The organism is uncultured Desulfosarcina sp. (assembly GCF_963664155.2).
Taxonomy (GTDB): domain Bacteria; phylum Desulfobacterota; class Desulfobacteria; order Desulfobacterales; family Desulfosarcinaceae; genus Desulfosarcina.
The window spans coordinates 287,257-748,629 of record NZ_CAXXXH010000002.1; the positions used below are offsets into that span (position 1 = coordinate 287,257).

Sequence of the window (461,373 nt, forward strand, 5' to 3'; positions counted from 1 at the left end):
ATGGTTCATCTTTTGGGTGCATCCGGAGAACATCGGCACGACCGCCAACAACGCGGCTGCAATAATCGAGTATGGGTTCAGTCTGCTGTTTTTTCGCATGGTGCGGTCTCCTCCAACAGGGTCATGGACTTTCTCTTTGTGGCGGGGCGATTTTTCTCCGCTTTCTGCATCGATGGCGTTGCAGTCATTTTCCTTTGGATCAATGCCTCCAGCCACAGGGCCGGGAATATTACCAGATCGTACACGTTGACCACCAGTCGGCCCAGGTAATAGCCCAGATTGCCCGCCAGGCGAAGAAAAAACGCAAGCGCCCGCAGCGCCCAGGCGCCAACCATGCCGAGTACGGTTCGCGATGACGAAATAAAGGTTTCGAAGGGCATTGCGACCGTAGTGAGAATGAAGGGCAGGATGAATCCCAGGATCATCTGACCGATCGTAGGGATTTTGCTAGCGGCTACGGCCGAGGGTTCGATGCCGGCCAGGCTCTGTCTCAATGCCTCCATGTCCGCAGCAATGCGATCGCGCATGAAGGCCAGAGAAGATTCAACCCCGGCCAGGATGGTGAGCATGGCCAGCAGGATAAAAAAGAACCAGGTTCGTTTTTTGTCGTCGAGGCAGCCGATTACCGAAAACAGTCGGGTGAAACGCAGGGCGTCCATGAGAAAGATCCCCACGACGACTTCCAGGCAGACGATGAAAATGCCGGCCACATCGGAGGTCTTGAACGTACCGATATAGCTTGCGCCGCCCACCATTTCGGACATCGGCAGGGCAACCAGGTTGAAGTTGATGATGGCACCGATGACAAACACACCCAGAACCAGGCCGGAGGTAAAGAACTGAGTCAGCGAGGACGATGAAAGCTGACGTTCTGCAATGTCGGTGTGGGTTCTGACGGTCTCGTAGTCGGTCATGCACTGATCCACCGCCTGGGAACGGCCGGTCAGATCGGAGATGGCTTTTTCGATTCCCTTGAGGGTTTTGTCCGTGGCGCGCCACTGGGGGACCATGCGGGAGAGAATACCGTGGCGGTCCGACACCGCTTTCCGATGGCCTTCGAGAGCCGCCTTATGTTGTTCCTTCAGGGTATTGTGGATATCTTCGAGAAGATTGGCCACCATGGGGTCACCCGACGGTTTGATGCCGGCGATGGCATCGATTACCTTGACCCAATCAGACAGCCCCTGGGGAATTTCAGCGGTTTTGCTATAATCGTCCTCAAGCTTCAACAGATCTTCGCGGAGCTGTCGCTGCAACTGGGGATAGGCTTCCAGGTTTCGTTCCACCGCCGTGCTGATCCGCTCGAATTCTCGTTCCGTCCGTCTTTCGGCATGTTCGATGCCGGCAGCCAGCAGCACTTCCCGGTTGCGGGCTTCGAGGCGCTGTTGAGCCATCTTTACGGATGCGGCGGCTACGCGCATGGCATTGTAAAGCACCCGGCCAAGGGACCCCATTGAGTCATGAAATGGCCGGCGGGCAAAATACATGGCTGCGATGCTCAAAAAAATCCATACCAGAACCGAAAGAAACGGCACCGGCGTGATATTGAACAAAATGGTTGCATCTGGCATGATATCCTCCATTAATTCAGTTATTAGCCATGGCTTGGGCATAAACGCCCCGGTGAAAATATTACAATGGGCTGTCGGATGGCGGATGAGCCGGCTTCAGCGGGTTTTATTTCAACGCCTGTAATTGGCTGTTCATCCTTTTTTCTCCGGCGGTCTCGGACTGTTATCATGCGTTTAAACATGATGGCCTCGTAAAAAGTCCCCGATGTGTCATTCCCGCGTAGGCGGGGCACGTACTGAAGCTTTAGCGCTATCTAAACTATATGAAACTTATGGATCCCCGCCTACGCGGGGATGACATTAATCTGAGATTTCGACTTTTTACGATTCCATCAAATATAAATCGCTCTCAGTTTCATGCAGCAATTCATATGCCGACACGTTAATTTCGATAACAACATCGAACTCAAGGGGCCCCTTAACCGCTGAAGGGATAACCAAGCGTTTGATATCTTATTGTAAATATATTGAATGCCTTTTTACTTGCCTTATTTATCCCGTGGACCGGTCAGCTGTATTATTATCCATACGGGTGCGGCAGGGCAGATGGGGTGTGTACAATTTTGCACAGTCTGTTTCGTTATTGTCAATCACGACCCGTAACTGGCGTTAACAGCTGCCCAGTCAAGGATCATGGAAAAATGAAATTGTCCGGTTTTAAGACTCTGTTTGCCGATCGGTTTTTAAGTCTTTTTGAACCGCGATAGCGAGCGCATTCCCCGCCGCTTGCGGCCGGTGTTAACGAGCGAACTGGAAATCGATTTTCATTCTTACGGTGAAGATTCCCCGCGGCTTGCCGCGGGGAGAGTTCAAATCCGTTACATCGATCGTGACGGTCAGACGAAAACATGGCAAATGGCACCACGTGAAAAGACAGGACCCAAATGTTTTACCCGTCGTCTGGCATCGGCAGATGCCGTTGTCATCGTTCCTTACCACCGCGAGCGCCAACAATTGGTGGTCATTCGAGAATTCAGGATAGCCTTTGGCGGCTTTCAATATGGATTTCCAGCCGGCCTCGTGGATCCGTGGGAATTGGTCGAGATGGCAGTCAGAAGGGAATTGATGGAGGAAACCGGACTTACGGTCGTCCGGTAGGAGCGAACCAGTCCAGTCGTGTTCAGTTCCTCCGGGATCACCGACAAATCGGTTATCATTGCTTATGTGGACTGCGATGGCGACCCCTCTGCCGCCGGTAACCGTTCCTCGGAACAGATAGAGACCCTGTTTGTCGGAAAAACGGAGGCGGAACGTCTTTGCCGCGACGACACCATTCTTATGGATGTCAAGACGTGGCTGGTCCTTTCTGAATTTGCCGCTGGTGGATTTGGTGGTTAGGTGACGACGATGGCAGCATGGGGTAAGTGTGAATGCAACCAGAAATCAGATTGCATCGATGGAATTATTGTTGTAAGCAACGTACCCTTTTTGTAAGTTGATGATGCGTCGGTATGCGTTTGTTGATCCAACTCCGCCAGGCGGCATTGCTTTTTTAAATTATGAGCTAAAGGGTATCCATGACACTTAGTAAACTGGAAATTCAGCAGATGCTGCGTGAGATGAACATCAAATTTAATGCCGATGAGACCATCGAAGCCCTCAGACAGCTTTTGCAGCAGGAAAACCATAACCGGTGGCTCAAATCCGTTTCAGGAAGTCGCTCCACTGACGGTAGAACTGAGAAAAATCTGGTTCGAAAACGAAAAAAAGAAGGACCGCCGCAAGATCCGATAACCGATTCGCCGGGAGTATCCGCCAACCCGGAACCATCCGTAAGGTCAAACAGACGGAACTTACCGGATTCCCCCCGCAAACCCGAACCCGCCTATGGGGCTCCTCCGATTGAAAAGCCGGCCCCGGGAAAGCCGTGGAAAGCGGCTGCAGATGGAACCGAACCGTTCAACCGCAAAAAGAATGTGTTCGAATCCGTTTTAAAACGGGCCCGGATGTGTTGTGAATGCTGCGGAACCAAAACCGGTGAAGGCACCGGGGCTGATGGCCTGGAACCTTACCACATTCAACTGCTGTCCCAGGGCGGCGAGCATTCCATCAAAAACGTGGTGGCCCTTTGTCCGGCCTGCCGGGAGGCCATGGAAAAGGATCCGGACCCCAAGACAATCAAGGATCTCAAACGCAAGACCCGCTCCAAGCTTTACGATTCCCTGCAGGTGGTCAGAAAAAAGAAGGTACGTACCCGCCAAAGGCAAGGGCATCCCCGCTGCCGGAAATAGATATGGATCAGCTTCATTCTTGTTGGTAGGAGGCGACGGGAGTCGAACCCAATTTATATACAATAATTACGAGTTGTTATATATTATTTGAAATGACGTAAAATTATAAAATCACATGCTTTTTCATTAACCAATATTTCAGCTCGGATGTCACTGTAAATCATTTCAATTTAAAGGGAATAATAAAATACGGTTCTCTATGAAGCTCCAGTTTGATTGGTTGTGACCGTATCTGTCACAGCCCCGCGGTAATGTGGCCTCATAACCCAAAACAGGAGGCCGCCACCATGACCGATTTTACCATTGCCGAGGATTTCCCGAAATCCGAAATCGAATTCGATCAACGTTTTTCACAACCGGATGCCTGTTTCGATTATCTGTTCCAACAAAAATGGCCCGATGGCTTTGTGTGCAAAAAATGTGGCCACACACGGTACTGGTTGAGTTCAAGAAACCTGTATATTTGCACCCAATGCGAACATCAACATTCGTTGACGGCCGGAACGATCATGGACAGTTCCAAAAAACCGATCACCTACTGGTTTAAAGCCATGTGGTGGTTCACGACTCGCAAATCCGGCATCAATGCGGTGAACCTGAAGGAACTGCTGGGCTTTGGCAGTTATCAAACCGCCTGGACCTGGCTTCAAAAGCTTCGTCGCTGTACCATTCGCCACGAGCGCGAAAAGCTTTCCGGCCGCGTCGAGGTCGATGAGTTTTTCATCGGGGGGCAAAGCCCAGGCAAACGGGGCCGGGGGGCTGAAGGCAAATCCATTGTTGCGATTGCCGTGGAACGGTGAGACATCGAAAAACGAATGGGTCGCATTCGTTTGCATGTCGCCCTGGATTGCTCAGGATATTCATTGGAAACCTTCATCCTCGACAATATCGAGCCCGGTTCGACCATCGCTACGGACGATTGGCAAAGCTATAATATCATTGATAAAGATCAGTATCGACGCGAGATAACGAACCAAAGCAAAAGCAAGGATTACGAAAAACTATATGGTGTCCATTTGGTAACGACCTTGATCAAACGACTGATCAGAGGAACCTACCAGGGACGATTCGAACCGAAATACCTCCAAAACTATCTTGACGAGTATGTGTTTCGCTTCAATCGCCGCAAATCGAAGAGCATTGGCAAAAAGTTCATGCGTATCGTTCAACAGGTGCTGAAGACGCCCCGGATATCCTGGCCAGAGATTCCGTGGGATGTGGACCCCATCTCTGAGTATTTCCTGACAACTGGAGCTTCATAGAGAACCGTATAATAAAAAATAGGCACAATTTTGGTCACAAATATGAAGAAGCATAATCCACCCTGACCTGTGCTATAATTTTGTTAAGGGGCATTATTTAAAAAGCTATCGGCCTCTTCTAAGGTTAGCAGGTTTAGCTATGAGCTTCCTTCCCATGAACTCTATACCATTTAGAGCACCAATAACTTTTACCGCTTCATCTTTTGACCTAAGGTTTATAAAGCCTGCTCCTTTTGAGATACCTGTTTTTTTATCCTTCATTATAAAAATATCGACAGTGGTAATATCATGTGCTGCCAGAAGCTCTCTGATGTTAGCCTCGTTCGCTTTGAAAGAAAGGTTTCCAACGTAGACTGATTTACTAAGTGGGGGAGAGGGACGCTCATGCCCGCTACTTTGTATTGAATTCGCCTCAAAAGAATTCGCCTCATTAATGCGGAGACGTCTCCCACCCAATGTCAGCAAACCATCAAGATCGAAGGCTAATAAAGATTCCCCCTTCGTGGATAGTTCAATAAATGCAAAGCCTTTATTTTCACCTGATTCATACTTCTTAGGCATTGATATTGATTTTATTTGCACGTTCTTTTTTTCAAATAGGCTCTTAAGATCGTTTTCTGTTGCATCAAATGGCAAGTTTCCTACATAAATACATTCTGGCAAAGTAACTTCGGCTGCAGCAACTCCAGCCTCGGCCTCATGAAGAATATTAAGCACTTTGGTGATTCCTTTTTCAAGAAACACATTAGGCGCGGACAATAGCTCAGTGGAACTTGCCAATAAGTATTCTACAAATTCTTTTGCATTTCTCGCGGTCGTAACAGAAGAGTAATGGGTTTGCATTCCACTGCTTATTCTTTCTGCAAACAGTCCCGTGACACCACCGGCAACTCTTATCGATACATCGGACGCTACGCGGAGAAAATCAAACTCACTCCACAAGCGGCATGCCTGAAGGTCATGTCAGAAACTGAGAAAGTCCTCAAACTGATTCTGAAACCGAAAGGAGTTAAATAAAATGTGGAATACGCCAACTAAAGAAGAGCTTTCGAGAATACCGCGGCTTTACGAAACTGAAAGCATCCCCCTCAGGGATAAGCTCATCCACCTGCACTTTTTCATTGGTGGGTGTGACTGGTATGTCGCGGAATACGATGGCGATGAGCTGTTTTGGGGCTATGCCATTTTGAACGAATTCACGGTCAACGCCGAGTGGGGGTATATTTCATTCGCGGAATTGAGGGATTTGGTGGTGCCGCCAGGGATTGAGATTGATAGGGATCTACATTGGAGAATAAAGATGGCAAGGGAAATACCTAAGATTACGAAACTTTGACCGCATGACTGGTCATTCTTTCATCGAATTATTCAGAGGTGTTCTTATGTCGAAAAAAGGCAATATCTTTAAAATTTTCGAAAGTGATCCCAAAAGGTATCAAATGTTTTCTGATGCCGGAAACGACATTTGTGAGAAACATTTAAAGGGAATCTGTGAGCGAATAATAGCGGGTGAACTAACGATTGAAGTAGTCCGCGCATGGAATATTATAGTAGAATGCGCTAAAGGAATCCTCCTTAACCTTAATATGATCCATTAATATCCTCTATCGTCTGCAGTCCGTGGTGCTATCAGTGGAACGGAAAATCCATCGTCAAGCGCACTAGGCTGATGTCGATCTGCCCGTTTAGCTCCGAGATTCGATGAACCTCGGGGTGGGAGATCAAGACCTACTGGGCGTCGGTGAACACCAAATAGTATTTATTCCACATTGTCCTGATCGACCTTCAGACCGCTCTCCTCCTCATAGGCCGCAAATAACTCGTTCCGTGGAATGAGGTTATCGACGCCTCGGTAAAGTGCCGATGCCAAGTCCTTCATCAGATCGCCGATGTGTGCCTTTTTCAAATCGGTGAGCCCGACGACCTCTTCGCCACGGGAGATGAAGCTGCCCAGCCCCACGTCGCCCAATACCATCGAGACTTGCGGTACATCAGTCGGGGCGTGGCGGTCATGCCACGAGTACGGGACTCGGTCACGCCCGGACGTGACTCGGAGCGGTGAGCCTCGTAGGGGTCGTGCCAGCGTTGGATTTCCAAGAGCGCACATTCTTCGGCGGTCTGTGGGACCGGCATGAAATCCGGCAGGCTCGAAGACGTCCAATCGAACGTGTGAATGCAGGCGAGTAAACTCGCCAACTGGCGCCCAATCGGGCGCTGAAGCTCCCCCTGTCCATCGGCGAAGAGTTGGCGCGGGGCGGAGCTGCCGTCGATCATATCGCGCACGTAGAAAGACATACACTATGTTCGACCAACTGGTTATCGCGGTCCACCTGGCGTCGTAGGTAGGCTCTGATACGACTGCAAAACTCGGCAGGAACATCAACACCGGAAGCGACCTGGCGGTCGAGTGTCTTGATAATGTAGACGAGTGCCTCGCGCACGACCTCCCTGTGCCCGGTGAGTTCGGGCACAGACAGCCATCGCGTGGGTGCAATGAAACTGGCGCCGGCGGCAATGAGCAATGATGAATCCATTGGCTTCCTTATCAGCCGGTGTTTTGGGAGCGATACCGCTGATACTCGACCATGCGGGCAGCTGCCTTTACCGCCTGCTCCGGCGTTTCGTAAAACACGCCCTTCAAATCGTGGCCCTTCACTCGATATACAGTGACATCAGTTTTGTCGGTGAGCATGCTGACCCCTATGATTGGCTTGCCGTAAGCTTCCATCAGACTGACAATCTGTTCGATGTAGTCGTTTTCGAAATCGGAAAACACCTTGACGGAGTTATCCAGAAATTCTCGCGTGTATGAATAGTCCGCGTTTTCCACCGAGTCGGTTAAACGCTTGAAAAGAATTCGGCGCCCGAGAATCCCCAAATTGATGACCGCGTCGCAGCCTTCCCATTGAAGCAGCATTTCCATGACGGCTAAGGGAATTGTGAGGTCGATCTCTCCGACTAGATCGATGGGATTGGATCGGCTCCAATAGGGCGGTAAAATCTGGTCGATACGGGAAATCAGTTCGAGAGAGATATCTGGTACCATCAGGCCAAACTGGTTGCACAGATCGGCGGTGACCACGCCCCATCCGCCACCTATTGTCATGATTGCGATACGATTTCCTTGGGGAAGGGGCAGCGAGGAGAAGGCCGCAGCCAGGTCCAGCAGTTCCATGGGGTGTTCTACTTTGACAATGCCCGCCTGCCTGCACATTGCGTCAAACAGTCGGGTGTTCGATGCCATAGCACCGGTATGACTGGACGCCGCCCGGTTGCCTGCCCGAGTCTGGCCACCTTTGAGCAGTACGATGGGTTTCTTTTGACTTAACCGGCAGGCACTTTCGAAAAAGCGGCGGCCCTGTTTGACGCTTTCGATGTACAGCATAACGGTTCGGGTGAGTTCGTCTACTTCGAAGGCTTCCATGAAATCCTCGATGGTGATCATGGCTTCGTTGCCGGAACCGGAAAAAGCCCGGATTCCGATTCCCTGAGCTTCGGCGAAGGCCAGCAACTGGGTTCCCATGTTGCCGGACTGGGCCACCATCGCTGTGGAACCTGCCTTCGGACGGACCGTCGTTCCCGTACAAAAGAAGTTGATGTGGGGATTGCAGATACCCATGGTGTTTGGCCCGAGAATCAAGATGTTGGCCTGCCGCGCTTTGTCGACTACCTGCCTTTCAAGTGCTTTACCGTCGATGCCGGTTTCTGCAAAACCCGATGTAATTAACACTACGTTTTTGATCCCTTTGGCCTCTAACTGAGGAATCATGTCCAGGATCCTGTCGGCAGGTACGGTTACTACAGCCAGATCTACCGGTCCAGGAATCTCAGCTATGGTTTTATAGGCTGATTTGCCAACAATTACACCTCCCCTGGGATTGACAGCATAGACCTCGCCCTGGTAGCCGCCGCTGATCGTGTTGCAGATCAGCATATACCCCCATTTGGCCATTTGAGAAGAAGCACCGATGAATGCCACCGAGCGGGGATAGAACAGTGATCGGGTTGACGATGGATGCACCGGGTGGCTCTCTGTGGTCACCCTATTGGGTTGGGCCAGAGTGATCAGGGCATCAACTGCTTTGAGCTCTCCGGCTGCCGTTGCAATGAGTGGGTTGATGTCGATCTCGACAATTTCAGGAAAATCGGCAGCGATGGCGCTCAGCCCCATTAATATCTGCAGTAAGTGTTGTCGGTCTACTGCCTGCTCACCGCGCCAAGGCCCCAGCAGCGATTGGGATTGGATGGATTCGATCATGTCCACCGCATCTTCGCGGCTGAGCGGTGCCAGTCGAAAGACAACATCAGACAATGCTTCGGTTAATATTCCGCCTAATCCGAAAAGAATCGCCGGTCCAAAAAGGGGATCGCGGAAAAGGCCGGCCACGAACTCGCGCTTCCCAACAATTTGAGGCTGCACGAGAATTTTTACCCTGCCTGGAGCCCGAAGAATTTTTTCCGCGGCAACCGATACGGCTATTTCATCAGCCAGATTCAGATATATCAGACCGCCTTCAGTTTTGTGCCACAGGTTGTCGCCGATTCCTTTGAGCACAACTGGGAACCCGAAATCGGCGGCTGCCACAACCGCCTCGGCCGATGTGGCGACAATTGTTTCAGCGACCACAGGTACGCCATTTTTTCCCAATATCTTTTTTGATTCCACTTCTGTCAAAGCAGATCTGCCGGATTCGAGTGCATTTTTAACGAATTCATTCAAATTCAAGTTGTCTTCTCCTTATTACCATTAATTCAAAACACTGTATCCCGAAAAACCCACTGATACTGATAAAAAAGAAGGTCACTATCACGTTGAAGTCAACAATTCTCGAAAAAAAAGATAGACTTGAACCCAACTTATTTAATAGCCCTTTTGGGGCTGTAACACAATATGCCGGTAGTATCGAGGCCAAAAAAACGGACGTTGCTTCTTCTCATCAAGTCAAACGCTTTTTCCAAGCCTTTTCCTGGACGTAGGTGTTCTTGTTCTGCAGGCTCTTGCAACCCCTTTTTCTCAATCGCCTGAAGATCACCCGGCCTGATGTGATCGAACTATGCATCGATACGATGGTTATGGACAATGACGATGCCCAATGCCGGCACGGCGTCAAACCGACCTACAAAAGAAAAATGGGATTTCAGTCCCTGCAGATGAACTGGGGACGCTTGATTGTCGATGCGGTGTTCCGTGGTGGTGACAAGCACTCCAATCACGGGGACAGCATGCTGAACATGATTCGGCACATGGTAATCAAAATCAAAAGGAAATATCGATGGGATGGTCCGATCGCAGTCTGTATGGATAGCGGTTTTTTTCGATCAGAAGATCTTCATGTTTGTTGGGCACATCACGTCGGCTATCTTTGTGGAGGCGAGATGTATACAGACATTAAACGAATGGCCGCCACCTGGGAAGATAGCCAGTGGGAACGGTTTGGATATAGGAAGAAGAAAGCCTGGCGCAGCCCAAGACCGGAAATAGTTCCAGAAATTTGGTTAGAACTCTTGGCTCTGGATTTAAAAATAAGGGAAGAACGGTTGCATGTATTGAGCTTGTACCCCCATTGTGATTGGAAAGCGGTTTAGATGTATCATGGCATCGGTTCATTTATTCTATTTCAAAACTAAATTTGCGAAACCGATTCTTAAAAACTGAAATATCCACAAACAACCAACGAAATATCGATATATAGATTTAAATGCAATGTTTGAAACAATCCTAACTATTTCGAAATAAATATAAAAATTACATTAAAACGTAGTGGTATAAAAATTGCTATTCTATCTCAAAGAACCAATCGAACCTTGGTATATTTAGGCAGTAATGTTGGATTAATAAGGATAGTCCTAAGGCTGTAGAAGCAAGAGGGCCAGGACGACCCTTACCAAGGATTCACAGTGGAGACGGCACGATCCCGCCTCTACCGAACCGAATTTAAATCATTTTAATTTTGAGTCTAAGGGTTAACACGATCGTTTTGTCTTTCCGTTGGCGCCATTTTGTTCGACACGGGTGGTTTGCAAACAAAACTGGGGACTTTGAGGAGACCATTATTATGGAAATATTTGAAACAATTACCTATGAACAAAAAGGTGCAATAGCGATCATCACGATGAATCGACCGGATAAACTCAATGCCTGCAGCACCTTCATGTATAAGGATATCGATAAGGCGCTCGATATTATCGAGGAAAGCGACGAGATTCGTGCGGTGATCATCACGGGAAGTGGTGATCAGGCATTCAGTGCCGGTGCTGACCTGCAAGAATTGAACTTTGAAAACCTAAAGCAATCCAGAAAATACATCGATATCGATGCGAAAACCTTCCGCCATCTTGAGAACATACCGCAGCCTGTAATTGCAGCGGTCAATGGTTCCGCCATCGGTTATGGATGTAAAATCGCCATCATCAGCGACATTACAATCGCATCAGAGAAGGCAAAATTCTGTCTGCCTGGTACATCTTTCGGTGCGGTGCATGTGATCATGCTGGGTCGGGCCCTGAATGTACTTGGACGCAAGCGTCTGGCTAACATGTTGCTGACCGGTGAGATGATCGATGTTCATCAGGCAGAGCGTTATGGTATAGTCAACACCATCGTGCCTCAGGATCAACTTCTTGCTACCGCTGAGAAAGTGGCCAACAAAATCGCCAGCTTTCCACCTATATCCGTTCAGGTGACCCGGCGAATGCTGCACAGGGGCAACGATGACGATTATCGTTGGGAGGACCTGTTGAGCCCTGGGCTGCTTCTAATGGAGGACGTCAAGGAAGGACAGCGGGCTTTTATCGAAAAGCGAAAACCGAAATTTACCGGAAAATAGAAGCGCTACTGTGTCCGGCCCGTCGGAACCGGCTATCGATTGATACGACAGTTGATATTCTTTTTATAAACTATAAATTAAGGAGCATGCGTGATGGGAATGGACGTCTTTAGTTTGAAAGGTAGGACCGCTATCGTTACCGGTGCCAGCAAAGGCCTGGGAGAGGCAATCGCCCTCTCTATGGCAGATGCAGGGGCCAACTTGGTATTGACGGGACGAGATAAGCCCAGTTTGGAAAAAGTGGCCGAAGCCGTCACGGCTAAGGGTTCAACATGTATTTCAATGGTCGTTGACGTTTTGAAAAAGAATGACATACTGGCCATGACTGAGAAAACCCTTGCTGAATTCGGAAAGATCGACATCCTGGTCAACAATGCCGGCGTCAATGTCGTGAAACCGCTTTTAAAAATAACCGAGGAGGAATGGGACCGGGTCCTGGATACCAACTTGAAAGGTTATTTTCTATGTGCCCAGGCCGTCGCCCCCCATATGATCGATCAAAAAAGCGGATGTATCATAAACAATGCATCGGTTTTCGGTCGAACCGGATTCATGAACCTTTCCCCCTATATCGCCAGCAAAGGAGGGGTTGTCCAACTTACCAAAGCCATGGCCGTCGAATGGGCTCGTTTTAACGTCCGATCCGTTTGTATCGCCCCTTCATACATCGTCACGGAAATGGCCAAACGAGACATCGAATCCAATCCTAAGATCCTGGAACAAAATATCAAAAAAATACCAATGCGAAGAGGTGGTGAACCGCGCGAAGTGGGGAATGTATGCGTATTTTTAGCATCGGATGCCGCCAGTTTTGTGACCGGCGAAACCATCGCCATCGATGGTGGATGGTTGGCGTGGTAGTGCGATGCGTCAGATCAATGGCTGCCTCCATAGATTGATGAAAAGTTATCGAATTGATCACGCTGAGGAGACCGTAAAATGAGAGAAGGGAATCAGGAATTACAGTTTTACGATACAACGATGCGCGATGGCGCGCAAAGCTTGTGGGCAATGGAAATGCGATACGGAACGATGGATGCCATCGCCGGTCTGCTGGATGAGGCGGGATATAGTTATATCGAGATGCCGGTAAATGCGATGAACGCGAAACACCATTGCCGTTTTATGAAAGAAGATCCATGGGACATCGCGCATCTGTTAGGTAGGAAGATTACAAAAACCAAGAAAAACCAATGGATAGCCGAAAATCTGGATCTGCTGGATTATGCCGAGTATCGGGGAGTGATCCGCTTGTATTACCAGCTGGCCTTCAAGGCCACGGAAGCGTCGCGTTTTTTTTACATGATGAATACGAGAAACGAACTCGATCGTCATGCGCCCTGGGTCGTACCCATGGGCAGAGAAATGGGGCTAGATTTCAACCCCTGCATTTGCTACTATCCCTCCCCCCGTCTGACCGACGAATATTACGCCGACCTGACGAAACGCATCATGTCTTACGAACCCCATACCTTCTGGCTGAAAGACGCTGGTGGGTTGTTAACCGTGGAACGCTTAAAGACCCTGTTGCCGGCGATCCAGAAGGAAGCCAAAGGCGTTCCGATCAATCTTCACACGCACGGCATGAGCACGAATCAGGGGCGCGTCGTCGTAAAAGCGATGGAACTCGGGATCGATGGCATTCATACCACAGTTCCTCCGCTGGCGTTCGGTTCCTCCCACATATCGGTTTTTAACGGCATCCATAATGCGAAGGTCTTGGGCATACCTCATAACATCAAAAATACAGATGCACTCAGGGAAGTCGAGCGGCGGCTGAAGGTAATCGGAAAACTGGAAGGGCTTCCCATAGACAACCATCCGCTGGAATACGACCACAGCGTGTACAAGCACCAGGTGCCCGGGGGAGTAATCTCAAATTTACGGGAGCAGTTACGGCAGATCGGAATCCCTCATAAACTGGACGAGGTTCTGGACGAAGTCGTTCAAATCATCAAGGATCTCGGAAATCCCATCATGATTACGCCGGGCTCCCAGTTCATCGTGTCCCAGGCTGCCGTTAATGTGGCTACCGGTGAGCGGTATAAGCAGGTTCTCGATTCCATGATCGAGACGGCATTGGGCGTTTGGGGGTGGGAGGACGCTGGCGTGCCATGGATGGATCCCAACGTCAAGGATCGGTTTCTCAGTCATCCCAATGCGAAAAGTCTCAGTGCACAATATGAAAAAAATAAAGAAATTATGGCTCAAGAAGGTGATCTAAACAAACTCCGTAGAAGTTATGGCATGACCCAGGCGACTGACGAGGAGTTTATGCTGTATCACATCATGAAAGGAGATACAGAAATCAAGCAAATCAAAAAGCCATATAGATCTTATTATACGGGAAAAGAACCACTGGTACTGCTGCTGAAGGAGCTGAGCAAAGATCATGACATCAGCCGGCTGCAGCTGCAAAAAGGAAAAAGCTATTTCGAATTTTGTCAATAATCATCTGATTTCAGGATCGGTACGATAGCAACAGGAGGTATCGTTATGGGTTTCAGCATGGAAGATGTGATGGAAGTTATTCAGATTGTAAAGGAATGTAAGGATACCGAACTTCACATAGACACCGGCGACATCAAACTGTCTATTTTTAAAGGCAAAGTCGGCAATACTGCAAGAAGCCCGCTATGTTTTTCGGGCCATACCGGAACAAGCGAACAGGCCGCACCGGCAGCTTCTCCGGCCTCGGCGGAAACGCCGCCCGCCACCGAAGCAGCGGTTCATGCCCCGGCAGAGGCCGCCTCCGTTTCAGAATCGGGGACCTTGCCACCTGCGGCGTTGGACGGGAACCTCGACGAAGAAAATCTACATCCGATCAAGGCTACCGTCCCGAGTGTGTTCTATCGACGGCCGGGCCCGGATGAGCCGCCGTTTGTGGAAGTCGGCGATGAAGTAGAAGCCGATACGGTCCTCTGTTTGCTCGAGGTGATGAAGTGCTACCAGCAGTTGATGGCGGAAGTGAAAGGACAGGTTGTGAAAATCTGCGTGGAAAGCAACACGCTGGTGGAAGAAGGTACCACCTTGTTCCTGATTCAGCCCGACTGATGAGGACACCCTAACGATCCAAACAGGATGCCGGGGAAACTCCGGAAGGGTCGTCAGAAAACCGGAAGGTGCAAGGCGTTGGCCTTTCGGAAGGCGGTAAGCGGAGGTGGCTCCCTGCAACATCACTTTTTGGTTCCGCTTTTCTTGCGGAGGCAATTGAACCGCAAAAGCGAGTGCATTCCCCGTCGCTTGCGGCGGGGTAATCGAGCGAATACAAAATAGACAGAATGCCTTACGGAATCGATGATTCCTCGCAGCTTGCTGCTATGTTCTTCAATAAACCAGACCGGATCGTCTGCAGGACTTACTGTTAAACAACCATAAAGATACAAATTTTTTGTTCATTAAAATGAAGGAGTGCCGACGGAAATGAGAAGAAAGCGAGTTCTGATCGCTAACAGAGGAGAAATTGCTGTCAGAATTATAAAGGCCTGTGAAGAGAGTGATCTCGAGACAGTACTTGTGGTTTCGGAAGCCGATAAAGATAGTCTGCCTGCCAGACTTGCAGACAAGGTGGTCTGCATTGGCCCTCCCCAGGTGAATTTGAGCTATTTGAATATACCGATGATTATTGCCACGGCCTTAGGTTCCGGGGTCGACGCGATCCATCCGGGTTACGGATTTTTGGCCGAGAATCCCAAATTGCCTGAAGCATGTGAGAAAAATGGAATAATTTTCATCGGACCACGCTCCGAAACCATGCGGCAGTTGGGCGACAAGGTCAGGGCACGGGAACTTGCAACCACGTGCGATGTTCCTGTCAACGCAGGCAGCAAAGGCATTACTCAATACAGCGATATAGAGGCCAAAGCCCAAGAGATTGGATTCCCTGTTCTCATCAAGGCCTCGGCCGGTGGCGGTGGACGTGGGATGCGTATCGTCACCGAACCGAAAAACCTGAAAAATGCCTTCAATATGGCTTTCAACGAAGCCAAGCAGGCTTTCGGCGATCCGACGCTTTTCGTGGAACGTTTCGTCCAGAATGCACGCCATGTGGAGGTTCAGATCCTTGCTGATGATTTTGGAAGAGTCATTCATCTGGGGCAACGGGATTGCTCCTCCCAGCGCCGTTATCAGAAGGTCATCGAGGAGGCACAGCCCATCGGCCTGCCGAAATCGTTAACCGATTCCATTTCCGAAGCCGCCATTGCTCTGGCCAGGGGGATCAACTACAACAATGCCGGTACGGTTGAATTTCTGGTAGATATCGATCGGGAACAGTTCTATTTTATGGAGGTGAATACGCGTGTTCAGGTCGAACATCCGGTGACCGAGGAGATAACGGGTGTCGACCTGGTGAAAGAACAGGTTCGGATTGCGTTTGGGCACTCGCTTTCCATGAATCAGTCCGACGTTCAATTTGCTGGCCATGCCATCGAATGCCGGGTTACCGCGGAGAATCCCATGAACGATTTCATGCCGACTCCCGGGCGCATCTCGCGGTTTGTCGTTCCTTATGGCGACCATGTTCGCGTCGATACCCATTGCCATCAAGGATATATGATTAGCCCGTTTTACGACTCGCTGATGGCCAAGGTGATTGCCACGGGCGACAATCGTGAACTGGCATTGCAAAATATGAAGAAAGCGCTGTCCGAATTTGAAATCGAAGGCGTCAAATCGAACATCCCATTCCTCCAGTTTTTAATCAATAGGCCTGAATTCGCTGAAGGAAAGATAAACGTCAAGTGGATCGAAAACACGGTATTGCCGGAATTCACACAGAAAGATAAATAGCGAGTGGATCATTCCAAGCGCTTGCCTGCAGGCCGGTTTTGAACGTCGCCCTTGGGGCGGCGCTCGATGGTCCTCCAAAAAAGCGCCCGGTGCGGTTTGGAACCTGAAATGGTAACACCTCTTACCCGACAGATAAAAAGGATCGAAAAAAAAGAGCATAAAGGTCAAATTGGAGAATGGCGCAGGGCGTTCTGTAAAGAATATCCCGACCTGGTCAAACGCGTTCGGCACAATACCTACCATTCATTTCTCGAGACGATTACCCGTCAGCAAAAACAAATGTCATGCCGGAAGGGCTGTGCCTACTGTTGCCATCACTATGTTACCGTATCGGTCGCCCATGCGATTTCCATCGTCGACTATCTGTATAAAAAGAGGAAATGGCTCACCCGGTTCCTGGCCAACTACGAGACGTGGCTCGACAGTGGCTATGCCATTGCCGATCATATCGATCGTGAGCGGCTCTCGGCGCAGTCTGCATCCCGGACCATCGATCGTATCCTGCAGGACACGCGCCCCCTGTCCGAACGCTACTTTGAGATGAATATCACTTGTCCTTTCCTGGTGGACGGGCGCTGCTTTATTTACGAGCTGCGGCCGTTATCCTGTTCAGGGCACTTCTCTACGAGTCCGTGCGACTGGTGTTCGCCGGGAAGCCGGGAAGATCCCGATCTTCATAATATGATCCCCAATGATCACGACCTGATGGAAATCGCCCGAATCACCGATCACCGGCTGGTGATGTATGAACTCAGTCTTCCCATCATGATCTATAGACTTCTAACCGAAGGATCTGCGGACGTCATGGAAGAAGTGGTCCGACACGACGCCCGGTAGGCCTCGGAGGTGGCAAAGGATTCAGCCTTTTCCGTCAGCAAGAAGATTCTCTTCAATATTAAAGGCGTAAAGGAAAGAAAAATGGGCAGAATGGATGGTAAAGTATCGATTGTGACGGGGGGGGCAATGGGGATCGGTGAGGCGATTGTTCGTTTTCTGGCGCGCGAAGGATCCAATGTGGTGGTATCGGATATCAACGAAGCGAAGGGACGTGCAGTGGCCGAATCGACCGGTAAAAAAGCGCTGTTTGTCCGGCACGATGTCAGCGATGAAAACCAGTGGATCGGTATCATCGAAAAGACGCTGTCTGTCTTCGGTCGCCTCGATGTTCTGGTCAACAATGCGGGTATCGTGCAGGTCTCGGATGTAGAGCAGACCACGATGGCGGATTGGCGGGCCGTGCATGCGGTTCACATGGACGGGACCTTCCTGGGGTGCAAACATGCCATTCCTGCCATGCGCCAGACAGGCGGAGGCTCGATTGTCAACATGTCCTCTACCGCCGCCATTGGGGGGTACCCCAAGGTGTTCGCCTATTCTGCCTCCAAGGGGGCGATACGCGCCATGACCAAATCGATCGCGGTGCATTGTGCGCAGATGAGAAATCACATCCGATGCAATTCCGTGCACCCCGGCACGATAGAGACCCCGCTGGTAAGGCAGTTTCTTGAGGCCGTGGCCGACGATCCGACCGTTCCCGACCACCAGAAGGACCCCATGCGGGGAACACCCGAAGATGTGGCCAATATGGTTTTATTTCTGGCTTCTGATGAATCCAGACATGTCAACGGCGCCGAATTTCTCATCGACAATACCACCACGATTACAGAAGGAATTGTGCCGAAGTAGCGGCAAGCAACTTTACAGAAGGAGAAAAAAATGTCTGAAATGTTTGAGTATCTTTTCACCCCGCTAAAGATTAAAGACGTTACCTTTCGCAATCGCGTCATGATCACCGGTCATGGCACACTGATGGGTGCCAGAGGCATACCCAGCCAGCAACTGATCGACTATTATGTGGAACGGGCCAAAGGCGGGGTCGGACTCCTGGTCTCCGAGTTTGCCACTGTAAACCCGACTTATACGTCTGTATTAAACGCCTTCCATGAGGATTACATCACCGAATGCAGCAAAATGAACAAGGCCGTTCACGAACATGGCACCAAGATCATCCAGCAGATCGGACACATCGGCCGCCAGCGGCTGCCGGGCCAGCGGCTCACCTGGGCCGCATCTCCCATGCCCTACCAATTTTACGATTTGATCGGCCTGACGCCCAAAGAGATCGAGGTCGAGGAGATACACGAAACCGTCGAAGCCTGGGGAAAGGCCGCGAGAAATGTCCGCGATGCCGGATTCGACGGCGTGGAGATTCATTCGCTGTACGGCAACTATCTGCTCGGAGGCTTTCTGTCGCCATACAGCAACAAACGCACTGATGAATACGGAGGGAGCCTGGAGAACCGGATGCGCATCGTATACGATGTGATCGATGCCATCCGGCGAAACGTGGGCGATGATTACATTCTCGGGATTCAGATCAACGGCGACGATTTGACGCCCGGTGGCTTGGATGTGGAAGATTGGCAGGAAGTGGGCCGATTGATCGATGAGACCGGAAAGGTCGATTACATCACCGTCAAAGCGGGTACGTATTGGACGCCCAACATGGTCATCCCGGACATGCAGCACCCGTTGGGGATCTGGGTGCCATACGCCTCGGGAATCAAAGAAGTGACGCGAAACGCTTACATTTTCGCCGTCGGCCGCATCAACGACCCTGTGTTCGCGGAGAAAGTGCTGGCCGATGGTCATGCCGATATGGTGGCCCTGACCCGCGCACATATCGCGGACCCGGAGATCGCAAAGAAGGCAAGGGAAGGGCGACTGGAGGATATAAGGCCCTGCGTCGCCTGTAATGACGGTTGCTGGGGAATGCTTTGGGGGGGGTTCGGGTGTATTCACAACCCTGCGGTCGCTCATGAGGAACAGTACGGTATCGGGACCCTCAAGAAGACGGACGCGCCCAAGAAGGTCCTGATCGTCGGTGGTGGTCCAGGCGGACTGAAGGCTGCCGAGATTGCAGCCAAAAGAGGCCACAGCGTAACGCTTTACGAGAAAAGAGGCCGTCTCGGGGGGCAGGTGCCCATCGCCGCCAAGGGTGCAGGACGGGCGGAACTCGAGGGGATCACCCGTTATCTGATCCAGCAGATCGACAAACTGGACGTGGACGTTCGTCTCGACACCGACGTATCCGCGGACATGGTCCTGGCTGCCGATGCCGATGCAGTCGTTCTCGCCACCGGATCTGTGCCGCGCCGCGTCAGCTTCACGGGAATTCCCCCCTTCGACCCGGATAATCCGGTGCCGCCCGGCATGGATCAGGACAATGTGCTCACCCATTGGCAGTTGCTGGAAGAAGAAATCGAGGTGGGAGACACGGTCCTCGTCGCCGACGACGGTGAAGGGCACTGGAAGGGCGTCAGCATTGCCGAACTGCTGGTAGATCAAGGCAAAGAGGTGATATTTATCGGCCCCCACGACCATATGGGATTTGACCTGACGGCAGAGCGACGGATTCCTCTGCTCCGGCGCGTCATGAAAAAAGGGTTGGCGTTTACACCCTATACCATGATCAAGGCCATCGACGGCAATACTGTTACCGTATACAACATCCACAGCAGGAAAGAGAGAACCTTCGAAGGGGTGGATCACGTGGTTCTGTCCTATTACAACAAGGCCAACGAGGACCTCTACCACGCGCTCAAGGGCAAGATCGAAAACCTGCATCGTATCGGAGATTGTGTGGCACCCCGCATGATCGGCGACGCCATCCGCGATGGCGAGAACCTTGCCCGAATGCTGTGATGGGTTCAAAGCACAGGCCAATGGGGGTCGTTCCGGCACACCCGGTTCGGCCCCATTGTTCTGGTATTCTGACTCGACAGAAAACCGATAGGACTTCATGTAAAAGGAACACCAATGACGGAAAACGTGTATCATAAGCTTCAGCAACACCTCGACACCTTTTTGCTTAGAGCCCCGGAGTCAGACGCGCTGATTGAAATCCTCAAAATCCGGTTCACCCCGGAGGAGGCAGAGGTCGCTCTGCTGCTCGGACAGCTTCCCAAAACTTTTTCTGAAATTGCTCAAAGCACCCGGAGGGACGAAGCGAAGCTGCAATCCGTATTGGAGACGATGGCGGACAAAGCCCTGGTGTTCAAACAGGCCAAGACCATTGACGGCGTCAACCAGGCAGTATACAGCCTGCTGCCGACAGCCGTTGGATTATGGGAGACTTCTTTTGCCAAAGGCGAGAAGACGCCTGAGAAAGAACGGCTGGCCCACCACTGGCGCGAATACTACAAAAAGGGGTGGGGAAGAGCCATGTTTACGTCGGGCGTTCCCTTTACTCGGGTCATCCCAGTGACCCGATCGGTCAAATCCGAACAGCAGGTCTATCCCTATGAGCAGGCCGCCGAGTTGATCAAGCAGCAAGGGTATGCGTGCGTGCTTCACTGTCCGTGCCGAAAGGCGGCGGAGCTGGACGGCAGCGGGTGCGGCAAACCCACGGAAGTCTGCATGCATTTCGGAAACCTGGCTAAATTTTTCGTGGAAAAGGGGTACGCCAAAGAAATTTCCCTGGAGGAGGCCCTCGACATCCTGGACATTACCGAGAAGGCGGGCTTGATCCACATGGTGGGCAATTCCAAAGAGATGGGCGTGGCCATGTGCAGTTGTTGCACCTGCTGTTGTACCCAATTCAGCGCCATCAAAGCGATGCAGGTGGAGGAACCGGTGGCCCGTTCCCGATTCTTCGCCCATGTGGATGACGAGCTTTGCATCGGCTGCGGGATCTGTGAGGATGAACGTTGCCTGATCGAAGCCATCGCGGTAGTCGATGGCACTGCCCGGGTGAACGCGGAACGCTGTATCGGCTGCGGACTCTGCGTTACCGGCTGCCCGGAAGAGGCCCTTTCTCTAAGGGAGAGAGAGGGATACGAAGAGCCGGTCGATACCGGAATGGATTTGATGCAGGCCTTCATGAACAAAAAATGAGAAATCCGGCCTTCACCCCGTGGCAGGTAATCCGGTTTTGAACAAGAGCGGGAGCGGGTTTAGGAATCCGCCGGCCCGTTCATTCTTTTTGGGATTGGGTTGCCTTCGATTGCCCGTTGGCTACCAGGAGTGGATAATGGCGTCTTGGGGACACGCGTCAACGCAGGGCAGCGAGGGTGGTTTTGCTGCGGGTTTGCAGGGGGCGCAGGCGTACTTTAACATCTTTCGTTTTCCGTCGGCCACCACCACCACCGGCACGTCGCGGAAGGGATCATTCGGGTCCTGGGCGAGGACCTTGAAGCAGGACGCCGGGCAGGCGTCGACGCACTTCCCACACCCATCACATCGATCGGTGTCGATGGTAATGAAATAGCTCCCCGACGCATCTGCGTATCCATAATTGGCTAGCACCTTAATTTCCTTCATTGACGATGGTGGGTGATCAATTTCCCGGAGACCGCCGGGTTCAACTCTTCGACGGATCGCTACTCCTGGCTATCAGCGGCCTGTCGTTTTTTGCACAGGGCGTACCCAAAAAGGGCTGCACCGACTGCCCCGGCGATCTGGGTATCATAAGGGGTGGTCATCCGATTCAGGCCGATTTTAGGCATCAGGCGATCCATGATACCTCGGTTTTTGGCCATGCCGCCGGTGACTGCAAAATCCGGCGTGATTCCCAAGCGTTTCACCAGGGCATAAATGCGCTCTGCCATGGCTTTGCAATAAGCGGCCAACACCTGTTCTTTTTTCCATCCTTTGCGAAGCAGGGCGGTGGCTTCGGATTTGGCGTAGACCACACATGTACAGGAAACGGCCGGGGGTTCGGCCCCTTCAAATTCGAAGCTGCGATCACCGATTTCCTGGATCGGTATACCGAGAAGGTCGGCGAAGACCTCCATGCCGCGACCGGTGCCGGCTGCGCACTTGTCATTCATCAGAAAGTTGAGCACTTTGCCTTTCTCATCGCAATGGATGACTTTAATATCCTGTCCGCCGACATCCAGAAGGGTTCTAACCGTATTTCCAAAGAAGTAATTGGCACCGCGTGCATGGCAGGCTATTTCGGTAACGGTGCGGTCCGCAAAAGGTACATGGACCCGGCCATAACCGGTGCCGATACAGTAGTCCATTCGATCTTCGTTCATATCTCCGACAGCATCGAGCGCGCATGTGAGGGCCCTGCGCGCACTGTCGGGGCTGTTGGATCCGGTGCGTATGTTGCTGTAGGCCAGGATTTCACCATCCGCCATGATGACGGCCTGGCTGCTTACCGATCCGATGTCGATTCCGGTGGTTATGAGATGAGCCTGCCGCCAATCAAGATCCGGATGGCGAAAACTGGATTCCGTCCATCGCCAAAACTCGTGCTGCGATGATTCGGTCATATGTCGTCCCCTATGCTGAGCCGTCTGGCGCATATCCTCTGATCCATGATGACAATACGTGCCTTGAAGGAGGTGAGGCGCTCCATTTCGATCGCGGCGACCTGGCTTAAGGTGCACCGGCGGCGATCAATGCCGCACCCAGGGCGGTTGCGAATTCAGGATGTTCCGGGATTCGCAAGGTATCCAGTTCCAGTTCCCGTTTCAAGGCCTCCAGAAATCCTGGATTATGGGCCACTCCGCCGATCAACACCACATCCTCGTCAATGCCGATGCGCCTGACGATACTGACGATACGGTTGGCCATGGAGTCATGGATCGCCTTGCTGATTTCGTTAACCGGGGTTCCGGCGTGGATCAGTCCGACGACCTCGGATTCTGCAAAAATTACACATTGCGCATTGATGGGAATCTTTTTGTCGGTCGTCAAGGCCAGTGGGCCGAGTGCTTCCAACGGCGTATCCAACGCACGTGCCATAGCCTCGATAAACGCCCCGCTGCCGGCGGCACACTGCCCGTTGACGGAAAAATCGATCGGATTGCCGGCAGCATCCAGTTTGACCGCGCGCCCCTCTTCAGCGCCGACATCAATCACGGTGCGGGCGCCGGGAAAGTAGTAAAAGGCACCCTTACTCATGGCTTGCATGTCGCTGGCGGTGTCGTCGGCAATCGTGATGGATGTCTTTCCTGAACCGGTACCAACAATTTTATGGATTTCGGCGCGGTTTATTCCCGCGGCCGCCAAGGCAATGGTGAGCGAGCTGTCCACTGCTTCGTGCTGATCGAATCCGGTGGTTACCGTGGCGCGGCCAACGACCCGGCCATTTCTCAGAATGACCGTTTTGGTGTTTTTTGCGCCGCAATCGATACCCACTGCAGTCATGACCTTCCTCCTGTCCCTGCACGAAGCAAACGAATGGGAGCGATGATTTGCCGCCATTCCATGATAATGGAAGCAAAGACCAAACCAACTTGCCGGCATCGCATGGATCAAGCATGGGACAGCCTTCGCCGAGGGCAACGGGATAATGGAAAGATGATATATCAAAACATATCCTTCGATATGTCAAGGACAATCCAGGCTGTTCTTTATGGAGTTCGATGATGAGGCATCCGTAATGGTGTCCTCAGGACGTTCATCACAAGGACAAACCGGCTTATGTGCGTCTTTGCAGGATAAAATGGATGGGTCCCTGAGTAAGCTTGTACAACCAGACGAAAAGAAAACGGATTTTTAAACAGCTGTTCGCATTATCTTCGTTATATTTCGAGAAAATAGCGAATGGTTCGATTTTTTTCGGGAGGCAAAATGTGCCAATCATTTTATAACTAATCTAAAATATAAGTGATCAGTATGTGTCGGGTTCATGGTACAGGTCTTGCGTGTAATGTGTGCTACACAGCGGGGAAAATCCCATCTATTATGACTGAAATACATTCGAAGTTGCGTGTAACGGAAATGCACCGCTTGCGGTCAACCTAACCCAAACAGGAGGGAAGCATGGAAAAATTGATTATCACAGTTGCCATCACCGGTGGCGGACACGGGAAGGAAGCCAACCCCAACCTTCCCGAGCAGCCCGAGGAACAGATCGAACAGGCGATTGAGTGCTGGAATGCCGGCGCGTCCATGATCCACATCCACGCCCGTGACAAGGACGGCAAGGGGGTTCAGGATCCCGCGATCTACCGCCGCGTCAAGGAGGGGATCCGGGCCAGAGGGTGTGACGCCATCATCAATTTCACCACAGGAGGGACGGCTGGGATGACGGCTGCGGAACGGCTTCAATCCATCGAAGCCGAGCCTGAACTCGCATCGCTCAATATGGGGACCTTGCAATGGGGGCCATGGCCGGACGGCAGCTATTATCTGGCCAATAACCCGCCCAACGAAGTCGAATGGTTTTGTCGGGAGATGCGCAAAAAAGGCATCAAGCCCGAGATGGAGGTCTACAGCGCTGTCATGATGCAGGAGGTTGACCTGCTGATCAAAAAAGATGTCCTGAAAAAACCGTACTGGGTCAACTTCGTGTTGGGTATTCCGGGTCAGGGCGCCATGCGCGCCACTTGGCAGAACCTGACCCATTGCGTGTCCCTCTTGCCGTCCGATGCCAATTACACGGTCTGTGCCGTCGGTCCGGGCCAGCTTCCCATGACCAGCCTGGCCATGGTGCTGGGCGGACATGTTCGTGTCGGCCTGGAAGACAACATTTACTACGCCAAAGGGGAACTCGCCAAAGGCAACGCCCAACTGGTCGAAAGAACCGTGCGGCAGGCCAACGAACTCCAGCGCCCCATCGCTTCGCCGGCGGAGGCCAGAGAAATCATGGGGTTGAAACCACTTGAGATGTAACCAATGACAAAGCGCCGTTACAAAGGATAGGGAGATGAAGGGACGAGAATACTTCAAGCAGAAAAGAATCGATTTCACCAAGCGCTATTACCGGGAACTGGCAGAATCCAAGGAATCCGGCAAGCTGATCGCCTACGTGACCGGATTCCTCCCTTCGGAGGTCCTGGTGGCAATGGACATATTACCCTATTACCCGGAAACCTTCGCCACCATCGCCTGTGCCTTCAACGCGGCGGACGAGCTGTGCCAGGTGGCCGAGGACGCCGGTGTTTCCCGTGATCTGTGCGCATTTTCCACCGTGGCCATGGGATCCATGTATTCGGGAAAAGGCCCATACGGCGGCATGCCCAAGCCGGATCTGCTGATTTCAAGTTCCTACACCTGCGGCATCCACGTTCCCTGGTGGGAAATCATGCAAAAACATTATAACGTTCCGCATTTTATCATTGACGGGCCGGTGCTGTCCGCCGACCCTGAACCGATGCATATCGAATTTTTCAGGTCCGAAATGAAGCGTTTGATTGCCTTTCTCGAAGAACACACCAAAAGGCCCATGGACATGGACCGCCTGGAAGAGACCGTCAGGCGGTCCAACGTGGCCAGCGATTACTTTACCAAGATTCTGGAACTGCGCAAGATCGTTCCCTGTCCCATCAGTTCCCACCAGCTTTGCGGGGACATGTTCCATATCACCACGCTGCCCGGTACCGAAGAAACCACTACCTTCTATGAAGAGCTGCACGCCGATATCGCGGAGCGGGTCGAGCAGAAGATCGGCATTGTCGCTGATGAGAAATATCGTCTGATCTGGGACAACATCCCCATCTGGCACGATCTGGCGCTGATCGACTATTTCGAAGGCAAAAACATGGTCTTCGTCTACGAGACGTTTTTTAAGGAGTATTGGGCCAAACGCATGATCGGTGACGACCTCTTTGAACGCTTGGCCCGCAAATACCTGACCGGCTGGACCAACCGACGGCTGGACCGCAAGATCGAGATCATGGAAGAGGTGGTCCGCGACTACCAGGTCGACGGCATCGTGGTATTCGAGAACAAAGGCTGCCGGGCATACTCGACCGGACAGCTGGATGTTGCTGAAAGCCTGAAGGAAACCTTCAGCATACCCTACCTCGCCATCGAGGGGAACATGGCCGACCCCGGGGGGCACGATGCCGACAAGGTCAGGAGAATGGTGGATAATTTTCAGGAAGTGATGCGCGGACGGTCCAATCGCTGAAATGCTGAACACCCATGGATTCGAAAAGGAGATGGGGATGAGCGTGGAATTTGAAAAAGCCTGGGAAGACCGGAAAAGCATTGCCCAGGCGTGGAAAAACAACGGCGGCAAAGTGGTCGGGACGTTCAATTCATTGATCCCCGAAGAGTTGATCTGTGCCGCCGGTATCCTGCCGATCGAGATTATCAGCCTTGATAAAAGTATTGCCAATAGCCGGAAGTACCTGCCGGAGTTTTTGTGCCCGTATCTGAAGGATTGCCTCGAGCAGGCATTGGCGGGTGATCTGGAATATCTGGACGGCGCGGCTGTTTCGCACGCCTGTGAATCGCTGCGGGGGTTTTACGGTGTCTGGAGAAAGAACGCCGGTCTGCCAGAGCCTTTCTTTCTGCAAATTCCGGCCACAGCCGGCGAAGGGGCAAAGCATTACTTCATCCTGGAGTTGCGGCTGTTCGGCAAATATCTGGAGGGGATCGCCGGCAAACCGATCACCACCGACGCCTTGCACCGGGCCATTGAGGAGGCCAACGAAAACCGGCAAATGCTTAAACGGCTCTATACCGCAAGGGAGCAGAAAGGCTCGCCCATCAGCGGAAGCGATGTGGTGAATGTGATCAAGGCCCGGCTCGTCCTGCCCATCGCGCGGCATACCGACATGCTGAAAGAATACTTGGATAGGGTCGATGCCGCCCCTGTGGATGCCGAGCGAGACGAAAGGGTCCGGTTGACTATTATCGGCAATTGCGTGCTGGAATCGGCCGCCGTATCGCAGGCAGCGGAGGAGGCCGGCGCGCGGATCGTCGCGGACAACCTGTGTTACGGCCTGCGGCTCTGCTGGGAGACGGTTGACGATGCCGGTGATCCGATGGATGCGATTGCCCGGCATTATCTGACCAAGATTCCTTGTCCCGGGAAATTCCCCATGGAGACGCTGGCCAACAAACTGAGCGACATCGTCGTCAAATCCGGCAGCGAGGGGATGATCTGGATTATCGATAAATTCTGCGACCCTTACCTGTTCCAGTATCCGATGCTGCTCGATGCGATCCGGGAAAAAGAGATCAAGCTGCTGAGCCTCGAAGACGGGGACATCAAAAACACCGGCCGATTGAAGCTGAAGCTGGAGGCCTTCGTTGAGATGATCCAGAGCGACGAACTAGTATATTAGCATTATACGCAACAATAAGGAGTATCAGCGGTGGAAAAGAATATATGGGTTTTGGTGGAGCACCGCGATGAAGAGATCGAGGAGGCCAGCCTGGAGGTGCTTTCGGAGGCCCGGCGGCTGGCCAACAAAGCGCGCGCCAGCGTAGCCGCGCTGGTGTTGGGGCATTCTGCGGAAGGCTTTTCCGATCCCCTGACCCAGTATGGTGCGGATAAGATTTTCGTTGTGGAACATGATCTGCTCGAGACGTATACGACCGACGGGTTCACGACGGCTGTGGCGACCCTACTCAAGGATCATCAGCCTGAATTCCTCCTGCTTGCCGCATCGGTGTTGGGGCGCGATCTCGCACCCCGCCTGGCAACGCGGTTGAGAACCAGCCTGGTCAGTGATTGTACGATCCTCGAGATTACCGCCAGCGGGGAGATGGAGCTTACCCGCCCCAGCTGCGGTGGCAGGGTCTACGCCACCATGGCATGCCAAACGAAGATATCCAAAATTGTCACGATTCGGCCCGGTGTGCTCGGCCTTGGCAAACCCCGCAAGGGGCGCAGCGCAGAGATCGTGTCGCTATCTGTCGATCTTCAGCCGGAGGTGATCCGAACGGCATCGCGCGGTATTCGCAAGGTGGATCGGGAAAAACTGGACATCCAGGAGGCTGAGGTCATTCTCGCCTTCGGGCGTGGAGCCGAGGACGAGTCCACCGTGGAGCAGCTGGCTGATTTGGCCCGTCTGCTGGAAGCCTCTTTGGGCGGCTCCAGGGCCGCCGTGGACGAACACTGGATTACCTTCGACCGCCAGATCGGTCAGACAGGGAAGACGGTCGCGCCCAAGGTGATCCTCTGCTGTGGCATTTCAGGGGCACAACAATTCACCATGGGGATGCGCGATTCGAAATTTATCGCCGCGATCAACACCGATCGGCGCGCACCGATTTTCAAAGTGGCCGATGTGTCCGTCCTTGGCGACTTGAAGGAGATCGTTCCTGAATTGATCAACCAGTTTCAATCGCTGTCGCGGCAGCCTGACCCATCGGCTGGAAAGTAAGGTAACAATATGACAACAAATTTTGACTGTATCATCATCGGTGCCGGCCCGGCCGGTTTGACCGCCGCACTCGTGCTTGCACGGGCCGGCAAGGACGCGCTCGTGATCGAGCGCGGGCAATACCCGGGTTCTAAAAACCTGTTTGGCGGTGTCCTGTACAGCAAAGGGCTGAATGAACTGATCCCGGATTTCTGGAAACAGGCGCCCGTGGAACGGCCGGTGGCGCGCTGGGTGGTCAGTGCCCTGAATGAAGACGCGTCGTTTTCCATGGATTACACCTCCGAGAAATTTAACCGGACGCCCTACAACGCGCTGACGGTAATGAGATCCCGATTCGACCACTGGTACGCCCAGCAGGTGGAAGCCGAAGGGGCGACAATTCTGACCGACACGCTCGTCGAGGACCTGTTGTGGGAAGGGGACCGGGTCGTCGGCGTGAAAACAGGACGATCAGAGGGCGACCTCATGGCCGATGTGGTGATTGCCGCCGACGGCGTGAACTCCCTGGTGTACAGGAATTCGCCCCTGGCCTTTCCCCAAGGGCCGGATGATGTCTCGCTGGGCGTCAAGGAGATCCTGGCCTTTCCCAAGGAGACGATCAACCATCGCTTCGGACTTTCCGGCGGTGAAGGGGCGGCCTGCACCTTCGTCGGTACCGCGACCATGGGGATTCCTGGTGGCGCTTTTATTTACACGAATAAAGAAAGCATTTCCGTGGGAATCGTCACCAAGCTCTCCAGCCTGGGGCAGGGCGGCCGTCGGCCCGAAGAGCTGCTCGACGATTTCAAGAACCATCCCCGGGTCTGGCCACTGGTAAAGGATGGGGAGCTTCGCGAGTACCAGGCGCATCTGATTCCCGAGGGGTATCAGCCCAAAACGGGGTTGCTTTACAAGGGCGGCTTGCTGGTGGCAGGTGATGCAGCCCGCTTTACCCTGTCGACGGGACTGCGTGTGGAAGGGGCCAACTACGGCATCGCCTCCGGACGGGCCGCCGCCGAGTCGGTGATCACGGCCGGCGAGAAAAAGAACTTCTCGGAAAACGGTCTCTCGGTTTACCTGCAACACCTGAAGAACCACGGTATTATTCAGGATATGCAGCAGTTCGGACGTGCTCCGCATTTTTTCAAGAATACGCACCTCTATAGAGAATACCCGGAAATGCTCTGTCACCTGGGTGAATCGATTTTCGGCGTCGAACCCGGACCCAAAAAAGGATTCGGCACCTTGTTCAAGGAAGCGCTTGACGGCCGGCTAACGAAATTTCAGGTTCTCAAGGATATCTACGCCGGATGGAGGGGGTTGTCATGAGCATAAACGAGAAACTCCTGCGGACACGATTCGTGGTCGACCCTGGAAATCCACATATTACCGTCAACACGTCGACCTGCGAGGGCTGCGTGGACGAGCCCTGTTTGGTCGTCTGCCCGGTCCAGTGTTATCAAAAAGAGAAGAACAAGCTGATCTTCAGTTGGGAGAACTGTGTTGAGTGCGGCTCCTGCCGCATCGTTTGCCCTGAGGGTGCCATCACCTGGAATTATCCACGGGGAGGGTATGGCGTCTGTTTTCGCTTCGGATAGGAGAGTATCGATATGAAGATTGTCGTGTGCATCAAGCAGGTGATCGACGTCACGTTTCCTTTTGCCCTGGATCAGGAAAAAATTGAGCCGTTGGAAGCGGATATTTTCTACACGGTAAATCCCGCCGATTTGTGTGCCATGGAAGCTGCCTTGAGCCTTCGTGAATCCAATGGGGGGGAGGTGATCGTGATTGGCTGCGGCCCTGAGCGTGTGGAAAAGGCCCTGAAAACATGTCTTGCCATGGGTGCGGATCAGGCCATGCGCATTGACGCGGCACGTCTGAAACCGCACTCCCAGGCCAAGGCCCTGCTTCTGGCCAGGGCCGCCGCCGGATTGTCGCCGGATCTGATTCTGTGTGGGAGCCGGTCTCTCGACGAAGGCACGGGGGAGACACCGGCGGCCATGGCCGAGTACCTTGGTTTACCGCAAATCACCAGCGTGATGGCGTTGGCGCTCTCGCCGGATGGACAGACGGTAAGGGCCGAAAAAAAGCTGGAACGGGGACGGCGGGAAACCATCGAATGCCCGCTGCCGGCGCTCCTCTCCCTTGAAGCCGGTGTGCTGAAGCCCCGCTATGCGCCACTGACAGGCCTTCTCAATGCCCATGCGGCCCAAATCGACCGCCATGACGTGAACAGTCTGGAGATTAACAACACCGAAAAAATGGCCGTCGATTCGTTGCGAAGACAGATTCGGCAGTCACTGCCCCGGCCCAGGCCGAAGAAGTCGTTCTCACTGGAAAGCGGCATGACGGCCGAGGAGCGGATGGAGATGATGATGTCCGGGGGGATGAAGAAGAGCAATGGCGACCTTCTGGAAGGTTTGCCCGGCGACCTTGGAAAGAAGCTCTCCGGAATTCTGCAGGAGAAGGTATTCAAGTAAAAGGCCATAACATGGTGAATGTTAACCATTTAGCGGTATCACCGGAGGAAAACGTATGAACCAATCCAATAAAGAGAAGGTTCAATCGATGTTCGCTGCATTGGCTGGGGGCGATCTGGAGACCCTGAAATCCTACCTGCACCCGGATGTGGTGGTCAAAGAGGCCGATTGCCTGCCCTTTGCTGGTGTTTACCGCGGGCCAGAGGGGTATCTGGAACTGGTCCAAAAGGTTACCGGTACCTGGGTCGATCCTGATTTTTCGGTCAAGGCCATGTTGGGGGAAGGCGATTTGGTGGTTGTCGTCTCCGAACTCACTGCCAAAAACAAAGCCGGCACTTTTTTTACAATGCCGATGACCGAGGTGTTTTACTTTACCGATGGCAGGGTGAGCGAGGTGCGGCCGTATTACTACGACACGCACAAGCTGGCCGAACTTAACGCCCAGAAATATTAACCCCGGCGTTATGGGGTATCGTCAATCATTTTCGGAGGCAACATGCGGAAACGATTTGAAAACAAAGTGATCCTGATTACCGGTGGCGGCTCCGGATTGGGCCAGGCTGCCGCACTGCGCGTTGCTGGTGAGGGAGCGCAGCTGGCGCTGGTGGACGTGAGCGGCGAGGCATTGGAGGCGACACGTAAAATGATTGCCGAAAGGTCGCCTGAGGCGGAGGTGCTGCTCATCACGGCGGACGTTGCCGATGAGGAGGCGGTCCGGGAATATGTCCGGCAGACCGTCGAGCGGTTCGGACGGATCGATGGTTTTTACAACAATGCCGGCATCGAAGGCAGACAGAATCTGACCGCGGACTATGGCAGCGAGGAGTTCCTGAAAGTGATCGGCATCAACTTGAACGGCGTTTTCTATGGGATGAAGTCTGTTATCGAGGTCATGATGCGTCAAGGCGGGGGAGCGATCGTCAATGCGGCATCGGTGGGCGGCATCCGGGGCGTCGGCAACCAGTCGGGCTACGCGGCGAGCAAACACGGCGTCGTGGGACTGACCCGGAATTCGGCCATTGAATACGGCGAACATGGTATCCGGGTCAATGCCGTCGCTCCAGGTGCGATTCTGACGCCCATGGTCGAAAACTCGTTGCGTCAAATCGCCGGGGACGATTGGGAACAGGCCGGCCGGGAATTCGTCAGCGTGAACCCGATGAAGCGGTTGGGACGTCCGGAGGAGGTCGCCGGCGTGGTCGCTTTTCTTCTCTCCGACGACGCCTCGTTTATCAACGCCGCGGTGGTTCCCATCGATGGCGGGCAGTCTTATAAATATTAGAAGCCATCCCCCACTTGAATGCCCATGACGAAACCCCAATCACTTTTTAAATCGGGCCGGATCAGCTGCCTGCCGATCCGGAACCGGGTGGTGATGCCGCCCTTGGGAATGGCGCTGGATTCGGCTTACGGAGAAATCACCGATTACCACATTGCCTATTACGAGGTCCGCGCCAGAGGCGGTGTCGGCCCTATCGTCATGGAAGCCTGCCTCGTCGAGCCAACCTTCGGAAAGTCCGATTTCGCCAACTCGCGGATCGATGATAATAGGTTCATTCCGATAATGCATCGGCTGGCCAATGCCATCCACAAGCATGACACCCGGATCTTTGTTCAAATGCACCATGCCGGCCGGCAGTCCAACAGCGCCTTGACCGGTGCCGTGCAGATCGTTGCTCCCAGCCCCGTGTCTTCTCCCGTTATCGGTGAGACGCTCTGCGCCTTAAGCCTCGAGGAGATCGCGGACCTGGAAGACCGGTTCGTCCAAGGGGCCTTGCGGTGCAAAATGGCCGGAATGGACGGGGTGAAACGGTTCAACCATCGACCCTGCGAACAGCAGTTTCGAAATTGCCCGATTGAGGACCAGCACTGTTGCCTTTCATCTTGAACAGGGCCGGGTGGTGGCGATACCGGACCCACGGAAAAGAAATTACTGGATGCCGGGGTCCGATTTTAACCGGAACAAGCGGACAACACTGAAACACCACGGAGGATCGGCGATGAATCAAATTACCGACATGCTGGGAACAAAGTACCCGATCATACTCGGCGCCATGGGGTTTATCAATAACCCTGAAATGGTGGCGGCAGTTTCCGTAGCGGGCGGCTATGGATTGTTGGGTACCGGCCCCATGCGCGATAAAGAGACCCTGCGTCAACAGATCGAAAAAGTAAGGACGCTCACCGACAAGCCTTTCGGTATCAATCTCATGGCCATGCGACCTTTATCCATGTCTTTTGCCGAGATTGCAATCGAGATGAACATACCAGCCGTGACGACATCGGCCGGATCCCCGAAAGAGCTGGCCATACTTTTGAAATCTCACGGTGTAAAGGTGATCCATGTCGTACCGAGTGCCAAAGCGGCACGGATGGCGGAGGACGCAGGCGTGGACGCGGTGGTTGCCGAAGGGATGGAGTCGGGCGGCATGCAGGGGCGCAACGGCGTGGGCACCATGGTTCTCGTTCCGCTGGTGGTCGATGCAGTGAAAATTCCCGTCATCGCTGCCGGTGGCATCGCCGACCACAGAGGGTATCGGGCTGCCTTCGCCTTAGGTGCTCAGGGTGTGCAGATGGGGACCCGTTTTCTTGCGTCAAAGGAGTGCATCGCCCATGAGGCGTGTAAAAATACAGTTTGCCGTGCCCAGGAAACGGATACGGTGTTGGTCGGCAAAGGAAATATTTTTATCAGAGCGTTCAAAAACGCCGCTGCCGAAAAATATCTCGACGATCCTTCCAGTTTTGACCATACCACGATCGTCCCCCGTCTCGAAGATGTGTGGCTCAAGGGAATTCTGGAAGCAGGACCGATCACCATGGGGCAGATCGTCGGAATGATCAAGGAACTGAAATCGGTTCGGGAAATTATCGAGGAAATGGTGAGCCAGGAGTAATTATCCACGACCGCCACCGATTGTCGGTACACTGGGTGATGGGTCAGATATTTCTTATTAATGGCAGGCCACACAGCGTAAAAAGGAATCGAACCATGAGTGAGAGGAAGGTCTTGTTTTCAGACGTTTCGCTTCGAGACGGGGTCCAAAGTCTGTGGGCGATGAACATGTCCTACGGAATGTACGATGCCGTGGCCGACCAGTTGGACCTGGCCGGATACGACCACATCGAGCTTCCCATGCATGCGGTCTATATGAAGATGGCGGTCCGGTATCTTAAGGAAAACCCCTGGGACACGATGAAGATCTTCAAAAGAAAGATCACCAAAACCAAAAAGAGCCATGTTTTACTGGACTGCCTGGACGTGCTGGGCGAGACCGAACCTCGCTCGGTGGTGCGGTTTTTTTATGAACTTGCCGCCCGTACGGTGGGAGGGGACCGGTTTTTCACCCTGGCCAACACGCGAGACGAAATCGACCGCTACTTTCCGTGGCTGGTGCCGATCGCCAGAAACCTGGGGATGAAGCTGATGCTGGCCATTTGTTATTACCCGACCCCGCGCCGTGACGACACCTACTACACCAACCTGACGAAGCGGATCATGGAGTGGAAGCCGGACTATATCCAGCTCAAGGATGCGGGGGGGCTATTGACGGTGGAACGCATAAAAACCTTGCTGCCGGCGATTCAGAAGGAGGCCAGGGGGGTGCCGATCGAACTTCACACCCACGGCATGAGCACGAATCAGGGGCGCGTGGTGGTCGAAGCCATGGCGCTGGGCGTCGAGACCGTGCACACCTGCGTCCCGCCACTGGCGTCCGGATCGTCGCATGTGTCGATTTTCAACGCGATGCACAATGCCAAGGTGCTGGGGATCGATCACAACATCGCCAATGAAAAAGCGCTTGAAGAGGCGGAAAGACGCTTGAATCGAATTGCCAGACTGGAAAATCTTCCCGTCGGGGTTCCGCTCGAATACGATCACAGCGTCTACACGCACCAGATTCCCGGAGGGGTGATCTCGAATCTGAAGAATCAGCTGAACCAGTTGGGCATCTCGCACAAGATGAACGAGGTGTTAGAGGAAGTCGTCCGCATCATCGATGATCTGGGCAACCCCATCATGATTACACCGGCGTCCCAGTTCATCGTGTCCCAGGCTGCCGTGAACGTGGCTACCGGAGAGCGGTACAAGGAAGTGTTGGATTGCATGATCGAGACGGCCGTGGGGGTCTGGGGATGGGAAGATGCCTGCGTGCCGTACATGGACCCGAACGTCAGGGACCGGCTCCTCAGCCACCCTAACGCCAAATCCATCCAAAAGCGATGGGAAAAGACGCAGGAGATGCAGGCGACGGAAGGATCCATCGGCAAGCTGCGTGCCCGCTATGGCATGACCCACACATCCGACGAGGATTTCATGCTGTACCATATCATGAAAGGGGACGAGGAGATCAAGAAGATCCAAAAGCCGTATAAGTCATACTATACGGGGAAAGAGCCCCTGGTGATGCTGCTCAAAAAGCTGAGCAAAAACCATGACATCAGCCGCCTACAACTGCAAAAGGGAAACAGTTACTTGGAATATAGAAAGAAACCATCGTGACACTTCGCCAACCGGCGGTAATGGTTGTCCGGTTAGGGAGAATAGATCGCCAATCCCACCCTTTATACCGCCTATCCCTTCTTTGATGTAATTAATTTTTACTCTCCAGCTTTAGCATGCGGGTGCGCAGGGTCGACGGATGGATGTCGACCCGTATTTAAGCCGGTAGAAGACCAGCGGGACAGGTGAATATTATTCATTTTACTTGACGAATATATTTTAGGTTGATACGTCATTCCATAATGCAGAATAAATATTTTTTATATTCCGCATTGCGGAATTTTGTAAAGGGATGCCATGCCAGACAAAGACCACATCAAGTCAGTTGAAAAATGCTTCCTTATTCTCGATTGCCTCCATAATGGCCGGCGTTTGATGACGTTGGACGAGATCACTCAAACCACCGGCCATAAGAAAACCACCTGCTTCCGGCTGCTCAAGACTTTGCGTACCTTAGGTGTCGTAGAACTGTCACCCGATACAAAAAAATATCAATTTGGTCCGCGCTTGGCTGCGCTTGGCTTGACAGCCCTTAAAAACATGAACCTCAGAAACGCCGCTCTACCGATTCTTCAAGAGTTACGGGACGAAACCGGTGAAACGGTTAATCTTACCATCCTCAGCGGATCTGAGATTCTTTATGTCGAGCGCATCATGTCCGACTACCTGGTTAATGTGAACGTCAACATCGGAGACCGGCTGCCGGTTCATTGCGCCAGCATGGGCAAGGTCATTTTGGCTTATCTTCCCGAAGATCGATTGGAAACAATACTTCCGGCTATATCTTTCGGAAAAAAGACGGACAAGACCATCGTTTCCCGGTCCGCACTGATCAGGGAACTCGAACAGATTCGATCAAAGGGATATGCGATTAACGATGAGGAGTTGGAAAAAGGTCTCAGGGCGGTGGCTGCCCCTATATTCAACTACACAGGAGAAGCATTCGCCGCGACCAACATCGCCTGGACGACGGCCAGGCATCCAGAACGCAGAACATTCTTGGAATATGCGGGAAAAATAGTCTCGGCAGCTGAAAAAATTTCACGTCTGATGGGCTATACTCCCGGGTAGTCGGTTGTCGATCCTTGGCGGATTTCGGAGCCTGCAAAAACGGCCGGCGCCATTTGGGCGGTCATGAGTCCATATCTCTTAACAACCAACTAAGGAGGGGTGAATCATGAGGAGACATTTTGGCTTATCGAGTTTTGTGATGCTGGGGGTTTTGATCGGCGTCATCGGGTTTGTGATTCCGTCGCCGGCGGCACAGAAGATGTTGATCGGCTCGACCTCGGCCTCTTCAAGCCATTACGGCTATTTTGTCGCCGTTTCGCAGGTGATCAACGAGAAAGTGGCCGGATTGGAAACATCGGTAGTCGAAACCGGGGCGACGGTGGACAATCTGCGCCGATTTGCCCGTAAGCAGATCGACCTGGGGCTGGTCACGACCAACGTGCTCTCCCAGGCCTATTTCGGAAAAAAGGACTTCAAGGGTCGGCCGGTGCAATCGAAATTACTGTGGGTGTATGTCATTGCCCCCCAGAACGCCATCGTCCGCAAAGACGCCGGAATCAGCGATTTAGCCGAACTCAACGGACAACGCTACAATCCGGGTCTCAAGGGGTCGGCCACCGAAAAAACCACCGAGGCGGTGTTCGAGGTGCTCGGCATCAAGCCCGATTACGTCAGGGGCTCCACGACCGACATCGTCACCGCGGTGAAGGACAACCACATCAAGGGTTACGTCAAATCCGGTGCAGGCCTGAAAATTGATGCTTCATCCCGTGATATTTCGACTTTTACGCCCATCGACATCCTTTCGCTCGACAAGGATCAAGCAGCCTTGATCCAGTCCAAGCTGCCCGAAGTCTCCATCGTGGAAGTACCTGCAGGTGCTGGACCCGGGATCGCAAGTTATACGACCTGGGGGTTTGCCGTCGCCTGCAGCGCCAGCCTCGACATGGATGAAGCCACCGCCTACAATATCGTGAAAGCCATATGTGAGGACAAAACCGTTCAGGCTAGCGCCATGGCCAGCGTGAAAGGAGCGGATTTCGTGGGGATGACGATCAAATATGCCACTTCCCCGCTCCATCCGGGCGCCATCAAGTATTTCAAGGAGATGGGGGCCATAATTCCGGATCGGCTGATGGAAAAATAGAGCGACATGCTGGGTATCTTTCCATCTGGAACCCACCGGGGAGGACGCCATGGCGTATTTCCCCGGTGGGTTGACGAGTCATATCCGTTTATCCAATCCCTTGGGAGCTTCCGATGAGTGCCGGCAACCCGCCCAACCTCAAGCAGCAAGGCATTACGCTGCTGTCCGCCGTATTGAGTCTGTTCATCCTGTACACCTGCGCCACGGGTCCCTTCGAAAGCATCATCCAGCGGGCCATCTTCCTGGCGATCCTCATCTGCCTGGGGGTTCTTTACTATCCGCTTTGGGAGGGCAAAAAGATTCGTCCGCTGGGTATGGTCGTCGATACTGGAATGGTCCTCATGTCGCTGACGGCATGTGTCTATGTCATCGTCAACTATGACATGATCATGACCACGCTGCCCATGGCCAAGCCCCGGGATATCGTCATGATGGCCGCATTGTCGCTGGTGATTCTAGAAATTGCCAGGCGGGCCATTGGTTATGTTTTTCCGACCATCGTGGTCATTATCCTGTCTTATGCCCTTTTAGGCGAATATATACCTGGACGCTTGGGTCATCGCGGCTTTGATATCTATTTTGTCACCGAAACCCTGTTTCTCGGCGACCTGGGAGTATGGGGCATGCTCATGGGCGTAGCCGCCACCATTATCGCCGCATTTACCTTGTTCGGCAGCATCCTGCTCAATACTGGCGGCGGCCAGACCTTCATCGACCTGGCCATGCGTCTGGGTGGCCGGGCCCCCGGCGGTGGCGCTAAAATCGCCACTATCGCCTCGGGTCTTTTCGGCATGGTCAGCGGCAGCGCCGTGGCCAATGTCGCCACCACGGGGAATTTCACCATTCCGCTAATGAAGCGTTTAGGGTATCCCCCGCCCATGGCTGCCGGTACCGAAGCAGTCGCCTCCACGGGTGGCCAGTTGGCACCGCCGATCATGGGAGCAGCGGCCTTTATCATGGCCGAAATCATTGGGGTGGAGTATGTAACCATCATTCTGGCCGCGTCGCTACCGGCGTTCTTGTTCTATCTGGGTGTCTTCATGACAATCGATGTCATGGCCAAGGAACACGATCTGGGTAGCCTGCCCGACGCCGACGTTCCGCCTTGGAAGGACATCCTTTACTGGAGGCGACTGACGCCGGTGGTGGTCGCCCTCGGCGCCCTCTTTGTGGGTATTTTCCGGGGCAATGCGATACAGACCGCCGCCTTCTATGGAATGGCTGCCGCACTGATCGCCTTTCCTGTCACACGTATCAAATCCCCGGCCGATCTTCTGCCGGCTATGGATCAAATCACTAAGGCATTCAAGGATTCATCCAGGGGGCTGTTGATCATCGGCATCCTGCTGGCGGGCGCCCAGATCATGGTAGCCATGATAAACATGACCGGTCTGGGAATCACGCTGTCTTCGTTGATCGTCAGTCTGGGTGGAGACAGTGTCTTCCTGGTGGCGTTTATCGTGGCAGTGGTCTGCATGATCATGGGTATGGGGATTCCCACAACCGCCGCCTATGTGCTGGTGGCGGCCGTGCTGGCGCCGGCGATGATCAAAATGGGTATCGCCCCGATTGTCGCCCATCTTTTCGTTTTCTACTACGCGACCCTGTCGGTCATCACGCCGCCGGTCTGCATTGCCGTGTTCGTCGGTTCCGGTATTGCGGAAACGGAATGGACCAAGACGGCCAAATACGCACTTTCCTTCGGGGCGGTCACCTATGTAATCCCATTTCTGTTCATCATCTACCCCGGTATGCTGGCACAGGCCGGACTGGAAGGCTTCTGCCGGGCAGCATTCAGCGGGATTCTGTTTGTTCTGGCCTTTGCCAATTTATTCGGCGGCCTGAAGATAAGCGGCAATCGGCTTGTCGATAAACTGCTCTGTCTGGTGATCGCCGTGCTGGCTGTACTGCCCGGACTGTGGACGTCGATGGTCGCCCTGTTGATGACGATCGCTTTATACGTTAGAAGAAGGCAGCTGAAGGCGAGAAGACTGAAACTGACTGCATAAATTCAAGAACATCAATCCTGCTTGTGTAGGAGGTGGTATGGTTAAGACTAAGAGGCAAAAAGGGGCGCTGAATGGAATTCGCGTGCTCGATCTGACGCGGGTACTGGCCGGTCCGTTCTGTACGATGCTGCTGGGCGACATGGGCGCCGAGATTATCAAAATCGAGACGCCCGGCCACGGGGACGATTCCAGGCGATACCCGCCTTTCATCGGTGAAGAAAGCGCCTATTTCATGAACCTCAACCGCAACAAGAAGAGTCTGGTGCTAAATCTCAAACACCCGCAGGCCAAGGAAATCTTCCTCAATCTGGTCGAGAAATCAGACGTGATTCTGGAGAATTTCCGCCCCGGTACCATGGAGAAGCTGGGTGTCGGCTACGAGACGATTAAGGCCCGAAACCCCGACATCGTCTATTCCTGCATTTCCGGATTCGGCCACTCTGGACCTTACCGGGACCTACCGGGCTATGACATCATCGGCCAGGCCATGGGAGGTATCATGAGCATTACCGGATGGCCTGACAGCCCTCCGACTAGAACTGGGACGGCTATTGGTGATGTGCTGGCAGGATTGTATGCCTGCGTAGGTATCCTTTCAGGAATCATATCAGTTAAGAACGGTGGAACCGGTCAAAAAGTCGATATCGCATTGGTTGATTCAGTCGTCTCGGCCATGGAAACCATTATTCAGATATATTTAGTGGAAAAGAGAGTACCTCAAAGAACCGGAAACCGATATGAGTTTATTTATCCCTATGACACTTTCAAGGCCAGCGACGGTTGGGTGATCATTGCTGTCGGAAACAACAAAATATGGAAAGCGTTCTGCAAGGCGATCATGAGGCCGGAACTGCTCGACAAACCTGAGTACACGGATAATTACGATCGTGTGAAAGCGCATGAGGAAGTCAAACAGATTGTTGAAGAGTGGACAAAGGGAAAAGCAGTAAAGGAAATCGTGGATTTTATGCTTTCAAAAAAAATTCCCTGCGCTCCGATTTACTCTGTTAAGGACGTGGTAGAAGATCAGCACATAGCTAAATACCGGCGTATGATCCGTCAAACGGAGCATCCGATTGCCGGTCCTGTTAAAGTTATAGGGTCTCCTGTGAATATGTCAGAAACTCCGGCGGAAGTGAATTCGCCTGCACCGCTTTTAGGGCAACACTCTGCTGAGATACTTATGGATGTTTTAAATCTATCAAAGGATGAAGTCTTATCTATGAAAAGAGAAAAAGTTATCGAATGATTTCATACCAGTTGCGCACCATCACCCTCCATATCGAAGCATGTCCGAAGCGTGTCTGACGAACCTTTAATGGTAGTATAAACAAAATCATTATACTGAAAACTGGTTTTCTGCTTTTCTGTGGTTTACAGCAGAACAATTCACTATACTGCACTTTCTATCCAGTCATTTCCAAAAGCCTTTGAATCAAAAATCGCTATATCAGAAAAAAATTCACGAAATATCGATATCTGGCTTTAACCTTTCGTTAATCGATTGTGCTAATCTATTAAAAATAAATGGAATTCAGTCTTTATGGAGAGTGGTATGATTGTTGCTAACTTTTATGCAAGCATCCACTCACCATCGGTTGGAGACCCAATCTAAAATGACGGGCATGAAGGGTAAGCATAACACTTCAGCGCTGTTTACACCGATTCGTATCAGCGGACTGACCATCAGGAACCGGATCATCATGCCGGCCATGATCCTGAATTATCCGGTTGATGGATACGCCATCGGAGACGCGTGGACCCGGTTCTATGCTGAACGTTCCACCGGGGGGGCGGGATTGATCATTGCCGGTGCCTGCCATGTCTCCCAGAGCGGAAAGATGGATCCCCATCAGGTGGGCGCGGATTGCGATGAATGGCTCCCCGCCCTCGAGAAGATCGCCCGGTCGATTAAAGCGGGTGGCGCCGCTGCCGCCCTTCAGCTCAACCATGCCGGTCGTTATTCCAAAAGGGCCATTACTGGCACGGAAGTGCTGGCACCCTCGGCCATCGCCTCCAGGTATACCAAGGAACTTCCTAAGGAAATGTCGACCGGGGAAGTGGAGGCCATTGTTACCGCATTTGCTGCGGCCGCATACCGGGCCAAGCAGGCCGGGTTCGATGCCGTCGAACTGTTAGGGGCTACAGGATATCTGATCAGTCAGTTTCTCTCACCGCTGACCAATCACCGCCATGATCGCTACGGTGGATCAGAAATCGGGCGGCGCAACTTCGCAAAAGAGGTGGTCGGGGAAATTAAGACGGCGGTGGGTGACGATTTTCCCCTGATTTTCAGGCAGTCTTCCACGGACAACATTCCGGGCGGCATGGATGCCACCGATCAGCAGAACTTCTCGCAGGCGCTTAAAGCGTGGGGGGTGCACCTGCTCAATATCACCGCCGGATGGCACGATGCGCCGGTTCATCAAATCGGGCCGTCGGTTCCCCAGGGTTATTTTATTCCGCTCGCGACCCGAATCCGAGCGGCTGTAGAATTTCCGGTGGCCTGTGCCATGCGGATTACCGAACCGGCTGTGGCCCGTCGGGCCATCGATGAAAACCAACTGGACATGGTGACCATGGCCCGGGCGCTGATCGCCGATCCCGAATGGCCCAAAAAAACCCAGGCGGGTGAGGATGCGTCGATTCGCAAATGCATCTGCTGCTGCAATTGTTTTGATCAGGCTTTTTCCAAAAAGCAGATCGAATGTAGCGTCAATCCAGTGTTGGGCGGCGAGACCTTGAAACCGGCCAAACGGTGCCGACGAATACTGGTGGTCGGCGGTGGACCGGCCGGCATGGAAGCTGCGTGCATATTGGCCCGGCGCGGGCACCGGGTGACGATCCTGGAAAAGGAGAAACAGCTTGGCGGGCGGCTGCTGATCGGTTCCAAACCGCCCTATAAATCCGAGATCACCAACCTGGTCCGGTTTTTAACCCACGAACTGCAATCCTTCGGTGTATCGATCGAAAGGCGCGTCGATTTCGATACACTGGCGGACCAATTTGACGGTGTGATCCTTGCGGCTGGTGCCCAGGAGAAAAACATAGCCATCAAAGGAATGGAGAATATTCCCACCTATCCTGCCTGCCAGGTAATGGAAGATCTGGCCCTGCTGAGAAATCCGGTCATCATTGTGGGGGCCGGGTTGGTGGGCTGCGAGACGGCGGAATACCTGCATGCTAAACAGTATACCGTTAACATTGTTGAGATTCAGGCCAGACCCCTGCCGGACATGGGCATGTCCCTGCGCTGGCCACTGCTCCAGCGTCTCAAGGAAGCCGGCATAACTATTCACACGGAATCCTTCATCAAAGAAATCATCGATAATGAAGCGATTATCAAGAACGGTGCCGAGACGCGTGTCGAGAAGGTCGGCAGTCTGATTATTGCCGTGGGGTTCACAACGAAGAATGGACTACGGGGTAAAATTGAGAGCACCGGTTTGCCTTGTTGTGTGATCGGTGATCAGAAAGCGCCCCGGCGGATCAAAGATGCCATTGCGGAAGGCCACATGGCGGCGACTGCATGGATGGACGAATGGGAGTAGAAACGAGGATCGGAGAGGGAACCCGTGAGGGGTAAAAAGCAGGGCAAAATCACAGATAATCTTTGGCTTCTCGGCACTGAGGACGCCTGTGTATATCTTCTGGAAGGGCAGGAGACCGCCATGTTGATCAATGGCGGGTTGAGCTACATCGTTCCTGATCTGCTCGGCCAGTTCGAGGCGTTCGGCATTGATGAGCCACGAATCACCAAGATGCTGCTGCTTCACTCCCATTTTGATCACATCGGCATCGCGCCATTTTTTAAAAGACGTCATCCGCAGATGGAAGTATTCGCATCTGTACGTGCGGCCAGCGTGCTTAAAAAGCCTGCGGTGACCGATACCGTCAATGCAGCCAGCCAATATGCCATCGAAAAAAGTGGATACGCCGATGCCTGCGCCGGATTTGACCTGGCGTGGAGAACGGACATCGATTGTGTGGCATTGAAGGAGGGTGATCGGATCGATCTCGGTGAACTGGAGGTTGAGATCTATGAAACCCCCGGTCATTCACCATGTTCGATCTCGGCATATTCACCCCAACTGAAGGCGCTTTTTCCATCCGATGCCGGAGGCGTCCCGTTGGGTGAGAAAATCGTAACCTATGGGACATCGAGTTTTTCTACCTATATTCAAAGCCTTGAGAAACTGCAGTCACTCCATGCCCATTACGTGTGTTCGGATCATTACGGCTATGTCTGTGGTGACGAGGCGCCAGGTTTCATCCGGGACTCGATAACGGTTGCCCAGGAACGCAAAGCGATAATCGCATCCACTTACCAGCTGATCGGCGATGTCGAAGAGACGGCCCAGATGATGGCTGACCGTTTTCGGGACGAGGGTAACTTCAACCTGGTTCCCTACGATGTGTTCGTCGCGGCGCAGCGTTCAATGGTGATGCATATCGTCGGTAAATAATGTCGCGAAGGGATGGATGGCGCTGTTGCCGTTAATAAGCCATTGGTTTTGAAGAGACGATCAAAACAAATCATCGAGAAGGATTGCAGCATGAAGATATTATTCCCGGTAGTTCGTTTCACGGATGTCTCGTCGGTACTTGCTCCCCTGGTTAAAAATATGGCCTTGATGTTCAAAGCCGAAATTCATGTGTTGCGGGTGGAGCCGTTGATCGATCAGTTCATCGACATGCGGGTCAAAGAGGCGGATGAGTGGCTGGATGAGTTCATCGTCAAACACTTTGAGGAATGCGAGGTCAGCCGGGCACCGGTTGTACCCGGTGATCCCGCCGTGGAAATCCTCAAATACATCGACGAGCATGAAATTGATTGCGTCATCATTGGAACGCATGGGCGCAAAGGGTTGAGCGGCATCCTCTTCGGGACCGTGGTCAAGGATATCGTCGGCAGATCGCCGGTGCCCGTGTTGAGCATCAATCCCTACCTGATAACCAAGGACTTCAAAAAACGTAATGCGACCTACCTGGGCGCATTGATGGAAGAATCGGGAATTCATCCGAAGAAATAAATTCGCTGTTCGAAAGGGGATCGGTAATGATCGTGGTCAATCGAAAATGGGTCCTGATGGTTTTATTGCTCATTATCTGGGCGTTTGTCGGCAGTCCTGGAAATCCGGGCGCCGTTTACGCAAAAGGAATCGAATACCAGAAGATAAGCAACAAATTCTACGATTTCCATTTCCAGAATGCCAAGGAAGGCTGGGTTTGCGGCAACTCGGGAGTGCTATTCAAGACCGAAGACGGCGGCTTGACCTGGGAAAAAAAAGAATCAGGCACCTATTCCTCCATCTTCGGGATTCATTTTACCGATGGAAACCATGGTGTCTTGGTTGGCGAGGGCGGATTGGTAATGACCACGTCGGATGGCGGAAAAACCTGGCAGGCGCAAGAGACGCCGGTAGACAAACACTTGCTGACCCTCGATTTTTACGATGCCCGCAATGGTATGGCAGCCGGGGACTGGGGCAAGATTATCGCTACCAATGATGGCGGACAAACCTGGCAGGACGTGTCGCTGGAAGAAGACGTGGTGCTGTATGCGGTGAAATTCACCGGACCCGAAGAGGTATGGATCGCCGGAGAGATGGGCACCATTTTTCATACCATGGATGGCGGGGCGACATGGGAAAAGAAAGAGGTTGGTTTCGCCACTTTCTTCGGCATCGACATGGACGGTGAGAATAACGGCTTTGCCGTTGGCTTAGATGGTTCCGTGGCGCGCACCACCGACGGTGGCGCCAACTGGGATGTAACTGAAATCACCCGGGAGGCGCTGTACAACGTTCTGATCGGTCCGGATCTCGTCGTCACCATCGGAGATGCCGGTACAGTTCTGACATTGGATCTTAAAAACAACAACGCATGGAATCTGGTGGATACACCCGTTGAACTCAAGGCCAACTGGCTGCAAGCCATCGCCATGGTGTCCGACAACCGTTTTATCCTGGCGGGCGAAAACGGCTCCATCAGATTCATGGAGAACGGTCGGTTGTTGCCTGCCGGCCAGTAGGAGATAACCAGCGGCGTAAAACGAAAACAATAAAAACCAATTCATACCGCATTGGGTAAAGACAGGGAAGACAGCTATGCAGGAACGCGAAAATCAGTTTTGGTACAGGTTTGTCGAAAAGCAGCTGAAATACCGCTATTGGATCTTAGGTATCATGACCATCCTGACATTGGTGTTCGCAGCCAATGTGTTTTTCAAGCTAAAAGTCGTGACCAACTTCTTCGACCTCTACCCTCCTAAGCACCAATATATCCAGCTCTATAAGGAATTCAGGAAAATGTTCGGTTCGGCCAATGTGCTGACCATCATTTTGGAGCGAACGGACGGCAAGGAGATCTACCATCCCGATACCTTGGAAAAGCTGGATACGCTGACCCGGGGCATACTGGAAACCAGTGGGGTCAACCCCCTTCAGGTCGCTTCGGCCGTGCATCCCAAGGTCAAGCAGGTTGTCACCGGCTCCGCCGGAATCGGTATCTTCCCGTTGACCCATCCCTCGGCCGGGTATCCAAAAACCGAAGAAGAAGCCCAGGCCTTCCGGAAGAGAGTATACAGCAACGCTGGCGTTCGGGGATTTTATATCGCCCTGGACGACAAATCGGCAGTGGTCTATGCCGGATTGTGGGAGGAAGGACTCGATTTCGCTTATCTGTTCAAAGCGATCAACGAGCTTACCGCCAAGGTCGAAGACGGCAAGCATGTCTGCTATGTATCGGGCTATCCGATGCTTTACGCCTGGATGGATTACTACAAAACCCAGTTGCTGATCGTCCTGCTGATTACAATTACCGCCATCGTGATTACGCTGGCGTTTTATTTCAGAAGCGTCAGGGGGGTGCTGATTCCCCTGGTTTCCGGGGTCGTGAGTGCCATCTGGGGGTTGGGCTTCGCCGGGATGGCCGGGTTCAACATCGACCCGCTGCTGCTGGTGGTCCCCATCCTGCTGTCCGCCCGGGCACTGTCCCATTCGTGTCAATGCATGGACCGCTACCACCAGGAATTTGCGGTGCTGCTGGATAAGCGCAAGGCCATTATCGTCGCCTATTCGGAGGTGTTCGCCCCATGCATGGCCGGGGCGATCACCGACGGCCTGGGATGCTTGACCATCGCCTTCGCCAGCATTCCGCTGATGCAGAAACTAGCCTTCATCTCCTCCTTCTGGGTCATCAGCATCCTCGTTGCCGTGACTTTGCTGAATCCGATCATCATCTATTTCCTGCCGACGCCGAACATCCAGGACAAGGTCAAGGTGCGCAGCTGGCTGGGAAAAAGGAAGGTTTCCACTTGGTCTCTCGCCTATCAGAAAACCATGGAATTCCTAGTCAAATTGTCCGGGCCGCGGATGAAATGGGGTGTCCTGACCATCGTCCTCCTGCTGGCGCTGCCCGGGGCCTACACGGCCACCCATCTCAAAATCGGCGATTCCAGCGCCGGCGGCGCCATCCTCTATGCGGATCATCCCTACAACGTGGCGGCCGCCAAGATCAACGAGAAGTTTGTCGGCGGCTCCCGCCTCGTGGTGGTGGTCAAGGGAAAAGAAAAGGGGGCCATCAAGGATGCCCACACCCTGCAGGTCATGGACCAGTTGGGCAACTATATGAAGAACAACATCCCCAACGTGGGCGGCACCATGAGCCTGACCGACCTGGTGCGCGGGATCTACCGCCTCTTCCATGATGGATCGCCTAAATGGGAAATCGTACCGACCAACAAGCAGCATCTGGGGGGCATCTATTTCATGCTGGCCAGCAATATGGCACCGGGAGAGATGGATCAGTTCGTCAGCCTGCCCGATTACACCCACTCCAACGTGACCGCCTTTTTCAGAAACTACAATGCCTCAACGATCAAGTCGGCCATCGCCGAAACCAAGGAGTTCGCCGAACGGGTGAACAGCGATCCCGATTCGAAGGTCGAGATCAAACTCGCCGGCGGCATCCTCGGTATCCTGGCGGCGGTCAACGAAGAGGTCGAGTGGTCCTACTGGGCGATCTTCATCATCATCTTTTCGACAGTCTTCGTCATCTGCCTTATCACCTACCGGTCGATCAAAGCAGCCCTGATCCTGATCATCCCGGTATTTGTCGCCCAGGTGCTGTGCGATCTGTTCATGATGCTCAACCACATCGACCTGAATATCGACTCGCTCCCGGTGGCCTCCGTTGGGGTCGGCGTGGGGATCGACTATGGCATCTACCTGATGAGCCGGCTGAGGGAAGAGTGCGGGAAAACGAACGATTTTGAAAAAGCGAAGCTGATCGCCCTGACCACCACCGGCAAGACAATCATGTTTACGGCGCTCACCATCGCCGTGGCTTTGATTCCATGGCTTTTTTCTTCACTGAAATTTCAGGCCGAGATGGGAATTTTGATCCTTTTCCTGATGATTTTCAACATGATCGGAGCGCTTGTCTTCGTGCCGGCCCTTTCCGCCGTACTCAAGCCAAACTTTGTTAAAAATATGGCAATCCGTAAATCAGACTCGAAGGAGGTCGCCATGGCGGGCGCCCGACGACGCAAGTGCCATATTGATTGAGGGATGGGATATCGCAATCAGAACAACAACACTGCCAAAGAAAGGAGAAAAGATCAGATGGGGAAGCTCCGTCGAATCAAACCTCGATAGGAAGATGGAGTAGTTTGGAATGGGGCCTCGAGCTGGAATTGCGAAGGAAAAAAGACATCCCGGTGTGCATGAACCATTAAAGAACGAGGAGGAGAAATTGAAAACAAAAAGCATTTTCACAGGAATACTCTTGATGGTTTTTCTGTTGAGCGCTGTTGCCGCGACGGCAATGGCGAGAGACTGGAAGCAAGAACAGGATCAGATGTTCGCCACGATTGGGGCCAAGCCCGGCGATGTTTTCGACAAGAACAACGTCGATCAGATCGCCAAATACCTGCCGCCGGGTGTTGTGACCTGGGTGAAACGGGGTGAATTGACCATCAAGCTCGCTGATCTGAAGTACGATGTCTATCCGGGTGAGGAATGGGAGACGTTGTCCCAGAAAAATGTCGGCAAATACGGCCTGGACAAGAACAAGGAGATCATCGAGGTCAGCACGGGCAAGCTGCCCATTTACGTCGAGGGCGATCTTTACCCGAACATCGACTACGCCAACGATCCGGATGCCGCGATCAAATTTATCCATAACGTCGTTGCCATGCGGGGCAGGCTGGGTAGCTTGCGCTGTTTTCCCAGCACCGAGTGGGTCGGCAAGGGTGGACTCGAGCGCCTCGCCCTCAGCGAATACATCGACAACTACCAGTGGAACCGTCCGGACGGGCAGATCCCCAACCGTAATGAGATGCTCCAGCAGCAGCTCTACAAGTTCGTCAAACCCTATGATCTTCAGGGTATGACCAACTTGACGCAGCGGTTCCTCGACCCCAAGCCGGACGCGGTCTACGCTTATGTGCCGGCTATCCGCCGGGTGAAGAAGCTGTCCGGCGCCAACCGCTCCGACCCCTATGCGGGCTCCGATTTCGTCATCGACGACTCCTTCGGCTGGGCCGGCAAGAACGCCTCCATGAAGTGGACGATGGTGGAAAAAGAGGTCATCACGCTGGTGGAGATGCCCAGATGGGCGGCGGATAAGGCGATTGTTTGCAACAAGCAACAAGATGGATCCTTCATGGCAAATTCTGGTAATTTCAGGTCGGCCTACGAGGTGGAGGGGGCGACGGAGGCACCCTGGCAGAAAGTCGACGCGGTGTGGGTGCCGCGAAAGGTCCGGGTTGTCGAAGCCAATGCTTTGGATCCGTACTACACCTATGGAAAATGCATCTACCACGTCGACCCTTACATGGGATTCGTCCACAAGGCCATCTACAACCGGGCCGGCGAATACTGGAAAACCATGACGATCTTTCCGGGGTGTTATGACTGGATGGATGGCGGAAAATTGGTCCGACGCATCACCACCGGATATGTCATCGGCTACGTGGTCGTGGACGAAAAGACCCAGCATGCCTCGGTTTCCGAAGAGAGCGGCACCGTGGAAGGACAACTTCTGAATCCCAAATTCATGGATCCGACCATCAAGCTGAATATGTTCGAGCCGACATACCTCACAACGTGGAGTCGGTAGATTTCCTGCCGATCCGAGCTTTTCACAGGAGCAGAGATATCTGAAGACGAACACACCAATCATCTGGCTGAGTATAATGTCGCCAGTATAAACAAGGAGGAGAACTGATGAGGCGAACAATTCATTTGATTACCCTTGCGGTACTCATCGGGCTGTTTGTTGGGTCGACAGTCAGCTTTGCATACGAGACCGATTTTCACGGTTACCTGGAGTCCCGGGCGATAGGTCGGGACACCAACGGAGTGCAATACGGTTTTATGGACCACATGTTTGGGGTCCAGTGGATTCAGGAGCTCCAGTTGGACCTGGAAGTCCGGCCATCATACGAACAGGGACAACCGCTGGTCCGCTTTGAAAAGGCCTTTTTCCGCTACCGGGGGGCCTACGACGCCATCTTCGATACTTCCAACCAATACAATGAGGTCCGGGACGAGGCCAACTCGAGGTTCGAGCCGGGAAAAAGACAATTACGGTGGGATCAGGATCTGCGGGAATGCTTCGCCGACCTTGTGGCGGAAAATAAATATGGCGATAAGCGTGCCAACTTGAGGTTGGGCAAGCAGATCGTGATGTGGGGCGAGTCGGACGGGTTCAACCTGATGAATATTGTCAACCCCAGCGATTATTACAACAAGGCCTTTTTCTCCAACCCCGAGGACCTGGCGGCACCGTTGTGGATGGCCCGTTTTGACGGCAGTCTTCCCGGTTCGGGTTTCGTCAACAGTTTCAACCTCCAGCTGCTGGCCATCCCGGAATTCCGGCCGGCTACGTTCGGCCCTTATCTCGCCCCTTATCAGCTGGGCGCCCCGTATGTTGATGATACGGATGGTTCTTGGGGCGGTGATAATTGGGAGTTCGGTGCCCGTGTAGGTGCAACCATGGCGAGCACCAACGTCTATCTTCACTACTTCAACGGCAAACAGGACGGTCCTGCTGTCGATATCAGCACCCTGGCAGATGGTTACTTGACCCTGAGTCACCCGGACAGCGATAGCTATGGATTTTCATTCAACCATTTCGTCGGGACGGGAAACTTCATTTTCCGCGGCGAGGGATCGTTTACGACAGACAAATCTTTCACCGATTATGAGGACCCCGCGGGCAGGGGATATACGCTGCATGATTTCTACCAGGTCCTGATTGCCATCGACAAGAGCTTCTCGGCCCCCCCCATTGGAACGAACTCGGCGTTGAGCACGTCCTTTCAGATCTACTACTCCCATGTCGATGGTTATAGCCAAGATGATATGCTCCGCCCGGCACCCGAGGATACCTGGCGGGCGACCTTGCTTTTGTCGACCGATTATCTTCACGGCTCCATCAGCCCCAATATATTTGTGCTGTACGACAGCGAGGACGCCTGGCTGATCAGTCCAGGGGTGACCTACAGTCCGGACGCCAAATGGTACTTCACCGTGAGCATGGCCACGGTCTGGGGTGACAAAGACGGCCATGGCGATTACAACCCCTACATCGGGTCGAGTGGTGAGGTCGCCCTTAAGGTCGGTTATAAGTGGTAGCGATAGCTATCAAACAGTCTATAAAATGCCTTGCGTGGTATATTCATCCGAAGATAGTTTTCGATTGAACCGCGCCTCGAAAATGGATAACCAGCAACCCAGCCGGCGGGTCCACCGACCCGCCGTCGGGCAACTTTCTGGCCTCTTTATCCAGAACGTCGAACCGGGTTTGCAGGTAAACCGCACGGCCAATAGGTCATGCCGTGCAAACTATCGATGAGAATATTCCATGCCCCATAGATTTTAAAGGAGACAACCGATGAAACGACTGGAGAACCGGACAGCCATCATTACCGGTGGCGGAAGCGGCATCGGCCGGGCAATCGCCACGACTTTTGCCCGGCACGGCGCCCAGGTGTATATCCCCGATTATCTCAAGGAAAGCGCCGAAGAGACCACTAAACAGATTCAAAACGGAGGCGGCGTGGCCTATGCTGGCCAGTGCGATGTCAGTGACGAGACCAGTGTGCAGACGATGGTGGCAGACGCCATGGAGAAGATGGGATCGATCGACATCCTGGTCAACAACGCCGGAATAGAACTTCACAAGGCGATCGAAGAAATGAGCGCCGAGGAGTGGGATCGGGTCATGGCGGTTAACGTCAGGGGTATGTTCTTATGCTGCAAGCATACCATTCCCCATATGAAGAAAGCGGGCAAAGGTAATATCGTAAACATGGGATCGACCGGCGGGTATATCGCTGCGCCGTTTCAGACGGTTTACTGCGCGAGCAAAGGAGCGGTGCATCAGTTCACCAAGGCCCTGGCCTTGGAGTGCAGCCCGGCAGGCATCCGAGTAAACGCGATCGCACCCGGCGGGGTGGACACGCCCATGCTCGACTACCTTGAGGAATCGAACAAGAAAAAAGGAGTCGATGATTTGAAAGTGCGGGTCAGCGAGGTACAATTGGGGGGCCTGATACAACCGCAGGACATCGCCGATCTAGCGTTGTTTCTGGCCTCTGACGAGTCGCGGACGATTCATGGTACGGCAGTTTTGATCGATGGTGGGTATACCGCCATGTAACCTTTTCGGGAGTGGAATGCGATGGATAACATCAACAAGAGTTTCGACATGACGGGGAAGGTTTCCCTCATCACCGGTGCGGGCCGCGGAATCGGCGCCACATGCGCGGAAGTACTGGCACAGGCCGGTTCAAAAGTCATCCTTACGGATATCCTGAAAGAAGAAGGTACGGCGGTCGCAGAGAATATCAAACAGGCCGGTGGTGAAGCCATGTTTGTCTTCCAGGATGTCACCGACGAACAGGAGTGGGCGTCGGTTATCCAAAAGACAGTGGAGACCTACGGTGGGTTGGATGTGGTGGTGAACAATGCCGGTATCGAGGGCATCAACCTGGTAGAAAACATTCCCCTGGAACAGTGGCGGCAGGTGATGAGCGTGAATTTAGACGGTGTGTTCCTGGGAACCAAGCACGCCATCCGCGCGATGAAGCCGGAAGGCATCGCGGGCAAGGGTGGTTCCATCGTCAACATGTGTTCGGCCTGTGGTCTGATCGGTTGTTTCAACGCTGCAGCCTACTCGGCGTCCAAAGGAGCTGTCCGGCTGTTCACCAAGGTGGCGGCCGTCGAATGCGGACAACTCGGCTACGGCATACGGGTCAATTCTGTGCATCCCGGCATTATCCGCACCGAACTGTTCGAAAAAACCCTGCCGACATTCGTGGAAAAGGGGATGTACGCCAGCGAGGAAGAGGCCCTGGCCACGTACACAGCCATGCATCCCATCGGCAGAATTGGTACCACCCAGGATGTAGGGCAGGCGGTCCTATACCTGGCTTCGGATGCCAGCAGTTTCGTTACCGGGACGGAACTGGTCGTGGACGGAGGTTGGACCGCCCATTGATCCTGTTTGGCCGGCGTATTACAAGTCCATACGGGAAGGAAGTAATAATAATAAGGATCATCCCCATGAAACTGTTGTTTTGGAAAAGAAGGGTTAACCCCATCATATTACGTGAGGATATGCACCCCGGGGCACTGTTAAGAAAAGGCCGGCACCCTGGCGCCGGCCTTTTCTTAGATGCCTTTTTTCAATAGCCCCGCGTCAATCTTCTTCAGGAAAATCCATCTTGACTAAATTTTTCCCAATGGTCGCGCCTTTCATCATTTCGGAATAGGCTTTGCCGCAATTGGCGAGCCCTTCGGTGATGTTTTCCAATAACTTCAGTTTCCCATCTACAACCCAACTCTGGAGTTGATCCACGGCAGCAGGAATTCGGTCCATATATGTGGGTAGCAGAAAACCCTGGAACGTCAGTTGCCTGGCTACCATCTGGTAAATGTTTTGGATCGGCGTCGGGTTGTCCTGTCGATTGAATTGGCTGATCATGCCGCACCCGATGATGCGGCCATACGTTTTCATGCACAGGAACATGGCATCCAGGGTCATGCCGCCCACATTGTCGAAGTAGACATCTACGCCTTCCGGGCACAACTCCAAAACGGCCTTGGTGATATCCGGGGTTTCCCGGTACATGACCGCTGCGTCCATGCCAAGTTTTTTGGTGATCAGGTCACCTTTCTCACGGGTGCTGACGATACCGATCACCCTTAGGCCGCGCAGTTTGGCGATCTGACCGGCCATGCTGCCGGTGGCCCCTGCTGCCGCACTGATGACGATCGTTTCCCCCTCCTTGATCCTTCCGACTTCGTGAAGCCCGATGTAGGCGGTTTTTCCCGATCCTCCCAGGCCGCCTACGTAATAGGTTACCGGTATGCCTGGTCTCACCTGAAGCTTTTCCAGCAGGATGGTATTGTCATCCATTACCGAATAGTCTTCCCAATGGTTGAGGCCCCAGGCGATGTCCCCCGCTTTGAAATTCGGATTTCTCGATTCCACCACCCGACCCACAGAGGGACCCCGAATAACGCCACCGATGGGAATGGGTTCAAAGTAGGTTTTCTTTCCGCTGAGCCAGGCACGAATGGCAGCTTCCAAGGAAAAATACAAGTTGCGAACCAGAAACTGCCCCTCCTCCAGTTCGGGCACTGCTTCTTTGGTCATCCCAAAATCTTCCGGTGTGGGTACGCCAACCGGATGGGACTTCAAGGTAACTTGACGATTGATCACGGGATATCTCCTTATTATAAATTCATTATGCTTCGATGTGACGTTGAGATACGAAAAGGTCGCGACTTGTCAGTCCTCTTGAGAGTGGTCGTCCTGGCAGGTTTTGACGACGATTCGTTACTCACTCATAAGCGCTTTGGGCAGTGCGTTCCGGAACACCTTGTTGAATACTTCTCAATAACGGCTTGATGACGGTTTGTCAATGCTCGCGACAGATCGGGTGAAGTTATCGGCGCGAGGTGAAACGCTTTCGAAAGGGTTTTCACGAAAGGTTGGCGAAAAAACTGGACATCTCCTCGCGTCTGTTTCCCTATGCATCCCGCATTTTGATGGACGAGGCGAATAACGGTATATCGCGATTCTATTAACGATTAATCGATATTTGCATTGCTTCCAAAAGGGTTAATCCTCTAAGAAGCTACAAATTATGGCAATTCTAACTATTTGAAGAGTGGTATGAAATCTGCAAAGTTTATTTCAAGGCGGCATCCACCCCTTCACGTGTCGCCGAACCCTCACGAACGAGCACCATCCTGTTTTCATCGATTTCATTACCGAATAGGAGGCACCGATGCATGACAAGAAACCTATAATCATTCACACCTTCACCGAAGCGGAAGTAAAGGCGGATTTGGAAAAATACTGTCAACTGGCTTTGGATTTGGCGATGACGGCAGCCACGATTATTCCGGCTGACAAAGTTTACGTTGATAAAAGGGTCAGGGGGAAATGCATCATTCCCAAATGTGTCGCCTATGGAAGCAGCGCCCATTGTCCACCGCACAGCACGGATACCAAGGAAATCGCCGAAATTGTCTCCGGGTTTCAATGGGCGGTTCTGGTAAAGCTAAATGTGGATTCGGAATTGGTTGGGGGTGACGATTCCCTGGTCGTCGACGATGAAGGAAAAATCGTTCCGACCAAAAAACTGAAAAAGCTTCTTAACCATTACCGGAATCTTAGTGATACAGTCTCCCGCATCGAGCACCAGGCATTCTATGACGGTCATCATTTGGCTATTGCCTTTGCCGCCGGGTCCTGCCGATCGCATTATTGCAACTTTAAGGACTGTGAAGTGTTGAAAAGCGAACCGTGTCGATTCCCCGGGCGGGCCAGGCCTTCCATGGAGAGTGCCAGCATGAACGTCTACAGGATGGTGGCCGAAGCCGGTTGGGAAATGTACCCAATCGGTACGGATATCAATCCGGCCAATGTTCCCCATGCCACGTTGGTTGGTCTGGCGCTGATCGAATAGGCTCGTTTGTATACCTTTATCGTTTTAGAAAGGAGAATAGGAAAATGGACAAGAAAGATATTGAAAAATGGCTCGAAGAATACCGGGACGCGATTCGATCGATGAATACAGAAACTTGGGTGGGAAAGTTTGCCGAAGATGCCACTGCGGAAGACCCGGTGGGCGGCCCCGTTCACAAAGGTCACGAGCGGCTTCGCGCTTTTTTCGATGGTGTGCGTAAATATTCCAAGTTGCTGGACATGCAGCCTGAGTTTACGGTCGTCGCCCCACCGGAAGCGGTAGTCAAATGGACCGTGACGAACACGACGGTAAAAGACGCGAAAATCAAATTTGGGGGCATCGGCTACTATAAATTCCGGGAAGACGGCAAGCTCCTTCAAATGCGTGCCTTCTGGGATCTGAAACCATAAAACCGCATTGGATGCAACGGTATCATGAAGCTTTTCGAGCCGATCACCATTCGAAGCATGACCCTTAAAAACAGGATCTTAATGTCCTCCATGGGGTTGGGGCATGGCTATACGAATCGGCGGGTGAGAAATTTTTACGTTGCCCGTGCAAAAGGTGGGGTGGGAGCCATCAGTATCGGCGCCGGCATTCCCGGCTTGTTTTACAGTGACGATGCCTGGGGCCGGACGGGTGCAGTGAAGAAATTGATCACCCGCCTCAAATCGTTCACGCAAGCGGTACAAGACGCGGGGGCGAAGATCGGCATCCAATTTTTTCACGGAAACCAGTTCCCGATGACCCTGAATCCCAAAATCGGAGAGTTGGTTGCCCCGTCTCCCCGAATCGAGCCCGCCCCCTCCCGCAGCCCTTGGGTAGACGCCGGCGCTGCGCTACGAGAATTGACCATTGCCGAGATCGAATCCATTGTCGGGGGGTTCGGTGAAGCAGCCGCCGGTGCACGGGCTGCCGGGTTCGACTTCGTGGAGATCCATAACGCCCACGGGATGTTGCCCTGCCAATTCTTCTCGCCGATTTCCAATCAGCGCGAGGATGTTTACGGTGGCGATCTCGAGAGACGCATGCGCTTCAGCACCGATTGTGCACGTGCCATGCGCAAGGCGGTAGGTGAGGACTTCCCGCTCTTTGCCCGTCAGGGAGGCATGGATATCGCTTCCGGCGGCTTCGGTCTGGAAGACGGCATCGTTTTTGCCAAAGCGATGGTTGCGTCAGGTATCGACGTACTCAATGTTTCCATCGGTACACCGCTTTTTCAGGGAGGTTACGTGCCGGGGGGAGAAGACCCCGAAGGCACCCATGTCCATCTGGCCGCTGCGGTCAAGGCCCACGTCAATGTGCCCGTGGTTGCCGTTGGACGTATCAAGGATCCGGCCGTGGCCGAATCCATCCTGACGCGGGGAGATGCGGACATCGTGGCTATCGGCCGCCAACTGATTGCTGATCCGTCCTGGCCGAGGAAAGCTCGTTCGGGCAGGACGGATGCGATCATACCGTGCATCGACTGCCACGAGTGTTACAAACGCAGCACCGCCGAGAACGGGGTCGAGTGCACGTCGAACTACAGCGTCTCCCGTGAGGGCGAGCTGGGTCCACCGGTTGCCATCGCGCCTAAAAGGGTCCTGGTCGTGGGTGGTGGCCCCGCAGGGATGGAAGCGGCTCGTGTGGCCGCCGCGCGGGGCCATCGGGTGACGTTGGTCGAGAAGGGGTGTCAGTTGGGTGGGGCGTTGCTCCTACAGGCCATGATTCCGGCCAAACAGCCGGTGGACCGGCTGACCCGCTATCTGACACGGCAGGTCAAGGCGGCCGGAGTAACGGTCAGGCTCCACCGTAAGGCGGCGCCAGCCGAGATTGGGCGATATCGCCCCGATGCGGTGGTCCTCGCGCCGGGAGCCATCCCGGTCATGCCCAGTATTCCCGGCATCGACCGGGAAAATGTCATCAGCGGCGGCCTGCTCCGGGAAATGATGGGTGGTGTTCTGCCCAAAGGAACCACCATCCGCAGAGGCTGGCGCGGTGTCCTGGTCCGCCTGGGCGCCATGTTTTTACGTCTGCCCTGGAATCTGCCGGCCAGGAACCTTCTCGCTGCCATTGGTATCCCGATCATTTTCCAAAAGCGCGTGGTGATCATGGGCGGTGATCTGACGGCATGCCAACTGGCCGACTTTCTATCCAGTAAGAGACGCGAGGTAACGATCGCTGCCATGGAAAGCGAGCTGGCCTCGGACCTGCCGAGCACACTGCAGCAGCGACTCCTGCGGCGACTGGACGGAAAAGGGGTGACAATCGAAAAAGGTGTCGCCAAATTCAATCGCATCACCGCATCCGGGCTGGTGATCGTCGATCGGCGTGGACACCGAAAAACCCTCTGTGCCGACACCGTCATGCCCATGTTGGCCCGGGACGCCGCCGCTTGGCCGGACTCAGGGCTGACGCCGGCGGCATGTGGGGTATTCGTTGCCGGCGACTGCGCCGCACCGTTCAAGCTGCTTCACGCGGTCCATGACGGGGCGCGCGTGGGACGCGAAATCTGACGGCAATGGCGACGAACAAGGAATATTTCTACGGGTGGACGCTGGTCGGCGTCATGTTCATGCTATATCTGATCAACGGCACCTTCCCCTACTATGGTGCCAGTGTGATCAATACCCACATGGCCCACTCGCTGGACCTCTCCAAATCAGTGCTGGGGCTCGGCTTTTCCGTCTTTACCATTTCCCTGGCCCTCTCCGCCCCCCTCGTCGGATTTTGCATCACCCGGCGCGGCATCCGGTTCACCTTCACCATGGGCGGCCTGATTATCCTGGTCGGCGCCGTCCTCATGGCCACGGTCGTTACCAGCGGCTGGCTGTTCATCCTGGTTTTCGGGATTGTGGTCGGCCTGGGGGTGAGCATGGGCAGCGCGATCCCTGCGCAAACGGGCGTGACCAACTGGTTCCGGCGGAGGCGGGCCATGGCCATGGCTATCGTCCTGTCGTCCACAGGCATTGGCGCCATCGTATGTACACCGTTGATGAACCGGGTGATCGTCAGCTTCGATCACGACTGGCGGGCCGGTTGGCTCCTGGTCATTGCAATGACTGTGGTCTCCAGCTTTTTGGCAGCCATAGCAGTAAAAAACCGGCCCGAGGACCTGGGCCAGGTGCCGGATGGGATACCGGGGGGATCGAATCCGGCTGTCCGTACCAAAGCTCACCACGTTTACCAGTCCGCCGGTTCCTGGTCACTGAAGGCCTCGCTCGGCACCCGGGCTATTTGGCTCATTGTTTTTGCGGCCATCGCTTTTCTGTGCCCCTTCGTGACCTGCGTCGCGCATAGCCTGGTGCATCTGCAGTCCCTTGGCTGTCCTGATACCCTCGTGGTCCTCTCTCTAGGCCTGATGGCGTTTTTCAGTATTATTGGCCGGCTTCTGGCCGGTGGCCTTGGGGATCGGGTCGAGCCTCGGCGAATATGGTCTGTCGCCCTGTTTTCAACCGCTATGGGCATGATTTTTCTCATCCATTTCGATGACTGGGGGAACGCTGCCGTTTACCTCTATGCCTTCTGCATGGGAGCCGGCATGGGTGGCGCTTATGTCTCACTGGCGACCATCGTCGGCAATTACTTCGGGCCTCGGTACTTCGCTTCGATCATGGGCACCATCTTTCCGATCATTTTCCTCGTGGCCGGGGTCGCCCCATACGCCGCCGGATTCAATTACGATCTTCAGGGAAATTACACCGCTGCATTTTATGTTCTGATGGTGCTTTCCATCACCGGTGCGGTGGCGATCCTGTTTGCCGCTCCGCCGTCGACCGGTCGGGATGAGGTCCCGGTGTGAAGCGAGCCCGGACCCTTGGCCGCTTCCATGTCGATGCCGCGAAAAAACAACAAAGGACAGAATAATGCCGGAAATCGATTTTGACAGACTGACTCTGGCCCAGGTGATGGACCGGACGGCACGGCGGTTCCCCGAAAGAGAGGCCATTGCTTTCAGGGATCGCCGTTTGACCTGGGGAACGTTGCAGACGCTTTCGATCAAGCTGGCCAAAGCGCTTCTGAACGCCGGGATCAAAAAGGGCGACAAGGTCGGCGTCATGATGACCAATATCCCCGAGTGGGCGATTGCACGGAGTGCCATCATGCGTGTGGGCGCCTGGCTCGTCCCGTTCAACACCCGCTACAAGACCCATGAACTGCGAATGCTGCTCGAAAGAGGCGAAGTGCACACGTTGATTTTCATGGCGTCGGCCCTGGGGATCGATTTCGTCGAGCTGGTCAATGTCGTCTGTCCCGGCCTGGCCAGCCATCCGGTCGGGTGCGGCCGGATCCAGATCAAGGCGCTGCCGTACCTGAGAAATCTGGTCTGCCTGAGCCGCCGTGACTATCCGGGAATTGCCAACTTCGAACAATTTATAGAATCCGGCGGGGAGATATCCGATGCCCACCTCTTTGCGGCCACGAATGCGTTGGGGCCGGATGATGTCTGCAGCCTGCTGTTTACCGCCGGAACCACCGGCAAGCCCAAGGGGGTGATGACCACCCATGGCCAGTTTATCCGGGTCTTCTCGAAAGCGGCCGAGCGCTTCGACCTGACCGCCGATGACGTGGTACTCGGCGCACCACCGTTTTTCACCAATTTCGGGCTGTGCATGGGCCTTACGATCAGCGAGATCGTCGGGGCCAAACTGGTGGCCTTCGAAAGCTTTGACCCCGCCGATATTCTTGAAGGGATCAAGCGCCATCGGATCACCATGTTTTGCGGCACACCGGCAATGTACTACATGCTGCTGAAGCATATAGAATTCTCGCGGGAAAAGGTAAAATCCATGCGCGTCGGTGACATCGCCGGTGCACCGGTCACCCCGGAGATGATCCGTGAGGTGTCGGACCAATTCGGCATGCGGTTATTTGGTGTCTATGGCATGACGGAGACGAGCGGTATCATCACCTTCTCCGAAAAGGGCGACTCCCCGGAGCTGGTGGCCAACACCGTCGGTCGCAATTTCAACGCCGGGTGTGAGACCAAGATCGTGGACACCGGCACCGGCAATGATCTACCTGCCGGCCAGGTGGGAGAAATCGTCACCCGCGGCTGGCACCTGACCCGGGGTTACTTCAAGGATCCCGATCTGTATGCGGCGTCTTTCGATAGCGACGGATGGTTTCACACCGGCGATTTAGGTTCAATGGACGAAATGGGCTATGTGAGATTCGCCGGACGCCTGAAGGATTTGATCATTTCAGGCGGGATGAATATCGACCCGATGGAACTCGAAAACTTTCTCATGCAGATGCCGGCGGTTGAATCGGCACATGTTGTCGGTCTTCCGGACGAGCGTATGGGAGAAGTCGTTGCGGCGTTCATCCAGATAAAAGAGGGGTCGGAATACACGGCAGAAGATATTCAATCCTTCTGTGCCGGCAAAATCGCGAAATACAAGATCCCCAGATATGTCGCTGTTATTGAAGATATTCCGCGAACCCCGGTGGGTAAAGTGCAGAAGTTCAAGCTGCGTGAAAGAGGCATGATCGAATTCAATCTTGTCAATCATTGATTCAACCCGCCACAACGGTTTTTGGGGAGCGCAACGCCTATGCTGCCAGACACGATTATCGAAAAGGCCGTCCGAAATGGAATGAAAACCCTGACCGAAGCGAAATCCAAGCGTTTGTTGGCAAATTATGGCATACCGGTTGTTGAGGAAACGGTTGTGCAGACGGAATCCGATGCTGTTGGACGGGCGGCGTCATACGGTTTTCCCGTCGTGCTGAAGGCGTTGGGGGAAAAACTCACCCACAAGACCGACCGAGGCCTGGTGGCGTTGGATCTGAGATCTGAATCGGAAGTCCGTGATGCGTTCCATCGGCTTAACGCTGCAGCAGGACAGGATTGGGAGGCTTGTCTGGTTCAACCGATGGTTCGAGGAAAGCGAGAGTTCGCTGCAGGCTTTTTCAGAGACCTCCAGTTTGGCCCTGTAATCATGTTCGGACTCGGTGGCATTTTCGCGGAAGCCTTCAAAGACGTCGTGTTTCGAATGCCCCCGTTGAGCAGAATTGACATACGCAATCTGGTCGACGCGCTTGTCTGTCGCAAACTGCTTTTCGATTTCAGGGGCGAGGCCGCCGTCGACGTGGACCAATTGGCACAGGTTCTGAACGGATTGTCGCGATTGGCCGCTGAACATCCCTGCATTGCGGAGGTCGACATCAATCCCTTGATTGCCAAACCGGACGGAAGGATCGTTGCTGTCGATGCCCTGATTGGCCTTGGTGATGAAACATGCACCACCGGGGATGGGGAAATGTCGGCGCGGAGTTGTGGGGATGCCGAAGCAGCGATCCAGCGGGCCATCGATAAAATGGTTCATCCCAGGTCGATTGCAGTCATGGGCGCGAAGCGTCAGGTCGGAAAGTTGCTCTCCGGTGCCGACCTATTCAAAAGGTTGCAGGAATTTGGCTTCCCCGGTAGATTGTATCCGGTCAATCCCAGAGCGGAGAGCGAAATCCACGGTCGCAAGGCGTACCGTGATCTTTTCTCGCTTCCGGAAATCCCGGATCATGTCATTGTATGCATGCCGGCGACGTTCGTTCCCGATGCGCTGAGGGATTGCGCCACGGTCGGCTGCAAAAACATTCATATTTTCACTGCCGGATTCAAAGAGACCGGGGAAGCGGAAGGCTTGCGGCTGCAAGCGGAGATTGAGGAGATTGCCCAATGCGGCGGGCTTCACGTGATCGGTCCCAATTGTATGGGGTTGTATGTCCCCGAATCGAGGACCGTGACCTGGCCCGAAGCCTCCACCACAAGCGGGCCGGTCGCTTTCATTACACAAAGCGGCGGACATGCCAGGGATTTCACGAAATTTGCCAGCAGTCGCTTCGGCATCCATTTCAGCAAGGTGGTCAGTTATGGCAATGCGTTGACTCTGGACTGTACCGATTTCCTGAAATATGTGGCCAGAGACGATCAGACCCGCATCGTGTTGATGTACCTCGAGGGCATCGAGGACGGAAGAACGCTTTTCGACGTTGTCCAGCGAACAAGTCGTGAAAAGCCGGTAATCATTTTCAAGGCCGGTATGACGGATGCCGGTGTAAGGGTCGCGGCGTCTCACACGGGAGCCTTAGCCGGCAGCGAGAACATCTGGAATGCTTTTTTTTGCCAGAGTGGCGCTGTTCGAGCCACGTCCCTCGAGGAATTGGCGGCATTGACTCAGGCGTTCCTTCATCTTGAGGATTGCGGCGGCCGACGTGTCGCCATTCTCGGTTCAGGCGGAGGAATCAGTGTCAATGCGGCGGATGCCTGCACACGTTCAGGGTTGACGCTGCCGGTCTTTCCACCCAACCTGTTCAAGATGGCAGGCGAATCCATTTCCACGGCAGGCAATATCGTCAGCAATCCCATCGATGCCCATAAGATGTTTTTTGACCTTCCGCAGCTAGGGCGAATGATGAAGCACTTATCTGATGGCTCGTATGTCGATATGTTCATTGTGTCCCTCCAATTGGACTGGCTGTATACCGACAGCGGTAGAGATATGAATTATATGGAGGGAATCGCTACCTATATCGCCACAGAAGGTAAAGCCATGGCCAATGGCAAGCCTCTGGTCGTGGGATGGAGGCAATTTCTTGATATTCCGGAGGTCAACCATCTCACCCACCGAATCCGAGAAATTTTATTGGCTAACGGTGTCCCCGTTTATGAGGGCATGGCCGATGCTGCAATCGTTCTGTCAAAACTGGCAGGGTACCACGAATTTCGCCGGCAATCGTAGCATACAGGTTTGATGTCAACGGTCCCATCGGACGGGCAAGCTGTTTGGCCGCCACACATGGCTGGCGCGTGGCTGAAGCGCCTAATGGTTTGCAGCGGTAGCATATCCATCGGAAGTAGAAATATCATCGTTTCTTTTTCTTCTTCCGTTCTTTCGCCGGACGCTTGATGCCTAATTTGTTCATTCGGGAAAGCAGGGTCGATGGATGAATCGAGAGTAATTCCGCGGCACCATCAGGCCCTGAAACCTTCCAATTCTTTTTTCTGAGTGCCCAGAGAATGTGGCTCCTTTCATTCTCTTCCAGAGTGATTCCCTCTCTTTGAGTTTCGCATACTGGGCGAATGCGTTCCGGCAGTTCGAATTCCGGGCCATCTACCAGGATCGTACCCCTTTCGATGATGTTTTCCAATTCGCGAACATTTCCCGGCCAGTCATAGTCCATGAGGATGTTCAACTGGGCCTTAGATATCTTATTGAAAAATTTGCCTCGTTTACGTCCAAGTCGCTTCAGGAAATGATTGGCCAGTAGCGAGATGTCTTCGATTCGTTCCCTGAGCGGGGGGACCCTAATGGGAAAAATATTCAAACGGTAGTAAAGATCGGCCCTGAAGTTGTTCGCCTTGACCTGTTCTTCCAAATCAACGTTGGTGGCTGTCAATAAACGGAAGTCGGACCGAATAGTGATGCTTCCGCCAATCCTCTCGAACTCCTTGTTGTTGAGGATTCTGAGCAGATGGATCTGGATGTCCATAGGCAGCGTCCCGATCTCATCCAGAAAAAGCGTTCCGCTGTCGGCCAGTTCAAAACGACCGATGCGTTTGGTGGTTGCACCCGTAAAAGCTCCCCTTTCGTGTCCGAAGAGTTCACTAGAAATCAGACTTTCGGGCATTGCGCTGCATTGAAAACCGATAAATGGCTTGGTTGAACGATTACTCAGACGATGGATGGTCTGTGCGACAAGGTCTTTGCCCACACCGGTTTCGCCCAATATTAATACGGTCGCGTCGGTTTTCGCTACCTGGTGAATTTGCTCATTGAGTTGCTTCATCATCGGGCTTTCGCCGATGATTTCATCAGACACGGCCATCTGTTGCTGCTGTTCCTTGTAAAATAAATTCTGCTCTTTGAGTTTTTGATTGAGGCGCTCGATCTTTTCGTACGAAGCGGCATGACTCAAGGCAATAGCAGCCAGGGAGGCAAAGTAGGTCAGGATTTTCATGTCCGATGTCTTAAAGGCGGTACGGATATATCGTATATCATTGTACAAGACCCCGACGACCGTATCTCCCATCTTCATGGGTACACAAATTCTTGAACCGATCACTTCGTTTGAGTCCTTGTCCAGATTTTTATGGTTGTCTCGCTGGACAATCATACCTTCTCCCGTTTCGGCAACGCGCTTGATCAGTTTGATTGAAGTCTTAAATCGTGGATGGCTGATCTCTTCGATGGTGATGTTTCGCGACGCTTTCAATTCCATGCCGTCGGATGTTGGTGAGCCATTTTCAAACAGAAAAATAGCTCCCCGTTCCGCCCCCGTTATACGGTTTACCGATGTGATTATTTTTATCCCAAGTTCTTTCTGGTTGTTAATGCGGGTGATTTCATTGCCGATCTTCAAAATTTCCTCAAAGGCTTCGTGCCTTTGCGTTGTCGGTTTCACCAGGGGTTTGAGGTCAGTTGGAATCAAGCGAACATTGATGGGCGATAAAATGTCTGCGGCTTTCTGGATGAGATCCTTCGCCTTGTCTTTGCCCGAATCTCTGCGTTGGTAATGCCTTGCCATTTCAAATAACGCATCGGCATATTCGATCTGATGACCTGATCTCTCGAAACAGAGGACAGATGCCTTAAGTGAAGCTTCAATCAATCGCTGGCTCTCCTTTTTCTTTTCCTGCAAGAGCGCACGATAATGATAGGCGAGACCTTTAGAAAATACATTTTTGTGTTTCATCATGCGGCGGATCTCTTTCTCAAGGGAGAGACCGCGTATCTTGGGATATTGCCCCAATTCAATCTGCCACATCAGTTTGATCAAATGCCTGGATTGTAAAAGGGTAAACTCGTAAAGTTCATGATTTTTCAGGTAGCTGCGAAGGTATTCAATGGACCGTTTTTTGTCTTTTCTTAAATAATAGGCATAGGCCAGTTGCAACTTCTGGATATCCGATATGAATCTGTTATTCGAGCGATCAGCTTCCCGGAGGGATTTTTTTAAAAATGGGATGGCCTCATCCGTCTTTTCTATGGTCAATAATGCTTCCCCAATAGCACTATCCACATTGCATTTGAGATAATCGTCGCCATCCTTTGCCAATAGTTCACGTATTTCATTGAGGATTCCCAATCCCTGGTTGACCATGCCTACGTAGACGTAGCACAATCCCACCGTCATGGTTGATAAAATCGAGAATTTACCTTTCGGGTATTTCTCAACGCCGGGTGCATATTTTTCATGCGCATCGATGGCCTTTTTTATGAAGCCTTGGTAGAAATAGAAAAAGGGAATGAACGTGTGGACCGGTCGAAGCGCTTCTGCTGACTCTATTTCCTGGGCGAGGGATAGACCGGTTTCGAAATGACCGATGGCTTTACCAAAGTGGCCGCCAATCCATTCGGTCTTGGCCAGATGCATATGGAGCAGCGCATTGGATATTTTGTTGTCCCGGTTTTTGGCATGTAAAATGGCCTGTTTTAAAAAGGAGGTGATTTCTGCCGTGTTTTGATTCAACGAGCTGGTGGTGGCCACTTTTGAATATTTCAACGTTGCCTCGATAAAAAGCTCATCGCCTTCCCTTGTTTTCAGGTCTATTGTATTCTTGATAACCTTGTAATAACACTTCAGGGCATCTTTGATGTGAAAATCGGAAAGGTATGCATCTCCGACTTTCATTAGCAGCCGGGAGCCTTCGATGTCGTCAGAGCAATAGAAAATATGAGGGGCCAGAATTCTGGGTTTGTCATCATCCTCCGGGAGTTCCTTCAAGAGGAAGGCGGCAATCTGCTTGTGAAGTGCCATCTTGGTTTCGGAATTCATCTTGTCGATAATATCTTTTCGTTTGGCCTCATCCGCGAAACCATAGGTACTCAGACTTTTTCGAACCAATAAACCCTTCTCCTTCTCATCTTCCAGAAACGGCAGAACCCAAGACGCTTTCACACCGGTGAGTTCGATAATCCAGTCGATGGAGAAGTCGCATCCGAAAAGGGCTGCCATCTCCAGCGAAGCCTGTCGATCGTATTCCGCGTTGTTGACATAATGTAAGTTCATTGTTGCCTCCTGGACGCGATAAAATATCATAAAATGAACCGGGATAGCTTGCGCATTCCCCGTCGCTTGGGACGTGGAATGCGCAAGCGAACTGGAATTGGTTTTTATCCTTCCGGTGGAGCTTCCCGCGGATAGCCGCGGGGAAAATTCGATTTAGATTTGATAGCATGACGTGTTCGATATCTCAAGTAAAACATGATATTTCGTAATTTGTATGATGTTGGCCATAGAATTACAAAATCATTATTGCTATTTTTCGTTGAAAGGTACCTGCAGATGTTGTAATATATAAAAAATTTGATAATCATATTTAAAAATAAGACGGTCTGCCACTTGCTTGCATTTTAACTGGACCGGGTGTTGAGCCGATGGGGACAATATGAATCGAAGCCAGGCCCAAGGAGTCACAATGGAAAAAAAAATGATTATATCCGGCGAGTCTCTGGATGTATCCCTAAAGATCCTGTCCGTGGCGTCCCTGTTCGAAGGCTATTTTTCCATCGACTGGATTATTGATTTGTCAGAAGAGAAACCGTCCCGGGTGCTTCTCGTTCTGGAACAAAATGTTGAAACCGGAGTGCTGACCAAGATCGAGCTTGATCGCTACGCCTTTTCAAACACCAAACACAAGCAGAAAGCACAGGATCATTTAGGGAGGAAAGAAAAATCCGAATGGTATCAAAAGATTGTCGAATTGCTTATCCGCGAGCTTCCCGAGGATGAACAAAAGATCGAATTCGTATGCGACCACATGTTGTTCCTGAATAATGGCATCGATGGCTGCCGGTGGCTCATGAAATGCGGTGATGAACAGCATAACCGGCATCACATGGATAAGGCAATGAAATATTACGCCAAAGTTATCGAAGACCTCTGGGATGTGCGGGACGATGAAAGCGATACCCTTTTCATAAATGCCGCCACTGTCTATGCACTGGCGGCAACTGGCAAGAAAGACAGCGATCCGGTCGATGCCATTTTGGAAAACGCCCTCAAACGGTCCGTTGATTCAAACAAGCAACCCATGATTGCCATCGTCAAGATTCACCAGGCGAGGATCAAATGGCTGGGAGGACGCTTTGATGAGGCGTTGGCCGATTTTGAAGCCGGCTGGACGATTGCCAAGGAACTGGAGGACCCGAAACTCCTTCACACCGCGCATACGTTTATTCCCTATTTCTTTTATTGGCAGGGCCGTTTCAGGGAAGCAGTCGATGCCTATGAAAAAGTCGTCCCGAATATTGAAAAAATTCCGTCGGGGACGTTTTCCAAATTGGCCGCTACTGTGGTCGGGCTCTGTTACGTACATATTGGCCAGGCGACCCAGGGAATAGGGACAATCGATGCCATCCGTTCCAATTTCATGGAGGGGGAAAACCCCTTTTATACAGCCTTTTCAGACATGGCCATGGGAGTGGCTTTGATTAATATCGCGCGCCTGGATGATGCGATTCGATACTTTTCGGATGCGCTGGATAAATCCGAGCAATATGGCAACTATCTTTCGCGGTACATTGCGCTTATCGGAATTACGTATGCCTATTTTCGCAAGGAGGAGTTCACCCAGTCGGTGTCTTACCTGAAGCGCTTTCTGAAGTTCAGGAAAGAGACCGATTCGTTCGTTCATCTGGGCTCTTACCTGCTTAAAATTGCGTGGGCGATGGAAGAGGGAAATTACCCGCTGATAAAGGGCTTCTCTTTCGAAAAGGAATTCCAGCGCATGATCTCCAGCGGGAACCGGTTGACCCGGGGGGTTGCCCTTCGATTCCAATCCATGCTTTTCAGCCGACAAGGGCGCGATAAGACGGATATCCTTGCGTCCCTTGAAGCATCTCTGTCCGTACTGCAGGAGTCCGGCCACAATATCGAGTATGCCATCACTCAACTGGAGATGGCACGCATCTACCTGCTGGCATTTGATGACCGGCAGAAAGCGAAAAAGATTGCCGTCGAGGCATCCAAGCGGCTGATTCCCGAAAACGAGGGGTTGATTCCAAACGACTTGAAACCGTTGATCCGGGATGTTCATATTCATCAGGATCCTTTCGAAGAGATCCTGGACCTGAGTCAGGATCTGGTCACCCTTCGAAACGAAAAAGAGGTCGTTCGGAAGATTATTTCTGCTGCCAATCGTTTTACCGGGGCGGAAAGGGGAGCGATTTTTCTCTTGGAGAGTGAGGCGGACCGTTCCGGAAAATTGTACATGCGGGCCTCGAAAAACATTACCGATGTCCAGATCCTGCAGCCGGAGTTTGCCGAATCCATGAAACTGGCGCGCGATGTCGCCCGTTCCGGCAAGGGACAGATCCTGGAATCCGACCCCAATCAACGCAAGATTTTCAGACCCAGCAGTACCATCCGGTCGAGAATCTGCGTTCCAATGGTGCTTAGAAACAAGGTGATGGGGGTCTTGTACAATGATAACCGGTTAATGTCCAAGGTGTTCAACCAGCACGAGTTGAAGGTCCTGTCTTATTTTGCCGCACAGGCGGCGCTGGCGCTCGACAATGCCATTGCCTACGAACACATCGAACAACTGAATAAAAAGCTGGCAGAAGAGAATCTCTACTACGAAGAGCAGCAGATGCAAAAAGGCCATGGTGGCCTCATCGTCGGAGAGAGTGCGGCGACCAGACGGTTTGTGTCGCAGTTGGCTCATGTCGCCCCATCGGACACGACCGTACTGATCCTCGGTGAAACGGGGGTAGGAAAGGACCTTGCCGCCCAGACCATTCACCGCCTCAGCCATAGGGCAGATGGCCCCTATATCAGCGTTCAGTGCAGTGCTCTGCCCGAAGGCCTGATATCCAGCGAACTGTTCGGCCACGAAAAAGGCGCCTACACCGGGGCCGTCAAGCAGCGTACCGGACGCTTCGAACTGGCCGACAAGGGCACGTTGTTTCTGGATGAAATCGGCACCTTGCCCATGGATACCCAAATCCGGCTATTGCGCGTATTGCAAAGCAAGGAGTTCGAGAGAATCGGAGGGGGGAAAACGGTCGAATCCGATTTCCGCCTGGTAACCGCCACCAATGTCGATCTCGAAAAGGAGGTTAAGGCAGGTCGCTTCAGAGAAGATCTGTTCTATCGGATCAACGTATTTCCGGTTTATGTCCCGCCGCTCAGGGAGCGCATTGAAGATATTGGATTGCTTGCCGAGCATTTTTTGAGGAAATATGCCGAAAAGAGAGAGAAGCCGTTGAAGTTTTACCAAATCAGCAATGACGATATGCAGCGGCTGATGGCTTACGACTGGAAGGGCAATATCCGTGAACTGGAAAATATTATTGAAAGGGGCGTTATTTTGAGTACGGGTCCCCGTTTCGAGCTTCCGGAACTCGCATTCCCCAGAGGTGAATGCGCTCCGCCAGTTTCCGCCGGCATAACCTTGGTTGAAAACGAGCGCCGTCACATCCTCTGGGCGCTTCGGGAGACCCAGTGGAAGGTCCATGGATCAGGTGGCGCCGCCGAAATCTTGGATATCAACCCCTCTACACTGGTTTCCCGAATGCGCAAACTCGGCATTCAACGGCCCAATACCAGAAAAAAACGGCGGCACCGCACCGATACGACCGCTTGAGGAGAACGTTCCTCTGGGCTGGGATCGACACCATCGCCGGCAAATACTACTCTGTCTTACCGTTTCTTACCTGTTGCCTTCCACTCTTTACGTGATCGAGCTTCCTAACCGGTCAGCATCACCCTTGATGATTCCATATATCATCGCACCTTTCTCTAAATATCAAAAATAGTGTGGCTGCCTGGAGACGGGAGCGTTGCAATAGGTTGTGAATACAGGATGAAAACATCCCGGCAGAATCTGGCTCGAAATTTGAAGAACCTAATTGCATCAGTCAACTGGCCCACTATAAAAGATGAAAGCATTTCGGTTAACGGTGGCTGCCTGGAAGGTCATCGTGCCTCGGGCAGAACCCGCATGTCTCTCGGAAACTTTCCGATGCAGCCGAAACATTAGTTGCCTCTATGGCCACAGGAGAGGAAACAATGACCACCCCCGCTGTAGAACAATCCCTTCTATTCACCCCTATTACCATCGGCAGAATGGAAATCAAAAACCGAATCATCATGCCGGCGATGATCCTCAATTACCCCGTCGACGGCTTTGACCTCTCGCCAAAATGGTATCATTTTTACCGCCGTGCGGCCCGCGGAGGAAGCGGGTTGATCATTTGCGGGGCCACCTTCGTGGATCGGGTTGGCAAACAGGATGACCATCAGCTGGGTGCCGATTGCGATGACTGGCTGCCGGCACTGACCAAGGTGGCCGAAGTTATTCACGAGAACGGTGCCAAGGCGGCGCTGCAGCTCAATCATGCCGGGCGATATTCCTGGAAGAGTGTAACCGGCAGTGATCCGGTTGCACCATCGCCCATCTACACCCGGTATACCAAGCTGGTCCCCAAGGAATTGACCACGACGGAGGTGGAAGGGGTATTGCGCGCTTTTGCCGATGCCGCCTTAAGGGCCAAGAAGGCGGGATTCGATGCGGTGGAGCTGCTGGGGGCCACCGGTTATTTGATTAGCCAGTTCATGTCGCCGCTGACCAACATCCGTACCGATCGATTCGGCGGCGATTTCGAAGGACGGCTCACCTTTGTCAAAGAGTTAATCCAGGGAATCAAGGCAGCCACCGGCAACGATTTCCCACTCATCTTCCGCCATTCCTCCACCGATAACATGCCTGGTGGATTAGATGCCAGCGATCAGCGGCGCGTTGCCGTCAAGCTGGCCGAGTGGGGCGTGGATATGCTCAACGTTACCGCCGGCTGGCATGATTCACCGGTCCATCAGATCGGTCCCAGCGTACCCCATGGCTACTTCGTTCCCCTGGCCACCAAAATTAAGGCGGAAGTAAACATACCCGTTTCGTGCGCCTTCAGGATCACAGAGCCGGAGTTGGCAAGAGAACTGGTCGATAAAGATAAGTTGGACATGGTTACCATGTGTCGTGCCTTGCTGGCGGACCCGGACTGGCCCGCTAAGGCCCAGGCGCTTAAGGACGGAGCCATCCGTCGCTGTATCTGCTGCTGCCACTGTTTTGACGAGGCTTTCAAACGTGCCGAAATGGATTGCGCCATCAACCCCGAACTTGGCAAACCGGATTTAAGCCCCACCGCCCACCCCAAGCATATTTTGGTGGTCGGGGCGGGGCCGGGCGGGTTGGAAGCCGCCCGGGTTCTTACGCTGCGAGGACATGCAGTAACCTTGATCGAGTCGGGGGATGCGATTGGCGGTAAACTCGAAATGGCGTCCGCCGCTCCTCACAAGGGAGAATTTCTCAATCTTATTCGCTATTATCGGTATATGATAGGAGATCTGGGAATCAAATGTTTGACCTCGACCCATTTTCAAGACATCCGCAGAGAAAGAATCGATGGCGTGGTCGTGGCGAGCGGCTCACGGGAACGACGTTTTTCCATCAAAGGCGAATCGTCCATCGACATACATATGGCCAGCGATGTGTTGGTGAAAGGTGTCTTGCCGCGAGGACCTGTCGTTATTCTGGGTGCTGGTTTGGTTGGTGGTGAAACTGCGGATATGCTTGTGGAAAAAGGGATTGAGGTCTCACTGGTGGACATGGCTGCAAAGCCTTTTAAAGATATGGGGGCGACATTGAAATGGGTGTTGACCGGGCGTTTACGCAATGCAAAGATACGATTCTACATGGAGTCGACCATCACGGAAATCAACCCTGGCGAGGTCGTTATCCAGAAAGAACCGGCCGGTCGGATGGTTGACGGGGACGTGGTCATCGAAAGGGAAGACCTGTTGACCAAGGTGCCAGCCGGAAGTCTGGTGTTTGCCGCCGGGTATGAACCGGACGAGACGTTACTGGATCAGATCAAGGCAAGTGGCCTCCCTTATCTAGTTATCGGCGACGCCAAATCCACCAGGCGGTTGAAAGATGCTGTGGCGGAAGGGTATCTGGCGGGGACTCAATGGGTGGATGAGCTTTGACAACGTCCGGCAATTGGTTTTTTCGAGCCCGTTAATTTTCGTTGTCGATCTGATCGGTGCGGCTATTCGACAAAGGCGCTGATCTGGATGCCGAGCTTGCGCATTTTAGATCGCAAGGTGGATGGATGAAGGCCGAGAATGACTGCCGCTCCTGTGGGCCCCTCTATGCGTCCGTTGGTCTCCTCGATTGTCTGGACGATATAGGTACGCTCCATCTCCTTGAGCGTCTGTCGCTCCTCAGATTTCAGTGATCGGCCTTGCGGGCTTTCCAGTGTGTCCAGCAACTGCAAAGATCCATGCGGACTGTTTATCACTGCCCGCTCGATGACATTTTCAAGTTCCCGCACATTCCCGGGCCAATCGAAGTGCTGCAGCGCCTTCATCACTTTGGTCGGGACGCGTTCAATAGTTTTACCCAGCTTCTTGCCGGACTTGAGGATAAACCAGCTAACCAACAATGGGATATCCTCGCTGCGTTGGCGCAGCGGGGGGACTCCAATGGGAAAAACATTCAAGCGATACCACAGATCCTTTCGGAAACGCCCTTTTTGCATTTCTTTTTCGAGATCGCGGTTGGTCGCGACAATGATGCGGACATCGACCTTGATCGTTTTCGCACTACCGAGCCTCTCAAATTCCCCTTCCTGCAATACCCTGAGTAGTTTGGCCTGCGACTCCATGGGCAGTTCACCGATTTCATCTAGAAAAAGGGTGCTGCCGTGGGCCAGTTCAAAACGACCAATCTGCCGTTTATGGGCGTTGGTAAAGGCCCCTTTTTCATAGCCGAAGAGTTCGCTTTCAATGAGATTGGCTGGCAGCGAGGCACAGTTTACTTTAACCATGGGCCGGTTTTTACGTGGACTGGCAGCATGGATGGCCCTGGCGACCAATTCCTTGCCGGTGCCGGTCTCACCGTGTATAAGGACCGTCACATCGGTGGATGCGATCTGGCCAATACTATAGATCACATTTTTCAATGCCTCGCTCTGACCGATCATGTTGTGAAAATTGCTCGATAGCTCGATTTCCTGACGCAGATAGGTGCATTCTGCCTCCAGCTGCGTATTCAGCTTTTCGATCTCCGAAAAAGCGGTCTGAATTTCCATTTGTTTCTGCTTGCGCACGATTGCATTGGCGAAGATTTCACCAATCAGCCGAAGCCGTTGAACCAGTTCTTCGGACCACGATCGGTGAATGCATATCGTACCTACGGAGAGGACAGCGACAACGGTCCGCCCCACGGTGATGGGTACCGATACATGCGATTTCGTGCCCATTCGATTGAATTCGGCACGATCCGCCGACGCTTCATCGGGCAGTTCTTCGGAGCGTGAGAAATAGACAACTTGGCGATGCTTGAATTTCTCGGCAAACCAGGGAAAGAGATCGCCCAAGGGGACGGTAAATTTCGGCAGCGGGGGAGCTCCTTTGCGAACCCATGAATGAACAATGTTGTGCGACCTTTCGGTTTTGGAGAACGGCACCAGGTTGCAATAGTCGGCCCTTAAAAACGTGCTGATCCGCTCGAGACCAAATTCAATCGTCCGGTCAACCTCCTCGGCCGAGACGCCGCTGAAGGTCGATGAGATTTCCGAGAGCAGCCGTTCAAACCGGAAAAGTTCATCGAACTGCAAAGCCGTCGTCTGACGGATCAATGCACTGGTGAATAACTGGCTGATCCGCTCCAAGCGTTTGCCTTCTTCCGAAGCATCGATCGTTACCGGATGCGCCGCGCAAAACGCGATGAAGCTTGGCTTGGCACGGTCATCTTGCAGGGGCAGACCAATAATTGATACGATGCCGGCTTCGCGACAGGTCTCTTTTTCAGCGGTCATTGCCGCGGGCAGTTCATCGGGTAGCCGCGTGATGGAGATCCTATCTTTTCGGATACTTGCTTTAAGATACCAGGGTGACCGCACCAGCGAGGCGATGCGTTCGCCGGTCGACGTATCTTCTGCGCAATCGGCGTGTCTGAGATCAAATGACTTTTTGTATAGGCCGCCTTTTATCAACACGGCCCAGGTGAAACCAAATAGCAGAGCCGTTTCCTTGAGGCCTTTTTGGATCTCCGGCTGCATCTGATGCAGCGGCATGTTGACGAACCCGAGCGAGAGTCTTGCCATGAACGACTCGAATTGGAGCCGTTCTACCATTGATGGGTTCTTTTGTTTGGTGGCTGGTTTGCCCACTGAGCCATCTCCATATTGTAAGTGTCGCAAAGTAACAATTATATTTAACAGTACTGTTATATTTAACAGATGTCAAGCTGTCGCATTCCTCCCAATTCCTCATTCGATAAGACAATAATATAGAAAATACAGATAGATGAAGTAGTTTTATTGCTAATTAACAGGTTGGCAAAAAGCTTGCTTTAATTTTTATGAATCGCATTCAAACATCGACCGACATAAGAGGAGAAACAAAGCATGCAAAAATGGGATCTGGAGACCGACGTGGTCGTGGTGGGGTCCGGTGGCAGCGCATTCATGGCGGCCATTGCGGCCCAAAACAACGGTGCCCGGACGGTTATACTGGAAAAAAGCGATAAAGTCGGGGGCACGACCGCCGTTTCCGGCGGCGCGATGTGGATACCTATGAACAAGCACATGGCGTCTGTTGGCATTTCCGACTCCAGGGAAGAGGCTCTTGCCTATTGCAAAAAACTCACCGATGGCCGCAGCCCAGATAGCATGGTGGAAACATATGTCGACATGGCCCATCAGGTGCTCGATTACATTGAAACACACACTCAGGTTCGCTACGGAGCGATGACCATGCCCGACTACCACCCGGAAGAAGAGGGCGCTAAGCCGGGGGGACGCTCCATCGAGCCCCAGCTTTTCGATATAAATCAACTCGGCGAGTGGAAAGATAAGATTCGTCCAAATGCCATGCCTTTTATGGCGGCCGTCACCTGCGAGGAGCTGTGGGGGGAGTACAAGGTCAACATCAATCCGGCCAACCTTCCCATCGAACTGATTTTGGACCGGATGGACAAGGGGCTTGTCGTCCAGGGAAATGCCCTGATCGGTGGACTGTTGAAGGCCAGTTTGGACCTCGGTATCACCATCCTTTTAGAGACCCGGGCTATGTCTCTGATCAAGGAAAACGGTCGAGTGGTGGGTGTCCGTGCACAAAAGGAAGGAAAGACATATTCGGTAAGGGCCGAAGGCGGCGTGGTTCTCGCGTGCGGCGGTTTCGAGTGGAGTGAAGGACTGAAGAAGAAATATCTGCCGGGTGTGATCACTCATCCCAATACGCCACCGTTTAACGAAGGGGACGGGGTCGTTATGGCCGGTGAGTTGGGTGCCGATCTTGCTGGCATGCACGAAGTCTGGTGGATGCCCTCCACTTCGGTCCCTGGCGAAGAATATGAAGGAAAGCCTTACAGTCAATTGTGTATCGCCGAAAGGGCCTGCCCCCACACCATCATGGTCAATCGAAAAGGACAACGGTTTGCTAACGAAGCGGCCAACTACAATGATCTGGGAAAAGCCTTCGGCCATTTCAACGAAAACGGAACCGGCTTTCGAAATCTTCCCGCCCATGCCATTCTCGATTCTCAATACAGGGAAAAATACAGCCTGTTGACCGTTTCGCCGGGAGATCCGGACCCCGAGTGGTTTATCAAGGCTGACACCCTGGAAGGCCTGGCCGAGAAGATCGGAGTCGACAAGGATGGCCTGCTGGAAACCGTCGCTCGTTTCAACGGCTTTGTTCTGGAAGGGAAGGACAGGGATTTCGGCCGCGGTGACAGTGCCTACGATCGCTATGTCGGCGACACATCCGTCCCCCATCCCAACCTCGGGACCATCGAGAAGGCGCCTTTTTATGCAGCGCCCATGTATCCGGGGGCCTTGGGAACCAAGGGCGGCCCGAAAACCAACGAGGATGCCCAGGTATTGGACGTTCGGGGAGAGGTGATCGACGGTCTGTATGCAGCCGGAAACGCCATGGCGGCGGTCTCCGGCCCCAGTTATTATGGTGGCGGCACTTGCATCGGACTGGGTGCAACCTTCGGCTACTTGGCCGGCATTCACGCGGCAAAACAGGCAAAAAACCGTTTATAAGCAGGGAATCACAGATACGGTAAATCGGAGCCGAGATGAACCGCGATAGCGTGCCCAATCCCCGTGGCTTGCCGGGGGAGGCAATGTTCCACCATCGGACGGTTTGGGGCGGTGGGGGGATTTCGAATCGCAACATCAAAATTTCATATGGTTTTTTCGACAGTGTAAACAGGAGAAACGACGATGGAAAAGGTTGAGTACATGACAACGGTAGATATCCCTCTGGACGTAATGTGGGATTTCCTGAAAAATTTTGACAATTGGGCTCCGATGATCAAGGGATACGAGAACCATGAAAAGATCGATGAGAAGAAATCGGTCTGGATGATCCGGGGGAAATTCGGTGCGTTTTCCCGACTAACCAAATTTGACAACAACATCACCGAGTGGATTGAAAGAGAACGGGTGGCGTTCGAATTGACCGGCGTTAACGAGCCAGTTACCGGATACGGAAGCGTAAATCTGAAACCGGGAGAAGCGTTCAACAGCAGCCAGATCTCCGCCGAACTTGGGTTCGATGCCGGAGGTGCACTCGGCCCGCTGATCAATCGTTTGGTAAAGCCGTGGGTTAGCACAGTGGCGGAAGAACTCGTTGAAAAACTCGTAGCGGCGATTAACCCCCAAGACTTCCAGTCCGTCCATTGGCAGCAACAGTGACCTGATTCGGAGGTATCGACATCCTGATGAATGATGCCCAATGGGTATCACTATAGTCACCGAGCAGTCCGTGAATGTGAATTTCCGACGGCTGATCGAGGCCATCCTGGGCCAATTCTGGGTATGGAGGCAGAATCTGACTATACGCCCATAGTTCCTGGGGGCGAAATTGTTGCAACTCGCAAAGGCGATGCCTCCCCCACTGTCATGGCGGCAAGCTTTACCATCCGAATGAAACGGGTGACTGCCGGGATCGCTTTGGATCAATGCTTGGCCGGTAAATGGATTAGTGGAGGTCGAATCGACGGATGGTGCACTTTCGCCTGGCTGGCGATCGAGCTGCGAAATATCACATGAAAACTCGCGATATATCCATAAAATAAGCTTAAAAAGCTCCTTTTTTTTCATCAACTATATGTTATTAAAATAAAAAAAAACGAATTTAAGGTTGGTATGCAACCTGCAGCCTCGAGTGACGGATTGCATTCATGAATTTATTACCAAGGGGTTGGCGCATGGATTTTACTTTTTCCATTGAGGAACAACAGTTGGCCACTGATGTTCGGCAGTTCATCAAAGAGGAAGTTACGCCGGAGTTGATCGCGGAAACCCATGAACTGGAATTCATTTACGGGGGACCGCTGGCCAGGCAATTTTTCAAAAAATTCGCCGCCAATGGTTGGTTGACGCCTTCATGGCCCAAAAAATACGGCGGTCTGGAGTTACCGGAAATTGCCCTCTACATCGTCAAAAACGAGCTGGCTTACGCAGGACTACCGTTCCTTTTTTCTGGTGCGTTCCTGTGCGGGCCCAGCATCATGCGGCACTGCGATGAAAAGACCAAACAGAAATTCCTTATTCCCATCGCCAAAGGGGAGATCGAATTTGCCCTGGGATATTCCGAGCCCGGCGCCGGATCGGACCTGATGAGCCTTGAGATGACCGCCGAGGACCGCGGTGATCATTTTGTCGTCAACGGCCAGAAGACCTTCAACACTCATGCCCATGTGGCCGATTACCACTGGCTGGCCGTCCGGACCGATCCAGCGGCGCCGAAGCACAAGGGGATCTCCCTGTTGATGGTTGACATGAAAAGTGAAGGCATCACGATCCGTCCCATGATCAGCATGGCCGGAACCCGGACTAATGAAGTTTACTACGACAATGTTGTCGTCCCTAAAGAAAATCTCGTGGGTGAGAAAAATCAGGGGGCCAAGTATATCATGGTGGCGCTTGATCTGGAACGAATGTTCGCCTACGGCCACTACCAGCATTTTTTCGAAAAGCTGGTCGCTTACACTCGGGAGACCATCATCGATTGTCAGCCTTTGCTGAAAAATCCCCTCGTCCGTCAAAAAATTGCCCGACTCGAAACCCAGTTAGATGTGATTCGACTGCTCTACTTCCGTTTGGCGCACATTCTGGGCAAAGGTGAGGTACCGACCTACCAGAGTTCAATGGAGAAAAACGTGCTGGCCGATTTTGCCCAGGAGCTGGCCAATTCAGCCATGGAAATTTTGGGGATGCCCGGCCAGATAAAGGCCGGTGACCGGCGGGCGATTCTGGAAGGTCGCGCGCAGTGGCTTTACCGGTTTACCGTTGTCGAGAACATTTGGGGGGGATCGGCGGAGATTCAGAAAAGCATCATCGCTCAACGGGGCCTGGGCCTGCCGCGCGGCTAAAAGGAGACATGCCATGGACTTCGATTTGAACACCGAACAGAAGATGCTGCAAAAGTCCGCCAGGGAATTTTTTTCCAAGGAGTTGGACAGCGAGATGGTCCGCGAGATGGAAAAAGATGCGACCGGGCATAGTCCCCAAATCTGGAAAAAGATGGCCAGGATCGGATGGATGGGACTGTTGATCCCGGAGGCGTTTGGCGGCGAAGAAATGGGTGTTACCGATATGGCCATCGTCCTGAAGGAAATGGGGTATGCAGCCTTTACCTCACCCTATTTTTTCACTGCTGTGGTCGGTGTGTCGCTTCTTTTGACTGGGGGCAGTGAACGCCAGAAGAAAAAGTTGCTGCCGGTCGTCGCCAAAGGAAAGAAAATCCTCACCCTGGCATGGAACGAAACAGGCGTCGAGACCGCCTGCAGCGGTCTAAGCGCTACGGCCGAAATCCGGGGAGATCACTATCTGTTAAACGGCACCAAGACCTTCGTTCCCTTTGGCCATGTCGCTGACCAGATCGTTGTCGCTGTTCGGACCGGACCTGCCGGCGAGAGCGGTGAAGACGGCATCAGTCTGTTCATCGTGGATCGTGATCAACCCGGAGTTAACGTAGAAGTCGTCGAGACGATGGCCGATGATAAATCGTGCGAGCTGAACTTTGAGAACCTGAAGATCCCGACAGAGAACATGTTGGGTGAGAAGAACCAAGGCTGGCCGATTCTGAAATCGGTCTTTCAGGTATCGGCCGCCCTCAAGTGTGCCGAGATGGTCGGCGGTGCCCGCAAGGTGCTCCAGATGACGGTGAACTATGCCAAGAAACGTGAACAGTTCAGTCGCCCCATCGGTAGCTTTCAGGCGATCCAGCATCACTGCGCCGACATGATTACCCACCTGGAAACCTCCGACCTGATCCTGCTGGAAACCTGCTGGAGGTTGGATCGGGGCGGCGATTGCGCCAAACAGGTTTCCATGTGCAAGGCCTGGGTTAACGAGAACTGCCGAAGGCTCTATCTATTGGGCCACCAGGTAATGGGCGGCTTCGGATTTATGGAGGAGGTCGATCACCAGCTCTATTACCGGCGGGGAAAGGCGGCAGAGGCAATGTTCGGCAACGCCGATTACCATCGCGAGGCGGTCGCCCGGCACATGGAAGGTTAGCGCAACCTATTAAAAAAACTCTATAGCGCCATGCCTGCATGCTCGCCTGCATTGTATTCATGTTCCGTTTTCCTCTTGTGTGACTGTGTTTATACGCCAATCCTCACACCCCTGCATCCAATATAATACAATACGGCCGTAATGCGATCTGTGAAAACGCATGAATTGGGGATGAACACCTTGTCGAAATAGGCGATACCGTCCTCATGTGGAGATGGGATCGGTCTCCAGCGATCATGGCGTTTCTGTGCTGTGAATGCTTTCCATCAGTTTGCCGATGGATTCCACCGGCTTTTCGTACGTTTCTCTTTCAAGCAGACCGATCGCTTCCACCGAGCATGTAGTCACACAAAGCCCGCAGCCGATGCATTTGTCTTTCAAGATTTCTGCGATGTTTTCGGCCATTTCGATAGCGCCTACCGGGCAACGCTCTATGCATGTTTCACAGCCGGTGCACAGATCTTCGTCGATTTGTGCTGTGAATCTCGAAGTGGCCACCGCGGTTGGCTTGGACAAATAAGAGATCGCTCTGAGCTGGGTGCAGCAGCAGGTGCAGCAGGAACAGATGCCCAGGACGACATCACGCGTGTTCATGGTTAGATGGACCAAGCCTTCTTCCTCGGTCTTCTGTAAAATGCGGAGCGCTTCCGCGTGGTCGATTTGCCGGGCCCGGCCGGTCTCCACGAGAAATTGTGCGAATTCGCCAAACATCAGGCAGACATCGGTGGACCTTCCACACCCCTCAGCGGCCAATTCGGCAGCAGTGCGACAGGCACAATCCAACACCGCGGAGAAGTTGGCTGTTTTCAGGAGCTCCGAGACCTCCTCATAGGATAAGACCTCAATGGTTGCCGGTATGGATTTCTTCACCGGGATCACGCGCATAACCGGTGTTTTGATCCGTTCGTGCATTTTCTTTCCCCAGCCGCTTGTGTAATAATCCCGCCACAGCCTTGCCAGGCGCTCTTTCTGTGGATTTTTCTCTTTTTTGGCGAACGTCACTTCCCACAGCCCCGGGGCCGTCGGCAGCAGTGCATACTGCTGCTCCTCGCTTTCCACTACCCCTGGCTTCTTCATCAACAGACCCTTTTTGACCATCCGTTCCAGTTTCTTTTGAATGGATTCCGGATCTTCGTTCATCCGTTCGGCAATTTGAGAAACCGGTTCTGTATGTGGGGTGAGGATCTAGGCCAGTTGGGCTTTTTCAGGCGTTAACATGATCTGCAGAATTTCCAACAACTCTTTCGACTTCGGGGCCCAGAGTGGATAATTATTCAAATGATTGCGGAGTTTGGAATAAACGCCTTCTTGCATGAATGCCTCCAAGGTTCGACTTAGCAATTGGTTATTCTGTATAACCCCATCACCGAACGCGAATGATCGATAAAATGCTTTTCGTCTTCAAGGGCATCTGCGGTGACTTCAGGTTGTGCCATGATATTTTGGAAATCCATCACATCTCGAAAGTATCCCTGTGCAGCACCATTGAAATCCGCGATGCCGAGGGTTAACCGTTTGGCGATGTCACGGGTAGCCGTTTCGTCGGCATGAAACTGGCGGTAGGCCCTGAGTATCGGAACTTTTCTGGCGACCTCGGCATGCTTGTTCAACCAGTAGTAGTGGTAGGCGGAATCGGTCATGGTGGGAAGGCGGCGGATGGCCATGACGAGCACCAACGGCTCCTGACCGGGAAGGATCGCATGCTCGGTACCCGCAATCACAGCGGACCGGGCCGGCTCGATCCATTCGCTCAGATGCCCGACGACGTCATGAAGACGTGTTGCGAGTTTGTTCAGGTCCCCATTTGGCGTGCCGATTTCGAACACGGCATCAAAAGATTCGGCCGATTCAGGGATTTCCTCGCTGTGGGCGATACCCCGAGTTGGATCATCTTCAAGGCGTATAGCCGTCAGGCAGATGGCTCCTTCGGGCAGTAGGGTAGTGATTCGGTCGGCTTCGGATGAGATCTTTTCTTTCAAAAACTCCAATGACGCATTCGCTTTTTTGTGGAACAGTAATTGAACCTTGTCAATCAACCGCGGCCTCCTTTGGTAAATGCAGCAGGTGAGAAAAGTTTTTAAAGGGATTTAATCCTTCGAAACCCGTGCCGAGTGCGTTTCCGAAACCATCACGAAGATGAGAGCGGCGACCAGAAAGCAAGTCCCCCAACAGACGATAGCGGTGGCGCCCCCCATTTTTTCTGCGATCAGGTTGCCTACGATCGGGGATATGAACCCGCCCGTGAAAACGGACGCCAACAGAATGCCATTGATCGCTCCGGCGAGGGATGGACCCAGGGATGGATGTTCAAGGGGAACGACAAAGCAAATGATGACGGCCCCGGTAGAAAGCCCCCAGATGGCAAATGCCGCTGCAAGTAATGGTCCTGTCAAAAAAGCCGTCGCCATGACGGCTATCGCATTGATGCTGAATGAAATCAGAAAGATCCATTTTCGATTGCCCAGACGATCCGAAATCATGGGGACGATCAGCGATCCAGCCACAAATACATAGAGCAGGATGGAGACATAACCGTTGGCCGTGGCCTGGGTCATTCCCTTTCCCGCCAGGTACAAGGGAAGATAGCCAATCGCACCGATATATCCGCCTTGGGATATAAACATCACTGCCGCCAGCAGCCAGACATCCCGGCTTTTTATCGCCACGCTGATGCTGTGAAACATTGTCGATGGGACAGCATTTTCTGTTTCGGCGGCAGGCTTATCCGGTTTTCGGTCTCGAACCACTATCAACCAGACGACTGCGATGGTAAGGCTCAAACCGCCAAGCACATACAGGGTGTTTCGCCAACCGCCCAAAGCGGGGGAGATCAACGATCCGCCGAACGTGATGGCCAAGCCGGCACCCAATCCATAACTTCCCATAACAACGCCATTGGCCAGTCCAAGCTCTTTGGACGGAAACCACATCCTCACGAGTTTGGGAAGATTCGGTCCAATGGATGAATAGCCGATTCCGAAAACAAACATCCAGATGAGCAGTTGGTTAAAACTGTCCGCGGTTCCTCTGAACGCACCGGCAGCCGCAACCAGCAGAATACCCATCCCGACAACCCACCGGACACCGTATCGATCTGCCCCAATTCCCATGGGAATACAACAGATGGCGTTGGCAAGAGGCATCATTCCCCATATGGCCCCCAATTCGACGAGACTCAGACCAAGACCCACCGATCGGGGCTGGGAAATCTCATAAAAAAGGACCGGCATGATGGTCCACGCAGCTCCCGCTACGATTGCTTGAACAAATGCGCCAACGGACAAAACCATCCAGCGATAAGGTGTTGAACGGTGTACCACTACTTCTTCAGAAATCATGGTAAGTGCTCCTTCAAATGGAAACTAAGTGCCGGTGCATACCGCTTCGGTTTGGTGAAGCCCTGACTGCCATGTGACGGTCACCAAGGCTTGAACGAAATTCTCCCATTCGGGGAATGGGAAAAAACAGCTGCCCGAACGGTGTCGATCACTTGCTATATTGCCGCCCATGGTGATAATTGTGATCGACAACAGCTGGAAGAGAACCCTGCTTCATCCGGAATTTAAGAAAACAGCGAGACGGCGATCAGCGCTTTCGGACATAGCGGAAATGATGGCAACCGTTAAAGTAAACGACATAGAAATCGACTATGAATTGCGCGGCCAGGGTTTTTTCCTCGTCATGATTATGGGGTTTGCGGGAAATATGCAATGGTGGCCGCCGGCACTGGTGGAGACACTTGCTAATCACTATCGACTCCTGTTGTTCGATAATCGTGGCACCGGTAAAACCACTTCCAATGGATGGTGCTACAGCATTCAATTGATGGCGAAAGACACGCTGGGGTTGATGGACGCTCTGGGCATTCAGCAAGCACATATTTTGGGCGTCTCCATGGGTGGCATGATCGCTCAGGAAATTGCCCTGAATGATCCGGAACGGGTACGCCAACTCGTGCTTGGCTTTACAGCTTGTGGTTTTTGGTCGGGAGCCACCATGTCGCCCAACCTTGTCAACCTATGGCTCGACTATTCGACAAGGGCCGAAGTCCGCAAGAGACGATTCTTGACCAATCTTTTTTTTCACGAGCTTTTTTAACCCACTATCCCGATAAGTTCGAGCGCTTCAGCAAGCGTGCCAGGGAAATCCCAACGTCTTCTGAAACGAAGCTAAAACAAATCGCCGCCATGTGGTTGTTTGACAGCTATTGGCGTCTTAGGTGTATCCAGGCCAGTAGCCTGGTCATGACCGGGACCGAAGATTGCATGGTATCGCCCCGAAATTCAGAGATTTTGGTCAACCGCATCCCCCAGTCCCGTCTGAAAACTATAGATGGCTGCGGTCATGGGTTTTTTATCGAGGCGGCGGAAACCGTGGCCAAAGAATTGATCCAATTCTTTAAAACCTGAGTTGATATAAAACACTATTTTGTATGCCGCATTGCGCAGATGATTTTCCGACGGGTGCCGCCAGGATCGATGACGGCATCGAAAAGCTCCGCGAGATTCTCACGGGTCGTGCGCAATCCTTTTCCATGCCGGGTGTCAACCGCTTCGAGGCGGGATTCATCCCACAACCGGCGCAATCGTCGCTTAAATTGGTCCAACGCATCCATCGTCGATCATCCTTGAATGCAGCCGTTGTCGTTGTGTCTTGCCGGCGTGGTCCATCCTGAACCAATTATTCCGAATCTTCTCATGGTAATGCGCTATCCAAGAATTTCTGACGGCGCTGTGGGATTATATGGAAGTAGTGAATTACACTTCTGCGTTTACGTGCACTCGAAAATGGTCGCCGGCGCCATGCCTCCGCCGGTACATAGGGAGACGAGTCCATAACGGCCGTTTCTTCGCTTCAGTTCGTGAATAGCCGAAACCACCAGGCGGCAGCCGGTATTGCCCACCGGATGACCCAGAGCAATAGCGCCTCCGTTGACGTTGAGCTTGGCCGGATCGGCGTCGAGTTCTTTGAGCCATGCCAGCGGAATGGGGGCAAAGGCTTCATTGATCTCGAAGATGTCCATGTCAGCCATCGAAAGGTTGGCTTTTTTCAAGACCTTGGGGGTTGCGTAGATCGGGCCGGTCAGCATTAGTTTAGGGTCCGATCCGACCACTGCGCTGGCTACTACCCGCGCCATGGGCTCAAGGTTAAGCGATTTCATCTTGCTTTCGCTCATCAGGACCACGGCGGAAGCACCGTCGGTGATCGTGCTGGAGATACCGGCCGTGATGAATGTCGTGTTGGGAAGCACCTTCAGTCCGTCCAGGGATTCCATGGTGGTAGTCGGCCGAATGGGTTCATCCGTGTCCCTGATGATGGCGTTGCCCTCCTTGTCGAGTCCCCTCATGGGCAAGATCTCTCTTTTGAAGTACCCCTTTTCCGTTGCCTGATGGGCCTTCTGGTGGCTTTCCATGGAAAAGGCCTGACACGCCTGTTTGGTGATTCCCCATTGATCGGCAATCAACTGGGCGCCGAGCATCTGGTCCGGTGCACCGTATTTGCTGGTGTAGTATTCCCCATAAGGGTTACCCATGGGGGCGCCGGTGAACAGGGTGCCGTTCAGGTCCGAGGTGATGGTGTACTTGGTCAGCATTTCGCAGCCGCTGGCAATGACGACATCCATAGTACCTGTGGCGATCAAGCCGGTGGCGAGTTGGATGGCCGACAGGCTGCTTCCGCATTGGCGGTTGACGGAAATCCCGGGAACGGTATCGGGAAATTTTTTCGAGGCCAACACCCCCGTCCGACCCAGGGTGAACCCCTGTTCGCCGACCTGGTATACAGTGCCATTGATCACGTCATCGACCTCAGCCGGGTCTAAGTCGATCCGCCTCACGACTTCATCCAGAACGGTTCCCAGCAACTCCGGTGCCGTCCATTCCCTCAGAAAACCTCTGTTTTTGCCCACAGGTGTTCTTACTGCACTGACAATAAAGACATCTTCCATCGAAATTTTCCTCTCCATGTCCGTTGGTTGTGTGAATCCGGTTTTGATGGGGCGGATAATGGCGTCTCCGCGATTGATAAATCATTTTACGAGTCCAGCTATTATCAAGTAGCAAAATGCACGCCACCCTTGAAGTTAATATAACCATTAAAAAAGACTACACATTATTCTAATCAACAAACGAATTTCGCACTAATTTTTTATATTTCATCGTTGCGTTGGCTATATTTAATAAAAATGCATCATCGATCACTTGAGCCAGAATCTCCATTTTTGACTTCCGTTGGCATTGAATTCTGAAAATTTGTTAAATATAAAAAAAAATTTGGTTAAATTTCGTCATTGCCTTGGCGACAGGTTCGCATAAATTTATTAATAAATTGAAATAATAGATAATATAAACGAGTCAGAGGTGGCATGGTGTTTGCTCCAGAAATCTCCAATGGCAATCACCGACCGTTGTGAAAGCATGATTAGGCCAACAGTACCGCCCCTGATCATCAGTTATAAGGAGCAACAGGAATGGACGAAAAAACAGTTCTCATGGAAGTCACCGGATCAATAGGAAAATTGACGTTCAACCGGCCAAACGTGCTCAATGCCTACAACCAGGACGTGTCTGAAACGTTGATTCAGGGAATCAATGCATTGGCGGCAGACGATTCGGTTCGTGTCATCGTCATCACGGGAACCGGCAAAGCATTCATGGCTGGCGCCGATATCAATATGGTCAACGGATGGGCCGACCAGGGAGGTGTGAGCAAGATCCGCGCCTCGCTGAAAAAAATGTTCACGCCCAACATGCTCGAGATGTGCCCGAAACCGATCATTGCCGCGGTCAACGGGCTGGCTTTCGGCATGGGGTGTGAGATCGCGATGGGGTGTGACTACCGGATTGCCGCCAGCAACGCCAAATTCGCACTGCCGGAAATAAAGCTTGGCATTCTTCCCGGTGCCGGCGGCAGCCAGCGGATGCTTCATCTCGTGGGTGCCACCCGGGCCTTGGAGATGATTACCACCGGTGACCCCATCGATGCCGCGGAAGCATTTCGCATCGGACTGGTTAATCAGGTCGTCGACGGAGAGGCGCTCTGGGAAGCCGTCGAAGCATTCGCGGCACGGTTGACGGACAAGAGCGCCCATGCCCTGAAAACGGCCAAGCAATTGATTTACCAGGGGGGCAGCCTGCCGCTTTACGATGGCGTCGATTACGAACGCGATCGATTTTGCGAAATTCTGCTGACTGAAGACGCCGCCGAGGGAACCCGTGCATTCCTTGAAAAAAGGAAACCGGTATTCAAGGGAAAATAAATTTTTCATGTTCTATACGCGGGTCGATGGGGAACCGATGAAACGATTGAAAAAAACCATTTTGCTGCCCTTGCGGAAAGTGGCCTACCACTCGCACCATCAACGCCTGTATTACTGGTCCGAGATTCAATTATACGAGCTACGTCATGTATGTGTCCTGCCCGACTGTTATTACAAGGGGCTTTTTAGATTATGCATGTGGCTGGTCAATTGCAGACGATTCTACCGGTTGGCAGGCTGGGGGATCCATACCATTCCTTATCATGTACGTTTTCACGTGGCATGACGAAATTTGGAATTTTCTCCTTTTACAAACTAAAAAAATGTCGTTCGTTAAAGCGCTCACGGCAGTGCGACATCGAAAAGAGAGGCGGATAACCGGAATGGCCAGATTACTCGTAGATGACAGAGATATAAAATTCGTACTGTTCGAGCTGCTGAAAATTCAGGAATTGTGCGCCCACGAAAAATTTTCGGACTGGAATGAAAAAGCGCTGGACCTGCTGCTTGGCGAGGCACTGAAATTTTCGGAAAAGGTGTTGTTCCCACTTAACATCGAAGGCGACAAGATCGGATTGAAATTCGAATCGGGTCAGGTGACCACGGTGCCCGGCACCAAGGCGGCCTATCGGGATTTTGTCGAAGGCGGATGGTTGACCCCCTGTGAAGACGAGTTGTACGGCGGACAGGCGCTTCCGGAGATCATCAAGTTTGCCACCCACGAGATGTTCTTCGCCGCCAACTTTCCCTTTATGTGCTACGTCAATCTCACCCACGACGCGGCCAAACTGATCGAACTGTTCGGCACCGACGATCAGAAGCAGCACTATCTGGCGAAGATGTACGGCGGCAGATGGACCGGCACCATGTGCCTGACCGAACCGTCGGCCGGATCGGATGTGGGCGCCATCGAGACCCGGGCGATCCCGGCCGAAGACGGCACATACCGGATCAGCGGGCAGAAGATCTTCATCACCAACGGCGAAAACGACATCGCCGACAATATCGTTCACATGGTCCTGGCCCGCATCGACGGCGATCCGGCCGGTGTCAAGGGTCTGTCCATTTTTATCGTTCCCAAATATCGCCTCGATCCCGACGGGTCCCCCGGGGAAGCCAATGACGTGCGCTGCATCGGGATCGAGCATAAGATGGGGCTGAACGCATCGCCGACCACAACCCTGTCCTTTGGCGAGAAGGGCCAGTGCCATGGCTACCTTCTGGGCAACGTGTGCAAAGGCATCAAAATCATGTTTCACATGATGAATGCTTCCCGTCTGGAAGTCGGCATGTGGGGCCAGGGGACCAGTTCGGTCTCCTACCTGCATGCTCTCGATTATGCCAAGGGACGCAGACAGGGCCCGGGCATGAGAAATCCAAAAGCGGGCCCTCAGGCGCCGATCGTCGACCACCCGGACATTCGCCGGGTGCTTTTAATGATGAAGTCTCTGGTGGAGGGAATGCGGGCGATGCTCTATTACAGCGGCTACGCCATGGACCAGGCGGAAACCGCTCCCACCGAGGACCAGCGGAAGAAGTGGCACAATATCGTCGAGGTGCTGATTCCCATCTGCAAGGCTTATCCCACGGAAAAAGGCGTCGACCTGGCCTCCCACGCCATCCAGGTTTATGGCGGGTACGGCTATACCCAGGAATATCCCGTCGAGCAGTTCATGCGTGACTCCAAGGTGGCCTGTATTTTCGAGGGCACCACTGGCATCCAGGCCATGGATTTCGCCCTGCGCAAGGTGGGCATGAAAGGCGGGCAGGTGTTCGCCGGCCTGTTGGCGGATATGGACGCGGTTATCGACAAGGCCGGAAACCTGCCCGGCTGGGAGCAATACGCCGCCCAGGTCAGGAAGACCAAAACCGCTCTGGGCGTCCTGCCGGCGGTGTTGGCGCAGCAGGCCAAGGATACGGGGATCGTCAGTACATTTCTCCAGGCAACGCCTTTTTTGGATGCCACGGGTGACGTCCTGGTGGCCTATTTCCTGTTGTGGAGCGCCGTGGTCGCTGAAGAGAAACTTGAGGTGCTCTTCAGGAAAAAGAAACTGCAGGATGCCGATCAACGCAAGGCCTTCATAGAAAAGAATGCCTCGGCGGCCTTTCTTGCCGGTAAAAAAGAGAGCGCCCGATTTTTTATTGCCAACATGCTTCCTATCACCGACGGAAAACTCTCTGCGATCGGGTGGGGGGATCTGTCGGCCTGGGAGATTGCGGAGAAATCGTTTTGATGGACCTGGTCGACAGGATACTGGCTGGCGAAACGTCCGCCATCGCAAGAATGATTTCTCTGGTTGAAAGGCGCGATGCCGCGGCGCCGGCGGCCATGAACCGCTTGTATGGCCAATGTGGCCGCGCCCACATCATCGGAATTACCGGCCCGCCCGGTGCCGGGAAAAGCTGTCTGGTTGCCGCCTTGGTCCGTCAATTGCGCGATAGACAGCGGTCCGTGGGCGTTCTGGCCGTCGACCCATCCAGCCCCTTTACCGGTGGCGCCATTTTGGGGGACCGGGCACGAATGGAGGCGTTCTCCAGTGACCCCGGCGTTTTTATCCGATCGCTGGCTACCCGGGGGTCGGTGGGCGGGCTGGCGGAAGCCGTCAACGGTGCGGTGGACGTGTACGACGCCGCTGGCAAGGATGTGATTCTGATTGAGACGGTGGGAGTCGGTCAAAACGAAATTGATATTGTCAATCTGGCTCACACGGTGATTCTTGTTGCGGTCCCTGGATACGGCGACGGTCTTCAGGCCATGAAGGCTGGGATCATGGAGGTGGGTGACATCCTGGTGGTCAACAAGGCCGACCTTCCTGGCGCCGATGGAGTGGTCGGAGAAATGTGCGGGTTGCCCGGTAAAGCAGAGGCGACACGGATTCTAACGGACCCGGAGATCGCCACCGACACCTGGCGTGTGCCGGTTCTGCCGACGGTGGCCATCAAAGGCGAGGGGTTTGCCGAACTGGTCACGCTGATCGATCTGCATCTCAAGTTCCTGAAGACCGATGACCGGATCATGGAAAAAAACAAATCCCGTCGGGTCAACCAGTTTCTGGATGTGCTCGCCAAACGTATCCGCGCGGAATTCTTCCGGCAAGTCAGGATCGATCCGGGATTTAGGAGATGGATTGAGAAGATCGAAACACTTCAACTGGATCCCTACCGGGCTTCCGAAGAAGTCGTCGATTTCATCCTCGACGCCAGAAAGATGTTAATCGGCGGAACCGCTCCCGCTGAATAAAACAAATTTGTATAGGGTTCAGGATAATTCCAACAGGAGGAAAAATACGTGAGTGAAATTAAAACATCAGAAGCGTTTCAAGCGGCCAAAGCAGCCTGGGAAAAGGCGCGACAGCGATATGTCGCCAAGATCAGAACAAAGAAAAACCTCTCCGGGATCGATATTAAAACCGTCTACACCCCGGAAGATGTTGCGGATGTCGACTTAGCAACCATGCCCGGCGTCTACCCTTACACCCGGGGACTTTATCCGGATGGATATGCACTGACACCGTGGATGCAGCAGATGGTTTTTGGATACGGGACTGTGGAAGAATCCCGAGCCAAGATGGAGAAGATGGTGGCCGAGGGTATGGAGGGTTATTTCGGGTACAAAGTCTTCAACATGGTTTTTGATATCCCCTGCATGTACGGTATCGACTCGGATCACCCCGAAGCGCGGGGCAATGTCGGCCAGTGCGGATGTGTGATGTGTTCGGTGGAAGACTTCGATGAGATCATGCGCGACTGGGATCTGAAAACGACCAATTTTTCCTGGATCACCGGTGACAATTGCCTGCCGGCGCTGGCGCTGGCTTGCGCGGCGGCAGAACGGCGCGGAGCGCCCATTAGCGATCTGCATGGCAACTCCATGAACTGGTATCCAAGAATCGCCGTTCAGGACGTCCCGTCCTGGGAGCCCCGCTGGGGATATGCCTTGATGGGCGATCTGATCAAATTCTGCACGACCAACATTCCTGCCTGGAACACGGCCAACATTTTCATGTACGGCCTCTCCGAAGCCGGCGCGACACCACTCCAGGAACTGGCTTACGGCCTATCCTGGGGAAAATCGGTGATCGATGCGGGCGTCAACGCAGGGCTGGCGCCGGACAGTTTCGTGGGGCGACTGGGTTTTCAGATCGGCATTCAGAACGATTTTTTCGAAGAGGTGGCCAAACTTCGTGCCCACCGGCGCATGTGGGCCAAGATTACCAGGGACGCCGGTTGCACCAAACCGCAATGCATGCATGCGCGGGTTCACATTCACACCAGTGGAAACGTGCTCACCGCCCAGCAACCCTTGAACAATACCGCCAGGATCACCATGCAGGTGATGGCGGCGATAATGGGCGGCGTCCAGTCGATCCATTCATGCTCATTCGATGAAGCCATCAGTATCCCGACCGAAATCTCCCACCGGACTGCCATCCGCACCCAGCAGATCATGATGTGGGAAAGCGGCCTGAGAAATGTGGCCGATCCCCTGGCTGGATCATACTACGTAGAGTGGCTGACCGACAAGATGGAAAAAGAGGCTTGGGAAATTTACAACGATCTGGAATCCAAGGGCGGGTACATGAAAGGCCTGGAGGAGGGGTGGGTGAAAAAAGCCATCGACGATACCTCCTATCAGCGCAAGCAGGCCGTTAAGGATGGGAAGTGGCCGGTGGTTGGCATGAACATGTACACCGTGGATGAGGAGGAGGAGTATAAGCAGTTCAAGGTGGATCTGACAATCGAAGAAAAAGCTGTTAAGAGGCTGAAAGCATACAAAGAAAAGAGAGGTCAGCAGGAGGTCGGCCAAGCCATCTCCGACCTGAAAACGGCCTGTGATGCATTCAAGGACGGAAAGGCGGATCTAATGCCCGCCCTGGTGGATGCCGCCCGAAAGGGTCTCACCAACGGTGAGATGATCGCACCCATGCGGGAAGCGTTTGGATGGTATGTCAGTGAATAACTCCGGCTTTCGCAAGGAGAGGGTACGCTATCGAAGTGAAAATGATTTCTTTACGATGGAGATAAAACTATGTCTGAACAACCGATAAAAGTCCTCTTGGCAAAGAAAAAAATTGATGTGCATGGTCGGGGGTCCAAATTGATTGCCCGTGAACTGCGGGATGCCGGCATGGAAGTGACCTACTTTCGATTTGGAACGGCCGAGGACATTGTCAATGCGGCGATCCAGGAAGATGTCGACGTCGTCGCCCTGAGCATCATGACCAGCGGTCATATCCTGTTGGCTCAGGATCTCATCCCCATGCTCAAAGAGAAGGGAAAGCCGGATGTGTTGCTGATTATGGGGGGAGTCATTCCCCACGGTGATTTTGAAGAGTTGAAATCACTTGGCGTCCACGAAGTGTTTCCTCCGGGACTTCCCGGGGAAACCGTAGCCGATTACATTCGTGAAAATGTCGGGAAACTGAGTTTGAATTAACGAGGAACGATGAACGCTTTACTCAGCCAATCATTTCCATCAAGGAGTGCATTCACCATGCGTTTTGAAACGATTTTATATGAGGTCAACGATGGCATCGTGACGATTACCTTTAATCGTCCCAAGGTGTTCAATGCCTATAGCGAACAAATGTCCCAGGAACTGGTGGCGGCTGTTGAAAAAATTAAGGGAGAAGACGGCGCTCGCGTTGTCATTCTCAAGGGGGCGGCGGACAACTTTTTGGCCGGAGCCGATATCACGATGCTGAATTCCTGGTCAAAGGTGGCGGATGAACAGGGCTGGGAGAAAGTCAGGGAGATCCTGGATCATCATTTCAGCCCGACCCTGCTTGAGAAGCTTCCTCAACCGGTGATCGCGGCCGTGGACGGCATGGCCTGGGGCATGGGCAGCGAAATCGCTCTGGGATGCGATTTTCGCATCTGTACCGACCGGGCTTCTTTTGCCCAGCCGGAGATCAATCTGGGGATCATCACCGGCGGCGGTGCCAGCCAGCGCCTGCCACGCATCGTCGGCAAGGCCAAGGCCATGGAAATGATTCTGACCGGGAAACCCATCAGTGCCCAGGATGCCTATCAATGGGGCCTGGTCAACCAGGTGGTGGCACCTGAGAATCTTGATTCCGCCGTCATGAAAATAGCCAAAGCGATCATGTCGAAGAGTCCGCTGATGGTTAATTGGGCCAAACAATGCGTCAACTTAGTGCTTGATCATGACCTGGAAAGTGGAATCGCCAAGGAACTGACGCAGTTCTCGAAAACATTTGCCACGCATGACTCCAAGGAGGGGACCGCTGCTTTCCTGGAGAAACGCAAGGCCAATTTCACGGGAAAATAGCACTATCAACGGTTTGATACGATGGCGTCGTCTTTTAATTATAATATCGGTAGCGTCTCGATGTCGGGATAACCGATACGGATATCAGGGAGAAGAAAATGGGATTTGATATGTTTAAACTGGATGGAAAGGTTGCCGTGATCACCGGCGGCAGCCGTGGCTTCGGTAAAGCGATCGCACTGGGCCTGGCCGAGGCGGGTGCCGACATTGTCGTTGCCAGCCGCACCCAAGCGGATCTGGATGCCGTGGCGGAAGAAATCCGCGCACTGGGACGCCAGTCGCTGGCGATCGCCTGCGACATGCTTGACAAAGCGTCCATTGAGAATTTGGCCGAAAAGACAATCGAGAAATTCGGTAAGATCGATATCCTTGTCAACAATGCCGGACAGGGGTCGACCTTGCCGTTCTTGAAATGGGAAGAGGAGCAGTGGGACCAGATCCTCAACATCAACCTGAAGGGATATTTTCTATGCACCCAGATCCTCGGCAAATACATGTTTAAAGCCAAGGCGGGCCGGGTCATCAACATCTCCTCAGCCATGGGCACTTACCCCCTGCCATTCATGGCCCCTTATGCCGCTTCCAAGGGCGGCATTAATGCCATGACCAAAAGCATCGCCCAGGAATGGGCCACCCGGGGCATCACGGTCAACGCCATCGCGCCGTCCTATTTCGATACCGATATCAACAAAGGCGCCAAGGAAGATGAATTCACCACTAAATTGATCATGTCCAAGACGCCTGTCCAGCGATGGGGAAAGGTGGAAGAACTGGTGGGCTTGGTGATCTATCTTTCATCGGATGCATCCAGCTTCATGACCGGCGCCGTAATTCCTTTGGATGGGGGATGGGCCGCAGGTTGAACGCCTTTTTGAAAACACCGTCCAAATTCAGCTAACGGTGCTTAAAAACGTCTCAAAAGGATTACATACGTGATGTGTAAGCAATGAAAGGAGAAATCAAAACCATGGGTTCAGCTGTGAAACTAACATCCAAGGTGGGAACCTTGACCGATATCGGCAGCCTGATCAATCCGGGTGATTTTGTCGCCTTCGGCGGTGGTTGGAGCTGCAACAAGCCAATGGCCGTTGTCCGGGAGATAATCCGGCAGAGAATAGACAAATTGAAGGTGATGTCCATCGTGGGCGGCTGGGAAATGGAGTGGCTGCTGGCTTCCGGTTGCGTGGACCACCTGGTGTTCAGCTTTCTGAGCCTCGAGTTCTTCGGCCTGCCGGCAAACTTTCGCCGGGTGGCCGAGAAAAAACTCATCGAACTGACCGAGATCGAGGGCTGCAGCATGATCAAGGGCCTGGAGGCTGCCCGCCTGGGCCTGCCGTTTGCCCAGTTCATGGGTCCCAAGGGCTCGGATATCGTCAAGGAAGCACCGGAGCTATATAAAACTGTTACTTGCCCCTTTACCGGAAAAGAACTGACTGCGATCCAGGCCATCGTTCCAGATGTGGCGGTGATACACGCCCAGAGAGCCGATGAACAGGGAAATGTTCAGATCTTCGGGACCTCCGCATCGGATATGGACATGGCCATGGCGGCCAGAAGAACCATCGTTACCGTCGAGGAAATCGTCAGTGGCGACGAGATCCGGAAAAATAAGACAGCGACCAAGTTATTCCGCACGGATGTTGACATGGTGATTCATTGTCCCTTTGGCGCCAGTCCCTGCAGTTCCATCCCCCACTACTCGGCCCATTTGCTGCAAATGATGCAGGACGTCGATGGCCTGAGTCCCAAAAAGGCGGCCGAATATATTCCCGCTACCATCGGCAAGAATGAAGAGGAGTATTGGTCTAATGTGGGCGGCGAGGCGGCCAGGCAAAAGTTGACCTCCCTGGCCAGGACCACCGGTCGGATCGAATGGACCGGCGACATAAAAGCCGCAAAAGCGACCGATTACGATGTGGCCGACGAAATGGTCGTCAGCCTGGCCCGAACCATCGACGATGGCGATAGCACTGTTTTGGGTTCGTTCACACCCCTGGCCTATGCCGCCTATAACCTGGCCAAAATGACCCATGCGCCCAACTCCTTTGTGGTCGGATACAGCGGCGTGGACCCCTATCCGTTCCAGATGGGGTTTCATACCTCCGAGGCGGCCTGCATCGCCAATTCCGCCGGATTGTGGTCCATGACCGAATGTATCGAAGCTCTGCATTTTAGGGGAACCGGCGATGTGGAGGCCGTCTCCAGCGCCCAGATGGACGCCAACGGCGACATCAACATCTCATGGCTGCCCATGCCCATCCGTGATCAAGACGGAAAACCCACCGGCGAGTGGAATTCGCGGGGTCTGCGGCTACCCGGTGGTGCTGGCGCGCCCGTGGTGTTCGGGCTCCACAGAAAATCAGTGGCCTATTTTCCCAACCATTCGAAAATGCTCTTCGTCCCCAAGGTGAACTATATTACCGGTACCCGCGTTTATCTCACCGATGAAGAAAGAAAGGCCCAGGGACTTAGGCCAGGTCCCATGATCGTAGTAACCAATCTGTGTGTCATGGAAATGGTGGCACGGGGCAAATGGAGGGCCCTTTCCCTGCACAAAGGGGTTACCCCCCCAAACGTTCAGGACAACACCGGGTTCCCGGTGGAAGTGGCTGATGATTGCCCGGTCACCGAAGCACCCACGCTTCAGGAACAGGAATTCATCCGCACCATCGATCCCAAGGGTATTCGCCACCTGGATTTTATCAGTGGCAAGGAACGGGCCGCCAAATTGCCGGCCATTCTCCAGGAAGAGTGGGATTCGGTCTGATGTAGGGTTCATGAAAAAGCTCTTGACGGCACTGTCGGTCGTCGCGGTATGGGCCAATACAGTTTTCTCCCACTGGCCTTGCCAAAAGAGTTCTCTCTAACCGCCCACCAACAATGGGATGAGCTGAGAAAATCTCGGGAAAGGAAAGTTACAAATGGAATATACGGTTTTCAAAGTCGAGAAAAAAGAGAATTATGCCATCATCACCTTCAACCGGCCGGACAAGTTCAACGCCGCCAATGCTGCCATTTTCACCGAACTGGCGGCGGCAGTGAAAGAGATGGATGCCGACCCGGACGTGGGGTGCATGATTCTGACCGGCCAGACCTTTATCCACCCTAAAAAGGGAACCCCGTTTCCGGTCTTTTCCGCCGGTGCCGACGTTGAGCAGTTTGCCTCGGTGGGTGAAGTCGAAGCCGGTTTCGAGTTCATCAAACTTTGTTTCGAGCCCTTCAAGGCCATCGAATATGCCGAGACGCCGATCATCGCCGCCGTTAACGGGGCCGCCTTCGGGTTCGGTTTCGAAATTTCCGGTTGCTGCGACATGGTCTTCGCCTCCAGGAGTGCCAAATTTGCCCTCAAGGAGACCAATCATGGTGCGATTCCGGCCTGGTGCATCACCCGCGGCCTGGAAAAATATGGCAAGAACGTCGCCGCCTATCTCTGCCTCTCCGCCAAGGAACTGTCGCCGGAAGAGGCCATGCGCATGGGTGTCGTGCTGGATGTTTTCGAAGACGACGAACTGCTTCCCAAGTGTGAAGAACTGGCCAGGCGCATCGCAGGAAAGAGTTATATCGCCAAGACATTCATCAAGACCACTCTGAACCGTAAAGCCTGTGAAGACTACCAGGATGCCGAGCGTTTCATGCCGACCATTTTTGCCACCAAAGTCATGAGCGGCGCGTTTGCCTCATTTCTCAAGGGCGATAACAAAAACGTGAAAAATTAAAGCAGACAACAAGGAAAATTCCAATGAAAGAGGTCGTCATCGTCTCGGCCGCACGGACGCCCATCGGAACCATGGGGGGCAGCCTGGCGCGGTTTCGTCAACGGGATCTTGCATCCATCGTCATGAAATCGGTGCTGGAACGCGCCGACGTCAGCCCGGATCTGGTTGAAGACGTTTTTTTCGGCTGCTGCAACAACGTTCAGGAAGACGTGAACGTCGCCCGGGTAGGGCTTCTGGAAGCCGGCTTGCCAGATACTATTCCAGGTATGACTATCAACCGGGTATGTCTGTCCGGTATGGAAGCCATCACGTCGGCGGTACGGAAGATCCAATGTGGAGAAAACGAGATCTGCATCGCCGGAGGTGTGGAGACCATGAGCAACGCACCGTATTACGTGAAGTGCGCCCGCTGGGGCGCCAAACTCAGGCACCAGGAACTCACCGATTCCATGTGGGAGGGTCTACATGCCGGTGGACCGGATCTCATGGGCATCACCGCCGAGAACGTGGCCGAAAAATATAATGTTACTCGGAAGGACCAGGACGAAGCCGCCCTGCGCAGCCACAACAACGTGGAGCGGGCGACCGCTGAAGGCCGCTTTAAGGATGAAATCGTTCCCGTGACCTTTAAAAAACGCGGCAAGGAAGTGGTGGTGGACAAGGATGAACATTTCCGGCCAGGCATGACCATGCAGCAGTTGGAAGCCCTGCCTCCCATGTTCAAGAAAGACGGAACCGTAACAGCCGGCAACGCCTCGGGAATCAACGATGGTGCCGCCGCGGTTCTGATCATGTCTCTGGAAAAGGCCAACGATCTCGGGCTCGCGCCCATGGCCAGGTATGTCACCAGCGGCATCGCCGGTGTGGAACCCTCCATCATGGGCATCTCTCCGGTGCCCGCCACGCGCCAAGCCCTGGAACGGGCCAGGATGGCCATCGGCGATATTCAACTGGCCGAGTTCAACGAGGCTTTTGCCGCCCAGTATGTGGCTTGTGAAAAAGAACTGAACCTGAACCGGGAGACGACCAATGTCAATGGCTCCGGTATCGGACTGGGGCATCCTGTCGGCTGTACCGGTACCCGTATCGTGGTGACCTTGATTCACGAGATGATCAAACGGGATGTGAACGTCGGCATGGCTTCGCTTTGCGGCGGCGGAGGGATAGGCATGACCACCATCTGGGAAAGATAAATCGTATCCATCCAGAAACAGCATCTTGTGATTCCCGGCGGTGTTCTCGCTTGCCTGCCATCCTCGAAATAGCGCGCTATTCCTCCGGTGGCAAAACTCGCTCGGGCCTTGCCGGGAACCAAAAGCTACCATTTCTGGAAGGACACGACAAAGGATTCATAAACCCTGTTTCCCGGATGTCTGACTGATGAAATGATTTTTTGTCATCCTGAGTCAAAACCCGTTTATCCCGGATAGACACCCGGGTTCATAATGAGAAAAGAAGGAGAAATCGAATGGCGGAGATAAAGAAAGTAGGCGTTTTAGGCGGTGGAATGATGGGTGCCGATATCGCCCTGAGTTGTGGGTTGGCCGGTTATGGTGTTCTCTTGAAAGAGATCAACATGGATTTGGCCAAGGCCGGCGTTGAACGGGCCGCAAAAAGTGCAGCCGTCTGGTCGGGAAAAGGCCGCCTGAAAGCCGATGCTGACCAGCAGAAAGATGCGATTGCCAGGATTACGCCCACCGAAACCTTTGACGGATTCGGGGACATGGATATTGTGATCGAAGCGATCTTCGAGGACTTGAAAATCAAAGGCGAAAATTACAACCAGATGGAAAAGGTTTTGAAACCCGACTGCATCATCGCTTCCAATACCTCTTCTATTCCAATCACCAAGTTGGCTGCCACCCTGCAGCGTCCCGAGCGCAAAGCTCGATTCCTGGGGCTTCATTTCTTCTCCCCGGCCGCCATCATGCCGCTGGTGGAAGTTATCAGTCACGAGGAAACCGCTGCGGACATCACCGACGCAGCCTTCGCGTTTTGCAAATCCATCGGCAAGGCCCCCATCAAGGTTGCGGACTGTGCCGGATTCGTCGTCAACCGGATTTTGGGTGCTATCAACGACGAAGCCATTCGCCTGTATGAGGAAGGGGTGGCCACACCCGCCGATATCGACCAGGCATGCAAAATGGGGTTGGGACATCCGATCGGCCCCTTTGCACTTATGGATCAGATCAGCAATGAGCTGAACCTGAAGATCTGCAGGATATTTCAGGAGAATTACGGCGAACGCTTCCGCCCGCGTCCAGCACTGGTCCGCAAAGTGGATGCCGGTCACTTCGGTCGTAAGACCGGCAAGGGCTGGTTCGATTATACAAAAAAATAAGGCGATACCAGCCAAACCATCCAAAGTGGCTGGGTTTCGAATACCCGGCGAATAACATCGGTGCTGAACGGGTCCGCTAATCATCGTAGTTAAGCATTTTAAATGCTGAATTAATAAGTATAAATAGAGTTTACAATGCAAGAAATCAAAGTCGTTTTTATTACGGGGGCATCGAGCGGGATCGGCGAAGCGACGGCAAAACGCTTGGCTATTGACGGCAATCAAATACTGCTGATCGCCAGAAGAGTTGAACGGTTAAAGTCTGTTCAGTCCGCGATAGAAGCTCAGGGCGGAAAGGTCAGCTATTACAAAGCCGATGTTACCGACGTGGGTCGGTTGGACGAGGTCGTCGCCGATGCGACTGACAAATTCGGGAGAATTGATGTTCTCGTCAACAATGCCGGCATCGCGCCACTATCCTTGGTGAAAAACAATCGGCACGATGAGGCATGCAAAATGATCGACGTAAACCTGAAAGGGATGATCAATACGGTATATGCCGTCTTGCCGGGAATGCTGAAACGAGGCAAAGGGCATATCATCAATATTTCATCCCTTTCAGCCAGGGTGGTCATCCCGTCGACAGCCGTATACAGCGCAACCAAATTCGGTGTGCGGGCTTTCAGCGAGGGATTGCGCCAGGAATTCGCAATGGATGGAACCAACATCCGGGTGACCGATATCCAGCCGGGAAGTGTGGCCACCGAATTGGGCAATTCGATAAAAGACCCTGACGTGGCAACGATATTCAAGCGGTTTGATGGCCTGCGCAGTCTCGATCCGGATGATATCGCCCGCGGCGTGGCCTATGCGATTGCTCAACCAGCGCATGTGAGCGTCAATGAGATTCTTATTAGACCGACGTTTCAGGAACTGTAGATCGGTTCGAAGTTGACCAATCTTAATAATCAACTAAAAGACGGCCCCAAAAAAAGATCTTCTGAAATCCTTTCGGTAACCGGCAGCTTGGCATTCTTGGAGCTTAGATCGATGAATCTTTATTATCCAATAGAAAAACATGGCAACGAACATCCTGGGAAAATCGCCATTGTTTCTGGAAGCGACCGGATAACTTACGCTGGACTTTCCCTGAGGGTAGCAGCGATTGCACGGATATTCACCGGTCTGGGGCTGAAAAAAGGAGATCGGATCGCACTGTTGACGCCGAACAGTCCGCAGATGCTCTTTTGCTTCTATGCGGCCATGAAATCGGGGCTGATCAATGTCAGCCTTAATACCATGTTCCAAACAGGTGAGTTGGACTACATCCTCGATGATTGTGAGCCAAAAATCCTGATTGCCCATCAGTCCTTCAAATCCCGGATCAAGTTGCTTTCCTGCGTGGCAACCGGTCGGGTCCGGGTTATCCTGCTGAGTGACGGGAGCACCGAACCAACCGGCATGGCTTCCCTGGCAGAATTAATTGACCTATATCGTGATCAATCCTGCGAAACCGAAAGCCTCGACGCCGATACCGAGGCGGTGATCGGATACACCTCCGGCACTTCCGGGTTTCCCAAGGGCGCTGTGCATAGCCATGGAAACATCCGTTATCATCTCGATGCAATCGCCAAATACCTGGGTTTCGGACCCACCGATACCTTCCTGGCGGCACTGCCTTTTTTTCAACTGCCCGCTTTTCTCATCCATGCGGGACTGGCCTTGCATGTAGGGGCAACCCTGGTAGTCATGGAAAAGTTCGAACCCCAGGCATTTCTCGACTGGATAGATAATGAGGATGTGACGTTTTTTGCTGGCGTGCCCACGATCTATCAGATGCTTTACGATGCATCTCAGGATCGCCGGTCCTTACTGCGCAAGGTTCGATTTGGTATTTGTGCGGGTGCGCCCTTGTCCATGAAATTAAGGCAGAATTTTGAGAATCAGATGGGACTAAGGATCGTTCATTGTTACGGTAGCACGGAAATTCCGTTGATCACCGCTTTTGAACGCCCGGAAGAAAAGCCGAAGGGCATTTCCGTTGGCAATGTCGCACCCCATATGCGATTGCGGCTGGTCGATATCGAAGGCAGGGGCGTTCCTACCGGTGAGGCGGGAGAAATCCAGGTGGGTTCTGAAAATACATTGAAATACTACTGGAACAACCTGGAAGCGACCGATGACGCCGTTCGGGATGGATGGTTTTCTACCGGCGATATCGGCCGGTTCGATAAAGATGCCCATCTTCACATCATCGATCGCGCCAAAGATATGATCATTCGTGGGGGGCTGAACATCTACCCGGCCGAGATCGAGCGGGTGTTGACGCAAGCTCCTGGGATTCGTGAAGCCGTCGTCGTCGGCATTCCCCATGAACGATTGGGGGAAGTTCCCAAAGCCTATGTTGTCCTCGAAGCAAACGTCCATTTGTCCGCTGAAGACGTCATAGCACTGAGCCGGGAAAAACTAGCTGCGTTCAAGGTGCTGGCGGAGGTGGAAATTGTCGATGCCGATTTCTTCCCCAGAAATGCCATGGGCAAGATTCAAAAAAACAAACTTAAGAGAGGTTGCCATGAAAATTAAAACTGGTTCCGAATATATGGAGAGCTTAAAGCAGGTCAAACCGTTGATTTATTACATGGGCAAAAAAATTGAGGATGTGACCACCCATCCGGCGACGGCGCCGCATGTGCGCGCGGCCGCCATGACCTATTCCCTCGCCGTGCAGGAGGAATACCGGGATCTGGCCACGGCCACCTCGCACCTGACCGGAAATACCATCGGCCGGTTTACCCACATTCACCAGAATGTGGAAGACCTGATCAAGAAAGTGAAGCTGCTGCGTGTGCTGGGCCAGAAAACCGGTACCTGCTTTCAGCGTTGCGTGGGTTTCGATGGCATCAACGCCACCTATTCGACGGTTTACGAGATCGACCAGAAGTATGGCACCAACTACCTGGAGCGGTTTAAAAAGTGGCTGATCCGAATCCAGGACGAGAACCTCATGGTGGTCGGTGCCATGACCGATCCCAAGGGCGATCGTTCCAAAGGTCCGGCCGAACAGGAAGATCCGGATCAATACGTGCACATTGTGGATCGCCGGGATGACGGGATCGTCATCCGCGGGGCCAAGCTGCACATGACCGGCGCGGTCAACTCCCACGAGATTCTGATCATGCCTACCACGGCCATGAACGAGGCATCCCGGGACTACGCCTTTATCTGTTCCGTGCCCATCGACGCCCCCGGCATTACGATGATTTTCGGCCGGCAGGCCAACGACAGTCGCCGCGACCTGAAGGAGACCATCGACGTGGGCAAGCCATCCTTCGGCATCGTCGGCGGGGAAGCGGTGATCGTCTTCGAGGATGTTTTCATCCCCTGGGAAAATGTCTTCATGGACGGGGAGACCGAATTTTCCGGGCTGGTGGTGCATCGCTTTGCCGCCCATCACCGCGCCAACTACGGCGCCTGCAAGACCGGTCTGATGGATGTGCTCACCGGCGCGGTCACCTACCTGGCCCAGGCCCAGGGAACCGCCAAAGGGTCACACGTTCGCGACAAGGTCACCGAGATGATTCACCTGAGCGAGACCCTCTACAGTTCGTCCATCGCCTGTTCTGTCGAGGGGGTGCCGACCCCTTCGGGCGCGTACATGGTGGACACGATGCTGGCCAACGTCTGCAAGCACAACGTGACCCGGTTTCACTTCGAGGTGGCTCGTCTGGCGGTGGACCTGGCCGGCGGGTTCATTGCCACTTTGCCCAGCGAGCACGATCTTCGCAGCGAGGACGTGGGTCACCTGGTCAAGAAGTACTTTTCCGGCGTTGCCGGCATTCCCGTTGAGGACCGGATCAAGATCGGCCGGTTGATCGAAGCCATGACCGGTGGAACGGCCATGGTGGAATCCATGCACGGCGCCGGCTCGCCCCAGGCCCAGCGCATCATGATTTTCCGGGAAGGGAATTTGAACGAGAAGATCAAACTGGCCAAGGCACTGGCGGGAATTCCGCAGAAAGAGAAATAGGCACCATGGGTCACGGATTCCGATTCTGAAAGGTTAACAGATGGCAACATTACTGGTAGATAAAAGAGACCAGCAGTTCGTGCTCGACGAGATGCTGGAAATTGATAAATTGTGCGATTATGAACGTTTCTCTGAGCAGTCCGGATTCGACATGGTGCTGACCGAAGCCCATCGGTTCGCCAAATCGGAATTTTACCCCACCGTCCAGGTGGGCGATGCAAAGGGATGCGTTTACGATCCTAAAACCCGCCGGGTGATCTTCCCTGATTGCTACAAAAAACCCTACGAGAAGTTCAGGGAGGGCGGCTGGCTGGCCATGTGCGACAGTCCGGAGGTGGGGGGCGACGGCTTTCCGCTCACCGTTGGCACGGCCGTTTCCGAAATCTTCTATGCCGCCGGCTTTTACATCTACGGTGCGGCCGAACTGAGCCATGCCGCGGCCAAAGTCATCGAAAAATACGGTACCGACGCCCAGAAGGATTTGTACATGACCCGGCTGTTTTCCGGTGAATGGATGGGGGCCATGTGCCTCACCGAGCCGGAGGCTGGCACCGATGTGGGCAAGATCGAGACCGCAGCCAGGGAAAATAGCGACGGAACCTACCACATTGCCGGCACCAAAATCTTTATCACCGCCGGTGAGCAGGACATGACCGACAACATCATTCACATGGTGCTGGCCCGGGTCGAAAGCGACCCGTCCGGCACCAAGGGTTTGTCGCTGTTTATCGTTCCCAAGATCCTCACGGACGAGAAGGGGAAATTGGGCCAACCCAACGACGTGGTCTGCATGGGTATCGAACACAAAATGGGGCTTCACGGACTGGCCACCTGCACCATGGCCTACGGAGACAGCGGAGGTTGCACCGGTTTTCTGTTGGGACAACGGGGCAAGGGCATTGTGGAGATGTTTAACATGATGAACGAACAGCGGTTGCTGGTTGGCCTGCAGGGGTTGTCCTACTCGTCAGCAGCCTTTTTGCACGCCGTGGACTATGCCAGTACCCGCAAGCAGGGCGTGTCGGTCTATCCAGACAGGCGTGATAAGGATAGTTCGGTAGCCATTATCGAGCATCCGGAAATTAAACGCATGCTGTTGACCATGAAATCCCGCGTGGAAGGTGGCAGGGCCTTGGCCTATTTCACCAGCATGTGCATCGACTATTCCACCGTGACCCAAGGAGAGGAGAGCGCCCGTTGGCATGGCCTGGTGGAGCTTTTAATTCCGATTGTCAAAGCCTACCTGACCAACAATGCCTGGGAGGATACGGGGATGGCTATACAGTGCGCCGGTGGTTACGGCTACTGTTCGGATTACCCGTTTGAACGGCTCGCCCGGGACTGCAAGGTCACCACCATTTATGAAGGGGCCAATGGTATCCAGGCCATCGACCTGGTGTTCCGCAAAATTATCGCCAACCGGAAGGTTAATTTAAACAATCTCATGGCACGGATGGATGAGACCATCAGAGCTGCTGAGGCCATGGAGGAATTAAAACCCCATGCGGCCTCGGTAAAAGCCGCCAAACAAGATTTGGTAGGGATCGTCGAACATTTTGACAGGTGGGCGGCCGACGGTAAGCACGTCGACATTTACGCGAAGGCCAGTCCGTTTCTGGAAGCCATGGGTGATGTGGTTCTGGCCTGGCTGCACTTGTGGCAGTTAACCGTAGCCCAACCCAAACTTGCGGCGGCTCTCGGGGGTGTGCCCAAGGCGGATTCGCTAAAGGCACTGGCCATGAAAAAGGCCGATGCCTTCTATTTCGGTAAGGTTTCCAGTGCCCGGTTTTTTATCGACACCCTTCTGAAAACAACCCGTGGGAAACTTGAAGAACTTACATCGCTGGCCGATCCGGTGGTGGAGATGTTCGACAAAGCGTTTACCGGCTAAAGATAACCTCTAAGGAGCGTAAAAATGAAAATCCAAAGCATTGCAGTGATCGGTTCTGGAATCATGGGCCACGGCATCGCCCTGGTGGCGGCCACCAAAGGTATCCCGGCCCAGCTCAACGATATTTCGGAAGAATTTCTGGCCAACGCCAAGGCCAAAATCGACAAGTCTCTGGACGGGGGCATTAAAAGAGGTAAGATCACTGCCGATGACAAGGCGGCAATCCTTGGGCGCATCACTTTTGAGACCGATATTGCCAATGCCGTTAAAGAGGTCGACCTAGTGGTCGAGGCGGTCCCCGAAAATATCGAATTGAAGCACAGCATATTTAAAAAACTGGATGAATTGACCCACCCCACAGCTATTTTGGCTTCCAACACTTCACAGTACAGCATTACCGAAATCGCCAGTGTGGTTACCGATCCTTCCCGGGTCATCGGGATGCACTGGTTCAACCCCCCGGTGGTCATGAAACTGATCGAGATCGTCCGCGGACTAAACACGTCTGATGAAGTGGTCGAAACGATCCGCTCCTTTGCCGCCGATGTGGGCAAGGAGATTGTAGTTTGCAAAGACTCCACGGGTTTTATCAGCACCCGGGTCCTGCTGGCGTTAAGGCTCGAGTGTTATCGGCTGCTGGAAGAAGGTGTCGCCACGATTGAAGACATCGATAAGACCTTGAAACTGGCTTTCGGGCATCCCATGGGGCAGTTTGAATTGGCCGATTTTTCGGGTCTGGATATTGAACCGCCCTCCTGCGAATCCCTGACAAAAGTGTTCGGCGACCGTTTCCGAGCACCTCAAAATATTTTGCAGCGTGTGAAAGCCGGGCGATTGGGAATAAAGACCGGAAAAGGCTGGTATGATTACGACTGAAAGAACATTTATACTCTTTAAAGCAACTTAAATATCCTACCCCAACACCAACGAGTTGGTTGGTCGTTGAGGATCCAAGGCTTCCAGGGTTCACGGGGGGAGAGCGAAAAGTAAGGAAATTCAAACAAATCCTATGGGAGACGATTGAAAATGAGCAATTCAAACGATCTGGTAATTGTCAGCGCCGCCCGAACCCCCTTCAGTCGGTTCGGCGGCGCATTAAAAGCGATACACAGCTCAAAACTCGGAACCGTTGTCATCAAAGAGGTGTTGTCGCGCACAGGCATCGCCGGTGACGCGATCGATGAGCTTTACTACGGCATGTGCATCCAGTCCGAAGCCGCGCTGTTATACAACGTTATTGGACGGCAGGCGCTGATTCACGCCGGTCTGTCGCCGGACACCCTCTCCCTGACTATCGACCGGGCCTGCTGCTCGTCGCTCACCGCCGTCCACCTGGGACGCAAATCCATCCTGCTCGACGAGGTCAAAATCTGCATGGCGGTGGGGGCCGATAATATGAGCAACACACCGGTAGTACTCAATGGCCATCGCTGGGGAACTCGGCTGGACAAACCGACCATGGTGGATCATTTGAATCCGATCATGTATGTGGGCTTCAACTCCATTGCCGCCGATGCCGGCGAGGTGGCCTTGGCGCACGGGGTGTCCCGGGAAATGCAGGACACGTGGGCCTACAACTCCCAGATGAAGTACCAAGCGGCCAAACAAGCGGGAAAATACAAAATCGGAGAAGAGTTGACCCCGGTGGTCATTCCACAGCGAAAAGGGGACCCGTTGAGCTTCGAGGAGGATGAGTTCCCCAAACCGAACACGACAAAAGAAAAACTGGCCACATTGGGCACCGTTTATGACAGCCCCACGGTGACAGCCGGTAACGCCCCCGGTCTTGACGCCGGTGCATCTGCGATGATCATTATGAAACGGTCAACCGCTGAAGAAATCGGCCTCCAGCCACTGGGAATTATCTTGTCCGTTGGAAGCGTCGCCCGATCGCCGCACCTGATGGCGGAAGTTCCTGCCTATGCCATCCAGCAGGCCCTCAATCGTGCCTCACTCTCTATCGATAATATGGATCTGGTCGAAATTAATGAGGCCTTTGCTGCCGTTCCTTTGGTCTCAACCAAACTGCTGGCTAACGGAGATGTGGCCAAATGGGAAGCCATCAAAGCCAAAACCAATCCCAATGGAGGGGCTATTGCTATCGGCCATCCGGTCGGGGCCAGCGGGGCAAGAGTGTTGATGACTGCCATGTATGAACTCCGCCGCAGAGGTGGGGGCATAGGGGCTGTCGGGATCTGCGGCGGGCTGGCCCAAGGGGATGCGGCTATCATCAAAGTTGATGATTCCTGTGCATGAATAAGGTGGCAAGACAGGCTAATGAAGAGGAACGGAGAAAAACCCATGGGCAAACCATTGTGGCAGCCATCCAGGGAACGTATCGGGCGTACCAATATGCACCGGTTCATGCAGCACGTTAACCGGCGCCATGACAAAGATTTCAACACCTATGACGATCTTTACCGCTGGTCGGTAGAAGAAATACCCGTTTTCTGGGAAACCGTTTGGAATTTTTCCGGGGTCATCGCCAGCAAGCCCTTCGATGCGGTAGTGGACGACGTTACCAAATTGCCGGGGGCCAAATGGTTTGCAGGGGCGCGGCTCAACTTTGCCGAAAACCTGTTGCGTTTCCGGGACGATCGCATCGCGCTGAGTTTCAAGGGCGAAAACAAATCCCATACCGTCAACCTTACCTATGCCGAACTCTACGATCGGGTGGCACGCATGGCCCGATCACTCAGGCAGATGGGCATCCAGCCCGGCGATCGGATCGCGGGTTTCATGCCCAATATGATCGAAACGGTCATCGGGATGCTGGCCACGAGCAGTCTCGGTGCCGTATGGTCCTCGTGTTCACCAGACTTCGGCATCAAGGGGGTGCTGGATCGATTCGGCCAGATTCAGCCCCGCGTGCTGATGACCGCCAACGGGTACAGTTACAACGGCAAAGCTGTCGATTGTCTGGCACGCATCACCGATGTTGTCAGTCAAATCCCGAGCATCGAACGGGTGATCGTGGTGCCATACACCGATGCTCACCCCGATATCAGCGGCGTTCCTCATGCGATTCAGTTCGATGATTTTCTCTCGCCGGAAACGGGTTTGGATATCGATTTTGTCCAGCTTCCCGCCGATCATCCGCTCTATATCATGTACTCCTCGGGAACGACCGGTGTCCCCAAATGCATTGTCCACGGGATCGGCGGCACGCTGATTCAGCATCTCAAGGAGCTGGTGCTGCATACCGACCTGAACCGCGATGACACGATCTTCTATTTTACTACCTGCGGCTGGATGATGTGGAATTGGCTGGTCAGTTCGCTGGCCGTCGGTGCTCGGGTGCTGCTGTTCGACGGATCGCCGTTCTATCCCGGCCCCGAAGCCCTCTGGCAGCTGGCCGAAAAAGAAGGGGTATCGATATTCGGTACCAGCGCCAAGTACTTGGCAGCTGTGGAAAAGGCCGGCCTCAAACCGAGCGAAACGTTCGATCTTGACCAGTTAAAAGCGGTGCTTTCCACCGGCTCGCCCCTGTCAGTGGAGAGTTTCGAATACGTCTACCGCGATATCAAGGCAGATCTGTGCCTCTCTTCGATATCCGGTGGTACCGATATCATCTCCTGTTTTGCGCTGGGCAACCCCATGGGGCCGGTCTATCCCGGCGAACTGCAATGCCGGGGGCTGGGAATGAATGTGGTGGCCTTCAACGATGCCGGCCAACCCGTGTCCGGCGAGAAGGGCGAACTGGTCTGCCTGGCGGCAGCACCTTCCATGCCGATCAATTTCTGGAACGATCCGGACGGGGCCAAATACACCAGCGCTTATTTCGAATTGCATCCGGGGGTCTGGAGCCACGGGGACTACATCGAGATTACCGGCAATGGCGGCGTGATCATCTACGGCCGCTCCGACGCGACCCTCAATCCAGGTGGCGTGCGCATCGGCACGGCGGAGATCTACCGTCAGGTGGAGACCATTCCCCACGTGCTCGATAGCATCGTGGTCGGTCAGGACTGGGACGACGATGTGCGCGTGATCCTGTTCGTCAAGTTGATGGATGGGGTTGAGCTCGATGCGGCCCTGGAGAAATGCATTCGCGACACCATTCGGCAGAATGCGACGCCCCGCCACGTACCCGCCCGGATCATTGCCATCCCCGACATTCCCTATACGATCAGCGGCAAGAAGGTGGAACTCGCGGTACGCAAGGTGATCCAGGAACAACCGGTGAAGAACAAGGATGCCCTGGCCAATCCCGGAGCATTGGACTACTACCGTGACCTTGCGGCACTGAAGGTGTGATGACTGAAGGATGAAGACGATCGACCCTATAGGAGAACAACTCCATGTTCAGTGAGAAAACCGATATGGCCACCGCCAAACTTTTTACACCTATCCAAATCAGCGGATTGACCGTGAAGAACCGGATCATCATGCCGGCCATGATTCTTAACTATCCTTTCGAGAGATACGATATCGGGGATGACTGGACTCGTTTCTACTACCAGCGGGCCGTCGGGGGGACCGGTCTGATTATTGCCGGTGCCTGTCATGTGGATCCGGCCGGCCGCATGGATGCCCACCAGGTGGGTGCCGATCGGGACGAGTGGATGCCGGCTTTGGAGAAGATCGCCCGGGCCATCAAAGACGGCGGAGCGGTGCCCGCACTGCAACTCAACCATGCCGGCCGCTATTCCAAAAAGAAGATTACCGGTATGGAACCGGTTGCGCCTACGGCGATTCCCTCGCGCTATACCAAGGAAGTTCCCCGGGAATTGACAGAGATGGAAATCGAAGCGGTGATCGAATCGTTTGCCGCTGCGGCCCTGAGAGCCAGACGCGCCGGCTTTGAAGCAGTCGAACTGCTGGGTGCCACCGGCTACTTGATCAGTCAGTTTCTTTCCCCTTTGACGAATCAGCGCAACGACCGTTTCGGTGGATCGGAGGAGGGGCGCTGCACCTTCGTGAAGGAGATTATTGCCGCCGTCAAGGCGTCGGTAGGCAGCGACTTTCCCTTGATCTTTCGCCAGTCCTCCACAGATAACATACCCGGTGGTATGAATGCCGATGACCAATTGAAACTCTCCACATGTTTAAAGGCGTGGGGCGTGCACCTGCTTAACGTTACCGCCGGATGGCACGACGCACCGGTCCATCAGATCGGTCCGTCGGTGGATCAAGGTCATTATATCCCCTATGCCACCCGCATCCGGCAGGAGGTAGGACTTCCGGTTTCCTGTGCCATGCGCATCACCGAGCCGGATATTGCCCGACAGGCCATTGACGAGGACCGGCTGGACATGGTGACCATGGCCCGGGCGCTGATTGCCGATCCCGAGTGGCCCAATAAGGCCCGGGCTGGCAACGATGCCGCCATCCGCAAGTGCATCTGCTGCTGCAACTGTTTTGACCAGGCCTTTGCCAAGAAGCAGATCGAATGCTCCATCAACCCGGTGTTGGGCGGAGAGACGCTCGGCCCGGCGAAAACCGTGCGACGCGTGCTGGTGATGGGCGGTGGCCCTGCCGGTATGGAAGCCGCACGCATCCTGGCCCGGCGAGGCCATCGGGTGACGCTGGTGGAAAAGACAAAACAATTGGGCGGGCGGTTGGTGATTGGTTCCAAACCACCCCACAAGGCTGAGGTTAACAACTTGATTCGCTATCTGGCGTACGAACTGGAAACCCTCGCGGTGCCGATCGTCAACACCATCGATTTCGACACCATCGCGGAGCAGTTCGATGGCGTGATCCTGGCGGCAGGGGCCAAAGAGAAAACACTGAGCATTCCGGGGATGGAAACCGTACCCGTCTACCTCTCCACCGAGGTGCTGGATGACCGGGCGGAACTCAAAGATCCGGTGATCATTGTTGGTGCCGGACTGGTGGGGTGCGAGACCGCCGAATACCTGCACTCCAAAAACTTCAACGTCAGCATCGTGGAACTGCAAGCTAAGTCCCTGCCGGACATGGGCGCCTCACTGCGCTGGCCCTTGCTGCAGCGATTGAAAAAGGCCGGTATCGATATTTACACCGGTTCTACGATCAGTGACATTGCCGATGGGATGGCCATTGTCTCGTCCAGAGAGAAGAGATCCAGTCTGCCGGTCGGCAGCCTTGTGCTTGCCGTCGGTTTTGCTGCAGAGAACGGCCTTGAAGCTGCAATCGAAAAAGCGGGACTGCCCTATTGCGTAATCGGTGATCAGAAAGCACCCCGACGGATCAAGGACGCCATCCGTGAAGGGCACCTGGCCGCAACGGCCTGGATGGCCGAATGGGAATAGCGGGCCACGACGGAGGACGTGTATGCGATTGAAAAAACCGGGCCGGATTCGAGACAACCTGTGGTTTTTGGGCTGGGAAGATTCCTGCGTCTACCTGCTCGTCGGCAGGGATGGTTCGATACTGATCAACGGCGGTGTCAGCGGCCTGGTTCCTGATCTGTTGGCGCAGTTCGACGAGTTCGGTATCGATGCGTCCCATATCACCGCCATTCTCTGCCTGCACTCCCATTTCGACCATGTCGGGATTCTGCCCTATTTCAAACGGCTGTACCCGCAGATCACCATTTACGCATCGGCGCGAGCCCGTAAACTCTTTACGAAGCCGAAGATCACCAGCGCAATCAACGAGGCCAACCGATACGTGATCGAGAATCGGGGGCTGACCGACCGTTGCCGGAAACTCGAATTGGAATGGGAAGGCGACATTGAATGTGAGACGATCGGTGAGGGCGACCGGATCGATCTGGGCGATTTGGAAATTCTCATCTATGAAACTCCGGGGCACTCGCCGTGTTCGATCTCTGCCTATGTTCCCCGTCTGAATCTGCTTTTCCCTTCGGAAGCAGGCGGCCTTCCCTGGCGTGATAAGATCATCACCTACGGCACGTCCAATTTTTCCGAGTACGAACGGAGCCTTCGTCGGCTCAACGATCTCGAGGTTTCCTATTTGTGTTCCGATCATTTTGGCTGTGTGACCGGTGACGAGGCCCGTGACTTCATCGGCACCTCGATCCAGGAGGCCCGGTGGCGGCGTCGGCTGATGGAGGCGGCCTACCAGCAGACCGGTAGTGTGGCCGCCGCCGGCAGGGAAATGGCACTTGTGTTTCAGGATGAGAACGCAGCCGACTTAGTGCCTCGGGATCTGTTTGTCGCTGCGCATCACCATATGGTCAAGCACGTTATCCATTACCCGGCGTCAAGGTGACGCTTGTGTCAATGGATTATCGAATTGTTCAATTCATCATCTAAGGAGAGAACATGGAAGATGTCGTCATTGTCTCGGCCTGCCGGACCGCCGTCGGTACATTCGGCGGGACCTTAAAAGATATGCGGGCGGCCGATTTGGCCGCTGTTACCATGAAGGAATCGGTGAAACGAGCGGGCATCGATCCGGCCATAATCGATGATGTGCGCTACGGATGCTGCATCGAACCGGCCGACACCCTTAATGTGGCCCGGGTGGCGGCATTGATGGCCGGAATCCCCGATTCGGTGCCGGCGGTGACCATCAACCGGGTATGCATCTCCGGCATGGAGGCAGCGATATCAGGCATGGCCATGATCCAGGCCGGCATGGCCGATGTGATCCTGGCCGGCGGTGTCGAACACATGTCCGGGGTGGCATACCAGGTGCCCACTGCCAGATGGGGATGTCGCCTGCAGGATCAGGTCTTCGTTGATGCGCTTATGCGTTCCCTGTATTGTGGCTCTCATCTCATCCCGCACCCAGAAGACGGACCGGTGGACAGCGAAACACCGCCGCTCAGCCTGTTCAAGGGGAAGCCATACATCATGGGACATACCGCTGAATTCGTAGCTCAGCACCTGGGTATCGAGCGCGAAGATATGGACCAGATTGCGCTGCGCAGCCACAACAATGCCGAACGAGCCACACAAGACGGACTGTTTAAAAACGAAATCGTGCCAGTCTCCGTACCCCGCAGGAAAAAAGACCCTCTGATTTTCGAAACCGATGAACACTTCAGACCTGGAATGGTTATGGAAGACTTGGCCAAATTACCACCGGCCTTCGTTCCCAAGATCGGAAAGGTCACCGCTGGAAACTCTAGCGGAATCAACGACGGGTCCGCAGGCATGGTGCTGATGTCGATGAAAAAGGCAAAATCACTCGGGATCGAGCCGCTGGCCAGAATAAAGGCGGTCGGAAAAGGCGGATGCCATCCTTCGGTAATGGGGCTGTCGCCAGTCCCGGCCGTTCACCAACTACTCGATCGCAGCGGTTTCAAGATCGACGATTTTGAGCTTATTGAGGTAAATGAGGCCTTTGCGGCCCAATATCTAGCCTGTGAACGAGAATTGGGATTGAACCGTGAAATCACAAACGTGAACGGATCGGGTATCGGATTGGGCCACCCCATCGGTGCCACGGGTGCCCGACTGATGACGACCTTGATCTATGGATTGCGTCAACGGCGAAAATCCGTTGGTTTGGCGACCCTGTGCGGCGGCGGCGGCGTCTCGATGGCCTGTGCCATCGAGATCATATGATGCGTGAAATCATTAATCGACCAAAGGAACATAATTATCGATGCAGTCAGTATTGATCGCTCCGGCCAAGTATTTTTTTCTTTTTATTCCGACGGTGGTTTTTTCGATCTTGATTCCCATAGCGGGGATAGGGGTTTTTGCTTATATCATGGCCATTCGCATGGCGCCATTGGTGAAAGCGGCGCCGGACAGCTGATTGGACCGCATTCCCCAACGTATCCTCAATGTGCTGAAAATCTGGCTGGCCCAATATCGCCAGCCTCGGTACCTGATGGCTGGCGTCGTGCATATCATGATTTTCGCCGGGTTTCTCATTCTCAGTATCCGATCCAGTTCCCTGGTGGTCATGGGCATCTCAGATAGCTTCGTCATGCCGGGATTCGGCGGACTGCTGGGCGACATTTACAGTATACTGAAAGATTACGCCGCCACCGTGGTCTTGGTCGCCTGTGCCATTGCCGCTTACCGCCGGGCCGTGGTCAAGCCGGCGCGGTATGCCGTGCCCGCCAAATACGGCAAGGATCATACGGCCGAAGCGCTTTTCGTGCTGGGTCTGATCTCGACGCTGATGATCTCCGAAAGCCTGTTTGAGGCCAGTTCAGTGGCCGCCAATGTTCAGCGGGGATTCCACGCCGAATTTCTCGCTCCGATCAGCCTCGCCTGGCTGTTCAAGTCCGCCCTGCTGTCGACATCGGTGGAGACGCTGCAGATCATTCATATCGTCGCCTATTACATTCACGATCTGACTTTTTTCTTTTTCCTTTGCTTTCTGCCCTTGGGTAAACACTTCCACGTCATCACTTCACTGTTCAACGTTTTCTTCATGCGCATTGACCGGGGCAACATCAAGCCGGTAAGATACGGCATCAAGTCTGAAGATCTGGATGACCTCGAATCTTTCGGTGTCAAGCGCCTGGAGGACTTTACCTGGAAGCACATCCTGGACTTTTATTCGTGCGCCGACTGTGGCCGCTGCTCGGACAACTGCCCGGCCAATGCCGTGGGCCGGCCCCTGTCGCCACGCTTTATCTCCATCAAGGGGCGCGACCTGGCCTTCAAGAATTACCCCATCTATCCATACGGCAGTTCCTTTAAGAAAAGCGAAAACCTGATCGGCACCACCTACGAAGAGGATGAAATCTGGTCCTGCACCACCTGCGGTGCCTGCGAACAGGAGTGCCCGCTTGGCATCGAATACATCGATAAAATTGTCGATCTGCGCCGTGGGATGGTGGACGAGGGTATGGTGCCCCAGAGCCTTCAAAAGCCTCTCAGTGCTCTGGAGAAGCGCGGTAACCCCTGGGGCAAGATGGAAAAGAAACGCGCCGACTGGATCAAGGATTTGCCTGACGATGTGGTGGTCAAGGATCTGGCCAAGGAATCGGCCGATGCCCTCTACTTTGTTGATAGCATCACCTCATACGATGACCGTATGCAGTCGATCGGCAAGGCTACGGCGACGATTCTTTCCAGGGCAGGTTCGGATTTCGGCATCCTGGGCAAGGAGGAGAAAGACAGCGGCAACGAGATCCGACGATTCGGCGAAGAGATGTTGTTTCAGACCATGAAGGAGTCCAATACCGATGCCATCCTGAACAGCGGCGTGAAGCACATCATCACCGCCGATCCCCATGCCTACAATGCCCTGAAAAATGATTACCAGGGACTGCCGCCGATTGAACATATCAGTCAGTTCATCGCCCGCAATGTCAAATCGGGCAACATCCGGCTGACCGGGGCCAACGGCGACGGAAAGGTATATACCTATCACGATCCCTGCTACCTGGGCCGCCACAATGACGTATACGACGACCCGCGGTCGGCTCTGGATGCCATTACCGGATTGAAACGGGTGGAGATGGAGCGTTGCCGTGATCGCTCCTTCTGCTGCGGCGGCGGCGGTCTGATGCTTTTCTACGAACCCGAGGAAGAGCAGCGCATGGGGGTTCTGCGCGTGGAGATGGCCGCAAAAGCAGGTGCCAATGTTATCGTTACAGCCTGTCCCTTCTGCCTGGTCAACATGGAAGACGCCATCAAGGTGGCCGGCCTGGAAGGCAAAATGGAGGCCATCGATCTATCTGAATTAATTGCCCAACACATGCAATAAGCAAAATTATAATCAGGGAGGAAAAACATGGAAATTCTGGTTTGTGTAAAACGAGTTCCCGATACCGCTGAAAATGAGATCGAGGTGAACGGGTCCGGCAGCGATATCGAGCGTGACGACCTGGTGTACTCGGTCAACGAGTGGGACAACTATGCAGTCGAAGAGGCCATTCAGATCCGCGACAAGGTGGGCGGCAGTGTTACGGTGATCACTGTGGGCGACGACGAATCCGAAGAGGTGCTTCGCCGGGAAATGGCCATGGGCGCCGATAACGGTTTGCTGCTGTGTGACGATGCCTTCGACGGTGCTGACGGCAAAGGCATTGCCACCCTGCTTAAAGCCGCCGTTCAAAAGGGTAAATACGACCTGATCCTCAGCGGCGCCCAGGCTGATGACGGGGCGGCCCAGGTAGGCGGAATGCTGGCTGCCATGCTGGACTACCCCTATGCATCACTGGTAAACAAGATCGAGGTGATTGATGACGGCAAACTCAAAGTGGGCCGCGAAATAGAAGGCGGCAACCAGGAACTGAACGAGATCCAGCTGCCTTGTGTCCTGTCTATCCAGACCGGCATCAACGAGCCCCGCTACGTGGGTATTCGCGGCATCCGCAAGGTGGCTTCGGTGGAGATCCCCCAGCATGGCGCCGCCGGTCTGGGCGTTGATGCCGCCACTGTGGGCGCTGCCGGCGCCAAAGTCAAACGCGTGGATTACTTCGTGCCTGAGATGGGTGAGGGAGCTGAAATGCTCGAAGGCAGTACCGAAGAGATCATTGCGAAACTGATTGAACTCTTGAAGGCCAAAGGAGGATTGAAATAATGGCTGATATCTATGCATACATTACACACAAGGGTGGAGTGGCCGATGATTCGGCCCTGGAACTGGTCACTGCGGCAAAGAAGATAGACGCCGCTGCAGCCGTCACCGCCATCGTCACCGGTTCGGGCGCCGAGCTTGACGCCGTAGCCAATGCCGTGGCCGCCTCCTATGCCAAGGTCATCAAAGTCAATCATGATGCGCTGGCGTACCCCAACGCCGAGGTGATCCGCAAACTGCTGGTCAACATTCTGCCGGCCGATGCTATTGTTCTGGTTCCCAATGACACGTTCGGCATGGATTTGGGTCCCGGGCTGTCCATCAAACTGGATTCGACCTTTGTTGCCGATGTGGTGGATATCGAGGGTGTGGATGGTGGCCTGCTGAAGGTGATCCGCCAGGAGTACAGCGGTATGGTCAGCACCCATGTGACCGCTGATATTTCCGGCGGTGCGGTGATCAACCTGCGTCCCGGCGCCTTTGCCCCCGATGAAAGTAAATCAGCGGGAGGCAGTGTTGAAGATAAATCCGCGGATTGCGGCGACCTGACCGCCAAGCGGATCTTCCTGGAAGTGGTTGAAGCCGAAGTCGGCGACGTGGACATTACCAAATCTGACGTGCTGGTTTCCGTGGGCCGCGGTATCGAAGACGAAGAGAATATCGAAATTGCCCAGGAACTGGCCGATGCCATGGGAGCCGTGGTTTCCTGCTCCCGACCCATCGTGGATGCCAAGTGGCTGGAGAAATCCCGTCAGGTGGGCACATCCGGGCAGACGGTCAAGCCCAAGGTCTACATGGCCTGCGGCATCAGCGGCAGCTTCCAGCACCTTGGCGGCATCAAGGGGTCGCCGTTCATTGTGGCCATCAACAAGAATGTCAAGGCCCCCATCTTTCAGGTGGCCGACGTGGGCATTGAGGCAGACATCCTCGAGTTTCTGCCCGAACTGACCGAGGCGATTCAACAAATATAGAAAATTTGAGTTCCCATCAATAAATATGAATTAGGAGATTAGTAATTGAAGCTGTCGCCGAGCGTACTCCACAGAATCGTTCATCCATGCTGCAGGATGTTTTACGAAGCCCTGCAACCGAGTTCGATTCCATTAATGGAGCGATCGTAAAACCTTCCGGAACAGTAGAAGTGTCTACTGCAAATAACCGTGTATTATAGACTTTTGGCCTAAAAATCGTTAAACGAAATATAATCCGAAGGAACAAATATGCAAATTGCGAAAACATTGGATGAACTGCGAAACGCTCGTCAACAGTTCAATGAACCAATCGGGTTTGTTCCAACGATGGGTTTTTTACATCCTGGACACCTTTCGCTGGTGAAACGTGTACGGCTCGAATGCTCATCAGTAGTGGTCAGCATTTTTATAAATCCGGCCCAGTTTGGACCACAAGAGGATCTGGTAGATTACCCGCGTGATATGGGAAAAGATCTTGCCCTGCTTAAAGCTTGTGGTGTCGACCTGGTATGGGCGCCTAAACCAGAGACGATGTATCCCGGCGGTTACCAGACCTGGGTCGAGGTCGATAGGGTTTCCAAACCATTGGAGGGCGCTCGCCGCCCGAGGCATTTCCGCGGTGTAGCCACCGTGGTTGCCAAACTTTTTAATGCCGTACAACCGCAAAAGGCATATTTTGGACAAAAGGATGCCCAGCAAGCTGTGGTCATCCGGCAAATGGTCAAGGACCTAAACTTTCCCATCGACATAGTAGTCTGCCCGCTAATCAGAGAAATAGATGGATTGGCCATGTCCAGCCGTAATGTATATCTAAATTCCAACCAACGACAAGCTGCTTCCGTTCTCTATCGGGCATTGAAAAAAGGCCAATCATCATATGAATCTGGTGAGCGCAACGCCAAAAAATTGCGAGAGGTCATCATCAAGGAAATTGATGCTGAACCGTTGACCCATAGGGATTACGTTTCCGTTGCGCATCCGGATACTCTCGTCGAATTGGATATCATCGACCAGGATGCATTGATGTCGATGGCCGTTTATATTGGTAAGACTTGCCTGATCGACAATTTTTTACTGAGAAATGGAAACTGGCACACAGGCCAACTAACGGGAGAACCTGAAGGATGACTATTTATCGGACGTTGCTGAAGGCTAAAATTCATCGGGCAGTGGTTACCCATGCCGACCTGCACTACGAAGGCAGTATCACCATTGATGCTGAACTATTAAATTGGACCGGCATTCGCGAATTTGAACGCGTTCAGGTGGTAGGTGTGGAAAATGGAGCCCGCCTGGAAACGTACGTTATCGCCGGTCCTTGTGGATCCGGAACGATTCAGATGAACGGTCCGGCTGCTCGGCTGGTCAATGTGGGTGACCATATCATTATCATGGCGTATGCCCAGGTGGCTGAACCTATTACAGTCGATTGGCAACCAAACATATTACAATTGGATGATCATAACCATGTCAAAGAATAAACTCAGCCATATTAACCCGATAGTTGTCAATTGAGAAGCCAATGGGAATCCCACAGCGAAAAGAGCGAGAAAAAGACAGGCGCCGTCAGCAGATAATGATTGCGGCAAGGCGAGTGATTATAGAAAAGGGGTACGGACGTGCAACGATGGAGGATATCGCTAAAGAAGCAGAACTGAGTGCCGGCACTCTTTATTTATATTTTAAAAGTAAAGAAGAGCTGTACGCCTCGCTTTCCATACGGATACTGCAGTATCTGTTGATCCGACTGGAGCACGTAAGCAAAGAGGCGAACACCTCCTCCGAAGAGAGATTGGAAAGCCTTAAAAATGCCCTGCTGGATGTCTACGATTTTGACGCTCCAATTCTTATCAACATGTTTAACCTTCAGTCAAGTGAAACCTTGCACCATATTTCTGTTGAACTGCTGACAGAAATCAAGGACCTGGCCAGAAATATTCTCGGTAAAATAGTGGGGATTCTGGAGGAAAGTTTGAAAGAAGACGCTTTAATCGATTACCATCCTATTGCCCTGGCCGACATCCTTTGGGGTACCTTTTCTGGGGTAGTTTTAAGAGAAGAAGTTAAAAAGGTCATCAATGGCAGCGAGGATTTTGTCCGTAAAAACTTTGAGCTGGCCTTTGACATCTTTATCAGAGGCCTGCAAGCAGCGCAAAATTGATGCCTGGAACACAAACATCTATCGGCACTGGCGATGTTGGATTTGGCGGCCAAACCGTATGGATCGGTATTGGTACTTTATATGGTGATTTGCGGGCCTGTTGGGAAGGAAAAGCAAATATGATGTTGCGGGAAAAGCCATCCTATCACCTCCTCCATCTCCCGCCGAGGGCTGGGCGCGCCATCTTTTAAACGGCGAGATGGCGTGCCCAGCCCTCTATCTTTTCAATTACCCTTGAACCATCCAAGGCGTTTGAATGGATATAGAATTTTACCGTTAAAAGATCAAGATAATAACCTTATTTCACTAACAACTGGTTATCCTTTACGAACATTGGCGACGATTCAGCGGACCGGAAGATGACGAAGGAAACTGCGACAAGCCTGGAAGAGAAAGTCAGGGAGCAGGAGATCCAGATAGACAGAATCAGCACGACGCTTGAAGTCTTGCTGGAACGCCGGGATAAAGAGAAAGCCGGTATTTACCAGACGATATCCGCCGATATCAAAAAAAATGTGTTTCCTTTTATAGAAAGGATGACAACCGTTCCGCTGAGTTCTATTGCACAAACCTATCTGACTTTAATTAAAAACAACCTGGAAAAGATCGTATCTTTAGATAACGATTTTAAAGCATTATCGGCACATGGCTTTACGCCAACCGAAATGCACATCATTGAACTGATCAAACAGGGAAAGCGAAGCAAGGAAATTGCAGACTTGCTGAACGTGTCAATTGCGACGATATCTTTCCATCGGAATAATATCCGAATCAAACTGGGATTGAATAAAAGAAAAGAAAATCTCTACAGCTACCTGAACTCTTTGAAGAATTAAAAAATCGAAATAAATTTAATTACAAATGTAAATAGCTCATATCGGTTTGTCATAATATCGAAAGATAAATAGCAACTTTGGTGGACAATATTGAAAGGATCTATCATTTCAGTATCCATTTAACGATTTCCTGTGTCGGTTTTCCGATGGCTTGCAGAGTGAATGATGGAAAACCAAATTCGGCAATCAAGGAGAGACAGATTTGAGAAACAAAAATAACCTGGACAAGGTGGTCGAAATGTTAACCGCTAAATCCGAAGAATTGATCGAGCAACATCCGCATTTGAAAAAGCTGCGATCCGAGGTTGACCGGCTGTTGTCCACCGCCCCGGATGAACAGATGCGTCAGGAGATTCTGGATGTCATGTTTCAAGCTGGCAGAAATGATCTGCATGCGCAAATGGATCATTTAAATGGATTGCTTGACGCGCTCAACACTAAATAACTACCTTTTCATACAAAAAGGCATCATAAAGAAACAAGTTGGATGTTCAGGTCGTGTCATGAAGCTTTTTACACCATAAACCCATGGTACCCGCAATGGCCAGCTCCCCGGTAATCCTGATCGTCGACGATGAGGTTCGCATGTGCGCCAGCCTGGAGACTCTGCTTAAAAGCAAGCATTATCAGGTGTCGACGGCTACCTGCGGCCAGGACGCGTTATCGCTTCTAAAGGCAACCGCATTCGATCTGGTCATCCTGGACGTTCATCTGCCGGACATACTGGGGCATGAAATCCTGAGCCGCATCAAGATTAAAAGTCCGGATACCCCGGTCATCTTTATTACCGGGGATGCCAATATAGATTCTGCCCTGTCGGCCTTGCGCAACGGTGCCTATGACTATATCCGCAAACCCTTCGAACCCGATGAACTCATCAGGACCGTTGAAAACGCGCTGGCCCAGGGAGCACTGCTTAGAGAAAAGGAGGCCATCGACAAGCAACTGAGCCTGTCTGAAGAAAGATACCGCTACCTGGTCCAGAACATCCCCGACATCATCTACACCCTGGACGCCGATGGAAATTTTACCTTTTTAAGCGAGGCCGTGGAACGCCTGCTGGAAACGAAGGTCGATGATCTGATCGGCAAACCCTATTCCACGATTGTGTGTGAAGCGGATCGTGAAAAAGCCCACTGGTTTTTCAACGAGAGACGATCGGGCGACCGCATCTCTTCGGGACTTGAACTGCGCTTGAAGGTTACCGGCAAAACGCCGTCCCGCGAAGACCGGTTCGTGACTGTCGAGCTCAAGTCCATGGGAATCTATGAGACCTCCACATCCGATGGCAAGAAACAGCTTGTCGGCACCCATGGGGTTATCCGTGACATCAACGAAAGGAAACGACTCCAGACCCAGCTTCACAGCGCCCAACGGATGGAAGCCCTGGGTACGCTCGCCGGTGGCATCGCCCACGATTTTAATAATCTGCTGATGGGTATCCAGGGCCGAGCTACATTGATGTCCATGGAGCTGGATGAGTCCCATCTCCATGTGGAACATCTGAGGGCCATAGACGAGTACATTCGTAGCGCGAAGGAGCTGACCAATCAGTTGCTGGGATTTGCCCGAGGCGGAAAATACGAGGTCAAGCCCACCAACATCAATAAACTGGTGCATTCGACCGCCACGATGTTTGGCCGGACAAGAAAAGAGATCACCATCCACGTTGAAACTCATGACGGACCTATTGTGGTGGAAGCAGACCGGAGACAGCTCGAACAGGTGCTGATCAACCTGTTCGTGAATGCCTGGCAGGCGATGCCCGATGGCGGAGACCTGTATCTGGGAACCGAAATTGCAAGATTGGATGATGAATTCTGCATGGCGTATCAATTGGAACCGCGACGCTACGCCCGTGTGTCGGTCACTGATACCGGTATCGGCATGGATACAAAGATCCTGTCGCGGATCTTCGACCCGTTTTTTACGACCAAGGAAAAAAACCGGGGGACCGGTCTGGGGCTGGCTTCAGCCTATGGCATCGTCAAGAATCACGGTGGAGCAATTACGGTCTTCAGCGAAATAGGGCAAGGCTCAACATTTAATATCTACCTGCCGGTGTCTGAAAAAACAGCAGTTCTGGATATTCCGTCAGACGGGAAAATCACCCAAGGTTCCGAAACGGTGTTGCTGGTTGACGATGAAGATATGATTTTAGAGATCGGCCGAGCCCTGCTAGAAAAACTTGGGTATCGTGTCATTACGGCTAATAGTGGCGATGACGCTGTAGAAATCGTCCAACGGATGGGTTCAGCGATAGATCTGGTAATCCTGGACATGGTCATGCCAGGCATGGGTGGGGGTGAGGTGTTCGACCGTATCCATCAGATTTGGCCACAGATGCGGGTGATCCTTTCCAGTGGGTATACCCTCGATGGGCAGGCACAACTGATCATGCAGCGTGGCTGCAACGGGTTTATTCAAAAACCGTTTATTTTGTCGGAACTGTCTCAGAAAATCCGTCAACTATTAGATGGTGACAAATGATCGGACCAAGTTCAGGCATCATCGCAATCGAGTGACTCACGCTTGGCAGTCATGCCGTCATTCGGCAATCCCTAAATCCAGCAAGTATATCAGCGGGAGTTGAACGTATGAACAAAATCGAACTGATCCGGGCATTGTGTCACTCCAGTGGACTTTATAAAGCCGATGCTGAAAAAGTGGTCACTGCGTTTTTCGATGCCGTTGCCGGAGCATTGGCAAAAGGTGAAAGGGTCGAAATCCGGGGCTTTTGCACGTTCCATGTAAAACATTATCGATCTTTTATTGGACGAAACCCAAAGACCGGAAAAAAAGTTAAAATCGCACCGAAAAAACTTCCCTTTTTTAAGGTCGCTAAAGAGCTGAAAGAAAGAATGAATCGATAGACATTTTCAGGTTGCAAAGTCGAATGCCATGCTAAAAAAGTCATACAGAAATTCAATTTCTCAAAACATGTTAGCCATGCCAATCGAGGTGAGATATCATCGTTTTAAAAAGGCGATGGAGTTGGTGAACCGCGTTTTTACTAAATTATTCCATGTCCCCGAGGGATATTGTCTGTGTCCTGATTGTAAGGCTGTCAGTGCTGTTCATCCTTTTAGCGAAAAGAAAGAGAAAGATAATTTTGTTAAAAATAAAAATGGCGAAATCTTTTTATTTTCCTACTGCGCAAAATGCAAAGGAGCCGGGTACATCAATCCTGACCATCTGGTTATGGATGATGGTAGGGCAAACGATAGTGCAGAATATTTGGTTTTACCAAGCACCACAAGCGAGTTTACCAATATTGAGATCGCATCGATCATATTCTATCTGGTATATGACCGACATGGGTATTTAGGGTTTGATTTTGCACTGAAACATATTGATAGTAATAGTTCAGTAGCATCGATAACCAAGGAATTTTTAGCATATTTTAATAGATACAAGATGGAAAGAGATCAACGGAGAAATTTCATTAAGAAATACTTCCATGAATTACAAACCAGCCTGAAAAGAAGGATCAAAACATACACGGTTAATAAAAACCGATATGGCTGCATTCACTGTGATGGTGAACCGTTTGACATTATCCATGAATGGTCGCTGGACACGAGAGTATTATCGATTCTTCCCGATTGAAAAGCCTGACTATACTGACAGAGAACGGATGCTTGATAGTATGTTAAACAATGCATATGTATATCGCAGATTCCTGGTATTGGAACTCGATCGAATGGTTTATGAGGAAAAATATTTTAATTCAAGGATGTCGGCTAAAAGAGCTGTAAACGTTTAATTTGAAAAATTTGCTATCTGACAAGTCTATCCGGGTGAGTTTGATGAAACCGTATGTCTTGTGACCATACAAAATATTCCATCGATACACATGTCCTTGCTGGTTCAGGAACCATGCTGTGGATAGTACATGTAGAAGTGGGTTTTGCCGGTTTTTTCGTATCGATTCTTATCGATCTTTAAGACGACTTTTAGGACATATAAACGTCATGGGCACCGGTATAATCATCGGGGTTATCCCAATACATCAGAGCGCTGAAATCCACGATAAACAGCTTTTGAATCGATTCAGATATCATTTATAACTCGCTCTTATAACCTTTTACCTTTATGTCACAGTATGGATTGAGATCTCAATATTGGCTGTTTTCAATTTCAACCGAGAGGTAAATTACATCAGAATTAAAGATAGATAGTTCATATCCTCATAATTTTTTCTTGATTTTTATTCTGATATGCCGATGATAGAAAGCATCCATTTACCTATCTTTTACCTCCGGAAAGGAACTTATTGATGCCAGCGAAAAAAAAAGTTGATCACGCTAAACTGATTAAATTGGTCGAGAGCGGAACACCTCAGTCCGAAATTATGAAAGCGTTTAAATTCAGCACGGCGACCCAGTTTAAGACCCACTATCTCAGCGCGTTGATAGAATCCGGCAAAGCCCCGAAAATCAAGACAGGTAGAACTTCATCGAAAACATCCCCTGCAAATGAAGTCTTTGTCAGTAAACGAGGAAGTGTAATCCTATCTAAAGAATTGATCGAGAGCATGGGATTAGCTGAGGGTGATAAGTTTACCGTTAGAAAGACCAAAGCGGGCATATCGCTTAAAAAAATCGCCTGATTATTCTGCTTGATATTCGATTTGACGACATGGAAAAAGACTGACTATCATTCGCCTGTTTTTTTGATATAAAATGGCGTCGATTCAGTATTTTTGACTTGCCGCTCCTGCTATGGCCATGGTAAAAAATACGCAATACGGGATAGGCCAACTGGCACCTCCAATTATTCCCGCCGGGGATCGGGCGGATCTCCTTACCAAAGTGCAACGAGCAACCCAAAACCTCCACGCCCGATCCCCTTTCTTTTTAATATCTGCATGATCGGAGTCCGATACCTATGGCGCTGACTAAACAATCAATCGTAGAACAAATCCAAGCGCAGATGGGATTTCCCAAAGCCCAGTCAATCGAGGTGATCGAAACGCTGCTCGAGATTGTCAAATCCTCTCTTGGTTCCGGTGATGATGTTTTGGTCTCCGGATTCGGAAAATTTTGTGTCAAGGAAAAAAAGGAACGTAAAGGAAGAAATCCAGCCACTGGTAAAGCTGCCATCCTACCGGCAAGGCGTGTGGTGACGTTCAAGTGTTCAGGTCGGTTGAGGCAAAAAGTGAATGGGAAATGATGACCAAACCGAATCGGCAACAACATTCACGCCGAACTTCCTACATCATCGCAAAATACTCGGTCAAGGAGGGAACTTACCGGGATGTGATTAAGAACATTGGTGCGGGAAACTTATTCATTGGGACATCGAGAAAGATTGCCGAAGGGCAAACCATTTCGCTCGAATTTCCGTTGTTACGATTCGACAAGATAATTCAGGTATCCGGGAAAGTAGTGCGCCGTGAACATAACGGGTTCGCGGTTGACTTCGATGAGCCTATTGCTGATTTAATCGGCAACGAGGGACTGTTTCCAGAGATTTTTCACGAAGGTGATCGATGACCCCGAAATAGGGATGTTGCTGTATATCATCAAGGCAGATAAGCCATGCGCCAAAAGAAATAATTCCTTGTAAAAAATATGGACAGCCTATCCGTGGAGTAACGTGAAAGCTCCTTGGCCTGAAGAGACCGTCGTGGTAGGCAGGAAGCTACGGGAAATCGCTTTTCGTTTTTGAATACGAAAATCGAGTCATATCCGGATCTTTTCCTATAACCAGGAACCCAATCCGAAATTCGGACATGATTTTTACATCCGAGCGTTTTTCTCCCTCAGCCAATCAACAGGCCGCACTTGAGTCAATTTTGATAAGGACCGCCCAACAATGATTCTCAGGCCGATATCATGAGAACTGATTCCAGGGTGCAACCATACCGGACGCAATCCTAAACGGGGGTACGAGTCAAGATCGAACCGGAAAAGATAACTGTCTTTTAAGCCAGGGAAGGAATTGAAGGAGCAAGTGTATGGTCGGTTCGATTCGTGCTCTCTGTGAACTCGGTTTTTGGTCCTGCAAATGATCAATGTCGATTAATGGGCGACCTGATTGCTCAATGACAGTAGAAATGATTGGAGGATGACAATGAAGATCGCCATGATCGGCGCAGGCGCCATGGGAAGCCTTTTCGGTGCGCTGCTTACCGAAGCGGGAGAGTCGGTCACGCTGCTTGACATCAGGAAGGACCATGTGGATGCGATCAACGCCAACGGCCTGTCCATCGAGCACGGCGACCGCCGGCGAACGGTGAGAATGACGGCGACCACCGACCCTGCTCGAATCGGTATGGTGGACCTATCATTTGTATTCGTTAAGACTACCCATACTATCGACGTCGCTCGAACGGCCGCCACCCTGTCCGGCAGTGCCGGCCGGGTACTGACGCTGCAAAACGGTATGGGAAATGGCGATGTTCTTACCGAGAGAATTGAACCGTCGCGGATCATCGCCGGTACGACCTCCCACGGCGCCACATTTCTTAGGCCGGGGGCCGTTCGTCACGCCGGAATGGGGGAAACGGTCATCGGGCCTTGGTCAGAATCAGGGATACACGGTGCCGAAGAGACAGCTGCGCGGTTCAATCGGGCCGGCATTACCACCCGTACGGTGGCCGATATCCGCACCATCCTGTGGGCCAAGCTGTTCGTCAACGTGGGGATCAACGCCATCACGGCCCTGACGAGAATCAACAACGGGCAGTTGCTGGATCTTGAGCAGACCCGGCGGATCTCCCGTGAGGCGGTCGAAGAAGCCATGGCGGTTGCCCATGCCATGGGCATCACCATCCATGAGGATCCGGTGGAGAAGATGTTTCAGGCGGCAACAGCCACTGCCCCTAACCGCTCCTCCATGGGGCAGGATGTGGATTATCAACGGCTCACCGAGATTCACGCAATCAATGGCTTTATCGTCCGCATGGCCCAGCAGGCCGGTGTTTCGGTCCCGGTCAACCGAACCCTGACGGCCCTCATTGAAACCCTTGAGGCCCACTATTGATCCGGAGAACCGATTATTAAAGGCGAAAATGCTTTCGGTCATGAAAGAAATGGCGACGCTGGCGTGCCTGTGGGACATGGAAAAACCCAAATGGATGACAGGAAAAAAGGGTCGTCGGGTTTCCCACCCTGAAACACAGTTTCGGCATGTCCGATGAAACTAAGACAGAACTGATAAAATCCCTTGCGAAATAGGACGGGTTAACGGATGAAATCTTTTTCTTGCCGAATGGTTGGGATACAGTCCCGTGATAGCTTTGGCAACGCCAACCGACATATCGAGCTTAATGAATGGATATAGAATCAATTCGTATTGGATTCCGTCCTGAAAAAATTGTTCTGTTGATGGTCGGAGAGTCGCCACCGGCAGCTGGGGATTTTTTCTATGTCAAAAGCCAAATGACAAAATTCACGGCTAAAACCTTTGAATTGGCGCATGGAAAAAAAATCCCGCCGGATGACCAACAGAACTTCTTAGAATATTTTAAACGCTGTGGCTGTTATCTTGAGGATATATGCTGTACTCCGGTAGATGACATTCCGACTGAGGACCGTCAACGCAAATTAGCCGAAGCGGTGGTCGGATTTTCCGATAGACTTGCCAGACTGCGGCCACTGGTTGTCGTTGTCATTTTGAAGAAAATTGCAGCTCATTCGCGTATAGCAGCTGCAATGGCCAATCTTGACGTGCCCATATATGTATTGCCTTTTCCCGGTTATGGGCACCAGAAGAAGTACATCAATGGGCTTAGGAAAATTATTCGGAAACACGTGAATTGCGTTAACTGATTCATGAGGATGAATCCTTGGTAATGGATTTCGACTGAAACTTCTGAAGCTCTTTTTCGTATCATTTGAAATGGAAAAAATGCATAATCAATTACTCTACAGTTTCCCATTTTTTCTATCAGCCGCCCTGATTTTAATCGTAACCCTATTTGTTTTTCAACGAGTCAATGTAAAAGGATGTTGGTATCTGGCACTCGCAGGCCTGGCCGCCACCGTTTGGGCGGGCTGTGAAGGATTGCTCTATCTTGGATTTGATATCGAGACCAACATGCTGATCACCAAACTCGAATACCTTGGGGTTGCGCCGCTGCCGCCCCTAATGCTTTTATTTGGCTTGTGCCATTTCGGCTATGAATCCTGGGCGGATAGAAAAACAGGACTGCTGCTCTTCCTTATCGCCGTTTGCATAGTCGCTCTTGTTTGGACCAATCCCCTGCATGGGCTAATTTTCACCGATTATTACGCAATCCATACCGGCCCGTTTCCCATGCTCGCGTTAAAACATGGCCCTCTGTGGTGGGTTATCCTATTGTATCACTATTTCCTGTTGGTCGTTTTGTCCATTATCCTTATTCTCCAATTCGCGAGCTCTTCGGGCTATCAGCGTTCTCAGGCAGGAATGATATTGGTTGCGGTGGCATTCGTCTGGCTCAGCAATTTGATTTATGTTACCGGCAACAGCCCTGTGCCCAATATGGATATCAGCCCGATAGCCTTTGTCATGGTGGCTGGGGCCATGGCGTGGGGATTTTATCGCTATCGGCTGCTCGACATCTTGCCGGTAGCCAAGGAAAAAATCTTTCAGAGTATAGACGATGTAATTTTGGTGACTGACGAAAGGGGTCGTGTTTTAGACATAAACCGTGCTGCCGAGCATGTATTAAAGATAAAAGCATTCCAGGCGATTGGCCAGACGGTTGCGCATGTTTTCAATTATCAACAGTTCCAGGAGATTTTTAGCAACAGGGATGGATCAGAGATTTGTCTGTTGTCGGATGGAAAAGAGCGGGTGTACGATTTTCGAGCCTCTTTCATAGTTGATGCAAAGGGGATGATGGTCGGGAAGATTATTGTTCTGCGGGACATTACTGAACGGAAAAATGCCGAAAAAGAGCTGCTGGAAAATGAGAGACGCCTGCGTGAGCAAAAAAGCATATTATTGGAGCTTTCTAAAATTAAGATTGGCGATAACGGTGACTTGAACACCACGATGGGAACAATCACAAAGACCGTTGCCCATAATCTGGGTGTGGAAAGGGTGAGTGTGTGGCTCTTCAATGATGAGCACTCTAAAATAAAATGCATCGAGCTGTATGAATTTGGCCAGCAACGTCATTGCGCAGGAATGGAGTTCTATTCGACGGACCTGCCCCGGTATTTTGAGGCGCTTGAAAAAGAGCGCACCGTTGCTGTTTCAGATGTTAATACCGATCCAAGGACCAACGCGGTTTTTGATACTTATTTTAAACCGTTGGGGGTAACCTCCTTGCTGGATTCACAGATCAGATCCGGTGGGAACGCGGTTGGTGTTTTTTCGATTAAACACATTGGCACCCCTCGGCAATGGACGATGGATGAACAAACGTTTGCCGCCTCGATTGCCGACATCGTTTCTTTATTGATAGAAGAGTCTGAACTAAAAAAAATAAAGCGGGAGAGGAAGAAACTGGAGGCGCAATTTCAAAGAGTCGAAAAAATGGAAGTCATCGGAACGCTTGCCGGTGGCGTGGCTCACGATTTGAATAATATTTTATCAGGGCTTGTCGGTTATCCTGAGTTGCTATTGATGGACCTTCAGGAAAACAGTCACTTGAGAAAACCCCTTTTGACTATTCAAAAGTCAGGAGAAAAAGCCAGCGCCATTGTCCAGGATCTGTTGACACTGACAAGAAGAGGGGTGGCTGTTAGCGAGGTCGTTAATTTAAATCATATCATTTCTGACTACCTGGAAAGCCCTGAGCAAGAAAAAGTGGCCTACTACAATCCTGACGTCCGGATCGAAGCTGATCTGGATGCCGATCTGCTGCATATCATAGGCTCTCCTGTTCATCTGTCAAAAACGGTCATGAATATAGTGAAAAATGCCTCAGAGGCCATGCCCCAGGGTGGGAAAATCCACATATCCACATGCAATCAGTATCTCGATACTTCTATAAACGGGTATGACTATATCGATGAAGGCGATTATGTGGTCCTTTCCGTTTCCGATACCGGAACCGGCATCTCTCCGGAAGATAAGGAAAGAATCTTTGAACCATTTTATACCAAAAAGGTAATGGGCAAAAGCGGTACGGGGTTGGGCATGGCCGTCGTTTGGGGAACGGTAAAAGACCATAATGGATATATCGACGTCCAGTCCATTGAAGGCAAAGGAACCACCTTTCGCCTTTATTTTCCGATAACCCGGAAAGGCTTGTCCGAAGAGAAATCGGCATTGCCCATTGAAAACTATAGGGGTACGGGCGAATCGATCCTTATCGTTGACGATGTTGAAGAGCAGCGGGAATTAGCATCGAGTATGCTGCAAAAAATAGGGTATCGGGTGCATATAGTCAGAAGCGGAGAAGAAGCGATTGATTATCTGACAACCAATGAAGTCGATATATTGTTATTGGATATGATTATGGCGCCAGGCATGGATGGCCTGGACACTTATAAAAAAATCATTGAACTGCATCCAAATCAGAAAGCGATAATTGCGAGTGGTTATTCTGAAACAGAGAGGGTTAAAGAGCTTCAGCGACTTGGCGCAGGAGCATATGTGAAAAAACCATATACATTGGAAAAAATCGGCATGGCTGTTAAAAAAGAATTGGAGAAATAGACCGTTTCCATTCAAGGTTTATCATCGTGTAGTAGTTATATGAGCCTGTCCAGTGAAAACTTCTCTAATTACGTCGGTCCTGAAAAACCACATATCCAACAGAAATAATTGGAAAAATTATCTGTTTTATGCTATACAATTTGCAAGATTTCATGCAGTTAACCTCACTTTTCTTGCAAATTTCAGTCATGAAACCCAAAGAATCTCCTCACAAGGACAGGCAACGAGATTTGTTTCGTCCGGAACTCGTGAAGATTGTCGATCCCAGCCATGGTCTGGTCAAACTGGCCAAGGTCGTCGATTGGGATCGCATGGACGAACTGTTCGGCACAACCTACTGCCCGGATAACGGCCGGCCGGGCGTCAGTACCCGTCTGATGGTAACCCTGCACTACCTGAAATTCTCATTCAACCTAAGCGATGACGATGTCGTCGCCGGGTGGGTGGAAAATCCCTACTGGCAGTATCTGAGCGGGATGCAGTTTTTCGAGCACGATCCGCCGATCGATTCGTCCAGCATGACCCGGTGGCGCAAGCGCATCGGTGAAGCCGGTGCGGAAGAACTGCTCAAGGAAACCATCGCTGCCGGGTTGAAGCTTAAGGTGGTCAAGTCCCATCAACTCAAACGGGTGAATGTGGATACGACGGTCCAGGAAAAAGACATTCGTTTTCCGACCGATGCCCGTTTGTATCATCGCGCCCGGCAGCGACTGGTCGATGCGGCCAAGCAGCGTGATCTCCCGCTGCGCCAGAACTACAACCGCAATGCCAAACACCTGTTGGCCCAGCAAAGCCGCTACGCCCATGCCCGACAGATGAATCGCGCCAGACGCTGCACCCGAAAACTGAAAACCTACCTGGGGCGGGTCATTCGTGACATCGAGCGTAAATGCCCGCACCCCGATGAGCAATTGCAGTCCCTGTTAGCCATCGCCTCCCGCATTTTTCATCAACAGCGCAAAGACAAGAAAAAGATCTACAGCGTCCACGAACCGGCAGTCGAGTGCATCAGCAAAGGCAAAGCCCACAAGCGGTACGAGTTCGGCTGCAAGGTCAGCGTCGCGGCAACGAGTCGCGGGGGATGGTTCGTGGGTGCCAAGGCGATTCACGGCAACCCTTACGACGGTCACACCCTGAAAGACGCCCTCAGCCAGATCGAACGCATTGCCCGGCCTCCGGAGCATGTGTTTGTAGATATGGGATACCGCGGCCATGGTTACACTGGAGAGGTCAATGTCCACGTGGACAAGCGCAGGCGTGGTCGAACCGCCAAAAGCCTGTGGCGCTGGATGAAACGTCGAGCCGCCGTGGAACCTGGCATCGGGCACTTGAAACAGGAACATCGCATGGACCGCTGCCGCTTCAAAGGGACCCTCGGCGATTGCCTCAACGCAATCTTCAGCGCCGCCGGCATGAACTTCAGAAAGCTGCTGCGGCTGGCAGCCGACATTTTGCGCCTGATTTACTTCTGGGTTTCATTTTGTCAAAGATCAGCGGCTGTGGTAGACATAGTCGTGTAACGGCTTTTTCAGCAGCGACTAATTTCGAATATATTTTGAATACCGCCTTCTCGGACTATATGATTATAAGCCTTATCAACTTCGGAAAACCGAAGCATTAGCATTTCGCTTTTATCTGATACCACCGTGCGGCACCACTTGGATGATTGATCGAAAGTCACATGTCTTCTACACATAAACGGCCGAGCCTGATAAATTGAGCAACTCGCGCCGATTAAAAATGGGCATTGTTGTAGGGAGTGAACCTTCTTACAAATTCATAGAGTTCATCCATAAATGTATATAAGTTCAATAACTTTTTTATCGAGCCTCCATTGATTTTTTTAAAGTTTTTAAAGAACTTCTCTTCTTTTTTTGCAAGTTTTTGTGGAAACTGAACTACGAACGCATCATAATTTCTTTTCGCGAACAGTTTCAAATTTTCTAACTCATTCAAATCTACCATGCCAGCTTAACTCCATTTATTCTTGTGATAATCGCTTGCCAAAGCAATGACCAGTCAAATTTATTTCAATAGATGCGATCCGTTCCTGTATCTTCAGATTCTCTGTGCCATAATACTTTGCCTTTTTTTACCCAGAAATGACTTCTACAACCTACCTTTCGCCATACAGATGGATGGAGAAAAGGGTGAGCTCAGAATAATAGTTAATGCTGCCTTCGTTTTCTATCTTAAAAAACGACTAGGCTTCTTTCCCGGCCATGAAAAAAAACCGCCCAAAATACAGCACAATATTAAAAAAACGAAAAGCAAATAGACGATTTTCTATGTTCTTGTTCAAAGCCACAGAAAAATGGTTGCGCAAAAGTTAAGAATCTGCAGCAAAAGTTGGAGGCGCCTACCTGAAAGACATTATTGAAACGAAAAAAGATCAGGTGTTTATATTCGAAAATATCTGCTTTCCCCGAATGTTAGGATCAAGGCATGAGCCGTACTTCCGAATCTTCTATTTTGAATCGGAGAATCCGGCGATCCATATTTTTTGGGTCCAATCCGGTTGTCATTAAAAGGTAGATGGGATCAATAATCATTTCCTGTAAGTCCTCAGGCGTGTTGAAAGCCGTCAAGGGAACCACAAAGGCACATTCCGCATCGTTCCATGACCGTTTCCGTGTGCGGTCTTCATCTTCGTCATACCGCTGCCACAGGCATTCATCCTCCAACTCGAATCCTTCACGAATCGCTATATGAAGCAGGAACTCATCAAGCGCCCAATCCCCGCCGGATGAAAACTGAACATAAATCAGAGGCTGTCGACCGACGATTTCGGCTTCTTCCGGGTCACACAGTTTAATCTGAATGGCCAAGTAGGCGCTGGGGTTCCTGGCGCTCTTTTTGTAGATGTAGTAATTGCGGATCAAATCTCGATAAACCCATTCACTGGTATCGTCAGCATTGTCATCTTTAAATTCGACCTTGCGAATTCCCTCCACCGTCTTCAGTTTTTGTTCCAACAGGGAAAACAGCTTTTCCAACATCGCTTCGATTTCTTCACCGGCCTTGTACATTACTGTTGCAGCATTAAATAGGTTCTCTCCGTTCATTATACCTTCCTTTTTTGGTTAATTGTCCGGATTAGCTTTCCAGAAAACAGGAGCCGATGAGGGCGTTGATACCTTGTCTCCAATTAAGAACCAGGGCAAAGGATTCCAAAAAAGCTCTTTTTCGGGAGCGATGGATACCATTTCGTCGGCCAACCACTCGAACCCGGTAAAGGTCGTCTGCCCTCTTCGTTGCAGAAAAGCAATCACGCCGTCTGCCCAGAGATTCATGGCTGTTCCGAATTTCGGCCGATTGTAAAGCAGGATCTCAATCAGACTGCGCCACCCAATACAAACCAAACGTCTCTGCCACAACTTCTTCGGAGAATCCGTCAATGACTGGATCAACTCCCGATTCCCACGTCCAGTATCTTTCACCAGGTAGATGTGGAAAGCCGTCTTTTTTTCGGCATCGGACAAGGCTTCCCACTGGTTTACCAGTTCCTGCCTGCCGGATATGGCGGAATTCCATTTGATCTCGAACAACACCGTCAACATTGGTTTGGCATTATTGGTGAAGCGGACAACCAGGTCGGGTTCGGTTCGTCCTTCATTCTCCAAGTTCGGCCAAAAGGACAGATCCGCACCAGTCGGAGTTTCGGTGGGCCACATTTTCACCTTGAAGGGTAGCCATACCCGAAACAGCGCCCAGACGTCTTCCGGGGCCATGTACGACAAAGGGCCGAGTATGCAAGAAGTGACTTCGTCCTCGCGTAGCTTGAAGTTTCGATCCTTCCGGTGTTTGGCGGCAAATAACATTTTCCCCTCTCTAATAAATAGTTTCAGGTGATAGACTCCATTTATCTGCCAATTTCAGCCCGTCACTCTACCAAGTACGTCTATAAGGCTGAAAAATCAACTAAATTTCCGCCCTTTGGATTGTTCAGATATTCCCCTAATTCTGCGATCATCTGTAAAAAAGGGGATAACCAGTGGAATTCAGGCAACTACTTGGCGCAAGAATCAGAGGATTGAGGACAGGCAGGCATTATACCCAGGAGCAGCTGGCCGAAAAGGTAGGGATTAATCCGAAATACTTGAGCAGTATCGAACGGGGAAAGGAAAACCCCACCCTGGATACCTTTATCAAGTTGGCGGCAGCGTTGGAAGTGAACGTCGGCGATCTGTTTTACCAGCTTGAGGTGGAAAACCCCGATGACAGGCTAAAAAGCATCATCTCCCTGATTGACCGTGCATCTGCCGAGCAGCAACGGCTGGCGTTAAAAGTCCTATCAGCGCTTCTCCAGTGACTATTGGTATCAAAAAATAGTCTTATTCCATATAATTACCGAATATTTTCAATTCTTGTTTCTTCCGAAATTTGAAGCGTGGTTTGAAACCAAAATTACGGGACACTACTTTTCCAACCGTTAATTTCATTAATTAACAAGCACATATCCTCGTTTGTGGTTGATAAATTTGCCGTGTTGCTGATAAAATGGTTTTAGAGATCGGCGCTTTTTTTTGCGCACCTCCTAAAGGTATCTGTAAGACCTCAAGTTTGTGATCCAAAGAGCCAAGTCGATACGGCATCAAGGGATTAGGACAATGTGAGCTCGTTGGCTGTAGGGTGGTAGGTGAAAGCTGCCATTATTCCGAATGGCTTGTAGCATGACGAAAGATGTTCTAATAGAATTCTCACAAAAAGAGGATATGTTTTTTGTCAGCGGAAAAGACCTGCCTCTAACAAACCGGCCTGTAAATTGTCAGCCCGGAAAACCAGGACCCTTCATCGAGAACTCAAGAAAAAATGATTTATGTCGAAAAAGAGGAAAACCGCACCATATTTAAAGTAACTGGTGATGTCACCGCTAACGAGATTATGATGCAGGTTGTTCAGTATGTGGACGGCGAACCGACAGATACCGTCCTTTGGAACTTTACGGATGCATCCAAGGTTAAGATTACCACGATGGAGATGAAAGGCATCGCCGACAGCCTGAAAAAAACCGCAACGGACCGAACGACCAGAAAAGTCGCCCTGGTTGGATCAAAATCCATCAATTTAGGACTGGGAAAGCTCTTTGTAGCTTTTGCTCAACTTGCCGGGCTGCAGGGCACTTATCAAGCTTTTCGCGATATGAATCACGCCATTGAATGGTTGGAGGATAGCTCGAATGACCAATAGGAATTGTGCCAGCGGGAAAATTATGTCCACCACAAACGAAATAGACCAGATCGTCCAAGAGATCCTGGAAGATAAGTCCCTGAAGGAAAAGGCGGATATCGCGAACCTAGAGGAAAAAGACATTCTTCATTTCCAAGATCTCTTTGATACATACATCAGTGGTCAACTTTGTCAGGATAACGAGATAGGTAAGGATGTCATGAACCGGGTCTGGGAGGTGTTGCAGGAGACGCATCGGATACGGAGTGAGAAATAAGATGGGCAGGCCTGAGGACTATGCAAATCTCGGTACATCAATTCAATTTTCGACGTTCATAAAAACCTGCATGTAAAAGTGTTCACCCACCATGACCGTTTTTACCGGCACCATTGGGACCTTTTGCATCAGTTCTTCTGGTGAGTATCTATTTTCCATGGCTGGGCCAAAAGGAGTTTCCTTCTTTTCAATTTCAACAATTGCCAACAAAGCATTGGGCTTTAATACCCGTTTCGCCTCTTTCAAAAAAGGGATCAATTTCTGTTTGGGCAAGGCATGTATCACTGTGGAGACGTAAATAAGATCGGCCGAATGTTCCGTTAACTGATCAAGCTTGGTCATATCCCCCTCTATCGATTCGACATTAGTGCCTTTGGTTTCATCGGAAAGTTTTTCTATAAAATATTTGTCCCGGTCAATGGCGTGTACCCGGAGGTGGACCCCATCGGCTGGACAGCCTGAGGGGTAGAATAAGCTATGAGCCGAGAGCTTTTTAAAAGATAAAAAGGCATCAGGCAGCCTCGGCGAAAGGATGGGGCAGACCGTAATAAACCTCATCCGGGGTTCTGTCGTCAAGAGCCGAATGGCCCCGTTCGTGATTGTAATAATCGAGCCACCGGCCCAGACCCTGCCGCAGCGCCTTACCGGTGTCGAATGCGTGCAAGTAAATGTATTGGTGTTTGAGGGTCCACCACAGCCGCTCGACGAATATATTGTCCTGGCAACGACCCCGACCATCCATACTGATGGCGACCTTGTTATCGATGAGAACCTTGGTGAACGCGTTGCTGGTAAATTGAGCCCCTTGGTCGGTATTGAAGATTTCCGGTGGCTCATAGCGGCTCAACGCCTCTTTAAGGGCATCGATACAAAAGGCGCTGTCCAGGGTGTTGGATATCCGCCAGGCGAGCACCTTGCGGCTGTGCCAGTCCATGATCGCCACCAGATACATGTACCCACTGGCCATGGGGATGAAAGTGATGTCGCTGGCCCAAACCTGATTGGTGCGACTGATGGTCATACCCCTTAGCAGATAAGGATATACCTTATGCTGGGGATGGGGGCGGCTGGTCCGCGGTTTGGGATACACCGCCTCGATACCCATTAATCGCATCAGCCGCTGAACCCGTTTGCGATTGGCTGTTATGCCCTGACGATCCAGCTGGCGGCTGATCGTTCGGCTGCCCGAGGATGGATTGGTAAGATACAGTTCGTCGATCTTGCGCATCAGTTCCAGCTCTTCTTGGCTTATGGGTATGGGTTGGTAGTAATAGGATGACCGGCTAAGATCGATTAGTTCACACTGCCGGGAAACGCTCAGCTGCCGATCCAACGGATCGATCATGGATTTACGCTGTTTGCGATTCAGCTGCTGAGCTTGCGTGCTAAAAAATCGTTTTCCACCTTGAGTTGACCGATCTGGCGGTACAGTTCGGCGGTTTGGGCATCGGCCTGTTTTCTGGATCGGTGGCTTTTATCGAAGATATCGGCTGCACCGTCGAGCATCTGCCGCTTCCAGGTGGAAATCATGGTGGGGTGAACACCAAATCGACTGGCCAACTGTGCTGCGGTTTCTTCGTTCTGAATGGCAGCCAGAGCGACCTTGGCTTTGAACTGTGGACTGTGTGATTTGCGCTTGTTACCCATCGTCAGATCCTCCTCATTTTTGGTCTGACTCATAGCTTAGCACATTGTCCAGTTTTTGGGGTCCACCGCCCCCTGCCCGTTGTGGATACCGTTTGCGAAAATATCTTGGTCATGTATCCATTGCCGCAACCCGCATCAATAATCGTCTGCCCAGGTTTAATTTCCAAAGCGTTGATAATGAGATCAATGTCCAGTAAACCTTCCGTGAATTTTCGCATTTGAAATTTCTTTTTCCTATTCGGGGGGATGGGTCAGATGGTCGGTTCCAAATTGACCAGGATGTCAGATTGCCGACAAAATGGGCAAATCACGGCATCAAGTCCTTCAATTCGTCTACTGTAAAGGGCGGATTACGCTCATGGAGCATTGCATGACAATTAGGACATACTGGAACCAGGTCTTTGAGGGGATCGATTTGGTAGCACTCGCTAATCGAGGCTATTGGTATTAATTGATGAACATGAATGTAATCCTTCCCTATCCATCCATAGATCTCCTCAAAATTGACACCACATACTTTGCAATCCAGACCATGCATTTTGATACACTGAGACCTCGCCTTCGGATCTCTTTCATATCTATTGACGCAGATCGTACTTTTCGCACCTTCCCAACAAACAAGATCGTCTGGCACCTCTTCCGGCAACATAATTCCTGCAATGGCCACATCAACGCCTGAAAGATGTTGCCTTAAAATCTGGCCTTTTGCCCTTCTTATTTCCATGCTCCTGCTCCCGTATCATAAGATTATCTTAATATGTATGGCAGCTGTGGCTATGGCGATTTTATTATGCTCGGCATTCGGGTATTCGTTCAGAGGGGTGTTTTGAGATATATCTCCCATAATTCAGATTGTCAAGCAATACCAACCCATTGACAAGAATAGAAATCTTTGCGAACTTATCTTTATCCTTCTCCTCATTTCATATAGGGAGCAACACCTATGGCATTTACGAAACGCGACATCGTTGAACAGATTCAGACGCAGCTTGACTTTCCCAAAACAAAGTCCGTTGAATTGGCAGAATCCCTCCTTGAACTGCTCAAGTCCTCCCTGGCATCCGGTGACGATGTCCTGGTCTCCGGCTTCGGAAAATTCTGTGTAAAGGAAAAGGCGGAACGAAAGGGGCGGAATCCAGCTACTGGAGAAGATGCCATTCTACCGGCAAGACGTGTGGTTACGTTCAAGTGGTCCGGGAAGTTACGGGATAAGGTAAACAGAAAATGAAGCCTATACCGAATCAACGCCAATATCCTCGCCGGACTGCTTTCATCATTGCGGAATACACCGTCAAAGAGGGAACTCACCGGGATGTGGTCAAGAACATTGGTGCTGGCGGCTTATTCGTAAGGACATGGAATAAAATTGACGTTGGCCAGCCCATTAGGCTCCAATTTCCATTGTTTGATTTCGAAAATACTATTCATGTATCCGGTATCGTGTCTCGCATTGATCCTATGGGGTTCGCAGTGATCTTCAATGAGCCTATTAATGGCTTGATCTGCGAAGAGGGCCATTTCCCGGAGATTGTTCATGAGGGCGATAGATGACAAAAGAGGATTCACGATCAAACAAGTTTATTTTTTCGGCGCGGAGACCACCGGCATTGGACCTGGCGGCAGATTCTGTCCCCTTGGCACTGGAAGAGTGTTTAATCGGCTATACACCAAATTAGGGGCTATGGACTGCTCAGTGAAGATCCATCCTGGCCAATTATCTGGAAAATGATAATCTCAAGGTTCATCAAGCCATTGATGGGCCTTATTCATAGTCCTGAAGACCTCAATTTTATATGGCACCTCTTGATCGGTAAGCGATGAAATCATCCTCGACAGGCCAAAATCTATTTCGTTATTTACAACCACAGCCGTTTTGCTACCCAATGGCCTTCTATCGGCGTGGCTTTTAAGATAGACAGCAAGTTTCTGAATTTCTGCGGTGGTTAAGCGGTTGCCACCTATTTCCCGGGTGTCATATATTTCGTAAAGGGTTGGATCGTTTTTTCCATACTCATCAATGGCATCTATCAACTCAGAAAATGGAACTTCGCCCGTCAAATCGAAAACGGTCAGGTTTTGGGTTCTATCGACGGTGTATTTAATCGGCATGATCGATCCCTCCGAAATCGTAAACCACGAATCCTTATGGAACGTTTTTTTGACCGGGCGTATGAACTCCCTATGGTCGAAAAGTGTGTCAAAAGCTTAGGGTTTCTTATTTGCGGTGCAGGATAGGGTTGTTCAGGAATACTGGGCCAATACTCGCTACAGCCTACAATCAATAAAAGGAAAGGGCAAGACCCAGGGAGGTAGACCCAGGGAGGTAGGCCTTGCCCGTGAGAGAGGTGCGGTTGCAGCACTATCAGAGATCAGAGGAAATCATTGCAGTACCCGTTCAGACCCATGTGGTGTTGTTTCCCTTCGCTGATAATTCATACAGCAGAATCTGTGCCGGCCTGGAAAAGGTGTTGGATTTAAAAAGATATCTGTGTGTTAAATATTTAGATCAGTGTGAAAACTCGCTTGTCTGACAATAATTGCCAGGATTATTGCCGAGGATTGTCAAAATGAGCGTCCTGCATAAGTCAATTGAGGCTACCAAGTTCGGAAATTTAGTTCACTGCTCTTTAGGGATATAATAATCCTGGCAGGACTGGCATATCATGGAAATGCTGTATTCAAGTTCTGCCCGTGGCGTCCGAAACTTATTGGCCGGTTCTCCGCAGATCTTACACGAACGATTTGCCTTGGCTATTGCCGCTCTGGCGATGACTTCTTTTTCACCCAGCATGTTTATCAATTCCTGAACTCTACTCATCTTCAGTTTCAACCAATTAATAGAATTTATGATGCAGCTTTATCATTGCAAATACCGGAAAGGTATCCTTTCCTGGCACAGGCAACCAGTTTAGCATTTTCTGTGCCGGATGACAGTTTTTAATAATATGTTTTAATTTCAGCAAGATGTGATTGGTCAGCCGGAGACAGAATTTGTTAGTTTCGCAATTATTGTCTGAGGAATTACCGAAGATTGTTAAAAGGGCAGCCCCCCGCTGCGGTATGGTTTTTGGGAAAACGTTTGGGCGACTAAACACCGAATCAGCATCGTCTCAATCATTCATCCCGCTGTTGGCCATGTCGAAGAACTGGGTTCTGAACTTGATCTGGCTTATCGTTACATCCATTGAAAACACTACTAACAGGTCTTCCAGCTTGTTCGATTGGAAATCGTCCCGAAACTTTCCCATCTTGGCCAGCATGCCAAGATAGTCGTTACACACCCCTTCGGAATTATCAGCCAGCCATTGCTCCGGGAAATATTGGATCTTTACGCCAACTCGATAATCGTTGAACAACAGTGGCAATTGAATATGGGCCTCATGACCGCATTCGTTACACTTAAAAATGTTAATGTCACCGTTAAAAAGCCATTGGACCAGTTCCGAGTTCTCCATAGCATTGATGGCCTGGTATACGTCCACATGCTGCTCGACCTTGCATGAAGGGCATTCGATGTTTTCTGTTTCGATCGTCGTCATGGATTGCCCGCCTTATCTGCAGATGTTTTTGCGGGCGGGGAAAGAGGATGGCATTGTCATACGATCATTTCAGGAAAAAGGAAGCCCCTGCAGCGGTATGGACCACAGGGGCTTAGGGAGGATTGGGTGGAATGGAGGTAAATGGCAATTCCACTGAATTTCTAAGAGACCGATTTTTGCCAGCGGTTACAATTTTCTGATGGATGCAATTTCACGAAACATTCCCATTACGTGCGAGTTTGATATCATGCTGAGTTTTCGCAGGTTCTAAATCAAAAATGACGGAAACACCGTTTATATCAATTACAGTGGCGATAGGTAAAGGGTCCGTTGATTTTGTATCGAGACACCAGAAACAGCCCTCGCTGACCAGAAAAGAATTAATCGATAAGTGAATTTGTTCAACAAACTTCATTACGAAAATAAAAAATCGGTTAAAGAGGTCCTACCTAAAATATCGAAATCATGTTTCCTGCGCGATAGTCACGGCAGGTCTGCTCGGTATTGAAACGTTTTTCAAATTCAAACTGATTTTTGGGAAAGTCTTCTCCGATAATGAATTCTTCCATATTTGGCCTCCTTTGGGGTTTGGATGAGGCCATGATAATGGAGACCTGTGACAGATGCGGTCACAACTGTCGGCCACGAGAAAATTTTAAGCATCACTTTTGTTTTATGGATAAACAGATTGTATTTTCTTCCTTTAAAATATTATATGGTTAGACTCTGTAAGACTACTTTGAGGCAGGCTTTTGATAAATGATGAAGCCATACCCCAAATTGGGGTATAGGTTGGTTTTTAAGCTCACAGTGAAACCGTTGTGTTCATAGAATCTATGGTTCCGTTTTGAATAATTAGGAGTTTCAAGCAGCCAAGGTGATCTATCTGGATACATTTTCATCACACCATTCAGAAACTCGCTACCTATTCCTTTTCCGATAAAATTGCTGCGAAGGAAGATCCCATAAAGTTCGTAATGAGATGGATGCTTTTTGACGATGCAGCCACCGATAATATTACCGTGAAAAACACATTTAAAGTAATCATGCTTCCTAATCCATCGAACATGTTCTTCGAATTGATCGTGGCCAGGGGGACCACCTGGTAGTGCATTTTCTGGCTTATACCTTTCGTCATCAAGGAAAGCAGATATTGCCGCTGACCGTAGTACTTCAATATCAGAGTCTAATACCTTTTGTATCTCAATCATATCGTGTTGAATTTAAAACCGTCTCAGTTGGATTTGCCATCCGCTCCTGTAAATCCGCGTTAAGTCCTGAAAACCTCTATCATGTCCCCATGATCCAGGCCGTCGAACGGGCCTTTGAATGCCTGCCTATGATGCTTGATAGGGTAAAGGTCCGTGAATCATGCCAGTACCGAACCAAGTTTTCGTGTTGTATTTTCTACCGCAGCAAGGACCAACAATCCCATGGAAAAAGGTGACACGCAACAGTTGTTTTTCGAAATGGGTGCATAATGGACTGCTAAAATCAGAATATGTTTTCCGAGTTAAACAATCAGGCTTACAATACTGTTGTACGTTCCAAAACAGTTCGGACATGTTTGTTCATTGGCGGGATCTACCATCCAATAGCCGTCGACCATGAACTTGTATTCGTATTTCCCTGTCGGAAGTGCGAGTTGTTTTCGCCACTTTCCGTTCCCAACGTTTTTCATTGGATGTGCCCCGACATTCCAGTCATTAAAATTGCCTACCAAGTGAACTTCTTTTGCCTCGATATCTTCTAATGTAAACGTAATCTTCCGCCTTTTATTCTTCTGTTTGTTCGTTTTATCCATGATTCTCCTCCTCGTTATAGAAAATCTGGGTTCAATGCACAAATGGCAATCCCTAAAAGTCAAATTCCGGATTCTGACAATTTATGGGTCTTTGGTAACCATAGGAGTAAAAATAGATATCCTAAATTTTTACAGCAAGCGACATGCCAAACTGGCAAACCCTCAAATGAACCGATAACTGGCTAAAATCGTATATTTATATCATCAATTCGTGGCAATATTAATCAGAGATTACATTCTTCGGGTGTCAGTATTTTTTACAGAATGGTTAAATTGATGTCATTTACGGCAAGAGAACCCATGAAAAAGAAAGAGTTTGTCCATATGGTGAAGTAGGATGATGCGTCAGACTATCTAAATGTCTCATTATGGATCAGGGGCATTCAGGTTCACGAGCATCATCAATATGGATGATGACCGCTAATACACCTGCACCACCTTCTTCGGTGTTACAGTGAGCCGGATGGCGATCTCTTTTCCCGCCGCAGGGCAAGAAGACGCTACGATTACAGTCTGCTTGAGCAACACCGGCAGAAACAAGCTATTCCAGACACACCAGGTCCATAAGGTATGATCGTTTATCACGAACTGATGGGTTTGCCTGGTCAGGCGTTTTTTTTGCACAGGTCCTGTGGAATGATGAATTGGGGCCGCTTTTAGTTTAAGACCTTCTTTCTGTCAATTCCAAGGAAATCGCATAGTACGCCTATGATGCCTTGAGTGTTCGAGGATAGTTTTGACGGAATGGGAACAACAGGGGCGAAGGCGGCTGTCTCGAATTCTATGGCCGCAGAGAACAGAGATCCATGTACTGACCCTTTTGAGAAGAACTCAGCAAGGGCCTCGGCGGGTATCTGCTCCGCTTGCCTGTTCAACTCGTCAACCACTGCTTTTCCAGTACTGGGGGCGATCCCGGCCACCTCTGTCAAACCAGCAGCAAGTCGAGTTAGCCGTGTAGCATATGCTTTTCCAGAATCGCCATATCTGAAACCTTCACATAGCAACTGGAATCGATGCCTATTATCCAAAGCAGAATAATCCTTGAGCACGAAATCCATGGCAATCGCAAACATTGAAATAATTGCATAGGCAAGTCGTAAGAGTGTTGGCTCAGAATTGTTACGCGATGAGAGTTGCTCCAAAAAAAACTGTATATCATTTATGTACGCATTGCATCCGTCAAACCGAAGGTCTGTAAGTACTCGAGATTTTGCCTCTTCGTACCGACCTTTCCAATCACCGCCAATTTTGCCGAGGGAGGCATGGTCAGCTTTTGTGAGAAATTCCTCTTCTGAAATTCTTTCAATTTGGATTTTAGCACTGCCTTGTAGACGAGCCAAGAATGAACCATCCAAAACGCCAACCTTATGAGTCAAACCGAATTCTCGGACATCCGCGCGAGAATCTGTCGTCGCAACCATACAATTATCCATACCAAGTGTATCCTTTAGACCTCTAACCCAGAAAATCCTTTCTAGGGCTTGTGGTGTTTTCTTGTTCTTTACATCAACATTTGTCCTTTGTCTTGCGAGTGCCGATGTTTTCGCGTAGAGCCAGAGGTCAACGTCGGTTACGTCAAACGAGTGATAGCGGAACTTCACTCCTCGTAAAACGAAATATCCAAGATTCAGAAAGTAACGACGTAGGCTTTCCTCCATCGCCGCTCCTTTGTTGGTTTTTCTTGTCATCTCTTTAATCCCCCTGTTCTAAGTTCAGTCAGCAGATTACCGACTCCCCTTTTTAATGGATCGGTTATATTTTTCCTAATGATTACACGGTTCGATTCTGGTCCTGTATAATGATTTACTGCAGCGCTCGGTAATTGAGTGATAGCCTCAGACGTTGCGTCACCTTCTTGAATGACCGCAAGCGCAAGCCGCCCAACGTCACGTTTCAGTAGCCGCATGATAAACATTGAGCCAGAACTTGGTTTAACCTCAACAACACCACGCGATTCCAAGGCTTGATAGTCATGGCCTATGGCAGTAGCAGGCCCAACCCATGACCCAGCGATAAGTTTGTTCATAAGGGCGGAAATCATTTGAATCCGACCACGTCCAAAAGCACTTATTGTCATACCGTAGGTAAGCGAACTGACAAGGGCTTTAGATAGATCAAATGCGTCATCGGCGATGGTTGATGTAAATTTGGAGAACGCAGCAGGGCGAGTAACGAAGAAATGACTTCCAGATTCATTACCGATTTTGTTCACGTCGTACAATCCGATGGATTGAAGTTTGTTAAAAAGTTGTCTGGTTACGACCGTGTGAGCCTGCTTCAATGTAATACAACCTTGTTTGGCAAGAATGTCATTTAGCTCACGGAATCGCTGAGTTTCGGTAGTCCCCATTGTTTGTATGACGGTGTTGATCTTGTGAATTTCATCGGCTCTGAACAAATTGCCGTTGAAAACTAAGCGCTCGCCTCGACTATCATTCTCGGCATCAAAAAAGCCTATGCCTTCTCCCTTCATAACCAAGTCTTTTGCGTCTGATGTTTTAAGCCCGAAGGTATCACTAGTAAACTGAACTAAGTCATTTTCAGAAACCGGACTTTCCGAGACATTTTCAGAGATATCAATAACCGCATTTTCCACAGAATCGGGCGAGCCTTCTTGAAAAATAGTAGATGTGTGATCGAGCACAGAGTGAGTACTTAGTCCAAGGACTTCTACTGTGTCCAACCCTTGTTGTATAACTTTTTGCCTTTCTAATTCTGCAAGGACGGCCGGTAGCTCCGAACGCGGGCTGAGACCGTTAGCTTTGGCAAGAGCATCGACCCTTGTTCGCGACATTGTGGCCTGAAAGGATGCTGCAATGCCAGAAAGCATTAGCCCACATTTGCCAGCAAAAGCCAATTGATCAAAGTCTTGAGAAGTCACTACCTGAAGCTTCCGCGTATGATGAATGATCCAAGCGCCTTGAGTTTTTTTATCCATATCCGTATCCCATTGGTATCATCAAAACAGCAAAAATGTTTTCATTAATTTAGAGGGCATCTCAAAAATAACGTAGCAGGATGACAATGCATCCTAGTTACAACATGCCGAGAAAACAATCAGCATGATATTCCCAACGAGTAACCAGTCTTCTGAAATTATACAGCCAAGAGAACAGACGTTCCACTTCCCATCTGACCGATAAGGTTTCAATACCAGTCCGTCCTGGGTTTTAGGCTTCTTGCGGTTCGTCTTGTGCGGACCGATAAGCTCGGTTCCATACTGCTGCCGAAGGCTCTCATCAAGTGGATCACTATCATAAGCCTTATCGCCTATTATTCGCTCGGGCGGTTGGCTGATAAACCGGCTTTCGATGGTGGTTTCAACTATCTTCACTTCGTGGGGTGAAGGGCTTGGTATGTCAATGGCAACAGGAAAACCAGAAGCGTCTGCGATGGCCATGCCTTCGTCCCTTGCCACGCTTTGTAGGGCCGAAACAATGCCCCCTTTTTTTTGCGGGGTTGAAACTGTCATCGATAAAGGTTTCCCGAATATCGATGCCCCGCGTTGGTAAAGATCCTCACCCAGTTCAGTAAGGATATGTTTGAACTCTCCTGTCGGACCCAGGTCTGGAACCAGGGGTGACAGGTCTGATGCGGGGGATAACGCTGCGGCAAATCTTTCCAGGGCGCTTCGCAGTACCCATAAAATACCGATGAGCACATCCCTGGGATTCCTGCGGGGACGTCCTCTGCTATCTTCGTTTGCGTTGAGGGGATGGAATCAAAGGCTATAATCGGAGCCATTGTTCGTTTGTGAGTTCCAGCCCCAGTACATGCTATATTTTTGAACATATGTCTATATTAATTTTTGAGGTAGCCTCTTTATATCGCTCTCCAACTATGCTTGATAAGGTTGGAAACCGTTAAATAATCAATAAATTTCGGACCTATGACCTAAAAAAAGGCGTCTGTGTGACCGGATCTGTCACAGGTCGCTGATATGACTGTTCCTAAATCAACTGAAAGGAGCAGTCGTCATGAACTTGGACCAATTACGAAAACATTTTCCTAATGAGCAGTCATGTCGTGAGTTCTTTGAATCCGTTGTCTGGCAGGATGGTCGAAAGTGCCCACTCTGCGGTTGTCAGAATTCATGCGCGTTGAAAAGCCCGCATGTCCGACCCGGTTTGTACGAATGCTATCCGTGCAAACGTCAGTTTACGGTCACGACCCGGACACCGATGCACAGCACCAAGTTGCCCCTTTGGAAATGGATTCAAGCCATGTATTTGATCGTCCATTCCAGCAAGGGCGTCTCTTCCGTTTTCTTGGGGCGTTATCTGGGCATGTCGCAGCCGGCCGCATGGCGAATGGGTCACGCCATTCGGCACATGATGACACCTGTGCTGAGTGCCAAGCTTTCCGGTGTCGTTGAACTCGACGAAACTTATGTCGGTGGCAACCCGCGTTATCAACCCGGTGTACAAAACAAGCGGGGGCGCGGTACACGTAAATTCTGAGTATTTATCGCTGCCCAGCGACAAGGCTCCGTGAGGGCTCAAAAGGTTACCAGTGATAAAATCTCAGCGCTTCGACCTGTGGTTACTGCAACCGTTAACAAGGATGCCTGGATCATGAGCGATGGTCATCACAGCTACAAAAACATTGCCGAATCGTTTGCTGGTCATCAGCGCGTCATCCACGGCAAACGCGAGTACGTCCGTGGCTCGGTTCATGTCAATACTGCCGAATCTTTTGGTGCCATGCTTGAGCGTGTCAAAGAAGGTGTCTTTCACTACATGAGTGGAAAGCACCTCGACCGTTACCTGCGAGAGATCAGTTTTCGCTGGAACCATCGTATTCCCATTGAGAAGGAAACTAAGGCTGGTAAACGGAAGATCACCTGGACACCAATGCCGGTAATGACCATGCTTAAATCGGTGCTGAACGATGCCACCGGAAAACAGAAACGTCGCACTCCAAACAACGGGCTGGCTTTCTTCTATTCGTAATAGTCAGCCTTTTTATGGGTCATAGATCCGTAATTATTTGAATTTCGTTGCAATTCCAGCCAACACAATTTTTCATTAAAAATCAAGGTAATTCGCCGCAGGACCACGGATTGTTCCAGGCCATCCACCGCCATCCTTGCGGGGAGGAGATCGCCGGCCATCTGTCCCGGCACTTCACCTGGTTCGGACCGCCGCTGTTCATCAAGCGGGACAACGGGGGCAATCTCAACCACTGGGCGGTGAACGACCTGCTGGAAGAGAACATGGTCATCCCCATCAACAGCCCTTTTAATACCCCCAGATACAACGGGGCTATCGAGCACAGCCAGGGGGAGTTGAAAGGGTGGTTGCGCAAATGGGAAGATACCGCTACATCCAAGAGTGAACTGGCCCTGCAGGTTGATAATGCCGCCCATGCATTGAATCACAGGCCCCGGCGCAGCCTGTCCGGGAGAAACGCCTGCCGGTCTTATTTTTGCGCTGACCGGCTTCGATACACCAGACGCCAGCGAAAGGAGGTTTATGACTGGATCCGGGACTTGGCCGTTGACATATCGGAACGGTCCGGCAAGAATGAAATCTGTCCCACCGCCTGGCGCGTATCGGCCAGGAAATGGATGGAGAAGCACCGGTTGATAATCATCCAATAACCGGAAGAAGTGTTACCCAATTTTTTCCTGAAAAATTGTCATAATTAGCGATGCAGCACACATAACGATGGGTCTATATCCCTGCGATAAGCTTATGTTCTCATTCTCGTTGACCGGTTTTAAATAAATCGCGAAGCATTTCCATAGTGAAAAAAATCCTTATTCTTGCTCCGGCTATAGTGGATTTCAGGGTAATTTAGTGAATTATGGTTAGATCGTGAGGCTCATAATCTTCATCCCATAGGAAAAATCATGGTAACCCGGTGAGAACGTGGATTTCTTTAATGTCGGCAAAGGGAAGGGCGTTGATAGTCGGGCTGTGTTGGCTATCTTGAGGGATCTGGTGACAAGATCTGAATATCTCTGGCCACCACTTGGAGGTAGCTTCCGGTAGCAATTTAATCGCCAGAAAGTGGGGTTTGAAGAGATTTATGTGCCAGGGCACATGGAATCCAACTTGGGATCTGAAATCCATACTAATAGGGGCGAAAATGTGCAAATTTCAGGGTCTTTAGATGCCGTTTTCTGCATTTTTTTGGGGAACCCTAAACCACTGGTTGTTTATATAGCCCACCAATCTTCATGATTCAAATATCGTAATGGGAATAAAGCAGCTTTCATCCATGGGCATTAATGGTACAATTGCGGAATTCGAAATAGCAGACTTTCCCAGATCCATTGCATACTTGATTTTGGCGATGGCGGACATACCGTCATCCGGATGGTTTTAATTGAACCGAACAGCAATATTTTATTCAGGTACGCAAGATGCTCGTGGTTTGTGGCAATGCGAACCAATTGACCGAAAGGCCTATCCGTGTAACGGCTTTTTCAGCACCGACTATGTCTAGTTTAAAATATTGTTGAATATCAGTGGGCAAGGAGGTACTTGTATGGCAAAAAACGCTTCGACCTCTCAATCAATTAGAATAAAATGCCGTCTAATCTCTAAACGCATGTTTTGAAATGTATTTATATATTTCTAAAAAAGATATAGAGTGTTTAATACCATCATCGGTGCTCCTATTTGAAGATCAGCATGGAAAAACAAGCCTGCCCAACTCCATTCCTAAACCGAATATCATAATTAAAAAGTCCAAGGCTTTTAGTGTGCCTGAGTTTTTAAAAACCATAGTAGAATCAGTTCGAGAGGCTGACGAGAAGCATCATGCCCGTAGCATGAAAGTTTTTATAACGAAAGAGGCAATCGATTTACAATCGGAAGCAATTGTAAATTCAATTGTAAGCCTATTGAACGAGGATATAAACTTCACCGATTTTTGTCTGGCTATACTTTTGAAACCAGACAAACATTTTCTACGCGAATTAATTTTTGTAATCGAGGATAGACAACTTAGGGATGCAGTTCGAAGAAAACTTTCGCGAAAAAAGGATTGGTCAAAGTTCAGGAAACTTACCTTTGTTCTGGATTGTCTTGATTTGGACCTTGATCGCAATGCCATTTGCAAAAGGCATTTTATTCATCAAAGCGCCTATCCGAAATATCTCAAGACTTTTAGTAAAGAATGTGAGCAGGAACTATGCAAGCGGCTGCGAAATATTCAAACCGATCAATATGGAAAAGAGGTATCAATACTTTTTAGCAAATCTAAAAGACTTCAAGTTTCGATCGCCGCGTTAAAGAATGCTCACCGAAAAGGTTATTTTTTGGAGTCATATTCAGCTGATTTTCAATTGTCCCATGTCATCAAAGATCTTGAAAGTTTGGTTGCAGCACTCGATTATTACGGTCGGCTTTTTCCATACATCATCCACTTAGTTCCAGATAAAAAAATATTTAACTTACACTCGAAAAGGAAACTTTTATCAAAATCGTACTGGCCAAAAGAGAAGAATAAACTTGCTCGTTTAACCATATCGGAACTAAAAGAAGAGATTGGCAGTGGTTATGCTTATTTATTGAAACTGATTCAGAAGATCCAATTGCTGAAAGGTTCTATATTTCCGATATCGAAACTGCGAGATTTTTGGCCATTCGATTACTGGGACCAAGTTTTTTCAGAAAAAGCGCCTGCTCACGAAATAACTCTCGAAATACTAAGTGATCATTATGACGTCGGCCTGGACCGGTTGCGCCAGGTCCTCACCAAATCACCAAGGTGTAAGTAAGAGCCTTCAATAAGTTAAAATACTCCTACGCGTCGACAGCAGCACTCTCCCTAAATCCATTAATCATGGATGGTACATCGCCGTCCATTTTTCCAAGCATTAGGCACGCCGCAGACCCCGATTTAAAAAATACTGTGTAACCTGAGCCCGCATTACAGACTATTCAACGTCTTTAAAAAGCAAAGTATATCTTTTTTTTTCAAATTATATAAGCCTATTGTGCGCTTAATTTTGTAGCTGTAGTTTTAGGACAAAGTTAACCGTTTCTTATGGTGGGATTCGCAAAATCAATAACAAAACGTTGGAATGGATCATTAAAATTAGCCTCACCAATTAAAATTTTGTGTGGTGAGGCATAGATTGGGCATGGGCCGCCGTTTTGGCAATCCGAAGAAACAGTAGGAGAGATCCCATGCTAAAAAATAAATGCAGGTACAACCATGTACTTAGTAATTAACCGAACCGATGAATTGACGTACATAGTTTCAAAAAAAGATCTCAGAATATTTCATAATTCTGTTTTCAGGAGAGCGAAAACACAAAAGAATCGTCCGGGAAAGATCCGAAAGCCGGTGCAGGTTGTGATCAACGGTGAGCTTTTTATTTTTAACAAAAAGCAATGGGACAAGAGTAAGATTTTGGCACGCGACTATTTGAAATTTTATGAAGGCCTGCCATCACTGTATCGGTGGGAACGTACGACACGCCACAATATACTGAAAGGACAGGCAAAACTACGAAATATGCGAATCATCAATGAAACTAATGCGTTCTTCGCCCGATCAAAAACATTTGAGAAATATTAAATGATATCGTTTTGCCGACCTGTATATCACTTTTTGATAACTTTTTATGGACAACCCCAAAAAAACACAACCGCCGTTTGAACTGCTGACAATGGATGAGTACGCAAGACGTCTGCAGGTGGGAAGGACAACCATTTTTGAATGGAAAAGCAGCGGCAAGCTCATCCCCCAGCAGCACTTCATTCAAAAAGGGCGGGTGATCCGTTTTATCTGGGAACTTGAGACCATTAGATCGTTGCACGAAATTGACACCCCCGATCCCGAAGACGTGAAGCCGGCATCTGTCTACACGGCTGAAAAGGGGAACTATTCGTCTATAAAGTCCGCAATTGATCTTAACTATTGAATAATGCTGGATATTTTTGTATATTATCTGTTACGGACCGTCAGACAGGAAGGGGGGATGTGTATCTGGAGATTACAATGGCGACCATTTTGAATTTTGATAAAAACCACTCGATGGCAACCGAAAGGAAGTCGGGGGTGCTCAACAAGCCCGGGTCCAAAAAATTATACACGGACCTCAGGTATCACGGGCAACGAATCGTCAAATCGTCCGGATTGGATGATACGCCCGAAAACCGGCAAACGCTTTACGAGTGGGTGGACCGGCAAAAGGAAAAAATTGCCAACGGAACGTTTGTATTTGCAAAGGCTTTTCCCGGTGCTTCTGCAAAAGAAAAAGCCTTTTATGCACAGCTTGAGGGTCGGGAGTACAGACCGGAACCGGAAAATGTATTGTTTGGGGATTATGCCGCAAACTGGAAAGAAAGATTCATAGGGGATTGCAAATCCGTAACAAAAAAAAGAGATTATGAGCAGATCATCGAATATTGGCTGGTTCCCCATTTTGGCAACCGTACTTTTTTCCAACTAACCGGTGTTGCACTGAAGGAATTTATCCAAACCCTGGTTTTTAAGGATGGGAAGAAGCAAGGCCAACCTTTGTCAGGCTCAAGGATCCGCAACATATTAATTCCCTTGCGGGCCATCTGGGAGGATGCCTGTGAGGAACATCGCTGGAATCTCTCCGACCCCTTTGTTTATTTGAAAAAATACTTGCCCGCTAGGTCAAAAAAGCATCCTGAGGTTTTCCGTTTTGACGAATGGGGGCGGGTTATGGATCAAATTGACCCTTATTATCGACCTATTGCCGAAACGATGATTATGACCGGCATGATAGGCTCGGAGATGGCGGGGCTTCGCAAGGAAGATATTCATCAAGATCGTATCGTCATTCAGAATTCCATCGTCAGGAATTTTGAAAAGTCTGATTTAAAAAACGAATATCGAAAACGAAGCCTGCCGATTACCGAATCCCTGCGCAGGCGACTTGATATTGTCCTTTATAGGTCGAACGGGGAGTTTGTGTTTACGATGAAAAGCGGCCGGAATTTTGATGTTGACTCGTTTCGTAAAAACCCCTGGACCTCGGCTTTTGAGAAAGCCGGTATCGCCTACAAAGTGCCATATACCACGCGGCACAGCTTTGCGGCATGGTCTTTGACCATCGGCGTTGATATCGGGCGGTTGGAGAAGTTAATGGGTCATGCCTCAAAACAGATGCTTTACGAAGTCTACGGAAAATACCGAGAGGGTCTTGAGACGGACGCGGGCAAGATTTTGGATTACTTTGGTAAAGATTTTAAAAGGTTATGAAGGCCCACCACCCAATCTTTCACTAAAATCATGGTGAAAGTTATGGTGAAAGTCGCATGCTATAGATGGTTAAGTAGTTGATATTAAAGATAAAATGGTGGTGGAGGCGGCGGGAGTCGAATCCGTAGAATTTCTAATTATATAGGTATGTTAAGAGTGTTTTATAATGACGTAAGGTTATAGCAATATTTGCTTTTTCTTTTGCTATAATTTCAGTTCGGATGTCACTGATTATCCCTACAAATTCATTAATAACACTGAAAATGGGCACAATTTAGGTCACAGAAAATATCATAGTTTAAGCCTACTATGGAGTTTTGAACGTCTTTTGGTCAAGCTATCCAATGTATCGATACAATTTACAGTCTCCGACGTCCTTTACGGACCGAGTATTGCGGGCGGCTCTTAGGTCCGCGAGAACGAAGGAACTGCTGTTGTTGAGCGAGTAGTTGCAGCTCCTGCGCACGAGTCTGAGCTCGGCTTTTCGAAATAAAACGTGATACTGATTCGATAAGTATCTTCAATATCGCACGAAAATCAAGGTCTCCTTGTTCCGGCTTGGTTTGATGCAACCCGATAAAGTCCGCACGCGAAAATGGTAGAACGAACGCACTCCCGCCGGGGCTCCATGGAAGGAGCCACCAAAGTGAACCACCTTTAGATTTGTTACCCTCAGCGAAATCAAAAAAAACCGATGCGCGGCATCCGACCCATTCCCTCAGTAGTGCACATTCGTCACTGAACACACTGTGAATCTTAAGCTTTGCGCTAATCATTGCGCCTTCGCTTAATGCCCTTTTAAACTGTGGTATGTCTCTCTCTCGCCTCGTTCCGTCGACGACCCAAACTAAGTTTTGGTAAAATGCATCCCGTTCTCGACGCTCTTGGGGTTTAAGGTAGGAATGCTGGAACTCAAGAACCCAACCTTGATCAGTCTTTACATCTGCGATGTGCTTCTCACCGTTTTTATCTCTGTGTATAATTTCCTGCCAATCAACTGGAAAGTGTCCTTTCCAACCACGATGCCATTCCTTTTCGTTTTCCCACCATGGGTCACAATTACGGTTCCCTTTGTGTGCCCAATGGTGAATTTTAATCTCTCCACACTTAGCAATTAAATCGGAACCACATGCACGGCAGATCCCTTTAGCTCCTAAGGTGGCTTCAGTTTTTTCGCCATTAACAAGTGCGAATTTCATTTTAACTCCTTGAAAAATGTATATGAGCGGAAGGAGTCGAATCCGTAATATATTGAATTATTAGGAAACGTTACGCCATTCTATAAAATAACGAAACATTATTGAATTACGTGATTTTACAATTTCAACAGATTTAGTTCGGATGTCACTTTATACCATTTTAGATAAAAAGTTATTTGAAAATAGTTACAATTTTGGATATAGATTTGATCTTTACTTAAGAAGAATTTTTTATCAGAACTTATAAAGTTGATTCATAAAGAAAATCTACTTTTATAGTCTTCTAATACAGCCTCTATCCTGTCGAGAATCGAATTAAAACCGCTAAAATCAATTTTATCTTGATTCTTTTTTATTACGAGTTTAGCAAAAAGGTATTTTCCATACTCAGTTTTTGGATTGAATTCTTTTTCACTTGGATTAAATTTTTTTCCATTAATTTCGGTTTTTAAAATACTTTTTTTAAAGAAATCTTCTATCTTTGTTTCTTTTCCACTATCTGTAAGCGGAGTAGGAACAACATATAAGTTGTCTGAAACGAATAAAAATTTTGATTTATTATTGACGATTGAATTTTTGATTGACTTAATGTGAGAAAAAATTTTTTTTGCGCCACTATCATTATCAATAAGTAAAATAACAGGATGTTTCTTTTCTGAAAAAGATATTCGTTTGCCAGATTTTCTGAGGGTGGTAATAAAGTTGTTAAGTTCGCCTGTACCTCCGGATAAAGATAAAATACGGCTAGTGGTTGGAGTTCTTTTGAGGAAATTAATCTTTAACTTTATGCCTTCATTTCCCTTATCTTCTGCCAATTTTGTATGTTTATCTGCTAAACTTTTAATTGCACATTCGAGATAAATGTTGTCGGTTTTTCCTTCGCAAATAATTATAGGTTTCTTGAGTGAATGAAAATATTTAAATAAAAGGAAATCGCGATATACTTTTTCGTTGCAAGAAAGATCATCACTTTCCTTTGGTTTCTCTCTTGATCCGGTAGTGTCAGCATCTTTTTTATTAATTAAGTTTACTGAATTAATGAAGCTCAAGATTCCATTAAGTTGTTCTATTGTTCCATCATTTAACGACTCAATAATATGACCATTTTCGTCAACCTCGGTCTCTTTTCTTTGAAAAGTGCCTTTATTCAACAAACGATGAACCATGGCACGTGCTGTTCGCCTGTATTCTACTCGTGCGTTTATTTTTGTGTTGACCACTAATCCAGTAACATCCTGACGTGAATCCTTGTACTGCATCCTGGTTTTAGAATGATTAACCTCAAATTTTTGTTTTTTGATAATATACTCTAATTTATCAGATACTTTCCAATGATGATTTTCATCATCACACTGGACTGCTACTTCTCCAGGAAAGCAGCGTTTATTGGTTGAGAATGTTAGGTCGTCCGCATAGCGTGAATAGGAGCAACCAACTCGATTTGCTAAAGCTGCAAGACGAATGTCTAATATGTGAGCAATTAGATTTGATATAACAGGAGAGCAAGGGCTACCTTGTGGAAGAAAATTGTTATGACATGCAATTTGAGCAATGACGGTAGCCACATCGGAATTCAGTTTGAAATTTTGGTTTTTTATAAAGAAGCCTCGAACCCTACCAAAGTTGATAACTCCAAAAAAATTTTCTAAATCTATATTAAAGACATAACGCTTTTTTCTGTGAATGGAGGCGTTTGTGACAATTGAAAACTTACGTCTAAATCCGTGCGAAATCGCCGATTTAATATTTCGAGATTTATTGATTTCATCAATGCAGTCTTGTAGCAGAACAGAAAGTCGTCTTTGAAGTTTCTTTAGTTCTGGGCAAGGTGCGCAAATTAGTCGATAGTTACCTTTGCGTTTAGGTATTTCGAATTGATTATAATTAGGTGTTTTTTTATGAAATAGAATATAGGAAAGAGCTTTTGGTTTGAAACCAAGAGTCTTGGCAACATCTGATCGGGATGCAGCAAATTTTAACTCTTCAAGTCTTGACATAAAAAAGAAAAATTTAGTTAAAATGAATAGGTGGGCTTATAGATACTCTTTGTGCGGAATTTGCTGTATGCTAAACAATTGCTGAGCGTGGGTAAAGCAATCTCAGGTACATTCTTTTCACTTGCCACGAAACATGGCAAAAAATCTATCTATAAGCCCACCTGTCAAATTTCTATATCATGGAAAATATTGTAATGTCTACCTATTAATTTATTAAAAACACATAACGATTTTAAGTGCCACAAAGAGTTTGTATTGATTCGAAAACATTGTAAAAATCAATACGTACCATTAGGTCTCGTTTTGAAGCGTTCTAAAAGAGTTCCTTTGGTCCAATCTAACCATTTCTTAGGAGAATGTAATATCATTTATAACAGATGTTAACATTTTGTCGATTTTTATACGTTCTTCATTTGATATATGAATAAGTGACTCTATCAAAAAATCGTCGTCAAGCGGTATTGCCAGTCCTCTGTCATCTTTAAATGAATCTTGGCATCTGGAGGTGGACCCCATCGGCTGGACAGCCTGAGGGGTAGTGTGCTGCATCGCTAATTATGACAATATTTCGGCAAAAAATGGGGTAACACTTTTTCCGGTTTGCGGATGACGATCATCCGGTTTCTCTCCATCCATTTTCTGGCAGCCACGCGCCATGCGGTCGGATCGATTCCATTCTTGCCGGCGCGTGCAGAGATGTCAACGGCCAGATCGAAAATCCAGTCATAGGCCTCCTTTCGCTGACGTTTGGTGCGGCGCAATCGTGAAGAAGAAAAATAGGCACGGCAGGCATTCTTGCCGGACAGGCTGCGCCGGGGACGATGATTCCATGCATGGGCCGCGTTGTCCACTTGCAGTTCCAATTCCCGATCGGAGTCGGCCGCATGTTTCCATGTGCACAGCCAGGTTTTCAGTTCCCCCTGGCTGTGTTCGATAGCCCCGTTATAACTGGGGGTGTAATAGGGGCTGTTGATGGGGATGACCATGTGTTCCTCAAGAACGTCGTTGACCGAAGCGTGATTCAGGTTGCCGGCGTTGTCCCGCTTGATAAACAGCGGCGGACCGAACCGGCCGAAGTGCCGAGACAGGTGGCCGGCGATTTCCTCCCCGCAGGGCTCATAGGCGCTGGTCAGGGGAGCGAACTTATACCGGGAACACAGGTCCTGGACGTTCTGAACGTAACAATCCCGGTATTCCAGGCCGTCCATGGCCCAGGCCAGATCCGGCCGCAGCCACTTAGCCTGGCACTGGCAGGCGGCTTTATCCTTGTTTGTATCTGTGCGAACCGCTTTCACCATGGCGTTGAACTCCCGGCGCGAGATCCCATGCCGGCAGGCCTCGTACAAGTTGCCAGTGCCGGCCGTGCGCTTGCGGCCATGGGGCAAATCTTCAATCTGCTGTCTCAACGCACCCAGGTCGATGGGCTGGATTTTTTTAGCGCCCGGCTTTTGCACCGGCTTCCTGCCATCATGGATGCGCCGCTTCCAGCGCATGTAGCTGGGCAGGCTCACACGGGTCATGGGCACCAGCCGGGCTACCGGCACGCCGTATTCGGATTTTAAGGTTTCTATTTGGGCCACCATGTTTTTGATCTGCTCATTTTTTTTTCTTCCGGTCTTTGGACCGGATGCGAAGGTCGAAGGCGATGTCCTTTAAAATCAATTTCTGTTCGAGCAGTTCCTTCTCCCGGCGAAGGCTGGCCATCTGTTTTTCGAACATCGCCCGGGCCGGGGCTTCCTCCTTCTCCGGCCGGCCCGGCACCTGGTCGGACAGACCGTCGAGCAGCGCGGACAGCCCCCGCTGCTCCCATTTGTAATAGGTCTTACGGGACGCCCCCAGCTGCCTGGCCGCCGCGGCGGCCGTCATCAGACCGCAGCGCACCTTCATGATCAGTTGCGCCCGCAACCGGGCCTGGTCCTGCGGTTTTCTTTCCATAGGCTAATTGGCCTTGCTCTGGATGGTTTTCAGACGCTTTTCCAGTTTGACCAGGTTGCCGCCCGACAGCTTCCTGTCGATCAGTTTCTGCAGCCGGGGAGGCAGTTCCCGGGTCGTCTGGGGCCGTTTGGGAGACAAGGCGGCGAGCATCCCCTCCATGGCCTGGTTCTGCCATTGATCCAACAGCGCCCAGCTGACCGACATCTCCCGGCAGACCTGGGTCATTTTCTTGGTTTCCGTCCAGACGGACAGTACGGCGGTGATTTTCTCTTTCGGGTCGAATACCCGGCGGGTTCGCGTTTTCATGAGGGGAGTCCTTTCCGGCATCGTAGACCAGTTCTTTTTCATCGTCCACCAGCATCTTGACCTTGCCCTTTTCGGCGCGGATCACCACGCTCTGGTCCCCCAGGCGGCCCACCATGTAAAACGGGTCGCGGGGTTTGCCCCTAAGGGCCAGTTCCAGGGCGTTCTCCTCCACGCCTTGTTCCAGGGTTTGCTTCAGGGCCGTATCGATCTCGAAGAACCGGTCGGCCGGACATAGGCCGCCGATGCCCTGATGCGGGCGCTTGTAGTTGTAATACTTGACCCAGAAGGCGATCCGGCCGGCGGCATCTTCGTAGCTGGTGAACTGGGCCCGCTGCAAAAACTCGCTCAGGATGCTTTTCCAGAAGCGTTCGATCTTGCCCAGCGTCATGGGATGGTGCGGACGGGACCGGATGTGCTTGACCCGATCCTTGGCAAGCTCCTTTTCGAAGCGGGTGGTGCCCCGCCAATTGGTGTATTGTCGGCCGTTGTCGGTGAGCATCTCCTTGGGCACGCCGTATTCGCCTACGGCCCGGCGATAGGTCTCGATGACATTCTCCGCGGTCTGGCTGCGGTAAAATCCCAGGCCGATGATATACCTGCTGTAGTCATCCAGATACCCGATCAGGTAGGCGTTTTTACCCGCCAGGCGAAAGGTCAGGATATCGCTCTGCCACATCTGGTTGGGCCGGGCCCGTTCGAAGAAGCGGGGCTTGGCCGGATTCTTTTTGGGCTTTGTTTTGACCGGGGTGGCAAGCCCCTGGTCCCGCAGGGTGCGCTGCACCGTACTGGGGCTGGTCCGGACCAGGAAAAACCGCTTGAGAGTATCGGCAATGCGCCGGATCCCGTAACCCGGATGTTCCTTCTTCAGATCGACGATGCTCTGGGTGACGGCGGCCGGCAGCTTCGATCCGGATGGTTTGTGAACCTTGTTCAACAGGCCCTGTTCCCCGTGCTGCCGATACCGCTTACACCATTTGTAAACGCTGTAATCGCTGATGCCGAACTGCTCGGCAATCAGGGGCGCCGGGTATCCGTCCTCCAGGTACAACTTCACCACTTTGAGGCGTAGTTCGAAAGGGTATGGTGCCGCGGATCGCCCCCGCTTGCCCCTTTTCTGCGGTTTTCTTTTGCGGTGAGTTCCCATGAATAACACTCCTTTCTCCTTGTTTTCTAGTTACCGGAGTGTTACCCATTTTTTGCGAAATCAGATTGTCAGAAATTGGAAATTAGGACAGTATTCCAAATCCTTTTTATAGTCTGTTAGTACCTCAGGATTTTGTTTTGAGAATTCAAATAGAAATTCCTTAGTGCATTTATATTCCGCCTTTAAATCTTGCTTTGTTACATATCTCTTACCATTTTTAAATGTTTGAACCAAACTAGTGTTTGCATTTAAGTGCTCAAACTGTAAGAATTCTAATACATATTTATTGTAATATTTTTTATGGTCATATGAAGGAGAGAAGCGCGAAAAAACTTTTGGAACAAAAAGAATAGGCATTGAATTATAAAGTGGTAAATTATGGTATTTAGATATCCACGAATTTGTTTTCTGATCAAAAACTGGAGGTAAAGGGACTGTGCTCGTAGATATGTTGAAGAGCTGGCACTGTTTATTAGTGTATTCTGATAAATAGCTACGAATAATATTCGTTGTTAAATCTGATATTTTGTCCCTGCTAATCCCAGGAATAAGCAACTCGCATTCTTGGATGGAAGATAAAAAACCTGTACGTGTCGCACTAGATTTTTTAAGTGCAATAAATATTTTTTCGCCTTGATCTGGACCAATCCCGGCTCCTTGGGGCTTGCCTTTAGATAAACCAAACCTCGTTTCATTAGGCTCTCTTAGGTGCCCAAGTAAGCGCATCGCAATTCTGTCATTATTCGCTCGGATTGATTCGATAATTCTTGAGAAAAAATCAACTATAATTTCATGGCATTTTTTAGATAATTGGTCATTTCGAATGGAGATGGCAAAAGGATCTATAAAAATAGGATTATCTTCTTCGAGTTCAACATTTACGAAATCAAGCTCACTTTGTGATTTATTTAATCTGAAGTGGTCTGATATAGATGGCAAATTTTCACCTCCTATCAAGTGTGACGCAAAATTTAATGTTATTCAAAGCAGATCTATTATTTTGTTTTAGAACTGCATAATTTTGCATAAAGCATCCTGAAACAAATGATCTGAGCTATCAAGTTTTACTGATAAAGCTAAATAGTTATTCAATTGGCATTTTGGCTGGATTGATTTTTACTTATTTATTTTGAATTTCCCCCGAAACAGTGGACACCGAGTTAAGCCGCAAGCGGAAAAGTTTCGTATTGCTGCGGCGTTGCATAATCAAGCACGGAGTGACGTCTTTTTCGGTTGTAGAAGATTTCAATATAGTAAAACAGGCTGCTGACAGCTTCGGACCGGCTAAGGTACCGGTGATGATTCACCCATTCGGTCTTAAGCAGATGAAAGAAGCTCTCAGCGACAGCGTTATCGTAACAGTTTCCTTTGCGGCTCATGCTGCAAATCATGCCATGCTTGGAAAGCAGTTTCTGGTAATCACCGGAAGCGTACTGGCAGCCTTGATCCGAATGATGCATCAACCCCGGTGCTGGGGCTTGTTGGTCCAGTGCCATCTCAAGTGCATGTAATGCAAGCTGACGGTTCAGCCGGGATGAGGTGGCCCAGCCGACAATTTTGCGGTTAAACAGATCGAGCAGAACGGCCAGGTACAGCCAACCCTGTTGGGTGTGGATGTAGGTGATATCACCAACCCAGGTACGATCCGGAGCATCCACGGTGAACTCCTGGTTCAACAGGTTTGGTGCTACCGGCAGGTTGTGCCGGGAGTTGGTTGTGGCTTTGAATTTCTTTTTGATACGAGACCGGATACCGGCTTCACGCATGATCCGGGCGACACGGTTTTTACCACAGCGAACGCCATCATCGGTAAGATCCCGGTGTATCTTGGGTGAACCGTAGATGCCATGGCTGGCAGCATGCAGGACACGGATCTTGTCCTCTAAAGCCCGGTTTTCAATGCTTCGACGGCTCTCCGGACGTCTGAGCCATGTATAAAAACCAGAGCGGGAGACCTTGAGCAACGCGCACATGCGGCCTACCTTGAACGTCTCCCGGTGGGCAGAAATGAATCGAAATTTCATTTCTGATCCTCCGCAAAGTAGGCCAGCGCTTTTTTTAAGATATCACGCTCTTCTTTAACCCGGTCCAGTTCACGTTGAAGATCTTTGAACGCCTGGTCTTCAGGATTTCGCTTCCCTTTTCCGGGGAAGGCGTTTTGAGGATCATCGGCCAACTGCATTTTCCAGCGACGTAGGACACTGTATTCGATACCCAGATTTCTGGATGCTTCGGCGATACCGTATCCCTTTTCAGTGATCAGCGCTACGGCCTCCTTTTTAAATTCTCGGCTGTAGCTCCTTCTTTTTTTCTTTGACATTGGAACACCTCCTGTTGCCCATATACATTGGGCTTTTTGAGGTGTCCACTAAATTGGGGTAAATGCATTTGGCATTAAAGTGTCAATGCCCAATTACTAGATAAAAATAATAACTAATACTAAAAAAAGATATTTTATGAAAACTCAAGATTGGATTTTTAGTAGGCCAATTTATATATCAGTCCTATCTGTTCAGGTTGCTGCAGGTGCGGTTAGCTTATGTAAGATATTAGAAACATGCAAGAAAAATGATTATTGGGGATTTGGGTTTGCCTCACTGCCAGCGGCGTTCTAAAACTGTTTTCTTCCTGGCGGTTTGAAATAGTCCAGGTCCTTCCCCGTCCATTTTCTTCCATAATGTAAATTTTAAACGATCTTCTTCTCTTTTTCTTCTATCATTTTCTTGCCGCACCCGATTATTCAAATCGATCTCAATTCCTGTATCATTGGTACGCAGGAGGGCTGCGACCGATGCCAGGGATTAAGCGTAAAAAATGTTGTCATTGCCATATCTTATTCGTTCCCGATCCTCGAAATAGAGATAGACAACGCTACTGCCGCCAACCTGAATGCCGCAAGGCCAGCAAGGCTGCCAGTCAGAGGCGATGGCTCCAAAAACCAGACAACCGCGATTACTTTAGCGGGCCGGAGAATGTGCAACGGGTCCAACGCTGGCGAGACGACAACCCTGGCTACTGGCTCCGAAAACCAAAAATCACCTCCGATGCGTTACAAGATCCCTTGATCCAACAAACTCTTGAAACAATTGATAATAATACCGATTTTGCAGACAATGCGTTACAAGATCTCTTAACGCGACAACCTTCCGTATTAATTGGCATTATTGCCCAATTAACCGGGTATGCGTTACAAGATGACATCGTCATGGCCGCCCGTCGCATGCAACAATTCGGCAACGATATCCTTAACCCCCAATGTGAAGGAGGCCGCCATGGTAGCCAAACAACCCATTTGCCCCGACCGTATCCGTAGAACACCCAAACGGTTCAGTTGGCTCGATCACCGCCTGGTCAGCGACCACTATATTGATCGCTGTACCCATGCTGCTGCGGCGCTGTACCTGTTTCTGGTCACCGTAGCCGATGCCAGGGGGATGAGCTATTACTCTGCCCGAACCCTGGCCCAGCGTCTGGCCATGGATGAGCACACCTCGGTCCGGACCCGGGACGAACTGGTCGACATCGGCCTGATTGCCTATCGAAATCCGTTGTATCAGGTCCTGGCCATCGATGCCGAACCAATCAGGCAGACCGGCACCCTCCAATCCGTTGAACAGATTTTCAAGCACCTCGGGGAGGGCAGACAATGATCGATTACGCCCTTTTCAGCAAAATCAGGCATCTGAACCAACACGACGGGTTGACCGCCCGACAGATCGCCCGGGAACTGGCCATGGACGTGAGAACAGTCAAAAAATGGCTCGACCAAACGCGGTTCAGACCCAGACAAAGTTCCCCGCGAGCCAGTAAGCTCGATCCTTTCAAAAGCGATATTGTCCGTCTGCTCCAAGCCCATCCCTACACGGCAATCCAGCTTCTTCAACGCCTGCGTGAGCAGGGCTTTAAGGGCGGGTATTCCATCGTCAAGGAGTATGTCCGCAAGGTCAGACCGCCGAAGACCCGCGCCTTTCTCACCTTGTCGTTTGCTCCGGGGGAGTGTGCCCAGGTGGACTGGGGTTCCTTTGGTGCGGTTAATGTCGGTTCCACCCGCAGACGACTGAGCTTTTTTGTCATGGTCCTTTGCTACAGCCGTATGATGTATGTCGAGTTTACCGTCTCCCAAACCATGGAGCATTTTTTGGGATGTCATCAAAACGCCTTTGAGTTCTTCGGCAGGGTTCCCCAACGAATCATGGTCGACAATCTTAAAAGTGCCGTGCTCAAGCGCATTGTGGGAACGGCGCCGGTGTTCAACCCCAAATACCTGGACTTTGCCAATCATTACGGTTTTACCATCGCGGCCTGCAATGTGGGCAAGGGCAATGAAAAAGGGCGTGTGGAAAACGGTGTCGGCTATGTAAAAAAGAACCTGTTGGCCGGATTGGATATCTCCGATTTTACCGCGATTCATCCGGCAGCCCGGCACTGGCTCGACACGGTGGCCAACGTGCGCATCCACGGCGAGACCCGCGAGCAGCCGATTGTGCGTTTCGAAAATGAGCGGGCCTATCTCAATCCGTTGCCCCATCACCGGTTCGACATCGCCACCGTCTCCCAGGTCCGGGCATCGAGCCAGTTCCGCGTGGCACTCGATGCCAACCGCTACTCGGTGCCGGCCGAGTATGCCGGCCGACAACTGACGTTGAAAACCTATCCCGATCGGATTTGCCTTTATTATGACAACAAGCTGATTGCCCGCCACGCTCGCAGCTATGACCGCCATCTGGACATCGAAGATCCGGATCACCCCAAACAGCTTTTGCTCTGGCGCAAGAAGGCCCGTGAACAGAAAATCGTGATGCGCTTTCTCTCCTTGTCGCCCCAATCCGCGCTATACTATCAAAAGCTCGAACAGCGTCGCATGAACCCCTATCATCATGTGCAGAAAATCGTCGCCCTAAGCGAAATCTACAGCCCAGAAGCCGTCGCCAGAGCGTTGGAAGACGCTTTTACCTTCCAGGCGTTCTCCTGTGAGTATATTGCCAACCTGCTCGAACAGCACACACGTTGTCTGCCAAAACCCGGCGCTTTGCATCTGACCCGCCGTGAAGATCTGTTGGACTTGACGGTGGAATCGCCCGATTTGAGCATCTACCAAAAGGAGAGACCATGACTGACACGCAACTGCCGGACCCTCCCCTTGAACTCAACCTCAAATACCTGAAATTGCCGTTTATGCGTGAGCACCATCATCCGCTGGCCCAAAAAGCCGCCAAAAACAGTTGGTCGCACGAAGACTATCTGGAGAAACTGGCCGACGGCGAAGCGGCGTTGCGAAAAGATCGTTCCACCAAACGTCGCATCAACCAGGCACGCTTTCCGGTGATTAAAACGCTGGATCAGTTCAATTGGACATGGCCAAAAAAAATCAACCGCCTTCAGGTTCAGCAACTGTTCCGGTTGCAGTTTGTCAAGCAGTCGGCCAATGTCATTTTCTTGGGTGGCGTGGGACTCGGCAAAACCCATTTGGCGTCCGCCTTGGGCTACGAGGCCTGCCTCAAAGGATATACGGTGCTGTTTGCCACCGCCATCGATGTGATCAACACGCTTTCCGCGGCCCAGGCGGCGGGAAGAATGAAACAGGAACTGAAAAAATATACTCGCCCATCACTGTTGATCCTCGACGAACTGGGCTTTTTACCCATCGACAAGGCCGGAGCCGACCTTTTGTTCCAGGTTATCAGTCAGCGCTATGAACAGGGCGCCTTAGTAATCACGTCCAACCGCGCCTACAAGGACTGGCCGGAAATCTTCAACAACGACAGCACGCTTACGTCGGCCATTCTCGACAGATTGCTGCACCATGCCGAAACCGTTCTCATCCAAGGAAAAAGCTTCCGGATGAAGGAACAAATCGAATTATGATGGTTGTGTAAAAACGTAGCCGGGCTCACTCGAAATGGGTTCCGGCAACTGAAATCCTCATTGGTTGGATCATGCAATTTGAAATCGCCAAAAATAGAACATTTTCAGACCGCCGCTAACACCTCACCGAACCTTAAAGATTGGTTGTCGTTATATCTTTGCCGCCATCAGCTTATTTCTCAAGCCATTAATTTGCATGAAGAGTTATATGAATATGGTCAGGCGCTAAAGGATCTTAATCGAATAAATAATGACCGGGCTGTTAAAACTAGAGGTATAAAGGCAGAGAATTTAGACAAAGCATTACTGCGCAGTAAATCTAGCAAACCAGAGGCTTTAGAGGAAACATATATTTCGGCATTAGAAACTACCGCAGAATTTTACATTAAGCAGATAGAACGAGGTCAATTAGGTCTTGGATTGGAGGTTTTTACAGATAATGAAGATGAAGGGTTAGAAATAACGGCAGAATTGGTTTTTGTTTTTTTTGTTGCCCTACCATGTTTGGTATTGTACCGGACAGCCCCCTCTATGTTATTGCGAGCGGCAAGAGCTGGATCCATAGAGGAAATTGTAAAACTTGCCCGCTTAGACTCCTCTATCATATTTGACAAGAAAATTTCTGAGCACGTTCATCAACTTCGTACGAGAAATTATAATGAATATCAACGCATTATGAATGCTCTCGTATTGCCGCCAAAGCCACAGGTAAACAGCCAGCGAATCAAAATGATTCTATCAGGCTTAATATCCTATAGGTCCGAGGGTATCGGGACACGTCTTACTGAACCTGAAATTCGTGACCTTTTCGATTCCATTGCTCATGATTCGAGCAAAGGTGAGATTGAAATCGATACCGACCTTCCAGAAAGCCCCGAAGCATTTAGCCAAGCCATCCTCCGAGAGAGAAAAATCTGGATGAAAATTTACCCCGACAAAAAATAATCTGTTTTCTGTCGGGGTAAAACCTCACACTTAATTGTAAATCTCCATTCAACATTTTGAGCGAGGAGATTTACATGCGGTATCATCCAGTAACCATCCAAATTTTAAAAGACCTGGTTAATCAGATTACCGCCATGGTCTTTAGATTGCTCTCGGCGGTGGACCCCAAAAACTGGACAATGTGCTAAGCTATGAGTCAGACCAAAAATGAGGAGGATCTGACGATGGGTAACAAGCGCAAATCACACAGTCCACAGTTCAAAGCCAAGGTCGCTCTGGCTGCCATTCAGAACGAAGAAACCGCAGCACAGTTGGCCAGTCGATTTGGTGTTCACCCCACCATGATTTCCACCTGGAAGCGGCAGATGCTCGACGGTGCAGCCGATATCTTCGATAAAAGCCACCGATCCAGAAAACAGGCCGATGCCCAAACCGCCGAACTGTACCGCCAGATCGGTCAACTCAAGGTGGAAAACGATTTTTTAGCACGCAAGCTCAGCAGCTGAATCGCAAACAGCGTAAATCCATGATCGATCCGTTGGATCGGCAGCTGAGCGTTTCCCGGCAGTGTGAACTAATCGATCTTAGCCGGTCATCCTATTACTACCAACCCATACCCATAAGCCAAGAAGAGCTGGAACTGATGCGCAAGATCGACGAACTGTATCTTACCAATCCATCCTCGGGCAGCCGAACGATCAGCCGCCAGCTGGATCGTCAGGGCATAACAGCCAATCGCAAACGGGTTCAGCGGCTGATGCGATTAATGGGTATCGAGGCGGTGTATCCCAAACCGCGGACCAGCCGCCCCCATCCCCAGCATAAGGTATATCCTTATCTGCTAAGGGGTATGACCATCAGTCGCACCAATCAGGTTTGGGCCAGCGACATCACTTTCATCCCCATGGCCAGTGGGTACATGTATCTGGTGGCGATCATGGACTGGCACAGCCGCAAGGTGCTCGCCTGGCGGATATCCAACACCCTGGACAGCGCCTTTTGTATCGATGCCCTTAAAGAGGCGTTGAGCCGCTATGAGCCACCGGAAATCTTCAATACCGACCAAGGGGCTCAATTTACCAGCAACGCGTTCACCAAGGTTCTCATCGATAACAAGGTCGCCATCAGTATGGATGGTCGGGGTCGTTGCCAGGACAATATATTCGTCGAGCGGCTGTGGTGGACCCTCAAACACCAATACATTTACTTGCACGCATTCGACACCGGTAAGGCGCTGCGGCAGGGTCTGGGCCGGTGGCTCGATTATTACAATCACGAACGGGGCCATTCGGCCCTTGACGACAGAACCCCGGATGAGGTTTATTACGGTCTGCCCCATCCTTTCGCCGAGGCTGCCTGATGCCTTTTTATCTTTTAAAAAGCTCTCGGCTCATAGCTTATTCTACCCCTCAGGCTGTCCAGCCGATGGGGTCCACCTCCCTCCTCCACAAAAAACAAACCCCAAGATCTTTCATCGAAATACACAAGGGGGCCACCCCGACAAATTTATCAATTTCAAAAGTATCTGAAAAATAAACAAATACAAGGAGATAACAATGAATATTCAAGACTATTTGAGAATTACATGCCCTTATTGTGAAGAAAATTTGGCAACAATTAGCAAAAAAGGACTGACGGTAAGAATGAAAGGCATACGATTCCCCATGGAATCTTATTATGCATTGCATCCGTTTATTATTTGTAAGTGTGGTGAAAGTTTTCCACTTCCGATTGATTTTGGACAACCTCAAGATACTGAACTTGTGTAGCTCAAGCTGAGGGGGGCTGACGACTATCAGCCCCCCTTCAGAGGTAACTGTGACACTGGATGACGATATAACAATCCTTGCTTCCAATTTCGATAAGCTCGACTTGGCGGTTTATGCGCAGCACTTCGATGATACTTTCCTTAAGCAACTTGAAGAATTGAAGGCAAAGGCCATCGCGAACAAGGGGCCGCTGCCTATCGAACTTAAACCGCTGAAATCCGTTGACGTATGGAAGGGATTTCTTCAGCCCCACGGTGCTAACGGATATGCGTTCTTGATCTTTGGAAATGAATACAACCTGAAAATTGGCAATTGGGTAGAAGCCATTGATCGGCCATCGGTCTACGTTGAGATTCGGTCTGAAACCCTATGGCACCTTGGCCCGGCCGCTGCCATTGATCGCATTATTGATATTCTCAAGGGCCAGGGAAAGGGCGCTATTGTTGAGAAGATTGTTCCCAGTAGGGTGGATTTATGCGTTGACGCGCTATTCCCGCTTTCTGTCTGGGACCGTTCCCTACTTGACTATAAAGTTACCCACCGGCCGACCAAAACGGCGCTTTATCTGGACAAGAGCGGCGAGATAGAAGGGGTTTCCATCGGGCGCGGCAAACTTTCTTGCCGCCTTTATAACAAACCGCTCGAAATCAAAACCCAGTCCAAAAAGTTCTGGATGTTCGATGTCTGGGGGATCGCGGCGGATGACGTGCCTAAACACATGCGGATTATCCGAACCGAATTCCAGCTACGGCGGGAGGTTTTGAAGCAGCTGGCCATCGATACCGCTGACGACCTGATCGACTATCAAGGCAGCCTTTGGGGGCATTGTACCAAAGAATGGCTGCGGTTCCGTGATCAGCCGGGTAAGCATTCCAAAGTGAGAAAAACCTTCGGCTGGTGGAAGACCTTGCAAAACGGCTATCATGGCATCCACGCCCCCATACCGCTGATCCGGTTTAAAGCCGCCAACGCCCAGCATGAACATCTACTTAACCAGCTTGACGGGCTTCTGACATCACGAGAGGCGCTTTTACAAGAAACTTTCGCTCCTGACAGTCATTTGCAGCCGGTACGGTCAATCGCCCTAAAAACGCTTCCCAGTGCGCTAAATGCCATCGGCAAGGATATTTGCCACTTCATGGATGCCGTCAATGAAAAACGGGCCAAATATAAACGCTCAAAAGAAAAGGCCGCTTTGGTGGCTGAACAGCGGGCAACGCTTGGGCACCCATGTAATCTTGAGAATAACGGAAATTATCATCAAACAACTTTAGAGGAGGTAGCCAATGGAACAGTACCTGACAACGGAGGAACTGAGTGAGCGGATCAAGATGCCGCCGGGCAGTATCCGCAACCTGATCTGGAAAGAGGAGCTAAAGCTTAACATCCACTACGTCAAACCGACACCCCGAAAAATCCTTTTTGTTTGGAGCGCCATCGAGAAATGGCTCTGGGGTGGAAGAAAACCCGGTATGGGCAAACAACCTAGAAGTCTCATCAATGTATGATGACATACAATGACCGAAATTGACGCCTCCTTTCAGTTCGTGATAACCGATGACTATGTGACATCCGAACTGAAAGGAGGTGATTGGAAAAGCGGAAAGGGGTAAGCGTGCACAATCTCAAAGTAATCGATTTTACCCAATACCGCGATCTTGACGATAAACGCCCGAAGCGCAAACGATCCAAGAAGCGATTAAAGGGGTCCGTTTACAAACGAAATGGGAAACTCTGGGTCGATTTCCGATATCAGGGTGAACGCGTTCGCGAACCAACCGGATTGTATGATACTGAATTAAATAAAAAAAAGGTTCGTAGACAATTAAGCCTGATTATTGCGGAGATCGAGAACGGTTTATTTGAGTTTGCTAATCGGTTCCCTGAATCCAAAAGACGGGCCTATTTCGCGGAGCTCGAAGGCAATCAGGTCAAACGTACCCCGGACGAGGTTCTATTCCAGGATTACGTTGAAAGCTGGTTGCCAAGAATGCAACCGGGCATGAGCGAAAGCCAAATTCGGGACTATACCAGCATTTTGAATTCGACCTTGTTACCCAAGTTTGGAAAAAAGCTCCTAAGTATCTTTTGGTCCCGCGTGCGGATGAAGGAATTTATCGTTGAATTGAAGGCCAGGAAGAACCGGTACGGTAAGCCACTTTCCGGCAAGCGGATTCAGAATATCATGATTCCGCTAAGGGTCATCGTCAAAGATGCCATTGATGAATTTGAATGGTACGATTTGCACGACCCGTTTGCCGGGCTCAAATTACCGAAGTCCAGAAAGTCCCGCATTTATCCGTTTCGCTTTCAGGAGTGGCAGGTGCTGCGGGAATTTATGCTGGATTGGTACAAGCCCTATTTTGATTTTGCCGTGCAAACCGGCCTGCGGCCCTCGGAGCAGGTGGCGCTCAAATGGACTGACGTTGACGATTATTACATCCACATTGAGCGCAGCCGTGTCCGCAACAAGGAAAAGGACGATCTGAAAACCGAGGAAAGCCGCAGGATGATCGAGATCCGGCCGGCCATGCGCGAGGTGCTTGACGCCCAGTTCGAGCTGACCAGAGCCTTTAAGAGTCCCTATGTGTTCATCAACAGCGAGGGGCGCCCGATCCTTCAAGACAAGTTGCGGGAGGTTTGGGCCAGGGTAATGGAAAAAAGTGGGTTGATGTACCGGAGGATGTACGAAACGCGCCACACATTTGCTTCGTGGGCATTAGCTGCCGGTGAAAGCCCGCATTGGGTGGCAAGAACATTGGGGCACGTCAACACGTCCATGATCTACAAGACTTACGGTCGCTATATCCCGAATCTGACGCGGCAGGATGGCAGCGCCTTCGAGCGGCAGTTTCTGGAAAACACCAACAAAAAAAGGGACACACTTAGCCACAATTTAGGACACAATGGCCAAAAATACGTCCCTCAAAACGGGTTATATAATTGATTTTATTATATAACCAAATGGTGGAGGCGGCGGGAGTCGAACCCGCATCCTATCGTGAAATCAGATTCTGGTAGTGCACCAACGTATCGTTCCACTGCCGCACATTTTCCTCGTCCTCGGAACCCCTGACTCCGTTTTTCACAAAAAAATTAATTGCATTGGTGTAGTTTGCCTTGGAGATGGATTCCTTGAGCCGGATTTCACCCTGCCGGATCATGCGGTTGCCGATGGCCAGCATCTTTTTCAGCATTTTGGCCTTGTCGTGGCGGCCGCGGCGGTTCTTGGCAAAATAGACCAATGCCGTGCGATAGGATTCCAGAAAGGGTTCGATATACCCGGCAAAGAAAACCAGCTTGCGAAATCCCTCGGAAGAGAGGTTGTAGGTATCCGGCATGACGGCATGGGGAACGAGAATCGCATCGTCAATGAATGCTTTGACGGTTTTGCGGACAATGTAGGCCGGGGGATGGTTGGGGTCCGGGTTAAACTCCTCGCAAAACAACTCCTGAAGGCGCCGATAGGTGTCGTGCAGGTCGGCGGCCGAAAATTGGAAGGCGTCTTTTTCCAATATGGCCAGGGCCGTAAAGGCCGGGGGGATGAAATGGCAGATACAGATGTTCTTGTAATAGTCCAGGGCATTCCGGCGGTTTTCCACGACACGGTAGGCTTTCTGCCGGAACTGACCGTCGGCATGCGTATCGTCGATCCGCTGGATGAATTTGCGTCCCAGATAATGATAAAGGGCGTTTTTTACAGCGGACGGGTGTTCGTCGGCAAGGGTGTCGGCCAGGCACGTGCCCTGGGAACCGAACAGGTTCATGGATGCCTCGATGCGGAAGCTCAGCTCCTTGCTGGAGATGGTCTCCCTGCCGCCCGACAGCAGGGCTCCGGCGACCAGGGACTGGGGGGTGACCACGGTCTGCAGGTCGATGGCATTCATCATCTGGGCGCCGATGTCCCGGCATAGGTTGTTCTGTTGTTTGGCGGAGAGTACCGCTCCGGTCAATCCCTGTTCGGCCAGCAAATCGCTCAGGGCTAAGGGGTGGCCGAAATTCAGGTGAACTTTGCCATAACGGTTTTTCAAGATGCGTTTGGCCTTGAGCATCTGGCGGAAATTCTCGGCAGACTTTTTCCCACCGCTGATTTCATGCAGATAGGACCCTTCATCCGGGATGCGGTCGTAGGCGATGAAGACGGGAACAAAGATCATATCCCTGCTGGCGCCCTCGAAGTAGGCGTGCAGCAGGATGGAGAGCATGCCCAGTTGGGGCTGCAGCAGTTTTCCGCTGCGGCTGCGGGTGCCTTCGATGTAAACGGCAATATTAAATCCTTCCTTGAGCACCTGGAAGATATACGCCGAAAAGACCTTGGCGTAAAAAACGGCGCCTTTAAAGCTGCGCCGAACAAAAAAGGCCCCCACCCGACGGAACAGCGGGGCCATAGGCCAAAAGGCCAGATTTTTGCCGGCAAACACATGGGGGCAGGGCATGTGGTTGTCGTAGAGGGTATAGGAGAGCAGCAGGGAGTCCATATGACTTTTGTGGGCGGGCATGAAAATGATCGGCCCTTTTCGGGAATTTCGCTTGATGGTCGACAGGGCCTCGGGGCTGAAGGTTACCGACTCGAAGAGGGTGTTCAGTAGTCGTCCCGTGACCCGGTGGACGATATTGATGAAGGAGGGGCTGTAATTGGCAGCGATCTCGTCCACATACCCCATTGCCTCGCGGTGGGTCTGGTAAACGGTCATTTTCCGGCGTTTGGCATAGGTGCCCATGAACTGGCGCAACTCCTCCCCGGTCAGGATCTCCTGCTTAATTTCTTCCGGCGTCTTGATGGTGGGGCCGGTGATGCTTTTCCGGTGGGCGTTGATCTGGCCCAGCAGATCGCGACGAAGCTTCAGCGATAGATACTCAACGCTGCGCCCCCGATTTTCCGCCGATTCGATAAAGCGTTTCAGGTCGATCGGATCGGATACCTCGATAAAGATGTTGCCGGGTTTTCTGAACAACGTGGCCAGGCGCCGCAATTTGCCCGGTTTCTGTGGAGAGCCAAAAAATATGTCCGTCAGCGTCGGCCACGTGGATGCCGGGTTTTTGCTGAAAAACAACAGCTGAGGAATGAGGCAGATGGGCCGTTCAAGGGTTTGTTGGATTTCGATCAAATGGCGGACCGGGTCGGTTTTGGATTTGATGAACCGTCGATAAAAATCGCGTTTTTCCACCAGCGGTAAAAAGGCGGTCGTCCCTTTATCGATCTCGTCCCGGATGAACCCGGCCCGGTATGGGTCCTGAAACGAAAAATGGCGCAGGAAGAACCTCACCTGGGCGTAGACGATGCGTATCAGCCGGCCCACGGGCTGCAAGAATCTGACGCTGCAGTCGAACCCCAGTTGAGGGTAGGGCAGATTGGCCTGCATGTATCTGGTATAATAGCATAAAAATTCAAAATAACTTTTGGCCTTGGAGACGTAAACGATGATGCCGTTGTCGGGAAGGTCCTCAAGGGTCGCCTTGAGTTCGGGATTCAGACGGATGCCGGAGAAGAGACGACGCAGGATGAACATGGATAAAATGCCGGTTCGCACAGGCAACCAGCAGGTGAAGGGGTTGCCCGTTTTTCTCGAATTCTTTTGAATCCAACCGGTGAATCGTGACGGCTTATTCATGGGCGCGTTTATATCAGATTCACAGAAAAAGGCCACCGTCTATGTATCGGTGAAAGCTTTTTTTGAAAACGGGGTTCCCTTTCCATTATTGCGAAAACGGTTCCAAGGGCAGGCAAAGCTCCGTATTGTCCCGGACCGGGCTGGACGTGTCAGGATGGGCGCCGTAAAGATAGCGCACACTGAAAGCTTCGGGGCCATCGTCTTCCAGCTCGATGCGGATAGTATTGCCGTCTTTGCGGAAAACCGAGGCGATGGGCAGCGGCTCCCGGCCGGAGAGAACCTCGAACCCGGTGATTTCCGACCAGGGGGTGAAGTCGGTGCCGCCCTGTTGCCGGATGGCTATATCGATCACCCGGTCCGATAATCGGGTGACGGTGGAAATGGCGGGACCCCGATGGAAATGCACTTTGCCCAGCAGGTAAAAGATGGTCTGGGCCGTCCGAACTCCCAAGATGGAGTATGCTGCCGGCATCAGGTGCTGCCGGCCATGGTTCTCCAGGTCTATGCTCAGGGCCGCCAGGTGGCACTCGTCGATGGTTTTCAATGCGTCCATCTGGGCGTCGCGAATCCATTGGCAGGAGGTATCTCTGCCACTGGGCCGTTTGACCAGCGGAATGATCAGAAAGGGAAGCCGGGGCCGGGATGACCTGTTTTTGATGTCGGACCGGATCTGATTGTTGACGAAGCGTTCCAGGGCGGACCGATATTCTTCGCGAGACACCGTTCCCCTTGCCGCATCGGCCTCGCCCTGCATCCACAGCACGACTTCCACCGATCCGCCGGCAGCGTTGACCCCGTCGATGAATCGCCGATAGATGCCGTCGGGGCCGGTGTCCAGCCAGAAGCCTTTGCCCCATTCCGCCTTGGCCGTCAGGCCGGTGCCGTTGACCGAGTAGTCCAGCAGACCAATGGGAATCTTCAGCGTTGAAGCCAACCGGTTGCCCAGAGCCAGTGCCCCGTTGCCCTCAATACCGGGCGCAACCCATTCGCCGTTGCGGTGAAGCATGAGCAGGGGCGACGGCTGATGATCTTTGCCGGTGAAGAACCACTCGCGCATGTTGGATTGGCCGATGCACGCAACCAGCATGCCTACTCCCCACCGGGTGCGACCCTTGTTGACCACCCACGGGGTGATGCTGCTGCGCACATGCAACCGGTACCATCCCCCCTGGGGAATGTGGCGCAAAATACCGGTATACAGGCCGTTTTCCGGTGAGCCGTCCACCACGGTCCAGGGGACCACCACTGCATCCGTACCGGCGGCCACGACCCGGGCTTCAACTGTTCCCGGCATTCCGGTGTAGGTGCCGGTGACCACGATGTCTGCAGCCTTGCCCTGACGCTGAAAGATACGGCCCGCTTCGATGTCGGCCAGGCTCAGTTCGGGAAGAGCATCCGTCGGATGCACTGCAGCCTGTCTGGCCGGCCCGTCGCCCGGACCTCTTGCAGGCGGTTTGATCGGTTGGAATTCCATCCCACTGTAAATATCGCCGACCATAGCGGATCTTTCCGGTATTGATGGCGCCGGCGGTGGATTTTTGCCGTAAAAGCTCAACAGTTCGGCTTTCTCCAGGATGAACACACCTGGGTGCTGACTGGGGTTGATCTGTATCTCCACCGATTCATCGAAGGGCAGGGGAACGATCACATGCCGGGTTTCCCGGCTCAGGGTCTTTTGAATCAATACGGTCTCTTCAGGCCGGGTCTTGATGGTGATGCGCCCCTGGTGTTCCGGGGGGAAGGTCAGCTTCACTATCCGGAATACACTCTCGGTCGATCCTGAAAGCGGGGGCAGCGAAAAGAAAGCTTCCTCCCCCGGGGTTTTGATTTGCAGACCATCGGGGGTGATGTCCAGCGCACACTGAGTCACCGGTTTCGCGCCGTCAAGGGCAATGTCCCGTTTCACCACCCCCTGCATGGGTTGGCCGGCCGCAGCATAAATGGATTCCAGGTTCAGGTGAAGCTGTTCCAGCGAGCTTTCCCCGCTTTCCAATACGACCCAGTCACTTTTTTTGGCCATGACATTCCGGTCGAACGTGGGTTCCTGGGTTGAATCGATGACGGCCAGGCTTTTGAAGGCGCGGGTGAGAAAAGGCAGCAGGCGGTCCAGATATTCGTCGCCATAGACCACGCCTACCGGACCATTGACGGCGTGGGGTCCGGCGGTATAGCCGGCCAAGGGGGCTTTTTCCTGTGGCGTTTCATCCAGGAGAAGACGGTAGAGGTCATTGTCCGGTGGCGGGCAGGGAATTGACGAACGGTCGCCGGATAGCGGCCTGGCCAGTTCCTGGAAATTCAGGATTTGTTCGGCGGCTGCGGCGGCACCGCCGCAGCTCCAGAAGCGTGACCGTTTGTGATAGACATCAATCCCGCTGAGTTTGGCTTTTTTCAACACCGGGTCCAGTCCGATAAAGCCACTCAAGGGGTGGCGGTTGTTGGCGTCGATCAGCGCCTTGTAAAATGGACTTTGAAACTTTGAAATGTCGGAGCCGACGTACTCCGGATAAATGACTGCCTTGCCGGGAACCACGGTGGCCAGAAAGTGGCGTCCGGTGGCGTTGATTATTTTTTCGACAGCGTGCATCTCCAGAAAGAGCCGGTAGGCCGCCTGCCGGGCAACCGGCGGTTCCGGATAGGCCGCGGTGGTTTCTTTGGGGTACAACCAGCCATGGATGCCGACGCGTACCGACGCGGCCGATGAGGTGGAAAACAGATGGTAGTTCAGCCAGTTGTGTAGTGTTTTCAAACGCCTACCAGCGGGCAGGGATTCCCGGAACCATCCTTCGACAGCCTGGTAGTATCCTCGATCCAGCCACAGCGTTGCTTCAGGCACGGGAAATCCCTGGTGGAGGGTATTATCACCATTGCCGTGCATATGACCCACCAGCCACAGGGCCGCCGGTGCGGTCAACAGAATCACAAAGAATAGGGATAAGAACTTTTTCACCGTGTCGATTAGAACCGGTAGTAGATAAATGGGTTCTGATAGCCGGAAGCCATAATGGCTGCACACCAGGGCAAAAGCACTGCGAATAGAACGATTCCAACCGTGGCCGCTAAAAAACGCTTTTTCTTCAATTGGGGCTCGGCATCCATGTCTCCGGACGGCAGGATCAGCGCAGTCAACGAGCAGAGCATGAGCACCCCGTTTTTCATGTCCAGCAGGCTCACCAGGGACATCGGCAATTCATGGGTGGAGAGGCTGAACATGGCCGTGAAAAAATGGCCGGCCTGGCCCAGATCGTCACAACGGAAAATCACCCACCCGCATACCACCACCACCAAGGTCAACAGGCGGCGAAACCCGCGCAGGCGGTTTTCGGGAACGCGACGCAGGCCGGTGAGCCGCTCGAACACCAAAAAAAGACCGTGGTAGGCACCCCATGCCACGAATGTCCAGTTGGCGCCATGCCAGAACCCGCACAGGAGAAATACAAGGGTCAGGTTCAGGTAGGTGCGGGCCGCCCCTTTGCGATTGCCGCCTAAGGGAAGGTAGAGATAGTCCCTGAACCAGCGGCTCAGTGAGATGTGCCAGCGCTTCCAGAAATCGGTCAGGCTGATGGCGCTGTAGGGCCGGTTGAAGTTTTCCAGGAAACGAAAGCCAAAGAGCATGCCCAGGCCGATGGCCATGTCCGAGTACGCGGAAAAATCCAGATAGATCTGAAGGCTGTAGGCAATGGCGCCCATCCATGCGGTCCTGGTGTCCAGCAATGCAGGCGACAGACCGAAAATGAGATCGGCGAAACGGCCACAGGTATCGGCCAGGATCACTTTTTTGCAAAGGCCCCAACAAAACCGCACGGCTCCGGTATAAAATGTATCCCAGGATTCCACCCGTTTTTTAATCTGGTCGTGAATGTCCCGGAATCGGACAATGGGGCCGGCCACCAACTGGGGGAACAGAGCCACATACATCGAAAAGTCAATTAAATTGGCAATGGATCTGCATCGCCCACGGTAGACATCGATGGTGTAGCTGAGCTTCTGGAAGGTGAAAAAGGAGATGCCAACCGGCAGGGCCACCGCTTCCCATCCGGACAGATCGAGGCCCATCCGCACGAGGTAATCGCCGGTCTGGCTCACAAAAAAATTGGCGTACTTGAACCAGGCTAAAAGCCCCAGGTTGACGATGACGGACAGGGTCAGCCACAACCGCTTTTGCCCTTCAAACCGATCCATGAAACGGCCCATTGCATAGTCGAAAAAAGTGGAACCGGCCAGAAACAGGATGAATTCCGGGGCCCCGAAAAGATAGAAAAAATAGGAGAAAATCAACAGGGTCAGGTTGCGCAGGCGGTTTTTAAACAGCAGATGCTGGCCGTAGTAGCAGACGATCACAACCGGCAGGAAGGCAAAAATGAAGAAAAGGCTGGAGAAGATCATGTGATCATTTTTGGATATTCATCCTACTCATCTGCCGTGGGCGGCAGGATCAGCGGTGCCTGAACAGGTGCTTCGCTCTCCAGGCGGTCCACATTCTGAAAACCGCGGGGCAGCTTTTTCCCGCGCCGGCCGCGCTCACCCACGTACTGGGTGAGATTGCCGTAGGTCAGTTTGAAAAAGCGTTTGCCGGCGAATATGGTCAGAGTGCCTTCTGCCGGTACCAGAGTCAGATGAATCAGCAGTTCCTTGCGTTCCCTGGCCCGCTTGGTCGGAATCTGAATGATCTTGTTGCCTTTGCCCTTGGCAAGGGCCGGGAGCTTGTTGAGGGGAAAGACCAGCATTCGTCCCTCATTCGTGACTGCCGCCAGCAGTTGATCCGACGCCGCATCCATTGGGATGGGCCTCAGCGGCTGGGCTCCTTTGGGCAGGGAGAGCATGGCCTTGCCTTTGGTGTTGCGCGTCAACAGTTCCTCGAAGCGCGTGATGAAACCGTACCCGGCGTCGCTGGCCATGAGCAACTGCTGATCGGCCGGTGCCATGATCACGGCAATGAAGACGGCGCCGTTGGGCAGAATGAAACGGCCCGTGAGCGGCTCTCCATAACCCCTGGCCGACGGAAGGGTATGGGCGGACAGGCTGTATGACCGCCCGGTGGAATCCAGGAAAACGACCGGTTGGTTGCTCCTGCCCCGGGCGGCGTCGAGATAGTGGTCACCCGGTCGGTAGACCGTTTCGCCGGGATCGATCTCGTGACCCTTGGCGGCCCGCACCCACCCGTTGGCCGACAGAATTACGGTCACCGGCTCAACCGGGGCAAGCTGTTCTTCGGAAATGGCCTGCGCCTCCCCGCGCCGGACGATTGCGGTTCGCCGGTCGTCCCCGTATGCTTTGGCATCCGCCCGAAGCTCTTTTTTAATCAGGGTCTTGAGACGGGCCGGCGATCCGAGGGTGGCCTCCAGAAACTGCCGCTCTTTGTCCAGATCTTGTTGCTCGGAGCGGATTTTCATCTCCTCCAGTTTGGCCAGGTGGCGCAGGCGCAACTGAAGGATGGCTTCGGCCTGGGCATCGGAGAGACTGAAACGGTCCATCAGTACCGGTTTGGGTTCACCTTCGGCGCGGATGATGCGGATGACCTCGTCGATATTCAGATAGGCTATCAGCAGGCCGTCTAAAAGGTGAAGGCGTTCATTCACCTTATCCAGGCGATATCCCAGGCGATCCGTGACGGTTTGCGTTCGAAAGGCGATCCACTCGGTGAGCAGTTCGACCAGTCCCTTCACCCCGGGCTTGCGGTCCCGGCCGATGACGTTCAGGTTGACCCGAAATGTTTTTTCCAGCTCCGTGGTGGCGAACAGATGCGCCATGAGGGCGTCCCGATCCACCCGGTTGGATCGGGGCACGACAACGAGGCGAATGGGGTCTTCATGGTCCGATTCATCTCTGAGATCCGCCACCATGGGCAGTTTCTTTTTATTCATCTGGGCGGCGATCTGCTCCAGCACCCTGGCCGGTGACACCTGGTGAGGCAGGGCATTGATGACGATGTCACCGTTTTCCAGTTCATAAGTGCCCCGCATGCGGATGGCGCCTTTGCCCGACCGATAGATCTCCATGATTTCCGATTTCGGCGTGATGATCTCGGCGCCGACGGGATAGTCCGGGCCCTGTATGTGGTTGCACAAGGCGTCGACATCGGCATCCGGGAAGTCGATCAGATGAATGCAGGCGTCGACGACCTCCCGGATGTTGTGAGGCGGGATGTCGGTGGCCATGCCCACGGCGATTCCTGTCGTGCCGTTGAGCAGGATGTTGGGCAGACGGGCCGGCAGCACCCGGGGTTCTTTCAGCGTGCCGTCGAAATTGGGCACCCACTGAACCGTTCCCATGGCGATTTCACCCAGCAGCACCTCGGCATAGGCGGAGAGCCGGGCCTCGGTATAGCGCATGGCGGCAAAGGATTTGGGGTCGTCGGGTGCACCCCAGTTCCCCTGGCCGTCAACCAGCGGGTATCGGTATGAGAACGGCTGCGCCATGAGCACCATGGCTTCATAGCAGGCGGTGTCACCGTGGGGGTGGAACTTGCCGAGCACGTCGCCGACGGTTCGGGCTGACTTTTTGTGCTTGGAGGACGCTTTCAGACCCAGTTCACTCATGGCATAGACGATTCGTCGTTGAACCGGTTTGAGCCCATCGCCGATGTGGGGCAAGGCGCGGTCCATGATCACGTACATGGCGTAATCGAGATAGGCCTGCCGGGAAAACTGCTGGAGGGGCATGCGCTCCGTGCCCTCGATAGGAAGGGGGGGTGCGGTTGTTGTCATATAATAATTGCTTTCAGTAGGTTATGCTTTATTTGTGTCATCGTTACTTTAGGGATAGACAAAAGGCTATAGGCTATAGGCAATGGGGAATAGGCTATGGGCGATAGGAACGATTTTAAATTGAACACTCAACACGCCACCTTGCGTTCATTCTTTCCCCACGACCCCCGTGAACCCTTATTCTTCAGTCCACCGCCGCCAGGTCACCGCTATCCTCGATCCACTGGCGGCGGTCGGAGGAGCGTTTTTTGGCCAGCAGCATATCCAGGGTGGCAAAGGCCAATTCGTCTTCATCGACGGTCAGTTGGACCAGCCGGCGGGTGTCCGGGGCCATGGTGGTCTCCCGCAGCTGCATGGGATTCATTTCACCCAGGCCCTTGAATCGCTGGACATTGATTTTGCCCCCGGGCCTTTTGATTTCCATGCGACGGATGATGGCCGTCTTTTCGGCTTCATCCAGGGCATAATGCACCTCTTTGGCCATGTCGATGCGATAAAGCGGGGGCATGGCCACAAATACATGACCGGCTTTGACCAGCGGGGTGAAGTGCTGCAGGAACAGGGCGCAGAGCAGGGTGGCGATGTGAAGACCGTCGGAGTCCGCATCGGCGAGGATGCATACTTTTCCGTAGCGCAGACCGTTGAGATGCTGCGTCCCCGGGTCCACGCCGATGGCCACGGCAATGTCGTGAACTTCTTTTGATCCCAATATCTGTGTCGATTCCACCTCCCAGGTGTTCAGGATCTTGCCCCTCAGGGGCATGACCGCCTGGGTCTGCCGGTCCCTGGCCTGCTTGGCCGATCCACCCGCCGAGTCACCCTCGACAAGAAACAACTCACTCTGCGCCGGGTCCATACTGACGCAGTCGGCCAGCTTTCCGGGAAGGGCCGGACCGGCGGTGACTCTTTTCCGCTCGATCTTTTTTCCCGCCTTGAGGCGGTTGCGGGCACATTCGATGGCCATTTCCGCCAGGCGTTCCCCCGCTTCGGTGTGGTGGTTCAGCCAGAGGCTGAAGGCGTCCTTGACCACGCCGTTGACAAAGGAGGCACATTGGCGTGACGAGAGGCGTTCCTTGGTCTGGCCGGAAAACTGGGGATCGGTCATTTTGGTGGACAAAACGTAGGAACAGCGCTCCCAGATGTCGTCCGGGGCCAGCTTGATGCCCCGGGGAATCAGCTTGCGAAACTCGCAGAATTCGCGGATGGCGGCCAGCAGTCCGGATCGGAAGCCATTGACATGCGTGCCTCCCTGTGGGGTAGGGATGAGGTTGACGTAGCTTTCCGTGATGGTCTCCCCGCCGTCGGGCTGCCAGGCTACTGCCCATGAAACAGCCTCGCCGTCGCCGTCCAGCTTGCCCACGAAGGGCTCGTCGGGGATCGTTTCACATCCCTGCAGCCCGTCGGCCAGATACGCCTTGAGTCCGTCCGCATAATACCACTGCTCTTTTTCGCCGGTGGCTTCATCGGAAAATGTTACCGTAAGTCCCGGGCACAATACGGCCTTGGCCCGCAGGTTGTGGCGCAGGCGATGCGTGGAAAACCGCACCGTGTCGAAATAGGTCGGGTTGGGCCAGAAGCGGATGAAGGTGCCGGTGTTGCGCTGCCCTACGCTGCCGGTGACTTCCAGGTCCTGCTGTTTGCGCCCGTCGGCAAACCAGATGAAATGTTTTTGGCCGCCACGCTTGATCTCTACTTCCAGGCGGGAGGAGAGGGCGTTGACCACCGACACGCCCACACCGTGCAACCCTCCGGAAAACTGGTAGTCCTTGTTGGAAAACTTGGCCCCGGCGTGCAGCTTTAGCAGGATCACCTCAACGCCGGTGATGCCCTCTTCCGGGTGGATATCCGTGGGCATGCCGCGGCCGTCGTCGGCCGCACTTAACGATCCGTCCGTATGCAGGATGACGTCTATGCGGCTGGCAAAGCCGGCGATGGCCTCGTCCACACTGTTGTCGATTACCTCCTGGGCCAGGTGGTTGGGCCGTTGGGTGTCGGTGTACATGCCCGGGCGACGGCGCACCGGGTCGAGGCCTTTGAGGACCTCTAGTGAAGCGGCGTTGTAGTCACGATTGGGCAAGCCGTTTTTATTGAATAGGGTGTCGGTTTTGATGGGACTGCCTCCTGATACAGATCCTGCGTGGACATCTTGGGTAACAGAATTATTAAGGAATAAAAACTGAACGTCGAACATCGAACGTCCAACGTCGAACGTCGAATCGGAACAGCGTAAACCGCACCACTGAAAGCTCCGGCTGCCCAATACGCTTTCACGGTCGTTTTTTCAAGTCAAACCGTCTTCCTCGATAATTATGGAAATACACCGGGAAAACCGGGGACCAGAAGAGGTCGAATACTGAATTAAGTTAAAGTGTTATTCGTTAACAGGGAATCCAGTCGATCATTGATTAGCATCGCTGCTGACACATTACAATCAGATGGAGCGCAGCGACCTCATCATTCGACGTTCGATGTTCAGCGTTCAATGTTCGACGTTCATTTTATAGGTTCGATCCCTTTATGATGGATATCGGTTAAAAAATCAATACTGTATGTTGTGGTTGCAATGGTTTTGGGGGTGAATTGGTTGTGGTGCCGGTAAATTACAGAAATAGTCGGCAGTTTGGAAGGTACGAACGCTTCAGCTGGATTGGCATTTGGGGTTGGCGATAAAATGGGTTATTGGTCAGGGGAGGGGAGGCCGAAAATGCCGAAGCCGGGGTGACAATCCACCTCGGCTTCGATCGATCATAAAACAATTTGACTCAGAGCTATCTAACTTTTTTTCAGGAATTTCTTGCGCGATGCACCGGCCAACCCGACCAGTCCGGTTCCCAGCAGGAGCATGGTGGCAGGTTCGGGGACGGGAGTATTTGGTGCTATCCAACCGCTGCCATCTTCTTCACCTGGTATATCTATACCTTGGACATGTGCGGCTGTATAAAAAGGACCGTTACCTCCGGTGGGTGGTTGACTTAAAAAATTAAACCAAGACGAATCTAAAAGGTTTCCATATGTAGTAGATGTGATGTCATAAACAGAAGTTTGGCCAGCTGTCAATGCGCCATTGCTCTTATCCCAACCAAATAGAATGTCATAAGAGCCGTCACCATCGGCTTTAAAATTGTTGACCCCAGTTGTGACTAAGTCTGCATCATTGCCAGAGACAAAGGCAAAGGTTAAATCAAGAGTTTTAAGAGGATCAAAATTGAAGTACCATCCTTTGCCAGTAGATTTAAAATCTTTTGCACCAGCGACAAATTCATCATCTGATAAACCTGACGCATCCATAGTCAATCTTACTATTCCTGATTCTAAGTCAGTGAATGTTGCTGTAAGCCACGGTGCACTGCCAGTTGGAGATTCCGCTCCACTAAATTCGTAATCCAAATCAAATGACAGCGCTAACACCTCATCGGGACTAATCGCGAGGCAAAACACCAAAAGGATGGCCAAGCTTGGTAATAAGATTAGATGTCCTGAACGGAACTTGAGTTGACAGTGGTCAGAAACCTTCTGGATGTGTCAACGACAGTTATGCAGCATTTATTTTTTCCAGATTCTTTTCTTTATATCGCTGCTTGCCTTCAATGAATGTTTCCATTGGCGTACGACCTTTGCAGCGTTTTCCCTGATGGGTTCGTTTTGTATTATACTCGTCCATATACTCATCCAGGTCGATCTGTAAAGTCTCAAGATCACGATACAGCTTCTTTCGAAATGCCACACGGTAGAACTCATTCAGCACGGTTTGGTGGAAACGCTCGCAAATACCATTGGTTTGAGGGCTTCTGACCTTAGTTTTGGTATGGTCGATTTCGTTGAGTTGCAGGAACAACTCGTAAGGGTGTTTATCCAGGCTGCCACAAAACTCGGTTCCCCGATCCGTCAATACCCGCAATACAGGGACATTGTGTTCCTCAAAGAAAGGCAACACACGGTCATTGAGCGTATCGGCAGCGGTGACGGGGATCTTGGCCGTATACAGCTTGGCAAAGGCCACCGACGAATAGGTATCGACCACCGTTTGCTGATAGATCCGGCCGACACCTTTCAGATACCCGACATAAAAGGTATCCTGGCTGATCAGATAACCCGAATGTTGGGTTTCGATTTCATCCGGGTGAGATTCCCGACTGCGCTTGGCTGTTTCCAACGCCGTCAATTGGGCCTCGGTGTAAACAATGCCTTCTTTGGCTGCCCGCTCTTCAAGCGATGCCAGACGTTTTTTGAAAGTTTCCAGATCGTGCCGAATCCAGATGCTTCGAACACCGCCGGATGACACCAGAATGCCCTCTTTACGCAGTTCATTGGCAGCTCGTGCCTGACCATAAGCCGGATATTCAAATGCCATTTTGATCACGGCCGCTTCAATTTCAGGAGCAACCCGATTTTTGATACACGGCTTGCGCCGGCTTTTATCCTTGAGGCCTTCAAGGCCGTGCTCTTCATACGCTTTTTTAATGTCGTAGAAATGTTGGCGGGAAACGCCGTTGATGCGGCAGGCCTGGGAAACATTCTTGAGGTATTCGGCCAGTTCCAGTATGCTGAGTTTAGCTCTTGCGATTTTGTCTTGGGTGGTCATGATGTGCCTCCTGTTTTAGATTGTTTGGCGACAATCCAGAAGGTGGAGGTGGACCCCATCGGCTGGACAGCCTGAGGGGTAGAATAAGCTATGAGCCGAGAGCTTTTTAAAAGATAAAAAGGCATCAGGCAGCCTCGGCGAAAGGATGGGGCAGACCGTAATAAACCTCATCCGGGGTTCTGTCGTCAAGGGCCGAATGGCCCCGTTCGTGATTGTAATAATCGAGCCACCGGCCCAGACCCTGCCGCAGCGCCTTACCGGTGTCGAATGCGTGCAAGTAAATGTATTGGTGTTTGAGGGTCCACCACAGCCGCTCGACGAATATATTGTCCTGGCAACGACCCCGACCATCCATACTGATGGCGACCTTGTTATCGATGAGAACCTTGGTGAACGCGTTGCTGGTAAATTGAGCCCCTTGGTCGGTATTGAAGATTTCCGGTGGCTCATAGCGGCTCAACGCCTCTTTAAGGGCATCGATACAAAAGGCGCTGTCCAGGGTGTTGGATATCCGCCAGGCGAGCACCTTGCGGCTGTGCCAGTCCATGATCGCCACCAGATACATGTACCCACTGGCCATGGGGATGAAAGTGATGTCGCTGGCCCAAACCTGATTGGTGCGACTGATGGTCATACCCCTTAGCAGATAAGGATATACCTTATGCTGGGGATGGGGGCGGCTGGTCCGCGGTTTGGGATACACCGCCTCGATACCCATTAATCGCATCAGCCGCTGAACCCGTTTGCGATTGGCTGTTATGCCCTGACGATCCAGCTGGCGGCTGATCGTTCGGCTGCCCGAGGATGGATTGGTAAGATACAGTTCGTCGATCTTGCGCATCAGTTCCAGCTCTTCTTGGCTTATGGGTATGGGTTGGTAGTAATAGGATGACCGGCTAAGATCGATTAGTTCACACTGCCGGGAAACGCTCAGCTGCCGATCCAACGGATCGATCATGGATTTACGCTGTTTGCGATTCAGCTGCTGAGCTTGCGTGCTAAAAAATCGTTTTCCACCTTGAGTTGACCGATCTGGCGGTACAGTTCGGCGGTTTGGGCATCGGCCTGTTTTCTGGATCGGTGGCTTTTATCGAAGATATCGGCTGCACCGTCGAGCATCTGCCGCTTCCAGGTGGAAATCATGGTGGGGTGAACACCAAATCGACTGGCCAACTGTGCTGCGGTTTCTTCGTTCTGAATGGCAGCCAGAGCGACCTTGGCTTTGAACTGTGGACTGTGTGATTTGCGCTTGTTACCCATCGTCAGATCCTCCTCATTTTTGGTCTGACTCATAGCTTAGCACATTGTCCAGTTTTTGGGGTCCACCGCCGGTATCTGACCACCCATTTTTTAGCAAGGTGTCAAGTCAAGTCCGTCCTCATACAGATTAGACGATTCTTCATTAGTTGTATCCTTTCCCCTTTTTTAATATCTTTAAAAATATATTCCCCCACAATTTCAAACGATTAAACTTAGGCAGATTATCCCCCCTTTGATTTCCATTAAATTATTTTAATTTTCCTGTTTTGAAATCTCAATTTAGTCCTCGCATCAGCTTAACGGTGGGCACCTAATTTTATTGTTAAAACCCAATAGAAACCGAAGAGCGCCTGTATTGGCAGAGTAACTGCAACATTTCGATATTACTTCCATTAACCTCATAAGAAAAGAAAGCAGGGAAAAACTTCCCAAAAAACTTACCTCATACAAAAGCAATTTCCAAGCCAATCAAAAATGAATTAGAATAAGTATTTTAAGTATCAAATAATATTGAAGTATATAGAAAATCTAATTTGTCGCTCGATGCGAATTTCTCGAAATGTGAAGCAATATCTATATAAAAAATTACATAGATATGGTAAGAAATTCCCAAAAATTGGGTTAATCGACCAGTAACCCTCTCTCGAATCGAGATCGATTGAAGCTGACCCCAGGCATCGGATGCTACAGTATGTCTTGTCTCGGGAAATCGGGTAGGCGGGGCGTGGGTTTTTAGAAACTATCCCGGCAGGTTAAAACCAAAAAGGCAGGACGACCATTCGTCCTGCCTTTTCGGTTTATCCAACATTAGCGGGTTCAACGCTAAACTCAGTTCATAGATTTTTCCTGCGACTGACACCGGCCAATCCCACCAGTCCGGTGGCAATCAGCAATATGATGGCGGAATTGGGTATGGACGTTGTCGTCGAGTCCTCCTTGGCAGAGGGGGCATCCTTTGCTACGGCAACCGCCTGGGATCTTGAATCGGCAATCAATTGAGTCATGCCGTCACTGGCGCTCGATGACATTCCGCCCAGCACTACAAATACAACCAGAAATGTCAGGATTGATTTTTTAATGGCAAGCTTCATTTTTCCACCTTGAGAAAGATAAAAGCAAGATAACTGCCAAGATCATAGCTCCGCTCTAAAAAATCAAAATAATAAATTATTACAATTGTTTAAAATTATCTGGGACTGAAGTCGATCGGCTGGCTGGGTTTATGATTGGTAAATTTATTACATAGTTTTTCGTGGAATTAATCCTTGCAATAACTTTTTTTTCATAATTTTATAAACGGCCGCGCCTATTTCGCACAAATGAAATAAGCTTGCGGGGGGCGGGGGTTGCCGGGTTAATTGAGTTTAATGGTTGGACTGGGTTCTTTAGGCCCTGCAAGAGCTGTCCACGACCTTCATCCTGCCCGGCTGCCCTCGAGTTTACAAAGGCGCGGAGGAGCTGATCTCCGCAATGGAAATCACGTCTATGGAAACAGGTGTGCTGCCGGTGCAATCACTCGGAGGGTGGATCGAACGGTGGCAGGTCATCCTCCGCTGCCGGGCCGCCGTCATCGGCTTCGGGCACGTCCGTGGACGTCGGGGATGCGGCGGGCATGTCTTCGCCGTGGTCGTCATCTTCCGGCTGCTCTTCCAGGCGGGACCGGCTGAGTTCCTCGATTTCTTTGGGGGTGGGCAGGTCTTTGAGATCCTTCAATTCAAACACCTCGAGAAAGTGCTTGGTGGTGGCGTAAATCAGCGGGCGGCCGGGGATCTCCTTGCGGCCAAGAACGCGGATCAGCTTGCGCTCCATGAGCATGCGGATGACGCCGCCGCTGTCCACGCCGCGGATGTGCTCGATATCGCTGCGGATGATGGGCTGGTTGTAGGCGATGATCGCCAGGGTTTCCAGGGCTGCCTTGCTCAGGCGCGGGGTGCTGGGTTTAACCAGTCGCTTGATCCATTCGTTGTAGCGACCCTGGGTGCGGAACTGGTAGCCGCCGGCCACCTGTTTGAGCACAAAGCCGCCGTCGCGCTGTTCGTACTCCGCCATCAGTTCATCGATCGCGCTACGGATCGCGGCGGTCTCTTCGCCCTCGATAATGCCCTTGAGGTGGTCCATCGTCAGCGGTGTTTCCGAGACGAAGAGCAGGCTTTCGATGATGTGTTTAATATTTTCCGCCATGGTGGATATCGGTCGGGGTCGGGGTTCCTGTGTTTATTGTGTTCATTGAGTTTATTGGGCTTGTTTACAGCTCACGGGGAGCTATAATTCTGCTTTTCATTCGATGTTGGACGTTGGACGTTCGATGTTCGACATTCAGCCCTTGACCTTCGCTGTTTCCCGCTCTTCCCAGCTTCTGAACTTACCCGCTCCCTCAGCAGCTTTTCGGCTATCAGCAAATGCAGTATCCTGATGCATTTTCCTACAGCCTACAGCCCATAGCCTTTTTCCTTATCCGGCTGCATTTTCCCATATACCTGCAGTCTACAGCCTATCCTCCTAAACACCTACTGATAAAAGATGCGGATAATCCCCGTGGGCACATGCTGGGCGATGCGGATCAGGCTGAGCTTGGCCATTTCCAGGATGGCCAGAAAAGTGACGATAATGTCCGACCGTTGGTGGTCATCGGCAAACAGCTCGTCAAAGGTCATGGATTCCTTCGTCTCCAACATTTCCGTCAACTGGGCGATGCGTTCCTGAACCGAGACCCGGTCCCTGGTCAGATCGACCCGGTGGCCCGGCGTCACCTTGTCCAGAATCCTCTGAAACGCATCGATCAGTTCGAACAGGCCGATGTGGATCACTTCATTTTCTTCCACCCGTTCCAGGATGTCGGTGTCCGGCTTCCGCGTAAAGGTTTTTTCCCCCAGCAGATTTCGCTCCGCCAATTGTTCGGCAGCCGATTTGATCCGAAGGTACTCCAGCAGCGGCCGGGTGATCTCCAACCGGGGATCCTCTTCATCCTCCTCGCCCACCTGGGGTGGCAGCAGCATCCGGGATTTGATATGGGTCAGGGTGGATGCCATCAGGACGAAATCACCGGCAAGGTCGATATTCATCTGCTTCATCCACTCCAGATAGTCCAAGTACTGTGCAGTGATCTGTGAGATGGGGATATCGTAAATATCCACTTCCGCTTTTTTGATCAGATGGACCAGAAGATCCATGGGACCTTCAAAAACGTCCTGGAGTTTAACCCGGTATCGGTCATCGTCGACATCATCGGGGTCCGCATCCGTCAAGTTGTCCTGCATCAATGACATGTTAAATCCCGCAACCATCATTGCCTGCGCTTTATCTTCCTTGCCGGCGGTAATGAAGGTGCATGAAAGAGACGTGGAGTTATCCTATCTTTTCCGCGGTTCCGATGAGCGGGATCTCTCCTTCGCTCAGACAAGCAGCGGGGGATGCGCTCTCTATCGCGGATCACAACCCAGAAATGGTAGATTTTGGTTCAGGCCAAGGCCGAAGCGATGTTGAAACCGCAGGCGTAGCAGTGCTACGTCGAGGAATTCAGCCGAGCGAGAACGCCGGCATGGGCCAAAAGATGCCGTTTCTGATGAACACGTTCTAATCTTTGATCCGTATGGCCGCCCTGACTTGATCCATGGTTTGCTTAGCCACCTTGCGGGCCTTTTCGCTGCCGGAAGCGATGATCTCCTTGACCAGTTCCGGCTTGGCCATGAAATACGCCCGCCGTTCGTGCAGGGGGTCCATGGCTTTGATCAGGCTTTTAGCCATGATTTTCTTGCATTCCACACAGCCGATCTCCGCATTTCTGCACTGGGGATCAATGGCCTCCCAGATTCCGGTGTCCGAATAGATTTTGTGAAATTCGAACACATTGCAGACATCCGGGTTGCCGGGGTCCGATCGGCGCATACGCTGGGGGTCGGTGATCATCTGGGATACTTTTTTCGTGATTTCATCCGGCGTATCGGAAAGGTAGATGGCATTGTTGTAAGACTTGCTCATCTTGCGTCGGTCCAGACCTAAAATTTTGGAAGTTTTGGTCAGGATGGCTTCCGGTTCCGGAAATACGTTGCCGTATAGAAAATTGAAACGCCGGGTAATTTCCCGGGTTATTTCCACGTGGGGCACCTGGTCGATGCCCACCGGTACGCCATTGGCCTTGTACATGATGATGTCCGCCGCTTGGAGGACCGGGTATCCCAAAAAGCCGAAGGTGGAAAGGTCTTTGTTGCTGATTTGGACGATCTGGTCCTTGTAGGTGGGGTTTCTTTCGAGCCATGGCACCGGCGTGATCATGGAGAGATAAAGGAACAGTTCGGCATGTTCCGGAACCAGCGATTGAACGAACAGGGTACTTTTTTCCGGATCGAGACCGGCGCTGAGCCAATCGATCATCATTTCGCCGACGTAACCGGTTATCGCGCCGGGAGCTTCATAGTCGCTGGTCAGGGCATGCCAGTCGGCAATAAAGAAAAAACAGTCGTATTCGTCCTGCATGCCCACCCAGTTGGCCAGCGCGCCGTGCAGGTTCCCCAGATGAAGTGGGCCAGTGGGCCGCATACCGCTTAAAATCCGTTTTTTGGAACTCATGAAGACATCTCCCGATCGATTGTTTGGCCTCCGCCGGTTTGCCGACCGCATGCGGTCAGCGTCAAAGTAATAAAACCCGTTATACTAAACAGAAGGCGTCATGCAATCAAGAAAAAAAAGGAGGTAAGGAACGGAAAAACAATCAAGGGATCAGCTATCGGCTAAGCGGCTTGGATACGGGAAGGTTGAAGTGGTGGGGGTGACCTTCAAGCCACATGGAAAGGAATCATGTCTCTTCGGGGCAAAGTAAACTTCTTCTGAATTATTGCTTAGATTCTTTTGTTTCCGATCCTTACTGCACACCGTCGTTACCCCTTTAACCTTGAAATTTTATTTCTTATGAAGGTGAATTCATCCTCCCTGGTTTTGACCCATCCGTTGAGTTTTGCTTCCAGTACTGCCTGCAGCGTTTTGCTGAATACGGGGCCGGATGGAAATCCCATTTCCAGGAGATCTTTTCCGGAAATGGTGATGGCCACATGGCGCAACCGGGTGTGGTATAGAGAGATTCTTTTTTTTGCCATTTGAGAATCGGCGCAAACCATCATATACAAGATCATTTCTGTTTTGAACGCTTTGAGCAGGTTGAATACTTCCGCGTTGTTCATTCGCTTACGCCGTTCCAGTCGAGCGAGTTGTTGCTCCGCATAGATGCGATTTTCACCGAACAGCTTTGAATAGCGCGGAGCGACGGTCAGGTGTTCACAGATTTCAAGGGTGGTTTGCAGATCGCAGTGGCGGATCAACGTCATGAAAAAAACGGTCCATCGTTCATAGGGCTCATCAATAAAGAGCAGGTCATGCCAGTCAGTAACCTTCTTGGTGGTATCGAGCAGGTGCTTCACATCGTTTTCTACTTTTATTCCCGGATGAATGACTGTTAAAAGGTTGTAATCCATTAATCTTAAAATAGTCGGCGCGGGGTTTTCTTCCTTCAAAATCAACTTGAGCTCCGTATATACCCGTTTGCCGGCAAGGCGTTTGAAGAATTCCATTTTTACGGCATTGTCGATAAGGCTGGAGGTGAGTTTGCCGATAGAGAAACCAAATCGCTGCTCGAACCGCAGGGCCCGAAACACCCGCGTAGGGTCTTCCACAAAGCTCAGGTTGTGCAGTACCCGCAGGACTTTATCCTTGATGTCCTTCTGGCCGGAAAAGAAATCGATGAGCCTGCCAAATTTTCCCGGGTTGAGCTGAATAGCCAGCGTATTGATGGTAAAATCCCTGCGAAACATGTCCATTTTGATGGAACTCATTTCAACCACCGGCAGTGATGCGGGAAACTGGTAATATTCCATGCGCGCAGAAGCGACATCAATTTTAAAGCCGTCGGGAAAGATGATGACGGCGGTTCCAAATTTCTGATGCGTGTGGGTTCTCGCCCCAAATGCCTGGGCGAAAGTCTTGGCGAACGCAATCCCGTTTCCCTCGATGACCACATCGATATCTTCATTGTTTCGGTACAAGAACAAATCCCGGACAAACCCGCCTACTACATACGCGCTGCAGTTCATCTGGCTGGCGGTTTCACCCAGCTGAATAAGTGTTTCAATCATGTGTTTGGGAAGACGTTCCCGCATGAAATTGTTCACCATCCTTAAGCGTTTGTTGCTGAACTTGTCATCCAATTTTGTAAATTCTTGATTTGCCGGCCGATTCTGTTGAACCAAGGTATTTAGCAGGTCTGTGCGGGTGATGACTCCAACGACCTTGCCATCTTCCACGACCGGCAGAATTCGTTGTTTGTTCCCGATGATTGTGTCCTGAATTTCAACAACATCCGCATCCGGATGCACGTGGGATATCTCTGTGCTCATATATTCGCGAATCGGAATGGTTTCGAGGTGATGAAACAATGCCTTTTCAATGACTTGCCGGGTGATGTAACCGGTGAATCCCTCGTCGCTCGAACTGCTTTCGCCAACCAGCAGGGCGTTGATGTTATAGCGAGTCAGCAGGTCTTTGGCATCCTTACAGCTGGTGTTTTCGCTGGCCATGATGGCCGGGGAAGACATCAAATGCCGGGCTTGGCGTCTGGGGTTGATTTTTGCGTAAAGGGCCTCGAAAAGAAGCTGCTCAGTCTGGGCGATGGTTTTGCCCTTGACCGTTGCCGCTGCGGCTGACGGGTGCCCCCCCCCGCCGATTTGGTCCAGAATATCACCCACGTCCACATCATCCGTTCGACTTCTGGCAACGACATAGACTTTATTTTCCATTAGTCCCAGGGCAAAAACTGCGTCGATGTTCTCCATTTTGGCCATTTTTTGGACCAGGAACGAAAAATCGGGGAAATAGTTATCCGTGGTCACACTGGTCAATACAAGATCAACCCCGTTTATCGTATAGTGCCTGGACGCCTGAATCATATCGTTCAGCAATCCGATCTGTTCGGGATTGAATTCCCGGGTGATCATGCTTGAAATGACGTTAAGGTTGGCGCCCTTTGAAAGCAGATATGCGGCAGCGTTGAAGTCGTGTTCAGTCGTCGAAGGAAAAGAAAATGATCCGGTGTCTTCGTAGATTCCCAGGCACATGATGGTGGCTTCTTCGGGTGTGATGGGGATCTTTTTCTTACGGAGAATGTCCGACAGGATCGTCACCGTGGCACCCGTCAACATATGATATTCTTTGTCCGCGGGAATATCATCGTCGTTTTTGGGGTGGTGATCATAAATATGGATTTCCAGTCGGGGATTGCTCAGGACCCGACGCAACTCACCAATCCGGGTTTTTCGACGGGTGTCAACCAATACCAGCCTGGTGACTGCTGAGAAGTCGATTTTCCCCAGTTCTGCAATGTTGAAGAGATAGACCATGGATTGAATGAAGAAATTTCTCAGATTCTTTTCCTGGGATCCGGGAAAAACCACCAAGGCCTCTGGGTAAAGCTTTTGAGCTGCAAGCATTGAGGCCATGGCATCGAAATCTGCATTAACATGGCTGGTGATAATGGTCAGGGATGGTTTTTTATTTGTGTTTTCGGCGGTCATCGGTTTATGGGGCGTTGCCTCTTAGTGGAAGACGCGTGAAGGTCAAGTTAAGGTGAAATTTAAAGTGATACCCATTTGGACGAAAAGGAAAATGCGAGGATATTACGCTGTTGGTTCCATTTTTGCAAGCCAGGTGAACAGTTTATCCAATTTTCAAAGGTCAACCGGCATAACACCAATGCCCCGATATTAATAAAGTTATTGTTGTTTCAAGCAGTTTATGGTAGCAAGTTGACAACCAAATTCACTGATAAAAACGATGAACACCCATAGCACATTTAAATACAAGACACTGTTCGGGCCGGTTCCATCAAGACGCTTGGGCATTTCTCTCGGCGTGGATCTTGTGCCCCACAAGACCTGCAGCCTGAATTGCGTATATTGTGAGTGCGGTGCAACGACCCATCTGACCCTGAAAAGAAGAGAATATGTTGGGGTGGACCGGGTGAAAAACGAGTTGATCACCTATCTTTCCCAGGATGAGAAAATTGATTATATCACCTTTTCCGGGTCCGGAGAACCCACTTTGAACGAGGGGCTCGGCGACGTGATTCAATTTCTCAAATCCGACTATCCCCAATACAAGGTGGCATTGCTTACCAACAGTACACTCTTTGACCAACCTGAAGTAAGGCGCCAGATTAAAGATGTTGATGTTATCATGGCCTCTCTGGACGCCGCGACCGATCCCCAGTTCAGGCAGGTGAATCGCCCCCATCCGGAACTTGATCTTAGTTCGATCATCGATGGTATCGCCCGATTCAGAAAAATGTTTTCCGGTCGACTGTTAATGGAATATTTCTTAGTGAATGGATGCAACGATTCAATTGAGGAACTGACTAAACTAAAAATAATCCTTCGGCGGATTGATGCAGATGGCGTTCTTCTGAACACCCTTGACCGGCCGGGTACGGAAGCCTGGGTGCAACCGACGGGACCGAAACGGCTTAAAGATGTTTCAGATTTTCTTGAAGGTGCCGAAATTGTCAAATATACATCCGCTCCGCCCGAAACGACCGTGCGGAGTGAAGACTTGATGGCGCGCCTGGTTTCAACTGTTCGAAGACGACCTTACACCGCCCAGGATGTGTCACGGATCATGGGATGCGATGTTGAATCCGTTCAGCCTGTACTGGATCAATTGGTCGCTTCCAACCAACTGGCCTTGAAACAGATGGATCGAGGCTGCTTCTACATGGCTTCTCAAGCCAGGCGGCCCTGTTGAGAAAACATTTCATCAACGTTGTATTATAGCGACAACTGATCATTTACGGACATAGGGGGATGTTATGTCGATTTATCTGTGGGAAGGAAAGAACAGGAACAATATCGTTCAGAAAGGTGAGATGGAAGCATCCAGCGAGGATGTGGTTCGATCCAATCTCAACAGACTTCGGATAACACCGACCAAAATTAAGAAAAAACCCAAAGATCTGTTTGAAAATGTCGCTTTTCTTCAGCCGGGCGTGACCCAAAAAGATGTCATTTTATTCTGCCGGCAGTTTTCGACGATGATCGATGCGGGGCTTCCCATCATTCAATGTATGGATATTTTGCATGCTCAGCAGGAAAATGCCACATTCAAGAAGATGCTCAAAAGCATCAAGGAACAGGTGGAAAGTGGCTCGACATTGGCGGACTCATTGAAAAAATATCCCAAACAATTCGATGATCTGTTTGTAAACATGGTGGCTGCCGGTGAGGCCGGTGGTATTCTCGATACGATTTTAAGGCGCTTGTCCGCCTACATGGAAAAGGCGGCAAAGCTGAAGAGCCAGGTTAAAGGAGCAATGACTTACCCGATTGTGACTATGGTGATCGCTGTTGCGGTTGTTGCGATCATTCTGGTGTTTGTCATTCCCGTATTCCAGGAAATGTTCGCGGATATGGGGGGGGCGCTTCCTGGTCCCACCCTCATCGTCGTTGCCATGAGTGAATTCGTGAAATCCAAGATCCACTGGATTATCATAGGTGTTGTCATTTTTATTTTCGCATTCAGAAAATACTATAAGACTGAAAAAGGCAGGAAAATAGTTGATGCCACGATGCTCAAACTACCGGTATTCGGCATGTTGATTCGAAAAGTGGCTGTCGCCAAATTCACCCGGACCATGGGAACGATGTTGTCCAGCGGGGTGGCGATTTTGGAAGCATTGGACATCGTGGCCAAAACCTCAGGCAATAAAACCGTTGAACAGGCAATCTATACTGTCAGGAGCGGTATCGCAGAGGGTCGCACCATGGCGGATCCGTTGGCCGAAAGTGGGGTTTTCCCGGCCATGGTATGCCAGATGATTTCCGTTGGCGAGTCCACCGGTGCCCTAGACGCCATGCTGGAGAAGATTGCCGATTTTTACGAAGAAGAGGTTGACCAGGCGGTTGAAAATTTGACGTCGCTGATCGAACCCTTCATGCTTGTTTTCTTAGGTGTGGTAATTGGCGGTCTGGTTATTGCCATGTATCTGCCAATCTTTAAAATGGCTGGAGCGCTTTAACCTTCTTACGGGTCCAAGTGGTTTTCAACGGAAATTGCCGATATAAAAGTTGACGATGCTGAGCGTCGCTCGTTTTTTACGCGCACCATTGTGGGGGAGCGCATTCACATGAAAATAATTAATACATGGGCTCGGGTGCGTGCCAGTAATCCCCGACATCCAGATATTATGATATTCTGTCTTGACTGAATTCCTGCCTAATTACCAACTCGATAGAGAGACGTTCAACCGTAAACTCAACTGGTTGATGTCCATACGCTTTTTATTCGCTTTATTGCTGCTGGGGTCAACCATAGCCTATCAGATCGCTAACCAGTTCGATTCACAAGAAACACCTGTCGGTTTTCTATACGGATTGTCTGGCTCAATAATAGTTTTATCTGCGGTTTATGGCATTCTTCTGCCAATCCTAAAGCGGTACCAACTTTTTATAATATATGGCCAGATCATTATCGATACCTTGTGCATCACCCTGATCATTTTTGTGACGGGAGGGTATTTCAGTGTATTTTCATTTTTATACCTTGTGGTTGTTATCTATTCCAGTGTGTTTGTTTTTAAACGGGGGAGCCTTCTGGTAGCAGTGTTCTGCAGTTTCCAATTTGCCGTGCTGCTGATTCTGGAATTAAATGGTTTCTTTAATTCTTTCGGCTACAGTGGCTCCACTTTCGGTTCAACCATAACGGCTATTCAGGTTTTTCAAAAATGTGTCATTATGACGGCTGCGTGTTTTTCGGTGGCATTTTTGAGTGGTTATCTGTCTGACCAGGAACGACAGTCCAAGGCCGAGCTGGTAGCCATGGAAGCCCATCTCGGCAGGGTTCAAAACCTGGCGCAGATCGGTGAGATGGCTGCCGGGCTGGCCCACGAAATCAAAAACCCGCTGGCTTCATTATCGGGCGCCATACAGATCCTTAAAGGTGAAATGGAAAACAACAAGGACAATATGCGGTTGGTGCACATTGTCCTCAGAGAAACTGAACGATTGAGTAGTTTGGTCAACAATTTCCTTACTTTTGCCAGGCCGTCGGCCGGCCAGACCGAATGTGTCAATTTGGGGGAGGCCTTGGCTGAAATTGTAACGCTTTTTGAAAAAGACAATTCAGTCGGTCAACGGGTAAAGGTAGATTTAAACATAATATCAGATGCATATATTGAGATTGACCCCCTTCAGCTTCGTCAGGTGGTCTGGAATCTGCTATTGAATGGGGCTGAATCCATTAATAACGGAGGCAGAATAAAGATATCTGTACAGAAGCTTAAAAACGAAAGGATCATGGTTGAGGTTGCCGATAATGGTTGTGGTATGGATGAACGGACGGTAAAATTAATGTTTAATCCATTTTTCACGACAAAACCCAGCGGAACGGGTCTCGGTCTTTCCATCGTATATCGAATTCTGGAAACTTATGACTGCCGAATGGATGTGCAGAGTAAACTGGGCCAGGGCAGTATTTTTACCATGTACTTCAAACCGGTTGATCCCATCTTGAGGCCGCAATAAAAATCGTTCAATGATTTAACCCTATATCCCAAATGTCTATTTGCTTCCACCCGTTATTAGCTCTTCGCCTCAAATCCTCGACATGTTTCAGCCTGCTTTCAGCGGGTAATTCGAATCCGCAGCGATCCTGGAAATAATCGTAATTTTTTGAAGCTGGCATCATTTGTTTACAAAAGTGCATCACCTTTGTTCTATGGTGTGTACTATATTTTGTACATTTTTTTCGTAGTTCAATTTTTTTTAAAGCCTAACCTAAGATGCCAACAATAAAAGAACGACTAAAAAATATTTAATTACGGCAACCTAAATCGTAACCATGGCATTCGGAATATTCAAAATGGGGTTCCTTATTATTTTGGTATGGTATGTGCTTAAAAAATTTTAACGTTTTTTGAAAAGTAAATTGCTCGATAAAGGCAAAACATCCGAAAGGGTGTGACGCAAAGCCAACGGCCTGAAACCAGAAGCTCTGGAAATGGCGGCAGGGCTGCCGAGCGAACACAGCATCTCTCAAATCCGCTGTTGGTCGCAAGGCATATCATAGTTTGGGAGATGCAAAATGAAACTATCCACGCGATCCTTTCTGAAGATCTTATTCACTTCGGTTGCAATCATTACCTTCGGTGTTTCGTTTGCTCTCAGTGCAAATGTAACCCTGATGTGGGATGCCAACGATCCGGCACCGGAAGGATACCGGGTTTTCGCCCGTGAAGGCAGCCAGAGCTACAACTACGATTATCCTCTCTGGGAAGACAACCTTACCACCTGCACCCTGACCGGTCTTACTGAAGGGGTCACCTATCATTTCGTCGTTCGTGCATTCGATGGCGATCTGGAAAGCGCCGACTCTGAAGAAGTTTCCTACACTCCCGCCGCTGTTGTACTCAACCAGGCCCCCATGGCCGTTGCCGGACAGAATCAATCCGTCGATGAAGGCACATCGGTAACCCTGGATGGCTCCGGTTCCAACGACACGGATGGTACGATTGTCGGTTATCAATGGGTGCAGACCGGTGGAGCGGGAATATCCATTAATAATGCCGCCAGTGCGCAGGCATCGTTTACCGCACCGGTTGTCGGCATCGATGGCGACACGTTGACTTTCAGCCTGACGGTTACCGATGACGACGGAAGCAGCTCGGTTTCAACCACGACTGTCAGCGTGCTCAAGTCCTCGAGTACCGATGTCGACGGAGACAATGTGCCTGATGTCCTGGACCGGTTCCCCAACGACCCCAATGAATGGGCGGACAACGATAGCGACGGAACGGGCGACAATCAGGATCCGGACGATGATAATGACGGGATGACCGATGTCTGGGAAATCACCTATGGGCTGGATCCGCTCATCAATGATTCCGCACTGGATGCGGATGGCGATGGCGTGACCAATCTGGCTGAGTTTCAGGCGGATAGCAATCCGACGACCGCTCCGGCCAACACGGCTCCGGATGCACCGGTTATTGATGGGGTTGCCCAGATCGAGCGTGTTGGGCTTACGCCCGTGCTTGTTTCCGGGGCTTACTTTGACGTGGACAATGATGACCACTATCAATCGCAGTGGCAGATCAGTACGGATTCAGATTTTTCGACGCTCATTTTGGATGAAACCAGCGAGACGCAGCTGACGGCTTATACCGTCGGTGAAATGGTGCTGGATGCCGATACCGTTTACTCTTGGCGGGTAAAATTCATCGACGCCCGCAATGGCGCATCGGATTGGTCCCAAACCTCAACTTTTACGACTATCGCTGCCGACACTGCGGGTGATGCGAATATCGATGGTATCCCGGACGCTCAGGAGGTCGATGGGTCGACGGATGTTAACGAAAACGGAACTCCCGATTCCCTTGAAGACAACATCATGAGTGTTAATACGATAGAGGGTCAAACCATCGTCGGTGTCGAAACCGTTTCCGATAATGTCACTCTGGTTTCGATTAAATCGCTGTCTACTGAAGCGATTCCCGACAAATCGGTGAAGATGGGATTCGGCCTGATTGGTTTCAAACTATATCTGCAAAATGGGGCAAAGACCGCGACGGTGAAAATTCATTTTTCAACCAGGGTCCCCAAAGATGCGCAGTTGTACAAATACGTCACCGACAGCGGATGGCAGGTATATGAGAATGCGGCTTTTGCCAAAAACGGAAAAAGTGTAACCGTATTGCTCGAAGATGGCGGCATGGGCGATGAGGATGGAATCGAAAATGGGGTGATTGTGGACCCTGCCGGCATTGCTTACACTGATTCCGAAACTTCCGACAGCGCCTCTTTGTCAACGGGGGGGACTTCCTCATCTGATAGTGGCGGCAGTTGTTTTATCTCAACAGGAACCAACGATTTGAGAGCTCTTGATTCTATTTCGTCACATGCAGTCCTGTTGCTGGGTGTTTTACTGGGTGCGGGAATCCTTTTCGCCGCAGCCATTTCTGACAAATAGAAAGCAGCTACTAAATTAGTCGGTCCTGAAAAAGCGTTTATCTAATAGAAATTATTGGTAAAAATATCTGTTTTGTGCTATATGATTTGCAGGATTTCAAGCAGTTAAACCCACTTTCCTTGCAAATTATAGCCATGAAACCCAGACAATCTCCCCACAAAAACAGGCAACGGGATTTGTTTCGTCCGGAACTCGTGAAGATTGTCGATCCCAGCCATGGTCTGGTCAAACTGGCCAAGTTCGTCGATTGGGATCGCATGGACGAACTGTTCGGCACAACCTACTGCCCGGATAACGGCCGGCCGGGCGTCAATACCCGTCTGATGGTAGCCCTGCACTACCTGAAATTCTCATTCAACCTAAGCGATGACGATGTCGTCGCCGGGTGGGTGGAAAATCCCTACTGGCAGTATCTGAGCGGGATGCAGTTTTTCGAGCACGATCCGCCGATCGATTCGTCCAGCATGACCCGGTGGCGCAAGCGCATCGGTGAAGCCGGTGCGGAAGAACTGCTCAAGGAAACCATCGCTGCCGGGTTGAAGCTTAAGGTGGTCAAGTCCCATCAACTCAAACGGGTGAATGTGGATACGACGGTCCAGGAAAAAGACATTCGTTTTCCGACCGATGCCCGTTTGTATCATCGCGCCCGGCAGCGACTGGTCGATGCGGCCAAGCAGCGTGATCTCCCGCTGCGCCAGAACTACAACCGCAATGCCAAACACCTGTTGGCCCAGCAAAGCCGCTACGCCCATGCCCGACAGATGAATCGCGCCAGACGCTGCACCCGAAAACTGAAAACCTACCTGGGGCGGGTCATTCGTGACATCGAGCGTAAATGCCCGCACCCCGATGAGCAATTGCAGTCCCTGTTAGCCATCGCCTCCCGCATTTTTCATCAACAGCGCAAAGACAAGAAAAAGATCTACAGCGTCCACGAACCGGCAGTCGAGTGCATCAGCAAAGGCAAAGCCCACAAGCGGTACGAGTTCGGCTGCAAGGTCAGCGTCGCGGCAACGAGTCGCGGGGGATGGTTCGTGGGTGCCAAGGCGATTCACGGCAACCCTTACGACGGTCACACCCTGAAAGACGCCCTCAGCCAGATCGAACGCATTGCCCGGCCTCCGGAGCATGTGTTTGTAGATATGGGATACCGCGGCCATGGTTACACTGGAGAGGTCAATGTCCACGTGGACAAGCGCAGGCGTGGTCGAACCGCCAAAAGCCTGTGGCGCTGGATGAAACGTCGAGCCGCCGTGGAACCTGGCATCGGGCATTTGAAACAGGAACATCGCATGGACCGATGCCGTCTCAAAGGCACTGTTGGCGATTGCCTCAACGCAATCTTCAGCGCCGCCGGCATGAACTTCAGAAAGCTGCTGCGGCTGGCAGCCGACATTTTGCGCCTGATTTACTTCTGGGTTTCATTTTGTCAAAGATCAGAGGTTCCAGTAGGTATGGCCGTGTAGCGGCTTTTTCAGCACCGACTAAATTATCGGGATCAGAAACGAAGTTGAAAGCATCCCCGCCCACCAATCGATCAAGGACACCTCTGATGCACCGTTGTCAGGGGTGTCGCATTCTTACAACACCTGACAGCTGGGTTACCCGAAACACAACGGTCAACATGCTATTCATCCCAAAATCGTTTCAGCGTATAGCGGGTGATGTATTTGATAGCGAATAAAGTTTTTGTGCAGGCGATTTTCCGGTTGTAACGGGAGGATAGTGAACATAGTCCGTCAGATTAGATCCAATGCAATTTGGGCGACCCGGTCTGAGGCTCCGGCACCGCCAAGAAGGTCTCTAATGCGAACCAGTTCCTTTTCTATCTGCTTTAACCTGTCCGGATCGTTGATCATGGCGGTTACCTTATCTGCGATGATTTGGGGCGATGCATCGTCCTGGATCAACTCTGGCTGAAGTTCTTTTTTAACGATGAGGTTGGCGATGCCGATATGCTTTACCTTTATGAGCCGTTTGCCAATCCAATAACTCAATGGAGAGACTTTATATATGATGACCGTTGGAATGCCATAAAGTGCGGCCTCCAATGTGACTGTACCTGAAGCCGCCACCAGGATCCGGCTCTGTTGGAATACCTTAATAATTGAGCCGTTCACGATCTCTGCTTCAAGCGTCGGCGCATATTGACTGACGACATCCAAGACCAATTCCATATTAATGGATTCAGCACATGAAACCATGAACCTTGAAGTCGGTAGGAATTGCTTTATAATTTTGGCGGCTTCGAGCATAACGGGAAGCAGGGTAGACACTTCTTTTTCTCTCGACCCGGGAAGCAGACCAATGACCGGTTCGTTGAGATGTGTCGTCGCTGATTGACGGTCAGGTACCGGCAGAATCCCGTCCAACAGAGGGTGGCCCACAAAAGTGACCGGTACATGGTGCTTACAGTAAAACGCTGCTTCGAATGGAAGAATCACGGCCATGTGGTCGACCAACCGTTTGATTTTATGGACCCGGTTTTGGCGCCATGCCCAGATTTGGGGGCTGATGTAATATAAAACCGGAATGTTAAGCTTCTTCGCGACAGCGGCAATATGAAAGTTGAAGTCGGGAAAATCGATTAAAATCAGAAGATTCGGTTTAAGCTTGTTCAGGGCTTTTTTTACGATTGCCATGGCCTGGTAAATCTTCGGCAGTTTGGCAAGCACCTCTGTGATCCCCATCACGGAGAGCGTCTTGCAATCGACAAGAATCTTGACGCCTTCTGTCTTCATGGCGATTCCGCCGACGCCAAAGAGGATCGTGTCGGTGGATCGGTTATTTATGGCATGGGCCAGTTTTGCACCGTGCACGTCCCCCGATGCTTCACCCGCAATGATCATGATGGACTTTGGAGACATTGGATAAAATTTTTCGCCTCAACACGTAAGGTGATGGCTGGCTTATTGAATTTGCGCCACGATTTTCAGCGGTTTTCAGGTGGTCACGATCCATCTGCCCTGTTACCAGGTGCCGGTGGCGCTGCTTTACGGATAGTATTAATGAATTCTGTTCATCAACGAGCCCATCGCCTTTTTTAACGTTCAATTCCGAAGCATTTTTTACATACCCTATTCGCAGATGATTGCAATATTGTTTTCGTTGGCCGCGCGGATCATTTCGAGACGATCAAAAACAACGGTCCGGTCGGCCTCTATGGCAAGGACGCCAACATCGTATTGGCTCATGGTTTCGATTGTTTTCACCCCTACCGAGGGAACATCGAAACGAAAATCCTGGTTCGGCTTGCAGACTTTGACCAAGACAGCCTCACCCTTACCCAACTGACCGCCCCGTTGGATCGTGGCGTCGGTTCCGTCGATGGCCTCAACAGCGAGGATCGATCCACCGCCAACAACCACGCTTTGTCCGATGTCTAAACGGCCAATTTCCTTTGCTACGGAAAATCCCATGGCGATGTCTTTCTTTTCTGATTGGGACGGTTTTCTGTTCGTCCAGACACCTTTTGTGGCGAGCAATTCCGGCAAGAGAAAAGTTGAGGGCTCGATTTTGATATGTTCCTTTTCAAGACTGTCCGCAAAGGCGCGCATAATGGCATCATCGTGGGTGTTTCGCATTCCAGCAATGATAGATATGGCTTTCATATCTGGCTTCACATCAGTAAATAGTCGCGTCTTGCGAACGGCGCCTAACATCACTGCGCGGTTGACGCCATTTTGCTTGAAAAACTTGATGAGCCGTTTCACCTGACCCAGATGCAGCCATTGAATCTTTTCCGACAAGCGGGTGAGTTCTTGGTCTGCTTCGTTAAGGTATGCGACAGTGTATACAGAGAACCCATTTTTTAATGCGGCTTTAGAAAAAAGTACCGGGAACTGGCCGCTTCCCGCTATGAGTCCAATCTTTTCATTCATTGAATGGGCAGACTTTTATTTGAGACCTGATCTATTGAAAAATAGAATTATCGTGTCACTCCTCGGGAGGATGCTTTGATAAATCCGATGAAGGTTTCAACTTCAGGCACCATTTCCACTTCAGCATTTACGCGTTCAATGGCTTCGTTCAGGGTCAACCCATATCGAAACAGTATTCGGTAGGTCTTTTTCAATGCGGAAAGTGTTTGGTCAGAAAAACCATAACGTTTGAGGCCAACGCGGTTGAGGCCATGTAAAATGGCCCGATCACCGGCAGCAATGACATAAGGCGGTACGTCCTTGACCACGGCTGATTTACCGCCTACAAAGGCATGATTGCCAATTCGGACAAACTGGTGGATGGCCACCAGGCCACCGACAGTGGCATGATCGCCAATGGTGATATGACCTGCCAATGTGGCATTGTTGGCCAGAATCACCATTTTGCCGATGCGGCAGTCGTGGGCGATGTGGGTATAGGCCATCAATAATGATTTTTCACCCACTTCCGTGATTCCACCACCCGGCTCCGTCCCGCGGTGGATGGTAACAAACTCCCTGATGGTAACGTTTGGTCCGATTTTTACATAACTCTTTTCCCCGCCGAACTTCAGGTCCTGTGGTATGGCGCCAATGGCAGCAAATTGAAATATTCGGCATCCAGGGCCGATGATCACGTGGGGGTCAACCACCACATGAGGTCCTATCCATGTTTCTTTGCCAATAGTGACATCTTCGCCGATAATTGAGTAGGCACCGATTTTGACACCTTCTCCTATCGTTGCTTCGGGACTGACGATTGCAGTGGGATGAATCATATTAGTCTCCATAGGCGGCCATCAACTTCGCTTCGGCGACGATTTTCCCGTCGACCTTGGCAACGCCGGCCATTTTTACGACTTTGGATCGCAGTTTCAGCATTTCAAGTTCCAGGATCAACTGATCACCGGGCACGACTGGTTTTCTGAACCGCACGTCGTCAAATCCCATGAAATAGATCAGCTTGCCTTGATTTTCCGGTGGCAGTGACTGGGTGACCAGAACACCGCCGGCTTGTCCCATGGCTTCGACAATGAGAACGCCTGGCATGATGGGGGTATCGGGAAAATGCCCCTGGAAAAAAGGTTCATTGATCGTTACATTTTTTAAGGCCACGATTCTCTTGTTTTTGACGAACTCAATCACCCGATCCACCATTAAAAAAGGATATCGGTGGGGAAGGTTCTGCATGATTGCCTTGATATCAAAGACCATTTCCATGAGTGGACCTCCGCGTTGTTTCAGCGTCCCCCAACGATTTTTTCGAGATCAGCGAGCTTCTTCTCCAAGTCGGCAATTTTTTTCTTCATTTCCGGTAAGGTTGGAATGACGCGTTGTACTCTCAACCACGTCCGGTGGGGCATGGATGTGGAGCCGGATGAGACCACTTTTCCGTCTGAGATGGATTTGCCTACCCCGGTCATTGGACCTACGGTGACATGGTTGCCGAGGGTCAGATGGCCGGAAATACCTGCCTGACCGGCAAGAATGGCGTGATGGCCGATCTTGGTGCTGCCGGCAATGCCCACCTGGGCGACAATTACGCTATCCTCACCCACAACTACATTGTGTGCGATGTGGACCAGATTGTCTGTCTTGACCCCGCGTTGAATCCATGTCCGGCCGAAAGTTGCCCGATCGATGGTGTTGCATGCACCGATTTCAACATCATCATCAATCTGAACGATGCCTATCTGTGGAATTTTGTGGTAACGCCCACCATCCGGAACGAAACCATAACCATCACTGCCAATTACCGTACCCGGATGAACCGTTACCCGGTTGCCGATCCGGCAACCGTTCATGATGGTCACATTGGGATGAATCATTGCCTTATCTCCGATGCTTACATCATCCCCGATAAAAACACCGTTTTGAATGATCGAATCTGAACCGATTGTCACGCGATTACCTACCGTCGCAAACGAACCGATAAATACCCTATCACCTGCCCGGAGATCACTGCCGGTGGATGACAGGTTGCTGATACCCCAAGCCGGTGGAACCGTCGGATGATACAACTCCACCACTTTGGCAAATGCCAGTTGGGGGTTGCTAACACCGATCAGGTTTTTTCCGGAGGCCTTAAACCCTTTGGGAACGAAAATGGCCCCAGCCAGGGAGTCCTCGATCCGCTTTAAATATTTAACGCCTCCTGCGAAGGTGATTTGACTGGAATCAGCTGTCTCAAAGGGCGCGACGCCGCTGATTCTTTTGTTTTTTTGGCCAACGGCTTCACCATTGGTCGCCTCGGCAATCTCTTTAAGGGAATAGTCAGTGGGCACTGTCGATACCTATGCTTACTTTTTCTTATTTTTGGCGTACCGGGCATTGTATTGTTTAATGACTTCATCGGTAATATCGATAGTCGTTGGTGAATAGAGAACCCCGCGTTTGTCCATAACCAACAGGTAGCCTCCTGATTTACCGATCTCATCTATGATTTCCAGCGTTTCAGATTGAAGTTCGCTCATCAACTTTTTCTGGACGCCTTGCAACTCCACCTCATATTTTTTCTGCAGGGTTTTGATATCATTGACCTTGATCCTGAACTCCCGCTCTTTCTCTTCACGCATTTCCTTGCTCATGACCAAGGCTTCACGCTCCAAGCGTTTTTTAAGTTCCTCAATTTCAGCACCTTTTTCCTTAAGTTCGGCTTCCATTTTTTTGCCATGCGCGGTGATCTCTGCCTTTATATCTTTTCCGGCGTCTGAATTTTCAAATAGGCGTTGGAACTCTACAACCCCAATTTTAGCCACATCTGCACAAAAGCCTGATCCTCCGTAGAAGAAAATAGCTATAATCGTCAGGATTATCAATTTGCTTGCAGATCGCATACATTCCCCTTTCCACGTCTTAAATGTGAATTTTGCCATAACATATATCATTTTATAGCGGTTATAATCAAATGGTTGTTGGCGCAGGTTGTTTTCAATCATTCCTACGGAGCTTCGGTTTAGAATGCCCCCCCCATGGAAAACTCCCAGTTGACCCCGGAATCTTCTCCATTTTCTTCGCGGGGATCCAGGATGTGGCCACCCTCGATGCGAATCGGTCCGATGGGGGAGTACCACCGAATGCCGTATCCGGCCGCTTGGCGGAGCGTACCAAAATCAATCGTATCACCATGTCCAAAAACATTGCCGGTATCATAGAAAACAACACCGACAATGCCCAGATCTTTAAATAGTGGATAGGTGAGTTCAAAATTGAACTGGACAAACGATTCGCCACCTTCCTCTGAAATTTGTCCGGCACTGTTTACAGTTTTGATATTGATGTCCTGAAAACCAAAACCACGGATGGAGTTCATGCCCCCTAAATAGAATTTTTCATAGTCGGGTAATGTGTATCCGTTTATCTCACTCACATAGCCGGATTTTCCATGCAGAAAAGTTACCAGCCCCTTGTAGACCGGGAGATACCAGCCGAGTTCACCCACGACCTTGTTAAAACCGATATCACCACCTAATCCCGCATAAGTGTAAATGAGGCTGTGATCCTGACCCTGTGTGGTGTTGAAGGCGCGGTCCCTTGAATCATAGCTTAATCCCGTGGTAACGGCGCTGGTGGCGTTTGACCCTTCCAGTTCCTTGATGTTGTCCGATGCGTCCGCAGTGATTTCTGTAATGTCGGTAACATCGTATCGATAAGACAGGGATACCCGGGTATAATCAAAAATGGGGTAACTGACCCCAAGTCCGCCACCCATGCTGGTTCTGTCGTAGGTGTCGTAGTCACGATTGGAGCGGTAAATGTTGATTGTACCGGACAGGGGAATGTCGAACATCCATGGTTCCGTGAAGCTCATGTTGTATAGATCCGACGACCCGCCGATCTGGCCGCTCAGCTTGAGAATCTGGCCGCGGCCGAAAAGGTTTCTTTGGGAAACGGATCCGGTAAAGAAGACGTCGTCCACTGTGCTGTATCCCGCACCGAATGTGAAGGTGCCTGTGGGTTTTTCCACGACGCTGATTTTTACATCCATCTTGTCTTCAGCACTGCCTTTGGGTGTATCTACTTTGACATCCTCAAAAAAATCCAGGCGATGGAGATTACGCACACTTCGTTTGAGGCGGCTGCCGCTGTATAGCTCCTGTTCGTAGATGCGAAGCTCCCTGCGAATGACTTTGTCCCGGGTACGTGTGTTGCCGGAAATATCGATGTTTTCAAAGAAGACCTTGTCTTTTTTTTGAGCGGAATAGGTGATGTCGATCAAGTGGTTCTCGGCATCCTCCTTCGTCAAAGGAGAAATATCCGCGTAGGCATAGCCGGCATCCGCATACAGATCGGTCAGCCAAAGGATATCTTTTCTGACCGTTTCCCGGTTGAAGAAGGGTTCCTTTGAAATCTGAAGCCCGGGCATCAAACGCGCCTTGGGCAGAATCAGGTCCCCATCCATGTCAATGGTGCCTACTTTGAACCGCTCGCCCTCTTCGATTTTAAAGGTGATAAATATCCATTTGTCCTCGAAGTCGACTACTGGATCGGCAACTTTGGCATGGATGAATCCCTCGGTGTTATAATAAGCCATGAGACGGGCTGCATCTTGATTCAGATCTTCTCGATTCAATTCACCGGAAGAAGTGATCCATGAGAAAAAGCCCTTTTCCGAGGAACTGATCAGTTTTTTCAGCTTTTTGTCCGGGAAAGTCCGGTTGCCCTGGAAGGTGATTTTTTTAATTCTGATCTTTTCCCCTTCTTCAATAACAAATTCAATGTCCGCCTGGTTATTGTCCCGTTCATGAACAGTGTAGTTAATTTTAATATTGTGATAATTCTTCTCCTTATACATGGCTTGGAGTTGCTCGATGTTAGATTTGATCGTAAAAATATTCAGAATGGAACCCGTGCTGACGGTTAAATTCTCCCGAAGTTTCTCATCCTTGAAAACCTGGTTGCCGCTGAAGGAGATTTTTCGAATAGTAGGTTTCTCCTTGACATTAAAAATGATCAATTTCCCGCCTTCGCTGTCTTCAGCTTCGACGCGGATATCCTCAAAATAACCCATTTTGTAGATATTTTTCATGTCTTTGGACAGTTCGCCGGCACGCAGCACATCGCCTGCTTTCACCCGTATCACCCGCTCGATGGCATCTGCTTCGATCCGTTTATTCCCAGTGACACGGATGCCGGTAATCAGTTCCCGCCGGAACAGTTGTCTCGCCAATTTTTCCGCGGACTTTTTGGCAACGGCTCTCAGGTTTTCCATACCCGAGCCGGCCTCATATATGGAGAAGACCGGTTTGGTGCCCACTGTTTCAACCATGTTAATGTCAAGGCTGATGTTATCGCCGATACGTGTCATACTTCCCCAGACCACACTGTCTGCACCGGCCTTCAGGCCTACCTGCTTCAAGGTTTCAACATCGGAGGTGACGTCTAAAGCGGAAGTTGATTGTGCGTTGTCCATTTCAACAGCAACTGCCCCTTCGGTTTGCAGATACTCTTGAATGACTTTGGGTATGTCTTCTGCCAGATAGGACAGGCTCTGGCTGGCATGAATTTCAAAAGGCAACACCAGCACATGAACCGTTTCAATGGCAGCAGCGGTGTGGGCCACGAGAAAAAGGGAAAAAAACAACACCGGAAAATATCGCCTCAACATCGAATCCCCCTGAACAATTGCGGTCCTGTCAACGTTTAATCCATTTCAGAATCGGCCGGTATTGGCAAAATGTTTTTTTCGGCAACCATGAGGCAACTTATAAGGGTCTCTTTTTCTCGCATGCCAAAGGAAAATCAACTTGGCAAGAAATCAATGAAATTCCTGCAGTGCTCCATTGGCGATGGTTACCTGCCGGGATACCAGGGCAGCCAGTTCCATGTTATGGGTCACCACAACCAGCGCCATTCCCATTTCCTGGTTCAATTCCATCAGTAGGGTGTGGATGTGGGCACTGTTTTTTCGATCCAGATTGCCTGTCGGTTCATCTGCCAGAAGAATGGCCGGCCGCAGGACCAAAGCCCGGGCCAGGGCCACTCGCTGCTGTTCACCGCCGGATAATTCACCGGCCCGATGGGTCAGCCGGTCTTTCAGGCCGACACGAACCAGAATTGCTTCTGCAGCCGTCGTTGCCGTTTTTTTGCCCTCACCGCCGATTAGAGCCGGCATCATCGTGTTCTCCAATGCCGAAAATTCGGGCAGCAGGTGGTGGAACTGAAATACAAAGCCGATAGTCCGGTTGCGAAAACGGGCCAGTTGGCTATCATCCAACTTCAGAACATCTTTTCCCGAATATTCCAGGATGCCGCTATCCGGTCTGTCCAAGGTCCCGAGAACGTGAAGTAGGGTAGATTTGCCGATACCCGATGCCCCCACGATTCCTATCGTTTCCCCGATGCCCAGTTTAAATGACAACTGGTTGAGGACCACGATGCGGGCCCCACTGTGGTTATAGATTTTGCTGATGCCCGAAGCCTGGATCAGCGGACTTCCGTGAGGCTGCTGATCGCGGGTTACCTCCCGCTCTGACAGTTCAGTGCCATTATCCATGACGGATGGCCTCCACCGGATCGATGCCGGCCGCCTGCCGGGCCGGATAAAGCGTGGCTGCAAAACAGATGATCAGTGCACACAACGCAATCAAGATGACGTCCGATGTCTTCATGTTCACAGGTAATGTACTTATATAATATACATCTGCCGGTAGGTGGATAAAGGAATATCGCTTCAGCAGGGTGCACAGAACCAAGCCTGCGGAAGTTCCCAGCACGGTTCCCACCAAGCCGATCATCAGGCCTTTGATTACAAAGATGCGTCCGATGGATCTTGCCGTTGCCCCCATGGCTTTCAGAATGGCGATATCCTTTCGTTTTTCCATGACCATCATGACCAGGGAGCCGGCAATATTGAATGCGGCAACCAATACGATCAGGGCAAGGATGATGAACATGACGGTTTTTTCCAACCGAAGGGCTGAAAAGAGATTTCGGTTCATCTGCTTCCAGTTTTCGATGGTGTAGTTTCCGTCCACCAGTCGTTCAATCGTATCGGAAATTTCTTTGACCTTTTCCATATCGCGGAGGCGAATCTCAATCCCACTAACGGAAGCGGGCATTCGGAGGATCTTCTGGGCCTGCTTCAAATCGATGAAAGCGAGCCTCCCATCAAATTCATACATCCCGGATTCGAAAAGGTCGGCGACCTGAAATTTAATCATGGCAGGAATATGGCCGGCCGGTGAGAGCATACCCCGCGGCAAGATTAGGTACACCGTGTCACCTCGGATTACACCCAGGTTGGCTGCCAGTTCCTTGCCTAAAATGATGCCGGGAAGGTGATCGTTCCCTTTTGGGGGCTCTTTCGAGGCAGTCCGCGTCACTAACCGGCTGTTATCCATCCTGGCGCTGACGCTTTTTCCCTGAACCGCATCAATGCCTTTCAAAACGGCGCCAGCCGCCCGCGTTGTCGTGCGAATGACAACCTGCGTGGTGATGTAGGCCGATGCCGTTTCGATGCCATCAACGGGTTTGATTTTTGCCAAAATCTGATTGTAGCCGGTAAAGTCCCCCTGTTTTTTGGTGAGTACCAGGTGGGGCCGGATTCCCATGATCCGAGATTTGAGATCGCTTTCAAAACCGGCCATGACCGCAATAACCACGATCAGCGCCATGACTCCCACGGTGACTCCGGCAATGGACAGGACGGTAATCAGCGAAATAAACGCCCGCTTCTGGCGAGTCCGGAGATAGCGCCCTGATACAAATGTCACAAATGACATGGCATTTCCGGTAATGGCTGAGGTTGAGAGTTCTCTGCGATAGGTCTTGCCCGATTCTATTGAAACTGAGTCAATTGTCTGTTTTTGAAACTCCTGCCCGGGGCTTCATGTGGGGGAACAGGATAACCTCTCGGATGGACGGGGCGTCGGTCAGCAGCATCACCAGACGGTCGATTCCAATCCCCTGACCGGCGGTGGGGGGCATGCCATACTCCAAAGCCTCGATATAGTCGTCATCCATAAAATGGGCTTCGTCGTCACCGGCTTTTCTATCTTCCACTTGCTGCAGAAATCTTCCTCGCTGGTCTTCCGGGTCATTGAGTTCGGAAAACCCGTTGGCGATTTCCCTGCCGGCAATGAACAGTTCAAACCGTTCGGTCAGGTCCGGATGGGTGTCGCTTCTTCTTGACAGCGGGGAGACTTCGGCCGGATAGCCGGTGATAAAGGTGGGCTGGATTAATTTGGGTTCAACAAGGGCATCGAACAGTTTGGTGATCACTTTTCCCAAACGACCGGTTTTCGTTACCGTAATACCCTGGGACGCCGCAAATTCAAGCAAACGGTCTTTGTCGCTCAACAATGACGAATCGACTCCGCCGATCTGTTCCAGGGAGTCGAACAGGGATATTCGTTTCCACGGTCCTCCCAGTTCGATTTCATTACCTTGATAGTTAACGACGGTACCGCCGGTTATTGCTTGAGCAATTTGCGCAAACATTTGTTCGGTGAGGTCCATCAAGTCTTCATAGGTGGCGTAGGCCTGGTAAAATTCAACCATGGTAAATTCCGGGTTGTGCTGGGTGGAGACGCCTTCGTTTCTGAAATTGCGGTTGATTTCAAAGACCCGTTCAAACCCGCCCACCACCAGGCGCTTGAGATAAAGTTCCGGAGCGATGCGAAGATAGAGATCCATGTCCAGCGCATTGTGGTGGGTTTTAAAGGGAGTTGCCTCGGCGCCGCCCGGTATTGGCTGCATCATAGGTGTTTCCACTTCCAGAAAATCACGGGACAGGAAAAAGGAGCGCATGGCCTGGATGATCTGGCTACGTTTGATAAAAATTTCCTGAACATCCGGGTTCATGATCAGGTCGATGTAGCGCTGTCGGTAACGCTTTTCCGGATCTTTAAGCCCGTGAAATTTTTCCGGAAGTGGCCGGGTTGATTTGCAGACGAGATGAATGCGGGTGGCCAGAAGGGTCCATTCGCCGGTCTTGGTACGAAACAGGGTCCCCGCAATTTCAACGAAATCCCCGACATCAAGGCGTTTGAACAGATCATATGACCGATCCCCCACCCGGTCCTTGCGCACATAAGCCTGCATGAGGCCGGTTCGGTCCTTGAACCGGACGAAAGCGGATTTCCCGAAACGATTGATGGCCATCATCCGTCCTGCCACGTTGAACTGGGCCGGATCCTCTTGTTGTTCATCCGACAGGTCTTGAAGATGACACTGGATATCCCTGATGGTATGATCGACGGCCAAGCCGTTGGGGAACAGATTGATTCCGTCTGCCTTCAGGCCCTCCGCTTTTTCTTTTCGCTTGCTCAGCAAGTCTTTTGCATTGTCCATGGTAACCCCGATTGAAATTGGTTCCGCTTCTATTTCTATTATTTGCTGCTGTCGATCTCTCTTAATCGTATAGCCCATCGGCTGTTGACTGATGCCGGATTAACCGCCCAGCCTAAAAATCGTAAACCCCTTCTGCTATCTTATTTGGTGTATGGTGTCAAGGATAGGCAATTTATGGCGAATGTCGGCGAGTGTTTTATACAGTACGGCGAACGGGGATTCTATTATTTTGCCCTGCTTCAATGATCCAAGAAAAAATCGGTTTGTCGGGCGACAGGGCGTCGAGATTGACAAAAACCGGTTAACACGGTTTCTGCCACCTACACCGATATCCTTGCGCCAATGGGCAGGAATGACCCATAGACTTTGTGCAAGGCGCAAAATAAAATTGAGATTATTGAACAATGACTTCTGGCGGGTCTCGGACGCGTTTAATTTTCGGACTTCCGTCGCTACCCTTCCGTCAAACGGCTCTGGGGGGGACAGGATCATGTCGCGAAAACCGCTATCGGGAAGTGTCCGCCTGTCACAGGATACCGTTCCCCCCTTGAGAACCGGAAGCCGGGCAAACGATTGGTCCGGGCCGAAAGTAAGGGCTTGCAGCAATGGGATCAGCAACAGCCGGAGTCCCCGCAGCCGCATCCGCCGCTGGAACAGTCGGAGCTGCATCCACTGTGCTGTTGCGTAGCGGTTTTGCTGATGCCCACCACCTCGATCTTGAAGGTCAGGGATTGGCCGGCCAGGGGATGGTTGAGATCGAAAATAACTTTTTCATCATCTATGCAGTCAACCCGGGCAGGAATCTGCTGACCCTGGGGTGTACTCAACATCAATGTCTGGCCCACTTCGGGTTCCATTCCGGCGGGGATATCGGATTTGGGAAAGTCGTGCATCCGGCTGTCATCCCGATGGCCATAGGCTTCTTCCGGAGAGAGGGTGAAGGTTTTGGTTTCGTTGATTGACATACCCATGATCGCTGATTCAAAACCGGGGATGACCTTGCCGGAACCCATTTGAACTTCCATGGGCTGGCAACCTTCACTGGAATCGAAAATTTCTCCATTGTCCAGCGTTCCGGTATAATTGACGCTTACGAACAATCCGCTTTTAGCTTTTTCCATTTGATAACTCCTTCACTTTTTTTGAATAGTTTCAGACAAAATTGGGACGAATCCTTTAAAGTCAAGGCATTATTCAGGAAGGGGAGATTCCGGTGTTTTCGTTTTGGCCTGATTCTTTGCGACAGAGATATCGCCCCCTGTCTTCTTGACAGATACCTGGTTTGCTGTAATGTCAGTCATAAATTTTTCAACCGCCCGGAGGTGAAGCATGCGAATCGAAAAAGACTCGATGGGGGAAAAACAGGTTCCCGAAAACGCCTGGTACGGGATTCATACCGCTCGTTCCCTGGAAAATTTTAATGCTGCCGGTGAACCGGTGCCCCTGGCGATCGTTCACGCCATCGTTCAGTTGAAAGCGGCTTGCGCCACGGCAAATGAGCAGCTCGGACTTCTTGATCCTGATCGTTCACAGGCGATTCGCAAGGCCTGCGCAACGATACTCACCGGGGCGCACGATGACCAGTTTTCCATCGATATCTTTCAGGCCGGATCCGGCACGTCCACCCAGATGAATGTCAACGAGGTGATCGCCAATCTGGCTGCTGTGGAACTTGGAGGAAAGCGTGGAGACAGGGATTTGATCCATCCCAACGATCATGTGAACAAAGGGCAATCCACCAATAATGTATTTCCCTCGGCCATTCGATTGGCATCTGTTCAGTTGGGCCGTCGGCTTGAAGCGGTAATCGATGGACTGATGGCCTCATTTGGAGAAAAGGCCGGACAGTTTGTCATGATTGCCAAGAGCGGACGCACCCATCTTCAGGATGCGGTCCCCGTCACATTAGGCCAGGAGCTATCCGCATACGCCCGTGCACTGGAAAAGGCGAAAACGCGAGTGGCTGCCGCCAGTCTGAACCTGCTGGAGATTGGCGTCGGGGGCAATGCGGTGGGAACCGGAATCAATACCAAGCCGGCTTTTCGATCCCATATCGTAAAGGCGCTCAACGATTCAACCGGGCTGTCATTCAACGTGGCGGACAACGGCGTCGAAATAACCCAGTTCTTGACGGATATGGGTCAGATGTCCGCGGTCCTTCGATTGTTGGCTCTGGATCTTCTAAAGATCTGCAACGATCTGCGTCTGCTGGCCTCAGGGCCCAACACGGGCATCGGCGAAATCCGGCTGCCGGCAGTAGAGCCCGGTTCTTCCATTATGCCGGGAAAGGTCAATCCCAGCATCTGCGAGGCTGCCAACATGGCCTGCATCCAGGTGATCGGATATGATACCGCCGTGGCCATGGCCTGTGGGCTGGGTCAATTGGAGCTCAACACCCATATGCCGCTGATCGGCGCAAATCTGGTGAAGTCATTGAATATCTTGATTCGCACCTGCACCATGCTGGATGAGAAATGCATCCAGGGCATTGGTGCGGATGAAGAGAAATGTCGGCAGAACTTCGAATCCAGTGCCGGTTTGGCCACCATCCTGAACCCGGAGTTGGGTTACGACAGGGTAGCGGCTTTGGTCAAGGAGGGACTGGCCAGCGGTAGAACCCTGAAAGCTGTAGTTCTGGAAAAGCGCCTAGTGTCAGAAACACAGCTGGAGCACCTGCTGGCCGGTGCCTTCGGTCCGAACCTCTGATTCGGCAACCACCATGACTTGATGGCGAAGTGCCGGATGGGTTTTCCGCGATTGCGCATCAAAGATCCTGTTCGTGCTATGCAATAAGGAACTATACCGTCAGGCGTTTGTCGAACAAACTCCGGTTTTCCTCCAGCATGGTGCCGGACATGAGATCCGCCATGGCGGCCTGGTAATGCTTCCGGTTGATACCGGGGATCAGCCCGTGGCGATGGATTTCCGACAGCACGGCCATATTCTGCATGCGGATATCCGGCAGGTCCGTTTGAAATACGGATATGACTTGAATGCCCCGCCCCCGGCAAAGATCCCGGATGTCATTTTCGGTGACTTCCGCCGCTTGGTTCAGTCTGACGGGAAGCGGCTGCCATACGGTATTATAGTAGATCAAGCACGCCCTGTCCTTCAGGACCGTTCCTGCCGCCCGCAGGGCTTCGTGGCGCTCCAGTGAAATCACCAGATCCGCCTGCCCGGATGGAATAAGGGGTGAGAAGACGGTATCGCCCATGCGTATCTGGGATACGACGATTCCTCCCCGCTGGGCCAGTCCGTGGGTGTCCACGCTTTTTACCGGATGGCCGGCGTGATCCGCCGCCCTCAGGATGATTTCACTGATCAGGCCGATGCCCTGGCCGCCCACACCGGTCAGATAGATGCTGAAGGCCTTCATGCGGCACCTCCTTTATCCTTTTTGCCGGCCGGGATGATGGCTTTGGCCGGACAGGTTTGGATGCAGGAACCGTCGCCGATGCAAAGGTCGGTATTGATGGTGACGTTGCCCTCGGTGTCCCGGGTGAAGGTGGGGCAGCCGAAGGTTTCGATACAGGCGTGGATCCGTCCGCACACCGCTTGGTCGATCACGACATGTTTCTGCTGATAGCTGGGATTTTTTCTTTGCTCACGGGTAAACTTGAGCATGCAGGGATGCCGGGCGATTACTACACTGAATTCGTCGATGGATGTCGCCTCGATAACCATTTTGGCCAGCTTGGCCTGCTGGTAGGTATCCACCTCGAAGATGTGTTTGACTCCCAATCCTTCCAGTACCTGCCGGACAGGGATTTTATCTGTCTCCTCGTTGAAGTTTTTTCCGCTGGCCGCATGGTCCTGATGGCCGGTCATGGCTGTGGTGCCGTTCTCCATGAGAATCAGGGTGATGGGGTGACGGTTGAAAATGGCATTGATGATGCCGGGCAAGGCGGCATGAAAAAAGGTGGAGTCGCCCATGAATGCCACCACCTTTCGGCTGGTGTTGAACAGACGCAGCCCGCTGCCTATGGCCGTGGATGCCCCCATGCACATGAGCAGTTGGCCCATTTCGTATGGAGGCAGAAAGCCCAGGGTGTGGCAGCCGATGTCCGCCACGGTGATATCGGTGGGGGCAAGCGCCTGCTTGATGGCGTGAAAAGCGCTGCGGTGACCGCATCCCGGGCACATCTGGGGCGGCCGGTGGGGCGCCGGATCGTCGGCTTCTGCAGCCGGTGAAGGCTGGATCATATCCGGCCACATTGCGGCCAGCAACCGATGAACCTTGTCGGGTGTGTATTCGCCGATCCAATCCTCCGGCCCCGTTTTCCCGATGATCTTCACCGGCAGTTGTTGATCGAAGGCCAGGGCCTTGATCTGGTTTTCCGCCACGTCGTCCAGTTCTTCGAGAATTTTGACCTCCTGATGACCGGAGAGAAATCGGATGATTTTTCCACGGGGCAGGGGATGGACATAGGCCAGCTTCAGGATGTCCGGCTTGGCGGCTGCGCCATTCAACGCTTCCATCAGCGACAGAAAGGGCAATCCCATGGTGATGACACCCCGCGCGGTGTTGCCGTTATCGACGACACGGTTCAATTCCGTTTTTTCGGCCCATTGGCGGACCTGTTCCAATCTGGCAAGAGCTGCGCGTTTTTGCTCGATGGCCTGAGTGGTGAGGGGAATGTAGGCGCCGTTGGCTGGATCGAACCGGGGGGTGTCGTCCGGCGGTACCGGATTCCAGGGGCCGAAGGCCACCCTTTCTTTGGCGTGGCAGACGTGAGTCGTGAGCCGCAGGATCACCGGCATGCGATGCTTTTGGGACAGGCGGGCGGCTTCCAGATAGAATCGGTAGACTTCAGCCGGATCTGCCGGTTCGAGGACCGGGGTGTAGCTCATCCGGGCGTAGTGGCGGTTGTCCTGCTCATTCTGAGAGGAGTTGGCTCCCGGGTCGTCGCCAAGCACCACGACCATGCCGCCGATGATATTCATCAGGCTCAGTTGGACAAAGGTGTCTGCCGCCACATTGAGGCCCACGCTTTTGAAAAAAACCGTAGACAGGTGTCCGTTGACTGCCGCCCCGTAGGCCAGCTCCGTGGCCACCTTCTCGTTGGTGGAGAATTCGAAGTAGAAGGGTCTGTCGCCTCTGGGAATGGACTGGATCGCCGAGGCGATTTCCGGTGTCGGGGATCCGGGGTAAGCACTGACGACCCGGGTACCGGCTTCCACCATGGCCCGGACGATGGCCGTGTTGCCCATGACGATCTCTAAAAAGGCTTCGCGCTTGAGCAGCATGTCTCCCATTTTTTTCATGGCGTTTCTCCTGAAGGGAACCGTTGTGCACCGAGAAGAAGCGTTCGGGCGAATGGCATATGCCCGGTGCCTGTTAACGCTTTGATACCTTTACTCTATGTTCACAGAAAAGACTTGTCAATTCGTGGCAGAAAGCCAATCCTCGATTGAACTTACCAGGCCACTGGCTTGCGGCGGATGGGCATGGTCATGCACCGGGCGCCGCCACCGCCGCGGGGCAGCTCCGAACCGTCAAGGGTGATAGCGCACCGTCCCAGTCCTGCCAACTGCCTTCGGCCGGTGATAATGTCGTCGGCGGGAATGATTTCGAAACCGTTTTTGTTCATCTCCTCCATGGTATGGACGTTGCGGGCATACCCCACCACCTTTCCGGGGGCCAGGGCAAAAAAATTGGCACCGGAATGCCACTGCTCCCGCTCCTGGACCCACAAGTCCTCCTCGCCGCCACAGCACACCGGTGTCAAGTCCATGCCTATACATTGCAGGGCATCGATGAGACCTTTTTCCTCCCGGATGCTGGTGACCCGCCCGTTTTCGATGAGGATGTGGATGGTCTGGTACTTGCTTGGCCTGAGCAGAAGTGGCTTGAACACCATGCAGTGGCTCCGGTCCAGTAAGGTGAATACCATGTCCAGGTGGATAAACGATTCGGGGCGGTGGGGCAATTCCTGGACCAGGATGTGCCGTTCACGGTCTTTTTGGGCCTTGAGTCGATCGATGATGAAGTCGATGCCCTGGGTGGAGGTGCGGCTGCCGTTGCCGATGACCAGGATGTCGTCCCGGGCAACCAGCACATCACCGCCTTCGACCGTGGCGGCGGGATCAGGATGCTTCTGCGCAAGCAGGTTGACCGTATCGGCGGAAAACGGGGGTGCATGGTTGAAGATGGCTTCCATGATGATGGATTCGCGGGATCTGACCGGCTTGGCCATCCGGCCGATGAGTATTTCATCCATGATTGCCATGGCTGCATCGCGGGTAAAGAAAAAGTTATGCAGCGGGGGCAGGGAAAACCGTTCCTTGGAAAGGAAACGGGTCAGGTTGTCCAGCGGCTGAACCACCCCTTCGATGAGTCGCTGGGCAAGTGTTTTTTCCGGCAGGGCCAGTAGGTCGTCGCACAGGTCGAGACATCCCTCGGCCTCGCAGATGTGCAGCACCAGCGGTGTTTTTGCCGCCGGTTCCGCCAGAACCGATTCGAGCAGATCACGCACCTGGTAAGTGAGGGTAACCGTATTCAACAGGTCTTCAAGCTGCGCGTATTCTTTCTGGGCCACGGACAGGTTGAGGATGTCGCTGTAGAGGGCCCGTTCCGCATTTTGGGGGGTCATGTTTTCGACTTCCGGACCGGGCGTGTGCAGGATCACCCCTTCCAGTTCGCCGATTTCAGATTTTATTTCGATTTTCATCTGTTCGATACCTTTTCGGGTGGCAGGCTGATGATGGTGCAAAACATATTCCGGTGGTGGCTATCTACCAAATAAAACGGGAAAAAGAAATGCTTGCAATACGGGTACACCGGCTCTATTAAAGCCGGAAAAACAGAAACCCGTCCGCGGCTCAGTGGGGTGTCAAATGGGAAAGCAACGTCCGGCTTCCTGCTGGAACGAGATGATTTCGGCAAATCTGGCCGAGTTCGGTGATACTGCAGGCGAGTTGAACTGGGTTTCTCCGGCCGGGGCGATGGCCGCGGAGCGGGAGCGTGCCGGACGACTCGAAGCCATGGGTGGACAGCTCGAACTAGCCTTTAAAGGAACCAAGCCGCATATCGGTCCTCTGTCCCCCGGTTGCCGCATCTGCGGTGAAGGGGATTGGTCCTGTCTGTTCGTCAACGGCAAATGCAACTGCCGGTGCTTTTACTGCCCGAGTTCCCAGGACGAGATCGGCGTGCCCACCACCAACCGGGTTCCCTTTGCCCGACCTGCCGATTATGCCGCTTATGTGGGCCATTTCGGTTTCAGCGGCACGAGCATCAGCGGCGGCGAACCTTTGCTGACACCGGCGCTTACCCTGCGCTTTCTGAAGGCGGTGCATCAATCAAGAAATCGTCCGCGCCACTTGTGGATGTACACCAATGGTACCTTGCTGACGGCGGATCTTGTGAAAAAGCTCCGCGACGCCGGTCTGGACGAGATCCGATTCGATCTCAGTGCCGTGGATTACGATCTGAAAAAAGTCCGGCTGGCGGTCGGGCAGATCCCCACGGTCACCGTCGAGATTCCTGCCATTCCCGAAGATTTTCAGCGGCTGGCCGAATTGCTGCCCCGAATGAAAGCGACTGGCGTCGATCATTTGAATCTTCACCAGCTTCGTCTGAACCCTTTCAACCGGGTCCAGTTGGATAAACGAAAATATACGTATCTGCACGGGGAAAAAGTGACCGTCCTGGAGTCTGAGCTGACGGCATTAGCGCTGATGCAACATGTCGTCGACAATAATGTCGGACTCCCGGTCAACTATTGTGCCTCCGTCTTCCAGCACCGCTTCCAGCGTGCCGCTGCGCGACGCAGGAGTGCCCGATTGATGGCAAAACCCCATGAGACTATCACGGAAAACGGGTATATCCGATCCCTTGCCGTGGTCGGTGATCCGGAAGACCTCTCCCGGCTGGCTGACCGGTTGACCAATAGTGGAGTAAATCCCCAATTATGGACCATCGGCAGTCGCAAAGACCATTTGCCCTTTCATCCGCAACTATGGGCGCACGTGGTTTCCCCTGGGCTGAAAATGGCGGTCTTCTATTCAGAAGCGTTGCTGTGTCCCCACATCTCCTACCACCGCACCTTCAAGGAGGTCCGCATCAATTCAGAAATGCGGCTTTTCATCGAAAAACAGCCGGTCTGCCCTGAAATTTATCTGGATGAAGTGAAGCGAACGCGGTTTATTTCCATCGTGGACCATCCGGACAGGCAGGTCGTGGAAAAACACAATACGTCCGACGACCGGTTTCTGGATTATGAATTGATTCAACCCGGGCTTCAGGATTATTTCTGAATGCTTTTCAGGCCAGGGTCCGTTGTTGAGATTCGACCGACCTCATCGACTTGACATCCACCGCCGCGGGAAATATTCTGGTACCCATAATCAACAACAAAATTAGCATGCATCAGGAGGATGCCATGGAAGAAAAAGCCAGGGCGCACCTGATTGTTTCCGGGCGGGTTCAAGGGGTATGTTTCAGGGCGGCAACCCAAAAGGCGGCAGCGATTTTCGGGCTGTACGGATGGGTCAGAAATAAACACGACGGCACGGTTGAAGCGATCGTTGAGGGCTCAAAAAAGGATGTGATCTCTATGATCAACTGGTGCCGTGAAGGTCCTCCCATCTCCAGGGTGGAAAAGGTCGATGTCACCTGGCAGGATTATCACGGCGAGTTCAGCGAATTCGGTATTCACTATTAACCCCACGCCAATTCTCGGAGGAAGCCATGCCCGCGAACACTTCCCTTCAAAAAGCCGAAAAATTCGAAATTGAAAAATATAAAACCCCCAAGGATATCCGATCCCTTTCCAAGACGCATGTGCATTACACGGGATCGCCGCAGAAACATCCTCTGGACCCGGACCGAATTATCTTGTTGCCTGACCCGTATAACGAGAAAAGCCCCTACCTGGAATTCAGTAAAAATGACATCACCCACGTGGAGAAGCTGGCCAACATCGTCAACCTGGAGGGTGCAACCGTCAGCATGGTAAGAATCTGGGTGAAAAAAGGCAGCATCGCCATCCAGTGCACGCCGTTTAAGGTAACTTCAATGTAGCTTCTCGGTTGATCCGGTAGACGGATCTATTGGGTTCATCAGTATGGTGGAGGCTGTTTTTTTCCACCACCGGCCCGGCTGCGCTATGGCGATCAAAGGTGATGGCCGTGCCGCGAAATTCTCCTCCCCGCCCCTGATTTGCAAAAAGTCGTGAGATAAGGCATTATAGACTATCAAGGATCGGCGCACGCGATCACCTGTCGCTCAATCTACAGCAGCACTTCTCATTCAACTCTAAACCTGGCGGCAGGTCGTTGAAGTCATGCGCACTGGAAGAAGAAGGCTTTGATCCGGCAGACATTCAGATTGATTCCCGGCCTGCCACGGGAACGCTGCGAGTGGATCTGAAAGAATAGGAAATTATGCATTTTGAAATCCGTCCAAATTCAACACACGTTTAAGAGGCCATACGTCCAGTTGTTCAGCCTTCACGGACTGATTCGATCGAAAAACCTGGAAATGGGAAGAGATGCGGATACCGGCGGGCAGGTCAAATATGTCTTGGAATTGGGGACTGCTCTGAGCTCCCGGGAGGACATCGGTCGCGTGGATCTGTTCACCCGCCTGATTGCCGACAAACGCGTTTCTTCGGATTACAGTCAACCCGTCGAGGTTATCAATGACAAGTTTCGCATCGTTCGCATTCAATGCGGGGGGCGAAAATATATGCGCAAAGAGCTCCTCTGGCCCCATCTCGAAGAGTATGTGGACAAGACGATCAAGTTCATCAAGCGCTCCCAGGCCATGCCGGACATCGTCCACGGCCACTATCCCGATGCCGGATACGTGGCCATGCAACTGGCCGAAATCTTCGGATTGCCCTTCGTATACACCGGCCACTCCCTCGGCCGCGCCAAACTGGCCAGGCTTGCGGAACAGGGGATGAGCGAGGCGGAAATCATCAAGAAATTCAAAATCGATCATCGCATCGATGCGGAAGAGCAGATCATAGCCCGGGCGGACTTGGTGGTTACCAGCACCCGGCATGAAATCGAGGAGCAGTACGGCCTTTACCACAACAAGGATGTCCCCGACTATCAAGTGGTGCCCCCCGGCATCGGCATCGACACGTTCTATCCGTTTTATCATGATATGCTCGACGATGCGGAACGGTCGGAGAACGCCAGATATGCCCAGGCCTCCATGCTCAAGGAATTAAACCGTTTTTTCATGAACCCGGAGAAACCGCTGGTCCTGGCCCTGAGCCGCCCGGATAAGCGCAAAAATATATCCGGGCTGGTCAGGGCCTATGGGGAAGATCTCGAACTGCAGAGCATGGCCAATCTGGCCGTGTTCGCCGGGCTGCGCAAAGATATCGATGCCATGGCGGACAACGAACGCGAAGTGCTCACCGAAATGCTTCTGGCCATGGACAAATACGACCTTTACGGCAAGATGGCTATCCCCAAGAAACACGATTTCGAATACGAAGTGCCGGCCCTTTACCGGATTGCCGCTGAGCGAAGAGGGGTATTTATCAATCCGGCCCTAACGGAGCCCTTCGGCTTGACCCTGCTGGAGGCATCGGCAACCGGATTGCCCATCGTGGCCACCGATGACGGTGGGCCCAACGATATCGTCCACAACTGCAAAAACGGTATTCTGGTTAATGTTGCCCATACAGAGCAGATATCGTCGGCACTCCGCAAAATTATCGCGGATAAGGAGTTGTGGGAACGTTACTCGAAAAACGGCATCATGAATGTGCGCAAGCATTACACCTGGCAAACGCATACCCATAAATATGCCGCCGCTGTCCGCAAGCTGACCGCCGCCAGTCGACGATCTACGCTGGACACCGTCAAACCCTCAGATTCAGTTGGTCGTCGGCTGATAAAGCTCAATCATTTCATGATCACCGATATCGACAATACACTGGTCGGTACCGACAACGCTCAACTGGAAAAACTGGTGCAACTGCTGAAGGAGAACCGGAGCCGCATGGGATTCGGGGTGGCCACCGGAAGGACCGCCGATTCAGCCAGAACGATACTGGAAAAATACCGCATTCCATTCCCGGACGTGATCATCTGTTCGGTGGGCAGCGCCCTTTTCTATGGGAAGAGCGATAAACCCAGCCCGGGATGGGCCAGCCACATTGCCAGCCGATGGAACCGGGATAAAATCGTCGAACTGCTCAAAGACCTCGATTTTCTGGAATACCAGGAAGAAGAAACCCAGCGTCGCTTCAAGGTCAGTTATTACATGGATCCGGCCAAAGATCGATTGTCCACCATCCACCACCGCCTGCTTCACTTCCGCTGCCGGTACAACCTGATCTACTCGCACGATCGCTACTTGGACATCCTGCCTTACCGGGCTTCCAAGGGAAAGGCCATTCGCTACCTGAGCTACAAGTGGGAAATCCCGCTGACAAATTTTCTGGTATGCGGGGATTCGGGCAACGATGAGGAGATGCTTCGTGGAGAACCCCGCGCCGTGGTGGTGGCCAACTACAGTCATGAACTGGAGCATCTGAAGGGCAGCCGGAATGTCTATTTCGCAGAGAGCGAATGTGCCGGTGGAATCATTGAAGGAATGCAGCACTACGGTTTCATCGATGAGGCGAATGGAGGTTAAGCGATGACGCTAAAAAATGAAGTGCAGTTGATTGTCTATCCGGACAGCCTTGGCGGAGACCTCGTAGAGCTGCATTACGTGCTACGCCGCTACTTGAGCCGGGCCATCGGCGGCGTTCACCTGCTGCCGTTCTATCCTTCTTCCGCGGACCGCGGATTTGCCCCGTTGACCTATGATGAAGTGGACCCGGTCTTCGGCACCTGGAGGGATATCGATCTGATCGGGCGGGAATTCGATCTGATCATCGATTTCATGGTCAACCATATTTCCAGGCTGTCCGTCTATTTCCAGGATTACTTCGAAAAGGGACCGGACTCCGAATTTGCCGACATGTTTCTGAGTTTCAACAAACTCAGCCCGACCGGTGAAATCAGCGAAACGGAGCTGGCAAAGGTTTACACCCGCAAACCCCGGCCGCCGTACACCATCATCCAGCGCGCCGACGGCTCCAAGGAAAAAGTCTGGTGCACGTTTGACTATGAGCAGATCGACCTGGACTGGAATTCACCCAAAACCCGAGAGGTGATGCGGCGCTACCTGATCCAATTGTCGCGGACCCCGGCGAAGATGATCCGCATGGATGCCTTTGCCTATTCGACGATGAAACTCGGCACCAACTGTTTTTTCCTGGAGCCCGAGGTGTGGCAACTGCTGCAGTGGCTCCAGGATTATGTTTCCCCCTTCGGTGTTGAAATCCTGCCCGAGGTGCACGAGCATTACCGCTATCATCAGAAGATTTCCGCCAACGGGTACTGGACCTATGATTTTTCGCTGCCCATGCTGGTCCTGAACACGCTATATCATCACACCAGCCGGGTGCTGAAACAATGGCTGGCCATCTGCCCCCGTAAACAGATCACCACCCTGGACACCCACGACGGCATCGGTGTGGTGGATGTGCAAGACCTTCTGACTTCTGAAGAAATCCAGCTTACCCTGGATGGTCTGGATGAAAAGGGTGCCAATACCCGAAAAATATTTTCCGGTCCCGAGTACCAGAATCTGGACGTCTATCAGGTGAACTGCACTTATTATTCTGCGCTGGAGCGCAACGACGATTCCTATATTGCCGCACGCGCCATCCAGTTTTTCACACCGGGCATTCCCCAGGTCTATTATGTGGGCCTTTTGGCCGGCGAAAATGACATCGAACTGGTCCAACAGACCAAAAACGGCCGGGACATCAACCGTCACAACTACACCCTGGACGAGATCGCTGTCGAGATTCAAAAGCCGGTGGTTCGGCGTTTATTGCGGCTCATGGAATTCAGGAGCACCTGTCGGGCTTTTGGCGGCCAGTTTACCATCGACGATGCGCCCGACGATCGCCTCAAACTGACTTGGACCCATGGTGTCCACCGGGCCACCCTCCGGATCGATCTGGTGAGCTACGAAACCCGGATTGACCATTTCGACGAAGGGAAACAGGCTATTGTCGAATTTGTTGTCTGAGAGAACCGTGGCCGCCGACCGGAAGGGGTGTTCCTCTTTGGCGTGAAACCGTGCCGGAAAAAGACCATCCGACGGAGACCTGTCCCTAAAGCCGTTATGGAGAATATGGCTTTGCGTCTGAAGCTGGCGCACAAATGCATTCGCAGGTGTCATCCGGTTTCTGTGCAACGGCCTTCCCGGATGATGCCGCGTCGCTGAAATCCATGTGGAGGGTCACGTCGCTGCCTCCGGGGGCGGTGGTTTTGGCATGGGGATAGCGTTTTTTGAAGACGTGGAGCATGGCGGTGTTTTCGCGCAGGACGGTGGCGGAAAAAGACTTGAAGTTGTTCTCCTTGGCGATGCGCTCCAGGTCGGCCAGCAGATAAGAAGCGATGCCCATCCCGTGAAAGTCCTCGCGAACCACAAATGCCACCTCTGCCTGGGTATCGCTTTCCTCCGCATAGGAGCCGAGGGCAATGATTTCCTGGTGGCCGCCGATGCGCACCAGACCGATCATGGATATGTTCTTGCGGTAGTCCACGCTGGCCCATTGCTGCTGGACCACTTCGTGGGAAAAGAGCTTCATCTTATAGAAAAACCTGAAGTAGATTGTTTTTTCCTGCAGCGAGTAAAAAAAGTTCCGGTAGGCGAATTCATCGGAGGGCAGGAGTGGCCTGAATTCCACCGTTTTTCCGTTTTTCAGGGTTAGGCGGTTCTTGTAGCCTTCGATGAAGATCAGGTCATCCTGTGACGGCGGCAGTTGGTCGGAGAAGATATAGTGCCGGGACTTGGCCACATCGATGAGCTCTTCACGGAATTTGGGGTGGGCGATCTGGGCCAGCTCCATGACCCGTTGGTAGATGCTTTTGCCGCTGAGCTCGGCAATGCCGTATTCGGTCACCACGAAGTTCACGTCGCCGCGGGTGGTGGCTACGCCGGCACCTTCGCTGAGATGCGGCACAATTCTCGAAACGGTGCCGTTCTGGGCTGTAGAGGGCAGGGCGATGACTGAAAAGCCGCCTTTGGACATGGCGCTGCCGCGGAGAAAATCCACCTGATCACCGATTCCGCTGTAAAACATATAGCCCATGGAGTCGCTGCACACCTGGCCGGTGAGGTCCACCTCCAGGGCGGAACTGATTGAAACCAGGTTATCGTTTCTGGCGATAACGGTGGGATCGTTGACGAACGCCGATGAGCGGAAGTAAAACATGGGGTTGTTGTCCACGTAGCGGTAGAGCTTCTCCGATCCCATGCACAGCGATGCCACCACCCGTCCGGGCAGCAGGGTCTTCTTGCGGTTGGTGATCACCTTTTTCTCGAACAGGGGCAAAAAACCGTCGGTGATCAGTTGGGTGTGGATGCCCAGGTCTTTCTTGTCGGCCAGTTGTTGCAGGATGGCATAGGGAAGATGACCAAACCCGATCTGAAGGGTCGCTCCGTCGTCTACCAGTTGATTGACATAAAACCCGATACGGCTGGCGGTTTCCGAATTCTTGATGCTGGGTAGGGCTTCCACCAGCGGCTCCTCATACTGCACCAGAAAATCGATGTCGTCTATGTGAACAAAGCTGTCTCCCGAGGTTCGCGGCATGCGTGGGTTGACCTGGGCGATGACTATCTTGGCATTTTGCATCCCGGCCCGGGTGATGTCGATGGATACGCCGAGGCTGCAGTAGCCGTGCTTATCCGGTGGGCTGACCTGGATCAGGGCCACATCCAGGCCGATCCGACGGTTGGCGAAGTATCTGGGGATTTGGGACAGGTAGGTCGGGATGTAGTCGATCTTGCCTTCGAATGCCGCTTTCCTCATCGAACTGCTGATAAAAAAGAGCTTAAGGGAAAATCGCCTTAAAAACCGGGGATCGTCTACATAATCGGCAAAGGTCCAGGAGAGCATCTGGTAGACCATGATGTCCTGCATGCTCAGGTCTTCCACCATGGTCCGGATCAAGTGCTGGGGTTCGCCGCACCCGGTACCGATGAACACCCGGCTTCCGTTTTTTATTTTGGATATGGCGGTCTCAGCGTCCATCAGCTTGTCCGGACATGCCGTCTTCAGATCCATCCCCACCCCCCCCTTCATGGTATAAACGTTAACGGTGAGCATCACCGATCGACAACTGGAAATTGAACCCTCCCCGCGACAAGCCGCGGGGAATGTTCCGCCTGTAACGGCGGTGCTGCGCAGCAACGTAAGGATGAAAATCGATTTATAGTTCGCTTGCTGACCCCGCCGCAAGCGGCGAGGAATGCGCTCGCTATCGCGGTTCAAAAACGCGGCCATTCCATCGTAAATTCGTCGGATAGTCAAGCAGACAGTACAAAACAGTTGACAGGACCCAAGCCGATTCATAGTTTCAATCATTCTATTCGGATCAACCCTGTTCTCACAGAAAGGCAGAAAGCGAACCATGAAAGTGATTGAATACAGCCAAGAACCGGCAGTCCGTTTTGAAAATGATAGTATCAAAGGCGTTTCCGGCCGGGTGGTCATCGGCAAGGCCGATGGCGCCCCCAACTTCTGCATGCGCGTGTTCGACCTGGAAAGCGGCGGCTTTACCCCTAAGCATCGGCATGACTGGGAACATGAGATTTTTTTTCATACCGGTCAAGGTGAGGTGTGGCAAAACGGTAACTGGGTACCGGTCAAAGCCGGCAGCGTGGCCTTTATTCCCGGCAACGAAGAGCACCAGATCAGAAATTCCGGGGACAACCGGCTGACCTTTGTCTGCCTGATACCATCCGGAGCACCGGAGCTTTAGCATGGCCGAAACGTACAGGAATCCGCTGCCCACTGTCGACATCATCATCGAAGTCAAAGGCGGAATAGTATTGATCGAACGCAAAAATCCACCCCATGGGTGGGCCATCCCCGGCGGATTTGTGGATTACGGCGAATCCGTTGAAGCCTGCGCCGTCAGAGAGGCCCGGGAGGAGACCGGCCTGAACGTTCGCCTCAAGGATCTGCTTTACGTGTATTCCCGGCCGGACCGGGATCCGCGGCACCATACCCTCACTACGGTATTCATTGCCACGGCCGACGGAACGCCCGTCGCCGCAGATGATGTCCAATCAGCCGGTGTTTTTTCCGCCCAGACCCTGCCCCTTCCGCTGGCGTTTGATCATGCAGACATCTTGGCGGATTATTTTAAATGTCAGGATGGTGTCGATCGGAAGACCGTTTTTCAACACTACTTCTGACCTGACGGGTTTTTAGCGGGAACCCTATTCGCACATGGCCAACTGATCTGCCGAATCCGCGGTATGGATCATGACATATCGTCGATCATCCATCGGAAACCGACCTTTCAACTCCCTGGGCAACCTGCTTGCCGAGAAGAATATTCATCTGCCCGAAGTCTGCCTGCCTGAAGCGCCGGTTCGCCGGATGACGCCACACGAAGAGAGACGCCTGTTTCGACAAGCCATGGCCGATGTGATTCCGCTATCCGGCAGACGAAGGATTGCACCGGTTCTGCCGAGGCGGCGTTACGGTGAACCGGTGCCGGAAGATCCGGATGCCGAGGCTTTACAACAGCTCAAGAAACTGGTGGAGACCGGTGACGGGTTCGTCCTCAGACACACCGCTGAATATATTGAGGGTTCGGCAGGATGGATTCCTCCTGAGATGTTCCGACGGCTTCACCGCGGTTATTTTTCAATCCAGGACCATGTGGATCTTCACGGGTTGAGCCTCACGGCGGCAAAAACGCATGTCGACCGATTCCTGGAACAGGCCATCGCCTCGGGCAAGCGGGCCGTGCTGGTGGTTCATGGCCGGGGGAGATGCTCACCGGGGCTTCCAGTGCTCAAGAGGAATCTGTTCCGCTGGCTGATCAGCGGGCGTTGGAAACGCTGGGTGATTGCATTCACCAGCGCCAGAGCCTGTGACGGGGGGACCGGGGCCACCTATGTGCTGCTGAGACGAAGACCGAAGCAGTGATCATCCGCAAACGGCATTTTTAAATGGAGCCAAACGATGCATGCCACCGATGTAATGACCACCCGATTCATGACCTTGAAACCCGGCAACACGATTACCGAGGCGGTCAACCGCTTCCAGGCCGCCAGTCGGGAGCAGGGGAAAAATGTTTTTGGATTGATGGTCACCGATGACACGGATCGGTTGGTGGGAATGCTCTCCATGTACGATATATTGCTGTTTGTACAACCGCGCCATGCCGACATCTGGCCGGAACTGGAAGATGAGGAACAGGCCAACGCGTTCGAAGCGCTGTTGGGACGGGTGAAATCCATCCGGGTCGGCGATCTGATGACCACCGACGTGGTGACCATCACGCCGCAAACCCATCTGCTGGCCATTGTGGATATCATGATCAAACGCCATATCCGGCGGCTGCCCGTGGTACGTGATCAGGAGGTGGTGGGCATCGTATACATATCCGATCTTTTCTACCACCTGCTGCAGCAATACCTGGGATAGGGAAGGAGAGGCAACCATGCCTGTAGCCAGAACGAGAAGCGTGCTGAGCGGGATGCGGGTCAAGGAGGCCATGCGGCGCCAGATAATTTCACTTGACGGGACGGCCTCCATCTGGACCGGAATCGGCCGGTTGATCAAATATAAGGCGGACGCATTGCTGGTGATGGATGCGGAGGGAAAGCCTGCGGGAATTGTTTCGAAGACGGATATGGCCGCTGCCTACTACGCCGGAATGCCCTCAGAAACGCCTTTGGAAGCTGTTATGGCAGGGCCTCTGCACACCTGCTTTATCGACGACGGGCTGGAACATGCGCTGGACAGGATGAGCAGCAACGGCATTCACCAACTTTTCGTGGTGGGGGCGGATGCCGGCCGGTTTGAGGGCATGTTGAACTACGGGGACATCCTTGGCTTGGTGTTTCAGATCTGTCGCAACTGCCGGAAAAACAGGTTGCGGCAATCCGCAGCCGGGGTTGGTGACCATCATTCAAGCGAATCTACGATATCCGAGGTGATGACATCGGCGGTGCTCACCTGCAAGGTTACCGATGATCTCTATGAGGTTATGGATTCCCTGTCGGCATGCCGGATGAGTGCGATTTTGGTCACCGGTGAAAGTGGCCGCCCCGCCGGCGTCATCTCAAAGACCAACCTGATCGTGGCCTGGCACCGGGGGGTCTCACCCGATGCCGAGGCCGCTGCGGTGATGAGTAAACCGGTGATCTCCTGCGACCGGAACGAAACCATCAACCAGGCCCTTGCCCGAATGCTCCTGGGTGACATGGGGCGTATTTTCGTTCACGCCGGCGACCCTGGAACGATTGTCGGCGTGCTGTCCCTCTCTGATGCTGCCAACCACCGATCCGGCACCTGCCGTGCCTGCGTCTCCAGCAGGATGGTCAACTGAAAGAGTGGCAATCCATTTTACGTGATCCGTTATCCACAGAAGACATTTTTTACGATTGCCCTGAGTTCGGGATGAAAAACGCTTGACACACGATGCCGAAACCCATACATAGTTGTATATACTAGTCATAAAAACGTATAAATTACAAATAGATATAAAATTGATGATGCCGATTGGATTCCTCCGTAATGAGATCTTTGATGCCACCCCCTGATTTCCCTGAAACGGTCGACTCCCTGTGGCTGGACGCCCATTTGGCCACCCTGGCCGGTGGGACCCCGTATGGCATCATTGAAAATGGCGCCATGGCCGTTGACGGGGGCCGCATTGCCTGGATAGGGCCGCGTGACCGTCTTCCAAAGGATGTCGAGACCAAAGCCCGGTCAGTACACCGCCTTGAAAATTTTTTGATCACACCGGGCCTGATCGATTGCCATACCCATTTGGTCTACGCCGGCAACCGTGCCAGAGAATTTGAAATGCGGTTGAACGGGGCCACCTATGAACAGATCGCCCGGGCCGGCGGTGGCATCATCAGCACGGTTACGGCGGTGAGAACGGCCACGGAAACGGCACTCTTTCGTCAGTCCGCCGGCCGACTCACGGCCATGCAGGCCGAAGGGGTGACCGCTGTGGAAATCAAGTCCGGCTATGGCCTGGACACCCCCAGCGAGTTGAAGATGCTTCGGGTGGCCAGACGGTTGGGGCAGGAATTCCCGGCCACCGTAATGTCGACATTTCTGGGTGCTCACGCCCTGCCGCCGGAATATGCGGGACGATCGGATGCTTACATCGATCTGGTGGTGGATGAGATGATCCCTGCCGTTGCTGCCGACGGCCTGGCAACGGCGGTGGATGCTTTCTGCGAACGGATTGCTTTCACACCGGCCCAGATCGAACGGGTTTTCACTGCCGCCAGACGGTACGGATTGGCGATCAAATTACACGCCGAACAGCTCAGCGACAGCAAAGGGGCGGTTCTGGCAGCTCGTTTTGGTGCCCTGAGTGCCGATCATCTGGAGCACCTGAAGGCGGACGGTGCGGCGGCGATGGCCCAAGCCGGCACCGTGGCGGTGCTGCTGCCCGGCGCCTATTATTTCCTCAAGGAGACCTGCAGGCCGCCGGTGGATCTACTGCGTCGGGAAGGGGTGCCTATGGCCTTGTCGACCGACTGCAATCCCGGTACGAGTCCGACCACATCGCCGTTGCTCATGATGAATATGGCCTGCGTCAATTTCGGGCTCACCCCGGCCGAATCACTGGCCGGGTTTACCGTTCATGCTGCCAGGGCGCTGGGCATGCAGGCTCGCTGGGGTACTCTCGAGGTCGGCAAACAAGCCGATTTTGCGGTGTGGGACATCGCAGAACCGGCCGAGCTGTCCTACCGCATGGGAGGCAATCTTTGCCGCATGACCGTTAAGGGAGGAGAACCGGTTAACACTGGTGCTGCCGGTATTATGTCGGTCTGAGCGGAATATTGATTAACGCGACATTGATTGAATGGAGGAGAACAGATGAAAAGTAAAATTGCAGTCTGGGCGCTGGCATGTTGTCTCTTGGCATGGCTGATCGGTCCGGCGATGGCCGCCGATACCATCAAGATCGGGTTCCATGCCCCACTGACCGGATTTGCCGCCAGTGACGGTAAATCCGCCACCGAGGGCGCAAAACTGGCTGTCAGTCAGATCAACGCAGCCGGGGGCGTTTTGGGTAAAAAGCTGGAACTGGTGGTCTATGACGACGAGGCCAAACCGGCCCAGGCCATTCCCATCGCCAACAAACTCATCGGCCAGGATAAGGTCGCTGTGGGCATTTCCGGCTCTTACTCCGGTGCCACTCGGTCGGCAGCCGGCATTTTTCAGGAATCCAAGATTCCCTATATCAGCGCTTACGGCATCCATCCAGACATCACCCGGGCCGGCGAATACGTTTTCCGCACCAGTTTTCTGGGGCATGTTCAAGGCAAGGCCGGTGCCAAGCTGATTGGCGAGATGATGGGCAAAAAAAAGGTGGTCATGATCACCCTTCAGAACGATTTCGGTCAATCCCTGGCCGCCGGTTTTGAGGAGATGGCTCCCACCTACGGCATCGACATCGTGGGATCCTACCAATACTCCATCAAGGACCGCCAGTTCGGGGCCATCGTGGCCAAAGTCAAGGCTGACAATCCCGAAGCCATCTACGCCAGCGGCTACTACTTTACGGCCGGCCCCCTAGTCAACCAGTTGCGGGCGGCTGGCGTCACTTGTCCCATTATCGGCCAGGAGGGCTACGATAGCCAGAAATTCATCGAGATTGCCGGTCCGGCCGCTGAAGGGGTCATCATCACCACCAGCCTGGACCGCGACTCCCAGGTGCCGGAAACCGCCGATTTCATCAGGGCGTTTGAAGCCCAGGCCGGTTTCAAGGCCGACATGGTGGCTGCCAGCGGGCATACGGCCGTGATGGTGGCGGCCGATGCGATCCGGCGTGCCGGCAGTACCGATCCCGGGAAGGTGCTTGCCGCGATGAAAACCACCGACCTGAAGGTCTCCACCGGGACCATCCGGTTCAATGCCTTGGGTGAGGTCATGAAAGCGGTGCAGGTCCAGGTGGTCAAGGACGGCAATTGGCATCACTACGCAGTGATAGACGATCCCGAACTACTGGCACCGCCTGAGAAATAGGGGTTTTTCATCGGTGTTCATCCGCAAAAACCGAGGCATTTTCTGTCGACTATCTTGTGAACACGTTGAAGATCCGGCCCTTTTGCCATGCTCTATGTTGAACTGCTCATTCAAGGTCTGATTTACGGCTGTATGTACGCCATGATCGCCGTGGGCCTGACTCTGGTTTACGGACTCCTGCGCATCCTTCACGTGGCCCATGCCGGTCTTTTTGCGCTGGGCGGCTATTTGGGACTGCTGCTGACCAACGCCACCGGCAGCCTGTTGCTCGCCATGCCCCTGGCTGCCGGTCTGGTTGGGCTGCTGGGCATGGTAGTCTACCGGCTCTGCTATCAACCTATCCTGGACCGTCCCCCCTACGTGGCCCTGATTGCCTCCATCGGTCTTTTCATTGCCATGGAGGAACTCTTTCGCCTGATTTTCGGCCCCTACGGACTGACTTACACCCACGCGCCGCTGCAGCAGCTGTTCCGGTTCTCCGGTGTTACCCTGCGGGCCGTGGACCTGGCCATTGTGGTCGGCAGTGTGTCCATTCTGGGAATGCTGGCGTGGCTGGCCCAAAACACCCGCATCGGCATCGCCTGGCGGGCCACGGTGGACGATCCCCAGATGGCGGGAAGCTTCGGCATCAGTGTGCTGAAGGTGCGCTACCTGAACTTTTTTATCGGCAGCGCCCTGGCCGGGGTGGGCGGCATCTTCATTTCACTGCTGTCCAACCTGGTGGAACCCACCATGGGCGGTGTACCCAGCTACAAGGCCCTGGCCATTATCGTTCTCGGCGGCCTGGGCAATGTGGGCGGAACGCTGATCGCCTCCCTGGTGCTGGGGGTGGTGGAGGCCTACGGAACCATCTTCATCGGCGATTACCTGGACCGGGACGCCATCGCCTTCGGCTTTCTGATCCTAGTGCTGATGATCCGGCCCCAGGGGTTGTTTGCACGGAGTTAGCATGCTCATTTACGAACTTTCACTGGCCACCGTTGTCTGCATCAACATCATCCAGGCCATCGGGCTTAACCTGATCACCGGCTACTGCGGGCAGATCAGTCTGGGGCATGCGGCTTTTTACGGCATCGGTGCCTACACGACGGCCCTGATGGCCAAGGCCGGGTTTCCGGGGCCGCTCAACCTTCTGGCTGCCATGCTGCTCAGCGGTGCGGTGGGAGCCATGGTTGGGCTGACAAGCCTGCGGGTGCGTGAAGACTTTCTGGCCATCACCACCATGGGGGTCGGCTTCCTGTTTCTAGGCATCGTTCGGCAGCAGGAGCGCTTTCTGGGCGGAGAACTGGGGATCAGTTCCATTCCCTCCTTCGGTTTGGGCAAGCTGGGCTTTTTCATGTTGACGCTGACCTTGATGATACTTACTGCCGCCTTCAGCCTGTACCTGAAAAAAACCTGGATGGGATTCGCCTTCGAAGCGGTGGCCGACGACGAAGACACGGCGCGGGTCCTTTCCGTTAACGTGTCGGCCTACAAGCTGGTTGCCTTCGCTTTAGGAACCGCAATGGCTGGACTGGCAGGCGGTCTCTACTGCTATTTCGCGCGTTTTATCGTACCCGATGACTTCGGGTTCATCACTTCCATCAGCGTCCTGTCCATGGTGGCTGTGGGCGGCATCGGCAGCGTTTACGGCGTCATCCTAGGTACTGTGCTGTTGACCCTGATGCCCGATTTTTTCCGTTTTATCAGCGATTACAAGCTTTTTGTTTACGGTGCCCTGCTTTTTACAGTCATGCGCTTTGCTCCGGAAGGGCTGGCCGGACTGCCGGCCTTGGTATTGGCCAAAAGCGCCCGGACCGGAGGCGCTCCATGAACGTGCTGTTGGACGTGGTGGATGTGACCGTAACCTTCGGTGGTGTGAATGCACTGCAGGGTGTCTCCTTCCAGGTTCGGGACGGAGAACTGCTCAGCTTGATCGGTCCCAACGGTGCCGGCAAGACCACCCTGCTGAAGGCCATTATCGGTGTGGTCACCCCCCAAAATGCCAAGATTCGGCTGAGTGGACAGGATATCAGCCGGATGCCTACCCACCGGCGGGCCCAGCTGGGGCTGGCCCTCACCCACCAGATCGTACGACCCTTCAAATCCATGACCCTTCTTGACAACGTCTCCCTGGCTGCCGGCCACCAGAGGACCCGAAGTGTTTTCAGGTCCATGGTTGCCGTTAACCGCGACATCGAGCACCAAAAGGCTGCGGTATTGCTGCATTTGGTGGGAATTGGTGACCATGCCGGCCAACGCGTGACCGGCCAGCCCCTGGGTGTTCTCAAACGGCTGGAAGTCGCCCGGGCGTTGGCGCTGGAACCCCGTCTGCTGCTGCTTGACGAACCCCTGGCCGGCTTGAACCACATTGAAGCGGAACGCCTTGCCGATACCCTTGTGCAAATCAACGCCAAAGGAATGACCGTGGTGATGATCGAACACAATCTGGGGGAGGTACTGCGGATCAGCCAGCGCCTGGTGGTGCTGGACAATGGTCGCAAGATCGCCGATGGGGTGCCCGATCAGGTGATGCGCCTGGACGAGGTGAGGGCCGCTTACGTGGGCAGGGAGAAACAGTATGCTGCGTCTTGATGGATTCAGCTGCGGGTATGGTCCCATGCGGGCCGTTGATCAATTGCAGCTTCAGGTGGCCTCCGGGAGCGTCACCGCACTGCTGGGTGCCAACGGATCCGGCAAGAGTTCAACCATCATGTGCATTGCCGGCCATGTGGAGATGCACGGCGGATCGATTCTGTATGAAGAGGCGGATATCTCTGCGCTTTCTCCCATGGCCCGGGTGGCGGCCGGGATCGGCCTGGTGCCCGAAGGCCGGCGTCTTTTCTCGAGCCTCACCGTTCGCGAAAATCTGGTCGTGGGCGGGTATTGCCGTCCCGGGGAAGCGACGGCACCCACCATTGAAAAGGTGTTGGCGACCTTTCCCCGACTGGGTGAACGGTTGCATCAGCGGGCCGGGTCTCTTTCCGGTGGCGAGCAGCAGATGCTGGCCATCGGTCGGGCCCTCATGAGTCAGCCCAAGCTGCTGCTCGTCGATGAGTTGAGCCTGGGGCTGATGCCGAAGATGATTGACGCCTGCTATGGGGCCATTGACGATCTGAAAACAAAGGGCATGGCGATCCTGCTGGTGGAGCAATCGACCCAGCGGGCGTTGGAGGTGGCCGACACAGTCACCGTATTGGAAAGCGGCCTTCAGGTCTGGACCGGTACCGCCCGCCAAGCCCGCCGCTCCACCGACATGATTGATGCCTGTCTTGGGTTGAAACATAAAAGTAATTGAAAAGGAAAATGGACATGACCATTCAAGCGCAGGTAAAATGGATCGATGAACTGCAATTTGTGGCGCGGGCGGGCAGCGGGCCGGCGGTGGTGATGGATACGTCGGACAGTGGCGGTGGCGCCGGCCCCATGGAACTCATTCTCATGGGCACGGCCGGATGCACAGCCATGGACGTAATCACGATTCTGAAGAAAAAACGCATGAAAGTGACCGGATTCAAAGTCAATATTTTTGGAGAGCGTGCCGAGGAATACCCTAAGCGCTATACCGACATCAATATCGAGTATGTGGTTAATGGATCGGATCTTAAACCCAAAGGCGTCAAACAGGCCATCGACCTGTCGGAGAAAAAATACTGCGGGGCCATGGCCTCCCTCAACGCCCGGATCACCCACTCATTTAGGATTGAATCATCCTAATCGATAGATGCAGTAAGCGCCGGTGAATGCAAAAGCCGGTTGAGACCTTTTGGTTGATGATGTATGAACACGTTTTCCCCGGATTCATCAATTGGAAAAAACGGAGACAAAATGATTACCTTGCTGGATTATGGTGCGGGAAACGTGCGCAGTGTGATTAACGCCATCGAAAAGATCGGCGAACGAGTCTCGATTGCCGCAACCGGACGGGATATCCTTGACGCCGAAAAGTTGCTCTTTCCCGGAGTAGGCAGCTTCGGAAGCATGATGAGTATCCTGCGGCAAAAGCAGTTCGTAGAACCGCTGTTGGCTTATCTAAGCTCCGGGCGGCCGTTTTTCGGGATCTGCCTGGGAATGCAGGCCCTTTTTGAGGGCAGTGATGAAGCACCGGAGGAGAAGGGGTTGTGCATCCTGAAGGGCCGGGTGAAAAGGTTCGAGATCGATCTGGCCGTTCCTCACATCGGATGGAACGGCATCAGCGTCAAGCAGCCCACCGACCTGTTTTACGGGCTGGAAGGCGACGAGAAGTTCTATTTTGTGCACTCCTACCACGTGGTGGCCGACGATCCGGAGGTGGTACTTACCACCACCGATTACGGGTACCCGTTTGTCAGTGCGGTCCAGAAGGGAAGCATCCAGGGCACCCAGTTTCATCCGGAAAAAAGTGGTTCTTCCGGGTTGACCCTGCTGGAGAATTTCATCCGCAAGGACCGCCGGACGGTGATCCCCGACAAGTGCCCGTCACAGACCCGGTTGGCCAAGCGCATCATCGCCTGCCTGGATGTGCGTGCCAACGACCGGGGCGATCTGGTGGTGACCAAGGGCGACCAGTACGATGTGAGAGAAGCGGGCAGTGTGCGCAACTTGGGCAAACCGGTTGATCTGGCCAGCCGCTATTTTCAGGAAGGGGCCGATGAGGTGACTTTCCTAAACATCACCGGGTTCCGGGATTTTCCCCTGGAAGATATGCCTATGATCCAGGTGCTCAAGGAAACATCCCGGAACGTGTTTGTGCCGTTGACCATTGGTGGGGGTATCCGGGATTTTACCGACAAAAACGGCCGCACCTACACGGCCCTGCAAGTGGCCGCCGAGTACTTCCGCTCCGGGGCGGATAAGGTTTCCATCGGCAGCGACGCGGTTTATATCGTCGAGGCATACCTGAAAACCGGCCGGAAGACCGGCCAGAGTGCCATCGAGCAGATCTCATACGTATACGGCAACCAGGCCGTGGTGATTTCCATCGATCCCCGCCGCGTTTACGTGGATTCACCGGATCAGACGACGCATGCCACCATCGAAACGGCCATCCCCGGACCAAAAGGAGAGCGGTACTGCTGGTTCCAATGCACCGTGAAAGGCGGAAGGGAAGGGCGGGATGTGGACGCGGTGACCCTGGCTCAGGCCTGCGAACAATTAGGGGCAGGGGAGATTCTGCTTAACTGCATCGACCGTGACGGTACCAACATGGGCTTTGACGTAGAATTGATCAACGCCGTCAAACAGGCAGTCCGCATCCCGGTGATTGCCTCCAGCGGCGCCGGTTGCGAAGCCCATTTTGCAGAGGTGTTCGAAAAAACCGATGCCGAATCGGCCCTGGCAGCCGGTATCTTTCATCGGCGCGAAGTGCCCATTTCCGCCGTCAAGGCCTATCTCAAAGGCAAGGTGGAGATTCGATGGTAGCCGGGTGTTGAAAACCTTCATGCAGGTTTGACATAGCCAGCAAAATTCGGTGAAAAAGAGCGATCTATGGTTTAACCATGAACATATAGTTATTTCATCCCTATATAGCACCCCTCGTAATCCAGCGTACAAAGGGGTGTTTTTTTTCCATTGAAAACGGCATTGACTACCTCGCCGACAAACAGGGTGTGGTTGCCCGGAACCAGGGTTGTCTGAATACGGCACTCCATGCTGCCGATGCAGTCAGATAGAACAGGGCATCCGGTTATACCGTCGCGCCAGGATAGGGAAGCAAATTTCGAATTGTGGTCCGGGCTTTTGAATCAGGCCAACAGATCCTTCTGCTCCCTGGCGAGGATATGCAGCGCAAAATAACCGCTTTTCTCCAACAGATGGTGGGAGTAGCGTTTGGGATGAACGGCCACCAGGATCAGCGGCGGGTCGGAGGATATTCAAGCAGAATCAGATAAAGGGTGGCCGCAAGGTAGCCTAAAAGCGTTCCCCAGCCGATTCCCAAACCTGAATAGGATGAGGCAACGACAATGGTGTAAATCAGCAGTGAGCCCAGGCCGCGGGGAACATTTTTGATGATTGTCCTGACATGATCCGGTTGATAAGTGAACTGGATAATGGCCAGCAGCGGCAGCATGGTGATGGGAAAAGCGGAAAAAAGACCAGCCCAGCGTGGGCCGACCACCTGGGCGGCAGAGGTGATGGCCAGGATAATCAGAGCGGCGAATGCGGCTCGGAGAAAGGTCACGCGAAAACGCAGACGGATTTTTTGAAGGATTTTAACGTTGGGAATTCTGCGGAAGCCTCTGGCCGCCAGGACCATGCTTGTGATGGCGATCAACAGTGCACTCACCCAATTGATGGGCATGAATGACAGCATCCAGGCTACCAGTCCGTAAGCGGCGATGCCCGGCAGAATGGAAGCTGCCAGCGATGGCAACCGGCGGCGGCCTTCCGCAAACCGAATTCCCAGCAGATATCCCCCCACAAAGGCTACCGTGGCAGCCAACCCGGCGGCGGTAAAGAGCGCACTGCGGGCGGCGAATCCGGGTCCGTTTTCCAACCCGATGAAATACAGGCTGATGGCGGCGCCCAATGGATAGCCTGAAACAATCCCGGCGATCCGCGGATTGGCCCGTTCGGCAATCAGGCTGAGCAGGACAACCACCAGGATCGAAACCACAACTTTAATTACCGTGAAAAGGCCGACACTTATCATACCCGAGACCTTTACGGTGAATACAGGCCGGCCTTGATCGGCAGGTAGAGGGAAAGAACCGGCAGCAGCGAGAGAACGATCAGGACAACGACATCCATGAGGACATAGGGGATGGCTTCCTTGGCCACGGCGTCCACGTCACTGTTGATCAGGTTGGCGGCGGTAAACAGATTGACGCCCACCGGCGGAGTGGCCTGACCGACCGCCAGGGCCGAAATAAAAATCACACCGTACCAGACCGGATCGATCCCGAAGGCGTTGAGTACCGGAATGAGAATCGGCATCAGCAGATAGGAGATGCTGATGGCATCCAGAACCATGCCCAGCGCGAGCAGCAGCAAATCGATCAGAATGATCATCACGACGGCATTGGGTGAAATCCCCACGATCAGTTCAGCGGCCCGATCGATCACCCCGATGACCGAGGCGGTCCAGGTGAAGATCCCGGCGAAGACCACGATGAACATGATTACCGAACTGGTAACTGCTGCATCCACCAGCATATCGACCATATCTCGCCAATGGATGGAGCGGTAGATGAAAACGGCCACGAACAGGCTGTAGAAAACGGCCACAACGGCGGCTTCGGTGGGCGTAAAAATGCCCGAATAGATCCCGCCGAGAATAACCACCGGCGCCAGCAGCGCCCAGATGGATTTTCTGAATGCCTCCCAGAGTTCGACGGCATTGCCCCGGCGGGCGATTCCCCGGTAGCCCCTCTTTCTGGAAATCCAATATGCCACAAGGACCGTACCTGCACCGGTCAGCAATCCGGGGATGATGCCGGCTACGAACAAAGCGCTTACGGATACGCTGGTGATATTCCCGTAGATAATAAAAGCGATGCTTGGAGGCAGAATGATCGACAGGTCGGCCGCATTGGCAATGGTCGCACCGGCAAAACTTTTTTTATAGCCGTGCTTGATCATGGGGGCCAGCAGGATCATGCCCACGGCGGCGGTCGTCGCCGGTCCGGAGCCGGACAGCGACCCCCAGAAGATACAGGTCATGACCGCCACCATGGCCAGTCCGCCGGTACTTTTCCCCACCAGCAGTTCGAAAAAGCGGGCGATGGTTGCCGCCAGGCCGGCCCGGTCGAGGATGACACCGGCCAGCACGAAAAAAGGGATCGCCAGGAGAGGAAAGGAGGCGATACCCGAGGCGAAATTTACGCCGAGCATCTCAATGCCAAGGTCGAACTGATATACGGTCACCACGCCTGCCACGCCCAAGGCGGTGCCGATGGGAACCCCCAGGACCATCAGGACCAGGAAAACCGAACTGATGAGGAGAATCTCCATCAGCGGGCTTCCCCATCGAGCGAGGCCAGACGGGTCAGCGTGCCGCGATAGATGCCCCTGAACACAAATATTGAAAAAAACGGCACTCCTGCATAGTACAGCCACACCGGGATGCCCAGCGCCGCACTGGTGGCGTGAAACAGGGTCAACTCATCGTAGATCGCCTGAATCATATAGCCGCAGACCAGAATGAAGAGCCCGGCACCCAGCAGGGCGCTGAAAACCACCAGCTTTTTTCTCAATTTCAAGGGGAACAGGTTGAAAAACGTCACCATGCCCAACTGTGCCCCACGTTCGAAGGCGATGCCCGTGCCGACCACTGTCATCCACACGAACAGGTTGATTGTGATTTCCTCGGTCGCGCCGATGGAAAAGTTGATGAAGTAGCGGCTCAGGACATTGACGAAGGCAATCAGGGCCATCGACATGAGCAAGACCGCTGCGATCCAATAGTCCACGCGAATCGGTTTTGTGGATCTCAAAAGTGCTCCTCCGCCATGCGTCGCAATGTTCCGTTTTTGCTTGGGGCGGCTACAGGGACCGCCCCGTTGAGGTTATCTGGCCATGTCGGCTCTGGCTTTGTCCACTAAATCCACTCCGATTTCCTTGGTCCATTTTTCAAGAACGGGGGCTGTGGCATCGGCAAAGGCCTTTACCTGTTCGGATTTCAGAAAGGTGACGGTCATGCCTTTGGATTCCATGAATTTGACAGGATCAGGAACCTCCATAGTGTAATTGAACTCGTTTTTGAGAACGTTGATGGATTTGTCGCCGTCCAGACCGGCGCGGCAAAGCGCGATTTCAAATCGACCGGATGCTTGGGCAGCATCCTGGATTGCCTTTTGGATGTCGGCCGGGAAGGCTTTCCACTGCTTCTGATTCCAGTAGATGACCAAGGGGTCCACCAGGTAGTTCCACATGGTAGCATAGCTATGGTACTGGTGGATCTGTACCGGGATCAGCACGCCCACCGGGTTTTCCTGGCCGTCGACTACGCCCTGTTGAAAAGCAGTCTGGGCGTCGCCCCAGTTCATGTTGACAGGGTCTGCCCCGAGCTGGCGGAAGGTGTCCATAAACAGCGGGTTTCCGACGACCCGGATGCGCAGCCCCTTGAGATCTTCAGGTTTTTCGATGGGCCGCTTGCTGTTGGTAACCTGCCGGAACCCGTTTTCCGCCCAGGCCAGAGGTGTGAGGCCCACTTTTTCCATGGCCACAAAAACCGCATGACCGGACTGGCCGGCCTTCATCTTATCCAGGTTCTCGAACGTGTTGATAAAAAAGGGCAGGTGGAAAATATTGGCTTCCGGAATGACCGGCGAAATATTGATGGTCGACTCATAGGCGCAGTCGATGACCCCTTTGGCTACCATCTGGGCGGATTTAAGCTGAGCACCCTTTAACAAGGCACTGCCGAAATAAGGTTTAACATTGACCTGTCCATTGGTTTTTTCCCTGACCAGATCGGCGAATTTGGTTGCACCGATGCCCCAGTAAAATGATGGGCCGACGTTTACCTGCAGTTTATATTCCTTCTTGAAGTCCGCGGCCATTCCGGACGGTACGATGACAATGGCCACCATCATTATCGCGACTGAAAATACAAATCCAATAAACATGCACCTTTTGATTGTCGACATCTTTTCCTCCTTTGCGTGTGGGGCCGATCGGCCGGATGCATTCTCCATACAGTTGCATTGTACCGGCTTCGGCAGATGATCGGTCGTCCGAATAACCCATCCGTCCTGTTGCCGCATGGAACCGGAAGGTTATACTTCACAACCGGGTAGGGTCCGTCAAGACGATTTAAGCTAAACCGGGAATCAAAACAGCCGAATCTTTCCGGGTGTCGGGATTGAGGCGCTTATTTGGTCGTGTCTCCTGATATTCTCATCGAGGTCCTGACGAATTTTTTTATAGTTGATGATGATTATCGCCCCTGTTTTTTTAATTTCATCGAGGGCCTGAACGGAAAGGTAATTTTTAAAATTAATTGCAGCCACATTCTCTCCACGGTCAGCGGGAGACTTGAGCAGGATGAAATCGTGGGGTTCGCTGCAGATGGATTTGACGATTTCATTGGCATGCCGTTTGGTCAATCCGATGGAGTTGAGTTGATAGAACAGTGACATCCAAGATATTTCCTGACGGGAAAAGACAGTTCGGACGGTTTTGCCCCATTTCACTTTGGAACCGGCCGGCAGGTAGCCCTGTTTCATGTCGTTGTTGATGACGCTCCGTTTAACCTTCAGAATATCGGCTGCTTCAAAAGAGCCGAATACCTCCTGCCCAGGCAAGAGCCGATTGTAAAATGCCTTCTGTTTAACCATTGAAATATCCCGGTACGGTGAAGGTGATTATAGTAATATAAACTATAACTGTAGTTAAACATGCAATAAATGACCGAGTCAAGATATAAATGATTTAATTCCAACAATATGTGAATCCACTCGCCTGGCAACCATTTCAGGCGAGCTCCACGAATTGGAGGCCCAATGAATGCCATCTATTCAGGATCTGCCTGCCCTATCGATATTCCCTGTGGCACCTAAGTACTCATATTTATAAATACAATATCATTCGATCACCGATGCAGCCCGACTCGCCGTGTTGCTCGGCGCCTCAATAGTGCTGCTATTGTCGCTTTTCCCGCCTTGCGATTCGGACGCCTCGGCAATCATGGGAGGTAACCGTATTTACGAACAGGGGCGCTTAGGTTATCTTGCTTTCATTTGCGGTATCGGTTAGGGTGATCCCGGAAATCAATCTGAGGCAATTCTCACGAAAAAACACTGAAAGGGATTGGATCCATGGCGGGAATCTCATTGCTGGAAAAATTCAAACAGGCGGCTGGAGTCATCTGCAAGCAAGGCCTGATTCAATTTCCGGTTGCCGACACGGCTGTCACCATTATCCAGCGTGTCGTGGGTAACAGTGAAGACGAACTGGACCTGATCTATGCTTTCCGTGAAAAGCCTTCCCAGACATTGGACCAACTGGTCGCCTCGAGCGGATTCTCAGAAGAAAAAATCATGCGGCTGACCGCCAGTCTGGCAAAAAAGGGGCTTATTTTCAACCAACACAGCTCCAATGGGATAATGGTCTATCGGCTCCTGCCACTGATGATGGTCGGTCTGATGGAGTATAAATTCATGGGTGAACTGACCGGCAGCGAAGCGGAAAAGGAACTCGCCCGGCTGTTCGAACAACTGCTTGCAGAGCTTCGGGATCAGACCCAGGGCCATTACGATATGCTTGCGCCCCTCTTTGCAGCGGCTCCAGCCGTGGATCGGACCGTGCCGGCCGGAAAAACTGCCGATGGAAAGGCGATCCGGGTCATTCCGGTTGAAAAACCGTTGAATTCTTCAGAGGAGTTCGTTCTCCCGAGCCAGACGGTCGAAGCGATCATTAACAAGTTTGATGATATCGCTGTCGGGCACTGCTTCTGCCGTCAGCGGAGGAAGTTGCTGGGAGACACATGCAAAACGAATGCGCCGGTGTTGAACTGCTTTTCCTTTGGCAAATCGGCGCGCCATACCAGCGCCCAAGGATTTGCCAAAAAAGTTACCCGCGAGGAAGCCTTGAAAATTCTGAAAGAAGCGGAGCAGGCCGGGTTGATCCACAAGGCCTTTCACCCGGGGTCTCGGGAATCCAACCCGGAGACCAGCATCTGCAATTGCTGCAAGGATTGTTGCGATACCCTGAGAATCTGGCGGGACGGAACGCTGCCGATGATCAATTCCACCTATCATCTCTCCGTGATTGATATCGACGCATGCACGGGGTGTGGCACCTGTCTGGATTGGTGCCCTACCGATGCCATCGTCCTGAACGAGGACGGGGTGGCGAATAGAGATGAAAACGCCTGCCTTGGTTGCGGGGTTTGCGCCCGATTCTGTCCGGAATCGGCAATTTCGCTCAAAGCGGGTTTGAGAAAGGTCTTTATCCTGCCTCCCCGCTTGCGCAGTGCTTAACAGCGAAAAAGTGCCGCAGATTGTGATTGGAACATTGAAAACGACGAACAGGGCAACCCTTAAGGAATCTTGCGATACCCGACATCATCGTAATACTTCATTTTTGCCGGCGGGCTGTATCCATTTGTTTCAATCGCCTGGGCTAAGGCGTCCTCATTGTCGGTGGGTTCCGGACCGATAGTGGTCACGTTCCGTAATTCATTGGCTTCCGGTTTCGTTGCGCCAACCAGTTTATACTCGTCCAACGGTTTGAGAGACAGGCCCGCCGGAGCTTTCGGTACATGCAATTGGTAGGGTTCACCAATGATGGTCATGTCCGATTCATTGCCATCTTTATCCACCGCCGTTACGGCGAACATAACCGGACCCTCTGACAGGGTAACATCATCGGGAAGTTCGATCTCCGTAACGTTTCCGACCTTGATGTATTTGGAATCGTAGCTTACATCCATAGTCTTTGACCAATAAAGCTTATATCCGATCACATGGTCGGAATCTGAAGCCCCCCAGGACAGCTTGCACTTTCGAATCTTTGCCATTTTGCCTCCCGCTGCATCAGTTTGTTGTAATACCCAGCGCTGGTAGGATGAAATATAAACGTGGGGATTTCATCCGGTCCCCGTAGAGACAATCGAGATGTAGTATGCCGGTATTACCTTGTCAACCATGTACCGTATCCAAAGTCATTCGGTTGATAACCGGCCTATTGTTCCTGCGAGGCGATATGTGTATGGGGTTGGTTCGAAAAGGCTGGTGGGGATTTTTCAAGGTCTAAAGTTTGTTTTGGCGAATGGTCGGGGACTCAATTGTACAAAAAAGGCATCCTCTCAATTTTGAAAGGATGCCCTTTTCATTTAAAACATTAACTTAAATTACAGTGACATTCGTAGCTGAAGGGCCTTTTGGACCTTGCTCGATATCAAATGATACTCGGTCGCCGTCATTGAGGGATTTAAAACCGGTAGCATTGATTGCAGAATGATGAACAAATACATCTGCTCCGTCTTCCTGCTCAATGAAACCAAAACCCTTTGAGTCATTAAACCACTTAACTATTCCATTAGTCATGATAACATCCTCCTTTCTTAAAATTTTCAACGTCGCAGACTGGAGGGTGCCACTTTTACAAATGGAATTTTCCTACAGAAAGAAACTATCCCACAAACCACATGGGACTTAATTGATTGGACGTATAGTAATCCTAATTAAAAACAAATCAAGCTAATTATTTATTTTTTTTAAAAATAATGGAGATTATGGAATTTGATGTGAAAAAAGAAAAGCATGAAAACATAAACGTCCCTATTACACCCGGGAATGACCGATGCGTGTGATAATGACTACATATTGTGTGCCAGGCCAATTGCAGGCCGGTCGATGGTCGGACGGGTTCGAGCGGGGGAAGATATTGCAGCGCCTCGGGTCGTTACCAACGCGCGGTGGATTCTATTCCCATTTTGATTCCCAGGGCCTATATGCCTTCCAGTACCGGCTGGCAGCGTTTTTTTTGAAGGGAATCAGCGCACCGGTAAGATCGATCTTGTTCTCCGGCATGAGGGTGATTTCCCCGGCTAAAGGCAGGTTGACGGTGCGCGCCATGGAGAATCCTGCATGAGGCATTCGGTCCTATTGGATTTGTCAATCAGATCAATTCTCATTTATTTCACGAATTAGCCTCCGGCCTGGGAGAAGTAGAAGTTCACGCCGTCTTTGAAGCCGCCCTCGAAGCCGCCGAGGTCGATATCAGGTTCCTTGAGCTTGTCGTACATGCCCTGGGAGAAGTAGAAGTTCACGCCGTCTTTGAAGCCGCCCTCGAAGCCGCCGAGGTCGATATCAGGTTCCTTGAGCTTGTCGTACATGCCCTTGATCGCGCGGCCCCTGTCGATGACGCTTGAGCCCGGTGTAGCTGCCCTCCAGGTCGGAACCGCCCACGCCGCGCTTGACCTCGAAGTCGCCCACCTTGACCGAGCCGGAGAACCGATCGGCCAGTCCCAGGGTGAACTTCTTGGCCTCGGTCATGATCTGCTTGTAGTCGTCCAGGATCAGGGAGAATGCGCTTACCGACCAGATGGACGAGCTGACGCCCACCAGGCCGCCCGTGACGTAGTCCAGGCCGTCCTTCCACAGGTCGCTGAAGACCCGCTCGACCATGGCTCCACGCTCGCCGGTGTCCAGGACAGCGATGGTTTCGTAGGTGTTCGGGTTGACCTCCAGCCAAGCCCAGCGCTGAACCCCGTTGATCACGGCGGGATGCGACGGAAAGAGCACCGTTGCCGGGTTGTCCGTGAGCAGTTCCAGGACGTGCTCCGGCATGGCCGCCTTGAGCCGGTCTGCCATGCGATAGCGGGCGTCTGCGGTCAGCCACAGGAATTCCGTGTCCGCGGCAAAGTAAGACAGCATCTCGAAGAAGCCCATGGAGCCGGGCAGGATGCCCGCCTCCAGCTTGGAGGCGAAGATGCCGCTTGCGATGTTGAACCCGTGCCGCGCTTGGTCCGTGGCCCCGGAGGACGGGTGGATCTGGTTCGCCGTCTGCCGCAGGTCGATGGCGGTGCTTACCGGGCCGTCCTTGGCGGCTCGGCTGACCGTGACCACGATGCAGCGCGGTTTGGTCGTCCGTCCGACCACCAGGTTCATGGTCCTGGCCAGGTCTGATTCGTATTCGCTCTGGGCGCAGACGAATTTGTACAGCGCGTTGCGCGCATACCACTTCAAGGCCGAGAGGTTGTCCGGCGCATCTTCGCCCCTGTGGACGGTCTGCATGGCCTTGTCCAGCCGCCTGACCGCGTCCAGGCGCATGTCCGGCAGGTTCAGGCCTAGGGTGTGGAACCGGTCCACGATGGATTCCCCTTCCTGCAACCATCGCTCGAAGGTCAGCTCGCCGAAGCCCAAGTCGATCTGGATGCGTTCGCCCACGATCTCGTATTCGCCGGTGTCCAGGGTCTCGCTGCCGATGGTCCGTTTGTCGTTGCCGTCGAATATCGCTTTGACCACGGGTCCGGCTTTCTGGCCGACAACGGTGTAGCCGATGTCCACGGCTCCGCGCGATAACTCGGGCAGGGTCGGGTTTGCGGTCAGCAGGAAGAAGGGTTCCACGCCCGAGGTATCGGTGTCGCCGGACAAGGCGTCGGAAAGTTCGCGGCTTGACTTGCTCTGCCCGCCTTTTTTTGCCTTGACGAGGAGGTTGACGGTCACGGTGGCGGTCATCTCTGCCGGGGAGACATCGTTGGAGAGGACCTTTTCGACTATCCCGCCCAGTTTGGTCATGGGTTCGAGGAACGGGGCTACGAGCACGTGCCGGTTGCCCTTGCCGTCGTGGTAGAGCAGGGCGGGGAGCGAACTCATGGTGGCCTCGGACAGCCCGGCCATGGTGGACAGCCGTGCCAGTCCCTTGTCCGTGACCGCCACGGTCACGCGCCGGGTGGTGATGCCTTGGCGGGCCAGCACGATCTCGGCCATGCGGGCCAGGTCGCCTTCGCTGCACCAGTTCTGGGTGAGCACGGCCTGGGGCGCGAACAGGTGTTGCCAGCCCATGCCGACGGTGGGTAGGTAACGGACCGTCGCCAGCCGCTTTTTGAGCGTGGCGAGGTCCTTGATGGCCGCAAAGTCCTTGAGACCGGGGCCGGTTGCCTCGGGTACGGGCACGCTGCGGGCGGGCGGCGTCTTGCCGTTGCCGTCCAGAACTTTAGGCCGGTAATGGCCGGGCCGCTTGAAGTCCCGGGCCTCGCGCTGCCGCCTGATTTTGGCCACGGCCGCGTTCAGTTCGGCCAGGTAGCTGGAATTGTAGTCGTATTCCACGTCCACCCGGCGGATTAACAGCCGCTCGTGCTTGTATTTGTTGGTATCCAGGGGATGCGCCAGAGAGGGGAAGAGACTCGAGGACAGTTGCCAGTCGTCGGGGTCGGTGTCGCCATAGGGCAGCTTGAACACGATGAGGCCGCGCAGGCTGGTACCGTCAGGGACCACGGTGGCGTCCGTGATGCCAAAGACCAGGTCGTCGGTGGTCGAATCGGGCGGCATGGTCCCCACGGGGATCAGGGCGTTGCCCGTGGCGAACCCGGCCAGCCCCTTGGTCTTCCCGAAATCCGGCATGGCCGCTTCGACCTGCGTCCCATCGGGTTCCTTGTACCCTTTCTTTTTCAGGATGAACGCGTCGGACATGGCCGTGGATTGGCCGTCCTTGGCGTCGAAGATCGTGATGTCGGCGACGTACATTTCCTCGTCGTCGCCGTAGCGCTCCAACGCGTTGACCACGAGGTTGATGCCGTTACCCCGCATGGAGTCGCCCGGTTCGATCACCGCTGGGGCCTTGGCCGCCCTCTCATCCAGGGGAATGACTACCCCGCAGCCCCTGACATCCACTACCAACTCGCCGATCCCGGCCTCCTTTGCCGCCTGTTTCGGCACCCTGAAGGCGAGCCGGATGCGGTTGTTGGACCCGGGTGAGAGCATGGTCGGGGCCAGGAATCCCAGTGGTAGCAGCCCGGTAACGTTGTGCAGCCGCACTCCCAGGGCGCCTTCCTTCGTGTTCAGGCGGAGCGAGAACCGCTCGGTCGGGTTGAGGTCGAGCAGGGCCTGGACATTGGACACGAAGTCCGCCTCCACGATGCGGAAGACGGCGCCGTCGCCAGCTTCATGCGTGCCGATCTTCCTGACATCCTTCACCTCGCGGATGGCGAGGGAGAAGGCGTCGGAGAGCTTAGCCGGTGGCTTGGCGGGCAGGGTGCTGGCGCGGTCGATCCCGGCGGCCATGGTACCGACCAGGGGGATGTCCGCGTGCCCGTAGTTGGTGTCATAATAGTGCAGGGACATCTGCTTCATGATCCCCTCCGGGACCAGGAAGACCAGGGCTCCGGCCACGGGTTTGCCGGGCGGGATGGCCACGGCGTCCTCGCCCGGCATGATCAGCGGGGCCTCGGTCAGCCAAGTGGCCGGGGACAAGGGTGTCATGGTTTGGTTGTTCCAGCGCAGGAAGAGGTGCCGCTTGAGGTCCGGGATAACATAGGTGGGGACCATCAGCACTTCCTTTCCCGTGGTGGCGGCGTCATTGCCCACCCAGGAGGCGGGATGGTTGCTTCCGTCGGGATAGACGAGCACCCTTTGCTCGGACAGGATATTCTTCATCTCCATGGTCAGGACCAGGTAACGGAAGCCGGTGGGCGGGTTCAGACCGCGCAGCCGGTGCATGAAGAACGCCTCGCCCACGGTGAAGGACGCGGCCTTGTTGCCTCCGGTGACACCCATGGGAATGCGTTTGCCGATCTTGGCGTCGCGGATGGGGACCGAGTCGCCTGTGACCATGGCGGCCACCATGGGGTCGTACCGCTCCCTAAGCTCGGTCAGGGAGTGGGAGATGGCCGCCGGGATGGCCACGGAATTGTCGGTCGGGCGCACGGGCATGACCGCTTGGGCGGCGCTGGCAAAGCTCAGGTTGCGGCCCGACTTCTCGCGGTGCTTGAGGGTCACCTCCACCAGGGACTTCACGTCTTTTTGCGCAATTGACGGCTTTTTGATGTCCTGGATCATCGTCTGGAAGGCCTTGGCCAGTTCGGCCGGATCTTCGGTCAGGATGGAGTTGCCTCCCGAAAGCTCGGCCGCGTGTTTGAATGGAGCGGGATTCAGGGCCCCGATGCCCACCCAAAGGCAATAGATGCCTTCGTCCTTGAGCTTGGCGAGGGTGGTGTCGAACCGGAGCTTGTCCTCGCCGTCCACCTCCAGGGCCGCGTCGGTGATGAACAGCATGTAGCGTTTGTTTGAGGGGATGGCGGCCTGAATCTGGATCGCGGCATCGACGGCGCCCGAGATGTCCGTGCCGCCGTCCGGGTCGAGGTCGGTGAGCGCGGCCAGCACTTCGCCCATGTTGGCGGTCGTCACCTGCTCGATGGCATTTTCGTCGCGGAAGCTGACGGCCTGGGCCAGCACGTTGTCCGGCAGGGCCGTGAAGAAATCGTGCAGGATGGTCTTGACCTTGTCGATGCGGTAGCCGCAGCCGTCCATGTCGGGCGTGGTGTTCATGGACCCGCTGATATCCACCATGCAGGTGACCACGGGTACGTCCGAGGGCCGCCCCTTTGCCGGGCGGGCATACCGGGCGGTGAAGGTGTTGCTCAGGTTCGACTGGATGACCGCGAATGCCTTCTCCAGGGCGGTGGGATCGCTGGCCGCGTAGTAACGCCCCCCCGAAAGTGAGGCGATGCGGTCCAGGGTGTTGACGTCGTGGTCGGGTCCGAAGCCGATGGTGAAGACCGGAATCTTCGCGCCGCCCACTGCCTTGAGGACGTCCTCCTTGGTCGCCTGGCTGCCTGGGCCGGAGTCGTCGTAGTTGGCGTCGAAGCCGTCCGTGAACAGGAGCAGGGTGGGCCGCTTGGCCTCTGTCAGCATGCCCAGTCCGAGAAGTACGGAGTCGTTGAGACAGGTTGCGCCGTTGGCCTTGATCCCGGCCAGTCCCTTGAGGGCTTCGGCCTTGGTGGTGCCGGGAATTTTCTTTGGCTGGGTGTCGAAGTCCACTACCCGGACCCTGGCGGTGTCGGGAAGGGCCTCGATGAATTTTATGGTGGCGGCCAACGCGTTCTGCATCTGCCCCTTCATGGACCCGGAGGAGTCCACCAGCAGGACGATGTCCAGCGGGATGGTTGTTCGCCGGACCGAGATTACCGTTCCCCGGTTGCCGCCCTCCTTGATCTCCAGGGAATCGGGTGTGGGAACAATGGATTTGGTCTCCGAGCCCTGGAGCGAGAAGATCACTTCGGCCTCGCCGTCCTTGGGGGTGATGGCGTTGATCTTGATGCCCGAGCCGCTTTCGTCGCCGAACACGGTCGTCATGGCCAAGGGCCAGTCCAACACGGTTTCCCAGCCGGCGTGCACGGGCACGAATTGAGCCCTGACCGCGGTCGCCTTGTCCTGGCTGACGGGCATGACCTCCACCTGCCACAGTCCGGCGGGCAGCATGAAGTAGGAGTCGCCCTCGGGGGTGACGTCCCCGGTCTCGAATCCTGCACCGGCCGGGAATTCCGGGTGCTCGATGTAGATCACGCCGAACCGGTTGTCCGTTTTGATCCTGGCCAGGCCGTAGGGAACGTTCTTGATGCGCAGCGCCCCGAGCTTTTCTCCCATTTCCACCTTGGGGATGGGGAAGGGATGTTCGATCAGTTCCACACCAATGTCCGTGGCGGGCGTGCCGGGATTGGTGTAGAGCGTGTAGTAGCAGGTGCCCGCCTCCTGGGGAATGGCGTCAATGGAAAATCGGGTGGCCCGGCCGCCGTCCATGAACCATTTGCCGTTGATGGTCCGCTTGTAGGCCCCGGTCTGCATGATCTGCTCCGCGCTTAGGGATACCTCCCCCTGGGGTACGGTCACGGACAGGCTGCGATATTTGCCGCCGGGATTGTCCGCGAAGAACCTAACCTCGTTGCGGCCGCCTTCGCCCAGGGAAAAGGTCACGGGCTTGCCGGGGTCGATGCGGAGAGTCTTGACCACGGTGAGGCGCATGCCGTCTTCCAGCACCGCATTGCACCACCAGACCTCGCCGTTGCCCATATCCTTTCTTAGCAGTGCTGTTTCAGCGTCCCAGCGTAAAAACTCGGCACCGATGGATTCGCCATAAACCTTTAGCTGCCGGCGAATTTCCTCCTGGTCGCCGCCGGCATCCTGGTTCATGTACCAGATGTCTCCCTTGAGTTCCTTTGTCCGCATGTCTTCGCCTTCTGGGATGTGCACCTCAAGCACGGTATTTTTGGATAGTTCCGAGGTGGTGTACGCAGAAATGTCGCCCAGTGGATTGATTGCCGGGGCAGGCACATCCTGCGGATATCCGAAAGAAGAGAATATAAGGTACGATAAGAATGCGAAAAGTGCGATGCGATGCTGCATGAGAATTCCTCGGTGCAAGAGTGAGAGCGTATCCGACAAAATCAATCTCGGAATATGAAAATTGTCCGTTCATTCCAATATCACAGTCGCGGCCTCAGGCACAAACGTCTATCTTGAGTATTAAGATCCATTATGGGTCAACCTTCTGCGTGGCTGCCTCCCTCCTCTCGACTCGTTCAAATATAAGTCCGGCCTATTTCAACGTCAGCTGGGCCAAAGTTCCATCTCCATTACGGTGATCGATACTGTTACTGGTTTTCAGGCCAAGGGCGGGGGGAGTTGGAAGGGGCGTGACAGGGGAGGGGACGAAAATCAAACGGAAAATAACAAATGACAAAAAGAAAGGGCTGAAACAATCTAAGATTACGACCCTATATTTGTTGTTGATGCCGAGGGCGGGAATAGCCTGATGGTGAAAGATTTCAGTAAGTTACTGATTTTAATGTTAGTTTATGCGAGTTTAAACGAGTTTTGGAACGGTTCCGGCTGCACAATCGCATATTTATCGCATGTTTTTGGTCAAAATCTAACTTCCACAAGAAGCGGGATCTAATGGAGCGGAAGGTCATTCGGCTATTGGCTTGCGGGGTAATTTAGCGGTAAAATTTGGATTAAAAAATGTAATGATATCTACAAAAAAAGGCGGAAGTACATGGGAATCGAACCCTGTGCGAAATCCGTAACCAATTGAATAATAAGCAAAATTAACTAGAGATTTCAGTTTCGGGGTAATCTTGGGGTAATGCCCGCCTTATCCCGGACTCGCCAGCGCTTCAAACTACATTATTTTTGACAGTATTAAGAGGCTCAATTTTGGGGCCCTTTTGTTTTTGGGACATTCTCCCTCAGTCAGCAAAAGTCTCGGTATCTGATTCAAAGGGTTGGAAAGCCACTGGCCTGAGAGTGGGTGATCCCTGTGATCTCCTTCACACCTTGCCACTGTTATGCTGATGTTCCCATAAAAGACCCTATCATTATCATTTAATCTCCGTCACCGTAACTGAGGTTCTGAGTCTGAAAAAGACAGGGAATACATCAAATGTAATCGCCATCATTTATTCTTCGTTAATTCATAAAATCGTCAGGAACATATACCTGAAATCCATGTGTCCTTTTGTCATCAAAAACCGCAAGGATTGTCTTAGGCAAAATGGATAATAATTTTTAAACTAAAGGAAAAAACAGTTCAACTAATTGAAAAATAAAATAAAAAACTTGTGAAACGTTAAATTATTTATCTATCCTTCTTGGTGGTTGGAGCAAGGTCCGAATTTTTCTTGACCCGGGAGAATTGATCTGATTATAAATGTAAGCGTCATCATTTTAATGGATAATACGCGTATGGGCCAAATAACCATTGAAGAAGTGGCTAAACTAGCGGGTGTTTCTCCAGCCACCGTCTCCAGAGCGATTCGTTCACCTGAAATGGTGCGAGATTCAACACGCAAGCGTGTGTTGAAGATCATCAAAGAAAAAAAGTACGTCTATCACGCCTTAGCCGCCGATCTTTCCCGACAGCGTTCGGCAAACATCGGATTGATCATCCCCTCTACGATAGGCTCTATCTTCGTAAGAACAGTGTTTGCCATTCTGGAGAAAGCCCAGGAGCATGGTTACACAGTCACCATTGGCAATTCGAAGTACAATCCCGAAATCGAAATGTCAGTGTTGCGAACCCTAAATGAACGCCATCCGGCTGGTCTATTGCTCACCGGTTACTGCGTTCGTAAAGAGGAACTACTTGAAGAGATTAATCGGAGCGGAATCCCAACGGTGATCATGTGGGAAAAACCTGACGACCCGCAGCTCAGTTACGTCGGCATTGATAATTATAGTGCGGCTTATACGATGACTGAGTATCTGATTGGCCTCAAACATCAACGTATCGGTCTTATTCTTGGCCCCTATTCCAAAGTGGATCGGGTTCATAAGCGATTTGAGGGTTATCGGGATTGCCTATCCGACCATGGGCTGCCTTGGGACGATTTGCTGGTGGTGGAAAAGGAACCAACCTTGGCCGATGGGATGGAAGCCATGAATCGTCTTATGTCTTTGGCAAATCGGCCGACTGCCGTTTTTGCCGCTAGCGACGTTATGGCATTCGGTGCCATGGCGGCAGCTAAGGAAAAGGGATTGAAAGTGCCGGCCGACGTTTCCATTGCCGGCTTTGACGATATTGATTTTTCAGCCTACGCCGACCCTCCATTGACGACCATCAGGGTCAACGGTATCGAAATCGGCGAAATGGCGCTCAGCTGCCTCCTGGATATGATTGAAAATCCCTCCCCGCAGCCTCGACAGATTTGTCTCAAGACTGATTTGGTAGTCAGGAACTCATGCCGTGCATTAGAACAGGGAATGGCGCCTCAGGCGAGGTTTTCGAAAGGACCTGGAACTGAGGGAAACATTAATCGTTTGACGGTTAAAAAAGGAGACGAGAAATGAAAGTTGCCAAGTTAGTTGTATTAGTAATGGTTTTGGCGATGGTCCTGGGCTTATCAGGCCCGGCAGCAGCAGAAAAAGTCAAAGTGGGCTACCTGCACACCTTAGCTGTGGATGGTCAATTCTGGATTGCCATGGAAAAGGGATATTTCAAAGACCAGGGACTTGAAATGGAACCCATTAAATTTACCTCCGGCATCCCGCTAATGCAGGCCTTAAGCGGCGGCAGTGTGGACGTGGCCATCATGGGGGCGGTGATTTCCAATTTTCCCGCCCAGGGTGTGGGTAAAGTTTTTCTGGTAAATAACATTGAATACGATACAGCGATGCTTTTCGCACGGCCTGAAACTGGTGCAAAAACGATTCAAGATGTTAAAGGCAAAAAAATTGCCACGGTAAAAGGTACAACTGCACATGTCTTTCTGCACACCGCTTTGAAAAACAACGGGATCGACTCAAGCAAGGATGTTGAGATCGTCAGCATGGACATGGCTGGTGCGGTCTCGGCCTTTATCACCGGTGCGGTTCCTTTTGTAGCCACTTGGTCTCCGTTCCATGTCCTAATTCGGGACAAGGTTCCAGGTGCTATCCTGCTCAGTTCTGCTTCAGACTTCTATCCGGATTCGGCTATCATGGGTGGATGGGTTGCCACCAACAAGAACTATGACACCAACAAGGATATGCTCAAGAAGATTATTAAGGCTTGGATTCCGGCCAATGATTACTTGATCAACCATTCGGACGAGGCTCTCAAACTCATCCACACAAAGGCCTACTCGGAAATTCCCTTCGCAGATATTCAAGCCGGTTGGGAGGCAGAAAAAGTTTTCACCTCAAAAGAGTGGGTCAAACTTTACAAGGACGGTTCCGTGGCCAAATGGATCGGGCAGGTTCAGAAAGTATTTGTTGAAATAGGATCGATCCCGAAGGTAGTGCCGCCTGAAAACTTTTTTGATCCAAACTTATACTTGTCAGTTGCTAAATAATAGTTCCGGAACGGGGGAGGTGAGGGCTTCACCTCCCTCGCAGATTCAGAAGGGAGCCCTAAATGAAATCGCAGAAAGAGGGCGGTCTCATGACGGACCATTCGAGTCGGGATGCCGTCATCCAAACATTCAAGGCTGTTAAAAAACGGCAGCAAATAGAAAAAGTAGGTTATTTTATTGCTTCGTTCGTCCTGGTGCTTGTGGTTTGGGAAGTGGGGCGTGCGACTCACTTGGTCAATCCCAAGCTATTTCCCTCTTTTGCCGCCGTGTGTAAGGCCTTTGTCCAGTTCCTGAAGGACGGAACGTTGCTGGGCCATATGTACGCTAGCTTTGTGAGGGTTCTTATCGGTTTTTCGCTGGGAATCGTCGGCGCTGTCATCCTCGGGTTTTTGATCGGATGGTTTAGGGTTGTTCGGTTGATCGTCGATCCTCTGGTGAGTTTCTTTCGCGCATTGCCGCCTATTGCTCTTATTCCTTTAATGATCATTTTTTTTGGCATCGGCGAAACGTCAAAAATAATTGTCCTGACATATGCTTCATTTTTTCCAGCCCTGGTGGTCATCTATCAGGCTTTGATCGGCATAGAGCCTATTTACGGCAGGGCCGCTCAAACGCTTGGGGCCAACAACTGGGAGATGTTCCGCAAGATCATACTCCCCCAACTCTACCCCCATATCATCACCGCCTGCCGGGTTTCATTGGGCGTCTGCTGGGCTACGCTGGTCGCAGCTGAACTGATTGCCGCCCAGAAAGGCATAGGTGCAATGATGGTGGAGGCACAAAATTTTTTCCAGATGGCGCCACTGGTCCTCGGTGTGCTGCTCATAGGCGTAATTTCGCTGGTGATGGACAGCATCGTCCGAGCTATCGAACGGCGAGCCACGGCGTGGCAGGAGAAGCGCACATAAAGCCGGTCGGGTAGGGGGCCTCGAGAGGTCTAAGGTGGCATGGGTAACACAACCGAATAATAATTGAACGGAAAAGAGAACGTATCGGGTTGAGACAATCATGGAACAAGGGATAAAAATAGAGGGGGTAGGCGTCACCTACCAATCGGCCTCAGGGACGTTTGAAGCCTTGAAGGACGTGAACCTTAAGATAGAACCTGGAGAATTTATCTCCATCGTCGGTCCATCAGGATGCGGTAAAACCACTTTGCTCAACGTTCTGGCCGGATTCCTCAAATCAAATACGGGACAGGCCTGCCTGGATGGCAAACCTATCAATGGCCCTGGGCCGGAACGTGGTGTTGTTTTTCAGCAGTACGCCATTTTCCCTTGGTTAACTGTGGTAGAAAATGTCGCGTTTGGGTTGAAGCTGTCTGCCAACAAGACAGCGCATGATCGAATTGGTGAAATCGTAGATCATTTTATAGAGTTGGTAGGGCTTCAAGATTTCAAAAAATCTTACCCCAAGGAACTATCCGGAGGTATGAAGCAACGTGTGGCCATCGCCAGGGCTTATGCGGTCAATCCGCAGGTTTTGCTCATGGACGAACCCTTTGGGGCGTTAGATGCCCAGACACGACAGTTCATGCAGGAATCATTACTGGATATTCTTGAAGAAGAAAAGAAGACTGTTGTCTTTATCACTCACGGTGTCGAAGAAGCCACTTTCTTATCCACTCGCGTGGTGGTTATGGCATCCAAGCCGGGACGCATACGCGAAGTCATCCCAATAAATATTCCCTATCCTCGCAAGGCATCGGTCAAAACAGCTCCGGAATTTATTAAGATTCGAGCCGAAATTGATAAGGTAGTACGGGAGGAATTTCTAAAACAGCGGCAATAACCAATCTTTCAGGCTAATTTTGTGTTTGTTGATGATGAGAGTAGTTTGTTTATTGAATGCAAGAGGGATTTTTTGGAGGTGAGTCGTGAGAGCATTAGTGACCGGTGGTGCAGGATTTATAGGGTCATACTTAATTCCTGAGTTGCTGCGCAGAGGATTTGAAGTAACAGCATTCGATCTATCCAGGGACCCGTTATCTTTGGCCCCGATTCTTGACAAAATTACTTATATTCAAGGGGATCTGAGTTCAGGACCGGATTTGTACCGTGTTATGGCGACCGAGAAAATTACGGACGTGTTTCACCTTGGATCGATTCTGGCTGGACCGTGCGAAGAAAATCCGCGTCTGGGTTTTCAGGTCAATATGGAATCAACACTCCACTTGCTTGATGCTTCCGTGGCCATGAAGGTGAATCGGTTCATCATGCTCAGTTCCATTTCGGTTTTCGGGCGCGATGTAAGCGAACCGGTAGGCGATGATGCGGTCAAGAATCCGGAAACGATTTACGGTCAAACCAAACTGGCCTCAGAGCATCTTCTGAAATGGTTTTATCGCAAGCATGGACTCGATGCTCGAGCGTTGAGATTCACTTGGGTTTTCGGACCGGGGCGGACCAGAGGCATTACGGCCCTGTGGTCGTCGGCTATTTTAGATGCCGTTGCCCGTGGCGAGTCCCTGGTTGTTTCCAACCCCGATGAGACCGGGGACTGGTTGTACGTTAAAGACGCAGTTAAAGCGATTATGACGCTATATGATGCCAAAACCCCCACACAACGAATATACAATGTTGCCGGCGGTGCTTATTCGATACGGGATGTCGTAAAGGTTGCTAAGACATTTAAGCCCGATGCGAAAATTACATTGGTCGAAGACGGAGGCCGGCAGTCTCCATATCCAGCGGCGTATGACGACAGTGTCGCGCGTCGGGAAATTGGTTGGCATCCCTCATACAGCATCGAAGACGCTGTCAAGGAACATATTGAAATAGTATCGAAAAAGTAATCAATCCGGCGCTTGACCAAAATTTGGATATGGTAGCCCATGTATGACATTGAAAGGATAAATGAGTTATGAGAGAAGTCCAGTTAGATTATGGTGACGGCAAAATGGGTATTGAACTGCCCGATTCGGCAACTGTTTTCAACCTCGGTCGTTTGGATAACGATCCGCCTGAAGTCGATCCGACCGAAGCCGTCCGTCAAGCGCTGAAGAAACCACTCGGATTTCCACCGCTTAAAGAATTGAGTGGACCGGACAAAAAAATCGTGATCGGTTTTCCGGACCGGGTCAAAGGTGGCGCCCACGCCAAAGCGCATCGCCGCATCGCTATTCCCATCATCGTGGAAGAGTTGCTGAAAGGTGGTGCCAAGATAGAAAATATTACCCTGCTCTGCGCTATGGGACTCCATCGTCAGAATACCTTGGAGGAATGGTATTGGTATCTTGGTAAGGAAATCGTCGATCTTTTTTATCCCGGCCGAATCGTTAATCATGACGCTGAAGATCCAGGCCTGCGTAACTATGGTGTGGATGAGATGGGCAATGTTATCCAGTGCAACCAGCTTCTGGCCGACGCCGATCTTCCAATTGTTATCGGTCATTGCGCCGGCAATCCCTATGGCGGGTATAGTGGTGGCTATAAGATGCTGGTCACGGGCCATTCCGGTTGGCGTTCAATCGCGTCCCATCACTGTCCCGAAACCATGCACCGCCGGGACTGGCTCGGCGCTTCGACGAAGTCCCATATGCGCCGTCAGTTCCATTCAATTGGGCTGGCAATGGAAGAAGGCATTGGAAAAAAAGTGTTTGGCGTGGACGCTGTTCTCGGACGAAAGGCCCAGGTTTTGGATGTCAAGGCCGGACGTCTCGGATTGATTGAAGAAGCCACCTGGCCCTTGGCCGATCAACGGACCAATGTCTCCGTTGATATGGCTGAACCGGCGGATGTCCTCATCATCGGTGTACCTAGAAATTTTCATTATGGTCCGGGAATGGGAACTAATCCTTGTCTGATGAGCCTGGCAATTGGAGGACAACTGTCACGTTGCTGGAACGCCTTTCGCGAAGGTGGGGTGGTCATTGCCGCAAGCATTTGCGACGGTTGGTTTAATGACAACTGGTTCCCGTCTTACAAAGAAACCTATGAATCGCTTCAGAAATACTGCAGTATTCCGGAGTTCCTGGCTTCAGACGATATGATTCGTATCGCCGAAGATACAGAATATTGCTTCAAATACTCCAACTTCAACACGTATCATCCATTTCATGCGATGTCCATGATCAGCGGTGGCGGCGTATTGGCGCCCTATACCAGCGCCGTATTTATAGCCGGAGCCAAGGCACCTGCCTATGCTCGTGGTATGGGTTTTATTCCAACATCAACCTTCAAGGACGCTATGGAAAAAGCAAAAAGGTACGTGGGTGCCAATCCCAGAATCCTTTGTACGCCCGACTGCTTTACCGGTGGTGTTGGTGTTAATATTAATCTCAAAAAGAATTAGAGTTTCGGATAGAGAGAACCATTTATTCTCGAAACGAGACTCTCTTTTCCATCCAATTTGATAGGGATTAAAAGTAAGACAGAGACAGTCGCTCTGATCGGAGGTAACTATGGAACCGGTTGGGTTAATTGGATTTGGGGTGATGGGAAGCGAGGCAGGTAGCAAAATCCTCGAAGCTGGGTACCCCTTGTATGTATATGATATTACGAAATCGACAATTGACAAAGCGGTAACAATGGGCGCGTCTCCCATGTCGAGTCCGGCCGATCTGGCAAGAACGTGCTCTATCATCCTGATGTTTTTACCCGGTCCAATACAGGTAATTGATTGCGTAAGCGGAGAGGAAGGCCTGTTACAGTTTGCATCTCCAGGTGCAGTCATTGTCGATCACAGTACAATTGACCCTGGAACTACAGTAGCGATGGCAGCTCTGGCCGCGAAAAGGAAGATAGGCTATCTGGATGCACCGGTATTGGGCCGTCCGTCCGCAGTTGGTCACTGGGCTCTGCCGACCGGAGGCGAACAGGAAACCCTGGAACGCTGCCGCCCGGTTCTTGAGACCTTTTCAGGTAGGATTATTCCCGTGGGCGAATCAGGAATGGGAAACAAAATCAAACTTCTCAACCAACTTATGTTTTCAGCTATCAATGCCATGACAGCGGAAATGATGGCTATCGCAAGCCACGTTGGGATTTCGCCCAATTTGCTCTACGAAACCATTATTGATAGCAGGGCGGGGACTGTGAGCAATCTATTCATAGAATTGGGTCGGAATATAGTTAACGAAAATCATCATCGTCCAACTTTTTCAATTGACCTGCTCTGCAAAGACGTTGGTCTTGCTGTACGCATGGCCAGTGAAAACGGCGCTCCTGCCATCTTGGGACAATTAATTCAGACGATCAACGAAATGGCCCGGGCCCAAGGATTCGGCTCTAAAGATACCTCTGCCATGTGGCAGGTCTACAAACCCTTCTGGGACAAAAACCCTAAATCATCCTAAAATTTTCGATCCGCATCATTTCCTATTAATCGCATTTCGAAAGGAAAAGATCCTTAAGGGTTAGGGGCCTAATACCCACAATATAATCAGTAGCGGCGCGGTTGCCCGTTTGCCACGAACTTTTCATAGATCCGCTTAAACAAAGCCTCCAGAACCATAAAGTCTTCCAAGGCATCGTGGGCCTTGGCATCGACATCCAGCCCCAAGTAATAGTGAAGATCCTGAAAGTTGTTTTTTGAGATAGCACCGGGACTGTCGAGATATCGAGCCAGTTTGAGTGTGCAGATCACTTTTTGTGGATGGATGCCCTCCATGGAGTGCGATCCCGGGCTTGGCCGCGAAGGCGACAAAATTTGTCGAATACAAGGGTTCGTCCACGCGAATCGGGTTTGGATGCGCCGCCTGATATTCAAAGACTAAGCTTATCTCTCCGTCAATCAACCCAGCATCGGACATCATACTCGCGCGAGCCGCCGGGTATCCGTCGTATTTCAGCTCATATCCCAACATGCGAAAGGCCTCGCTAAAGATCAAGGTCAAGAATTCTCTTTTGATTTTCGTGAAATGGCGGATGAGTTCGGTATTTTTCGAAGCCTGAAGGAAAAACCAGTCGCTTGCGGCGGTAAAAATATGATTCCATCCTGTTCTTAGAAAGAGACCGTATACAAAATAATACAAACGTGAACAAAAAAGAAAGGGTTCCCCCGCTCCTGTCGCTATCCATGCGACGAGCCTATGCGGCGATAAAAAATTTTTTCATCCCAATTGGAGTTCAATGCGTTTTGGGTAGAAATCTGAAATCATAGGAGATTGTCGCTATACGCGTTGCGAAAAATGCCCTATCAATACCATAAAACGATATAAGCATAACAATTATAATTGGTTATGCGCAAAGCAAAGACTTTCTCATTGCTCAATGGGCCGATATATTTATGCCACAGTTCCGACTGCCTTATGCGAAGGCAATGAGAAAAATTTGCAAATTGCAGTAAAACGGATACCAGCTAAAAATTTTCTATTGAAGTAATTATCGAAACCACATTAATTTTCTCATATAATTCTCAATAGAACCTTTCTATTACTATAAGCTACATTCCGTTTTTTCATATCTGCTAAAGGGTTGATGATCGGGTTCGTTGTCCACACTTTTTCCATGTCAGGCATCCGATTAACTATACAGCGGCGGCGAGGATCATCAAGGTTTCTATGTCCAAAGCGAACATTACAGATTCGTTGTATATATATAAAAAAAACAGTAAGAAAAGAGCTATCTAATTGTAGTTTTATGCAACCAGAAAAATCTCATTCGACGTCAATAAATACGAATTATTTGGTTATTCTTTTTAACCTTTCTTCATCACTTCTATCCGGTCGTCTTGATTGACTCACAAAAGGAGACCTACTGACAAACCATAACAATTGTCACATCTTTTTCTGACATTTCAATTGAATATTACTACTTCCAAAAACTGATATCTGATCTCTAAACAAGTCATAACTATAACAATGTCTTTTGGTTGTTCTTATGACGAGTAAATCATTGCTGCGCTGATAGGCGGGGCATACCTTTATCTTTTCAGTTGATTGATGAACTGGAAAGCAATGGAGATCAGGTGTACGCTTGGCAAGGCCTCAGAACATCAGGAAAAGATTGTTAAAACAAGATATTACAAAAATACTGCGAAAATATTGCAAAAATACAAAAGCAACGTGGCCACTAATACTTACTTGCCTTTTTATTCTGCAAATTAAAGTACTTCAGCAATATTATAAATGAGTAAGAGGAGAGAAATTAATTTTCAAATAGCATCTCAATCCGAACTTTAAACATGGCATTAAAGTTGCTATCGCCCCTCTGAGAAAATACGTTTATTTTTTCCTGATACGATTCACAAAAGAAAACAATCGGCCACATGCCGCCCAAAGCCAGTGGGAAAAGTGCCGTAGATCGAAAGTTCTACCACTTAATGCGATTATTAATGCTGAGCGGTGGGAATTTTTGGAGATGTCATGCAAAAAATCCTTTTTCTTCACAGGTTCACTCTAACGTGCTGTTGTCTTCTCAATAGCACCGGTGGCTCAGGAAGCACCATATGCTTTTGAAGAAAATCGGATTAAACAAGTTGGCTGCCTTGTTAACTCCAGCCTTCAGCCTACTGATGCTGTTAATGGCTACCGGCACGTCATTTTCCGCTCCCTGCGATACCAAATCCGGTATTCCCTTCATTCGTCACGACCTGAGCGAAAGTTACTGCGAACTGTGCAACTTCGGCTATGTAACGGTCGTTATCTCCAATCCCTACATATACACCTACGATACGACTTTTCCGTATACCGACCCTCCCATCCCCGGTGCAACCATGACCAATATGGTGGTTGTGGAGAACCTGGGGAGTTCGGGGCTAGTATACGATCCATCAGCGCCGGCGCCTTTTACCGCCAGTGTCAACGGCACGCCTGTAGCCGTCAATCCGCCTCCAGGTGGCAGCGGCAGCACGGTGACCTTCAGTTCAAGCCAAATTCCTGCGTTGGCATCCTTATCGGCGCATCCTTCAGGCTCGCAAGTCAATTTCATCACCATCAGTTTTGCCGTCAGGCGTACTTCCAATCCGGAAGGGTTGGTAAGCGCAAACCGTAGCATTCAGGCGACATTGACTTTCAACACGGATTCGAGCTGCACCGATTCGCCCGAAAGCGATATCGACACACTTCCCCTGCGCGAGCCGGATCCCGTTATCTTCAAGCGCGGGCGCAATGTGGATGCGAGTCAGACTAGCTGGTCGCAGACAGTTTACGGTAACGAGTTCGACGACGTGATTTGGCGCATTCAGGTGCGCAACGACGGCGACGCCGACCTGCAGGATCTGCGGTTCGACGATCTCATGCAGACCGGCAACCTCAATATCAGCTACATTTGCCCCACGGCGGCCGGTGCTGCGGCCGTAGCCGTCAACAACGGCGTAAACCCGGGAGGTACAGGGTGTCTGGCCGCCGGCAATAGCATCAACAACTTCGATGTTGACAATCCTTTCGGCAACCCCGGCAACGATTCCCCCGATCTTGTGGACGTGACCGACGGTACTTCGACATATGTTTACCTGGTCGGCAAGGTTCCCAATTCCGGTTCCGGCGTGGGTTCCTGTTCAGTCAACCGCACCAACACGGTCTCGGACGTTCAATGGGGCTGCGAGGCAGTATCACCAGCCGGCGGCATCACCACCACCTCCGACGGCAGCTCACCGGGAACCGCCACGGCTACCCTGAGCACCCTATCCAATAACAATCTGAACATCAGTGTCGACATTACCGGTGTGGATCCAGGCCAACCCGCCGGGGCCAGGGGCAGGGTCCGGATCACCATCCGGAACAGGACCGGCGGCACGGTCAAGAATATCCGGCTGCGCGATGTACTACCTGTCGAGTACGTCATGGACCCGACGTTTGCGCCCCAGGTGGCCATGGATTCGGCCTATGGCGCCTATCCCGGTATGACCGACAATATCACCTGGAACAACTCTGTCGCCGGCACCTATCCCACCCAGACCAGCAATTCGGCTGCCGACTACCTCAACAACAGGGCACCGGAATTCGCCCTGAACTCCAACACTGTCCATCCCATCTATGGGGACCAGGTGAACATGCTGCGCCACGGCGATGATCTGACCATCACGTTCGGCATCATCATGATCGATTCCAGTTTTTATGACCGGACGGCCAATCTCGATGTCCGTCAGGAAGCACCTGGCGCTGCGGCTCAGGACACCGACCCGGACAACGACACGCCATATGCCTCGCCGCCCCATCCCAGCACGATGCTGGCCAACCGGCTAGAAGTCCAATTCGAAAATTTCTGCCAGACCGGCGTCACCATTGCCCCGCCGGCCATCAATACCACCCACGACGCTGATCCCGAGGACTTGGATCTCGACATCACGGGTTCCGAACTGGTTTTCATCCTTACCGGTGACCCGGCCCAGCGCCTGCCCTTGACCGTGGACCTGACCAACCGCGGCGGACACGATGCCGAGGATTTCACGGCTTACATCACCTTCGGACGGACCATGGAGGTGGTGACCGTCCCCGCCGGCTGCACCCTGATCGCCAATCCGCCCCTGCTGGACGAGTGGCGGCTGCCCGCACCGATTCCGGCCGACGCCACCATCTATCGATATCAGTACAACGGGACGTCCGTTCCGGGCATCGGACCCGGCGGTACGAGATCCTTGACTTTCGAAGTGGTCAAGAGCACCGATCCTGCAGACATAGCCGCCGACGACCTGTCCTTCCGGGCAGACGTTATCGGCGAGATCACCTTCAGCAACCCTGACAGCCAGGGCCGGACCCTGTTGTGGTATCCCACTGTGGTCAACCCGCGCAGCGACGGCGGCAATGACCGCGCCAACAACTACAGCCTGGACGGCATCCGGGCCCGGGTGGTGGGCTTCAACCTGCTCAAGTCACAGCTCGGCACCTGTTCGGAGAACAATCCGCCGGTGCTGTCCCAGATTCCCCCGGATACCCGGGATCTCGATCGGCACGTGCAGATTGGCGAGGAGTGTTCTTTTCACATCGACACCGGCGGCTGGTTCGGTTTTCAGACCCCCGGGTTCACCTATATCGCGGTCCAGCGCATCCAGGTGGTGGACGAACTGCCCAACGGCCAGGGGTATGTCTCATCCACCAACCCGCTGCCACCGGCAGGTACAAGCACCAGCGCCATCATGAACCCCGTCCTCAACCCCGTCGGTGTGGCGCCGGTGGACGAGGGCTGGATCGACTGGACATTCAACCAGGTCGTGCCGGCCGAACGCATCGACGAAAAAGACCACTGGTTCCGGGTGGACATGACGTCGCGCATACTCAACGATCCGGTCGACACCGTGGCCCCGCCCAATGCGCACGCCGTCCTGAGCACGAACACGTTGAACTCCACCTTCCAGGCCGTGTTCTTCAACGACAGCACCGGGATGGAAGAGGTCTACGATCTGGGTCCCGACACCGTGGGCTATCCGCGGGTGGAGGTGCGGCGCATCGCCCTGAGGGTGACCGAGCCGGAAATCACCGTGGTCAAACAGGTGTGCAACGAGTCCCTGCACGGCGTCGGAACCAGCTGCGATACGTGGGTCGACCTGGCCGACGACGGCGATGCCTATAGCAACTACATCTACCGCATCACCCTGACCAACGAGGCGGCCGACAGCGGCGTGGACCGCGCCCCGGCCTACGACGTGACGGTGACCGACACCCTTGACGCCAGCGATCTGGCCTATGTGATGCCCTTTGCCGCCGACGGTCTGGACAACGACGGCGACGGCGGCATCGGCGCAGGTGACACCGACGGCGAAGGCGCGATCAGCGACAACATCGTGGACAACGCAACGCCCGGGGTGATCACCTTCTCCTACACCCACAGCACTGCCCTGCGGCGCATCGATCCCGGCGCTTCGGTGCAACTGTACTACCGTGTGGATTACGACGATGACGCGGCTCCGCTGCAGACCTTCACCAACTCGGCCGACAGCACCTACGACAGCCTTGCCGGCGTTTCCGGCAGCCAGACCGTGGACCCTCGTCCGAACAGCGACATCGGCAGCGCCCGCGTGTACACCTCTAATACGGAGACGGCCTCGGTTCAGATCATCCCCGTGCAGACCCAGCCCAAGCGGATCACGGCCCTGTCCAACACGTCACTGGCCGGGGACCCCCAGAACGTCTCCATCGGCGAAGAGATCGAATACCGGCTCAACACCCTGCTGCCGGTGGCCCAGCTGCGGCAATTCGTGATCCGCGACGAACTGCCCGCCGGCCTGAGCTGCAGCGAGGCACCGGCGGTCAATCTGAATGCGGCGCCATACGCCGCGGCCGGCTTCGATCCCGGCGGGACGATCACGCCCACCTGTACGGACACCCAGGTGGAATGGAATTTCGGCGACCAGCGCCTGACCATCGGTACGCCCGGTAGCCGCTTCGATTTCGAGATCGGATTCATCGCCGGGGTCGCAAACACCGCCGGGACCAACGACGGTGACGTGCTCTCCAACGGCAATCCGGCCACCGCGGCCACGGCCCGGTACATCGATGACTCCGGCAATCCGGTGGTCCTGAACTTCGATCAGGTGGATGTCCGGGTCCGGGAGCCGCGCATCGAGCTGACCAAGAGCTTTGCCGTGGCCAACGCCGATGCCGCCGATGTGCTGGCCGTAACGGTGACCGCCACCAACTCCGGTACGGCTGCGGCGTACAACCTGCGCGTGCTGGACGACCTGACCGGCCTCAACATGACCTTCACCGGTGCGGTGGGCGGCGCCAACCCGCCGGACATCGTCGATACCGCGACGCTGGGCGCCAACCGACCGATTTTTAGCTGGAGCGCACCCAACGGCATCGCCCCGGGCAACACCGTCAGCTTCACGTTCAACGTGCGGGTCGATGATGTCGTTCAGCCTCACGAAGTGCTGGACAACACCATTCAGGCCGACTGGACCTCACTGCCCGGGCAGACCACCGCACTGAACAGCTCCGGCAGTATCGGTGCCGACGGCAGCGCCACCGGTATGCGTAACGGCGCCCTGCCCAATGCCTCGGACCCGGTGAACGACTACGAAGCCACCGCCACGGACGATGTGGTCGTTCCTCCCGTGACGATGACCAAGACCGACCTGGACCCGGCCGTGATACCGGCCATCGGCGCGCATAAAACCTTTCAGATCGACATCCGCCCGCCCGAAGGGGTCACCCACGGCGTCGGCGTCACCGACAGCCTGAACGCGGCCGGCATCAGCTATCTGTTGGAAAACAATGCCGGATTCGACATCACCTATACCTTCCAGGGGATCGCCACCATCAACGGCGTGGCTCCTTCCGAGGCCGCCTTCACCGCTTTTCCGGCGGACGGCACCACCGGCAGCGCCGTCTGGGATATCGGTACGGTGATCACCCAGACCGAGAACGACGCCAGTGTCAACGCGGTCAATCCGCTGATCCGCATCACCTATTTTGCGCGCATCAACAACGACGCCGACACCGATGCCGGCGATACCCTGCAAAATTCCGTGGCGGTCACCTACAACCATGGCGAAACGGCCGCCACCGAGACCCTGACCGCGTCAACCGCTGCGGTTGCAGTGGTGGAGCCGTCCATCGGGCTCGCCAAGACCGTGACCAATATCACCAATTTCGGCACCCCGCTTCAGGCCGGGGACACGCTGCGCTATACATCGGTCTTCACCGCAGCCGGCGGCACCGGGGGTGATGCGTTTTCCGACGCCTTTGACCTGCGCATCGACGACAGCTTGAGCCTGGGGCTGATCTACAGCGGCAATCCCACCGTGGATGGTGCGGGCAACACCATTGGTGCGCCCATCGTGGCCGGCGACGGCGTCACCACACCCCAGACCCTGCGATGGTCCCTGGCCGACGGCAATGCCGACATCGACGTGCCCGAAGGCACGACAGTCACCGTCACCTATGACGTGCTGGTGGACAACAGCGTGCTCATCAACCAGGTCCTGAGTAACAGTGCCACCGCCCAGTGGACAAGCCTCGACGGTCCCAGCGGAGTAGAGCGCAACGGTACCGGCGCGCCGTGGAATGCACCGCAGGGAACCGCCTACAACGACTACTTCACCGGACCGGCCGCCGCCTCGCTGGTGGTGGGCGACAACAACACCACGGTCAAGACGCGCCTGCAGGATACGTTCGGCGCCGGTGACGATGTCGTGCGCATCGGCGATATCGTCGAATATGAACTGCGCCTGGGATTGCAGGAAGGCACCCTGGTCGCTGTGCAGGCGGTGGACACCCTGCCACAGGGATTAATGTTCGAAGAGATCGTCAGCATCAACGGCGACGCCATCGCCCCCTACACGGCCGCGGCGCCCTTCGTTCATCCGGATATTTCGGTTAGCGACATCGTGGTGGCAGGCAATGCGGCCGCCGGCCCCACCACCCTGACCTTTACCCTGGGCACCATCGTCAACCAGGCGGACGGCAATCTTGCCAACGATTTTTTTGTCATCCGCTATCGCGCGCGGGTGCTCAACCTGGTCCATCCCCAAGTCGACAGCATCGGGCTGACCAACACGCTGACCATGGAGTATACAACGGCCACAGTCACGGTCACCACCGTTGCCGTGACCGAGAGCGTCGATGTGCGTCAGCCCAACCTGGCGGTGGCCAAAACTGCAGTGGCGGCCGGCGGTGATGCCGTACTGGACGCCGACGAGCTGGTCACGTACACCGTCGACATCACCAACAGCGGTACGGCGCCGGCCTACGATACGGTGCTGCGGGACATCATCCCCGTTGGCATGCGCAACGGCGCCGGTACCATAACCGTGTTGAGTGTGGGCCTGCTTTCCGGGGGCGCCCTGCCGAACCTGGCGCCGGCCTACGATGCGGCCACCGGCGTAGCTACCTGGGATTTTGACAGTGGTGCGGCCGACCAATATGCCATCCCGGCCGGCGATACCCTGCGACTGGTCTACCAGGTCCGGACCGATGCGGGACTGGCGCCGGACATGACCCTGACCAACCTGGCCCAGGTCCAGTTCTACTACTCTTTTGACGACGATGCGGTGCCCACGGCAGGCGGCGCCGTCGGCGTGCGTGAGATTTACGGGCCGACCAATACGGACAGCGTCACCTTCACCACGGCCGGTGCAGCCGGTTTGGAGAAGGCCAGCAGCGCTGCGACGGCGGCCATCGGCCAGCCCTTCACCTACCGCATTACCGTGCCGGCGGCACCCCAGACCACGGCCCTGCACGATGTGCGCATCCTGGATGACCTGGGCGCCTCGGCCGCGACCCTCGAATTCGTGCGTCTCACCAAGGTATCCGGTTCCTGGACACCGGTCAACACCGGCACCGCCACCAGCCTGGTAATCGAAGACACCGCTACGGGCATCGACATCCCGGCCGGCGAGCAAATCGAGATCGACATTACCGTACGGCTGGCGGATACCCAGCCCGCAGTGAATCCGCCGCCGGCGCCCAATGACAACGGCACACTCTTTGTCAATACCGCCGCATACACCTACAACCAGGTGAACGGCGACGCCGGAACCCGGCAGAGCGGTGGGGGCGACACGACCGCCGACATGACCATTGTCGGCCCGGACATGCTGGTTATGGACAAGAGCGGCCCCGCCAGCATGAGCGTGGGCACCCCGGCCGGCTTCGTGCTGGATATCCACAATACCTTCTCCGGTGCGGCCTGGAATCTCACCGTGGCTGACCGCCTGCCGGACGATCCGGTCAACGGCGGCACCTGCGGCGCCGGTCCGAGCAACATCGTCGCCCAGTTCTTCGATAATGGCGGCGCACCGACCTCTGGTGTGCTGGCGGCCGGTACGGACTATACGGTGAATTTCGACGCCGCCACCTGCGAATGGACCCTGCAGCTGCTGTCGGCGGCAGGTCCGCTGCGATCCACCGAGCATCTGGTAATCAACTACGACACCGAGCTGGATGGGGACACCGTGAACGCGGCGGCCTTCACCAATGTGGCAGGCGTCACCCAATGGTACGGATATGATCCGAATGCGACCGACGCCGCCCCCCACGTTTACACCTACGCCCTCACCGACGGCACCCCCGGCGACGACACCGATCAGGAGGACGCTTACACCATCAATGCCCAGGCGCCCGACCTCGATTTTTTCAAGCATGTGCGGAACATCACCACCGGCCAGGATCCCGGCCTCAACGCGAGTCCCGGCGACACCCTGCACTATACCCTCGAAGTCATCAACAACGGCCTGGGCGGTCTGACCGGCTTCTCCATCACGGATGAAGTGGATGGCCTCAACAGCCCGGCGCTGTTCATACCGGGCAGTCTGGTGCTGACCAGCGTGCCTGCCGGCGCGGCTACCGGCGGCACCGATCCTGCGGGTGGGGCCAACGGCACCGGACTGGTCAGTATTGCCGATCTCGATCTCGGAGCCGCAGGCAGCGGCACCGAGCGGCTGGTGGTGGAGTTCGAATTGACACTGACGCCGGTGATCTCCAGCGGCACGGTGGCGCTCAACCAGGCCGGATTGAACTCCATCGTCCCAACAACGATTTTGAGCGACGACCCCAATGTGGCGGGCGACACCAACCCCACCGAAACCCTCATCGATTCGGCCCCCCAGTTTCGCGTGGAAAAGATCTCCACGGATCTGACCGACGATCCGGCCGTGCTCATGGCCGGCGACACCCTGCGCTACACCATCACCATCAAAAACATCGGCGATGAAGATGCCGTCAACGCGAGTCTGCATGACTTCACCCCGGCCAGCACCACCTATGTGCCCCATAGCACGCGCCTCAACGGCCATGTCGTGTCCGATCCGAGCCCCGGCGTCAATCCGCTGCACGGCGGGATTCCGATCAACGCGCCGGAAAACCCGACCCCCGGCACCATGCGGGCCGACAGCGATCCGGCGGCCGACAACACGGCCACCGTGACCTTCGACGTGGTGGTGGACCCGGCTGCAATGGACGGGCTGATCATCGCAAACCAGGGCTTCGTGAGCGGCGACGGCACCGGCAGCGGAACCCGGCCCGACCAGCCATCGGACGACCCGGATACGCCGGTGTCCGACGATCCCACCCGTGACGTGGTGGGCAATCTGCCCCTGCTCTATGCCCTCAAAACCGTGGCCCTGACCGTGGACAACGGCACCATCGGCATCGTGGATCCGGGAGATGTGCTGCGCTACACCATCGTCGTCAGCAACCAGGGCGCCATTCCGGCCACGAGTGTGGTGCTCACCGACGCCGTACCCGTCAACACCACCTATGTGGCCGACTCCCTGCGGTTGAACGGCACCTTCCTCGGTCCGGACGGCGGCGTATCGCCCCTGATTGGCGGCCTGGCCATACAGTCTTCCGATAATCCGGGGGCTGGAATCGTTACCGCCGGCCAGAGCGCCACCATCACGTTCGAGGCCGCGGTCAACCCGGGTGCGCTTACCGGCACCATCATCAGCAACCAGGGCGACCTGACCGCCGATGAGTTGCCGCCGGGCCTCACCGATGCCGACGGTTTGCCCGCCAACGGCTACCAGCCCACCGTCGTCGTGGTGGGGGATGTCCAACTGCTCACCATCACCAAAACGGTTACCGTGGTGGACGGCGGCCCGGCCGTTGCGGGCGGCCAGCTGGAGTACGTGGTCCGGGCCGCCAACGCCGGCAGCCTGCCGGCCACCAACGTGGTGCTCACCGACGATCTGGGACCGCCCATGGATACCCTGGTGGCCTACGCGGCCGGTTCGGGCACCCTCAACGGCGCCGCAGCCGGTGTGAGCTTCGCCGGGTCCGTGCTGACCGCGGACTATGCCGCCACTTACGGCGACCTGCCGGTCGGGGCCACCGCCGAACTGCGGTTCCGGGTGCAGATCAACGCCGCCGTGGCCACCGGCACCGCCATCACCAATATCGGGGTCGTCGCCTGGAACAGCCCGGTCGAAAGCGACTCTGCCGGCGTCTCCATCGATGTGGGCGGCACCCCCGGCAGTGCGACCCTCAACGGCAGCGTCTGGCACGACGCCAATCTGAACGCGGTCAATGACACGGAAGAACAGCGCCTGGCGGGCTGGACCGTCCAGCTGTACCGCAATGGCACCCTGGCGGCCACGGCCACCACCGATGCCGGTGGCGCCTACCGGTTCAACGGTCTTTTGCCCAACCAGGGTGCGTCCGATCAATACGAGCTGCGCTTCATCGCCCTGGGCGCCGGACCGGGTGCAGCCACCCTGGGTGTGGCCGACTCGATCTTCACCGACGGCCCACACCGCATCAGCAACATTGTCGCGGCCTCGGGCGACAACCTGGTGAATCTGAACCTGCCGATCACGCCCAACGGCGCCGTCTACGACTCGGTGGCGCGCACGGCCATCGCCGGCGCCCGGCTGACCATGCGCAATGCCGGCACCGGCGCCCCCCTGCCGGACGCCTGCTTCGACGATCCCAACCAGCAGAATCAGGTCACGGCCGCCGAGGGCTTCTATAAATTCGATCTGAATTTCAGCCAGGGTGCCTGCCCGGCCGGTGGGGCCTATCTCATCGATGTCACGTCGCCGGCCACCGGGTACAGGGCCGCGCCGTCACAGGTCATTCCGCCGTCCAGCAACGCCGCCACGGCACCCTATGATGTTGTGACCTGTCCGGCCGATGCGGTTCCGGGGGCCCCCGGTATTTGTGAGGTCATTGCTTCACCGGCCATTCCGCCGGTCAGTGTGCCGCCCAACACGGCCGGCACCACCTATCACCTGCACCTGCTGCTGGGCGACGGCGTTGTGCCCGGTCAGAGCCAGATCTTCAACAACCCCATTCCCATCGATCCGGAAATGGATGAAGCCGTGGCCATCACCAAGACCTGCTCGGAGATCAACGTGACCCGCGGCAGCCTGGTGCCCTACACCATTACCGTCACCAACGTGTTCGGCGGCCCCATGTACGATCTGAGCGTCATCGACCGCTTTCCGGCCGGATTCAAATACGTGGCCGATTCGGCCCGCCTCGACGGCAATCCCAACGAACCGGCGATCAGTGGCCGGCAGCTGACCTGGGGCGGCATCGACCTGCAGGTGAACGAAAAAGCCGTCATCAAGATGCTGCTGGTGGTGGGCTCGGGTGTCTCCGAAGGCGAGTTCACCAACCGTGCCGTGGTGTTCAGCAGCGCCATCGGTGCCACGATTTCGGGTGAAGCCGCCGCCACCGTTCAGGTGGTTCCGGATCCGGACTTCGACTGCACGGATGTGATCGGCAAGGTGTTCGACGACCGCAATCTCAACGGCTACCCGGACAACGGCGAAACCGGACTTGCCGGCGTGCGCGTGGTCACGGCGCGCGGCTTGACCGCCACCACCGATCGCTACGGACGATTCCACATCACCTGCGCGGCCGTGCCCGACGAGGACCGCGGCAGCAACTTCATCCTGAAATTGGATGAACGCAGCCTGCCGTCGGGCTATCGCCTGACCACCGAAAACCCGCGCGTCCAGCGCGCCACCCGCGGCAAGATGCTGCGATTCAATTTCGGTACCACCATCCATCGCGTGGTGCGCATCGATATCGCTGACGGCGTGTTCGAGCCCGGCACCAGCGATCTGCGCCTGCAGTGGACGTCCAAGATCGATCAGCTGCTGGTTGAACTCAACAGAGCCCCGTCGGTCCTGCGTCTGGCCTACCTGGCCGACGTGGAGCGCGAAGGACTGGTCAAGCGGCGACTCAAGGCGTTGAAAAAATCAATCGCCAAACGATGGAAAGCCTCCGACGGCGGCTATCCGCTGGCCATCGAGACCGAAGTGTTCTGGCGCCGCGGTGCGCCGGCCGGCAAGTGATGATAAACCCATGATGGAACGAATGCCCTCAGTCCCAACCCTGTCCATGCGAGCGCTGTTAACACGCGTTGTCGCAGCTTTATGCCTGTGTTGCGTTGCCGCCGTCGGGGCCGGGGCGTCTTCACCCGCAACCCGCGCCGCCAGCTCCAGCGGAGAGGGGGCGGAGGCCCACCTGCCGGCCGACGAAGCCGTCACGTCCTGGATTCACGATCCCGCCGTCTTCAGGGAAGCGGAGGGCGACCGTACCGAGATGCGCGAGGGGGTCGCCCGGGATGCGAGCACCGTCAAGCTATACAACCTCGTGCCGCCGATCCATTTCCGGCTGGGCGAGGCGGAAATCCCCGCAGACACTATCGACCTGTTGCGCGGCGTGCTGGAGCGCATGCGGGACCGCACCAACGTACGCCTGCACTTCATCGGCCATACCGATACACTGCCTTTGACCGACGAGCTGGTGCGCCGATACGGCGACAATGTCGGGCTCTCCCAGGCACGGGCGGCCACCACGGCCGAATACTGCCAGCGGGCCCTCGGACTGCCTCCCGAGGCCATTTCGTACGAAGGCATGGGCGACACCCAGCCAGTGGCGGACAATCTGACCGATGCCGGCCGGCAGCACAACCGCCGGGTCGAAGTGCAGGTCTGGTACGACGAAATCAGCGAGCGGCCGGTGGCAGAGGAGGTCTATGTTCCCCGCGAGGTTCACCGCATCAAGGTCTGCCGCACCGAAACGGTCTGCAAGCTGCGCTACAAGGACGGCCACGCCCACCGGGCGCGAGTCAAAAACATGGTCACCCCGCTGCACTATGACGAAGGCATGGCCGAGGTGCCGGGCGAGTTCCTGCGCCAGATCCAGGACGCCATGGCCAACTTGCACAACAAGCAAAACCTGGTGGCCAAATTCATCGCCTACACCGACAATCTTCCGCTGATGGAGCGGGACAAACGGATTTACGGTGATCACCGCGGGCTCTCCAAGGCCGTGGCCCGGCGGATCTCCCTGGCTGTCCAGGAAGGATTGCACCTGCCCAACACCGCCGTCGAAAGCGACGGTATGGGCGTCATCCGGCCGGTGGCCGCCAATGATACCCAACAGGGGCGAGCGCTGAATCGGCGTGTGGAGGTGGAGTTCTGGTACGACGATCCGCTCAAGGATCTGCCCGATGAGCCCCAGCTTTGCCCGGAAGCCGCCGGCGCCGACACCGTTGCGCGTGTCTACGACGCTTCATCGGGCGGTATTGCACCGATCCTGTTCGAGAAAGGCCAGCCGGTCATCCCGCCGGGGTACACCGACACCCTGGGGCGGGTGATGGACGAGATCAGCGACAAGGCCAACGTTCGCCTGCGTTTTGTCGGCTTCACCGGCAACCGGCGCCTGGACCGCCGTACGGCCATGGTCTACGGCGATGACGTCGGTCTTTCCATGGCCCGCGCGCGGCGCGCCATGGAAGCCGTCAAGGCGCAGATGGGATTGCGCGACGAGCAGGTGGAGGTCGACGGACGCGGCTACGTGCAGGCCGACGACGTGGTCAATGCCGGCTTCATCGAATCCGATACCTCCCGGGTGCAGGTGCAGGTGGTCTACGATGAGCTGATCGTGATGGACGCTTATGACGGGGTCGAGGTGACCCCGCTGACCCGCGAAGTGACGCCGGCCGATCCGTTCGCCCTCAACCATATGCGCATCACCGTGGACGGCCAGCCCATCGACGATCCGGGCAAGTGCAGCTCGGATATCCAGCGCTGTACGGACGTGGCCCTGGAGCAGGCCCGCATCCAGTTCAAACACGACAGCCTGACAATGGAACCGCGGCTCAACATCACCGCCTGGCCGAACACCATCCGCTACCAGGATCTGGCCGAGACCCCGGCCCCGGAAAACCGGGTGCACTTTCGCATGTACTGCAACTACCGCTCCTTTATCCAGCGCGCCGAAGTCCGGATCTTTGCCGAAGATCAATCGGTCCGCGACGCGCCCCTGGCCGTGGTTCCCCTGGATGCCGACGGCATGGCCCATTGGCAGGCCGAATTCGAGACCTACGCGGCGCCGGGGCGCCAGCTGCAATACCTGGTGCGGGTGGTTGACCGAAACGGCCGATTCGACGAAACCCTGCCCCAGCCCCTGTGGGTGGTGGACCGGATTGAATCACCGGACGGGGAGGGGGACTGGCGCACCGAGCTGCTGGCGGGCTACGGGGAAAGCCGCCTGGCCTATCGGAATATCCCTCTGCGCGGCGGCACGGTTCAGGCATACGGCATGGCCATTCCCCAGGGCCACAAGGTCTGGATGGCGGGCTTTGCCGTTCCCGTGGACAGCCAGGGCCGTTTCATCGCCGAAGAGATCCTGCCCGAGGGCATTCACACCGTGGAAGTGGCGGTCCTCGATGAACGCGGCAACGGCGAGCTCTTCCTACGGGATCTGGCCCTGAAAAAATCGGACTGGTTCACCGTGGGCATCGCCGACATCACCGCCGCCGCCAACCGGACCAACGGGCCGGCGGACCTGCTGGCTCCGGACCGGCCGCAGTACAGCGAAGACATGAGCCTGCACGGCCGGTTGGCGTTCTATACCAACGGCAAGTTCAAGAACGGCTGGACCCTGACCGCCAGTGCCGATACGCGCGAAGGACCGCTGGACGAAATCTTCTCCAACTTTATGGACAAATCCCCGGATGCCCTGTTCCGCCGGATGGATCCGGACTACCACTACCCTACTTTCGGCGACGACAGTACGGTTGCCGAAGAGGCGCCGACCTCGGGCAAATTCTACGTCAAGGCCAAAAAGGATGAGACCTACGGCCTCTGGGGTAATTTCAAGGTGGGGTATACCGACAACTCCCTGGCCCACGTGGACCGCGGCTTGTATGGCGCCAACCTGCACTATCAGCCCCTTGAGACCACCAGCTTCGGCGAACCGCGGCTTTCACTGGACGGCTTTGCCGCCGATCCGGGAACCGTGGCGGGTCGCGACGAATTCCGCGGTACGGGCGGATCCCTCTATTTCATGCACCGCCAGGATATTCTGGAGGGTTCGGAGCGGATGCGCATCGAGGTTCGCGACAAGGATTCGGGCATGGTGCTGGAAGTGAAAAACCTAACGGCGCTGCTGGACTATGACATCGATTACCTGCAGGGACGCGTCCTGCTGACCCAGCCGTTGCCCACGACCGCGGATGACGGATACCTCGTGGATTCCGGCGCCACCGCCGGCCATCCGGTGTACCTCGTGGTGCGCTACGAATACACCCCCGGATTCGACGAGCCCGACACCGTGGCCACCGGCGGCCGGGTGCATTACTGGTTCAACGACCACATCAAGATGGGGGTGACCGCCAGCCAGGAGGAGCAGGCCGGGATCGAAAACAGTGTTTCCGGCGCTGATCTGACCTTCCGCAAATCGGCGTCGACCTGGCTCAAACTCGAAAGCGGCGCCACCACAGGGCCGGGTGTGGCCTCGAACACCTCCCTGGACGGGGGCTACAATTTTGGAACTGGCGATATTTTCGATGACACCGAGGTCGATGCAGCGGCCCTGCGGGTGGACGCCAGCATCAATTTCCAGGACTTCTTCGAAGGGGTTCGCGGCCGGACGACCCTCTACCACCAGGAACTCGAAGCCGGCTATTCGGCCCCCGGCCAGACGACCGACACCGATACCACCAAATATGGCGGCACCGCCGAAATCCCCGTCACCGACCGACTGCAAACCCGCTTTAAAATGGACAAACAGGTCAAGACCGCCGGCTTAGAAACCGAGGCCATGGAACTGGATGTGGACTACGCCCTGGGCGAGCGTTGGTCGGTGAGTTCCGGGGTCCGCCAGGACAGCCGCCAGGACAACTCCCCGGTGGTGCCCGCCACCCAGGAGGAGGGCGACCGCACCGATGCCAATGTCCGGCTCTCCTACGATTCCCGCGCCAAATGGACCGCCTACAGCTTTGTCCAGGAGACGGTCCAGACCAGCGGCAATCGCGCAGAGAACAGTCGGGTCGGGGCCGGCGGCAGCTGGCGCCTGACCGACCGTTTCAAGGTGGTGGGCGAAGCGTCGGGCGGCGACCTCGGCATGGCCGGCCTGCTCGGAACGGAGTACCTCTACTCCGATCGCACCACCATGTACACGAACTACACACTGGAAAACGAACGTTCCGACGATGGCGTGCGCGCCCGCAGGGGCAACATGACCTCCGGATTCAAGACCCACTATTCGGACAGCGCCAGCGTCTATCTCGAAGAGCAATACGCCCACGGCGATGTTCCCACCGGTCTGACCCATTCTACCGGCGTGGAGCTCGCGCCGGTCGATCATCTCAACTTCGGGGCCAATCTCGATTTTGGCACCTTGCAAGACCCGGAGACGGCCGCCGAAATCGAGCGCAGGGCGCTGGGCGTGAACATCGGCTACGGATTGGACGACTTCAAGATTTCCAGCGGGTTGGAATATCGGGTGGACAACAGCGAACAGCCGGACGAGAGCGTTTCCGAACGCACCACCTGGCTGTTTAAAAACAGTCTCAAATACCAGGTGTCGCCGGACTGGAGAGTGCTGGGCAAATTCAATTACTCGGAAAGTGAAAGCTCGCTGGGCGAATCCTACAGCGGCGACTACACCGAAGCGGTGGTCGGCTGCGCCTACCGGCCCGTGAACCACGACCGGCTCAACGCGCTGCTCAAATACACCTATTTCTACAACCTGCCCGCCGCCGACCAGGCGTCGGGCACCGCTTCGGAGGTGATCCAGCGCAGCCACATCTTCTCAATGGACATGATGTACGACCTGACCCGGCGCCTGACCGTGGGCGGCAAGTTTGCCTACCGCCTCAGCCAGGTGGCCCAGGATCGGGAAAACCCGGAGTATTTCGACAGCAATGCCCGCCTGTACGTACTGCGGGCCGATTACCATATCCTGGAACGCTGGGATGCACTGATCGAGGCCCGCCAGCTCGATCTGCCGGATGCCCAGGACCGCCGCAGCGGCTTTCTGGTGGGCCTGTACCGCCATCTGGGCAAGTACATCAAGCTGGGGGTGGGGTACAATTTCAGTGATTTTTCAGACGACCTGACCCAGATGAGCTACACGCATCAGGGCTTTTTCGTCAATTTGATCGGAAAGTATTAGCGCGGTCGCAAAGGCTGCGGTGGAAATAAATGCAAAACCAACGGAAGGGGGCAACAACCATGTTCGGTCGGTTGAAACAAATCATCCCGGTGATGTTTGTGCTGGTCCTGACGACGTCGGCCCACGGGCAGGAGGTCTCCAGGGAGGAGTTCAAGGGCCTGGACGAACAGGTCCAGGAGATCAAGTCGGATGTCCTGGCCATTGCGGCGGAGCTGAACCAGCTGGAGGAGAAACTGCTCTACCCGTCCAACACCCAGTTGGCGGTGTTCGTCTCCATGGCCGCAGATGAAGATTTCCGCCTCGACTCCATGGAGATTCAGCTGGGCGGCCAACCGGTGGCCTATCACATATACACCTTCAAGGAGCTCGAAGCCCTGCGCAAGGGCGGCGTGCAGCGTATTTACACCGGCAACATCCGGACCGGCGCCCATGACCTGCAGGTCACGATGGCCGGCAAGATTCACAAAGGCAGCTCCTTTACGAAATCCGGACGATTTACGGTCAACAAGGATGTGGGCCCTAAAATCGTCGAACTGTCTCTGACCGACCAAGGCATCAATTTCAAGGATCGCTAAACCATGTCCAGGCTTGTCGCAATCATCATCATCATCTGCATCGCCGTTTCATCGGCGGCGGCCGCCGAGATCGCCACCACGGCTCCCGAGGAGCTCAAGGACCTCTTTTTCGGCGAAGCCCTGTACAGCGCCTTCCAGGATGAGTGGTTCGACGCCATCGCCCGGCTGGACACCGAGCTGACCCTGTTTCACAGACTGGACGAGCCCGAGCTTGACACCCTCTATTACCACATCAATCACGCCGAATTCGCGGTGGGCGATTTCGAGCTGGCCTACCGCATGCATCAGCGCGCCGGGCGCGCCATCACCGCCGTGATCGAAGGCAATGTGGCAGCAGAGACCCGCAACGAAGCGATCTATCGACTGGCCCGCATCTATTTCCAGAAGGACCAGCCCCGCAACGCCCTGTTTGCCATCGAGCGGATCAAGGGCCAGCTGCCCTCGGGATTGCGGGACGATGCGGCCTTCCTGCACTCTCAGATTCTTTTGTCCAACGGGCGCAACGGCGACGCCGTCGAGCTGCTCAAAAAGCTCCAGGGTGTCAAAAGCCTTGAAGGCTTCACGTCATACAACCTCGGCATTGCGCTGATGCGTGACGGCCGGGCTGTCGAAGGGCTCACCTACCTGGACCGTACCGGACAGATCGACAGCGGCGACGAACTCACCCTGGCGATCAAGGACAAGGCCAATCTGGTGCTGGGCACCAAACTGATGACCGCCGAGAAATACCCGATGGCCAAAGAGATCCTGGACCGGGTGCGCCTGAACGGGCCGTTTTCCAACCAGGCGCTGTTGAGCTCCGGGTGGGCCGACGCCACCGAAGGGCGCTTCGAGCGGGCGCTGGTGCCTTGGAGCCTGCTGGTTCAGCGCGAGGCGACCGACGCCGCCGTGCAGGAGGCCATGCTGGCGGTGCCCTATGCCTACGGCAAGCTGAACGTGTACGCCAAGGCGGCCATGTTGTACGGCAGCGCCCTGGAGAAATTCAATGCGGAAGCGGACAAGCTGGAGGCCTCCGTCAAAAGCATCCGCGAGGGCCACTTCCTCAAAGCCCTGGTGCGCGAAGAGCTCAAACAGGACGCCAACTGGGTAGTCAAGCTGCGTCAGCTGCCCCAAACCCCGGAAACCTATTATCTGCTGACCCTCATGGCGTCTCACGATTTTCAGGAAGGCCTGAAGAATTACCTCGACCTGGAAGGGTTGCGCAAACGGCTGGAAAGGTGGGAAGGGGATCTGGACGCCTTCGAAGAGATCATCCTCCGGCGGCGGGTTTATTACCAACCCCTGCTGCCCGGCCTCGACGCGCAGTTCCGGGAACTCGACTCCAAAATGAAGTTTCGCCTGGAGCAGCGCGACCGCATCGACGAGCGCCTCAACGCCATGCTGACCGCACCGCGGCCCGATTATCTGGCCACTTCCCGGGAGCGGATCGTCTTCGAACGCCTCAACCGCCTGGAACGCCGCCTGCCCGACGGCCCCGCAAACGCCGTGGCCGAAGCCGGTGCGCGCATCAAACGCCTGCGCGGCCTGCTGACATGGGACATCCGCACCCAGTACGACCAGCGCTTCACCGAAGCGCACAAGCACCTCAGGGATCTGAACCGTGAAGTGGACCGGTTGAAGCAGCAGTACGCCGCTTTCGTGCGCACCCGCCAGGCCGCCACCCAGAGCTACGCAGGGTATGACGAATCGATCCGGCGCCTGCGGCACCTGATCCGCGAGGGCGGCCAAAAGGTCGATGTGTTGATGGCGCGCCAGGGCCACCTCCTGGAAGTGATGGCCGTCAGCGAACTGACCCGGCGGCGTGACCACCTGGCCGAATTTCAGATCAAGGCGCGTTTCGCCCTGGCGGACAGCTACGACCGCGCCGCCCGATCCCAGACCCAGGAGACACCGGAACAATGAAGTGGATCCGATTCCATATCGTGGCAGCCGCCGCCATGCTGATGGCCTGCCAACCGGTCAGCGACCGGGGGACCATCGGCCGGCTGCGCAATCAAACGATCGAGATCGAGGACGTGAAGGTCGAAGGCGGTCTCGAGAAGGCCATGCAGAGCTACCAGCGGTTTCTCCAGGAGACGCCCGACACCAAGCTGGCGCCCGAGGCCATCCGGCGCCTGGCCGATCTCAAGATCGAGCAAGAGTACGGCACCATCACCGGAGGGGCCCAACCCGTGGCGGACAAACTGGCGGCGCCGGAAACGGCCGCACGGGCCACGGCGGCCCCGGCCGGACCGGCCGCCGAACCGCCGGCGGCTGGCGAAGCGGACGACGCCTTCGAACGCCGGGCCACCCAAAGCCGGCCGCTGCCGGCCGCGCCGGCCGAGGCGCTGGATCTTCCGCCCGGCACCGACGAACTGGATCGCGCCGGCCCGCGCGAAGCCCTGGCCCTGTACCAGAAACTGCTCGACGACTACCCGCTTTACGACCGCAACGACCAGGTGCTCTACCAGATGTCCCGGGCCTATGAAGAGCTGGGCCGCAACCCGGAGGCCCTGGCGGTCATGGAGCGGCTGGTGCGCGAATACCCCGATTCCCGCTACATCGACGAGGTGCAGTTCCGGCGGGCCGAGCATTTTTTCAGCCGTCGCAAGTACCTGGACGCCGAGGACGCCTATAAATCCATTGTCGATATCGGCGTGGGGTCGTCCTACTATGAGCTGACCCTGTACAAGCTGGGGTGGACGTTTTACAAGCAGGAGCTTTACGAGGAGGCCCAGCACCGCTTCATCGCCCTGCTGGACCACAAGATCTCCATCGGCTACGATTTCGAGCAGATCGCGGACGAAGCCGAGCGCAAACGCACGGATGACACCTTCCGGGTCGTCAGCCTGAGTTTTTCCAACCTCGGCGGCGCCGGCGCGGTGGCGGAGTACTTCTCCCGTTACGGGCAGCGCAGCTATGAAGACAAGGTCTACGGCAACCTCGGCGAGTTTTACTTCGACAAACGCCGCTACGCCGATGCCAGCGCTACTTACAACGCCTTTGTCAGCCGCAACCCCTTCCACAAGAAGGCGCCCAATTTCCATATGCGTGTCATCGAAATCCACGCGGCCGGCGGTTTCCCCAGCCTGGTGCTGGACGCCAAGAAGGCATTCGCCACCAACTACGGCGTCAAGGCCGACTATTGGAAAGTCCACGATCCCAATGCACGCCAGGATGTCATGGACAACCTCAAGCAGAACCTGACCGACCTGGCCAACCACTACCACGCCAGCTATCAGCACCCGCGGCACAAGGACAAAAGGGCGGACAACTTCAAGGAAGCCTTGCACTGGTACCGTGAGTTCATGGTCTCTTTTCCCAAAGACAAAAAATCGCCGGGGATCAACTACCAGCTTGCTGATCTGCTGCTGGAAAACAAGAATTTCGGCGACGCCGCCGTCGAATACGAGAAGACCGCTTACGATTACCCGTCCCACACCAAGGCCTCCGCCGCCGGCTATGCGGCGGTCTATGCGCACCGCAAGCATCTCGAGACCACCGGCCCGACCCAAGCGAACCCGGTGAAACGCGAGGTGGTCCGTAGCTCCATGAAATTTGTGGACACCTTTCCGAACCATGAGAAAGCCGACATCGTGCTGGGCGCGGCCGCCGAAGATCTCTACGCCATGCAGGCCTTTGAAGAGGCCCTGGGCGCAGGCAGACGGCTGCTCAACGACTACCCCAAGGCCGATACCGAGGTCACCCGTACGGCCTGGCTGATCGTCGGCCACGCCTCGTATGAAATTGAGAAGTACCCGGATGCCGAACTGGCCTACCTGAAAGTGCTGGAGCTGCTTCCGGCCGGCGACAAGAGCCGTAAGGGGTTGATGGACAACCTGGCGGCATCGATCTACAAGCAGGGCGAGCAGGCCAATGCCGGCAAGGACTACCGCGCGGCCGCCGACCATTTCCTGAGGGTGGGCCGCGTTGCGCCCACCTCCCGGATCCGCGCCACGGCCGAGTACGACGGCGCCGCGGCCCTGATCCAGCTCAAGGCGTGGGAAGCGGCCGCCAGCGTGCTGGTCGGGTTCCGCAACCTGTTCCCCGGGCACGAACTGCAGCCCGAAGTCACCAAGAAAATTGCCTATGTTTATAAAGAGGATGGCAAGCTGTCCCTGGCGGCCCGGGAGTTCGAGCGCATCGAAACCGAAACCCGGGACGACGCCGTCCGTCGCGACGCCCTGCTGGTGGCGGCAGATCTGTATGAAAAGGACGGCGATAAGGTGCGCGCCCTGGCGGTCTACCGGCGCTATGTGGGCTATTTCCCGCAGCCGGTGGATTTGCAGTTGGAGACGCGCAACAAGATCGCCACCATCCTCAAGGCCCAGAACGATGTGAAGACCTACCACCAAGAGCTGCAGCAGATCGTCGCCATCGACGCGGCGGCCGGGAAGGAACGCACCCCGCGAACCCGCTACCTTGCCGGTAAAGGAGCCCTGGTGCTGGCGGAAGTCGATTACGCTGAATTCGAGGCGGTCCGACTGGTCAAACCCTTTCAGCGCAATCTGAAGAAGAAGCAGGAGCTGATGAAAAAAAGCATCAAGGCGTTCAACCGGTTGGTGGACTACGAGCTGGGCGAAGTGACCGCCGCAGCGACGTATTATCTCGCCGAGATCTACATCCATTTCAGCAAAGCACTGATGGCGTCGGAGCGTCCCGTACTGGGCTTTGATGTCCACCGGGTGCAACCCGGCGAGACCCTGTCCGGAATTGCCAAGACCTACGAGGCCGATGTCGGCAGGATCGCCCGCGAGAACAATCTGAACAGCGCCGGAACCATCGTCGCCGGGAAAAAGCTTAAAATACCCCGCGGGTTGAGCCCGATGGAGCTTGAACAGTACGAGCTGGCCCTCGAAGAACAGGCGTATCCCTTTGAAGAGAAAGGCATCGGGGTGCATGAGAGCAACCTCAAGCTGATCGGCCAGGGCGTATACAACGAGTGGATCGACAAGAGCCTGCAGAAACTGGCGAAGTTCATGCCGGCCCGCTACGCCAAGCCCGAAACGCCCGGCAGCATCGTCACTTCCCTGGAGCGCTTTAACTTTCAAGTCATCCGGGCGGCCCCCGTCGTCCCGCCCGCGCCGGATGTCCCGGGTGCGGCCGAAGCGGAAGCCGCTGCAGGACCGGCGGAGCCGACAGCGGCGGACGATGGGAGCGGCGCCAGCGCTGACGCGTGCGCCGACCCCGAGGGTGCAACGGAGGCGACGCAACAATGAGAACAATCAACACGGGAGTAGGAAGGATGCGGACCAATCCACGGCCCTGGCAAACAAGACGATCCTGCCTCGCATGGCTGCTGCCGGCCCTGATGCTTGCAGCGCTTTCCGGGTGCGTCACCGGTGGAAACGTAAAGCCGGAGCCGGCCGAACCATTGCCGCCGCCTGCTGAGCAAACCGCCGCAGCAATACCCGCGGAAGCACGTGCGCCGGAGCCAGAAGGCATCGTCATCGCAGAGTACCCCGACATGAGTCCGGCCGCGCGAATGGATTTCGTCCGCGCCGTGGCCCTGCTCAATGCCGGCGACGACAAGGGCGCCATCGGTTTTTTGGAGACGGTGATGGAAGCATCGCCCAACGTGTCGGCACCCTATATCAATCTTGGCATTGCTTACGCGCGCACCGGCCAGGCGGACAAGGCCGAAGCGCAATTCAAAAAGGCCCTGGAGCTGGCGCCCGGCCACCCGGTGGCCTGCAACGCGTACGGCCTGCTCTGCCGCAGGGCCGGGCGCTTCGACGAGGCCCGCACCCTGTACGAACAGGCCCTGGCCAGATATCCCCTGTACTACCCGGTGCATAAAAACCTGGGCATCCTCTGCGATCTCTATCTGAACGATCTGGCCTGTGCCCTGGAGCACTACGAGCAGTACAGCGAGGCCAAGCCCGATGACAAGCAGGTCGACGCCTGGATTGCGGATTTGCGCAACCGGATGGGGGTGCAGTGATGGGTTTCCGGTTTCTGGTTTCCGGTTTCGGGTTGGAACGGATTCGGACCTGCATGGGCCGCGGGCTTTGCATTGGGATGGTTTGCCTGGTGCTGCTGCTGGCCGGCACGACTTGGGCCGAAGACGGGGAGAAGATCTCCTCGAAAAAGGTGGACCCCACGGCCAAGGAGCTCTCCGGCATGTCCATTGTGGGCAACGACGAAGCTCCCAAATCGCTGTACATCGTCCCCTGGAAGAGTTCCGAGATCGGCGTGGAGACGAGCCTGAACGCCATGCTGAACGACAGGGAGATGCCGGTGGACCGCGATGTTTTCAAGCGGCAGCTGGATTTTTACAAGGTCAGCACGGCCAAGCAGCGGCCGTCGGAAGACCGCTGACGGGGCCTGTCGCGCCGGACGTCAACCCACCGGCGCGACAGCCCGGCGCGAATTGAAGATAACATCAGTAAACGGCAAGATGTCCGGTTTAGGAGGATCATCATGGGATTTTACTCACTGGTGGCTTTTTTTCAGAAGGGCGGAACGTTCATGTACCCGATTCTGCTCGTGTTTGCCATTGGCCTGGCCATAGCGATCGAGCGCTACATCCAGTTGAAGCGCATCCGGGTCGCCAACAACAACATGTGGAAAAAGCTGCACCCGGTGCTGACCAAAGGGGAGTTTGAACAGGCGCGCCAGATGGCCAACAAGGACAAGTCCCGCCTGGCGCAGATGCTGAGCATGGGCCTGGCGCGCCAGGGTGCGGTACGGCGTCGCGAAGACATCGAGATCGCCATGGAAGAGAGCATGATGGAGATCATTCCCCAGCTGGAAAAGCGCACGCCCTACGTGGCCCTGCTGTCGAACATCGCCACACTGCTGGGACTGTTGGGAACGATCATGGGGTTGATCGAAGCCTTCACGGCCGTGGCCAACGCCAACCCGGCCGAAAAGGCCGACCTGCTGTCGGCCAGCATCTCGGTGGCCATGAACACCACGGCCTTCGGCCTGATGGCGGCCATTCCGCTGCTCCTGCTGCACGCCAAGCTGACATCCACCACCGGCCAGATCATCGACGGCCTGGAGATGGCGTCGATCAAAGCCTTGAACACCATCTCCAACTTCGCCAAACGCCAATTCGAAACGGATGAATCATGACCAGACGAAACCGATTTAGAAACCGCATGGTGGAAACGCCGGAGCTGAACATCACCACGTTCCTCAACCTGATGGTGGTGCTCATCCCGTTTCTGCTCATCAGCGCCGTTTTCTCGCGGGTGACGATCATGGAGATGAGTGTTCCCACGAGCGCCGGCGGCACGGCGACGAACACCCCCAACTTCGCCATCGAGGTCATCGTGCGCCAGGCCGGCTTCGAGATCGCCAACGGCAACTCCGTGGAGGCGGCCATCCCCAAAAAGGACGGCGAGTACGACATGGAGATGCTCAACAAGATGCTGCTGCGCCTCAAAGCCCGGTATCCGGAAAAGGAAGACGCGACGGTGCTGATGGAGCCGGACATCGAGTACGACTACCTGATCCGCATCATGGACGCGGTGCGCGGCACCGAACTGAAGCCAGAGGGCGCCCAAGGGTCAGGGGACGCGGCCCAAGGAAGTGAGAATGCCAATGAACCGGTTCAAAGAGTCGTGCTCTTTCCGGACATATCCATAGGAGATGCGCCATGAGAAACAGCCGACGCATGCGACGAATGGGGCGCAACAAGAAGAAGGTGCCCAATCTGCCACTGACATCCCTGATGGATGTATTCACCATCCTGGTGTTCTTTCTGCTCTTCCATTCCGGCAGCAGCGAGATCATCGAAGCGCCCAAGCAGATCAAACTGCCCGAGTCCGTGGTGGAGGCCAAGCCCCGGGAGACCGTGGTGATCATGGTGAGTCCCGAGGTCGTGGTCGTCCAGGGCGATGCCGTGATCCCAACGGTGGATCTGCTGAATGTCCAGGCGGACACGGTGGATGAGATCACCGCGCGCCTGAAACAGCTCGAACGCAACATCATCGGTATCCGCACCCAGACCGCGGTGGAAAGCAAGGAAGTCACGATCCTGGCGGATAAAACGATACCGTTCCGGGCGCTCAAGAAAATCATGTCAACCTGCACCGGCTCGGGGTACGGCAAGATCTCCCTTGCCGTTACCCAGAAGAACGGAGAAAGCTAGTGGGGACGCTGTGAAACCATCTTTGTTAGCAGAAGAATTCGTGCCCCTGAACGCGCAGATTGAGCAGACTCAGGCGCAGCTTGAGACGCTCAGGGCGGAGATGGGCGCTGTCGACGCGGAGTTGGAGAAGCACGCCACGGCCAGACAGCGGGTGGAGGCCTTGAAGGAGGTCTGTGCCGCGCTGGACAAGCTGGAGGAACTCAAGGCCGGCGAGCTTTTCTGGAAGGGGATCACCGAAACCGGTGTGGCCAACGGTCACCTGAAACACGTGCGCGCACGGATCTCCCGGTTTGAGGAACGGATCAGCGGCGTCCTGGAAAAACAGGCCTCGCTGCAGGAGCGGATCGACCGGCGCCTGGAGGAGCTGGGTTTCCTCCACGACGAACTCAGCGAAGCCCACGAGCGTGCACAGCGCCGAAAAGAAGAGTTCGTCATCGAGCGGGAGATATCGGAAGTTCCCTTCCGCGAGATGATCATGCCCTGGACCAAGGAGGCCGAAAGCGAACGGCGCTTCCGGCGTGCCCTTCTGGTGGCCCTGCTGGTTTGTATCATCCTGGGATCTTTGGTGCGGTGGATCACGGTGCCGGTGCCCGATCGTTCGGTCGAAGTCGTCGAGATACCGGAACGCCTGGCCAAGCTGGTCAAGAACGAGCCGCCCATCCCGGTGCCGCCGCCCAAACCGAAGCCGCAGCCCAAAGAAGAGGCGCCCCAACCCGAGGATATCACCAAAACCAAACCGGACAAGCCCAAGAAGGATGCCAAACCGGATACGGCACCCAAGAAGGTGGCCAGCCAGAAGTCCGGCGACGGCCAGAAGCCCGGGGGCGGCAAGAAGGCCGCCCGCCAGCGTGCGGAACGTTCCGGCGTCCTGGCTTTCAAGCAGTCTTTTGCCGACCTGATGGATGAGACGCCCATCGCCAAACTCGGCACCGAGGCCCGCATCAGCAAGGAGAGCCCGCGGGTCGCCGGTCAGGCCGTGGCCCAGCGATCCCTGGTGGCCATTCAGGCCAAGGGAGGTTCGAGCGGCGGTATTCGCAACGCCCGGGTCAGCCGCAATGTGGGTAGCGGTCCGGGAAACGGTCTTGGCGGAAGCGGTATCGGCCGCGGAGGCGTCAGCGGCACCGGTGCCGGCTTTGCCCGGGTGGACAGCAACATCGCCGATCTCCAGGAACAGGATCGTCCGCTCAGCGATGGCCCCGGTCCGGGACGTACCGACGAAGAGATCCAGATCGTGTTCGACCGTTACAAGGCGACCCTGTACCGCATCTACAACAAAGAGCTGCGCAAGGATCCGACCCTGCGGGGCAAGATCCTGCTTCGGATCAGCATCGAAAGCAGCGGTGCGGTCTCGATGTGTTCAGTGGAATCCACCGATCTGGCATCGCCGGAACTGGTGGCCAAGATCGTGGACCGTATCAAACGGTTCAATTTCGGATCGAAAGAAAATGTACCCAAAATGACAATCCTGTACCCTATCGACTTTTTGCCCGCGGGGTAGGATCGTCAACAGGATCAATGCAACCTAAGCTGTTGGAACGATAGATCGCCAGATTTCAGGAGGAAAACAATGGGATTTTATTCAATGTTGGAATTTTTTCACAAGGGCGGGATGTTCATGTATCCTATTTTGCTCGTGTTTGTCATCGGCCTGGCCATCGCGCTGGAGCGATGGTTCCGCTTGACCCGCATCCGCAGTGTGAACCGCAAAATGTGGAATCAGCTCTATCCGATGCTCATCAAAGGTCAATTCGACAAGGTGACGGACGTCGTCGGCAACGACAAGTCCACGATCGCTCAGATGCTGGGTATGGGGCTGGCGCGGCAAGGGGCGGTGCGGCGTCGCGAAGACATCGAGATCGCCATGGAAGAGAGCATGATGGAAATCATCCCCCGATTGGAAGCGCGCACGCCGTATGTGGCCCTGCTCTCCAATATCGCCACCCTGCTGGGGCTGCTGGGAACCATCATGGGGCTGATCGAGGCCTTCACCGCAGTGGCCAATGCCAACCCTGCCGAGAAAGCCGATCTGCTGTCCGCCAGCATCTCGGTGGCCATGAACACCACGGCCTTCGGTCTGATGTCCGCCATCCCGCTGCTGCTGTTCCATGCCAAGCTGACTTCGACGACGGGTCAAATCGTGGACAGCCTCGAAATGGCATCGGTAAAGGCGCTCAACAGCATCTCTACGTTTCAACGGCGGAGATTGGAGACCAAACAGGCACATTCCGGCGACAACCCGCACGATGCCACCCGTGCGTCGCAGTAACGGGGAAGGGTACTTATCGCAAGGTATCTGGCGTTGTACGAGGCTGCCCAACCCGTGGCCGATGCGCTACTTTGGGCTGGATCCCCCGGCCCGAATCGCTTGGCGTGGATATATAACCCGGCACCATGAAATGAGCTGTCAACGCTAACTGGGGTCCGTCCAGAAAATGGATGGGCACTAAACAAAAGGAGAGGAAAATGAAAAGAAATCTGGTAGTGGCCCTTATTCTGATGATGATTGTTGCAATGGTCTTCTTGACAACTTCGTGTGCCAAAGAAGCGGTGCAATCCCAACCGGAAACGATTAGCCAACCGGAAGCTCCGGTTGCCTCCGAAGAACCTGCACAGACCGCCGAGCAGGCCGAACCTCCGGCCGAGGTACCTGCCCCGGTAGTGACCGACGCTGCCGTTGTGAACGAGAAGATCTATTTTGGCTTCGACAGCGCGGCGTTGTCGGATCAGGCCCCGCCGATATTGGCACGGATGGCGGATTACCTGCGCACCAATCCCAACCTGAGCGTTACGGTTCAGGGGCACTGCGATGAGCGGGGGACGAAGGCCTACAACATGGGCCTGGGTACGCGGCGCGCTGAAGCGGTCAAAACGTACCTCGTGGATCAGGGGGTTCAGGCCGATCGGCTGGCAACGATGAGTTATGGCGAAGCACGGCCCGCTGCCATAGGGCAGAACGAGACCGCCTGGACCCAGAACCGCCGGGCTGAATTCGTGGTCGACTGATCGCCTGGCAGTTTTGATAAAGGGAGGGGATTTCGATTCGGCAAGCTATCGCCAAAATTGAACCCGTAATCGCATTAAATCGCGTATGCAAAAAGAAGGGGTTGTAACCTTTTATGGTTATAACCCCTTTTGTATTGTTGGTGCCGAGGGCGGGACTCCGGTCAGCTGTAAAATCGCTGTAATCAAGGGTCTCGCTAAGTCTTAGTCAACTCATTGAAAACACACTGCTAATATCCAGAGTACCCACCGGGTTAGTGCTAACAAGTGACACAGTCAGCTGTAAAAAAGCTGTAAAAAAGCTGTAAATACCTTATCGCCTTGAACCCACATTTGCAAGCCTGAAGTCACCACTCGTTTCATCACATCAGCAGCCCCGGAAGTTATCTTTGTGTGAAGCTGGCTCCACTGCTGTTGCGGTTGGGGGATGTCATGTTATTAATAGGACTGCGTTGCCGTAGGATTATAGCAGGGTGTTTGGTTTGGTAATATCAGGTTTTGACATGAACCTATGCAGTGATGTACTCTCAATTGTCTGAAATCGCGTTTATTCTCTTCTTAGATTGTGTCATCTAATTCAATAATTGATTGCGATAGGCTATTTTTTTGTCTTAAATAAGGGACTTAATAAGGCGGCTATTGAAAAACAATTTCATAAGCAAAAAGAAGGTTGCATATGGATAGCTGGTGGCAATTAGGCGAGGGTATCGGGCAACGCGGCGCAACACTTGCCGTATATCAGATTACCTGTCCTTTCTGCATGGAACGGGGCAATTTCAAAACAGCGTTTCACGCAGAAAAGAAAAAGCCGGCCTCTGATAAAAAATTAAACTTCGAAACACTTGAGTGCGGAAACTGTGCTGGGTATGTAATGGTGCTGTGGTCCGCAAATGAGTTCAACTATGGAGGCGGCATTCATAACTACAAAGTACTACCGTGGCCTCTGAAGTTCGAAAAATATCCTGAGCACTGGCCTGAGGCTATCGGGAGATATTGGTTACAAGCAAAGCGTAACATCCGTGATGAAAATTATGATGCAGCCGCTGTTATGGCACGAAGCGCTTTACAAATAGCGCTAAGAGAATGTAAGGCTAAGGGAAAAAATCTAAAACAAGAAATAGATGATCTTGCCGAGAAAGGTATATTGCCACCGATCATGAAAGATTGGTCCGATCATGTCCGGGAGTTGGGCAATGATTCAGCACATCCGGATCCACTGCAAGGACCAACAGATCCTCAAGATGCTCGAGACATAGTACGTTTTCTCGATTTCTTGCTCGAATTTTTATATACCCTTCCTCATCGTATCCAACAATATAGGGAACGAGGAAAGAAAGGGACATAAGGAAGCAGCTCATAAAAAAGGCTTTCAGCGTATGCCTATCGGCGCGAGCTGAAGTCGGTCGTTCCGTATAGCCCCAACTAATTCCCAAACCGAGTCAAAAGGAAAATTGACTGCGTACCCCAACCATCGTAACCACACCAACATACCAACTTATTAAGGCCTTGCTTGCTGAAGCTGTCTTGGAGCCTACTGGTAGCGATCATCTAAGCCCCGAAAAGCTAACCTCTAAGATCCGGTATGCCTTCTCCATTCCAATCTGCTTTGCCTTCTTGTCTGCATCCTCGATGGCCAATCTCATCTTCTGAGCCAGCAGGTGGTAAGATTCCGGTAAAACCATTCTGATCGCCTAACCATGGTTCACAATTCAACCCATCGTTCATTGACACCCTACAAGCATTCGCTTACAATCATTTTTGCTCCAAGTTTTCAGGTTCCAGAGTGTTCTCAATTCCCAAACTTCATGAATATACGGTTACATCGGAAAACCTGTGACCTCATCTGTCACACCTGCATGATAATGGTGGGTTTATTAATACCTTTCAATCTTAGGGGGAGTCCTGATGGTACAAGATTTCAGGCGGTTCTTCAAAGCCGCCCTTGGGGATTCATATACGCCTTATCCTTTTCAATCTAAGTTGGCCTCTGACCAGTGGCCGCATATCGTAGAGATACCCACAGGCTTAGGAAAAACAGCAGCTATCGTATTGAGCTGGATGTACAAGAGGCTCCATAATGACCCCACGACACCTCGTCGCTTAGTTTACTGTTTACCTATGCGCGTCTTGGTCGAACAGACAGCAAATAACATAGCCACATGGATTGAGAGGCTGTCTGAATCCGGTATACTGCCAGAGGCCTGGGATCTGACGGTTTATTCCCTCAAGGGTGGTGAAATCGAAAACGATTGGGACAGGTATCCTGAAAACAATGCCATTGTGGTCGGTACTCAGGATCAGCTCCTATCACGAGCTCTTAACAGAGGATACAGCATGAGCCGCTTCAGGTGGCCCATTGATTTCGGTTTTCTGAATAATGATTGCCTCTGGGTCATGGATGAGGTCCAGCTTATGGGTGTGGGGCTGGCGACAACCGCACAGCTACAGGCTTTCAGGCAGAATCTTGGAACATTCACTCCTGTGCACTCTGTCTGGATGAGTGCTACGCTTCAGAAAGAATGGCTCAATACAGTGGACTTCAAGCCGCATTCGGGTGGCCTGAGGGAGCTAAAACTAACCACAGAGGACAGGCAACAACCATCGGTGTCCAAGCGTATCAAGGCAAAGAAACCACTTCAGAAGATTGCAGCTGATGATAATGCCCCTGGAAAGCTTGCCGGTGAGATTCTCAAGGCTCACAGAGATGGGACTCGCACACTGGTTGTCGTCAACACGGTCAAGAGGGCAGTTAATATCTATAACCTGCTCAAAAAGAAGAAACCAAAGGCGCAGCTGTCTTTGCTCCATTCCAGATTCAGACCTGCTGACCGTGAGAAAGCCTTGAAGAAGGTCTTTGCTGAGCCAACTGGTAATGGTTCAATCTGCATTTCCACACAGGTTGTCGAAGCTGGCGTCGATATATCTGCTACCACCCTGCTGACAGACCTTGCTCCATGGTCGTCTCTGGTTCAACGCTTTGGAAGATGCAACCGTTATGGCGATGATGGGAAAGCTCAAGTCTATTGGGTCGAACTGGATACGAACAATAAGGGTTCGGAACTTCCATATACAGAGCAAGCGCTGGTTGAATCAGCGTCAATCTTGGAATCATTGAATGATGTGGGGTCTGGCAACTTGCCTCCTGTATCCTCTCAGGAGAGCTTCAAACATGTGATACGCAAGAAAGACCTGATCGATCTGTTCGATACAACCCCAGACCTCTCAGGCATGGACATTGACATATCAAGGTTCATTCGTGAATCAGATGACATCGATGTGCATGTGTTCTGGAGGGACTTCGGGGCGCAGGAACCTGACACAGATGTCCGTTCTCCGGCACACAATGAGCTTTGTTCTGTCCCTATTCGGTCGATTCGGGCTCTGAATGGGATAACTCCGCTTAGCTGGGACCATTTGGATAAGGTATGGAGCAGGCCTGCCAGCATCAACCCTGGAATGACTCTCATGATGGCCGTCTCTGATGGTTGTTATGACCCTGAGATAGGATGGACTGGGGACAAATCTGATATACCTGAACTGATTGAACCAAATACAAAGGTCAGTGAAGGTGACGATGATGACCTTTATGTAACGGGCAAGTGGCAGACTTTGAGCGATCATACAAATGAAGTGGTATCGAGCCTCATGAATATTCTCAAGAGCTGCACATTCGACGGAGATGGTATCAGGGATGCTCTCATTGATGCTGCCCACTGGCATGATGTCGGTAAAATCCATGAGGTCTTTCAGTCGGCGGTTCTGAAAGATTGCCCAGCAGACGTTGATAAGTCCACACATTGGGCAAAGACATCAAACAACAACATTCGTTACAGCCGAAGAGGGTTTAGGCATGAACTCGCATCCGCTATCGCAATGATTGTAAATGGCCTATCAGATTTGTCAGCTTACCTTGCAGCAGCCCATCACGGAAAGGTAAGGTTGTCCATTCGGTCCTTACCACACGAAAGCCTCCCCAATAATCCCGATATAAGGTTTGCCAGAGGCGTCTGGGAAGGTGATGTCCTGCCTGAAACGGTTCTTGAAGGTGGTCATAAGGTGCCTGAAACGATTATGGACCTTTCTTATATGGAGTTTGGAGACGGCCCTAAGGGTCCGAGCTGGACTTCACGTATGATTGCCTTGAGGGATGACAAGAACCTTGGCCCATTCCGATTGTCCTACCTTGAAGGTCTGCTAAGGGCGGCTGACTGGAGAGCAAGCGCAAAGGCAGGTGATTAGCATGAAGCATCAACACTACCTCTCAGGATGCCGACCCAAACCATTGGCCAGTTACTTGAAGGCAGTTGGACTTTTACGACTCTTATCCGAGCAGAAAGACCCCGATGCTAAGGGATGGTGGGAAAATGAAAAGTTTGTGGTCCAGACCTCGCTTGACCGAGAAGAGCTCATGGGTTTCTTTTGCAAAGAGTATGTTCCTACCCCTGTCATAGCCCCTTGGAATGGTGGCAGCGGTTTTTACCTTGGTGACAATCAAGAGGGTATGAATGCCATACTTGAAAGCTCTGATGGAAGATTCAACAACTACAAAGAGGTCATATCACAGGTGCAGTCATGGCCTGAGATACCGTCATTTCAGACTGTTGAGGACATATATGGCCTTCTTAAGACAACCATGGCGTCCATGGGTACAGGAAAGAAAAGGGATGACTTGGGAAAGATGTTGAACAGCATTGAGGGCGATGCACCTCCTCTCGAGCTTCTCAATGGTCGTAGCGTCCTTGAAATACCACTCGAAGAGGTTGAAGAAGCTTCCAAAGCTAACGATGCCCCGGACAAATCCAAGTGGCAAAAATGGTGGAAATCGCTGAAGAAGGCTCGGACAAATTGCAATACGATAAAACGCGCGGAGAATAAGACCGCCATCATCCCATTGTGCAGAGCACGGTTACCTGAATCCTGCCTGCCTTGGATAGATGCTGTCTGTGCGATAGGTGACCATGAAGGGTTTTCCTATAACCCAGTTCTTGGAAGTGGAGGAAATGAGGGGCGCCTTGATTTCAGCAACACTTTCATGAAACGTGTTTCTGATCTGTTCATCAGTGGCTGCATGGAAAACACCCTCCGCCTGTTCGATTCAGCTGTGTTTGACACAGTGATACCCGAACTTGTTTACGCAAAGATTGGTCAGTATGACCCTGGAAAGGCTGGCGGTTATAACCAAGGTATGGAGATTGAGACCAAAGAGTTCAAGATTAACCCTTGGGACTTCATCCTTACCATTGAAGGGGCATTGCTCTTGGGGGGAGCTGTGGCTCGTCGTAACCCAACCAATGAAAGGACGCACTTTACCGCACCGTTTACAGTCAGCTTCTCACCAGTCGGCTTCTCTTCAAGCTCATCCATAGAGTCTGGACGCTATGAAACCTGGCTCCCACTATGGAACAACCCCGCGTCTTTTCATGAGGTGCAATATCATTTCGGTGAAGGAAGGGCTAACCTCGGGCGCAATATCGCCAAGACAGGTATTGAATTTTCACGCGCAGTTGGAAGCCTTGGTGTAGACAGGGGCATCAACGCCTTTGAAAGGTTCATATTCCTTGAGCGACGAGGGCAGAACAAGGTCGCCTTGCCTGCTGGGCGTATCAATGTAAAGTTCAAGCCTCAACTGTACCTGCTTCATGAATTGGATACTGTGCTCAGACCTGTGTTGGCCTTCTTGAGGGCAACCAAGAATGTTCCAGCCACGTTCGTCAGCGCCCAGAGAAACATTGATAACGCGATATTCGCTTGCACTCAGAAACCTGACCCATTCGCCTTCAACAACTTGATACGAGAGATAGGCTGCCTTGAAAGGGTCATATCCACCCACAATCTTTCCGCAAAGCCGGCAAAGCCGCTTCTGGGGCTTTCACCGAAATGGGTAGCCCACTGCGATGATGGAACCGTTGAGGTCAGGATAGCAGCCGCTCTGGCATCAATCAGTTCTACAGGCAAGGTGGGACCAATCAGAACCAATGTGTCTTGTGTCAACCCCAGCAAACCTTGGCTGTGGGATGACACCCGAAAGAGCTGCTGGTTTGGTAACAGCCTCCATGAACGGATGTGCAATGTTTTAAAGTATCGTTTGATGGACGGTGAAAGAACTTCTGCTGACAGCATACCCTTCGATTCCTTCTTGTCCATATCCCCACACGATGTGATGCTGTTCCTTGGCAAAGAGTGCGATGACACGAAGATTGAGGAACTGTTTTGGGGATTCATGCTCGTTGACTGGAAAAAAGAAGGTCTTCAGGAGCTCAGGAAGAGCTGGTCAGAGCCTATAGATGAAGAACCGCTATCAAGAGCGTGGTGTCTTCTCAAGCTATTACACCTGCCCAATAAGATACGAAACCCAAAGACAGGTATGCCAATAGCAATCAAGTCTGAGCCGAGAATCTCCCAACTCCTTTCAGCTAATCGTCTCAAAGAGGCTTGTGATATTGCAGTTCGCAGATTGCGTGTCTCTGACCTGAACCCCTTTGGCGTGACCTACGATGAACCCGCAGATGCAACCCGTATGCTGGCAAGCTTGTTGTTGCCGATATCAGGTCAATGGAAACTGGAATCACTGGTGATAGACAGGAAAACCAACAAACAAAAATAGGAGATGAACATGTTTGAGAACCTGAAGGATGCAAAGCGCCTATTGATTGAAGCCAAACTTGTCCCTATGCAGGGGAGCAGGTTTCAGCCTACCGGCTTTCCAGACCTTGGAGCTGCTACGTATCAGCTTGCAGATGGTACAAGGATGTTGCTGGTCGAGTCGGCACAATCCATTGCCAATCGTTTGGAGAATACGATAATCGGTCCTGACAGCGAACTTGTAGAAGAGTTAGCAGGTCTTTCATACATCAGGGTTAAACTGACCGAGGGTTCCGACACAAAGACAAATTCACTCATAGAAGCCCACAGGATTAACTCGCCTTTCATCATCTCCGACGAAAACTTTCAGAAGGCTTTTGTTGAAGCTTCAAGATACGAGGCGAACAAGCCGCTTGACTGGCAAAAAATAGCGACAGCCCTGTTCAAGTTTGATGTCAATTCATTGCTCCACGGTGTGTTTCTTGCCAACTTGGGAGATGGTCGTATCAAGATGCCGAGAGCTCTATCAGGCTTTATTGAAGCGTCGGATGTGCAGGAAGTCGTCTCTGGAGGGGTCAAGAACAACCCGATAGATCCCACAGGCACTTTACGGGCAAAGAACTACGATAAAGATGTTTACAGCAATGTCCCGTACCAACGTGTTGAGTACACCGCTGGCAGCATCAAAGCTTATTTCAACCTGGATATCGGGCTTCTGCGGAGCTACACGAATGGTAATGGTGACGCTTTCGAGCTGCTGGTATCATTGGCTCTTTACAAGGTTCTTACGTTCCTCGAAGACGGCACAAGACTCAGGACAGCATGTGACCTGAAACTCGAAGGTCCTTTGAACATAACTGAACCTGAGGGGTTTGCCATGCCCGAAAGAACAATAGTCTTGAGTTTTCTCAAGGGAAAAATCGCTGCATGCAAGTCACTGTTTGCAGACCCTGCTGTTACTCAGCTTGAAACAGCGACGGTCATAAAGAAGAAATCATCCTAACAGGGGGATGCTGAGATGGTCATAATAGAACTCGGATTCCCAAGTGGGCGCTTCCATGCCACACCTTGGGGACACAATGTAAATGAGGGTGTTGTTGAGTGGCCCCCGTCACCATATCGTATAGCCCGTGCGCTGGTGGATGTTTGGAAACGCAGGAGACCAGACTGGCCTGTTGAAAGGGTTGAGCCTATCCTTCAAGCCTTATGCACGTTGCCATCGTTTTATTTACCACCGGCCTCTGCATCCCATACTCGTTCATATCTGAACAGCAATGAGCGCAATACCTTCGCACAGCAGTTGATATTCGATGCATTCGTTGCTGTCGGCAAGGAAGAGAAGCTATTGATGGGGATCGATTCTGATCTATCTCCTGACGCCGTCGGTGATTTGAATGAACTCCTCAGCGAGCTGAACTACTTGGGGCGGTCTGAATCATGGATATCGTGCAGAGCGATCACGGACCACCATGATGTTCAATGGAACTGTGTCCCTTTGACCGAGCAGGAGTCAAAAGGAAGGACAGAAACGGTTCAAGTATCATGTGTGCTTTCGCCTGAAGACCATGCAAGACTTCCCTACAAACCAGAGTCAGAAACATGGCTGAATGCCTTGTGCATGACCTCCAAGGACATCCTGACCAAAGGCTGGAGCGCACCTCCTGCAATGCTGAGGCATGACTACGCTCGTCCTGTAAATGCGTTACAGCCCTCACTCAGGAAGAAACGAAAGGCGCCAAAGCGACAATTCAGATGCGTGAGGTATCAGCTCCAATCCAGTGTCTTGCCAAGAGTGCAGGAGACTGTCCAGTTTGCTGAGCGCATTCGTGGCCACCTGATGGGCATTCACAAGAAAATCCACGATGACGACCCTTCACAGGTTTCTCAGATATTCAGTGGTAAGGGAGATAATGGAAAGAAGCTTGAGGGGCATAGGCACGCCTTTTACCTGCCCTTGGACGAGGATGGTGATGGTCGGATAGACCACCTGATGGTTGTGGCAGCAGAGCCTTTCAATGTCTCTGAACTCAAGGCAATGGACAGGCTACGCGCAGTCTGGCAGTCTAAGGGGCGACCTGATGTTAACATTATCCTGCTGTCCATGCTTAATGAACCAGAGGCCAAACTCTCCAGAACATGGGTAAGTGCGACACCTTTCGTGACTGCAAGACATTACAGGAAAGGCCGAGGGAGCTACGAAGAGTGGGTTGAGAATGAGATTGTAAGAGAGTGCGCATTTCATGGCATCCCTGAGCCTTCAGAGATACAGTTCATCGACCGTTCTATTGTTGGGCGTCCAATACGATGGATGGAGTTCTGTAGAAGCCGCAAGAACGGTTCTACGCTTAGGGGTGTCGGTTGTATTCTTACCTTTGATAAGCCTGTGCCTGGGCCCTTCCACATAGGTGCGCTCTGCCATTTTGGGCTGGGGCGGTTTGTTGTGATGGATGAATAGGGCCCGTTTCCGCGAACCTGAAGCTTACATGAAAATGCCGTAGGTTCGCGATACAATGAAATCAATGGATTGGTGCTACTGCTGAGGTTTTGGGGAAAATTGGGAGGGGTGATGGCTTATGGTTCGCGGGTCCTTGGTTTTATGCTTTGTCATATTAGCGGGTTGTGGCGGAGCCGTTTACCGAGGTTTGATTCCTCGGCCCCATTGAAGCAGGTACAGGCTATGCTACTGGTGCATCTGGCAATGTTTACCGAGGTTTGATTCCTCGGCCCCATTGAAGCCCGCTGTTTGGGTTGTAAGTCTCCGACCGGTCAGGTTTACCGAGGTTTGATTCCTCGGCCCCATTGAAGCATATATAAAGTAATTCCGTGGCCTTGGCTGTTGCCGTTTACCGAGGTTTGATTCCTCGGCCCCATTGAAGCCAATCCGTAAACGGCGGGTATGCCCAGATAGGCTGTTTACCGAGGTTTGATTCCTCGGCCCCATTGAAGCAGGCAAAACGCCGATGCGACGTTGCCAAATACGGTTTACCGAGGTTTGATTCCTCGGCCCCATTGAAGCCTGAAATCGAGAGCCTGGTGGGAAGAGGACTGCGTTTACCGAGGTTTGATTCCTCGGCCCCATTGAAGCAGCGCCGATTGTCGTTACCCTATACCTAACCATGTTTACCGAGGTTTGATTCCTCGGCCCCATTGAAGCAACGAATTCACCTATGACATTGATAACGGTATCGGGTTTACCGAGGATTGATTCCTCGGCTCCATTGAAGCTACTGGCCTACTCTGGCTCATCTTGGTGAACAAGCCGTGTACCGAGGTTTGATTCCTCGGCTCCATTGAAGCGGCTATCAAGAACGCTTTGCCGAATATCGCTATAAGTGCACCGAGGATAGATTCCTCGGCTCCATTGAAGCTTCGAGGAACATGGCATTGTCATGACTCTTATGTCGTGTACCGAGGATAGGTCTCGGCTCCATTGAAGCTACACAGCGACCGTTTTTGGTGATATCAATAATACGTGTTGCACCGAGGCTTGCTTCCTCGGCTCCATTGAAGCTGGTCCATGTAGATTTCCATGTTGGCAATCTTAGTGCACCGAGGACAGATTCCTCGGCTCCATTGAAGCTGGAAAAAATAAACCGCGTTGGCCCCTTCACCCGGTTTACCGAGGATGAATTCTTCGGCTCCATTGAAGCTGTGGAATGTCGTATGTTCCAACCGTATCAATTAGTGCACCGAGGATAGATTCCTCGGCTCCATTGAAGCTACGAATGTCACGATGACTTTTACAGAATCGGTTAGGTATCCTGGGGTATAGCCCCCGGCTCCATTGAAGCCCGTTGAGTTTCGCCAGAATCCGCGTGATGTTTGTGTGTACCGAGGATTGGTTCCTCGGCTCCATTGAATTATGATCTTGATTAGTTTTCGAATTCTTGGATCACAGGCCATCCAAATCTAAGGCCTGTAACATTTTTGATCGAGAATTTCGTTTTCTCAACTCTATCTTTTCAGAACTTCGGCAGATATTGATGAGCAGAGGCCCGATACCCTGTCTAACCTGATCTCCGACTTGCCTGTAAATCTTGGGAGGGACATATTTGATGCCATTCATCTTAGCAAAGCGAATAACTGTATTTCCAGATAGAGCCGTCAGATGGTTGTCGTTCTTGATGATTCGCCGTATCTCATCCTTCTGATCAAATAACCAGAGACCTGCAAGCCGACTTAATAGCTCACCAGGATCTACCTCTTGGTTATGCAGGTTCGCCCAATACATTGAACCACGAATGTTGCCACCTTTGGCCGCAGCTGCCATCATTTTGGCTAACCAGTCCCGACCATATTGAATGGCTTCATGGTCAGCATTCTTGGCCAGCAGCCTGGTGACCGCTTCGATTTCATCAGAGTAGACATGAGATTTTACTGCGCCTGCTTCTGGGTGGCCCCATGTGTAAGCGCGCGCCCTGTGGCGTCCGCAGTAGTTGCTTTTCCCGGTCCGCTTTCTGTCACAGCCTCTGACGTTGCATTGGAGGCTTTTGTTCGTGGTCAAGAACTCATTGAGGCTCTTGTATTTCGGCATTCAATTGATCTCCTGGCTGGCTGTTCCTGTGTACTGACAAATTCGGTTGCTGTCTCACCGTTTGAGAAACAAGGCCTTCTTAGTCTGGCCACTACCGTCAACTCTATATACTACCTCCAACGATTCCAATGCCTTGCGGATATCAGAGTCTCGGTCCTTATATTTGGCTATGATGTTGTTTATTGTTCTAACCGACATCCCAATTTCATCAACCAAATCTGACTTGAGGTATGTTCCACTTGGGGCATCTTCGAAGAACTGAATAAAGTCTTCTTCCTTTTTGCTGGTCTTAACGCTCCTTTTTTGATGAACATAGTCCCAGTCATCCCGAACTGTCACGCCTGGCATAATCGCTTTGATATCCCTTACAAGTGCGTTCGCAAGTTCATCGTGTGGGAGCAATAGATAAACATCGGTGGTCTCACAGTTGCCCTTGTCATCAATCGTTTTGCGGCATCTCACTCTATTGATTGCCTGAATCACATTGGTTGCTATTTGTCCCCACCAAAGGGCCTGACGAATATCCTTGTGTACGCCATTGTCACGTTGATTCGTGTCCTGCAACCATGCTGTGGTACGTCCCCCCTGCAGAGCCATGAAGACGTTCGGGCTCCACGAAGGCGGCAAGTAGGGCAGCCCAAAGATTACTACGGAGTCACAGTTTTTCCACTCGTTTGAACCGTCGACTTTTCCCCAGTGACCGGTTCTCAATTGAAAGCTTGTCTTGAGTTTCGACAGCTTATCTTCAACACCCATGTGACAAACCACCAAAACGTCCTTTCCATTAAGGCGGCCGTTCAGGTCATCAACAAGCTGTCTCGATAGCGTCTTTGCTTTGGCTTCCATGTACGTTTTGCCAACCGAGTGTCCAAAGGAGGTGTGAATGGTCACGTTAGAATAGTCTCGTGAACCGGAAGGTGGCTCAACCAGCCGACATTCTTCATGTAACTCGTATACAAGGTTGGTATTGGCTGTCGCGTCCATAACAACACAGCCCTTTGTATTCGGTGGCACCAACAAACGTGCAGAATGGAATGTGTGAAAACCCCTGTCCTTGGCATAGTATGCCCACGACTGGAGAACATGGCCGAGAGAGAACAACAAGTCCGCATGTTTTCTTCTTAGCTGTCTAAGCACAGTAGGATCGTATTTGCCGAGCTGCAACAAATCAAACTTGATTTTCCCAAGCGCTTCGATGAGTCCAGAAAAATCGGGCATCTGGTCACTGTTCAACCTGTTTTCGAGCAGGGTGCGAGCGTGTTCCATCACGTGCATCAACTCTGGAACGGGGCCGTCTTTGGTCGCTTCATGAAAAGTTTCGGTAAAAAAGATTATCGTCTTTATTGCTTCGCGCTGGGATGGAAAGTCATCCCATACGGTTTGGGGTATCGCACCCAGTGTCAGCCTTAGGTCTTCAAGGGTAAACTTACGATGGTCTATTATGTCCAGACACTCATCTATGACAACCAGCCGCCTGGTGGAGGTGAAAGGGTTCTGCGTGGGGTAAGATTTGGTGCTGGTTTGTGGTAGTTGACCATTTCTAATGTATTCATGATAGTAGGGCCACGTTTGCACGATCCTGCCATCTTGACCCAGATAGTCCAGGGCCATTATATATGCTCGGTGGGTCATCAATACCACTGGCCAATTTTTCAGATCGGCAAGTTTAATGGTGCTGGAAACGTCAGAGTGGTAGGCAACAGCAGTATCCCTACCTCCGAATCGATTGATCCTCTCAGCCATCGCGTTGCAGTCGTCAATCAAACGAGTTACCACCAGTATACCTGGATGATCTTCATCAGCCCGCTTTGATAGCATAGCACCATAGATGACGATGGATTCAGATTTTCCCGAGCCTGTTGGTGGGCTTAGGATGGTCCACTCATGGGCCTTCTCCAAGTCATCATGGTGTTTGATATGGTGTTCAAACTCAGTGGCTATCTGGTGCCATGATTCTATCAGTGCAGGGTTGGGGGCGTTATTGAGCTCGTGTCTCCAGTGATCTTCCATCCGTTGAACAAAATCCGCAGGAACAATACCCATTGTTGCCTTCAACACCTATCCTCCTTCAGCTGGCCAAGAGTTGGCGTATATGCTGCCTGTATAGCATTCCAGGGTTGTGATTTTCTGGGTACCAGAGTCGATGCCAACTGAGCAGGTTCTATGCCACTATCGGCTGTTGATGGTGCATGCATAAGGAGGATGGTCAATACAGGATAGGTCCCCAGGATGCAAGCATTAGTGAGAGGCCCGTATAGCCAACGTTTGTGTACCGATGAGCCAGACCAAGCCAGCTGGACTTATTTACACTGGGAAGAAGGTCCGTAACATTACATTGTGGAATATGGTCAAGGGCAGATCAAAAGAAAGGATTTCAGTGAGCTTTTAGTATACACCCCCCACCATACACGAACAGAAACAAAGAGGCCTGCTGACCTGAGCTGGAATGTGGGCCAAATTATCAGTGCAAAATAACCCTATAGAGAGAGATAACATACGTTGCACTCAAAAGGTTGGCTGATGGCCAGGCATATAGTCTGCTTTCTAAATATGATTTTGATAATCAATATTTAGTTGTAAACTGGGTATACCTGGCTGCGAGCTGACCGAGGATCAGTGCCTACGCTTAGCCAGAGCTGACCAAAGCCACTCGGTTATTCACTCAGCGTCAGAAGAGACTCGCTCCGCTCGCTTACTTCTGCCACTGTCCCCCCGGCTCATACCCTACGGCCACGCATTCAGCCTTAGCTAACCGTATCCACTCCAAGTCAGCGGATTGCCAGCATTGGAGTTTGCTTTCCCCCACAAATTATTAGTTTAAAATAACCCAATCACCATCCGCAAGGGGCTCTGTGCTTGCCAGCGAAGTTGCGAACCAATCGATACACTGGAAAAAGGCTCTCAGCTAACGCAATATGAAACGTATTCCCAAGAACACGTAACAAATAAGTTGACTGAAGCTAAACCAGTGTTGTATCTATAGGCATATTGAAAAACACAGGAATCATCGTTTTTTGGATCAACAAGGAGAGGATGCGCATGAAGGTTTACGGGTATCTTAGGGTGAGCGGTAAGAGCCAGATCGATGGCCTTGGGTTCGATAGGCAGGAAGAGGCTGTGCGTGCTTACTGTGAGCGGAATGGATGCGAGCTGGTAAAGGTTTTCAAAGAACAGGTCTCTGGCACAGTTGATGAAATGCACAGGCAGGAATTTGCTTCAATGGTCTCTGCCATCCTCAAGAATGGTGTGGATACCATCATCGTTGAATCCCTGGATAGGCTTGCCCGTGAATACCGGATTCAAGAGCAACTCCTGATCTATCTGGCATCGAAGGGCATCACCTTAATTGTGGCCAGCACTGGAGAGAATGTTACAGAGGCAATTACAGCAGATCCTATGAGGAAGGCCATGGTCCAGATGCAGGGTGTGTTTGCCGAATTGGATAAGTCCCTGCTGGTAAAGAAGCTGAGGAAGGCCAGAGACCGTAAAAGGCAGGAGACCGGCAGGTGTGAAGGTCCCAAGCCATTCTATCCCAACTCTGATGTGGTGAAGGAGATCAGGCGATTGAGGCGCAGGAAAAAGGGCACCAAGCAGCTTACCTTCGATCAGGTGGCAGACAGGCTCAATGAGCAGGGCTTCAGATCAGCCAAGGGCCAGCCCTTCAATAGTGGGAGTGTCAGGGCGATACTGCACAGAGCTATGGCTTAGTTCACAGTCATGCCGGAGTAGAGACCGCTCATTGGCGGCTCCACCTTCGCCCATACCGCGATATAAATTAGTGAAGTAGGGTTCCAGTCATCAGCTCGGCCCATACCGCTCCCAGAGAGGCCTTAACAGAATGATCACCATCGGGGCATACCAGTGGATAGGCTGGAAGAGATCGTCTGGAAAAGTGCGCCTATGCAGGCTATTTTGGGCGGGAGGGCGCCAGATCCTCTGGCGGTGTGCATTTGGTTGGCTGGTGAGCTGGGATCAAGCCGCTCTCATGTAATAAGGAAGCCAGCAGCCGGTGGATGTCATGCAGCTGTAAGGTAGCACTGGCCAGCTGGGATTCTGAAAGGTAGGGGACCGATGGGGGGAAAGTGGACGGGGGCACGTATAGAAGGGGTCTCACGAATTTATATTATATTTTCCACCCAGCCAACTTTGAACCATCATCGAGCGATCTCTGAGGCACCTCATCTGTCAGCACCGGAGAGAGCTGTGGATTCGATCCCCTTGCGTCAGAGATTCTCTGGTCTTGCGTGTGAGAAACATAGTGTGGTAACGAGATAATGTTTGTTTCCTTTCCGTTTGTTCTACGCAGAGTTCCATTAAAAATCCATATTCGATAGTATGAGGGTGAAAATGGAATTATCCCGCATAGGTTCTATTTTTACGGTAATCTTCCTTTCCATCATTTGTGGATGCGCTTCCAATCCAAGTATTAGCTCTCTGAAGCCTGAACAGCGTGCCCGCCTAAATACAATTCAGGTCTATAAACTTGGGGTTGATAAGCCGTATAAAATTATTGGAACTGTAAAAGGGCTATCCTGCCATCGAAATGCATATCAAAAACAACTGCTCACTGAGGAAGAGGCGATAGAGGGTGTGAAATTAGAAGCTGCTATTCTTGGTGCAGATGCTGTTATTAATGTTGCATGTCAGGTCAATTCTGGCACTGATTGGGTAAACAATTGTTGGTCTTCTATTGTTTGTGTTGGTGATGCGATAAAATATGAATAAAAAAATAGGTGGAAGAATTTCCTAAAAATCAGAGAAGGAGGATACTTTGCCGTTTGAGAAAATTTTGAGAGATAGAATTGTTAGTCTCATTAATGAAGGTGAGCATCTCAGAGTCGGCGATGAATTTGGTGATGCAAAGTCTATTGAACATATTCAAAAATGTTCAGGCTACGTTGCTGCTGCGAATCATGCGGTTCAATTAGCAATACCAGATCCTAAAAATGCATATCGTAAACGCGCCGAATCGATTGAAAGCAGCTCGGAAGGCTTCTCAATAGCAAGAAATGTTGGTGAATTGAGGTTTCTTTTACATCAACTTCTTGGGGACATTGATGCTGGCCTTTTGGTTTCATTTGCCGATAGAATAAGGGCCGAGACGTTTGATGATTTCCTTGATCATGCGAAGAAATATTTGTCAGATGGAAGAAAGAATGAAGCTGGTGTAATATCCGGCGTTGTCTTTGAGGACAGCTTCAGAAGAATATGCCGAAAGTATAACATAGAAGAAAAGAATCAAAAACTTGATAAGCTCATTTCTGTAATGGCAACAAATAACATAATTTCTCAAACGAAAGCAAAGCGTGCACGAGTGGCGGCTGATGTAAGAACAAAAGCCACTCATGCACAATGGGATGAATTTGATAAGGATGACGTTAAAGTGACCATCGATTTTGTAGAGGAATTAATAATGTCACATTTCGATAGTTAGCAGGTTTGAAAGAGTCCCTAAAATACATACCCCAGAACAGATCGTTGAAGCTCAGAAAGTGGCTGCTGTGTTGTGGGAAAGGATTCAGAAGAAGCAGGACAAACAATAGCAGGATGATAAAAGCACCACTAAAACCATATACCGCAGGCCATGAGCTTTCTTAGGAGCTATCGGGAAGCTGGCATTGAGGTCACTGGGTGTGGGCTATGTGTGGGCTTTAGATTTGAATGATGTTGATTCTGGTGGGATCGATAAATCAGATTTGAGAGAAACGAGAAGCGATCCTATCAAACCCTTGCACTGGCATCGAAAAGCTCCCCATAGACAAAAAATTCAAAGTCATTCCTAAGTAGGAGGGTGTGTGGTTGAATATTTGAAATATCACTCAAAATTAAAAAAATATAACAACGACATAAATTCAATTAATGAAAGTTATGCTACGGAAATAAAGAAGGCAGACAGTAAAGAGGTCCGTGATGCACTAAGAGCCCAATTACAGAAAAAAGAGGAAGATATAGTACGCCTAATTAATGCGATGAAATCAAAACGTATTGAAGCGTTAGCACGCAAATATGATGTGCCACTACCACCCCATACAGATAGAAAAAGTTGGGAGAGTGACTGGCATAGTATAAGATTGACAACTGAAGGCAGATTTACGGTAAATAGAAATATCAGACAGGAAATTAAAGAGCGCTTTGAGCCCTATGTTATGATTTGTTCTATCCTAACTGGCCTCGGTGGTGTCATTATCGGTATTTTATCTTTATGGTAGTGGGAACCGTGCCCAACATAGGCGAAGCATACAGATTTGTCACTTTAACCTTGCCAGAGATCAAAAAGCCCACTATACAGCCCACTCCAGCGATCTTCAGCCAGCTCCCGTACTCTCTGCGGCATGGCTCCTGCCCCATCTCTTTGGAGAAGGCTCCTATAGAGGGGTTGGCTTGACGGCCACGTTGATGTTATCAAGAAATGTATAGCTACTTGTTCGGCAGGAGAGACAATGGAACACGAGGAGTATCTGAAACGTCGTGATGAGCTGCTCGGGATCCGGATGGATTCCTTCAGTTCATTCGACAAAGCGATTCTCTCACTCGCCACCGGTAGCTTGGCGCTGTCCATTACCTTTTTGGAAAAAATTGGTGAGCCGTTCAGTGGTCTAACCTTCGCACTGATATTAATAGCTTGGGTCGCATTCTTCTTGGTTATCTTGTTTAATCTCGCCAGCTACTATTTCGCGCGAGCGAACATGGACAAGAAGATCGCCGATCTGGATGACCGCTATCGCAAGGAACTCAAGACAGAGAAGCCGGACGAGAGCCCGGAGCCCACCTTCTGGCAGAACCGAGCAACCTCTATGTGTAACACCATAGCATTTGTCGCATTCTGCACTGGTGTCCTGTTCTTCGTTATTTACGTTGTCAATATCCAAGCTCGAAACTACCGACAGATGCAACACTCACTGACAAAGGAGGCCACCATGGCAGATACAAAAAAGATCCTGACCGAAGGCAAGACCGAGGCACCTCAAGCGGCGTCTAAGACCACTCACAAGGTCGTTCTCCCGGGGGATGTCAACACGCACGGCGCAACCGAAGCACCGCAGGCGGTATTACGCCCTGGGAAGCCAAGTGGCGGGTCGGGAGGGGGCTCGAAGAAGTCAGAGTAATTCCAACGACTTCCGAACAAAAACCTGAACCCTACAAATGGAAGCCGCCACGGACGGTGCCCTTCGCCTTGCGTGTTGGGTTCGGCGTTACAGATTACGCTAACTCATCAACGGTGGGGATGGTTTCTGTGAAGTGATGATACCATACAGTCAAGCGAGGTCTTAACCCGTTTTCAGGCTCTGCCAATTCAAACATAGTTCAGGACAATTCAAGGAATCTTGTTGATAGCCTCCCACAAGATCTCCATGAAGTGGCCTTTAAGGTATACCTGCCCGCCAACTCCCTGCTGCATTCGGCCAAGCAGCTGGTCAGCCACAGAGATCCTCACGCCCCTCTTGATCAGCTTCAAGCCAACTTAAAATCCAACTTCAAGACAGCCTCTCGGTACAGGGTCTCAGTCCGATAACCTTTGGCATAGCGGCGGCTGGTTTCGCTCTTGCCAGCTCTACCCAGAAGCTCCTCGATGATTGATTCCATCACCTGAGCTTTCCAGAGGTGGTCAGTGACCGTGTGCCTCAGCGAGTGGAAGTTTTTCTTAGGATCAGTGATCTTGCATGTAACCCTCAGATAGCGCATGAAGGCCTTGGAGAGGGCATGGGAATACCTCCCGTTGGCTTTGGATAGCTCTGGGAACAGTCGGCCTGTGGGAGGCACGCTGTCTGCATAGGCCTTGAACTCCTTGGCTATGCTCGGGTGCAAGGGAATGGTCCGCACAGCGTTCTGATTCTTTAAGGTTCTCCCTCCATCAAGGTTGTGATCGATGCAAATCAGCTGGCCTTCTGTTTCAGTATCAACCACCATCACATCACAGGCATTTAGGTTGGACAGCTCCTCGAGCCTACCTCCTGTCCACAGAGCCAACTTAGGCACCCAGAAGCGGGCAGGGGAGTCCCCAGCCCACTTGTTGAAGGTCTTTGGATTGAATATTACCTTAAGATCCTCTGCTGTGTAGGCTGACCGCAGGCTCCGTGTGTTCCCCTTCTTTGGTGGGATCAACCCGGGGATCATCACCTGCTTCTCAATGTATTCATTCTGGAGGGCGTAATCGAACAGGGAGCGGGCAAGGTTTAGGTACTCACGTTTCGTTTTTGTATCGAGCGTTTTGGTGTGCTTACCTGCCATCTCACTTGAGCTTAACACACCCAAGTCCTTGTAACCCTTCAGAGAAAAGCTCGGTGGTAACCCTTCCAAGATCCTTGCGAACTCCCTGCACTGATCCACTGTGATCTGGTTTACCAGGGTCTCTCTGCCCAGCACCTGCATCAATGCCTCCAGTTTTGGCTTGTGGTTCATCACCGTGGTTTCACGCCACTTGCCTGCATCAACCTTCATCCTCTGGAACTCATCCACCAGCTCGCTGAGGGTAGGGCCTGCAGGGCTATCAGTGACCGGCATGGGGACAGCTGGTAATCCAGCGGCAGGGGAGGGGTTGACATCCAAGGCTGGCTGCTGGTTGGCCAGCGGCTGCAGCTGTTGTTGGAGCCCAAGGTCTTTAAGGATGGTCTCCACGTCATGCCCGCTGAAGTGCCCTGTCAGTTGCTCTATGTTCGCCTCCACCAATCTGATGCGGGCTCTGAGCATGTCGTAGCACAGCTGGGCCTTATCCATGGCCTGCTCTCTTGGATCAGTCACCGTGGCCAGTTCTTGCAGCATACCGGGGCTCAGGTGCGGCTCCATGAAGCTCACGTGCCTCCTCATGGATAGCGCCTCCCTGCTGTGGCTGAGATCCACATCGAGGGCCTCAAGCTCAACATCAACGGTATCTGAATCACCAACCTTGCCAAGGGACTGCGCCAGCTCGAAGTCAGCAAGATCATCCTTCACATAATCCCTGACCAACTTCTTGATATTCACCATCGATTTTAGGTCCTTTTTATTGGCAGCCCTGAGCTCACGGAATGCCAGCTGGTAGCGCACATTGGCGAGCTCGGCCAGCTTCCCGGCCTTCCTCTTGTTACCCGTTCCAAGGCTGATGCTGATATCCCCACTCCCGAGGGTATCGGTCAGTTCGCTGGGCACCTTAACCTGCAGATGGTATATTCGGTTTCGCTTCCGTATAAAAGACAAAAGCACCTCCATTTCAGCTGGCAAAAAGCTGGCAAATAGCAGGTGCTTAAGATATTGTGAATGATTTCAAAGAGTTGGTGCCGAGGGCGGGACTTGAACCCGCACGACCGTAGGTCACTACCCCCTCAAGATAGCGTGTCTACCAGATTCCACCACCTCGGCATGGATACCATTTTCCTTTACTCGGATTTCGAACCGGCATCAGCAGCATTAGTTCCGGTCTGCGACGACTGTTCAATGGGCGCCTGAGTATCCGTGACCACCGATTTCGTGACTTTGCCGCCGGACATATAGGCTAACGTCAAAGACGTGAGCATGAATACGATGGCGGCCACCGTGGTTGCTTTGCTCAGAAAAGTAGACGCGCCGGTGCTCCCGAAGAGGGTCTGGCTGGAACCGCCGCCGAAGGCCGCACCCATGTCTGCACCTTTGCCGGTTTGAAGCAGAACGATCATGATCAGGGCGATACACACAACTACGTGAGTGACTATCAACAATATGGACATTTGGTTATCGTCTTTTACGGTTCAATCAATGATTAAAAAAAACCAGCTTGCTGAATGTTTCCGGATCCAAGCTGGCCCCACCGACCAAGGCGCCGTCAACATCCGGCATTTCCATGAGAGCCCGAACATTGTCCGGTTTTACGCTCCCCCCATAAAGGATGCGAACGGCACTGGCGAACGGCTTTTCAAACAGCGTGTCGAGCAGTGAACGAATAAATTGATGGGCCTCTTGAGCTTGCTCTTTGGAGGCGGTTTTTCCGGTACCGATGGCCCATACGGGTTCATAAGCAACAACGAGACCAGATAGCTCATCAAAAACAAAATCTTTTAGACCATCTCGAACCTGTTTGTCAAGTACAGAAAATGTCTCGCCGTCTTCGCGCTGGGCCTCTGTTTCGCCAATGCAAAACACCGGGACAAGACCTGCCGAAAGGGCGGCCTTAATTTTACGATTAACGTTTATATCGGTCTCGCCAAAAAACAATCTACGTTCTGAGTGACCGATTATCACGTGGCTGCAGCCGGCATCCGCCAGCATCTCCGCTGATATTTCACCGGTGAAAGCACCCTGTTTTTCCCAGTGTAGGTTCTGCGCTCCCAAACCGATCGTGCTGCCTTTTAGTGCTTGGGCCACCTGGTAAAGGGCGGTAAAAGGTGGGGCGATCATTATCTCCACGTTCGTAGCCTTTATGACAAGGCTTTTCAGTTGACTGGCGGCCTCCACGGCTTGGAAACCATTTTTGTGCATTTTCCAGTTGCCTGCAATCAGTGGTGTTCGACTGCTCATCGGTTATTTTCTCCTCTTGGCGGGAAGCATTCGAATCTTTTTTATATCCACTCAGCCAATACGCTTAATTTGGGGAACCTCGCGTTAACACCGATACTACAATTGTTTGCCAATCATGGCTGCCAGATCGACCATGCGGTTGGAGTAGCCGGTTTCGTTGTCGTACCATGAGAGCACCTTTACCATATTGGCCACGACATAGGTGGTCGGCGCATCAACGATCGATGACAGGGGACAGCCATTGAAATCAGTGGAGACCAATGGCAGATCGCTGTATCCCAGGATGCCCTTGAGTGCTCCTTCGGCAGCCTCCTTGAGTGCTTCATTGACATCGGATTTCGTGACGCCCGCTTTTTCCACGTTGACTACCACATCGACGATGGAGACGTTGGGGGTGGGTACGCGGATAGCCAGGCCGTTGAGTTTGCCCTCCAATTCGGGTAGCACCAGGGCGACTGCTTTGGCCGCACCGGTGGTGGTCGGGATCATGGATAAGGCAGCGGCTCTAGCCCGGCGGAGATCTTTGTGGGGGAAGTCCAGCAGGCGCTGATCACCCGTGTAAGAGTGGATGGTCGTCATAAGCCCGCTATTAATGCCGAAGTTTTCCAGCAGTACTTTGGCCACCGGCGCTAGGCAGTTGGTGGTGCACGACGCGTTGGAGATAATGTGGTGCTGCGTGGGGTCATATTTGTTGGCGTTGACACCCATGACGATGGTGATGTCCGGGTCTTGGGCGGGAGCGGAAATGATCACCTTGCGGGCGCCTGCGGTCAGGTGTTTAGAGGCGTTATCTCGGTCTCTGAAAAGGCCGGTGCATTCGCAGGCGATGTCAACACCGTAATCTTTCCATGCCAGCTTTTCGGGATCTTTGACGGCAGTGTAGGCGATGGACTTGCCGTTGACTTCGATGGCGCCGTCTTTGGCCTTGATCTCCATATCCAACTTGGCATGGACCGAATCATATTGCAGCAGGTGAGCCATGGTTGCAGCGTCGGTCAGGTCATTGATTGCTACGACTTCCACGTCCGGATTGTTCATGGCGGCCCGAAAAACCACCCGACCAATTCTGCCAAAGCCGTTGATGCCGATTTTTATGCTCATCTTGCCCCTCCTTTAAGGTTATTACGCTAAAATTCGATTGTGAAGCGAACACGAAAGACGCGATTATCTGAGTAATACGCCAAACATGCCTGAACGCAAATCAATATGACGCTTTTTATGGAATAGATGGGGGCATCTGCTGAAGAATGAGTGCCGGTGTAACGAAAATAAAAACAATTAGAGGCATCTGTCGCCTTGTTTTCCGGCCGATGGTCGTCGACGTGTGCATTCCCCACACCGGATGGTGTCTACCCCCTTTTATTTCCTTTCAATATGCCACTGGCCAGGGAGATGCTTTTTTTACCGAACGATTCAAGATTGGTTGCCAGTTCCGAAAGGGTCTGATTTTTCCGGGCGCTGGCCGCACGGATCAGAATGGGCAAATTTACCCCGGATATCACCTCGATGCGTCCCTCTTCGAGAAACGAATAGCTCAGGTTGGATGGGGTCCCACCGAACATGTCCGTTAGAATTAAAATCCCGTCGTCGCTTTTTAATTTTTTGATGCCGTCGGCAATTTTTTTGCGCAACTTGTCCGCGTTTTCGTTCAGGTCGATGGAAACGGCGGTCATGGCCTCGGGCCGTTCGCCAAGGATGAAATCCGCCGCCTCGAGCAATGCATCTCCGAGCCGGCAATGGGTAACCACTAAAACGCCAATCATATCTGCCTGTCTTTCATCGGGTAAACGGGGATAACGGAACCAGATATCTTCCACACGGTTACGAGGATTTGTCAATATCGCGATGGGTCAGTTCCGTTTTACGACCCAATGCCGTAATGTGGTCACACAATTGTCTGGCGATTACAACGGAGCGATGACGACCTCCTGTGCAACCGACGGCAATGGTGAGGTATGACTTTCCTTCATTTTCATATTGGGGAATCAACATGTCCAGCAGATCAAAATATTTGTGTAAAAATAAACAGGTTTGGTCAGTATTCAAGACAAAAGAGCGAACTTTTTCCGTTTTCCCGCTCAACGGTCGAAGCGACGGTTCAAAATAGGGGTTTTTTAGAAAACGGACATCCATGACCAAATCGGCATGAACCGGAAGTCCAAACTTGAATCCAAAAGAGATCACCTGAACCTTCATCGGTCCGTCTTCAGTGCCTACGGCGGCCAGTTTCCGGATAATGGCTTTGAGATCATGGACAGTCAGATCCGATGTGTCGATGATTTGATTGGCCTTGCGACGCAAGGATGTCAGCAAGGTTTTTTCTGAGCGAATAGCTTCGTTGATGCCTTTATCCATTGCCAGGGGGTGCCGCCGGCGCGTTTGGCTGTAACGTCTCAGCAGGGTCTTCTCGTCCGCTTCGAGAAAAATGATCCGAAAGTTAAATCCCATACCTGTCAACGTATCGAGGATGGGTTCATATTGATGGATAAAGCTGTTTTCCCGAAGATCCATGCCGAATGTCAAACCGGAAAAAGCGTCAGCCTTGTTCAACGATAAATTTAGGAACCCGGGCAACAGGGCGACTGGCATGTTGTCCACACAATAGTAGCCCGAATCTTCAAACGCGGCCAGAGCCGTACTTTTGCCAGAGCCGGATCTTCCGGTGACAATGGTGATGGGCGTCTCTTTCACAGTGCGGTTCTCACATGACTATGGAAAGTGGAGACGGTGGAGAATGACCGGTATGCGACTAAAAATCATCATCATCCTCACCGATGATGTCAATGATTTGTTCGGCACTGGTGGCCTTCATCATCATCTCTTTTAGCGGCTCTTTTTTAAGCAACCGGGAGACGCGGGCCAGCAGTTTGAGGTGAAGGTCGGTTGAGTGTTCGGGTGTGATAAGCAGGAAAAATAAATGGGTGGGGCGCCCGTCCATGGATTCGAAATCCACCCCCTTTCGGCTCAAACCGAATCCCAGCACCAACTTCTCCAGATTCTTAAGTTTTCCGTGGGGGATACCGATGCCGCCGCCAATACCGGTGCTGCCCAGCCGTTCCCGCTCCATCAACACACGCACCATTTCGTTGTGGTCGATGCCGGTGATGTGGGCGGCTGGGGCCACCAGTTCATTTAATATACCAATTTTGTCCTTGGATTTAAGATCCATAAGAATCGCTTCTTTGCCGAGGACATCTAATATTTTCATTTTTATATCATCCGATCAGGTATCTTCCCGCTGTTATAATCGTTGGTTACCGAGCTGTTTTTGACGGCAGTTGAGAAACGGCGGTGCGCGCAACTCGGTGTTCACAAGGTGTTAAAATGCTGACGCATACCCTCTTCCCGTCCAATTTTACCATTTATTTTCCTGACCGGAGGTCGTCGATCTTTGTTATTCTCGGGGTTGGATCAATCCGTAGTTCCCGTCTTTTTGTCGGTAAAGTACGTTGACGGATTCTGTTCGGGCATTGGTGAATACCAAGAAATTATTTGTAATCAGATCCATCTGCATTACCGCCTCTTCCACATCCATGGGCTTGAATTCGATATGGTGGACCCGTACCCGGGGTTGGTCACTGTCTTTATCAACCACCGGTTCGGATGCCCGGGCTTCGTTTTTCCCCTTGGATCGGTATTTTCTTCCTTTCTGTTTGTTTTTTTTAATCTGGCCCTCTAGCTTGTCCAGTACCATATCGATGGCAGAATACATCTCCTCTGTCTCTTCCTTGCCGTTAATGGTCAGTCGGTCTCCCATGATATTGATGTCAGCGCTGTGGCGAAACTTTTCAATGGACAGGACCACATTGGCTTCGGCCGGCCCGTTAAAGTATTTTTCCATTCGGTTCAGTTTTTCGCTGACATAGGATTTTAGGGCATCGGAGGGCTCGAGGTTCTTGAATCTGACGGATGTGTTCATGGTAGGTGCCTCCTTTTGGTAATGCCTGTCGACAGGGGGCGGTCAGCAGGTTTCAGGTAAGCCGCCTGCCGGTTTCAAAAGCAGGGGGGACAAGAAATCGATGGCCGACACCTGGGAAAGTCATTAAAATTGCTTTCGCTTACTGGAGGATAAAATGCCCATCATTTCCCGGTACTTGGCCACTGTGCGACGGGCGATGTCGATATTGTCCGTTTTGAGCAGTTCGGCCATTTTACTGTCGCTGTAAGGTTTTTTCGGGTTTTCCCCTTCGATGAGCTTTTTGATTTTGGCCTGTACGCTGGCCGAAGCGATGTCTTCGCCAAACACCCGTTTGATGGAGCTGTTGAAAAAATATTTGAGCTCGAAAATGCCCTGGGGGGTGTGGGCGTATTTGTTGGTCGTCACCCGGCTGATGGTGGATTCGTGCATGCCGATATCTTCAGCCACATCCCGGAGCACCATGGGTTTTAAATGGGTCACGCCCTTTTCGAAAAAGTCCCGTTGAAATTTCAGGATGCTCTCCATCACCTTATAGATGGTTTTCTGGCGCTGGTGGATACTGCGGATCAGCCAGGCCGCGGATCGCATCTTGTCGCGGATGTATTCCTTGGCATTTGCGCTGACTTCGTTCTTTCTGGTAATCGCCCGCTTGTAGAAAGGATTAACTCGTAGCTTGGGCATACCGTCGTCGTTAAGAACGATGACAAATTCACCTTCGCTCTTGTCGACATAGATATCCGGAATAATATAATGGGGCGTCTCCTCGCTGAACTGTCGTCCAGGTTTTGGTTCCAGTGCCCGGATGACGGTGACCGCGGCGACGACATCTTTCAGTTTTACCTTCAGGGCCTTACAGATGGCCTTGTAATTTTTATTTTCCAGATTCTTCAGGTGGTCAGAAATAATATCTGTCACCAGGCTGTTTTCCAGATTCAGCAGCCGGGCCTGAAGAAGAAGGCACTCCCGCAGGTCCCTGGCACAGACTCCCACCGGGTCGAAGGACTGCATGGTTTCCAGGACGTCTTCAACCATCTCGATGGAAATGCCGCTCTGTTGGGAGAGTTCTTCGACGGACAGCTGGAGATATCCGTCACGGTTGAGGTTGCCGATAATCAGACTGCCGACCTGCTTTTCGATATCGGTGGGCGACAGCATCAACAGCTGCCATAACAGGTGGTCGCTGAGAGACTCCTTGGAGGAAATGAAGGCCTCGTATTGAGGCGCATCCCGGTTTTCGGACTCGAAATTGACTTTCCCCGGCGAGTTGTACTCGTCAATGTAATTGCTCCAGTCGATTTCGTCATTGATCTTTTCGTCGATCGTAACTTCACGGGCCTCTTCGACGGCGGCAGGCGCCGCATCAGGTTCATTCTCCTTGGTTTTGTCAGGGGTTTCCTGTATTTCTTCTAAGGTGGGATTTTCTTCCAGCTCCTGTCTGATCGTGTCTACCAGTTCAAGACGGGACAGCTGTAACAGCTTGATCGCCATCTGGAGCTGGGGCGTCATGATGAGCTGTTGGGTCAGTTTGAGTTGTTGTCTGAGTTCAATTGCCATCTTAGAGTCTGAATTCGTCTCCCAAGTATATTCGTCGGGCGATGGTGCTCGAAGCGATCTGTTCCGGCGTGCCAGTTTCAATCACTTTGCCGTCGCTCAAAATGAATGCCGAATCACACGCTCCCAAAGTTTCCCGGACATTATGATCGGAGATCAGGATGCCGATGTTCCGGTCCTTCAAGTGGGCGATGATCTTTTTGATGTCGATCACCGCCAGCGGGTCGATGCCGGCAAAGGGTTCGTCCAGCAACATAAAAGCCGGGTCCGTAGCCAAAGCCCGCGTGATCTCCAAGCGGCGACGTTCGCCGCCGGAAAGCACAGCCGCCGTGGATTCCGCCACATGGGCGATGCCCAGCTCCTCCAACAGACTATCGGTGCGGTCATAGCGCTGTTGACGGGACAGGGGTAGCGTCTCCAAAATTGCCAGAATGTTCTGGCGGACGGTCAGCTTCCTGAAAATGGAGGCCTCCTGGGGCAGGTACCCGACTCCCTTTCTTGCCCGAATATGCATGGGGTCTTCCGTGATGTCCATATCATCAAGGAATACCTGGCCGCTATCCGGCTTGATCAATCCCACGGTCATGTAAAATGTGGTGGTTTTGCCCGCACCATTGGGCCCCAACAGACCGATTACCTGACCACTTTTCACGCCCAGGCTGACCCGATTTACCACTTTTCTGCCCCGGTAGATCTTGACCATTTCACGAATAGACAAGTCAGCCATCAGCTGATATTCCTGCGGGGCACGTAATTCACAGGCTACTCCAATCCTGATTCTTCCGGGAGGATTACGGCTTTGACGCGACCGTTGGATCCACCGTCGACGGTAAATCGACCATCTGCCCGGTAGAACGTAATGGTTTCTCCGGTGATGGTGTTGTCGCCGCTGGTCACCGTGGCTCCCGGGCCGGTCAGGATCAGCATGCGCTGTGCTGTTATATATACTGCCTGTCGGGCAACGGCAAGCCTATTATCGAATTTAATTTCCACGTTTCCCGTGGCCACCAGCTTCTCCAGGGACTGTGATGGTGAAGCGGGTCCACTGTCGGATGTGCCGGAAAAAAATATCTTGAGACTGTCGGCGGTGATCAGGGTTTCTCCCTGGCTGGCCCTTACGTTTCCAATAAATTCTGCATTGTGGTCGGCTGTATTCGATATAAGCCGATCCGATGAAATATGGATTTTTTTCACCTCCGGATCGGTCGTTTTTGCTGCGGGGGTATCGGGACCGGCTTCGCCATGGGTGCTCGGCGGGGCCACCAGCATCAGGATCAAGAATATCGGCAGCACGAAGCCGGTGGGGTATCTATAGCTGAAGATCTTCACTGATTATTCCTTCCACGCCACCTTCGAAACGGGTGATACTGGTTTCCAGATTCATGGCCATCGTATCAGCGCGCAGGGTGAACGACTGGCCGGAGAGGATCACCGGTTTATCGGCGCGAAGTTCCCTGACCGCCGGGTCGTAGTCGAGCGATTCGGTCTGGAACCGGTAAAGGCTGGTGTTGGCCGATACCTGCCCCGAGACGTTCATTCGGCTGGAGTCCGTATAAATCGTTCCCTGCTCGGCGGTCAGATGCACGTGATCCCCGTCGTCCATGAAAAACTCCACATCCGGCCCCGCCAGCAGCATGGTTTTATCTTTTTCCATAAGCGTTGCCGAGTCCGCTTCCAGCCGCCACTCCCGAATGCCGTTTTTCATGGCGGTCTGGCGAATCTTGTTGAGCTGCATGTCCGCCCCTTTTTTCACCAGGTCCAACAGCACTTCAGGATTTTGGTCCATCCGTCGATACCCGATAAAGACGGCTATGGTGGTGGCCAGTGCCAGCACCGCGATGGTCAACAACACGCGCTGAATCAACCGGCGACTTTTCATGGAAACAGTCTTTTGATCAGCGGTTCCCAATCGCCCCTGGCTTGAAGAATCCGTTCGCTGATTTCACGAACTGCACCACACCCTCCCATTGCCTGAGTGGTCATAATGGCCGCCTGCTTTACCAGGTCGTGAGCATCACCGACCGCGATGGGCATCCCCACCCGGCGCATGATGGGCAGGTCCGGGAGGTCATCTCCCACAAAGGCCGTGGCTGCGGCAGGCACTCCGGTTTCTCTTAGGATATCGTCAAGGGCAGCGGCCTTGTCGCGGATACCCTCCTTGAGCAGCTTGATGCCCAGGTTTCTGCACCGGTGCACCAATGCCATGGAACGGCGTCCGGTGACGATGCCCACGGTAAGTCCTGCTTCCATGAGCATCCGGATGCCCAAACCGTCACGGACGTGAAACACTTTGGTTTCCTGCCCGGTGTCGTTGTAAATCACCGTGCCGGTGGTGAGGACGCCGTCCACATCCAGCAGGATCAACGCAATTTGTTTCAGGCGGGTGTCGGTCATGGGATGATGTTAATGGGCCAGGGCGGTTTTGATAGCTTTGAGTTGGACCAGCAGACCGGGCAGCTGGTCCAAGTGAAGCGAATTGGGGCCGTCGCAAAGAGCTTTGTCCGGGTTTTCGTGAACTTCCAGGAAAACGCCGTCCGCACCGGCTGCTATGGCTGCCCGCGCCAATACCGGTGCAAACTCCCGCTGGCCGCCGGAACGGTTTCCCGCTCCGCCGGGCAATTGAACACTGTGGGTGGCGTCGAAGACCACCGGACAGCCGGTTTGTTGCATGATTTGAATCCCCCTGAAATCCACGACCAGGTTGTTGTATCCAAACATGACACCCCGTTCGGTGATCATGGGTTGGACACTGGAAACCGAACGAATCTTATCGACGATATTGACCATGTCCCAAGGGGCAAGAAACTGGCCTTTCTTGACATTTACCGGTTTGCCGGTTTTCGCTACGGTCAGGAGAAGGTCGGTCTGGCGGCAAAGAAAGGCCGGGATCTGGATGACATCAAGCACCTCCGCGGCCTCCGCCACTTCGCTGATGCGGTGAACGTCCGAAAGGACCGGTACGCCAAGGGTTTCTTTGACCTTGGCCAGTATGCGCAGGCCGTCCTGAATGCCAGGCCCCCGGTAGGAAGTGATGGCGGTTCGGTTGGCCTTGTCATAGGACGCCTTGAAGGTAAAGGGAATGCCGAGGCTGTTCGTCAGTTCTTTGAGTCGGGTGGCGATGCGCAACGTAACTTCCTCATCTTCAATGACGCAAGGACCGCTGACCAAGAAAAAAGGGTTTTCAGATTTCATTCACCGTTATCTTTCAGGAAGATTGAATTCATGCTTTATTACGTATCCGCAGGCGGTTAAAAAGTCAAGTCGCGAAAAACTTTGCCTTGATTACCGGTGGCTTAACTGGTATTGTCCCCAATTTAATAGACGGCCAACGATCAGCGCCGAAAGGGAAGATAACGTTGAGTAAAAAAGGAATCTCACTCAAACCGATCCTTGTGGTCATCGTGGTACTATTGATCAGCATCCCGGCCGTATGGCTGGCCATCATCCGGATGGAAGGAACGGCCCCTGCCCTTAAAATTGAACTTGAGTCACCTTTTATCGGTGCATCGCGAACCCTTTCCGTGAGTGTTGATGACACCGGCAGCGGCATCCGCAAAGTCTGGATGGGCCTGCTGATTGGGGGCCGCGAGGTGGAAGTCATGCAGCGAACTTTTCCTTCATCCGGTTTTTTCGCGGGAGGCAAGGAAAAAACGGTGCAAGTGAAAGCGCAAATCTCCCCCCAGGCTCTGGGGTTGACCGACGGAAAGGGCGTCATTCGCGTGGTGGCATGGGATTACTCGTTGCGCAAGTGGGGTGAGGGCAACCGGGTTTACCTGGAAAAGGAGATCCAGATCGACACCAAGGCACCGTCCATCGATCTGATCAGCCGCTCCCACAATCTGGCTCAAGGTGGCAGTGGGGTAGCGATTTATCGGCTTTCGGAAGACTGCCCGGTTAGCGGGGTGACCGTAGGTGATCAATTTTACCCCGGATACGCCGGTTATTTTAAAGATCCGTCCGTTTTCATGGCCTTTTTTGCACTGGATTACCAACAGGGCAAGGAAACGCAAATGGTGGCTACCGCAGAGGACTTTGCCGGCAACCGGTCCACGGCCGGTCTGGTTTACCACATCAACGCCCGGTCCTTCAGAAAAGATGCGATCAATCTTTCCGACGGCTTTTTCAACGCCAAAATGCCCGATTTCGAGCGCTACTTTCCTGAATTATCCGGTGGTAGCCGTGTCGACCTTTTTCTTAAAGTAAACCGGGAACTGCGCCGCAAGGACAGCGAGGCGATTTATCGGGTCACTGAACGGACGGAAAAAAAGATCCTGTGGGACGGGGCCTTTCTGCGGTTGCCCCGGTCTGCCAACCGCGCCCGATTTGCCGATCACCGCACCTATTTTTATGGTGGCAAAGTGATCGACCGGCAGGTGCACATGGGGGTCGATCTGGCGTCTACGGCGCATTCTCCGGTGCCGGCGGCAAATCGCGGGAAAGTGGCATTCACGGGAGAACAGGGCATTTATGGAAACACCATCATTCTCGACCACGGATTCGGGCTGTTCACCCTCTACTCGCATTTGAGTCAAATCGATGTGACCGAGGGGCAGATGGTCGAAAAAGGTGAATCAATGGGCAAGACCGGCATGACGGGTCTGGCGGGCGGTGACCATTTGCACTATGGCACCCTCATTCACCAGACTTATGTCAATCCGGTGGAGTGGTGGGACGACGCGTGGATTAAAAACAATATCAGCGCCAAAATCGATGACGCGGGACCCCGATAGGAGCATACAACGGCATGGGACGTTTTAAGGTTCAGAAAACTTACCAGCAGATCAACGATAAAATCAGGTCCGGCGATGTCGTTGTCGTTACTGCCGAGGAGATGATCGACATCGTTGCAGAAAATGGCCCGAAAGAGGCCGCCCACGCAGTGGATGTGGTGACCACGGGGACCTTCGCGCCCATGTGCTCATCAGGTGCGTTCATCAATTTCGGTCACTCGGCGCCGGGGACCAAAGCCGCCAAGGTGTGGATCAATAATGTGCCGGCCTACGGGGGGATTGCCGCGGTGGACTGTTACCTCGGGGCCACCGAACCGTGCGAAGACGATCCCCTGAACAAGGTCTATCCCGGAGAATTCCTTTACGGCGGCGGCCACGTCCTGCAGGACCTGGTGGCGGGCAAGAAGGTCCATATTAAAGCCACCGCCTATGGGACGGATTGCTATCCCAGCCGGGAATATGAGAAGATCGTGACGCTGAAATCGTTGCCCCAGGCCACCTTGTGCAACCCGAGGAACGGATACCAAAATTACAACTGCGCGGTCAATCTTACCAATAAAACCGTATACACATACATGGGGGCGCTCAAACCCAGGGGGGGAAACGCGAACTTCTGCTCCGCCGGCCAGTTGAGCCCGTTATTCAACGACCCCTTTTATCGGACCATCGGGCTGGGCACGCGGATATTTCTGGGCGGCGGTGTCGGTTATGTCACCTGGCACGGTACCCAGCACCGTCCGGGGGTGAAGCGAGCCGAGAATGGCACACCGTTGACCCCGGCGGGTACCCTGTGGGTGATGGGCGACATGCAACAGATGAGCCCGGACTGGCTGGTGGGCGTCAGCATTCAGGGGTACGGGTGTTCACTGGCGGTGGGACTGGGTGTCCCCATTCCCATACTTAATGAGGAAATGGCCAGATTTACGGCGGTTTCAGACGCGGAACTTTTTACCCAGATTGTGGACTATGGCAACGACTACCCCAAGGGCAAATCAAGCAGTTTGGGCATGGTCAGCTATGCGGAGCTGAAAAGCGGCTTCATTACCCTAAAAGGAAAAACCGTTCCCTCGGTTCCGCTTTCCAGCATGGTCAAGGCCCGGCAGATTGCCGAAACGCTGAAACAATGGATTGTGGCAGGCACCTTTGAATTGGGTACCCCCCAGTTCACCCTCCCTGCTGCCTGATGTCCATTGCTGAACCCGGAGTGCAAAGCAGTCGACATGCAACAGACCCTGCGCGCCTTTGTTGCCGTTATGGTCCCTGATGCGGTGGCCGTTTTTATTCGACAGGTTCAGGCGCAGCTCCAATTGCCGGGAATGAACATCCGTTGGGTGGCCGCGAAGAACATTCATTTGACCTTGAAGTTTCTTGGGGATATGGATCCATCCCGGGTTCCTGAAGTTGCCGCTCAGATGGATGCAGCCGCTGGAACGATCCGTCCTTTTTCGCTGGCGGCAAAGGGGGTCGGCGTTTTCCCGAACCTACGCCGTGCGAGGGTGCTTTGGGTGGGACTGACAGGTGATCTCGACCGATTGAAAGCGATTCAGGCAACCCTTGAATCCGGTTTGGAATCGGTGGGCTTCCGCAGGGAGCCCCGTGACTTTGGCGCTCATCTGACCATCGGTCGGATCCGCGAAAGAACGGATGCGAAAATGATCGGCGCATCCATGGACCAACTGAAAGACACCGCGTCAGATGGGTTCCACGTCGATCGACTGGTGCTCTTTAAAAGCATTCTCAAACCCAATGGGCCTGAATATTCCCTGCTGCACACCTCGCATCTGGCGATATAGAAACCCCTTGGCTATTCATGAAACCCGTATCGGTCCGGCAGATCGAACCGCGCATCAAGCAAGCCGAGAATAGTTAATTGTGCCTTTCTTCAGTTCTTCGGGAGAGGCATTCAATGATGATCTTACACCCTGTTACCACATGGGAGGATTGCATGACCATTTCACCGGATAAAACCAAGGCGGTAGAATCCGCCATGGGGCAAATCGAGCGTCAATTCGGCAAGGGCGCCATCATGAAACTGGGGGCACGCCCCGTCGTAAATATTCCCGTGATCTCCAGCGGATCCATTGAGCTGGACCGGGCGCTTGGGATCGGTGGGTTGCCCCGCGGCCGTGTGATCGAAATATTCGGTCCCGAGTCATCGGGAAAGACGACACTGGCCCTTCATGCCGTGGCAAACGCGCAAAAACAGGGGGGCATCGCGGCCTTTATCGACGCCGAACATGCCCTGGACACCAGTTATGCCCGAAAGCTGGGGGTAAACTGCGATGAACTGCTGGTTTCCCAACCCGACACCGGCGAGCAGGCCCTGGAAATCGCCGACATGCTGGTGCGCAGCGGCGCCATCGACGTGATGGTGATCGACAGCGTGGCAGCCCTGGTCCCCCGGGCGGAGATTGAAGGAGAGATGGGTGATTCTCACATGGGGTTGCAGGCCCGCCTCATGTCCCAGGCCTTGAGAAAACTGACCGGCACCATTGGAAAGACCATGACTTCGGTGATCTTCATCAACCAGATCCGCATGAAGATTGGCGTCATGTTCGGCAACCCGGAGACCACCACCGGCGGCAATGCACTGAAATTTTATTCCTCCGTTCGCTTGGACATCCGTCGCATCGGCGCCATCAAGGATGGGCAGGACGTCGTGGGGAACCGGACCCGGGTCAAGGTGGTCAAAAACAAGATGGCCCCGCCTTTCAAGGAAGCGGAATTTGATATTATGTACGGAGAGGGCATCTCGCGGTCCGGCGACCTGCTGGACGTGGGCGTCACTGCCGGCATTATCGACAAAAGCGGCTCCTGGTATTCCTACAATGGTGAGCGGATCGGACAGGGGCGCGAAAACGTTAAAAAATTCTTCCAGGATAATCCCGACCTTTTTGAAACCATCGATGTGAAGGTGCGGGAGGCGGTAGGCCTGCTGATACCTAAGGCAGAAGCGAAAACGGAAAAAGAAGACAAGAAATAGCCGCTGACCCCACAAAGCCAGGCAGGCTGGTTCGGGTACCGCGATTGAGCCTTTAGGAGACGGTTATGACCGGCAACGAGATTCGACAACTCTACCTTGACTATTTTCAAAAACACGGCCACCGGGTGGTCCGCAGCTCGTCCTTGATTCCCCAGGACGATCCGACGCTGTTGTTTACCAATGCCGGCATGGTGCAGTTCAAACGTACTTTTCTGGGGGAAGAGAAGCGGGATTATGTCCGCGCGACGACCTCACAGAAGTGCGTCCGGGCCGGTGGCAAACACAACGACCTGGAAAATGTGGGCTATACGGCCCGGCACCATACTTTTTTCGAGATGCTGGGCAATTTTTCCTTCGGCGACTACTTCAAGGAGAAGGCCGTCGATTTTGCTTGGGATCTCCTGACCAATGGGTACGGTTTGCCGGCGGAAAAGCTCTGGGCGTCGGTCTACCTGGATGACGACGAGGCCTACGATCTGTGGCACCGGCGCATCGGCATCCCCGAATCACGGATGATACGGCTGGGGGAGGAGGAAAACTTCTGGGCCATGGGTGACACCGGTCCCTGCGGTCCCTGCAGTGAGATCCATCTGGACCGGGGCGCAGAGTATGGCTGCGGCCGGCCTGATTGCGATGTCGCTTGCGACTGCGACCGGTTTCTGGAGATCTGGAATCTGGTCTTCATGCAGTTCAACCGCGATGCCTCGGGCACCATGACTCCCCTGCCCAAGCCCAGCATTGACACAGGCCTGGGGTTGGAGCGTATGGCCTCGGTGGTCCAGAAGGTGAACACCAATTATGACACCGACCTGATCTATCCCATCATCCAGCGTACTGCCTCCTTGGCTGAGAAACCATACGGCCGGGCTGAGTCTGACGACGTGGCCATGAAAGTGATCGCCGACCATAGTCGGGCCGCTGCCTTCCTCATCGGCGATGGTGTCCTGCCGTCCAATGAGGGCAGGGGATATGTGCTGCGCCGGATCATGCGGCGGGCCATCCGCTATGGCCGCAACATCGGCCTGGTCAAACCCTTTCTTCACGAAACCGCCCAGGTGGTGTTTGACATTATGGTGCCGGCCTACCCGGAGCTCAAAACGGCCTCAGCATTCATCACCAACGTCATCGAAAATGAAGAACTCCGTTTTTCAGAAACCCTGGACAACGGGTTGAGGGTGCTCAACGAAACCCTGTCTGAAGTCCGTGCCAAGGGTGCTACCCAGGTTCCGGGAGACTTGATCTTCAAGCTCTACGATACCTTCGGGTTTCCTGTGGATATCGTTCGCGACGTGGTGCGTGACGAGGGCATGACCCTGGATATCGACAGGTTTGACCAGTGCATGGAGGAGCAGCGCAAGCAGTCTCGATCCAAAATTGCCTTTACCGGTGTTTCCGATGCCTACCGCCAGTTAAGCGCGACGGGTGAAAAACCCGAATTCGTGGGGTATGGCACCCTGGCCTGCGAAGCGCGCGTGGTGCTGGTGGTCCGGGACAACCAAGGGGTCGACGCTGCCGATGCGGGAACCCCGGTGGAAGTGGTGACGACGGCCACGCCCTTTTACGGAGAAGCCGGCGGCCAGGTGGGTGACCACGGGACGATCACGGCCCCCGGAATGGAGATGATTGTATCCGACACGGTGAAAGATCCCACTGGCATCATTATCCACAAAGGGGAAGTCAAAGCCGGCCGCCTGGAAAACGGCCAGACGGTCATGCTAACCGTGGATGGCGACCGCCGGGCCGCCGTGGCTGCTAACCACACGGCCACGCACATTCTTCATGCCGCGCTTCGCCATGAACTGGGGGATCATGTAAAGCAAGCCGGATCCATGGTGGCGGCGGATCGGCTTCGATTTGACTTTACGCATTTTTCCCAGATCGATTCCGACGCGCTGGAACGCATTGAATCCTTCGTTAATCATCGCATCCGGCAAAATGTTCCCGTGGCGGTTGAGGAGATGGACATGGATCGCGCCATGAAATCCGGCGCCACGGCCCTGTTCGAGGAAAAGTACGGCGACCGGGTTCGCGTCGTCGCCCTGGATACATTCAGCCGCGAACTTTGCGGTGGCACGCATACCGGCCGTACCGGCAACATCGGCTTGTTTAAAATTATTTCGGAATCCAGCGTGGCATCCGGGATTCGACGAATCGAAGCCCTCACTGGCAGCGCCGCTCTGACCCATGCTCAGAAAACCAGCCAGATCCTCCAGCAGTTGAGCCACCTGGTAAAAGAAAAGCCCGACGCTTTGGTTAAGCGTGTCGAGTCGGTCATGACGTCGCTGAAAAGCCTGGAGAAAGAGACGGAGCGGCTCAAGACCCAAATAGCCGAAATGCAGGCTGATGGCAGCGGTGAGCAGGCGATCGAGATCAATGGCGTTACCACGATCGTCCAGCAAGTGACCGTTGACAAACCATCTGCCCTGCGGGAACTGGCCGACCGGTTCAAAGACCGCATCCAGTCGGGGGTCGTGGTTCTGGGGTGTGAAAGCGATGGCAAGGCCCTGCTGATCGTGGTGGTGACCAAGGATTTGAAGGGCCGGTTCCATGCTGGCAAGATGATCAAAGAGGTTGCCAGCGTGGTGGGCGGCAACGGTGGGGGCCGGCCCGACATGGCCCAGGCCGGCGGCACCCAACCTCAACACCTGGCTTTGGCTCTGGAAAAAGCCCGAGAGTTGATCCAGCAGGGATAGTCTCCTGCTGTCAACTAATGATAAACTCACGTGGCATTCTTTCATAGAATTTGATCAAGGGCCATCGTATTAATGAATAGGGGCGCTTAGGTTAGACCACGAAAAAAAACACCCGCGACGGCTTTCATGGCCGGGCGGGTGTTCGTTTTTCGGGTTCTTTTCATTCGGGGTAAAATGGGCCGGGGAAGGAGAACCCCCCCGGTGGTTTAACCGTTTTCTTTCAGGGCTACCTCAATGACCAATTGCCCCTTGTCGGTAAGGCAGGGAATGGCAATGATGGGGAGGCCGGACGGATATGAGACTTTGTGCTTGCCGACCACCACGCTGGGCACGCTGATGGTGGTGCCTGCGGAGGGAAAGTCGGTTTTGGCGTTACCGGCGATGATGTTGGCAATTTCACCGATGGCGTCGGTGCAGTCGTCATCCAGTTCGTTCACCTCATCACCGATAAGTGCCGACACCAGTTGAAGGGCAATTTCTTTGGACAGGTTGATTACCACGCATCCGGTTACGGTTCCCGAGAGGCCGATGATGCTGCTGATCTCATATTCCGGAATGTTTCCCTTCTTCAGGCTGGGGGTGCCCAGCTTGAAGGGTACGTCGATCATGGTGTTAAACAGCTTCTTGACCGCCTTGATAAATGGATTGATGTATTTGACGTCCATTCTTCCCTCATCAAATGGTTGATTGGTGTGCTCGGTTGTTCGATCCGCCTGCTGCCATTCCTCTTTTTACCATTGTGCGGCGTTGGGTGTTGGTATCGGTGTTAAGCGTACAGGCTTATAATCGGCCACTTTCCCGCCAACTTTACCCCAGATTCATATAAAAGACCAAATTGCCGGGAAATAGGGGTCCCCGGGCCGATATTATCCTTTAAGCACATCGATCATGGTAAAGATCCGCCCCTTTTCCCCCTCTTTCAGTTTCCGGTCAAGATAACAGACTGCGTCCATGGTGCCCTCGGCGTAGATTTCGCGACCATTGACGTTGTGCTGGAATTCGAAGACCACGGTGTTGTCCGGCGAGGTCAGCCGATAAGTGTGCCACCCATGACCGGATAGATAGGCCTCTGGAATTCCCCATAACTCGTGTTGAATCGTCGGGTCCCGTTCCTTGACAATCGCTTCCGGCGAAAAGTCAACGCCCATGCGGTTGAAACAAGAAACCACGGCCTTGGCCGTGCCGCTGGTATCCGCTTTGGCGGCCTGGTGGCTCTCCCGGACGGTCAGCGTATAGCCATTAAAAATACCGGGAAAGGTGATAGCCGCGTATTCCATCATGGCCTGAAATCCCACAATCTGCTTGGCCATGTTGGGCGCGATGACGGCGCAGACGCTTGAAGCGAGCACCGTTTGGGTTAGTCTTTTCCGGTCGCCGCCAGTGGTTCCCATGACAAAAGGCAGGCCGCATTTGCAGTAGAAGTCGGCATTGTCGTTGACGGCCGAGGGATGGGTGAAATCCACGCTGATGAATTCGCCGTAACGCTTGACGAGGGCATCCATTTTTGTATCGCGGTCGGCCGGTTGGATGAGTTCGATGACGGTTCCGGAGATGGTGTGCCGGTCTGATTCGATCTCCGGACCGGTAAGAGAATAAGGCAAAAGGGTGATCCGGGGATCCTTTAAGGCATGACCGGCTATAATGGAAGCGACGTTGCCGGGTAGGCCGTTAATCACTATTTTTAATGCTTTCATATCAATTTTATCCTTTTCCTGGTTAATACCATCAGACTGGCAAACGGCGATCAGATTTCATCCAGTTATCCCACACCAATCTTTTTGGCAATGGCGGCCAGTTTGGGAAAGGCCTTCCGATCGGCGTTGCGGATATGGCCGGCCAGCATGGTTGCCGCAGGAGGTATCCATTGTTCGAAGGCGTCTTTTTGTTTGATCCGGGTTAAAAATCCAAATGCTCCCAGTATCTGAAGATTTCGAGTGACCGCGCAATAACGATAGCCCCTGATGAACTGATCCGGGTTGATTTTTAAACGTCCTGCCACCTGTTCGGATGCATACCGCAACAGCCGCTGTTGAAGATCCGGACTCAGTTCCGCATAGGGATCGATCAGCAGCGAAGCCAGGTCGTACTGGATGGGTCCGGTTCGTGCTCCCTGAAAGTCGATAAGATAGTGTCGGCCATCTTGAATCATGATGTTGCGCGATTGGAAGTCCCGGTGAATCAACCCGGTGAAGCCATGGTCGATGGTGCGATGGGCCAGGTTTTCAAATTCCGCTGACAGGTCGTCATAGGCAACTGCCAACTCCAGGTAGCCATTTAAAAAGGCCTCGACAAAATAGCGGCACTCTTTATCCAGTATCAGAGAAATATCGTAGGCCGGGGTCTGGCAGGTCCAGCCCGGGTCAAATCCCGCTGCTGCCTTTATCGTCAGGTCCATCCAGGTGTCGATGATCTTCCGGTAACGCATTTCGACGCCGCTGTCATCCGATGCTTGCCGTACCATCTGCTGTAGATGGCCGTCTCCCAGATCTTCGAGGAAAACCAGTCCGCTGAAGCCATCGTAGGCGTAGATACGGGGTACGGGGAGTCCACAAGTGTGCAGGTGGCTGCCGATCCTGACGAATGCGTTGACCTCGCTGCCCGGTAGCGTGGGGGTAATGCCGTGGTCCGCCAGGATCAGCCGGTATCGGCCGGCGGTCAGGCGAAACCAGCAGCGATCGGAACCATCGCCGGATATTCTGTGGCAATGGATGGCCATTCCCAGATAGTCGGAAAAGGCCGATTGAAAGGCCCCAGGCGACATGGCATGCACCACCGCATCCCGGTACCGGTCCGGGCTCCCCATGTCCTGCCAGTAATGATCCCGAACCACATGGGCATGAAGGGGCACGCCTTCATCGAGCATCTGCCGGTAAACGGATATAATATCGCTGAACCCGTTGCCGGGAATCTGCCGGAGGATGCCGGCATCCAGGACGTGGATTCCGGTAAAGGCCATTTTTCGCTGGCGACCCGGGCCAACCGGGGAGGAAAATCGTTGGAAGCCGGTGATTCGATCCCGCTCGTCCACCCACACCTGGTTGAAGGGGGCGCGGTCATGCATGACCAGGGTTACCTGGGCTTTCTGCTCTTGGTGGCGGCGATAAACGTCCGCCAACTTGATGTCGGTGACGATATCCGCATTGACCACAATGAACGGATCGTCGTCCCAATAGTGGGCCAGGTGTCGGATCGCGCCGGCGGTGCCTAATATTTCAGGCTCGTGGCTCAGGGTGACGGGCATCCCGAAATCGTTTTCGGCCAGGTAGGACTGGATCCGATGGGCCAGGTGGTGGGCGTTTACGGCAACGGCGGTGCAACCGGCCCGTTTCAGGAGGGCTATCATTCTTCCCAGCACCGGGATCCCGCCAACCGGGAACAGGGCTTTGGGAAAGGTCCGTGTGTGGGGTGCCAGCCGGGTGCCAAACCCCGCGGCCAGAATCAGCGCTTTCATGGGCCTAACAGATTTAAGTAGGTCTGGATGAGTGTTTCGAAATGGGAGATGGCCGCTTCATGCTCATGATTTTTAATGCCGTTGGTGGAAAAATAATTCAGCCCGTTGGCATAATTGATTTTGGACACCGATTCGATCAGATCAATCTCCTTGTTTTTAACCATTTGAAGGCCCATGCTCTGGATTTTCTTGAGCTTATCCTTGGTTTCAAGATCTTCTTTGCGATTGGTTCTCAAAAAATGGAGTGCCACCTTATAGGATTGGAAATAGGGCTTTAAAAAAGCGGCAAACAGCTTCAATTTCCGGTATCCTGAAGAGGTGATCTGGTAACTGTCGGGGATGGTTTGGTGGGGCATGAGCATTGCATCATCGATAAAGGATTTGATGGTCTTTCTCACATAATGAACAGGCGGTCGATCCAGGTCAAAGGCGAACTCATATTTGAAGAAATCCTGGAAAAAATGATACTCGATGTGCAGGTCGGAGGCATTGAACTGGAAGGCGTCCTTTTTCAGAATGGCCATTGCGGTAAAGGCGGCGGGTACAAAATAGGAAATACAATTATTCTTGTAAAACTCCAGCAGCGAGCGTTTGGCGGAGTTGACCGTGTAATCGGCCTGATCTTCCGACAGGTCCTTGTCCCCGGGCGCTTTTTCAATCAGTTTGCGTGACAGGTAGCGGTCGATGGCATATTCCATGGCACCGTCCGGGTTGAGTAAAATCGTGTCGGCCAGCTTGGCGTTCTGGGAGGTGGCGAATGCCAGGTAGGCATTGACCGCCTCCATGAGTTCCTCCTGGGTGAATCGGGGTTTGGAGATATTCAAGACGGCGGCGGCCACCAGCCCATGAGGGGTGACCACGGTCTGCTGGTCGATGGCATTAATAATTCGCCAGCCCAGGTTACGGCACAGGGCATTTATATCTTTCTGGGCCATCCGTTCCAAGGCTACCGGTGCCTCGGCCATCAGATCCCGGGTGGAGATGGGATCGTGGAAATTAATATAGATTTTTCCGTACCGTTTTTTCAAAAAACGCCTGGCGCGAATGACCTGGCTGAGGTTCTCATCCTCTTTTTTACCGCCTTCCACTTCGTGAACGTAGGCGTGCTCTTCGATAATCCGGTCATAGCCGATATAGACGGGAACGAAGATCATATCTTCACAGGCACCATTGCGGTAGGCGTCCAGAAGGATTGAGATCAGCCCCAACTTGGGCATGAGCAGTTTGCCGGTTCGGCTCCTTCCCCCCTCGATGAACAGTTCGATATGGAAGCCCTCTTCCAGCAGTTTATGAATATAAGCGGAAAAGACCCGGGAATAAAGCACCGCCCCCCTGAAGGTCCGACGAAGAAAAAACGCGCCGCCACCTCTAAAAATGGGGCCCAGGGGCCAGAAGGAAAGGTTCTTGCCTGCGGCGATGTGAGGGCATGGCATATTGTTCTGGTAGAGCACGTATGACAGGATCAGATAGTCGATATGGCTTTTGTGGCAGGGAATGAGAACCAGCGGCCCTTTCATTGACATGGCCTTGACCTTTGCCAGGCCGGCTTTGTCGATGACGGCGCCGTCGAACATGGAGTTGATGATCCACCCTACCACCGAGGACATGATGCGGATCACGGCCGGGCTGTAGCGCGCGGCAATTTCATCCAGATAACCATCTGCTTTTTTTCTGATTTTGTAGATCGGTTCCTGTCGGGATGCGGCATGTTTTTTGATGAAGGTTCTCATCCGGTCGCTGGTGAGGATGGATTCTTTCAGCTCTTCATTGGATTTCAAAATGGGCCCGGTGATGCTCTGCCGGTGGCGATTGTTCTGTAGCAGAAGCTGGTGCCGCAGTTCCAGTGCCTGATAGTCGATGGTTTTATCCGTATGCACCGATTGGCTCAGCCACTGCAGCAGGTTGATCGGCTGTGAAAGCTCAACAAAAATTTTGCCGGGATATCGGATCAGCGTGACAATTTTTCTCAACCTCCCCGGACGTTGCGAGGTGCCGAAAAACGTGTCCACCAGACTGGGCACTGCGGGCAGTGGCTTTTTACCGAAAAACATCAGTTGAGGCACCAGGTAAATGGGCCGGTCGATTTTTTTTTGCATCTCGATCAGGTAGCCCAGCGGATCGGTCTTATCTTTCACGAACCGGCGATAAAATCCTTTTTTTTCCACCAGCGAAAGGGATCCACAACCCGACGTGAGAAGGGCCCGCAGGTAGTAATCACTGCGATAGGGGTCCTGGATCCGGTGCCGCTGAACCAGTTCATCCAGGTAGGCGATGCAGATGCGGAAAATCCGTGACAGGGGCTGCAAGAAAAAGATGCCGGAATCGAAGGTCAGTTGCGGTACCGGCAGACGCAATTGTCGATAGCGGGTATGGGAAAAGAGAAATTCAAAGCGGCTCTTATACTTGGTTGTATAGACGATGATTGCGCCATCGGGAATATTTTTAACGATGTCCGCCTGTTCTCCACCCATAAAAACCCCTGAAAACAGACGATCCAGAAAAAAAGCGGAAAGGGTGCCGGTAGGCGACGGCAGGAAACAGAAATAGTGGTCGTGTGAATGATTAAGTAACCGGTTGATCCAATTGTTAATCTTCAGCCTGAACGAAGACATAGGATGTTTCTTTGGATTGTTCATAATTTGAGCGTATCAGACTCCAAAAAGAACGTAGATTGATGATATTTTGGAAAAATAACAGAAGCCCTGACCCTTTGCAACGCCATATTCACCGGATAAAAATATGCTTGCGCTGTTCTGGGTTCTATGTTATTGCCATAGTACTTGATAGCGTCACTATATTGTTGCTATCTAATTGAAATTCCATTGATATTCCAAATTATGCGAATCGCCCGGCAAGCGCCGGAGAAAACGAAGAAAATCGCCAAGCTCGTCGAGCCATCCTAGTGGCACGCGCATTGATGGACCGATGAAGTCATTTTTATCTGTCTAACTCAAAAAGGTTCAAGAAGGAGGATGATTCTTTATGAAAACGTTAATTGGTGGAGCAGTGGCAGCAGTCCTCGGCCTCATCGGCCTGTCGGTATGGTTTGGTGAATTCCTTCAACTTTTGGCAGGCGCGCTTCCGATAATGCTGTTGCTCGGCGGGGGTCTTGCTCTCTACCTGGGATTCGATGAACTCAAGGACACCTGGAAAAAAGACGACAGTTCCACCGATGACGCCGCTGCCGATGATGATGCCGAAAAGTACAAAAAAGAGATTGATGACCTTAAGAAAGAGATTGAGACCCTGAAAACCGAAAAATAAACGTGTCCACATTTTGAATTCAAAAATGTCGCCCCGAACGGCTTGCCGGTCGGGGTTTTTTTTGCGCTTCGAAGTCCACCGCTACGATCGATCAATCCCCGGCCCCGGGTTGACATTCATGGGGCTGCTTTAGGGCTTCATGGCGGTTCCAGCGTTTTTTGTGAAAACGGTGATATCTAATTGTAGATATATATTTCTTTTATCATCTTCGTGTATGTCGATAGCGAGTCTCCCCAACCCGCAACGATGTCCTTCAACGGCGTACCCGCTTCGATATTTGATCGGATTCGGCGGTCTCCTAAGATCAAGTCCATGGGCAGGCGTGTGTATTCGTACTCGTAGGGCGGCTGTTTGTAGGCAAAATTGTCGTGATATGCCTGGAATATGGCCTGATAGAATCCGAGCGAGAGAGCGTAGGGCGAATAGATCCCAGGGTCGGTGACATGGATTTGAAACCCTTTGCACGGATGCCCTCCCCATTTGTGGGATGTGGGCTCGAATTCAACGGGCCTGAGCACGACTCCGCTTAATAACCTTTCGTCGATGTTTTTTATCAGCTGATCGGGCGCTAAAAACGGTGCCCCGAAAAGTTCGAAAGGTTGGGTGGTGCCCCGGCCTTCCGAGATGTTGGTGCCTTCCCAGATGACTTGGCCCGGGTAGACCATGGTCGACGCCGGTGTTGGCAGATTTGGTGACGGTGCCACCCAGGGCAGGCCGGTCTGATCGAAGGTCATTCCTCTTCTCCACCCCCTCATGGAGACTACCTCGAGGTTGCAGTCGATGCCGAAGCGGGTGTTGAACAGGACCGCCAGTTCTCCGATGGTCAGGCCATGGCGCATGGGGATGGGATAGCGACCCACAAAAGAAGAACAGTCGGAGGTGAGCAGATTTCCCTCCACCCGAAGCCCGCCCAAGGGATTAGGCCGATCCAAAACGATGATTTTTTTGCCGTATTGCCGAGCCGCCTCCATGCAGTGGGAGAGAGTGTACATAAAGGTGTAGACCCGGGTGCCCACATCCTGAAGATCCACCAGCATCACATCTATGGGGTCCATCATAGCGCGGGTGGGAACGCGCGTTTCTCCGTAAAGGGAAAACACCGGCAGGCCGGTAACCGGATCCGAGCGGTCGGCGGATTCGATCATATTGTCCTGCCTTTCCGCATAAAAGCCATGCTGGGGAGAATACAGGGCTTTTAGCTGACCCGGAAAGGCCCGCCGAATCCGTTCGCGGGCATGCGCATAACGGCTGTCCACCGATGCCGGATTGCACAGCAGTCCCATACGCTGGTGCTTTAACGATGGGGGCGGCGATTCTGAAAATATTTCGAGACCGGTCTTTACCGCTGTCATTGTATCGATCCTTTGCGGGCCTTGGCGGGGATTGTGTTCCTGGCGATTCAGTCAAACCTCAATAATTTAGCACACGACCGCTGTCAGTAAAAGCCGAAATCCATCGGTAGTTCCCAAATCCCTTGACACAACCGGTTTTTGAAAATATGTAACTCATTTCTCGTTCAGGTATCCCGATAACCAGCCGAATCATCCCGACATCTTCTGGTATGCATACGCCAATTGCCGGCCGGCGCGGTTCAACGATTTAAAAAAGGACCCTTAGTCAGTTGGAACTGGAACTCAGCGGTATCGTCATCATCGTCGGCGCCTACGGCAGTGGAAAAACCGAGGTCGCCATCAACCTCGCCGTTCACATGCATGCGAAAGGTACAGCGGTTCGGCTGGCTGATCTGGATCTGGTCAACCCCTATTTCAGGACCCGAGAAGCGCGGCATGCCCTGAATCGGCTAGGTATTGACGTGGTGCTGCCGCCTCCCCAGTATATGAAGGCGGACCTGCCCATCCTTACCCCCGAGGTGGCAGGCATGCTGAGACATCCGTCGGGGCTGGTGCTGCTGGATGTGGGGGGAGATGACGTGGGGGCAACGGTCCTGGCGGCGCTTGCCGATCCGATGAAAGGAAAAGCGATACAGGTTCTTCAGGTGATCAATCCCAATCGCCCATACACCGATACGGTTGGCGGTTGCCTGAAGATACGGGAAGCGATCGAGGCCAAGGCCAGAATGTCGATCACCGGCATCATCGGCAATGCCAACTTCATGGAAGATACGACCGAACAGGATATTCTAGCGGGCTACGCCTTCTCAAAAAAAGTTTCCGAGGCCGGTAATCTACCCCTTATGTTCATCACCGTGCCGGCGGCTCTGTTGACCCGGCTGGATAAAAAGGATATCCATTGCCCGGTGCTTAAGATGAAGCGGCAGCTGGTGCCACCCTGGAAGCAGGCTGAAGCCTTGGATCCTTCCGGGTAAAATGGCCGAATCAACCCACCGGACACCACGGCTGCCCCGATGCAGCTAGATACCAATTACCGGTGTAACGGAAATTCAGAGGCACGTCATCGGCGCATTTCCAATAGAACATGATTCCAACGCGATAAGGAGCAGCAATCAATGGCGTATCAACACAACATCGAAAAAGACCGCTGCAAAGGTTGCGGTCTGTGCATCACCGTATGTCCTAAAAATGTTCTGGAGATTTCTCCTGATGTAAATGCCAAGGGCTACTACCCGGCATTTCAGGCACGTCCGGAAGATTGCATCCACTGCACCATGTGCTGCATCATGTGTCCCGATGTGGCCATCACCATCACCGAAACCGAAGAACCTATCGCCTAAGGGCGGTAAATGGAGGAGGACCATGGCAAAGGTATTGATGAAGGGAAACGAAGCCATCGGTGAAGCAGCCATCAGGGCCGGTTGCCTGAACTACTTCGCCTACCCCATCACCCCGCAGTCCGAAGTGGCCGAATATCTGGTCCGCCGCCTGCCGGAGGTGGGGGGTGTTTTTCTGCAAGGGGAGAGCGAGGTGGCCGTGGGGTACATGATCTTCGGTGCCGCCGGTGCCGGTGTGCGGGTGTTTACCACATCCTCCAGTCCGGGCATCAGTCTCATGAGCGAAGCCATCAGCTATATTGCCGCGGCCCAGTGCCCGGCTGTCTTTGTGAACATCATGCGCGGCGGACCCGGACTGGGGGGGATATTGCCTTCCCAGGCGGATTATCTTCAGGCCACCAAGGGCATCGGTCACGGCGACTGTCGGCTGCTGGTGATGGCACCGGCCAGCGTCCAGGAGGCGGTTGAAATGGTCATGAAAGCCTTTCCCCTGGCTGAGAAATACCGCAACCCGGTGATGATTCTGGGCGACGGATTGATCGGGCAGATGATGGAGCCGGTGGAATTTCCCGACCAGTTGAAAACCGAGCCGTCCAACAAGGACGCCTGGGCCACCAACGGTATGGATCACCGCAAGAGCAAAACCCGTAACCTGGTCAAATCCCTGTTTCTGGACCCGGCTCAACTCAACGACAACAACCTGGCGCTGAAAGCCAAATATGACCGGATGCGTGCCCAAGAGGTAATGTCCGAGTCGTACCATACCGACGGCGACTACAAGGGACTCATCGTCAGCTACGGCACCATGAGCCGCGTCTGTCGCACGGCTATCGACATGTTGAAGACCGAAGGCATCGAGGTGGGCATGATCCGTCCCCAGACGGTTTTCCCCTTTCCCGAAAAGGCCGTGGAGGAAGCAGCGATGAAGCCGTCTTGCAAGCACGTGCTGAGCATAGAGATGAGCATGGGGCAAATGATCGAGGATGTGGAGCGTAGCGTCAAGGGACGGATTCCGGTGAGCTGGTACGGCAAATGCGGCGGCGATATCCCCACCCCCGAGGAGGTCATCGACGTGGTCAAGGAGCGTATTGCCTGATCGACCGGCAATCCCCAATGGAATTCAGGCTCACAAGCAAGGAGTACATGTAAAATGGGAAAGACCTTCAAAAAACCCGAGGCCCTAACCGAGGCCCACACCCATTACTGCCCGGGATGCACCCATGGCGTGATCCACCGGTTGGTGGCCGAGACCATCGACGAACTGGGCATCCGGGGACGCACGGTGGGCATCGCCCCCGTCGGCTGTGCCGTACTGGCCTACAATTACTTCAACTGCGATTTTCAGGAGGCGGCCCACGGCCGGGCGCCGGCCATGGCTACCGGTATCAAGCGGGTGCGACCCGACCTGATGGTTTTCACCTACCAGGGAGACGGAGACCTGGCCAGCATCGGCATGGGCGAGATCATCCACGCGGCCAATCGGGGCGAGAAATTTACCACCATTTTCGTCAACAACGCCATCTACGGGATGACCGGCGGTCAAATGGCTCCCACCACCATGCCGGACCAGCGCACCAGCACCTCGCCCTTCGGTAGAAAGGTGGAGGAGGTGGGCATGCCCATCAAGATGGCCGAGCTGCTCGCCGCCCTGCAGACGCCGGCCTACATCAGCCGTCAGACCGTGATCAAACCCAAATATATCACAAAGGCGAAAAAGGCAATTAAACAAGCATTTACTTATCAATTGGAAAATAAATGCTTTAGCCTTGTCGAGGTGGTCAGTACCTGTCCCACGAACTGGGGCATGACGCCGGTACAAGCGGTGGAGTGGACCGAAAAAACCCTGCTGGCATATTACCAACCGGGAGACTACAAAGTTCCGGCATGACCCATAGATCCGCAACGCCGGACGTGACTGAAGGAGGCATAATGCAGAGCGAAATCATGTTTGCCGGATTCGGTGGACAGGGCATATTGTTGATCGGCAAGGTTCTTGCCCATGCCGCCATGGAGGAAGGTTTCGAGGTGGCCTGGGTTCCTTCCTACGGGCCTGAAATGAGAGGAGGGACGGCTTATTGCACCGTGGTGATCAGCGACCGGCCCATCGGTTCGCCAATCATTAAAAATCCCCTTCATCTGGTGGCCATGAACGGGCCCTCCCTTGAGAAGTTTGCCCCCACGGTAAAAAAAGGCGGTATTATCTTCATCAACAGTTCTCTGATTGCTTTTGGGGCGAACCGGGACGATGTGGACGAACTGCGTGTTCCGGTGGTGGAAATCGCCAAGGATCTGGGCAGCGTCAAGGCTGCCAACATCGTAGCCCTTTCCGCTTTCGTTGCCCGCAGCGGTATCGTTTCCATGGAAACCCTCAAGCATTGCATTAAAGAAGAGTTCAGCAAGAAACCCAAACTGATCCCTTTGAATATGGAGGCCGTTGCTGCCGGCGAAAAGGCCGCCCGGAATTAGATCAGCTCCATGGAGTGGGCATCCTGCGGCAGGTCGTGATTCATTCTTCAACGGCCGGGCAGAGCGCCCGGCTGTTATGTTCAACCGGTGGTAGACCATGAAATTGACGATCCCCGATTACATTCAGGCCATCGACCCTTACGTTCCCGGCAAACCGCTGGAGGCCCTGGAGCGAGAATACGGCATCAGCGATTCGGTCAAGCTGGCTTCAAACGAAAACCCGTTGGGACCTTCTCCAAAGGCGATGGCTGCCATCCGGGAAAGTCTATCCACACTTCACCGTTACCCGGACGGTGCCGGTCACCTGCTGATCCGCAAGATCGCCGATGCCAACCGTGTTTTGCCGGCCAATGTGGTAATCGGGAACGGTTCCGACGATATCATTGCCCTGCTGGTGCGTGCGCTTGTCCGACCCGGGAACCGGGTGATCGTCCCGCGTCCCTCATTTCTTATGTACGACATCACGGCCACCGCTGCCGGAGCTGTGGTGGATGCCGTGCCCCTGAAAGCCATGGCCATGGATCTCGACGCCATGGCCCGACGGGTGTGCGCCGATACCCGCCTGATATTTGTCTGCAATCCAAACAATCCCACCGGCACGGTGGTCACCCAGCAGGCGTTCGACCATTTCATGGCCCGCTTGCCGGAGGATGTGGTCGTGGTTGTGGACGAAGCCTATATCGAATTTGCCAGAAATGCCGATTGCCTGAAAACCGGGCAGCCGATGGATATTAACCGCCCCCTGGTGACTCTGCGCACGTTTTCCAAGGTATACGGTCTTGCCGGATTGCGGGTGGGATACGGCATCATGCCGGCTACGCTGGCGGAGGTGCTCAACCGGGTCCGGCAGCCCTTTAACGTCAATGCCATGGCTCAGGCTGCGGCGGCCGCTGCCTTGGATGACAGGGCGTTTTTGCAGCAGACGATTGGGTTGGTCCATCGGGGACTGGACAGCCTGTATGGTGCTTTGGACAGGCTGGATTTGACTTATTTTAAAACCGAGGCCAACTTTTTTCTCATCGATGTGGAGCAGCCGGCGGATATCGTTTTCGAAAGAATGTTGCGGCAGGGTGTGATCGTCAGGTCCATGCGCGCTTATGGATTTCCCACTTATATCCGCATCAACGTGGGGCTTGAAGAGGAGAACCGGCGTTTTCTCCGTGCATTGGAAACGGTCCTCTCCCGAATTGGCAATCCATGATCAACTTGGACGGATAGCGGCAAATGGTCCTTCAACCCACCCTGCTGATCACTATCGACGGACCAGCCGGTGCCGGAAAGACGACGGTCAGCAAAATGCTGGCCCGGGAAATGGGGTACCGATACCTTGATACCGGCGCCTTGTATCGGGCTGTCGCCTATGAGGTCCGCGCAGCCGGCATCCGGCCGGACGATGATTCCGGACTTGGACATGTTTGTGATCACCTGCGGCTCAGCGTTGAAGAAAACCGTCTGGTTTCGAACGGAATGGATATTTCCGATCGGATCCGTTCGCCGGAGATCACCATGCTGGCATCCGCGGTGTCTGCCCGACCGGTGGTGAGACAGGCGCTTTTGGGGATTCAGCGGAAAATTGGACGGGCCGGGGGGCTGGTGGCCGAAGGTCGCGATATGGGAACGGTGGTTTTTCCCGAAGCGGATCTCAAGTTTTTTCTCGATGCCACGGTTCGACAGCGGGCGGCCCGGCGCTACGGGCAATACGACAAAGGAAATGGTCAGACCCTCGATCAGATCGAGCAGGACATCCGCCGCCGGGATGAAAACGACAGCAGCCGTGATATTGCACCGCTGAAGCCGGCAGATGATGCGGTCAACATCGACTCGACGACCATGACGGCCCGACAGGTGGTCGATCTGATGATGGCGCGTGTCCGCAAGTTGCTCGAAGCATCCTGATCTGGGGTTCTTGTCATTCGATCTCCCGACGAGACGATCAATGAATCGGGGCAGTCATGCCAAATAAAAGCATTGCATTTTGAGTCACGTTTCTGTAATATCTTTGGGCTATACTGCATGCGAAGGCATTTGCAGTAAAATAAAAAGAGGCTAAGGGGGTAATCATCAGTCAATGGACAACTTTGTAGACAACGAATCAACTGAAGAACCGATCGAGAAAGACAGTGTGACCGGCGAAAGTATGGCTGAACTCATGGATCTGTATGAGGAGAGCTTTAAACGTTTTGCCGAAGGAGAGGTGGTCAACGGAAAGATCATCTCTGTGGACAAGGACCATGTCCTGGTGGACATCGGCTACAAATCCGAAGGCCAGATTCGCATCCGGGAATTCGAAGTGGACGGCGAAGTCAGTGCAAAGGTCGGCGACACCGTCGAAGTGATGGTAGAGTGGTGGGACGACGAGAATGAAGTGGTCGTTCTGTCCAAGGAAAAAGCCGAAAAGGTCAAGGTCTGGGACGATATCAAGAATCGTCACGAAGCCGATGAAACCATCACCGGAACCATCACCAACCGCGTCAAGGGCGGTTTCTCCGTGGATATCGGTCTTCTGGCATTTCTGCCGGGTTCCCAGGCGGATCTTCGGCCCATTCGCAATCTGGATGAAATGGTCGGCAAGGAATTCGATTTTAAAATTCTGAAATACAATCGCAAACGCAGCAATATCGTTCTTTCCAGAAGAGTGCTCCTGGAAGAAGAGCGTGAGAGCAAACGGACCAAGACCCTGGCCACCATTCACGAAGGCAAAGTGGTTTCCGGTATCGTCAAGAACCTCACCGAATACGGCGTGTTTGTCGACCTGGGCGGTGTGGACGGTTTGCTTCACATTACCGATATCTCATGGGGGCGGGTCAAGCACCCGTCCGAATTGTTCAGTGTGGGTGACGAGATCAACGTCAAGATCCTGAGCCTGGACCTGGAACGTGAGCGCGTTTCTTTAGGGATGAAACAACTTAGTGAAGATCCATGGGCCAGCGCCATCGAAAAGTATCCCGTGGGTTCGCGTATCAGCGGTAAGGTGGTAAGTCTGACCGATTACGGCGCCTTTGTCGAGTTGGAAGAGGGTATCGAAGGCCTGATTCACGTATCTGAAATGTCCTGGACGCGCAAGGTCCGTCACCCCTCCAAGGTCGTATCCGTGGGCGAGATCGTAGACGCTCTGGTGCTGGATATCAAACCGGAAAACCGACGGATTTCCTTGGGTATGAAGCAGGCTGCACCCAATCCCTGGGATGTGATCAGCGACAAATACCCGGTGGGCACCACCATCGAAGGGAAAATCAAGAACATTACCGACTTCGGCCTGTTTATCGGAATCGATGAGGGGATCGACGGTCTGGTCCATATATCCGACATCTCCTGGACCAAGCGGATCAAGCACCCCTCAGAAATCTACAAAAAGGGTGACGTGATTCAGGCCATCGTTCTGGAGATCGATAAGGGGCAGGAGCGATTCTCCCTGGGCATCAAGCAGTTGCAGGCCGATCCCTGGGATACGGTCGCCGAGCGCTATGAGGTCGGCAAAGAAATCACCGGTACCGTCACCAACGTAACGGATTTCGGCGTTTTTGTCGAGCTTGAGGAGGGGATAGAAGGGCTGGTCCATGTCTCCGAGATCAGCAAAGAGAAAATCAAAACCCCGGTGGGACAGTTTGAAGTGGGACAGGTGATGACCGCCAAGGTCATGAACATCAACAGTGACGAGCGGCGAATCGGTCTTTCCATCAAACGGCTGGATATGGAAGACGATCAGGAACTGCTGACCGAGTACGTCACCAATATGGGCCCGGCAACCTCCAGTTTCGGCGAAATCCTTCGCGAGAACCTGCAGGAAAAGCTCAACAACGACGAACAATAAAACCATTGACCCAGACAATAAATGCCGGCGGTTTGCCTGACAGGCCCGCCGGTATTTTTGTCATGGACCACGAGGCACCGTTTACACGGCCGCTGCCAACCGCTCCTTCTTTCCCGCCGCGCCTTTTCAAGACACTGCCTGTGGTCCCTTGAATGCACCGGCTGGAGATTTTCAGATCTTTTCCGGGTTTATTCCTACAAGAAGGAACATGCCATGTTTTCAAGACGCCATCCCTATCTTTTTTTCTTGCTGGTCTCCTTTGCTATTTTTACCGTCTTAGCTTTAGGCGTTATGGCCACGGCCGCCTGGATCGGTGGGGCTCCCGGTGATTTCGGCGGTGAGGCGGTGGGGGTCGTTGAAATTGAAGGGGCCATCGCCGATGCGCGGGATACCATTGAAAACATTCGCCGGTTCCGGGAAGATGAAGACATAAAGGCCATCGTGATACGCATCGATTCCCCCGGAGGCGCGGTCGGGCCGTCACAGGAAATTTACCGAGAGATCCGGAAAACCATCGAAACCAAAAAGGTTGTGGCTTCGATGGGTGCCGTTGCTGCTTCAGGAGGCTACTATGTGGCCTGTGCAACTGACGGCATCGTGGCCAACCCCGGTACGATCACCGGCAGCATCGGCGTGATCATGGGATACACCAATTTCCGCCAGTTGTTGGACAAGATCGGCATGGTGCCGGTGGTTATCAAGAGCGGTCCGTACAAAGATACCGGGTCGCCAACCCGGGAGATGCGAGACGACGAACGTGAAATTTTGCAAGCTATCACCAGCGACATCCACGAACAATTTGTCACGGCCATCGCCGAGGGCAGAAAGATGGATCGTGCCCGGGTGGAGCAGGTTGCCGACGGGCGGATTTTCACCGGTGAAGATGCCAAGGCCCGGGGACTGGTGGATCGTCTAGGCAATTTCGAGGACGCTCTTGAATGGGCCGGGACATTGGGCGGCATAGACGGAAAGGTGGTTCCGGTCTATGCCCGTGACGAAAAATTGTCGCTGCTTCGCTACCTGATGTCCTCATCCCTATCCGATCTGATGTCAAAGGTCATTCATCCTGGCATCTATGCCGAATACCGATACCTGCCAGAGGGGCCGTGATCGGGAAAGGAATGCGTATGCGAATTATCGCAGTGGCCATGGCTAAAGGAGGCGTGGGGAAAACCACTACGGCGGTAAATCTCGCCCATGGGCTGGCCCTGGCGGGCAAGCGGGTACTGTTGGTGGATTGCGACACCCAGGCGCAGACCACCACTTTCCTCGGCATCACGCCTCCCCACGGCCTGTATGAGTTTATTACCGGTCACGACGGCAACGGCAGGGCGATCTTAAAAAAAGAGGCCATCCATGCGGCTCGCCAGAATCTCTGGGTGCTGGCCGGTGGGATCAAGCTGGTGGAACTTAAAAACTGGTTGGGAGAGCAGCCCCGTGAACAACGCCATGCCATATTGCATCAGAGCCTCACACCGAAAAACAACGGGCTGGATTACCTGATTTTCGATTGCGCCCCGGGATGGGACGTTTTGAGCGTAAATATTCTCATGGCCGCCAGGGAAGTGCTGTGCCCGGTAGCGCTCCAGGGACCGGCTCTGGAAGGGCTTAAGACCTTCTTCGGATACCTGGTATCCGTCCAGCAGCTGAATAAATCCCTTCGGCTCAAATATATCCTGCCCACCATGTTCGACCGGCGCACCCGTCAGAGCCATGACATCTACAATCGGCTCCGTCGTCTTTTCCGCAAGCAGATCTGCGACCCCATCCACCATAATGTACGTTTATGCGAGGCGCCGGTGGTCGGGCAGAGCATCTTCGAATTCGCCGACAGTGCATCGGGTGCACAGGACTATCGGAAACTTGCAGAAAGGTTGATCGATGACGGCATCAGACAACAAGACCATCCCCGATTTTTTTGACGAGAACCGCATGGATCCGGTTTCCGTGGCTACCGGGCGTCCAGCATCAAGGTCGGCGGCTCCCAAACCGGCGATGCCCAAAAGAAAGGCCGGCTTTTATTTTTCCGAAACCCTGCTCGACCGGTTTAACCGAAAATTTCACCAGTTGAAGCTCGACGGCACGCCCATTCCTAACAAATCCGCTCTGGCCGAAATGGCTCTTCACTTTGCACTGGACGATATGGACCGGGAAGATGCCAGTCAGTTGCTCAAACGGTTTGACCATCCTGAAGTGGAATGAACGTAGATAAGGGGGCTTCGATTGTAGGTAGGGCCGGCTTTCTATAGGAACAGACTGACATCCCCCAATCCTTCACGGATGATTTCAGGTACATCCTGCTCCAGGGAAACCACACTGGAAGGCTTTCCCGATACCGGCCCCCCGTCGATCACTGCTTCCAGCCTTGATCCGAAGTGTTCGTTGATCAGGGAGGCGTCGTGAAAGACCTCGCCGTCGGGTGCGGTGGCACTGGTGGAGATCACGGGGTTGCCCAGGGCCTCAACCAGGGCGAGACAGATGTTGTTCGCGGGAACCCGGATGCCGGCGGTTTTTCGTTTGGTGAGCATGATTTTAGGTACCAGCTTGGATCCAGTCAGAATGAAGGTATAGGGGCCGGGGAGCATCCGTTTCATGGTTTTGTAGGCATAGTTGGAGACCTTGGCATACTGACTGATATTTTTCAGGTCGGCACAGATGAAGCTGAAGGGCTGGTTTTTGTTGCGCTGTTTAAGCTGGTAGATTCTTTCGATGGCCCGCTTATTCATGATATCGCATCCGATGCCGTAATAGGTATCGGTGGGATAAGCGATCAACCCTCCGTCTTTCAATATGTCCGCAACCCGACTGATCAGTCGTTGCTGGGGGTTGTCTGGATTGATGGTAAACAGCATGGCAGTGCCGATGCTCCTGTTCGGTAGAAAAAAGGAGATGACGCCCAGAGCCGATTACAACTCCCTTCAGCGTGTCTCCCATAAAGCAAAGAGAACAACTTATTACGGCCTGCCGGGGGTGTCAAGCCGCCAAATAAAGATTGATAAAGCCCCCTTCATTTGTTAGTTTGGCCGCTTAATCGGTTTCCGATCCGATGTTAATTTGATTTTGATTTCAACGGATCGGTCGCCGGGTCGTGGAAACCTGTAAGACCCCCGCCGGCAGCCATTGCCAGCCCGGCCAACTTCCATTTGGATGCGGAGGATACTATGACCCACCTGATCGCGGAGGACGCGTATTCCTTTGATGATGTTCTGCTGGTTCCCAGTTATTCTGATATCCTTCCCAAGGATGTCGATACCCGAACCCGCCTGACCCGTGAACTTACGCTGAACATTCCCATCGTGAGTGCTGCCATGGATACGGTGACCGAAGCACAGACGGCCATCACCATGGCCCGTGAGGGGGGAATCGGTTTTGTCCACAGAAATATGAGCGTCAAACACCAGGCCATGGAAGTGGACCAGGTCAAAAAATCGGAAAGCGGCATGATTGTAGACCCGCTGACCATCGGCCCGGACCGGCCGATTGAAGAGGTGATGAAGCTGATGGCCCATTACCGCATATCCGGGGTTCCGGTAACCCGGGGTGAGCAACTGGTGGGCATCGTCACCAACCGCGATCTGAGGTTTGAAACCGACATGACCAAAAAAGTCAGCGACGTCATGACCAGCAAAAACCTGGTGACAGTTAACGAGGGCATCAGCCTTGAGGAATCCAAGAAGATGCTCCAGACGCACCGCATCGAAAAACTGCTGGTGGTGGACAAAAACGGACGGTTGACCGGAATGATCACCATCAAGGATATCGAGAAAATTAAGAAATACCCCAATGCCTGCAAAGACGCTATGGGACGGCTGCGGGTAGGCGCTGCCATCGGTGTGGGTGAAGATATGATGCCCCGGGCAGAGGCCTTGCTCAAGGCCGGTGCCGACGTCATCGTTATCGATACCTCCCATGGCCATTCGGGCAACGTCATCCGGGCGGTCAAGCGTCTGAAAGGGGACTTTCCCGCCATGCAGCTCATTGCGGGCAATGTGGGTACCGGTGAAGGTGCCCAGGCTCTGATTGACGCGGGTGTGGATGCCGTCAAGATCGGCATCGGTCCGGGATCCATCTGCACCACGCGCATCATCGCCGGTATCGGTGTACCCCAGATCTCCGCCATTATGAACTGCCGTGAAGTGTCAGAAAAGACGGGGGTCCCCTTGGTGGCCGACGGCGGCATCAAGTTTTCCGGTGACATCACCAAGGCCATCGGCGCCGGTGCCCATACGATCATGGTCGGTGGCCTGTTCGCCGGTGCGGAGGAGAGTCCGGGAGAAACCATCCTGTTCCAGGGCCGAAGCTACAAGGTATACCGGGGCATGGGATCCCTAGAAGCCATGAAAATGGGCAGCAAGGACCGATATTACCAGACCGAACAGGAATCTGACGACAAGTTGGTGCCTGAGGGAATCGTCGGCCGGGTGCCCTACCGGGGAACCCTTTCCGCGAACATCCTTCAACTCATTGGCGGGCTCAAGGCCGGTATGGGGTATGTGGGCTGCCGGACCATCGAAGAGCTTCGCCAAAAGGCGTGTTTTGTGAAGATCAGTGCAGCCGGCATGCGCGAGAGCCATGTCCACGATGTGATCATCACCAAAGAAGCCCCCAACTACCGGTTGGAAAATTGATGCGATCATGACGCCAACGACATCCGATTTTGTCCATCTTCATGTCCACACCCAGTACAGCCTGCTGGACGGCGCCATCCGCCTGGGTGACCTGTTCAAAAAGGTAAAGGCATTCGGTATGCCGGCGGTGGCGCTCACCGACCACGGCACCATGTTCGGCGCTCTCGATTTCTATCAACAGGCCACCTCCGCTGGCATTAAGCCCATTATCGGCTGCGAATGCTACGTGGCTCCGCGTACCCTTTCCGACAAAACTCCGCTTGACAAGACCGGCACCCGCCACTTGGTGCTGCTGGCCGAAAACCAGCAGGGGTACCGAAATCTGTGCAAGCTGGCCACCGTCGCTCAGATGGAAGGCTATTACTACAAGCCACGGATCGACAAGGCGTTGCTCGCCGCCCACGCCGAAGGCCTCATTGCGCTGTCCGCTTGCCTCAAAGGGGACATCCCCCAATATATTCTGTCCAACCAGATGGACAAGGCCGAGGAAGCGGCCCGGTACTATCAGCAGATTTTCGGCGAAGGGTGTTTTTTCCTGGAACTGCAGAACAACGGCATTCCGGCCCAGGAAAAGGTCAACCAGGGTCTGGTCGAACTCAGCAGCAAGCTATCCATTCCGCTGGTGGCCACCAATGACTGTCACTACTTGAATCAGCAGGACGCCAAGGCCCACGAAATCCTTTTGTGCGTCCAGACCCAGAAGACCATAGCCGATGCCGACCGTTTCGTTTTCGATTCCAACCAGCTCTATTTCAAGTCTCCCGAGGAGATGAAGGGCTATTTCGCCGATTATCCCGGGGCCACCGACAATACCGTAGCCATTGCCGATCGCTGCTACATCGAGTTTGACTTCAAGACCTATCACTTCCCCCAGTTCGATGCCGAATCGGGGAAGACGGCCGACGAGCTGTTCGACCAGCAGGTGCGCGAAGGCTATGAACGCCGCATGGCGGTGATGCGCAAAAAGAAACCGGACCTGGATGAAACGGTCTATCGGGAGCGTCTGGAATACGAAATCAAGACCATCAAGGAGATGGGTTTTCCCGGTTATTTTCTCATCGTGGCCGACTTTATCCGCTATGCCAAGGAAAACGGCATCCCGGTCGGACCCGGGCGCGGTTCCGCCGCCGGCAGCCTGGTTTCATTTTCGCTGTTTATCACCGACCTGGACCCCATTGAGCACGGACTGATTTTCGAGCGTTTTTTAAATCCTTCCCGCATCAGCATGCCTGACATCGACGTGGATTTTTGCATCCACGGCCGGGAACGCGTTTACAACTACGTGGTCGAACGTTACGGCGGCGGTGATTACGTGGCCCAGATCATCACTTTCGGCAAGATGAAAGCCAAATTGGTGATCCGGGATGTGGGACGGGCTCTGGGACTCCCATTGGCGGAGGTGGATACCATTGCCAAACTGATTCCCGACAGCCTCAAGATGACCATCGACAAGGCCCTGAAGGAAGAACCCAAGCTGGCGGAAATGGTTGCCTCCGACCCGCGCATCGCCGAGTTGATCGATATCAGCAGGGCACTGGAAGGCCTTTCCCGTCATGCTTCCACCCATGCGGCCGGTGTGGTGATCGGCGATAAGCCCCTGGTGGAGTACCTGCCCCTGTACAAGGGGAAAAAAGGGGAGGTGGTCACCCAGTTCGACATGAAGAAAGTCGAGGATATCGGCCTGGTAAAATTCGATTTCCTGGGGCTTCGCAACCTGACCGTCATCGACCACGCCTTGAAAAGTATCGCCGCTCAGGGAAAACCCGTACCGGATCTGTCCGATTTGCCCTTCGATGATGAAAAAACATTCACCCTGCTCCAGGCCGGAGACACCACCGGTGTGTTTCAACTGGAATCCAGCGGCATGAAGAACCTGCTGGTCCGCCTCCATCCGGAATCCTTTGACGATCTTACCGCACTGGTTGCCCTTTATCGTCCCGGCCCGCTGGACAGCGGTATGGTTGACGATTTTGTGGACCGCAAGCATGGACGCAAGAAGGTAGTCTATCCGGTGGCGTCCCTGGAACCGATACTCCAGGAAACATACGGGGTCATGGTCTATCAGGAGCAGGTCATGCAGGTGGCCGGTGTGCTGGCCGGCTATTCCATGGCTGATGCGGACAGTCTGCGAAAGGCTATCGGCAAGAAGATCGAAGCGCTGATGGCCAAACATCGGGAGAAGTTTGTCAGCGGCTCGGTTAAAAACGGTGTGGACAAAACCATTGCCACGGAGCTGTTCGACCTGATCGAAAAATTCGGCGGCTACGGATTCAATAAGTCCCACAGCGCTGCCTATGCCCTGATTGCCTACCAGACGGCTTACCTCAAGGCCCACTTTCCCGTCGAGTTTATGGCGGCCCTGCTTACCAGTGAAATCGAAACGATCGACGGTGTAGTCAAGTTTATCAACGAGTGTCGGTCCCACAACATCGAAGTGCTGCCGCCGGATGTCAACGAGAGCAGCACGGTGTTTACCGCCGTCGATGGCCGCATCCGTTTTGGTCTGGCGGCGGTCAAGAATGTGGGCGAAGCTGCTGTCGACCTGATCATCAAGGAGCGAGAAGAGAACGGACAATTTTCATCCCTCTTCGATTTCCTCCAACGGGTGGATCTGACCAAAGTGAACAAGCGGGTGCTGGAGAGCCTGATCCGATGCGGAGCCTTGGATTCCACAGGAATATACCGCTCCAGACTCATGGCGGTACTGGAGGAGGCGCTGGATTATGGCCAACGTATTCAGCGGGAGAAAAACAGTGCCCAGATGAGCCTTTTCGACACCGGTACCGGAGAAGACCTGGCCATCAACCAGCCGGCCATTCCCGCCATCGACGAGTGGGACGGCCGGGAAAAACTTCAGCAGGAAAAAGAGACCCTTGGCTTTTATGTCACCGGGCATCCGTTGGACCGTTACAAGAAGACTCTTGAGAAGTTCACCAACGTGGATGCCTTCAGCATCCGGGAAGTGGCCGACAAGAGCGCTGTTCGCATCGGCGGCACCATCAGCAGTTCCAAGGTGATCCGTACCCGCAAGGAAGAACTGATGGGTTTTGCCACGGTGGAGGACCTGCATGGGTCCGTGGAAGTGGTGGTCTTTCCTTCCCTATATGCGGGCTGCGCCGACCTGCTCTCATCGGACACACCGGTGCTGGTGCAGGGGCAGGCACAGGTCGAGGAAAACGGAGTGAAAATCCTCGCCGATGCCATCATTCCCATGGACCAGGCTGAAGAAAACTGGACCGTGGAGGTGCGGCTGATGGTGAATCCCGAGATTACGGACCGGGAAACCCTGACGCGGGTCCACCGGACCTTGAAGCGATATCCGGGTTCCTGCAAGGGCTTTGTGCATATCTGTCTCAAGGATCAGGCCGAAGCCATTGTCTCCATGGCCGAAGCGGTGCGCATTCATTGCTGCGAGGCCATGACCCGGGAGGTCAATGGCATTTTCGGCTATGCGGCTGTGCAGACCCGCTGCAGCGACGCCGCCAGCGCTTTGAAAAACAGCGATCCCAATGGGCGCCGGTCCAACGGCCACCCTTTTACCAGGAATTGATCGGGGATCGGGCTCGACGTGTCCCATGAATACGAAATAACAGGCTTTAAGCCATGAACGTACCGCTGCTGGATCTGAAAACCCAATACCGCACCATCAGGGATCGGTCCCTGGAAGTCACTCAACAGGTCTTCGAAAGCCAGTATTTTTTCCTGGATCCCCAGGTCGAGGATCTGGAGACGAAAATCGCCGGCTATTGCCGGACCGGCCATGCTGTGGGGGTTTCATCGGGAACGGACGCCCTGGTATTATCTCTGATGGCAGCCGGAATCGGGCCGGGAGATCGGGTGATCTCTACTCCCTATACCTTTTTCGCCACTGTCGGCGCCATCGCACGCGTAGGGGCCACGCCGGTTTTTGTCGACATCGACCCGGATACCTACAACCTTTCTCCGGATAAACTTGAAGCCGCCATGGCGACTTTGCCCAACGCTGCTTTGGAAACCGTCAAAGCCATTATTCCGGTTCATCTTTACGGTCAGTGTGCCGATATGGATCCCCTTCTGGAAGTGGCTGCGGACCACGGGTGGGTGGTAATCGAAGATGCCGCCCAGGCCATTGGCGCTGAATACAAGGAGCGACGGGCAGGCAGCATGGGAGATTACGGGAGCTTTTCCTTTTTCCCGTCCAAGAACTTAGGGGCCTTCGGTGATGGTGGAATCGTAACGGCAGGCGATCCGCAGGTTTACGAGCGGCTGAAAATTCTGCGGGTTCGCGGTTCCAAACCCAAATATCATCACCAGGTGATGGGCGGTAATTTCCGTCTCGATTCTCTGCAGGCGGCCATCGTGGCCGGCAAACTGGATTACCTGGACGGTTGGACCACCGCGCGCCAGGACAATGCGGCACGCTACCGGGAGCTGTTCGCATCGGCCGGGTTGACGGACCGTGTCCATCTGCCGGTGGAAAAAGAAAACCGTCACATTTACAACCAGTTCATCATTTTCGTCGATGACGGTCGGGATGACCTGCGGGTCTACCTTGGGGAGCAGGGGATTGGAACCGAGGAGTATTACCCGGTTCCCATGCATCTGCAGGACTGCTTTTCAGAATTGGGCTATCAAATCGGTGATTTTCCGGTTGCCGAACAGGCGGCCAATCAGACCCTGGCTCTGCCCATCTACCCGGAGCTCACCGAATCCCAGCAGGCTTACGTGGTCGAGAATTCGGCGCGTTTTTCAGCCGGGAGGATAATTCCGTGGTCAAGGAACTGACATTCGGCTATTCCCCCTGTCCCAACGACACGTTCATGTTCAACGCCATTGCCGACGGTGAGGTAGCCGTAACCGGTTACCGGATGAAGCCGATGCTCCACGACGTGGAGACCCTCAACGGCCTGGCCATGGATGCGGTGCTTGACATTACCAAACTCTCTTTTTACGCATGGATGGCTGTCAAGGGCAGATACCGCCTGCTTCACAGCGGAGCGGCCATGGGTTCTGGTTGCGGTCCGGTGCTTATTGCCAGAAAACCGTTGAAGCAAACGGAGATCCATCGCTGCCGGGTGGTGCTTCCCGGCCAGTGGACTACCGCCCACCTCTTATTCCGCCTGTGGGCTCCGGATGCCCACCACCGATTGTTTGCCCCCTATGATCGGATCTTCGACACATTGACATCGGGACGGGCCGACTGCGGGGTGATCATTCACGAAAGCCGCTTCACCTTTGAAGCCGCCGGATTCGTCCAAGTGGTGGACCTGGGGGCCTGGTGGGAGGAACTGACGGGCCTGCCCATCCCCCTGGGAGGGATTGCGGCCAGAAAAAGGCTGGGTGAATCGCTGATCCGGGAGATAGATGGGGCTGTCAATGCGAGTATCCGGCGGGCCATGGCCGATCCGGATGAAGCACTGCCCTACATCCGGCAGTACGCCCAGGAGATGGATGACACCGTGCTCCAGGCGCATATCCGTACCTTCGTGAACGATTTCAGCCTGGAGTTGCCCAGCCATGGCCGCCGGGCCATCGAGAAGCTGGAGGCGTTGGCTCGGGATGCCGGTGCCCTCTGATGGTGGGTATCGTCTATGCCACCCGGCGCGAAGCGAATCCGTTTTTGTTAAGGACATCCGCTGAACCGATGGCCCCCCAGCCGTTATTAATGTTCCGGACGGCCGACACAAGGTACACGCCATGCATCACGGTCATCAGCGGCATGGGAAAGGTCGCGGCCACTGTGGCGGCCACTCACCTGGTGCTGACTCATCGGGTCTCGATGCTGGTCAACGCAGGGCTCTGCGGCCGGTTGGTCATGGACCACCATTGTTCGGTCGGTGACGTTCTCCGGATCAGTACCGCCGTTGAAGGCGACTGTGACCGGTTGGGTCATACCGAGCAGGCCGTGGCCTGCGACGACCGATGGTTTGGCATCTTGAAACCGGCGCGACTGGTGACCAATGATCGACCTGTTTTTGACGCCGCCTGGCGCAGTCAGTTGGCCGGTATCGGAGAGTTGGCGGACATGGAGGGCGCTGCCGTGGCACGGGTGGCCAGACTTTACGGCATCCCGTGTGCCATGATCAAGGGCATCAGCGACACCGCCGATGAATCCGGACGGATGGATGTGGCCAGCCATATGGACTGGGTATCGGGGCGTATCGCCGATGCCCTGGTTCGGGAACTATCGATAAGCACTTTAGACAAACAGTCATGAAAACTGAACCAACGTTTCAAAAAATTTTGAATTTCACAAGGATCGAGCATACCGCCTTCAGCCTGCCGCTGATTTTCACCGGTGCCTGGATGGGGGCGGGAAATCGTTTCCCGTCGATCGCGGTGATGCTGCTGATCGTTGTCGCCGCAGTGGGGGCCCGTATTTTCGGTATGGCCATGAACCGGGTATTCGATCGACGGATTGACCGGTTGAACCCGCGCACCGCCGGTCGGGAATTGCCTTCCGGAAAAATGACATTAGCCACGGCCATGGCCGTCGCTTTCGCGGGACTGGGGGTCTACCTGACGGCCTGTTGGTTCCTGGGCGGATGGTGCCTGATCCTGGCGCCCATCCCTGTCATCCCCCTGTTGGTGTATTCGCTGCTTAAACGCTTTACCTCCTTCTGCCATTTCGGCATCGGCCTCTGCCTGGCCCTGGCGCCTTTAGGCGCCTATGTGGCGGCTGCCGGTCAACCGCAATTTTCCTGGGAGGTCATCCTTTTTTCCGGTTTCGTATTCTTCTGGCTGAGCGGGGCGGACATCATCTACGCGCTGATGGACATTGACAGCGACCGGCAGAACCGCGTTCACAGCCTGCCGGCCCGGCTGGGGGCCGACGGAGCCGTAAGGGTGGCGGCAGGGGTTCATCTGATAGCATGGGGCATCCTCGTGGCTGTGGTTCAGACGGTGGGCGGCGGCGCGATGGCGTGGATGCTTCTGGCTACGGCGGCCGTTTTTTTTGTATTGATGTACGTGCCCGCCATTCCCATACCGAAACGGTTTTTCCCGATCTCCACCCTCGCCGGGATTGCCGGTGCACTGGCTCCCATGGTTGCGTGAGTCGGCAAAGCGAACGGAGCGACAAAAAATGGAAAAAGCGGACACGCCCCATCTGATTCTCGGAATCACCGGAGCATCGGGCATCCACGGCGCCCGGTTGCTGGTTGAAAAATCCCCTTGGCCAATTGACCTGGTGGCCAGCCGGTGGGGAAGGAACGTCGCTGGCACCGAGTGCGGCGGTCTTGAAGCCATCGAAACCCATGCGGAACGGGTATTTAGATCCGATGATCTCTACGCGCCTCTCTCCTCGGGGTCGGTTCCGACCGCAGGGATGGTGGTGCTGCCCTGTTCGGCGCACACCCTGGCCCAGATTGCCGCCGGATTGGGCGACAGCCTGATCACTCGGGCGGCCCACTGCCAGCTCAAGGAACACCGTCCGCTGATTCTCTGCCTGCGTGAAGCGCCGCTGACCTTGATTGATCTGGAGAATGCTCGGCGCGCAGCAGCCTCCGGCGCAGTGATCATGCCCATGAGCCCGCCCTTTTTCATGTTTGCCGGTACTGACCCGAAAACCGTGTCCATGGATGATCTGCTGGACGCCTACGTGGATCGGGTGCTTGCCCTGTTGGGCCGCAGTCCTGCCCGAACGTGGGAGGACATCCATTGAGTTTTGTCGATCTGCGTGCATTCCTTGCCCACCTGGAACAGACCGGACAGCTGGCCCGCATTCATGTTCGCGTTGACCCCAATCAGGAGATGACCCTCATTCAACACCGGGTGATGGCTGCCAAGGGGCCGGCCCTTCTTTTTGAAAACGTCGTGGGATCTCCCTACCGCGTTGTCACCAACCTGTTCGGTACCCGACAGCGAACCCGCCTGGCCTTTGGCGGCGATCCGGCTGAGCTGGGCGAACGGGTGTTCCGGCTCTCCAGAACCCTGATGCCGCCGAGTATCACGGGCATCGTCAAATCCCGCCGGGATCTGCTGGCCCTTTCCACGGCTCGGTTGCGCAGGGTAGTCAACGGGCCGATCCTGGAAACCGTTTCCCATTCCCCGAATCTGAACCGACTGCCGGTGCTCACTTGCTGGCCCGATGACGGCGGCCCCTTTTTCACCTTGCCGCTGGTTCACACTACGGATCCGGAAACCGGCACGGGTAATTTAGGCATCTACCGGCTGCAGCGCTTCGATGGTCGCAGCACCGGCATGCATTGGCAGATCGAAAAAGGCGGCGGATTCCACTTCCACAAGGCCGCCTCCATGAACCGTTCCCTGCCGGTCAGTGTGGTACTGGGAGGTCCGCCATCCCTGATCGCCGCGGCCGTGGCCCCGCTTCCCGAAGGCATCGACGAGCGATTGCTGGCCGCCTACATGATGAATCGACCACTGGATGTGATCGCCCGCAAGACCACCGGCCACCGGATCCCCGCCCGGGCGGAATTTGTCCTGGAAGGTACGGTGACCCCCGGAGACATGCAATGGGAAGGACCGTTCGGCGACCACTTCGGCCACTACTCCCATGCCGCCGATTACCCGGTATTCAGGGTGAATTGGATGTTGGCGAGAAAAGATGCGATTTTTCCGGCCACCGTGGTGGGCAAGCCGGTCCAGGAAGATTTCTTTATGGGCGAAGCCCTTCAGGAGATGACCCTGCCGCTGCTGAAGATGATCCGGCCGGCGGTCACCGATCTGTGGGCCTATCCGGAAGCCGGATTTCATTCCCTGGCCGTGATGTCCGTGGCCGAGCGCTATCCCAAGGAGGCCCTGAAACATACCCTGGGGATGCTCGGAGAAGGGCAGGTTTCTCTGACCAAGGTGATGATCACCGTGGACCACCAGGTGAATGTGAGGGATATGGCGGCCGTGAGCCAAGCCCTGTGGCACCACCTGGACGCTAAAACCGGGATTCACCTGCTCGCCCCCACCGCCCAGGACACCCTGGACTTCACCGGGCCGGCCATGAACAGCGGCAGTCGGCTGATCCTCATGGCCACCGACGATGGGAACCCTCTACGCGGCGAAGCACCCCGGCATGTCCCCGACCCCGATGATCTTCATCCGGATGTGCGCGGCACGGCCACCTTGGGGCCGGCCTTTTTAATGGTCCAGGTCAAAAATACCTGCCGGGATATCGAAACTGTCCGCCAGGCCCTGATCCGTGATGCAGCGGCCCGGGATTACCTGTTTCACGTCATCGTGTCTGAAGATGTCCCGTTAAACGACCGGATCCTGATGCTCTGGGGCTGGTTTACCCGTTTCGATCCATTGGCGGATCTTTATCCGGCCGGCCGGACAGTTGCAGGGAACCGGCTGATTTTCGATTTTCCTATTGCCATTGACGCCCGCTGGAAATCAGGGTATCCCAAGCCCGTTCAATTTGATCCGGACGTGGAAAAACGGGTGGACCGCATGTGGAAGATCCTCGGTTTACCCGATTTCTGAACATCAGATTAGGTACCATTTACTATGGGCTATGATTTCTTTGAGAAGGCACTGGAAAAAGGATCCCGCTGTGAGCGGCTTTCCCGGAAAGAGGCCTATGGCCTGGCCGAAGCCATCACCCCGGACCGCCTCCACCGGCTGGGCGTGGCGGCCCTGGCCAACCGTCAACGGCGGTTTGACCGGCAGGCCACCTACGTATTCAACCTGCAGATCAATCCCACGAACATCTGCGGCAGCGGCTGCACCTTTTGCAATTACGCGGCCTCCAAAAATGCCCCCCATGCCTATGTGCTGGAAGAACCGGAGATCTTCGAGCAGGTGGAACGGCTGGGACCCACAGAAGTCCACATTGTCGGCGGGTTGAACCAGATCTGGCCCTTTAAGCGAAACCTGGAACTGGTCCGGTCCCTGCGCAATCGATATCCGGACCTGCATATCAAAGCCTTCACGGCCGTTGAAATCGATTATTTTGCCAAAACGTCCGGTCTGTCGGAATCGACGGTGCTGGATCAGCTTCAGGCTGCCGGCATGGACGCCATGCCCGGCGGGGGTGCGGAAATTTTCTCTGACCGGCTATACCGCCAGCACTGGAAAAACAAGACCAGCCCCGACGGCTGGGTGCGCATTCACCAGCTGGCCCATGGCAAAGGGATACCCACCAACGCCACCATGCTGTTCGGGTTCGGCGACACGTGGAACGAGCGCATCGACCATTTCCTGATTTTAAGACGTGCCCAGGACCAATCGGGTGGATTTTCCTGCTTTATACCGCTTCCTTTTCAGCCGGGCGCAGGCAATTTTATCCAAAACGGGCCCACTCCCCTGGAAACGCTTTCGGTGCTGGCCATCTCCCGGCTGGTGCTGGACAATATCCCCCATTTGAAGTCATACTGGCCCATGACCGGTCTGGAAACCGGCGCGGCCGGATTGACTTGGGGGGCAGACGACATGGACGGCACCATCAGCGAAGAGAAAATTGCTCACCTGGCCGGCGCAGCAACCCCGGTGGGGCTCGCTCGCGACAACATGCTGGAAACCATTCGTACGGCCGGATTCCTGCCGGTGGAACGAGACGGCAAGTTCTCACCCATAGGAGGAGAAAAGTGACCGTTCCGGTGGCCATGATCCCCTATACCAACATGGCTCCTTACCGGCAACTGGGCGCCCCCCGCGGATGCCGGTTCGTGCCATTGGTGCCCAGGGCGAGCATCGAGGCGCTTCTGTCCGGTGAGGTCGTTGCCGCCGCCATACCGGTCGGCGGGCTGGCGGCGCTGGACGGGGTGGTGGAAATGGTAGGACGCTTCGGCATTGCCGCCGAAGGTGAATCCATGAGTGTGCTTTTTTTCTCACGTGTTCCCTTTGACGACATGCACGCTCCAAGAACCATTCGAATCACCGGGGAGTCGGCATCGAGCGTCCGGCTGCTGTACCTGCTGTTGGGGCAGGTCCACGGGTTCAGCCGGCTGCCGCATATTGCCGCCGACGGTCAGGTCCCGGATGGCGAACTGCTGATCGGTGACCGGGCCCTGGTCAAAGGCCAGACGGCGGGGGACTCGCAACGATTATTTGTCTCCGATCTCTCGCGACAATGGTTTGGCCTCCATCGACTTCCCTTTGTCTTCGCCAGGTGGGTGATGAGAAGAGACGCTTCCGAATCCATCAAATCCTCCATCTCCTCCTGGCTGGACGAATTTAAGGTTCGTGAGCCCTCATTGGTTGAGCAGGCCATCCCGGAAGCAGCCGCAACTCTCGATCTCGCTCCAGCAATCATACGGCGTTATTTCCAGGTCATCCGACGGTGCCTTGACGAGCGTGACATCCTCGGTCAGCAGCTTTTTTTCAGGCAAATTGAAAAACTGGGCCAACGCCCGCTTTTTCAAACCGCAACCAACGTGGACGCTCCAGGCTGAAGAAAATGGCAAAAACAATGGCAGGACAGGAAAAAAGAGAACGGTTCGACCGCAGCCAGGCATTGGAACTGCTTGGCGATTTGCCGATGGGGCAGTTGATGAATCTTGCGCACCAGGAGCGGACCCGTCGCTTTCCGAACGATACGGTCACCTTTGTCGTGGACACCAACCCCAACTACACCAATGTTTGTGTCACCGGCTGTGCCTTTTGCGCCTTTTGCCGGAAAAACGGAGATACAGATGCCTACCTGCTCAGCCCGCTGGAGGTGGCGGAAAAAGTGGAAACCGCCGCCGCAAAAGGAGCGACCACGGTGCTGCTGCAGGGCGGCCATAATCCAAAAGTCGGTCTCAGAGACTGGCAGGCCTACATTGCGACCATCCGGAGTGTGTGTCCGCAAGTGCACATCCATCCATTCAGCCCGGCGGAGATCGCTTTCATGGCCGGGAAGGAGAAATGCTCCGTTACCGACGTGCTGGAGATGCTGTGGGATGCCGGTATTCGCACCATACCCGGCGGGGGTGCGGAGATCCTCACCGAACCGGTCCGTAAGATCATTGCTCCCCGTAAAGCCACCACCGACCAGTGGCTCGATGTTTGTGAAAAGGCCCACCGCATCGGATTCAGAACCACCGCCACCATGATGTTCGGCCATGTGGAAACCGATGAAGACATCGTTGAGCATCTCCTCCGGTTGCGCAACCTTCAGGATCTCACCTCGGGGTTTACCAGTTTTATCCCCTGGTCCTTCAAACCGGGCCGGACACCACTGGCCAAAAAGGTGAGACATCAGGCCCACCCGGCCAGATATGTGAGAATCATCGCCGTGGCCCGGCTGGTGTTGGATAATTTCCCCCACATTCAGTCATCCTGGTTTTCGGAAAGCATTTCAGCCGGGCAACTGGGGCTTCTGGCCGGAGCTGACGATTTTGGCGGAGTGCTGGTGGAAGAACATGTCCACAAAGAGGCCGGCCACAAGCGTCAAGCCACTATCGACAATGTCGTCACCATCATTCAGCGGGCCGGTTTTATTCCGGCAAGACGGGATTCCCTCTACCGGATTCAGGAAACATTAGCCCCCCCGGTGCCGGCGGGCGCCGCCGGTTTGTGATCACGCGTGCATTGAAGGCTGCTGACCAAAGGCTTTTTCCGCTTCCGCTTCAAGCCTGTCTGGACAATCCGTGTAGCGGGGGGAGTAGTGAAACAGGCTGTACTGCTTTACCCGGCAGGCACGGGCGAGTTCGCCGGCCTGACGGGCGGTGAGGTGCCGTTTTCGTTTGGCGATGTCCTCATGAACATGCGAAAAAGCCGCTTCGACGAAAAGATGATCCACACCGCCTGCAAGTTTTTTGATTTTATTGAAATTCTCTTCGATCCCGGCGGCGTCGGCAATGTATGCCAGGCTCTGGCCCGGTGTGATGCGTGCAATGGCCGATTTCAGTTCGCCCAAAGCAAACGTCAAGTTGGTGCCGGGATTTTTGGGTGATGGGATGTCCACCGGCGTTCCCGGGTCAACGCCGCGATAGAGCATGGCCTTAAAGTGATTCAGCCAGGGGCCCGGTGCCAGTCCCAGTCGTTCCAGCGGCACTTTCATGATGTTGATGTGAAATTGTTCGCGAAGGGCAAACCCCAAAACGGGGATGCCATGATCGAGATGAACCGCGTTTACCGTCAGGGCCGGTTCAGCCAGGACAATGCCGTCAAAGGGCATTTCCCGGACCGGGCCATCGGCCGAAAAGCCGTTGCGACATGGGTAGCTTTGGACGATGGCCCGGTCCGGATGCAGTTCGACGGAGTGGAGGGTAAACCGGTTTTCGTAATTTTCCACCAGATTCCAGCAATAGCCGCCCAGCTTTCCCTCCAGGTTTGCCAGAAAACCCTGCGGGCCCCACAGGAAAATGTCCTTGTTCCGGCCGAGAAAAATGCGCAGCAGTCGGTCGAACCCCACGAAATGGTCCATGTGGGTATGGGAAATAAAAATGTGGGTGATCTTGAGAATATCTCGGGCGGGCAGGGACGCAATGTCCCCCAGATCAAAGAGCATGGCCCGGTTTTGGTATCGAAAGGAGACGAACAAGGCTGGATCGTCAAAGGGACCGTTGACCAATCGGGGGAGAAAGCTGGGACCCATGATTCCCTTCAGGGAAGAAGCTTGGCAACCTGCTTGTGGACACAGAGGTAGATGTCGGCGTCTGAGCCGAAGATGTCCACCACCGATTTGTGGTTGATCAGTTTTTCGATGACAAAGGCGGTCACAAACAGGCTGACCACATTGGGCTGCTGGACCAGGTTCCTGAAGGGCGCGATCTGGTAGTCCACGTCAAATTCATCGGCATGGCACAGCGTATCGAGGCATTTAAGAATCTGTTCTTCCAGAGCATTTTTATTAGTGGTCTCCACCAAATGTTCTTCCACCAGTTTCATGGCGATAGGATTGGCGAACCGGGTTGGGTCATCCCTCACGATATTGATTGCCGTGCGTTTGGCATGCTCTTTAGAAGATTCGATTCTGGAAAGAATACTTGACTCACGGTTGCTGGGCCTGAAAACTTTTGCCATGGATGTTCACCTGTTGTTAATGGAATTGGGACCCGCCTTCTGACTGCCTCTTTATAAAAAAGATCTCCGGACCATTGCAAGCAAAAAAAAGTAAAGTGTCGATTTAAAAATCAATGCGAAGGGGTTGCAGACAAAGGCGGTTACCAGTTTACCATGGGGATCAATCAACTATCAGGATCCCGGGTCGGTTTCTTCGACAAGGAGTTGAAGGCTTTTTCTTCCGTTCCAGTAATTCCATTGAGGTCGATAGGCGATTCTTTTAATTTGGTCCATCTGCAACTGCTCGCCCGTGGCGTTGAACTGAATGGCCGGGTATCTTCCTCCATTCCCGGACCCGCTTTCCAGAACCATCCGGCGGTGGCGATCACCGACGGTTTTACTATCGTGTACGCGGACCCCGGTATCCATGAACAGGGGGTAAGGATTTCCCTGACCGAATGGCTCGAGACGCTCCAGGTTGTTCATCAGTTCCGGCGTGATATGGTCAAGGGGAACGTGGGCATCAATGGACAGGGTTGGTTGAACATCACGATCTGCCGTCATCTGACCCACTACCAATTCCAGGCGGCTCTTGAAGGCGGCGATATTGGATGTGTGGAGCGAGAGTCCCGCCGCCAGGGGATGTCCGCCGAAACGATCCAGAAGATCCGAACACTGTTTCAAGGCGGCCGACAGGTCGATGCCGTCGATGCTGCGGGCCGAACCTTTGCCCATTCCGTTCCGGGAGCTGATCACGACGGCGGGCCGATTGAACTGTCGGGTGAGACGAGAGGCGACAATGCCCAGTATCCCCTCGTGCCAATGGTTGCCGTCTATCATCAGAACCGGTCGGTCCATCTGGTCAGGTGAGCGCGTTAACCGGTCCTGGATGAGTTCCAGCAGGTCGTGTTCCATGGATTGGCGCCGATTGTTGAGCCGGCAAAGGGCTTTGGCCAGGTGGGCGGCTTTTTGTCTGTTTTCGGTGAGCAGCAACTCGCAAGCCATACGGGCATGAACCAGGCGGCCTGCCGCGTTGAGACGGGGGGCCAGCCTGAATGCGATGGCTTCCGCATCCGTTGGTGTGTCCGTGGAGCCGCTCATGCGCATCAATTCGGCTATGCCGGGCCTTGCCCCCTGGTTGATCTGTTGAAGGCCGGCGGTGGTCAGTACCCGGTTTTCGCTGATCAGCGGAGCGACATCGGCGATGGTACCCACCGCTACCAGGTCGCACAGCTGTTTCAGATTGGGCTCGCGGCGGTATTTCCAGATTCCTGTTTTTCTCAGGTGGGTGCGCAGGGCAATGATCAGGTAAAAGGCCACCCCGACACCCGCAAGATGAGCAAGATGGGCATGGCATTCCGGCCGAGTGGGGTTGATCACGGCGATCGCATCACCGGGAAGTCGGGCAACCGGATGATGGTCGGTGACGATGGTATGGATGCCGGCCTGCCGGGCCAGAGATACGGCATCGTTGCTGTCCGAACCGCAGTCTGCGGTAATGATCAGGTCGACACCGGCCGTTATCGCCCGGTTTTTGATGAAATCGCTGCCCAAGCCGTAGCCATCGACAATCCGGTGGGGGATGTAATAGCTGACTTGTGCGCCGCAGCGTCTGAGGAAGGCGGTGAGCGCGGCTGTGGCGGTAATGCCGTCGGCATCGTAATCGCCGAAGACGAGAATTTTTTCGTCATTCACCAGGGCCCGCTGGATTCGCTGAACCGCCTCTTCCATGCCGGCCAGTTCCAATGGAGAGGTCAGACTGCTTAGGGAAGGGTCAAGAAATCGGATTGCCTGAACCTTGGATCGAATGCCCCGAATGGCCAGAAGCCTGGCGATGAGAGGGCTGCATGGAAGCTGATGGGACAGGGAACGAATGATTTCCGGGTCCGGGTTGAGGAGGTGCCATTGTTTTTCCATGGAGGGGGCATATCTTATTAATTGAATGCGAACAAGGACGAAACACGTTTACGGCCACTCACGGCATCTTTGCAAGTTATGGGTTGTCAACGGGAAAGGCCAGGTGATAGGGGACAGTGGAAACGATTACACGCTTCTACCGTGTGGACCGGCGCCAGATCGGATTTGTCAAATTTATCCTTGAAGCTTATGACAATATGGCCGTTATGTCCACCCTGGACCCCCGACAGGCCGTGGTTCAGGTCACCATCGCGTCGGGCTGTGAAGCCATGGTGGACGGCATCATGACCAGCCTTGCCGGCGACATAGAGGCGACTCCGGTTGGCCCTGCCGGTTCTGACGGCGTAACGGATGATACACGCAAATGGCCGGCCGGTGGAAACGGGTAGATGGCCGGAGAACAGAAGGGAACCTTTTTTTAATGAAGTCGAAACTGCTTCATATCAGCACCATCGGTTGTCAGATGAACGTGTATGACACCAATCAGATTGCCGGTGTGCTGGCGCCTCTGGGATATACCGGAACCGATGCCATCGAAACGGCGGACATGGCTATTGTCAATACCTGCACCATTCGTGAAAAAGCGGAACAAAAGGCCTTCAGTTTATTAGGGCGTCTGGCCAAAATTAAAATCGCCAACCCGTCGCTGATTGTGGCCGTAGGCGGTTGCGTGGCCCAACAGGAAGGTGAGGCAATTTTAAAGCGAATGCCCCATGTGGATCTGGTGTTCGGAACCCATGCGATTTTCCGCCTTCCTGAAATGGTTCGGCGTATTGAATCCTCCCGGTGCCGCATCGTGGACGTGAGGCTGTCGGAAACCATCGACGTTGATGGTCCGGTGACCGGTCCGGTGACCGACGGTCAGGTATCGGCGTTTGCCACCATCATGAGGGGGTGCGATAACTACTGTACCTATTGTGTCGTACCCCATGTTCGGGGACGGGAGTCCAGCCGCCATCCGGACCGCATCATCGAAGAGATCCGGACACGGGTGGCGCAAAGGATCCGGGAAGTGACCCTGCTGGGCCAGAATGTCAACAGCTATGGAAACAAGGAAGGACTCTGCAGTTTTGCCGAATTACTGGCGCGAGTGAACGATATCGACGGGTTGGATCGGATTCGGTTCACTACCTCCCATCCTAAAGATCTTTCCGATGATCTGATGCACGCTTTTGGCCGTTTGGAAAAACTGTGCAACCACATCCATCTGCCGGTGCAGTCCGGTGATGATGGAATTTTGAAACGCATGAATCGCAAGTATACCCGCAGCGCCTACCTTGAGAAGATCGCCGGACTCAGGGCCGTATGCCCGGATATCGCTATCACCTCGGATTTTATCGTGGGGTTTCCCGGTGAAACGGACCGTCAATTTCAGGCCACGTTGGACCTGATTGAAGCCATACGCTACGACGGGCTCTTTGCCTTCATGTACTCTGATCGACCCAGCGCTCCGGCAGCTGCCTTTTCCGGCAAAATTGCCGAATCCGTTAAGAAGGAGCGACTTCAGGCATTGCTGAATCTTCAGGATGGAATCACACGGGAGAAGCACCAGGCCATGGTTGGCCGGACCCTCCGCGTTCTGGTGGAAGGCCCCAGCCGGGGCCTTAGATCTGATGACCCGGCCATTGCTGCCCCTCAGATCCAATGGACCGGTCGTTCCTCATCCAACCACATCATTCATTTTGCCGTTCCCAAGGTCCTTTTGGCGAAGAAAGAACTGTTGACAGGGGCCTTTGCGGATATAATGATAGAAGGTGCATACGCCCACTCGCTGTGGGGACGGCTGATTCGCGGACCGATGAACGACGCACAGGGAAAAGGAGAGACGACCATTGCTGCATAAGGTAAACATCGCGGGTTTGGCCATGGATCCTGCGTCAAATACTCCCATTATCCTTTTGAAAACCGAAGAAGGGGACAAGACCCTGCCGATTTGGATCGGGTTGCTGGAGGCCACATCCATTGCCTCGGCCCTTCAGGATATTCAATTTGACCGCCCCATGACCCATGATTTGTTTAAGAATCTGACCCAGGTACTCAACGTCCATATCAACCGGATCGACATTTGCGACCTTAAGGAAAACACGTTCTACGCGGAGATCCATTTTGCTTCGCAAGAGCGTTCTTTTACCATGGACGCCCGTCCCAGCGATGCCATCGCCTTGGCCCTGCGTTTTCATGCGCCTATCTTCGTTGATGAGCGGGTGATGGAAAAATCACAGGCCGGCCAGGCTACCGGTGAGGTGCTGGATGAGAGTGAAGAGGGGAAGAAGTGGGCCAAATATCTTGAAAAACTCTCTCCCGAGGATTTTGGAAAATATAAGGTTTAAAATAAATAGCGGGATCGGTATTTTCCGGAGACCCCCAAAAAAGCCCGGCAATGACTTGCCGGGCTTTTTTGGCATTCTTACCATTAACACCGGATATCGGAAAACGCCTGGTGACAATTAAGCGACCCTTTTGAACCGAAACAGCGAGCGCATTCCCCGTCGCTTGCGGCGGGGTTAGGGAGCGAACCAAAAAAATAGACAGAATCCCTTACGGTAGAAGATTCCTCGCAGCTTGCTGCGAGGTTCTTCAAATATCGAATTTATACCATATATTGTTTTTAATCAATCAGAAGATACCATATAATGTTGACAAAGGCCTCCTGTTGAGTTACGAACGGATCAATCCGATCCAATCCAATAAATGAAAAGCCCCCATTCAGGTGTCGCCCATGTGCAAGGTTTTGGTGATTGATGATGAACAGATGATCCTCTCACTTGTCGAACAGGCTCTTCTGCGCATGAACTATTCGGTGGAGACCGCGGAAAACGGCAGGAAGGGGATCGATAAGTTCGATGCGGGCAGATACGATCTGGTCATCACCGACATCTGCATGCCGGAAACGGATGGCAACCGGGTCGTCGATCACATCCGTCATTCATCGCGCCATCGCACGCCGGTCATCGGAATGTCCGGCACTCCGTGGAAACTGGTCAACCACATGTTCGATCAGGTTTTGCCCAAACCCTTTCAACTCGACTGCCTCATGGAAACCGCCAAAAAGTTGACTTGCAGGGTTTCCTGAACAGACGCTCTGTGGCCTAATAGTTAAAACATCCGTTTTCATAGATCGTCGTCCGGCGACCGTCAGCCAGGTGCGCCACCACCCGCTTTTTTTCGGTGTTAACCAGGTCCCAGTGAAGCGCCGAATCGTTGAACCCCAGTCGGGCTTTTTTTTCTTTGGTGAGCGATTGTACATTCCCGCGGTAGGTATCGGCATAGCTGGCGCCAAGGGCCACATGACAGTTACCCCAACGGCCGCCGAAATTTTCATCGAACAGGGTGTTGGCCATAAACCGGTTGATTTTTGAAAAGCGCTTGTCGGTCAAAGAGAATTCACCGATCCGTGACGCGCCGCGGTCCATATTCAGTTGTTTTTTAACGAAATCATCGCCGGATTCGGCCTTAACAGCCACAGCCACCCCTTTTTTAAAGGTCAGCTGCACGCCTTTGACCAAGTTCCCGCTGCGGTATGAGGGCTGATCGGCATAATACAACCCGCTGGTCCCCCGCCAGTCCGGAGAGACAAACAACTCAAAACTGGGGATGTTGTGTCCTGAGATGCCGATCCATTGTCTCTTCTCGCCGGGGGTGATTATAAGATCAACCGTGGCAGACTCGATCTGGTAGTATTTTACCGCCATGCTGTTCAGCCACCGTTTAATCTCAGCGGCATTTCTAAATACCGTTTTCCATTGTTCCACCGGATCGCGCCGGTTTAAGAAGCAGGCGTTGACGATTTGTTTGGCATAGTCTTCATCGGCCAGACCGGCGTGGTGGGCCAGTTCAGCAGTGGGAAGCATACACAGGGTCCAACTGAAAAGTCCGGCCTGTTCGCGTTCCTCAAGGATATCCCGCAAAAATTTCTTGGAAAGGGTAAACCGGCTGATTTTTTTCGGATCGACGTTACTCAAATGGGTGATCGACGCCGGGGCGTGGAGAAAAATGGAACCATTGAGATTCCGGTAAAGCTCCGCTTCCCCGGGTGGGTTAAAAACCAGTTGCCGCCGGTTGGCCAGACCAAAGAAATTCTTTTCCATCATCGGGGTCGGGTTCAGTCGGCGCACCGGATTCAACCCCATTTCCATTAGTCTGCTTTCGAGAATTTCCGCCAGAGGAATGGCGTCCAGATTAAAACGGACCAATACCACATCGCCTTTTTTAAAGGGCTTGCTGCGCGCGGTCGACAGTCCCCACAGCAAGACGTCGGCGTAACGTTTCAGTTGGGTGTTAGTGAGCATGTCTTTCCATGGGGTCATTGGTTGGAGTGATCTTTCAAAAAATATCGATGGTATTCAGGTTCCGTGAGGTGCTTTCGCAACAGACCTGAAAGCAAATCAAAGATGGCCTGACATTCTTCGTTCGTTAGCCGTTTTCTGAGCAGGGCCATCAGCTGGTCATCCGAGAATTTCTGGAGATAGTAGGTTATGGCATCCATGTCGGATTCACGATTGAGGCCGAATCCGATAAATCCATCAAAATCTTCGATAAAGCGGTGGGAGTGATCTGGCATCGGTGTCCCCTGCAGGTAAAATGAAAAAGGTAAACCAACCATAGTTGAATGGCGTGGACAGGTCAATACGTCAATACGGGCAAGGCCCCTTATCCGGGAAGGGGAATGGATGTTGTTCACCGAAAGTCATCGCCTTGCCGATTTTTTTTCAATTGCTGGAACAACAGGTGAAATGATTTCGGTTCATCTTTTTGGAGTTTATGAAAAATCATGAAGCGTTGCCAAAGGCAGAGTGACTGAAGCATCTATCCGGATTGCTACCAGCCCCGGGAAGGTTGCCTGCATAATCGGGGCGATGGTTTCGGCCAGCTAAAAACAATGGAATTGGGGTTGATGTCAATTACCCTTTTGGTTTATAGAGAGGTAAATTCATTGGGCATTTATTAAACCCTCACAATCAAGTCAACGGACGCTGTGGAGGCACGGCAATGAAGTGGAAAGATACGGGTGGTGGCGAAGCTGCAAATCCAGAGAAAAGTGATCCCTATTACGAAGATGACGGCTATTCATCCTTTAAGGAAAAAGGCTTGAAGAAGGCGGCCATTCTTTCCGGCAATCCGGTACGCTATCTTTACTGGGGGATAGGCATCGCCGTTGTTGCCGGTGTCGTGCTGCTGGTGCTGCTTCTTTTTTCAAACATCAACGAATCCACTGATCTGGCGCGCATCAGCGCACTGGAACAGAAAATTGAACAGTTGGAGCAGCGGCTGGAAAAGGTCGATGGGGTGGATGAAAAGGTCACCCGCATTTGGGAGCAGGCCAAGTCTTTTGAAACGTTTAAAACCCGGTTTGATCGGTCGGAAGCGTCCATGTCCCTGAGAATGGACCACCTGGCGATGAGTCTGGATGCCCTGCAAAAGAAAACCGACGAAACCTTGAAAAAGATCGGCAGTCTTGAAAATGTGCCCGCATCGCCGGTTGCGCCGGTCAGTCCGTCGCCGGTCAAGAAGGCGGCGGCAACCGCGAAGACCCACACCGTGGTTGCCGGGGATACCCTCTTCAGCATCAGTCGGCGGTACAACCTGTCGGTGGAAAAACTAAGATCCATCAATAAACTGACTGAAAAGGCGGTGATCCATGTGGGGCAGACGCTTTCGGTGAGTTCACCGGACGATTGAACGCACCCCCTGTGCCGTGTATCCCACAGCGATGTTAACCCGATGGAGAAAAAAGTGTGCTATGAATGATTACATTGCCCGTTTCAGGGCATCTCCCGCCAGTTTTAAAAAAAGCGTCGCCATCCTGGTGATAGCTTGGATTTGCCATCCAGTCTTTATCTATTCGCTTTTCTGGGCCGAGGAGGCGGTAGCGGGTTCGGACAAAGATATAATGAAAATGGCGGTTGTCAGTTTAAGTTTATGTTTGTTCCATTTATTAATTAAAAAATGGGCCCGGGCGCTGGTGGTGGTGGGTAACATTTTTATTGTACTCAATGATTTTTTTTATTTTTCCGTTACTCCCCATAATAAAATTTCAACCGTACTTTGCGTGACTGTGGTGTTGTGTACGATCGTGGGCACCTACTGGCTTTTCGTTAAAGATTCCCGTGAGTATTTCACCCGGGTCAACCCCAAATTGGAACCGCCGGAGATTCCTGGCTCGAACGCCGGTCCCAATCGTTCCCGCTGACACGAAAAGCTGAGCGGGGCCGATCACTTCCGCCTGGTTGAAATAAACACCACCATATTGCCGCTTTCAAAGTTGCCGGCATCATGTAACGCTATCGCTCATTGAAAACCTTTGCCGCCGTGGGGAATTGGGAATGGGCCAGACATCGCAAGACGGAAAGAATAACCGCTCTTAACCACGTATATGCTTTATTGGAGGACTTATGGGAAGACCCAGAAAAGACCGACTCGTGGCATTCAACCCAAAAATCAGCTTTTTCAAACCTCGGGGCATCCCCATGGTTGACCTCGAAGAGGTGTGTCTTACAGTAGATGAACGGGAAGCGCTCAGGCTTGCCGATCTGGATGGATTGTCCCACGAGGATTCCGGGCAGTGTATGGGGGTTTCACGGGCGACATTCGGACGAATCCTTCACAAGGCGAGGCAAACGGTAGCTGATGCACTGATTGACGGAAAAGCCATCAAAATCGATGGTGGAAACTACAAAATGGTTGAAGAAAAACGCCATTTTTTATGTCGAAAATGCCAACATCAGTGGGATGAACCGCTAGGTACGGGTCGGCCGGAAAACTGCCCCGGATGCGGGCAGGATGACTTTCACCGTTGCCTGAGTGAATAATTGATCGGACCGGTTCCGAGACGTTTCGACTGAATCGCCTCTCGAAAGCACCCGTCGGGTGCCGGTCTTGTGAATGGTTATTGGCGGACAGGCCGATGCGGAGATAAAATATGGTACAAATTCAAAATAGTATGGAAACAGCGAAGCAGCAGACCAATCCTCAGGCCAAAAGAGACGCCGATATCAAGGGGGCACTGGGCCGCATCAAACATAAATTTATGATCATGAGCGGCAAAGGTGGCGTCGGAAAAACCAGCACCTCAGTGAATCTTTCGCTGAGCCTGGCCAGCATGGGCCATAAGGTGGGAATCATGGATGTGGACCTGCATGGTCCCGATGTCCCCAGGATGCTGGGACTTTCCGGAATGCTTGATCTGGGCCCCAACCGGAAACTTACCCCCATGCGCTATTCGAAGAACCTGGGCGCCGTGTCCATCGAGGCCCTGACACCCACTAAAGATGAGGCTATCATCTGGCGAGGTCCGGTGAAATACTCCGCCATCCAACAGTTTATTGGAGATGTGGAATGGGGTGACCTTGATTTTCTGCTCATCGACGCCCCTCCAGGAACCGGCGATGAACCGCTGACCGTTGCTCAGACGATTTCCGATGCCAAGGCCATCATCGTTACCACCCCCCAGGAAGTGTCCCTGGCGGATGTCAGAAAATCAATCAACTTCTGCAAAATTGTCAAAATGGAAATCTTTGGGTTAATTGAGAATATGAGCGGGTTTGCCTGCCCCCACTGTCAGTCGGTCATTGACCTTTTCGGATCCGGCGGCGGCGAAAAAACCGCTATTGCCACCCGTATTCCTTTCCTCGGAAAAATTCCCTTCGACCAGAAAATGGTGGAATGTGGCGACGCCGGTGTTTCCTATCAGCAGCAGCACAAGGATTCCCCGGTTTCCGAAGCTTTTCGGGCCATCGCCCAGAAAATGACCCAGCTGCTTTAAAATATCCGGATTTGAGCAAATTACCATTCCTCCCGGCGCCATCTAACCCTTTCCGTGGATGGCGCGGGTTCGAGTCAGTTCTCCTTTTTTTCGTTCGGCATTGTTGGTAGCAACTACACACATATCTTAAATTGTTGGCTTGCTGGCAACCCGATGAAGCAGGTCGGCCAAGGCGACCGGAAATCGTTGACACAAGCCTGCGCCGGGTTGCCACTGGTGTGATAAAGCTTGTATAACATCCTTGAATAAAATGATATCACACTATCCGGAAGTTGACATTGACGGGGGTTGATGATTTAATTGTCTTCAACGTCGGCCATGGATTCGCGTTGTGAACGTCTGAAAAAAAATCGCTTCCGAGCTACTCAGCACCCTTTTCTTTTTTCCAAAGGGATGACCCGATGAAACCGGATATCTTTCGCTTTCTTTCAACAATGCCCCATTTTTCTTTTCTTACCAAGGATGAACTCAAACGGGTCGTCTCCAAGGCCGCCTTCATTCATCTGCCCAACGGACATCCGGTTTCGGTTCAGGGAAAAACCAGAATCGAGAATGTGCTGGTGATCATGAAGGGCCAACTCTCGTTATATCAGGAAGAAAAGGGGCAACCGGAACTCGCCGGATACATCAAAAAGGGCGAAGTATTCGGCGGGATATCGGTGATGCTCAACGCAGGCATGTCCCTGAGGACGACAATAGCGGATACCGATGTGGATGCCATTTCCATCCCTGACAGCGTCATCATGGAGGTATGCACCAAAAACAAGGCTTTTTATGAATATTTTCTAGCTAATTTCAGCCAGAACATATTTGACACATCATTAGACGCTATTACCCGGGCCGGTCAGGCGCGCCTCTTTTTGTCCGGTATCGATCCTTTCACCTTTCTGCCGGAAGAAGAGATCGAGCGCGCTGCCGGATCACTCTCCCGCGTTTCCTTTCCTAAAGGAACCGTCCTGTTTGTCCAGGGAAAAACCCGGGTCGGCTATTTGTACATTCTTCAGAAAGGTGCCGCAGAGCGGTATTATGAAGAAAACGGTGAGAAGACCATGCGGGGGATTCTTTCCGAAGGGGATATTTATGGCGGCATTTCCATGCTTTTAAATGACGGGCTGTCGGTACGCACCATGGAGGTGGTTGAAGATTCCACATTTTGTCTGCTGCCCAGCCAGGTGTTTTTCGATATCTGCCAAAAAAATAGCTCCTTTTCTGATTTTTTTTCCGATACTTTCGGGAAAAGGATGCTCAGTCGATCTTATGCGGCGATCATTGCCAAAACCCTGCAGCCCAAAGAAGACAGCCTTCAGTTTTTTAATCAACCCCTATCTCAGATCTTTTCACGCAATCCCATATTCTGTGACGCCGATGTATCCATTCGAGATGCCGCCATTGCCATGGCTCACCAGCAGAGCAGTTATGCCTTCATCCGTTCCACCAATCCCGATCAAACGGGCATCGTAACCGAAAAGGATTTTGCCCGAAAGGTAATTGCGCGCGGATATCCCGTAGACGAGCCCGTAGGCAGCATCATGTCGGCGCCGCTTCGAACGATTTCAGAGAAAGCGCTGGTGTTTGAGGCCATGATGACCATGATGGAGGAGGATTTTCAGCATGTGGGTGTCGTAGACCTGAACGAAAACATCATCGGCATGCTGTCCACCAAGGATATTCTAACCTATCAGGGGCAGTCCCCGTTGTTTTTACTTCGCGAAATTCAGCTTGCACCCAGTATGGATAAGATCATTGAAAAGCACCTTCAGTTGGCCGGACTGGTGCGAAGCTTGATCCACAACGGGGCTACAGCCAGAAACGTGACTCGCTTTATCACGACGGTTTCCGACACGATTTTGAACAAGCTCATGTCCATGACCCTGGATGAAATGGGGCCTCCGCCGGTGCCGTTCGTGTTCATGATCATGGGCAGTGAGGGGCGAGGTGAACAGACCCTGAAAACAGATCAGGACAACGCCATCGTTTACCAGGATCCGCAGCCTGCTGCCGCTGATTCCGTAGACCGCTATTTCCGAAAGTTCGGTGACATTGCCTGCACCTTGTTGAACCAGGCCGGCTACGATTTTTGTACGGGTGGGGTCATGGCCAAAAATCCAAAATGGTGTCAACCCCTCAGCCAATGGAAGACCTATTTCAAGGATTGGATTCACGCCGCCGAAGCCGAGGATCTCCTTCAGGCCAGTATTTTTTTCGATTTCCGGGGCGGGTTTGGAGAAGACTCGCTGATTGCCGAATTGCGACGGCATCTGTTCGCATCGCTTGAGGGGTGGTCCGGTTTTTTTCGGCACATGACCGAAAATGCCCTCAATTTCAAGCCGCCCCTCGGGTTTTTCCGCAATTTTGTCGTTGAGTCCAAAGGTCGGCATCGCAATGCATTCGATATTAAAAGTGCCATGACCCCCATCGTTGATTTTGCGCGCGTGTATGCCCTCAAAAACAGGATTGATGAAACCAATACATTAGAACGCCTCGATCAGCTCAGGATCAAGAAAATCATTTCCTTTCAGGAATATGAAGAGTTGGAGAAGGCATACAGCTTTCTCATGCAGCTGCGGTTTGTAAGGCAGATCACCGCGGTTATGGACGACAATAAAAAACCGGACAACTACATCAATCCCAAAAAATTAACCCACATCGAACAAACCATGCTGAAGGAAATCTTTAAACGGGTGGAGAAGTTTCAATCCAAAATGAATTTCGAATTTATCGGCATCGCCTGACCGGCAACGTCGGTTCGGCGCTATCCAGCAGAGCGGGGATGACATGGCACCAGGAAAGACGATGAATCGAGATGAGTTGTTGAAGCGGATCCTAACCCTCGAGGCGGAAAACCGGCAGCTTGCCCGGTCGGTTGCCCAGCAGCTGGCGGATTACGATGCGTTGGCCAAGCTGATCCGGCGCATTGCCGATAATGCTCCGGATATGATCTGGGCAAAGGATATGGAAAACTGCTACCTGTTTGCCAACCGTGCCCTGTGCAAGCGACTGCTCATGTGTGAGCACCCCGAGGCGGTGGTTGGCAAAAATGACGTCTACTTTGCGAAAATGGAGCGGGCGAACGGCCAGCGCCATACGTTTGGCGAAGTGTGTGAAAATTCGGACGAGATTGTTAAAGCCAAGCAAAAAGCCATGCGGTTTGTTGAGGACGGACTGGTTCGCGGGCAATATCTGGTTCTGGACGTCCACAAGGCACCCCTTTTGGATGAATCAGGGGCGATGATCGGCACCGTCGGTTGCGGTCGGGACATCACTCGTGAGCGGCAAATCCAGAAAGACCTGATAGAAAGCCGTGCCAGCCAGCATCTGCTCATGGAGACCGCTTCTGATTTTGCCGTCTTCCGGCTTCAGGCGAGTCCGGTCCGTCCCCGGCGGTTAAAGGTGATTTTTGTTAGCCCTTCGGCAAAAGATATCGCCGGTATCACACCATCGCAGCAGGTCAATCGATGGTTTATGGTTTATCCGGATGATCGCAAAGCCTTGCGTTACGCCTTCGTCAAAGGATACACAAACTTTAAATTCAACCATCGGTTCAGGATTTTTCATCCCGTTCTTTCCCAGTGGCGTTGGATGCATGTTATCGCTACCTGCGTCAACGGCTCGCAGGAAAGCTACGTCAATGGCATTATGTTCGACATTACCGAACAGATGGAAAGCAAGGAGGCGCTGGCAGCCAAGGGTCGTGAACTGGAGTCTCGAACCGACAGTCTTTCCGAGGTTAACACGGCACTTAAGGTGCTGTTGAAAAAGCGGGACGAAGACCGCAAGACCCTGGAGGAAAAGGTCCTGTATAATGTCAAATCCCTGATTCGACCCTATTTAAACAAGATGAAGCGCAGTGGGCTGGACGCCAAGCAAAAAGCCTATCTCGAGATTCTGGACTCCAACCTCAACGAGATCGTTTCACCGTTGAGTCGCAAACTTTCCTTCGATTATCTGGGATTTACCCCGACTGAGATCAAGGTGGCCACTATGGTCAAACAAGGGAAAAAGGCCAGGGAGATCGCCCGCCTGCTCGGCATCTCTGCCCGGACAGTCGAAGGATATCGATACGCCATCCGTGATCGACTCGGCATCAAAGGAAAGAAGGTAAATCTGCGTACGTATCTTTTTTCCATGCAATAGGCCAGTGTCCTGAAAACTGACGACCGTGGATATTCAGCCTAAGCAAGCAGATTGACATACCAGAAAATAAGGGCTTCGCCGAAAAACAGGTAGATGGTCGCGCCCATGGCCAGAAAGGGGCCGAAGGGAATGGCCAGTTTCATGCCCTTTCCGGATCGGATCATGGCCAGCATGCCAACGAGGGTGCCGATGGCCGATGCGGCGAAAAGGGTGAACAGGATACCCTGCCAACCGATCATGGCGCCGATCATGGCCAACAGCTTGATATCTCCGCCACCCATGCCCTCCCTTCCTGTAATCAGCTGGTAAACCCAGGCGACAACGAAAAGGCTTCCGCCACCCGCCACTATGCCGATGGCGCTGGCGCGCCAGGTGATGGTGGGGACAGCCATGGCGGCCAGGAAGAAAAGCGGGATCCCGGGCAGTGAAATTGAGTCCGGTATAATCCGGTGGTCCAAGTCGATAAAGGTCACCACAGTCAGGGTCGCGATGAAGGCGAAAACGACCAGCCCATGAATCGTAGGGCCGAAGGACAGGGTGCAGGCCAGGGCGAAGAGCCCGCCCAATAGTTCCACCAAGGGATAGCGGATAGCGATGGAGGCTCCGCAGCTGCGGCATTTTCCCATGAGCAGCAGATAGCTGAGGATGGGGATGTTGTCGTAGAAGGGAATCATCGTTTTGCAGCGTGGGCAGCTCGAGCCCGGATGAACGATGGACAAGGCGGCCGGTATGCGATAGATGCAGACGTTCAAAAAGCTGCCGATGCAGGCGCCGAAGATAAAAGCCAGAATGTATACGGTCAGGGGTATCGCCATTTCAGTCCGTTCTCGAGTGTTGACCAGAAGGAGCGGTTCGTTCTGGAACCGTTCATGATAACGATGCTAAAGCTTCTTAAAAGAACCGGCGTGCCATTGTCAAAGAAAAATTAAGTGTTATTATATAAGACATTTTGCGATACGGTCGTTTGGGCGGGACCGTGAATGTGAATCGGTATTGATATCTTCAGGAGTCACGATGGGCGAAACTGATAAAGACGATCTGATCAGCATTATTGAGGAGGACGACCCGGAAGCGGCCATTCCGGCGATCCTTCCCATGATGCCGGTGCGGGATGTGGTAATCTTCACGGATATGCTGCTGCCGCTGTTTGTAGGGCGTGAAAAGTCGGTCAACGCCATTGAAGAGTCGATTTCAAAGGACCGTTATTTGTTTGTGGCCACCCAGATTGACCCGGGTATCGAAAACCCCAAACCCGAAGAGATATACCAGATCGGAACGGTTAGCCGGATTCTGAGGATGCTCAAGCTGCCGGATGGTCGCGTCAAGGCACTCGTTCAGGGAATCGCCAAGGCCAGGATTGCCAAATATGTGCGTAAGCGATCCGTGTTCCGTGTGAAAATCGACATCATCGAGGAGCCGGAATCCTCCACTGTTGACTTGGAAGCCGAGGCGTTGATGCGCAACGTTCGGGAATATTCCGAGAGAATACTGACCTTGCGCGGCGAATATACCAATGAGGTGGGGTCCATTCTTACCAGTATTGAAGATCCCGGCCGGCTGGCGGACCTGGTGGCCTCCAACCTTCGGTTGAAAATCGACGAGGCCCAGGCCATCATCGAAATCATCGATCCCTTTCAACGTCTCAAAAAGGTGAACGATCTGCTGTTTCACGAAGTGGAACTGTCTGCCATGCAGGCCAAGATCCAGTCCGAGGTCAAGGACGAAATCTCCAAGAGTCAGAAAGACTATTTCCTCCGGGAGCAGGTTCGGGCCATTCATAAGGAACTGGGAGAACTGGACGAGCGCACCCAGGAAATAGAGGAGTATAAAAATAAGATCAAACGTGCGAAGATGAGCCAGGATGCCCGGCAAGAAGCTGACAAACAGCTCCGCCGACTGGAGCAGATGCATCCCGATTCAGCAGAGTCATCGGTGGTTCGAACCTATCTGGATTGGATGGTGGAACTGCCCTGGAGCAAGTCCACGACGGATGTCATCGACATTAAAAAGGCTAAAACGGTGCTCGATCAGGATCACTATGGCCTGGAACGGATCAAGGATCGCATCCTGGAATTCCTCAGCGTTCGTAAGCTCAATCCTCAGACCAAAGGCCCCATCCTTTGTTTCGTGGGTCCTCCGGGAGTGGGAAAAACGTCTCTGGGCCGGGCCATCGCCAATGCCATGAAACGAAAGTTCGTCCGAATTTCTTTAGGGGGCATACGGGATGAAGCGGAGATTCGGGGACATCGTCGGACGTACATTGGTGCATTGCCCGGAAGAATCATCCAGGGACTGAAACAGGCCGGTTCCAACAACCCCGTGTTCATGATGGATGAAATCGACAAGCTGGGTGCAGATTTCAGGGGCGACCCCTCTTCGGCGCTTTTAGAGGCATTGGATCCCGAACAGAATTCCGAATTCAGTGATCATTACCTCAATCTCAGCTTTGATCTGTCCAAAGTCATGTTCATCCTGACCGCGAACATCTCTGACACCATTCCGTCTGCACTGTTGGACCGTATGGAAGTGATCAACCTGTCCGGCTATACCGAAGACGAGAAAAAAACCATTGCGAAAACGCATCTGATTCCTCGGCAGGTCAAGGAGAACGGAATTAAGCCCCGTCAGATAAGCTTCAGCGACGGAGCGGTTGTCCAGGTTATTAATGAGTATACCTCGGAGGCGGGGTTGAGAAATCTCGAACGCGAGCTGGGAACTCTTTGCCGGAAAGTGGCTCGACGAATTGCCGAAGGAGCGAAAGGACCCTTTCAGGTAACCCGGCAGTCTCTGGAGAAATACCTGGGACCGCCCAAATATTATCCGGAGATGGACAAGGAGCACAGTCAGGTTGGACTTTCCACCGGCCTGGCATGGACCCAGGTTGGCGGGGAAGTGCTGTATGTGGAGGCTTCGCTGATCAACGGAAAAGGGGAGATGATTCTTACCGGCCAGTTGGGTGAGGTCATGCAGGAGTCGGCCCGGGCGGCATTGAGTTACGCCAGGGCTAATATTGCGCTGTTCAAGGTGAAAGATGAGATTTTCGACAACCGGGATATTCACATTCATGTGCCGGCCGGCGCTATTCCTAAAGATGGCCCCTCTGCGGGCATCGCAATGGCAACGGCCCTGATTTCGGCGTTGACCGAACGGCCAGTCAACAAGGATGTGGCCATGACCGGCGAGATCACTCTTCGAGGGCGGGTGCTGCCCATCGGGGGGTTGAAGGAGAAAGCCCTGGGAGCCCTTCGCGCCGGTATTAATACGGTGATCATCCCCGAAAAGAATAAAAAGGACCTCGTGGAAATTCCCAAGAACGTCAAGCGCAAAATCAAGTTTGTTCCCGTTCGGAACATGGACGAGGTCTTGGAGATCGCGCTGGAGCCAGCGCTCCCTAAAATGTCCAGTGCCTCGAAGGTTAAAAAAAAGACCGCGGACAAACCCCGGTCATGAACCTTCTGGCCGTTGACACCTCCACCGCCAGCTGCAGCGTGGCCCTGTTCAATGGCGACCGGTTGCTTGAGGAAGCGGTGTATACGGCGGGAAAAACCCATTCCCGCCATCTGATGTCGATGATTCGCAATGTCCTTGAGAATTGTCGATGTGATCCTGCGGATATTGGCGGTATTGCCGTCACCCGAGGGCCTGGAACCTTCACCGGACTTCGGATCGGCATCAGTACGGTAAAGGGGCTTGCCGTGGCCACGGGGGCACCGGTGGTCGGGATCAGCAGCATGGCTGCGCTGGCTTTTCCGTTTTCTCTCCAGGATTGCCCCGTGGTTGCCATGATCGATGCACGACGGGGAGAGGTTTACTACGCCCAATTTTGCGGCGTCACAGGTGGAGTTCCCGAATTGGCCATACAGGTATCGGTGTGCGCACCGGAAACAGCCGCTGCGCGGTTGCCTGACCATGCAATCCTGGTAGGCTCCGGTGCCATTCTTTATCGGAAGGTCTTTGAAGCCCGGTGTCCGCGCATTCGGTTCGCCGATACGACTCAGCATCTGATCCGGGCCTCATCAGTGGGCATGCTGGCCCGGGTACGGTTCAATCAACAAGATGTCGATCCCGTTGGTGACCTGATTCCGGAATATATCCGCAAATCCGACGCGCAGATTCAGGCGACCGGCCATTAACCGGGTGCCCAAACGGCCAGACGTGATATTTAGTGGTCATTGAACAGCAAACGCACTGGTCTATGGATTGCACCTGTCTGGTCGCCCGGCAACCCCGTTTGACCATTTTTCATGGGCTGTGGATCTGTTTTGAAATCGGATGGCGGGTAGCTGTTGACACGGACGCAGGCATTGGATATAGGTAACCCTTTAAAAGGGTTGAAGAAAGCCTTTTGCCGGCAGCTATTTGCGCCGGGGAGCATGAAATGACGCAATTTAACTGGTCCGATCCGCCCAGTCAGATAGCCTTTCCAGTGGCAAAGGCCGGATATCCGTTTATATTCGCATCTGCATTTGCCACCGCTGTTTTTGCTCTGCTTGGTGTTGGATTCCTGGCTGTTTTAGGGCTTTTCACCACCGGTTTTATCTGCTATTTTTTCAGGGATCCGGATCGATTGGTCCCGACTGGCGAGGGGCTTGTGGTTTCGCCGGCTGACGGCAAGGTGATCAACGTGGAACCGGTGGATCAGACGCCTTTCTTTGAAGGCGGCTGCATCCGGATCAGTGTTTTCATGTCCATTTTCAACGTCCATGTCAACCGGGTGCCCCACGAGGGGACGATCCGGCAGGTGACTTACCACCCGGGGAAATTTTTTTCCGCGAACCTGGACAAGGCGTCGACGGACAACGAACACAATGCGTTGCTGTTGGAAAGCCCGGCCGGTAAGCAGGTAGGATTTGTCCAGATTGCCGGTCTGATCGCCCGGCGCATTATCTGTGCGGTCCAACCCGGCGATGTTTTGAAACGGGGGCATCGTTTCGGTATGATCTGTTTTGGTTCCCGGCTGGACATTTACCTGCCTCCCGAGACGGATGTCCGGGTTACGGTCGGGGATAAAGTCCAGGCCGGCAGCAGCATTCTGGGTAAGTGGTAGCACAATTATCCAGAGGCGTAATGTTAACGCTGTATCGCCACGTGAATTAGTTTTTCACATCCTGTTAGAGGAAAACAAGCCGGCAAAACCGTTGCTGTAAATTAAGTCCGGAACCCCTTATTTCCCCAATGGCCTGTGCCGTGGGGATCTGTTTTTCTGTAACCGGGAAAAAAATAAAAACGAGAACCATTTAGGAGTCGCCCATTGGAAAGAATACCCATGACCAGAAACGGTTACCAGACCTTGAAAAAAGAGCTGGAATACCTCAAATCCACCGAAAGGCCGCGTGTTATCCGGGCTATTGAAGAGGCACGGTCCCATGGAGATCTCAGTGAAAATGCCGAATATGATGCGGCCAAAGAGCGTCAGGCCTTTATTGAAGGTCGGCTCAGTGAATTGGGATACAAATTAGGAAATGCGGAAATTATCGACGTGGACAACCTTCCCAAGGATCGGGCGGTGTTCGCCTGCACGGTGATGCTTGAAAATGTGGATACCGGCGAAGAGGTGGAATACCAATTGGTGGGTCCCGAAGAATCCGACATCGAAAAAGGCCGAATTTCGGTTACCTCGCCGCTGGGAAAAGCCATTATCGGGAAAAAGCCCGGAGAAGAAATTGTGCTCAACGCGCCGGCCGGCAAAAGAGTCTACGAACTGGTGGAAATATTGTAACGAGGAGGAATTCCGTGGCACGAATTACTGTTGAAGATTGTCTGGAAAAAGTACCGAACCGCTTCAAGCTGGTTCATATGGTTGCCGCCCGGGTACGGCAGATCCGAGAGGGATCTGAATACTTGGTCAGTTCCCCGAAAAACGAGGACATTGTCGTCGCCCTGCGGGAAGTTGCCGCCGGAAAGGTTGTGGAAAAGATCGAATCCGATCAATAGCCGGTCGATCCAGAAGCGTTCCCATGCCCCGGCACAGCTACACCTACAAATCGCTGAACAGCCTGATTGGAAAGGCTATTCACCGCTACGACATGATCGAAGACGGTGATCGCATCGCAGTGGGGCTGTCCGGCGGCAAGGACAGCCTGACGTTGCTGTGGGCGCTGGCTGAACGGAAAAAACGGGTGCCGGTTCGCTACGACCTGTTTCCTGTTTATGTGGATCCCGGTTTTCCGGGAGGTTTCTCTGATGAATTGATCGATACCTGCCGACACCTGGGGGTTTCCCTGACGATCGATCGAACGGACCATGGGTTGGTCGCCCACAGTGCCATGAACCGGGAAAACCCCTGTTTTCTGTGTGCCCGGCTCCGACGCAAACGACTGTTTGAAATCGCCGATGGGCTTGGGTGCACCAAACTGGCATTGGGGCATAACAAAGACGATGTCATTGAAACGTTCTTTCTAAATATATGTTATGCGGGAGAGATCAGCACCATGGTTCCGCGACAGGAATTATTCAATGGTCGGTTCATCGTGATCCGCCCGTTGGCGATGGTCGATGAAAAAAGCATTCGGCATTTTGCAAAGGCCCAGCAGTTTCCCCAATTCACCAATCCATGTCCATCGGCCGGAGCCACCAAACGTTCGGAAATCCAGGCGATGCTGGAAGGGCTTTATCGAACCAATCGCAAGATCAAGGGCAATATCTACCGGGCCATGAGCCATGTGAATATGGATTACCTGTTAAAATAATCAAAACGAGCAACTCCGCCGTCAAATAGGCCGATCATGAAAGATGTACAAAATGAGCGGGATCACCGGAATATCCCTATCGACAAAGTAGGCATCAAAAACCTGCGATACCCCATCCGTGTCAAAGATCGCCGCGATGGCTCCCAGAGTACCATTGCCTCCATTAACATGTACGTGGACCTGCCCCAGGAGTACAAGGGCACCCATATGAGCCGGTTTGTCGAGATGCTTCACCTCTTGAAACCGGAGATTTCGCTGAAGAAATTTTCCGTGCTGCTGGAGACCATGAAAAAGAATCTGGATGCCGCTTCGGCCCATATTGAGGTGAGCTTTCCTTATTTTATCGAAAAGCAAGCCCCGATAAGTCATGCTCCGGGTTTGATGGACTACAATTGTCGGATTACCGGATCCAGTAATTCCCGCAACGAAATTGACCTGGTCTCCGAAGTCAACGTACCGATCACCTCGGTCTGCCCCTGTTCCAAGGAAATTTCAGATCACGGCGCCCACAATCAACGTGGCATCGTTCAGCTCAAAACCCGCTTCAAAAAGTTCATTTGGCTGGAGGACATGATCGAGCTGATCGAATCCTGCGCCTCCTGTGATGTATTTTCAGTGTTGAAACGGGTTGATGAAAAGCATGTGACGGAACAGGGATTTTCCAACCCGAAATTTGTTGAGGATGTCGTCCGGGACGTCTCCGAACGCCTCATTGCCGACGACAACATCACCTGGTTTTCCGTCAGTGCCGAAAATTTCGAATCCATTCATAACCACAGCGCTTATGCGCAGATCACCAATGGCGTCGGGCCAGCTATTTGAGGCCACAGGGCCGAAATGGGAAGACGGCGTGCAGAGGATCGTTTATCGGCCCGCCCTCTTCTGACCGCAGACGCCTATCGGGCGTGGCTTGCAGCTCGCACCCGTTAAGCGGCGCGCAGCGCCGCTTAACATCAGTTATCCGTCCTGGCTATCTGACGCTGGTTTCGATTTTCAGGTCGTATTTGTCGATCTTTGCGTGGAGGGTGGGGCGGGACATACCCAGCAGTTTGGCGGCCTGGGACCGGTTACCGCCGGTCAGGTTCAGGGCTTCCCCCACTAGCACGCTGCCGAAGTGGTCCATGCAGTTCTCGAACAGGTTCTCCTGTACCCCTTGGGACAGCAGGTTGCGAATCCAGGACCGGATTCTGTCATCGCAGGCATCTTCACCGGAAGGGTGGTTTTTGGCATCGCCGCCGGTGGCATGGGTGATGTCCGCCAGGCTCAGTGGAGCGCCCCGGTTGAAGATCAGCGCTTTCTGAAGGGTGTTGGACAGTTCCCGGATATTTCCGGGCCATGGGCTGGAGACCAGCATGGACATGGCTTCCCGGGTGATTCCCGGGTTCTCGATGCCGAGTTCAGCTGCAAAGCGGGTCATAAAATAATCGGCCAGCAGCGGGATGTCCCCGGTGCGTTCGCGGAGGGGGGGCAACCAGATGGTGATCACCTTGAGTCGATAATAAAGATCCTCCCGGAACTGGCCTTTGGTAATCAGATGCTCCAGATCCCGGTTGGTGGCGGCGATAATTCGCACATCCACGGGGATTGTTTCCCGGCCTCCCAGCCGTTCGACGCTTCTTTCCTGGAGCAGACGGAGCATCTTGGCTTGCAGATTAAAGGGCATGTCGCCGATCTCATCCAGGAAAACCGTACCGCCGCTGGCTTGCTCGATTTTGCCTACCCGCCGGTGGGTGGCACCGGTAAAGGCCCCTTTTTCGTAGCCGAACAGCTCACTTTCCAGCAGGGTGTCGGGGATGGCCACGCAGTTGATCACCAGAAAGGGCTTCTCCGAACGGATGCTGTGCTGGTAAAGCGCACGGGCCACAAGTTCTTTTCCGGAGCCGGATTCGCCGCGGATGAGCACGGTGGCATCGGTGGCCGACACGCGGCCGATGGCTTTATACACCTCCTGCATCGCCGGACTCTTGCCGATGATGGCCTCCCCCTGGTTCTTGTCCGGTGAAGCGTCCATATCCACGGGTGAGCGCATGAAGCGGCCGGCCTCCAGGGCCTGTCGGATGGTGGATAGCATTTGGGGGATGTCGAAGGGTTTGATCACATAGTCGAAGGCGCCGATTTTGGTGGCTTCGATGGCCGTTTCCGTAGTGCCGAAGGCAGTCATGATGATTACCGGGAGCTTCTGCTCGATGCGGTGGATCTGCCTGAAAGTCTCCAGACCGTTCATCCCCGGCAGGCGCACGTCCAGTACCACCAGATCGGGAATGGTTTCGGAGACCATGCGCAGACCGGCTTCGCCGGATGCGGCGGTGCGGACCGCGTAACCCTCTTCTTTCAGCAGTCGCTCGAAACTGATGCGAAGTTGATCGTCGTCATCGATGATCAGGATGGTGTTCACAGGTTGCCTCCTATCGTGGGAAAAACGATGCAAAAGGTCGTTCCCCGGTCTTCCTCCGAGGTTAGATCGACGCTGCCCCCGTGCTCCTTGATGATCCGGGATACAATGCTCAGCCCCAGCCCGGTGCCGTCTTCCTTGGTGGTGTAAAAAGGATCGAAGACCTTTTTTACTTCGGAGGAGGCAATGCCCGGTCCGTTGTCCGAGATGCAGATCTCGGCCTGCCGGCGGTTCGGGGGGGAATCGATCACGCGTTCATGGATATCGATGGTGCCGCCGCCGGTCATGGCTTCACAGGCGTTGACGATCAGGTTGACCAGCACTTCCTTGAGTTGGTCCGGGTCCGCGTCGATGGCTGGCAGCATTTCGTTGCGATGGATGGTGGCCTGGACATTGTATGACTCCAGACGGTATCGGAGCAGTTGAATGGCGGTGTCCACCACCGTGGAGGGGCTCACCGGCTGCATCTTCAGCTTGGGGGGGCGGGAATATTCCAAAAAGTTCTGCACGATGGTGTCGATGTGGTCGATCTCTTCGGAGATGACGTCGAAGTCCTCCTTCTGGGTGCCGGACAGCTTCAGGGAACGGTTCAGGGAGAACAAGCGCATCTTGACCGAGGTGAACGGATTGCGCACGCTGTGGGCCATTCCCGCCGCCAGTTTGCCCACCATGGCCATTTTGTCCGCTTGAAGTAGGGTTTCACGGCTTTTTTCGAGTTCCACCTGGGTCTGGCCTACGTCTTCAATGAGTCCCCGTACACTCTGGCTCAAGGTCTTTACATCATTGCCGGATTTTTCGATGTTTTCATTGCGGCTGGTTTCCCGAATCAGAGCGCGCAGGGGATTGAGAATCTGGTAAACCAGCAGGTAGGCCAGCAGCATTACCAGCAGGATATGGGTGACGATGACCGCCATGGCCGTGTCCCGCAGCCGGGCCGCTTCGATCAGGGCCTCTTCTTTGGCGGCCATGATGGATTGCGTATGCTCGCGCTTGTATTCCTCGCACATCTGGAGGATGTCAAAAAAACGGCTGCGAACCTCCTGGTGCAGCTTGGATCCGAATTTGACCTCACCGGCCTTATAATAGCTGATCACTTGGTCCTTTTCCCGGATATAGTGAGCATATTCGTCGGCAATATGGTCAATGGCTTGCTTCTGCATGGGGGATTGGGCCAGTACCCGGGCCTGACCCAGCTGTTCGCTGAACAACCGGCGGTACTTCTCCAATTGGATCAGCCAGTCCGGGTTGCCGTCGAGGAAATAATAAGAGACAAACCCTTTTTGGTTGACCAGGGTGATTTCCAGCGATTCGGCACTTTGAAAGGCCACCAGGTTCTCATCGGTAATGGCGGTCAGTACGCCTTCGATGCTGTAGGAATACCATACCATGATTGCCGCCCCGGATAAGGTCACCAGAAAAATGGCGACCAGATGAATGAAAATCCGGTTTTTAAGACTGATGCGCGTCCACATGAGCGTCCCTTTCACCCAACGGGTGCATGAGATACGGAAAAAATGGCGTCGATCTGTTTCTGAATCTGTACCCGATAGCGTTCCACCATTGCCGGATTGGCCATGATCATGTCCAACTGGCGTGTGTGAATGCTCAGGTATCCGAGAATTTTCAATTTGGCAACCATGATTTCGGCATCGTACTGCTCAATGCGCGCACGCAGGGCATCCTTGGTCACATCGGTCCGGAAACCGTGGATATCCAGGATCTCTTTTACGAACCGCACCCGCTTTAAGCGCCTGTTGAAATCCGCTGCACCGCCCTTGAACTGAAAACTGACGTAGTTTTCCGTGGTTCGATCCCCCACCAGGGCTTCGGTGATACAAAAATGGAATCCGAGCCGGGACTGAAGGCTGCAGTAGTTTTTCGAGATCATAAAATAGTTCCGGTTGGCCATGGTTGTCCGCACCGTGGGCAAAAGGGCCTGGTTCTGGGTGGCCTGAAACATTACCGAAACGAATCCTTTCCCGTCCACCGGCGGCGGTCCTTCCCAGGGAAAGGCGGTGATGCCGGCCCACAGGGCCAGCATGGGAATGGAGGTGATGTTGTCGATATCCACATAGCGCTCCATGGACACATCCGTCTTGAACCCGTCATCCAGATTGAGCACCCACCACTGCATGGGGATCTGGGCTCGCAGCTGTTTTGAGGAACGCTCAGGAAACCGGTGGGCCTTGCCGAAACGGAACATCTCATGCACACTCTTTTCGTGGCAAAACCGGGTGATGTCGTGAAGCGTCCGACAATTGGATGCTTTGAACGTCGGGCTGTCCGGATCCAGGAGATTCAACGGGGTGATCAGTCCGGCCGATTTTTCGAGGAGGCCGAAAATCGGCGTTCCTTCCATTAAATTGGTGGGGGGCCGCCGATGGGAAAGGGCCAGCAGCGACCGAACCTGACCCGGATAGATGCGGCAACCGTCAGCGTCCACCGTGATCTGTTCCTGGCCGGACAGGCGATCGATGACGCCGGATGCACCGAACAGGGCGGGAACGCGGAATTCTCTGGCCACATTGGCCAGGTGTCCGGTGAGGCCGCCCTTTTCACTGACCACCGCCGATGCCCGGGGCAGCAGCGCGGCCCAGCGTGCCAGGGCACGGTCGGTGACCAGCACCGCACCATCGGGAAACTGGAGGGCATCGACATCTTTCATCACCCGGTGGACCGGCCCCGATGCCACGCCGGGAGAGGCGGTAATGCCACCCTGGAACAGCACCGGCGGAAGATCGTCATGCTCGCCTGATGCGGATAAGGGGGCTGGGGCATCGGTGTTAACCTGCAGAGGGCGGCATTGCAAAAGGATGATTTCGCCGGATTGATCGAGGGCCCATTCGATGTCCTGGGGGCAGCCGAAGTATTCTTCGATCCTAACGGCCAGTGCGGCCAGCTCGAGTGCCTGCCGGTCCGTGAGTGATGCCCGCATCATCTCCTGTCCGGTGTCGTCCAGACGGCATACCCCTTCTCCCGGATAACAGACATATTTTTTTTCTTTGGCGGCGATGGTCCGGTGCGTGATTGAAAGGGCAGGGGACTTGGTCACCTGGAACAGATCCGTTGCCGTGGTTCCATCAACCACCGCCTTGGGCAGTCCCCAGGCCGAATTGATGATTACCGATTGATCCCGGATGTTCATCGGGTTGGCCGAATAGAGCACCCCGCCGCTGACGGCATCCACCATCTCCATGATCCCCACACACATTTCCGTATCCTCGTCGGCAAGGCCCCGGCTGAAGCGATAGGCCATTACCGCCGGAGAATAGGCGGCAGCCACGATCTGCTTGTAGGTGTCCGCCAGATGATCCCGGGAAACGTTGAGCGCACTGTGATAAAGGCCGGCAAAGGAGGCGCCTTCACGGTCCTCATTCAAGGCGCTCGAGCGAACGGCCATGTTGGGTTCCCGGTTACGGCGGGAAGCCAACGCCTGGTAGGCGGCCATGATGGCCTCTTCCAGATCCTGCGGAAGCGGTGCATCCTGAATCACCCGGCGAATGTCCGCGCTGGTGGTGTAAAGTTGATGATGCCCTTCTTCTTCCGCGCTCTGGATGCGTCGCTGGATTTCGGTTTTCAGGTCGTTTTGCTCCAGGAAAAGACGAAAGGCCTTGGCGGTGACTACAAAGCCGTCTGGAACCCTGAGATTCAGCCGGTTGGCGATTTCCCCGATGCTGGCCATTTTCATGCCTGCCTGGTCGGCAAAGGTCTTGTCCAGGACGGAAAAGGGGAGAACCAGAGGTGCTGAGGAATCGACCGGCCGCTGTATGATCAGCATCGATTCGAGAGACAGGCGAATCTTTTCCAGCCGCACCGAAAGGGCCTTGTATTTGCCCGGGGCCAACGCATGCAGGTGTTTGACGATCTGATAGACCCGGGTATAGGCCCCCATGGTGCGGGATCGGATGAATTTCATACCGAAGGGAACATTGCCCGTCATCGCCTGTTCCAGTTCGGTCATGATTTCCAGGGCTTGGTTGTTGGCATTGAGCAACAGCTTGAACTGGTGGTAACGCGATTGAAATTCAAGCCGGAGGATCCGGGCATCGTCTTCGTCAATCGGCGCCCCGTCGGATTTGAACCATTTGAAAAAACGTTGAAGTCGGCCCATGGCGCCTAACCGTGTCTGCTTTTGCAAATCCAGTGAAACCAAAAAATACCCCTCACCCTGTCCCTCTGCCCAAGGGCGAGGGCCGGGGTGAGGGGTAGCGAAGATCCGATTATCGTTTCAGCCGCCCCATCGATGATCAATGCTCCAGGAGCAAGCCCCAGCCTTCGAACAGGTACATGATGCCGAATCCATACCACAGGGTGTAGATTACGTAAAAGATCAGCGAGAAAATGACCACACCAATACGGTCGGAGATATTCTGACCTTCAATACCATAATAATTGTAGGCGGTCTCCACCGCTTTTTTGTTGACCAGTTCGGCCATTTTGGCCGAATTGAATTTTTTCTGCTTTTTCAGGTCAAAATCCATCGCCTTGAGGGCACTCCACCAGTTGTAGAGCGCCATCTTCCCGTCATACCCGTATTTTGCGGTTACGGAGGCCCCGTCATTGTCGTACATGTGCTGGGCATCATCCAGACAGTGGTTGAGGATCTGGATCATGTTGCCCGTCACGGTCAGTTGAGCGCCGTCCTGGCCCACCTGTGCCCCGGTTTTCATGAAAATCGGCACGGTCTGTTGTGCCTGCATTTCGCTTTTCATGGTCAGGGTTACGGTCAGATCCGGCGTCTGAAGCGTCTGCACCTCCTTGCGTACCGTATCGATATAATAAGCCGACCCCTTGGAGATGGAGTTGTAAAGGTTGTCAAGGAATTCCAATCCGTTTTTTCCGCCAAAAAGGGGCAGGAATATGGCGATGAAGACGGCGGTGAACAGGACCATCAATGTCAGACCGGTCATGAATTTGGGTTTATTGGCGATCATACGTGTTCTCCTTCCCCTTTAAGCTGTCCGATGTTTTTCAAAAATGTGCCGATGACCCAGATGCCGAAACCGCCGATAACGATGAAAAAGGCCCATATACCGATGGTATCCAGCGTGGCGCCCATGCCTTTGGAGATCTTGATCACCCCCATTTCCCCCAGTTTGGCAGGCAGGGCGAAGAACCGGTTGACAAACCCCGCCAGCACGGCCATGGCGTAGAATCCACGAATAGTGATGCCCGGCACCACCTTGGTGACCATGGCGCCGATCTGGATGCCCAGCAGGGATCCCAGCAGCATCCCCATGGCCAGGGTGTAGAAGATGAATCCGTAGATGGCATACTGGCTGATGGACGCGTAGCCCGCAGTAAAGACGATCTGGAAAATGTCGGTGCCCACCGTGGTCATGGAAGAGACTCCCAGCATGTAGACGAAGATGGGGAAGGTGAGAAAACCGCCGCCCACGCCCATGATACCGGCCGCCAGCCCGACCAGGGCACCGCTGAGAACGAGAAACACCCAGGAGATGCTCCTGCCGCCGGGGGTGAAGTCGAAGTCGAATTTGACCATGGGGGGAATATTGACCGATTGAAGCTTTCTGGGCAGCCCGCCCAGCTCGGCACCTTCAGCCTTGCCACCATGACCGCCGCCACCGTGGGCATCGCCGGTGTCGCTGGATTTCCTGGCCTTGAGAAAATCATACATGGAATAAAATCCCAAAAATCCGAGCATGAGGGCGTAGATGGTGGTTATGAAAGTGTCCGAAAGCACCGGGTTGAATTCGTATAGCACTCTGTTGATGATCCCGCCGGCAGTGGCTCCCAGAATGGCGCCGAGGAGAAATACCACGGCCAGGGGGACAGACACATTGCCCAGTTTGCGGTGGATGATGCTGCCCATGATGGCTTTGGCGAAAATGTGAAACAGGTCCGTTCCCACGGCCAGGATGCCTTTGATGCCGGCGCTCATCAGGGCTGGGGCGATGATGAAACCGCCGCCTGCGCCGATGCAGCCGGTGATCAGGCCGGCACCCAGGCCGATGAGAATGGAGACGATAAAAATTCCGGTGGAGTAAAAAGCCGGGCTGTAAGCTTTATGACCGCCGAGAAGGTCGGGTATGGCGCTTCCCATCTGTTCTGCGAAAACCATGCCTCCCAGGATGATCGGCACCAGCAGCATCAGCAGGAGCACCACCCGCTTCCGGCTGCCAAGAATATTGGTGGATATCTGGATTTCCCATTGTGCATGGGCCTTGGCCCCTTCCATCATGAAACTGCCCCACTGTTTGAAGAAGTTCATATCCTCCCCCGCTTTTCAATTTAAAGGTTGATCGTCAATATGCGTATTAAGTGTGGCCGGTCTACCGCCTCAGGCTGCCGGGATCACCTCAGTTGCTCGGCCATTTGTCGGATCTTGCCCTCATGGATCTTTTTTTTCTTGAAGGCGTCCTCGGCCTTGTAGAGCAATTCATCCATGTCCATGGGCTTCATCAGGTAGTCGAAGGCGCCCATTTCCATGCCTTCGATAGCCACTTCCATGCTGGCGTGGCCGGTGAGCATGATTACTTCGGTCAATGGAAAGTGTTTTTTAATTTCACGGAGGGTTTCGATTCCGTCCATGCCGGGCATGCGCACATCCAGAATGACCACGTCCGTTGCGTGTGTCTCCAACCACGCCAGGGCGGATTTTCCACTGCCGACCCCCTGCACATCCACATTGCGCCGCTGCATGCGTTTGAGCAGGGTGTTGAGGAAATCCGTCTCGTCATCAACAAGAAGCAGTTTCATCGGTGTCATCCGTTTTCTCCCTAAAGCGGATCGCTTCCTTGATTTTAGCCACGAGTTCCGCCAACTCGTGTGGTTTGGTCAGATAGTCAAACGCTCCATAGCGTATACCCTCGATGGATGCTTTTTCGGAGCCGTGCCCGGTGAGCATGATTACCGGCATGTGCGGATCCATCTTTTTGAATATTTTCAGAATTTCGATGCCGTCCATGTCTTCCAGCTTCAGGTCCAGTACGGCTACATCAAAGTCGGACCGCCTGAGCAGCCGGATCCCTTCGCTGCCGGAAAAGGCCTGGGTTGTATGGATGTTGCGTTTGGCCAGCCGTTTTGACAACACCTCGACAAATCCCTTTTCGTCATCCACCAGGAGCAGGCGAATGGGTGCCTGACCGCGATGGTTTGGACGGTTGGGGTCCATGGTGTCCCTACGCTCGCCGCGCGGTGATTTCCTTGATCCGGGCATTGATGATCTTCTCCTCGTGCTGGCGTTTCCTGGCGGAAGCCTCCGTTACCTTGGCGATCAGGTGATCCATGTCGCACGGTTTCATCAGGTAGTCGAAGGCGCCGAGCTTCATGCCTTCGATGGCCGACTCCACAGTGGCATGGCCGGTGAGCATGATCACCTCCACCAGTGGCACTTTGCGCTTGATGGCTTGCAGGGTTTCGATACCGTCCATGCCGGGCATTTTTACGTCCAGGATCACCACTTCGGTTTTGCTGTCGGCGAGCAGTTTCTCCAGCGCGTCCTTGCCGCTGAAGGCGGTGCTCACCTCCAGATCCCGTCGGGTCAGACGTTTGGTCATCGCCTCCACAAAGGGAACCTCGTCGTCCACGAGCATGATGGTTGCTATTGCCATGGGGTGATCTCCTTTCTTGGGTGTTTTTTACTAATTGCAGGCATCGGATGCCGATAGCGTATGGTTTCCCTCGGTTTCGTCGGTTTTAACCGGTATGCGGATCTCGAAGGTGGTCCCCACATCCGGTGCGCTTTTCACGGTGATGGTTCCACCCATTTTTTGAATGATGCCGTAGCAGATGGAAAGCCCCAGACCGGTGCCGCTGCCCACGGGTTTGGTGGTGAAAAAGGGATCGAAGATTCGGGCCAGGTTGGCTTTGGGAATCCCCGGTCCATTGTCGGAGACGCCGATGAGAATCTGCCCTTCATCCTGTCTGGCGCTGATCTCCAGGGTACCGCCGGTTTTATCCATGGCATCCAAGGCATTGTTGATCAGGTTGAGAAACACCTGCTGCAACTCCGAATGGGAAGCGGAGATGGCCGGCAGTTTGGGCTCTAGGTGAGTCACCAATTCCACATTGCTGTATTTGGCACGCTGGGCCGACAGGGCAACGACTTCTTCGATGAGGTGGCCGATTTCAAAATCTTCGATGCGCGAATCGGTTTTTCTGGCAAAACTGAGCAGTTTATGAGTGATCTCCTTGCAACGCTTGCCCTGGGTGCGAATCTGGTTCAGGGCCCGTTCGAACTCCTCGATGTCAGCTTCATTTTTATAGGCTCCGTCTTCCATCAAATCCTGAAGCCAGCCGGCCTCCTCCACCATGATGGCCACCGGATTGTTGATCTCGTGGGCAATGCCGGCGGCGAGTTCGCCGACCGAGGCCAGTTTGCCGGTCTCGATCACCTGTTCGTTCATGATCTCCTTTTCCTTGTCCGATGTGGCGATGCGGCGAACCATTTTCCCGGACATCCAGACCGCCATGGCGACGATGGCGACTCCGCCCAGGATGAAAAAGACAAGGGCGATAATCTGGGCGTCGTGAAGGTCGGAAAAGGCATCGCTGCTGGCCTGTTTATATACCAGCAGCCAGTCGCCGCCCTTGAGCAGGGCGGAAACGTACAGGCTTTTCACGCCGGCGCCATCGAGTCGCTCTTGGATCTCCACCTCCTTTCCCATACGCTCTAAGGTGGCAAAGTAGCGGGAGTAAATGTCCAGGGTGGGGGTGAAATCAAATATGGGTTTGGTCTGAAACTGGCCCTCACGATTCAGGATGTAGGCAAAGCCGGTCTCTCCGACGCGCACCTTTTCCACCAGACGGTTGAAAGAGAGAAAATCGATGGTCGCCCGAATGATCCATTTTTGGCCCTGCCAGTTCTTTCGCACGGCGATGATGAAGTGGGGCGAACCCCGAAGCCCGAGAAATACGTCGCTGGTGAAATAGTTGCTCTCGATGGATTTCTTAAACCAATCGGCATCGGCATAGCGGGCATTTCCCAGGTTGAAAGGCCCGGCATAGGCTACCTGCTGACCCTGTTCGTTGATCACGCCAAGATCCACGAATACGCTTCCGTAGGCGCTCTGCAGGCGGGAGAGGTCTTCAGCGATCATCCCCGGCTGGCTGATATGGCCAAAGTCGATGGAATCCACCAAAAAGCGTATGTTCTGGACCTTCTCCTCTAAAAAACTGTCGATGTTCTGCTTATGTTTGAGGACCAGTTCTCCCAGGTGGGCAAATACCTTTTCATGGTAGGAAGAACTGAAAAGGTTCAGGATGATTCCGGTCACGAGGACCATCGGCGTGAACGAAATCACCATGACCAGCAACACCATGTTGCGGGCGAGGGATCGGTAGTATGGACTCAGGGGTGGGGTATTGCGGTTCATGGACCTTCCCGTCGTCAAAAAAGGGTGGATAGTTGCTAAAAACATCCTTCCGTCTGATGATTATCAAGTTCAATGCCAATTCCAAAATGTTTCAATAGTTTGTTAACATTAAGAAATAATAATAAAAAAATAGATTATTAAAGGCTGAATAGAGGTGTAAAAGAATCTGACTGTCAGGATATTTTACAAGATGTAAAAGGCGAAGGCATCGAATTCAGTCGACGTATAGTTTAAATACAACTGGACAGTGGAAATCCAGATCACGTAAAAACGGTTATTCCCCTTTTTTGTGTGATGGGGTTAATTGTGTTCCCCTATTTGAAGAACCAAAATTATGTTAACAGAAAACAAAAGATCAATGTTCACCAGACTGGATTGCCGTCATGCCTGAACTCCCCGAAGTCCAGAGCGTCGTTGATACCCTGTGCATGAAAAAAATTCCGGGGCGACGGATTACCGGTGCATCGGTTTACTGGGGCAAAACCATTGCCGATATGGAACCGGTGGACTTCTGTAAAAAAATCAAGGGCCGGACCATTCGACAGATCATCCGTCGGGGCAAATATATCGTGTTCGATCTGTCCGGTGGCCTGACCCTGATGATCCATCTGCGAATGACCGGAAGGCTGAATTGGGAGTTTAGAGACAGGCCACGCAACAAACATGAGCATGTGATCCTGAACGTTGGTGCAACAGATACTCTGCGCTTCCAGGATACCCGTAAGTTCGGTCGCATCTGGCTGACCGGTGAGCCGGAAAAGATACTGGACCGACTGGGGCCCGAACCATTGGAAGAAAGTTTCACGATCAGACGGTTTTTGACGATGCTGCACACCACGAACCGCCAAATCAAACCGTTGCTGCTGGACCAGCGTTTTCTCGCCGGCTTGGGCAATATATACGTCGATGAAGCCCTCTGGGAATCGGGGCTTCACCCGCAACGCATCAGCAGTTCGCTCACCCGTCATGAGGTCAAGGCCCTGCATCGGGCCATTCCTCATGTCCTGCATAAAGGGCTGAAGAATCTGGGCACATCCTTGGGCACGGGCAAGAGCAACTTTTACCTGCCGGGCAACCGACCGGGCCGCAATGCGGAAGAACTCAACGTGTTTCGCCGTACCGGCCTGGCTTGCCCACGATGCCGCAGCATTATCGCCCGCATTGTCGTCGCCCAGCGCAGCAGCCATATCTGCCCGACTTGTCAGAAGAAACAACCCTGATGCCTAACGCGCACACGTGAGGTGCCGGATTATCCTTTTCGGTCGGACCGCGGACTACGGTTCTATTTTTTTTCCTGCTCGAACACCCGGCTGGGATAGCGGATCAGTTCCTGAATTTTAGCATCCCGAATCTTTTTATCATGGGTGGCTTTTTTTTCGAAAGCCTGGGCCATTTTGGTGAGCAGGTCTTCGAATTTCATGGGCTTGAGCAGATAGTCGAAGGCGCCCTGTTTCATGCCTTCGATACTGGTCTCAACGGAGGCGTGCCCGGTGAGGAGCAGCACTTCCACCAGGGGCTGGATACGTTTGATTTCCCGCAGGGTTTCGATGCCGTCCATGCCGCCGGGCATTTTGATATCCAGCAGCACCACGTCGTAGAGTTCCTCCTTCAAGACATCGATGGCCGCCTCGCCGCTGGTCACTCCTTTGGCATCCAGCTTGCGTTTGTTGAGCCGGTTGACGATGGTTTCCAGAAAATCGGTTTCGTCGTCCACTACCAGAATTCTGAATGTATGCATGCGCATTCTCCTTTATTTCTTCTCGGGTAGCACTACCGGCAGGGATACGATGAAGGTGGTTCCTTGACCTTCGATGCTCTCCACGGTGATCCGGCCACCCATTTTTTCAATGATGCTGTAGCTGATGGACAGCCCCAACCCGGTCCCTCTACCGTTTGGTTTCGTTGTGAAGAACGGATCGAAGACTTTCTTTTGAATCGCTTCGGGAATCCCCGGTCCGTCATCGCGGATAATAATGTTGATCAAATGTTTGTCCAGTTTGGTGGTAATATCGATAACGCCGTTACTGCCAATGGCGTCGATGGCATTGTTGATCAGGTTCATGAACACCTGTTGAAGCTGGGATTGGTCACTGGCGATCACCGGCAGCCGGTCGGTGAAGTGTTTTCTGATTTCGATGTCGTTGATGCGGGCATGGTTGGCCATGATATCGATGGTCTGATCCAGCACCCGGTTGATCTCCACGTCGTCCAGGCGGGGTTCCATGCGTCGGGCAAATCCCAGCATGGAGTGGGTGATTTTTCTAGCCCGGTCCACATGCTCTTCGATTTTGGCGATAGAGGCAGCAAATTCTTTAACGTTGGCGCTGTCCCGAAACTCCTCTTCGGCCAACAGATCCTCCATCCACCCGGCCTTTTCGCCGATGACCGCTAACGGGTTGTTGATTTCGTGGGCGATTCCGGCGGCCATTTTGCCCAGGGCCGCCAGTTTGTCCTGCTGAATCAGTTGGCTGTTGAGTTCGTTCATTTCCTTGTCGGTCTGCTCCAGGTGGCGGACCAGGATATGGGAGATAAGCACGATGGCAGAGCAGATGATCAGGCATCCGACCGCGATGATGAGGATTTCCGTATTGCGGGCCTTGACCAACCACCCTTTTTCCTGGCCGGCAATCTGGCTGATTACCAGGATCCAGTCGCCGTCCTTGAGCCAGGACCCGCCGATGTAGCGTGTGTCGCTGCCCGGTACTTTCTTTTCAATGACGGTGGTGCCTTCCCCGAATTTCTGAGTGTCGATCTCGGAATCGCCGAGAATAACACCTTCAAAGCGGGGGTCGGTCTGAAATATCCCTTGACGGTTGACGATATAGGCATCTCCGGAAGTTCCCACCTGGGCGCTTCTCACCAGTCGGTTGAAGATGTCCGAGTCGATGGTGGCCCGCAGGATCCAACTGCTGTTGCCGGCTTCACCCTTCACGGCGATAATGAAGTGGGGCACCTTGCGAAAACCCATGTAGACATCGCTGATATATTTACCCCGGCGCATAACTTCATCGAACCAGGGCTGCTGATAGTAGGTGAGTCCTTTGAGGCTGTAGGGTCCGGCATAGGCCAACTGGCGTCCTTCTTCGTCGATGACACCCAGATCCACCAGCCCCAGCCCTTCGGCCCGCCTGTTGATCAGCCTGAAGAGCCGGGACAGGGTGTCCTGATCTTTAAGGGATTCAAAGGTGTGGGTCTCCACGATCATGGCCAGGATGGTGGTTCGCTCACGCAAAAAGACATCCACTGCATTGCTCTGGGAGCGGGCCAGGTGCCGGATCTGGTCCTCGATGCGTTCCTTGTAAAGTTTGCCGAACTGATAGTAGATTGCCCCTCCCAGCAGGATCAACGGGCCGATGGACACCACCAGGGTGATGCTGATCAGTTTCAGCTTGAGGTTCTTGTATAGGGTGCGTTTCATGTTGACCGCCGTATTACCAGGAGATGAACTTCCAATAGCCCAGCACGGCCCAGAACCAGAGCACCAGCCATGCTAGAATCGTTACCGGCAGCCCGTATTTGACAAAGTCCATGACGTCGAGGAGACGTTCACCGGTTTCAGGATCCTTGCCCATGCCGAAACAAATGGCGTTGTTGGGCGTACCGACCACCAGGAAATTGGCAAACGAAGAGGAAAAGGAGGTGATCAGGCCGACTTTCCACACGCTTACGTTAGCCAATGTGGCCATGGGCAGAACGATGGGGCCCAGGGCCGCCACTGTGGCACCGTCGCTCATGAAATTGGTCATGGTTCCGGTGAGCAGGCTGACCCCGATAACCAAACCGTCTCCCTTGGTGAGAAAATCCGGCAGAAAACTTACGAAACTGCTGGCCAGCCACAGGGCACCGCCGGTGAATTTCAAGGCCACGCCCATGGCGCAGGCCGCGGCATAGAGTCCAACCACATCGAAGGCCACGCCGTTTTGGATATCTTCCCAGTTGAGGATTTTAAACAGGAACATGGCCATCACCGCATACAGGGTGGGGCCCCCGAGGCCGGCATGTTCGCCGATGAGCACCCAGGCGGCCACCAGAAGGACCAGGATAACCGCCATGGCCGCTTCCCGTCCCCTGAATTTAGGCATGTTTTTCACTTCGTCCCTGACCACCTTGCCAGGGTCCACATTTTTGACCTTGAATTGGGGTTTCAGCCGAAGGTACATGTAAAGTCCGATCACCCAGGACATGACCGGCACAAAGGGAATGCCGGTTTTCATCCACTCCAGGAATGTGATCGGCATGCCGTAGTCGGCCAGGTAACCCACCATGATCGCATTGCGGCCACCGGCAGCCGGTGAACCCGGACCGCCGTGGTTGGCTGCAAAACAGACACCCAGCAGGAGAAAGATAGCCAGAGCCCGGTCTTTTTTGACACCGTACATCTTGCAGGTCACCTTGTAAACGCCCATGAGCACGGGAATAAGCAATGCCACCAGGGCGTGCTCGGACAGGAATCCGGCCGACAGAGACAGCATGGGCAGGAAGATGAAGGCGAAGGCCTTGGCGCTTTTGATTCGGCTGAGCAGGATCAGGCCGATGCGCTTGTCCAGGCCGGTTTTGGCTACCCCCACGGCCACGGCCAGAATGCCGAATATGAAGAATACCGCATCGGTCATATAGGCTTTGGAGATGTCATTGATGGGCAGGATGGCAAACAGGTAAAGCATCACACCCACCAGGATGTCCGTGGCCCCCAGCGGCAGGGCTTCGGTGCCCCACAGGAAGGCAGCCAGAAACAGGATGCAGACGGTCAGCTTGGCCATCTGGGCAACTTGGTAAGGGGTGAGCAGGGGCCTGATCTTGTTGTGGCCGCCTTCATCGGAAACCTTTGCCTTGGGGGACTGTTCGGCATTGAACGCCTCGGAACGCAGTTTTTTGTTTACCGTATCGGTAATCGTCTTGGCACCCTGAGGCAGTTTGTACCCGGAGGGGTTTTCCGTTTTGACCATGTCCAGCATGCCCTGCGTCGGTGGCATCATAACGGCAAAGGTGAACGCCAGGGCAGCGATGATAAAGAACATGGGTTTGTATCCGGGCCTGCTTTTCCACGTCCATTTCCGGTCTTCGATCTCTTCTGCCAGCAATGGGTCGAAACCATGGTCCACTGCGGTTTGATGTGACATGGGTCCTCCTTCATCGATCACTGTTTAACAGGGTGTTGAAACCGCCCCTTGGCAGTCTTCCATCACTCGGTGGTTGCCGGCCGGTACCGGTCAGTCATAGCGTCAGCAATGGGTATGCCATCGGCAAACAGATGTGAGAATTATTATAATATGAAGAAAATAAAGGGAAAAAATGTCATGTGGAAACCGACTTCATTTTTTTGGAAGGGTTGTCGTGTCAGTATGTTTTACAATTTGTAAAAGGCGTTATGTTAATAGGATCGGGTCTGGGAAAAATAAGGAGGGTTGGATATGGCTGCACATTCACGAAGTCAGGGAATGATCGCAAGGGTTCAAGGCAACCGGAAACGATGCACGGAGTCATGGGCGCTTCCTTTCCGGACGGCAGTTGCCAGCGCTGAATATCCGCCCTGGCGCGTGTTGGGTTCGATGACCACCCTTGGACCGACGCGGAATTCGGTGCCTGCATCTTAAATCCCGCAAGGGTTTGCATCAGCAGCGGAAAGTGAAGTTCAACGGGAAGATTGAACATTTTCCGGTCCACCTATTTGTCGTATCCGGTGACTTTTTTTATTTTCCGGTCAATACAAATCCTCTTGTCCCTAAAAAGTCGTTCATGGATTCAACCGGCAAGCCTATGCTCAGCCGGTTGTCGTCTCCATTTTGTCTGGCTGCCTGTGATTCATGTTCCGGGCAGCCTTCAGGGATACCTTCGATCAGGCGTTTTTCAGCATCTCACGAGGGGATTTCATCAAGCCGCGCATGCGTGCCACACGGATTTTTTCTTCGATGTTGACCCGCCGGTTAAAGGCATCCTCGGCTTTTTCGACGATTTCTTCCAGATCCGCCGGCTTCATCAGGTAATCCACCGCTCCTGACTTCAACCCTTCGATGGCCGATTCGACGGTGGCATGGCCGGTGAGCATGATCACCTCCACCATGGGAAAATTCCGTTTGATCTCACGCAGGGTGGCGACGCCATCCATTCCCGGCATCTTTACATCCAAGATTACCACGTGCACCGGGTGCGTCCGCAACTTTTCCAGTGCCTCGGCACCGCTGGAGGCGGTCTGCACGTCGAAATCTTTTCTCTCCAGAAGTTTTCGGGTCGTGGAGAGAAAGCGTTCCTCATCATCCACCAACATCATTTTCAGTTTTTCCATGTCATTTTGCTCCTGTTTGGCTGAAATGGACGCATCGTCGCCCACCGGGCCCCGGATACGCCGTTATTGAAGACTTTCCATGTCATTTTGCGGAAAGGGTTTTGTCTGACGGTGGTGCCAGACTGCAGCATATGCCGATCACCCCATTATCCGCATGCGGTTATTTTCGTCCGATAGCATCCGCGAAAGCGATCATCCTTCCGGGTCCAGTGCAGGTTGGGTCAAACCGGTAGCCGTGATGCGGGCAGCACAATTGAAAAGGTGGTTCCTTTTCCCACGGTGCTGGCCACTTCCATTTTCCCGCCCATTTGCTGAACAATGCCAAAACATACGGAAAGCCCAAGCCCCGTTCCTTTGCCTATCGGTTTGGTCGTAAAAAACGGGGCAAATATTTTCTCCATGTTTTCGGGCGAAATGCCGGTGCCATTGTCACTCACGTCAATAGTGGCCGTGCCGTTTTCCCCAGTGGAAAGGTCTAACCCGATGGTTCCGCCGGTGCTCCCCCGCTGTTCGATGATAGCGTCTAAAGCGTTGTTGAGCAGGTTCAGCAGGACCTGTTGGAGACGGGATGCATCGGCGGTCACCCTGACCGGCGTGTCCGGCAGGCGGGGTTCCATCCGGACGCCGTGAACCTCAGCCTTTTTTTCAACCATCTGAATAATTTCCGGGATGACGACGGTAAGATCCAGGTCTTCGGATCGGGATTCACCCTGTCGGCCGAATTTGAGGATGGATGCGGTGATGCGGGAGCATCTGTCAATCTGAAGTTTGATCTGGTCGATGCTGTCGGTGACCTGTTCTTGGGGTTCCCCGGGTTTGAGCTGACCGGATTCAACCATTTCCGACTGAAGGACCCGTATCAATGACAACTCTGTGCTGATGATCTGAAGCGGATTGTTAATTTCATGGGCAAAACCGGCGGCCATTTCCCCCAACTCAGCCAGTCGCGATGCGCCAATGAGCTGCTGGCTCAACAGGGCTTTTTCTGCATCGGTTTTTTCCATTTTTCGTACGATGGCGCCGGTCAGCGTAAAAGCAGCCGCGACGATGCAGGCACCGCCGGCCAGGCAGATGAAAAGGATCGGCATCCGGACCTCCCGCAGGGCCATGAATGCATCGGACTTTTCCTGTCGGATCACCAGTACCCAGTTCTGGTCCTTGAGCCAGGTGGTGGCATAGAGGAATGTCTCTTCATGGTCCTCCCGGTGGATAAAGGTGTGGATTTCGCGACCCTTCAGCGGCAGAGGAATCTTCTCACGGGGCGTTTCCATCAGGTTGCCGCCGCTACGGCGATCCGTCTGCAGGACCCCGCTCCGGTTGAGCAGGTAAGCTTCACCGGTTTTTCCGATGCGGATTTGCCTGACCCGGTTGTTAAAACGCTGGGAATCCACGGTGGCTCTGATTATCCAGGTTCTTTGGCTCTCCTTTTTGGCTACGGCAATGATGAAATGGGGAATGTTGCGATAGCCCAAAAAAACATCGCTGATATAGATGCCGTTTTCCAGGGTCTGCTGAAACCAGGGTGTGTCTCGGTAAAGTTTGCCGGTGAGATCATAGGGGCCATGGTAGGCCACGTGGACGCCGGTGTCGTCGAAAATGCCCAGATCCACGAATGCGCTGGATATGCGCTGAAGCTGCAGGAAGATGGAGGAGAGCCGCTCGGGCCGGACCAGTTCAACGACGCTTGCGGTGTTAATGATCAGTTCCAGGTCGTTTTTGCGTTCCTGCAGAAAAGATTCAATCATCTGCCGATGATCGTCCGCAATCCGTTTCATGGTGGCGATGGTGCTGTTTTCAATGGATTCCGAAAAAGAATGGTTGCCGATGCCCAGGGCCAGTAGAAAGGGAATGAACGGTACCAGAATCATGTTGATCAGGACAAATCGTCTGACACCGGTATATGGGTTTTTTTCCATCGGGAAAGACTCTCTTTTTGCGGTTAGTTTCGATAGAGCAAGGTGGATGCCAAGGCCGGAGGTGTTGATGGATGGCATAACTATATTTAATTTAAGGTTTTTTTTATGTCTGCCCCAACATGGAATTTTACGGTTCTGTCCGTATTCTTTACAATCTGTAAATATCGGATCATCCGGGGTTGCTCGGATCGACCCCTTCATTCCGATTTTTTCCATGAGGCATGCTTTATTTCGTGGAAACATGGATCCAGTCCCGCTGCACTGAAAAGGTGAGGTGAAAGAGATTTCTTCGGATTTATCATCCTGAATGATGCGTCGGGCGCGAATGGAGATGACAGAGGTGGGCGGGTCAGCCTTGCTGTTTAAGGGAAAACGGTGGATGGATGATAGCACCGATGAGAATAGCGTGGATGACTTCTTTTAGAATTTCGATGCTCTGGCCATTTTTTTCAACATGAAACACGTTACCCGCGATAAAATCGGAGAGATCGTCGGCCCCTCGAATACAATAGAGCACCACCGGCAGTTGAGGAACCCGGTCAACTATTTTTCGGGCCATAACGTTTGGATCCACACCCGGAAAATCGGGATCCAAAACGAGCAGATCGATCCGGATGCGGCTATAAATAAGCTTCATAAGCTCTTTCCCGTTTTCGGCCAGCCGGACATTGTATCCACAAGCCGATAGTTCCCGCTTGAGAAAACCTCTGATGTGAGGATTTCGATCGGCGATAAGAATTTCCTTGGCATTTTCCATTGCACTTCTTTCGCGTTGGCGGTGGTCTCGATTTCCCGGATGGTTGCATCTCCTGCTGCGATCCGCAGGAGATGCCGAGGTCAGTCAAAGACACCGTTTCGTCATGGACAGGTTTTGTGGGATCATTTGGTTCAATTGGCGGTAACGGTCACGGTGTCGCTGACCCCACTGGAGACAACCATGCCGCCATCAATGATGAAAAAACGGAATGCGAAGGCCGTGTCTGCAGGCATCTGGAGTTTGTAGGTGCGTTTCTCCAGCCCTTTTTTCGTTTTCTCAATGAATACCGGTTTTCCCCACGTCGCTTCCACCGTTTCAAGGGTCATGGGATGGCGCGTATAGTAGAGAGCGCTGATTTCATTGATTTCTATCCCTTTGTATTCATGCTGTTGGGAATCGATGCTGAATGCCTGTTTCGGGTTGAGGCTGCTGGCGACGACGACCCCATCCTTGAGGATGAATTCCCGGAAGTTGAAATCCGCATAGGGGGCGGTAATCTTATATAGGCGAAACTGTTTTCCGTCCTTGGCATCTTTGACCAGAAGGGGTTTGCCCCAGGTTTGATCTAAATCGGTAACGGTTGTCCGGTGCTTTGCGTAAAACGCTACGCTCAGATCACTGGGAACAAAACCGTCGGTTTGGTGGTGAACTTCCTGTTCGATCTTCTTTCCCGTGTCGGTGATCCCACTGGCCAGAACCATGCCGTCCTTGATCAGAAAATATCGGTATTTGAGATCCGTGTAAGGGTTCTGAACCGCGTAGGTGCGTTTTTCGATGCCGCCTTCCAGTTCGGTAATGTCTGTCGGTTGCCCCCAAACTTTTTCAACATCCTGAGCGGATTTTGGGTGGTGGGTGTAAAATTTCCTGCTCAACGTGTCCGAGCATCCAACGATGGCAAATATAAGGATTATGCTGATTCCAATACTTGTTGAAATCCGATTTTTCCGCATGGGTCTTTCCTTTCTTTAAAATGAGAAGTTTTGGGTAAATGGTGTTTCAGGCCTCTTTTGACCGTTCTCCTGGAAGATTTAAAAAATGATCGCAGGCGGTCATTTTTGACTCAGTTCGAAACGGGTGCCGCGGGCGGCAACCTGGACATGTCTAATGTCAATTCGAATTCGCCGGACTGGCCGCCACGCTTGATGGTAAAGCCAAGCTTGCGGCACAATGCCAGCATTCCTTTATTCTCGGCCAGCACGGTCCCCCAGATGATTCTGAACTGGCGGTCCCTGGCGATGTTGAGGCAGGTGGCCAGCAGATGGGCCCCGATGCCCTTGCCGTGCCAGGGGTCTCCGACAAGCACGGCAAATTCCGCATCCTTCATGTTGTGCTGCAGAATGACGCGAGCGGCCCCCAGCATTTTTTCCGAAGGACCCGATTCCAGAATGGCCACCAGTGCGATCTCCCGGTCGTAGTCGATCTGGGTGAAACGGGCCAGCATGGTGGGTGAAAGCTGTTTCATGGGAGAGAAAAACCGGTAGTAGATGCTCTGGGGAGACAGGGTTTCGAACATTTCCACCAGCAACTGGGCGTCATCGGGGCGGATGGGGCGAATCAGCAGTTCGCCGATGTCCGCCAGTTGCACCCGGGATTCGTACTGGGCCGGATAGGGGCTGACCGCCAGATGCATCGGGGCGGGGAATGACGACGGCGTGAGAACCACGCGGGCGTCTACGGCGATCGGCTGACCGTTTTTGATGACCACGGGGTTGATGTCCAGTTCGGCAATCTGCGGAAAATCGGTGATCAGCTGGGACAGGCGAATCAACATCTCGTCCAGGCGTTCACGCTCGGCCGGCGGGTGGTTGCGGTAGCCTTTGAGCAACTGATCGATGCGCGTGCCCTCCATAAGTCGGGAGGCCAGCAGGCGGTTCAGAGGGGGCAGGGCAATGGCGCGGTCGTTCAGCAAGTCGGCCAGTATGCCTCCCATGCCGAACAGAATCACCGGACCGAAGTCCGGATCCCTTTTGGTACCCATGATCAATTCGCAGTCCGGTTTACTGATCATGGGCTGTATGGTCACACCGTCGATCTTCGCTTGAGGGACGGCGGCGCCGGCTGTGGCGATTAAATCCGTATAGGCTTTTTTCACATCGTCACCGGTCTTCAGGTCCAGAATGACACCACCGGCATCCGTTTTATGAATGATGTCCCGGGACAGAATTTTCATCACCACCGGAAATCCATAGCCTTTTGCAATGGACACCGCCTCGTCAGCAGAAGCGGCTGCCGTTGTGGGATTCACCGGAATCCCGTAAGCCGCGATCAGGGATTTGGCATCTATTTCCGTGAGGCGGCCGTCGGGTGATGACAGACCGATTTCGACCAGGCGGCCTGCGGTTTCCCGATCCACTTGAATCCGTTTGGACAGGCGCGGTGGAATCTGCTGCAGCATTTCGATGCCGCGGGCATGGCGATGCAGGTTCATGAATGCGCGAACGGCCCGTTCCGGGGTGTCGAAGGTGGCGATACCGGCCTGGTTGAATCGTTCCCGTCCTTTTTCCACATCAATGCCGCCCAGCCAGGCTGTGAGTACGGGCAGGGTGGTTTGACTGAATTGATCGGCAAGGGTCTGGGCCACGGTGACGGCATCGGTCAGGGCCTGGGGGGCCAGCATAACCAGCAGTGCCTGTACTTCTTTTGCCCGGGTGAGGATCGAAGCGGCGGCTGCATACCGCTGGGGAGTGGCATCCCCTAAAATATCCACTGGATTCCCATGACTCCAATGTTCGGGGAGGATGGCATCCAGCGCCTCCAGGGTTTCATGTGACAGCCGTACCGGCTCCATGCCATAGTCTGACAGCGCATCGGCAGCCATGACCCCGGGGCCGCCGGCATTGCTGACGATGGCCAGACCCGGTCCCTTGAACCGGCACTTGCGCGAGAGAATCTCCGCGGTATCGAAAAGTTCTTCGAAGGTCCTGACTCGAACGATTCCCGCCCGTTGGAACGCGGCATCGTAGACTGCATCTTCTCCGGCCATGGCTCCGGTATGGGATGCGGCGGCAATTGCACCGGCCCGGCTCCTTCCGGCCTTTAAGGCAATGATCGGCTTCACTCGGCTCGCTGACCGGGCAGCACTCATAAAATTGCGATGGCGGGTGAGGCTTTCCACATACATGACGATGCTGGTGACTGCGGGGTCGGCGCTCAAGTAGTCGATGATGTCGCCGAAATCAACGTCGAGCATCGATCCAAGGCTGATGAAATGACTGAAACCGATATGCTCTTTCAAGGAGAAGTCAAGAATCGCCGTGCAGATGGCGCCGCTTTGGGAAACAAAAGCCAATTTGCCGTCAAGGGGCATAGGTCCGGCAAAACTGGCATTCAGGCGGGCCGGGCCGTACATGATGCCCAAACAATTAGGACCAACGATTCTCAACCCGGTCAAGGCGGCGGCATCCCGGATCTTGCTTTCCAGGGGCCGGCCCGACAGGCCGGCCTCCTTTCCATCGGCGGAAATGATTACCACCCCGGCTGCCTTGATCCGGCTACAATCGGCGACAATACCCGGCACCGTTTCCAGGGGTGTGGCCACCACCACCAGATCCACTGGATCCTCAATCCGGCTCAAGGCGGTATATGCTTTTTTACCCATGATCGAGGCGTCTATCTCGTTAACCGGGAAGATCGGTCCTTCAAATCCACCGTCGATCAGATTGCGCAGTATCGCCCGTCCCACCGACCCCGGTCGTGCCGAGGCCCCGACTATGGCAATGGATGCGGGGTGAAAAATAGTATCCAGTCGGTCAATACCCATGGTCCGCTTCGTCCTTCATTCTTGACAGCATCTTCCCGGTGATTTCTTTGAGCTTTGAGCTTTGAGCTTTGAGCTTTGAGCTTCGAGCTTCGAGCTTCGAGCTAAGTCACAATCCACACCGTATCCTTGCGGCCCGCATGGACGACCTTGTTGCTCACCCGACCCATGAAGAAGTCACTGACGCTGGATAACCCTCTTCTGCCGACCACAATCGTGCCCCAGCCGCCTTTTTCAGCTTTGTTGACGATAGCACCGGCACGACTCAACACACCGGTAATGATTTTGGTCGAGATGTTTTCCGGAGCGAAACCGGCAGCGGTCAAAATATCCACGGCCGGTTTGAAGATGCCTCCGGTATCCTTGATGCCGTTAGCCGTTACTGCGTCCGCATCCGACGTGCTGCCGCCGCGCACCACATAGACCAGTTTTACCTGATAATTACCCAGTTGCCCCAACATATCGGCAACAAATTGTACGGCCTTGATGGCACAGGGAGAACCGTCAACCGCGACCAGCACTTTTTTGTTGACTGGCTTGCGGCCGGCGATGAGCACCGGAATGAAGGAAAGCTTTTCCAGCAGCTTGTTCGTGACACTGCCGACGGTGACGTTTTTCAAGGCGGTGAAGCCTCTGCGGCGGACCAGGACCGCATCGTAGCCTTTCTGAGCCTCGATGATGATGTCACGGGAAACTCCTTTTTTGCGGTTTTGAATTTTAATTTCAACCGCCGACTCGGCGTGTCCGGCCTCCAGCAGCATTTGTTTGGCATCCTCCATGTATTTGCGGATGTTTTTTTTCTGCTGGGCTTCCCAGCTGCGCACGTGGCGGACTACCTTGACGCTCTTGGGTTCCTTTTCCAGATCGTAGTACGCTTCCGGAATGCTGTTGAATACATGGAACAGGACGATCTTCATGCCTTTGAAGGCATCTTCTTCTCCTGCGTACCGAACGGTCTGCAATGCCCGTTCAGAGCCGTCAACAGCCAGCAGCAGGCGTTTTTGTCTGGGTGCCATAGGTTTCCTCCTTCTATCGTTGGAAGCGCGATTTTTTAAGCGCTCATCATTGGTTGTCGAACAGGGTTCGCCGATTTTCGCGGTGATCGACCATGTAGCGCAGCTTGGCCTTGTTTTTGAGAATCTTCAGCATATCATCGATTCTATCCCGGGAAACATCATAGAATCGAAGGTAGACATTGCGGTACCCTGTCGGTGCGCGTTCGTAAGTGGAAAGAATGCTGGCCATTCGTCCACCGAATTCTCTTATCACATTGACAATTTCCATGATTGATCCGGGGGTATCTTCCAGGACGAAGGCCAGGTGAAACCCCCTTTTTTTCAAACCGGTAATGTACAGGGTGGCCTTGAACAGGTCCGTCTGGGTGATGACCCCGCACAGTTGGCCACCGTCATCCACCACGGGTGCGCCGGAAATTTTACGGCCCAGCATGAGGTCTGCGGCCTCCTCCACCGTCCAGTTCTGGTTTACGGTGACCACATCCCGGGTCATGATGTCGACCACCTTGATTTTTGAAATCAGGTAAAGCAGTTCGTGCACATCCAGGCTGGTGGCATCCGAAGCAGAAGCCCGTTTCAAATCGCGGTCGCTGACGATTCCGCAAAGTTTCCCTTTGTCGACCACAGGAAGCAACCGGATGTGGTTTTCTTTCATCAGTGCGGCCGCTCGTTGCATGGAGTCATTTTTCTCAACGGTAATCACCGGCTTGTTCATCCAGTATCTGATTAGCATGGTTTTCTCCTTTTTCCCTTTTGTATACCCGATTGAGCGTACAAAGAGATAAATGGTCTTTTTACTTTTTTTCAGGGCAGTTCGTTGAAACCCGCCGGTATCGTGAGCAGCGGTATGGGCGACCGTCGGTAAAGCTTGCGCGCCGTCGAGCCCACTACCACGTCGGCTAGGTTGCTGCGGCCCTTGGTGCCCACAACGACCATGCTCGGTTTTTCGTTTTCAATAGCCGTGAGCAACTCCCGGTAAGGAATGCCGGTCTGGACGAGATAACTGCAGTTGACCATATCCGGATAAACCGCCTCGATGATTTCCTTCATCTTGGTTTCGCGGTATTGAACCTGTTCGGTGAGATAGTTCGGAAAAGAGAATGCCTCATAACCGGTCATGGTTCGTTGAACCATATCCAGATCACGCTGATTGATTACATTGACCAGCACCAGTTCCGCATCCAGCTTCATGGTCAGCCACACACTGTAACGGACAATCGTTGCCGAATAGTCGGATAGATCCACTGCCGCCATGATTTTCATTGTTTGTGCCATGGGGTGCTCCTTTCTGAGGCCCTATTGAATTTTTAATGGTGTTTTCTCACTTTGAAAAACCATTGAGCAATGGACATGCCACTTCACTTCTGTCTTAAAAAAGTTGGTAACTCATCAATATTATAAATTATTATGAAAAATGCCGAAGGGTCGAAAAATCTATAAAAGAAGAAGGGGTGTCGGGCTTTTTGCCAGTGTGTAAAGAGGGAAGGGAAAAGGGATTTCGTGATATAAGGATGGGCTGTCGGAAGACCGAAGACGGATGGCGGAGGAGCCGGTGGCCAGAGACCGTAAAGAACAACGCGTGGACGGGTTGACATCCATCCACGCGTTGCAGGCAGGGTTTCCCGGTGCTGGCCGGTGACGGCTTCAGAGGTTATTTAAAATGCGCTGCACAGATGATGACTATCGTGTGCGGGCAACCGTGTGAAACAGCCGCCGGTGATTTTTACGGGGGCTGGTTTCGGACTATTTCAACAAAATGGGCATGCCCATCATGGGCCATAGTACGAATATGGCAAAGCCGGTCACGATCATCAGCAGAATGCTGGCCGGTATGCCATAGAGAAAAAATTCACCGGTGGTGAACTGTTTGGAGTCGTAGGCGATGGCATTGGGGGCCGCTCCTACCAGCAGCAGGAAAGGCATGCCGGCAGTGATCAGTGAGGCAAAGAGAATGACTTCGCCGGCCACGTTCAGGTAAGGTGCAATGACCAGTGCCACCGGCAGGGAGATGGCGATGGCCGCCACGTTCATGATGAAGTTGGTCATGATCAGCACGAAAAAGGCGATGCCCATGACGAAGACGAACCAGTTGGCATTCTGGAACATGACCAGCCAGTTGATGGCCATCCATTCGGCCGCACCGGTGTCCCAGAGGCAGAAGCCGATGCTCATGGCGCCGGCAAACAGCAGGATGATGTTCCATGGAATGGCTTCCAGGTCGTTGATGTCCAGGATCCCGGTGATGAAGAACAGAATGGTGGACAACAGGATCAGGGCGGTCTTGTGGGGCGGCACAAATCCAGGAATGTAGGCCTTCATGATGGCTGATGCAGCCAGAGCCAGTATGCACAATCCCACGATGGATGCGGCGGTCACTTCCTTGCGGGTGATGCCCCCCAGTTCCGCGTAAAGCCGCTTGGCCCGATCTTTGAGGCCGGGGATGGTCTTTTTCTCCGGCTTGCAGAAGATCATGAAAAAGCCCCACAGCAGGAAGGTCATCATCCATCCGATGGGAAGCATGTAGTAGGTCAGCTCGAAAAAGCCGACATCCTTATTCATGACATCCTTGAAAAAACCGATCGCCACGGCACCGCGGGCGGCTCCCAAGAGGGTGACGATGCTGCCGGCGCCGGCCACATAAGCCATGCCGATAAACAGGCCTTTGCCGAACTTGGTGGGTTTGTCGCCTTCGCCATAGAGGGCGTAGATAGCCACCAGCAGGGGGTAGATCGTGGCGGCCACGGCCGTATGGGCCATGATGTGAGTCAACGCCGCGGTGACGACGAAACACCCCAAGTAAATCATGCTGGTTTTTTCCCCCACGATGGCCAGCATCTTATAAGCCAGACGGCGGGTGAGACCGGTTTTGGTGAATACCAGGCCGATGACGATGGAGCCGAAGATAAACATGACCGACGGGTCCATGAAATCCTTGAAGGCTACTTTGGCCGGGCGGATCAGGAACAGGGCCTGGAGCACGCCGATGGCCAGACTGGTCACGCCGATGGGCACCACTTCGAACACCCACCAGGTACCGGCCAGCAGGAACACGGCGATGGCGCCCTTGCCTGCCGTTGACAGGGCAAACGCTTTGCCCGTGGGATCGATGGCGTCCGGCCAGGGCGGCGAATAATAGGTAATGACAAAAAGGAAAACACCCAGAAACAGCCAGATCAGTTTTTTATAATTATATCCCGCTTCGGCGGCATCGAAATCGACATCGTTAGCCATTCAACAACCTCCTCGTCTATCTGGTTTCGGATCGGTATATCCCAATATCCCATAAGTCTTTGACGATAGAAAACACGCTTGCTATTCGCAGGTTTTCAGGACGTGAAAAACAGATGCGAATACATCGGTGAGCCTGAGTACACCGACGACGTTGCCGTCTTTCTTTACCAGCAGCGATTGATGGTGCCCCATGACGAGCAGGTGGATGGCCTGATCTAGAGACGCCCCCGAATCGATGAACTCGCCTTCAGTCAGTTTAGTCATGAAGTTCTCGACTTTCATTTTAGCGGCCTTCTTGCATATATTTTCCAAGGGGCCGTCCAGCAGGCTGTACTGTTCCTGGAGATCCTTCAAAAAGGGTACACTGAAGCCGTAGTTGGCTGCCGATGAGTTGGAAGCCATTTTCAGATACTGCGGCTCCAAGGCTCTCAAGGCCGCATGCTGGCTAATTTTACCAACGACTTTTCCGGTTCTATCCAGCACCAGAACAGCCCGGTGACGATATTTGGTCTGATCGAAATCTTCCTGGGCTTTTTCCAGCGCCAGAATGGCTTCGTAAAGCGTAGCCCCGACGGTGACCGTTGCATATTCCGACAGCGGCACCATCAGGTCGTCAATCGGGTAATTTTTCACGTCTTACCTCCCATCTCTCTTTTTATCTGGTGGGTTATCCAACCCATTATATTTATAATTTTATTTTCGCGTGGGGATTTTATTTTGAAATGCCAGCGGTTGTCTATCACAGGGGCTGGGTAAGATCAAGAAAATGGTGTTCACTTTTGATACGTTGGCGGTACAGCCGGCCTGCTGCTGCCTACGGCGAGACCTGGAAGAAAAGGAAGGCAAACGAAGCCTCAATGACCAGATTTCCGGACTTATTTAGGGATTATAGGGGATTCGATTGATTTGACGACATATTCATGATAGTTACGTCAAAACTACCCCCGCATTTGGACAAGATTACGAAGGCAGCTTAACCCCTACGCCGGAGGCTCCTTGTGAAGAACTATTTTGTCAAAGATTTGATGGTACCGATCTCGGAGTACGCCACGGTTTCTGAGCATGCGACGCTTTATGAATCGGTGCTTGCGCTGGAAAAGTCGCAGGAACAATTTCAGCAAAGCCGATATGCCCATCGGGCCGTTTTGGTTCTGGACAAGAACAAACGGGTCATCGGCAGACTCAGCCAGATGGACTTTCTCCGCGCCCTGGAACCCAGGGATGACAATTTGGATCAAATCAGGAAATTCAAACAATTCGGGTTTTCCCGCAAAGCCGTTGCGTTGCAGCAGGAAGAATACCTCAAGAATTCCCCTCCGATTCTGGATGTTTATTCCAAAGCGGCCAAGTTGAAAGTGACGGAGTTGATGCAGCGCCCCACCGAAGGCGAATATGTAGATGAAAAGACGTCCATCGATATGGCCCTTCATCAGTTGACCACAGGTTCGAATTTGTCGTTGCTGGTTTCCAGAGGTGCGGATATCGTCGGCGTGTTGAGACTGGCCGACGTGTTCGCTGCAGTTTTCCATGCCATGAAGGACTCCGAATCCAAGCCAATAGACGGGGCGACAAGATGAAAGAAATAGAAAAACTGTATGATCGAATCATCCAACGCGTGAACATTAATCTCCGGGAGTTGGAGTTCGATGTCAATCCGCTGGTCGACAAGCTCATTCCAACGCAGCAGATGACCAAATTCTATGCGTTTTACGGCATTACCCCCCATCATCCGTTGAACCTGGTGTTCAAGCACGCCAACCTGTCGGGCAGCTATTTTCTGGGAAAGGTTCGTGTGACCAACTCCTTGCTTTATAAAAGCGACATCCGGGGCGACGAATTGAAAAAGAACGGCGATCTGTTTCAATACCAGGAGTTCAATATCCCGGTGGACCAGGATGAAGAGATTACGATTGACGACAGTTTTTTGATCAAAACGCTGGTTCATAACTTTTCCCACGATCCGGAAACGTTGGAGACTTTTTTCATTCGGGACACGGTCTCCACCCATTACGCCAACATTCACGGGTCGCCGACTGACGGCAGTTACCTGGGACCTTTTTCGACTGTGGACCTGACCACGATGCGGGACTGCGTCATCGGCGCCTATTCGTATGTTCGTGCCGGGGAGATCAGCCATCTGAAGATCGAACCGGGAACGGTCTGGGTTCGCAAACCAGGCGATTTCAATTTCATGTACCGTTACCCGACGGGCCAATTGAACAACTACATCTATTTTCCCGGCGGCAGCCCGCCGCAAGGCGTGTTCATGGATTTTGTGGAAGATCGCAAGGAGGCCTTTCAGCGGGTGTTCAATGTGGTCAACATCGAAAACTCCATACCCGTTCCCCGGAATACTTCCTTGGATCGCTTTGCGGTGATCAAGCCCAAAACCAAAATCGGCGAAAACGTGCTGGTGGCGCAGCGAGCCTTCCTTCAAAATTCGGTGCTTGGAAAGGGAGCCAATGCCCAGGAAAACTGCTACATCATCAACTCTAAACTCGAGGGCAACAACGTTACGGCCCACGGTGCAAAAATCATCGAGGCCGATCTGGGAAAAAATGTATTTGTGGGATTCAACTGCTTTCTCAGAGGGCGTCCAAACGGCAGGCTCACCATTGGTCAGGACAGCATTATCATGCCGCACACGATCATTGATATCCGCAGTCCGATGACCATTCCCCCTGACCACTTGGTGTGGGGATTGATCAATGATGCCAAGGACCTGGAAATAAACAGCATGTCCCTCAAAGCGTTTTCAAAAATCGATACCCGGGTCTGCAGGGGCAGTATGCTCTTCGAAGGCAGCGGAGGCAGTTTTGTGTCGTCATTTCAGGAGCGGATTCACCATATCCTGGAAGCCAACGGCGCCTTTTACGATGGAAATCTGAACCGCGGTCACGCCCAGCGTAACCAGAATATCTCTTTTAATACCATTCAGCCCTATCCCAAAGGGGATAAGGAAGGATTGTACCCGACCATAATAATCCAGCCGTAAAAGCGGCGGGGTTCTGTCCGTGAGGACAGGACTCCGCCGTTCTTATCCGCTTTTTCCTGATGAGCTCGTAAGAAGTAATGATTCCTAAATCTATCCATTCTCGCCGTAAATTGCCTTTGTGTTAGTTTAGAAAGAGTAGATTTCGGTTCAGGCCAAAGCCGCAGCGAGGTTTAAGCCGGAGGCGTAGCAGCGCTACGTCGAGGATTTCAAAGGAGCGAGAACGCCGGCCTGGGGCGAAATCTACTCTTTCTGGACTGACACTACTTGAAGAATGTAAGCAGTGCATGCAAATTGGTCATGGGGTGCGGCGGGCAGCCGGGAATGAACAGGTCTACCGGCAGCAGGGTGTCCAGCCCTTCGGTGATTTCCGGACTGCCCCGGAAAGGGCCGCCGGTAAGGGTGCAGCTGCCCACGGCGATGACTACCCGCGGTTCGGGGGTGGCCTCGTAGGTCTGCAGCAGGGCGGTCTTCATGTTCCTGGAAATCGGGCCGGTCACCACGATGCCATCGGCGTGGCGCGGGGAGGCCACGAAATTGATACCGAAGCGGGCCAGGTCGAAAAACGGGGTGGCCAGCACATTCAGGTCGGCTTCACAGGCATTGCAGCCGGCGGCCGATACCTGACGAAGCTGGAGCGATCGGCCGAATAGTTTTTTAAAGTGCTGCCGGGAATGCGCGGCGAGGTCCGGGATATCACCCGCGGTGGTCAGGTGCTCTTTTTCGGCAACAGCGATGGAAAAATCCTGGGTGAATGTTACGAACCGGCTTTTGGAGATACGTTCGCAGGTGCCACAGAAGACGCAGCGCCCCATGTCAATGGTTTTGGCTGCAGGATCGATGGCCTCCTGAGGGCAGGCCGCCGCACATGCGGAGGTTACTTCTATCGGTGCATCGGGGTTGATTCGCGGGCGGCCCCGATAGCGGGGTAGCAATTCGACCTTGGCTTTGGGGTAGCGGGATGTTTTGCATCCTTGTTCGAACCTGTTTTTAAGCACATTTAACATAATTTATTTTCCAAAGATTTTTTAATTTTCATAATAGCAAGAATCCAGGAGCCCCAATTCAGAATGGCGTTGCTGTCGCTTATTTTAAATTGTGAACCGTGAGTTCCCCTATTAAACGCGTAACAACCTATAGGTCGAATCCGCAATAGGAGAGGTTGTAGCTCTTATTGTTGAGCGGGAAATCGGAAATTCCCGCGTTTCTCAGCGACATGGACAACCCATTCCAGTTGTGAAATGAGGGATCCTTGACCTTGTAGCGAAGAATCCCGCCTGAGGCATCCGTTATTATGCAATGAGACAGTTCTCCTCGCCAGGCTTCGTTGAGGGTGACCACGAACGAATCGGGCGCCATGCGGTTTTCGGAAACGTCGACGATCTCGGTTTTAACGGGATTGGGCAGCAAGGATTCGATGATCTCGATGGACTGCATCACCTCGTCCGCCCTGACCTTGGCACGGGCCCACACATCTCCGGTGGGTTCGGAATTTTCCGGAATGTCCAACTTTCCGTAATGCTCGGTGGGGAAGCATCGCCGCACATCGTAAGGGATTCCGCAGGCCCGCCCGGCCGGTCCCACCAGTCCCAGCCTTTCCGCATCGGATCGACTCACAACCCCGCACCCTTCAAAACGGGAGCGGACACTGGACGTCGATAGCAGCAGTTGGATGACATGCTTGACCTGGGGTTTGAGTTCGCCGATGCGGGCGGTCAGATCGCGGCGGTTGTCTTTGTCGAGGGAGAAACGAACGCCGCCGGGACGCACCAGGCCCTTGCCGAAACGGTTGCCGCACATCAACAGGGACATGTTGAGAAAATCGCCACGCATGCGGCCGCAGAAGTTGGCCGGCGGCAGAAAGGCCACATCGCCGCTCAAGGCACCCAGATCGCCCACATGGTTGGCAATACGCTCCAGTTCCAGGCCGATGGTGCGGATGATCCTGGAACCGTCATCGGTCCCGGTGCCGGCAAGGGCTTCCATGGCCTGGGCGTGGCAGAGGCTGTGGCCCACCGAGGTGTCGCCGGCAATATTCTCGGCGATGAAGGGCAGCCGTTTACAATCCGCTCGTAGAAGCAGATCTTCCGCCCCCCGATGCTGGTATCCCAGCTGGATTTCCAGGTTGAGTACCCGTTCGCCGATGCAGTTGAAGCGGAAATGGCCGGGCTCGATCACACCGGCATGCACCGGACCCACGGCTACCTCATGGATCTCATCTCCTGCCACCGAATAATAGTTGAATCTGCCGGGGATGTCCTCGCTGTAGTCGTTGCCGAAGACATCATCGACATTGCGGCAGTTGGCATGGTAGCGGACCATTTTCAACCACGGGTGGCCTTCTGGACGGATGCCATATTGCTCGGCGATTTCCCGCTCGAACATGTGAAAAGGGGAACATCGGGCTGTCAATGCCGGGTAGTTTTCCGGCGAATCACATGATGCGACCAACAGGTCGTCGGCGCGCAAGACAGCCATCAGTCGAACGGTGCCCTCGATTTGGAAAGCGAAAAACTGGACCACCTTGCCGCCGCCTGAGACGATCTCTGTCGCCTGGGTCGAAAAGTCATCGAAGGGGAGATGGGGTATGCTTTCGATGGGTATGGCTTTCCCGTTGGAAATGGTTTTAAAATTCATATTCATTAAAATCCTCCACCGATGGCGTTCACCGCATGGATTATCGTCTGGTACAAGGTGTCAGGCATCCAGAAACAGAGAACCAGGGAGGTAAACAGCAGTGCGTATTGGGGCCAGACCAGGCTGGGTGTTTCTTTGATCCGGATGTCGGCATCCGAGGTGTCAAAAGAGATTTTCATGACGTTGTTGGCAAATCCGGCAAAGATCACGCACAGGCTGAGGATGAAGAGACCGACGCTCACATAGTTGCCGGTACGAAACGCCCCCATGATAATCAGCAGTTCACCGATAAAAATACCGAATGGCGGAAATCCGGAGATGCCGGCGAAACCGCCAAAAAATGCCACAAAGGTTTTGGGCATGCGGCCCACCAGGTTGCCGGTCTGGTCGATGAGCCGGCTGCCGAAGCCCAGCAGAATATTGCCGGAGGTGAGAAAGAGGCTGGATTTGATCAGGCTGTGATGGATCAGGCAGACCATCGCGCCGTAGGCGCCCAGGCCGCCGATGCCGGTGCCGAAGGCGATGATGCCCATGTTCTCGATGCTGGAATAGGCTAGCATGCGTTTATATTCGGTCTGTTTGAGAATGAAGGTAGCGGCGGCCAAGATCGAAACCAGACCGAAGACGATGAGAATGGGCCCGGAAAAATCGGCCAGACCGGCGGCGTGCATGATCTTGTTGGTTTTGAAGATCCCCAGATAGGCGCAGTTGAGCAATACGCCGGAGAGCAGGGCCGACGCCGGGCTGGGAGCCTCGCTGTGGGCGTCGGGCAGCCAGGTGTGCATGGGCGCCAGTCCCATTTTGGTGCCGTAGCCGACCAGGATGAAGACGAAACCGGCCTTGAGCCACATGGGATCCATATGTTTGGCAACTTCGGTCATGGCTGAAAACGAGATGGGTGCATCTACCTTGCCCACGTCCATGGCCACGGTAACCAATACCGACCCTAAAAGGGCCATGGCAATGCCTACCGAGCAGATGAGTACATATTTCCAGGTGGCCTCCAGGGAGGCCGCTGACCGGTGGGTATAGATCAACGGCGCGCTGGCCAGGGTGGTGGCCTCGATGGCGATCCACATCACCATGATATGGTCGGACAGGGTCACCATGGTCATGGTGGATAAAAACAGCAGCATGGATCCGGTGAAGATGTTTTCTGAATGGATGTCTGAAGCCTTGAGATAGGCGATGGTGTAAATGGAAATCAGGAAAAAGAGCAGGGAAATCACCAGCAGGGAAAGCAATCCCTCAGGCGTCACTGCAAAATAGTCGGGGAATATCGGCGTCAGGTGGCCGGCCCAGACGATCACGGACAGGATCAGATGAATGGCACCGGTGAGAACCAGCAGCGGTCGCCCGATTGCACGCGGGAGAAAGAACGCGGCAGCGCCGGTCAGAAACGGTATCAGAAAAACGATCTCAAGCATGAAATGACCACCTATTCCTTTAAGGTTCGCAAGCGTGCCGTGTCCACGTCATCAAAGGTCCTGGTTATGTTCTGCAGGATGACGGCCATGATCATCACGCCGGCCAGCACGTCCAGAAGAATGCCGAACTCGACAATATGGCGGGCCCTTACAGAGAATGTGGTGCCTACCAGGTAGATGCCGTTTTCCATCATGATGTAGCCCAGAACCATAGCGATGGCGTTGCGTCGGGCCATGAGGAGAAACATGCCGGCACCCAGCAGGGATATGGCTGTGGGCAGCAGCAGGGCGCTGACACTGCTGTAGGGCACATCGATGTAATGGCCGGCAAAAGTGGCGCCGACGATGAGCAGAAGTCCGGCCAGTACAGAGGCGTGGTAGCCGACGATTGGCTCCACCTCGCGCTCGATGGCGACTTTTTTGATGGCCAGGTAGATGCATCCTGGAATGATGATGCCGCGGATGGCCAGGGTCACTAGAGTGAAGACGAGGCTGCCGGTGGACATGTCATGGCCAATGAAAAGCGGTACGATGCATACGACCACGCCCTGGAAGGCCAGTACTTTGATCAACGGCGGCAGCCGGCTGGAGCCGAAGGAGAAAAGGATCGACAGCAGGGCAAGGGATAAAATCGTATCGACCGGATGAATCATTTTAAAAACTCCAGGGTGATAACCGTTGCAAAAAAGGCCAGGGCAAAGGAGGTCAGCACAAATTTGGGGACTCTGTCCATGCGGTAGCGCGCCAGAATGGATTCCACTACACCCACAGCCATGTAGACGATCAGGACGCCAAAGGAAAACAAGGCCAGATTCAGTGCCGGATTGCCCAGCTCAAAGGGGAAGATCAGGCGAGCGACAATGGATGCGTAGAAAAACATTTTGAGAAACGCACCCATTTCGATGAAACTGAAATCAGGACCACTGTGGTCCAGAACCATCACCTCGTGGATCATGGTCAATTCCAGGTGCGTGGCCGGATCGTCCACCGGCACCCGGGAGTTTTCGGTGAGCAGTATGATGAAGAAAGCGATGACCACGAAGAGGATCGGCGATCCGGCGATCTGCCAGAGGCCGAAGGGTTGACCACCGGAAAAGTAGGCGGCAAAACTCAGATCGCCGGTCAACCGGTAAAACAGGATCAGGATCATGAACATGCTGGCTTCGCAGATGATGGGAAAGTAGGCCTCCCGCGCAGCACCCATGCCTTCGAACGGCGAGGCAGTGTCCATGGCGGCGGCGATGGTGAAAAAACGGGCCAGACCCATCAGGTACAGGATGAAGATCACGTCCCCGTTAAATGAGAATACCGGGAAGTGGCCGGCGATGGGCAAAAAGAGAAGCGAGGTGGCTGACGCACCCAGAGACACCATGGGGCCGAGTTTGAAAATAAAGGTCGTGCTGGTGCTGTACACCGATCCTTTTTTGAACAGTTTGATGAGCGTATAGTAATTGATCAGGACCGGGGATCCTTTGCGGCCGCCAAAGAACGCTTTCACCTTGAAAACAATTCCGGCGAATAGCGGTGCCGTCAGCAGGGCGAAAAGCCACAGCAGTATGGATTCAATCATTAGTTCCCCCCACGATAATTAGGGTAAAACAGCATCACTCGATTCCTTATGTTATCCATTGCGGTTTCTGCATTTCAGGGTTTAACGAAAAACAGCAGCACCACGATGGCCAGCAGGATGTAGCCGATATACAGGTGAATGTCTCCATGTTGGATCCAACGCAATTTATCGAACAGCCACAGTAAGGGGTTTACAACCAGGCGATTCAGGTGAAGCTCGACGATATCGTGGATGTGACTGCGGTAGTGGGTCTGCCTGGGAAATAATCCGTTCACCGGCGGGTGGTCTTCTTCGAGCGGTGCCGCCGGTTTGAAAAATTCGAGGATCGATGCGGCATAGGAGGATCCGGTATACTGCATCCGGGTGGTAGGCTGAGAAAACCCGCAGCCCCAGGTACCGGCGCGTCCGATGGTCTTTCCCTGGTACAGGAATCGGCGAAGGGCCAGCAGGGCCAACAAAACGGCCAGAAAAAGAGTCGCCCCCAAGGTAATGTTGGCGGACATCCGGGCAAAGGGTTCCATGGGAATGCGGCCGTAATCAAGGCCCAGGGCCGCCACCGCTTTCAGGACCATGAACATGAACGCACCGGGATAGACGCCGATCACCGCACAGGCACCGGCCAGGATGACCATGGGCAATAGCATGGCCGGGCCTTTTTCATTCACGTCATGGGCGGCCCGGCTTCTTGGTTCGCCCTGGAACACCACGCCCACGACCTTGGTAAAACAGGCCAGGGCCAGTCCCCCGATGACGGCCAGGCTGACAATGGCAAGCAGGCTGACCGCAAAAGCCGGTGACCCAACCGCGATGCCTCTGAAACTGCCCACATAGATGAAAAACTCACTGACGAACCCGTTAAAAGGCGGAAGGCCGGCAATGGCCAGGGAGCCGACGAGAAAGGTCACGCCGGTGATTTTCATATTTTTAAGCAGGCCGCCCAGGGCGTCGATGGATCGGGTGCCGGTTTTTTGAAGCACCACTCCGGCGCCCATGAACAGCAGCGATTTGAAAATGGAATGGTTGAGTACATGCAAAAGCCCGCCCGAAAATCCCAGAACAGCCATGATCGGGTTCTTCGCTTCCACGCCGATCATGCCGATACCGATGCCGATAAGGATGATGCCGATGTTCTCGACGCTGTGATAGGCCAACAGCCGCTTGAGGTCATGCTGGCCAAGGGCGTAGACGACACCCAGGACGCCGGACACCATACCGAAGACCAGAACCATCGTTCCCAAAACCGGCGTATGCAGGTTCAGGATGCTGTATAGCCTGAGTATGCCGTAAATACCGGTTTTAATCATCACGCCGGACATGACGGCGGAGATGTGAGAGGGTGCCGCCGGGTGGGCGTGAGGCAGCCAGATATGAAAAGGAAACACACCGGCCTTGGAGCCGAAACCGATAAAGGCGAGGATAAAAGCCAGCATTTTTGCGGCATGGGAGAGCCCGGCCGCGTCGAATCCGAAACTGCCGGTGTGGCTGTATAGAACGCCGAAGGCGGCAAAGATACACATGGCGCCCACGTGGGAAAAGATAAAATAGAGGTAGCCGGCTTTTCTGTTTTCCGGGATCTGATGATCGTAGATCACCAGGAAGAAGGAGGATAGGGACATGATTTCCCATGACAGCATGAAGGTGATCATGTTGCCGGCGACCACCACCAGGACCATGGAGGCGGTCAATAGGCTGAAGAAAAAATAGTGGGTGGCCGTACGAATGGCTTTTCCCGTGTTGCTCATGTAATGGTAACTATAGATGGCGGCCAACAGACAAACGGCAAAGATGGCCAATAGAAAAAATGCGGACAGTCCATCCATTTGAAAGGCGAGCGAGAACGTATCGAGGTAATCGAAAGAGGCGTTGACCGATTCACCGTGTGAAAGTGTGGACAAGGCATCGAGCATGCCTATACAGCAGCCGGCGCCGATTCCCAAGACCCCAAGGGTTTTCATCAGGGGAAATAACCTGAACGTCAAAAGGGGGAGTATGCCTCCTGCCGAAATGATCAGTATTGACAGAAAAAATAAATTCATACGCTCTCTTTCAATCCTCTTGACCTTGTTGCCGGGCTATATCCTGGTGCTTGCAGCACCCGGCTGCCGATCATGTAGGCCATTTTTCGCAGGGTATAGAATGGGTACTTCTAAGGTGAACTATTACAGGATAATTTCCGGGAACCTATTTCAAAACAGTGCATCAAGTCAATATCGGAATCAAAGAAATCCGAGAGCGGCAATCTAAATCTCAATGGGCGAGGGGTTGGTCTGCATCCACCATCCATGTTATATTATTTTTTTTCCCGCTTCCCTATAATCAGGGAGTAGATGAAATGCCGGAGAAAGAGAGACTCTTTCTGAAGATCGACGAAGCCGTGGAAGCCATTCGTGCCGATTTTGCGCAATATGATTCCCAGTTTAATCTGCTTTCAGTGATATGGCCCATGGTTTTTGGTGACGAAACCTATATTATGCGGAATGCTGGCAATCCCACGGTCTGGGCTAAAATTTCCGGAAGAACAAAACTGATTTCATCCAGTGAAGATGATTTGAAACAACGAATCGTGGATCAGTTGAAGCGATTGCCACCGGATCCGCAGCACCTGGCAGGCATTTGCGCCCATGTATTCGGCGCGCCGGCCACCGCCGGTTCGGGACCGGAACCGGATTTATTGCCCGGTATCTGGGTCGACACCGACATGGCCGACTTTGTCTGCACCCAATGCGGCCGCTGCTGCCGGACGTTGAACTACCATGACGGCTGCAGCCTGCGTGATTATCAACGATGGCTGGATCTCGGCAGAACGGATATTCTCGACTGGGTGGGCATCATCAAACAAGATGGGCAGGTCACCGCCTGTCGCATCTGGGTGCTGCCGGGAACCAACGATTTTGCCGAGACGTGTCCCTGGCTGACCATGTCACCCGACCCAAATCGATATGTCTGTGCCATCCATGACGTCAGACCCACGATCTGCCGGCAGTATCCCGGCAGCCGCAAACATGCCCGGATGACCGGGTGCGGTGGCGTCTGAACCCGTTTGCATACCGCTGAAAAATGTCGTATGCAAACAGTGGCCCACGGCCGAAGCCCCCTGACCCATTGGCTGCAGTTTTCCTCAATGACACAAACGGAGTTTTTAAATGACAGACGGTACTTTCGAGAAGGTCCGGCACTCCGACAGCCGCATGTATGGCACCCCAAAGCTTCTCCTTTGCGGGTTTCCCGCCCCGGCTCAGTCTAAATTTGAGGCCGTTTTAAAAATGGCCGGTCTGCAGGACGTTGGCATCGTATGGGCCAATCAAAAAGACGGAAAAGAGACCCTGGCCACGCTGCTTGGCTGGCCCGATGATACCGGCGCAGGCACGGGGTCTGAACTCCCTCGGGCCATTATCGTGTCCGGTATCACGGAGAACCAGCTTCACGGACTGATGACCCTCTGCCGAAAAACAGGAATGCAGCAGTCCCTGTGGGCAGCGTTGACCCCGACGTCCGAAAAATGGCCACTGGCGCAACTCCTTACCGAATTGCAGGCCGAACGAAAAGCCCTTTCCGGACGCAGGAAAAAATAGCCCGATGATTTCCGGATACGCCACGCCTGACGGCACACAGAAGTTTGCCGACCAATTTTCAGACTATTCATTTACTCCGCTGGGCGGCACCGGCCTTTTTGTCAGCAATGCCGGATTTGGCTGCTATAGGGTCAATGCCGGCGTGGCTGTCCATGAAAAAGCCCTCGAAAAAGCCCTGACCGGTGGCATCAATCTGATCGATACCAGCGCCAATTACGCCGACGGGGGTTCGGAACAGTTGGTCGGCCGGGTTCTCAAGGATCTGATCGAATCGGACCGGATTACCCGGGAGCAGGTTATTGTTGTCTCCAAAGGCGGTTACCTTCAGGGAAACAACTATGCCCGGAGCCAGCAGCGCAAAAGTGAAGGCAATCCATTTGAAGCGGTCGTCGAATATGCGGACGGCCTGGAGCACTGCATTCACCCGGGATTTCTCGACGATCAGATCGGACGGTCCCTGGAACGACTAGGTCTGGAGACCCTTGACGGATACCTGCTGCACAACCCCGAGTATTACCTGGGGTGGGCTCACCGGCAGGGGATGGGCCGTGAGAACGCTGAGGCGGAATACTACCGGCGGATTGATCAGGCCTTCCGTCACCTGGAAGAAGAGGTGGATAGGGGGCGTGTCCGTTTATACGGCATCAGCTCCAACACCTTCCCCGCACCCATTAATGATCCCGAATTCACCGCGTTGCAGCGTGTATGGGAGATTGCCGAATCCATCGACCGCGACCATCATTTTCGGGTCATCCAGCTTCCCTTCAACCTGTTCGAAACAGGAGCGGCGGTGGAAAAAAACCAACCGGATGAAAAAACGGTTCTGGATGTTGCCCGTGAGAAGAGACTCAGCGTGCTGGTGAACCGCCCCCTCAACGCCTTTACCGGAAGACGCATGGTGCGTCTGGCCGGCATCGATGTGCGCAGCCGGCTGGACTACAGGGAAATTATTCAGCGGATTAAGGATCTGGCCCAAAGTGAAACCCGGCTGTGGCGAAAGATTCTTCCCGGAATAGATTCCATTCCCGCTGGACTGCGAATCCGGATTAAACAACAGGGATGCTTTGCCGAAACGCTCAAGCATCACTGGCGAACCTTCGGCTCCTATGAACGGTGGCGGGAGGCAAAAGACGGTATATTTCTCCCCCGCATTCAGGGGGTGATGGATTTTTTAGCCCCCTATGCTGACAAAAACTCAGACTTAACCGCCTGGATTCCATCACATGAAGAAACCCTCGACCACGCCTTTCGTGCCGTGGCGTCTATTTATGCCGACGAGGCGGTGGCCCTGGAAAAACGGATTCTCACCATGCTTGCCAATGCTGACGAAGACTGGACCAAATCCGGTACCTTGAGCCAGAAAGCCATTCGGGCATTGGTATCAACCGCCGGCGTTTCCACCGTCCTGGTGGGTATGCGCAAGGAAGCGTACGTCTCTGACGTACTGGCCGAACTGCACCATCCGATCGACAAGGCTGATCGAACCGACGCGTGGAACCGGCTGCGAAAAGATGCAGAGCATATTTTTTCCAACGGAAACCCCTTGTGAACTGACAACCCATCGATTCCGCGCACAATCCCTCCAAGCCATCTTCCAGCGCTTATGGGCTGATCAACGACCGCCTGATGGTTTGCCCTGCGTATTCGTTTTTGATACAATATCGCTATTCTCAATATTTAAAGTTGTCCCCTAAACCCGTGCGGTGGAGAAAATCCAATGGAAACTGAAAAACATACGATCACCATGCTGGTGGAGAACGAACCGGGGGTCACCGCCCGGGTGTCCGGACTCTTTGCCAGTCGCGGATACAACATCGAGACTATCTGCGGCGCTCCCACTGCCAACCCGGATATGTCCCGCATCACGATTACGACCAATACGACGCCGGACCAGATGGAGCAGATCATGAAACAGGTGCGGCGGCTCATTAACGTGATCAAGGTCAGGGATATGACCGGGGATGAAGCCGTAAGACGGGAGATGGCCCTGATCTGCGTCAAGGCACAGGAGTCGCACCGATCTGAAATCCAGCGTATCGTTGAGAATTTCAGGGCTCGCGTCGTGGATACGGGACTGACCCACTACATTATCGAGGTGACGGGGACAATGGAAAAAATCGAGGCATTGCTGAGGCTGCTGGCGCCTATGGGCATTAAGAAGGTGGCCCGTTCCGGAATACTGGCCCTTTACCGGGAACCCGGATGAAGGGTCGACAGTTGTATTTCCCTGATTGGTGACCACGGGGCGTCGTCAATACCCGGCATCAACGGACAACACACAGGCCGGTTGGGATTCGGCCGGGATTGATACTTTCAAAAGGCAAGGGATCCAACGATTTGATTGATTTCAGGGCTTGCCGCCGATATTCTTATTCCATTGACATTGGTTATAAAACATTGCAAAAAAAGAAAAATTCAGCTTTTTCGGTTTGGTAGGCGTACTCAAATACATTGATGGCAGGTGAGACGGCCCAGTTGGAATACCCTTTGCTTTGTCAATACGGATTATATTTGTACCAATTCCGAAAGGACCGCGTTTAAATGGGGACCGGTGAGTTCAGAAGGCGCTATGAACGCAAAAATTATAACAGCGATATCGTTTTTTCCTTGAGAGGAAAGGCTTTTGCCGGAACACTCAAAGACATCAGCATGGGCGGCGCTTTCGTGATGGCTCTATCGGTAAACCAGGTTCACCCAGGCGATGTCGTTACTATCAGCATCCCATTCACCAGTGGCACGAAGAGCATGAAACGCCGGGCCAGAGTGCTGTGGACCAGCGGGGAAGGGTTTGCCGTTGAGTTTTTCTAAGCGGCAGGCATCCGCTTTTAAAGCGCCATCGACGGTTCTGGGGTGTTGGCAATCGGTAACAGTTTCTCCAGAATCTGATTCAATAAACCCATATTTCTTTGGATTCCATCCCGTGCCCGATTCAAGTCTTCGGTGACGGCGTCGTGGGTAATAAAAGATCCGTAAATCGTTAAGAACTGCTCATCGTACTCAATTTCCTGGATGGCCGACGTCAATCCCTTGGCACGCAAGGTCAGATAGTCTCTCATCATTTCCGGACGGATGTAATGGATCACGGAAAACTGCTCCCACTGGTGGCGGATCCTGACAGAGGCATCCTGAACATAAAGTCCGGCCTTCTGGATGTAACCCAGTTGCCGGTCATCCGGATCGAATAGAAAGCCTCTTTCAAGGAATTTGATGTCCTTGTAAATCTGATCCAATTCGTGCCAGGAGAGGTAAAGGGATTCGATCTGCGGAGTTAGGTCGGCGACGACCTGATCGGTGTTGAACGTCTGCGTTTTTTGCCTGTCCGCTTGATTCAAGATGGTACAGCTATTCAATGTGGTTATCAACAGGACCATACCAATTTTAATGATGACGCCGAGAAGGTACTTGGATTTCATCATTCACCTCCTTTATGCTGGTTTAATGCCACCCCAATGGTTACCACACCGGATAAAATAGATATGGTTGACGACAAAGCAACTAACGGATGTATATCTGTTTAAGGATTAGATTTTGTGGGAACGGTTTGATGATTTACTGGAGAGTAAAACAGGACGCAGAAATTACGCGGTATGGGCATCCATCTTTCGGGGATAATTAGTTTTTTGCGGCTTTTCGTCTCAAACGCAGTGGCGGAGAAAGAGCGGTCTTTCAAGCGTCGTTGACTACCCGATAAAGCTTTTGACTGAATTCAACCATTTCGTAAGGTTTGGCCACCACTTCGCAAAACCCGTACTTAGCGTAGTTTGCAATTACGGGATTGTCGGAATAGCCGCTGGAAACGATCGCCTTGACCGTGGGGTCGATCTCCTTCAACATTTTTATGGTTTCCTGTCCGCCCATGCCGCCTTTGATGGTCAGGTCCAGGATAACGGCATCGTAAGGCACGGACGCCTCAAGGGCGGCCTGGTATTTCCGAACGGCGCACTGCCCCTCTTCGGCAAAGTCCGCTTTGTACCCCAAATGGCCAAGCATATTGCCGGTCAGTTCGCGGATCATGGCCTCATCGTCCATCACCAGAATTTTTCCCTTACCGAAGACCGGCTTTTTCGACATTGGCTGCATCTTTTTGACACCAACCGGTTCAACGACATCAGGCTCCGCTTCCGAGGCGGGAAGCAGAACGTGAAAGGTGGTGCCGACGCCAACCCGCGAACAGACCGTAATCTCCCCGCCATGATTGGAAATGATCGAATGGGAAATGGAAAGACCCAGACCGGTCCCTTTGACGGCGCCTTTTGCCTTGGTTGAAAAATAGGGGTCGAAAATTTTTTCGATGTGTTCCGCGGGGATGCCCACACCCTGATCCTTGATGGCGATATCGATGTATCGGCCGGGGGCGAGGATGCTGTTGGGGCTCTTCACGGTCGTATTTTCAAAGCTGATGAATACCGTTCCTCCGGAAGGCATGGATTCTGCCGCATTGATCATCAGGTTGTGGATGGCCTGGCCAATTTGCTGCGGATCGGTGTAAGCGGACCAGGTGCCATTTGACGGTCCTAATTCGCAGCGAATGTTGGATCCGCTGAGTGAAAACGCGGCGGTATTTTCGATCAGGCTGACGATATCCGTGGGCTTTTGGGTTGGCTGTCCGCCCTTTGAAAAAGTGATCAAGCGGCGGGTGAGGGTTTTGGCTACACGCGCCGCCGCCAGGGCCTGTTCCAGCAGACCGGAAAGTTTGGAGTCGGACTCCACATGCTCCAACGCCAGGGAAAGGTTGCCCATGATGGCTGTCAACAGGTTATTGTAGTCATGGGCGATGCCGCCGGACAAAGCGGCGATGGACTCCAACTGGCGGATCTGCCGCTTCAGATCCTGGCTGTCTTCCGGGCGGTTGGGTTTAACGTTCATTATATGGCCATTTTTCAGGGAAAAGTTATCATTCTTTGGTGTTAAAAGACATATCGGTCAGCAAACAGGAAACTTGAGGAACCATATCAGGTGTGGATGGTGAATTCCCTTTCCACAAACAAAGAAGACCTGTCGCCGGCCAACCCTCTTTTTTATGAATTAATCTCAAACAATTATCGCCTTGACAAGCAAACCAAAGGATGTTTTATTTATTTAACCATCCATACAGTGTATGGTCGTAATCAAAGATCATCAGATTCCTCTCTTTTCGTAATGTCCTGCAGCTCTCTTCTAATGGTCAAATTACGCTGATAAAAATTGACATAATTGTCAAAAGCAAAACCGGAAAACGGAAAATCTGGACCCTATCTACCATTTTGTCTGGAATCCCCACAAATGATTCAAGCCTCTCAGCTCAAGTTCATCAGGCCGACAAAACAGTCCCGGCTCCTTTCCGTACTGTTTTCCATTTACGAAGAGCCCGATGGCAGCCAACACAAAATCGCGGCCAACACCAACTTGAGCAGTTCGATGGTCAACAACTATATCAAGTGGTTGAAACAGGAAGGCTTTGTCAACGTATCGGGAAAAACCAATCGTACGCAGCAGTATCATCTGTCCGATGCCGGCCGCATTATGCTCAGGAAATCGCTGCTGGATTATTCAGCTGAGATCGTTCGGCTGTATGGCACCGTTAAGGAGGAGATATCAAATATCCTAAAGGGCTTTTACAACGAAGGCATTCGGACCGTCGTGCTTTTCGGCGTGGCGGAAACCGCTGAAATCGTTTACGCGGCAGCCAAACGCACTCCGCTGGTGATCATCGGCGTCGTGGACAGCGATGGTTCAAAACAAGGTCGCATTTTCAACGGCCTGGAAATCAGGTCGCCGGAAGATATCCGGGAAATACGGCCGGATGCTGTAATTATAACTTCTTTCGGCCGGCAGGAAGAGATTTATAGGCAGGTGAGGGCAATATCAGGCGATAAGATAAAAATAAGAAAGTTGTCTGACATTTGATGAAGACTACGGCTAACTGACAACACAACGATTCCAACGAAAGAAAATTGTGGCGGAGCTAAAACCATATACGCCCAAAAAGGATACCGGACGAACCGAAATAGTGATCGGTCGCCGGAAAGTAGGAAAAGGCCATCCCGTGTATATCGTTGCCGAGGTGGGGATCAATCACAATGGCTCCCTGGACACGGCACTGGACTTGATCGATATTGCCGTCGAAGCTGGCTGTGACGCCGTCAAATTTCAGAAACGCTCGCCTGAACACTGTGTCCCGGAACGGCAGCGTGATGTCATCCGCGACACCCCCTGGGGAACCATGACCTATCTTGAATATCGTCATCGCATCGAGTTGGGCGCCAAAGACTACGATAGGATTGAGAGTCATTGCCAGAAGCGAAGGATCGCCTGGTTTGCTTCCTGTTGGGATAAAGCTTCAGTGGATTTTATGAACCAATACCACCTTCCATGTTTTAAAGTGGCCTCAGCATGTCTGACCGACGACGATCTGTTGAAATATATACATGTTCAGGGAAAACCGGTCATCCTGTCCACCGGGATGTCGACCATGGATGAGATTAGAAAAGCTGTTTCGGTTTTCGATCCTAAAAAACTGCTGATCGTGCATACCACCAGCGATTATAAAGGAAATCCGGAAGAACTGAATCTTTCCATGATTCATACTTTGAAGAATGAATTTGGCGGTGCCATCGGTTATTCCGGCCATGAGGCGGGTACCCTACCCACCATCGCAAGCGTTGCAATGGGTGCGTGTTATGTGGAACGTCATATTACCCTGGACCGAGGCATGTGGGGCAGCGATCATGCTATATCCCTTGAACCGAAGGATCTGGCGCAGATGGTTCGCGATATACGTTTGATTGAACAGGCCATGGGAGATGGTGTAAAACGAGTATATGACAGTGAGAAAATATCTTTGGCCAAATTGAGAAACAGTTACTGATCCAATTGAGAGTCGCTGTCTTTGCTGAAGTCGAAGCGTTTATCTGAACGCAACCCGTTTGGTAAGACGCTACCGGAATGCGGGAAATTTTAATTTAAAGTCACGGATTAACGTGACGATATCAATTATAACCATTCAGTGAATGGACGGTTGAGCCAGCCAAGCCTAGCTTCCTCAGCTCTCCTTATTATTGAAAATGATCGGTTGACCAAATTTCTTGTTGAAGGAAAACCATCAAAGCCTCTTCGATTTGTAATCGAAAAAGCGGAGCTATGAATAACGCTAAAAAGAGGAAACAGACCAGAACGCCCAATTTTGCCTATTTTACCCTTGTTGCTCGGGATAAATATGTCGATGGTGCTGTCTGCATGTACAAATCCTTGAAGGACAAGACCCATTTTCCTCTTATCGCCATGACCTGTGAACTGTCAGATGAAGGCAAAAAGAGACTCACTGACTTTGGCATCATCTGCAGGCCTGTCAAAAAAATCGTGTCGGCCAAAGCCGGAATCGGCGACAACAAGCCCCGCTTGAACGATTTTACATACACCTACACCAAATTTCACATTTTCAGTTACGACGATTATGAAAAAATCATATATCTGGATAGCGATTTGATTGTGGTTAAAAGCATTGATCATCTTTTTTTTGAAGAAACCGATGACTTTGCTGCCTGTGCCTGCACACCCTACTGGGAAGATCGTTTTAACAGTGGAGTTATGGTCATTCGGCCGGACAGGGCCATTTACGAAGATATGATGGCTCAAAAAGACACCTTATTTACCTACGACGGTGGCGATCAAGGGTTCCTAAACTCATACTTCAAGAACTGGAAGAAACTGGACATCAAGTACAATGCCGGCAAGCGTATCTACAGCGAAACGCCAGAGCATTGGGAAAAGATCGATCACCATGTGATTCATTTTGTTGGGGGGAAACCATGGTTAGGGGGAGAAGAGGGGTACGAAGAACTAGAACGACTTTGGTTTGACTATTTTTATGAACGATATTCATGGCAAAACAACTTGAAACCATAGCCATTATACCTGCACGTGGCGGGTCGAAAGGGATACCGCGGAAAAACATTGCGGATTTAGGGGGTAAGCCCTTAATAGCTTATTCGATTCTGGCTGCTTCGAAGGCAAAATCAATAAACCGTATTGTTGTCTCTACTGATGATGAGGAAATAGCTGAAGTAGCCAGACAATGGGGTGCGGAAGTACCGTTTCTTCGCCCAAAAGAACTGGCAACTGACACATCAGGTCTTGGAGAGGTTTTTGCATATACGAAATCCAGGCTTGGTAATGAAAATAAAAAAAACATTTATGTCAGTCTTTATCCCACGTCTCCATTTCGCACTCCCGATTTTATTGATGAGATGATGGGGATTCTCTATAAAGGATACAGCAGTGTTACAACCGTAAAAGAAGTTTCTTTTGATCCCTGTCATACGTACATAAAACGAGATAGCCAATTGATTAATCTGCTTGGTAACGATCCTGTCCCTGCATGGAAAAAATACTACAGGCCATACTCCTTGTTTCATGCATATTTACCCCAAAAAAAAGAGAAACATTATTATTATGTTCTAACTGATAAATGTATGCTTATAGATATTGACACCCCCATTGATTTGTACTGGGCAGAGGCTGTTATCAAAAACAAACTCTTTGATTTCGGTTTCTGATATGCTGACCGCCATTCTCCCAGTGTATATCAAAGAAAACGCTTTCTGGTCTGGATCCCGTGGACTCAAATGCATTGACGACTTTTTAAATAATTGCAGTCAAATAAAAGAAATTAATAATTATATTGTTGTTTCACGAGATGACGCAGTGTGTAATTTGACTGTAAAATATGGCATGGAAGTTCATAAAACATTGATATGTGAACAGATTAATCGTCCTTATACCTTTGAACAAACCTTGGCTTTGGCTTTAGGCTTTAAAAATTACTGTAAAAAAAAATCAGATGCGTTGCTTGTTCTTGATCACCGCAATCTGCTTCTTGATAAAGATGATATTACAAATGCTCTTTCTTTAAAAAATTGTAATCCTGAGTCAGGTGTGATCAGTCTTGCTTTTTGCAAAGATTACCCATGCCAGTACAAGTCCTTTTATAATTTCCTGGGTTGCATAATTTTTACTTTTGATAAACAGGTAAAAAATGGCGAAAATTTTTATAACTCTCATTTAGATTTATCAAAAAAGAATGCATGCAAAACCAGGGGATATGAAAAAATATACATTGAAATATCGGTTAAACACTCTCATTACAAGTTTTTTTTCAATAATGCAAATATAAAACAGTGTGCCTATATTGCCCAGGTTATTCCTTTTAATTTGGATGGTCCCCAATATGATGAATGCCGGACAATTTATGTGTCTGAAAATAAATTCCAGGTATTGCTGGAATTCGACAAAGTAAAAATAACTGGAATGATCGTGATTTTAACATCACCCTCCTGGACAGGAGAATATGATACCGTGGAAGTATTTACACCGGAAAATGCGTCCTGGGAATTAGGCGGGAAAGGTGCTACTGTCATCGATAAAAAAAAACATGAACCTATGTACAGCAGGCAGCAGTTCCCTGAAATGTATACTTATGATGGATCCCTATGTATATTAGGTAAAGATCAATTAAAAGAAAATGCAAAAATAGATCCCACCCCCCTGATATTGAAAGATTCCTGCATCGTGAATGATTTAGTGGATTATTATTTCGCCATTGCAACTCAAAGTACTGGTGATGAGCTAAAAACGAAAATTAATGCTTTTTCTATCCTCTAAAATTGGCAACACTGGTATTATCGGTATTGCATCAATGTTGCTCCAATCTACGCCGCCTGCAATACAGCCGTCCTATGAACTGATAAGCTTGATTCCTCCAGGGGCTAACTCATGGGAGGTTCGACTTCGGTTGGTCCTTGCACTTCTTGAGCATGATCAAGTCCTCAAGGCAGAAAGAATCTTTGAAAACTTTAATGCTACCGAATTCATCCGGAACGTACAAAACGTCGCTAATGTCAAATCGCTGTTCAATCTGCTTCCATATATCCAACAACCAGAAATAACACTGGAAACACTCGATTTTATCGCTTCAAATAACATTTTTGACGAGTACAGTTTGATTGAATTGAAGCTCAGGACAGCAAATCTATTTATTTTGATAGGGAAAAGTGATGTCGCTGAATTGATTCTCGATAGTATCTCTCCTGCAGAGATAACCAACCAAAATCACCTAATCGACCTAAGCCTTTATTATATCTATTTATCCAAATTTGAATCGGCTATGAACATATTTGATTTCGCCGAGCAGAAAGGGATGTTTCATCATCCTTACTTTTCAGTTTTCAGGGCTATAAACCAGTTTTGTTTGAATGATATTGAAAAAGCCAAGACAACCATCGATAACGACATCGCCTCCAATAGCAGCGCAGTACTTAACATGTTCTGGAAAGCGAAACTGTTCAATTACACAGGACAACATGATGAAGCCTCTTTTTGGATTGAAACGCTACTGAATGGTTCTTCAGACATTCCGTTGGTGCATAAATGTTTTTACTTGGTAGAAAAAGGGAATACGCTGCGGTCATTGGGAAGAATCGATGAATCGATTAAATGTTATCAGAAAGCGGTAGAAAACGATATTGGAGCACTACATTGGTTATGGATTGCCTATTTTGAATATGCCATGACACTTGTCTATCTGAGAGAGCTTAATGGTGCCTTATCCATTGCAATTAAGGGGTATAAATGTAAATCTTATAAGTACAACAGTAAATATAATCCTTGCTCGATATTAAGTGATTTCCTGTCACTTCGCCTCAATCAATTGCCGGAAACGTCTGTTCACGGATGGGCTGATTGCGCTTGCCTTTGGCCTTATCCGTTTTTTCCTTATAAAATCTGGATGCTGGTGCTCACAGGAATTGCCCTCGAAGAGAAACGTTTCTACGATGAGGCAAGGAGCGTTTACAACAAAATTCATAAAACGTATATATGTGCAAGTGAGGTTAAGGTTAATGGTCTTTTCTTAATGAGAGAAAACGAGATTATTTTCCGCAATCGCAATAGAATGGATATACTGCAATCAAAGTTTTGGCCCAACGATTTTAATTGGAAAATTTTCAGGCAATTATCAGATCTTGCAGGATAAACAAACGATACATTTGGCATAGAAATGAACTCTACCGAATTTAGAAAGAAATACCTTTCAGATTTATTGAAAAACTCATTTTCCCAACATGTCGGAAATTGGCCGAAATACAGATTCGGTGAATCGCAATACGGGGAAGTTCACAAATCCGCAAATGTTCGATATATGGAAGCCGTGTTAGACAACCTTGATAAACATGCCCGTGCGATTGCCCTTTTTGAAGATGAAAAAAGCAGAAAAATTTATCATGAACTTCTGCAATACGGATCTCTGGGCCCGGAGCATGTCATGCTGTATACGCATGACGATGTCTATGAACGATACGTAAAATGCATGGAAACTGATCCGATCGGTATGCAACTGATAGAAAAGGCAATTGTGGACACCGGTCGATGGGTACTTAATCTGTACTTTCTGCCCGAGTATCGCTTCAAGATTATTTCGTCTTCAGCTTTTTCGTTAAATTATATGCATTTCCGACAATATTTTTTTTCACGTAATGGAGTAACAGTTGCGCCAACAGAGAACGATGTCGTGCTTGATTGCGGTTCCTGCTGGGGGGATACTGCGCTCTTATTTGCAAAAATGGTCGGACCCGGTGGCTATGTATATGGATTTGAGTTTTTGGAAGATAACGCAGCTGTGTTTGAAATGAATCGGCGACTGAACCCCGGGGTTATTGAAAATATCTCCCTGAGCCGCCAGGGAGTTAGCGACACTGCTGGCCAACCGATGCGGGCTATGAAAAACGGACCCGGCACTCGGGTCCGTTCTGATGGGGACCTTATTGCGACGTCAACCACCATCGATGATTATGTGCATGATAACAAATTGGATTCGGTTGATTTTATTAAGATGGATATTGAAGGTTCGGAAAGAAAAGCTCTTGTTGGCGCCGCACGGACAATACAAACGTTCCGGCCAAAACTTGCCATTTCAGTTTATCACGGGTTTGAGGACATGTTCAATATACCACTGACCCTGAAGGAAATGTTTCCCTGGTATCATTTTTACCTGGAGCATCATTCAACCTATGGTGAGGAGACTATCCTATATGCTACTATTGTTGAAGATGAAACTATCTAAAAGGAAGAATTAAACTATATGATGTGCTTGATAATATTTTTTTAATTTTCTGAGTATTGCAATTTGGAAGAATGAATTTAATTGGAAAGTGATCCGGAAATTAGTATGTCAATAACTGTTACCAAGCCATCTCTGCCTGACCTCTCAGATTTTACAGAGCTATTAAAAAAAATCTGGGAAAGCAGGCAATTAACCAACATGGGCGTTTTTCATGCCCAGTTTGAACAAGCGCTTTGTGACTACCTTAACATTGAGCATATCAGTCTTTTCTGCAATGGGACTACCGCATTGCAAATCGGGCTGAAAGCCCTAAGGGTAAGCGGTGAAGTTATCACAACCCCGTTTACTTTTCCGGCGACAGTTCATTCAATTTACTGGAATAATTGCAAACCGGTTTTTTGTGATATTGAACCTGATTCTTTCAATATTGATCCAAACAAAATTGAACCGCTTATTACATCTACAACAAGTGCCATAATGCCGGTCCATATATATGGTCGTCCCAGTAATATTGATGCTATCCAACAGATTGCCGATCTGCATGGGTTGAAGGTTTTATACGACGCCGCTCATGGATTTGGGGTAAATCAAACAGATGGAACATCATTGCTTAAAGCAGGTGATTTATCCATGGTCAGTTTTCATGCAACGAAAGTTTTTAATACAATAGAAGGTGGTGCTCTTGTTATTCCGAACAGCAAACTCAAAAAGCGTATCGACTACTTAAAAAATTTCGGGATTGCTGATGAAGTAACCATAGTGGGGCAGGGCAGCAATGGAAAGATGAATGAACTGATATGTGCCTACGGTTTGCTGCAACTTCAGGAGATTGATAACCAAATTATTAAAAGGAAACGGATAGCAGAACGTTATATGAAAAACCTTGCAAATGTAAAAACGATAATTATTCCACATGAACCAAAATGTCAGCGGTATAATTATTGTTATTTTCCTGTTTTAATAGATAAAAATGAATTTGGCATGACACGGGACATGCTCTATAAAAAATTGCGCCGTTTTAATATCATGACCCGCAGGTATTTCTTCCCGTTACTAAGTGAAATTCCATGCTATAGGGATATCCCGTCTGCTTCACCTGAAAACCTCCATGTGGCAAAAAGGATTTCGAGACAAATCCTTTGTTTACCTCTTTATACAGACCTGACAATAGACCAGGTTGACAGTATTTGTGAAATAATCGGCAAATAATCCTGGTTCCTCGCTGTTTCATGTGGGTAAATCGAACTTCAGTTTGCCTGCAATAAGATAAATCATGGTGATAAGTGTTCGCTCAGTTCGATACCCTCGGGCTCTGGCTTTGGCAGCTTGAATCAGACTGTTTATCCCTTCTAGGATTCCGTTATTGATCCTGGAGGTAAACCAACGCAGGACGCCGTCCCAGTGGTTCTTGATGGTGTATGCGGCTTTTTTCATGGGCTCCAGGCGGCTGTGGGTTGCCCAGAAATACCATTTCTTCAAAAAGGTTTCGACGGTCCGGGCGGTCTGATTGTAGAATTCCTGAAAGTTGAGTTTGATGTGGTACGCCCGGCTGGTTTTGAGGTTGAGCTTTTTGATCGTCAATTGTTCAAGCTGTTCGGCCTGGGACGCCTTGAGGTTGGATGGGTTCTTCAGCCAAAGATAGCGGCTGCCCTTTAGCACCGGCCGGCCTTTGGATTCTTCCCGGCGAACCTGGTCCACCGCTTCGTTGAGGACTTTCAGCACATGGAACTTATCGAAGGTGATATGGGCTTCGGGAAAATGTTTTTCGACACCGCTGATGAACGCCGGAGACATGTCGCAGCACATCTCCTCGATAGCGCCGGGATTGCCGCCATGGTCGGTGAGATCTCTTTTGAATCGATCAACGGTTGATGCATCCTTGCCGCCGGTGGCGAACAGAACCCGGGTTTCGTCAAGATCGACAAACAGGCTGACATAGTTGTGGCCGCGGCGTCTTGAGGTTTCGTCCATGCCGACATGCTTGACCTGACTGTGGTCGGCGGCCTTACGCGCTTCGCCCACATAGTGATGCAAGATACGCCATAACCGGGTATCGTGCTCACGGACAAACTCGGCGACGGTTTTCACCGGCATAGCCTTGGCCAGTATCATAATCATCGCTTCAAACAACAGCGTGAAGCCGCTGCCGGGTCTGGCCCAGGGCACATCAACCAGACGGATGCCGCATTTTTTGCAGTCGATTCTGGCAACCCTGGCGGTCAGATACGCTTCGTGCTGGAAGAAGTTCAGATGCCGCCATGTTTTCTCGACGGTATCGTGGGCCTTGACTCCCGATAGCCCACATTTCGGGCAAGTGAAGGTGCTCCCTTTGGGAAAATCAAGGCGGATATCCAGACGCTTTTCATCGGGGTTGAAATCCGCTGTCGAAACCTGCCAGGGCGGTTTCAGACCAAGAGCCATTTGAAGGAGTTCTGTATCTTTCATAGTGCTTAGCGATTATCACTAGTGCGGTAAGTCAATCAACTATCTACCCATACGAAACAGCGAGGAACCATAATCCTTTTCATGAAAATAGCAATAATGCAGCCATATTTCTTTCCTTACCTCGGGTATTTCAATCTTATGGCTGCTTGTGACGTTTTTATCTCCTTAGATAATGTCCAGTATATTTCAAGAGGATGGGTAAACCGTAACAGGATTTTGCAGTCAAACGGTGTTTATACCTTCACCGTACCCTTAACTGCTGCATCCAGAGATCTCTGGATAAATCAGAGAACGATTGCACCTGAGTTTGAAGAATTCAAGCACAAATTCATAAAACAACTAGACGCCGGGTATAGAAAAGCCCCTTTCTATCCGAATATATTAGCAATTATAGAAGAAAATTTAAACAATACTGGGGATAATATAGCGCGTTTATGTGAATCAACTTTGATGGCAGTAATGAATTACCTCGGATTGACCAAAAAAATGTATATTGCGTCTCAATTAATGAATCAAGAAGATGCCTGGCAGTTATGCGGCAAACACAAACTTATAAAGCTGTTGCAATTATTACACGGCACACACTACCTTAATCCGGTTGGAGGCATGTCACTATATCAAAAAGATGATTTTAGCAAATATGGTATTAAACTTTTGTTTGTAAAACCGCTTTTACCATCATACAGGCAAGGCAGCAGAAAAAAATTTTATAATAGATTGTCTATTATTGATGTTTTAATGTTTAATTCGCGGAAAGAGATATCAAATTTACTAAAACAATATAAGTTAATTTCATGAATGCTTCTGATGAACATAAATTTTGTTTGATCTTAAAAAAAAGTAATATCATACCCTTGGAAGGTTTACTTTCATGATCGCAATTTTGAAAAAAATCGTACGCGTTCACGGGATATTCCAGTTTGAATTAAATCCAGGAGAGATTGGGCGTCGACCTTCGAAAATAGGAAGTAATACATTCCACGAGGAACGGGAACGTCGGTTTTGCATTTAGACGGCAGGTTTCTTTCAGGGATAATATCCTTTCGACCCACCGGTTTCCCTTTTCGCTTTGGGTGCCCAGGCTGCGCTTTCGCCATAGCACCCCAAAGCGCAGTGCCCGTTCGGCACGGTTGTTGGTCGGTTCAATGCCATGGTGATCGAGAAAGGTCCACAGACTGTCCATTTCGCGAACAATCTGCCGGGCGAGTTTTCCGGCGTCGGTCTTGTCCTTCTCCCAAACGGAGACGGTAAACAAAAAGAACGTATAAAAATCCGACCACATTTCCGGGTCGGGAGGTTCTTTGGCAAACGATACCAGTTGCCTCAGCCAGGCGGCGACGATTTCTCCGAAGCGGCAAAGATCGGTTTTCTTTCGTTCCGCCAGGGCATCGGCTTTGCGGATCAGATGGGCCAGGCAGGTTTGGCGGTTAACCCATTTTCGATATAGGCCGTAACCATCGCTGACCAGAATCCCGTCCCAATCCCGGACCAGTTTTTCGAAAGCTTCCTTGGAGCGATGCGGGTCGATGCGATAAAACGCCACCCGTTCGTTGGCCATGGCCCACAACCAGTGCAGGTCGTTTTCCTTAAACCAGGAAGTTTCGTCGATGTAGTTGCACCAAAAGCGTCGGGCGACCCGGCCGATGCGTTCGTAGGCCGGCAATAGCGCATTTGACGTGCGGTCGACAAGCTTCTGGATGGTTCCGGTGGCAATCCCGATGCCCAGAACCGACTCACACAACTGCTTGACGTCGTTGCGGCTCATGGCCTTGATCCCACTCAATTCTCCGATAAGCGCGGTAAAGCGCGGCCCATAACCGGTGGATACGTCAGAAGGTAGCGCGGCCTTGACCGTCCTGCCGCAGTTGGGACAGTCACATTGCTGGAGAATATAGTGGCTGATTTGCATTTCGATTTCGGGTAGCTCGATATGCTGATGCGCATAAAACGGCTGCATCTTTTGCGGATCGAACTGCGCATGCCCGCATGCGCAGCGCGTCGGCATCAACCAATGGCTCTCGGTCGGATCCAGCATCTGCCGCTGATGCGGCTTGTGGCCTTTCTGACCGCCTTTTGCACGTGTACTCTTTTTCTGTTTTCTCTTTTGCCTGCTAAAGGGCGGATCGGATGACGGCGGCTTACTGGAGTTATGAGAATTTTTGCTGGACCGAACCTCAAGCTTCTCCAGCCGCTTTTCGTGGGCTACAATCCGCTGTTCCATATCGAAAAGCATCCGTTCCAGAGCCATGATATACTGTCGCACCGGCTCTGGTGTCAGTTGCCAATCGAGTTCCGAAAAGGGTCTTTTGAGTGCCATGAAAAGCACTCTACCATAGTCAAAAAGAAAAATCTAGATTTATTTTGTATTATTTCGGTTAGTTATGATCTATTTTTTGTGCTTTGATTTCGGGGGGTTGCGAGACCAGTTGGATCCTCAAAGTACCCCGTGAATGCTTACAAAAAATATTTATACGAAATATTCTAAAAAATAGGGGAAAGTACTATTTTCCTGTTTATCGAGTGGGTGAGTGGATTTAAATAAAGAAAATTTTTATAATCAAAATAGATCCTATTATGATAGAAACGCATATCGTTATGAAGCTGCGTCATGGTATTATTTCAACAAATATAAAAACAATGCTATATATTCTGAATTAGAACGAAGCCTTCAGACAATAAAAAAAAAATCTGTGATTCGAGTTCTTGAAATTGGAGCTGGTACAGGCTATTTGCTTGGAAAGCTGTTGACAATCTCAAGCGTAAAAGTTGATTACACAGGAATTGAGCATTCGATAGAGATGTCAAATATGCTTAGCCAGCGGTATGCTGCAAGGTGCAATTCCTTTAGAGTGATTAATACGAGTGTGATGGTTGAAAATTTGCGTGCATTGAAGATGGAAAAATATGATTTGATTATTGGGAGTTCTATTTTACATCATTTGCTTGACTATAAAGAGGTGATTATAACCCTCTCGAATATGCTTGTGCGGTATGGCGTTATGTATTTTGTAAGAGAACCAATTCATGAAGATGAATGTCGACCAAACAATTTTTTTTCAGATGTGTTGGATCTTTTTTATAGTTATGCAAATTCAGTTTTGATGCTACCGTTAATTAGACATTTGATATGGCCGAGAAAAGTGAAAGCCGAAGATGCAACATATATTGCGTATCATATGTTCAAGAAAGGTGTTTCGACCAATGTATTTAAGGAGTTGGTACAAAACGAATACAAAATTATATTTATGAGAAAGTATAATAGACGTGTGTCTTCATTACTTTCTTATTTTGAAAACTCCTGGCTCAGAAAGTTCAGAAAAGATATTTATGGAAATACATTGTGGAGTATTGGTCTGCAGCGTCTTACCACTAAAGGTTAATTTTCTATATAATTGGTTAATATTATGTTAGAGCCAATTGAATTAAACAAAAATATACCCTCTTTATTTTGTTTTGATGAAAAGCATTTTCAATTACTTGAAGCGACAGGCCAACGCCCTGAAGTTTGCATTCTAATGCCAACATATAACCATTCAGAATTTATTCCAAAGGCCATTGAAGGGGTTTTATCGCAAAAAACAAAATTTCCAATCCAACTCTGCATTTCAGACGATTGTTCAAACGATGAAACTTTAACAATTTGCATTGATTATCAAATAAAATTTCCAAAACAAATCGAATTAATCTTTGCACTTGAAAACACAAAAAGTAAGATTATCAGTTTTCTATATCACAGAGGTTTGGCAAGTGGTTCAAAATATATTTCTTTCTGTGAAGGGGATGATTATTGGATAGATACCTCAAAGTTACAGAAGCAAGTTGATTTAATGGAAAAAAATAAAAATTATAGCGGTTGTTGCCATGATGCTAAAATCCTTGACGAAGATGGAAAAATAGTAATGCAAAGCTGCAAGGAACGACCACATTTTCATCAAGTAGTTAATTCTGATCATATAGTAATGGAAAAAGGCATTGTCAATTCAGGGTTTAAATCACAGGCGCCTACGGCCTCATTTCTATTCCGAAAAAAAGTGATTGAAAGTACATTAAAACGATTTAACGGTATTACAAGTGATGTGCATTTGATGCTGACGGCCGTCGATATGGGCAAATTTTTTTATATCGATGAGGTGATGTCTGTATATAGACATCATCCGGAGTCATGGAGTTTTTCTCCTTTAAGGAACAGGATGCTTACTCATTTGAACCGGTTTGAGTCATATTATAAAGATGAAAAATTAATGAAACGATATAAAAAAATAATTGAAGAAAAATTACTTAATTGTATCGATTATTTTCTTAGCGATTCAATAGATGAAGATCAAAATTATCAAGATAACGATAATTTTTATTCAGATCTGAAAAAGCAAAAAGACAGAATATTGAACAATGAATTGTGAAATACAATCACAACGAATAAGACCTAAGAACTTGGGATTGTATTTAACAAGACAATGTAATCTGTCATGTCCAAGCTGTCTTTTTCGTCTGCAAAAGAGAAATTTTCACAAAGATGTAAATTTGCCTTTTAATCAGGCTGTAAAAATCATCAATTATTATAATTCTTTAAATGTTCAGAATGTGGCTTTGCAGTCTGAAGGTGAACTTTTTTTATATGAACGATATTGGGAGTTGGTCTCTTTCTGTCAGAAAAATGAAATTTCTCTTCAAAATACCGTGACAAACGGGATTTTAATTGACAAATTCCTGTTAAAAATCATTCAAAATTTCAACTCAATTTCAATAAGTGTTGATGGATACGATACTGACTCTTATAGGAAACGACGCGGCGGGAATGTCGATATTTTCAACCGAATAATATCAAATACCAGGCTTCTTTTACGAGAATCCAAAAAACTTAAAAAAGAGTTTAAAGTAATTTATAATTGTGTGATAATGGCAAACAATTACATGATCATGCCGAAAATGATCGAAATGGCCGAAACATTAGGCATTTATAAAATACAATTCAGGAATATGCATCGATATGATCCTTCAAATGACTTATTGTCTCCAATATATAATACACCTGAACTTATTGAGTTTATAGAAAAATTAAAAAGCAAAAGATATACAGTGCATATCAAATGGCCTGAGATTTATGGACTGACCACTCAATTTCATTGTAGTATGTTATTCGGTACGGTCACAATTGGATCAGATGGTTTTTTCGCACCTTGTTGTCATATTCCATCAAATCCTTCATACGGGTACTTTTTTGATGATCCCCTGGGGTTCAACAGTAAAAACATGGCGATGTTCAGACGTACATTCATAAACTCTAAAACGATTAAAGAGCTTCCAATGCAATGCCGTGAATGTCCTAGGTTGACGAATTGCAATGATAAAAAATAAGATGTATTATTTTGATAAGATGCTGAAAGAATTTCAGGGACTCTATCGTCATATATATATCTATGGTGCTGATAAAAGAATGTTTAAAGAAATTTATGGCGGTCGATCAAATTTTCCAGACAATTTTATAAAGGAATTTGTATTTAATGATCTAAAAAACAATACGTCCTGTGACCCACCGACATTGAAACAAAGCAACAGTAAGGTGAATATAGATGAGGCGGTCGTTATTGCGCCAACATCATTTGAAAAAGAAGCATATGAAAATGCAAAAGCTTTCTTTGGTGAGCATGCGAAGATCTATATGCCATATCATCAGTTCTTTCTTGAACCACATAAAAAAATAAAAGGAGAACGTAAAGAAGATTTGTTTTTTGTACCTATTGAAGAAAGTGAGCTCAAGTTCTGGTGCCCTTCTAATATCTGCAAAAATAGAGTTGATACTTTTTTTACCAAAGAGCCTGAGACGATTGAATGGATCGATACTTTCCCACAATGCTCAACTTTTTGGGATATTGGTGCAAACATCGGTCTATATTCACTTTATGCCGCACTGAAATCCCATAAAATCTTTTCTTTTGAGCCGGAAGCCTCAAATTATTATGCCCTCAACCGGAATATTAATGTGAACAAGATGCAATCAGTTAATTCTTATTGTCTTGCCTTTACAAACAAAGACACCCTTGGCAGCCTTTATTTGTCAGCGTTTGGCATAGGCAAAGCCCTGCATAGTTTCGATGATCGAGTTCCAGTTGATGGCAACAAAAGTCAATTTGATGGAAGACAGGCATCAATTGGGTTAACAATAGATTCCTTTATGAAGTTGTTTTCGCCTCCGGCACCCAATTACATTAAAATTGATGTGGATGGGAACGAAGAACAAGTGTTACTTGGCGCAAGGAACACACTAGAACGTTCAAATGTAGACGGTATTATGGTCGAGCTTGATATTACGCAAGAAGAAAAAAACGATCGCATTTTTCAATTGCTTTCGGACTGTGGATTAATCCTTGATGTAAAATTGCGCTCCCCAATGTTTGATAACCACCGTTTTTCAAACAACTATAATCATTTTTTTTATCGTAAGCATTTGATTTAGTTCATACATAGTTTCGAAACAACCTTATCAATAAATGGATAGGTTAATGAAAGTTTACGGAATTATACCTGCTCGTATGGCATCTACAAGATTTCCAGGAAAGCCTATGGAATCCATTTTGGGGATACCGATGATTGGCCATGTGTATTATCGAAGTAGGTTTAGCGAACTACTAGATGAAGTTTATGTTGCCACCTGTGACCAGGTTATCTTTGACTATATTACCGGAATCGGCGGTAAAGCAGTAATGACATTGGACAGCCATGAACGTTGTACAGATCGAACTGCGGAAGCCCTTTTAAAGATAGAATCCGAGAAGAGAGAGCGTGCTGATATTGTGGTCATGATCCAGGGGGATGAACCCATGATAATTCCGCAGATGATCGATGACGCAGTCAAGCCGATTCTCGAGGATGAGGATGTATTGATCACCAATTTAGCCGGAGAACTAAAAGATGAAACAGAACATGATGATCCAAATGAGGTGAAGGTCGTCATGGATCAGAGCATGAATGCATTGTATTTTTCCAGAGAACCCATCCCCTCAAGAAAAAAATTCACTGGAGATTTGCCGCCGGTTTATAAGCAGGTATGTATCATACCTTTTCGGCGTGATTTTTTAATTGAATTTAACAGGATGAAACCCACCCCCCTTGAAATTGTTGAATCGGTCGATATGCTAAGAATTTTGGAGCACGGATATAAAATTAGAGTCATTCCGACTGACAACAGGACATATAGTGTCGATACTGAACAGGATCGTAACCGAGTTGAAGAACTTATGATTAACGACACACTCATTTCTCAATACCATTCATAAAAATTGCAAACATTAATTATTTTTCTTCGCCACCCGAACGATATTGATCATTTAACGCCTGTCATATGGAAATGGCTGCAGGCGGATGACCATTTCGCTACGGCTGTTTTCCCTTGGGGCATACCCATAGCGAAAACGGATTTCAGAATTGCCCTGCTGAGTCATCTTGACCGATTCCAGATGGTTGAATTGGCGGCATCCGATAGTGTGGGCTGGTCAAAAATTAAAATTTTAGATTTTATTGACGGTATATTGCCAGATAGAGGGAAAATCTGTATCGCTTTTGACTGGTTGCATCAAAAAATGCATAAAGAGAAATTCTGGGCGAAATCGTTGGCATTCTTTGCACGAGAGCGTAAAATTCCAATGGTTTGTCTACCCCATGGTGATCATTGTCATACCGGAAACATGCTACGGGCAAACGAAATCAGCCCGGAGGCAACTTCGGTCTATTCTCCGGTCGGCATGTTCGATACGCTTGTCGTACCAAATCACCATTGTGGGCTTCGGTATCAGGAATTCCAGCCTGCGGATCGAATCCAAGTTCTTGGATCTCCGAGGTACAATTCAGAATGGCTTGAAATCATCGATAAACTAGCTCCAAAATTCATCATCCCCGAGGCCGAGAATAGAAATAAAATTGTTCTTTTTCTCCGCAATAGCGCTTATCCAATCTTTTGGGAGGAGATTTTCTGGGCTGCTAAATTGATTACCCAGTTTGAAAACCACTATCTGGTTGTTGTTCCCCACACAAGAGGGGAAGGGTGGGAAACCCTGGTGGATTGCTATCCGGAACTGGGTCGGAAAACGTCTAATTATACCTGCATCGAAGAAAATGTATATTCAGGTTCCATTGTAAAATGGGCCGATGTTGTCATCGATATCGGTACAAGTGTTGTTTTTGAGTCAGTAATGCGCGGGAAAAAAATTATTTGTGCTGAATATCTTCACGCCACAAGATCAATTTTAAGCAAATATTTTGCAAATTCAATAGTGCTATGCAGAGATGAGTTATATGAAAAACTTGCCTCTTTAAACAGCGATCCATCTCAAAGATTTTACTCCTTAGATGAGGCTGAATCGTTTATCCGTGACATGGTGCATGTGCCGGATGAAAACGTGTTGGATCGCTATGTAAACCTATTATCCAACGCGAAAATCAAAAAAGATGCTTTTGCGAACCTTCTATCTTCGGACAACGAGGAAGCTGATCTGCATTTGAATCATTATGATTCTCTTCTGAAACGATGTTCCGATCTAACTAAACGTTGCGATGAGATAGAACAGCTTGTTATTAAATGTGAGAAGGCCAATAAGTTTCACCTTGATCAAAAAAAACATTTTCCGAGAGTACAAGATGGTGAAAGTCCGGACGCTGAATATTATAGAGCCAGACGCGATTTTTTTATGAAATCCGATGATATCGACAATGCATTGGTATCGTCAAATTTGCTATTAGAGATATCACCAAATGATTCCGATTTCGAGAAACATTACTGGTTCGGATTAAAACTCGATAAAATGGGTGATTCGAATAGAGGTTCACTTATATATCAGCAAATCGCAGATGACAGACGGGTTCAACCGGAACTTGCGGCATGGGCATTGTTCAAACATGGTGAAATTTTTCTTGATAACGGGGATGAGAATACTGCAGAAAATTATTTTAATAATGCATTAAATTTAAATAATAAGCACATTAAAGCCGCTATATATTTGACACCAAAAAAAAGTAAACTCAGAGTTTTAGTGGGAAATCAGGAATCTTGTTGTCAAAATTGTATTGAAATTCCGATAAAGCCTTTAGACGAAAAAATGTGGGAATATTATTTTTCCCGGCGTAAAGCTGATTATATTGAATTAAACATTGGCGATGCGTCAGCAGATTATGATTTAATGAAATTAGGAAAAATATTGAAGGACAACCTATCGGCAGAAGGAGAAGCACTAATTAATATTAATAGCGCGAACGATTTAGAAAAAATAAAATCACTTGCGATCAATATCCAATCTTTGGGATTATATGTTGAAACAATCAGTGAGTTTTCATTACAGGTGAGGAATCATCGTCATTAACTTAGTTCATCGTTTCATAAAAATATAGTGACGAATCGTTTTTATGCTTTACCTTCGTGCTCTTCGTGTTCTTCGTTGTGAAAAGTCTTTAATTTTTGTTTTAGACACTTATACGAGTACGCTTTATTGTGATGAACTATAAATAATTTAAATTTTAAATTAAAATTGTGAGAGGTTGAACGGTAATTCGAGATGTTTTACGAACAGAACAAAGAAAATAAGAGGAACCGTCCAAAAAGCTCAGATATATTATTAAGTATTGCAATTCCAACCTATAATCGTTCAAAGCAGTTGAAATATGGATTAAATAGATTTTTATCACAAATAACGGACGACATAAAACCTTTAATTGAAATATGTGTCGCTGATGATTGTTCAACAGATGACACCCCCGCTGTTATGAAAAGAATTGTTAGAGATAATTTTTTTATCCACTATGAAAGATATGAATATAATATCGGCTTGGAAAAAAATTTAATTGCCTGTACCCAAAATTGCAGAGGAAAATATCTTTGGATATTTGGTGATGATGATTTTCTGGAATTTGATGATTCTTTAGCTTGTATTATTTCATTACTGAAAGAAGGCTGTTACCCTTTCTATATTCTCAATAGAACCCGTAGAAGTTTTGATTTAAGCAAAAAAATTTCTGAAAATTGGATGGGTTTAGATTTTTCGAATAATAAAATCTATCCACGGTTACGGGATTTTTGTTCTAAATGGGGAATCATCAGCATTATCGGGTTTATATCAGTCAATATTTTTGAAAGGGAAAAATTCACGGCCGTTATTCCGGATAAATACTGGGGGATTATGTATCCTCAGCTCGGGATGATGCTTGAAGCTTTTGCAAATCATCCATGCTTGCTTGTTACACGGCCTTTGATTTGTCATCGGACTCAGACCCAGGAAGAAAAGCGGGCCGCACTAGGGGAAAAATCAACTGAAAAAGATTTTATGTCAAATTACCAACGTCGGAACGCTATTTATTTCAGTTTCAGGCTTATTCGTTTTATAAACGCTTTGATAGATTGTGGCGCGATTTCTTATAATGAATTGAAGACAATGCGAGAATTCACATTCTCTAATATATTATTAATAGAATTTATATTAAAAAATATTGAATTGTCGGTATTATTAAAATTGGGAGATGATACCCGCGACTGGCAAATGGCATTAACATTTTATAAACATATGTTTTTAAAAGATAAATATCGAGGTATTTATTTATATCGTTTGATACGAAATTTAAAATTAGATAGAGGAGATTTAGAGGGTGCAATAAAAATCGGAGAAAAAATATTAATTTCTTTCCACGAAAAACAGGATTACGAAGCATTTTACAGGATAGCGGTTGAATCCCAAAAAAAAATGAAATTTGCACTTGCTCATACGGCATATATAAGAATTGCAAACGATAAATATGCAGGTTATGAACTACATGCGTGGGCATTATTTAAAAGCGGTGAATTAGCTTTGGAAAATGGAAATGAAGAGGAAGCATCAAATTATTTTAAAAGTGCCTTGAGGCGAAATCCAAATCATACTAAAGCTTCCATTTTTACCACCTCCCATGATAAAAAATTAAAGGTATTTATTTCACCAGACAGTTCTTATGCAGAAGATGATTGTATTCCGGTAAAAATGGAACTGACAAATGAAGAGCTTTGGTCGTATTATTTCAGTTACAGATTTCCCGATTATGTAGCTTTTTATTTGGATGAACATTTCCAGGAAGAAAATATTTCAAAGCTTTTGAATCTGGTAGTAAATCATATTGCACCGGACGGGGCGGTGAATATAAATATATATAATAAAGATTTGTTCTCTTTTTACTTTGAAAAAATTAAAAAGCTTTCGATAATCTTAAAACTTCATGTAAATGCTTGTGATAGGAAAGAATGGATTTATATAAAAAAAAAGATGAGAAAAAATTTTTTATGATCAATTATTCTAAAATAGATGATTTCTATAAATATTTAAATAGATATGAAGAATATGAAGAACTAATAAGTCCGGAAAAATTAAGAGGAGATTTAAAGGATTTCCAGAATTTATTTGCCCTTGATTTTATTTTAAATCACTATCCAAAAGGTGCAAATCTGTTAGAGATCGGCGGTGGTGATTGTAAAATGCTTTCTGCTTTACTAAAAAAACATCCCCAAAAATATAAATGCTGGTCGCTTGATCCCTTGTTGGGTGCAGGAGGGGGGCTTTTATTTGATGATATTCTTCAGCAAAAAAAAATTAATCCAAAAATAACGTTAATTAAACAAGTAATTGGAGACTTTTCGGAGGACGTGCCAAACAATTTTTTCGACTGTGTGTTTAGTATATCCGTATTAGAGCATATACCAATAGATTTATGGGGTAGGTCATTTAAAGATATGAGAAGAAGTTTAAAAGTCGATGGCGGAAAGACCTTTCATTGTATTGATGTGCCAATAGATTCAGAAATTTCAAAAAAGCGATATGAATTTGTTAATAATATTGAAAATGAAAAAGTTGGTTTCAAAAAATATAATGATATAAATATGCAAATAAAATATTCATTGAAGGATCCGCAGACTTATTTTGTATCTCCCATAACGTATTTTGGCTGGCTAAAATATATGAATGAAAATAAAGATTCTAAAGAAGAGCAGCGATGCTATGCAAGGATAACTTCTATAAATTGTGTTTTTAAAGTTTCTTAGCAATAAAGCTTCTAAGAAATATTAAAAAATGTTCTATTATTAATGAACCCAGACGTCTTGTAACCACAGGATATTTTCAGCGTGATGTTAATGTCGAAGAGTATCAACGGTAACCGGTTGCAGTGTCAACTTACCTTTAGATGTGTCCCAATCCGAGTTTTTTCCAAATCAAAATCGAAGTCGAAATCAATATTTTAACGTTTTTTATTTCTTTTATTTTGCTGCTATAAAATAATGGACCGCTTTAAATTACGAATTCGAGATAAATCTATTTCGTGATTTTAAAGTTTACGTAGAAATATTAAAGATGGCTTGCAGTAAAATATTTGAATTTAAATATCAGAGATGTAGACATGAAACTAAATGAAAATATAAAATTTTCTGTAATCACGCCATGTTTTAATTCCGAAAAATATATAGAATCCGCTGTAATTAGTGTTTTAAATCAGGAAGGAGATTTTGATATAGAATATTATATTATTGACGGCGGTTCTGAAGATAGAACAATTTCAATTGTTGAACGATATAAGCGATTAATTGATAGTGGTCGATTTAGGATCAATTGTAAGAATATTCAAATTAAAATTATCAGTGAAAAAGATAATGGCATGTATGACGCATTGGTCAAGGGATTTAAATTGATTACTGGAAATATCGTCAGTTATATTAACAGTGATGATTTTTATCTTCCAAATGCGTTTAAGACTCTAAAACGTGTATTTGAAAAATATCCTAAAATATCATGGTTGACCGGAAACGCCACAATATCTAATGAAGATGGAATTATTAGCAATATTTGCACTCCTTATTTTTATTATAATAAATTCATTCGTATGGGATTGTATAATGGAAAAATTTTGCCCTTTATACAGCAGGAATCAACATTTTTTAAAAGAGAATTGTTGAAAGAAATAAAATATATAGAATTAAAAAAGCTAAAATATGCCGGGGATAGTTATATTTGGGTTTGTTTTGCAAGAAAGGAACCTCTATTTATTATTCTGGCGCTATTGGCCAGCTGGCGGCGTCATCCAAATAATTTATCATCTGATTTAGATAAATATAGATATGAAATGCAAAATTTTACTGAAAAAATTAACATAAATGAAGAAGATAAAAAAATATTATTATACTGCCAAAAAAGGTTGAAAGACCCAATAAGCACTTATGGGAAAAATAATAATAGAATTATTTGGTGGGAGCCAAAAATCAACAATTGGATGGGAAATTTGTCATATGAAGTAAACTGCAATGTTCTTAAAGGAGAGGTTTATTGTTAAATCTAAATAATTTGAAATTAATTGATTTAAAATCATATTATGAATTATTTGATGCTTTGGGAAAATATTATAATTATGTCCCTATAAATTGGCTGATTAAATTCAATGATTTTATTAAAGAGAACAAGATAAAATTTGAGATACCCGTTAATTATTTAAAAAATAATACTATCGAGGACAACGATAGACTAAATTATTTGCTATATATCTATAATTCTTCTTTGGACGCCATTAATTTTTTATTAGAAAACAAAGATGACAAGAAACATTCACCAACATATGAATATATGAAAAAAATGAATTTTAGTTTTCAAAAAAATTCACAATATGTTGAAAGAAATTTTAAATCCACCGAAAACCTGACATGCTATTCAATTCCAGGAGAAGGGGGGAAAGATATCGCATTTAAGAGGGATTTTATTAAAAAAAGATTGAGTTTTTCAAGAGATTTGGTGTCAAAACTTAAATCTAGAAGGGAAAGAGATCTATGTATTATTGTTGGTAATGGCCCTAGTCTAAAAAAAATAAATATTGATTTGCTAAAGGGCGAGGATGTATTTATTTCAAATAATGCCTTTTTGGATACTAAGTTGAAAAAAATATCAAAATATTTTGCGGTTACAAATTTTTTAGTGGCTGAACAAGGGAAATTTGAAATTAATCAGCTGAAGATGTATAAATTTTTTCCCTACTGGTTAAGTTATACAATTCTTGAGGATGATATGACTTGTTTTTTAAATGCTGATTTAAAAAGAGAATTCAGCATTGACGTGGGCGAAAGAATATCATGGATGTCAACCGTAAGCTATTTTATGCTTCAGATAGCATATTCGTTAGGTTACAAAAAGATAGTAATGATCGGATTTGATAATAGTTATAAACAGAAGCCGGGCGTAAAAGAGGGCGATATCATAATTTCAGATGAAGACGATGAAAATCATTTTGATAAAAGCTATTTTAAAGGAAAAAAATGGCAAGCTGCAGATACTGATCATATGAATGAAGTGTATAAAATATCAAAGACGGCATTTGAAAATGATGAAAGAGAAATATTCAATGCATCCATAGGTGGTAAACTTGAAGTGTTTAAACGTGATTCACTAGAAAATGCCTTAAATAGATAGTAAAATATTGGTTAAAACACTCTAAGAAAAATTTTATTTCCATATCTTTTTTTGTATCTACCACAATCAATTAAATGATTATAAAGAAAATTAAAATGCAACTATTTGTTTACTCACCACGAAGATTTATGTTTAATACCCCCTTAAGAGTTACACTAAGATCAAGAAGAAATACTTAAAACATATAAAAAAAAGCATGTAGCTTTTACTGATAAAATTTTGTGTGTTTTAAGTTTTTGTGCAATCTTGCTTTCACCGTCGTGCTCTTCATCTTCTTCGTAGTGAAATAGTCCTTTATCTTTAAAAACTAAAATAAGAATGCCCAAGCAGGATGAAATAAAATATTAAAAAATGAAAAAAAATCAGGCAACTATTGAAACAATTTCCGTACTTACTCCAAGTTTTAACCAAGCGCATTTTTTGGATGAATGCCTTTTATCTGTAAAGAATCAAACTGTTCCTCCAATAGAGCATTTTGTGTTTGATCCTGGTTCTACAGATAATAGCAGGAAAATCGCAAAATCTTATCCGCATGTCTCCATGATTACAGAAAAGGATGATGGCCAAAGCGATGCCGTAAACAAGGGATTCAAGATGGCCAAAGGGGATATTGTGGCTTGGATTAATTCAGATGATTGTTTTGAGCATTCAAGGGTTTTTGAAACTGTTTTGAGCAGATTTAATCAACATGACAGACCGGATATTGTATATGGAAAAGGGATTTATATTGACGAGAATGGCAAAAAGCTGAGAGATGTTTATGTTAATAATGATTCAGATTCACTTTCCTGGCGGCTTCAGCAAGAATGCGGGATACTTCAGCCGGCCTTATTCATGCGTAGAGAAGTCATTAATAGAGTGGGGCTATTAACTTTACATCTACAATATTGTATGGATTATGAATACTGGATACGCTGTGTAAAAAAGAAAATTCGATTTGTATATTTTGACGAAAACCTTGCTGGTTTCAGGTTTTATAAATTCAACAAGACATATGGTTCACGAGGAAAAAGCTATGGCGAAGTGTGCGATATGCTTTTGGAACATTTCGGCTATGTTAATAGCCGCTGGCTAAGAGCATATGCAGAGTTCAATGTTGAAAAAATTGATGGTGTTTTAAAAACAAGATATAATACGAAAATAAATAACCCTGATAATGTCGAAAAGGAACTTTGTAGGCTTTTACATGCCTACAATTCAAACCCTGACACATTAAATGTTTTGCGGACCAATAGTGACCAACCCGGTTATAGAGATACTTTTATAGACATGGCTGAGAGAAATATTTTTTAAAAGAAAAAACTAAAACATATGTATAAGTCGAATAATGAAAGCCTGTATTTACTGCCATTAGGTCTTATTAGAAAGCATTCCAGAACTGTTTCTATGATTATAGAAAAAAGGATAAAGAAAAAAATAGAACTTGGATGGCATTATATGCTTGATCTTGTATGGATGATCGAACAGGTTAAAAATCTGCCCAAAGGGGCAACCATTTTAGATGCCGGTGCAGGGGGCGGGCTTCTTCAATTTATACTGGTTGATCTTGGATTTAATGTTATCTCAGTGGATTTTGCTCCACGACCTAGTCCTTTGGATATCCCTAGCATAAAAATTATGCATCAAGCTGAATTTAATCATGCGTATATAGATCACCTGAAATCGAACTATCAAAATGCACGCCAGGAAAAAAGCAGGCCGATTATTATTCGATCACAAAAGAAGTTTGTTGGATTATTAAGCAAAAGAATTCCAATTATATTGTATCAGGCAGATTTGAAGGATATGTCTCTTTGCCCTGACAATTTTGTTGATGCTGTTGTTTCTGTTTCAGCTCTTGAGCATTTAGGAAGGGAACATACTGAGAAGGCGGTTAAGGAATGTATTAGAGTGTTGAAGCCGGGGAGGGCATTCCTAGCGACTACCAGTGCTGCAGAAAAAAAAGACTGGTATCATCATAATTCCATGGGGTGGTGTTATACAGAATCAAGTCTTAGAAAAATTTTTCAGTTGCCACCGTCAGTGAGTTCAAATTTCAACAGCTATCGACAGATTTTTGCAGAATTACGAAAACCTGGCAATAAACTCCATGTCGAACTGGCACAGTTCTATTTTGATTCGCCACATAACGGGATGCCGTGGGGCGTCTGGAATCCATCGTATATTCCCGTTGCTATACGAAAATTTAAAACAAGCTTGAGCAATATCTAACTAAATTAGGGAATTATATATTACTTGAATTGAGCGATATTTACCGAAGAGATACGCCGACTTCTTGATGGCGTAGGGTTCTTGAAAAAGCTTAGGCAATACAATGAATATGTCGAAAATTCTCGCGAACCCTTTCGTCACAAGAGATAGGTGCAGATCAAGCGCAAAATCGTTAAAATAAGGCCTTATTCGAAAGGACCTGCAACTGTGTCCATGCGTTTCTCAATTGTCATCCGAAGCTACAATGAAGAACGTCACATAGGACGATTGTTGGATGGCATCATGCAGCAGAGTGTAAAGGATATTGAAATCATCTTAGTGGATTCAGGTTCTACAGATGGGACCATTTCCATTGCTGCAAACTATCCGGTGAAGGTCATTATCATAAAGCCGGATGAATTTACTTTCGGGAGGGCTCTCAACAAAGGCTGCAGTGCCGCCAAGGGCGAAATGCTCGTCTTTGCCAGCAGTCATGTATACCCGTCCTACAATGATTGGGTTGAGAGGCTTGTCACACCTTTTCGGGATCCAAAAATTGCTTTGGTTTATGGTCGGCAGATCGGAAATGGAGAAACCAAATACTCCGAGCATCAGATATTTTCAAAGTGGTTCCCGGAAAATTCGATATCATCACAAGACCATCCATTTTGTAACAATGCAAACGCAGCGATTCTGCGCTCGATGTGGGAAAAACTGCCATATGATGAAACCTTGACCGGTTTGGAGGATATCGATTGGGCAAAGCGGACCATTGAATCGGGCTATCAAATTGCGTATGCAGCCGATGCTGAGGTTGTACATGTGCACAATGAATCTCCACAAGGTATTTACAACCGGTACAGAAGGGAAGCTATCGCCCTAAAGCGCATTTTCCCTCATGAGCATTTCAATGGTCTGGATTTTATACGGTTATTGCCTGCCAATGTAGCCACTGATTGTTACCATGCATATCGAGAAAAGTTGTTGCAAACTAACTTTACGAGCATTTTGATGTTCCGGTTGATGCAGTTTTGGGGAACTTTTCAAGGCTTTTCCCAACGAGGCCCGATTACCAGCCGGCTTAAGCGGACCATGTATTATCCCAATGGAAGGAAGCATCTTGATCATCCCAAAATACCCATACGTAGGAAACGATCGATCAACTACTTGAAAACAGGGAATTGAGGAAGAATTTGACTGAGCTCTATGATATAACGGTACCCATAAAGCGTGGTATGCCGATTTGGCCCGGAACCGTTGAACCAAAACTATGGAAAACAATGAGCATGAAGAATGGCGATTCCGCCAATGTTTCAAGAATTGATATCGATGTTCACACGGGAACGCACGTGGATGCGCCGAGGCATTTTCTGGAGGAGGGCAAAACTGTTGATCAATTGATGTTGGAAGATCTGATAGGCTTCGCCATGGTAGCTAATATCCCTCATGTGACCGCAATCACGGAAAGCAATTTGGATAATTTGAACATGCCTGTGACTACGGAACGAATCCTGTTGAGAACACGAAACTCCGATCTTTGGGCAGCGGGAGAAACGGAATTCAAGAAGAACTACGTGGCACTCACTGCCGATGCCGCCCGGTGGTTCGTAATGAAGGGAATTAAGCTGGTCGGTGTGGACTATCTTTCGGTTGAGTGCTATGGCGAAAGTTATCCGGCTCACGAAATACTCCTGGAAGCAGGTGTCATTATCGTGGAATGCCTGAATTTAAGTGGCGTGAAGCCTGGAACATATGAACTGATATGCTTACCAATAAACATAGTCGGTGCCGAAGGAGCACCGGCCAGGGTCCTTCTGCGCAGCATACCTGATAATAGAGACAGATTGACGGAATCCGGGGGGGGCTTGTGATGCCAGACATTGTCGCCTTGATTCCTATGCGTCACAAAAGCGAGCGCATTTCCGGAAAAAATTACCGTTTGTTTGCAGGAAAACCCCTTTATCATTACATTATTGACAGTTTGTCCGCTTGCTCATTTATCCGTGAGATAGTCGTCGATACCGACAGTCATATCATCAGAGAGGATGCCCAGAAAAATTTTCCTGATGTTCGGCTCATTGAACGACCGTCGCATCTAAAAGCAGGCACGGTGCCGATGAATAACGTTTTGCTGCATGATATCAGTTGCGTAAAAGCGGATTTCTACATACAGAGCCACAGCACAAACCCGCTTTTACGCCCTGAAACCATTACCCGGGCCGTCCGTTTGTTTCTGGAGAAATATCCTGGAAACGATTCCCTGTTTTCTGTCACCAGGCTTCAATCCAGATTCTGGACCGGTTCGGGTGAGCCGATCAACCATAACCCGGAAAAACTGTTGCGCACCCAGGACCTTCCCGCTCTTTACGAAGAAAATTCATGCCTCTATATTTTTTCGCACAAGACAATGGAAAACAGAAGGAACCGGATCGGTGAGAGTCCTATACTTTTTGAAATTGACCGTCTCGAGGCGTGCGATATAGACGAGGAAATTGATTTTCATATAGCCGAATTCCTATACAATAAAAGCAAAGAAGGAAAACTGTC

The 461,373-nt window shown here is 52.1% G+C and carries 387 protein-coding genes, 1 tRNA gene, 6 pseudogenes, 1 CRISPR repeat array and 1 riboswitch (2 of these 396 cut by a window edge); of the genes and pseudogenes, 250 read left to right on the plus strand and 144 right to left on the minus strand.

From position 1 onward, the window contains the following. Together ACHZBS_RS25540 and ACHZBS_RS25545 are read right to left on the minus strand one after the other, a co-directional pair. Nucleotides 1-99 carry the beginning of a hypothetical protein gene (locus ACHZBS_RS25540; RefSeq protein ID WP_319409368.1) on the minus strand. It extends 576 nt beyond the left edge of the window, so only the first 99 of its 675 coding nucleotides appear in the window; it begins with the start codon at nt 97-99; its stop codon lies off the left edge, out of view. Beyond that, complete coding sequence (locus tag ACHZBS_RS25545) at nt 78-1,571, minus strand: hypothetical protein (RefSeq protein WP_319409369.1); 1,494 nt, start codon at nt 1,569-1,571, stop codon at nt 78-80. The genes ACHZBS_RS25540 and ACHZBS_RS25545 overlap by 22 nt, the downstream gene beginning before the upstream one ends. 693 nt (nt 1,572-2,264) lie before the next feature. Between ACHZBS_RS25545 and ACHZBS_RS25550 the strand changes: the two genes are divergently transcribed. From ACHZBS_RS25550 to ACHZBS_RS25565, 4 genes and pseudogenes are all read left to right on the plus strand, one after another. Further along, nucleotides 2,265-2,669 carry an NUDIX domain-containing protein gene (locus ACHZBS_RS25550; RefSeq protein WP_319409370.1) on the plus strand — a complete coding sequence of 135 codons (405 nt, stop codon included), beginning with the start codon at nt 2,265-2,267 and terminating at the stop codon, nt 2,667-2,669. An 18-nt stretch (nt 2,670-2,687) separates the two neighbouring features. Then, entirely contained in the window at nt 2,688-2,909 is a 222-nt protein-coding gene (locus tag ACHZBS_RS25555; RefSeq protein WP_319409371.1) for a hypothetical protein, read from the plus strand. A gap of 179 nt (nt 2,910-3,088) precedes the next feature. Then, nucleotides 3,089-3,802, plus strand: coding sequence for an HNH endonuclease signature motif containing protein (locus tag ACHZBS_RS25560; RefSeq protein WP_319409372.1), 714 nt, complete (start codon nt 3,089-3,091; stop codon nt 3,800-3,802). Between the two features lie 287 nt (nt 3,803-4,089). Further along, a pseudogene (locus tag ACHZBS_RS25565) lies at nt 4,090-5,064 on the plus strand (IS1595 family transposase). A 105-nt stretch (nt 5,065-5,169) separates the two neighbouring features. On the opposite strand, the gene ACHZBS_RS25570 reads toward ACHZBS_RS25565, so the two are convergent. Then, entirely contained in the window at nt 5,170-6,006 is an 837-nt protein-coding gene (locus tag ACHZBS_RS25570; RefSeq protein WP_319409373.1) for a hypothetical protein, read from the minus strand. Nucleotides 6,007-6,082: 76 nt separating this feature from the next. Between ACHZBS_RS25570 and ACHZBS_RS25575 the strand changes: the two genes are divergently transcribed. After that, nucleotides 6,083-6,400, plus strand: coding sequence for a DUF2958 domain-containing protein (locus tag ACHZBS_RS25575; protein ID WP_319409374.1), 318 nt, complete (start codon nt 6,083-6,085; stop codon nt 6,398-6,400). Nucleotides 6,401-6,823: 423 nt separating this feature from the next. Here the strand turns inward: ACHZBS_RS25575 and ACHZBS_RS25580 are convergent, their stop codons facing one another. Beyond that, a complete protein-coding gene (locus tag ACHZBS_RS25580; protein ID WP_319409375.1) occupies nt 6,824-7,039 on the minus strand; it encodes a hypothetical protein in 216 nt (71 codons plus the stop codon). 570 nt (nt 7,040-7,609) lie between these two features. Next, nucleotides 7,610-9,790: an acetate--CoA ligase family protein gene (locus ACHZBS_RS25585; protein ID WP_319409376.1), complete on the minus strand. Its 2,181-nt coding sequence runs from the start codon at nt 9,788-9,790 to the stop codon at nt 7,610-7,612. A gap of 272 nt (nt 9,791-10,062) precedes the next feature. Here ACHZBS_RS25585 and ACHZBS_RS25590 point away from each other — a divergent pair, with 272 nt between their 5' ends. The 10 genes from ACHZBS_RS25590 to ACHZBS_RS25635 all read left to right on the plus strand — a co-directional run bounded on the left by ACHZBS_RS25590 (nt 10,063) and on the right by ACHZBS_RS25635 (nt 21,578). Continuing rightward, entirely contained in the window at nt 10,063-10,650 is a 588-nt protein-coding gene (locus ACHZBS_RS25590) for a hypothetical protein (RefSeq protein ID WP_319409377.1), read from the plus strand. 470 nt (nt 10,651-11,120) lie between these two features. Beyond that, entirely contained in the window at nt 11,121-11,891 is a 771-nt protein-coding gene (locus tag ACHZBS_RS25595) for an enoyl-CoA hydratase/isomerase family protein (RefSeq protein ID WP_319409378.1), read from the plus strand. A gap of 93 nt (nt 11,892-11,984) precedes the next feature. Continuing rightward, complete coding sequence (locus ACHZBS_RS25600) at nt 11,985-12,752, plus strand: glucose 1-dehydrogenase (RefSeq protein ID WP_319409379.1); 768 nt, start codon at nt 11,985-11,987, stop codon at nt 12,750-12,752. Between the two features lie 78 nt (nt 12,753-12,830). Next, nucleotides 12,831-14,342 (plus strand): hypothetical protein, encoded by a 1,512-nt coding sequence (locus ACHZBS_RS25605; RefSeq protein ID WP_319409380.1) that lies wholly within the window; start codon nt 12,831-12,833, stop codon nt 14,340-14,342. Between the two features lie 45 nt (nt 14,343-14,387). After that, a complete protein-coding gene (locus ACHZBS_RS25610) occupies nt 14,388-14,945 on the plus strand; it encodes a biotin/lipoyl-containing protein (protein ID WP_319409381.1) in 558 nt (185 codons plus the stop codon). A 369-nt stretch (nt 14,946-15,314) separates the two neighbouring features. Next, nucleotides 15,315-16,682 (plus strand): acetyl-CoA carboxylase biotin carboxylase subunit, encoded by a 1,368-nt coding sequence (locus tag ACHZBS_RS25615; protein ID WP_319409382.1) that lies wholly within the window; start codon nt 15,315-15,317, stop codon nt 16,680-16,682. A gap of 279 nt (nt 16,683-16,961) precedes the next feature. After that, nucleotides 16,962-17,519, plus strand: coding sequence for a YkgJ family cysteine cluster protein (locus ACHZBS_RS25620; RefSeq protein WP_319409383.1), 558 nt, complete (start codon nt 16,962-16,964; stop codon nt 17,517-17,519). An 81-nt stretch (nt 17,520-17,600) separates the two neighbouring features. Further along, nucleotides 17,601-18,368, plus strand: coding sequence for a glucose 1-dehydrogenase (locus ACHZBS_RS25625; protein WP_319409384.1), 768 nt, complete (start codon nt 17,601-17,603; stop codon nt 18,366-18,368). A 30-nt stretch (nt 18,369-18,398) separates the two neighbouring features. After that, nucleotides 18,399-20,387: an FAD-dependent oxidoreductase gene (locus ACHZBS_RS25630; RefSeq protein ID WP_319409385.1), complete on the plus strand. Its 1,989-nt coding sequence runs from the start codon at nt 18,399-18,401 to the stop codon at nt 20,385-20,387. Nucleotides 20,388-20,501: 114 nt separating this feature from the next. Continuing rightward, entirely contained in the window at nt 20,502-21,578 is a 1,077-nt protein-coding gene (locus tag ACHZBS_RS25635) for a 4Fe-4S binding protein (RefSeq protein ID WP_319409386.1), read from the plus strand. A gap of 120 nt (nt 21,579-21,698) precedes the next feature. Here the strand turns inward: ACHZBS_RS25635 and ACHZBS_RS25640 are convergent, their stop codons facing one another. The 3 genes from ACHZBS_RS25640 to ACHZBS_RS25650 all read right to left on the minus strand — a co-directional run bounded on the left by ACHZBS_RS25640 (nt 21,699) and on the right by ACHZBS_RS25650 (nt 23,843). Continuing rightward, a complete protein-coding gene (locus ACHZBS_RS25640; RefSeq protein WP_319409387.1) occupies nt 21,699-21,989 on the minus strand; it encodes a 4Fe-4S binding protein in 291 nt (96 codons plus the stop codon). Between the two features lie 74 nt (nt 21,990-22,063). Further along, nucleotides 22,064-22,963 carry a benzoyl-CoA reductase, bzd-type, subunit Q gene (gene bzdQ / locus ACHZBS_RS25645; RefSeq protein WP_319409388.1) on the minus strand — a complete coding sequence of 300 codons (900 nt, stop codon included), beginning with the start codon at nt 22,961-22,963 and terminating at the stop codon, nt 22,064-22,066. 106 nt (nt 22,964-23,069) lie between these two features. Beyond that, nucleotides 23,070-23,843 carry an acyl-CoA dehydratase activase gene (locus ACHZBS_RS25650; protein ID WP_319409389.1) on the minus strand — a complete coding sequence of 258 codons (774 nt, stop codon included), beginning with the start codon at nt 23,841-23,843 and terminating at the stop codon, nt 23,070-23,072. 618 nt (nt 23,844-24,461) lie between these two features. Between ACHZBS_RS25650 and ACHZBS_RS25655 the strand changes: the two genes are divergently transcribed. The 25 genes from ACHZBS_RS25655 to ACHZBS_RS25775 all read left to right on the plus strand — a co-directional run bounded on the left by ACHZBS_RS25655 (nt 24,462) and on the right by ACHZBS_RS25775 (nt 53,401). Then, nucleotides 24,462-25,313, plus strand: a complete 852-nt coding sequence (locus ACHZBS_RS25655; protein ID WP_319409390.1) for a 3-keto-5-aminohexanoate cleavage protein — start codon at nt 24,462-24,464, stop codon at nt 25,311-25,313. A 34-nt stretch (nt 25,314-25,347) separates the two neighbouring features. Next, nucleotides 25,348-26,553: a 2-hydroxyacyl-CoA dehydratase family protein gene (locus ACHZBS_RS25660; protein WP_319409391.1), complete on the plus strand. Its 1,206-nt coding sequence runs from the start codon at nt 25,348-25,350 to the stop codon at nt 26,551-26,553. 37 nt (nt 26,554-26,590) lie between these two features. Then, entirely contained in the window at nt 26,591-27,718 is a 1,128-nt protein-coding gene (locus tag ACHZBS_RS25665) for a 2-hydroxyacyl-CoA dehydratase family protein (protein ID WP_319409392.1), read from the plus strand. A 30-nt stretch (nt 27,719-27,748) separates the two neighbouring features. Beyond that, on the plus strand, nt 27,749-28,762 hold the full coding sequence (locus tag ACHZBS_RS25670) for an electron transfer flavoprotein subunit alpha/FixB family protein (protein ID WP_319409393.1): 1,014 nt from the start codon (nt 27,749-27,751) through the stop codon (nt 28,760-28,762). A gap of 9 nt (nt 28,763-28,771) precedes the next feature. Further along, nucleotides 28,772-30,070: an FAD-dependent oxidoreductase gene (locus ACHZBS_RS25675; protein ID WP_319409394.1), complete on the plus strand. Its 1,299-nt coding sequence runs from the start codon at nt 28,772-28,774 to the stop codon at nt 30,068-30,070. Further along, nucleotides 30,067-30,339, plus strand: a complete 273-nt coding sequence (locus ACHZBS_RS25680) for a 4Fe-4S binding protein (RefSeq protein WP_319409395.1) — start codon at nt 30,067-30,069, stop codon at nt 30,337-30,339. The genes ACHZBS_RS25675 and ACHZBS_RS25680 overlap by 4 nt, the downstream gene beginning before the upstream one ends. Before the next feature lie 12 nt (nt 30,340-30,351). Continuing rightward, nucleotides 30,352-31,221: a hypothetical protein gene (locus ACHZBS_RS25685; RefSeq protein ID WP_319409396.1), complete on the plus strand. Its 870-nt coding sequence runs from the start codon at nt 30,352-30,354 to the stop codon at nt 31,219-31,221. 55 nt (nt 31,222-31,276) lie between these two features. Continuing rightward, complete coding sequence (locus tag ACHZBS_RS25690) at nt 31,277-31,675, plus strand: nuclear transport factor 2 family protein (protein ID WP_319409397.1); 399 nt, start codon at nt 31,277-31,279, stop codon at nt 31,673-31,675. 42 nt (nt 31,676-31,717) lie between these two features. After that, a complete protein-coding gene (locus tag ACHZBS_RS25695) occupies nt 31,718-32,503 on the plus strand; it encodes a glucose 1-dehydrogenase (protein ID WP_319409398.1) in 786 nt (261 codons plus the stop codon). A 24-nt stretch (nt 32,504-32,527) separates the two neighbouring features. Continuing rightward, nucleotides 32,528-33,109 (plus strand): hypothetical protein, encoded by a 582-nt coding sequence (locus ACHZBS_RS25700; protein ID WP_319409399.1) that lies wholly within the window; start codon nt 32,528-32,530, stop codon nt 33,107-33,109. A gap of 112 nt (nt 33,110-33,221) precedes the next feature. Beyond that, entirely contained in the window at nt 33,222-34,115 is an 894-nt protein-coding gene (locus ACHZBS_RS25705; protein WP_319409400.1) for a nitronate monooxygenase, read from the plus strand. A gap of 95 nt (nt 34,116-34,210) precedes the next feature. Next, nucleotides 34,211-35,722 (plus strand): hypothetical protein, encoded by a 1,512-nt coding sequence (locus ACHZBS_RS25710; RefSeq protein WP_319409401.1) that lies wholly within the window; start codon nt 34,211-34,213, stop codon nt 35,720-35,722. Nucleotides 35,723-36,019: 297 nt separating this feature from the next. Further along, the gene (locus tag ACHZBS_RS25715; protein ID WP_319409402.1) at nt 36,020-36,793 is read left to right on the plus strand and encodes an IclR family transcriptional regulator; all 774 of its coding nucleotides are present in this window, start codon (nt 36,020-36,022) and stop codon (nt 36,791-36,793) included. 106 nt (nt 36,794-36,899) lie between these two features. Next, nucleotides 36,900-37,880 carry a TAXI family TRAP transporter solute-binding subunit gene (locus ACHZBS_RS25720; protein WP_319409403.1) on the plus strand — a complete coding sequence of 327 codons (981 nt, stop codon included), beginning with the start codon at nt 36,900-36,902 and terminating at the stop codon, nt 37,878-37,880. Nucleotides 37,881-37,993: 113 nt separating this feature from the next. Beyond that, the gene (locus ACHZBS_RS25725) at nt 37,994-39,889 is read left to right on the plus strand and encodes a TRAP transporter fused permease subunit (protein ID WP_319409404.1); all 1,896 of its coding nucleotides are present in this window, start codon (nt 37,994-37,996) and stop codon (nt 39,887-39,889) included. Nucleotides 39,890-39,926: 37 nt separating this feature from the next. Next, entirely contained in the window at nt 39,927-41,138 is a 1,212-nt protein-coding gene (locus tag ACHZBS_RS25730) for a CoA transferase (RefSeq protein ID WP_319409405.1), read from the plus strand. 367 nt (nt 41,139-41,505) lie between these two features. Beyond that, a complete protein-coding gene (locus ACHZBS_RS25735; RefSeq protein WP_319409406.1) occupies nt 41,506-43,440 on the plus strand; it encodes an FAD-dependent oxidoreductase in 1,935 nt (644 codons plus the stop codon). A 24-nt stretch (nt 43,441-43,464) separates the two neighbouring features. After that, nucleotides 43,465-44,355: an MBL fold metallo-hydrolase gene (locus ACHZBS_RS25740; RefSeq protein WP_319409407.1), complete on the plus strand. Its 891-nt coding sequence runs from the start codon at nt 43,465-43,467 to the stop codon at nt 44,353-44,355. A 90-nt stretch (nt 44,356-44,445) separates the two neighbouring features. Continuing rightward, a complete protein-coding gene (locus ACHZBS_RS25745) occupies nt 44,446-44,922 on the plus strand; it encodes a universal stress protein (RefSeq protein ID WP_319409408.1) in 477 nt (158 codons plus the stop codon). 26 nt (nt 44,923-44,948) lie between these two features. Then, nucleotides 44,949-45,923 (plus strand): YCF48-related protein, encoded by a 975-nt coding sequence (locus ACHZBS_RS25750; RefSeq protein ID WP_319409409.1) that lies wholly within the window; start codon nt 44,949-44,951, stop codon nt 45,921-45,923. Between the two features lie 76 nt (nt 45,924-45,999). Then, nucleotides 46,000-48,459, plus strand: a complete 2,460-nt coding sequence (locus tag ACHZBS_RS25755; RefSeq protein ID WP_319409410.1) for an MMPL family transporter — start codon at nt 46,000-46,002, stop codon at nt 48,457-48,459. Nucleotides 48,460-48,646: 187 nt separating this feature from the next. After that, on the plus strand, nt 48,647-50,014 hold the full coding sequence (locus tag ACHZBS_RS25760; protein WP_319409411.1) for a DUF1329 domain-containing protein: 1,368 nt from the start codon (nt 48,647-48,649) through the stop codon (nt 50,012-50,014). A 107-nt stretch (nt 50,015-50,121) separates the two neighbouring features. After that, nucleotides 50,122-51,534, plus strand: coding sequence for a DUF1302 family protein (locus tag ACHZBS_RS25765; protein WP_319409412.1), 1,413 nt, complete (start codon nt 50,122-50,124; stop codon nt 51,532-51,534). A gap of 259 nt (nt 51,535-51,793) precedes the next feature. Beyond that, entirely contained in the window at nt 51,794-52,561 is a 768-nt protein-coding gene (locus tag ACHZBS_RS25770; RefSeq protein WP_319409413.1) for an SDR family NAD(P)-dependent oxidoreductase, read from the plus strand. 21 nt (nt 52,562-52,582) lie between these two features. Next, nucleotides 52,583-53,401, plus strand: a complete 819-nt coding sequence (locus ACHZBS_RS25775; protein ID WP_319409414.1) for a glucose 1-dehydrogenase — start codon at nt 52,583-52,585, stop codon at nt 53,399-53,401. Between the two features lie 201 nt (nt 53,402-53,602). Here the strand turns inward: ACHZBS_RS25775 and ACHZBS_RS25780 are convergent, their stop codons facing one another. Beyond that, the gene (locus ACHZBS_RS25780) at nt 53,603-54,628 is read right to left on the minus strand and encodes an NADP-dependent oxidoreductase (RefSeq protein WP_319409415.1); all 1,026 of its coding nucleotides are present in this window, start codon (nt 54,626-54,628) and stop codon (nt 53,603-53,605) included. A 571-nt stretch (nt 54,629-55,199) separates the two neighbouring features. On the opposite strand from ACHZBS_RS25780, the gene ACHZBS_RS25785 reads away from it, so the two are divergent. From ACHZBS_RS25785 to ACHZBS_RS25810, 6 genes are all read left to right on the plus strand, one after another. Beyond that, the gene (locus ACHZBS_RS25785) at nt 55,200-55,883 is read left to right on the plus strand and encodes a DUF2284 domain-containing protein (RefSeq protein WP_319409416.1); all 684 of its coding nucleotides are present in this window, start codon (nt 55,200-55,202) and stop codon (nt 55,881-55,883) included. Between the two features lie 44 nt (nt 55,884-55,927). Then, entirely contained in the window at nt 55,928-56,293 is a 366-nt protein-coding gene (locus tag ACHZBS_RS25790; protein ID WP_319409417.1) for a nuclear transport factor 2 family protein, read from the plus strand. A 24-nt stretch (nt 56,294-56,317) separates the two neighbouring features. Beyond that, nucleotides 56,318-58,381, plus strand: a complete 2,064-nt coding sequence (locus tag ACHZBS_RS25795) for an FAD-dependent oxidoreductase (RefSeq protein ID WP_319409418.1) — start codon at nt 56,318-56,320, stop codon at nt 58,379-58,381. Between the two features lie 5 nt (nt 58,382-58,386). Then, nucleotides 58,387-59,667 carry an MFS transporter gene (locus tag ACHZBS_RS25800; RefSeq protein WP_319409419.1) on the plus strand — a complete coding sequence of 427 codons (1,281 nt, stop codon included), beginning with the start codon at nt 58,387-58,389 and terminating at the stop codon, nt 59,665-59,667. A 64-nt stretch (nt 59,668-59,731) separates the two neighbouring features. Beyond that, nucleotides 59,732-61,384: an AMP-binding protein gene (locus tag ACHZBS_RS25805; protein ID WP_319409420.1), complete on the plus strand. Its 1,653-nt coding sequence runs from the start codon at nt 59,732-59,734 to the stop codon at nt 61,382-61,384. 39 nt (nt 61,385-61,423) lie between these two features. Then, nucleotides 61,424-63,607, plus strand: a complete 2,184-nt coding sequence (locus ACHZBS_RS25810) for an acetate--CoA ligase family protein (protein ID WP_319409421.1) — start codon at nt 61,424-61,426, stop codon at nt 63,605-63,607. 124 nt (nt 63,608-63,731) lie between these two features. On the opposite strand, the gene ACHZBS_RS25815 is transcribed toward ACHZBS_RS25810, so the two are convergent. After that, complete coding sequence (locus ACHZBS_RS25815) at nt 63,732-66,242, minus strand: sigma 54-interacting transcriptional regulator (protein ID WP_319409422.1); 2,511 nt, start codon at nt 66,240-66,242, stop codon at nt 63,732-63,734. A 1,045-nt stretch (nt 66,243-67,287) separates the two neighbouring features. Here ACHZBS_RS25815 and ACHZBS_RS25820 point away from each other — a divergent pair. Beyond that, nucleotides 67,288-70,458 (plus strand): sigma 54-interacting transcriptional regulator, encoded by a 3,171-nt coding sequence (locus ACHZBS_RS25820; RefSeq protein WP_319409423.1) that lies wholly within the window; start codon nt 67,288-67,290, stop codon nt 70,456-70,458. A 425-nt stretch (nt 70,459-70,883) separates the two neighbouring features. Further along, nucleotides 70,884-72,857: an NAD(P)/FAD-dependent oxidoreductase gene (locus ACHZBS_RS25825; protein ID WP_319409424.1), complete on the plus strand. Its 1,974-nt coding sequence runs from the start codon at nt 70,884-70,886 to the stop codon at nt 72,855-72,857. Between the two features lie 62 nt (nt 72,858-72,919). Here ACHZBS_RS25825 and ACHZBS_RS25830 read toward each other — a convergent pair whose 3' ends face one another. Beyond that, nucleotides 72,920-75,010, minus strand: a complete 2,091-nt coding sequence (locus ACHZBS_RS25830) for a sigma 54-interacting transcriptional regulator (RefSeq protein ID WP_319409425.1) — start codon at nt 75,008-75,010, stop codon at nt 72,920-72,922. Between the two features lie 273 nt (nt 75,011-75,283). On the opposite strand from ACHZBS_RS25830, the gene ACHZBS_RS25835 reads away from it, so the two are divergent. From ACHZBS_RS25835 to ACHZBS_RS25850, 4 genes are all read left to right on the plus strand, one after another. Further along, nucleotides 75,284-76,927, plus strand: coding sequence for an FAD-binding protein (locus tag ACHZBS_RS25835; RefSeq protein ID WP_319409426.1), 1,644 nt, complete (start codon nt 75,284-75,286; stop codon nt 76,925-76,927). Nucleotides 76,928-77,110: 183 nt separating this feature from the next. Next, complete coding sequence (locus ACHZBS_RS25840) at nt 77,111-77,584, plus strand: SRPBCC family protein (RefSeq protein WP_319409427.1); 474 nt, start codon at nt 77,111-77,113, stop codon at nt 77,582-77,584. A gap of 515 nt (nt 77,585-78,099) precedes the next feature. Next, complete coding sequence (locus ACHZBS_RS25845) at nt 78,100-79,266, plus strand: acyl-CoA dehydrogenase family protein (RefSeq protein WP_319409428.1); 1,167 nt, start codon at nt 78,100-78,102, stop codon at nt 79,264-79,266. Between the two features lie 13 nt (nt 79,267-79,279). Next, on the plus strand, nt 79,280-80,416 hold the full coding sequence (locus ACHZBS_RS25850; RefSeq protein WP_319409429.1) for an acyl-CoA dehydrogenase family protein: 1,137 nt from the start codon (nt 79,280-79,282) through the stop codon (nt 80,414-80,416). A gap of 234 nt (nt 80,417-80,650) precedes the next feature. Here ACHZBS_RS25850 and ACHZBS_RS25855 read toward each other — a convergent pair whose 3' ends face one another. The 4 genes from ACHZBS_RS25855 to ACHZBS_RS25870 are packed head-to-tail and all read right to left on the minus strand — an operon-like array spanning nt 80,651 to nt 83,754. Beyond that, the gene (locus ACHZBS_RS25855; protein ID WP_319409430.1) at nt 80,651-81,556 is read right to left on the minus strand and encodes a 4Fe-4S binding protein; all 906 of its coding nucleotides are present in this window, start codon (nt 81,554-81,556) and stop codon (nt 80,651-80,653) included. Between the two features lie 45 nt (nt 81,557-81,601). Continuing rightward, nucleotides 81,602-81,730: a hypothetical protein gene (locus ACHZBS_RS25860; protein WP_319409431.1), complete on the minus strand. Its 129-nt coding sequence runs from the start codon at nt 81,728-81,730 to the stop codon at nt 81,602-81,604. A gap of 20 nt (nt 81,731-81,750) precedes the next feature. Further along, a complete protein-coding gene (locus tag ACHZBS_RS25865) occupies nt 81,751-82,452 on the minus strand; it encodes an EthD domain-containing protein (RefSeq protein ID WP_319409432.1) in 702 nt (233 codons plus the stop codon). Nucleotides 82,453-82,503: 51 nt separating this feature from the next. Then, complete coding sequence (locus ACHZBS_RS25870) at nt 82,504-83,754, minus strand: MFS transporter (RefSeq protein ID WP_319409433.1); 1,251 nt, start codon at nt 83,752-83,754, stop codon at nt 82,504-82,506. Nucleotides 83,755-83,935: 181 nt separating this feature from the next. Here ACHZBS_RS25870 and ACHZBS_RS25875 point away from each other — a divergent pair, with 181 nt between their 5' ends. Next, complete coding sequence (locus ACHZBS_RS25875) at nt 83,936-84,514, plus strand: alpha/beta hydrolase (RefSeq protein WP_319409434.1); 579 nt, start codon at nt 83,936-83,938, stop codon at nt 84,512-84,514. A 167-nt stretch (nt 84,515-84,681) separates the two neighbouring features. Continuing rightward, the gene (locus ACHZBS_RS25880) at nt 84,682-84,825 is read left to right on the plus strand and encodes an alpha/beta hydrolase (RefSeq protein WP_319409435.1); all 144 of its coding nucleotides are present in this window, start codon (nt 84,682-84,684) and stop codon (nt 84,823-84,825) included. Between the two features lie 14 nt (nt 84,826-84,839). Here ACHZBS_RS25880 and ACHZBS_RS25885 read toward each other — a convergent pair whose 3' ends face one another. Together ACHZBS_RS25885 and ACHZBS_RS25890 are read right to left on the minus strand one after the other, a co-directional pair. After that, nucleotides 84,840-85,031, minus strand: coding sequence for a hypothetical protein (locus ACHZBS_RS25885; RefSeq protein ID WP_319409436.1), 192 nt, complete (start codon nt 85,029-85,031; stop codon nt 84,840-84,842). A gap of 156 nt (nt 85,032-85,187) precedes the next feature. After that, nucleotides 85,188-86,363 (minus strand): thiolase family protein, encoded by a 1,176-nt coding sequence (locus ACHZBS_RS25890; protein WP_319409437.1) that lies wholly within the window; start codon nt 86,361-86,363, stop codon nt 85,188-85,190. 522 nt (nt 86,364-86,885) lie between these two features. Here ACHZBS_RS25890 and ACHZBS_RS25895 point away from each other — a divergent pair. From ACHZBS_RS25895 to ACHZBS_RS26095, 41 genes are all read left to right on the plus strand, one after another. Next, nucleotides 86,886-87,674 carry an enoyl-CoA hydratase/isomerase family protein gene (locus tag ACHZBS_RS25895; RefSeq protein ID WP_319409438.1) on the plus strand — a complete coding sequence of 263 codons (789 nt, stop codon included), beginning with the start codon at nt 86,886-86,888 and terminating at the stop codon, nt 87,672-87,674. 383 nt (nt 87,675-88,057) lie between these two features. Further along, nucleotides 88,058-89,908 carry an acyl-CoA dehydrogenase gene (locus ACHZBS_RS25900; protein WP_319409439.1) on the plus strand — a complete coding sequence of 617 codons (1,851 nt, stop codon included), beginning with the start codon at nt 88,058-88,060 and terminating at the stop codon, nt 89,906-89,908. Continuing rightward, nucleotides 89,908-90,915: a methylmalonyl Co-A mutase-associated GTPase MeaB gene (gene meaB, locus ACHZBS_RS25905; RefSeq protein ID WP_319409440.1), complete on the plus strand. Its 1,008-nt coding sequence runs from the start codon at nt 89,908-89,910 to the stop codon at nt 90,913-90,915. The genes ACHZBS_RS25900 and meaB overlap by 1 nt, the downstream gene beginning before the upstream one ends. Nucleotides 90,916-90,963: 48 nt before the next feature. Continuing rightward, nucleotides 90,964-92,634: an acyl-CoA mutase large subunit family protein gene (locus ACHZBS_RS25910; protein WP_319409441.1), complete on the plus strand. Its 1,671-nt coding sequence runs from the start codon at nt 90,964-90,966 to the stop codon at nt 92,632-92,634. Nucleotides 92,635-92,703: 69 nt separating this feature from the next. Further along, a complete protein-coding gene (locus tag ACHZBS_RS25915; protein ID WP_319409442.1) occupies nt 92,704-93,111 on the plus strand; it encodes a cobalamin-dependent protein in 408 nt (135 codons plus the stop codon). Nucleotides 93,112-93,168: 57 nt separating this feature from the next. Then, nucleotides 93,169-93,966 carry an enoyl-CoA hydratase/isomerase family protein gene (locus tag ACHZBS_RS25920; RefSeq protein WP_319409443.1) on the plus strand — a complete coding sequence of 266 codons (798 nt, stop codon included), beginning with the start codon at nt 93,169-93,171 and terminating at the stop codon, nt 93,964-93,966. A gap of 98 nt (nt 93,967-94,064) precedes the next feature. After that, nucleotides 94,065-94,829, plus strand: a complete 765-nt coding sequence (locus tag ACHZBS_RS25925) for an SDR family NAD(P)-dependent oxidoreductase (protein WP_319409444.1) — start codon at nt 94,065-94,067, stop codon at nt 94,827-94,829. 104 nt (nt 94,830-94,933) lie between these two features. After that, nucleotides 94,934-96,733 carry a CoA-transferase gene (locus ACHZBS_RS25930; protein ID WP_319409445.1) on the plus strand — a complete coding sequence of 600 codons (1,800 nt, stop codon included), beginning with the start codon at nt 94,934-94,936 and terminating at the stop codon, nt 96,731-96,733. A gap of 154 nt (nt 96,734-96,887) precedes the next feature. Continuing rightward, the gene (locus tag ACHZBS_RS25935; RefSeq protein WP_319409446.1) at nt 96,888-97,682 is read left to right on the plus strand and encodes an enoyl-CoA hydratase/isomerase family protein; all 795 of its coding nucleotides are present in this window, start codon (nt 96,888-96,890) and stop codon (nt 97,680-97,682) included. A gap of 23 nt (nt 97,683-97,705) precedes the next feature. Continuing rightward, on the plus strand, nt 97,706-98,875 hold the full coding sequence (locus ACHZBS_RS25940) for an acetyl-CoA C-acetyltransferase (RefSeq protein ID WP_319409447.1): 1,170 nt from the start codon (nt 97,706-97,708) through the stop codon (nt 98,873-98,875). 275 nt (nt 98,876-99,150) lie between these two features. Further along, nucleotides 99,151-100,023, plus strand: a complete 873-nt coding sequence (locus ACHZBS_RS25945; RefSeq protein WP_319409448.1) for a 3-hydroxyacyl-CoA dehydrogenase family protein — start codon at nt 99,151-99,153, stop codon at nt 100,021-100,023. 135 nt (nt 100,024-100,158) lie between these two features. Beyond that, complete coding sequence (locus tag ACHZBS_RS25950) at nt 100,159-100,902, plus strand: SDR family oxidoreductase (RefSeq protein WP_319409449.1); 744 nt, start codon at nt 100,159-100,161, stop codon at nt 100,900-100,902. Nucleotides 100,903-101,013: 111 nt separating this feature from the next. Further along, complete coding sequence (locus tag ACHZBS_RS25955) at nt 101,014-102,546, plus strand: class I adenylate-forming enzyme family protein (RefSeq protein ID WP_319409450.1); 1,533 nt, start codon at nt 101,014-101,016, stop codon at nt 102,544-102,546. Then, a complete protein-coding gene (locus ACHZBS_RS25960) occupies nt 102,536-103,990 on the plus strand; it encodes a 4-hydroxyphenylacetate 3-hydroxylase family protein (protein WP_319409451.1) in 1,455 nt (484 codons plus the stop codon). The genes ACHZBS_RS25955 and ACHZBS_RS25960 overlap by 11 nt, the downstream gene beginning before the upstream one ends. 40 nt (nt 103,991-104,030) lie before the next feature. Continuing rightward, complete coding sequence (locus tag ACHZBS_RS25965; protein ID WP_319409452.1) at nt 104,031-105,881, plus strand: acyl-CoA dehydrogenase; 1,851 nt, start codon at nt 104,031-104,033, stop codon at nt 105,879-105,881. A 24-nt stretch (nt 105,882-105,905) separates the two neighbouring features. Next, a complete protein-coding gene (locus ACHZBS_RS25970) occupies nt 105,906-106,757 on the plus strand; it encodes a 3-hydroxyacyl-CoA dehydrogenase family protein (protein ID WP_319409453.1) in 852 nt (283 codons plus the stop codon). 150 nt (nt 106,758-106,907) lie between these two features. Then, a complete protein-coding gene (locus ACHZBS_RS25975) occupies nt 106,908-108,137 on the plus strand; it encodes a thiolase family protein (protein WP_319409454.1) in 1,230 nt (409 codons plus the stop codon). Between the two features lie 45 nt (nt 108,138-108,182). Continuing rightward, nucleotides 108,183-110,138 (plus strand): acetoacetate--CoA ligase, encoded by a 1,956-nt coding sequence (locus tag ACHZBS_RS25980; protein WP_319409455.1) that lies wholly within the window; start codon nt 108,183-108,185, stop codon nt 110,136-110,138. 44 nt (nt 110,139-110,182) lie between these two features. After that, nucleotides 110,183-112,117 (plus strand): FAD-dependent oxidoreductase, encoded by a 1,935-nt coding sequence (locus tag ACHZBS_RS25985; RefSeq protein WP_319409456.1) that lies wholly within the window; start codon nt 110,183-110,185, stop codon nt 112,115-112,117. A gap of 22 nt (nt 112,118-112,139) precedes the next feature. Beyond that, on the plus strand, nt 112,140-113,042 hold the full coding sequence (locus tag ACHZBS_RS25990) for an MBL fold metallo-hydrolase (RefSeq protein ID WP_319409457.1): 903 nt from the start codon (nt 112,140-112,142) through the stop codon (nt 113,040-113,042). Between the two features lie 53 nt (nt 113,043-113,095). Continuing rightward, on the plus strand, nt 113,096-114,346 hold the full coding sequence (locus ACHZBS_RS25995; RefSeq protein ID WP_319409458.1) for an acetyl-CoA C-acyltransferase: 1,251 nt from the start codon (nt 113,096-113,098) through the stop codon (nt 114,344-114,346). 40 nt (nt 114,347-114,386) lie between these two features. Further along, nucleotides 114,387-114,542 carry a hypothetical protein gene (locus ACHZBS_RS26000; protein WP_319409459.1) on the plus strand — a complete coding sequence of 52 codons (156 nt, stop codon included), beginning with the start codon at nt 114,387-114,389 and terminating at the stop codon, nt 114,540-114,542. Continuing rightward, the gene (locus ACHZBS_RS26005; RefSeq protein WP_319409460.1) at nt 114,543-116,453 is read left to right on the plus strand and encodes a (Fe-S)-binding protein; all 1,911 of its coding nucleotides are present in this window, start codon (nt 114,543-114,545) and stop codon (nt 116,451-116,453) included. Between the two features lie 27 nt (nt 116,454-116,480). Next, on the plus strand, nt 116,481-117,272 hold the full coding sequence (locus ACHZBS_RS26010) for an electron transfer flavoprotein subunit beta/FixA family protein (RefSeq protein WP_319407779.1): 792 nt from the start codon (nt 116,481-116,483) through the stop codon (nt 117,270-117,272). Beyond that, entirely contained in the window at nt 117,272-118,240 is a 969-nt protein-coding gene (locus tag ACHZBS_RS26015) for an electron transfer flavoprotein subunit alpha/FixB family protein (protein WP_319409461.1), read from the plus strand. The genes ACHZBS_RS26010 and ACHZBS_RS26015 overlap by 1 nt, the downstream gene beginning before the upstream one ends. A 44-nt stretch (nt 118,241-118,284) precedes the next feature. After that, on the plus strand, nt 118,285-118,440 hold the full coding sequence (locus ACHZBS_RS26020; RefSeq protein ID WP_394708071.1) for a ketopantoate reductase family protein: 156 nt from the start codon (nt 118,285-118,287) through the stop codon (nt 118,438-118,440). Between the two features lie 49 nt (nt 118,441-118,489). Next, nucleotides 118,490-119,368 carry a pantoate--beta-alanine ligase gene (panC, locus tag ACHZBS_RS26025; RefSeq protein ID WP_319409462.1) on the plus strand — a complete coding sequence of 293 codons (879 nt, stop codon included), beginning with the start codon at nt 118,490-118,492 and terminating at the stop codon, nt 119,366-119,368. After that, entirely contained in the window at nt 119,365-119,721 is a 357-nt protein-coding gene (panD, locus tag ACHZBS_RS26030) for an aspartate 1-decarboxylase (RefSeq protein WP_319409463.1), read from the plus strand. Before panC ends, panD begins: the two co-directional genes overlap by 4 nt. 41 nt (nt 119,722-119,762) lie before the next feature. After that, nucleotides 119,763-120,401, plus strand: a complete 639-nt coding sequence (locus ACHZBS_RS26035) for a TetR/AcrR family transcriptional regulator (RefSeq protein WP_319409464.1) — start codon at nt 119,763-119,765, stop codon at nt 120,399-120,401. Between the two features lie 359 nt (nt 120,402-120,760). After that, nucleotides 120,761-121,237, plus strand: coding sequence for a helix-turn-helix transcriptional regulator (locus tag ACHZBS_RS26040; protein ID WP_319406252.1), 477 nt, complete (start codon nt 120,761-120,763; stop codon nt 121,235-121,237). A 202-nt stretch (nt 121,238-121,439) separates the two neighbouring features. Then, nucleotides 121,440-121,682, plus strand: a complete 243-nt coding sequence (locus ACHZBS_RS26045; RefSeq protein ID WP_319409465.1) for a hypothetical protein — start codon at nt 121,440-121,442, stop codon at nt 121,680-121,682. A 95-nt stretch (nt 121,683-121,777) separates the two neighbouring features. Continuing rightward, the gene (locus ACHZBS_RS26050) at nt 121,778-123,727 is read left to right on the plus strand and encodes a response regulator (RefSeq protein ID WP_319409466.1); all 1,950 of its coding nucleotides are present in this window, start codon (nt 121,778-121,780) and stop codon (nt 123,725-123,727) included. A 107-nt stretch (nt 123,728-123,834) separates the two neighbouring features. After that, entirely contained in the window at nt 123,835-124,110 is a 276-nt protein-coding gene (locus ACHZBS_RS26055; RefSeq protein ID WP_319409467.1) for an HU family DNA-binding protein, read from the plus strand. Between the two features lie 76 nt (nt 124,111-124,186). Further along, nucleotides 124,187-124,846, plus strand: coding sequence for a hypothetical protein (locus ACHZBS_RS26060; RefSeq protein ID WP_319409468.1), 660 nt, complete (start codon nt 124,187-124,189; stop codon nt 124,844-124,846). Between the two features lie 670 nt (nt 124,847-125,516). Continuing rightward, the gene (locus ACHZBS_RS26065; protein ID WP_319409469.1) at nt 125,517-125,849 is read left to right on the plus strand and encodes a hypothetical protein; all 333 of its coding nucleotides are present in this window, start codon (nt 125,517-125,519) and stop codon (nt 125,847-125,849) included. 278 nt (nt 125,850-126,127) lie between these two features. After that, nucleotides 126,128-126,412: an integration host factor subunit alpha gene (locus ACHZBS_RS26070; RefSeq protein WP_319409470.1), complete on the plus strand. Its 285-nt coding sequence runs from the start codon at nt 126,128-126,130 to the stop codon at nt 126,410-126,412. Beyond that, entirely contained in the window at nt 126,409-126,735 is a 327-nt protein-coding gene (locus ACHZBS_RS26075) for a PilZ domain-containing protein (RefSeq protein ID WP_319409471.1), read from the plus strand. Before ACHZBS_RS26070 ends, ACHZBS_RS26075 begins: the two co-directional genes overlap by 4 nt. A gap of 580 nt (nt 126,736-127,315) precedes the next feature. After that, nucleotides 127,316-128,227 (plus strand): 2-dehydropantoate 2-reductase, encoded by a 912-nt coding sequence (locus ACHZBS_RS26080; protein WP_319409472.1) that lies wholly within the window; start codon nt 127,316-127,318, stop codon nt 128,225-128,227. Nucleotides 128,228-128,517: 290 nt separating this feature from the next. Next, nucleotides 128,518-129,015, plus strand: a complete 498-nt coding sequence (locus tag ACHZBS_RS26085; protein ID WP_319409473.1) for a hypothetical protein — start codon at nt 128,518-128,520, stop codon at nt 129,013-129,015. A 79-nt stretch (nt 129,016-129,094) separates the two neighbouring features. Continuing rightward, a complete protein-coding gene (locus ACHZBS_RS26090; RefSeq protein ID WP_319409474.1) occupies nt 129,095-131,839 on the plus strand; it encodes a histidine kinase N-terminal 7TM domain-containing protein in 2,745 nt (914 codons plus the stop codon). Nucleotides 131,840-132,027: 188 nt separating this feature from the next. Next, nucleotides 132,028-133,359: an IS5 family transposase gene (locus ACHZBS_RS26095; protein ID WP_319409475.1), complete on the plus strand. Its 1,332-nt coding sequence runs from the start codon at nt 132,028-132,030 to the stop codon at nt 133,357-133,359. 510 nt (nt 133,360-133,869) lie between these two features. Here ACHZBS_RS26095 and ACHZBS_RS26100 read toward each other — a convergent pair. The 3 genes and pseudogenes from ACHZBS_RS26100 to ACHZBS_RS26110 all read right to left on the minus strand — a co-directional run. Further along, a pseudogene (locus tag ACHZBS_RS26100) lies at nt 133,870-133,977 on the minus strand (DUF6527 family protein); the annotation flags it as partial. Nucleotides 133,978-134,277: 300 nt separating this feature from the next. Continuing rightward, nucleotides 134,278-134,904 carry a hypothetical protein gene (locus ACHZBS_RS26105; protein WP_319409476.1) on the minus strand — a complete coding sequence of 209 codons (627 nt, stop codon included), beginning with the start codon at nt 134,902-134,904 and terminating at the stop codon, nt 134,278-134,280. A gap of 18 nt (nt 134,905-134,922) precedes the next feature. Next, nucleotides 134,923-135,660 carry a hypothetical protein gene (locus tag ACHZBS_RS26110; RefSeq protein WP_319409477.1) on the minus strand — a complete coding sequence of 246 codons (738 nt, stop codon included), beginning with the start codon at nt 135,658-135,660 and terminating at the stop codon, nt 134,923-134,925. Nucleotides 135,661-135,833: 173 nt separating this feature from the next. Here ACHZBS_RS26110 and ACHZBS_RS26115 point away from each other — a divergent pair, with 173 nt between their 5' ends. The 3 genes from ACHZBS_RS26115 (at nt 135,834) to ACHZBS_RS26125 (ending at nt 137,285) form a co-directional block, all read left to right on the plus strand. Then, complete coding sequence (locus ACHZBS_RS26115; RefSeq protein ID WP_319409478.1) at nt 135,834-136,151, plus strand: helix-turn-helix transcriptional regulator; 318 nt, start codon at nt 135,834-135,836, stop codon at nt 136,149-136,151. Nucleotides 136,152-136,651: 500 nt separating this feature from the next. Beyond that, nucleotides 136,652-137,029: a hypothetical protein gene (locus tag ACHZBS_RS26120; RefSeq protein ID WP_319409479.1), complete on the plus strand. Its 378-nt coding sequence runs from the start codon at nt 136,652-136,654 to the stop codon at nt 137,027-137,029. Next, a complete protein-coding gene (locus tag ACHZBS_RS26125; RefSeq protein ID WP_319409480.1) occupies nt 137,019-137,285 on the plus strand; it encodes a hypothetical protein in 267 nt (88 codons plus the stop codon). The genes ACHZBS_RS26120 and ACHZBS_RS26125 overlap by 11 nt, the downstream gene beginning before the upstream one ends. A gap of 42 nt (nt 137,286-137,327) precedes the next feature. Here ACHZBS_RS26125 and ACHZBS_RS26130 read toward each other — a convergent pair whose 3' ends face one another. From ACHZBS_RS26130 to ACHZBS_RS26145, 4 genes are all read right to left on the minus strand, one after another. Next, entirely contained in the window at nt 137,328-137,843 is a 516-nt protein-coding gene (locus ACHZBS_RS26130) for a class I SAM-dependent methyltransferase (RefSeq protein WP_319409481.1), read from the minus strand. Continuing rightward, nucleotides 137,797-138,932, minus strand: a protein-coding gene (locus tag ACHZBS_RS26135) for an IS3 family transposase (RefSeq protein WP_319405970.1) whose coding sequence is annotated in 2 segments (ribosomal slippage) — nt 137,797-138,653 and nt 138,653-138,932 — 1,137 coding nt in all. Because the reading frame shifts where the segments join, the coding sequence is not laid out codon by codon here. The genes ACHZBS_RS26130 and ACHZBS_RS26135 overlap by 47 nt, the downstream gene beginning before the upstream one ends. Nucleotides 138,933-138,961: 29 nt before the next feature. After that, on the minus strand, nt 138,962-139,150 hold the full coding sequence (locus ACHZBS_RS26140) for a hypothetical protein (protein ID WP_394708059.1): 189 nt from the start codon (nt 139,148-139,150) through the stop codon (nt 138,962-138,964). Between the two features lie 89 nt (nt 139,151-139,239). Further along, nucleotides 139,240-139,656 carry a hypothetical protein gene (locus tag ACHZBS_RS26145; RefSeq protein ID WP_319409482.1) on the minus strand — a complete coding sequence of 139 codons (417 nt, stop codon included), beginning with the start codon at nt 139,654-139,656 and terminating at the stop codon, nt 139,240-139,242. 219 nt (nt 139,657-139,875) lie between these two features. Here ACHZBS_RS26145 and ACHZBS_RS26150 point away from each other — a divergent pair, with 219 nt between their 5' ends. Then, nucleotides 139,876-140,160 carry an HU family DNA-binding protein gene (locus tag ACHZBS_RS26150; protein ID WP_319409483.1) on the plus strand — a complete coding sequence of 95 codons (285 nt, stop codon included), beginning with the start codon at nt 139,876-139,878 and terminating at the stop codon, nt 140,158-140,160. Next, the gene (locus tag ACHZBS_RS26155; RefSeq protein WP_319409484.1) at nt 140,157-140,483 is read left to right on the plus strand and encodes a PilZ domain-containing protein; all 327 of its coding nucleotides are present in this window, start codon (nt 140,157-140,159) and stop codon (nt 140,481-140,483) included. Before ACHZBS_RS26150 ends, ACHZBS_RS26155 begins: the two co-directional genes overlap by 4 nt. Before the next feature lie 183 nt (nt 140,484-140,666). Here the strand turns inward: ACHZBS_RS26155 and ACHZBS_RS26160 are convergent, their stop codons facing one another. The 9 genes and pseudogenes from ACHZBS_RS26160 to ACHZBS_RS26200 all read right to left on the minus strand — a co-directional run bounded on the left by ACHZBS_RS26160 (nt 140,667) and on the right by ACHZBS_RS26200 (nt 148,000). Then, nucleotides 140,667-141,041 carry a hypothetical protein gene (locus tag ACHZBS_RS26160; protein WP_319409485.1) on the minus strand — a complete coding sequence of 125 codons (375 nt, stop codon included), beginning with the start codon at nt 141,039-141,041 and terminating at the stop codon, nt 140,667-140,669. Between the two features lie 508 nt (nt 141,042-141,549). Then, entirely contained in the window at nt 141,550-141,723 is a 174-nt protein-coding gene (locus ACHZBS_RS26165; RefSeq protein WP_319409486.1) for a hypothetical protein, read from the minus strand. A gap of 319 nt (nt 141,724-142,042) precedes the next feature. After that, the gene (locus ACHZBS_RS26170; RefSeq protein ID WP_319409487.1) at nt 142,043-142,471 is read right to left on the minus strand and encodes a CpXC domain-containing protein; all 429 of its coding nucleotides are present in this window, start codon (nt 142,469-142,471) and stop codon (nt 142,043-142,045) included. A 734-nt stretch (nt 142,472-143,205) separates the two neighbouring features. Next, on the minus strand, nt 143,206-143,682 hold the full coding sequence (locus ACHZBS_RS26175; protein WP_319409488.1) for a GNAT family N-acetyltransferase: 477 nt from the start codon (nt 143,680-143,682) through the stop codon (nt 143,206-143,208). A 302-nt stretch (nt 143,683-143,984) separates the two neighbouring features. Then, entirely contained in the window at nt 143,985-144,275 is a 291-nt protein-coding gene (locus ACHZBS_RS26180; RefSeq protein ID WP_155306614.1) for an isoamylase early set domain-containing protein, read from the minus strand. A gap of 420 nt (nt 144,276-144,695) precedes the next feature. Next, a complete protein-coding gene (merB, locus tag ACHZBS_RS26185) occupies nt 144,696-144,899 on the minus strand; it encodes an organomercurial lyase (protein ID WP_170302474.1) in 204 nt (67 codons plus the stop codon). A gap of 32 nt (nt 144,900-144,931) precedes the next feature. Further along, nucleotides 144,932-145,963: a hypothetical protein gene (locus ACHZBS_RS26190; protein ID WP_319409489.1), complete on the minus strand. Its 1,032-nt coding sequence runs from the start codon at nt 145,961-145,963 to the stop codon at nt 144,932-144,934. Next, the gene (locus ACHZBS_RS26195; RefSeq protein WP_319409490.1) at nt 145,960-147,213 is read right to left on the minus strand and encodes a hypothetical protein; all 1,254 of its coding nucleotides are present in this window, start codon (nt 147,211-147,213) and stop codon (nt 145,960-145,962) included. Before ACHZBS_RS26195 ends, ACHZBS_RS26190 begins: the two co-directional genes overlap by 4 nt. A 97-nt stretch (nt 147,214-147,310) precedes the next feature. Beyond that, nucleotides 147,311-148,000, minus strand: a pseudogene (locus ACHZBS_RS26200) (IS5 family transposase). Between the two features lie 252 nt (nt 148,001-148,252). On the opposite strand from ACHZBS_RS26200, the pseudogene ACHZBS_RS26205 reads away from it, so the two are divergent. The 7 genes and pseudogenes from ACHZBS_RS26205 to ACHZBS_RS26235 all read left to right on the plus strand — a co-directional run. Then, nucleotides 148,253-148,420: pseudogene (locus tag ACHZBS_RS26205) on the plus strand (transposase); the annotation flags it as partial. A gap of 36 nt (nt 148,421-148,456) precedes the next feature. After that, nucleotides 148,457-148,735 carry a hypothetical protein gene (locus ACHZBS_RS26210; RefSeq protein WP_319409491.1) on the plus strand — a complete coding sequence of 93 codons (279 nt, stop codon included), beginning with the start codon at nt 148,457-148,459 and terminating at the stop codon, nt 148,733-148,735. A gap of 6 nt (nt 148,736-148,741) precedes the next feature. Continuing rightward, on the plus strand, nt 148,742-149,227 hold the full coding sequence (locus ACHZBS_RS26215) for an IS1595 family transposase (RefSeq protein ID WP_319410199.1): 486 nt from the start codon (nt 148,742-148,744) through the stop codon (nt 149,225-149,227). A gap of 110 nt (nt 149,228-149,337) precedes the next feature. Then, nucleotides 149,338-149,877, plus strand: coding sequence for a hypothetical protein (locus ACHZBS_RS26220; RefSeq protein WP_319409492.1), 540 nt, complete (start codon nt 149,338-149,340; stop codon nt 149,875-149,877). A 966-nt stretch (nt 149,878-150,843) separates the two neighbouring features. Further along, a complete protein-coding gene (locus ACHZBS_RS26225) occupies nt 150,844-152,007 on the plus strand; it encodes a hypothetical protein (RefSeq protein WP_319409493.1) in 1,164 nt (387 codons plus the stop codon). 852 nt (nt 152,008-152,859) lie between these two features. Continuing rightward, complete coding sequence (locus ACHZBS_RS26230) at nt 152,860-153,159, plus strand: hypothetical protein (protein ID WP_319409494.1); 300 nt, start codon at nt 152,860-152,862, stop codon at nt 153,157-153,159. A 77-nt stretch (nt 153,160-153,236) separates the two neighbouring features. Then, nucleotides 153,237-154,472 (plus strand): Arm DNA-binding domain-containing protein, encoded by a 1,236-nt coding sequence (locus ACHZBS_RS26235; protein ID WP_319409495.1) that lies wholly within the window; start codon nt 153,237-153,239, stop codon nt 154,470-154,472. 359 nt (nt 154,473-154,831) lie between these two features. Here the strand turns inward: ACHZBS_RS26235 and ACHZBS_RS26240 are convergent, their stop codons facing one another. The 10 genes and pseudogenes from ACHZBS_RS26240 to ACHZBS_RS26285 form a co-directional block, all read right to left on the minus strand. Next, nucleotides 154,832-155,671 carry a competence protein CoiA family protein gene (locus ACHZBS_RS26240; RefSeq protein ID WP_319409496.1) on the minus strand — a complete coding sequence of 280 codons (840 nt, stop codon included), beginning with the start codon at nt 155,669-155,671 and terminating at the stop codon, nt 154,832-154,834. A gap of 254 nt (nt 155,672-155,925) precedes the next feature. Beyond that, entirely contained in the window at nt 155,926-157,668 is a 1,743-nt protein-coding gene (locus tag ACHZBS_RS26245; RefSeq protein WP_319409497.1) for a retron Ec67 family RNA-directed DNA polymerase/endonuclease, read from the minus strand. A 551-nt stretch (nt 157,669-158,219) separates the two neighbouring features. Then, nucleotides 158,220-159,251, minus strand: a complete 1,032-nt coding sequence (locus ACHZBS_RS26250) for a hypothetical protein (protein WP_319404677.1) — start codon at nt 159,249-159,251, stop codon at nt 158,220-158,222. Between the two features lie 13 nt (nt 159,252-159,264). After that, nucleotides 159,265-159,534, minus strand: a complete 270-nt coding sequence (locus ACHZBS_RS26255; protein WP_319404678.1) for a leucine zipper domain-containing protein — start codon at nt 159,532-159,534, stop codon at nt 159,265-159,267. 72 nt (nt 159,535-159,606) lie between these two features. Further along, entirely contained in the window at nt 159,607-159,951 is a 345-nt protein-coding gene (locus ACHZBS_RS26260; protein WP_394708030.1) for a transposase, read from the minus strand. Nucleotides 159,952-160,135: 184 nt separating this feature from the next. Continuing rightward, nucleotides 160,136-161,053, minus strand: a pseudogene (locus tag ACHZBS_RS26265) (IS481 family transposase); the annotation flags it as partial. Nucleotides 161,054-161,113: 60 nt separating this feature from the next. Beyond that, entirely contained in the window at nt 161,114-161,992 is an 879-nt protein-coding gene (locus tag ACHZBS_RS26270; protein ID WP_319409498.1) for a hypothetical protein, read from the minus strand. 221 nt (nt 161,993-162,213) lie between these two features. Further along, entirely contained in the window at nt 162,214-163,077 is an 864-nt protein-coding gene (locus tag ACHZBS_RS26275; RefSeq protein ID WP_319404664.1) for an IS3 family transposase, read from the minus strand. Further along, nucleotides 163,074-163,373, minus strand: coding sequence for a transposase (locus tag ACHZBS_RS26280; RefSeq protein WP_319404665.1), 300 nt, complete (start codon nt 163,371-163,373; stop codon nt 163,074-163,076). The genes ACHZBS_RS26275 and ACHZBS_RS26280 overlap by 4 nt, the downstream gene beginning before the upstream one ends. 274 nt (nt 163,374-163,647) lie before the next feature. Next, complete coding sequence (locus ACHZBS_RS26285) at nt 163,648-163,797, minus strand: hypothetical protein (RefSeq protein WP_319409499.1); 150 nt, start codon at nt 163,795-163,797, stop codon at nt 163,648-163,650. Nucleotides 163,798-163,844: 47 nt separating this feature from the next. Here ACHZBS_RS26285 and ACHZBS_RS26290 point away from each other — a divergent pair, with 47 nt between their 5' ends. The 10 genes from ACHZBS_RS26290 to ACHZBS_RS26335 all read left to right on the plus strand — a co-directional run bounded on the left by ACHZBS_RS26290 (nt 163,845) and on the right by ACHZBS_RS26335 (nt 172,579). Next, complete coding sequence (locus ACHZBS_RS26290) at nt 163,845-164,366, plus strand: hypothetical protein (protein WP_319404670.1); 522 nt, start codon at nt 163,845-163,847, stop codon at nt 164,364-164,366. Beyond that, nucleotides 164,326-164,703 carry a helix-turn-helix domain-containing protein gene (locus ACHZBS_RS26295; RefSeq protein ID WP_319404671.1) on the plus strand — a complete coding sequence of 126 codons (378 nt, stop codon included), beginning with the start codon at nt 164,326-164,328 and terminating at the stop codon, nt 164,701-164,703. Before ACHZBS_RS26290 ends, ACHZBS_RS26295 begins: the two co-directional genes overlap by 41 nt. Further along, the gene (istA, locus tag ACHZBS_RS26300; RefSeq protein ID WP_319404672.1) at nt 164,700-166,166 is read left to right on the plus strand and encodes an IS21 family transposase; all 1,467 of its coding nucleotides are present in this window, start codon (nt 164,700-164,702) and stop codon (nt 166,164-166,166) included. Before ACHZBS_RS26295 ends, istA begins: the two co-directional genes overlap by 4 nt. Further along, nucleotides 166,163-166,918 carry an IS21-like element helper ATPase IstB gene (gene istB / locus ACHZBS_RS26305; protein ID WP_319404673.1) on the plus strand — a complete coding sequence of 252 codons (756 nt, stop codon included), beginning with the start codon at nt 166,163-166,165 and terminating at the stop codon, nt 166,916-166,918. Before istA ends, istB begins: the two co-directional genes overlap by 4 nt. A gap of 78 nt (nt 166,919-166,996) precedes the next feature. After that, complete coding sequence (locus tag ACHZBS_RS26310) at nt 166,997-167,863, plus strand: hypothetical protein (RefSeq protein WP_319409500.1); 867 nt, start codon at nt 166,997-166,999, stop codon at nt 167,861-167,863. Nucleotides 167,864-168,087: 224 nt separating this feature from the next. Further along, nucleotides 168,088-169,223, plus strand: a protein-coding gene (locus tag ACHZBS_RS26315) for an IS3 family transposase (protein WP_319405970.1) whose coding sequence is annotated in 2 segments (ribosomal slippage) — nt 168,088-168,367 and nt 168,367-169,223 — 1,137 coding nt in all. Because the reading frame shifts where the segments join, the coding sequence is not laid out codon by codon here. A gap of 196 nt (nt 169,224-169,419) precedes the next feature. Next, a complete protein-coding gene (locus ACHZBS_RS26320; protein ID WP_319409501.1) occupies nt 169,420-169,632 on the plus strand; it encodes a hypothetical protein in 213 nt (70 codons plus the stop codon). A gap of 49 nt (nt 169,633-169,681) precedes the next feature. Further along, nucleotides 169,682-170,953 (plus strand): hypothetical protein, encoded by a 1,272-nt coding sequence (locus tag ACHZBS_RS26325; protein WP_319409502.1) that lies wholly within the window; start codon nt 169,682-169,684, stop codon nt 170,951-170,953. Further along, nucleotides 170,919-171,140: a hypothetical protein gene (locus tag ACHZBS_RS26330; RefSeq protein WP_319409503.1), complete on the plus strand. Its 222-nt coding sequence runs from the start codon at nt 170,919-170,921 to the stop codon at nt 171,138-171,140. The genes ACHZBS_RS26325 and ACHZBS_RS26330 overlap by 35 nt, the downstream gene beginning before the upstream one ends. A gap of 83 nt (nt 171,141-171,223) precedes the next feature. Then, nucleotides 171,224-172,579, plus strand: coding sequence for an Arm DNA-binding domain-containing protein (locus ACHZBS_RS26335; protein WP_319409504.1), 1,356 nt, complete (start codon nt 171,224-171,226; stop codon nt 172,577-172,579). A gap of 49 nt (nt 172,580-172,628) precedes the next feature. On the opposite strand, the gene ACHZBS_RS26340 is transcribed toward ACHZBS_RS26335, so the two are convergent. From ACHZBS_RS26340 to ACHZBS_RS26390, 11 genes are all read right to left on the minus strand, one after another. Then, nucleotides 172,629-175,142 (minus strand): 1-acyl-sn-glycerol-3-phosphate acyltransferase, encoded by a 2,514-nt coding sequence (locus tag ACHZBS_RS26340; RefSeq protein ID WP_319409505.1) that lies wholly within the window; start codon nt 175,140-175,142, stop codon nt 172,629-172,631. Nucleotides 175,143-175,329: 187 nt separating this feature from the next. Then, complete coding sequence (locus ACHZBS_RS26345; RefSeq protein ID WP_319409506.1) at nt 175,330-178,191, minus strand: sialate O-acetylesterase; 2,862 nt, start codon at nt 178,189-178,191, stop codon at nt 175,330-175,332. Between the two features lie 8 nt (nt 178,192-178,199). Further along, nucleotides 178,200-179,627 (minus strand): MBOAT family protein, encoded by a 1,428-nt coding sequence (locus tag ACHZBS_RS26350; protein ID WP_319409507.1) that lies wholly within the window; start codon nt 179,625-179,627, stop codon nt 178,200-178,202. 23 nt (nt 179,628-179,650) lie between these two features. Then, nucleotides 179,651-181,948, minus strand: coding sequence for a DNA topoisomerase IV subunit A (gene parC, locus ACHZBS_RS26355; protein ID WP_319409508.1), 2,298 nt, complete (start codon nt 181,946-181,948; stop codon nt 179,651-179,653). 184 nt (nt 181,949-182,132) lie between these two features. After that, complete coding sequence (parE, locus tag ACHZBS_RS26360) at nt 182,133-184,025, minus strand: DNA topoisomerase IV subunit B (protein WP_319409509.1); 1,893 nt, start codon at nt 184,023-184,025, stop codon at nt 182,133-182,135. 695 nt (nt 184,026-184,720) lie between these two features. Next, nucleotides 184,721-185,236: a PEP-CTERM sorting domain-containing protein gene (locus tag ACHZBS_RS26365; protein WP_319410200.1), complete on the minus strand. Its 516-nt coding sequence runs from the start codon at nt 185,234-185,236 to the stop codon at nt 184,721-184,723. A 244-nt stretch (nt 185,237-185,480) separates the two neighbouring features. Next, on the minus strand, nt 185,481-186,530 hold the full coding sequence (locus ACHZBS_RS26370; protein ID WP_319408448.1) for an IS481 family transposase: 1,050 nt from the start codon (nt 186,528-186,530) through the stop codon (nt 185,481-185,483). A gap of 124 nt (nt 186,531-186,654) precedes the next feature. Next, nucleotides 186,655-187,790 (minus strand): IS3 family transposase gene (locus ACHZBS_RS26375; protein WP_319405970.1). Its coding sequence is split into 2 segments (ribosomal slippage): nt 186,655-187,511 and nt 187,511-187,790, totalling 1,137 coding nucleotides; the frame shifts between segments, so codons are not numbered across the junction. An 833-nt stretch (nt 187,791-188,623) separates the two neighbouring features. After that, complete coding sequence (locus ACHZBS_RS26380) at nt 188,624-188,881, minus strand: hypothetical protein (protein ID WP_319409510.1); 258 nt, start codon at nt 188,879-188,881, stop codon at nt 188,624-188,626. Between the two features lie 421 nt (nt 188,882-189,302). After that, complete coding sequence (gene scpB, locus ACHZBS_RS26385; protein ID WP_319409511.1) at nt 189,303-189,971, minus strand: SMC-Scp complex subunit ScpB; 669 nt, start codon at nt 189,969-189,971, stop codon at nt 189,303-189,305. Between the two features lie 326 nt (nt 189,972-190,297). Then, nucleotides 190,298-191,056, minus strand: coding sequence for a segregation/condensation protein A (locus ACHZBS_RS26390; protein ID WP_319409512.1), 759 nt, complete (start codon nt 191,054-191,056; stop codon nt 190,298-190,300). 62 nt (nt 191,057-191,118) lie between these two features. Between ACHZBS_RS26390 and ACHZBS_RS26395 the strand changes: the two genes are divergently transcribed. Then, complete coding sequence (locus tag ACHZBS_RS26395) at nt 191,119-191,367, plus strand: hypothetical protein (RefSeq protein ID WP_319409513.1); 249 nt, start codon at nt 191,119-191,121, stop codon at nt 191,365-191,367. Here the strand turns inward: ACHZBS_RS26395 and trpS are convergent. Together trpS and ACHZBS_RS26405 are read right to left on the minus strand one after the other, a co-directional pair. Further along, entirely contained in the window at nt 191,364-192,356 is a 993-nt protein-coding gene (gene trpS / locus ACHZBS_RS26400; RefSeq protein WP_319409514.1) for a tryptophan--tRNA ligase, read from the minus strand. The two genes, ACHZBS_RS26395 and trpS, sit on opposite strands and share 4 nt — an antisense overlap. A 308-nt stretch (nt 192,357-192,664) precedes the next feature. Continuing rightward, on the minus strand, nt 192,665-195,346 hold the full coding sequence (locus ACHZBS_RS26405; RefSeq protein ID WP_319409515.1) for a CBS domain-containing protein: 2,682 nt from the start codon (nt 195,344-195,346) through the stop codon (nt 192,665-192,667). 259 nt (nt 195,347-195,605) lie between these two features. On the opposite strand from ACHZBS_RS26405, the gene ACHZBS_RS26410 reads away from it, so the two are divergent. The 5 genes from ACHZBS_RS26410 to ACHZBS_RS26430 all read left to right on the plus strand — a co-directional run bounded on the left by ACHZBS_RS26410 (nt 195,606) and on the right by ACHZBS_RS26430 (nt 203,254). Next, nucleotides 195,606-196,571 (plus strand): radical SAM protein, encoded by a 966-nt coding sequence (locus tag ACHZBS_RS26410; RefSeq protein ID WP_319409516.1) that lies wholly within the window; start codon nt 195,606-195,608, stop codon nt 196,569-196,571. Between the two features lie 64 nt (nt 196,572-196,635). Further along, nucleotides 196,636-197,841 carry a type II secretion system F family protein gene (locus tag ACHZBS_RS26415; protein WP_319409517.1) on the plus strand — a complete coding sequence of 402 codons (1,206 nt, stop codon included), beginning with the start codon at nt 196,636-196,638 and terminating at the stop codon, nt 197,839-197,841. A 181-nt stretch (nt 197,842-198,022) separates the two neighbouring features. Further along, nucleotides 198,023-199,345, plus strand: a complete 1,323-nt coding sequence (locus ACHZBS_RS26420; protein WP_319409518.1) for an ATP-binding protein — start codon at nt 198,023-198,025, stop codon at nt 199,343-199,345. 405 nt (nt 199,346-199,750) lie between these two features. After that, a riboswitch (cyclic di-GMP riboswitch) is annotated at nt 199,751-199,840 on the plus strand. Nucleotides 199,841-199,904: 64 nt separating this feature from the next. Next, nucleotides 199,905-201,788, plus strand: coding sequence for a choice-of-anchor U domain-containing protein (locus tag ACHZBS_RS26425; RefSeq protein WP_319409519.1), 1,884 nt, complete (start codon nt 199,905-199,907; stop codon nt 201,786-201,788). A gap of 134 nt (nt 201,789-201,922) precedes the next feature. Then, nucleotides 201,923-203,254: an IS5 family transposase gene (locus tag ACHZBS_RS26430; protein WP_319409520.1), complete on the plus strand. Its 1,332-nt coding sequence runs from the start codon at nt 201,923-201,925 to the stop codon at nt 203,252-203,254. Nucleotides 203,255-203,527: 273 nt separating this feature from the next. Here ACHZBS_RS26430 and lpxB read toward each other — a convergent pair whose 3' ends face one another. The 11 genes from lpxB to ACHZBS_RS26485 all read right to left on the minus strand — a co-directional run bounded on the left by lpxB (nt 203,528) and on the right by ACHZBS_RS26485 (nt 216,123). Beyond that, nucleotides 203,528-204,655 carry a lipid-A-disaccharide synthase gene (lpxB, locus tag ACHZBS_RS26435; RefSeq protein WP_319409521.1) on the minus strand — a complete coding sequence of 376 codons (1,128 nt, stop codon included), beginning with the start codon at nt 204,653-204,655 and terminating at the stop codon, nt 203,528-203,530. Nucleotides 204,656-204,865: 210 nt separating this feature from the next. Beyond that, the gene (locus tag ACHZBS_RS26440) at nt 204,866-205,669 is read right to left on the minus strand and encodes a UDP-2,3-diacylglucosamine diphosphatase LpxI domain-containing protein (protein WP_319409522.1); all 804 of its coding nucleotides are present in this window, start codon (nt 205,667-205,669) and stop codon (nt 204,866-204,868) included. A 47-nt stretch (nt 205,670-205,716) separates the two neighbouring features. Next, on the minus strand, nt 205,717-206,487 hold the full coding sequence (lpxA, locus tag ACHZBS_RS26445; protein ID WP_319409523.1) for an acyl-ACP--UDP-N-acetylglucosamine O-acyltransferase: 771 nt from the start codon (nt 206,485-206,487) through the stop codon (nt 205,717-205,719). 1 nt (nt 206,488) lies between these two features. Beyond that, nucleotides 206,489-206,923: a 3-hydroxyacyl-ACP dehydratase FabZ gene (fabZ, locus tag ACHZBS_RS26450; RefSeq protein WP_394708072.1), complete on the minus strand. Its 435-nt coding sequence runs from the start codon at nt 206,921-206,923 to the stop codon at nt 206,489-206,491. A 26-nt stretch (nt 206,924-206,949) separates the two neighbouring features. Beyond that, the gene (gene lpxD / locus ACHZBS_RS26455; RefSeq protein ID WP_319409526.1) at nt 206,950-207,993 is read right to left on the minus strand and encodes a UDP-3-O-(3-hydroxymyristoyl)glucosamine N-acyltransferase; all 1,044 of its coding nucleotides are present in this window, start codon (nt 207,991-207,993) and stop codon (nt 206,950-206,952) included. A 15-nt stretch (nt 207,994-208,008) separates the two neighbouring features. Next, nucleotides 208,009-208,647: an OmpH family outer membrane protein gene (locus ACHZBS_RS26460; protein ID WP_319409527.1), complete on the minus strand. Its 639-nt coding sequence runs from the start codon at nt 208,645-208,647 to the stop codon at nt 208,009-208,011. A 17-nt stretch (nt 208,648-208,664) separates the two neighbouring features. Continuing rightward, complete coding sequence (gene bamA, locus ACHZBS_RS26465) at nt 208,665-211,316, minus strand: outer membrane protein assembly factor BamA (RefSeq protein WP_319409528.1); 2,652 nt, start codon at nt 211,314-211,316, stop codon at nt 208,665-208,667. Nucleotides 211,317-211,466: 150 nt separating this feature from the next. Continuing rightward, the gene (locus ACHZBS_RS26470) at nt 211,467-212,204 is read right to left on the minus strand and encodes an ABC transporter ATP-binding protein (RefSeq protein ID WP_319409529.1); all 738 of its coding nucleotides are present in this window, start codon (nt 212,202-212,204) and stop codon (nt 211,467-211,469) included. Next, nucleotides 212,197-213,432: a lipoprotein-releasing ABC transporter permease subunit gene (locus ACHZBS_RS26475; protein ID WP_319409530.1), complete on the minus strand. Its 1,236-nt coding sequence runs from the start codon at nt 213,430-213,432 to the stop codon at nt 212,197-212,199. The genes ACHZBS_RS26470 and ACHZBS_RS26475 overlap by 8 nt, the downstream gene beginning before the upstream one ends. Nucleotides 213,433-213,502: 70 nt before the next feature. Further along, the gene (lysS, locus tag ACHZBS_RS26480; protein WP_319409531.1) at nt 213,503-215,002 is read right to left on the minus strand and encodes a lysine--tRNA ligase; all 1,500 of its coding nucleotides are present in this window, start codon (nt 215,000-215,002) and stop codon (nt 213,503-213,505) included. Nucleotides 215,003-215,613: 611 nt separating this feature from the next. Continuing rightward, entirely contained in the window at nt 215,614-216,123 is a 510-nt protein-coding gene (locus ACHZBS_RS26485) for a peptidylprolyl isomerase (protein ID WP_319409532.1), read from the minus strand. A 208-nt stretch (nt 216,124-216,331) separates the two neighbouring features. Here ACHZBS_RS26485 and ACHZBS_RS26490 point away from each other — a divergent pair, with 208 nt between their 5' ends. Continuing rightward, nucleotides 216,332-217,708 (plus strand): aspartate ammonia-lyase, encoded by a 1,377-nt coding sequence (locus ACHZBS_RS26490; RefSeq protein WP_319409533.1) that lies wholly within the window; start codon nt 216,332-216,334, stop codon nt 217,706-217,708. A 91-nt stretch (nt 217,709-217,799) separates the two neighbouring features. Here ACHZBS_RS26490 and ACHZBS_RS26495 read toward each other — a convergent pair whose 3' ends face one another. From ACHZBS_RS26495 to ACHZBS_RS26505, 3 genes are all read right to left on the minus strand, one after another. Then, nucleotides 217,800-218,378: a 2-oxoacid:acceptor oxidoreductase family protein gene (locus tag ACHZBS_RS26495; RefSeq protein ID WP_319409534.1), complete on the minus strand. Its 579-nt coding sequence runs from the start codon at nt 218,376-218,378 to the stop codon at nt 217,800-217,802. After that, the gene (locus tag ACHZBS_RS26500) at nt 218,375-220,267 is read right to left on the minus strand and encodes an indolepyruvate ferredoxin oxidoreductase subunit alpha (protein WP_319409535.1); all 1,893 of its coding nucleotides are present in this window, start codon (nt 220,265-220,267) and stop codon (nt 218,375-218,377) included. The genes ACHZBS_RS26495 and ACHZBS_RS26500 overlap by 4 nt, the downstream gene beginning before the upstream one ends. Nucleotides 220,268-220,419: 152 nt before the next feature. Next, entirely contained in the window at nt 220,420-221,673 is a 1,254-nt protein-coding gene (locus ACHZBS_RS26505; RefSeq protein WP_319409536.1) for an arginine deiminase family protein, read from the minus strand. Nucleotides 221,674-221,839: 166 nt separating this feature from the next. Here ACHZBS_RS26505 and ACHZBS_RS26510 point away from each other — a divergent pair, with 166 nt between their 5' ends. From ACHZBS_RS26510 to gtfA, 5 genes are all read left to right on the plus strand, one after another. Further along, complete coding sequence (locus tag ACHZBS_RS26510) at nt 221,840-223,258, plus strand: radical SAM protein (RefSeq protein ID WP_319409537.1); 1,419 nt, start codon at nt 221,840-221,842, stop codon at nt 223,256-223,258. A 125-nt stretch (nt 223,259-223,383) separates the two neighbouring features. Further along, a complete protein-coding gene (locus ACHZBS_RS26515; RefSeq protein ID WP_319409538.1) occupies nt 223,384-223,665 on the plus strand; it encodes an acylphosphatase in 282 nt (93 codons plus the stop codon). A gap of 26 nt (nt 223,666-223,691) precedes the next feature. After that, on the plus strand, nt 223,692-224,024 hold the full coding sequence (locus ACHZBS_RS26520; RefSeq protein WP_319409539.1) for an inorganic pyrophosphatase Ppa: 333 nt from the start codon (nt 223,692-223,694) through the stop codon (nt 224,022-224,024). A gap of 369 nt (nt 224,025-224,393) precedes the next feature. Further along, nucleotides 224,394-226,604, plus strand: a complete 2,211-nt coding sequence (locus ACHZBS_RS26525; protein WP_319409540.1) for an HAD-IIB family hydrolase — start codon at nt 224,394-224,396, stop codon at nt 226,602-226,604. 3 nt (nt 226,605-226,607) lie between these two features. Next, entirely contained in the window at nt 226,608-228,056 is a 1,449-nt protein-coding gene (gene gtfA / locus ACHZBS_RS26530) for a sucrose phosphorylase (protein ID WP_319409541.1), read from the plus strand. 94 nt (nt 228,057-228,150) lie between these two features. On the opposite strand, the gene ACHZBS_RS26535 is transcribed toward gtfA, so the two are convergent. Beyond that, a complete protein-coding gene (locus tag ACHZBS_RS26535) occupies nt 228,151-230,103 on the minus strand; it encodes a GNAT family N-acetyltransferase (protein WP_319409542.1) in 1,953 nt (650 codons plus the stop codon). A 346-nt stretch (nt 230,104-230,449) separates the two neighbouring features. Between ACHZBS_RS26535 and ACHZBS_RS26540 the strand changes: the two genes are divergently transcribed. The 13 genes from ACHZBS_RS26540 (at nt 230,450) to hisF (ending at nt 241,434) form a co-directional block, all read left to right on the plus strand. Continuing rightward, a complete protein-coding gene (locus tag ACHZBS_RS26540; protein WP_319409543.1) occupies nt 230,450-230,800 on the plus strand; it encodes a cupin domain-containing protein in 351 nt (116 codons plus the stop codon). Between the two features lies 1 nt (nt 230,801). Beyond that, complete coding sequence (locus tag ACHZBS_RS26545) at nt 230,802-231,239, plus strand: NUDIX hydrolase (RefSeq protein ID WP_319409544.1); 438 nt, start codon at nt 230,802-230,804, stop codon at nt 231,237-231,239. Nucleotides 231,240-231,309: 70 nt separating this feature from the next. Then, nucleotides 231,310-231,981 (plus strand): Smr/MutS family protein, encoded by a 672-nt coding sequence (locus ACHZBS_RS26550; RefSeq protein WP_319409545.1) that lies wholly within the window; start codon nt 231,310-231,312, stop codon nt 231,979-231,981. A gap of 36 nt (nt 231,982-232,017) precedes the next feature. Beyond that, nucleotides 232,018-232,482 (plus strand): CBS domain-containing protein, encoded by a 465-nt coding sequence (locus ACHZBS_RS26555; RefSeq protein ID WP_319409546.1) that lies wholly within the window; start codon nt 232,018-232,020, stop codon nt 232,480-232,482. Nucleotides 232,483-232,498: 16 nt separating this feature from the next. After that, entirely contained in the window at nt 232,499-233,389 is an 891-nt protein-coding gene (locus ACHZBS_RS26560; RefSeq protein ID WP_319409547.1) for a CBS domain-containing protein, read from the plus strand. Nucleotides 233,390-233,589: 200 nt separating this feature from the next. Continuing rightward, nucleotides 233,590-234,858 (plus strand): imidazolonepropionase, encoded by a 1,269-nt coding sequence (gene hutI / locus ACHZBS_RS26565; protein ID WP_319409548.1) that lies wholly within the window; start codon nt 233,590-233,592, stop codon nt 234,856-234,858. A 45-nt stretch (nt 234,859-234,903) separates the two neighbouring features. Further along, the gene (locus ACHZBS_RS26570) at nt 234,904-236,055 is read left to right on the plus strand and encodes an ABC transporter substrate-binding protein (RefSeq protein ID WP_319409549.1); all 1,152 of its coding nucleotides are present in this window, start codon (nt 234,904-234,906) and stop codon (nt 236,053-236,055) included. An 87-nt stretch (nt 236,056-236,142) separates the two neighbouring features. Then, nucleotides 236,143-237,003 (plus strand): branched-chain amino acid ABC transporter permease, encoded by an 861-nt coding sequence (locus ACHZBS_RS26575; RefSeq protein WP_319409550.1) that lies wholly within the window; start codon nt 236,143-236,145, stop codon nt 237,001-237,003. Nucleotide 237,004: 1 nt separating this feature from the next. Further along, nucleotides 237,005-237,868, plus strand: coding sequence for a branched-chain amino acid ABC transporter permease (locus ACHZBS_RS26580; RefSeq protein WP_319409551.1), 864 nt, complete (start codon nt 237,005-237,007; stop codon nt 237,866-237,868). Beyond that, nucleotides 237,865-238,629: an ATP-binding cassette domain-containing protein gene (locus tag ACHZBS_RS26585; RefSeq protein WP_319409552.1), complete on the plus strand. Its 765-nt coding sequence runs from the start codon at nt 237,865-237,867 to the stop codon at nt 238,627-238,629. The genes ACHZBS_RS26580 and ACHZBS_RS26585 overlap by 4 nt, the downstream gene beginning before the upstream one ends. After that, nucleotides 238,616-239,332, plus strand: coding sequence for an ABC transporter ATP-binding protein (locus ACHZBS_RS26590; RefSeq protein WP_319409553.1), 717 nt, complete (start codon nt 238,616-238,618; stop codon nt 239,330-239,332). Before ACHZBS_RS26585 ends, ACHZBS_RS26590 begins: the two co-directional genes overlap by 14 nt. Before the next feature lie 14 nt (nt 239,333-239,346). Then, the gene (locus ACHZBS_RS26595) at nt 239,347-239,751 is read left to right on the plus strand and encodes an OsmC family protein (protein ID WP_319409554.1); all 405 of its coding nucleotides are present in this window, start codon (nt 239,347-239,349) and stop codon (nt 239,749-239,751) included. A gap of 111 nt (nt 239,752-239,862) precedes the next feature. After that, nucleotides 239,863-241,434 (plus strand): imidazole glycerol phosphate synthase subunit HisF, encoded by a 1,572-nt coding sequence (gene hisF, locus ACHZBS_RS26600; RefSeq protein ID WP_319409555.1) that lies wholly within the window; start codon nt 239,863-239,865, stop codon nt 241,432-241,434. A gap of 89 nt (nt 241,435-241,523) precedes the next feature. Here hisF and ACHZBS_RS26605 read toward each other — a convergent pair. The 6 genes and pseudogenes from ACHZBS_RS26605 to ACHZBS_RS26630 form a co-directional block, all read right to left on the minus strand. After that, nucleotides 241,524-241,859: pseudogene (locus tag ACHZBS_RS26605) on the minus strand (flavin reductase family protein). 5 nt (nt 241,860-241,864) lie between these two features. Continuing rightward, nucleotides 241,865-242,665, minus strand: a complete 801-nt coding sequence (locus tag ACHZBS_RS26610) for a hypothetical protein (RefSeq protein ID WP_319409556.1) — start codon at nt 242,663-242,665, stop codon at nt 241,865-241,867. Between the two features lie 11 nt (nt 242,666-242,676). Next, nucleotides 242,677-243,966: a TRAP transporter large permease gene (locus tag ACHZBS_RS26615; RefSeq protein WP_319409557.1), complete on the minus strand. Its 1,290-nt coding sequence runs from the start codon at nt 243,964-243,966 to the stop codon at nt 242,677-242,679. Beyond that, nucleotides 243,966-244,448 (minus strand): TRAP transporter small permease subunit, encoded by a 483-nt coding sequence (locus tag ACHZBS_RS26620; protein WP_319409558.1) that lies wholly within the window; start codon nt 244,446-244,448, stop codon nt 243,966-243,968. Before ACHZBS_RS26620 ends, ACHZBS_RS26615 begins: the two co-directional genes overlap by 1 nt. Nucleotides 244,449-244,520: 72 nt before the next feature. After that, nucleotides 244,521-245,603 (minus strand): DctP family TRAP transporter solute-binding subunit, encoded by a 1,083-nt coding sequence (locus ACHZBS_RS26625; protein ID WP_319409559.1) that lies wholly within the window; start codon nt 245,601-245,603, stop codon nt 244,521-244,523. Between the two features lie 183 nt (nt 245,604-245,786). Beyond that, nucleotides 245,787-246,293, minus strand: a complete 507-nt coding sequence (locus ACHZBS_RS26630) for a hypothetical protein (RefSeq protein ID WP_319409560.1) — start codon at nt 246,291-246,293, stop codon at nt 245,787-245,789. Nucleotides 246,294-246,773: 480 nt separating this feature from the next. Here ACHZBS_RS26630 and ACHZBS_RS26635 point away from each other — a divergent pair, with 480 nt between their 5' ends. Further along, on the plus strand, nt 246,774-247,937 hold the full coding sequence (locus ACHZBS_RS26635) for a 4Fe-4S binding protein (protein WP_319409561.1): 1,164 nt from the start codon (nt 246,774-246,776) through the stop codon (nt 247,935-247,937). Nucleotides 247,938-247,996: 59 nt separating this feature from the next. On the opposite strand, the gene ACHZBS_RS26640 is transcribed toward ACHZBS_RS26635, so the two are convergent. The 5 genes from ACHZBS_RS26640 to ACHZBS_RS26660 form a co-directional block, all read right to left on the minus strand. Then, nucleotides 247,997-248,476 carry a hypothetical protein gene (locus tag ACHZBS_RS26640; protein WP_319409562.1) on the minus strand — a complete coding sequence of 160 codons (480 nt, stop codon included), beginning with the start codon at nt 248,474-248,476 and terminating at the stop codon, nt 247,997-247,999. 328 nt (nt 248,477-248,804) lie between these two features. Continuing rightward, nucleotides 248,805-249,005 carry a cold-shock protein gene (locus ACHZBS_RS26645; protein WP_319409563.1) on the minus strand — a complete coding sequence of 67 codons (201 nt, stop codon included), beginning with the start codon at nt 249,003-249,005 and terminating at the stop codon, nt 248,805-248,807. Between the two features lie 378 nt (nt 249,006-249,383). Next, the gene (locus ACHZBS_RS26650) at nt 249,384-249,536 is read right to left on the minus strand and encodes a hypothetical protein (RefSeq protein WP_319409564.1); all 153 of its coding nucleotides are present in this window, start codon (nt 249,534-249,536) and stop codon (nt 249,384-249,386) included. Nucleotides 249,537-249,607: 71 nt separating this feature from the next. Then, the gene (locus ACHZBS_RS26655) at nt 249,608-249,796 is read right to left on the minus strand and encodes a hypothetical protein (protein ID WP_319409565.1); all 189 of its coding nucleotides are present in this window, start codon (nt 249,794-249,796) and stop codon (nt 249,608-249,610) included. Beyond that, nucleotides 249,771-255,821: a VWA domain-containing protein gene (locus tag ACHZBS_RS26660; protein WP_394708060.1), complete on the minus strand. Its 6,051-nt coding sequence runs from the start codon at nt 255,819-255,821 to the stop codon at nt 249,771-249,773. The genes ACHZBS_RS26655 and ACHZBS_RS26660 overlap by 26 nt, the downstream gene beginning before the upstream one ends. A 1,323-nt stretch (nt 255,822-257,144) precedes the next feature. Here ACHZBS_RS26660 and ACHZBS_RS26665 point away from each other — a divergent pair. The 7 genes from ACHZBS_RS26665 (at nt 257,145) to ACHZBS_RS26695 (ending at nt 264,527) form a co-directional block, all read left to right on the plus strand. After that, nucleotides 257,145-258,248 (plus strand): LacI family DNA-binding transcriptional regulator, encoded by a 1,104-nt coding sequence (locus tag ACHZBS_RS26665; RefSeq protein WP_319409567.1) that lies wholly within the window; start codon nt 257,145-257,147, stop codon nt 258,246-258,248. Further along, a complete protein-coding gene (locus ACHZBS_RS26670) occupies nt 258,245-259,231 on the plus strand; it encodes an ABC transporter substrate-binding protein (protein ID WP_319409568.1) in 987 nt (328 codons plus the stop codon). The genes ACHZBS_RS26665 and ACHZBS_RS26670 overlap by 4 nt, the downstream gene beginning before the upstream one ends. 62 nt (nt 259,232-259,293) lie before the next feature. Then, nucleotides 259,294-260,139, plus strand: coding sequence for an ABC transporter permease (locus tag ACHZBS_RS26675; protein ID WP_319409570.1), 846 nt, complete (start codon nt 259,294-259,296; stop codon nt 260,137-260,139). A 100-nt stretch (nt 260,140-260,239) separates the two neighbouring features. Further along, nucleotides 260,240-261,022, plus strand: coding sequence for an ABC transporter ATP-binding protein (locus ACHZBS_RS26680; RefSeq protein WP_319409571.1), 783 nt, complete (start codon nt 260,240-260,242; stop codon nt 261,020-261,022). An 85-nt stretch (nt 261,023-261,107) separates the two neighbouring features. Continuing rightward, entirely contained in the window at nt 261,108-262,025 is a 918-nt protein-coding gene (locus ACHZBS_RS26685) for an NAD(P)-dependent oxidoreductase (protein ID WP_319409572.1), read from the plus strand. Nucleotides 262,026-262,093: 68 nt separating this feature from the next. Further along, complete coding sequence (locus tag ACHZBS_RS26690) at nt 262,094-263,524, plus strand: lactate racemase domain-containing protein (RefSeq protein ID WP_319409573.1); 1,431 nt, start codon at nt 262,094-262,096, stop codon at nt 263,522-263,524. A gap of 109 nt (nt 263,525-263,633) precedes the next feature. Beyond that, a complete protein-coding gene (locus tag ACHZBS_RS26695) occupies nt 263,634-264,527 on the plus strand; it encodes an NAD(P)-dependent oxidoreductase (RefSeq protein ID WP_319409574.1) in 894 nt (297 codons plus the stop codon). An 86-nt stretch (nt 264,528-264,613) separates the two neighbouring features. On the opposite strand, the gene ACHZBS_RS26700 is transcribed toward ACHZBS_RS26695, so the two are convergent. After that, on the minus strand, nt 264,614-264,841 hold the full coding sequence (locus ACHZBS_RS26700) for a hypothetical protein (RefSeq protein ID WP_319409575.1): 228 nt from the start codon (nt 264,839-264,841) through the stop codon (nt 264,614-264,616). Between the two features lie 1,779 nt (nt 264,842-266,620). Between ACHZBS_RS26700 and ACHZBS_RS26705 the strand changes: the two genes are divergently transcribed. The 18 genes from ACHZBS_RS26705 to csb2 all read left to right on the plus strand — a co-directional run bounded on the left by ACHZBS_RS26705 (nt 266,621) and on the right by csb2 (nt 303,663). Then, nucleotides 266,621-277,855 (plus strand): SdrD B-like domain-containing protein, encoded by an 11,235-nt coding sequence (locus ACHZBS_RS26705; RefSeq protein ID WP_319409576.1) that lies wholly within the window; start codon nt 266,621-266,623, stop codon nt 277,853-277,855. A gap of 22 nt (nt 277,856-277,877) precedes the next feature. Beyond that, nucleotides 277,878-282,971: an OmpA family protein gene (locus ACHZBS_RS26710; RefSeq protein ID WP_319409577.1), complete on the plus strand. Its 5,094-nt coding sequence runs from the start codon at nt 277,878-277,880 to the stop codon at nt 282,969-282,971. A 29-nt stretch (nt 282,972-283,000) separates the two neighbouring features. Next, nucleotides 283,001-283,546 carry a hypothetical protein gene (locus tag ACHZBS_RS26715; protein WP_319409578.1) on the plus strand — a complete coding sequence of 182 codons (546 nt, stop codon included), beginning with the start codon at nt 283,001-283,003 and terminating at the stop codon, nt 283,544-283,546. A 3-nt stretch (nt 283,547-283,549) separates the two neighbouring features. Further along, nucleotides 283,550-285,448: a hypothetical protein gene (locus tag ACHZBS_RS26720; RefSeq protein WP_319409579.1), complete on the plus strand. Its 1,899-nt coding sequence runs from the start codon at nt 283,550-283,552 to the stop codon at nt 285,446-285,448. Then, nucleotides 285,445-288,744 (plus strand): tetratricopeptide repeat protein, encoded by a 3,300-nt coding sequence (locus ACHZBS_RS26725; RefSeq protein ID WP_319409580.1) that lies wholly within the window; start codon nt 285,445-285,447, stop codon nt 288,742-288,744. Before ACHZBS_RS26720 ends, ACHZBS_RS26725 begins: the two co-directional genes overlap by 4 nt. A gap of 26 nt (nt 288,745-288,770) precedes the next feature. Continuing rightward, a complete protein-coding gene (locus tag ACHZBS_RS26730; RefSeq protein ID WP_319409581.1) occupies nt 288,771-289,469 on the plus strand; it encodes a tetratricopeptide repeat protein in 699 nt (232 codons plus the stop codon). Continuing rightward, nucleotides 289,469-289,846 (plus strand): hypothetical protein, encoded by a 378-nt coding sequence (locus tag ACHZBS_RS26735; RefSeq protein ID WP_319409582.1) that lies wholly within the window; start codon nt 289,469-289,471, stop codon nt 289,844-289,846. Before ACHZBS_RS26730 ends, ACHZBS_RS26735 begins: the two co-directional genes overlap by 1 nt. A 102-nt stretch (nt 289,847-289,948) precedes the next feature. Beyond that, nucleotides 289,949-290,605: a MotA/TolQ/ExbB proton channel family protein gene (locus tag ACHZBS_RS26740; RefSeq protein ID WP_319409583.1), complete on the plus strand. Its 657-nt coding sequence runs from the start codon at nt 289,949-289,951 to the stop codon at nt 290,603-290,605. Next, nucleotides 290,602-291,135, plus strand: coding sequence for a biopolymer transporter ExbD (locus ACHZBS_RS26745; RefSeq protein ID WP_319409584.1), 534 nt, complete (start codon nt 290,602-290,604; stop codon nt 291,133-291,135). Before ACHZBS_RS26740 ends, ACHZBS_RS26745 begins: the two co-directional genes overlap by 4 nt. After that, nucleotides 291,132-291,626: a biopolymer transporter ExbD gene (locus ACHZBS_RS26750; protein ID WP_319409585.1), complete on the plus strand. Its 495-nt coding sequence runs from the start codon at nt 291,132-291,134 to the stop codon at nt 291,624-291,626. The genes ACHZBS_RS26745 and ACHZBS_RS26750 overlap by 4 nt, the downstream gene beginning before the upstream one ends. 40 nt (nt 291,627-291,666) lie before the next feature. Further along, nucleotides 291,667-293,124, plus strand: a complete 1,458-nt coding sequence (locus tag ACHZBS_RS26755) for an AgmX/PglI C-terminal domain-containing protein (RefSeq protein ID WP_319409586.1) — start codon at nt 291,667-291,669, stop codon at nt 293,122-293,124. Between the two features lie 69 nt (nt 293,125-293,193). Continuing rightward, nucleotides 293,194-293,892 carry a MotA/TolQ/ExbB proton channel family protein gene (locus ACHZBS_RS26760; protein ID WP_319409587.1) on the plus strand — a complete coding sequence of 233 codons (699 nt, stop codon included), beginning with the start codon at nt 293,194-293,196 and terminating at the stop codon, nt 293,890-293,892. A 197-nt stretch (nt 293,893-294,089) separates the two neighbouring features. Continuing rightward, complete coding sequence (gene pal, locus ACHZBS_RS26765; protein WP_319409588.1) at nt 294,090-294,629, plus strand: peptidoglycan-associated lipoprotein Pal; 540 nt, start codon at nt 294,090-294,092, stop codon at nt 294,627-294,629. Between the two features lie 673 nt (nt 294,630-295,302). After that, complete coding sequence (locus ACHZBS_RS26770; protein WP_319409589.1) at nt 295,303-295,971, plus strand: DUF4145 domain-containing protein; 669 nt, start codon at nt 295,303-295,305, stop codon at nt 295,969-295,971. Between the two features lie 560 nt (nt 295,972-296,531). Further along, complete coding sequence (cas3, locus tag ACHZBS_RS26775; RefSeq protein WP_319409590.1) at nt 296,532-298,865, plus strand: CRISPR-associated helicase Cas3'; 2,334 nt, start codon at nt 296,532-296,534, stop codon at nt 298,863-298,865. A 1-nt stretch (nt 298,866) separates the two neighbouring features. Then, entirely contained in the window at nt 298,867-301,230 is a 2,364-nt protein-coding gene (gene csx17 / locus ACHZBS_RS26780) for a type I-U CRISPR-associated protein Csx17 (protein ID WP_319409591.1), read from the plus strand. Between the two features lie 9 nt (nt 301,231-301,239). Beyond that, on the plus strand, nt 301,240-302,211 hold the full coding sequence (gene cas7u / locus ACHZBS_RS26785; protein ID WP_319409592.1) for a type I-U CRISPR-associated RAMP protein Csb1/Cas7u: 972 nt from the start codon (nt 301,240-301,242) through the stop codon (nt 302,209-302,211). A 15-nt stretch (nt 302,212-302,226) separates the two neighbouring features. Further along, on the plus strand, nt 302,227-303,663 hold the full coding sequence (gene csb2, locus ACHZBS_RS26790) for a type I-U CRISPR-associated protein Csb2 (RefSeq protein WP_319409593.1): 1,437 nt from the start codon (nt 302,227-302,229) through the stop codon (nt 303,661-303,663). A 175-nt stretch (nt 303,664-303,838) separates the two neighbouring features. Continuing rightward, a CRISPR array of direct repeats spans nt 303,839-304,999; the repeat unit is 36 nt; unit sequence GTTTACCGAGGTTTGATTCCTCGGCCCCATTGAAGC. Between the two features lie 101 nt (nt 305,000-305,100). Here csb2 and ACHZBS_RS26795 read toward each other — a convergent pair. Next, the gene (locus ACHZBS_RS26795; RefSeq protein WP_319409594.1) at nt 305,101-305,742 is read right to left on the minus strand and encodes a hypothetical protein; all 642 of its coding nucleotides are present in this window, start codon (nt 305,740-305,742) and stop codon (nt 305,101-305,103) included. 54 nt (nt 305,743-305,796) lie between these two features. Beyond that, the gene (locus ACHZBS_RS26800; RefSeq protein ID WP_319409595.1) at nt 305,797-307,797 is read right to left on the minus strand and encodes a DEAD/DEAH box helicase family protein; all 2,001 of its coding nucleotides are present in this window, start codon (nt 307,795-307,797) and stop codon (nt 305,797-305,799) included. Between the two features lie 984 nt (nt 307,798-308,781). Between ACHZBS_RS26800 and ACHZBS_RS26805 the strand changes: the two genes are divergently transcribed. The 5 genes from ACHZBS_RS26805 to ACHZBS_RS26825 all read left to right on the plus strand — a co-directional run bounded on the left by ACHZBS_RS26805 (nt 308,782) and on the right by ACHZBS_RS26825 (nt 312,848). Beyond that, a complete protein-coding gene (locus tag ACHZBS_RS26805) occupies nt 308,782-309,450 on the plus strand; it encodes a recombinase family protein (RefSeq protein WP_319409596.1) in 669 nt (222 codons plus the stop codon). Between the two features lie 639 nt (nt 309,451-310,089). Beyond that, nucleotides 310,090-310,467 carry an Rcs stress response system protein RcsF gene (gene rcsF, locus ACHZBS_RS26810; RefSeq protein ID WP_319409597.1) on the plus strand — a complete coding sequence of 126 codons (378 nt, stop codon included), beginning with the start codon at nt 310,090-310,092 and terminating at the stop codon, nt 310,465-310,467. Between the two features lie 46 nt (nt 310,468-310,513). After that, complete coding sequence (locus tag ACHZBS_RS26815; protein ID WP_319409598.1) at nt 310,514-311,176, plus strand: hypothetical protein; 663 nt, start codon at nt 310,514-310,516, stop codon at nt 311,174-311,176. A 361-nt stretch (nt 311,177-311,537) separates the two neighbouring features. Continuing rightward, on the plus strand, nt 311,538-311,951 hold the full coding sequence (locus ACHZBS_RS26820; protein ID WP_319409599.1) for a hypothetical protein: 414 nt from the start codon (nt 311,538-311,540) through the stop codon (nt 311,949-311,951). 231 nt (nt 311,952-312,182) lie between these two features. Continuing rightward, on the plus strand, nt 312,183-312,848 hold the full coding sequence (locus ACHZBS_RS26825; protein ID WP_319409600.1) for a hypothetical protein: 666 nt from the start codon (nt 312,183-312,185) through the stop codon (nt 312,846-312,848). A 346-nt stretch (nt 312,849-313,194) separates the two neighbouring features. On the opposite strand, the gene ACHZBS_RS26830 is transcribed toward ACHZBS_RS26825, so the two are convergent. The 15 genes from ACHZBS_RS26830 to kdsA form a co-directional block, all read right to left on the minus strand. Then, nucleotides 313,195-314,928 (minus strand): DUF6538 domain-containing protein, encoded by a 1,734-nt coding sequence (locus ACHZBS_RS26830; RefSeq protein ID WP_319409601.1) that lies wholly within the window; start codon nt 314,926-314,928, stop codon nt 313,195-313,197. Between the two features lie 63 nt (nt 314,929-314,991). Continuing rightward, nucleotides 314,992-315,078, minus strand: a tRNA-Leu gene (locus ACHZBS_RS26835). A gap of 17 nt (nt 315,079-315,095) precedes the next feature. After that, on the minus strand, nt 315,096-315,422 hold the full coding sequence (gene secG, locus ACHZBS_RS26840; protein WP_319409602.1) for a preprotein translocase subunit SecG: 327 nt from the start codon (nt 315,420-315,422) through the stop codon (nt 315,096-315,098). Between the two features lie 25 nt (nt 315,423-315,447). After that, nucleotides 315,448-316,209, minus strand: a complete 762-nt coding sequence (gene tpiA, locus ACHZBS_RS26845) for a triose-phosphate isomerase (RefSeq protein WP_319409603.1) — start codon at nt 316,207-316,209, stop codon at nt 315,448-315,450. Between the two features lie 96 nt (nt 316,210-316,305). Further along, on the minus strand, nt 316,306-317,310 hold the full coding sequence (gap, locus tag ACHZBS_RS26850) for a type I glyceraldehyde-3-phosphate dehydrogenase (RefSeq protein WP_319409604.1): 1,005 nt from the start codon (nt 317,308-317,310) through the stop codon (nt 316,306-316,308). Nucleotides 317,311-317,558: 248 nt separating this feature from the next. Further along, complete coding sequence (locus tag ACHZBS_RS26855; protein ID WP_319409605.1) at nt 317,559-317,972, minus strand: PTS fructose transporter subunit IIA; 414 nt, start codon at nt 317,970-317,972, stop codon at nt 317,559-317,561. A 58-nt stretch (nt 317,973-318,030) separates the two neighbouring features. Next, a complete protein-coding gene (gene rapZ / locus ACHZBS_RS26860) occupies nt 318,031-318,900 on the minus strand; it encodes an RNase adapter RapZ (protein WP_319409606.1) in 870 nt (289 codons plus the stop codon). A gap of 58 nt (nt 318,901-318,958) precedes the next feature. Next, nucleotides 318,959-319,417 (minus strand): PTS sugar transporter subunit IIA, encoded by a 459-nt coding sequence (locus ACHZBS_RS26865; RefSeq protein ID WP_319409607.1) that lies wholly within the window; start codon nt 319,415-319,417, stop codon nt 318,959-318,961. 186 nt (nt 319,418-319,603) lie between these two features. Then, entirely contained in the window at nt 319,604-320,128 is a 525-nt protein-coding gene (gene hpf / locus ACHZBS_RS26870) for a ribosome hibernation-promoting factor, HPF/YfiA family (protein WP_319409608.1), read from the minus strand. A gap of 123 nt (nt 320,129-320,251) precedes the next feature. After that, nucleotides 320,252-321,682, minus strand: a complete 1,431-nt coding sequence (gene rpoN, locus ACHZBS_RS26875; protein WP_319409609.1) for an RNA polymerase factor sigma-54 — start codon at nt 321,680-321,682, stop codon at nt 320,252-320,254. A 1-nt stretch (nt 321,683) separates the two neighbouring features. Next, nucleotides 321,684-322,406 carry an LPS export ABC transporter ATP-binding protein gene (gene lptB / locus ACHZBS_RS26880; RefSeq protein WP_319409610.1) on the minus strand — a complete coding sequence of 241 codons (723 nt, stop codon included), beginning with the start codon at nt 322,404-322,406 and terminating at the stop codon, nt 321,684-321,686. Between the two features lie 35 nt (nt 322,407-322,441). Beyond that, nucleotides 322,442-323,008: an LptA/OstA family protein gene (locus ACHZBS_RS26885; RefSeq protein WP_319409611.1), complete on the minus strand. Its 567-nt coding sequence runs from the start codon at nt 323,006-323,008 to the stop codon at nt 322,442-322,444. Continuing rightward, nucleotides 322,989-323,558: an LPS export ABC transporter periplasmic protein LptC gene (lptC, locus tag ACHZBS_RS26890; RefSeq protein ID WP_319409612.1), complete on the minus strand. Its 570-nt coding sequence runs from the start codon at nt 323,556-323,558 to the stop codon at nt 322,989-322,991. The genes ACHZBS_RS26885 and lptC overlap by 20 nt, the downstream gene beginning before the upstream one ends. Beyond that, nucleotides 323,555-324,073: an HAD-IIIA family hydrolase gene (locus tag ACHZBS_RS26895; protein ID WP_319409613.1), complete on the minus strand. Its 519-nt coding sequence runs from the start codon at nt 324,071-324,073 to the stop codon at nt 323,555-323,557. The genes lptC and ACHZBS_RS26895 overlap by 4 nt, the downstream gene beginning before the upstream one ends. A gap of 9 nt (nt 324,074-324,082) precedes the next feature. Next, on the minus strand, nt 324,083-324,871 hold the full coding sequence (kdsA, locus tag ACHZBS_RS26900) for a 3-deoxy-8-phosphooctulonate synthase (protein WP_319409614.1): 789 nt from the start codon (nt 324,869-324,871) through the stop codon (nt 324,083-324,085). Nucleotides 324,872-325,035: 164 nt separating this feature from the next. On the opposite strand from kdsA, the gene ACHZBS_RS26905 reads away from it, so the two are divergent. The 5 genes from ACHZBS_RS26905 to alaS all read left to right on the plus strand — a co-directional run bounded on the left by ACHZBS_RS26905 (nt 325,036) and on the right by alaS (nt 332,085). After that, nucleotides 325,036-326,409, plus strand: coding sequence for a M23 family metallopeptidase (locus tag ACHZBS_RS26905; RefSeq protein WP_319409615.1), 1,374 nt, complete (start codon nt 325,036-325,038; stop codon nt 326,407-326,409). Nucleotides 326,410-326,423: 14 nt separating this feature from the next. Then, nucleotides 326,424-327,593, plus strand: a complete 1,170-nt coding sequence (locus tag ACHZBS_RS26910) for a homocysteine biosynthesis protein (RefSeq protein ID WP_319409616.1) — start codon at nt 326,424-326,426, stop codon at nt 327,591-327,593. Between the two features lie 36 nt (nt 327,594-327,629). Next, on the plus strand, nt 327,630-328,202 hold the full coding sequence (thpR, locus tag ACHZBS_RS26915; protein WP_319409617.1) for an RNA 2',3'-cyclic phosphodiesterase: 573 nt from the start codon (nt 327,630-327,632) through the stop codon (nt 328,200-328,202). Nucleotides 328,203-328,354: 152 nt separating this feature from the next. After that, entirely contained in the window at nt 328,355-329,392 is a 1,038-nt protein-coding gene (recA, locus tag ACHZBS_RS26920) for a recombinase RecA (protein WP_324292421.1), read from the plus strand. Nucleotides 329,393-329,457: 65 nt separating this feature from the next. Continuing rightward, nucleotides 329,458-332,085 carry an alanine--tRNA ligase gene (gene alaS / locus ACHZBS_RS26925; protein ID WP_319409618.1) on the plus strand — a complete coding sequence of 876 codons (2,628 nt, stop codon included), beginning with the start codon at nt 329,458-329,460 and terminating at the stop codon, nt 332,083-332,085. A gap of 206 nt (nt 332,086-332,291) precedes the next feature. On the opposite strand, the gene ACHZBS_RS26930 is transcribed toward alaS, so the two are convergent. The 4 genes from ACHZBS_RS26930 to ACHZBS_RS26945 form a co-directional block, all read right to left on the minus strand. Continuing rightward, nucleotides 332,292-332,750: a chemotaxis protein CheX gene (locus ACHZBS_RS26930; protein ID WP_319409619.1), complete on the minus strand. Its 459-nt coding sequence runs from the start codon at nt 332,748-332,750 to the stop codon at nt 332,292-332,294. 201 nt (nt 332,751-332,951) lie between these two features. After that, the gene (dapB, locus tag ACHZBS_RS26935) at nt 332,952-333,779 is read right to left on the minus strand and encodes a dihydrodipicolinate reductase (protein ID WP_319409620.1); all 828 of its coding nucleotides are present in this window, start codon (nt 333,777-333,779) and stop codon (nt 332,952-332,954) included. A 65-nt stretch (nt 333,780-333,844) separates the two neighbouring features. Continuing rightward, entirely contained in the window at nt 333,845-335,536 is a 1,692-nt protein-coding gene (locus ACHZBS_RS26940; RefSeq protein ID WP_319409621.1) for a sugar phosphate nucleotidyltransferase, read from the minus strand. Further along, nucleotides 335,533-338,148 (minus strand): 1-acyl-sn-glycerol-3-phosphate acyltransferase, encoded by a 2,616-nt coding sequence (locus ACHZBS_RS26945; RefSeq protein ID WP_319409622.1) that lies wholly within the window; start codon nt 338,146-338,148, stop codon nt 335,533-335,535. The genes ACHZBS_RS26940 and ACHZBS_RS26945 overlap by 4 nt, the downstream gene beginning before the upstream one ends. Before the next feature lie 370 nt (nt 338,149-338,518). On the opposite strand from ACHZBS_RS26945, the gene ACHZBS_RS26950 reads away from it, so the two are divergent. Beyond that, entirely contained in the window at nt 338,519-338,800 is a 282-nt protein-coding gene (locus ACHZBS_RS26950; protein WP_319409623.1) for a hypothetical protein, read from the plus strand. Between the two features lie 176 nt (nt 338,801-338,976). Here ACHZBS_RS26950 and ACHZBS_RS26955 read toward each other — a convergent pair whose 3' ends face one another. Further along, nucleotides 338,977-340,152 (minus strand): DUF1343 domain-containing protein, encoded by a 1,176-nt coding sequence (locus ACHZBS_RS26955; protein ID WP_319409624.1) that lies wholly within the window; start codon nt 340,150-340,152, stop codon nt 338,977-338,979. A 269-nt stretch (nt 340,153-340,421) separates the two neighbouring features. Between ACHZBS_RS26955 and ACHZBS_RS26960 the strand changes: the two genes are divergently transcribed. The 11 genes from ACHZBS_RS26960 to ACHZBS_RS27010 all read left to right on the plus strand — a co-directional run bounded on the left by ACHZBS_RS26960 (nt 340,422) and on the right by ACHZBS_RS27010 (nt 349,968). Beyond that, the gene (locus ACHZBS_RS26960; protein WP_319409625.1) at nt 340,422-341,126 is read left to right on the plus strand and encodes a cobalamin biosynthesis protein CbiA; all 705 of its coding nucleotides are present in this window, start codon (nt 340,422-340,424) and stop codon (nt 341,124-341,126) included. 141 nt (nt 341,127-341,267) lie between these two features. Beyond that, nucleotides 341,268-341,492: a 4Fe-4S dicluster domain-containing protein gene (locus tag ACHZBS_RS26965; RefSeq protein WP_319409626.1), complete on the plus strand. Its 225-nt coding sequence runs from the start codon at nt 341,268-341,270 to the stop codon at nt 341,490-341,492. 22 nt (nt 341,493-341,514) lie between these two features. Beyond that, a complete protein-coding gene (gene vorB, locus ACHZBS_RS26970) occupies nt 341,515-342,585 on the plus strand; it encodes a 3-methyl-2-oxobutanoate dehydrogenase subunit VorB (RefSeq protein ID WP_319409627.1) in 1,071 nt (356 codons plus the stop codon). Between the two features lie 54 nt (nt 342,586-342,639). Continuing rightward, nucleotides 342,640-343,377: a thiamine pyrophosphate-dependent enzyme gene (locus ACHZBS_RS26975; protein ID WP_319409628.1), complete on the plus strand. Its 738-nt coding sequence runs from the start codon at nt 342,640-342,642 to the stop codon at nt 343,375-343,377. A gap of 41 nt (nt 343,378-343,418) precedes the next feature. Beyond that, nucleotides 343,419-343,955 carry a 2-oxoacid:acceptor oxidoreductase family protein gene (locus ACHZBS_RS26980; protein ID WP_319409629.1) on the plus strand — a complete coding sequence of 179 codons (537 nt, stop codon included), beginning with the start codon at nt 343,419-343,421 and terminating at the stop codon, nt 343,953-343,955. A gap of 97 nt (nt 343,956-344,052) precedes the next feature. Next, a complete protein-coding gene (gene hisC, locus ACHZBS_RS26985; protein WP_319409630.1) occupies nt 344,053-345,156 on the plus strand; it encodes a histidinol-phosphate transaminase in 1,104 nt (367 codons plus the stop codon). A gap of 23 nt (nt 345,157-345,179) precedes the next feature. Then, nucleotides 345,180-345,851 carry a (d)CMP kinase gene (gene cmk, locus ACHZBS_RS26990; RefSeq protein ID WP_319409631.1) on the plus strand — a complete coding sequence of 224 codons (672 nt, stop codon included), beginning with the start codon at nt 345,180-345,182 and terminating at the stop codon, nt 345,849-345,851. A 172-nt stretch (nt 345,852-346,023) separates the two neighbouring features. After that, the gene (locus ACHZBS_RS26995) at nt 346,024-347,766 is read left to right on the plus strand and encodes a 30S ribosomal protein S1 (protein ID WP_319409632.1); all 1,743 of its coding nucleotides are present in this window, start codon (nt 346,024-346,026) and stop codon (nt 347,764-347,766) included. Nucleotides 347,767-347,979: 213 nt separating this feature from the next. Next, nucleotides 347,980-348,876: a signal peptide peptidase SppA gene (gene sppA, locus ACHZBS_RS27000; protein ID WP_319409633.1), complete on the plus strand. Its 897-nt coding sequence runs from the start codon at nt 347,980-347,982 to the stop codon at nt 348,874-348,876. Between the two features lie 17 nt (nt 348,877-348,893). Further along, nucleotides 348,894-349,688 carry a ParA family protein gene (locus ACHZBS_RS27005; protein WP_319409634.1) on the plus strand — a complete coding sequence of 265 codons (795 nt, stop codon included), beginning with the start codon at nt 348,894-348,896 and terminating at the stop codon, nt 349,686-349,688. Then, nucleotides 349,648-349,968 carry a hypothetical protein gene (locus ACHZBS_RS27010; protein WP_319409635.1) on the plus strand — a complete coding sequence of 107 codons (321 nt, stop codon included), beginning with the start codon at nt 349,648-349,650 and terminating at the stop codon, nt 349,966-349,968. Before ACHZBS_RS27005 ends, ACHZBS_RS27010 begins: the two co-directional genes overlap by 41 nt. 41 nt (nt 349,969-350,009) lie before the next feature. Here the strand turns inward: ACHZBS_RS27010 and ACHZBS_RS27015 are convergent, their stop codons facing one another. Then, entirely contained in the window at nt 350,010-350,618 is a 609-nt protein-coding gene (locus ACHZBS_RS27015) for an L-threonylcarbamoyladenylate synthase (RefSeq protein WP_319409636.1), read from the minus strand. 309 nt (nt 350,619-350,927) lie between these two features. Here ACHZBS_RS27015 and guaB point away from each other — a divergent pair, with 309 nt between their 5' ends. The 11 genes from guaB to mqnC are packed head-to-tail and all read left to right on the plus strand — an operon-like array spanning nt 350,928 to nt 364,830. Next, nucleotides 350,928-352,394, plus strand: a complete 1,467-nt coding sequence (guaB, locus tag ACHZBS_RS27020; RefSeq protein ID WP_319409637.1) for an IMP dehydrogenase — start codon at nt 350,928-350,930, stop codon at nt 352,392-352,394. Between the two features lie 7 nt (nt 352,395-352,401). Next, entirely contained in the window at nt 352,402-355,944 is a 3,543-nt protein-coding gene (dnaE, locus tag ACHZBS_RS27025) for a DNA polymerase III subunit alpha (protein ID WP_319409638.1), read from the plus strand. Nucleotides 355,945-355,997: 53 nt separating this feature from the next. Beyond that, a complete protein-coding gene (locus ACHZBS_RS27030; protein WP_319409639.1) occupies nt 355,998-357,158 on the plus strand; it encodes a DegT/DnrJ/EryC1/StrS family aminotransferase in 1,161 nt (386 codons plus the stop codon). Further along, on the plus strand, nt 357,143-357,949 hold the full coding sequence (locus ACHZBS_RS27035; RefSeq protein WP_319409640.1) for a 1,4-dihydroxy-6-naphthoate synthase: 807 nt from the start codon (nt 357,143-357,145) through the stop codon (nt 357,947-357,949). Before ACHZBS_RS27030 ends, ACHZBS_RS27035 begins: the two co-directional genes overlap by 16 nt. Next, a complete protein-coding gene (locus ACHZBS_RS27040) occupies nt 357,949-358,590 on the plus strand; it encodes a hypothetical protein (protein ID WP_319409641.1) in 642 nt (213 codons plus the stop codon). The genes ACHZBS_RS27035 and ACHZBS_RS27040 overlap by 1 nt, the downstream gene beginning before the upstream one ends. Beyond that, entirely contained in the window at nt 358,587-359,429 is an 843-nt protein-coding gene (locus ACHZBS_RS27045; RefSeq protein WP_319409642.1) for a UbiA-like polyprenyltransferase, read from the plus strand. Before ACHZBS_RS27040 ends, ACHZBS_RS27045 begins: the two co-directional genes overlap by 4 nt. Before the next feature lie 28 nt (nt 359,430-359,457). Next, nucleotides 359,458-360,036 (plus strand): UbiX family flavin prenyltransferase, encoded by a 579-nt coding sequence (locus ACHZBS_RS27050; protein WP_319409643.1) that lies wholly within the window; start codon nt 359,458-359,460, stop codon nt 360,034-360,036. Then, a complete protein-coding gene (locus tag ACHZBS_RS27055) occupies nt 360,033-361,811 on the plus strand; it encodes a UbiD family decarboxylase (RefSeq protein ID WP_319409644.1) in 1,779 nt (592 codons plus the stop codon). The genes ACHZBS_RS27050 and ACHZBS_RS27055 overlap by 4 nt, the downstream gene beginning before the upstream one ends. A 24-nt stretch (nt 361,812-361,835) precedes the next feature. Continuing rightward, the gene (locus ACHZBS_RS27060) at nt 361,836-362,918 is read left to right on the plus strand and encodes a CofH family radical SAM protein (RefSeq protein ID WP_319409645.1); all 1,083 of its coding nucleotides are present in this window, start codon (nt 361,836-361,838) and stop codon (nt 362,916-362,918) included. Continuing rightward, the gene (locus ACHZBS_RS27065; protein WP_319409646.1) at nt 362,915-363,721 is read left to right on the plus strand and encodes an MqnA/MqnD/SBP family protein; all 807 of its coding nucleotides are present in this window, start codon (nt 362,915-362,917) and stop codon (nt 363,719-363,721) included. The genes ACHZBS_RS27060 and ACHZBS_RS27065 overlap by 4 nt, the downstream gene beginning before the upstream one ends. 5 nt (nt 363,722-363,726) lie before the next feature. Then, entirely contained in the window at nt 363,727-364,830 is a 1,104-nt protein-coding gene (mqnC, locus tag ACHZBS_RS27070) for a cyclic dehypoxanthinyl futalosine synthase (RefSeq protein WP_319409647.1), read from the plus strand. Here the strand turns inward: mqnC and ACHZBS_RS27075 are convergent, their stop codons facing one another. The 3 genes from ACHZBS_RS27075 to recJ form a co-directional block, all read right to left on the minus strand. After that, complete coding sequence (locus tag ACHZBS_RS27075; RefSeq protein WP_319409648.1) at nt 364,831-365,850, minus strand: MBL fold metallo-hydrolase; 1,020 nt, start codon at nt 365,848-365,850, stop codon at nt 364,831-364,833. It lies immediately after the preceding gene. Nucleotides 365,851-365,858: 8 nt separating this feature from the next. Next, nucleotides 365,859-366,278: a hypothetical protein gene (locus ACHZBS_RS27080; RefSeq protein ID WP_319409649.1), complete on the minus strand. Its 420-nt coding sequence runs from the start codon at nt 366,276-366,278 to the stop codon at nt 365,859-365,861. Between the two features lie 171 nt (nt 366,279-366,449). Continuing rightward, nucleotides 366,450-368,174, minus strand: coding sequence for a single-stranded-DNA-specific exonuclease RecJ (gene recJ, locus ACHZBS_RS27085; RefSeq protein ID WP_319409650.1), 1,725 nt, complete (start codon nt 368,172-368,174; stop codon nt 366,450-366,452). A gap of 116 nt (nt 368,175-368,290) precedes the next feature. Between recJ and ACHZBS_RS27090 the strand changes: the two genes are divergently transcribed. From ACHZBS_RS27090 to ACHZBS_RS27105, 4 genes are all read left to right on the plus strand, one after another. Continuing rightward, nucleotides 368,291-368,563 (plus strand): DUF4911 domain-containing protein, encoded by a 273-nt coding sequence (locus ACHZBS_RS27090; RefSeq protein ID WP_319409651.1) that lies wholly within the window; start codon nt 368,291-368,293, stop codon nt 368,561-368,563. Nucleotides 368,564-368,595: 32 nt separating this feature from the next. Next, a complete protein-coding gene (gene miaB / locus ACHZBS_RS27095) occupies nt 368,596-370,017 on the plus strand; it encodes a tRNA (N6-isopentenyl adenosine(37)-C2)-methylthiotransferase MiaB (RefSeq protein ID WP_319409652.1) in 1,422 nt (473 codons plus the stop codon). Then, nucleotides 370,007-370,504, plus strand: coding sequence for a bifunctional nuclease family protein (locus ACHZBS_RS27100; protein WP_319409653.1), 498 nt, complete (start codon nt 370,007-370,009; stop codon nt 370,502-370,504). Before miaB ends, ACHZBS_RS27100 begins: the two co-directional genes overlap by 11 nt. A 389-nt stretch (nt 370,505-370,893) precedes the next feature. Further along, nucleotides 370,894-371,247: a response regulator gene (locus tag ACHZBS_RS27105; RefSeq protein ID WP_319409654.1), complete on the plus strand. Its 354-nt coding sequence runs from the start codon at nt 370,894-370,896 to the stop codon at nt 371,245-371,247. A gap of 16 nt (nt 371,248-371,263) precedes the next feature. Here ACHZBS_RS27105 and ACHZBS_RS27110 read toward each other — a convergent pair whose 3' ends face one another. Both ACHZBS_RS27110 and ACHZBS_RS27115 read right to left on the minus strand, forming a co-directional pair. Then, complete coding sequence (locus tag ACHZBS_RS27110) at nt 371,264-372,463, minus strand: aminopeptidase (RefSeq protein ID WP_319409655.1); 1,200 nt, start codon at nt 372,461-372,463, stop codon at nt 371,264-371,266. A 14-nt stretch (nt 372,464-372,477) separates the two neighbouring features. After that, on the minus strand, nt 372,478-372,855 hold the full coding sequence (locus ACHZBS_RS27115; RefSeq protein WP_319409656.1) for a hypothetical protein: 378 nt from the start codon (nt 372,853-372,855) through the stop codon (nt 372,478-372,480). A gap of 308 nt (nt 372,856-373,163) precedes the next feature. On the opposite strand from ACHZBS_RS27115, the gene ACHZBS_RS27120 reads away from it, so the two are divergent. From ACHZBS_RS27120 to ACHZBS_RS27145, 6 genes are all read left to right on the plus strand, one after another. Beyond that, a complete protein-coding gene (locus ACHZBS_RS27120; RefSeq protein WP_319409657.1) occupies nt 373,164-373,853 on the plus strand; it encodes a LysM domain-containing protein in 690 nt (229 codons plus the stop codon). 61 nt (nt 373,854-373,914) lie between these two features. Then, nucleotides 373,915-374,364, plus strand: coding sequence for a hypothetical protein (locus tag ACHZBS_RS27125; RefSeq protein WP_319409658.1), 450 nt, complete (start codon nt 373,915-373,917; stop codon nt 374,362-374,364). 202 nt (nt 374,365-374,566) lie between these two features. Next, nucleotides 374,567-374,983, plus strand: a complete 417-nt coding sequence (locus tag ACHZBS_RS27130; protein WP_319409659.1) for a DUF134 domain-containing protein — start codon at nt 374,567-374,569, stop codon at nt 374,981-374,983. Nucleotides 374,984-375,093: 110 nt separating this feature from the next. Continuing rightward, nucleotides 375,094-375,936 (plus strand): Mrp/NBP35 family ATP-binding protein, encoded by an 843-nt coding sequence (locus ACHZBS_RS27135; RefSeq protein ID WP_319409660.1) that lies wholly within the window; start codon nt 375,094-375,096, stop codon nt 375,934-375,936. Nucleotides 375,937-376,337: 401 nt separating this feature from the next. Further along, nucleotides 376,338-378,668, plus strand: a complete 2,331-nt coding sequence (locus tag ACHZBS_RS27140) for a DUF294 nucleotidyltransferase-like domain-containing protein (protein WP_319409661.1) — start codon at nt 376,338-376,340, stop codon at nt 378,666-378,668. A gap of 61 nt (nt 378,669-378,729) precedes the next feature. Then, the gene (locus tag ACHZBS_RS27145; RefSeq protein WP_319409662.1) at nt 378,730-380,070 is read left to right on the plus strand and encodes a LuxR C-terminal-related transcriptional regulator; all 1,341 of its coding nucleotides are present in this window, start codon (nt 378,730-378,732) and stop codon (nt 380,068-380,070) included. A 38-nt stretch (nt 380,071-380,108) separates the two neighbouring features. Here ACHZBS_RS27145 and ACHZBS_RS27150 read toward each other — a convergent pair whose 3' ends face one another. Further along, the gene (locus tag ACHZBS_RS27150) at nt 380,109-380,885 is read right to left on the minus strand and encodes a prepilin peptidase (protein WP_319409663.1); all 777 of its coding nucleotides are present in this window, start codon (nt 380,883-380,885) and stop codon (nt 380,109-380,111) included. Nucleotides 380,886-381,084: 199 nt separating this feature from the next. On the opposite strand from ACHZBS_RS27150, the gene lon reads away from it, so the two are divergent. The 7 genes from lon to folE2 all read left to right on the plus strand — a co-directional run bounded on the left by lon (nt 381,085) and on the right by folE2 (nt 387,581). Then, nucleotides 381,085-383,520: an endopeptidase La gene (lon, locus tag ACHZBS_RS27155; protein WP_319409664.1), complete on the plus strand. Its 2,436-nt coding sequence runs from the start codon at nt 381,085-381,087 to the stop codon at nt 383,518-383,520. Further along, nucleotides 383,517-384,203 carry a tRNA (adenosine(37)-N6)-threonylcarbamoyltransferase complex dimerization subunit type 1 TsaB gene (tsaB, locus tag ACHZBS_RS27160; protein WP_319409665.1) on the plus strand — a complete coding sequence of 229 codons (687 nt, stop codon included), beginning with the start codon at nt 383,517-383,519 and terminating at the stop codon, nt 384,201-384,203. The genes lon and tsaB overlap by 4 nt, the downstream gene beginning before the upstream one ends. A 245-nt stretch (nt 384,204-384,448) precedes the next feature. Further along, complete coding sequence (locus ACHZBS_RS27165) at nt 384,449-385,117, plus strand: phosphatidylserine decarboxylase family protein (protein WP_319409666.1); 669 nt, start codon at nt 384,449-384,451, stop codon at nt 385,115-385,117. Nucleotides 385,118-385,321: 204 nt separating this feature from the next. Next, nucleotides 385,322-385,789 carry a transcription elongation factor GreA gene (gene greA, locus ACHZBS_RS27170; RefSeq protein WP_319409667.1) on the plus strand — a complete coding sequence of 156 codons (468 nt, stop codon included), beginning with the start codon at nt 385,322-385,324 and terminating at the stop codon, nt 385,787-385,789. Between the two features lie 14 nt (nt 385,790-385,803). Next, nucleotides 385,804-386,004: a DNA-directed RNA polymerase subunit omega gene (gene rpoZ / locus ACHZBS_RS27175; RefSeq protein ID WP_319409668.1), complete on the plus strand. Its 201-nt coding sequence runs from the start codon at nt 385,804-385,806 to the stop codon at nt 386,002-386,004. Nucleotides 386,005-386,027: 23 nt separating this feature from the next. After that, nucleotides 386,028-386,759, plus strand: coding sequence for an ATP-binding protein (locus ACHZBS_RS27180; RefSeq protein ID WP_319409669.1), 732 nt, complete (start codon nt 386,028-386,030; stop codon nt 386,757-386,759). Nucleotides 386,760-386,795: 36 nt separating this feature from the next. Then, nucleotides 386,796-387,581, plus strand: coding sequence for a GTP cyclohydrolase FolE2 (folE2, locus tag ACHZBS_RS27185; protein WP_319409670.1), 786 nt, complete (start codon nt 386,796-386,798; stop codon nt 387,579-387,581). 148 nt (nt 387,582-387,729) lie between these two features. Here the strand turns inward: folE2 and ACHZBS_RS27190 are convergent, their stop codons facing one another. The 9 genes from ACHZBS_RS27190 to ACHZBS_RS27230 form a co-directional block, all read right to left on the minus strand. Next, nucleotides 387,730-389,154 (minus strand): sigma-54 dependent transcriptional regulator, encoded by a 1,425-nt coding sequence (locus tag ACHZBS_RS27190; RefSeq protein ID WP_319409671.1) that lies wholly within the window; start codon nt 389,152-389,154, stop codon nt 387,730-387,732. Next, nucleotides 389,151-390,623 (minus strand): ATP-binding protein, encoded by a 1,473-nt coding sequence (locus ACHZBS_RS27195; protein WP_319409672.1) that lies wholly within the window; start codon nt 390,621-390,623, stop codon nt 389,151-389,153. The genes ACHZBS_RS27190 and ACHZBS_RS27195 overlap by 4 nt, the downstream gene beginning before the upstream one ends. Nucleotides 390,624-390,634: 11 nt before the next feature. Further along, nucleotides 390,635-393,262 (minus strand): PEP/pyruvate-binding domain-containing protein, encoded by a 2,628-nt coding sequence (locus tag ACHZBS_RS27200; RefSeq protein ID WP_319409673.1) that lies wholly within the window; start codon nt 393,260-393,262, stop codon nt 390,635-390,637. 136 nt (nt 393,263-393,398) lie between these two features. Next, complete coding sequence (locus ACHZBS_RS27205; RefSeq protein WP_319409674.1) at nt 393,399-394,085, minus strand: hypothetical protein; 687 nt, start codon at nt 394,083-394,085, stop codon at nt 393,399-393,401. Beyond that, nucleotides 394,082-395,383 (minus strand): sulfite exporter TauE/SafE family protein, encoded by a 1,302-nt coding sequence (locus tag ACHZBS_RS27210; protein ID WP_319409675.1) that lies wholly within the window; start codon nt 395,381-395,383, stop codon nt 394,082-394,084. The genes ACHZBS_RS27205 and ACHZBS_RS27210 overlap by 4 nt, the downstream gene beginning before the upstream one ends. An 83-nt stretch (nt 395,384-395,466) precedes the next feature. Further along, nucleotides 395,467-395,880, minus strand: coding sequence for a response regulator (locus tag ACHZBS_RS27215; RefSeq protein ID WP_394708061.1), 414 nt, complete (start codon nt 395,878-395,880; stop codon nt 395,467-395,469). Beyond that, on the minus strand, nt 395,852-396,331 hold the full coding sequence (locus tag ACHZBS_RS27220; protein WP_319409677.1) for a response regulator: 480 nt from the start codon (nt 396,329-396,331) through the stop codon (nt 395,852-395,854). The genes ACHZBS_RS27215 and ACHZBS_RS27220 overlap by 29 nt, the downstream gene beginning before the upstream one ends. Beyond that, a complete protein-coding gene (locus ACHZBS_RS27225) occupies nt 396,294-396,725 on the minus strand; it encodes a response regulator (RefSeq protein ID WP_319409678.1) in 432 nt (143 codons plus the stop codon). Before ACHZBS_RS27225 ends, ACHZBS_RS27220 begins: the two co-directional genes overlap by 38 nt. A gap of 30 nt (nt 396,726-396,755) precedes the next feature. After that, nucleotides 396,756-398,489, minus strand: coding sequence for an ATP-binding protein (locus ACHZBS_RS27230; protein WP_319409679.1), 1,734 nt, complete (start codon nt 398,487-398,489; stop codon nt 396,756-396,758). A gap of 383 nt (nt 398,490-398,872) precedes the next feature. Here ACHZBS_RS27230 and mutM point away from each other — a divergent pair, with 383 nt between their 5' ends. Continuing rightward, a complete protein-coding gene (gene mutM, locus ACHZBS_RS27235; protein WP_319409680.1) occupies nt 398,873-399,709 on the plus strand; it encodes a bifunctional DNA-formamidopyrimidine glycosylase/DNA-(apurinic or apyrimidinic site) lyase in 837 nt (278 codons plus the stop codon). 62 nt (nt 399,710-399,771) lie between these two features. Here mutM and ACHZBS_RS27240 read toward each other — a convergent pair whose 3' ends face one another. From ACHZBS_RS27240 to ACHZBS_RS27300, 13 genes are all read right to left on the minus strand, one after another. Beyond that, nucleotides 399,772-400,227 carry a response regulator gene (locus ACHZBS_RS27240; RefSeq protein ID WP_319409681.1) on the minus strand — a complete coding sequence of 152 codons (456 nt, stop codon included), beginning with the start codon at nt 400,225-400,227 and terminating at the stop codon, nt 399,772-399,774. A gap of 12 nt (nt 400,228-400,239) precedes the next feature. Continuing rightward, entirely contained in the window at nt 400,240-401,907 is a 1,668-nt protein-coding gene (locus ACHZBS_RS27245) for an ATP-binding protein (RefSeq protein WP_319409682.1), read from the minus strand. Between the two features lie 13 nt (nt 401,908-401,920). Next, nucleotides 401,921-403,609, minus strand: a complete 1,689-nt coding sequence (locus ACHZBS_RS27250; RefSeq protein ID WP_319409683.1) for an SLC13 family permease — start codon at nt 403,607-403,609, stop codon at nt 401,921-401,923. A 716-nt stretch (nt 403,610-404,325) separates the two neighbouring features. After that, the gene (locus ACHZBS_RS27255; RefSeq protein WP_319409684.1) at nt 404,326-404,772 is read right to left on the minus strand and encodes a response regulator; all 447 of its coding nucleotides are present in this window, start codon (nt 404,770-404,772) and stop codon (nt 404,326-404,328) included. Between the two features lie 221 nt (nt 404,773-404,993). Beyond that, complete coding sequence (locus ACHZBS_RS27260; protein WP_319409685.1) at nt 404,994-406,688, minus strand: ATP-binding protein; 1,695 nt, start codon at nt 406,686-406,688, stop codon at nt 404,994-404,996. A gap of 349 nt (nt 406,689-407,037) precedes the next feature. Next, the gene (locus tag ACHZBS_RS27265) at nt 407,038-407,445 is read right to left on the minus strand and encodes a response regulator (protein WP_319409686.1); all 408 of its coding nucleotides are present in this window, start codon (nt 407,443-407,445) and stop codon (nt 407,038-407,040) included. A gap of 131 nt (nt 407,446-407,576) precedes the next feature. Continuing rightward, complete coding sequence (locus ACHZBS_RS27270; protein ID WP_319409687.1) at nt 407,577-408,395, minus strand: hypothetical protein; 819 nt, start codon at nt 408,393-408,395, stop codon at nt 407,577-407,579. 110 nt (nt 408,396-408,505) lie between these two features. Further along, nucleotides 408,506-411,205, minus strand: a complete 2,700-nt coding sequence (locus ACHZBS_RS27275) for a bifunctional acetate--CoA ligase family protein/GNAT family N-acetyltransferase (protein ID WP_319409688.1) — start codon at nt 411,203-411,205, stop codon at nt 408,506-408,508. A gap of 101 nt (nt 411,206-411,306) precedes the next feature. Next, nucleotides 411,307-412,218, minus strand: coding sequence for a universal stress protein (locus ACHZBS_RS27280; protein ID WP_319409689.1), 912 nt, complete (start codon nt 412,216-412,218; stop codon nt 411,307-411,309). A gap of 46 nt (nt 412,219-412,264) precedes the next feature. After that, on the minus strand, nt 412,265-412,951 hold the full coding sequence (locus ACHZBS_RS27285; RefSeq protein WP_319409690.1) for a CBS domain-containing protein: 687 nt from the start codon (nt 412,949-412,951) through the stop codon (nt 412,265-412,267). Nucleotides 412,952-413,022: 71 nt separating this feature from the next. Continuing rightward, on the minus strand, nt 413,023-413,493 hold the full coding sequence (locus tag ACHZBS_RS27290) for a universal stress protein (protein ID WP_319409691.1): 471 nt from the start codon (nt 413,491-413,493) through the stop codon (nt 413,023-413,025). A gap of 468 nt (nt 413,494-413,961) precedes the next feature. After that, nucleotides 413,962-415,449: an SLC13 family permease gene (locus tag ACHZBS_RS27295; protein WP_319409692.1), complete on the minus strand. Its 1,488-nt coding sequence runs from the start codon at nt 415,447-415,449 to the stop codon at nt 413,962-413,964. Between the two features lie 81 nt (nt 415,450-415,530). Beyond that, nucleotides 415,531-416,082, minus strand: coding sequence for a CBS domain-containing protein (locus ACHZBS_RS27300; protein WP_319409693.1), 552 nt, complete (start codon nt 416,080-416,082; stop codon nt 415,531-415,533). A gap of 365 nt (nt 416,083-416,447) precedes the next feature. Between ACHZBS_RS27300 and ACHZBS_RS27305 the strand changes: the two genes are divergently transcribed. Next, nucleotides 416,448-417,026 carry a CBS domain-containing protein gene (locus ACHZBS_RS27305; protein ID WP_319409694.1) on the plus strand — a complete coding sequence of 193 codons (579 nt, stop codon included), beginning with the start codon at nt 416,448-416,450 and terminating at the stop codon, nt 417,024-417,026. Next, nucleotides 417,023-418,444, plus strand: a complete 1,422-nt coding sequence (locus ACHZBS_RS27310) for a transferase (protein WP_319409695.1) — start codon at nt 417,023-417,025, stop codon at nt 418,442-418,444. The genes ACHZBS_RS27305 and ACHZBS_RS27310 overlap by 4 nt, the downstream gene beginning before the upstream one ends. Nucleotides 418,445-418,704: 260 nt before the next feature. Here the strand turns inward: ACHZBS_RS27310 and nuoB are convergent, their stop codons facing one another. From nuoB to ACHZBS_RS27340, 6 genes are all read right to left on the minus strand, one after another. Continuing rightward, nucleotides 418,705-419,448: an NADH-quinone oxidoreductase subunit NuoB gene (gene nuoB, locus ACHZBS_RS27315; RefSeq protein WP_319409696.1), complete on the minus strand. Its 744-nt coding sequence runs from the start codon at nt 419,446-419,448 to the stop codon at nt 418,705-418,707. 127 nt (nt 419,449-419,575) lie between these two features. Then, entirely contained in the window at nt 419,576-421,084 is a 1,509-nt protein-coding gene (locus tag ACHZBS_RS27320; protein WP_319409697.1) for a hydrogenase, read from the minus strand. Continuing rightward, nucleotides 421,084-422,505, minus strand: a complete 1,422-nt coding sequence (locus ACHZBS_RS27325) for a proton-conducting transporter membrane subunit (protein WP_319409698.1) — start codon at nt 422,503-422,505, stop codon at nt 421,084-421,086. The genes ACHZBS_RS27320 and ACHZBS_RS27325 overlap by 1 nt, the downstream gene beginning before the upstream one ends. An 11-nt stretch (nt 422,506-422,516) precedes the next feature. Next, the gene (locus ACHZBS_RS27330; protein ID WP_319409699.1) at nt 422,517-423,158 is read right to left on the minus strand and encodes an NADH-quinone oxidoreductase subunit K; all 642 of its coding nucleotides are present in this window, start codon (nt 423,156-423,158) and stop codon (nt 422,517-422,519) included. Beyond that, on the minus strand, nt 423,155-424,075 hold the full coding sequence (locus ACHZBS_RS27335) for an NADH-quinone oxidoreductase subunit H (RefSeq protein ID WP_319409700.1): 921 nt from the start codon (nt 424,073-424,075) through the stop codon (nt 423,155-423,157). Before ACHZBS_RS27335 ends, ACHZBS_RS27330 begins: the two co-directional genes overlap by 4 nt. Nucleotides 424,076-424,149: 74 nt before the next feature. Beyond that, nucleotides 424,150-426,030 (minus strand): proton-conducting transporter membrane subunit, encoded by a 1,881-nt coding sequence (locus ACHZBS_RS27340; protein ID WP_319409701.1) that lies wholly within the window; start codon nt 426,028-426,030, stop codon nt 424,150-424,152. A gap of 377 nt (nt 426,031-426,407) precedes the next feature. Between ACHZBS_RS27340 and ACHZBS_RS27345 the strand changes: the two genes are divergently transcribed. From ACHZBS_RS27345 to ACHZBS_RS27365, 5 genes are all read left to right on the plus strand, one after another. After that, nucleotides 426,408-427,109 (plus strand): YkgJ family cysteine cluster protein, encoded by a 702-nt coding sequence (locus ACHZBS_RS27345; RefSeq protein ID WP_319409702.1) that lies wholly within the window; start codon nt 426,408-426,410, stop codon nt 427,107-427,109. A 109-nt stretch (nt 427,110-427,218) separates the two neighbouring features. After that, nucleotides 427,219-427,647, plus strand: coding sequence for a DUF3783 domain-containing protein (locus ACHZBS_RS27350; protein ID WP_319409703.1), 429 nt, complete (start codon nt 427,219-427,221; stop codon nt 427,645-427,647). 4 nt (nt 427,648-427,651) lie between these two features. Then, nucleotides 427,652-429,196 carry an aldo/keto reductase gene (locus ACHZBS_RS27355; RefSeq protein WP_319409704.1) on the plus strand — a complete coding sequence of 515 codons (1,545 nt, stop codon included), beginning with the start codon at nt 427,652-427,654 and terminating at the stop codon, nt 429,194-429,196. A 168-nt stretch (nt 429,197-429,364) separates the two neighbouring features. Beyond that, nucleotides 429,365-429,853 (plus strand): acetolactate synthase small subunit, encoded by a 489-nt coding sequence (ilvN, locus tag ACHZBS_RS27360; RefSeq protein ID WP_319409705.1) that lies wholly within the window; start codon nt 429,365-429,367, stop codon nt 429,851-429,853. 335 nt (nt 429,854-430,188) lie between these two features. After that, a complete protein-coding gene (locus ACHZBS_RS27365; protein ID WP_319409706.1) occupies nt 430,189-430,455 on the plus strand; it encodes a PilZ domain-containing protein in 267 nt (88 codons plus the stop codon). 17 nt (nt 430,456-430,472) lie between these two features. Here the strand turns inward: ACHZBS_RS27365 and ACHZBS_RS27370 are convergent, their stop codons facing one another. Beyond that, nucleotides 430,473-431,063 (minus strand): hypothetical protein, encoded by a 591-nt coding sequence (locus ACHZBS_RS27370; protein ID WP_319409707.1) that lies wholly within the window; start codon nt 431,061-431,063, stop codon nt 430,473-430,475. A 250-nt stretch (nt 431,064-431,313) separates the two neighbouring features. Beyond that, nucleotides 431,314-432,513 (minus strand): ATP-binding protein, encoded by a 1,200-nt coding sequence (locus ACHZBS_RS27375; RefSeq protein ID WP_319409708.1) that lies wholly within the window; start codon nt 432,511-432,513, stop codon nt 431,314-431,316. Nucleotides 432,514-432,909: 396 nt separating this feature from the next. Between ACHZBS_RS27375 and ACHZBS_RS27380 the strand changes: the two genes are divergently transcribed. From ACHZBS_RS27380 to ACHZBS_RS27415, 8 genes are all read left to right on the plus strand, one after another. Continuing rightward, the gene (locus ACHZBS_RS27380; protein ID WP_319409709.1) at nt 432,910-433,533 is read left to right on the plus strand and encodes a MarR family transcriptional regulator; all 624 of its coding nucleotides are present in this window, start codon (nt 432,910-432,912) and stop codon (nt 433,531-433,533) included. Between the two features lie 139 nt (nt 433,534-433,672). After that, nucleotides 433,673-434,494: an N-acetylneuraminate synthase family protein gene (locus ACHZBS_RS27385; protein ID WP_319409710.1), complete on the plus strand. Its 822-nt coding sequence runs from the start codon at nt 433,673-433,675 to the stop codon at nt 434,492-434,494. 272 nt (nt 434,495-434,766) lie between these two features. Further along, nucleotides 434,767-435,531, plus strand: a complete 765-nt coding sequence (locus ACHZBS_RS27390; RefSeq protein WP_319409711.1) for a glycosyltransferase — start codon at nt 434,767-434,769, stop codon at nt 435,529-435,531. Next, nucleotides 435,507-436,181: an acylneuraminate cytidylyltransferase family protein gene (locus ACHZBS_RS27395; protein ID WP_319409712.1), complete on the plus strand. Its 675-nt coding sequence runs from the start codon at nt 435,507-435,509 to the stop codon at nt 436,179-436,181. The genes ACHZBS_RS27390 and ACHZBS_RS27395 overlap by 25 nt, the downstream gene beginning before the upstream one ends. 1 nt (nt 436,182) lies before the next feature. Next, complete coding sequence (locus tag ACHZBS_RS27400) at nt 436,183-437,286, plus strand: hypothetical protein (RefSeq protein WP_319409713.1); 1,104 nt, start codon at nt 436,183-436,185, stop codon at nt 437,284-437,286. Beyond that, nucleotides 437,267-438,655: a hypothetical protein gene (locus ACHZBS_RS27405; protein ID WP_319409714.1), complete on the plus strand. Its 1,389-nt coding sequence runs from the start codon at nt 437,267-437,269 to the stop codon at nt 438,653-438,655. The genes ACHZBS_RS27400 and ACHZBS_RS27405 overlap by 20 nt, the downstream gene beginning before the upstream one ends. A 24-nt stretch (nt 438,656-438,679) precedes the next feature. After that, nucleotides 438,680-439,741: an FkbM family methyltransferase gene (locus tag ACHZBS_RS27410; RefSeq protein WP_319409715.1), complete on the plus strand. Its 1,062-nt coding sequence runs from the start codon at nt 438,680-438,682 to the stop codon at nt 439,739-439,741. 81 nt (nt 439,742-439,822) lie between these two features. Continuing rightward, entirely contained in the window at nt 439,823-440,950 is a 1,128-nt protein-coding gene (locus tag ACHZBS_RS27415; RefSeq protein WP_319409716.1) for a DegT/DnrJ/EryC1/StrS family aminotransferase, read from the plus strand. Nucleotides 440,951-440,968: 18 nt separating this feature from the next. Here the strand turns inward: ACHZBS_RS27415 and ACHZBS_RS27420 are convergent, their stop codons facing one another. After that, a complete protein-coding gene (locus ACHZBS_RS27420) occupies nt 440,969-442,186 on the minus strand; it encodes an ISL3 family transposase (RefSeq protein ID WP_319409717.1) in 1,218 nt (405 codons plus the stop codon). An 81-nt stretch (nt 442,187-442,267) separates the two neighbouring features. Here ACHZBS_RS27420 and ACHZBS_RS27425 point away from each other — a divergent pair, with 81 nt between their 5' ends. Then, on the plus strand, nt 442,268-442,984 hold the full coding sequence (locus tag ACHZBS_RS27425; protein ID WP_319409718.1) for a WbqC family protein: 717 nt from the start codon (nt 442,268-442,270) through the stop codon (nt 442,982-442,984). Between the two features lie 127 nt (nt 442,985-443,111). On the opposite strand, the gene tnpC is transcribed toward ACHZBS_RS27425, so the two are convergent. Continuing rightward, complete coding sequence (gene tnpC / locus ACHZBS_RS27430; RefSeq protein ID WP_319404498.1) at nt 443,112-444,503, minus strand: IS66 family transposase; 1,392 nt, start codon at nt 444,501-444,503, stop codon at nt 443,112-443,114. A 211-nt stretch (nt 444,504-444,714) separates the two neighbouring features. Between tnpC and ACHZBS_RS27435 the strand changes: the two genes are divergently transcribed. From ACHZBS_RS27435 to ACHZBS_RS27505, 15 genes are all read left to right on the plus strand, one after another. Next, on the plus strand, nt 444,715-445,566 hold the full coding sequence (locus ACHZBS_RS27435) for a class I SAM-dependent methyltransferase (protein WP_319409719.1): 852 nt from the start codon (nt 444,715-444,717) through the stop codon (nt 445,564-445,566). Nucleotides 445,567-445,590: 24 nt separating this feature from the next. Further along, nucleotides 445,591-446,586, plus strand: a complete 996-nt coding sequence (locus tag ACHZBS_RS27440) for a glycosyltransferase (RefSeq protein WP_319409720.1) — start codon at nt 445,591-445,593, stop codon at nt 446,584-446,586. Continuing rightward, nucleotides 446,576-447,541: a radical SAM protein gene (locus ACHZBS_RS27445; RefSeq protein ID WP_319409721.1), complete on the plus strand. Its 966-nt coding sequence runs from the start codon at nt 446,576-446,578 to the stop codon at nt 447,539-447,541. The genes ACHZBS_RS27440 and ACHZBS_RS27445 overlap by 11 nt, the downstream gene beginning before the upstream one ends. Beyond that, complete coding sequence (locus ACHZBS_RS27450) at nt 447,528-448,640, plus strand: FkbM family methyltransferase (protein WP_319409722.1); 1,113 nt, start codon at nt 447,528-447,530, stop codon at nt 448,638-448,640. Before ACHZBS_RS27445 ends, ACHZBS_RS27450 begins: the two co-directional genes overlap by 14 nt. A gap of 46 nt (nt 448,641-448,686) precedes the next feature. Next, complete coding sequence (gene kdsB, locus ACHZBS_RS27455) at nt 448,687-449,460, plus strand: 3-deoxy-manno-octulosonate cytidylyltransferase (RefSeq protein WP_319409723.1); 774 nt, start codon at nt 448,687-448,689, stop codon at nt 449,458-449,460. A gap of 3 nt (nt 449,461-449,463) precedes the next feature. After that, nucleotides 449,464-451,536 (plus strand): hypothetical protein, encoded by a 2,073-nt coding sequence (locus tag ACHZBS_RS27460; RefSeq protein WP_319409724.1) that lies wholly within the window; start codon nt 449,464-449,466, stop codon nt 451,534-451,536. 192 nt (nt 451,537-451,728) lie between these two features. Next, nucleotides 451,729-453,480 (plus strand): glycosyltransferase, encoded by a 1,752-nt coding sequence (locus ACHZBS_RS27465; protein ID WP_319409725.1) that lies wholly within the window; start codon nt 451,729-451,731, stop codon nt 453,478-453,480. Further along, a complete protein-coding gene (locus ACHZBS_RS27470) occupies nt 453,438-454,232 on the plus strand; it encodes a class I SAM-dependent methyltransferase (protein ID WP_319409726.1) in 795 nt (264 codons plus the stop codon). The genes ACHZBS_RS27465 and ACHZBS_RS27470 overlap by 43 nt, the downstream gene beginning before the upstream one ends. Nucleotides 454,233-454,585: 353 nt before the next feature. Next, the gene (locus ACHZBS_RS27475; protein WP_319409727.1) at nt 454,586-455,512 is read left to right on the plus strand and encodes a glycosyltransferase; all 927 of its coding nucleotides are present in this window, start codon (nt 454,586-454,588) and stop codon (nt 455,510-455,512) included. Continuing rightward, nucleotides 455,506-456,636: a hypothetical protein gene (locus ACHZBS_RS27480; RefSeq protein WP_319409728.1), complete on the plus strand. Its 1,131-nt coding sequence runs from the start codon at nt 455,506-455,508 to the stop codon at nt 456,634-456,636. Before ACHZBS_RS27475 ends, ACHZBS_RS27480 begins: the two co-directional genes overlap by 7 nt. Nucleotides 456,637-456,987: 351 nt before the next feature. Then, nucleotides 456,988-457,929 (plus strand): glycosyltransferase family 2 protein, encoded by a 942-nt coding sequence (locus ACHZBS_RS27485; RefSeq protein WP_319409729.1) that lies wholly within the window; start codon nt 456,988-456,990, stop codon nt 457,927-457,929. Nucleotides 457,930-458,022: 93 nt separating this feature from the next. Continuing rightward, nucleotides 458,023-458,847 (plus strand): methyltransferase domain-containing protein, encoded by an 825-nt coding sequence (locus tag ACHZBS_RS27490; protein ID WP_319409730.1) that lies wholly within the window; start codon nt 458,023-458,025, stop codon nt 458,845-458,847. Nucleotides 458,848-458,997: 150 nt separating this feature from the next. Further along, the gene (locus tag ACHZBS_RS27495) at nt 458,998-460,011 is read left to right on the plus strand and encodes a glycosyltransferase (RefSeq protein WP_319409731.1); all 1,014 of its coding nucleotides are present in this window, start codon (nt 458,998-459,000) and stop codon (nt 460,009-460,011) included. A gap of 8 nt (nt 460,012-460,019) precedes the next feature. Then, nucleotides 460,020-460,697, plus strand: coding sequence for a cyclase family protein (locus ACHZBS_RS27500; RefSeq protein ID WP_319409732.1), 678 nt, complete (start codon nt 460,020-460,022; stop codon nt 460,695-460,697). Beyond that, nucleotides 460,697-461,373: the 5' portion of an acylneuraminate cytidylyltransferase family protein gene (locus ACHZBS_RS27505; RefSeq protein ID WP_319409733.1), read on the plus strand. 61 nt of this gene lie beyond the right edge of the window; only the first 677 of its 738 coding nucleotides appear in the window; its start codon is at nt 460,697-460,699; its stop codon lies beyond the right edge, outside the window. The genes ACHZBS_RS27500 and ACHZBS_RS27505 overlap by 1 nt, the downstream gene beginning before the upstream one ends.

Bases quoted from the DNA above. Each gene is read 5' to 3' on its own strand.
- ACHZBS_RS26425 (WP_319409519.1), top strand. From the start codon at position 199,905: ATGAAACTATCCACGCGATCCTTTCTGAAGATCTTATTCACTTCGGTT.
- ACHZBS_RS25695 (WP_319409398.1), top strand. From the start codon at position 31,718: ATGCGGAAACGATTTGAAAACAAAGTGATCCTGATTACCGGTGGCGGC.
- ACHZBS_RS26245 (WP_319409497.1), bottom strand. From the start codon at position 157,668: ATGTCAAGACTTGAAGAGTTAAAATTTGCTGCATCCCGATCAGATGTT.
- ACHZBS_RS27420 (WP_319409717.1), bottom strand. From the start codon at position 442,186: ATGAAAGATACAGAACTCCTTCAAATGGCTCTTGGTCTGAAACCGCCC.
- csb2 (WP_319409593.1), top strand. From the start codon at position 302,227: ATGGTCATAATAGAACTCGGATTCCCAAGTGGGCGCTTCCATGCCACA.
- ACHZBS_RS26235 (WP_319409495.1), top strand. From the start codon at position 153,237: ATGGCGACCATTTTGAATTTTGATAAAAACCACTCGATGGCAACCGAA.
- recA (WP_324292421.1), top strand. From the start codon at position 328,355: ATGACCATTTCACCGGATAAAACCAAGGCGGTAGAATCCGCCATGGGG.
- ACHZBS_RS27105 (WP_319409654.1), top strand. From the start codon at position 370,894: ATGTGCAAGGTTTTGGTGATTGATGATGAACAGATGATCCTCTCACTT.
- istB (WP_319404673.1), top strand. From the start codon at position 166,163: ATGACTGACACGCAACTGCCGGACCCTCCCCTTGAACTCAACCTCAAA.
- ACHZBS_RS26550 (WP_319409545.1), top strand. From the start codon at position 231,310: ATGACATATCGTCGATCATCCATCGGAAACCGACCTTTCAACTCCCTG.
- cmk (WP_319409631.1), top strand. From the start codon at position 345,180: ATGGTCCTTCAACCCACCCTGCTGATCACTATCGACGGACCAGCCGGT.
- ACHZBS_RS25930 (WP_319409445.1), top strand. From the start codon at position 94,934: ATGGGTTCAGCTGTGAAACTAACATCCAAGGTGGGAACCTTGACCGAT.
- ACHZBS_RS27225 (WP_319409678.1), bottom strand. From the start codon at position 396,725: ATGGCAATAGCAACCATCATGCTCGTGGACGACGAGGTTCCCTTTGTG.
- ACHZBS_RS25620 (WP_319409383.1), top strand. From the start codon at position 16,962: ATGTCATGCCGGAAGGGCTGTGCCTACTGTTGCCATCACTATGTTACC.
- ACHZBS_RS26945 (WP_319409622.1), bottom strand. From the start codon at position 338,148: ATGTCTTCGTTCAGGCTGAAGATTAACAATTGGATCAACCGGTTACTT.
- ACHZBS_RS27005 (WP_319409634.1), top strand. From the start codon at position 348,894: ATGCGAATTATCGCAGTGGCCATGGCTAAAGGAGGCGTGGGGAAAACC.
- ACHZBS_RS25685 (WP_319409396.1), top strand. From the start codon at position 30,352: ATGAAGATTGTCGTGTGCATCAAGCAGGTGATCGACGTCACGTTTCCT.
- ACHZBS_RS25855 (WP_319409430.1), bottom strand. From the start codon at position 81,556: ATGAACGAAGATCCGGAATCCATTCAAAAGAAACTGGAACGGATGGTC.
- ACHZBS_RS27120 (WP_319409657.1), top strand. From the start codon at position 373,164: ATGAAGTGGAAAGATACGGGTGGTGGCGAAGCTGCAAATCCAGAGAAA.
- ACHZBS_RS26515 (WP_319409538.1), top strand. From the start codon at position 223,384: ATGGAAGAAAAAGCCAGGGCGCACCTGATTGTTTCCGGGCGGGTTCAA.
- ACHZBS_RS25895 (WP_319409438.1), top strand. From the start codon at position 86,886: ATGGACGAAAAAACAGTTCTCATGGAAGTCACCGGATCAATAGGAAAA.
- ACHZBS_RS25625 (WP_319409384.1), top strand. From the start codon at position 17,601: ATGGGCAGAATGGATGGTAAAGTATCGATTGTGACGGGGGGGGCAATG.
- mqnC (WP_319409647.1), top strand. From the start codon at position 363,727: ATGGCAAAAACAATGGCAGGACAGGAAAAAAGAGAACGGTTCGACCGC.
- ACHZBS_RS27125 (WP_319409658.1), top strand. From the start codon at position 373,915: ATGAATGATTACATTGCCCGTTTCAGGGCATCTCCCGCCAGTTTTAAA.
- ACHZBS_RS26560 (WP_319409547.1), top strand. From the start codon at position 232,499: ATGCCTGTAGCCAGAACGAGAAGCGTGCTGAGCGGGATGCGGGTCAAG.
- ACHZBS_RS26575 (WP_319409550.1), top strand. From the start codon at position 236,143: ATGCTCTATGTTGAACTGCTCATTCAAGGTCTGATTTACGGCTGTATG.
- ACHZBS_RS27220 (WP_319409677.1), bottom strand. From the start codon at position 396,331: ATGCCCGGATCAAGGAAATCACCGCGCGGCGAGCGTAGGGACACCATG.
- lysS (WP_319409531.1), bottom strand. From the start codon at position 215,002: ATGGACAATGCAAAAGACTTGCTGAGCAAGCGAAAAGAAAAAGCGGAG.
- ACHZBS_RS26140 (WP_394708059.1), bottom strand. From the start codon at position 139,150: ATGCGAAAATTCACGGAAGGTTTACTGGACATTGATCTCATTATCAAC.
- ACHZBS_RS27280 (WP_319409689.1), bottom strand. From the start codon at position 412,218: ATGGCACCCAGACAAAAACGCCTGCTGCTGGCTGTTGACGGCTCTGAA.
- secG (WP_319409602.1), bottom strand. From the start codon at position 315,422: ATGTCCATATTGTTGATAGTCACTCACGTAGTTGTGTGTATCGCCCTG.
- ACHZBS_RS26865 (WP_319409607.1), bottom strand. From the start codon at position 319,417: ATGAAAATATTAGATGTCCTCGGCAAAGAAGCGATTCTTATGGATCTT.
- ACHZBS_RS27345 (WP_319409702.1), top strand. From the start codon at position 426,408: ATGCCGGAGAAAGAGAGACTCTTTCTGAAGATCGACGAAGCCGTGGAA.
- ACHZBS_RS26725 (WP_319409580.1), top strand. From the start codon at position 285,445: ATGAAGTGGATCCGATTCCATATCGTGGCAGCCGCCGCCATGCTGATG.
- ACHZBS_RS25845 (WP_319409428.1), top strand. From the start codon at position 78,100: ATGGATTTTACTTTTTCCATTGAGGAACAACAGTTGGCCACTGATGTT.
- ACHZBS_RS26180 (WP_155306614.1), bottom strand. From the start codon at position 144,275: ATGGATAAAACGAACAAACAGAAGAATAAAAGGCGGAAGATTACGTTT.
- ACHZBS_RS26275 (WP_319404664.1), bottom strand. From the start codon at position 163,077: ATGAAATTTCGATTCATTTCTGCCCACCGGGAGACGTTCAAGGTAGGC.
- ACHZBS_RS26700 (WP_319409575.1), bottom strand. From the start codon at position 264,841: ATGGAGGGCATCCATCCACAAAAAGTGATCTGCACACTCAAACTGGCT.
- ACHZBS_RS25825 (WP_319409424.1), top strand. From the start codon at position 70,884: ATGACCACCCCCGCTGTAGAACAATCCCTTCTATTCACCCCTATTACC.
- ACHZBS_RS27275 (WP_319409688.1), bottom strand. From the start codon at position 411,205: ATGGGTATTGACCGACTGGATACTATTTTTCACCCCGCATCCATTGCC.
- ACHZBS_RS25975 (WP_319409454.1), top strand. From the start codon at position 106,908: ATGAGCAATTCAAACGATCTGGTAATTGTCAGCGCCGCCCGAACCCCC.
- ACHZBS_RS26330 (WP_319409503.1), top strand. From the start codon at position 170,919: ATGGAACAGTACCTGACAACGGAGGAACTGAGTGAGCGGATCAAGATG.
- ACHZBS_RS26625 (WP_319409559.1), bottom strand. From the start codon at position 245,603: ATGTCGACAATCAAAAGGTGCATGTTTATTGGATTTGTATTTTCAGTC.
- ACHZBS_RS25945 (WP_319409448.1), top strand. From the start codon at position 99,151: ATGGCGGAGATAAAGAAAGTAGGCGTTTTAGGCGGTGGAATGATGGGT.
- guaB (WP_319409637.1), top strand. From the start codon at position 350,928: ATGACCCACCTGATCGCGGAGGACGCGTATTCCTTTGATGATGTTCTG.
- ACHZBS_RS25990 (WP_319409457.1), top strand. From the start codon at position 112,140: ATGCGATTGAAAAAACCGGGCCGGATTCGAGACAACCTGTGGTTTTTG.
- hpf (WP_319409608.1), bottom strand. From the start codon at position 320,128: ATGAACACATCCGTCAGATTCAAGAACCTCGAGCCCTCCGATGCCCTA.
- ACHZBS_RS26190 (WP_319409489.1), bottom strand. From the start codon at position 145,963: ATGACAAGAAAAACCAACAAAGGAGCGGCGATGGAGGAAAGCCTACGT.
- ACHZBS_RS27375 (WP_319409708.1), bottom strand. From the start codon at position 432,513: ATGAACGTTAAACCCAACCGCCCGGAAGACAGCCAGGATCTGAAGCGG.
- ACHZBS_RS27400 (WP_319409713.1), top strand. From the start codon at position 436,183: ATGCTGACCGCCATTCTCCCAGTGTATATCAAAGAAAACGCTTTCTGG.
- ACHZBS_RS27110 (WP_319409655.1), bottom strand. From the start codon at position 372,463: ATGCTCACTAACACCCAACTGAAACGTTACGCCGACGTCTTGCTGTGG.
- ACHZBS_RS26490 (WP_319409533.1), top strand. From the start codon at position 216,332: ATGCGAATCGAAAAAGACTCGATGGGGGAAAAACAGGTTCCCGAAAAC.
- ACHZBS_RS26585 (WP_319409552.1), top strand. From the start codon at position 237,865: ATGAACGTGCTGTTGGACGTGGTGGATGTGACCGTAACCTTCGGTGGT.
- ACHZBS_RS27250 (WP_319409683.1), bottom strand. From the start codon at position 403,609: ATGTCACATCAAACCGCAGTGGACCATGGTTTCGACCCATTGCTGGCA.
- ACHZBS_RS26260 (WP_394708030.1), bottom strand. From the start codon at position 159,951: ATGAAAAAGAACTGGTCTACGATGCCGGAAAGGACTCCCCTCATGAAA.
- folE2 (WP_319409670.1), top strand. From the start codon at position 386,796: ATGAAAGATGTACAAAATGAGCGGGATCACCGGAATATCCCTATCGAC.
- ACHZBS_RS27080 (WP_319409649.1), bottom strand. From the start codon at position 366,278: ATGGCAAAAGTTTTCAGGCCCAGCAACCGTGAGTCAAGTATTCTTTCC.
- hutI (WP_319409548.1), top strand. From the start codon at position 233,590: ATGCCACCCCCTGATTTCCCTGAAACGGTCGACTCCCTGTGGCTGGAC.
- ACHZBS_RS26290 (WP_319404670.1), top strand. From the start codon at position 163,845: ATGCCAGGGATTAAGCGTAAAAAATGTTGTCATTGCCATATCTTATTC.
- scpB (WP_319409511.1), bottom strand. From the start codon at position 189,971: ATGGCGGAAAATATTAAACACATCATCGAAAGCCTGCTCTTCGTCTCG.
- ACHZBS_RS26955 (WP_319409624.1), bottom strand. From the start codon at position 340,152: ATGACAGCGGTAAAGACCGGTCTCGAAATATTTTCAGAATCGCCGCCC.
- thpR (WP_319409617.1), top strand. From the start codon at position 327,630: ATGCAACAGACCCTGCGCGCCTTTGTTGCCGTTATGGTCCCTGATGCG.
- ACHZBS_RS26415 (WP_319409517.1), top strand. From the start codon at position 196,636: ATGTCGATTTATCTGTGGGAAGGAAAGAACAGGAACAATATCGTTCAG.
- ACHZBS_RS26230 (WP_319409494.1), top strand. From the start codon at position 152,860: ATGGACAACCCCAAAAAAACACAACCGCCGTTTGAACTGCTGACAATG.
- dnaE (WP_319409638.1), top strand. From the start codon at position 352,402: ATGACGCCAACGACATCCGATTTTGTCCATCTTCATGTCCACACCCAG.
- ACHZBS_RS26980 (WP_319409629.1), top strand. From the start codon at position 343,419: ATGCAGAGCGAAATCATGTTTGCCGGATTCGGTGGACAGGGCATATTG.
- ACHZBS_RS26440 (WP_319409522.1), bottom strand. From the start codon at position 205,669: ATGAATGAAAAGATTGGACTCATAGCGGGAAGCGGCCAGTTCCCGGTA.
- ACHZBS_RS25700 (WP_319409399.1), top strand. From the start codon at position 32,528: ATGACGAAACCCCAATCACTTTTTAAATCGGGCCGGATCAGCTGCCTG.
- ACHZBS_RS26805 (WP_319409596.1), top strand. From the start codon at position 308,782: ATGAAGGTTTACGGGTATCTTAGGGTGAGCGGTAAGAGCCAGATCGAT.
- ACHZBS_RS27355 (WP_319409704.1), top strand. From the start codon at position 427,652: ATGATTTCCGGATACGCCACGCCTGACGGCACACAGAAGTTTGCCGAC.
- ACHZBS_RS25770 (WP_319409413.1), top strand. From the start codon at position 51,794: ATGAAACGACTGGAGAACCGGACAGCCATCATTACCGGTGGCGGAAGC.
- ACHZBS_RS26610 (WP_319409556.1), bottom strand. From the start codon at position 242,665: ATGATAAGTGTCGGCCTTTTCACGGTAATTAAAGTTGTGGTTTCGATC.
- ACHZBS_RS27180 (WP_319409669.1), top strand. From the start codon at position 386,028: ATGCCCCGGCACAGCTACACCTACAAATCGCTGAACAGCCTGATTGGA.
- ACHZBS_RS25600 (WP_319409379.1), top strand. From the start codon at position 11,985: ATGGGAATGGACGTCTTTAGTTTGAAAGGTAGGACCGCTATCGTTACC.
- kdsA (WP_319409614.1), bottom strand. From the start codon at position 324,871: ATGAAATCTGAAAACCCTTTTTTCTTGGTCAGCGGTCCTTGCGTCATT.
- lpxB (WP_319409521.1), bottom strand. From the start codon at position 204,655: ATGTCTCCAAAGTCCATCATGATCATTGCGGGTGAAGCATCGGGGGAC.
- ACHZBS_RS26665 (WP_319409567.1), top strand. From the start codon at position 257,145: ATGGGCCAAATAACCATTGAAGAAGTGGCTAAACTAGCGGGTGTTTCT.
- ACHZBS_RS26320 (WP_319409501.1), top strand. From the start codon at position 169,420: ATGAATATTCAAGACTATTTGAGAATTACATGCCCTTATTGTGAAGAA.
- ACHZBS_RS25680 (WP_319409395.1), top strand. From the start codon at position 30,067: ATGAGCATAAACGAGAAACTCCTGCGGACACGATTCGTGGTCGACCCT.
- ACHZBS_RS26510 (WP_319409537.1), top strand. From the start codon at position 221,840: ATGGGAAAGCAACGTCCGGCTTCCTGCTGGAACGAGATGATTTCGGCA.
- ACHZBS_RS27130 (WP_319409659.1), top strand. From the start codon at position 374,567: ATGGGAAGACCCAGAAAAGACCGACTCGTGGCATTCAACCCAAAAATC.
- kdsB (WP_319409723.1), top strand. From the start codon at position 448,687: ATGAAAGTTTACGGAATTATACCTGCTCGTATGGCATCTACAAGATTT.
- ACHZBS_RS26370 (WP_319408448.1), bottom strand. From the start codon at position 186,530: ATGACCACCCAAGACAAAATCGCAAGAGCTAAACTCAGCATACTGGAA.
- ACHZBS_RS26065 (WP_319409469.1), top strand. From the start codon at position 125,517: ATGCCAGCGAAAAAAAAAGTTGATCACGCTAAACTGATTAAATTGGTC.
- ACHZBS_RS26940 (WP_319409621.1), bottom strand. From the start codon at position 335,536: ATGAAAGCGCTGATTCTGGCCGCGGGGTTTGGCACCCGGCTGGCACCC.
- ACHZBS_RS26050 (WP_319409466.1), top strand. From the start codon at position 121,778: ATGGCCAGCTCCCCGGTAATCCTGATCGTCGACGATGAGGTTCGCATG.
- ACHZBS_RS25830 (WP_319409425.1), bottom strand. From the start codon at position 75,010: ATGGTAGAACGGCTCCAATTCGAGTCGTTCATGGCAAGACTCTCGCTC.
- ACHZBS_RS26710 (WP_319409577.1), top strand. From the start codon at position 277,878: ATGCCCTCAGTCCCAACCCTGTCCATGCGAGCGCTGTTAACACGCGTT.
- ACHZBS_RS26695 (WP_319409574.1), top strand. From the start codon at position 263,634: ATGGAACCGGTTGGGTTAATTGGATTTGGGGTGATGGGAAGCGAGGCA.
- ACHZBS_RS26690 (WP_319409573.1), top strand. From the start codon at position 262,094: ATGAGAGAAGTCCAGTTAGATTATGGTGACGGCAAAATGGGTATTGAA.
- gtfA (WP_319409541.1), top strand. From the start codon at position 226,608: ATGACGCTAAAAAATGAAGTGCAGTTGATTGTCTATCCGGACAGCCTT.
- ACHZBS_RS26830 (WP_319409601.1), bottom strand. From the start codon at position 314,928: ATGGAGGTGCTTTTGTCTTTTATACGGAAGCGAAACCGAATATACCAT.
- hisF (WP_319409555.1), top strand. From the start codon at position 239,863: ATGATTACCTTGCTGGATTATGGTGCGGGAAACGTGCGCAGTGTGATT.
- ACHZBS_RS26485 (WP_319409532.1), bottom strand. From the start codon at position 216,123: ATGGAAAAAGCTAAAAGCGGATTGTTCGTAAGCGTCAATTATACCGGA.
- ACHZBS_RS26995 (WP_319409632.1), top strand. From the start codon at position 346,024: ATGGACAACTTTGTAGACAACGAATCAACTGAAGAACCGATCGAGAAA.
- lpxA (WP_319409523.1), bottom strand. From the start codon at position 206,487: ATGATTCATCCCACTGCAATCGTCAGTCCCGAAGCAACGATAGGAGAA.
- ACHZBS_RS26770 (WP_319409589.1), top strand. From the start codon at position 295,303: ATGGATAGCTGGTGGCAATTAGGCGAGGGTATCGGGCAACGCGGCGCA.
- ACHZBS_RS25615 (WP_319409382.1), top strand. From the start codon at position 15,315: ATGAGAAGAAAGCGAGTTCTGATCGCTAACAGAGGAGAAATTGCTGTC.
- ACHZBS_RS27015 (WP_319409636.1), bottom strand. From the start codon at position 350,618: ATGCTGTTTACCATCAATCCAGACAACCCCCAGCAACGACTGATCAGT.
- nuoB (WP_319409696.1), bottom strand. From the start codon at position 419,448: ATGTTAAATGTGCTTAAAAACAGGTTCGAACAAGGATGCAAAACATCC.
- sppA (WP_319409633.1), top strand. From the start codon at position 347,980: ATGTTTTCAAGACGCCATCCCTATCTTTTTTTCTTGCTGGTCTCCTTT.
- ACHZBS_RS26295 (WP_319404671.1), top strand. From the start codon at position 164,326: ATGGTAGCCAAACAACCCATTTGCCCCGACCGTATCCGTAGAACACCC.
- ACHZBS_RS27380 (WP_319409709.1), top strand. From the start codon at position 432,910: ATGATTCAAGCCTCTCAGCTCAAGTTCATCAGGCCGACAAAACAGTCC.
- ACHZBS_RS25690 (WP_319409397.1), top strand. From the start codon at position 31,277: ATGAACCAATCCAATAAAGAGAAGGTTCAATCGATGTTCGCTGCATTG.
- ACHZBS_RS27490 (WP_319409730.1), top strand. From the start codon at position 458,023: ATGATTATAGAAAAAAGGATAAAGAAAAAAATAGAACTTGGATGGCAT.
- ACHZBS_RS27050 (WP_319409643.1), top strand. From the start codon at position 359,458: ATGGAAAAAGCGGACACGCCCCATCTGATTCTCGGAATCACCGGAGCA.
- ACHZBS_RS25745 (WP_319409408.1), top strand. From the start codon at position 44,446: ATGAAGATATTATTCCCGGTAGTTCGTTTCACGGATGTCTCGTCGGTA.
- ACHZBS_RS25630 (WP_319409385.1), top strand. From the start codon at position 18,399: ATGTCTGAAATGTTTGAGTATCTTTTCACCCCGCTAAAGATTAAAGAC.
- ACHZBS_RS26195 (WP_319409490.1), bottom strand. From the start codon at position 147,213: ATGGATAAAAAAACTCAAGGCGCTTGGATCATTCATCATACGCGGAAG.
- ACHZBS_RS27365 (WP_319409706.1), top strand. From the start codon at position 430,189: ATGGGGACCGGTGAGTTCAGAAGGCGCTATGAACGCAAAAATTATAAC.
- ACHZBS_RS25835 (WP_319409426.1), top strand. From the start codon at position 75,284: ATGCAAAAATGGGATCTGGAGACCGACGTGGTCGTGGTGGGGTCCGGT.
- ACHZBS_RS25960 (WP_319409451.1), top strand. From the start codon at position 102,536: ATGAAAATTAAAACTGGTTCCGAATATATGGAGAGCTTAAAGCAGGTC.
- ACHZBS_RS25795 (WP_319409418.1), top strand. From the start codon at position 56,318: ATGAAGCTTTTCGAGCCGATCACCATTCGAAGCATGACCCTTAAAAAC.
- ACHZBS_RS26120 (WP_319409479.1), top strand. From the start codon at position 136,652: ATGATTTATGTCGAAAAAGAGGAAAACCGCACCATATTTAAAGTAACT.
- ACHZBS_RS26170 (WP_319409487.1), bottom strand. From the start codon at position 142,471: ATGACGACGATCGAAACAGAAAACATCGAATGCCCTTCATGCAAGGTC.
- ACHZBS_RS25885 (WP_319409436.1), bottom strand. From the start codon at position 85,031: ATGGATGCGTTGGACCAATTTAAGCGACGATTGCGCCGGTTGTGGGAT.
- ACHZBS_RS25850 (WP_319409429.1), top strand. From the start codon at position 79,280: ATGGACTTCGATTTGAACACCGAACAGAAGATGCTGCAAAAGTCCGCC.
- ACHZBS_RS25800 (WP_319409419.1), top strand. From the start codon at position 58,387: ATGGCGACGAACAAGGAATATTTCTACGGGTGGACGCTGGTCGGCGTC.
- ACHZBS_RS26950 (WP_319409623.1), top strand. From the start codon at position 338,519: ATGAAAACGTTAATTGGTGGAGCAGTGGCAGCAGTCCTCGGCCTCATC.
- ACHZBS_RS27295 (WP_319409692.1), bottom strand. From the start codon at position 415,449: ATGGCTAACGATGTCGATTTCGATGCCGCCGAAGCGGGATATAATTAT.
- ACHZBS_RS25655 (WP_319409390.1), top strand. From the start codon at position 24,462: ATGGAAAAATTGATTATCACAGTTGCCATCACCGGTGGCGGACACGGG.
- ACHZBS_RS26150 (WP_319409483.1), top strand. From the start codon at position 139,876: ATGGCATTTACGAAACGCGACATCGTTGAACAGATTCAGACGCAGCTT.
- ACHZBS_RS26085 (WP_319409473.1), top strand. From the start codon at position 128,518: ATGGATATAGAATCAATTCGTATTGGATTCCGTCCTGAAAAAATTGTT.
- ACHZBS_RS26645 (WP_319409563.1), bottom strand. From the start codon at position 249,005: ATGACTAATGGAATAGTTAAGTGGTTTAATGACTCAAAGGGTTTTGGT.
- ACHZBS_RS27270 (WP_319409687.1), bottom strand. From the start codon at position 408,395: ATGCGGAAAAATCGGATTTCAACAAGTATTGGAATCAGCATAATCCTT.
- ACHZBS_RS26555 (WP_319409546.1), top strand. From the start codon at position 232,018: ATGCATGCCACCGATGTAATGACCACCCGATTCATGACCTTGAAACCC.
- ACHZBS_RS26280 (WP_319404665.1), bottom strand. From the start codon at position 163,373: ATGTCAAAGAAAAAAAGAAGGAGCTACAGCCGAGAATTTAAAAAGGAG.
- ACHZBS_RS27165 (WP_319409666.1), top strand. From the start codon at position 384,449: ATGACGCAATTTAACTGGTCCGATCCGCCCAGTCAGATAGCCTTTCCA.
- ACHZBS_RS26105 (WP_319409476.1), bottom strand. From the start codon at position 134,904: ATGAACGGAGAGAACCTATTTAATGCTGCAACAGTAATGTACAAGGCC.
- ACHZBS_RS25805 (WP_319409420.1), top strand. From the start codon at position 59,732: ATGCCGGAAATCGATTTTGACAGACTGACTCTGGCCCAGGTGATGGAC.
- ACHZBS_RS27410 (WP_319409715.1), top strand. From the start codon at position 438,680: ATGAACTCTACCGAATTTAGAAAGAAATACCTTTCAGATTTATTGAAA.
- ACHZBS_RS26390 (WP_319409512.1), bottom strand. From the start codon at position 191,056: ATGTCATTGATGCAGGACAACTTGACGGATGCGGACCCCGATGATGTC.
- ACHZBS_RS27470 (WP_319409726.1), top strand. From the start codon at position 453,438: ATGGATTTATATAAAAAAAAAGATGAGAAAAAATTTTTTATGATCAAT.
- ACHZBS_RS26090 (WP_319409474.1), top strand. From the start codon at position 129,095: ATGCATAATCAATTACTCTACAGTTTCCCATTTTTTCTATCAGCCGCC.
- ACHZBS_RS25820 (WP_319409423.1), top strand. From the start codon at position 67,288: ATGGAAAAAAAAATGATTATATCCGGCGAGTCTCTGGATGTATCCCTA.
- ACHZBS_RS25915 (WP_319409442.1), top strand. From the start codon at position 92,704: ATGTCTGAACAACCGATAAAAGTCCTCTTGGCAAAGAAAAAAATTGAT.
- ACHZBS_RS27010 (WP_319409635.1), top strand. From the start codon at position 349,648: ATGACGGCATCAGACAACAAGACCATCCCCGATTTTTTTGACGAGAAC.
- ACHZBS_RS25785 (WP_319409416.1), top strand. From the start codon at position 55,200: ATGCATGACAAGAAACCTATAATCATTCACACCTTCACCGAAGCGGAA.
- gap (WP_319409604.1), bottom strand. From the start codon at position 317,310: ATGAGCATAAAAATCGGCATCAACGGCTTTGGCAGAATTGGTCGGGTG.
- ACHZBS_RS26430 (WP_319409520.1), top strand. From the start codon at position 201,923: ATGAAACCCAGACAATCTCCCCACAAAAACAGGCAACGGGATTTGTTT.
- ACHZBS_RS27445 (WP_319409721.1), top strand. From the start codon at position 446,576: ATGAATTGTGAAATACAATCACAACGAATAAGACCTAAGAACTTGGGA.
- ACHZBS_RS25815 (WP_319409422.1), bottom strand. From the start codon at position 66,242: ATGCATCTGGCCAAGACCGAATGGATTGGCGGCCACTTTGGTAAAGCC.
- ACHZBS_RS25705 (WP_319409400.1), top strand. From the start codon at position 33,222: ATGAATCAAATTACCGACATGCTGGGAACAAAGTACCCGATCATACTC.
- miaB (WP_319409652.1), top strand. From the start codon at position 368,596: ATGAAGTCGAAACTGCTTCATATCAGCACCATCGGTTGTCAGATGAAC.
- ACHZBS_RS25925 (WP_319409444.1), top strand. From the start codon at position 94,065: ATGGGATTTGATATGTTTAAACTGGATGGAAAGGTTGCCGTGATCACC.
- csx17 (WP_319409591.1), top strand. From the start codon at position 298,867: ATGAAGCATCAACACTACCTCTCAGGATGCCGACCCAAACCATTGGCC.
- ACHZBS_RS26070 (WP_319409470.1), top strand. From the start codon at position 126,128: ATGGCGCTGACTAAACAATCAATCGTAGAACAAATCCAAGCGCAGATG.
- ACHZBS_RS25965 (WP_319409452.1), top strand. From the start codon at position 104,031: ATGGCAACATTACTGGTAGATAAAAGAGACCAGCAGTTCGTGCTCGAC.
- lptB (WP_319409610.1), bottom strand. From the start codon at position 322,406: ATGGCTGACTTGTCTATTCGTGAAATGGTCAAGATCTACCGGGGCAGA.
- ACHZBS_RS26475 (WP_319409530.1), bottom strand. From the start codon at position 213,432: ATGTCATTTGTGACATTTGTATCAGGGCGCTATCTCCGGACTCGCCAG.
- tsaB (WP_319409665.1), top strand. From the start codon at position 383,517: ATGAACCTTCTGGCCGTTGACACCTCCACCGCCAGCTGCAGCGTGGCC.
- ACHZBS_RS26470 (WP_319409529.1), bottom strand. From the start codon at position 212,204: ATGGATAATGGCACTGAACTGTCAGAGCGGGAGGTAACCCGCGATCAG.
- ACHZBS_RS26055 (WP_319409467.1), top strand. From the start codon at position 123,835: ATGAACAAAATCGAACTGATCCGGGCATTGTGTCACTCCAGTGGACTT.
- ACHZBS_RS27140 (WP_319409661.1), top strand. From the start codon at position 376,338: ATGAAACCGGATATCTTTCGCTTTCTTTCAACAATGCCCCATTTTTCT.
- ACHZBS_RS26145 (WP_319409482.1), bottom strand. From the start codon at position 139,656: ATGGAAATAAGAAGGGCAAAAGGCCAGATTTTAAGGCAACATCTTTCA.
- ACHZBS_RS25610 (WP_319409381.1), top strand. From the start codon at position 14,388: ATGGGTTTCAGCATGGAAGATGTGATGGAAGTTATTCAGATTGTAAAG.
- ACHZBS_RS25675 (WP_319409394.1), top strand. From the start codon at position 28,772: ATGACAACAAATTTTGACTGTATCATCATCGGTGCCGGCCCGGCCGGT.
- ACHZBS_RS26460 (WP_319409527.1), bottom strand. From the start codon at position 208,647: ATGATTGAAAACAACCTGCGCCAACAACCATTTGATTATAACCGCTAT.
- ACHZBS_RS25900 (WP_319409439.1), top strand. From the start codon at position 88,058: ATGGCCAGATTACTCGTAGATGACAGAGATATAAAATTCGTACTGTTC.
- ACHZBS_RS26615 (WP_319409557.1), bottom strand. From the start codon at position 243,966: ATGGAGATTCTCCTCATCAGTTCGGTTTTCCTGGTCCTGATGGTCCTG.
- tnpC (WP_319404498.1), bottom strand. From the start codon at position 444,503: ATGGCACTCAAAAGACCCTTTTCGGAACTCGATTGGCAACTGACACCA.
- ACHZBS_RS27335 (WP_319409700.1), bottom strand. From the start codon at position 424,075: ATGATTGAATCCATACTGCTGTGGCTTTTCGCCCTGCTGACGGCACCG.
- ACHZBS_RS26505 (WP_319409536.1), bottom strand. From the start codon at position 221,673: ATGAAAATCGAAATAAAATCTGAAATCGGCGAACTGGAAGGGGTGATC.
- ACHZBS_RS26380 (WP_319409510.1), bottom strand. From the start codon at position 188,881: ATGAAGCTTGCCATTAAAAAATCAATCCTGACATTTCTGGTTGTATTT.
- ACHZBS_RS25580 (WP_319409375.1), bottom strand. From the start codon at position 7,039: ATGGTATTGGGCGACGTGGGGCTGGGCAGCTTCATCTCCCGTGGCGAA.
- ACHZBS_RS27340 (WP_319409701.1), bottom strand. From the start codon at position 426,030: ATGAAAACCCTTGGGGTCTTGGGAATCGGCGCCGGCTGCTGTATAGGC.
- vorB (WP_319409627.1), top strand. From the start codon at position 341,515: ATGGCAAAGGTATTGATGAAGGGAAACGAAGCCATCGGTGAAGCAGCC.
- ACHZBS_RS27320 (WP_319409697.1), bottom strand. From the start codon at position 421,084: ATGAATATGAATTTTAAAACCATTTCCAACGGGAAAGCCATACCCATC.
- ACHZBS_RS27485 (WP_319409729.1), top strand. From the start codon at position 456,988: ATGAAAAAAAATCAGGCAACTATTGAAACAATTTCCGTACTTACTCCA.
- ACHZBS_RS25790 (WP_319409417.1), top strand. From the start codon at position 55,928: ATGGACAAGAAAGATATTGAAAAATGGCTCGAAGAATACCGGGACGCG.
- ACHZBS_RS26635 (WP_319409561.1), top strand. From the start codon at position 246,774: ATGGCGGGAATCTCATTGCTGGAAAAATTCAAACAGGCGGCTGGAGTC.
- ACHZBS_RS26570 (WP_319409549.1), top strand. From the start codon at position 234,904: ATGAAAAGTAAAATTGCAGTCTGGGCGCTGGCATGTTGTCTCTTGGCA.
- ACHZBS_RS25710 (WP_319409401.1), top strand. From the start codon at position 34,211: ATGAGTGAGAGGAAGGTCTTGTTTTCAGACGTTTCGCTTCGAGACGGG.
- ACHZBS_RS25940 (WP_319409447.1), top strand. From the start codon at position 97,706: ATGAAAGAGGTCGTCATCGTCTCGGCCGCACGGACGCCCATCGGAACC.
- ACHZBS_RS26595 (WP_319409554.1), top strand. From the start codon at position 239,347: ATGACCATTCAAGCGCAGGTAAAATGGATCGATGAACTGCAATTTGTG.
- ACHZBS_RS26855 (WP_319409605.1), bottom strand. From the start codon at position 317,972: ATGATTGGCGTTTTAGTGGTTACCCATTGCCGGCTCGGAGATGCATTG.
- ACHZBS_RS26110 (WP_319409477.1), bottom strand. From the start codon at position 135,660: ATGTTATTTGCCGCCAAACACCGGAAGGATCGAAACTTCAAGCTACGC.
- ACHZBS_RS25890 (WP_319409437.1), bottom strand. From the start codon at position 86,363: ATGGAAGATGTCTTTATTGTCAGTGCAGTAAGAACACCTGTGGGCAAA.
- parC (WP_319409508.1), bottom strand. From the start codon at position 181,948: ATGACAACAACCGCACCCCCCCTTCCTATCGAGGGCACGGAGCGCATG.
- ACHZBS_RS26640 (WP_319409562.1), bottom strand. From the start codon at position 248,476: ATGGCAAAGATTCGAAAGTGCAAGCTGTCCTGGGGGGCTTCAGATTCC.
- ACHZBS_RS25860 (WP_319409431.1), bottom strand. From the start codon at position 81,730: ATGCAAGAAGGCGTTTATTCCAAACTCCGCAATCATTTGAATAATTAT.
- ACHZBS_RS27195 (WP_319409672.1), bottom strand. From the start codon at position 390,623: ATGTGGACGCGCATCAGTCTTAAAAACCGGATTTTCATTCATCTGGTC.
- ACHZBS_RS25595 (WP_319409378.1), top strand. From the start codon at position 11,121: ATGGAAATATTTGAAACAATTACCTATGAACAAAAAGGTGCAATAGCG.
- hisC (WP_319409630.1), top strand. From the start codon at position 344,053: ATGAAATTGACGATCCCCGATTACATTCAGGCCATCGACCCTTACGTT.
- ACHZBS_RS27135 (WP_319409660.1), top strand. From the start codon at position 375,094: ATGGTACAAATTCAAAATAGTATGGAAACAGCGAAGCAGCAGACCAAT.
- ACHZBS_RS27350 (WP_319409703.1), top strand. From the start codon at position 427,219: ATGACAGACGGTACTTTCGAGAAGGTCCGGCACTCCGACAGCCGCATG.
- ACHZBS_RS26240 (WP_319409496.1), bottom strand. From the start codon at position 155,671: ATGAAATTCGCACTTGTTAATGGCGAAAAAACTGAAGCCACCTTAGGA.
- ACHZBS_RS26680 (WP_319409571.1), top strand. From the start codon at position 260,240: ATGGAACAAGGGATAAAAATAGAGGGGGTAGGCGTCACCTACCAATCG.
- ACHZBS_RS27370 (WP_319409707.1), bottom strand. From the start codon at position 431,063: ATGATGAAATCCAAGTACCTTCTCGGCGTCATCATTAAAATTGGTATG.
- ACHZBS_RS25665 (WP_319409392.1), top strand. From the start codon at position 26,591: ATGAGCGTGGAATTTGAAAAAGCCTGGGAAGACCGGAAAAGCATTGCC.
- ACHZBS_RS26910 (WP_319409616.1), top strand. From the start codon at position 326,424: ATGGGACGTTTTAAGGTTCAGAAAACTTACCAGCAGATCAACGATAAA.
- ACHZBS_RS27465 (WP_319409725.1), top strand. From the start codon at position 451,729: ATGTTTTACGAACAGAACAAAGAAAATAAGAGGAACCGTCCAAAAAGC.
- ACHZBS_RS27145 (WP_319409662.1), top strand. From the start codon at position 378,730: ATGAATCGAGATGAGTTGTTGAAGCGGATCCTAACCCTCGAGGCGGAA.
- ACHZBS_RS25955 (WP_319409450.1), top strand. From the start codon at position 101,014: ATGAATCTTTATTATCCAATAGAAAAACATGGCAACGAACATCCTGGG.
- ACHZBS_RS27030 (WP_319409639.1), top strand. From the start codon at position 355,998: ATGAACGTACCGCTGCTGGATCTGAAAACCCAATACCGCACCATCAGG.
- dapB (WP_319409620.1), bottom strand. From the start codon at position 333,779: ATGAAAGCATTAAAAATAGTGATTAACGGCCTACCCGGCAACGTCGCT.
- ACHZBS_RS26495 (WP_319409534.1), bottom strand. From the start codon at position 218,378: ATGAAGGCCTTCAGCATCTATCTGACCGGTGTGGGCGGCCAGGGCATC.
- ACHZBS_RS27325 (WP_319409698.1), bottom strand. From the start codon at position 422,505: ATGCTTGAGATCGTTTTTCTGATACCGTTTCTGACCGGCGCTGCCGCG.
- ACHZBS_RS27150 (WP_319409663.1), bottom strand. From the start codon at position 380,885: ATGGCGATACCCCTGACCGTATACATTCTGGCTTTTATCTTCGGCGCC.
- ACHZBS_RS26730 (WP_319409581.1), top strand. From the start codon at position 288,771: ATGCGGACCAATCCACGGCCCTGGCAAACAAGACGATCCTGCCTCGCA.
- ACHZBS_RS27390 (WP_319409711.1), top strand. From the start codon at position 434,767: ATGAATAACGCTAAAAAGAGGAAACAGACCAGAACGCCCAATTTTGCC.
- ACHZBS_RS26975 (WP_319409628.1), top strand. From the start codon at position 342,640: ATGGGAAAGACCTTCAAAAAACCCGAGGCCCTAACCGAGGCCCACACC.
- ACHZBS_RS25575 (WP_319409374.1), top strand. From the start codon at position 6,083: ATGTGGAATACGCCAACTAAAGAAGAGCTTTCGAGAATACCGCGGCTT.
- ACHZBS_RS25985 (WP_319409456.1), top strand. From the start codon at position 110,183: ATGTTCAGTGAGAAAACCGATATGGCCACCGCCAAACTTTTTACACCT.
- ACHZBS_RS26705 (WP_319409576.1), top strand. From the start codon at position 266,621: ATGCTTTTGAAGAAAATCGGATTAAACAAGTTGGCTGCCTTGTTAACT.
- ACHZBS_RS26040 (WP_319406252.1), top strand. From the start codon at position 120,761: ATGACGAAGGAAACTGCGACAAGCCTGGAAGAGAAAGTCAGGGAGCAG.
- ACHZBS_RS27260 (WP_319409685.1), bottom strand. From the start codon at position 406,688: ATGGAAAAAAACCCATATACCGGTGTCAGACGATTTGTCCTGATCAAC.
- ACHZBS_RS26720 (WP_319409579.1), top strand. From the start codon at position 283,550: ATGTCCAGGCTTGTCGCAATCATCATCATCATCTGCATCGCCGTTTCA.
- ACHZBS_RS26745 (WP_319409584.1), top strand. From the start codon at position 290,602: ATGACCAGACGAAACCGATTTAGAAACCGCATGGTGGAAACGCCGGAG.
- meaB (WP_319409440.1), top strand. From the start codon at position 89,908: ATGGACCTGGTCGACAGGATACTGGCTGGCGAAACGTCCGCCATCGCA.
- ACHZBS_RS26740 (WP_319409583.1), top strand. From the start codon at position 289,949: ATGGGATTTTACTCACTGGTGGCTTTTTTTCAGAAGGGCGGAACGTTC.
- ACHZBS_RS26395 (WP_319409513.1), top strand. From the start codon at position 191,119: ATGAAAGAGACGTGGAGTTATCCTATCTTTTCCGCGGTTCCGATGAGC.
- ACHZBS_RS25775 (WP_319409414.1), top strand. From the start codon at position 52,583: ATGGATAACATCAACAAGAGTTTCGACATGACGGGGAAGGTTTCCCTC.
- ACHZBS_RS25750 (WP_319409409.1), top strand. From the start codon at position 44,949: ATGATCGTGGTCAATCGAAAATGGGTCCTGATGGTTTTATTGCTCATT.
- ACHZBS_RS27395 (WP_319409712.1), top strand. From the start codon at position 435,507: ATGGCAAAACAACTTGAAACCATAGCCATTATACCTGCACGTGGCGGG.
- ACHZBS_RS26580 (WP_319409551.1), top strand. From the start codon at position 237,005: ATGCTCATTTACGAACTTTCACTGGCCACCGTTGTCTGCATCAACATC.
- ACHZBS_RS25765 (WP_319409412.1), top strand. From the start codon at position 50,122: ATGAGGCGAACAATTCATTTGATTACCCTTGCGGTACTCATCGGGCTG.
- ACHZBS_RS26175 (WP_319409488.1), bottom strand. From the start codon at position 143,682: ATGATTGAGATACAAAAGGTATTAGACTCTGATATTGAAGTACTACGG.
- ACHZBS_RS25730 (WP_319409405.1), top strand. From the start codon at position 39,927: ATGGTTAAGACTAAGAGGCAAAAAGGGGCGCTGAATGGAATTCGCGTG.
- ACHZBS_RS25920 (WP_319409443.1), top strand. From the start codon at position 93,169: ATGCGTTTTGAAACGATTTTATATGAGGTCAACGATGGCATCGTGACG.
- ACHZBS_RS25720 (WP_319409403.1), top strand. From the start codon at position 36,900: ATGAGGAGACATTTTGGCTTATCGAGTTTTGTGATGCTGGGGGTTTTG.
- tpiA (WP_319409603.1), bottom strand. From the start codon at position 316,209: ATGAGCAGTCGAACACCACTGATTGCAGGCAACTGGAAAATGCACAAA.
- ACHZBS_RS26250 (WP_319404677.1), bottom strand. From the start codon at position 159,251: ATGGTGGCCCAAATAGAAACCTTAAAATCCGAATACGGCGTGCCGGTA.
- ACHZBS_RS26750 (WP_319409585.1), top strand. From the start codon at position 291,132: ATGAGAAACAGCCGACGCATGCGACGAATGGGGCGCAACAAGAAGAAG.
- ACHZBS_RS26000 (WP_319409459.1), top strand. From the start codon at position 114,387: ATGCAGTCAGTATTGATCGCTCCGGCCAAGTATTTTTTTCTTTTTATT.
- ACHZBS_RS26670 (WP_319409568.1), top strand. From the start codon at position 258,245: ATGAAAGTTGCCAAGTTAGTTGTATTAGTAATGGTTTTGGCGATGGTC.
- ACHZBS_RS26965 (WP_319409626.1), top strand. From the start codon at position 341,268: ATGGCGTATCAACACAACATCGAAAAAGACCGCTGCAAAGGTTGCGGT.
- ACHZBS_RS27285 (WP_319409690.1), bottom strand. From the start codon at position 412,951: ATGCTAATCAGATACTGGATGAACAAGCCGGTGATTACCGTTGAGAAA.
- ACHZBS_RS27205 (WP_319409674.1), bottom strand. From the start codon at position 394,085: ATGATCGCCAATAAACCCAAATTCATGACCGGTCTGACATTGATGGTC.
- pal (WP_319409588.1), top strand. From the start codon at position 294,090: ATGAAAAGAAATCTGGTAGTGGCCCTTATTCTGATGATGATTGTTGCA.
- rcsF (WP_319409597.1), top strand. From the start codon at position 310,090: ATGGAATTATCCCGCATAGGTTCTATTTTTACGGTAATCTTCCTTTCC.
- ACHZBS_RS25880 (WP_319409435.1), top strand. From the start codon at position 84,682: ATGGTATCGCCCCGAAATTCAGAGATTTTGGTCAACCGCATCCCCCAG.
- ACHZBS_RS26895 (WP_319409613.1), bottom strand. From the start codon at position 324,073: ATGACCGACACCCGCCTGAAACAAATTGCGTTGATCCTGCTGGATGTG.
- ACHZBS_RS26075 (WP_319409471.1), top strand. From the start codon at position 126,409: ATGATGACCAAACCGAATCGGCAACAACATTCACGCCGAACTTCCTAC.
- ACHZBS_RS25970 (WP_319409453.1), top strand. From the start codon at position 105,906: ATGAAAATCCAAAGCATTGCAGTGATCGGTTCTGGAATCATGGGCCAC.
- ACHZBS_RS25810 (WP_319409421.1), top strand. From the start codon at position 61,424: ATGCTGCCAGACACGATTATCGAAAAGGCCGTCCGAAATGGAATGAAA.
- ACHZBS_RS26715 (WP_319409578.1), top strand. From the start codon at position 283,001: ATGCAAAACCAACGGAAGGGGGCAACAACCATGTTCGGTCGGTTGAAA.
- ACHZBS_RS25545 (WP_319409369.1), bottom strand. From the start codon at position 1,571: ATGCCAGATGCAACCATTTTGTTCAATATCACGCCGGTGCCGTTTCTT.
- ACHZBS_RS26655 (WP_319409565.1), bottom strand. From the start codon at position 249,796: ATGTACGACAAGCTCAAGGAACCTGATATCGACCTCGGCGGCTTCGAG.
- ACHZBS_RS26405 (WP_319409515.1), bottom strand. From the start codon at position 195,346: ATGACCGCCGAAAACACAAATAAAAAACCATCCCTGACCATTATCACC.
- ACHZBS_RS26590 (WP_319409553.1), top strand. From the start codon at position 238,616: ATGCTGCGTCTTGATGGATTCAGCTGCGGGTATGGTCCCATGCGGGCC.
- ACHZBS_RS27210 (WP_319409675.1), bottom strand. From the start codon at position 395,383: ATGAACTTCTTCAAACAGTGGGGCAGTTTCATGATGGAAGGGGCCAAG.
- ACHZBS_RS26130 (WP_319409481.1), bottom strand. From the start codon at position 137,843: ATGAGGTTTATTACGGTCTGCCCCATCCTTTCGCCGAGGCTGCCTGAT.
- ACHZBS_RS26160 (WP_319409485.1), bottom strand. From the start codon at position 141,041: ATGCCGATTAAATACACCGTCGATAGAACCCAAAACCTGACCGTTTTC.
- ACHZBS_RS25560 (WP_319409372.1), top strand. From the start codon at position 3,089: ATGACACTTAGTAAACTGGAAATTCAGCAGATGCTGCGTGAGATGAAC.
- ACHZBS_RS25635 (WP_319409386.1), top strand. From the start codon at position 20,502: ATGACGGAAAACGTGTATCATAAGCTTCAGCAACACCTCGACACCTTT.
- ACHZBS_RS25650 (WP_319409389.1), bottom strand. From the start codon at position 23,843: ATGACTGCAGTGGGTATCGATTGCGGCGCAAAAAACACCAAAACGGTC.
- ACHZBS_RS26010 (WP_319407779.1), top strand. From the start codon at position 116,481: ATGGAAATTCTGGTTTGTGTAAAACGAGTTCCCGATACCGCTGAAAAT.
- ACHZBS_RS26080 (WP_319409472.1), top strand. From the start codon at position 127,316: ATGAAGATCGCCATGATCGGCGCAGGCGCCATGGGAAGCCTTTTCGGT.
- ACHZBS_RS25935 (WP_319409446.1), top strand. From the start codon at position 96,888: ATGGAATATACGGTTTTCAAAGTCGAGAAAAAAGAGAATTATGCCATC.
- ACHZBS_RS25995 (WP_319409458.1), top strand. From the start codon at position 113,096: ATGGAAGATGTCGTCATTGTCTCGGCCTGCCGGACCGCCGTCGGTACA.
- trpS (WP_319409514.1), bottom strand. From the start codon at position 192,356: ATGAGTTCCAAAAAACGGATTTTAAGCGGTATGCGGCCCACTGGCCCA.
- ACHZBS_RS26165 (WP_319409486.1), bottom strand. From the start codon at position 141,723: ATGCTGGGTGAAAAAGAAGTCATCGCCAGAGCGGCAATAGCCAAGGCA.
- ACHZBS_RS27450 (WP_319409722.1), top strand. From the start codon at position 447,528: ATGATAAAAAATAAGATGTATTATTTTGATAAGATGCTGAAAGAATTT.
- ACHZBS_RS27060 (WP_319409645.1), top strand. From the start codon at position 361,836: ATGGGCTATGATTTCTTTGAGAAGGCACTGGAAAAAGGATCCCGCTGT.
- ACHZBS_RS26255 (WP_319404678.1), bottom strand. From the start codon at position 159,534: ATGACGGCCGCCGCGGCGGCCAGGCAGCTGGGGGCGTCCCGTAAGACC.
- ACHZBS_RS27310 (WP_319409695.1), top strand. From the start codon at position 417,023: ATGAAAGAAATAGAAAAACTGTATGATCGAATCATCCAACGCGTGAAC.
- ACHZBS_RS26060 (WP_319409468.1), top strand. From the start codon at position 124,187: ATGCCAATCGAGGTGAGATATCATCGTTTTAAAAAGGCGATGGAGTTG.
- ACHZBS_RS26675 (WP_319409570.1), top strand. From the start codon at position 259,294: ATGAAATCGCAGAAAGAGGGCGGTCTCATGACGGACCATTCGAGTCGG.
- ACHZBS_RS26340 (WP_319409505.1), bottom strand. From the start codon at position 175,142: ATGTTCATCCTGCGTCGTCTCTTCTCCGGCATCCGTCTGAATCCCGAA.
- ACHZBS_RS27240 (WP_319409681.1), bottom strand. From the start codon at position 400,227: ATGCATACATTCAGAATTCTGGTAGTGGACGACGAAACCGATTTTCTG.
- bamA (WP_319409528.1), bottom strand. From the start codon at position 211,316: ATGTTGAGGCGATATTTTCCGGTGTTGTTTTTTTCCCTTTTTCTCGTG.
- ACHZBS_RS26735 (WP_319409582.1), top strand. From the start codon at position 289,469: ATGGGTTTCCGGTTTCTGGTTTCCGGTTTCGGGTTGGAACGGATTCGG.
- ACHZBS_RS26930 (WP_319409619.1), bottom strand. From the start codon at position 332,750: ATGGACGTCAAATACATCAATCCATTTATCAAGGCGGTCAAGAAGCTG.
- istA (WP_319404672.1), top strand. From the start codon at position 164,700: ATGATCGATTACGCCCTTTTCAGCAAAATCAGGCATCTGAACCAACAC.
- ACHZBS_RS26540 (WP_319409543.1), top strand. From the start codon at position 230,450: ATGAAAGTGATTGAATACAGCCAAGAACCGGCAGTCCGTTTTGAAAAT.
- ACHZBS_RS27200 (WP_319409673.1), bottom strand. From the start codon at position 393,262: ATGGGCCGACTTCAACGTTTTTTCAAATGGTTCAAATCCGACGGGGCG.
- ACHZBS_RS25660 (WP_319409391.1), top strand. From the start codon at position 25,348: ATGAAGGGACGAGAATACTTCAAGCAGAAAAGAATCGATTTCACCAAG.
- ACHZBS_RS27255 (WP_319409684.1), bottom strand. From the start codon at position 404,772: ATGGAAAAACTGAAAATGATGTTGGTGGATGATGAGGAACGCTTTCTC.
- ACHZBS_RS26630 (WP_319409560.1), bottom strand. From the start codon at position 246,293: ATGGTTAAACAGAAGGCATTTTACAATCGGCTCTTGCCTGGGCAGGAG.
- lptC (WP_319409612.1), bottom strand. From the start codon at position 323,558: ATGAAAAGTCGCCGGTTGATTCAGCGCGTGTTGTTGACCATCGCGGTG.
- ACHZBS_RS26650 (WP_319409564.1), bottom strand. From the start codon at position 249,536: ATGGCGCGCACCGTCAACCTGCCTTTAGCCGGGGAAATCACCCTCATG.
- ACHZBS_RS26350 (WP_319409507.1), bottom strand. From the start codon at position 179,627: ATGATCTTCTCCAGCCTTTTCTTCATTTTTGCCTTCCTGCCGGTTGTG.
- ACHZBS_RS26500 (WP_319409535.1), bottom strand. From the start codon at position 220,267: ATGAAAAAAATGGGAGACATGCTGCTCAAGCGCGAAGCCTTTTTAGAG.
- ACHZBS_RS27475 (WP_319409727.1), top strand. From the start codon at position 454,586: ATGAAACTAAATGAAAATATAAAATTTTCTGTAATCACGCCATGTTTT.
- ACHZBS_RS26365 (WP_319410200.1), bottom strand. From the start codon at position 185,236: ATGGATGCGTCAGGTTTATCAGATGATGAATTTGTCGCTGGTGCAAAA.
- ACHZBS_RS25725 (WP_319409404.1), top strand. From the start codon at position 37,994: ATGAGTGCCGGCAACCCGCCCAACCTCAAGCAGCAAGGCATTACGCTG.
- ACHZBS_RS27265 (WP_319409686.1), bottom strand. From the start codon at position 407,445: ATGGAAAATGCCAAGGAAATTCTTATCGCCGATCGAAATCCTCACATC.
- ACHZBS_RS26225 (WP_319409493.1), top strand. From the start codon at position 150,844: ATGTATTTATATATTTCTAAAAAAGATATAGAGTGTTTAATACCATCA.
- ACHZBS_RS27215 (WP_394708061.1), bottom strand. From the start codon at position 395,880: ATGACACCGATGAAACTGCTTCTTGTTGATGACGAGACGGATTTCCTC.
- ACHZBS_RS25870 (WP_319409433.1), bottom strand. From the start codon at position 83,754: ATGATTTCTGAAGAAGTAGTGGTACACCGTTCAACACCTTATCGCTGG.
- ACHZBS_RS27290 (WP_319409691.1), bottom strand. From the start codon at position 413,493: ATGGCACAAACAATGAAAATCATGGCGGCAGTGGATCTATCCGACTAT.
- ACHZBS_RS25950 (WP_319409449.1), top strand. From the start codon at position 100,159: ATGCAAGAAATCAAAGTCGTTTTTATTACGGGGGCATCGAGCGGGATC.
- ACHZBS_RS25715 (WP_319409402.1), top strand. From the start codon at position 36,020: ATGCCAGACAAAGACCACATCAAGTCAGTTGAAAAATGCTTCCTTATT.
- bzdQ (WP_319409388.1), bottom strand. From the start codon at position 22,963: ATGACCGAATCATCGCAGCACGAGTTTTGGCGATGGACGGAATCCAGT.
- ilvN (WP_319409705.1), top strand. From the start codon at position 429,365: ATGGAAACTGAAAAACATACGATCACCATGCTGGTGGAGAACGAACCG.
- lon (WP_319409664.1), top strand. From the start codon at position 381,085: ATGGGCGAAACTGATAAAGACGATCTGATCAGCATTATTGAGGAGGAC.
- rpoN (WP_319409609.1), bottom strand. From the start codon at position 321,682: ATGGCAATTGAACTCAGACAACAACTCAAACTGACCCAACAGCTCATC.
- ACHZBS_RS25840 (WP_319409427.1), top strand. From the start codon at position 77,111: ATGGAAAAGGTTGAGTACATGACAACGGTAGATATCCCTCTGGACGTA.
- ACHZBS_RS26035 (WP_319409464.1), top strand. From the start codon at position 119,763: ATGGGAATCCCACAGCGAAAAGAGCGAGAAAAAGACAGGCGCCGTCAG.
- ACHZBS_RS27045 (WP_319409642.1), top strand. From the start codon at position 358,587: ATGAAAACTGAACCAACGTTTCAAAAAATTTTGAATTTCACAAGGATC.
- ACHZBS_RS26125 (WP_319409480.1), top strand. From the start codon at position 137,019: ATGACCAATAGGAATTGTGCCAGCGGGAAAATTATGTCCACCACAAAC.
- panD (WP_319409463.1), top strand. From the start codon at position 119,365: ATGACTATTTATCGGACGTTGCTGAAGGCTAAAATTCATCGGGCAGTG.
- ACHZBS_RS27245 (WP_319409682.1), bottom strand. From the start codon at position 401,907: ATGAAACGCACCCTATACAAGAACCTCAAGCTGAAACTGATCAGCATC.
- ACHZBS_RS26520 (WP_319409539.1), top strand. From the start codon at position 223,692: ATGCCCGCGAACACTTCCCTTCAAAAAGCCGAAAAATTCGAAATTGAA.
- ACHZBS_RS27040 (WP_319409641.1), top strand. From the start codon at position 357,949: ATGGTGGGTATCGTCTATGCCACCCGGCGCGAAGCGAATCCGTTTTTG.
- ACHZBS_RS26210 (WP_319409491.1), top strand. From the start codon at position 148,457: ATGCACAGCACCAAGTTGCCCCTTTGGAAATGGATTCAAGCCATGTAT.
- ACHZBS_RS26535 (WP_319409542.1), bottom strand. From the start codon at position 230,103: ATGGATCTGAAGACGGCATGTCCGGACAAGCTGATGGACGCTGAGACC.
- mutM (WP_319409680.1), top strand. From the start codon at position 398,873: ATGCCTGAACTCCCCGAAGTCCAGAGCGTCGTTGATACCCTGTGCATG.
- ACHZBS_RS27405 (WP_319409714.1), top strand. From the start codon at position 437,267: ATGCTTTTTCTATCCTCTAAAATTGGCAACACTGGTATTATCGGTATT.
- ACHZBS_RS26825 (WP_319409600.1), top strand. From the start codon at position 312,183: ATGGAACACGAGGAGTATCTGAAACGTCGTGATGAGCTGCTCGGGATC.
- ACHZBS_RS27230 (WP_319409679.1), bottom strand. From the start codon at position 398,489: ATGAACCGCAATACCCCACCCCTGAGTCCATACTACCGATCCCTCGCC.
- cas3 (WP_319409590.1), top strand. From the start codon at position 296,532: ATGGTACAAGATTTCAGGCGGTTCTTCAAAGCCGCCCTTGGGGATTCA.
- ACHZBS_RS26545 (WP_319409544.1), top strand. From the start codon at position 230,802: ATGGCCGAAACGTACAGGAATCCGCTGCCCACTGTCGACATCATCATC.
- cas7u (WP_319409592.1), top strand. From the start codon at position 301,240: ATGTTTGAGAACCTGAAGGATGCAAAGCGCCTATTGATTGAAGCCAAA.
- ACHZBS_RS26795 (WP_319409594.1), bottom strand. From the start codon at position 305,742: ATGCCGAAATACAAGAGCCTCAATGAGTTCTTGACCACGAACAAAAGC.
- panC (WP_319409462.1), top strand. From the start codon at position 118,490: ATGCAAATTGCGAAAACATTGGATGAACTGCGAAACGCTCGTCAACAG.
- ACHZBS_RS26015 (WP_319409461.1), top strand. From the start codon at position 117,272: ATGGCTGATATCTATGCATACATTACACACAAGGGTGGAGTGGCCGAT.
- ACHZBS_RS26410 (WP_319409516.1), top strand. From the start codon at position 195,606: ATGAACACCCATAGCACATTTAAATACAAGACACTGTTCGGGCCGGTT.
- fabZ (WP_394708072.1), bottom strand. From the start codon at position 206,923: ATGGTCTTTGATATCAAGGCAATCATGCAGAACCTTCCCCACCGATAT.
- ACHZBS_RS25980 (WP_319409455.1), top strand. From the start codon at position 108,183: ATGGGCAAACCATTGTGGCAGCCATCCAGGGAACGTATCGGGCGTACC.
- ACHZBS_RS27425 (WP_319409718.1), top strand. From the start codon at position 442,268: ATGAAAATAGCAATAATGCAGCCATATTTCTTTCCTTACCTCGGGTAT.
- ACHZBS_RS27440 (WP_319409720.1), top strand. From the start codon at position 445,591: ATGTTAGAGCCAATTGAATTAAACAAAAATATACCCTCTTTATTTTGT.
- ACHZBS_RS26760 (WP_319409587.1), top strand. From the start codon at position 293,194: ATGGGATTTTATTCAATGTTGGAATTTTTTCACAAGGGCGGGATGTTC.
- ACHZBS_RS25735 (WP_319409406.1), top strand. From the start codon at position 41,506: ATGACGGGCATGAAGGGTAAGCATAACACTTCAGCGCTGTTTACACCG.
- ACHZBS_RS27330 (WP_319409699.1), bottom strand. From the start codon at position 423,158: ATGATTCATCCGGTCGATACGATTTTATCCCTTGCCCTGCTGTCGATC.
- ACHZBS_RS26155 (WP_319409484.1), top strand. From the start codon at position 140,157: ATGAAGCCTATACCGAATCAACGCCAATATCCTCGCCGGACTGCTTTC.
- recJ (WP_319409650.1), bottom strand. From the start codon at position 368,174: ATGGAAAAACAATGGCACCTCCTCAACCCGGACCCGGAAATCATTCGT.
- alaS (WP_319409618.1), top strand. From the start codon at position 329,458: ATGACCGGCAACGAGATTCGACAACTCTACCTTGACTATTTTCAAAAA.
- ACHZBS_RS26095 (WP_319409475.1), top strand. From the start codon at position 132,028: ATGAAACCCAAAGAATCTCCTCACAAGGACAGGCAACGAGATTTGTTT.
- ACHZBS_RS25755 (WP_319409410.1), top strand. From the start codon at position 46,000: ATGCAGGAACGCGAAAATCAGTTTTGGTACAGGTTTGTCGAAAAGCAG.
- ACHZBS_RS27075 (WP_319409648.1), bottom strand. From the start codon at position 365,850: ATGGGTCCCAGCTTTCTCCCCCGATTGGTCAACGGTCCCTTTGACGAT.
- ACHZBS_RS25605 (WP_319409380.1), top strand. From the start codon at position 12,831: ATGAGAGAAGGGAATCAGGAATTACAGTTTTACGATACAACGATGCGC.